At 44.7% G+C, this 461,373-nt stretch carries 491 protein-coding genes, 9 pseudogenes, 2 riboswitches and 2 other annotated features (2 of these 504 running past the window's edge); of the genes and pseudogenes, 85 read left to right on the top strand and 415 right to left on the bottom strand.

Going from position 1 to position 461,373, the window contains the following annotated elements:
* The 6 genes and pseudogenes from PPM_RS13595 to PPM_RS13620 all read right to left on the bottom strand — a co-directional run.
* Positions 1-460, bottom strand: the 5' portion of a protein-coding gene (locus PPM_RS13595) for a hypothetical protein (protein ID WP_013371471.1). Its footprint begins 95 nt before the window's first position; the window shows 460 of its 555 coding nt (coding positions 1-460); its start codon is at positions 458-460; its stop codon lies beyond the left edge, outside the window.
* Position 461: 1 nt separating this feature from the next.
* Positions 462-857 (bottom strand): hypothetical protein, encoded by a 396-nt coding sequence (locus PPM_RS13600; protein WP_013371472.1) that lies wholly within the window; start codon positions 855-857, stop codon positions 462-464.
* Positions 858-897: 40 nt separating this feature from the next.
* Entirely contained in the window at positions 898-1,377 is a 480-nt protein-coding gene (locus PPM_RS13605; RefSeq protein ID WP_013371473.1) for a hypothetical protein, read from the bottom strand.
* A gap of 49 nt (positions 1,378-1,426) precedes the next feature.
* Positions 1,427-3,511, bottom strand: a complete 2,085-nt coding sequence (locus tag PPM_RS13610; protein ID WP_013371474.1) for a hypothetical protein — start codon at positions 3,509-3,511, stop codon at positions 1,427-1,429.
* Positions 3,501-4,694 (bottom strand): annotated as a pseudogene (locus PPM_RS13615) (ATPase, T2SS/T4P/T4SS family); the annotation flags it as partial. The gene PPM_RS13610 and the pseudogene PPM_RS13615, both read right to left, overlap by 11 nt.
* A 463-nt stretch (positions 4,695-5,157) precedes the next feature.
* Positions 5,158-7,155 carry an RNA-directed DNA polymerase gene (locus PPM_RS13620; protein WP_014599816.1) on the bottom strand — a complete coding sequence of 666 codons (1,998 nt, stop codon included), beginning with the start codon at positions 7,153-7,155 and terminating at the stop codon, positions 5,158-5,160.
* A gap of 642 nt (positions 7,156-7,797) precedes the next feature.
* Here PPM_RS13620 and PPM_RS28190 point away from each other — a divergent pair.
* Positions 7,798-9,135, top strand: coding sequence for an IS3 family transposase (locus tag PPM_RS28190; RefSeq protein WP_014599601.1), 1,338 nt, complete (start codon positions 7,798-7,800; stop codon positions 9,133-9,135).
* Between the two features lie 74 nt (positions 9,136-9,209).
* On the opposite strand, the pseudogene PPM_RS13630 reads toward PPM_RS28190, so the two are convergent.
* A pseudogene (locus tag PPM_RS13630) lies at positions 9,210-9,549 on the bottom strand (sporulation protein).
* Positions 9,550-9,862: 313 nt separating this feature from the next.
* On the opposite strand from PPM_RS13630, the gene PPM_RS13635 reads away from it, so the two are divergent.
* Complete coding sequence (locus PPM_RS13635) at positions 9,863-10,762, top strand: ran-binding protein 10 (RefSeq protein WP_014599818.1); 900 nt, start codon at positions 9,863-9,865, stop codon at positions 10,760-10,762.
* Between the two features lie 22 nt (positions 10,763-10,784).
* On the opposite strand, the gene PPM_RS13640 is transcribed toward PPM_RS13635, so the two are convergent.
* From PPM_RS13640 to PPM_RS13780, 29 genes are all read right to left on the bottom strand, one after another.
* The gene (locus PPM_RS13640) at positions 10,785-11,018 is read right to left on the bottom strand and encodes a hypothetical protein (protein ID WP_043921405.1); all 234 of its coding nucleotides are present in this window, start codon (positions 11,016-11,018) and stop codon (positions 10,785-10,787) included.
* 340 nt (positions 11,019-11,358) lie between these two features.
* The gene (locus PPM_RS13645; RefSeq protein ID WP_014599820.1) at positions 11,359-12,768 is read right to left on the bottom strand and encodes a helix-turn-helix transcriptional regulator; all 1,410 of its coding nucleotides are present in this window, start codon (positions 12,766-12,768) and stop codon (positions 11,359-11,361) included.
* A 198-nt stretch (positions 12,769-12,966) separates the two neighbouring features.
* Positions 12,967-13,476, bottom strand: coding sequence for a phage holin, LLH family (locus PPM_RS13650; RefSeq protein WP_014599821.1), 510 nt, complete (start codon positions 13,474-13,476; stop codon positions 12,967-12,969).
* Positions 13,477-13,481: 5 nt separating this feature from the next.
* A complete protein-coding gene (locus PPM_RS13655) occupies positions 13,482-14,351 on the bottom strand; it encodes a glycoside hydrolase family 25 protein (RefSeq protein WP_014599822.1) in 870 nt (289 codons plus the stop codon).
* Positions 14,335-14,805: a phage holin family protein gene (locus PPM_RS13660; RefSeq protein ID WP_052309226.1), complete on the bottom strand. Its 471-nt coding sequence runs from the start codon at positions 14,803-14,805 to the stop codon at positions 14,335-14,337. Before PPM_RS13660 ends, PPM_RS13655 begins: the two co-directional genes overlap by 17 nt.
* Before the next feature lie 78 nt (positions 14,806-14,883).
* Entirely contained in the window at positions 14,884-15,075 is a 192-nt protein-coding gene (locus PPM_RS13665; RefSeq protein WP_043921406.1) for a CD1375 family protein, read from the bottom strand.
* A 61-nt stretch (positions 15,076-15,136) separates the two neighbouring features.
* Positions 15,137-15,490: a hypothetical protein gene (locus PPM_RS13670; RefSeq protein WP_014599825.1), complete on the bottom strand. Its 354-nt coding sequence runs from the start codon at positions 15,488-15,490 to the stop codon at positions 15,137-15,139.
* Entirely contained in the window at positions 15,487-16,590 is a 1,104-nt protein-coding gene (locus PPM_RS13675) for a hypothetical protein (RefSeq protein WP_014599826.1), read from the bottom strand. Before PPM_RS13675 ends, PPM_RS13670 begins: the two co-directional genes overlap by 4 nt.
* Before the next feature lie 14 nt (positions 16,591-16,604).
* A complete protein-coding gene (locus PPM_RS13680) occupies positions 16,605-16,994 on the bottom strand; it encodes a phage tail protein (RefSeq protein WP_014599827.1) in 390 nt (129 codons plus the stop codon).
* A 9-nt stretch (positions 16,995-17,003) separates the two neighbouring features.
* Positions 17,004-17,756: a putative phage tail protein gene (locus tag PPM_RS13685; protein WP_014599828.1), complete on the bottom strand. Its 753-nt coding sequence runs from the start codon at positions 17,754-17,756 to the stop codon at positions 17,004-17,006.
* Positions 17,753-18,577 carry a baseplate J/gp47 family protein gene (locus tag PPM_RS13690; protein WP_014599829.1) on the bottom strand — a complete coding sequence of 275 codons (825 nt, stop codon included), beginning with the start codon at positions 18,575-18,577 and terminating at the stop codon, positions 17,753-17,755. Before PPM_RS13690 ends, PPM_RS13685 begins: the two co-directional genes overlap by 4 nt.
* On the bottom strand, positions 18,574-19,017 hold the full coding sequence (locus PPM_RS13695; protein ID WP_014599830.1) for a DUF2634 domain-containing protein: 444 nt from the start codon (positions 19,015-19,017) through the stop codon (positions 18,574-18,576). The genes PPM_RS13690 and PPM_RS13695 overlap by 4 nt, the downstream gene beginning before the upstream one ends.
* Positions 19,010-19,435 (bottom strand): hypothetical protein, encoded by a 426-nt coding sequence (locus tag PPM_RS13700; protein ID WP_014599831.1) that lies wholly within the window; start codon positions 19,433-19,435, stop codon positions 19,010-19,012. Before PPM_RS13700 ends, PPM_RS13695 begins: the two co-directional genes overlap by 8 nt.
* Positions 19,436-19,437: 2 nt before the next feature.
* Complete coding sequence (locus PPM_RS13705; protein WP_014599832.1) at positions 19,438-20,415, bottom strand: hypothetical protein; 978 nt, start codon at positions 20,413-20,415, stop codon at positions 19,438-19,440.
* Between the two features lie 6 nt (positions 20,416-20,421).
* Positions 20,422-21,069: a hypothetical protein gene (locus PPM_RS13710; RefSeq protein ID WP_014599833.1), complete on the bottom strand. Its 648-nt coding sequence runs from the start codon at positions 21,067-21,069 to the stop codon at positions 20,422-20,424.
* A 3-nt stretch (positions 21,070-21,072) separates the two neighbouring features.
* Complete coding sequence (locus tag PPM_RS13715; protein ID WP_231860472.1) at positions 21,073-24,609, bottom strand: tail tape measure protein; 3,537 nt, start codon at positions 24,607-24,609, stop codon at positions 21,073-21,075.
* A gap of 158 nt (positions 24,610-24,767) precedes the next feature.
* A complete protein-coding gene (locus tag PPM_RS13720) occupies positions 24,768-25,178 on the bottom strand; it encodes a hypothetical protein (protein WP_014599835.1) in 411 nt (136 codons plus the stop codon).
* A gap of 129 nt (positions 25,179-25,307) precedes the next feature.
* A complete protein-coding gene (locus PPM_RS13725; protein WP_043921407.1) occupies positions 25,308-25,652 on the bottom strand; it encodes a hypothetical protein in 345 nt (114 codons plus the stop codon).
* A 217-nt stretch (positions 25,653-25,869) separates the two neighbouring features.
* Entirely contained in the window at positions 25,870-26,313 is a 444-nt protein-coding gene (locus PPM_RS13730) for a phage tail tube protein (RefSeq protein ID WP_014599836.1), read from the bottom strand.
* A gap of 3 nt (positions 26,314-26,316) precedes the next feature.
* Entirely contained in the window at positions 26,317-27,669 is a 1,353-nt protein-coding gene (locus PPM_RS13735; RefSeq protein ID WP_014599837.1) for a phage tail sheath subtilisin-like domain-containing protein, read from the bottom strand.
* Positions 27,650-27,937: a hypothetical protein gene (locus tag PPM_RS13740; RefSeq protein ID WP_043921408.1), complete on the bottom strand. Its 288-nt coding sequence runs from the start codon at positions 27,935-27,937 to the stop codon at positions 27,650-27,652. The genes PPM_RS13735 and PPM_RS13740 overlap by 20 nt, the downstream gene beginning before the upstream one ends.
* 72 nt (positions 27,938-28,009) lie before the next feature.
* Positions 28,010-28,243: a hypothetical protein gene (locus PPM_RS13745; protein ID WP_014599839.1), complete on the bottom strand. Its 234-nt coding sequence runs from the start codon at positions 28,241-28,243 to the stop codon at positions 28,010-28,012.
* 170 nt (positions 28,244-28,413) lie between these two features.
* Positions 28,414-28,875 carry a hypothetical protein gene (locus PPM_RS13750; protein ID WP_014599840.1) on the bottom strand — a complete coding sequence of 154 codons (462 nt, stop codon included), beginning with the start codon at positions 28,873-28,875 and terminating at the stop codon, positions 28,414-28,416.
* Positions 28,875-29,369: an HK97 gp10 family phage protein gene (locus PPM_RS13755; protein ID WP_014599841.1), complete on the bottom strand. Its 495-nt coding sequence runs from the start codon at positions 29,367-29,369 to the stop codon at positions 28,875-28,877. The genes PPM_RS13750 and PPM_RS13755 overlap by 1 nt, the downstream gene beginning before the upstream one ends.
* The gene (locus PPM_RS13760) at positions 29,356-29,682 is read right to left on the bottom strand and encodes a hypothetical protein (protein ID WP_014599842.1); all 327 of its coding nucleotides are present in this window, start codon (positions 29,680-29,682) and stop codon (positions 29,356-29,358) included. Before PPM_RS13760 ends, PPM_RS13755 begins: the two co-directional genes overlap by 14 nt.
* Positions 29,679-30,062 carry a hypothetical protein gene (locus PPM_RS13765; RefSeq protein WP_043921409.1) on the bottom strand — a complete coding sequence of 128 codons (384 nt, stop codon included), beginning with the start codon at positions 30,060-30,062 and terminating at the stop codon, positions 29,679-29,681. Before PPM_RS13765 ends, PPM_RS13760 begins: the two co-directional genes overlap by 4 nt.
* Positions 30,031-30,393: a Rho termination factor N-terminal domain-containing protein gene (locus PPM_RS13770; protein WP_043921410.1), complete on the bottom strand. Its 363-nt coding sequence runs from the start codon at positions 30,391-30,393 to the stop codon at positions 30,031-30,033. Before PPM_RS13770 ends, PPM_RS13765 begins: the two co-directional genes overlap by 32 nt.
* Positions 30,393-31,325 carry a P2 family phage major capsid protein gene (locus PPM_RS13775; RefSeq protein ID WP_014599844.1) on the bottom strand — a complete coding sequence of 311 codons (933 nt, stop codon included), beginning with the start codon at positions 31,323-31,325 and terminating at the stop codon, positions 30,393-30,395. The genes PPM_RS13770 and PPM_RS13775 overlap by 1 nt, the downstream gene beginning before the upstream one ends.
* A 24-nt stretch (positions 31,326-31,349) precedes the next feature.
* The gene (locus tag PPM_RS13780; RefSeq protein WP_014599845.1) at positions 31,350-32,588 is read right to left on the bottom strand and encodes an XkdF-like putative serine protease domain-containing protein; all 1,239 of its coding nucleotides are present in this window, start codon (positions 32,586-32,588) and stop codon (positions 31,350-31,352) included.
* Positions 32,589-32,726: 138 nt separating this feature from the next.
* Here PPM_RS13780 and PPM_RS13785 point away from each other — a divergent pair, with 138 nt between their 5' ends.
* Complete coding sequence (locus PPM_RS13785; protein ID WP_043921411.1) at positions 32,727-32,957, top strand: hypothetical protein; 231 nt, start codon at positions 32,727-32,729, stop codon at positions 32,955-32,957.
* Here PPM_RS13785 and PPM_RS13790 read toward each other — a convergent pair.
* The 31 genes from PPM_RS13790 to PPM_RS13925 all read right to left on the bottom strand — a co-directional run bounded on the left by PPM_RS13790 (position 32,954) and on the right by PPM_RS13925 (position 54,105).
* Positions 32,954-33,784, bottom strand: a complete 831-nt coding sequence (locus PPM_RS13790) for a phage minor head protein (protein WP_014599846.1) — start codon at positions 33,782-33,784, stop codon at positions 32,954-32,956. The genes PPM_RS13785 and PPM_RS13790 overlap by 4 nt on opposite strands.
* Positions 33,777-35,273, bottom strand: a complete 1,497-nt coding sequence (locus tag PPM_RS13795) for a phage portal protein (protein WP_014599847.1) — start codon at positions 35,271-35,273, stop codon at positions 33,777-33,779. The genes PPM_RS13790 and PPM_RS13795 overlap by 8 nt, the downstream gene beginning before the upstream one ends.
* 3 nt (positions 35,274-35,276) lie before the next feature.
* Positions 35,277-36,962 carry a DNA packaging protein Gp17 gene (locus tag PPM_RS13800; RefSeq protein ID WP_014599848.1) on the bottom strand — a complete coding sequence of 562 codons (1,686 nt, stop codon included), beginning with the start codon at positions 36,960-36,962 and terminating at the stop codon, positions 35,277-35,279.
* Complete coding sequence (locus PPM_RS13805; protein ID WP_014599849.1) at positions 36,956-37,840, bottom strand: phage terminase small subunit-related protein; 885 nt, start codon at positions 37,838-37,840, stop codon at positions 36,956-36,958. The genes PPM_RS13800 and PPM_RS13805 overlap by 7 nt, the downstream gene beginning before the upstream one ends.
* A 66-nt stretch (positions 37,841-37,906) precedes the next feature.
* The gene (locus tag PPM_RS13810) at positions 37,907-38,407 is read right to left on the bottom strand and encodes a hypothetical protein (RefSeq protein WP_014599850.1); all 501 of its coding nucleotides are present in this window, start codon (positions 38,405-38,407) and stop codon (positions 37,907-37,909) included.
* A 145-nt stretch (positions 38,408-38,552) separates the two neighbouring features.
* The gene (locus tag PPM_RS13815; protein WP_014599851.1) at positions 38,553-38,771 is read right to left on the bottom strand and encodes a hypothetical protein; all 219 of its coding nucleotides are present in this window, start codon (positions 38,769-38,771) and stop codon (positions 38,553-38,555) included.
* 106 nt (positions 38,772-38,877) lie between these two features.
* Positions 38,878-39,513, bottom strand: coding sequence for a hypothetical protein (locus PPM_RS13820; protein WP_014599852.1), 636 nt, complete (start codon positions 39,511-39,513; stop codon positions 38,878-38,880).
* Complete coding sequence (locus PPM_RS13825) at positions 39,506-40,021, bottom strand: ParB N-terminal domain-containing protein (protein WP_014599853.1); 516 nt, start codon at positions 40,019-40,021, stop codon at positions 39,506-39,508. Before PPM_RS13825 ends, PPM_RS13820 begins: the two co-directional genes overlap by 8 nt.
* 2 nt (positions 40,022-40,023) lie before the next feature.
* Positions 40,024-40,158 carry a hypothetical protein gene (locus PPM_RS30410; protein ID WP_269451077.1) on the bottom strand — a complete coding sequence of 45 codons (135 nt, stop codon included), beginning with the start codon at positions 40,156-40,158 and terminating at the stop codon, positions 40,024-40,026.
* A gap of 176 nt (positions 40,159-40,334) precedes the next feature.
* The gene (locus PPM_RS13830) at positions 40,335-40,598 is read right to left on the bottom strand and encodes a hypothetical protein (RefSeq protein WP_014599854.1); all 264 of its coding nucleotides are present in this window, start codon (positions 40,596-40,598) and stop codon (positions 40,335-40,337) included.
* A 250-nt stretch (positions 40,599-40,848) separates the two neighbouring features.
* Positions 40,849-41,040 (bottom strand): hypothetical protein, encoded by a 192-nt coding sequence (locus PPM_RS13835; protein WP_043921412.1) that lies wholly within the window; start codon positions 41,038-41,040, stop codon positions 40,849-40,851.
* Positions 41,041-42,077: 1,037 nt separating this feature from the next.
* Complete coding sequence (locus PPM_RS13840) at positions 42,078-42,335, bottom strand: hypothetical protein (protein ID WP_043921413.1); 258 nt, start codon at positions 42,333-42,335, stop codon at positions 42,078-42,080.
* A gap of 172 nt (positions 42,336-42,507) precedes the next feature.
* The gene (locus PPM_RS13845; RefSeq protein WP_014599856.1) at positions 42,508-42,999 is read right to left on the bottom strand and encodes a hypothetical protein; all 492 of its coding nucleotides are present in this window, start codon (positions 42,997-42,999) and stop codon (positions 42,508-42,510) included.
* Positions 43,000-43,100: 101 nt separating this feature from the next.
* Positions 43,101-43,226: a hypothetical protein gene (locus PPM_RS30415; RefSeq protein WP_269451078.1), complete on the bottom strand. Its 126-nt coding sequence runs from the start codon at positions 43,224-43,226 to the stop codon at positions 43,101-43,103.
* A gap of 880 nt (positions 43,227-44,106) precedes the next feature.
* Complete coding sequence (locus PPM_RS13850) at positions 44,107-45,120, bottom strand: sigma factor (protein ID WP_014599857.1); 1,014 nt, start codon at positions 45,118-45,120, stop codon at positions 44,107-44,109.
* A 30-nt stretch (positions 45,121-45,150) separates the two neighbouring features.
* A complete protein-coding gene (locus PPM_RS13855; RefSeq protein WP_014599858.1) occupies positions 45,151-46,128 on the bottom strand; it encodes a hypothetical protein in 978 nt (325 codons plus the stop codon).
* 2 nt (positions 46,129-46,130) lie between these two features.
* Positions 46,131-46,655: a crossover junction endodeoxyribonuclease RuvC gene (locus PPM_RS13860; protein ID WP_231860496.1), complete on the bottom strand. Its 525-nt coding sequence runs from the start codon at positions 46,653-46,655 to the stop codon at positions 46,131-46,133.
* 148 nt (positions 46,656-46,803) lie between these two features.
* Entirely contained in the window at positions 46,804-47,013 is a 210-nt protein-coding gene (locus PPM_RS13865) for a hypothetical protein (protein WP_014599860.1), read from the bottom strand.
* Positions 47,013-47,207, bottom strand: coding sequence for a DUF6906 family protein (locus PPM_RS13870; RefSeq protein ID WP_043921414.1), 195 nt, complete (start codon positions 47,205-47,207; stop codon positions 47,013-47,015). Before PPM_RS13870 ends, PPM_RS13865 begins: the two co-directional genes overlap by 1 nt.
* A gap of 13 nt (positions 47,208-47,220) precedes the next feature.
* Complete coding sequence (locus PPM_RS13875; protein WP_014599861.1) at positions 47,221-48,507, bottom strand: replicative DNA helicase; 1,287 nt, start codon at positions 48,505-48,507, stop codon at positions 47,221-47,223.
* Positions 48,473-49,486, bottom strand: coding sequence for a replication protein (locus PPM_RS13880; protein WP_014599862.1), 1,014 nt, complete (start codon positions 49,484-49,486; stop codon positions 48,473-48,475). The genes PPM_RS13875 and PPM_RS13880 overlap by 35 nt, the downstream gene beginning before the upstream one ends.
* Before the next feature lie 52 nt (positions 49,487-49,538).
* Complete coding sequence (locus PPM_RS29645; protein ID WP_173364587.1) at positions 49,539-49,688, bottom strand: hypothetical protein; 150 nt, start codon at positions 49,686-49,688, stop codon at positions 49,539-49,541.
* Positions 49,685-50,581, bottom strand: a complete 897-nt coding sequence (gene recT / locus PPM_RS13885; RefSeq protein WP_014599863.1) for a recombination protein RecT — start codon at positions 50,579-50,581, stop codon at positions 49,685-49,687. The genes PPM_RS29645 and recT overlap by 4 nt, the downstream gene beginning before the upstream one ends.
* 10 nt (positions 50,582-50,591) lie before the next feature.
* A complete protein-coding gene (locus PPM_RS13890; RefSeq protein WP_043921449.1) occupies positions 50,592-51,539 on the bottom strand; it encodes a YqaJ viral recombinase family protein in 948 nt (315 codons plus the stop codon).
* A gap of 101 nt (positions 51,540-51,640) precedes the next feature.
* Positions 51,641-51,886 (bottom strand): hypothetical protein, encoded by a 246-nt coding sequence (locus tag PPM_RS13895; protein ID WP_014599865.1) that lies wholly within the window; start codon positions 51,884-51,886, stop codon positions 51,641-51,643.
* The gene (locus PPM_RS13900) at positions 51,883-52,134 is read right to left on the bottom strand and encodes a hypothetical protein (protein ID WP_014599866.1); all 252 of its coding nucleotides are present in this window, start codon (positions 52,132-52,134) and stop codon (positions 51,883-51,885) included. Before PPM_RS13900 ends, PPM_RS13895 begins: the two co-directional genes overlap by 4 nt.
* Positions 52,135-52,365: 231 nt before the next feature.
* Positions 52,366-52,614 carry a hypothetical protein gene (locus tag PPM_RS13905; protein WP_014599867.1) on the bottom strand — a complete coding sequence of 83 codons (249 nt, stop codon included), beginning with the start codon at positions 52,612-52,614 and terminating at the stop codon, positions 52,366-52,368.
* Positions 52,611-52,847, bottom strand: coding sequence for a hypothetical protein (locus PPM_RS13910; RefSeq protein WP_014599868.1), 237 nt, complete (start codon positions 52,845-52,847; stop codon positions 52,611-52,613). The genes PPM_RS13905 and PPM_RS13910 overlap by 4 nt, the downstream gene beginning before the upstream one ends.
* A gap of 9 nt (positions 52,848-52,856) precedes the next feature.
* Positions 52,857-53,372 carry a helix-turn-helix domain-containing protein gene (locus tag PPM_RS13915; RefSeq protein ID WP_014599869.1) on the bottom strand — a complete coding sequence of 172 codons (516 nt, stop codon included), beginning with the start codon at positions 53,370-53,372 and terminating at the stop codon, positions 52,857-52,859.
* 137 nt (positions 53,373-53,509) lie between these two features.
* Positions 53,510-53,818 (bottom strand): DNA-binding protein, encoded by a 309-nt coding sequence (locus PPM_RS13920; RefSeq protein ID WP_014599870.1) that lies wholly within the window; start codon positions 53,816-53,818, stop codon positions 53,510-53,512.
* Positions 53,818-54,105, bottom strand: coding sequence for a hypothetical protein (locus tag PPM_RS13925; RefSeq protein WP_052309227.1), 288 nt, complete (start codon positions 54,103-54,105; stop codon positions 53,818-53,820). Before PPM_RS13925 ends, PPM_RS13920 begins: the two co-directional genes overlap by 1 nt.
* 178 nt (positions 54,106-54,283) lie before the next feature.
* Between PPM_RS13925 and PPM_RS28010 the strand changes: the two genes are divergently transcribed.
* Both PPM_RS28010 and PPM_RS13935 read left to right on the top strand, forming a co-directional pair.
* On the top strand, positions 54,284-55,069 hold the full coding sequence (locus PPM_RS28010; protein WP_052309228.1) for a helix-turn-helix domain-containing protein: 786 nt from the start codon (positions 54,284-54,286) through the stop codon (positions 55,067-55,069).
* Between the two features lie 177 nt (positions 55,070-55,246).
* Complete coding sequence (locus PPM_RS13935) at positions 55,247-55,471, top strand: helix-turn-helix transcriptional regulator (RefSeq protein ID WP_043921415.1); 225 nt, start codon at positions 55,247-55,249, stop codon at positions 55,469-55,471.
* Positions 55,472-55,698: 227 nt separating this feature from the next.
* On the opposite strand, the gene PPM_RS13940 is transcribed toward PPM_RS13935, so the two are convergent.
* The gene (locus PPM_RS13940) at positions 55,699-56,028 is read right to left on the bottom strand and encodes a LytTR family transcriptional regulator DNA-binding domain-containing protein (protein WP_043921416.1); all 330 of its coding nucleotides are present in this window, start codon (positions 56,026-56,028) and stop codon (positions 55,699-55,701) included.
* 155 nt (positions 56,029-56,183) lie between these two features.
* Here PPM_RS13940 and PPM_RS13945 point away from each other — a divergent pair, with 155 nt between their 5' ends.
* Both PPM_RS13945 and PPM_RS13950 read left to right on the top strand, forming a co-directional pair.
* A complete protein-coding gene (locus PPM_RS13945; protein WP_014599873.1) occupies positions 56,184-56,891 on the top strand; it encodes a hypothetical protein in 708 nt (235 codons plus the stop codon).
* A gap of 355 nt (positions 56,892-57,246) precedes the next feature.
* The gene (locus PPM_RS13950; RefSeq protein ID WP_419775818.1) at positions 57,247-58,461 is read left to right on the top strand and encodes a tyrosine-type recombinase/integrase; all 1,215 of its coding nucleotides are present in this window, start codon (positions 57,247-57,249) and stop codon (positions 58,459-58,461) included.
* A 14-nt stretch (positions 58,462-58,475) separates the two neighbouring features.
* Here PPM_RS13950 and PPM_RS13955 read toward each other — a convergent pair whose 3' ends face one another.
* From PPM_RS13955 to metH, 14 genes are all read right to left on the bottom strand, one after another.
* The gene (locus tag PPM_RS13955) at positions 58,476-59,189 is read right to left on the bottom strand and encodes a hypothetical protein (protein WP_014599875.1); all 714 of its coding nucleotides are present in this window, start codon (positions 59,187-59,189) and stop codon (positions 58,476-58,478) included.
* Positions 59,189-60,046 carry a hypothetical protein gene (locus tag PPM_RS13960; protein WP_013371476.1) on the bottom strand — a complete coding sequence of 286 codons (858 nt, stop codon included), beginning with the start codon at positions 60,044-60,046 and terminating at the stop codon, positions 59,189-59,191. Before PPM_RS13960 ends, PPM_RS13955 begins: the two co-directional genes overlap by 1 nt.
* A complete protein-coding gene (locus PPM_RS13965) occupies positions 60,043-60,756 on the bottom strand; it encodes a hypothetical protein (RefSeq protein WP_013371477.1) in 714 nt (237 codons plus the stop codon). Before PPM_RS13965 ends, PPM_RS13960 begins: the two co-directional genes overlap by 4 nt.
* A 22-nt stretch (positions 60,757-60,778) precedes the next feature.
* Positions 60,779-61,756, bottom strand: a complete 978-nt coding sequence (locus PPM_RS13970) for an SAF domain-containing protein (RefSeq protein WP_013371478.1) — start codon at positions 61,754-61,756, stop codon at positions 60,779-60,781.
* A 45-nt stretch (positions 61,757-61,801) separates the two neighbouring features.
* Positions 61,802-63,295: a serine/threonine protein kinase gene (locus tag PPM_RS13975; RefSeq protein WP_013371479.1), complete on the bottom strand. Its 1,494-nt coding sequence runs from the start codon at positions 63,293-63,295 to the stop codon at positions 61,802-61,804.
* A gap of 180 nt (positions 63,296-63,475) precedes the next feature.
* The gene (locus PPM_RS13980) at positions 63,476-64,534 is read right to left on the bottom strand and encodes an SAM-dependent methyltransferase (RefSeq protein WP_040103876.1); all 1,059 of its coding nucleotides are present in this window, start codon (positions 64,532-64,534) and stop codon (positions 63,476-63,478) included.
* A 22-nt stretch (positions 64,535-64,556) separates the two neighbouring features.
* On the bottom strand, positions 64,557-65,330 hold the full coding sequence (locus tag PPM_RS13985; RefSeq protein WP_013371481.1) for an ABC transporter ATP-binding protein: 774 nt from the start codon (positions 65,328-65,330) through the stop codon (positions 64,557-64,559).
* Positions 65,327-65,641, bottom strand: coding sequence for a thioredoxin family protein (locus PPM_RS13990; RefSeq protein ID WP_013371482.1), 315 nt, complete (start codon positions 65,639-65,641; stop codon positions 65,327-65,329). Before PPM_RS13990 ends, PPM_RS13985 begins: the two co-directional genes overlap by 4 nt.
* Entirely contained in the window at positions 65,638-65,976 is a 339-nt protein-coding gene (locus tag PPM_RS13995) for a cyclic-phosphate processing receiver domain-containing protein (RefSeq protein WP_013371483.1), read from the bottom strand. Before PPM_RS13995 ends, PPM_RS13990 begins: the two co-directional genes overlap by 4 nt.
* Before the next feature lie 74 nt (positions 65,977-66,050).
* A complete protein-coding gene (locus PPM_RS14000) occupies positions 66,051-66,899 on the bottom strand; it encodes a deoxyribonuclease IV (protein ID WP_014599877.1) in 849 nt (282 codons plus the stop codon).
* Positions 66,889-67,707, bottom strand: a complete 819-nt coding sequence (locus PPM_RS14005) for an Fpg/Nei family DNA glycosylase (protein WP_013371485.1) — start codon at positions 67,705-67,707, stop codon at positions 66,889-66,891. Before PPM_RS14005 ends, PPM_RS14000 begins: the two co-directional genes overlap by 11 nt.
* Positions 67,708-67,774: 67 nt before the next feature.
* Positions 67,775-68,602: a TIGR01457 family HAD-type hydrolase gene (locus tag PPM_RS14010; RefSeq protein WP_013371486.1), complete on the bottom strand. Its 828-nt coding sequence runs from the start codon at positions 68,600-68,602 to the stop codon at positions 67,775-67,777.
* Positions 68,603-69,087: 485 nt separating this feature from the next.
* Positions 69,088-70,020 (bottom strand): ribonuclease Z, encoded by a 933-nt coding sequence (rnz, locus tag PPM_RS14015; RefSeq protein ID WP_014599878.1) that lies wholly within the window; start codon positions 70,018-70,020, stop codon positions 69,088-69,090.
* 79 nt (positions 70,021-70,099) lie between these two features.
* Positions 70,100-73,540: a methionine synthase gene (gene metH / locus PPM_RS14020; protein WP_043885986.1), complete on the bottom strand. Its 3,441-nt coding sequence runs from the start codon at positions 73,538-73,540 to the stop codon at positions 70,100-70,102.
* 281 nt (positions 73,541-73,821) lie between these two features.
* On the opposite strand from metH, the gene PPM_RS14025 reads away from it, so the two are divergent.
* Positions 73,822-74,364 (top strand): 1,2-dihydroxy-3-keto-5-methylthiopentene dioxygenase, encoded by a 543-nt coding sequence (locus tag PPM_RS14025; protein WP_013371490.1) that lies wholly within the window; start codon positions 73,822-73,824, stop codon positions 74,362-74,364.
* A 98-nt stretch (positions 74,365-74,462) separates the two neighbouring features.
* Here the strand turns inward: PPM_RS14025 and PPM_RS14030 are convergent, their stop codons facing one another.
* The 4 genes from PPM_RS14030 to PPM_RS14045 form a co-directional block, all read right to left on the bottom strand.
* Complete coding sequence (locus PPM_RS14030) at positions 74,463-75,257, bottom strand: HAD family hydrolase (RefSeq protein ID WP_173364600.1); 795 nt, start codon at positions 75,255-75,257, stop codon at positions 74,463-74,465.
* A gap of 157 nt (positions 75,258-75,414) precedes the next feature.
* Complete coding sequence (locus PPM_RS14035; protein WP_013371492.1) at positions 75,415-75,924, bottom strand: hypothetical protein; 510 nt, start codon at positions 75,922-75,924, stop codon at positions 75,415-75,417.
* Between the two features lie 114 nt (positions 75,925-76,038).
* Complete coding sequence (locus PPM_RS14040; protein WP_013371493.1) at positions 76,039-76,245, bottom strand: DUF896 domain-containing protein; 207 nt, start codon at positions 76,243-76,245, stop codon at positions 76,039-76,041.
* Between the two features lie 108 nt (positions 76,246-76,353).
* The gene (locus PPM_RS14045; RefSeq protein ID WP_013371494.1) at positions 76,354-76,722 is read right to left on the bottom strand and encodes a LysM peptidoglycan-binding domain-containing protein; all 369 of its coding nucleotides are present in this window, start codon (positions 76,720-76,722) and stop codon (positions 76,354-76,356) included.
* A gap of 189 nt (positions 76,723-76,911) precedes the next feature.
* Here PPM_RS14045 and lexA point away from each other — a divergent pair, with 189 nt between their 5' ends.
* The 3 genes from lexA to PPM_RS29655 all read left to right on the top strand — a co-directional run bounded on the left by lexA (position 76,912) and on the right by PPM_RS29655 (position 78,303).
* Entirely contained in the window at positions 76,912-77,538 is a 627-nt protein-coding gene (lexA, locus tag PPM_RS14050; RefSeq protein ID WP_013310545.1) for a transcriptional repressor LexA, read from the top strand.
* 418 nt (positions 77,539-77,956) lie between these two features.
* The gene (locus PPM_RS29650) at positions 77,957-78,121 is read left to right on the top strand and encodes a hypothetical protein (RefSeq protein WP_013371495.1); all 165 of its coding nucleotides are present in this window, start codon (positions 77,957-77,959) and stop codon (positions 78,119-78,121) included.
* A 41-nt stretch (positions 78,122-78,162) separates the two neighbouring features.
* Positions 78,163-78,303 carry a hypothetical protein gene (locus tag PPM_RS29655; RefSeq protein WP_013371496.1) on the top strand — a complete coding sequence of 47 codons (141 nt, stop codon included), beginning with the start codon at positions 78,163-78,165 and terminating at the stop codon, positions 78,301-78,303.
* A gap of 312 nt (positions 78,304-78,615) precedes the next feature.
* Here the strand turns inward: PPM_RS29655 and PPM_RS30645 are convergent.
* The 4 genes and pseudogenes from PPM_RS30645 to PPM_RS14070 all read right to left on the bottom strand — a co-directional run.
* A pseudogene (locus PPM_RS30645) lies at positions 78,616-78,992 on the bottom strand (hypothetical protein); the annotation flags it as partial.
* Positions 78,993-79,284: 292 nt separating this feature from the next.
* Positions 79,285-80,703 carry a helix-turn-helix transcriptional regulator gene (locus PPM_RS14065; RefSeq protein ID WP_013371498.1) on the bottom strand — a complete coding sequence of 473 codons (1,419 nt, stop codon included), beginning with the start codon at positions 80,701-80,703 and terminating at the stop codon, positions 79,285-79,287.
* Positions 80,704-81,054: 351 nt separating this feature from the next.
* The gene (locus tag PPM_RS30120; protein WP_080567897.1) at positions 81,055-81,129 is read right to left on the bottom strand and encodes a sporulation protein YjcZ; all 75 of its coding nucleotides are present in this window, start codon (positions 81,127-81,129) and stop codon (positions 81,055-81,057) included.
* Between the two features lie 219 nt (positions 81,130-81,348).
* Complete coding sequence (locus PPM_RS14070; RefSeq protein ID WP_013371499.1) at positions 81,349-82,230, bottom strand: glycosyltransferase family 2 protein; 882 nt, start codon at positions 82,228-82,230, stop codon at positions 81,349-81,351.
* 604 nt (positions 82,231-82,834) lie between these two features.
* Here PPM_RS14070 and PPM_RS14075 point away from each other — a divergent pair.
* Positions 82,835-84,304 (top strand): FAD-binding protein, encoded by a 1,470-nt coding sequence (locus PPM_RS14075; RefSeq protein ID WP_013371501.1) that lies wholly within the window; start codon positions 82,835-82,837, stop codon positions 84,302-84,304.
* Positions 84,305-84,500: 196 nt separating this feature from the next.
* On the opposite strand, the gene PPM_RS28600 is transcribed toward PPM_RS14075, so the two are convergent.
* Together PPM_RS28600 and PPM_RS30125 are read right to left on the bottom strand one after the other, a co-directional pair.
* Entirely contained in the window at positions 84,501-84,608 is a 108-nt protein-coding gene (locus tag PPM_RS28600) for a hypothetical protein (protein WP_016821960.1), read from the bottom strand.
* Between the two features lie 385 nt (positions 84,609-84,993).
* A complete protein-coding gene (locus tag PPM_RS30125) occupies positions 84,994-85,086 on the bottom strand; it encodes a YjcZ family sporulation protein (protein ID WP_225683653.1) in 93 nt (30 codons plus the stop codon).
* Positions 85,087-85,309: 223 nt separating this feature from the next.
* Positions 85,310-85,410: riboswitch (guanidine-I (ykkC/yxkD leader) on the top strand.
* Positions 85,411-85,495: 85 nt separating this feature from the next.
* On the opposite strand from PPM_RS30125, the gene PPM_RS14080 reads away from it, so the two are divergent.
* The 3 genes and pseudogenes from PPM_RS14080 to PPM_RS29280 all read left to right on the top strand — a co-directional run bounded on the left by PPM_RS14080 (position 85,496) and on the right by PPM_RS29280 (position 86,955).
* The gene (locus tag PPM_RS14080) at positions 85,496-85,834 is read left to right on the top strand and encodes a DMT family transporter (protein WP_013371503.1); all 339 of its coding nucleotides are present in this window, start codon (positions 85,496-85,498) and stop codon (positions 85,832-85,834) included.
* Positions 85,831-86,178, top strand: a complete 348-nt coding sequence (locus PPM_RS14085; RefSeq protein WP_014599882.1) for a DMT family transporter — start codon at positions 85,831-85,833, stop codon at positions 86,176-86,178. The genes PPM_RS14080 and PPM_RS14085 overlap by 4 nt, the downstream gene beginning before the upstream one ends.
* Before the next feature lie 13 nt (positions 86,179-86,191).
* A pseudogene (locus tag PPM_RS29280) lies at positions 86,192-86,955 on the top strand (IS5 family transposase).
* A gap of 369 nt (positions 86,956-87,324) precedes the next feature.
* Here PPM_RS29280 and PPM_RS30130 read toward each other — a convergent pair.
* The 3 genes and pseudogenes from PPM_RS30130 to PPM_RS30515 all read right to left on the bottom strand — a co-directional run bounded on the left by PPM_RS30130 (position 87,325) and on the right by PPM_RS30515 (position 89,269).
* The gene (locus PPM_RS30130) at positions 87,325-87,711 is read right to left on the bottom strand and encodes a hypothetical protein (RefSeq protein ID WP_025677581.1); all 387 of its coding nucleotides are present in this window, start codon (positions 87,709-87,711) and stop codon (positions 87,325-87,327) included.
* 14 nt (positions 87,712-87,725) lie between these two features.
* The gene (locus PPM_RS14105) at positions 87,726-88,871 is read right to left on the bottom strand and encodes a hypothetical protein (RefSeq protein WP_013371507.1); all 1,146 of its coding nucleotides are present in this window, start codon (positions 88,869-88,871) and stop codon (positions 87,726-87,728) included.
* A 142-nt stretch (positions 88,872-89,013) separates the two neighbouring features.
* Positions 89,014-89,269 (bottom strand): annotated as a pseudogene (locus PPM_RS30515) (YolD-like family protein).
* A gap of 778 nt (positions 89,270-90,047) precedes the next feature.
* Between PPM_RS30515 and PPM_RS14110 the strand changes: the two are divergent.
* Positions 90,048-90,368 carry a hypothetical protein gene (locus PPM_RS14110; RefSeq protein WP_013371509.1) on the top strand — a complete coding sequence of 107 codons (321 nt, stop codon included), beginning with the start codon at positions 90,048-90,050 and terminating at the stop codon, positions 90,366-90,368.
* A 57-nt stretch (positions 90,369-90,425) separates the two neighbouring features.
* On the opposite strand, the gene PPM_RS14115 is transcribed toward PPM_RS14110, so the two are convergent.
* Positions 90,426-91,310, bottom strand: coding sequence for a fibronectin type III domain-containing protein (locus PPM_RS14115; RefSeq protein ID WP_013371510.1), 885 nt, complete (start codon positions 91,308-91,310; stop codon positions 90,426-90,428).
* A 553-nt stretch (positions 91,311-91,863) separates the two neighbouring features.
* Between PPM_RS14115 and PPM_RS14120 the strand changes: the two genes are divergently transcribed.
* The 5 genes from PPM_RS14120 to PPM_RS30150 all read left to right on the top strand — a co-directional run bounded on the left by PPM_RS14120 (position 91,864) and on the right by PPM_RS30150 (position 93,842).
* Positions 91,864-92,322: a hypothetical protein gene (locus tag PPM_RS14120; RefSeq protein ID WP_013371511.1), complete on the top strand. Its 459-nt coding sequence runs from the start codon at positions 91,864-91,866 to the stop codon at positions 92,320-92,322.
* A gap of 177 nt (positions 92,323-92,499) precedes the next feature.
* Entirely contained in the window at positions 92,500-92,844 is a 345-nt protein-coding gene (locus tag PPM_RS30135; RefSeq protein WP_014599886.1) for a helix-turn-helix domain-containing protein, read from the top strand.
* Between the two features lie 93 nt (positions 92,845-92,937).
* Positions 92,938-93,213 (top strand): hypothetical protein, encoded by a 276-nt coding sequence (locus PPM_RS30140; protein WP_014599887.1) that lies wholly within the window; start codon positions 92,938-92,940, stop codon positions 93,211-93,213.
* A 15-nt stretch (positions 93,214-93,228) separates the two neighbouring features.
* On the top strand, positions 93,229-93,795 hold the full coding sequence (locus tag PPM_RS30145) for an IS3 family transposase (protein ID WP_014599888.1): 567 nt from the start codon (positions 93,229-93,231) through the stop codon (positions 93,793-93,795).
* Entirely contained in the window at positions 93,756-93,842 is an 87-nt protein-coding gene (locus PPM_RS30150) for an IS3 family transposase (RefSeq protein WP_231860497.1), read from the top strand. Before PPM_RS30145 ends, PPM_RS30150 begins: the two co-directional genes overlap by 40 nt.
* A gap of 196 nt (positions 93,843-94,038) precedes the next feature.
* Here PPM_RS30150 and PPM_RS14135 read toward each other — a convergent pair whose 3' ends face one another.
* Positions 94,039-94,461, bottom strand: coding sequence for a hypothetical protein (locus PPM_RS14135; RefSeq protein WP_043885989.1), 423 nt, complete (start codon positions 94,459-94,461; stop codon positions 94,039-94,041).
* Between the two features lie 455 nt (positions 94,462-94,916).
* A pseudogene (locus PPM_RS29285) lies at positions 94,917-95,321 on the bottom strand (transcriptional regulator); the annotation flags it as partial.
* 79 nt (positions 95,322-95,400) lie between these two features.
* Between PPM_RS29285 and PPM_RS14150 the strand changes: the two are divergent.
* Positions 95,401-96,563, top strand: a protein-coding gene (locus tag PPM_RS14150) for an IS3 family transposase (RefSeq protein WP_414056382.1) whose coding sequence is annotated in 2 segments (ribosomal slippage) — positions 95,401-95,665 and positions 95,665-96,563 — 1,164 coding nt in all. Because the reading frame shifts where the segments join, the coding sequence is not laid out codon by codon here.
* 37 nt (positions 96,564-96,600) lie between these two features.
* On the opposite strand, the pseudogene PPM_RS14155 reads toward PPM_RS14150, so the two are convergent.
* Positions 96,601-97,596: pseudogene (locus tag PPM_RS14155) on the bottom strand (helix-turn-helix domain-containing protein); the annotation flags it as partial.
* A gap of 111 nt (positions 97,597-97,707) precedes the next feature.
* Here PPM_RS14155 and PPM_RS14160 point away from each other — a divergent pair.
* Positions 97,708-98,160 carry a hypothetical protein gene (locus PPM_RS14160; protein WP_013371518.1) on the top strand — a complete coding sequence of 151 codons (453 nt, stop codon included), beginning with the start codon at positions 97,708-97,710 and terminating at the stop codon, positions 98,158-98,160.
* A 255-nt stretch (positions 98,161-98,415) separates the two neighbouring features.
* Here PPM_RS14160 and PPM_RS29050 read toward each other — a convergent pair whose 3' ends face one another.
* Positions 98,416-98,532 carry a sporulation protein YjcZ gene (locus PPM_RS29050; RefSeq protein ID WP_085978638.1) on the bottom strand — a complete coding sequence of 39 codons (117 nt, stop codon included), beginning with the start codon at positions 98,530-98,532 and terminating at the stop codon, positions 98,416-98,418.
* A gap of 515 nt (positions 98,533-99,047) precedes the next feature.
* Here PPM_RS29050 and PPM_RS14165 point away from each other — a divergent pair.
* Positions 99,048-99,644 carry a DUF4231 domain-containing protein gene (locus PPM_RS14165; protein ID WP_013371520.1) on the top strand — a complete coding sequence of 199 codons (597 nt, stop codon included), beginning with the start codon at positions 99,048-99,050 and terminating at the stop codon, positions 99,642-99,644.
* A 207-nt stretch (positions 99,645-99,851) separates the two neighbouring features.
* On the opposite strand, the gene PPM_RS14170 is transcribed toward PPM_RS14165, so the two are convergent.
* From PPM_RS14170 to PPM_RS14175, 3 genes and pseudogenes are all read right to left on the bottom strand, one after another.
* Positions 99,852-101,060 carry an MFS transporter gene (locus PPM_RS14170; protein ID WP_013371521.1) on the bottom strand — a complete coding sequence of 403 codons (1,209 nt, stop codon included), beginning with the start codon at positions 101,058-101,060 and terminating at the stop codon, positions 99,852-99,854.
* Between the two features lie 312 nt (positions 101,061-101,372).
* Positions 101,373-101,531, bottom strand: a pseudogene (locus PPM_RS30160) (DUF6262 family protein); the annotation flags it as partial.
* A 23-nt stretch (positions 101,532-101,554) separates the two neighbouring features.
* Positions 101,555-102,853, bottom strand: a pseudogene (locus PPM_RS14175) (tyrosine-type recombinase/integrase); the annotation flags it as partial.
* Positions 102,854-102,923: 70 nt separating this feature from the next.
* Between PPM_RS14175 and PPM_RS30650 the strand changes: the two are divergent.
* On the top strand, positions 102,924-103,181 hold the full coding sequence (locus tag PPM_RS30650) for a TIR domain-containing protein (RefSeq protein ID WP_048481108.1): 258 nt from the start codon (positions 102,924-102,926) through the stop codon (positions 103,179-103,181).
* Here the strand turns inward: PPM_RS30650 and PPM_RS14180 are convergent.
* Genes PPM_RS14180 through PPM_RS14190 form a run of 4 tightly spaced genes read right to left on the bottom strand, consistent with a single transcriptional unit; the run spans position 103,110 to position 104,196 of the window.
* Positions 103,110-103,337, bottom strand: coding sequence for a hypothetical protein (locus PPM_RS14180; RefSeq protein ID WP_320582510.1), 228 nt, complete (start codon positions 103,335-103,337; stop codon positions 103,110-103,112). The two genes, PPM_RS30650 and PPM_RS14180, sit on opposite strands and share 72 nt — an antisense overlap.
* The gene (locus PPM_RS30655) at positions 103,334-103,486 is read right to left on the bottom strand and encodes a GH25 family lysozyme (protein WP_367949303.1); all 153 of its coding nucleotides are present in this window, start codon (positions 103,484-103,486) and stop codon (positions 103,334-103,336) included. Before PPM_RS30655 ends, PPM_RS14180 begins: the two co-directional genes overlap by 4 nt.
* Positions 103,487-103,496: 10 nt before the next feature.
* Positions 103,497-104,000: a phage holin family protein gene (locus tag PPM_RS14185; protein WP_013371525.1), complete on the bottom strand. Its 504-nt coding sequence runs from the start codon at positions 103,998-104,000 to the stop codon at positions 103,497-103,499.
* Entirely contained in the window at positions 103,975-104,196 is a 222-nt protein-coding gene (locus PPM_RS14190; protein WP_013371526.1) for a hypothetical protein, read from the bottom strand. Before PPM_RS14190 ends, PPM_RS14185 begins: the two co-directional genes overlap by 26 nt.
* 451 nt (positions 104,197-104,647) lie before the next feature.
* Between PPM_RS14190 and PPM_RS14195 the strand changes: the two genes are divergently transcribed.
* Positions 104,648-105,286, top strand: a complete 639-nt coding sequence (locus tag PPM_RS14195; protein WP_013371527.1) for a hypothetical protein — start codon at positions 104,648-104,650, stop codon at positions 105,284-105,286.
* 187 nt (positions 105,287-105,473) lie between these two features.
* A complete protein-coding gene (locus PPM_RS28635; protein ID WP_013371528.1) occupies positions 105,474-105,929 on the top strand; it encodes an AraC family transcriptional regulator in 456 nt (151 codons plus the stop codon).
* On the opposite strand, the gene PPM_RS29290 is transcribed toward PPM_RS28635, so the two are convergent.
* Entirely contained in the window at positions 105,843-106,397 is a 555-nt protein-coding gene (locus PPM_RS29290) for a stalk domain-containing protein (protein ID WP_014599891.1), read from the bottom strand. The genes PPM_RS28635 and PPM_RS29290 overlap by 87 nt on opposite strands.
* Positions 106,398-107,251: 854 nt before the next feature.
* Here PPM_RS29290 and abc-f point away from each other — a divergent pair.
* Positions 107,252-108,739: a ribosomal protection-like ABC-F family protein gene (gene abc-f / locus PPM_RS14210; protein WP_013371530.1), complete on the top strand. Its 1,488-nt coding sequence runs from the start codon at positions 107,252-107,254 to the stop codon at positions 108,737-108,739.
* Between the two features lie 146 nt (positions 108,740-108,885).
* Positions 108,886-109,374, top strand: coding sequence for a hypothetical protein (locus PPM_RS14215; protein ID WP_228392860.1), 489 nt, complete (start codon positions 108,886-108,888; stop codon positions 109,372-109,374).
* Between the two features lie 549 nt (positions 109,375-109,923).
* Here PPM_RS14215 and PPM_RS14220 read toward each other — a convergent pair.
* The 3 genes from PPM_RS14220 to PPM_RS14230 all read right to left on the bottom strand — a co-directional run bounded on the left by PPM_RS14220 (position 109,924) and on the right by PPM_RS14230 (position 112,466).
* Entirely contained in the window at positions 109,924-110,742 is an 819-nt protein-coding gene (locus PPM_RS14220; RefSeq protein WP_013371532.1) for an alpha/beta fold hydrolase, read from the bottom strand.
* A gap of 269 nt (positions 110,743-111,011) precedes the next feature.
* Positions 111,012-111,275 (bottom strand): hypothetical protein, encoded by a 264-nt coding sequence (locus PPM_RS14225; protein WP_013371533.1) that lies wholly within the window; start codon positions 111,273-111,275, stop codon positions 111,012-111,014.
* A 273-nt stretch (positions 111,276-111,548) separates the two neighbouring features.
* On the bottom strand, positions 111,549-112,466 hold the full coding sequence (locus tag PPM_RS14230; protein WP_013371534.1) for a hypothetical protein: 918 nt from the start codon (positions 112,464-112,466) through the stop codon (positions 111,549-111,551).
* Between the two features lie 1,244 nt (positions 112,467-113,710).
* Between PPM_RS14230 and PPM_RS30165 the strand changes: the two genes are divergently transcribed.
* The 3 genes from PPM_RS30165 to PPM_RS14245 all read left to right on the top strand — a co-directional run bounded on the left by PPM_RS30165 (position 113,711) and on the right by PPM_RS14245 (position 115,476).
* Entirely contained in the window at positions 113,711-113,902 is a 192-nt protein-coding gene (locus tag PPM_RS30165; protein WP_228392861.1) for a hypothetical protein, read from the top strand.
* Positions 113,903-114,137: 235 nt separating this feature from the next.
* Positions 114,138-114,359, top strand: coding sequence for a DUF6199 family natural product biosynthesis protein (locus tag PPM_RS14235; RefSeq protein WP_014599895.1), 222 nt, complete (start codon positions 114,138-114,140; stop codon positions 114,357-114,359).
* Positions 114,360-115,263: 904 nt separating this feature from the next.
* Positions 115,264-115,476: a helix-turn-helix domain-containing protein gene (locus PPM_RS14245; protein WP_043921417.1), complete on the top strand. Its 213-nt coding sequence runs from the start codon at positions 115,264-115,266 to the stop codon at positions 115,474-115,476.
* Positions 115,477-115,703: 227 nt separating this feature from the next.
* On the opposite strand, the gene PPM_RS14250 is transcribed toward PPM_RS14245, so the two are convergent.
* From PPM_RS14250 to PPM_RS28195, 8 genes are all read right to left on the bottom strand, one after another.
* A complete protein-coding gene (locus PPM_RS14250; RefSeq protein ID WP_014599896.1) occupies positions 115,704-116,099 on the bottom strand; it encodes a LytTR family transcriptional regulator DNA-binding domain-containing protein in 396 nt (131 codons plus the stop codon).
* A gap of 14 nt (positions 116,100-116,113) precedes the next feature.
* Positions 116,114-116,260, bottom strand: a complete 147-nt coding sequence (locus PPM_RS28650; RefSeq protein WP_080567867.1) for a cyclic lactone autoinducer peptide — start codon at positions 116,258-116,260, stop codon at positions 116,114-116,116.
* Positions 116,238-116,792, bottom strand: a complete 555-nt coding sequence (locus PPM_RS14255) for an accessory gene regulator ArgB-like protein (RefSeq protein ID WP_043921418.1) — start codon at positions 116,790-116,792, stop codon at positions 116,238-116,240. The genes PPM_RS28650 and PPM_RS14255 overlap by 23 nt, the downstream gene beginning before the upstream one ends.
* Entirely contained in the window at positions 116,770-117,402 is a 633-nt protein-coding gene (locus PPM_RS14260) for a hypothetical protein (protein WP_014599897.1), read from the bottom strand. The genes PPM_RS14255 and PPM_RS14260 overlap by 23 nt, the downstream gene beginning before the upstream one ends.
* Before the next feature lie 124 nt (positions 117,403-117,526).
* A complete protein-coding gene (locus PPM_RS14265; RefSeq protein ID WP_014599898.1) occupies positions 117,527-117,859 on the bottom strand; it encodes a YolD-like family protein in 333 nt (110 codons plus the stop codon).
* Positions 117,860-117,981: 122 nt separating this feature from the next.
* Entirely contained in the window at positions 117,982-118,254 is a 273-nt protein-coding gene (locus tag PPM_RS14270) for a hypothetical protein (protein ID WP_043921419.1), read from the bottom strand.
* Positions 118,255-118,503: 249 nt separating this feature from the next.
* Complete coding sequence (locus PPM_RS14275) at positions 118,504-118,920, bottom strand: type II toxin-antitoxin system HicB family antitoxin (protein WP_014599899.1); 417 nt, start codon at positions 118,918-118,920, stop codon at positions 118,504-118,506.
* Positions 118,921-118,946: 26 nt separating this feature from the next.
* Positions 118,947-119,114 (bottom strand): type II toxin-antitoxin system HicA family toxin, encoded by a 168-nt coding sequence (locus tag PPM_RS28195; RefSeq protein WP_065762441.1) that lies wholly within the window; start codon positions 119,112-119,114, stop codon positions 118,947-118,949.
* A 218-nt stretch (positions 119,115-119,332) separates the two neighbouring features.
* On the opposite strand from PPM_RS28195, the gene PPM_RS14280 reads away from it, so the two are divergent.
* Positions 119,333-120,193 (top strand): ATP-dependent DNA ligase, encoded by an 861-nt coding sequence (locus PPM_RS14280; RefSeq protein ID WP_014599900.1) that lies wholly within the window; start codon positions 119,333-119,335, stop codon positions 120,191-120,193.
* A 30-nt stretch (positions 120,194-120,223) separates the two neighbouring features.
* Here PPM_RS14280 and PPM_RS14285 read toward each other — a convergent pair whose 3' ends face one another.
* The 4 genes from PPM_RS14285 to PPM_RS14300 all read right to left on the bottom strand — a co-directional run bounded on the left by PPM_RS14285 (position 120,224) and on the right by PPM_RS14300 (position 122,618).
* Complete coding sequence (locus PPM_RS14285; RefSeq protein ID WP_043921420.1) at positions 120,224-120,445, bottom strand: hypothetical protein; 222 nt, start codon at positions 120,443-120,445, stop codon at positions 120,224-120,226.
* A 260-nt stretch (positions 120,446-120,705) separates the two neighbouring features.
* Entirely contained in the window at positions 120,706-121,164 is a 459-nt protein-coding gene (locus tag PPM_RS14290) for a hypothetical protein (RefSeq protein ID WP_014599902.1), read from the bottom strand.
* A gap of 122 nt (positions 121,165-121,286) precedes the next feature.
* Positions 121,287-121,997, bottom strand: a complete 711-nt coding sequence (locus PPM_RS14295) for a C39 family peptidase (protein ID WP_014599903.1) — start codon at positions 121,995-121,997, stop codon at positions 121,287-121,289.
* 174 nt (positions 121,998-122,171) lie between these two features.
* Positions 122,172-122,618 (bottom strand): NucA/NucB deoxyribonuclease domain-containing protein, encoded by a 447-nt coding sequence (locus tag PPM_RS14300; RefSeq protein WP_014599904.1) that lies wholly within the window; start codon positions 122,616-122,618, stop codon positions 122,172-122,174.
* Between the two features lie 612 nt (positions 122,619-123,230).
* Here PPM_RS14300 and PPM_RS14305 point away from each other — a divergent pair.
* A complete protein-coding gene (locus PPM_RS14305) occupies positions 123,231-123,737 on the top strand; it encodes a hypothetical protein (RefSeq protein ID WP_019687471.1) in 507 nt (168 codons plus the stop codon).
* 30 nt (positions 123,738-123,767) lie between these two features.
* Positions 123,768-124,025 carry a hypothetical protein gene (locus PPM_RS14310; protein WP_014599905.1) on the top strand — a complete coding sequence of 86 codons (258 nt, stop codon included), beginning with the start codon at positions 123,768-123,770 and terminating at the stop codon, positions 124,023-124,025.
* 204 nt (positions 124,026-124,229) lie between these two features.
* Here PPM_RS14310 and PPM_RS14315 read toward each other — a convergent pair whose 3' ends face one another.
* Entirely contained in the window at positions 124,230-124,574 is a 345-nt protein-coding gene (locus PPM_RS14315; protein ID WP_019687473.1) for a hypothetical protein, read from the bottom strand.
* A gap of 308 nt (positions 124,575-124,882) precedes the next feature.
* Here PPM_RS14315 and PPM_RS14320 point away from each other — a divergent pair, with 308 nt between their 5' ends.
* The gene (locus PPM_RS14320) at positions 124,883-125,308 is read left to right on the top strand and encodes a hypothetical protein (protein WP_019687474.1); all 426 of its coding nucleotides are present in this window, start codon (positions 124,883-124,885) and stop codon (positions 125,306-125,308) included.
* A 44-nt stretch (positions 125,309-125,352) separates the two neighbouring features.
* Here the strand turns inward: PPM_RS14320 and PPM_RS14325 are convergent, their stop codons facing one another.
* The 25 genes from PPM_RS14325 to PPM_RS14440 form a co-directional block, all read right to left on the bottom strand.
* Positions 125,353-125,913, bottom strand: coding sequence for a phage holin, LLH family (locus PPM_RS14325; RefSeq protein ID WP_014599907.1), 561 nt, complete (start codon positions 125,911-125,913; stop codon positions 125,353-125,355).
* A gap of 2 nt (positions 125,914-125,915) precedes the next feature.
* Positions 125,916-126,689, bottom strand: a complete 774-nt coding sequence (locus PPM_RS14330; RefSeq protein WP_014599908.1) for a M15 family metallopeptidase — start codon at positions 126,687-126,689, stop codon at positions 125,916-125,918.
* Positions 126,658-127,155 (bottom strand): phage holin family protein, encoded by a 498-nt coding sequence (locus PPM_RS14335; RefSeq protein WP_014599909.1) that lies wholly within the window; start codon positions 127,153-127,155, stop codon positions 126,658-126,660. Before PPM_RS14335 ends, PPM_RS14330 begins: the two co-directional genes overlap by 32 nt.
* Entirely contained in the window at positions 127,130-127,351 is a 222-nt protein-coding gene (locus PPM_RS14340) for a hypothetical protein (protein WP_014599910.1), read from the bottom strand. The genes PPM_RS14335 and PPM_RS14340 overlap by 26 nt, the downstream gene beginning before the upstream one ends.
* Before the next feature lie 320 nt (positions 127,352-127,671).
* On the bottom strand, positions 127,672-128,289 hold the full coding sequence (locus tag PPM_RS14345; RefSeq protein ID WP_043921421.1) for a 2',3'-cyclic-nucleotide 2'-phosphodiesterase: 618 nt from the start codon (positions 128,287-128,289) through the stop codon (positions 127,672-127,674).
* Between the two features lie 64 nt (positions 128,290-128,353).
* Positions 128,354-130,504, bottom strand: coding sequence for a phage tail protein (locus PPM_RS14350; protein WP_014599912.1), 2,151 nt, complete (start codon positions 130,502-130,504; stop codon positions 128,354-128,356).
* A gap of 12 nt (positions 130,505-130,516) precedes the next feature.
* Positions 130,517-131,146 carry a phage distal tail protein gene (locus PPM_RS14355; protein WP_014599913.1) on the bottom strand — a complete coding sequence of 210 codons (630 nt, stop codon included), beginning with the start codon at positions 131,144-131,146 and terminating at the stop codon, positions 130,517-130,519.
* 32 nt (positions 131,147-131,178) lie between these two features.
* Positions 131,179-131,319 carry an XkdX family protein gene (locus PPM_RS14360; RefSeq protein WP_043921422.1) on the bottom strand — a complete coding sequence of 47 codons (141 nt, stop codon included), beginning with the start codon at positions 131,317-131,319 and terminating at the stop codon, positions 131,179-131,181.
* A complete protein-coding gene (locus tag PPM_RS14365) occupies positions 131,316-131,696 on the bottom strand; it encodes an XkdW family protein (RefSeq protein WP_014599914.1) in 381 nt (126 codons plus the stop codon). Before PPM_RS14365 ends, PPM_RS14360 begins: the two co-directional genes overlap by 4 nt.
* Positions 131,693-132,793, bottom strand: coding sequence for a pyocin knob domain-containing protein (locus tag PPM_RS14370; RefSeq protein ID WP_014599915.1), 1,101 nt, complete (start codon positions 132,791-132,793; stop codon positions 131,693-131,695). The genes PPM_RS14365 and PPM_RS14370 overlap by 4 nt, the downstream gene beginning before the upstream one ends.
* A gap of 18 nt (positions 132,794-132,811) precedes the next feature.
* Positions 132,812-133,222: a phage tail fiber protein gene (locus tag PPM_RS14375; RefSeq protein ID WP_014599916.1), complete on the bottom strand. Its 411-nt coding sequence runs from the start codon at positions 133,220-133,222 to the stop codon at positions 132,812-132,814.
* Between the two features lie 12 nt (positions 133,223-133,234).
* Positions 133,235-133,789: a phage tail domain-containing protein gene (locus PPM_RS14380; protein WP_014599917.1), complete on the bottom strand. Its 555-nt coding sequence runs from the start codon at positions 133,787-133,789 to the stop codon at positions 133,235-133,237.
* Positions 133,789-139,194 carry an SPBc2 prophage-derived transglycosylase gene (locus PPM_RS14385; protein ID WP_014599918.1) on the bottom strand — a complete coding sequence of 1,802 codons (5,406 nt, stop codon included), beginning with the start codon at positions 139,192-139,194 and terminating at the stop codon, positions 133,789-133,791. Before PPM_RS14385 ends, PPM_RS14380 begins: the two co-directional genes overlap by 1 nt.
* 89 nt (positions 139,195-139,283) lie before the next feature.
* Complete coding sequence (locus PPM_RS29660; protein WP_167518779.1) at positions 139,284-139,427, bottom strand: hypothetical protein; 144 nt, start codon at positions 139,425-139,427, stop codon at positions 139,284-139,286.
* A gap of 142 nt (positions 139,428-139,569) precedes the next feature.
* On the bottom strand, positions 139,570-139,911 hold the full coding sequence (locus tag PPM_RS14390; protein ID WP_014599920.1) for a hypothetical protein: 342 nt from the start codon (positions 139,909-139,911) through the stop codon (positions 139,570-139,572).
* A gap of 64 nt (positions 139,912-139,975) precedes the next feature.
* On the bottom strand, positions 139,976-140,764 hold the full coding sequence (locus tag PPM_RS14395) for a hypothetical protein (protein WP_014599921.1): 789 nt from the start codon (positions 140,762-140,764) through the stop codon (positions 139,976-139,978).
* A gap of 45 nt (positions 140,765-140,809) precedes the next feature.
* Positions 140,810-141,256, bottom strand: coding sequence for a hypothetical protein (locus PPM_RS14400; RefSeq protein ID WP_014599922.1), 447 nt, complete (start codon positions 141,254-141,256; stop codon positions 140,810-140,812).
* Positions 141,257-141,266: 10 nt separating this feature from the next.
* Positions 141,267-141,701, bottom strand: coding sequence for a hypothetical protein (locus PPM_RS14405; RefSeq protein ID WP_014599923.1), 435 nt, complete (start codon positions 141,699-141,701; stop codon positions 141,267-141,269).
* Positions 141,698-142,276, bottom strand: a complete 579-nt coding sequence (locus tag PPM_RS14410; protein ID WP_014599924.1) for a hypothetical protein — start codon at positions 142,274-142,276, stop codon at positions 141,698-141,700. Before PPM_RS14410 ends, PPM_RS14405 begins: the two co-directional genes overlap by 4 nt.
* A complete protein-coding gene (locus PPM_RS14415) occupies positions 142,273-142,848 on the bottom strand; it encodes a hypothetical protein (protein WP_014599925.1) in 576 nt (191 codons plus the stop codon). Before PPM_RS14415 ends, PPM_RS14410 begins: the two co-directional genes overlap by 4 nt.
* 10 nt (positions 142,849-142,858) lie before the next feature.
* Complete coding sequence (locus tag PPM_RS14420) at positions 142,859-143,425, bottom strand: hypothetical protein (protein WP_014599926.1); 567 nt, start codon at positions 143,423-143,425, stop codon at positions 142,859-142,861.
* Positions 143,422-143,820 (bottom strand): hypothetical protein, encoded by a 399-nt coding sequence (locus PPM_RS14425; RefSeq protein ID WP_014599927.1) that lies wholly within the window; start codon positions 143,818-143,820, stop codon positions 143,422-143,424. Before PPM_RS14425 ends, PPM_RS14420 begins: the two co-directional genes overlap by 4 nt.
* Positions 143,821-143,887: 67 nt before the next feature.
* Positions 143,888-144,889, bottom strand: a complete 1,002-nt coding sequence (locus PPM_RS14430; protein ID WP_014599928.1) for a hypothetical protein — start codon at positions 144,887-144,889, stop codon at positions 143,888-143,890.
* Between the two features lie 3 nt (positions 144,890-144,892).
* Entirely contained in the window at positions 144,893-145,948 is a 1,056-nt protein-coding gene (locus tag PPM_RS14435) for a hypothetical protein (RefSeq protein WP_014599929.1), read from the bottom strand.
* 153 nt (positions 145,949-146,101) lie between these two features.
* A complete protein-coding gene (locus PPM_RS14440; RefSeq protein ID WP_014599930.1) occupies positions 146,102-147,457 on the bottom strand; it encodes a phage portal protein in 1,356 nt (451 codons plus the stop codon).
* A gap of 178 nt (positions 147,458-147,635) precedes the next feature.
* Here PPM_RS14440 and PPM_RS28015 point away from each other — a divergent pair, with 178 nt between their 5' ends.
* Positions 147,636-148,445, top strand: a complete 810-nt coding sequence (locus tag PPM_RS28015) for a hypothetical protein (RefSeq protein ID WP_014599931.1) — start codon at positions 147,636-147,638, stop codon at positions 148,443-148,445.
* 15 nt (positions 148,446-148,460) lie between these two features.
* Here PPM_RS28015 and PPM_RS14450 read toward each other — a convergent pair whose 3' ends face one another.
* Positions 148,461-149,885 carry a DEAD/DEAH box helicase family protein gene (locus PPM_RS14450; RefSeq protein ID WP_014599932.1) on the bottom strand — a complete coding sequence of 475 codons (1,425 nt, stop codon included), beginning with the start codon at positions 149,883-149,885 and terminating at the stop codon, positions 148,461-148,463.
* Complete coding sequence (locus PPM_RS14455) at positions 149,821-151,104, bottom strand: terminase small subunit (protein WP_014599933.1); 1,284 nt, start codon at positions 151,102-151,104, stop codon at positions 149,821-149,823. The genes PPM_RS14450 and PPM_RS14455 overlap by 65 nt, the downstream gene beginning before the upstream one ends.
* 255 nt (positions 151,105-151,359) lie before the next feature.
* On the opposite strand from PPM_RS14455, the gene PPM_RS14460 reads away from it, so the two are divergent.
* Positions 151,360-151,863, top strand: coding sequence for a hypothetical protein (locus PPM_RS14460; RefSeq protein ID WP_014599934.1), 504 nt, complete (start codon positions 151,360-151,362; stop codon positions 151,861-151,863).
* Between the two features lie 56 nt (positions 151,864-151,919).
* Here PPM_RS14460 and PPM_RS14465 read toward each other — a convergent pair whose 3' ends face one another.
* From PPM_RS14465 to PPM_RS14485, 4 genes are all read right to left on the bottom strand, one after another.
* Positions 151,920-152,372 carry an HTH domain-containing protein gene (locus PPM_RS14465; RefSeq protein WP_014599935.1) on the bottom strand — a complete coding sequence of 151 codons (453 nt, stop codon included), beginning with the start codon at positions 152,370-152,372 and terminating at the stop codon, positions 151,920-151,922.
* Between the two features lie 447 nt (positions 152,373-152,819).
* Positions 152,820-153,074, bottom strand: coding sequence for a hypothetical protein (locus PPM_RS14475; RefSeq protein ID WP_014599937.1), 255 nt, complete (start codon positions 153,072-153,074; stop codon positions 152,820-152,822).
* Between the two features lie 207 nt (positions 153,075-153,281).
* The gene (locus tag PPM_RS14480; protein WP_014599938.1) at positions 153,282-153,746 is read right to left on the bottom strand and encodes an NUDIX hydrolase; all 465 of its coding nucleotides are present in this window, start codon (positions 153,744-153,746) and stop codon (positions 153,282-153,284) included.
* A gap of 201 nt (positions 153,747-153,947) precedes the next feature.
* Positions 153,948-154,580: a hypothetical protein gene (locus PPM_RS14485; protein WP_014599939.1), complete on the bottom strand. Its 633-nt coding sequence runs from the start codon at positions 154,578-154,580 to the stop codon at positions 153,948-153,950.
* A gap of 115 nt (positions 154,581-154,695) precedes the next feature.
* Here PPM_RS14485 and PPM_RS14490 point away from each other — a divergent pair, with 115 nt between their 5' ends.
* Positions 154,696-155,373 carry a hypothetical protein gene (locus PPM_RS14490; protein WP_014599940.1) on the top strand — a complete coding sequence of 226 codons (678 nt, stop codon included), beginning with the start codon at positions 154,696-154,698 and terminating at the stop codon, positions 155,371-155,373.
* A gap of 326 nt (positions 155,374-155,699) precedes the next feature.
* Complete coding sequence (locus PPM_RS14495) at positions 155,700-155,900, top strand: hypothetical protein (protein WP_043921423.1); 201 nt, start codon at positions 155,700-155,702, stop codon at positions 155,898-155,900.
* Positions 155,901-155,965: 65 nt separating this feature from the next.
* Here PPM_RS14495 and PPM_RS14500 read toward each other — a convergent pair whose 3' ends face one another.
* The 7 genes from PPM_RS14500 to PPM_RS28655 all read right to left on the bottom strand — a co-directional run bounded on the left by PPM_RS14500 (position 155,966) and on the right by PPM_RS28655 (position 158,278).
* Positions 155,966-156,166, bottom strand: coding sequence for a hypothetical protein (locus PPM_RS14500; protein ID WP_014599941.1), 201 nt, complete (start codon positions 156,164-156,166; stop codon positions 155,966-155,968).
* A complete protein-coding gene (locus tag PPM_RS28020; RefSeq protein ID WP_014599942.1) occupies positions 156,159-156,599 on the bottom strand; it encodes a YopX family protein in 441 nt (146 codons plus the stop codon). Before PPM_RS28020 ends, PPM_RS14500 begins: the two co-directional genes overlap by 8 nt.
* Positions 156,600-156,666: 67 nt before the next feature.
* Entirely contained in the window at positions 156,667-156,789 is a 123-nt protein-coding gene (locus PPM_RS30420) for a hypothetical protein (RefSeq protein ID WP_269451080.1), read from the bottom strand.
* Between the two features lie 48 nt (positions 156,790-156,837).
* Positions 156,838-157,161, bottom strand: coding sequence for a hypothetical protein (locus PPM_RS14515; RefSeq protein ID WP_014599943.1), 324 nt, complete (start codon positions 157,159-157,161; stop codon positions 156,838-156,840).
* 33 nt (positions 157,162-157,194) lie between these two features.
* Positions 157,195-157,392, bottom strand: a complete 198-nt coding sequence (locus PPM_RS14520) for a DNA translocase FtsK (RefSeq protein ID WP_014599944.1) — start codon at positions 157,390-157,392, stop codon at positions 157,195-157,197.
* Between the two features lie 42 nt (positions 157,393-157,434).
* Positions 157,435-158,082: a hypothetical protein gene (locus PPM_RS14525; RefSeq protein WP_014599945.1), complete on the bottom strand. Its 648-nt coding sequence runs from the start codon at positions 158,080-158,082 to the stop codon at positions 157,435-157,437.
* Positions 157,964-158,278: a zinc-finger domain-containing protein gene (locus PPM_RS28655; protein ID WP_148266404.1), complete on the bottom strand. Its 315-nt coding sequence runs from the start codon at positions 158,276-158,278 to the stop codon at positions 157,964-157,966. The genes PPM_RS14525 and PPM_RS28655 overlap by 119 nt, the downstream gene beginning before the upstream one ends.
* 125 nt (positions 158,279-158,403) lie before the next feature.
* Here PPM_RS28655 and PPM_RS30520 point away from each other — a divergent pair, with 125 nt between their 5' ends.
* Positions 158,404-158,628, top strand: a complete 225-nt coding sequence (locus PPM_RS30520; protein WP_017427631.1) for a DUF6199 family natural product biosynthesis protein — start codon at positions 158,404-158,406, stop codon at positions 158,626-158,628.
* A gap of 16 nt (positions 158,629-158,644) precedes the next feature.
* On the opposite strand, the gene PPM_RS14535 is transcribed toward PPM_RS30520, so the two are convergent.
* From PPM_RS14535 to PPM_RS14545, 3 genes are all read right to left on the bottom strand, one after another.
* Complete coding sequence (locus PPM_RS14535; RefSeq protein ID WP_014599946.1) at positions 158,645-159,313, bottom strand: HNH endonuclease; 669 nt, start codon at positions 159,311-159,313, stop codon at positions 158,645-158,647.
* Positions 159,314-159,385: 72 nt separating this feature from the next.
* Positions 159,386-159,568 (bottom strand): hypothetical protein, encoded by a 183-nt coding sequence (locus PPM_RS14540; protein WP_014599947.1) that lies wholly within the window; start codon positions 159,566-159,568, stop codon positions 159,386-159,388.
* Positions 159,565-159,753 carry a hypothetical protein gene (locus PPM_RS14545; RefSeq protein ID WP_043921424.1) on the bottom strand — a complete coding sequence of 63 codons (189 nt, stop codon included), beginning with the start codon at positions 159,751-159,753 and terminating at the stop codon, positions 159,565-159,567. Before PPM_RS14545 ends, PPM_RS14540 begins: the two co-directional genes overlap by 4 nt.
* Positions 159,754-160,183: 430 nt before the next feature.
* Between PPM_RS14545 and PPM_RS14550 the strand changes: the two genes are divergently transcribed.
* Positions 160,184-160,402, top strand: coding sequence for a helix-turn-helix domain-containing protein (locus PPM_RS14550; protein WP_014599948.1), 219 nt, complete (start codon positions 160,184-160,186; stop codon positions 160,400-160,402).
* A gap of 24 nt (positions 160,403-160,426) precedes the next feature.
* Here PPM_RS14550 and PPM_RS14555 read toward each other — a convergent pair whose 3' ends face one another.
* From PPM_RS14555 to PPM_RS14620, 14 genes are all read right to left on the bottom strand, one after another.
* Positions 160,427-160,654: a hypothetical protein gene (locus PPM_RS14555; protein WP_014599949.1), complete on the bottom strand. Its 228-nt coding sequence runs from the start codon at positions 160,652-160,654 to the stop codon at positions 160,427-160,429.
* Positions 160,651-160,965 (bottom strand): hypothetical protein, encoded by a 315-nt coding sequence (locus PPM_RS14560; protein ID WP_014599950.1) that lies wholly within the window; start codon positions 160,963-160,965, stop codon positions 160,651-160,653. Before PPM_RS14560 ends, PPM_RS14555 begins: the two co-directional genes overlap by 4 nt.
* The gene (locus PPM_RS14565; protein ID WP_014599951.1) at positions 160,916-161,434 is read right to left on the bottom strand and encodes a DUF1064 domain-containing protein; all 519 of its coding nucleotides are present in this window, start codon (positions 161,432-161,434) and stop codon (positions 160,916-160,918) included. Before PPM_RS14565 ends, PPM_RS14560 begins: the two co-directional genes overlap by 50 nt.
* Positions 161,435-162,553 (bottom strand): DNA polymerase III subunit beta, encoded by a 1,119-nt coding sequence (gene dnaN, locus PPM_RS14570; RefSeq protein ID WP_014599952.1) that lies wholly within the window; start codon positions 162,551-162,553, stop codon positions 161,435-161,437.
* A gap of 128 nt (positions 162,554-162,681) precedes the next feature.
* Positions 162,682-163,638: a primosomal protein DnaI gene (gene dnaI, locus PPM_RS14575; protein WP_014599953.1), complete on the bottom strand. Its 957-nt coding sequence runs from the start codon at positions 163,636-163,638 to the stop codon at positions 162,682-162,684.
* A 6-nt stretch (positions 163,639-163,644) separates the two neighbouring features.
* Positions 163,645-164,655: a phage replisome organizer N-terminal domain-containing protein gene (locus tag PPM_RS14580; protein ID WP_014599954.1), complete on the bottom strand. Its 1,011-nt coding sequence runs from the start codon at positions 164,653-164,655 to the stop codon at positions 163,645-163,647.
* A gap of 34 nt (positions 164,656-164,689) precedes the next feature.
* The gene (locus tag PPM_RS14585; protein ID WP_231860473.1) at positions 164,690-165,097 is read right to left on the bottom strand and encodes a hypothetical protein; all 408 of its coding nucleotides are present in this window, start codon (positions 165,095-165,097) and stop codon (positions 164,690-164,692) included.
* Positions 165,098-165,105: 8 nt separating this feature from the next.
* The gene (locus PPM_RS14590) at positions 165,106-166,266 is read right to left on the bottom strand and encodes a hypothetical protein (RefSeq protein ID WP_014599956.1); all 1,161 of its coding nucleotides are present in this window, start codon (positions 166,264-166,266) and stop codon (positions 165,106-165,108) included.
* 60 nt (positions 166,267-166,326) lie between these two features.
* Entirely contained in the window at positions 166,327-166,710 is a 384-nt protein-coding gene (locus PPM_RS14595; RefSeq protein ID WP_231860474.1) for a hypothetical protein, read from the bottom strand.
* A gap of 5 nt (positions 166,711-166,715) precedes the next feature.
* Entirely contained in the window at positions 166,716-167,084 is a 369-nt protein-coding gene (locus tag PPM_RS14600) for a hypothetical protein (protein ID WP_014599958.1), read from the bottom strand.
* A gap of 105 nt (positions 167,085-167,189) precedes the next feature.
* Positions 167,190-167,621: an ORF6C domain-containing protein gene (locus PPM_RS14605; RefSeq protein ID WP_014599959.1), complete on the bottom strand. Its 432-nt coding sequence runs from the start codon at positions 167,619-167,621 to the stop codon at positions 167,190-167,192.
* Positions 167,618-168,739 (bottom strand): ParB N-terminal domain-containing protein, encoded by a 1,122-nt coding sequence (locus PPM_RS14610; RefSeq protein WP_014599960.1) that lies wholly within the window; start codon positions 168,737-168,739, stop codon positions 167,618-167,620. Before PPM_RS14610 ends, PPM_RS14605 begins: the two co-directional genes overlap by 4 nt.
* 207 nt (positions 168,740-168,946) lie before the next feature.
* On the bottom strand, positions 168,947-169,213 hold the full coding sequence (locus PPM_RS14615) for a hypothetical protein (RefSeq protein WP_014599961.1): 267 nt from the start codon (positions 169,211-169,213) through the stop codon (positions 168,947-168,949).
* A gap of 12 nt (positions 169,214-169,225) precedes the next feature.
* Positions 169,226-169,438 carry a helix-turn-helix domain-containing protein gene (locus PPM_RS14620; RefSeq protein WP_017427617.1) on the bottom strand — a complete coding sequence of 71 codons (213 nt, stop codon included), beginning with the start codon at positions 169,436-169,438 and terminating at the stop codon, positions 169,226-169,228.
* Between the two features lie 230 nt (positions 169,439-169,668).
* Between PPM_RS14620 and PPM_RS14625 the strand changes: the two genes are divergently transcribed.
* On the top strand, positions 169,669-170,058 hold the full coding sequence (locus tag PPM_RS14625) for a helix-turn-helix domain-containing protein (protein ID WP_014599962.1): 390 nt from the start codon (positions 169,669-169,671) through the stop codon (positions 170,056-170,058).
* Positions 170,059-170,167: 109 nt separating this feature from the next.
* Positions 170,168-171,355 carry a site-specific integrase gene (locus tag PPM_RS14630; RefSeq protein ID WP_014599963.1) on the top strand — a complete coding sequence of 396 codons (1,188 nt, stop codon included), beginning with the start codon at positions 170,168-170,170 and terminating at the stop codon, positions 171,353-171,355.
* Positions 171,356-171,422: 67 nt separating this feature from the next.
* Here the strand turns inward: PPM_RS14630 and glnA are convergent, their stop codons facing one another.
* The 16 genes from glnA to PPM_RS14710 all read right to left on the bottom strand — a co-directional run bounded on the left by glnA (position 171,423) and on the right by PPM_RS14710 (position 191,621).
* Positions 171,423-172,751 (bottom strand): type I glutamate--ammonia ligase, encoded by a 1,329-nt coding sequence (gene glnA, locus PPM_RS14635; RefSeq protein ID WP_013371539.1) that lies wholly within the window; start codon positions 172,749-172,751, stop codon positions 171,423-171,425.
* Positions 172,752-172,866: 115 nt separating this feature from the next.
* Positions 172,867-173,280: a MerR family transcriptional regulator gene (locus tag PPM_RS14640; RefSeq protein WP_007430683.1), complete on the bottom strand. Its 414-nt coding sequence runs from the start codon at positions 173,278-173,280 to the stop codon at positions 172,867-172,869.
* 83 nt (positions 173,281-173,363) lie between these two features.
* The gene (locus PPM_RS14645; RefSeq protein ID WP_013371540.1) at positions 173,364-174,617 is read right to left on the bottom strand and encodes an aminotransferase class I/II-fold pyridoxal phosphate-dependent enzyme; all 1,254 of its coding nucleotides are present in this window, start codon (positions 174,615-174,617) and stop codon (positions 173,364-173,366) included.
* 112 nt (positions 174,618-174,729) lie between these two features.
* Positions 174,730-176,016: a GTPase HflX gene (hflX, locus tag PPM_RS14650; RefSeq protein ID WP_013371541.1), complete on the bottom strand. Its 1,287-nt coding sequence runs from the start codon at positions 176,014-176,016 to the stop codon at positions 174,730-174,732.
* Between the two features lie 112 nt (positions 176,017-176,128).
* Positions 176,129-177,112 carry an AAA family ATPase gene (locus PPM_RS14655; protein WP_013371542.1) on the bottom strand — a complete coding sequence of 328 codons (984 nt, stop codon included), beginning with the start codon at positions 177,110-177,112 and terminating at the stop codon, positions 176,129-176,131.
* Between the two features lie 114 nt (positions 177,113-177,226).
* Positions 177,227-177,922 (bottom strand): YdcF family protein, encoded by a 696-nt coding sequence (locus PPM_RS14660; protein WP_013371543.1) that lies wholly within the window; start codon positions 177,920-177,922, stop codon positions 177,227-177,229.
* Positions 177,919-178,476, bottom strand: coding sequence for a DUF402 domain-containing protein (locus PPM_RS14665; protein WP_013371544.1), 558 nt, complete (start codon positions 178,474-178,476; stop codon positions 177,919-177,921). Before PPM_RS14665 ends, PPM_RS14660 begins: the two co-directional genes overlap by 4 nt.
* 165 nt (positions 178,477-178,641) lie before the next feature.
* Complete coding sequence (locus tag PPM_RS14670) at positions 178,642-181,302, bottom strand: PBP1A family penicillin-binding protein (RefSeq protein ID WP_013371545.1); 2,661 nt, start codon at positions 181,300-181,302, stop codon at positions 178,642-178,644.
* Positions 181,303-181,492: 190 nt separating this feature from the next.
* Positions 181,493-181,735 carry an RNA chaperone Hfq gene (gene hfq, locus PPM_RS14675; RefSeq protein ID WP_013371546.1) on the bottom strand — a complete coding sequence of 81 codons (243 nt, stop codon included), beginning with the start codon at positions 181,733-181,735 and terminating at the stop codon, positions 181,493-181,495.
* 20 nt (positions 181,736-181,755) lie between these two features.
* Positions 181,756-182,736, bottom strand: a complete 981-nt coding sequence (gene miaA / locus PPM_RS14680; protein ID WP_013371547.1) for a tRNA (adenosine(37)-N6)-dimethylallyltransferase MiaA — start codon at positions 182,734-182,736, stop codon at positions 181,756-181,758.
* A complete protein-coding gene (locus PPM_RS14685) occupies positions 182,720-183,571 on the bottom strand; it encodes a class I SAM-dependent methyltransferase (RefSeq protein WP_013371548.1) in 852 nt (283 codons plus the stop codon). Before PPM_RS14685 ends, miaA begins: the two co-directional genes overlap by 17 nt.
* A gap of 12 nt (positions 183,572-183,583) precedes the next feature.
* Entirely contained in the window at positions 183,584-185,680 is a 2,097-nt protein-coding gene (gene mutL, locus PPM_RS14690) for a DNA mismatch repair endonuclease MutL (protein WP_013371549.1), read from the bottom strand.
* Positions 185,681-185,749: 69 nt separating this feature from the next.
* The gene (gene mutS / locus PPM_RS14695; RefSeq protein ID WP_043886123.1) at positions 185,750-188,569 is read right to left on the bottom strand and encodes a DNA mismatch repair protein MutS; all 2,820 of its coding nucleotides are present in this window, start codon (positions 188,567-188,569) and stop codon (positions 185,750-185,752) included.
* Positions 188,570-188,679: 110 nt separating this feature from the next.
* Positions 188,680-189,915, bottom strand: coding sequence for a putative amidoligase domain-containing protein (locus PPM_RS14700; protein ID WP_013371551.1), 1,236 nt, complete (start codon positions 189,913-189,915; stop codon positions 188,680-188,682).
* 125 nt (positions 189,916-190,040) lie between these two features.
* Entirely contained in the window at positions 190,041-190,598 is a 558-nt protein-coding gene (locus PPM_RS14705) for an outer spore coat protein CotE (RefSeq protein WP_013371552.1), read from the bottom strand.
* A 126-nt stretch (positions 190,599-190,724) separates the two neighbouring features.
* Positions 190,725-191,621, bottom strand: a complete 897-nt coding sequence (locus PPM_RS14710) for a LysR family transcriptional regulator (RefSeq protein WP_013371553.1) — start codon at positions 191,619-191,621, stop codon at positions 190,725-190,727.
* Between the two features lie 115 nt (positions 191,622-191,736).
* Between PPM_RS14710 and PPM_RS14715 the strand changes: the two genes are divergently transcribed.
* Positions 191,737-193,053, top strand: a complete 1,317-nt coding sequence (locus tag PPM_RS14715; RefSeq protein WP_013371554.1) for an amino acid permease — start codon at positions 191,737-191,739, stop codon at positions 193,051-193,053.
* A 21-nt stretch (positions 193,054-193,074) separates the two neighbouring features.
* On the opposite strand, the gene PPM_RS14720 is transcribed toward PPM_RS14715, so the two are convergent.
* The 5 genes from PPM_RS14720 to PPM_RS14740 all read right to left on the bottom strand — a co-directional run bounded on the left by PPM_RS14720 (position 193,075) and on the right by PPM_RS14740 (position 198,546).
* A complete protein-coding gene (locus tag PPM_RS14720; RefSeq protein ID WP_013371555.1) occupies positions 193,075-194,031 on the bottom strand; it encodes an aromatic acid exporter family protein in 957 nt (318 codons plus the stop codon).
* Between the two features lie 117 nt (positions 194,032-194,148).
* Positions 194,149-194,982: an ABC transporter permease gene (locus PPM_RS14725; RefSeq protein ID WP_013371556.1), complete on the bottom strand. Its 834-nt coding sequence runs from the start codon at positions 194,980-194,982 to the stop codon at positions 194,149-194,151.
* Between the two features lie 8 nt (positions 194,983-194,990).
* Positions 194,991-195,803, bottom strand: coding sequence for an ABC transporter ATP-binding protein (locus PPM_RS14730; RefSeq protein WP_013371557.1), 813 nt, complete (start codon positions 195,801-195,803; stop codon positions 194,991-194,993).
* Entirely contained in the window at positions 195,800-196,888 is a 1,089-nt protein-coding gene (locus PPM_RS14735) for an ABC transporter substrate-binding protein (protein ID WP_013371558.1), read from the bottom strand. The genes PPM_RS14730 and PPM_RS14735 overlap by 4 nt, the downstream gene beginning before the upstream one ends.
* A 140-nt stretch (positions 196,889-197,028) precedes the next feature.
* Positions 197,029-198,546, bottom strand: coding sequence for a carboxypeptidase M32 (locus tag PPM_RS14740; RefSeq protein WP_013371559.1), 1,518 nt, complete (start codon positions 198,544-198,546; stop codon positions 197,029-197,031).
* Between the two features lie 173 nt (positions 198,547-198,719).
* Here PPM_RS14740 and PPM_RS14745 point away from each other — a divergent pair, with 173 nt between their 5' ends.
* The 4 genes from PPM_RS14745 to PPM_RS14760 all read left to right on the top strand — a co-directional run bounded on the left by PPM_RS14745 (position 198,720) and on the right by PPM_RS14760 (position 200,998).
* The gene (locus PPM_RS14745) at positions 198,720-199,283 is read left to right on the top strand and encodes a beta-class carbonic anhydrase (protein ID WP_013371560.1); all 564 of its coding nucleotides are present in this window, start codon (positions 198,720-198,722) and stop codon (positions 199,281-199,283) included.
* 251 nt (positions 199,284-199,534) lie between these two features.
* The gene (locus tag PPM_RS14750; protein WP_013371561.1) at positions 199,535-200,101 is read left to right on the top strand and encodes a PadR family transcriptional regulator; all 567 of its coding nucleotides are present in this window, start codon (positions 199,535-199,537) and stop codon (positions 200,099-200,101) included.
* Between the two features lie 159 nt (positions 200,102-200,260).
* Positions 200,261-200,716, top strand: coding sequence for a hypothetical protein (locus tag PPM_RS14755; protein WP_013371562.1), 456 nt, complete (start codon positions 200,261-200,263; stop codon positions 200,714-200,716).
* A gap of 3 nt (positions 200,717-200,719) precedes the next feature.
* Positions 200,720-200,998, top strand: coding sequence for a YxcD family protein (locus tag PPM_RS14760; RefSeq protein WP_013371563.1), 279 nt, complete (start codon positions 200,720-200,722; stop codon positions 200,996-200,998).
* A 95-nt stretch (positions 200,999-201,093) separates the two neighbouring features.
* On the opposite strand, the gene PPM_RS14765 is transcribed toward PPM_RS14760, so the two are convergent.
* The 10 genes from PPM_RS14765 to PPM_RS14810 form a co-directional block, all read right to left on the bottom strand.
* On the bottom strand, positions 201,094-201,963 hold the full coding sequence (locus PPM_RS14765; RefSeq protein ID WP_014599966.1) for an STM4011 family radical SAM protein: 870 nt from the start codon (positions 201,961-201,963) through the stop codon (positions 201,094-201,096).
* Positions 201,960-203,387, bottom strand: coding sequence for an STM4012 family radical SAM protein (locus PPM_RS14770; RefSeq protein WP_013371565.1), 1,428 nt, complete (start codon positions 203,385-203,387; stop codon positions 201,960-201,962). The genes PPM_RS14765 and PPM_RS14770 overlap by 4 nt, the downstream gene beginning before the upstream one ends.
* Positions 203,388-203,456: 69 nt before the next feature.
* Positions 203,457-204,239: an STM4013/SEN3800 family hydrolase gene (locus PPM_RS14775; protein ID WP_013371566.1), complete on the bottom strand. Its 783-nt coding sequence runs from the start codon at positions 204,237-204,239 to the stop codon at positions 203,457-203,459.
* Positions 204,239-205,573: an STM4014 family protein gene (locus PPM_RS14780; protein ID WP_013371567.1), complete on the bottom strand. Its 1,335-nt coding sequence runs from the start codon at positions 205,571-205,573 to the stop codon at positions 204,239-204,241. Before PPM_RS14780 ends, PPM_RS14775 begins: the two co-directional genes overlap by 1 nt.
* Positions 205,574-205,640: 67 nt before the next feature.
* Positions 205,641-206,483, bottom strand: coding sequence for an STM4015 family protein (locus PPM_RS14785; protein ID WP_013371568.1), 843 nt, complete (start codon positions 206,481-206,483; stop codon positions 205,641-205,643).
* A 223-nt stretch (positions 206,484-206,706) separates the two neighbouring features.
* A complete protein-coding gene (locus PPM_RS14790; RefSeq protein ID WP_013371569.1) occupies positions 206,707-208,173 on the bottom strand; it encodes an efflux RND transporter periplasmic adaptor subunit in 1,467 nt (488 codons plus the stop codon).
* A 71-nt stretch (positions 208,174-208,244) separates the two neighbouring features.
* Positions 208,245-209,762, bottom strand: a complete 1,518-nt coding sequence (locus tag PPM_RS14795; protein WP_013371570.1) for a DHA2 family efflux MFS transporter permease subunit — start codon at positions 209,760-209,762, stop codon at positions 208,245-208,247.
* A 15-nt stretch (positions 209,763-209,777) separates the two neighbouring features.
* Complete coding sequence (locus PPM_RS14800; protein WP_013371571.1) at positions 209,778-210,431, bottom strand: HlyD family secretion protein; 654 nt, start codon at positions 210,429-210,431, stop codon at positions 209,778-209,780.
* A 358-nt stretch (positions 210,432-210,789) separates the two neighbouring features.
* The gene (locus PPM_RS14805) at positions 210,790-211,602 is read right to left on the bottom strand and encodes a hypothetical protein (protein ID WP_013371572.1); all 813 of its coding nucleotides are present in this window, start codon (positions 211,600-211,602) and stop codon (positions 210,790-210,792) included.
* Between the two features lie 20 nt (positions 211,603-211,622).
* Entirely contained in the window at positions 211,623-212,081 is a 459-nt protein-coding gene (locus PPM_RS14810) for a flavodoxin (RefSeq protein ID WP_013371573.1), read from the bottom strand.
* Positions 212,082-212,530: 449 nt separating this feature from the next.
* Between PPM_RS14810 and PPM_RS14815 the strand changes: the two genes are divergently transcribed.
* Positions 212,531-213,394, top strand: a complete 864-nt coding sequence (locus PPM_RS14815) for a class I SAM-dependent methyltransferase (RefSeq protein ID WP_013371574.1) — start codon at positions 212,531-212,533, stop codon at positions 213,392-213,394.
* Positions 213,395-213,402: 8 nt separating this feature from the next.
* Positions 213,403-214,149, top strand: coding sequence for an RluA family pseudouridine synthase (locus tag PPM_RS14820; RefSeq protein WP_013371575.1), 747 nt, complete (start codon positions 213,403-213,405; stop codon positions 214,147-214,149).
* A 93-nt stretch (positions 214,150-214,242) separates the two neighbouring features.
* Here the strand turns inward: PPM_RS14820 and PPM_RS14825 are convergent, their stop codons facing one another.
* From PPM_RS14825 to PPM_RS14940, 24 genes are all read right to left on the bottom strand, one after another.
* Positions 214,243-215,745: a DHA2 family efflux MFS transporter permease subunit gene (locus tag PPM_RS14825; RefSeq protein ID WP_013371576.1), complete on the bottom strand. Its 1,503-nt coding sequence runs from the start codon at positions 215,743-215,745 to the stop codon at positions 214,243-214,245.
* Positions 215,729-216,214, bottom strand: coding sequence for a MarR family winged helix-turn-helix transcriptional regulator (locus PPM_RS14830; protein ID WP_013371577.1), 486 nt, complete (start codon positions 216,212-216,214; stop codon positions 215,729-215,731). The genes PPM_RS14825 and PPM_RS14830 overlap by 17 nt, the downstream gene beginning before the upstream one ends.
* A gap of 217 nt (positions 216,215-216,431) precedes the next feature.
* Positions 216,432-216,902 carry a MarR family winged helix-turn-helix transcriptional regulator gene (locus PPM_RS14835; protein WP_013371578.1) on the bottom strand — a complete coding sequence of 157 codons (471 nt, stop codon included), beginning with the start codon at positions 216,900-216,902 and terminating at the stop codon, positions 216,432-216,434.
* Positions 216,903-217,177: 275 nt separating this feature from the next.
* A complete protein-coding gene (gene gyrA, locus PPM_RS14840; protein ID WP_013371579.1) occupies positions 217,178-219,640 on the bottom strand; it encodes a DNA gyrase subunit A in 2,463 nt (820 codons plus the stop codon).
* A gap of 22 nt (positions 219,641-219,662) precedes the next feature.
* Positions 219,663-221,642: a DNA topoisomerase IV subunit B gene (parE, locus tag PPM_RS14845; RefSeq protein WP_013371580.1), complete on the bottom strand. Its 1,980-nt coding sequence runs from the start codon at positions 221,640-221,642 to the stop codon at positions 219,663-219,665.
* A 98-nt stretch (positions 221,643-221,740) separates the two neighbouring features.
* Complete coding sequence (locus PPM_RS14850; protein ID WP_013371581.1) at positions 221,741-222,730, bottom strand: ABC transporter permease; 990 nt, start codon at positions 222,728-222,730, stop codon at positions 221,741-221,743.
* The gene (locus tag PPM_RS14855; RefSeq protein WP_013371582.1) at positions 222,723-223,799 is read right to left on the bottom strand and encodes an ABC transporter ATP-binding protein; all 1,077 of its coding nucleotides are present in this window, start codon (positions 223,797-223,799) and stop codon (positions 222,723-222,725) included. Before PPM_RS14855 ends, PPM_RS14850 begins: the two co-directional genes overlap by 8 nt.
* Entirely contained in the window at positions 223,799-224,746 is a 948-nt protein-coding gene (locus PPM_RS14860) for a GDSL-type esterase/lipase family protein (RefSeq protein WP_013371583.1), read from the bottom strand. The genes PPM_RS14855 and PPM_RS14860 overlap by 1 nt, the downstream gene beginning before the upstream one ends.
* Positions 224,747-224,922: 176 nt before the next feature.
* On the bottom strand, positions 224,923-225,603 hold the full coding sequence (locus PPM_RS14865; protein WP_013371584.1) for a TIGR00266 family protein: 681 nt from the start codon (positions 225,601-225,603) through the stop codon (positions 224,923-224,925).
* 227 nt (positions 225,604-225,830) lie between these two features.
* Positions 225,831-226,568, bottom strand: coding sequence for a CAP domain-containing protein (locus PPM_RS14870; RefSeq protein ID WP_013371585.1), 738 nt, complete (start codon positions 226,566-226,568; stop codon positions 225,831-225,833).
* A gap of 204 nt (positions 226,569-226,772) precedes the next feature.
* Positions 226,773-227,234, bottom strand: a complete 462-nt coding sequence (locus PPM_RS14875; RefSeq protein ID WP_013371586.1) for a GNAT family N-acetyltransferase — start codon at positions 227,232-227,234, stop codon at positions 226,773-226,775.
* Positions 227,227-228,411 (bottom strand): formate-dependent phosphoribosylglycinamide formyltransferase, encoded by a 1,185-nt coding sequence (gene purT, locus PPM_RS14880; protein WP_013371587.1) that lies wholly within the window; start codon positions 228,409-228,411, stop codon positions 227,227-227,229. The genes PPM_RS14875 and purT overlap by 8 nt, the downstream gene beginning before the upstream one ends.
* A gap of 129 nt (positions 228,412-228,540) precedes the next feature.
* Complete coding sequence (locus PPM_RS14885) at positions 228,541-230,379, bottom strand: ABC transporter ATP-binding protein (RefSeq protein WP_013371588.1); 1,839 nt, start codon at positions 230,377-230,379, stop codon at positions 228,541-228,543.
* Positions 230,376-232,151, bottom strand: a complete 1,776-nt coding sequence (locus PPM_RS14890; protein ID WP_013371589.1) for an ABC transporter ATP-binding protein — start codon at positions 232,149-232,151, stop codon at positions 230,376-230,378. The genes PPM_RS14885 and PPM_RS14890 overlap by 4 nt, the downstream gene beginning before the upstream one ends.
* 256 nt (positions 232,152-232,407) lie before the next feature.
* A complete protein-coding gene (locus PPM_RS14895) occupies positions 232,408-236,076 on the bottom strand; it encodes a dynamin family protein (RefSeq protein ID WP_013371591.1) in 3,669 nt (1,222 codons plus the stop codon).
* Between the two features lie 187 nt (positions 236,077-236,263).
* Positions 236,264-236,809, bottom strand: a complete 546-nt coding sequence (locus PPM_RS14900; RefSeq protein ID WP_013371592.1) for a glutathione peroxidase — start codon at positions 236,807-236,809, stop codon at positions 236,264-236,266.
* Positions 236,810-236,986: 177 nt separating this feature from the next.
* The gene (locus tag PPM_RS14905; RefSeq protein ID WP_013310628.1) at positions 236,987-237,259 is read right to left on the bottom strand and encodes a hypothetical protein; all 273 of its coding nucleotides are present in this window, start codon (positions 237,257-237,259) and stop codon (positions 236,987-236,989) included.
* Positions 237,260-237,326: 67 nt separating this feature from the next.
* A complete protein-coding gene (nth, locus tag PPM_RS14910) occupies positions 237,327-238,001 on the bottom strand; it encodes an endonuclease III (protein WP_013371593.1) in 675 nt (224 codons plus the stop codon).
* A 213-nt stretch (positions 238,002-238,214) separates the two neighbouring features.
* Positions 238,215-238,865: a GerMN domain-containing protein gene (locus PPM_RS14915; RefSeq protein ID WP_013371594.1), complete on the bottom strand. Its 651-nt coding sequence runs from the start codon at positions 238,863-238,865 to the stop codon at positions 238,215-238,217.
* 49 nt (positions 238,866-238,914) lie between these two features.
* On the bottom strand, positions 238,915-240,414 hold the full coding sequence (locus PPM_RS14920; protein WP_013371595.1) for an N-acetylmuramoyl-L-alanine amidase family protein: 1,500 nt from the start codon (positions 240,412-240,414) through the stop codon (positions 238,915-238,917).
* A gap of 294 nt (positions 240,415-240,708) precedes the next feature.
* Positions 240,709-242,283, bottom strand: a complete 1,575-nt coding sequence (locus PPM_RS14925) for an N-acetylmuramoyl-L-alanine amidase (RefSeq protein WP_013371597.1) — start codon at positions 242,281-242,283, stop codon at positions 240,709-240,711.
* Positions 242,284-242,514: 231 nt separating this feature from the next.
* On the bottom strand, positions 242,515-243,117 hold the full coding sequence (gene leuD, locus PPM_RS14930) for a 3-isopropylmalate dehydratase small subunit (protein WP_013371598.1): 603 nt from the start codon (positions 243,115-243,117) through the stop codon (positions 242,515-242,517).
* A 21-nt stretch (positions 243,118-243,138) separates the two neighbouring features.
* Positions 243,139-244,563, bottom strand: a complete 1,425-nt coding sequence (gene leuC / locus PPM_RS14935) for a 3-isopropylmalate dehydratase large subunit (RefSeq protein ID WP_013371599.1) — start codon at positions 244,561-244,563, stop codon at positions 243,139-243,141.
* A 302-nt stretch (positions 244,564-244,865) separates the two neighbouring features.
* On the bottom strand, positions 244,866-247,724 hold the full coding sequence (locus PPM_RS14940) for an alpha-amylase family glycosyl hydrolase (RefSeq protein ID WP_013371600.1): 2,859 nt from the start codon (positions 247,722-247,724) through the stop codon (positions 244,866-244,868).
* A gap of 561 nt (positions 247,725-248,285) precedes the next feature.
* Between PPM_RS14940 and PPM_RS14945 the strand changes: the two genes are divergently transcribed.
* The 7 genes from PPM_RS14945 (at position 248,286) to hydF (ending at position 256,454) form a co-directional block, all read left to right on the top strand.
* Complete coding sequence (locus PPM_RS14945; RefSeq protein ID WP_013371601.1) at positions 248,286-248,651, top strand: hypothetical protein; 366 nt, start codon at positions 248,286-248,288, stop codon at positions 248,649-248,651.
* A 128-nt stretch (positions 248,652-248,779) separates the two neighbouring features.
* Positions 248,780-250,942 (top strand): formate dehydrogenase subunit alpha, encoded by a 2,163-nt coding sequence (gene fdhF / locus PPM_RS14950; RefSeq protein WP_014599971.1) that lies wholly within the window; start codon positions 248,780-248,782, stop codon positions 250,940-250,942.
* Positions 250,939-251,568 carry a 4Fe-4S dicluster domain-containing protein gene (locus PPM_RS14955; RefSeq protein WP_013371603.1) on the top strand — a complete coding sequence of 210 codons (630 nt, stop codon included), beginning with the start codon at positions 250,939-250,941 and terminating at the stop codon, positions 251,566-251,568. Before fdhF ends, PPM_RS14955 begins: the two co-directional genes overlap by 4 nt.
* 32 nt (positions 251,569-251,600) lie before the next feature.
* Positions 251,601-253,103, top strand: a complete 1,503-nt coding sequence (locus tag PPM_RS14960; RefSeq protein ID WP_014599972.1) for a [FeFe] hydrogenase, group A — start codon at positions 251,601-251,603, stop codon at positions 253,101-253,103.
* A 70-nt stretch (positions 253,104-253,173) separates the two neighbouring features.
* Positions 253,174-253,764 (top strand): 4Fe-4S dicluster domain-containing protein, encoded by a 591-nt coding sequence (locus tag PPM_RS14965; protein ID WP_013371605.1) that lies wholly within the window; start codon positions 253,174-253,176, stop codon positions 253,762-253,764.
* A 1-nt stretch (position 253,765) separates the two neighbouring features.
* Positions 253,766-255,214, top strand: coding sequence for an aspartate ammonia-lyase (locus PPM_RS14970; protein ID WP_014599973.1), 1,449 nt, complete (start codon positions 253,766-253,768; stop codon positions 255,212-255,214).
* Complete coding sequence (gene hydF, locus PPM_RS14975) at positions 255,201-256,454, top strand: [FeFe] hydrogenase H-cluster maturation GTPase HydF (RefSeq protein ID WP_013371607.1); 1,254 nt, start codon at positions 255,201-255,203, stop codon at positions 256,452-256,454. Before PPM_RS14970 ends, hydF begins: the two co-directional genes overlap by 14 nt.
* A 150-nt stretch (positions 256,455-256,604) precedes the next feature.
* Here the strand turns inward: hydF and hydG are convergent, their stop codons facing one another.
* The 3 genes from hydG to PPM_RS14990 all read right to left on the bottom strand — a co-directional run bounded on the left by hydG (position 256,605) and on the right by PPM_RS14990 (position 260,990).
* Positions 256,605-258,017, bottom strand: coding sequence for a [FeFe] hydrogenase H-cluster radical SAM maturase HydG (gene hydG, locus PPM_RS14980; protein ID WP_013371608.1), 1,413 nt, complete (start codon positions 258,015-258,017; stop codon positions 256,605-256,607).
* 49 nt (positions 258,018-258,066) lie between these two features.
* Entirely contained in the window at positions 258,067-259,119 is a 1,053-nt protein-coding gene (gene hydE / locus PPM_RS14985) for a [FeFe] hydrogenase H-cluster radical SAM maturase HydE (RefSeq protein ID WP_267127973.1), read from the bottom strand.
* 254 nt (positions 259,120-259,373) lie between these two features.
* On the bottom strand, positions 259,374-260,990 hold the full coding sequence (locus tag PPM_RS14990) for an alkaline phosphatase (protein ID WP_013371610.1): 1,617 nt from the start codon (positions 260,988-260,990) through the stop codon (positions 259,374-259,376).
* A 237-nt stretch (positions 260,991-261,227) separates the two neighbouring features.
* Here PPM_RS14990 and PPM_RS14995 point away from each other — a divergent pair, with 237 nt between their 5' ends.
* On the top strand, positions 261,228-262,145 hold the full coding sequence (locus PPM_RS14995; protein ID WP_013371611.1) for a LysR family transcriptional regulator: 918 nt from the start codon (positions 261,228-261,230) through the stop codon (positions 262,143-262,145).
* 338 nt (positions 262,146-262,483) lie between these two features.
* Here the strand turns inward: PPM_RS14995 and PPM_RS29665 are convergent, their stop codons facing one another.
* From PPM_RS29665 to PPM_RS15015, 5 genes are all read right to left on the bottom strand, one after another.
* Positions 262,484-262,624, bottom strand: a complete 141-nt coding sequence (locus PPM_RS29665; RefSeq protein WP_165082404.1) for a hypothetical protein — start codon at positions 262,622-262,624, stop codon at positions 262,484-262,486.
* Positions 262,625-262,701: 77 nt separating this feature from the next.
* Positions 262,702-263,502: a DUF3592 domain-containing protein gene (locus tag PPM_RS15000; RefSeq protein ID WP_013371612.1), complete on the bottom strand. Its 801-nt coding sequence runs from the start codon at positions 263,500-263,502 to the stop codon at positions 262,702-262,704.
* A gap of 71 nt (positions 263,503-263,573) precedes the next feature.
* Positions 263,574-263,993, bottom strand: coding sequence for a hypothetical protein (locus PPM_RS15005; RefSeq protein WP_013371613.1), 420 nt, complete (start codon positions 263,991-263,993; stop codon positions 263,574-263,576).
* A gap of 237 nt (positions 263,994-264,230) precedes the next feature.
* Positions 264,231-265,511, bottom strand: a complete 1,281-nt coding sequence (locus PPM_RS15010) for a helix-turn-helix domain-containing protein (protein WP_013371614.1) — start codon at positions 265,509-265,511, stop codon at positions 264,231-264,233.
* 21 nt (positions 265,512-265,532) lie between these two features.
* Positions 265,533-266,351 (bottom strand): carbon-nitrogen family hydrolase, encoded by an 819-nt coding sequence (locus PPM_RS15015; RefSeq protein WP_013371615.1) that lies wholly within the window; start codon positions 266,349-266,351, stop codon positions 265,533-265,535.
* 176 nt (positions 266,352-266,527) lie between these two features.
* On the opposite strand from PPM_RS15015, the gene PPM_RS15020 reads away from it, so the two are divergent.
* From PPM_RS15020 to PPM_RS15050, 7 genes are all read left to right on the top strand, one after another.
* Positions 266,528-267,709 (top strand): pyridoxal phosphate-dependent aminotransferase, encoded by a 1,182-nt coding sequence (locus PPM_RS15020; RefSeq protein ID WP_013371616.1) that lies wholly within the window; start codon positions 266,528-266,530, stop codon positions 267,707-267,709.
* Between the two features lie 241 nt (positions 267,710-267,950).
* Positions 267,951-269,156 carry a glutamate 5-kinase gene (gene proB, locus PPM_RS15025; protein ID WP_014599974.1) on the top strand — a complete coding sequence of 402 codons (1,206 nt, stop codon included), beginning with the start codon at positions 267,951-267,953 and terminating at the stop codon, positions 269,154-269,156.
* A gap of 12 nt (positions 269,157-269,168) precedes the next feature.
* On the top strand, positions 269,169-270,461 hold the full coding sequence (locus PPM_RS15030) for a glutamate-5-semialdehyde dehydrogenase (RefSeq protein WP_013371618.1): 1,293 nt from the start codon (positions 269,169-269,171) through the stop codon (positions 270,459-270,461).
* A gap of 38 nt (positions 270,462-270,499) precedes the next feature.
* Complete coding sequence (proC, locus tag PPM_RS15035) at positions 270,500-271,366, top strand: pyrroline-5-carboxylate reductase (RefSeq protein ID WP_013371619.1); 867 nt, start codon at positions 270,500-270,502, stop codon at positions 271,364-271,366.
* Positions 271,363-272,574 (top strand): 2,3-diketo-5-methylthiopentyl-1-phosphate enolase, encoded by a 1,212-nt coding sequence (locus PPM_RS15040; RefSeq protein WP_014599975.1) that lies wholly within the window; start codon positions 271,363-271,365, stop codon positions 272,572-272,574. The genes proC and PPM_RS15040 overlap by 4 nt, the downstream gene beginning before the upstream one ends.
* Positions 272,571-273,248: a 2-hydroxy-3-keto-5-methylthiopentenyl-1-phosphate phosphatase gene (locus PPM_RS15045; RefSeq protein WP_013371621.1), complete on the top strand. Its 678-nt coding sequence runs from the start codon at positions 272,571-272,573 to the stop codon at positions 273,246-273,248. The genes PPM_RS15040 and PPM_RS15045 overlap by 4 nt, the downstream gene beginning before the upstream one ends.
* Positions 273,248-273,904: a methylthioribulose 1-phosphate dehydratase gene (locus PPM_RS15050; RefSeq protein ID WP_013371622.1), complete on the top strand. Its 657-nt coding sequence runs from the start codon at positions 273,248-273,250 to the stop codon at positions 273,902-273,904. The genes PPM_RS15045 and PPM_RS15050 overlap by 1 nt, the downstream gene beginning before the upstream one ends.
* Before the next feature lie 511 nt (positions 273,905-274,415).
* Here PPM_RS15050 and PPM_RS15055 read toward each other — a convergent pair.
* From PPM_RS15055 to PPM_RS15105, 11 genes are all read right to left on the bottom strand, one after another.
* On the bottom strand, positions 274,416-275,027 hold the full coding sequence (locus PPM_RS15055) for a flavin reductase family protein (protein ID WP_013371623.1): 612 nt from the start codon (positions 275,025-275,027) through the stop codon (positions 274,416-274,418).
* A gap of 114 nt (positions 275,028-275,141) precedes the next feature.
* Positions 275,142-275,924, bottom strand: a complete 783-nt coding sequence (locus PPM_RS15060) for a hypothetical protein (RefSeq protein WP_014599976.1) — start codon at positions 275,922-275,924, stop codon at positions 275,142-275,144.
* Position 275,925: 1 nt separating this feature from the next.
* Positions 275,926-277,191: a hypothetical protein gene (locus tag PPM_RS15065; RefSeq protein WP_013371625.1), complete on the bottom strand. Its 1,266-nt coding sequence runs from the start codon at positions 277,189-277,191 to the stop codon at positions 275,926-275,928.
* A 90-nt stretch (positions 277,192-277,281) separates the two neighbouring features.
* Positions 277,282-277,752, bottom strand: a complete 471-nt coding sequence (locus PPM_RS15070; RefSeq protein WP_013371626.1) for a hypothetical protein — start codon at positions 277,750-277,752, stop codon at positions 277,282-277,284.
* Positions 277,749-278,381 (bottom strand): RNA polymerase sigma factor, encoded by a 633-nt coding sequence (locus PPM_RS15075; protein WP_013371627.1) that lies wholly within the window; start codon positions 278,379-278,381, stop codon positions 277,749-277,751. The genes PPM_RS15070 and PPM_RS15075 overlap by 4 nt, the downstream gene beginning before the upstream one ends.
* A 169-nt stretch (positions 278,382-278,550) precedes the next feature.
* Positions 278,551-279,279 carry a DnaD domain-containing protein gene (locus PPM_RS15080; RefSeq protein WP_013371628.1) on the bottom strand — a complete coding sequence of 243 codons (729 nt, stop codon included), beginning with the start codon at positions 279,277-279,279 and terminating at the stop codon, positions 278,551-278,553.
* Positions 279,280-279,282: 3 nt separating this feature from the next.
* Positions 279,283-280,578, bottom strand: coding sequence for an asparagine--tRNA ligase (asnS, locus tag PPM_RS15085; RefSeq protein ID WP_013371629.1), 1,296 nt, complete (start codon positions 280,576-280,578; stop codon positions 279,283-279,285).
* 132 nt (positions 280,579-280,710) lie between these two features.
* Positions 280,711-281,907 carry an acetate/propionate family kinase gene (locus tag PPM_RS15090; RefSeq protein WP_013371630.1) on the bottom strand — a complete coding sequence of 399 codons (1,197 nt, stop codon included), beginning with the start codon at positions 281,905-281,907 and terminating at the stop codon, positions 280,711-280,713.
* Positions 281,904-282,776, bottom strand: a complete 873-nt coding sequence (locus PPM_RS15095) for a 3-hydroxyacyl-CoA dehydrogenase family protein (RefSeq protein WP_013371631.1) — start codon at positions 282,774-282,776, stop codon at positions 281,904-281,906. The genes PPM_RS15090 and PPM_RS15095 overlap by 4 nt, the downstream gene beginning before the upstream one ends.
* 136 nt (positions 282,777-282,912) lie before the next feature.
* Positions 282,913-284,415, bottom strand: coding sequence for an AAA family ATPase (locus tag PPM_RS15100; RefSeq protein WP_013371632.1), 1,503 nt, complete (start codon positions 284,413-284,415; stop codon positions 282,913-282,915).
* On the bottom strand, positions 284,408-284,941 hold the full coding sequence (locus PPM_RS15105) for a hypothetical protein (protein ID WP_013371633.1): 534 nt from the start codon (positions 284,939-284,941) through the stop codon (positions 284,408-284,410). The genes PPM_RS15100 and PPM_RS15105 overlap by 8 nt, the downstream gene beginning before the upstream one ends.
* An 836-nt stretch (positions 284,942-285,777) precedes the next feature.
* Between PPM_RS15105 and PPM_RS15110 the strand changes: the two genes are divergently transcribed.
* Together PPM_RS15110 and PPM_RS15115 are read left to right on the top strand one after the other, a co-directional pair.
* On the top strand, positions 285,778-286,581 hold the full coding sequence (locus PPM_RS15110) for a HipA family kinase (RefSeq protein WP_013371634.1): 804 nt from the start codon (positions 285,778-285,780) through the stop codon (positions 286,579-286,581).
* The gene (locus PPM_RS15115) at positions 286,578-287,171 is read left to right on the top strand and encodes an AarF/UbiB family protein (protein WP_025678551.1); all 594 of its coding nucleotides are present in this window, start codon (positions 286,578-286,580) and stop codon (positions 287,169-287,171) included. The genes PPM_RS15110 and PPM_RS15115 overlap by 4 nt, the downstream gene beginning before the upstream one ends.
* Positions 287,172-287,468: 297 nt before the next feature.
* Here the strand turns inward: PPM_RS15115 and PPM_RS15120 are convergent, their stop codons facing one another.
* The 16 genes from PPM_RS15120 to PPM_RS15195 form a co-directional block, all read right to left on the bottom strand.
* On the bottom strand, positions 287,469-287,993 hold the full coding sequence (locus tag PPM_RS15120) for a DUF5590 domain-containing protein (RefSeq protein ID WP_013371636.1): 525 nt from the start codon (positions 287,991-287,993) through the stop codon (positions 287,469-287,471).
* 37 nt (positions 287,994-288,030) lie between these two features.
* Positions 288,031-289,332 (bottom strand): amidohydrolase, encoded by a 1,302-nt coding sequence (locus PPM_RS15125; protein ID WP_013371637.1) that lies wholly within the window; start codon positions 289,330-289,332, stop codon positions 288,031-288,033.
* Positions 289,319-289,972, bottom strand: a complete 654-nt coding sequence (locus PPM_RS15130; RefSeq protein WP_013371638.1) for a redox-sensing transcriptional repressor Rex — start codon at positions 289,970-289,972, stop codon at positions 289,319-289,321. The genes PPM_RS15125 and PPM_RS15130 overlap by 14 nt, the downstream gene beginning before the upstream one ends.
* Positions 289,973-289,999: 27 nt before the next feature.
* A complete protein-coding gene (gene dinG, locus PPM_RS15135) occupies positions 290,000-292,882 on the bottom strand; it encodes an ATP-dependent DNA helicase DinG (protein ID WP_013371639.1) in 2,883 nt (960 codons plus the stop codon).
* A gap of 157 nt (positions 292,883-293,039) precedes the next feature.
* Positions 293,040-293,672 (bottom strand): tetratricopeptide repeat protein, encoded by a 633-nt coding sequence (locus tag PPM_RS15140; protein WP_013371640.1) that lies wholly within the window; start codon positions 293,670-293,672, stop codon positions 293,040-293,042.
* An 82-nt stretch (positions 293,673-293,754) separates the two neighbouring features.
* The gene (gene panD, locus PPM_RS15145) at positions 293,755-294,138 is read right to left on the bottom strand and encodes an aspartate 1-decarboxylase (RefSeq protein WP_013371641.1); all 384 of its coding nucleotides are present in this window, start codon (positions 294,136-294,138) and stop codon (positions 293,755-293,757) included.
* Positions 294,131-295,069 carry a pantoate--beta-alanine ligase gene (gene panC / locus PPM_RS15150; protein WP_013371642.1) on the bottom strand — a complete coding sequence of 313 codons (939 nt, stop codon included), beginning with the start codon at positions 295,067-295,069 and terminating at the stop codon, positions 294,131-294,133. The genes panD and panC overlap by 8 nt, the downstream gene beginning before the upstream one ends.
* Positions 295,066-295,974 (bottom strand): 3-methyl-2-oxobutanoate hydroxymethyltransferase, encoded by a 909-nt coding sequence (gene panB, locus PPM_RS15155; RefSeq protein WP_013371643.1) that lies wholly within the window; start codon positions 295,972-295,974, stop codon positions 295,066-295,068. The genes panC and panB overlap by 4 nt, the downstream gene beginning before the upstream one ends.
* A gap of 346 nt (positions 295,975-296,320) precedes the next feature.
* Positions 296,321-297,295, bottom strand: a complete 975-nt coding sequence (locus PPM_RS15160) for a biotin--[acetyl-CoA-carboxylase] ligase (protein ID WP_013371644.1) — start codon at positions 297,293-297,295, stop codon at positions 296,321-296,323.
* Positions 297,288-298,610 carry a CCA tRNA nucleotidyltransferase gene (locus tag PPM_RS15165; RefSeq protein WP_013371645.1) on the bottom strand — a complete coding sequence of 441 codons (1,323 nt, stop codon included), beginning with the start codon at positions 298,608-298,610 and terminating at the stop codon, positions 297,288-297,290. Before PPM_RS15165 ends, PPM_RS15160 begins: the two co-directional genes overlap by 8 nt.
* Positions 298,611-298,664: 54 nt before the next feature.
* On the bottom strand, positions 298,665-299,828 hold the full coding sequence (bshA, locus tag PPM_RS15170; RefSeq protein ID WP_013371646.1) for an N-acetyl-alpha-D-glucosaminyl L-malate synthase BshA: 1,164 nt from the start codon (positions 299,826-299,828) through the stop codon (positions 298,665-298,667).
* Positions 299,829-299,913: 85 nt separating this feature from the next.
* Positions 299,914-300,606 (bottom strand): bacillithiol biosynthesis deacetylase BshB1, encoded by a 693-nt coding sequence (bshB1, locus tag PPM_RS15175; RefSeq protein ID WP_013371647.1) that lies wholly within the window; start codon positions 300,604-300,606, stop codon positions 299,914-299,916.
* Complete coding sequence (gene mgsA, locus PPM_RS15180; protein WP_013371648.1) at positions 300,603-301,040, bottom strand: methylglyoxal synthase; 438 nt, start codon at positions 301,038-301,040, stop codon at positions 300,603-300,605. Before mgsA ends, bshB1 begins: the two co-directional genes overlap by 4 nt.
* 56 nt (positions 301,041-301,096) lie before the next feature.
* Positions 301,097-301,900 carry a 4-hydroxy-tetrahydrodipicolinate reductase gene (dapB, locus tag PPM_RS15185; RefSeq protein ID WP_013371649.1) on the bottom strand — a complete coding sequence of 268 codons (804 nt, stop codon included), beginning with the start codon at positions 301,898-301,900 and terminating at the stop codon, positions 301,097-301,099.
* 31 nt (positions 301,901-301,931) lie between these two features.
* The gene (locus PPM_RS15190) at positions 301,932-302,450 is read right to left on the bottom strand and encodes a tetratricopeptide repeat protein (protein WP_013371650.1); all 519 of its coding nucleotides are present in this window, start codon (positions 302,448-302,450) and stop codon (positions 301,932-301,934) included.
* 50 nt (positions 302,451-302,500) lie between these two features.
* Positions 302,501-302,830 carry a nucleotide pyrophosphohydrolase gene (locus PPM_RS15195; RefSeq protein WP_007430805.1) on the bottom strand — a complete coding sequence of 110 codons (330 nt, stop codon included), beginning with the start codon at positions 302,828-302,830 and terminating at the stop codon, positions 302,501-302,503.
* Positions 302,831-303,045: 215 nt separating this feature from the next.
* Between PPM_RS15195 and PPM_RS15200 the strand changes: the two genes are divergently transcribed.
* Positions 303,046-303,915, top strand: coding sequence for a YitT family protein (locus PPM_RS15200; RefSeq protein WP_013371651.1), 870 nt, complete (start codon positions 303,046-303,048; stop codon positions 303,913-303,915).
* A gap of 76 nt (positions 303,916-303,991) precedes the next feature.
* Here the strand turns inward: PPM_RS15200 and PPM_RS15205 are convergent, their stop codons facing one another.
* The 9 genes from PPM_RS15205 to PPM_RS15245 form a co-directional block, all read right to left on the bottom strand.
* Positions 303,992-304,837 (bottom strand): sporulation protein YpjB, encoded by an 846-nt coding sequence (locus PPM_RS15205; protein ID WP_013371652.1) that lies wholly within the window; start codon positions 304,835-304,837, stop codon positions 303,992-303,994.
* Positions 304,838-304,915: 78 nt separating this feature from the next.
* Complete coding sequence (locus tag PPM_RS15210; RefSeq protein WP_014599980.1) at positions 304,916-305,806, bottom strand: GNAT family N-acetyltransferase; 891 nt, start codon at positions 305,804-305,806, stop codon at positions 304,916-304,918.
* Positions 305,807-305,829: 23 nt separating this feature from the next.
* Positions 305,830-306,480 (bottom strand): DUF1405 domain-containing protein, encoded by a 651-nt coding sequence (locus PPM_RS15215; protein WP_013371654.1) that lies wholly within the window; start codon positions 306,478-306,480, stop codon positions 305,830-305,832.
* A gap of 175 nt (positions 306,481-306,655) precedes the next feature.
* Positions 306,656-306,835: an IDEAL domain-containing protein gene (locus tag PPM_RS15220; RefSeq protein ID WP_013371655.1), complete on the bottom strand. Its 180-nt coding sequence runs from the start codon at positions 306,833-306,835 to the stop codon at positions 306,656-306,658.
* Positions 306,836-306,857: 22 nt separating this feature from the next.
* Positions 306,858-307,364: a gamma carbonic anhydrase family protein gene (locus PPM_RS15225; protein ID WP_013371656.1), complete on the bottom strand. Its 507-nt coding sequence runs from the start codon at positions 307,362-307,364 to the stop codon at positions 306,858-306,860.
* A gap of 54 nt (positions 307,365-307,418) precedes the next feature.
* Complete coding sequence (locus tag PPM_RS15230; RefSeq protein ID WP_013371657.1) at positions 307,419-308,528, bottom strand: hypothetical protein; 1,110 nt, start codon at positions 308,526-308,528, stop codon at positions 307,419-307,421.
* Between the two features lie 183 nt (positions 308,529-308,711).
* A complete protein-coding gene (locus tag PPM_RS15235; protein ID WP_013371658.1) occupies positions 308,712-309,296 on the bottom strand; it encodes a histidine phosphatase family protein in 585 nt (194 codons plus the stop codon).
* A 68-nt stretch (positions 309,297-309,364) separates the two neighbouring features.
* Entirely contained in the window at positions 309,365-309,991 is a 627-nt protein-coding gene (locus PPM_RS15240; protein WP_013371659.1) for a hypothetical protein, read from the bottom strand.
* Positions 309,988-310,584 (bottom strand): RNA polymerase sigma factor, encoded by a 597-nt coding sequence (locus tag PPM_RS15245; RefSeq protein WP_013310707.1) that lies wholly within the window; start codon positions 310,582-310,584, stop codon positions 309,988-309,990. Before PPM_RS15245 ends, PPM_RS15240 begins: the two co-directional genes overlap by 4 nt.
* Positions 310,585-311,263: 679 nt before the next feature.
* Here PPM_RS15245 and PPM_RS15250 point away from each other — a divergent pair.
* Positions 311,264-311,878, top strand: a complete 615-nt coding sequence (locus tag PPM_RS15250) for a class I SAM-dependent methyltransferase (protein WP_013371661.1) — start codon at positions 311,264-311,266, stop codon at positions 311,876-311,878.
* Between the two features lie 283 nt (positions 311,879-312,161).
* Here PPM_RS15250 and PPM_RS15255 read toward each other — a convergent pair whose 3' ends face one another.
* From PPM_RS15255 to mtrB, 21 genes are all read right to left on the bottom strand, one after another.
* Positions 312,162-313,250, bottom strand: a complete 1,089-nt coding sequence (locus PPM_RS15255; protein ID WP_013371662.1) for a prephenate dehydrogenase — start codon at positions 313,248-313,250, stop codon at positions 312,162-312,164.
* A gap of 26 nt (positions 313,251-313,276) precedes the next feature.
* Positions 313,277-314,380 carry a histidinol-phosphate transaminase gene (gene hisC, locus PPM_RS15260; protein ID WP_013371663.1) on the bottom strand — a complete coding sequence of 368 codons (1,104 nt, stop codon included), beginning with the start codon at positions 314,378-314,380 and terminating at the stop codon, positions 313,277-313,279.
* Between the two features lie 56 nt (positions 314,381-314,436).
* Positions 314,437-315,243 (bottom strand): tryptophan synthase subunit alpha, encoded by an 807-nt coding sequence (gene trpA, locus PPM_RS15265; RefSeq protein ID WP_013371664.1) that lies wholly within the window; start codon positions 315,241-315,243, stop codon positions 314,437-314,439.
* On the bottom strand, positions 315,240-316,436 hold the full coding sequence (gene trpB, locus PPM_RS15270; RefSeq protein WP_013371665.1) for a tryptophan synthase subunit beta: 1,197 nt from the start codon (positions 316,434-316,436) through the stop codon (positions 315,240-315,242). The genes trpA and trpB overlap by 4 nt, the downstream gene beginning before the upstream one ends.
* On the bottom strand, positions 316,433-317,119 hold the full coding sequence (locus tag PPM_RS15275; protein ID WP_013371666.1) for a phosphoribosylanthranilate isomerase: 687 nt from the start codon (positions 317,117-317,119) through the stop codon (positions 316,433-316,435). Before PPM_RS15275 ends, trpB begins: the two co-directional genes overlap by 4 nt.
* Positions 317,116-317,910 carry an indole-3-glycerol phosphate synthase TrpC gene (trpC, locus tag PPM_RS15280; RefSeq protein ID WP_013371667.1) on the bottom strand — a complete coding sequence of 265 codons (795 nt, stop codon included), beginning with the start codon at positions 317,908-317,910 and terminating at the stop codon, positions 317,116-317,118. Before trpC ends, PPM_RS15275 begins: the two co-directional genes overlap by 4 nt.
* Positions 317,900-318,946 carry an anthranilate phosphoribosyltransferase gene (trpD, locus tag PPM_RS15285; protein WP_013371668.1) on the bottom strand — a complete coding sequence of 349 codons (1,047 nt, stop codon included), beginning with the start codon at positions 318,944-318,946 and terminating at the stop codon, positions 317,900-317,902. Before trpD ends, trpC begins: the two co-directional genes overlap by 11 nt.
* Before the next feature lie 34 nt (positions 318,947-318,980).
* Positions 318,981-320,531 carry an anthranilate synthase component I gene (gene trpE / locus PPM_RS15290; protein WP_013371669.1) on the bottom strand — a complete coding sequence of 517 codons (1,551 nt, stop codon included), beginning with the start codon at positions 320,529-320,531 and terminating at the stop codon, positions 318,981-318,983.
* 385 nt (positions 320,532-320,916) lie between these two features.
* Complete coding sequence (aroH, locus tag PPM_RS15295) at positions 320,917-321,291, bottom strand: chorismate mutase (RefSeq protein WP_013371670.1); 375 nt, start codon at positions 321,289-321,291, stop codon at positions 320,917-320,919.
* A gap of 2 nt (positions 321,292-321,293) precedes the next feature.
* On the bottom strand, positions 321,294-322,388 hold the full coding sequence (gene aroB, locus PPM_RS15300) for a 3-dehydroquinate synthase (RefSeq protein WP_013371671.1): 1,095 nt from the start codon (positions 322,386-322,388) through the stop codon (positions 321,294-321,296).
* A 1-nt stretch (position 322,389) separates the two neighbouring features.
* Positions 322,390-323,559, bottom strand: a complete 1,170-nt coding sequence (gene aroC, locus PPM_RS15305; RefSeq protein WP_013371672.1) for a chorismate synthase — start codon at positions 323,557-323,559, stop codon at positions 322,390-322,392.
* 232 nt (positions 323,560-323,791) lie between these two features.
* Positions 323,792-324,592 (bottom strand): CheR family methyltransferase, encoded by an 801-nt coding sequence (locus tag PPM_RS15310; RefSeq protein WP_013371673.1) that lies wholly within the window; start codon positions 324,590-324,592, stop codon positions 323,792-323,794.
* Between the two features lie 30 nt (positions 324,593-324,622).
* Entirely contained in the window at positions 324,623-325,066 is a 444-nt protein-coding gene (gene ndk / locus PPM_RS15315) for a nucleoside-diphosphate kinase (RefSeq protein ID WP_013371674.1), read from the bottom strand.
* 110 nt (positions 325,067-325,176) lie between these two features.
* The gene (locus tag PPM_RS15320; RefSeq protein WP_013371675.1) at positions 325,177-326,151 is read right to left on the bottom strand and encodes a polyprenyl synthetase family protein; all 975 of its coding nucleotides are present in this window, start codon (positions 326,149-326,151) and stop codon (positions 325,177-325,179) included.
* Positions 326,148-327,014, bottom strand: a complete 867-nt coding sequence (locus PPM_RS15325) for a menaquinone biosynthetic enzyme MqnA/MqnD family protein (protein WP_013371676.1) — start codon at positions 327,012-327,014, stop codon at positions 326,148-326,150. The genes PPM_RS15320 and PPM_RS15325 overlap by 4 nt, the downstream gene beginning before the upstream one ends.
* On the bottom strand, positions 326,971-327,630 hold the full coding sequence (locus PPM_RS15330) for a UbiX family flavin prenyltransferase (RefSeq protein ID WP_013371677.1): 660 nt from the start codon (positions 327,628-327,630) through the stop codon (positions 326,971-326,973). Before PPM_RS15330 ends, PPM_RS15325 begins: the two co-directional genes overlap by 44 nt.
* The gene (locus tag PPM_RS15335; protein WP_013371678.1) at positions 327,630-328,502 is read right to left on the bottom strand and encodes a UbiA-like polyprenyltransferase; all 873 of its coding nucleotides are present in this window, start codon (positions 328,500-328,502) and stop codon (positions 327,630-327,632) included. Before PPM_RS15335 ends, PPM_RS15330 begins: the two co-directional genes overlap by 1 nt.
* Positions 328,495-329,223, bottom strand: coding sequence for a demethylmenaquinone methyltransferase (locus PPM_RS15340; protein ID WP_013371679.1), 729 nt, complete (start codon positions 329,221-329,223; stop codon positions 328,495-328,497). Before PPM_RS15340 ends, PPM_RS15335 begins: the two co-directional genes overlap by 8 nt.
* Positions 329,224-329,232: 9 nt before the next feature.
* Positions 329,233-330,102 carry a heptaprenyl diphosphate synthase component 1 gene (locus PPM_RS15345; RefSeq protein ID WP_013371680.1) on the bottom strand — a complete coding sequence of 290 codons (870 nt, stop codon included), beginning with the start codon at positions 330,100-330,102 and terminating at the stop codon, positions 329,233-329,235.
* Positions 330,103-330,219: 117 nt separating this feature from the next.
* Positions 330,220-330,771, bottom strand: a complete 552-nt coding sequence (locus PPM_RS15350; RefSeq protein WP_013371681.1) for a hypothetical protein — start codon at positions 330,769-330,771, stop codon at positions 330,220-330,222.
* 98 nt (positions 330,772-330,869) lie between these two features.
* The gene (mtrB, locus tag PPM_RS15355) at positions 330,870-331,100 is read right to left on the bottom strand and encodes a trp RNA-binding attenuation protein MtrB (protein WP_013371682.1); all 231 of its coding nucleotides are present in this window, start codon (positions 331,098-331,100) and stop codon (positions 330,870-330,872) included.
* A gap of 69 nt (positions 331,101-331,169) precedes the next feature.
* Here mtrB and PPM_RS15360 point away from each other — a divergent pair, with 69 nt between their 5' ends.
* The gene (locus tag PPM_RS15360) at positions 331,170-331,430 is read left to right on the top strand and encodes a hypothetical protein (protein WP_040103479.1); all 261 of its coding nucleotides are present in this window, start codon (positions 331,170-331,172) and stop codon (positions 331,428-331,430) included.
* Positions 331,431-331,501: 71 nt separating this feature from the next.
* Here the strand turns inward: PPM_RS15360 and PPM_RS15365 are convergent, their stop codons facing one another.
* From PPM_RS15365 to PPM_RS15465, 20 genes are all read right to left on the bottom strand, one after another.
* A complete protein-coding gene (locus PPM_RS15365) occupies positions 331,502-331,774 on the bottom strand; it encodes an HU family DNA-binding protein (protein ID WP_014599981.1) in 273 nt (90 codons plus the stop codon).
* 248 nt (positions 331,775-332,022) lie between these two features.
* Complete coding sequence (locus PPM_RS15370) at positions 332,023-333,009, bottom strand: ABC transporter permease (RefSeq protein WP_013371686.1); 987 nt, start codon at positions 333,007-333,009, stop codon at positions 332,023-332,025.
* Entirely contained in the window at positions 333,006-334,523 is a 1,518-nt protein-coding gene (locus tag PPM_RS15375) for a sugar ABC transporter ATP-binding protein (protein WP_013371687.1), read from the bottom strand. Before PPM_RS15375 ends, PPM_RS15370 begins: the two co-directional genes overlap by 4 nt.
* A 71-nt stretch (positions 334,524-334,594) precedes the next feature.
* On the bottom strand, positions 334,595-335,710 hold the full coding sequence (locus PPM_RS15380; RefSeq protein ID WP_014599982.1) for a sugar ABC transporter substrate-binding protein: 1,116 nt from the start codon (positions 335,708-335,710) through the stop codon (positions 334,595-334,597).
* 212 nt (positions 335,711-335,922) lie between these two features.
* Positions 335,923-337,401, bottom strand: coding sequence for a stage IV sporulation protein A (spoIVA, locus tag PPM_RS15385; protein ID WP_013371689.1), 1,479 nt, complete (start codon positions 337,399-337,401; stop codon positions 335,923-335,925).
* Positions 337,402-337,825: 424 nt separating this feature from the next.
* Positions 337,826-338,176: a 2Fe-2S iron-sulfur cluster-binding protein gene (locus PPM_RS15390; RefSeq protein ID WP_013371691.1), complete on the bottom strand. Its 351-nt coding sequence runs from the start codon at positions 338,174-338,176 to the stop codon at positions 337,826-337,828.
* Positions 338,177-338,218: 42 nt separating this feature from the next.
* Positions 338,219-338,869 carry a hypothetical protein gene (locus tag PPM_RS15395; RefSeq protein WP_013371692.1) on the bottom strand — a complete coding sequence of 217 codons (651 nt, stop codon included), beginning with the start codon at positions 338,867-338,869 and terminating at the stop codon, positions 338,219-338,221.
* A gap of 173 nt (positions 338,870-339,042) precedes the next feature.
* Positions 339,043-340,205 (bottom strand): IS3 family transposase gene (locus PPM_RS15400; RefSeq protein WP_414056383.1). Its coding sequence is split into 2 segments (ribosomal slippage): positions 339,043-339,941 and positions 339,941-340,205, totalling 1,164 coding nucleotides; the frame shifts between segments, so codons are not numbered across the junction.
* A 132-nt stretch (positions 340,206-340,337) separates the two neighbouring features.
* The gene (locus tag PPM_RS15410; protein ID WP_013371695.1) at positions 340,338-340,613 is read right to left on the bottom strand and encodes a stage VI sporulation protein F; all 276 of its coding nucleotides are present in this window, start codon (positions 340,611-340,613) and stop codon (positions 340,338-340,340) included.
* 166 nt (positions 340,614-340,779) lie between these two features.
* Positions 340,780-341,820 (bottom strand): NAD(P)H-dependent glycerol-3-phosphate dehydrogenase, encoded by a 1,041-nt coding sequence (locus PPM_RS15415; RefSeq protein WP_013371696.1) that lies wholly within the window; start codon positions 341,818-341,820, stop codon positions 340,780-340,782.
* A complete protein-coding gene (gene plsY, locus PPM_RS15420) occupies positions 341,813-342,421 on the bottom strand; it encodes a glycerol-3-phosphate 1-O-acyltransferase PlsY (protein WP_013371697.1) in 609 nt (202 codons plus the stop codon). The genes PPM_RS15415 and plsY overlap by 8 nt, the downstream gene beginning before the upstream one ends.
* A gap of 11 nt (positions 342,422-342,432) precedes the next feature.
* Complete coding sequence (gene der, locus PPM_RS15425; protein WP_013371698.1) at positions 342,433-343,755, bottom strand: ribosome biogenesis GTPase Der; 1,323 nt, start codon at positions 343,753-343,755, stop codon at positions 342,433-342,435.
* 147 nt (positions 343,756-343,902) lie between these two features.
* Positions 343,903-345,129, bottom strand: coding sequence for a 30S ribosomal protein S1 (gene rpsA / locus PPM_RS15430; protein ID WP_013371699.1), 1,227 nt, complete (start codon positions 345,127-345,129; stop codon positions 343,903-343,905).
* 118 nt (positions 345,130-345,247) lie between these two features.
* Positions 345,248-345,841, bottom strand: a complete 594-nt coding sequence (locus PPM_RS15435) for a lysophospholipid acyltransferase family protein (protein WP_013371700.1) — start codon at positions 345,839-345,841, stop codon at positions 345,248-345,250.
* Positions 345,838-346,545 carry a (d)CMP kinase gene (gene cmk, locus PPM_RS15440; RefSeq protein ID WP_013371701.1) on the bottom strand — a complete coding sequence of 236 codons (708 nt, stop codon included), beginning with the start codon at positions 346,543-346,545 and terminating at the stop codon, positions 345,838-345,840. The genes PPM_RS15435 and cmk overlap by 4 nt, the downstream gene beginning before the upstream one ends.
* A 129-nt stretch (positions 346,546-346,674) precedes the next feature.
* Positions 346,675-347,334: a flagellar brake protein gene (locus PPM_RS15445; RefSeq protein ID WP_013371702.1), complete on the bottom strand. Its 660-nt coding sequence runs from the start codon at positions 347,332-347,334 to the stop codon at positions 346,675-346,677.
* Between the two features lie 165 nt (positions 347,335-347,499).
* Positions 347,500-348,885 carry a germination protein YpeB gene (gene ypeB, locus PPM_RS15450; RefSeq protein ID WP_013371703.1) on the bottom strand — a complete coding sequence of 462 codons (1,386 nt, stop codon included), beginning with the start codon at positions 348,883-348,885 and terminating at the stop codon, positions 347,500-347,502.
* A 263-nt stretch (positions 348,886-349,148) separates the two neighbouring features.
* Positions 349,149-349,844, bottom strand: coding sequence for a glutamic-type intramembrane protease PrsW (prsW, locus tag PPM_RS15455; RefSeq protein WP_013371705.1), 696 nt, complete (start codon positions 349,842-349,844; stop codon positions 349,149-349,151).
* A gap of 82 nt (positions 349,845-349,926) precedes the next feature.
* Complete coding sequence (locus PPM_RS15460) at positions 349,927-350,541, bottom strand: genetic competence negative regulator (protein WP_013371706.1); 615 nt, start codon at positions 350,539-350,541, stop codon at positions 349,927-349,929.
* A gap of 196 nt (positions 350,542-350,737) precedes the next feature.
* Positions 350,738-351,115, bottom strand: coding sequence for a hypothetical protein (locus PPM_RS15465; protein ID WP_013371707.1), 378 nt, complete (start codon positions 351,113-351,115; stop codon positions 350,738-350,740).
* Positions 351,116-351,208: 93 nt separating this feature from the next.
* On the opposite strand from PPM_RS15465, the gene PPM_RS15470 reads away from it, so the two are divergent.
* Positions 351,209-352,135, top strand: coding sequence for a polysaccharide deacetylase family protein (locus PPM_RS15470; RefSeq protein ID WP_013371708.1), 927 nt, complete (start codon positions 351,209-351,211; stop codon positions 352,133-352,135).
* A 159-nt stretch (positions 352,136-352,294) separates the two neighbouring features.
* Here the strand turns inward: PPM_RS15470 and PPM_RS15475 are convergent, their stop codons facing one another.
* Positions 352,295-352,636, bottom strand: coding sequence for a hypothetical protein (locus tag PPM_RS15475; protein ID WP_013371709.1), 342 nt, complete (start codon positions 352,634-352,636; stop codon positions 352,295-352,297).
* On the bottom strand, positions 352,633-353,220 hold the full coding sequence (locus PPM_RS15480; RefSeq protein WP_013371710.1) for a type II CAAX endopeptidase family protein: 588 nt from the start codon (positions 353,218-353,220) through the stop codon (positions 352,633-352,635). Before PPM_RS15480 ends, PPM_RS15475 begins: the two co-directional genes overlap by 4 nt.
* Positions 353,221-353,406: 186 nt before the next feature.
* Positions 353,407-353,652 (top strand) — a binding site (T-box leader).
* 261 nt (positions 353,653-353,913) lie between these two features.
* Here PPM_RS15480 and serA point away from each other — a divergent pair.
* On the top strand, positions 353,914-355,506 hold the full coding sequence (gene serA, locus PPM_RS15485) for a phosphoglycerate dehydrogenase (RefSeq protein ID WP_013371711.1): 1,593 nt from the start codon (positions 353,914-353,916) through the stop codon (positions 355,504-355,506).
* Between the two features lie 204 nt (positions 355,507-355,710).
* Here the strand turns inward: serA and PPM_RS15490 are convergent, their stop codons facing one another.
* The 6 genes from PPM_RS15490 to PPM_RS15515 all read right to left on the bottom strand — a co-directional run bounded on the left by PPM_RS15490 (position 355,711) and on the right by PPM_RS15515 (position 361,437).
* A complete protein-coding gene (locus PPM_RS15490) occupies positions 355,711-357,165 on the bottom strand; it encodes a sensor histidine kinase (RefSeq protein WP_013371712.1) in 1,455 nt (484 codons plus the stop codon).
* 1 nt (position 357,166) lies between these two features.
* Positions 357,167-357,883, bottom strand: coding sequence for a response regulator transcription factor (locus PPM_RS15495; protein WP_013371713.1), 717 nt, complete (start codon positions 357,881-357,883; stop codon positions 357,167-357,169).
* Between the two features lie 109 nt (positions 357,884-357,992).
* The gene (locus PPM_RS15500; protein WP_013371714.1) at positions 357,993-358,751 is read right to left on the bottom strand and encodes a pseudouridine synthase; all 759 of its coding nucleotides are present in this window, start codon (positions 358,749-358,751) and stop codon (positions 357,993-357,995) included.
* A gap of 78 nt (positions 358,752-358,829) precedes the next feature.
* Positions 358,830-359,360 carry a spore maturation protein gene (locus PPM_RS15505; RefSeq protein WP_014599983.1) on the bottom strand — a complete coding sequence of 177 codons (531 nt, stop codon included), beginning with the start codon at positions 359,358-359,360 and terminating at the stop codon, positions 358,830-358,832.
* Between the two features lie 7 nt (positions 359,361-359,367).
* Entirely contained in the window at positions 359,368-360,111 is a 744-nt protein-coding gene (locus PPM_RS15510) for a nucleoside recognition domain-containing protein (RefSeq protein ID WP_013371716.1), read from the bottom strand.
* Positions 360,112-360,174: 63 nt separating this feature from the next.
* Positions 360,175-361,437: a D-alanyl-D-alanine carboxypeptidase family protein gene (locus tag PPM_RS15515; protein ID WP_013371717.1), complete on the bottom strand. Its 1,263-nt coding sequence runs from the start codon at positions 361,435-361,437 to the stop codon at positions 360,175-360,177.
* Positions 361,438-361,647: 210 nt separating this feature from the next.
* Between PPM_RS15515 and PPM_RS15520 the strand changes: the two genes are divergently transcribed.
* On the top strand, positions 361,648-362,370 hold the full coding sequence (locus PPM_RS15520; RefSeq protein WP_013371719.1) for a hypothetical protein: 723 nt from the start codon (positions 361,648-361,650) through the stop codon (positions 362,368-362,370).
* A 90-nt stretch (positions 362,371-362,460) separates the two neighbouring features.
* Here the strand turns inward: PPM_RS15520 and ytfJ are convergent, their stop codons facing one another.
* The 20 genes from ytfJ to PPM_RS15620 form a co-directional block, all read right to left on the bottom strand.
* Positions 362,461-362,952 carry a GerW family sporulation protein gene (gene ytfJ / locus PPM_RS15525; RefSeq protein WP_013371720.1) on the bottom strand — a complete coding sequence of 164 codons (492 nt, stop codon included), beginning with the start codon at positions 362,950-362,952 and terminating at the stop codon, positions 362,461-362,463.
* A 99-nt stretch (positions 362,953-363,051) separates the two neighbouring features.
* Positions 363,052-363,765 carry a DUF2953 domain-containing protein gene (locus PPM_RS15530; RefSeq protein ID WP_013371721.1) on the bottom strand — a complete coding sequence of 238 codons (714 nt, stop codon included), beginning with the start codon at positions 363,763-363,765 and terminating at the stop codon, positions 363,052-363,054.
* 142 nt (positions 363,766-363,907) lie between these two features.
* Positions 363,908-364,516: an SMC-Scp complex subunit ScpB gene (gene scpB, locus PPM_RS15535; protein ID WP_013371722.1), complete on the bottom strand. Its 609-nt coding sequence runs from the start codon at positions 364,514-364,516 to the stop codon at positions 363,908-363,910.
* Positions 364,485-365,279: a segregation and condensation protein A gene (locus tag PPM_RS15540; RefSeq protein ID WP_040103467.1), complete on the bottom strand. Its 795-nt coding sequence runs from the start codon at positions 365,277-365,279 to the stop codon at positions 364,485-364,487. The genes scpB and PPM_RS15540 overlap by 32 nt, the downstream gene beginning before the upstream one ends.
* 173 nt (positions 365,280-365,452) lie before the next feature.
* Positions 365,453-365,917 carry a 6,7-dimethyl-8-ribityllumazine synthase gene (gene ribE, locus PPM_RS15545; protein ID WP_013371724.1) on the bottom strand — a complete coding sequence of 155 codons (465 nt, stop codon included), beginning with the start codon at positions 365,915-365,917 and terminating at the stop codon, positions 365,453-365,455.
* Positions 365,918-365,946: 29 nt separating this feature from the next.
* On the bottom strand, positions 365,947-366,630 hold the full coding sequence (gene ribB / locus PPM_RS15550) for a 3,4-dihydroxy-2-butanone-4-phosphate synthase (protein ID WP_013371725.1): 684 nt from the start codon (positions 366,628-366,630) through the stop codon (positions 365,947-365,949).
* Between the two features lie 64 nt (positions 366,631-366,694).
* On the bottom strand, positions 366,695-367,360 hold the full coding sequence (gene ribE / locus PPM_RS15555) for a riboflavin synthase (protein ID WP_013371726.1): 666 nt from the start codon (positions 367,358-367,360) through the stop codon (positions 366,695-366,697).
* Between the two features lie 329 nt (positions 367,361-367,689).
* Positions 367,690-367,862, bottom strand: a riboswitch (FMN riboswitch).
* Between the two features lie 68 nt (positions 367,863-367,930).
* A complete protein-coding gene (locus PPM_RS15560) occupies positions 367,931-368,398 on the bottom strand; it encodes an IDEAL domain-containing protein (protein WP_013371727.1) in 468 nt (155 codons plus the stop codon).
* Positions 368,399-368,617: 219 nt separating this feature from the next.
* Positions 368,618-370,906 carry a thiamine pyrophosphate-dependent enzyme gene (locus PPM_RS15565; RefSeq protein ID WP_013371728.1) on the bottom strand — a complete coding sequence of 763 codons (2,289 nt, stop codon included), beginning with the start codon at positions 370,904-370,906 and terminating at the stop codon, positions 368,618-368,620.
* Positions 370,906-371,919 carry a 2-oxoacid:acceptor oxidoreductase family protein gene (locus tag PPM_RS15570; RefSeq protein ID WP_013371729.1) on the bottom strand — a complete coding sequence of 338 codons (1,014 nt, stop codon included), beginning with the start codon at positions 371,917-371,919 and terminating at the stop codon, positions 370,906-370,908. The genes PPM_RS15565 and PPM_RS15570 overlap by 1 nt, the downstream gene beginning before the upstream one ends.
* 255 nt (positions 371,920-372,174) lie before the next feature.
* Positions 372,175-372,609 carry a peptidylprolyl isomerase gene (locus PPM_RS15575; RefSeq protein ID WP_013310775.1) on the bottom strand — a complete coding sequence of 145 codons (435 nt, stop codon included), beginning with the start codon at positions 372,607-372,609 and terminating at the stop codon, positions 372,175-372,177.
* 163 nt (positions 372,610-372,772) lie between these two features.
* Positions 372,773-374,140: a diaminopimelate decarboxylase gene (gene lysA / locus PPM_RS15580; protein WP_013371730.1), complete on the bottom strand. Its 1,368-nt coding sequence runs from the start codon at positions 374,138-374,140 to the stop codon at positions 372,773-372,775.
* Between the two features lie 110 nt (positions 374,141-374,250).
* Entirely contained in the window at positions 374,251-375,945 is a 1,695-nt protein-coding gene (locus tag PPM_RS15585) for a spore germination protein (RefSeq protein WP_013371731.1), read from the bottom strand.
* A gap of 26 nt (positions 375,946-375,971) precedes the next feature.
* Positions 375,972-376,394 carry a stage V sporulation protein AB gene (locus tag PPM_RS15590; protein WP_013371732.1) on the bottom strand — a complete coding sequence of 141 codons (423 nt, stop codon included), beginning with the start codon at positions 376,392-376,394 and terminating at the stop codon, positions 375,972-375,974.
* Positions 376,391-377,032, bottom strand: coding sequence for a stage V sporulation protein AA (locus tag PPM_RS15595; RefSeq protein ID WP_013371733.1), 642 nt, complete (start codon positions 377,030-377,032; stop codon positions 376,391-376,393). Before PPM_RS15595 ends, PPM_RS15590 begins: the two co-directional genes overlap by 4 nt.
* A gap of 174 nt (positions 377,033-377,206) precedes the next feature.
* Positions 377,207-377,962: an RNA polymerase sporulation sigma factor SigF gene (gene sigF, locus PPM_RS15600; RefSeq protein ID WP_013371734.1), complete on the bottom strand. Its 756-nt coding sequence runs from the start codon at positions 377,960-377,962 to the stop codon at positions 377,207-377,209.
* Positions 377,963-377,973: 11 nt separating this feature from the next.
* Positions 377,974-378,429 (bottom strand): anti-sigma F factor, encoded by a 456-nt coding sequence (gene spoIIAB / locus PPM_RS15605; protein WP_013310781.1) that lies wholly within the window; start codon positions 378,427-378,429, stop codon positions 377,974-377,976.
* Entirely contained in the window at positions 378,426-378,779 is a 354-nt protein-coding gene (gene spoIIAA / locus PPM_RS15610; protein WP_013310782.1) for an anti-sigma F factor antagonist, read from the bottom strand. The genes spoIIAB and spoIIAA overlap by 4 nt, the downstream gene beginning before the upstream one ends.
* Positions 378,780-378,875: 96 nt before the next feature.
* On the bottom strand, positions 378,876-380,069 hold the full coding sequence (locus tag PPM_RS15615; RefSeq protein ID WP_013371735.1) for a D-alanyl-D-alanine carboxypeptidase family protein: 1,194 nt from the start codon (positions 380,067-380,069) through the stop codon (positions 378,876-378,878).
* 221 nt (positions 380,070-380,290) lie between these two features.
* Positions 380,291-381,931, bottom strand: a complete 1,641-nt coding sequence (locus PPM_RS15620; protein WP_013371737.1) for a glycosyl hydrolase family 28-related protein — start codon at positions 381,929-381,931, stop codon at positions 380,291-380,293.
* Between the two features lie 201 nt (positions 381,932-382,132).
* Here PPM_RS15620 and PPM_RS15625 point away from each other — a divergent pair, with 201 nt between their 5' ends.
* A complete protein-coding gene (locus tag PPM_RS15625) occupies positions 382,133-383,344 on the top strand; it encodes an O-antigen ligase family protein (RefSeq protein ID WP_013371738.1) in 1,212 nt (403 codons plus the stop codon).
* Between the two features lie 122 nt (positions 383,345-383,466).
* Here the strand turns inward: PPM_RS15625 and PPM_RS15630 are convergent, their stop codons facing one another.
* From PPM_RS15630 to PPM_RS15660, 7 genes are all read right to left on the bottom strand, one after another.
* A complete protein-coding gene (locus PPM_RS15630) occupies positions 383,467-384,291 on the bottom strand; it encodes a purine-nucleoside phosphorylase (RefSeq protein WP_013371739.1) in 825 nt (274 codons plus the stop codon).
* A 72-nt stretch (positions 384,292-384,363) separates the two neighbouring features.
* A complete protein-coding gene (xerD, locus tag PPM_RS15635; protein WP_013371740.1) occupies positions 384,364-385,308 on the bottom strand; it encodes a site-specific tyrosine recombinase XerD in 945 nt (314 codons plus the stop codon).
* A gap of 105 nt (positions 385,309-385,413) precedes the next feature.
* Positions 385,414-385,656, bottom strand: a complete 243-nt coding sequence (locus PPM_RS15640) for a YqzK family protein (RefSeq protein WP_013371741.1) — start codon at positions 385,654-385,656, stop codon at positions 385,414-385,416.
* A gap of 164 nt (positions 385,657-385,820) precedes the next feature.
* On the bottom strand, positions 385,821-386,318 hold the full coding sequence (locus tag PPM_RS15645; RefSeq protein ID WP_013371742.1) for a Fur family transcriptional regulator: 498 nt from the start codon (positions 386,316-386,318) through the stop codon (positions 385,821-385,823).
* Between the two features lie 101 nt (positions 386,319-386,419).
* Positions 386,420-387,073 (bottom strand): stage II sporulation protein M, encoded by a 654-nt coding sequence (gene spoIIM / locus PPM_RS15650; protein WP_013371743.1) that lies wholly within the window; start codon positions 387,071-387,073, stop codon positions 386,420-386,422.
* 202 nt (positions 387,074-387,275) lie between these two features.
* Positions 387,276-388,472, bottom strand: a complete 1,197-nt coding sequence (locus PPM_RS15655; protein ID WP_013371744.1) for an endonuclease Q family protein — start codon at positions 388,470-388,472, stop codon at positions 387,276-387,278.
* A gap of 4 nt (positions 388,473-388,476) precedes the next feature.
* Positions 388,477-389,088, bottom strand: coding sequence for an NUDIX domain-containing protein (locus PPM_RS15660; protein WP_013371745.1), 612 nt, complete (start codon positions 389,086-389,088; stop codon positions 388,477-388,479).
* A gap of 133 nt (positions 389,089-389,221) precedes the next feature.
* Between PPM_RS15660 and mciZ the strand changes: the two genes are divergently transcribed.
* Positions 389,222-389,365 carry a Z-ring formation inhibitor MciZ gene (gene mciZ / locus PPM_RS28670; protein WP_013371746.1) on the top strand — a complete coding sequence of 48 codons (144 nt, stop codon included), beginning with the start codon at positions 389,222-389,224 and terminating at the stop codon, positions 389,363-389,365.
* Positions 389,366-389,435: 70 nt separating this feature from the next.
* On the opposite strand, the gene PPM_RS15665 is transcribed toward mciZ, so the two are convergent.
* Complete coding sequence (locus PPM_RS15665) at positions 389,436-390,569, bottom strand: tripeptidase T (protein WP_013371747.1); 1,134 nt, start codon at positions 390,567-390,569, stop codon at positions 389,436-389,438.
* 85 nt (positions 390,570-390,654) lie between these two features.
* Between PPM_RS15665 and prli42 the strand changes: the two genes are divergently transcribed.
* Positions 390,655-390,759, top strand: a complete 105-nt coding sequence (gene prli42, locus PPM_RS29055; RefSeq protein WP_016822268.1) for a stressosome-associated protein Prli42 — start codon at positions 390,655-390,657, stop codon at positions 390,757-390,759.
* 118 nt (positions 390,760-390,877) lie between these two features.
* On the opposite strand, the gene lipB is transcribed toward prli42, so the two are convergent.
* The 6 genes from lipB to PPM_RS15695 all read right to left on the bottom strand — a co-directional run bounded on the left by lipB (position 390,878) and on the right by PPM_RS15695 (position 397,040).
* Positions 390,878-391,576 carry a lipoyl(octanoyl) transferase LipB gene (lipB, locus tag PPM_RS15670; RefSeq protein ID WP_013371748.1) on the bottom strand — a complete coding sequence of 233 codons (699 nt, stop codon included), beginning with the start codon at positions 391,574-391,576 and terminating at the stop codon, positions 390,878-390,880.
* A 45-nt stretch (positions 391,577-391,621) separates the two neighbouring features.
* Positions 391,622-393,013 carry a dihydrolipoamide acetyltransferase family protein gene (locus PPM_RS15675; RefSeq protein WP_013371749.1) on the bottom strand — a complete coding sequence of 464 codons (1,392 nt, stop codon included), beginning with the start codon at positions 393,011-393,013 and terminating at the stop codon, positions 391,622-391,624.
* 89 nt (positions 393,014-393,102) lie between these two features.
* Positions 393,103-394,089: an alpha-ketoacid dehydrogenase subunit beta gene (locus PPM_RS15680; RefSeq protein WP_013371750.1), complete on the bottom strand. Its 987-nt coding sequence runs from the start codon at positions 394,087-394,089 to the stop codon at positions 393,103-393,105.
* 2 nt (positions 394,090-394,091) lie between these two features.
* Positions 394,092-395,120, bottom strand: a complete 1,029-nt coding sequence (locus PPM_RS15685) for a thiamine pyrophosphate-dependent dehydrogenase E1 component subunit alpha (protein ID WP_013371751.1) — start codon at positions 395,118-395,120, stop codon at positions 394,092-394,094.
* Between the two features lie 140 nt (positions 395,121-395,260).
* Positions 395,261-396,682 carry a dihydrolipoyl dehydrogenase gene (gene lpdA, locus PPM_RS15690; protein ID WP_013371752.1) on the bottom strand — a complete coding sequence of 474 codons (1,422 nt, stop codon included), beginning with the start codon at positions 396,680-396,682 and terminating at the stop codon, positions 395,261-395,263.
* A 124-nt stretch (positions 396,683-396,806) separates the two neighbouring features.
* A complete protein-coding gene (locus tag PPM_RS15695; RefSeq protein WP_014599988.1) occupies positions 396,807-397,040 on the bottom strand; it encodes a hypothetical protein in 234 nt (77 codons plus the stop codon).
* Positions 397,041-397,247: 207 nt separating this feature from the next.
* On the opposite strand from PPM_RS15695, the gene PPM_RS15700 reads away from it, so the two are divergent.
* Positions 397,248-397,844 (top strand): thymidine kinase, encoded by a 597-nt coding sequence (locus tag PPM_RS15700; RefSeq protein WP_170973174.1) that lies wholly within the window; start codon positions 397,248-397,250, stop codon positions 397,842-397,844.
* Between the two features lie 165 nt (positions 397,845-398,009).
* Positions 398,010-398,786 (top strand): sporulation protein, encoded by a 777-nt coding sequence (locus PPM_RS15705; RefSeq protein WP_017427508.1) that lies wholly within the window; start codon positions 398,010-398,012, stop codon positions 398,784-398,786.
* 113 nt (positions 398,787-398,899) lie between these two features.
* Here PPM_RS15705 and PPM_RS15710 read toward each other — a convergent pair whose 3' ends face one another.
* The 35 genes from PPM_RS15710 to PPM_RS15885 form a co-directional block, all read right to left on the bottom strand.
* The gene (locus PPM_RS15710; RefSeq protein WP_013371756.1) at positions 398,900-399,307 is read right to left on the bottom strand and encodes a hypothetical protein; all 408 of its coding nucleotides are present in this window, start codon (positions 399,305-399,307) and stop codon (positions 398,900-398,902) included.
* 359 nt (positions 399,308-399,666) lie between these two features.
* Positions 399,667-400,170, bottom strand: a complete 504-nt coding sequence (locus PPM_RS15715) for a hypothetical protein (RefSeq protein ID WP_013371757.1) — start codon at positions 400,168-400,170, stop codon at positions 399,667-399,669.
* 171 nt (positions 400,171-400,341) lie between these two features.
* Positions 400,342-401,504, bottom strand: a protein-coding gene (locus tag PPM_RS15720) for an IS3 family transposase (protein WP_414056384.1) whose coding sequence is annotated in 2 segments (ribosomal slippage) — positions 400,342-401,240 and positions 401,240-401,504 — 1,164 coding nt in all. Because the reading frame shifts where the segments join, the coding sequence is not laid out codon by codon here.
* A gap of 128 nt (positions 401,505-401,632) precedes the next feature.
* Positions 401,633-403,333, bottom strand: a complete 1,701-nt coding sequence (locus PPM_RS15730) for a methyl-accepting chemotaxis protein (RefSeq protein ID WP_014599991.1) — start codon at positions 403,331-403,333, stop codon at positions 401,633-401,635.
* Positions 403,334-403,580: 247 nt separating this feature from the next.
* Positions 403,581-404,330 carry a class I SAM-dependent methyltransferase gene (locus tag PPM_RS15735; RefSeq protein ID WP_013371761.1) on the bottom strand — a complete coding sequence of 250 codons (750 nt, stop codon included), beginning with the start codon at positions 404,328-404,330 and terminating at the stop codon, positions 403,581-403,583.
* 301 nt (positions 404,331-404,631) lie between these two features.
* On the bottom strand, positions 404,632-405,711 hold the full coding sequence (locus tag PPM_RS15740; RefSeq protein WP_013371762.1) for a hypothetical protein: 1,080 nt from the start codon (positions 405,709-405,711) through the stop codon (positions 404,632-404,634).
* Positions 405,712-406,320: 609 nt separating this feature from the next.
* Positions 406,321-407,124, bottom strand: a complete 804-nt coding sequence (gene spo0A / locus PPM_RS15745) for a sporulation transcription factor Spo0A (RefSeq protein ID WP_013371763.1) — start codon at positions 407,122-407,124, stop codon at positions 406,321-406,323.
* A 216-nt stretch (positions 407,125-407,340) separates the two neighbouring features.
* Complete coding sequence (gene spoIVB / locus PPM_RS15750) at positions 407,341-408,501, bottom strand: SpoIVB peptidase (protein ID WP_014599992.1); 1,161 nt, start codon at positions 408,499-408,501, stop codon at positions 407,341-407,343.
* 123 nt (positions 408,502-408,624) lie between these two features.
* On the bottom strand, positions 408,625-410,343 hold the full coding sequence (gene recN / locus PPM_RS15755; RefSeq protein ID WP_013371767.1) for a DNA repair protein RecN: 1,719 nt from the start codon (positions 410,341-410,343) through the stop codon (positions 408,625-408,627).
* A gap of 56 nt (positions 410,344-410,399) precedes the next feature.
* Positions 410,400-410,849, bottom strand: a complete 450-nt coding sequence (gene ahrC, locus PPM_RS15760; protein ID WP_013371768.1) for a transcriptional regulator AhrC/ArgR — start codon at positions 410,847-410,849, stop codon at positions 410,400-410,402.
* Between the two features lie 16 nt (positions 410,850-410,865).
* Positions 410,866-411,342, bottom strand: coding sequence for a hypothetical protein (locus tag PPM_RS15765; RefSeq protein WP_013371769.1), 477 nt, complete (start codon positions 411,340-411,342; stop codon positions 410,866-410,868).
* A gap of 234 nt (positions 411,343-411,576) precedes the next feature.
* The gene (locus PPM_RS15770; RefSeq protein ID WP_013371770.1) at positions 411,577-412,428 is read right to left on the bottom strand and encodes a TlyA family RNA methyltransferase; all 852 of its coding nucleotides are present in this window, start codon (positions 412,426-412,428) and stop codon (positions 411,577-411,579) included.
* 75 nt (positions 412,429-412,503) lie between these two features.
* A complete protein-coding gene (gene dxs, locus PPM_RS15775; protein WP_013371771.1) occupies positions 412,504-414,402 on the bottom strand; it encodes a 1-deoxy-D-xylulose-5-phosphate synthase in 1,899 nt (632 codons plus the stop codon).
* A 107-nt stretch (positions 414,403-414,509) separates the two neighbouring features.
* Positions 414,510-415,433 carry a polyprenyl synthetase family protein gene (locus PPM_RS15780; RefSeq protein ID WP_014599993.1) on the bottom strand — a complete coding sequence of 308 codons (924 nt, stop codon included), beginning with the start codon at positions 415,431-415,433 and terminating at the stop codon, positions 414,510-414,512.
* Complete coding sequence (xseB, locus tag PPM_RS15785) at positions 415,405-415,665, bottom strand: exodeoxyribonuclease VII small subunit (protein ID WP_013371773.1); 261 nt, start codon at positions 415,663-415,665, stop codon at positions 415,405-415,407. The genes PPM_RS15780 and xseB overlap by 29 nt, the downstream gene beginning before the upstream one ends.
* Positions 415,655-416,968, bottom strand: a complete 1,314-nt coding sequence (gene xseA, locus PPM_RS15790) for an exodeoxyribonuclease VII large subunit (protein WP_043886124.1) — start codon at positions 416,966-416,968, stop codon at positions 415,655-415,657. The genes xseB and xseA overlap by 11 nt, the downstream gene beginning before the upstream one ends.
* A 66-nt stretch (positions 416,969-417,034) precedes the next feature.
* The gene (folD, locus tag PPM_RS15795) at positions 417,035-417,892 is read right to left on the bottom strand and encodes a bifunctional methylenetetrahydrofolate dehydrogenase/methenyltetrahydrofolate cyclohydrolase FolD (RefSeq protein ID WP_013371775.1); all 858 of its coding nucleotides are present in this window, start codon (positions 417,890-417,892) and stop codon (positions 417,035-417,037) included.
* Positions 417,893-417,929: 37 nt separating this feature from the next.
* Complete coding sequence (gene nusB, locus PPM_RS15800) at positions 417,930-418,379, bottom strand: transcription antitermination factor NusB (RefSeq protein ID WP_014599994.1); 450 nt, start codon at positions 418,377-418,379, stop codon at positions 417,930-417,932.
* A 136-nt stretch (positions 418,380-418,515) separates the two neighbouring features.
* On the bottom strand, positions 418,516-418,749 hold the full coding sequence (locus PPM_RS15805; RefSeq protein WP_013371777.1) for a DUF2273 domain-containing protein: 234 nt from the start codon (positions 418,747-418,749) through the stop codon (positions 418,516-418,518).
* A gap of 15 nt (positions 418,750-418,764) precedes the next feature.
* Positions 418,765-419,304 carry an alkaline shock response membrane anchor protein AmaP gene (gene amaP / locus PPM_RS15810; protein ID WP_013371778.1) on the bottom strand — a complete coding sequence of 180 codons (540 nt, stop codon included), beginning with the start codon at positions 419,302-419,304 and terminating at the stop codon, positions 418,765-418,767.
* A gap of 73 nt (positions 419,305-419,377) precedes the next feature.
* Positions 419,378-419,791 (bottom strand): Asp23/Gls24 family envelope stress response protein, encoded by a 414-nt coding sequence (locus PPM_RS15815; RefSeq protein ID WP_013310820.1) that lies wholly within the window; start codon positions 419,789-419,791, stop codon positions 419,378-419,380.
* Between the two features lie 125 nt (positions 419,792-419,916).
* Positions 419,917-421,260, bottom strand: coding sequence for an acetyl-CoA carboxylase biotin carboxylase subunit (gene accC, locus PPM_RS15820; RefSeq protein ID WP_013371779.1), 1,344 nt, complete (start codon positions 421,258-421,260; stop codon positions 419,917-419,919).
* A 61-nt stretch (positions 421,261-421,321) separates the two neighbouring features.
* Positions 421,322-421,813, bottom strand: a complete 492-nt coding sequence (gene accB / locus PPM_RS15825) for an acetyl-CoA carboxylase biotin carboxyl carrier protein (protein WP_013371780.1) — start codon at positions 421,811-421,813, stop codon at positions 421,322-421,324.
* A gap of 138 nt (positions 421,814-421,951) precedes the next feature.
* The gene (locus PPM_RS15830; RefSeq protein WP_013371781.1) at positions 421,952-422,773 is read right to left on the bottom strand and encodes a SpoIIIAH-like family protein; all 822 of its coding nucleotides are present in this window, start codon (positions 422,771-422,773) and stop codon (positions 421,952-421,954) included.
* 62 nt (positions 422,774-422,835) lie between these two features.
* Complete coding sequence (gene spoIIIAG, locus PPM_RS15835; protein WP_013371782.1) at positions 422,836-423,477, bottom strand: stage III sporulation protein AG; 642 nt, start codon at positions 423,475-423,477, stop codon at positions 422,836-422,838.
* Between the two features lie 16 nt (positions 423,478-423,493).
* Positions 423,494-424,261, bottom strand: a complete 768-nt coding sequence (locus PPM_RS15840; protein ID WP_013371783.1) for a stage III sporulation protein AF — start codon at positions 424,259-424,261, stop codon at positions 423,494-423,496.
* Positions 424,262-424,299: 38 nt separating this feature from the next.
* Positions 424,300-425,490 (bottom strand): stage III sporulation protein AE, encoded by a 1,191-nt coding sequence (gene spoIIIAE, locus PPM_RS15845; protein ID WP_013371784.1) that lies wholly within the window; start codon positions 425,488-425,490, stop codon positions 424,300-424,302.
* Between the two features lie 12 nt (positions 425,491-425,502).
* A complete protein-coding gene (gene spoIIIAD / locus PPM_RS15850; protein ID WP_013371785.1) occupies positions 425,503-425,892 on the bottom strand; it encodes a stage III sporulation protein AD in 390 nt (129 codons plus the stop codon).
* Between the two features lie 8 nt (positions 425,893-425,900).
* Positions 425,901-426,104, bottom strand: coding sequence for a stage III sporulation protein AC (gene spoIIIAC, locus PPM_RS15855; protein ID WP_010345636.1), 204 nt, complete (start codon positions 426,102-426,104; stop codon positions 425,901-425,903).
* Positions 426,105-426,116: 12 nt separating this feature from the next.
* Positions 426,117-426,635 carry a stage III sporulation protein SpoIIIAB gene (gene spoIIIAB, locus PPM_RS15860; protein WP_013371786.1) on the bottom strand — a complete coding sequence of 173 codons (519 nt, stop codon included), beginning with the start codon at positions 426,633-426,635 and terminating at the stop codon, positions 426,117-426,119.
* Complete coding sequence (gene spoIIIAA, locus PPM_RS15865; protein WP_013371787.1) at positions 426,628-427,623, bottom strand: stage III sporulation protein AA; 996 nt, start codon at positions 427,621-427,623, stop codon at positions 426,628-426,630. The genes spoIIIAB and spoIIIAA overlap by 8 nt, the downstream gene beginning before the upstream one ends.
* 384 nt (positions 427,624-428,007) lie before the next feature.
* Entirely contained in the window at positions 428,008-429,261 is a 1,254-nt protein-coding gene (locus PPM_RS15870) for an aspartate kinase (protein ID WP_013371788.1), read from the bottom strand.
* A gap of 195 nt (positions 429,262-429,456) precedes the next feature.
* The gene (efp, locus tag PPM_RS15875; RefSeq protein WP_013371789.1) at positions 429,457-430,014 is read right to left on the bottom strand and encodes an elongation factor P; all 558 of its coding nucleotides are present in this window, start codon (positions 430,012-430,014) and stop codon (positions 429,457-429,459) included.
* 33 nt (positions 430,015-430,047) lie between these two features.
* Positions 430,048-431,121 (bottom strand): M24 family metallopeptidase, encoded by a 1,074-nt coding sequence (locus PPM_RS15880; RefSeq protein WP_040103444.1) that lies wholly within the window; start codon positions 431,119-431,121, stop codon positions 430,048-430,050.
* A 74-nt stretch (positions 431,122-431,195) separates the two neighbouring features.
* Entirely contained in the window at positions 431,196-431,786 is a 591-nt protein-coding gene (locus tag PPM_RS15885) for a YqhR family membrane protein (RefSeq protein WP_013371791.1), read from the bottom strand.
* 262 nt (positions 431,787-432,048) lie between these two features.
* Between PPM_RS15885 and PPM_RS15890 the strand changes: the two genes are divergently transcribed.
* The 3 genes from PPM_RS15890 (at position 432,049) to PPM_RS15900 (ending at position 434,642) form a co-directional block, all read left to right on the top strand.
* Complete coding sequence (locus tag PPM_RS15890; RefSeq protein WP_013371792.1) at positions 432,049-433,050, top strand: ABC transporter substrate-binding protein; 1,002 nt, start codon at positions 432,049-432,051, stop codon at positions 433,048-433,050.
* 271 nt (positions 433,051-433,321) lie between these two features.
* Positions 433,322-434,314, top strand: a complete 993-nt coding sequence (locus PPM_RS15895; RefSeq protein WP_013371793.1) for a DUF1385 domain-containing protein — start codon at positions 433,322-433,324, stop codon at positions 434,312-434,314.
* Between the two features lie 7 nt (positions 434,315-434,321).
* Positions 434,322-434,642, top strand: a complete 321-nt coding sequence (locus tag PPM_RS15900; RefSeq protein WP_173364601.1) for a hypothetical protein — start codon at positions 434,322-434,324, stop codon at positions 434,640-434,642.
* A gap of 118 nt (positions 434,643-434,760) precedes the next feature.
* Here PPM_RS15900 and PPM_RS15905 read toward each other — a convergent pair whose 3' ends face one another.
* The 3 genes from PPM_RS15905 to mntR all read right to left on the bottom strand — a co-directional run bounded on the left by PPM_RS15905 (position 434,761) and on the right by mntR (position 438,154).
* Positions 434,761-435,750 (bottom strand): patatin-like phospholipase family protein, encoded by a 990-nt coding sequence (locus tag PPM_RS15905; RefSeq protein WP_013371795.1) that lies wholly within the window; start codon positions 435,748-435,750, stop codon positions 434,761-434,763.
* 95 nt (positions 435,751-435,845) lie between these two features.
* On the bottom strand, positions 435,846-437,591 hold the full coding sequence (locus PPM_RS15910) for a family 10 glycosylhydrolase (RefSeq protein WP_013371796.1): 1,746 nt from the start codon (positions 437,589-437,591) through the stop codon (positions 435,846-435,848).
* 137 nt (positions 437,592-437,728) lie between these two features.
* The gene (mntR, locus tag PPM_RS15915; protein WP_007430946.1) at positions 437,729-438,154 is read right to left on the bottom strand and encodes a transcriptional regulator MntR; all 426 of its coding nucleotides are present in this window, start codon (positions 438,152-438,154) and stop codon (positions 437,729-437,731) included.
* A gap of 252 nt (positions 438,155-438,406) precedes the next feature.
* Between mntR and splB the strand changes: the two genes are divergently transcribed.
* Positions 438,407-439,471 (top strand): spore photoproduct lyase, encoded by a 1,065-nt coding sequence (gene splB / locus PPM_RS15920; protein ID WP_013371797.1) that lies wholly within the window; start codon positions 438,407-438,409, stop codon positions 439,469-439,471.
* On the opposite strand, the gene PPM_RS15925 is transcribed toward splB, so the two are convergent.
* The 8 genes from PPM_RS15925 to adhE all read right to left on the bottom strand — a co-directional run bounded on the left by PPM_RS15925 (position 439,464) and on the right by adhE (position 452,284).
* A complete protein-coding gene (locus tag PPM_RS15925; protein WP_040103438.1) occupies positions 439,464-440,180 on the bottom strand; it encodes a cytochrome c biogenesis CcdA family protein in 717 nt (238 codons plus the stop codon). The two genes, splB and PPM_RS15925, sit on opposite strands and share 8 nt — an antisense overlap.
* Before the next feature lie 169 nt (positions 440,181-440,349).
* A complete protein-coding gene (gene metG / locus PPM_RS15930) occupies positions 440,350-442,368 on the bottom strand; it encodes a methionine--tRNA ligase (RefSeq protein ID WP_013371799.1) in 2,019 nt (672 codons plus the stop codon).
* Positions 442,369-442,472: 104 nt separating this feature from the next.
* Positions 442,473-442,742, bottom strand: a binding site (T-box leader).
* 37 nt (positions 442,743-442,779) lie between these two features.
* A complete protein-coding gene (gene yidD, locus PPM_RS15935; RefSeq protein WP_013371800.1) occupies positions 442,780-443,070 on the bottom strand; it encodes a membrane protein insertion efficiency factor YidD in 291 nt (96 codons plus the stop codon).
* Position 443,071: 1 nt separating this feature from the next.
* The gene (locus PPM_RS15940) at positions 443,072-443,563 is read right to left on the bottom strand and encodes a Fur family transcriptional regulator (RefSeq protein WP_013371801.1); all 492 of its coding nucleotides are present in this window, start codon (positions 443,561-443,563) and stop codon (positions 443,072-443,074) included.
* Between the two features lie 255 nt (positions 443,564-443,818).
* On the bottom strand, positions 443,819-446,041 hold the full coding sequence (locus tag PPM_RS15945; RefSeq protein WP_013371802.1) for a copper amine oxidase N-terminal domain-containing protein: 2,223 nt from the start codon (positions 446,039-446,041) through the stop codon (positions 443,819-443,821).
* 217 nt (positions 446,042-446,258) lie between these two features.
* A complete protein-coding gene (gene pflA, locus PPM_RS15950; protein WP_013371803.1) occupies positions 446,259-447,017 on the bottom strand; it encodes a pyruvate formate-lyase-activating protein in 759 nt (252 codons plus the stop codon).
* Between the two features lie 65 nt (positions 447,018-447,082).
* Positions 447,083-449,344 carry a formate C-acetyltransferase gene (pflB, locus tag PPM_RS15955; RefSeq protein WP_013371804.1) on the bottom strand — a complete coding sequence of 754 codons (2,262 nt, stop codon included), beginning with the start codon at positions 449,342-449,344 and terminating at the stop codon, positions 447,083-447,085.
* Between the two features lie 327 nt (positions 449,345-449,671).
* Complete coding sequence (adhE, locus tag PPM_RS15960) at positions 449,672-452,284, bottom strand: bifunctional acetaldehyde-CoA/alcohol dehydrogenase (protein ID WP_013371805.1); 2,613 nt, start codon at positions 452,282-452,284, stop codon at positions 449,672-449,674.
* Positions 452,285-452,542: 258 nt separating this feature from the next.
* On the opposite strand from adhE, the gene PPM_RS15965 reads away from it, so the two are divergent.
* Positions 452,543-453,259 carry a Crp/Fnr family transcriptional regulator gene (locus PPM_RS15965; RefSeq protein WP_014599995.1) on the top strand — a complete coding sequence of 239 codons (717 nt, stop codon included), beginning with the start codon at positions 452,543-452,545 and terminating at the stop codon, positions 453,257-453,259.
* Between the two features lie 145 nt (positions 453,260-453,404).
* On the opposite strand, the gene PPM_RS15970 is transcribed toward PPM_RS15965, so the two are convergent.
* The 7 genes from PPM_RS15970 to PPM_RS30170 all read right to left on the bottom strand — a co-directional run bounded on the left by PPM_RS15970 (position 453,405) and on the right by PPM_RS30170 (position 459,285).
* Complete coding sequence (locus PPM_RS15970; RefSeq protein WP_013371808.1) at positions 453,405-454,172, bottom strand: DODA-type extradiol aromatic ring-opening family dioxygenase; 768 nt, start codon at positions 454,170-454,172, stop codon at positions 453,405-453,407.
* Positions 454,173-454,877: 705 nt separating this feature from the next.
* On the bottom strand, positions 454,878-455,222 hold the full coding sequence (locus PPM_RS15975) for a winged helix-turn-helix transcriptional regulator (protein WP_013371810.1): 345 nt from the start codon (positions 455,220-455,222) through the stop codon (positions 454,878-454,880).
* A gap of 242 nt (positions 455,223-455,464) precedes the next feature.
* Positions 455,465-456,196 (bottom strand): ThuA domain-containing protein, encoded by a 732-nt coding sequence (locus PPM_RS15980; protein ID WP_013371811.1) that lies wholly within the window; start codon positions 456,194-456,196, stop codon positions 455,465-455,467.
* Between the two features lie 19 nt (positions 456,197-456,215).
* Positions 456,216-457,184, bottom strand: coding sequence for a sugar phosphate isomerase/epimerase family protein (locus tag PPM_RS15985; RefSeq protein ID WP_013371812.1), 969 nt, complete (start codon positions 457,182-457,184; stop codon positions 456,216-456,218).
* Positions 457,185-457,262: 78 nt separating this feature from the next.
* Positions 457,263-458,345, bottom strand: a complete 1,083-nt coding sequence (locus tag PPM_RS15990; protein WP_013371813.1) for a Gfo/Idh/MocA family protein — start codon at positions 458,343-458,345, stop codon at positions 457,263-457,265.
* The gene (locus PPM_RS15995; protein WP_013371814.1) at positions 458,338-459,105 is read right to left on the bottom strand and encodes a sugar phosphate isomerase/epimerase family protein; all 768 of its coding nucleotides are present in this window, start codon (positions 459,103-459,105) and stop codon (positions 458,338-458,340) included. Before PPM_RS15995 ends, PPM_RS15990 begins: the two co-directional genes overlap by 8 nt.
* A 33-nt stretch (positions 459,106-459,138) precedes the next feature.
* A complete protein-coding gene (locus PPM_RS30170; protein ID WP_228392863.1) occupies positions 459,139-459,285 on the bottom strand; it encodes a hypothetical protein in 147 nt (48 codons plus the stop codon).
* Between the two features lie 307 nt (positions 459,286-459,592).
* Here PPM_RS30170 and PPM_RS16000 point away from each other — a divergent pair, with 307 nt between their 5' ends.
* Positions 459,593-460,411, top strand: coding sequence for an AraC family transcriptional regulator (locus PPM_RS16000; RefSeq protein WP_013371816.1), 819 nt, complete (start codon positions 459,593-459,595; stop codon positions 460,409-460,411).
* An 85-nt stretch (positions 460,412-460,496) separates the two neighbouring features.
* Here PPM_RS16000 and PPM_RS16005 read toward each other — a convergent pair whose 3' ends face one another.
* Positions 460,497-461,373, bottom strand: partial view of an alpha-N-arabinofuranosidase gene (locus PPM_RS16005; RefSeq protein WP_014599997.1) — the 3' portion only. The gene runs 608 nt beyond the window's last position; only the last 877 of its 1,485 coding nucleotides appear in the window; the start codon falls outside the window, past its right edge; it ends in the stop codon at positions 460,497-460,499.

Below are 461,373 nucleotides of genomic sequence, written 5' to 3' on the forward strand. Positions count from 1 at the left end.
CCGCAGGAGTTCGATTCGTATTATGTAATCGTACTGTAAAATAATCTCCGGCCATCAAGGTATACCGACGTGTCTGTTCCGACTTGGGCTGCGAATTATCAGGAAACAGTACAGGTAAGATTTGCGGGTTATAGTAGCCATCGTATACAGCTTCATAATTACCCAGAAAACTGTCTGGCTTTGCCGCATCTGCATAGTTCGGTACATATTTTTTGTGCATATGCTCCAAATCAACTTCGTACGTATTGCCTGTCAGCTCCAGATCACGCATAAAATCGTTATACATCGTCGGTGTAATGTAACCTTTGGTTCTTACCATATCAACAAAATGTACAGTCGAATGATATGTATTTAACCCGGATATATCATCCTGCCGTTCAGCAGCTTGAGCTGCGGGTACGATGTACAAAAGCAATACAGCGAGCAACGCCCCCAACAGCTTGGATATTGTTTGAACCACTTCAGTCCTCCCCCAATTTCTCAAAACGTACAGATGTTATGTCTCCGTTCCCATTACGCTGTGGGTATATGGCATATATAGAGGAAGCATCCAAGGTAGATACATCAGGCTCAAACGGTTCAGAGTATACATCGTACTCTAAACCGTCAACTTGAACCGAAATCCCCTCCTGCAAGTTCATCCGAATGGTCTGGATAACTTGAGTCCCCTTAATCCGTTGTGGCGTCTCCACCTCTATAGTTCTGGATATCCGCCCCTCTGATTGCTCCTCCCGCTGCGACCTTAATTCCAGTGCACTACCCAATTGACTGGACAAGTTTGCTGCTGCTGCACATGCGGTTATAAATAGAATAACTGACACACCAAGCCACAGCATACTTGAAGCGTGATCAGACATGCTCACATCTCCCTTATGACTATCATCTTTGCTGTACTTCTTAAGACTGGGTAAACAACAACCCACGTACCACGTTTGATTTGTCTTTAACGATTTCAGCCTTGAATTTACCACTTGGATTTACGTATTCATTCTCCTTTTCATTAAGTGTATTCGCAATTTTCCCCGTCTTATCACTGCCGCCATTCACAGCACCATACTGCTCGCTGTCTGGACTAATGTTCAGAGCATTTCCATACCACTGTCCTACCGTATTTTTGCCGGTTTTAATCTGAATACCAAACTGGTCCTTTCCCTGAAACTTCCGCAGCGCGTTGGTTACCTGGGAGCCGCTAATTGTTGTGCCGTCGTATACTGTAAAGGAGGCTTGAGACAATTCGGTCTGGATATCGGCGAAATTGTTTTGTGCTGTTTTAGTAGCTTCCTGAGCTGAGATAAACAGTATGACTACAATTGTAATTAGTGCGATGGTCAAAAATATCCCAGCAGCTACCTTTAATGCTGTTGATGCATTGTTCATTTCTTTCTCTCCTCAACTTGTAATATTGGTTAATCATCATTGAATTTACTTACTGAATTTTTTGTATTTGCTCATAATAGCTATCCATTTGAACAAAGCTCATACCGATCAGCGGAATCACCAAATATAAAAAGATAAGACCATACATCGGGGCAAAACCAATCATCCTCCCCCAGATTGCCTTGCTGTCTATTATTTTTTCATACTCCTGTTTTCTTTGTTCAAAATAGTAGGTCATCTGGGATTCCAAATCATCAAACGCCTCTCTAATGGTAATTTTCCCCAAAGATAAATAAAGCTTGTCCACCAGACGTTGAAATTCCGGCAAAGGTGCTTCTTCTTTCAACAAATCGAGAGCTGCCTCTGGTCCATGTTCATAATGAAGCAGACATTTTTGCAGAGGTCTTTTGAAGATAACTGAAAATCTGTTCAGCCACTCCAATATTTCCTCGACAGACATTCGTTCCATAACCCGTAAAATGGAAATAACCGTTTGAAACTGATACACCTCATGCTTCATGTCCAAATAACGCATTTTCCGTTGCAAATATAATAAAAGCATGGGCATTTGGTAGGCTACATACCCAGCAACTATACTAATCAGTACTTCCCACCATTTGATATATTCTTCATTCCAATCTTTCAGCTTTTGGAGAATTCGTTGAGTATTTCTGGATAGCTGCTCTGGAGTAGCTGTGCCATTAGCATAGTGTTCTAAAGCAGCGTACGCTCGCTCGTATGTGCTATCCGCTTTCATGTTCAACGTTTGTATGATTTTGCGGTCAATCTCACTCTGCTTCAAAGCTTCCTTTTCCTCTATCGGACTTAAACGTCCAAACATTTGACCCGATTGTACTGGTGCGTGAAGGATATGCGTTTTTTCAGCTTCATGTAAAATAAATATGGTGCTGATACTAAGCACTAATCCTAAGATAAAAAGAGCAATTCTACGTATGTAGAGCCACTCAAGCTTTACCTCCGCACCACTTTCCTTTAATAGTCGGGTTATCTGGGAATAAGATGTCATATGCTGCCGGGGAATTAAAGAATCCACCATATTACGAATGATGGGCAGACGATATAACTTCTGCTCCCACACCCTCCGCCCTTTACCCGCACGATATCCTGTCTCGTCCGACTGTTGCAGTTTCTGTAACAGAAAGTAGGATAGGATGATAACAATGTAAACGGTCAATTTTGTGATATAACCCAATTTCCCCTGATAAAACTCATCCATGGATGGAAAGCTGGATCTCGCCCATCTCTCGATTGGGGTAGTAAAGAAAACGGGAGCCAGTGCGATCACGTTTAAACTTTTTAGTAGGTAGTCCAGTTTATTTCTCCGCAGTAACTCCAACTGGATTTCGCGTGCAAGACTGCTTAGCCCCTTTAAATAAATGGAACCACCATCCTCAACCCGATCACCAAACTCCATTACCATATACGAAATACCAGCAAAGGCTTTTAAAAACCGATTTGGAGCTGATTCATAATATCTTTCGAGTGCCTCGTGCGGATCAGCATCTGTCAGCGCCTCATGGATGAGCCGTGCATGTCTTCCAGCCTCTGCTCCTGCTAAATCGGCCGCTTCAGATATGGATTCTTCTACCATACCGTGCTGATGATAGTGATGACGTACATTGGCGAACAATTCGATCATTTGAGAAAGTAGCCTTTTTTCCATTTGGCTAGTGGCCACATCTATAACAAGACTGTTGATTACCACTCCACATAAAACGGCCAATATAGCAAACTCTATTCCTGGTTTCATCATCAACAGCACAACGCCGCTGCAAACAAAAATACCCCAGATGAACAGTATCATCTTCATGGTCTGCAGACGAAGCTTATACTCATCGTATGCATGCTGACCAGCTAGTCGCTTACGTACACTTGTGATGTATCCAGATGTGATAGGGACCCTCATACACAGCGTATACAATTTATGCATTAAAGTTTGAAGTTCCCGTTGAAGTACCGCTTTTCCCTTTCGTGCTTCCTGTACAGAATGAATTCTACCTCTGCGAACTGCATAGCTCTTATGCTTATGCAACCCATACAAAACTGTATATAGAACTGCAAATCCCCCACCTGATATAAGCAAAACCCACAATAAAATTTCTTTAAGACTCATAGTCTTCCTCCCAATAACGGGTCAAAAAACTGCGGAAATCTGTGGCATCCTTAGCATTCATTTGCTCACACATTTCTTCTACGCTTTTAGCTGTTAAGGGCTTCATTGGTATATAACTTTCATTTCGATATTCCATAACATGGCGATAGCTATAGCTCGATGAAGCATTGGGACCTACATCCGTATGCTCTGGATTACGCGGTACACATTCTGTGATCCGTTCGATATAACGCCGCCCTTGCGCATCACGCTTGAGATGCACATCGAAATTAATGACATGCACTACCTGTTCTTCAGCAATGCCTTCATGCTGAAATACTCCAGTTTTGAGCAGTGAATTACGAAGCGAAAATACAAGATCACGAAATGTTTTAGCATGGTGAGTAAAAATAGTGAACAGACTAGCAACCTGCGACATTTGAATCATCCAAGCAGCTACTTCATCACTCGCTACTTCGCCTAGAATATTGACGGTTCCATCTGTTTTTTTCTGCAAGTCAAGACCTTGTTGTCCTGAAATATGATCTGTTTCTCGAAAGGTAAGAATATTACGGCGACTGTAAATGTTGCGTAGATGCAGCTCAAAGGCCATTTCCTGAACGCGAAGCGTATACGAAGCGTAAATATGCTTGACCATCGCCATTAACAATGTTGTTTTTCCTGAACCCTGCGCACCTGTAATTGCAGTAATCCGACTGCCTTTCATTAGATAAGATAATAGCTGGATTGGAAAATCAGCGTTTTGTCCCCTAATTAACTGTTCCAGCGAAGCGCTTTGAATATCAAACTTACGAACAAAGAAAGCCCATGATTCAGAGAAAGGCGGGCGCACTACTACTACCCGTGATCCATCCTTCATTTCGTTGACCTTATAACCATTCGCTTCAGAAAGCTGTCCTGGATAATTGTATTTGTAAATATTTTGACATACCCTTTTAAGTTCACGTTCCGATTCGAAGGAAAGGAATGAAAGGTGGATAGTTTTACCTTTATAGAAAATCCACACACTCTCATATCCATTTGTAGTAGGCGCAGAGGTTTGTTCAAATACAAATCTATCTGAAGACCAATGTGGTGATGAAGGAATCCCACCTTCCGGCACACCACTGACACCTCCGCTTACACCATCGATCTTCTGGTCACGAATATCATCAATGACAGAAAAGCCTTTATAATTTTGATATTTCTTTAGCAAGCAAGAGGTTTCATACAACATCAAAATCACTAACCTACCACGCTTTGAGTAACATTTTAATTCGCACAAATTCATTCTCTTTCATAAAAAGCGTGATTTTTTTGTGATTTTTTATGTACAGTAAATGCCTGAATATCCGCATCTAAATGCGTGTGTTTGTTATGTAGTTAACAACAACAAATAGCTCCATCAGCAAACGCCAATGGAGCACTTTTTTAGTATTCAATTATCATGAAGTCCACAGATATCCACAACCAAAAAACTTGATTCTTTGACCTAAGACAACTATCGGCATAGGCTCCTCAGACATCTAGCTTGGATGATGTAAAAAAGTTTATTGAAGAAATCTTTACATACAAAATTGCTTAACTAATGCTACATTCTTTTGTGTATAAAAAATTGAAATTCAGATACCATTTCATAAGACAAAATACTTTTTATAGAATTAGAATTACTCCCTATTCTTCATAATTTTCAATACAATCGGAAGAATGGTGTGATGGTAATTTGTAAGAATTTTACCGGAAATTTTTATCGAAGGTGTTCCCTTCTGGCTTGGGTGTGAAATAGAGTTGAAATTCCTATAGTTATAGAATTTTCTAATAGTCATTAATTCATTCAGTTCTAAAAGATGAGAAGTTTTGTTAATCACTGAGTTTAAATTATCAGTATCTTTTAGTTCGTATTGAACTTTACAAAACTCATGGAAAAAATTATTCAAATAATTAAAAGCCAAATCCCATTTTTGATTCAGTATGCTATTGGCATAATAAATGAGTTGCTGTATTATCGCCTCTTCATCCTTAAATGGACTTCTGATCAATTCATTAATTAAGTTATTATAATGATTTTCTATGTCATAGAAAAACTTATTGTTATTAATCTTTCTTACAATGTACTCCTCAGTTATCCTTTCGTAGACAGTTTGACCCAAAAGATTTGGTTCTCTCTTAGCTTTTTTTCTGATTTTAAAAAAAGAAAGTAAATATTTACCATAATTATTACTTCGTAAAATTTCACTATCAGCTTTAATTTTTTTTCTTATTACCACCTCTTCTGTTTTGTCAATGTTTTGAGCTAACGCAGTAAACAAAATATGAATATGTCTTCTATCACTTAAGTTTAAATCTTTCTTGATAAATTTAATCAAATGTGTCGTAAATTTATTCCCACCCTTTTTTTTCCTTCTAATGAAAAAAAGAGCTATAAGTATGTTAATATAGTCAGCTGTCAAATCAAATGTAATTTCATTTAATATCAGCTTTGTTCTATCAACATTTTCTTTTTGAAACAGATAGTTTTGAAACTTTGGATCGAAAATAACTTTTAAATTTTCTCTATCTTCTCCAGTTAAAAGAAATGAAAAAGCTTCCTTTATTTTGAATTTTCTTAACGAATTCTGAAAGTAGATCAATTGATAATTAAGTTTGTTTTTTGAAATAGGTGATGAAACTGTCTTCCGAGTAAATCTTAAAAACCCTCTTCTTTCTTCACTGGTTTTTATGATTTTTCTATCTGTTTTTGCTGCATTGGTAGTCAATTGTAATTCATCAAATAACCAGCTATTTATACGTTGTTCAATTGATAGTAATTCTTTAAAAACTTCCTTATTCTTTATCGTTTCCTCAGTTTTATTAAAGATGATAAAGATATCATCAACATATCTAACCATGCTCTTAAACTTCATAATATTACTTTTGACAAGTTCTTTTACTTTAACATCAAATGGTACCAAATAAAGATATCCCAAATAGTCTGATACAAAGTTCTTCCTGCCTTGAGGTATAGATTGAGTCTTATTCATTAAAGAATCGAAATAGAAATCCAAACCAGTTATAGTGTTATTTTCACCATTTAGATTATATTTAGTTAATAATGATGGCGATGCATAATCCTGCATGATCTTGATTAAAATTTTGTGCTGCATTTCTTCAAAATATTTACTAATATCTATTCTAAGTACAATATCTCCTACTACTAATTGTTGATTTAGAGTAGATAAAAAGTCTGAATAACCTTCTTTATAATCACTACTTGCCTTCCAATTGTCCTTATCTTTATGAAATTTTGTAGGATAAAATGGGTAAATATATTTCTGATTAAAGTTCAAGTCTCTTAGATTAGTATCCGTACATTCTACAAATAATAAACCTATTGAGTTATATAAGACCATAGAATACATTGAAAAAAAACGATATTCTCTTACTCCTGTCATACCCTTAGGTATTGAAACAATATCAGTAGAAAACATCTCAGGAACCGCAAGAATTATATCTGTAGAAATAAAATCATCATAGAACTGACTCATTTTTTCTCTACTCGTCTCTAACAAAACATCCTTTAGCAATCGAAAATTAATATCCAGTATAAAGTCTTCTTTTGCATATTCTTTACATATCTCAAATGCATTAAGAAAAACATCTTTAGTTAGAATGTTACTGATTTTCATGTTGGGTCCCCTTCAATAAGTAATACTTCTAATTGTTTTAATTTCCCAATATTATCTCAGAAGATTACTAAATAGTAAATAAGTATTATAAACCTTAGTTTTATAGGCTTATCAACAAATATGAATCAAGAGTCCATAGACTCTGTTATGAAGGGACATTGTTTCGAATGTGGTGATTTTAGGAAATCCATGTAACTAATTGAATAAACCATATATAACTAAAAGTGCCCCAGTCACTAAAGACCAGGGCACTTTTAGTTATATACTTGCAGAAATAATCTTTTCTAATTTAATGAAGCTGTAGTCTTCTTCACCTCTGACAAGCTTAATACGCCTGCTTGGCTTGTCGATCGATGCTACGATTCCCCACAATACCTCGTCATCAAAAGGGCTTAACACTGTCGGTGTGATAGTGGGGCTTTCCTGAATACTAAGGTAATCTCGAAGCATGTCTAAACATAAACTTGCTGATTTATAAATATAATCTAAATATTTTCATATTTATTTTTTATTGGGTATTAAAAAAGGACTCATACCAGCTTCTGAACTGTGACCCGTAAGATGGACACTTTGAAAAAAGTGCCCTCTTACGGGTCTTTTGTGTTTTAATCAGATTATAAAAGTTTGTGGGGATGAAGAATTATGAGAAAAATCAGACGAGTTTTTACGGAGCAAGAGATCAAGGCGCTGGAGTCAAATCCATCCGTTCTTCGCGTATCAGAGAAGAATATCACGTATTCTCCTGCCTTTAAGATTGCAGCCGTACAGGCCAATCAAGCAGGGCATACACCCACGGAAATCTTCGTACAGGCAGGATTTAACGTCGAACTCATTGGACAGGAGACGCCAAAAAGATGTCTGGATCGTTGGCGAAAAACATATGCTTCTTCAGGTGATGCGGGGCTGCTGGAAGAGCGTAGGGGGAAGGGAAGCTCAGGAAGACCGGCTAGTCGTGAGCCATCGGCTGAGGAAAAACTCCGTCTTGCTGAGGCACGTATCAAGCTTTTGGAAGCCGAGAATGAACTCTTAAAAAAGCTAGAAGCGCTCGAAAGGCACAAAGACAACAATGAATTACTAGCGTCTTCCGAGCGCTTTCAGCTCATCAATCAAGTTGTTCGTAAACATGGATTGAGACGTGTGATTCGCTATCTTTGTAAGCTTGCTGAGGTAAGTACGAGCGGGTACTATCGCTGGTGTGCGGCAGAAGAACATCGCCAGCTTCGAGAAGCTGCCGATGAACGAGACTTTTTACTGCTGAAGGCGCACTTTGATGCACTTCGAGGGAAGGCTGGCGCGCTGGTCATCAAGATGAGGTTAGAACGTCTTCATGGAATCGTTATGAATCACAAGAAAATTCGCCGTTTGATGCGGAAATTCAAACTCGTTGCTGTGATTCGTCAAGCGAATCCCTATCGTAAAATGGCTAAAGCCACACAAGAGCACCGCACCTGCCCGAACCTCCTGAAGCGTCGGTTTGACCATGGAGAGCCTGAAAGGGTATTGCTAACCGACATTACTTATATGCATTATGGAAATGGCCAGCGGGCTTATTTGTCCTGTGTAAAGGATGGTGCAACAAAAGAAATCTTAGCTCACTATCTGTCCTCTTCTTTGAAATTGTCTCTTGTCCAACAAACACTGAAGCGACTGCTTAACCGTTTAGGCGGGGAAGTCCATCCGGAGGCTATCTTTCACTCTGATCAGGGATTCCATTACACACATCCTGAGGTTCGTTCCATGATCGCTAAAGCTGGCTTTAACCAATCGATGTCACGCAAAGGAAACTGTTGGGATAATGCTTCTATGGAGACGTTCTTCGGGCATATGAAGGATGAATTAGAGTTCAAGGATTGCTCATGCCTACAAGAGTTGCGAGTTCGTGTCAACGAATACATCACTTATTACAATACCGAACGGTTCCAATGGACATTAAAAAAGATGACTCCTGATGAATACAGAAGTCATCTCATTGCTGCTTGATGAATAGGGACCCTTTTTCAAAAGGACCCACAAATGGGGTCACAGTTCATTCTATACTGGTTGAGTCCTTATCTTTATTTCACTATAAATCTTACCATTGTTCCATCAGCATACTTATCTAACTGATGACTTACCCATGATTCTGCTCCCCTGTTATCACTAGGGGTTATGTATCTGATATCAGCTCCTACTCCGCCTTCAGCGCACATTTGCCATTGGCCATTCGTCACGGTCATATCCTTTTTTGGTTGGATAGCCCTTGAGTGACTCCTTCCTGTTTTCCTCGGCTCCATCCCGATCAATTGTACATACAGCAGAATGTCCGGCTGCTATTGCGTCTCTAATATGCGCCCCAGTTTCAGGGTAACGTGAACTTGGGAACTCCAACGTATACCCAGCTGCCTGTTGACTGATTGCTGTTGGTTCAGCATAGACGCCTTGTACCGAGAAAATAGCAGCTAGTAAAAATACAATTAATTCCTCTTACAAATCCTTTTATCATATGACACCTCCATAGTATTTAAATCTTCTCAATACTATATTGGGAGACATGTTGAAGTATCGCATATGTTGTCACAAAACAAAAAAAGACCAGTTATAGTGAACTAGAGAAAAAATTAAAATCCACCATTAAACTTTATTTTGAATATATAGGCATAAATGTTTATACATTCCTATTTCTTTTTTGTATGCTTACTTAGCAAATAAAACAAAAAGGGGAATATTCATGAAAAAACTATTACCTATTCTACTTTCTCTATTCTTACTTCCTTGGTTCTCCCAAATAACACATGCAGCTACTCCCGAATCCATCAGTTTAATACCTGTTATGAAAAATGATACTACCCCTTCAGGTAAAATCAGTTATAGTGCCGCACGCAGTGGCCTCGAAGGATATAGAGCATTTGATGGAAAACCGAACTATAGCACAGATGGAACCTATAGTGCTTGGGGTACAGCGCCTCAAAGTGGATGGCTTGCTTATGAGTTTCCAACTCCGAAAATTGTTACTAAATATGTTCTTTATTACGGAGGCTACTCTACTAACAGACCACCAGATGCTGGTAAGGATATGCCTAATACTTGGACTTTCGAGGGGTCGAATGACGGAAAAAATTGGACCGTTCTTGATAATAAAGCCGAATATATTTTCACTGAAGGAGCTAATGAATTTTCACTTAAAAACAAAGATCAATTTAAAACCTACAGAATAAATATTACTAAAAATAATGGAGCTACTGGCAAGGATGTCAATCTGGCCATTCATGAAATGGAAATGTGGGGTTACGACCCTGCAACTCAAACTCCTGATCCTGTAGATCCAACACCGAGCCCTAATCCTGATCCGTCTAATCCTACAGATCCAACCGAACCAACACAACCAACTGGTGACCGTGCAATTCTGACTATAACAATGGATACTGGTCTGGAGAAGGAATTCGATCTGAGCATGAAAGAAATAAACTCTTTCATTTCTTGGTATGAAGCAAAACAAGCAGGTTCAGGTACAGCATCTTATGCCATTGATAAGCACAATAACAACAAAGGTCCATTCAGTAACCGTAAAGACTATGTAATTTTCAATAAAATACTCACATTTGAAGTAAGTGAGTATTCAACTAAATAAACAACAACGGACTCCATGCTGGTTACATACCAGCGGAGTCCTTTTTCACATCTACTCTAAATTCAAACTGGTTCCGTATGTAATACGCTCCTGCAATTTTTACCGAATCAGGCGAAAACTTTTCTATAGTGCCACCATAGTCTACAACCGACACCATATCCTCTCTCAACGACTGAACAACGTACACTCTTGCTTGACTTAATGCAGCTGCAAATAGTTCGATATCCGACTTTAACACTTTATATGTATGGTTCATGCTGATCACCTCAAGTAGGTATTCGGTGAATGGTATGTTGATTCCTTCAACGACAAAAAAGGCTCGTACTGAATTACTTTTTAACTACACATTAATTCTTCAGTTTTGGGAATCATAAATAAAGAAGGAGAGGTTTTGAAAGGGGTCCTGTTCAATACACTGTCCTTAGATTCGTTAAACACACTGTTTCCTCAGATCGTTCAACAAAAATCCCGCCAACCAATTAAGGTTAGCGGGGATTTGCTTTACTGACGTTTAAGCACCGCCAACTTGATCAAACAATTGTACGAATTGGTTATGGTTATTCGACTGAACAGATATAGTACCAATAAACAAAAAGCTAGCCACAATGATTAGCAGTACCATTTTCTTTAACATTATCTAACCACACCTTTTCAATGAATTTTGAGAGTTTTTGCATTGTTTCAGGAACCGCATGAGTACGGAAATGCTCAAACAGCCCTATACAGTTTATATAATAACTCTCATTATTTAGTGTATGATAACTTACCATTGAATACATCAAGTATTTGAAGCCATCGTCGTATGTACCTCGATGTAAATGATAATACGCTAACTCATAACTCAAACGTGCATACTGTTCTGGTATAACTTGTTTCGTATACATATCAGATGATGACTGCTGCACAAAAGAATCAATAATCATTTCAAACCGTTTAAGTATATCATTCACGTCTAAATGGTACCGATTAGCAGCAAGTATTAAGTTCAACAGTTTAGTAACCATTTCATTATCGACCTTTGAGGCAGCAATGTATTCTACATAATCCGAAAGTACACTTATATCCCCAGACAGGAGTGTATTAACATAAATATTGCATTCTGCCCAGTTTTGGAACAAGCCAATCCAGTGTTGGGTGGTCTCGTCCGTCTCTTCGACCCAACCTAAATCAGTGTAGGCATATGTATATTGTAGAGCTTGTTGATAATCGCCTTGGGCTTCACATACACTTGCACACAACAAGTCAGCATAGGAAATATATACAAACAACGGGCGACTTAGCTTATTGACAGACTCATCCCGCTCTCGACTCCGTTGTTCATGTTTCATTGAATATTGGATTTCTGCCTTGGCTCTAATTTTCCTCGCCATTTCGTCAACCTTGTCCCATTTACGCAAAGACCTGTACACGTTAGCCAAATCCTTAAATGCATCAAGTTGATCTATTTCGTCCAGACGTTCGACAAAAACCTCAAATACCGTTGCCGCTCTAAGATTTTGTCTTTGATCGTCTCCAACTTGAATCGTGAATATACGATATTGACAAACTGCCAAACGCTCAGAATGTTGATATTTCTCCGCTTCAGCTACCCCCTCATAGAGCAGCAATGCAGCCGCATGTCTTCCCTGCTCCAGCAATCCTTCTGCAATTTCGAATAGCTTGGGTGAATACAGTAGATTGTCCATGATGGCTCCCACCACTCGACGGATTGCATCCAACTTGTCCAACTCCGCACAGCGAAATATAAATGGCTCGATTCGCCTCATATTTGGAGGATGGTCGATGATGTAGTTTTCTACGAACAAGTCGTAAAAATGGCCTTCTGGCAAACCCATAGCCTCAGTAATTCGATCCAGTTGTTTAATAGACAAAGGCTTATTTCCTGTCACGATAGCACTTACTGCTCCCCTATTCATATCCGCAATATGACCAAATTGTGAAAAGCTCAACCCCTCTTGTTGTAGGAATCTGTCTAATTCTGCTCGAATCGTAGGTGTATGTTCCATGCCATAGCCACCCCTCGCATAAAAATTCCAGTATTTTATAACCTTTTACTATTTTTGCCCAGCAATTAACCAATTGTCAATATCTTTTTGCGAATCGTGTGGAAAGGCTACGTTTGTCATAAGGGTACTCCTGTAAACAAAAAAACACCCCACCGGCGTTAAGCCAGCAGGGTGCTTCGTATTTCCAAACGTTTGTGATTATTCGGCAGCAATAGGTGGTTGGGTAGCGGGAAAAGCAGTTTGCTCCTTCGTAGAAGCTGTAGGTACTTTATTATCTCCCACAGCTTGGTTTACCAATTCGCTAACTTTAGCTGCAAAAGCCGAAACAGCCGCTTTAGCCACATCTTCAGGTGGCTGTAATTCAGAATCAACGCGCTTGGTTTTACCAGGGTTAAAACGTTCCCAAGCCAATTGCACAGCCGATTCAATTTCATCCGAACCCACCTTTATTCCTAGCGCTCCCAACTTATCTGCAAGGTATTTAGTTGCCCCATGGAATTTAGCAGCTCCTTGGCCTGCAAATTTGGTTTCGGCATAAGCATAGGCATCATGTGCCAGTTGCTCAATTCGCTTGCGCTGCTCTGCTGTAAAACGAGCCTCATAGAGTGGCTTTAGCTTTCTGTATAGCGCCGTGCCAAGGGTCAGGGCTCCGATTGTAACCAAGCCGATAGCAGACAGTGCAATGGTTGTAATGTATTGTTCTATCATAATAATTACTTATCCCCCTTGAGAATGTTTTTACGTAGACGATTAAGAGCAACAGCAACTTCTTCCCGAGTAATTGGCGCACCTGGACGGGTTCCATCAAAATACCCGTTTTGGGTCATTTCCTTCCACGCATCGGCTGCCCATGGGCTAACTTTGTTAATGTCTCTTTGTTGTTTTGACACTGTTTTTTCCTCCTTTTTTATTCCCTTGATCCAATTACGTAACTCATCCACTGTTCCGTTGTACTCGTTAAGGTCCACTGGTCCGCCAATGCCATTGACCCGCATTCTCCCGTTCGGCAGCGTTCCGCCTGCGGAACCATCGGAATACTGCCAAAAGTCCCAACGTGTCCAACCGGACGCATCTGGTGGTACTTGTGTAGCGCTGTACCTTGCAATCCATAATGGATAACTGGACAGCCCCGAAAAATTGCCTATGAATGACGGATACGTATAAACAATCGGACGCACTCCAGTAAGCCGCTCAACCTCCTGTAAAAACGCCTTGGCTACAGCTGTAATCGCCGTTTTGCTAAGGTTGGACTTATTGGACTCGTAGTCCATCACGGGCGGCAGGTCAAACGTGGACGCGCCTCCAGCGTCCTTTATTGCCTTTGCAAAGTTTTCCGCCTCTCGTCGGGCCAGCTCTGGCGTAGTGGCAGAGTCGTCAATGTAGTGATAAGCCCCGATAAGCAGGCCAGCCGCCTTCGCATCTTTTACAAACTGCAAAAATGTTTTTGAACGGAACGAGCGTCCCTGTGTAGCTTTAATGAAAACAAAACTGATCCCGTCTGCAGCAACCTTTTTAAAATCAATGCTGCCCTGATGATGAGATACGTCAATCCCTTGTGCATTACGTCTATTTCGTTGTTGCATCTGTTTCATCTCCCTTGTCTTTCAACTGCCGCAAGAAACTTTTAAGCTTGAACGGCAATGGGATTCCCAATGCCCCAAGATTCTCGGCCAGTGACAGCCCTTCACGACCGGCGTAAAAATAAATCGCTGCGATCCTAAAAATAGGCGCATCTGGTTGTAACCAATCATCAATTTGTGCAGATAAACCCACCACCATTAAAACAGTAGCCTTACGGATTCCTCCCCAAAACATCACATTACTGTCCGCTTTCTTATTTTTAAAAGCTGCGATAACTCCGAAAATATAATCTGCCACCATCATATAAAACAGCACCTTCAGCGGCTTGTCCCACCCACCCAAAAATGTAACAATCAGACCAGTCAGCGCCGTAACTCCCCCTGCCGCCGCCTCCTTCTCCGATGCCCCAACCATTGCGGTCCATACGGTGCTGCCAAACATTTTTATTTGGCTCACTACCTTTTCCCCCTTAAAAAATAAAGCCCCCGACCACTCCGAGGGCATAATAATAGCGCATCCGATTGGATACGCCGCTTACGCTTCTTGTTCTGTTGGTTGTTCTACCGCCCGCGTAGTTGCCGGAGTTGCCTGTGAAGGCTCAGTAATGCCCAAGTCAGCTTTAACCAAGTCTCGCAAAGCTACTGGCACGTCCTCAATTTCACGACGGCCAGCAAGGATAAGATGTACAAGTGTAGTTGCAAAAGCTTTTTTAATCTGTTCATTCATGATTTTTTCACCTCCCCTCATGAGCTGTATGAGAATAAAAAATAGAATCCGCTCCCGGATTCTATTTAGCATCGGTCTGTGACATAACGAGTTGGATAAGACCGGCTATGGATTCTTTGTTGTCCAGATCTGCCTGTTTCAATGCAGCGTTCTCGACTTCAGCCTTCTCTAACCGGGCTTTAAGTTTGTCCAATTCGCTTGGCGTATCAACTTCTTGAGATACGGGCACGTCTTCAAGGACAAACAACTTCTTATCGTCAGTATAGCGGACTCGTTTGCCCGCTGGAGTATTCCACACAACCTCAGGCAGCTCGTCTACCTGTACGTACTTATACGGAATATCGTCAACAGATTCAATATACTCATTCCAGCCCCATACAACACCGTTGTCATGAAAAAATACGACTTTAATCATGGTGTCACCTCGTCGTAGCATACCTGAATATTACGAATGCTTCCCTTAATTGTATATGCGCCTGCGCCTCCTGAACCATAATTAGCTGCATAAATATAGAAGGCGATATATACTGGACCAAGAGATGTTACACGCATAACACCTTCACTACCAAACCAAGAATTTAGTCCAGGCTTCAATGCCGAAGAGATTGTGTTACCAGGCGAATTAGATCCATGACTATCTCTGGTGGTACCTAGCCCATCTCTATAATTAAAAAGAGTTTTCTGAACCGCATACTCTACCCATTCACTATCATCGCCAGCACTCCATGTATTGGACCCATGAGCAGACGCTGAGATACCCCAGTTACTGTTAGCATCAGTAGGTGCAGTACCAGAAACTAATTCTACAAGGCCTTCCCAATAAATGCGAAGCTCACCCAGCGCCTTAGGTATAAATTTAAATACCAACATAGTAGGCGACAGATTAGAAGAACCACCACCAGATGCAACCTGCTGCGCATATGTCGTGGCCTGAGAAAGTCTTACATTATTACTTGCTACTAAAACCATATTGCCACCTCCGTTTGTTCTCCAGTCTGTCCACGTTCCGGCTGCTGTTCTAATGCGATTAAAAATACCGCCTGTTTCATCAACATACCTTTGTACAAAAACCGAATCTTGTCCTACTATAACTGAAGAAACAAAAAGCACACCCTTAGTATTTGCTCCCGGTGGACTGTGATCCGAGACAGGGTTTAAAGTAGCAACATCAATCCTGTGTGCTCCCGGCAGAACTATAAAGTTCCAGTCGACTGAAAAGGGTTTACCCCGATCGACAAATGATAAGCCGTAAAGGTCGGAAAGAGCTTTACTGTTTGGCACCGTAACTGGTGATGTTGACTTGTAATCCGCGCTCATTCGTACGATACCTTTTTGGGTTGTGCTTGCATCCGGCACTTTGGCCTCTTTGATCGCCCCATCAACGTACGTTTTTACATCAGCAATCTGCGCGGACAACTCTTGGTCATTCTCATAAAGCGTATCAATTGGTTTATTTAAAACATCTGCGTGACCCTGATCGGTTGTAACAAAGCGGCGTGGTTGCTGTATAGCCATAAGATTCGTCCTCCTTAATAAATGTCGTCAATCTCGAAAACGAACTCTATGTCTCCGTCTTTGATTTTGTTCGTCATGGTGCGAACCGCTGTGAATTTCCCAACCGAATCTACCAAAGCAAGTTCATTGATCGTTTTCCCGGCAAGCTCTGTTTCTGCAAGAGAACAGACATAACGGATCGTTGCTGGGGCGATAAATTCGTGGCCCGAGATATTCTTTTGAATCAGTTCCGCTTTTAATACTTGCTCTGTGCCATCCAAAGGCAAAGGCTTGCCCTCTGCATCAACCCCACCGCTGCCAAATGCCATTTTGACCACTTTAGTCAATGTGCCGCCTTCGGCCCGCGCTTGGGCCATCTGTTCTCTCGCATAGACCGTTGTCACCGTTAATACTTGTTCTGCCATAATGTCCTCCTATACATGTAAAATTGTCTCTGTTGAGCTCAGTGAGTGGCTACCATCAAACAAGTTCTGACCGTCAAGCAGCCAATAATTTTTGCGGACTTTTAAAATTCCCTCTTGTCGGTTCGTAATCGGATTGCTGACCCTCAGCTCCAATCGGTTTCGTTTGCGCTGCCGTTCGCCAGTCCAACCGGAAAGCGAAGCGGACCCATCCAGTAATTTTGTTCCATCTAGATACCACGGCTTGCCACCGAAAAAACCTACGCGGGAATGGAACCTAATACGTGTTTTAATTCCGAATTTGTGGTGAACGTCAATACGAAAAGTAGGCTGCGCTTTGTTAATATGAACAGGCCGAATGTACTCAAAGTCTTCCATCAGGCCTTTAACGTTTAACTGTGTGTCGATACCATACACAAACAAGATCGTCTTCTTTAGATAATCCTCTTGTATGTCCAACAGATTACCGTACTTCCCACCAATCAGTCGCAGTACCGGCAGTGTAAAAGGTCGCTTGGCCCAACGCTTACGACGTATCGCGTCACGGCGCTGTTCTAAGTTCCCAATCTGCTCCTGGTGGAAATATATCCACTCCCAAATAGGCAATGCCCAAGTAGCAGTCTTTAAAACGAACTGATTTCCCAGATCGTCAATCGACTTTTCCCGATCGTTTATTTCCAACTCCATAACGTCAAAATGCCGCTCGGCCATGTCGATCTCATACATGTGTGGCGGCAGCATTTCCCGGTATCGCAGAGGTATCATGTCAGGGTCACCTCAATATTCAAAACAGACGTGGCCGGAACCTCAATGTCTTCGATGGCTCCATTAAGCGTAAGGCTTTCGTAATCCTCCACTCCCTTGACCAGCAAAGCAGCACCAACGTAATTAAATACCAGCTTTGTTCTACCAATGGCGTAGTCGGCTATTCGCTTCCTAATGGGCTCTACCAGTTCCGAAAGTGGAAGAACTGTATTTAGTTTCGCAGCTACTTGCAACGTGAATACTGGGGCAGGATGTACAGCCAGATCATGCCCGGCAATCCGCTTGTTTTCCCACATATCCGCCTTAACTTTAGCGGCAAACTCTACCGTGATCGGCTGTCCTTGAAGGTCAGTGAGATACAAATCGATGCTGTTATCGTGCCGCTCCTTTTCAATGGCAACAGCACCGCCAACGCCTTCCAGCTCCTTTGCCCATGTCTCATAGTCCTTTCGACGCCCGCTGCCTTCCTCAGCAAACGCACGCTCAAGCATTCGCAATCGGTACGTGTCGTCGTCCTCCCCCACCTTCCGAGGCATACCATCCGACCATCCGTGACCATCTAAATACTCACTGTCTGCCCAAATGGGGAAGGCTTGGAGAAAGGCATATATTAACAACTCCTGCTGTTCAGCGTATTCCATAGCGATGGGATACCACAGATCATAAAATAACTCTCCCGGATCCGTCGGGGGTGGAGGTAGACCGCGTTCTTGTGCCAATGTAATCGCCCGGTTGACCCATCGGCGGTAAACTTCCTCTGGGGTTTCCTCCAAAATTGCCATCGGTGGCAGTGCAGGAAGGTCTGTTAATTTCACATTCACAATTCAATCGCCTCCTCCAATTCTACTTCTCCGGCCAGCCCGGTTAATTTAATTCGCAAATACATGTTCTGGCCGTTCCGCTCCATCGACAATACCTCAGCTTGAGAGATTTCCGTATGAGCTGCCAAAGCTTCCTCAATGTCGCGTTTTATTTCAACGTCCTCCCAATTGGCCCATTCAGATCGTTCGACACCGATATCAGCGTCATACACCACATATTGAAATCGCTCGGTGTTCAGGATTTTTAGCGCCGTCTGCACAAGGTATTCACCATACGTAGCCGTTTTTTTGGGACGCCCGTCGTCGGTGGTGACCATCTGCCGCGTGCGATAGTCGATCACATATGTCCATTTGGTTTCAGACGCTACCGTCTCTGTCAACTCCACCTCGTCAAGTGTGGAAAGATCAAGATCGGGGAATAACGTTTCATCATCAGCCACCAGCCCTTACATCCTTTCCATGAACATAGTACCGCTGTCCGCTCAGTCTGGAGACAATCAGCCGGTCACCAACCTGCAAAGGGCTTGGAATAACCAGCTTGCCACGTAACGAGCTGCGTGGGGTCTGCTTGTATGGCTCCCCTGTTTCGTAAACCACACCGTTAGCCAGTACGCCTGTAACGCTGCCTTTGGCTTCATCGCCCTCCAGATATTCAGCAGCTATGAAATCCGCTTTAACTTCCCGATCCAACAAATACTCAGCAAACACCAGTTTATCCGTTGGATAGGGAGTAAGGTCACCATCCACCTCTATTGACGGACTACTTGGCCAACTTAGAAGCGTAGCCCTTTCGGTGTCCCGTGAGTCGATACTGTCTTTGGTTTGATCTTTTAGAAGCTTGAGCGCTTCATTCAGCACGGCTATTCCCTCCTTTCCAATTCCAACGTTACGGTATATGTTCCATTCTTGTAGCTGCTATCAGCCGTGACGACAATCCACTTTGAGGTATGATCTGTTTTAGTTAACACCAGCCAGCCAGAACGCAAACCAGACAACGTATGGTCTTCATGTCGGACAGTGATCTTCTTAATCTGTTTGGCAGCGGACAAAACTTTGAGCCGCTGTGTAGCAATCGTCTCCGGCTTTTCATCCTCACCAACCTCGATGATCTCTTCCATTCGGCCCATTGCCTTCACTGCACCCGCTGCCGTTTTAGTAACAGCAGAAGCGATCTTATCATCCTTCCATTTTTGCGCGGTTACGACTGTATAGGTTTCCTCGATGCTGTATCCTGCCGTGCTGGAGGTCATCTGTTCGGGTACAAAAATAGGGACCTTGGTATTGGTCCCTTCGCGCATCACTTGCAGATAAAAGCTCTTTTCTGTCCTAACAAGGTCTATATAATAACGGTAGCCGCTACGCTCATATGCCTTTTGCAATACGTCGAGGATGATTTCCGAATGGGCCATAGTCCCATAACGCTCGTCCAAGCTGAAGCCCAAAGCTGGGCAGCGAAAGTCAATGCCCGTACTCTTGATGTATCGTTGCAGCTCCGCTCCGGCCTCGCCCTTTAAGTACGGCCGAGTCCCTTTGTTTTTGGACAAGTACCATCCAATTTCCCTCGCCTCAATTTCCCAAGCGTTTATAAATTCGTCCTGCTCGTATTTGATAATAGGTCCGTGAAAAAATTGGTTTTTGTGATGATAAAGAGCACCACCGACCTTTTGCGAAAAGCACATCAGCATACCAGCTACCTTTATATTGCTCGCATTGCGAAGTCGTACCGTAGCGCTGCGGGCAATCTCATCGCGACCAGAGGACCAGGACACTTCTTCGATGCCATCCGTCAGCATCTGCCGGGCGTTCTCCTTGCCATATACAACCGCAAAGCCGTCCATAATACATCACTTCCCTTTCGCTTTGGAAACCTTGTCCGATATTCGCTTTTTGGAACCTGTATAGTCAAAAGCACCCCTAGCGTTTGGGTCCTCCTTAGCCTTCTTACTTTTATCCTTTGCCTTCTTTTTTTTATCATCTTTTTTCTTATCGTTCTTTTTGTCCTTTTTGCCGGTAGTATTAGGGCGGCTTTTGGACGGTTTAGTGATCACGGTTCCAGGCTTGAGAACCTGTTTAGAGTTAGAATAAGAGACGATTTTAACAGGCTTATACTCCACAAATGAATAGTTACCATGAAGATTCCCCTGTCCATCCTTGTACGTCTGATCCATCCCCTCCAGGAGCATCGTTTGACTAAATAGGTTCTCAAAGTTAAGTACAACAGGCTTACCTTTCCATTGCTCCAGCAGTTTCCACGTTACTTCTGGTGTTTTATAGGTGACCGTCTGTTTGCTATCCGTCTCCCAAATCTCTTCCCAATAGCGTGGAAGGATAGCAGAAAAAGAAACCCGTTTCGCTTTCGATACGGGTTTCCCTGTGCGTTCCTGACCAGTTATGACAGTGAAGGTTTCAACTTCATTGCCTCCAGTTATTTGAATCTCTGCCGGGGTGATCGGAAAGGTAAGACGGATCTTTCCTTGCGATAGTGCCAGCATCGTTTATCCTCCATTCTCTAATGCTTTCAATACCTCTTCGCCAACCACCTTGCGGATCAGAGCTCGACCTTGCGGACTACTAAGCATTTTTGCAAACTCTACAAAGTTGGTGATTCCTTTCGCGAGTTCACCAAAATCAATATTAATATTCTCGATGCTGACTGACTTCGGGGCAGTCGAAGCTGATGGATTAAACATCTGCGCCATCGGCATCAAACTGGATGCACCTATCAGGTTTGGTCGTCCGACTTGGCCGCCGTTTGCATATGGGCGTACACCCATAATAATCCCGGCCCGCTCCCACAGCTCCCGACCACGATTGCGTCGGCTGGCCGACAACGGAATAATCATTTCCGGACCAGCTTCCCCAACCAAACCAACATGTGGACGATTGATATATCCACCTTGAGCATATGGTTTTGGCTTAGGTTTCGGTGTAATTCCACCGCCGCCAGAATTAGCATCTTTTGCTTCCTTCATCTTTTTAAGGACTACTGCAACGGAACTGACGACGGAAGACAACGTGGGGAACTGGCCGCGCATACCAGCAATAAAATGGGACATAAGATCACTTCCCCAGCTATTGCCCTGGCTCGATACGTTTTTAAGAGACAGTAGATATTGTGTGGTCTTATCCACAGCCGTTTTCGCAGCAGCGCTGATATTATTAAAACTCTGTTTATTTTTTGCTGCCCCTTTGGCCACCTCATCAGCGCTGCTCTTTGTAGCGGTTCCTACAGCCTTGACATCTTTCTGAGCCTTACTACTATCGCCCATCTTCCACACAACGCCCCATGCATTTTTAAGTGCATTAAGGCGTTGCTTGACTTCTGGCTGTTCAGCAACAGTTTTCAGTCCCTCTTTAAGACCCTTATCGACTATACTTTTGCGCACCTCGTCTCCAATTTGCTTGAGATGCTGCTGCTTTTGCACAGTGAGTCCGTTAATTGTAATCTTGGCTTCCGGCGGTGGACCAGGCTTCTCTTCCTTCTTGTCCCCCGTGAACCAGTTTTTCACGCCAGTCCAGGTATCCTTAGCAGAATTAAAGATTCCAACCGCACCATCCACGACTTTCCGTGTCAATCCACTTTCATCGGCAAATTTCCCGATCTTTTCACCGACGATGTTTCCGATGTATGCACCGGCCATTGTACCGAGTGGTCCAAGGGCAGACCCTAGAGCCCCGCCAATAGCACCACCAGCTACACCACCTACCATAGCACCGCCCTGAGTAGATACGGCCTCACGCAATCCCTTATCCTTGGATGCTTGGTAGAGGTCATATGCACCGGCTGCTACGCTTGCAACCGTACCAACGATACCGCCAACTTTAGCCGCTTTGCCTGCTCCTTTCAGGAAACCTCGCAGACGGCCACCGCCAGATGGCGGACTCGGTGGTGGCGGTGGATTTGGTGGAGCTGGACGACGAATACGATAAGGATTGTCACGCGATCCCCTTGGGCTTGGGTTCGGGTTAGGTGGATTTGGTGGAGTGGGACGGGGACCATTAATACGTATACGTCGTCTACCGCCACCGCCTCCCGCTCCCCTACGCCCTCCACGACGGTTTCGTCTACGGCGGCGATCTCTGTCTTGGTCGCCCCCATCGCCACCACCATCACCTGCCCCGCCGTCTCCGCCACTAGACACAGAGCCATTTATATAGACTTTCGTAGCGTTAACAGTCATGGAAGCGATAGAGCGTAAACCGCCAATACGATCATCGACAGGGTTACGGTTTCCACTCAATTGGCGTCTAATACCGCGTCCGCCCATCCGCTCCCGTATTCGGGCAGCTCGTTGGGCTGGGGTTTCTTCAGGTGGTGGAGCTGGAGGTTCAGGAGGTTTCCGTCGAATCCAATTCCAACCGGCTTTGACTCCTCTGCCTGTGGCATTTGCCCCCGCTTTTCCCTTCTCTCCTACCCATTTAGCGGCAGTTGAAAGATCATCGTTGAACTTCTTTACTCCTTGTGCAAAGGCCCATAATTTTTTAGCTACCAGTACAGCAGCCAACCCGATTAAGGCAGTATTTATGGCTTTAAAATGATCTTTATAGAAGCTAGTCGCTCCGGTTATCGCACTGGTTATTCCAGTACCGAGCGCTTGAATGTTGTCCTTATTCTGCACTAGCAAGGCGTTAAACTCCTTAAAAGCTGGAAGGGCTGCCTGAGCAATGTTGGTTCCAATCTCTTGCATTTGCAAGCTCATTTCAGCGCGAGTTTGCTTCATTTCAGTCATTGGGTCAGCAGCTTGCTGCTTACGAAGCAAATTATCAGTAGTGCCCTTCATGTTTGGTGCTTTTTGAAACGCTGTTCCGAACGTCTTCAGGATGGAATCAGCGTTGTCTTCACCAGCGCCAGAACCCAAAGTTACAAGGGATTGTTTTAGTTGGCTCCGCGTTTGACTAGCCAAATCACCAACCAATGCGGCTATGGCTCCTTGCGCACGCTGTTTGTCACCTGAATTGATATCGTCTGTGAAAGCCGTCGCCTGACGTTGGGCCTCATCCTTCCCTGCCCCACGACTTGTAAAGTAATTTGCCATATCCCCTGTATTCAGAGCTTTGACACCAAACGTCTCCTTGAAAAAGTCGGCAGGCTTGTCGAAATTAAAGGCCCCACCCTTCACCGTCTGTGTTAGAAAATTACTCATTTGCTCTGAGTCGGTGCCGCTGCTGGAGAAATATGGGCTGTATTCCCAAAACGTATCGAACAGGTCCTGTTGTTTGTCACCTACTTCCTTATAGGCATACATCATTGAATCTGCCACTTGACTGTAGGATTCTTTAAAACTGTTCGACGCTTGAGACAACGCCCGCTGTACTTCCTCAGCTCCGGCATCCGGGCGAATGTATTGGATTTTAGCAGACGCACTTACGAAGTCACTCATCTTGGATTTGTCCTGTACTAGAGGAGCTGCATCGGCAAGTTGCCGGGTTCCTTCTATACGATCTGGAATAATGGCCTTTTTAACCAAGTCATCCACCGTATTAAGACTCTGTTGACGAATGTTCTCGGGCATGTAAGCTGCACTTCGCGCCGCCTCACGGCTGTAATCGGACACGCCTCCAAACATAGAATCACTCACACCGCTACCGAGCATAATCCCGCCCGCCAAAGCTGCCAAGGCTGAAATCTTGTCAGATACCTGGTCAACGACTGGACTTATAGAATCCTCAGCACGTAATTTCACATTAGCATCACGAATGCTGCGGATATCCGCGTCTGCACGATCAGCAGAACGCCTAAGATCATCAGCTCCAGCACGCGCCCGCCGAAAGATATCATCAAGCTGGATTTGATTCATACGCCGTACTTCATCGGACGCGCCATTGATCCGTCTGCCTAGATCGTCCGCAGATTCCCTCGCCCGGCGGCTACCGGATACAAAATCATCAAACATGTTGCCCGAAGCCCGGCGAAAATTCATCAGATCATCGTGAGCGCCCTGAAGCATACGACGCATATTTCGGACAGCGCCGGTTATCATATCCCGTGCCTCAAATGGCACCGTAACTGACGTAGTTGCTATTGTTCCCACCCCCTTCCTGTTTCGACATGGTTATTTCCTATTTAGACGGGCCATTTCTTCCTCAGCGATCATCGAAGCAGCCAGGCAAAAATAATACTGGCGCTGTTTGTCTACTTCATATGGCAAGACCTCAGAAGGCAGCTTTTTCTGGTTCACCCAAAAGTGAGCTATCCAGCTTGCTTCTCCGTCTCGCTTAATGAGTTTTTTGCTTCTTTTAGCAATTCTTCCTTAGTTTCTTGGAAGTTACGTACCGCCTTGCTGAGGATTGCATAATGGTCTGGGTTGCTGAACATTCGTGGCGGTAACTCATTCTTGTTTATGCAACTATAAACTTTTAGAAGCTCTATGTTGTTCCAGTCGAAGTCATGCTCCGTCGCCCGCACAATCATAGCGTCGATCTCGTTGAATGTTTCCTTTGGTGAACCATCATCATTGAATGCCACATCATAGCAACGGCGGATGTCCATTGTGGTCAAACGACGTACAGACCATTTCTCGCCGTCCACCTCTACCTCAAGTTGTTCCGGCTTTGCCGCCGCTGCGCCAGTCGCAAGATATTTTTGTAATTTGTCACTCATTGTGATTCCTCCAATTTATTAGTCTTCTTTCATCAAAACACAGGTATTTTGAATAATCACTGCATGTAAAAAGCCTGCAAACTACTCCTATTGGAGTCAGTCTACAGGCTTAAATGATCTAGGAATATATTATTTTACAGTAATGTAATACTCAATTTGCCCCGATCCATCTGGTAGATCAGCCACAACCAAAGCGCTTCCAGGCTTCAGACCAACTACTAGACCATCAACATTGAGATAGATTGGGTTATTGTCCCCCTGATCCCCACTAATCCAAAAACTTGAACCAGTCAGATACCTCGATTCGCCTACTTTAAGAGTTAATCGACTGATAACTGCGTTCGTAGTAACCCCTTGCGTAATTGCGGCTTGAGAATCTGGAGCGGCGGCGGCAGCCGGAGAAGCAAATGATGTCGATCCTAAAGAGAAGCATGCTGCAACAGTTAAAAGTCCAATCAATAGTTTCTTTTTCACCTTACATCATCCTTTCATATTTGGAATACACACCTATTATATAGAATATATATCCAAATATAAATAGCTTTTGGTAAAATTATCGCTAAATTTTCGAATGTTTTATGGGCTACTTCATGGATGAAATAACTTGTAAAACTAATATGAATATTCATATTTTTTTAGACCATCTTTGCTAGAGCCTATCAACATTGCGGAAAAGAACCCTTTGTTCCACTTAAGCCATGTAATCCGGAAACTTGTCAACGAAATCGAAATCCGTTGCTGTACCCGACAAGGTAATGTCTATACCATTGTTATCATCAATTTTCGCGACAAGAATATCTATTTCCTCATGAATGTGAATCCCTGTGATAAGGACACGTTCCGTGTTGCCCGTGATACGGTCGTCCAAGGAACCTGTAATACGAGGAAGAAACATTGTACGACCTGCTTTAAAGTCGTCCAGCAGTCGGTACCGCAATCGCGATTCAAGTTTTGACATGACAATTTTAACTGAAATTTCGTATCCTGTGAGTTGCTTCGTTTTAGCCATGCGCCGTGCTCGAACAATATCCAAGTTTTCAGGTTTCAGCAGCACTTCCACTTCCTTGACTGTCTGGACATCCTCACCATTATCGTCTTGTAAGGACAAATTACGTCCAATAAGTTCGCGTTCCATCTATTATTCCACCTCCCAGTCAGTATAGAAAATTTCGATAGCATCCAATGGCTTGGCGCCAAGCTTGAAATATGCATAATCATTTTCACTTGTCTTATCAGGGTTTTCTGCAAAACTGAATTTGTCTGCAATGGCCTTCTGCTGAGCACGGATTTTGAGATATTCCAACACAGCAGCAATAAACATGCCGCGGCCTTCTTTGTCGTTATCCAGCTTGGCCTTCCAACGCTTGCCCGCTTCGTAGATATCGTTCATTACTTGGTCAATCGTAGCGGATACGCGAATCTTCCCAAAGTCCTCACGCTCATTTGGTCCGATCGTGGTCAGAGTGTTGATGGCCTGCTCGATAACGTAGTCGTAGCCGTCACGCGTAGCCATCAGCGTACCTTCTGCAAGTCCTTTCAGCACTTCACTATGACTCCAGTCCACTTTTGCCTGCGTCATCGGAACTTTGATACCTGTAAATGACTTATTAGCAGGTGTACCCGCAACCAGCCCAGCCACCCATGCAGCCCATTCGACGGATGTGTAGGTCTTACCGTTGGTGTGATCGCCAGCAAGAGAGCAGTTAATTACATAACGGGCATTCATGGCGCGACTACGTGCGGTGTGCGCCTCAATGTCGCCGTCCGTAGCTGCCGGGCCAGCGACAACCACCGTCGCCAGCTTATGACCCTTATCGCGACGATCTAGCAGCCATTGTTTGGCGGCAGCTTGTACAGCCGGATCAGTTGCAGACAAATAGATGGTATCGAACGTCAAGCCGTACACGCGGTTAAAGATGCGATTCCAGTCGGTAGCCGCCAATGTGGCCGTGCCTGTTGTACCGCCATCCAGTTTGGTATAAGCCGTATCCGCAAGAGCAGTCGCGCCAGTATCTTTAAAACGGATCATAGCGGACTTTTTAAGAGCTTCCACAGCAGCGGCCTTGTCAGCCACTAGATACGTTTCCGTTTCATATACGCCCTTGGTGTCGCGGACTACGATCTCCTTCTTGGTGTCATCGATAAGAGCCGGACGCACCATGTATTCGAAGTCATTGCCTCGTGTCCCTGGATAACGTGCCTCAATAGTGTAGCTGTCAGCGACAGCGACAGATGCAGCCTTTTCTTCCCCGTTTGTAACCCGATAGCCGATAACAGTCGCCCCGCTTTCGGCAGCAAGCTCCAATACATCAACAAGCTTGCCGGACTCCTTTAGGCGCTCCGAATCATTAGCCATATCTACGGCTTGGTTCGGTGCGCCCCATTCGGCCTGATAGGGAATGAGTACGCGGCCAGTTGTTGGAACAACCCGAGACCGTGCCTTTACTAGCAATTCAATGTACGCGCTGGACCTAACCCGCTGAATTGTCATTTGGCGTTTCCTCCTTTGGTTTTTTCACTTGTGGTACTTCTGGTTTAACAGACACAGAAGCAGGGGCTTCCTTGACCGGATGCAAATACGCAACCAGTCTTTGCTCCACTTCTGCCCGCGAAAGTAAAACGTCAGCTGCGCAATCAAAAAGAGCGCCCGCAATCTCGTAAGGCTCTGCCTTCAAAACTGCTGCGCTCTCAATCCATTCTTGTTTGGTCCGCTTCTGTAGATTATCTTTGTCGGAATAAACTTGTTTTTCTGTGGTCATCAATGTGACTCCTCTCTTACAAAATAAAAAAACACTGCTAGAGAATACGCAGCATTTCTTATACGACTCAAACTATTTTGTATATTTCTCGATGTCATCTTCAACGTAGGATTGTCTCTTATAGTGATCCTCGTATTGGTTAACGTCATTTTTCAGTTTGACAACAGCACCCCAACCAGAAAAGAAAGCTAGGAGTAAACCGATCAGTGCATAGGCGACTGAGAAAAAATTCAAATAAAAGTTTAAAACAATACCACCAAATATTAAACCTAAAAGCCACAACACCCATTTTGTGCTCTTTTTCATACAGTATCCTCCTCACAAAAAAATCCTGAATTACCCATATATGTACCACAATACATACGATTCACATATTAAAGGGTTTCAAGATATTAGAGGAATAAAATGCTGGGCTCATTGCTGTCACCTTAATTTGTTTAGTGATTTGTTTCGGTTGGGTAAGACTAGCACTCTGATCAAGTTGTTGAAGTCTCTATATAAAAATCATTGATCTTTTCTACTGGCTGTTTCTCTACCCTGAGTAGGTAAGAGTACCGGAAGGTGATTTCGATCCGATCCTTTTCCGAACGGGTGCGTGGCGGCTCGATAACCAGCACAATCCCAAAACGCTTGGAAGCAACGTTGAACCGCTGCTGCCGTAAGTAGAGGAAAAACGTGTCAAGATCAAGCGGTATAGGTTCCCCCTCGTCCTGTTCGTCCGCTCGTTCCTTGTCATAGTGGAATACCAGCCCCACATCTTCAATGATCCGATCAGCTCGCGGCGTATGAACCTTGTCCGATACAAGATCCGTCTCGATAAACACGGCAGGCAGTTTAAAATCACCAGCCAACCATTTAGACCGATCTCGCAAGATAGAGAGCTCAGGATACACTCGTCGCACAATTTCGGCCCAGGCTTTTAAACCAACATCCATCATCACCGCAACATCCTTTCAAGCTCAACCTCTAACCGCCGCATGATGAGTTGGTTCATCCCTCCCTCAAGGTGCTCCACAGCAATATCAAAATAATGCCTGCCGATGAAGCTGCGCGGCTTTGCCATAAACCCAGTCTTGGCAGACGGATCATAGACAAATGAGCCGCCACCATTCCAGTAACCCGGCACAAAATGTTTCTTCTCAATGGTGTAACCATCATTGACCAATTGTGCATAAGGCAGGTTGGAACCAAGCTCCAGCGTGATCGCGTTACGGTCTACATCCCATTCCCATACGTTGTTATCATCACCACGGGAAAAGGACTGCCACATGGCCCCGGTGTCGATCAGATCCTGTCGGTCGATTTCATCAATGATCAGGTTGAGCAACGTTTCCCCGGCTGCCTCCGCGATGTTACGTAAAATACGTTCCATCCCTTCATCAGCTATCCTACGGAATCGCCGGGCCAGTCCATCAAAATCATGCACGGTCATTTCCCTTCACCTCACATGTTACAAGCAGCTCACGCCAGTAACGACGCGGAATGGAGTCAATCACGAGGTATCGACGGCCTAGCAATACCACTTCGTCACTCAGCTTAATGTCGGCTGCCAGCGGCACTCCTACCGTCTTTTTGACGATATATATTACTGGCTTAGCATCCGCTTTGGCTTCCGTCGTAGTTGTCACGACAAAGCATTTTACGTCAGTTATCTTACCGGATTTCCGATCGTCGAACAGGTCGTCATCATCTCGTTTTTGACCAACACGATACACGGCCAATGGTGTTTTAAAACGGTGGTTCATAGCACGTATGCGGTGATGTTACCATCATCCGGTCCAGTCTGTTTTTTCACCCAAAGAAACAGGATAGCGTCCACATCAGCATTACCAGTTGTTTTGCCCTCCACGGCCTGCCGAGTGTACGTCCAAGCACCATCGCTCTCGGATGCATAATTACGCGCCACGGATGCAAGATATTCCTCGCTGTCCTGTAGTGCCAACCCCTCAGCCAGCTTGGTCCAAGCTAGCATAATCTGCTTATCAGGTTCGGTCGGGAAGGGAATTGGCAGATACAGTTCAATACGTACTTGCGCGTCATCAATGTATTGCTGTAGCAGCTCAGCCGGTGCCTCTTGGATCGGGGTTACCCGGCTACGCTGTTGGAGGATTGTTGGCGTCAGCACTTTTACCGTCAGCCCCTTCCGTTTTCGACGGATCACCCGCAGGTGGCGTATCATCGGAAGGCTTACCACCACCACGCAAAACGGTGATCAGATCCTGTGTATTCATGTTGCTAAATCCCTTAATCCCGGCAGCCTTAGCCTTATCTTTTAGCTGGACGAGGGTCAGGTCTTCCAGCGGAATAACCTTTTCTTCCTTGATATCAAAATCCGAGCGTTCACGAAAATTTTTAACCACAGATTCACTATCAACCAGCACCGGGACCTTGGCCGGGAAGCGGATGCCGTAAAGCATCAAAGAGGTGTTTTCTCCTCGATATGTGATATAGGCCATTAAAATTCCACCCCTTCGACGTATGCCACCGCTCCCGGCTCTTCGAAGATAGAGTCGTAATCGGAATGGATAGCGTAGAAACGCTTGTCTGCATAGATGGCCTCTCTGCCCTCGGTAGTTTTACGTATCTGCATATCGTACGTATTAACCAAGACAAAGTTCTGTTGATACGTAAAGATGATAGCTCCCTCTGGCATATGAGCTACTTCCTCAACCTCATAGCTGTTTACTTTCTTCACTCCGCCCATGATTTGCAATTGAATGGATGCACTGGTGTCCTTCTCAGCCAAAGCCTGAAGTCGCTTAGAAAAGGTATTCGGGTGCATAAAATACTTGAATACACCACCAGTACGCAGACGGGTTGGAATCGCACGTTCCAGTTCAAACAATACACCCTTTTTCTGAGGGTCTTTCAACGTCGTCCAGTCAATGTAATTGCCTTTGGTCTTCGCATGTTTCAACCAACCGTTATTCATACTTAGGAAAGCATAATCCGGGTCAGTATTCGGCGTAGCAGTATCTCCGTTAAACCCAATATCCTGCATATTTTCACCATAGTTTTTGGTCATGGCTGCCATAATAATATCCTCACCGTTCTGACCACGCACACGAGCGGTTTGACGGATAAATTCCTCGGTGATTTCGAATGGCAAAACAACTGGCTCTACAGCATACGGAACTTGCGGTAATGTTGGGGTAGGCGTATTGTCAGCCATAATATTTTCTTTTTTGCTGCGCAGGTTACGGCCAGTCACACCGATTTTGTCAATTGTACCTTTAGAGCTGAGCTTATTAATCGTACGAATCCCCTTTAGAAACTCCGTAGACTCATAAGCCATTTCAGTAAACTTGTCCACCTGTTGGTAACTCAGAGCGGTTTGATCCAACGTGCTCGTTATGGTGGATTTGATGATTTGTCCGTTTGTTCTCATATTTGCTTGTCTCCCTTCTTGGTATTAAAGCAGGCCGCCGAAGCTTACGTCGCCAGTAGATTTTTGAATTTCGTCTACGGTACCACCTTGAGCGGAACCACCACGGCTGTTCTTTACAACTTGTACGTCAGTAGCCAACGCTTGAACTTGCTCAGTCAGCGGTGCCAACGCCTTAGTAATCGCATCAGTCAGCGCGTTTGCTTGCGGTTCAGCAGGTGGTTCTGTTCCCGCTGGCTGCTCAGGTTCTGCCCCTTCTTGTTTCTTTAATTCAGTAACTTGCGTCGACAGGGCTTCTACCTGCTTGGCGATTGGAGCCACGGCAGCCTGTACAGCCTTTGCAATATCTTCAGCGTTCAAATCGTCTTCCTCCTTGGGCTCCGCTTCTTCAGCAGGAGCAGTTTTTGTTTTTAATTCGGTCAATGCAGCAATGGCATCATCAATGTGCTTCAGGTTGCCGGCAGAAATCTTTTTCCCTGCTTTAGCAATCTGTTCAGGTGGGCTTCCGATTGCCTTTACAATATCCTCTTGAACGAGCACTTCCTGAGCGATGTCCACAAAGTCCTGAAGGGCTTCACGGATTAATTCAGGGTCGCTCTCCATGCCGCTCTCCCAACTATCCCAACGAAAAAGAACCGCATTCAAGGCATCCTGAGCAGCCCAAAATTCGCGGTTCTTACGGTTCTTATTGTATTTGTCAGCGACTGCGCCTTTCTCAATCAATCCCATTGCGCCGAGCGCTTTAACGATTTTACTCAAGAGCCCCTTGGATACCTCCCCGTCTTCCTTGATCTCTTCCCGTTTACCAACACCCCACATAGAGAAGCCAGTAATCTCGCCTTTCTGAATATCGTCCCAAGTGTCGTCATCCGTTACCTTTACCCCGGCCACCCAGGAGCCTTTAATAATAGTTTGTTCACCGATCTCCATGTCACAAGGAGCAATATAGGATTCGACTACATAGCCTTTGTCCGTATCCAGGTCATGCTGCTTGTCGATGTTGTAGGTATGCTGTTTTTCCATGAAGAGATGAGCGGCCTTCTCAATTTCTTCCGCATCCATCTGATCCCCATGAGCGTCAGCCACGTCCGGCTGATATACCACACCGATTACAACCTTCTTGGCATCGTCAAACTTCGCAATCTGTACTTGCTTCTGGATGGCATTTTTCCCGGCAGCTTTGATGATTGCAAAGGGAACACCGTTGGCTCCTTTATCAACCAGCGAAATATGTGTAATCTTTGCATCTTTCAATTTAAAGGTCATATTCTCTTTCACCTCCCCTCATATGTAATCGGTCATAAGCATCCGTAGTTAGTGATCATCTATAACTATTAAATTCTCATGAATGATTACATTTTTTTCTGATATGATGGGACAAAACTACAAAGGAGTTGCTTTATCATGGCAAGAATAAGAAACCTAAAAGCAGTTAGCAAGCATATCAACAGACACGATCCAGTAGATGCTGAATACACCATACAAACTGTTAAAGGTGAAAATCTGATCAACCTAATCACATATGGTTCTGACAAATGTAAAACCAATGGTACAAAACAAACACTACTTTTTGATGAAAATATTGCATACCAGCTATATAAAATTTTTCAATCAGTGTACGGGTTTAAGGACTAATCTAACACTAACTGCATAGTGCAGCGGCAGTTTACAATTTCCTTCGCTTCACCAGACGGATCACCGGGATACATCAGTTTGCTGTCCCCCACTTTAAATGGCTCATCGAGCGGGACCACCTGACCATTGGCCTTGCGATGGCTCTTACGGGTACGTGTACCGCCAGCAGCGCGCCATTTCTTCCCCTTAGCAATTTTGGATTTCTTCCAGCCTTCCAGCTTGCCGCCATTGGCCGCTGCGGTGCTCATGGTACGTGATACCCGCTGCGCACGCTGCATACTAAATGGACCATCTTCCCCGCTGGCAGCCTGTGCGCTGACCTCTTGCACCAACAAAGCTCGTTCCGAAGGTGTAGCCCCTTCCTCAATGGCTTTGCCGAAGCTGCGCAGCAACACATCCGTAGATGCTTTGTTCATGTCGGGAACCAGCTTCTTGAGCTTCTTCGCGAAACGGCCAGCAGCCTTGTTGCTGGTGCTCCAGACCTTTTCTTTGTCCAGTGCCACCAGTTCCGTTTCACCGGCCAAGTGAAATAATGGCTCGAAGGCTTCCTGCACAGCCTGCTCAAACAGCTCCGCGAATACATCCGTGGTATGCAAGGCAATAAGCACCTTACCCAGCTCCCCGATATCACCCAAGGCATCCTCGCTTAGTTCCGAAATGGCATCATGAAGGGCTTGCCCCTGTAACTCCAAAATCTCAATGATCTTGTCCTCACCCTGCTTGTACAATTCCTCAAGTACCTTACGCTCAACATAGCTCAGCTCAAGACTATCAAGAAATTCGTCATCGTCAGCTTTGGCAATCAGCGCCCAACAGGACTCACACATGCAAAGCGGCCTCCTTGTCAGCCTGTTTTAACAAGCGTTTGGCAATCGTAGCGATACGATTCTGCATGTCGTCTGTGTCTGTGTCAGGCTCTGGCTCAAGCAGTGCTGGCTGACTGGCTGCGAGTTGGGCAATAGGTGTATCAAGGTATTCCTCGCTGAACTTGGTTTCGTCGATAGTCGTACCAAGGACGTCTTCAGCAATCGGAATCAGATCCCGAACCAACATAATCCCACGGTCTGCGATAAAGTCCAGCATAGCCTTGCGATCCGCAGGGTCTATAATCTTCGGCCCTCTCAACACGGCACGCACTCGGAAAATGTCCATAGCCGGGAACAGGCGTTTATTAAATATCTCTGCCATAATCCACTTGCGGTATGGCTCAAAAACCTGTTCCTCTGCAAACCGTAACGCAGCGTCGGCGGTCGCCCTATTGTAATCCGAGCTTTGACCAACCAAGATCGGCGGCAACCGGAAGGCAGACAAGATATCAGTCTTCTTTTCCTTGCCATACTCCAGAAAGAGCGCGTCTTGTTGTAACAGGTCATTGAGCTTGTCCAACTTGATCTGCACTTTTTCAACCTTTTCGTCCATCGGGCCGCCGGTCTCTTCCCCTTTTGCCTCCAGATAGAGAATACCGCCTTGAGAATCGGAACCTTTCACCTTTTTAAGCAGCTCCATTGATTGCTTTGTCAGGCGGCCATTCGTAACGGTTAGGAGCATAGACAACATACGTCCGTTGCTGAAGTAATTCACATTCAATTCCTCAGCTTCCCGGCTGCCGACTACACCAGGCGCATTGCCAAACCAGCGCGGCTCCCCGTAGGGACCGTCATGGCCGATGCGAAGCGGGATGATCTGATTTTCCTCTTTACCTTCATCTGCCTCCGTCCCAAACAGTCGGAACCACACGACAGATGTATTTCGCTTCATAGCATAGCGTCGTGCGTAAATCTCCTGTGAAAATTCCTCTACTTTTTTTGTAGAGCTGATTCGCCGCTTGCGTTTGATAGTCGCCTTGTTGCTTTCCTTCGTACAGCGGACATATTTCGGGTTCATTCGGAAAATGGTCGGAAACTCAGAACCTACAGGCCAAGCTACCTCGACATGAGCCATCCCCGTACTTTCCAAATCGTCAATCAACTGGCTTATGATTTCGTCCGGGGTATCCTCCAGATTACAGGTCTCAAGGAACTTCTCTGCCTTATCCCACTCGGCCTTGGCTGTTTGATCACTCTCGCCCGGCAAATACTCTAGGGCAATGCCATAACCGGCTATATTACGCTTGTACGCCTCAATGCACTGAGGTATGATATTTGAGTTTTTGACCAACAGCTTGCAGGAAGCAGGGTCATTGCCGAGTGCGAAGGATAATAGACCATGAAGATCGTACAGATCGTCAAACAAATCCGGCAATTGAGCGCTGGAAGGTATATGCCGTTCGTCGTCCGCCTTGCTGATCTGAAACCACTGTGCATTTCCCTCACTCATTGTTTAGATCCACCCCACTCCCTCGTTATAATCATCACGGGACTCAGCCCGTTTTTGCTGTTTCTTATTGAACCATTCAAACCATTTATCAGCTACTTGTCGCACCTGCAAGGCAATGGAGTACGCAAGAATTCTATCGTCATGGCACCCACTGTCTGCCTCAGCTCTGCCATTCTTGTCTATTAACGTCATGCACTCGCTGTACAGTTCGGGGCAGTAGATATCATAGAGCTGGTCCCGAATCGCTTCCTTGAAGTCGCTAATCATGACTGGTCGGGTCGCCTGGTTGGTATTCCAGCCTAAACTCTTCTTGTGCATGAACAACAGCGGATAGTGGCAAGTATTAAAGAGTGTATTCAGCACCGATTCACCAGTATTGTTATTCTCTACGGCCAGCAGGGCGGTATTGTAATACAGTCCCAGCGTGTTCAGCTTCTTGCCATACAAGTCGGTGTCCCATTTGCCATGCAGAGCTGCGCACATTTCCCCTGTGCGCTCCTCAATGACGTAAGCAGCATCATAGTCACCGTCTTCCTTACCCTTGGCTGTATCGGCAGCCAACACGTACCGTTTACCTTGTTCTGGCTGTCGATACATAACCAGCTCGCCAGAAGGCGCCGGGATGATCTTGTTTTTAACAAAATCAATTTCGTGTCGGCTACCAATAGCACTGATTCCATCCCGCAATTGTTTGATAAATTTGTTATCAAAGATGCCTTCACCAGATAACAGAAAGGCATCGTCGGGCTCAGAAGGATACTCCTGGTCAAACTGCCGCGGATCGCCGCCGCAGTCGTTCCGAATGGTATACCGCCGCCACTGCAATTGTTCATCGTCCAGACCATATTTTGCTTGCAGCTCCCTTTCTTCTTCGGTTAACTCAAAGCCTGGCGGAACTGGCTTGCGATAGTCAGGCATTTCGAACCACGCAAAAAAGAGCGGAGTAAAATCACTCTCGCCCTTAACGGCTGCATCCCACATTTTTTTGAACTCTTCCATGCCATTGGCGGTAGATTCGATCACACCCAAACTGCCCGGCTCTTTGGACAGAGCTGCCAGCAGGGACAATAGATGCTTCTTTTTCTTCTTGGCTGGCCAGAACGCCACCTCTGAAGCATGCAGGTAATGGATCGTGTCCGAACGGGCAAGCACCCGACTTTCCGCAGTCTGTACAGTGATCTTCGATTTCAAGCCAGGATTCTTCCGGCGGTCCGCTGTCCGAATCGTTGGATTTTCAAAGGTGAGTTTCTTAGCATTGTTCTTTCGGCTCATTGGCTTGATGATTGCCGGCACCTTTTCATAATAGAACTGGAACATATCATAAAGGTTGCTAGAAGCATCAGAAGACTGCGCGACGATAAAGGCATTCTTGGCCTCTTGCAAGGACGTGAAATAATAGATAAGTGCTTCCGTGACAGTGGAAAAACCCATCTGCCGGGCTTTAAGGATGATAATCCGGACAGGCTTGCCAGCTTCGATCTGCCTAAATACTTCACGGACAAATGTCCGTTGAGCATCATTGAGCGTCAGCGGCATAATGCGGCCGCTCTTCGTCTTGATCTTCAAAAAGCGCCAACAAAATCGCTCGAAGTCGGATAAAATCTCTTTCAGTTCATCCAGTTTTTCAGGCCGATCCCTTAGCCGCCGCTTAGCTCTTTTTCGATGCTCCTTAGCAAGAGTAATTACCATTCGTCGTCATCTTCCTCATCGTCTTCGTCGTCTTCATCCCCTTCCGCGCCGCCATAGCCTAACAACTTACGTTTCTCCAGCTCCAGCCGTTCGCGAGCAATCTCCAGCTTTTCTTCCTCCTGCTGCAAGCTGGCAATAAGGTTAATAACCCGAAGCTTTTTATCACGGGTTTTGACCAATGCTTCTTCCTGTTTCAAAATCTTATCCAGCTTGGAAGTAGTGACGGTCGTAATTTCCGTGACCTTCATACCTTCGGTTTCAACAGACAGATTGATCTGCTTCCCTGTCTTCGGGCTAGTGTAAGGAACCTTGTCCTTGCGCTGGTGCAGCTCCTGTTTGATCTTCTTTTCCTCGTCGGTCAGGCCAGCTTCAAGCTGCTTGACTCGGCGCATGTGCCGTCGCTCTTGGATAGACAGCATAATAAGCTGTTCGTTGAGCTGTGCCAAAGGAGAAGTATCAATCTGATCAAACAGCTCTTGCTCGTCTTCCTCCAAGGCATCCAGAAAGATAGTTTCATACATCCCTGTCTTGAGGGCCTTCTTGTTGCGATAGGGACCGCCCGGCCCACCACTATTCCCCTTGGCGTTTTGGTTACCTGGGGGAGCACCGCCGCGATTGCCAACAGCATTTTTGTTCCCCTTTGGCGCTCCCCTTGGATTAGGAGTGTTCCCTTTCGTTCCATTTGGAACGTTCCCATTGGACGAATCAAAAACGTTCCCTTTCAATTGATCCTGCCAGCGGTCCATAGACTTCCATTTGCGTACCCTTCCCTCAGGAATAGAAAGAGCGGCGGCGATGTCTTTTAGCTTCATCGCTCCGCCGCTCTCCAGCCACATCTGTTTTGCTTTGTCCCGTTCAGGGCTCCGTTCTCTCGCCATGTTACACAATCACCACCCCCAACAAAAAAAGCGAGCCTGATTGGCTCGCTTCCCCAGCAATTATATTTAAAAATTCGTATTAGTACTAGTCCGAACTCCGAGCTTTCCAGACATGGAGCCAGAACCACTACTTAAACTAACATAAAATTTCCCTGCGGACCACGCCTTGCTTGAATTTAATATTTCATCGAATGTTTTACCCGGTTTTACTGTTCCACTGTACTTTTCCGCACCAGATACACTTCCCTGATTTACGGTAAAAGAGATAGTAGTGTTTCCTGTATTTCTCAAGTACAGTCTTACATATCCATATCCTCCTTTAATGTCAAAATCAGCAGAATCATTAAATCCAGCTACTGGACGATCGACAATTTGTCCATCAGTAGCTTGTGGAGTAATGACATGGTCACCTGTGGGTGTAGTAGCTGGAGCTTGAGTCTCCGTAGTGGATGTATTTGCGGAAGTACTTACAGCATCCGAATCCGCAAAGATCGCACTGGGTACAGCAATAGCTCCCCCTATTAGACCTAGTGCCAAAGCTGGTGCAATAAAATGTTTTTTCTTCAAAGCTTATTCCTCCTATATTTGTATATTAAACTACCACCTCAGTCTACTAAAAGATTCCATGTTTTTAATTTTCCTTACAATATAATCATAATGTTGTTTAATAAATCCATATTTATGAATCAACTAGCAAGATTATTATGTGCTTCTACAACTCATCCTTTTGAAGCTTTATATCCAACTCAATCAGACGATCCAAGTCCTGGACCGTTTGCATTTTTATATTTCCAGCCTGCAGGTCTTTGACCCACTGTGCGATTCCTGCTTTGACAATCTTCCGGTACTGCGCCTTGGATTCGAGGATTCCCTCGACGATCTCTATCTCACGTTGTAATAGTGCATCTTGGTGTTCGTTGTCTGTTCCCATTGTCGTATCCCTCGGCTTTCCTATATACTGGAATGCGAGATAGCGGATGTCTGCAAAATGCCACGCGTGGCGGGCCGCTATCTCAGCCGGGGGATACCCTGGATGATCAGGAGGACGTTACAGCGTCCTCCTTTTTATTTGGATACGGTTTGTGAAGTTTTTGAATCTTACGTCGCATCTTTTTGTTAAGTGGCATCAGATACTTATGCTTCCCAGCCGTGTAATACAACTCAGCATTAGCATCAAGGTTGTTCCTGATCCATTCAATACGTTGGCTACCAGTACCGTATTTGGAATGTATCGATTTGGGATGAGTCTTCTTCCCTTTGATGATGAAATAATGTTCACCATCAGTCTTTCCCTCGTAAATCCAATTGGTAGCCTGATAGATCCCACCATGATGATTTTGTTCAACGTCGGCATAACTCACAATCAATTCAACGTTGGGAGACTGCTCCTTCAGGAATCTGAGGGCTTTGGCAAGAATCTCCGATACAAACGATTGATGCTTGGTCAAAGCAACCCGCGTCAGTTCGCAGCATTCGCGTTGCGTCAAGCCATACGGGGAACCAATATTCTGCGTAGCACCTCGACTGAAAATGACTACCCCAATAAATTGCCCATCTTCCCAAGCGCCGACCTTTACCGACTTTCCTGCTGGCAAGCTGCGACTGTAGTGGAAGTTCTCACAGGCAAACTTTGCAGCTGCATGTGTTGCCCAATCAATTTTTAAATCAATCATGTTCAAACTCCATGCCGCAGTGCGGACACGTCACCAGTCGTGAGCTTAGCACGCCAAGATCACCTTGGTCTTCTGCTGTCCCTGCCTCGAAGTTCGGTATCTCGATTTCTCCAAGCATTTGTTTGAGGTCCACTTCATCGAAACCCGACAAGGAAATGTCTTCCCCTGCCTCCTGCAATTCAACAAGTAATTGCGTCAGTGCTTCATCATCCCAACGGCCCGACACTTTGTTGAGGGCAATGTTAAGCAGTCGTTCCTGTTGATCGTCCAAATTGACGACGGAAACGGCCAGCTCGGCATGACCCAGCTCATTGACCATGATCTTATAGCGTTGATGGCCGCCCACCATGTTCCCGGTGCGTTCGTTCCAGACAATGGGCTCTACATAACCAAAGGATTCGATGCTGGCTTTCAGCTTTTCATATTCAACATCGCCCGGTTGCAGATCGATGCGAGGGTTATATGCTGCTGCGTTGATTTGTTCGATTGGTAGGACTCTGAATTCCATTACTAATCAACCACCTGACAACTAAAGTAAGCAACCTCCAACGGCCTGCGGATTGTCACTTCACCTACGAACAAAATTTCATTTCCATCAGCATCGGTGACGCGTATATCCTTTTGGTCTTTCGGTTCAAGAATCATATCAAATGACCTCCTATTTGAGTTGAGTTGGTTTTTACTATTCGGGTAGCAGGATAATAGGCTGTCAGACTGTGTGTATGCCCTCTCTCTGCTCTCTTCTGTACTTTTGCCCATGTAAGCCAAAACAGCTTGTTTATTGTCATATCAAGGCAAAAGAAAAAGCACCCCGAAGGATGCTAAATTCTCCGCATATATTCTGTTCTGAGTTCGCTGAGCTTCTTTTTTGCTATGCCAACAAGCTCAGTAGCTAGAGGCTCCCACTCTTTTTCAAATTCTTTAATGTCCGACTCAACTTGCTTAACACAATTCTTAAGGTGTGATTCTTCCAACTGCCAAAGTTGTTTTTTTTCGCCATCCTTCTGTATCCACGTTCCTTGGGATGCCCTTAAATAAGGATTCCTGTTAAAAACGAACTCCCTATGATTAGTTTCATCATTCATTCAAACCCCTCCTTGTCGGTACATAATTCGACATTCAGGAAAGTTTATCCTTTTTAACACAAGGACGCAAACAAAACTGTTTAACGCCATCCCAGTTTCCCCATACACAACCTTTGCATTTTTTCGGCTGCTTGGGTTGAGAACGTAGCGACAGGAGCTTATTACGTTTTCGGGCCATTACGACGTTCACTCCTATTTCTTGGTGCTTCTGTTCGGCTATGTGTGACTTTAATCAGCCAACTAATGATTTTCACCATGGATATAAACACCCCTGTACTAATCCACGTTCTGAATCTGGATTCTCGTTGGCAACAGCTTCAGCAGTTGATTCGCAATACGGACACTTCAGATCCTTGCCTTGAGATTTTTTAATGTTCACAAGGAATGATTGGCTACACTCTTTACTGATGCATTCGTATTTCTCCAACAATGGTTGTTCCATGTCACAGCTCCTTTGAATGCCAAAAAAAGCCGATCCAGTGAAGGAACGACTTTGGCTGATATATGTACGATTTTGGCTATTTAAATTACGTTTCCACAAAAAAATACCGCTATCTTCTGCTGCTACTACGTTTTATAAAGAATGGCGTCCGTACCGTCCGCAGTAAAAACGCTGCGCTCTTTACTAAAGGCATTGTACTTAGTAACTAGAGAGGAAGAACAAGACCATTTTACAAATCGCTAAAAACGGCCGTCAACCCCCCCAAATAACAAAGAATCCAAAAAACAAGGGGAAACAATGCTATTTGTCCTGCAAGCTCTTTATTTCGACATAAGGGATGATTTGATCTGATCCACAACTTGGGCATCTGGCCTCAAAGCCAGAAACCAAGCGTCGAGGGTCACGCCTGCCTGAGAAACATACCTGATCGTAAACGGGTTTCATACAAGCTGTTCTAAACTTGTGGTTACATTCCATACACTTATTCATCCCAAACGATCCTCTCACCCAATTTATCCTCATCACCGGACTTCATGGTTTCCCAGCATGTATCACAAAAAGATGCGCCCATTGCTGTATTCTCTGGGTTCGGTTTAGGGTCATTGAAAACATACATTTTCCTGCTTTCGGGCTCTTTTCACAAGTACCGCTCCCATCAATATTAATAAAAGACACGCTGCGGAATTGAACCGCGCAAGGGTTCTGACCAGGCTGTTTCATGTTTCCGCTGGTTAACTGGTGCCTTGCCGCCTGCACGTGTCATGAATAATGTGGGCGGGGGCCATTCTCCCCCGCATGAAATGACTTACCGTTTACCGCAACCAGCATACCGCTACCGATCTACCGCTGTGCGTTACAGGTGCCCCTAAGGGATGCAAGGATTTATCCTTGTTCGCGGCCACATATTGGGCTTTCCCTTGCGCGCACTGAGCAGTATGTCCCTCTATCCCCTTGCAGGATCATCGAGGCTATCAGCCTTTAGTATACAGGCGTCATCCTACGTTGTAGCGTCTCTCTTCCGCCACCACATTCAAAAACTACAGGAGCTCTGCTGCGAGTTGCTTGAGTACCAACGGTGTTGGAATAAGCTGACCATCTTTCTTGTTGCCTTTGACGTAAGCCTTGTCCTCAAAGGCATAGTACACAACGCCCTGACCCTCAACGACTGGGTAGCCACTCTCGTCGTCAGTCAGGCTTGTTTGTACGTGTTTGCCGTGTTGCGAAGCGTGCTCCTCATCGTGTAAGCGTAGGATTCCGTCCTCACTCAAAAATGCGAAACGTGGTTTTGTAGACATGATTAATTCCTCCGAATATGGGTTATTAGAAAAATGGGCAACAAAAAAGGACCGGCGCATTCGCCAGCCCTTTGTCTGTTCCCTTCATTTCCACGCTATCAATATACCACGGTAAAATCATCATGTGGTCTTCAAAACATCCCGAAATGCCCCGAAAAACACCAATTTGTCATCAAAATTCTCTACGAATCTCTTCAAAGAATCCCATGACCTTTAGCGTGTTTGCAATGGACTCAATTCCGTCATCGATCCGACGATCTACTGTACTATGAGCAACCCCACGACGCATAAACAAAATGGTTTCCTTACGGCTATACCCTTGAAGAAAGCGAATGTCGATGGCTTCCTTCGCTTCTGGATCAATAATTTGACTGTGTGCCCGTCTAATCATAAATGTGAATTTGCAATATTGGTTATAAACCCATTTCTGTTTTTCATTAAGAATGGTCGCGTTCGCCGTTTTATCGGCGTGCAGGTCAGTCTGATCTATCCGGCGTGCAGCTTCACCATCTATAGCTACCTGAGCCATTTCACGTTCATAATTCTCATAGTCAAACATAAACAACGTCATCATTTTATATTTACCGAGGTAGAACTCGGTTTGTTTGATTTCTTCCTTCGATGCTTTAGCGAAAAGTTCCCCTTGTTCCCATACCATCGCCATTCCCCTCATTCCCCTTTGTCATATGATATAATGCCAAGAGGAAATGATTTGTTGTTATCGACCCCCGCGAGCCCGGCCAAGGAATGCGGGGGTTGTTTGTATTACTCCGGGATGATGTCCGAACAGAATTCTTGCCATTCTGCCTCGCAATCCTCCAAGCTCCAGCCTGCCACAAGATCAGCAGGGTAGCCGTAATCTTTTAATAATTGACGATAATCCTTACTCATAGGGTGCTGCTCCTTTCGTAGCTCTTTGGTGCATACTTGCTGGATAGGTTGACCTTTACGTCCAACCTCATCAGCTCATGAACCACCCGCGTTTTTGGAACACTCGTTTCTCGGCACAAATCTCCAATTCACCGCTATACTTTGTAGTCTGGCCTCTTGTTTCAAATTGTTTCTCACCAATAGCGGTCAGCGTCAGCCTAGAGCTGTAAAATCGTAATGGCCTTCATTCTTCACCATATCCCATTAAATAATTGTGCTCAGATAACAAATAACTCACTTTCATTTTCCTGTTACGCTTTGGACAATCTCCAACTGAAGCAGATACTATTTATGCTATTTAAAGAACCAAAATGGCCATAGGCGAATATACATATTTTGTAGTGTAATTCAATGAAATGGGGAATGAAAAATGTATAATTTCTATCAACAACATGGTCGACAAATTCCAAATCAGGTTGGACCGTCGTATGCGCTGCCACCATCTGTTTTCACTCCAGCAAATAGCACTATAGGTCACTACTTTCGAACCATGATAGGTAACACAGGAACCTGGTCTGTTGTTTTATTTGTTGGCTACAACCCAGCCACAAATATGGTGACATTGGTCGAACTTACATTGCACGGACTTCAGTTAGTAGTAATAAGTGCCAGTGACTTGAGTGGCTGGTCTCCAATTGGTCCTATTTTGACACTTAACAGTTCAGATGCACTGTGTACCATGTATCCTTGGGCTTCTGGGTGTTAAGTAAATTTATTAAAGGGGACTCCTAAGGGGTTCCTTTTTTAGCATTCCTTCCTTAGCTTATTTAGATTTATTGCGTCCATTTGTGCTCCTTCTGAAACTCTCGGAAAGCGCGGAACTCTTCTCCCATATCGCCCATTAAACCGTCTCCCTGTACAAATTGACCATTTCCCAGAGCAACTTGTTTTCTGCCTCCAGCTTGGATATGCGGCCATTTAGGAAATGGATCTGATCGTCTTTATTAGAATCATCCTCTTGAACAATGGTGTCTGGGTTAGATATACTGTTAGGGCTTGAAGTTTTTCCGGGCCTGCTCTCAACCAGGCCCCATCTTGCTTTTCGTCTGTACAACGCAGTGTGACCCATGCCAAGCCTTTCGGCAATAATGGCATCCGAAAATCCTTTACTTCTCAGGTTCATGTATTGCTGTTTAGTCACGTTGAATTTGTCCTTTTGCACCGCTACCCCACCTCCAAAATACCTCCTTGCTTTGTCTTGCAATATATCAATCTTTTCACGAAGCTTCTCCTGCAGAATCGATAAACGTCTGGATATCTCGTATATCTTGAATCCACCAATCAACAGTTCGACGATCCTTTTCTCTGTGGAATCTAAACGGGATAGAAAATGTTCCACGGGAATAACAGTGTCATCGTCATTAGACGGTATAAAATCAATGAGTTGAGTGTCTTCCTCTACCCCTACAGGCTGGCTTAATGAATGAACTCGGCTGAACTTCGAATACTGTAAAATGTTATGTGCCTTTGGCTCGCTAATATGAAGTGCTTCGGCAACTGCAGCTGAATCCGCGTTTTCTAAGCCCTTATCGAAAAGCTGGTAAACTAATCGCCCTGGCTCATAAGGAAACCGGATTATGCCTGACTTCTGTACGAATTGAAGCATATGACCTTTTATATACGGGGAGGCGTAGGCTTCGAATTTGACCTCCCTATCACCCGGATCGAATCTATCAAAAGCCAGCATTAAGCCAATAGTCCCTTCACTTATGAGGTCGTCCAGATCGATTCCCTTAGCAACACAGAGTGGCTTGTATCTTTGTGCGATCTTCTTAACCTGACGCAAGCCAGTTCGTATAAAGTCTTCCTTTGTGCCAAGATAGGGGTTAACGTCACGAATTTGCAAAGCTTTCATAGGCGATCACTTTCGTGGAGAAAGAGCGGCTTACGCCGCTCCCCCGTTTTTCATTTGCTTGGCAACCATCTTCTTGTAAGCCGTCCATTTAGAAGTGATCTGGCCACTGGTTAAGCCGATGCTTTTAGCAATCTGCATCCACGTCTTGCCTTCTATACGACGTTGTTTAAGCAAAGTAGGGAAATCAACAGGAATATCATCAAAGGTAGGACGGAATTTCAGAATGTATTCTTCCAGTTCCTCCTTATCGACTGTTGTCTCGGAATCTGTGTCAGTATCAGAATTTGATTCTTCCTCCGACTTGTTGTTGTCCTCAGATTCATTTTCTTCAGTCTGCTCGGACGAATCAGTATTAGCACCTTCTTGTTCTTCCGGCTGATCGTCATTTTGTTGTTCTTCTTGCTGGTTGTTTACTGGCTCCCCATCTTCCGGCGGTACCGTATTGACTTGGCCTTTGCGCCATTCATCCCACTTGGCAGCCATTGGCGCGACCCGCTTCCGGTATTCGTCCACCATAATCACGAACACGCCTACACCCATACCGATGTCAGCAGCTATTTTCAGATAGGTGTCCCCACCGGCCAAGCGCTCTGTAATTTCCAAAAAGTCATACTGCATGTCGTCAAAGCGCGGCGCCAGCCCGCTAAGTATAAAGTCCTGAATAACTTCGAGATCAATTTGCTCTGGATCAGCTTTAACCTCCACTTTCTCAGGAGGAAGCCCAAGATCCATGGAGAGCTGCTCCCCTTCCGGCTTCGCTACAGATACCACACCACCATCATCCACGGTGTATTTCGTGATTGGCTTGCCCGTTCTGGCATTCTTCAAAACTTTGTACGTGACAATCTGTGAATCCAAACCTCCGATAACTTTAAGCTCCAGCATGCTTTGAAGCGTATTGTATTGGCCGTCCAGCTCAGAAGCTGGGATACTGATTGTAATTTCCGTTTCTTCCGATGACTTGAGATTGATCTTTTTAACCGTACCTTTGAAATTTATATAGCTCATCTTTAAGCCACTCCCTTAATGAAATTTTGATGATAGGCCCAGCAAAGTGCGATAGCGTCTGAAGGATCAAAAAGACGTTCCCTTATGTCCCCGATTTTGTACTTGCCCCGTGGATCGTTTTTCTTGTACAGGACAGGAATGGCGATCTCGTCATAGTCGAGGTCGAACAACATCTGCATTTCCATGGCGACTGTCTCTTTATCCGCATTCCCTTTACCTGTCTGAATTTTGAGCTCCGAAGGACGGATGCCCACAATCGGCTTGTCCAAATGCAGGGCAGCCAAGGAAACAGAAGTATATGCCCCTACAAGTGCTAGTACACTGTTGGCATTTTTAAAGTGAACTGGACGCTCCAGTACAATCAATTCCGGTTCTTCCTGCTCGATCAGTCGGAATGTGTCCTGGTAGATGGCGTCCAAAACACCAGGCATTGTAATGGACGAATAATCCCTTAATCCAAAATCTATCGGCTTACCATTTCGCATTGTGGCCCAACCAGCAAAATTTGTGCCGTGGTCAATCCCCATAATCTTCAAAGTTGCTTCCCCCTCTTTTTACGCTTACGTGACTGCTTGACCAGCAACATACTGTGTTCAAGGACAAATACTTCACCTATCACCCTGCCGCCTCGGTCTCGTACAGTTTGCTTTAACTGAGTTTGATATATCGGGTCCTTTATCTGGCGCTGCATGACCTGTCACCTCCAGCGATGGGCCAGTCACCAAGAATCAGGCGAAATTCTTCCATCCCCTCAGACAGCTCGCTCCGGTCGATGTTGGGCAGCTCCGCAAGCAGCTCAGCTTCATCAGGAACTCGTCCAGTACGGACAAAACGGTGCTTCATGTACTCATAGACGCTCCAGCGCGTCCAGCATGACGGCTGCATTAGGCCCGTACCTTGTAAGGCTGCAATGCTCCATAGTGCTTATTTAGGAGCCACCGCTTCCCTGAGAATTTGTTTAGCAACACGACCCCATCTGCTGTTTCCCGTTCAGAGAGCCAGTTGTCCAGTGTCACACCTGGTCTGGCCTTTAACAATCCAATCTTTTGCTTTTTGGTAAGTCGTTTCCCCTGTTTCATGTCCGTTACTCCCCTACGCGATTTGTTGTGTGTCTTTCTCAAATTTGAGTTTCACCACTCCAGTAGGACCATTACGTTGTTTTGCGAGGTTGATTTCCAAGATACCTGGGTCTGGTGTGTCAGGGTTGTAGTATTCGTCCCTGTACAGCAGAAGGATATCGTCAGCAACTGCGCTGATTGCCGCACTGCCTGATAAGTCTGAAACGAACGGCCTTTTATTCTGCCGGCTCTCCACATCCTGCTTGACCTGTGATAAACCGATCAACGCGCAATCACAGTCTTTTGCCGCCTTCCGTAGCTTCTGACAAACCCTGTGCAACCCAGAACCGCTGTTGTCGTTTCGTTCAGCAGGCTCGACCACTTCTTGCAAGTAATCTACAATGACCAAATCAAGTCCTTCTTGCCGCTTCAATCGGCGCATTTCGGAACAAATGTACTCCGCAGTCACACCACGGCTATCGTCGATATGAATTTTCCGCAGAAACTCCATCTGCATAGAAATACGCTCGATCTGTTCCGGCTTCAGATGCCCTGAACGTATAGCTTGCAAAGGAATGCTGCACAGATTAGCGATCATCCGGTTATAAATCTGCGCCTTGGACATTTCCAGGCTAAAGTCCGCAACCTTATGTCCCCGCTGGGTGGCCCGCATCTTAATTTCATTGGCGACGGCTGACTTACCCATGCTAGTTCTGGCTCCGATGACGACCAGGTTAGTACGCTGGAACCCTAGCATCAGTCGGTCCAATGCTGACCAGCCCGTCATAATGCCAAGCGCTCGGGAAGGATCTTGCGTTTTAAGTACCAAGTCCTCATACCACTGGATGATGTCATCAACCGCCGTATCCTTTAGCAAAGCTTTTGGCCGAATATCCAGTGAGCGCTGTTCAAATTCATCCAGTAACTCCTCAAACCCACCTGATGACAAATCCAAAAATTTTTCGCGGTATTCGCCGACCAATTCCAGCGCTTTACGACGAGCATCTGTTTCAATGAGCTTCCTGATATTCTGCTCCAGCATCGAAACTGCAACGGCAGAGCTGGCCAGTTTAGACAGGTAAGAAACTCCACCGACCTTTTCAAGATGCTTTTCGAATACCGTCACCAACATAGTCATGGATAGTTCCTGTTCAGTCCGATGTAGTTCTAGTATCATTTTCAGCAGATTGCGATGCCAAGGTTGTGTAAATAAGCTTGGCTCTAGTGTTACAGCGACTTCACTCACAAGGGAAGGATCTCGAAAAAAGGAACCTAATATTTCAGCCTCAAGTAACTCCGTATTCAGCAAGTCGTTGCTCATCTGCCTTTCTCATCAAGATCGTAATGGGGTCGTCTTCTCGAATTTCTGCTTCCGCCGGTGAAGCCCGATCCATTCGGCGTTCCGTTTCCGGTCCACCACGTTTACGATATCCCTCCAGCGTGCCACGTACATAAGCCAAGCTCTTTTTCTTCTGTCGAACGGCTTCCCTCATGGCTTTCAGAAGCCATTCTCCACCGTAATCGTCGAAAAGGGCTCCCAAGTCTTCGGTTTCAAACGGAGTGACCTTCCCTGAATCTGCAAAATTGTTTTCGTAAGCACGGTAGATATAACCAAAGGAATGATCCGAAGGAAGCCCTCCTCCTCCACCTCTTTGCTCTGTATCTAATTCCTGTACAGTATCTAAAGATGTAGTAGTGTTTTTTTTAATAATTGCTTTAAAGATTGTTTTAGAGAGCCGAAATCCCTTGGTATGACAGGAAAAATCACGCTTCACAGTTACCTTTTTAGTAACTGGCGAGTTACCTTTTTGGTAACTGAACAGTTGCCTTTTGTGTAACTGAGTTACCTTTTTAGTAACTCGGATCGGTTGCTTTTTTGGTAACTCAGTTACTTTTTTAGTAACTGATTTACCGAGATTTGGGGTATGGGTTTCAATGTTAATTTTGATTAAATCGTTCATCATTTTGGGGTCATATCGCTCCACCACATCTACAGCCCACATATCATAATGTTTGTTGATCTGAAACACATTCATATGCTCGTCCCAAAACAGCACATGATTTTCAACCAGCTTTTTTAGTTCCTTTTTGATATGTTCCTTACGAACACCACATAACTCAAAATGTTTTAGCATAGGGATTTTAGCCGATGGCTTCCCGCATCCCCAGCTCAGCGTGAGGACAAAATCAATAATATCCCGCTGCCGCTGAGTAAACTTCCGCCGGATCAGCTCTCGATGTATTTCATGTGATATGCGTATATGTGCGTCCGTAGGCTGAGGATTTACGTTGGAGTCCACCGGCTTCACCACCTAATCTCTTGCGATTTTTATATAAATACCATTCGCTTCTTCACACCGTCCAGCCTGGATAGCCCCGCACGAAGTATTCTCGCACCTCGCGCTTAAAGGCTACAGGATCGGACTCTTTAATTCGCCAAATCTGTTCACCGACCATGCTGCGTAATAGCAGCTTGCCAGTAATCTCATCTATAGAACTCATTCAAATTCCAGCTCGTCTTGACCCGATCCATCGGCAGGCTGCTTTGGATCAGCGTTATTCGGCTGAGTTGCATCACCCGTCTGAGGTGTTTCATCGTCTTTAGGTTCAGTTGGCATATCAAAAACAAAAGGTTCATCGTTTGGAGTGATATCTTTACGCACCGTTTCATCCTGAGTAACCGCAGAAGCAATCTCCACGCTGATGGGTAGCCACTTCCACCCGGAACGTACAACTGTCTTCTTGCACATTTCGGTATAGTCAGTCACCCAAGGCCCTTTACTGGATGCCTTGGAACGCTTCTTATGTTCCTCAATCTCGCTGATCGGCATGTAATGGATAAAATGACCGCCGTCATTAAACTTGGCAACCATATAAGCCCCAATGATCTTCCCTGACTCGGCAGGTTGAGCGTCCTTACGCAAAAACCAAGGAACGTGCTGCAATTTTTCCTCCAGCCCATATGTCAGCTCAATGAAATCATTTTCATAGACTTCGTGGGCGGCAATAGACTTGATGTTTCCAGACCGTCGTGCTAGATCAATCATTCCCTTGTAGCCGATGATGAATGTGGCTTCTGTACCGTATGGGATGATGTAGCAATGACCGATCAGGCCTGGTTCCAGACCAAGCTGTGCCGCTTGCATGACCGCCCCCATGAGAGACGGCATAGAGCATTCCAGTAGCTTCGGATTCGTGCGGATCGTCGTCAGGGCAATACGGCTGAGCCGATCAATGCTCATATGCTTTGGCATAGCCTCCGCAATCTGATACTTCATTTTGTCCATATAAGCGGCAATGGTCTGAGAAGGTGTAGGCGCATCGTTTTTTGCTCCAGCCGCCTTATTTTGAAGCTTTTTCTCAAGGGTTGATCCGCTACTGCGTTGTCCTGCCATAATAGCCTCCTTACTTCACCAAAAAACGTCTTGAGGACGTGGTGTTTGCGTATTTTTCAAAGATGTGCGGCTGCTCCTGCTTCAAGCGCTTAGTGTCCAGGCGCGTTGTTTGACTGGACTTCCAAGTTACCAATGGTTCCCCGTTATACGTGGCAACCTCATTTTCACCGATAGCTGCCTTCAGCTCATTTTCCAATCGTTTGACCTGTTCTTCAGCCACCTTCGCGTCTTCTTTGGCAGCAATGAGCTTGTCCACCAGCAATGCCTGGTCTTTCTCCAGCGTAATTTCTGTCGCTGGCCGAGAAGAAGGATACAAGCGATTCAGTAGCTCAGTCGAAGCAGCGCTACCGTCTACCATTGGTGGAACCCGTGGAATTACATGCTTGTTCCAAAACTCTTCCTCGATCTGTATGAGAGAATCAATAATGCCCTCGCTTCGTTCGACCAGCTTGTATTGGAATTTCTGTCCACCAATTAAAACAGCGAAGTAACCATAATCCACACCAAGCACAGCCATGTAATGTTGGAGCTGAATTGCGTACTCATCAGGAACCTGATTGTCAGCCCATTCGCTCAGCTTATAAGCGCTGGCCGTTTTACATTCCAGGATGCCAAGTCCTCGACCACCCTTGTCTAAGATCAGGCGGTCCACGTTACCCAACATAAATTTATGTGTAGGATGCTGATACATCTTATTGCTGCGTTGCACACGTAATCCGGTTTGGTTCATAAACTCACGAGCGACTAAATCCTCTAACTGGTTGCCCCAGTAAGCTGCTTCGCCTGGTTCGTCTGGTACAATCTGATCCGTTTTTTCTAAAAAGACACCAACGGGTGACTTGTATCGGTTCAGCCCTGCGACAGCAGAAGCATCAGAACCACCAATGCCGAGTTTACGCAATTTCAACCATTCATTACGCTCAATGCCTTTTGTAATAGCAGCTACATTCATAGCCATATACATATCGCTCCCTCTTGTTAGGAACGGTCACCCATGATAAGATGACCGTATTCACATATTTAGTTTTCAAAAGATCAGTGATAGCCCGTTGCCGCGGGCTATTTTTTTATAATGAAAAAGCTAACTCGTTTCGGTACAACTTCGCTATTCGCTATCTTGAGGCCAGTATCAATGATGCTTTTGAACTGCTCTGTGACTTCTCGTTGTCCCACTGTCTTGATTTTCAGCGCAGTATAAAGCCCCACATTTAACGTGATAGCTTCTAAAAACTCAGTAGCATCCACAGATTCGTCGGTGCTAATTTTTGCAAAAAACTCCACCACTTTTTTATGAGTTGCGTTCATGCCGATTCTCCTTCCATGATTTCATCATGTTCTACAATCTGCTGATACTCGACGATCACTGGTGCATTCTCGATGCTGACAATGAGCTCATCATTTTCATCTAAAACATGGAATTCAGAATGGACATTATTTTCATATTCCGTACCGACTTGCTTAATCTCAATGACTTCGCTGCCATTTAGCTCCGTTCCAATTTCAAAAATCCTTGTTGGATTAGAGACAACGGTCAAACGTTGAATAACTTGCACAAAGTTTCCTCCTTCCGTATGTAATTTCAAGCAGACTGGATTCGAACCAGCAGTCAGGCGCGCTCCGTCGTTTTCCGCCTGATATTCTCACCATCGCGTGTACACGTACCATCGTGTCGCTGCTTTGTGTGATGCGTCAGCCGCATCTTCCGACGCCGAACGGGAGTAGGTTATGTTACCGTCCGACGCCGGAAGACAAGGCCGACATGGCCTGTCCGTTGCCAGCTTGTCCTATATCACTGGCGACATATTTCCGAAAAACTCCAACCGTTCTTCTGCTGGCAGAAGATTTAGGCTCAGCAAGGCGTTATTCCATTGAAAGTAGGCTTCGTCCCGCTCCTGTAGTAGCTCCTGAAATTCAGATGAAAAAGCTGAACCGCCCGCATGTAGAAAAGCTTCTATTGCATCCGTGTTGGCCTGCGTTCTTGCCTTTTTATCAAGAAAGTTTTGAATGAGACGTTCCTTTAACTGCTGCGTCACGCACCCTCACCCTTGCTTTCTCTCGCAGAAGGAGATAAAATAAGCAACACAAGAGACTTTAATCGAGTTCTCAAACCAAGCGTTCGGCCCGCCAGCCGAGCGTTTTTCTTTTGTTCCAGCTCTATAATCTCCTTGTTCAAAAACCAATCCCATTTCCCATCCTCAATTTGTGTCTCTGATAAACGTTGGCGCATGGAAACTAACTCATCTATGCGTTGTTGTACTATGCTCATAGCTAAACCTCATTTCATGTATTTTTTTGCCTTCAGGTCAGCTCGGTGTTCTTTCCAAGCACCCAACCAGGAAAACGAATACTCTTTACATAACACTGCCGTGAAATGCGTAAGAGCAGTAATAGCTTCAACCGACTCCATCAGTAGACGTTTCATGTTCTGGCGCTCAGAATCAGTAAGTTGGTCAGCCGTTTTGCTAATTGGAACCTCAGCAGATAGAACAAGAACTTCCCTCATTTCTTCAACCGTCTTGAACAGTACACTTGCCCTATGTAGGTCTACATTATCCAGCCAGGGTGCAAAGGCACCGCCTGTTACTTCCCCGGCTGCTGCAATGTAAAGCTGGCCATCATCATAATGCTCCGCCGCTTGTTGCATAAGCTCTTTCGATGGTTTGCGGGAGCCTTTGATGATTTTTCCAATTAATGAAGCATCCACATGGGTAACTTGTCCGGCTGCGTTACGCGTTTCCCCCCGTCGTTTCAAAACCTCTTGAAGATTGGGACCAAACTGTCCAATTGACATGCTAATTTCCTCTCCTTTGTCCGATTGACACGTTTATTACGGACAGAGGGCTGATGTAGTATTAGGTTGTAAGTTCTTTCCCCCATATCCCCTCAACCCGCTGGAGCCGGTACAGCCCAACGGGTTTCTTCATTTGTTTAAGCAACACTTCCTGTACGCTCCCAATAATCTTTGGCGTTATCCCGAATCCATTCAGTATGTTCGTTAATCCAAACCATCAGTGCATGAAGCGGAACTCTTGGGTGACCAAACTCTCTAATGACCGGAAAGTCTTCTCTATTAAGAAGTTCACTCGCCTTCGTACTACCAATTCCGAGAAATTCCATCAACTGCTTCTTAGTCATCATCGGCGGTAACTGATTTGGTGTATACTGCTTCATTGCCTTTGAAACAGCAGCGTCGATAATTGATTTAAGCTGGTCAGTGTCAAACTCCACTTTTAGCATCAGATGACCTCCTTCTTATCAGGTCTGTTCAAGCGCTTCAGCACCTCAGGTGGAATTTTTTCAAGATAAGCTGCTGCCTTTAATTCGATAGGATCAATATTTAGAACGTTAGCTAGTGCATCATTAAGCTTGTCTGAAGCAGGTGAAGTTTTTCCATTTTGCAGCTTGCTTAGGTAATGCTTCGTGAGTTCGTTGCCAGTGATATCTCCAATGAGAGTGCATATTTTATCCAACTTTAAGCCACTACTTTTAATAGAATTTGCCAACAAATCAGAATATTTCTTCACTTCTATCCCCCCTTGATAATTTGTGATTTTATAAATCAATAATATGTGATTTATGTTATCACATTGATTATAAATGTCAACAACAAATGATATAAAATTATCAATGATGTATGTGTTGATAATTTTTTGTCAACTATGAGATAATCGAAATGAAACACAAAGGAGTTGTTAAGAAAAAATGAAGTATTCTGATCTGTTGAAGGGGTATATTAAAAATTCGAGGCTTACTCTCGAAGAAATATGCAAGCAATTAGAACAAGAAGGGCTTTCGATGAGTCGAGAACACCTCAGCCGGTTGCAAAATGGAAAAACCCCCCCTACTTCAGATGAACTCAATAGAGCACTTGCGAAGATAACGGGAGGGAATGCTGAAGAACTAATTATGGCCTCTTTTATTGAAAAGGCTCCTCCTGAAGTAAAAAAACTACTTGAAGAAGGAAGTAAACAGCGAGAAGCGTCTCAATTAATAAGAAAACTAAATGACTATATAGACTATTACCTTAATTTCGGTACGATCAGTGATGATATCTTAGGTTCTATCCATGAAATTGTAGGCGATATGAAAGAATTTGATATTGACTTCTATATGTTAAAGAAAGACCCTGTCAGCTCATATAAGTCCATTATTGTTAAACTAACAATTTATTTGTTAACACAAGATCAGCAGCCAGAAAAAAACAATAAAGACCCTAAAACCATGGATGAAGTAATGAAGAGTTTCATGGATGATATATACGAAAGGTCGGAGATTTATAGAGCGGCTCACAATGGTATGCTGCTACTGTCTCAAAATGAAACTGATGGAACTATAAAATCTATAGGCAATGATATAGATAAACAGATAAAAGACAAATTGTCTTTCTTTACCGAATTAGAGTCAGACCTCGGACTTGATTTGACTGATCCTAATGTTCAAAAAAAGCTCAAGAGAGCGGCTAAAATCATCTTCTCCGACGAAGATTGATTCTATTTTTGGCAACAGAACAGCCAATTCTTCTTCTTTAAAATTTAGTTTTTTCTTCAATTTCATTAGTTTGATTTCGTTCATAGATGCCACTTCCGTATCTAATTTTTTTGTCCTCTAATTAACTAATCGATTAGATAATGACAACCCTATAAAATAACTCTGCGAGGCATGATCATGTCCATAAAACCTGGTCGTTGCCTGCTGAAACAAAGGTTGCGCGAAATACGAAAAGATCAGCAATGGTTGAGTGACACTACAGGGATTACCAAGTCTCAGATCTCCGAATACGCCAACAATAGGCGGCTGATGTCCCTGATAACTGCCATGAATATTGCTGCAGCAATCGGCTGTCACATTGATGATCTTTATGAGCGAATCGAACTCAGCAGCACTGAGTGACACTATGTCACTCCGACCGGGTAAAAGTTCGCTGTTTAGCGAACTCCCTTGCCGTTCTTCCCCTCAGGTTCATTTAAAACCACTGGTTGTCGAATATTAGGACATTATGTTGTACAAACGTTTGTAGAAATAACTTTAACATGCTGGATGGTCGGAGTCTGTCGAAATGTAGTACCGATAAGGCTGATTTAAGAGGGGTTAAACCATGTTTAAAGGGATTGACAAGCCTATAGTTTTGTTCTTATTCGTACAAAACTCCCATCATCAAAGAATACTTTACTGCCACGATCGTCCGTTTCAGTTCGTTTAATCATATTTTCATTCACAACCGTTGAACGATCATATTGCTTGAAGTCATACTTAGCATATGCTTTCGAAATATCCTTTAACGTTCTCAAACCTATGTATGAGCCCGTTGAGGTATGGTAGGCAGGACAGGACTCCTTGCTCCTAGTTGGCTGCCACAAGTCAATGTAATTTACATCGTACAGGGAAATTTCGACAAAATCCGATTCACTCCCGTCACGATCATGAATTTTTACGCACGTTACTATCACGCTGAATACTCCTGTTGTTTTTTTACTTTATGATAGAACAGCACGTAACAACCTACAAAGTATTACATATTCATTGTCAGTTTTCGATAATAAGATTAACAAGATAAAATGAGCAATTTCCCAGCCGATGGGGTCATAGAAGGATGTAAAGAAAAATGTTTTATACGCTTTTAATTGTAATCAGTTCCGCTTGCTTTGTGCTTTTTCTCTTTTGGGGAATAATATCTTCATTTAGGCGCACTAAAAAGGCTAGATGGAGTTTTCTAATCTCACTTTTGAGTCTATTAATACTTTGTATAGTTGCACCTAGCGACGAGTCTAAACCTGTATCTAAGGGGGACTCAGCTCAAGAACAAGCCGATGTATCTCCTAATGTAAGTGAAGAAGATGTTGAGAGCACACCTTTATTTAGTGATGCCGATAGGAAAAAGGCCCTTCAAGTCGAAAGTGTCCTTTATAAGTATCAAAGTGAAATGGCTCCCTATGAGCAGAATGGCGCTGGGGTGCTTGATAAGAGCAAAAAAATCGATGATGCTGCCCTTTGTAAGGAACTTCAACAAGTCAATGAGAAATATAAAGAGACAATAAAAAAAATTAATTCTATAACAATTCCTGACGAGTTACATAGTGACTTGAAGGATAACTTGGAAAACGTATTAAGAAGTGCAAAAGGATACTATACTTCTCGCTCCTTAGCATATGAATCTTTCTTAAAGTATATTAAAGAGCCGAACGAAACACACATTGATACAATGCGCCAGCAATTGATGGATGCCAGAGATTTTTCTAGAGAGTACAAAATGTATGTGACTATGCTATTTGGAAAAACAGGGATGCCTAATGACATGAAAGACAAAAAATAAAAAAATTTTCAAACGCTAAGATCTTCTGTACAATAACATTAATTAAACATTTCATAAATTAAGCCCTTCCGGGCTTTTCTTTTCACCATTAAAGCGAACATTTGTACCTATATAAGGAGACAGAATGTATGGCATCTTTCACTAAAATTAAAACCAACAACAAACAAAAATAATGAGCAAATTTATTAAGTACTCAGAAAAGAATACCCTAATTCAGTGAAGGTTTATATACAACTAGGTCAACTTTAAAAATTTCTACTTCTCTGTATCAACCCAAATCAATACAGTCAACATTTGAAACAGAACGATTACCACTACAGCTACGAATTCAAGGTAATCAAGACAATTGCAAGAGGTGATTTCATTGGCATATTTCTACAAAGTTGCATCTAACAATAAACAAGGCTATAAATGGGTCTGTGTGGGTGATGCCCCTCCTGATCCTTCCACGGGGAAAAGAAAACAAATTTCCCGACGAGCGGATACAAAAAAGGAAGCAAAAAAGCGTGTTAACAAGGTTATTTTTGATATTACATCCTATGGAGTTGATGTACAGAAAAATAAAAAGCTTACTTTTGCAATGGTAGCAACTGAATGGCTATCTGTTTATTCAAAAAAGAAAGTAAAGCAACGTACAATTGATCAAAGAGTAACTACTATTAATTCAATCTGTAAGTACCTTGGACAGGTAAGGATAGATAAAGTTACACATCAACAGTATCAAAACATGCTTATCGATTACGACAATAAAGGATATTCAATAAGTGCAATTATTACTATGAACAGTGTAGGAAATATGGTTTTTAAGTACGCAATAAAAAATAAATACAGACTTGATAACCCTTGCTTCGGAGTAGTAATCCCTAAAAAAGTTAGAACTGTTGAAGAGATAGAGAACGATGTTATTGCAGAGAAATACTTCGAAAAGAATGAATTGATTGAATTTTTAGAATCAACCAAAAAATATGGACAGTATCAAGATATTGAAATGTTCTATTTGTTGACTTTTTCAGGAATAAGACCTGGAGAACTTTGTGCCCTGAAGTGGACAGACGTTGATTTTGCAACAAATGAAATTCGGATTACAAAAACCATCTATAGTAGGAATGACAATCGGGGGACGTATATTTTAACCCCACCAAAAACAGTGGGTTCCATAAGAACTATTGACATTGATATTAACATCATGAAATTATTAGAGGAACATAGAGAATTTCAAAAAAAGACAGCAAGGACAACAAATTACCAAGATCAGAACTTTGTTTTTTGTAGGGTCGATGGCTCTCCTTTTTTCCCAAAAATCTTACTTGGCCGTATGAAAAAAATTCTTGTAAACACATCTATATCGAAACCTGCTACTCCACATATTTTTCGCCATACTCACATTAGTATGCTAGCAGAAGCGGGTGCTGATCTTAAATCAACAATGGGTAGAGTCGGACATACAAATGCAAAAACAACTCTACAGGTATATACTCACGTTACAAATAAAATGAAAAGAGATACATCAAGTAAAATTAAAATACATTATGCAGACATACTAGGTTCAACAGAATTGCAAGAAAAGTGATTTTTTTTGTGATTTCAATAAATTTCATCCCTTATACCCCTTACGGTATAAGGGATTTTCAATGTATAACCTTTATAATTTTGATAAATCCGCTGCACAATAATATCCACTTTCTCCATAAAGGAAAGGGGACGGTATTCACAGTCATAGATATAGCGGATATCCTCTGTCGTTACGAAATAGCTTCCATCCTCTTCACCTTGCTGTGAATACCTCATTTCGGCTAAGTCATAAGTATCCAGTAAACGTGATAGTGCATCCGCGCCAAACTTCTGCTGATATTGGTAAAAAATAATTTCGAATTGATCCTGTGTGTCAAACAACTCAGGTCTGGAGAATGGCATAACAGTATCGGCGATTTTCTCGTTCAAACCGTAACCGTTTATCAGAAGCTCACTCATCAGATTTTTAACAAAACGTTTATCTCCACTGCTGCCATTGGCACAGTCCTTTAACGCCCTTCGTAGTTCCGCCCTTTGATGGATACGCCGCCTATATTCCTCTTCATGTAATCCGGCATCTGCCATCTGGCTGTGACTTAGTTCATGAAGCGCATTTTTGATATATTCTATCAATGTTTCGAATGTGGCATCTTCGTTCTTTGGTTCTACCCGAAGAGCTGAATGTTGCGAGTAAAGATTCCCTCGATATTTAACAATAATCAGTACGATGCACAACAACACAATGCAGGTAACAATTAACCCGTTGATCATATGAGCGGACAGCATTAAGCGCCCCTCTCCAAAGCCTTGAGCCGAAGATCGGACTCTACCGCCTCCAGAATAGCTTTGCTAATCTGCCGTACGCTCTGCGCCCATCCTACAGACATAAAAAGCTTGCGTTGCTGATCTTTTCCACTTCGCACCTCGCGCTGCACATGGCCAATCACATCCCTGCGGTTCCATGCGTCCATAAATTCGGTGCTATAAGGAACTGTATACAAAGTACCCTTGTAGCCATATCTCCTGCGTATATTCGCTTCATTCGCTTGTGAATGCACATCATATTTTCCAAGGACAATTAATAAGGGTAATGACGAATATGTGGATAACGGAGACACAGATTCAAAATAAGCGTCCAACTCACGCATATTCTGAGTGAGCGAAAGAACAGCCAGTTTGGCTCGTGCACATGCTTCATGCTGTACAGCCCCCCAGCCTCCCCCACTCCCTGCATCAATCAGCGTTAAATCATAATATTGATTCGCTGTATCAATTACCACCCTTACAAGATCAGGGGAAAGTAGCGGCGGTGCAGCTCCAAAGCCGGAGGTTCCCTCAAGTACATCCAGAGTGTGTTCTAACACAGGTATTGTATAGTTACGAATATTTTCTCTAGACAGCGTCCCTCTCAGAACTAAACGTGAAACAGCCTCCCAGCCCCCTTCCTGAATCTGTAGACTCGGATCGTCCATGGCGTACTCCTGTATAGGAAATCCTGATTCAATACCGGTATGCCTACGGCCTAAATGAGTCAATAATAGTCTTCCTCTATATAAATTACCTATGGTAATTGCTATTGCTGCCGCTAAAGAGCTACTCCCACTCGCTCCCTTAATTGGACTCCAAAATAAAATGGTGCTCATGCTCTCCTCCTTTCCGCACGCTTTAGCGCACGATGACTCTCTTTTATCTCCCAACTCATCCATTCCCCAATGCAACGGCACAATTCTCTCTTATATATTCTGGATAGAGGTTTTAGCAGAAGCTGTTTTTTATGCTCATTTTCCAGCTTTAGAGCAAGCTGCCCCTCATCCCATGGCAGTACATACGGCTCTTGCTGCCATAACGCAGGGAAGCGGTTCATGTATTCCCACAAATACGCTTCCTCCACACCACAATCCACTGCTTGTATAAATAGCTTGTGAAATACAAGATTTTTGGGGAAACCAGGTTGGTCAAACAAATGCTCAAGCCAATTCTGTCCGTTGTGCATTAACATGTGGCTATAATCACTGACCCAAACTCGCAGTTCTGCCGTTTTCCAAACCGAAATTGGACAAAAATCAGGCAGCTCTACATCCAAAATAACAATGTCATAAGTCTGTTCTTCATTTTGATCAGCCAGCATATCGATATGCAGATCTTCCCATGCTGTAAATCCAATTGCCACATCGAATCCACAAAACTGCGTAATGGGTAGTGGTTTATCAAGCATTCCTATGCTATACCGATACCGTCCCCGCAGTGTAGCATCCACAAGCAGTACCTGTTGACCGGAAGCTGCCAATACGCTGCTGATGTATAATAAGGTATCGCTTTTGTCACAAAGACCGGCAAATATCCATGTTTTCATACTTCCGTTCCTTTTCTCTCATTTATTTGGCATACGGATCAGAGCTGCCGCCCTGCGTTAGAATCTTCGTTTGTTCTTTGTGATCCTGTTCCTCACTCCCTGTATCATCAATTCCGCTTGCTGCATCTTCAATAGCTGTGCCCGCATGCTGAGCTGCAACCTCCTCACTTAGGACTCTTTCCGCAGGTGTTGAAATCACATTGTTTGATGAACCAATCGCATTTTCTAGAGAATCTCGTAGCTGCTTGGACAGTTTTTGTTCAGCAACACGGACTAAATTCGGATCACTATTCATTAACGCTAACACCTGCGCATTAGGCGGATAGGTCGGGATTGCCTTGGGCTGAAATTGGGGATCTACATATGTCAGAGCATAGATGGATGCTTTATGCAGATAGGCATCTACAATAGCACTCGAAAGCGATAGTATTTCCTGCTCATTCATAGTAACCCATACGATTGGGCCCTCCAGCCGGGAAATCTTCTTTTTGGATAATAGAATGTAATCCTGACCTGTTGGAAATTGAATGCGGATATCTACTTCGTCCCCTGACTTCAGGCTGCTGGGCAGTACCACTACTTTTAACTCACGGTTGCGTAGATCCTTAGGTGTCGGTTCATTAGCAGTAATCATAGCCGATGTAAGCACAGATCCTTTTTTTAGTTCTATCTTGGCTGTGGTGCCGGAAACTTCATTTTTATTTGCCAATAAATTAGACGGGGCTTGAGAACCAGGAACCTTAATTCCCTTCAAATCATTAGATGTAATCTGCTCGCCTGGTGAAATGTCACGAACAACCGCCCAGCCTGTTTTCGCGGTCCGTTGCTCTTGTTCATACAGTTTCCATTTCTGCTCTGCCTCCACCTCTGCCTGTTTCCTGATCTCACTCATTTGATGGGTATTCAGTATAAGGTAGCTCACAAAGATCATGCCTACAATTCCCGCGCCAATACAACCTGCGGATAGTTTTTGTTTGCTGCTTTTTCTTAGCTTGGACACACAGCTTCTCCCCTACCTCTTTTTGATATATACATGTCTATTTATTTAGTGCTGCCGTTTAAGGAATCCGAAACGTTTTTTCCGGGTGTCTGTAATGACTCCACGAAAAAGCTCATCCAATACCTGATCCATTTCATCATCCTGTTCGAAGGGGTCTGAGTGGAGCGGCAGCGCAAATACTTTATCGTGTTCTAGCTCCTTTCGTAACCTGCGGACAGCCTCCGAGGAGGCCAATGGCAAGCAGTAATTCCATTTGTGTTGCGGATGACGCTGAAGAGATCGGGCTAGGCCCGTTATATCCTGAACTCTCCATTCGGCCCCTGAGCCAACAACTAGCGGGTAATCGGCTCTCAAAAATTCTTCCAGTCGTTCATTGTCCTGTCCATTCCCCAAGTCCAGTACGATAAATCTGTAGGAGCCGCCCAGCAAAGAAATGACATCCGCACGAGATGTTTGCCGCCAATAATGGACTCCATCGACTTCAAAACGCCGACTTGAACTCGCTTGTCCAACAGGTATGCCTTCCACGACTTCTTGCAGCCGGGCAAATGCCTTAGCTGTACTATGTAGCTCAACCAAGGCTACAGAGTGGGTCCTTCGAGCCAAGTAGTGGCTCACCGCAATTGCTGTGTGCGTAGCACCGGAGCCGGAAGACACGCCCAGCACAGCCACTACCCTTGTTCCAGCATAATCCATTGAAGCATTACTCATAGATTTTCCTGGTTGAGCAGACTGAAAATCAGCACTGCGCCTCAGTTCTTCAATGACCTCCTCAGCAGACTGAAATCGTTCCTCAGGATGATGCCGCAGCAGCTTTCGAATTATCGGAATCAAATGTCGAGGCAATTCCCCACGAATATACCCTTCAACTCCTGCTGTCCACTCGCTATATTTACCACCTGTACATAGATACAATAGTAACGCCCCCAGACTGTACAGGTCCGAGCGAGCATCCGTCTGTCCTGTTCCATATTGCTCTGGGGCAGCGAAGCCTACTGTGCCCAGCTTTATCGTATCCTGATCCAGCTCGGACTTATAACTCCTCGCTATCCCAAAATCGATCAGCTTAAATTCCATTTCCGGTGTCAGCATAATATTCGCCGGCTTGAGGTCCCGATAAATGACTGGTAATTGACGGGTATGCAAATAATCAAGTACATCCAGTACCTGAAGAGCGAGTGGAATGATTTGCTCCTGTGGTATATAGCCTTGGTATCCCCTCATGTATGCTTCCAGCGTAATTCCTTCGATGTAGTCCATAACCAGATATACTGCACCAGATGGAGGATACTCAAAAAAATCAACAATTCTCGGTAAACGTGGATGGCTTAGCGAAATCAACATTTCGGCTTCCGTCCGTACAATCTTCATTATTTTTGGATCGGCAATCGACTCCTTCACTGCCCAATGCTTGCCCGGCAGCTTTAAATCTTCGGCCATGAACACGCGGCTCATGCCTCCCGAACCTAACGTGCGAATTATTCGGTAACGCTCACCGACAATTGACCCGAACTCTAATTGTGACGGTTGATTCATCATTCTCTTACCTCCCTTCTAAAAGCAGACAACGCAAAAAAGGGAAAGCCACCGCAAAATGAAGTCTTCATGCTGACATGAAAACAATTTTCGCGGGATGCTTTCCCTTGATTTAACACAATTATTTTGTTAAAGGAACAATTTGGATTTATTATATAGCACACCTGCATCTATTGTAAAGAATTATTTTCCATACTTGATCATATACAGGGTAATCTCATCTCGGTTATGGAAAAGCTGCTTAGCTCGCTGAATCTGCATGCCGGACTCCTCAAATGAAGCAATCACATCATGAATGAGCGCCAAGGGCTTTTTATGCATTAGCTTGACTGTTACGATAGCCGTACCACCACTCCGCAAACTATATAGTAAATCAGTAACGAGCCTTGCCATCTGTTTTGGACTCCAGCTCATATCACAAACCAGCAGATCGAACGAATTCTCTTTAAATTTGACTTCACTTGCATTTTTACGCAAAAACGTCAGGTTGGCGTACTTCATCAGTGATGGCTCCATCTTGGCCGGATCAACCGCTGTAACTTTCAGTCCACGCTCCAGCAAAAAGGAAGTCCATCCACCCGGTGCTGCCCCAATATCTAGTCCCTGATGGAAAGCGCTAAAATCAATACCGAACGTAGCTTCTGCTTCCAGTAGCTTGAATTTGGCACGAGAGATCTGTCCGTCTTCCTTCTGAAAACGAACTGCACCTCCACTCCAATCCGATAGGTTGTCCTGAGGATGTGATACGCCTGCGTACCACGTATCCGTATCTGCAAAAACGGACACAATAACATCGGCGCCTTGTACCACCAACTCCATAGGTAGATCACTTAATTGTTCACTCAAAGCCAGCCTGAGTGCACCTGCGCTTTCAGTCCAACTGCTATTAGTTCCTTTGCGTACTTGCAAAGAAACACGTTGATCTATCAGTTCCCTGCGGTTACGGATAAATGCAACCAGACGCTCTTGCACTTGAACCAGATCCGTTCCTTCCTCCTGAAAATGAACAGGAAACAAGTGGCGAAGAAACATTGGTGGCTGGCCTGTAATCGTCCTCACTGTTTCAATTTCTCCCGCGGGTAGTGTTGCTAAAAAAATTTCACCAGGTAGAAGCATTGTACTTTTTACAGACCCAAATAATCTTCTAAGCTCCTCTTGAGCATAGGGTGCAAAACCATGGTTGGCCGTACAAACAAATCTTGATGATGACAAAGCGCATTCACTCTGTTCATCTGTATTCATGTATAGTTCTTCCAAAATAACGTTACCCTCCAGTGCACACCCGAATCCAGGGACGTTCACCATCCCATTCCAGCTCAACTGGAACTTCATAAGTGTGCATAATCAATTCTTTCGTTAAAACTTCTTTTTTCGATCCAGCAGCTGCGACTTTGCCATCCCGAATCAACGCAACATGCGTAAAAAGAGGGACAATCTCCTCAATGTGATGAGTTACATAGACCACTGATAAGTCTCGCTTGCGAAGCCGATCAATCTCGACCAACATCTTTTCCCGTTCAAATAAGTCCAATCCGGCACAAGGCTCATCCATAATCAGCAGACGAGGTTCAGCCATCAGCGAGCGGGCCAGCATTACCTTTTTACGTTCTCCTTGCGATAATGTGCCCAACGGGTGATGAATCAGATCGCCTAAATTCATACCCTCCAGAAGAGATACGGCTTTTTCTTTTGCCTCCGTCGGAATCTCCTGATAAAAACGCAAAAAAGCATACGCACCTGTAGCCACCACTTCCCAAACGGGATCTTTTAGCGCCAGCTTTTCCAGTAATGTCTGGCTAATGTATCCGATCTGCTTGCGAACTTCTCGCACATCACATTGACCATACGTTTGCCCAAGCACTTCAACCGTACCACGACTTGGAAACATATACCCTGTCATCATTTCCAACAATGTTGTTTTGCCGGAACCATTGCGACCCAGAATAGCCCAGTGTTCACCTTCTCGTATTTCTAGGCTTACATCGTCCAGGATACGTTTTTCTTCCCGCTGTAATGTAATGTTCTTTATGGATATCATTCCATCACGCTCCTTATCCTGCTCAGCAAGTGTCCTACAGATTCCATTTTGTAGATGATTTCAGGATTTTTGTTTTCACCATTATATATAAGAAGCGCGGGGACGCTGGAAATCCGACACTCCTGAACCAGTTCAGGAATATAGTTAATGTTGCTCTGCACCACTGCTCCTTCGGGGAGCAAATGCTCTGCTACCTCTAACATTCTACGGGCAGCCGCGCATGTTCCGCACATGGGAGTGTATACAAACAAAGCCAGCTTACATCCTTCCCATATGGCACGGCGCGCCTCTTTTTGTCCGATCTCTTTCATCGCTTAGACTCGTTTAGGATCTCTTGCATACGCACCTCAGGAATTGGCCCGTTATGCACAGTGACTCCCTCCGGCTTACTCGCATAAAGCAGATCATACATGGCTCGCCGCCCCTGCGGACTGGAGGAATGCAAGTAAATTTCACGCGGATATAACTGTTTACTTGCAATAGCAGCAGCTACATCCTTTCCCGTCGGTTGCCCTGGACCCAAATCATAATCTAACGATAGTATCGAAATAGGGTATTCATGAAGTAGAAGCAGACACTCATCCGCATCCCTTGCCAGCTTAAAACCTGGAGGACAAGGTCGATAATCGTCCATAAACAAATACACCAACTTCTCCTCCTTCTTCCCAAAAAAGTAAGCTTACACCATCTCTAAGATCACTATTATCTATTTAAAATAATTCACTCCCAGCTTTGAATCATTTGAATGTCCTCCTGATGTGTCCCATCAGGTCCCGCCTCACTCTCCAATACGACGGGAATACCTCTTACAGCTTCTTGTTCTGTTATCCAGCGCATGCCCTCAGTACCAATGTAACCTTGCCCCACGCGCGCATGTCTGTCTTTTTTAGAGCCGTACGGGTATTTGGAATCATTCAAATGAACTCCGCACAGTGCTGGCCAATAGCCGAGACGGTCCCCTTTTTCAAGCAAAGCCTCGTCCATTCCACCGTTCCACAATCCTGCTGCATACGCATGACAAGTATCCAGGCAAAATCCGATGCTGCCAGGATCTCGACACAACTGGCGAATTTGAACCATTTCCTCCAGCGTGGTTCCCATGGGACCGTGATCCCCAGCCTGATTCTCAATTAATATTTTAGCATTTCCCTGCCAGCCTTCCAGCACATCATTCAGACAGTTAATAATATTACGATAGCCCTCCAGCGGGTCAGACGAATGCATATGCCCAAAATGGACAACTATCCCCTTCGATCCACAGGCTTCAGCAATATCCAGATCATTGCGTAATGAAGCAACCATCAGTTCATAAAGTTCCTGACCGCGTTCGCGACCATGAGCTGGATTCACGGGATATGGCGAATGAGCAATAGATTGAAGTTGGTGCTCTGAGCAGTAGGTTTTACAAGCAGCAGCATCTATGGAACTCCATTCCTTCAGCTTGAGACTACGAGGATTTTTCGGAAAATATTGAAATGAACGTCCTCCCTGCTCTCGTGCACGTATAGCAGCTTTGGAAAAGCCACCACGCGTACTCACGTGAGAGCCGATAAGCAATTTAGGCATCATGCTGCTGCACCGGGCAATAAAATGCTTTTTTTCCCGCCAGCTCGACTCTTACAATTTTCCCACCGCTTGGAGATTCTTCTCCTTCACGGTCATATACTCGACACTGATGATCAAAGCCACCTGTTAGCGTGTCTCCCTCCATTAGAGGCATTTCCATATAACCGCCCTCCGCAGTAGCTTCACGAAGTACGGATTGAGTAGCATGATATAGCTTTTCCACTTTTTCTGGAGACTGTACAATATTTTGTACCTTGGAACCCGGTGTAAATCCGGCGATATAAGCAATTTCGTCCGAATAGCAGTTTCCAATCCCCGAAAAAACCTGCTGATTTACCAGTGTTGTTTTCAAAATTCCCCGTCGTCCTTTTAGACGTGCTGTAAAATTCTCCAACGTCATACGACGGTCTAACGGATCTGGTCCCAGGTCTGACAAAGCTTCATCTGTTTCTTTAGCCGTCAGCAAGTGCAGATAACCTAAGCGCAGTCCGATAAAATAAAGCTTCACTCCGCTAAAATCCAATTCGATCTGAATCGTACGGTCTGGACGTTGCTCCTCCGTTCCCAGATACAACAGTCCTCCCAACATTAGATGAAGCACAAGTCGTTTACCCGTGTTTAAATGAAAAATCAAATGCTTACCCCGACGCTCTAAATATACAACGGTTGCACCCAGCAATTGCTTTTTAAAGGTTTCCACTTCAGTATTAATGGACTTTTCGCGGCTAACCGTCACTCCAGTAATCGGAATGTCCAAAATTTGTTTTGACAATAAGATTCTGTAGTTTTCCATTTCAGGAAGTTCCGGCATATCAACATCTTTCCTTTCGTAGCTACATAGCTTTTAATTCTCGCAAATTTCTAAAACATATATTTTTTTATGACTTCAGCTCTTCTTTCATCCATTCCTGCAGTTCGTCCAAATTTTCAAACATCAGGTCAGGTTTCACTCCAACGGCACGAATATGTTCATCCATATTAGCGCGAGTCGTCACGCCTGACAGAATCAAAGCTGTCTTACAACCTGCTGCTGCACCTGCCGCAATATCTGTAAGCATATTATCGCCCACAACCAGAGCTTCATCCGCTCTAATGTTCAAGCGATTCAGTGCATAATTCATTAGCACGCTTGAAGGCTTGCCGATGACGATCGGTTTGACCTGTGAAGCAGCTTCAATGGCAGCTCCAATTGTACCTGCACCTGGTGTAAGTCCGTCATGCGAAGGCAATTGTAGATCCGGATTTGTCAAAATAAATGTGGCTCCCTCACGAATCCAACGCATGGCAGCTGCCAGCGTTTCATATGTAAATTGACGATCTATCCCCTGTACCACATAATCAGGATGGTTCTGAACAAGCTGCAAGCCAGCCCCCGTGAGTGCCTCGCGTAATCCCGTTTCACCAATACAATATACAAGAGCTCCAGGGCTTTGCTGTGCAACATATTGTGCAGCTGCTAACGCTGAAGTATATACTTCATGACTAGCTGCTTCAATTCCCATACCAATCAAATGCTCAGCCACCGATTCGGGTGTGCGTGAAGCATTGTTTGTGACATATGCATAAGGTATCTGCTCTGAGCGTAATCGGGAAATGAACAGATCCGCACCCTTAATCATTCGATTTCCATGATAAAGTGTTCCATCCAGATCAATTAGTAACGATTTTATCGCAATCCCCTCCCCCACTTCAATTTCATACATCATAACATTGAAAATAATACTTCACCCCGTGAATGGTGTTCTCCTTTTTATTTAACCACCTGAATGACTCAGGTCATTAAATAATCGGTCATTTCCACTCATCTCATCTATCTTAAGTCAAAAATGCTTATGAAGTCCATGAATTGCTGGTAAACCATCCAAAATAGCGTCAACCCTCGCTAAAAGCCGTCGCTTCCCCATAGCATAAGATCATTTCTTCGTCGAATTCCATCGAAGATGCTACGTCTTCAAAGAAAATTTCCTGTATTTCCTGAGCATACTCAAGCAACTAAATCCTTTAAATTCGATATATAGAAACTCAAATATGACATGCCTCCATATGTGGTAGAACAATTTCATTCATCCTCATACTGATACGTCTCACCTCTTGTCGCATCCTGCGCTTTCCCGGAAAATAATTTCTAGTGAAAAAGAAAAGCACCGGAGCAAGCCCCGGCACCTAAGCACATACCTTTCTCTCCAATCGTTTATTGACCGATATCAGGTACCGGTAACAACACATGCTGCTCCGCAAGCAATGAATTGGGGAATAGGCTTCGCGCTTCCTCCAGCAAAGGCTGAAGCTGCTCTTGATCTTTATACCTAGAACTAAAGTGAGTCATAATTAACTGCCCCGCGCCTGCGGCTTTGGCAGCTTCCGCTGCCTGAAGCGCCGTACTATGATGATACTCGTACGCCGTATCCGCCAGATCATGCAGAAATGTGGCTTCATGAACGACGACAGTTGCATCTCGTGCCAGCACTACTGTATTCGGACAGGGTCTCGTGTCACCTAAAATAGTGACGATCCGCCCTTTTTTAGGTGAACCCAATACATCCTGAGGATGCAGAATAACTCCACCCTCTACTTCCACACTTTCTCCACGCTTTAATTTACCGTACACTGGGCCAGGCTTGATCCCGTATCGCTCCAACAGTTCTTGGTTAAGCTTACCAGGCTTATCCATCTCTACAATTCGGTAGCCATAACTGTCGATCCGATGATCCAGCAAAGCGGATTCCACCCGAAATTGACCGTCATCGAACAGAACCCCGCCCGTATGCTCCACAATATGTAGTTGGTAATTGATACGAGATTGGCTGATCCCTAAAGATAGCTCAATATATTGCTGAAGCCCAGGCGGTCCATATACCGTCAGAGGTGCCGTACCTCCCTGATATGCCCTACTCGACAAAAGGCCTGGCAGACCAAAAAGATGATCCCCATGCAAATGAGTGATAAATATTTTTTCAAGTCTGCTCAGCTTGAGCGGCGAACGCAATACTTCCTGTTGAGTGCCTTCACCGCAGTCAAACAACCACATGCTTCTTCGTTCCTCCAGTAAACGAAGAGCAATGGATGTTACATTTCGCTGAATTGTAGGTACCCCTGCATTTGTACCGAGAAAATATAATTCCATGACATTTACCTTCTTCCTGCTGACCAGCAAAAAACCTCCGAAGCTCGGAGGGTATTTGCTATCCCATCTGATAAAGGTGTTAAACCTTTTCGACGTTAAAATACTGCGCCTGAGGGTGGCTGAACACCATGGCTGATACTGAAGCCTCCGGTTCCATCATAAACCCTTCTGTTAGCTCAACGCCAATGTCCTCAGGTTTTAACAATTGGAACAACGGTCCCTGATCCTCCAGATCCGGACATGCCGGATAACCAAAGGATACCCGTATACCTTGATATCTAGCGCCGTGCCGCTGTTTCATCGTCATATCGGCTGGGTCCGGGAAGCCCCAGCTATCCCTGATAATATGGTGAAGCCGTTCTGCTAGCCCTTCTGCCACTTCGAGCGCTACCGCTTGAAGTGCGTGTGAGCGCAGATAATCTCCGTTGTCTTTCCACTGGGTAGATAGCTTCTGAATGCCATGACCAGCGGTAACAACCATAAAACCTACATAGTCCATAACCCCTGATTCCACTGATTTCAAAAAATCAGCCAGACATAGATAAGGCTCTACCTGCTGACGTGGAAACGTAAATGTGTGCAGTACCTTGCTTACATCCGATGGATCATAGATTAGAATTTGGTTTCCTTGGGACTGAGCCGGGAAGAACCGATACATAGCACTCGCCTGAATAATTCCGTCTGTAACAGCTTCAAACATGATGCTGTCCACGGTTTCCTTCAACTGAATCGCTTTCGGGTCCCCCGAAGCTAGCAGTTGCTCTACATTCCCTTTTAAGCCAAGATGATGTCCCATCAGCATCTGCATATTCACATAAGGCAGAATATAGTTCAGTGGGTAGTTACGCAGTACATGGCGATCCGTATCCGGTGGGATATAGACGGGCAAATCCTGAGCAATGTTAGAGCGTACAGCCCGAGTTAGCTTAGGGAGCGGCTTGGCCTCCACGACCGTTGCCGCTTCTGCCTCCTGCTCAGCCTTCATGTCCTCGGCCATTTTTTTACGGGACTCAGGGTCCATAAGCTTATTGGCAATATCCAGGCCATCCATAGCATCTTTCGCGTAGGCTACCAGTCCATCATACTCAGGACGAATACGATTTTTAGTAAACTTACGCGTTAAGGCAGCTCCACCAACCATTATTGGAATATCAATGTTCGCATTTTTCAAATCCTGCGCGGTTAGCACCATTTGTTGTGCCGATTTAACAAGCAGACCGGACAGGCCGATCATGTCAGCCTTTTCTTCACGATAAGCCTCAATAATGCGTTCTGGTGGTACTTTTATACCCAGATTTACAATATGGTAACCATTGTTGGATAGAATAATCTCCACCAGATTTTTACCTATATCATGCACATCACCTTTGACCGTAGCCAACAAAATCTTACCTTTTACCGAGGATTCATTCTTCTCCATGAACGGCTCTAAATAAGCCACGGATGCTTTCATTACTTCAGCGCTTTGCAGAACCTCCGCAACAATCAGCTCGTTGTTGTTAAACAGACGTCCTACTTCTTCCATCCCTTTCATTAGCGGTCCGTTAATAATCTCCAGAGAAGAATATTTGGCGAGAGCTTGCTCCAGATCCGGGATCAGTCCCTCCTTACTTCCCTCCACTACATAGGAAGCCAGCCGTTCTTCGAGCGAAAGGTTTGATATCTTCTCTTTTTTCTCCACTTTCTTGTTACGAAAAGCTGCTACAAATGCAGATAAAGTATCGTCATTTGTATTATAGATCAGATCTTCCGCCAATTTCCGTTCATGCTCAGGGATAGATGCATAGCGTTCAAGCTTCTCTGTATTTACAATTGCATAATCCAGTCCCGCTTTGGTGCATTCATACAAATAGACAGAATTGAGCACTTCACGACCCGCTTCCGGTAAACCAAAGGATACGTTACTGATGCCCAATATGGTATGAACCCCAGGAAGGGCTTCTTTAATGATACGTATGCCCTCAATCGTTTCCTTAGCCGAACCGATATATTGTTCATCCCCTGTTCCTACTGGGAATACGAGCGTATCAAAAATGATATCCTCCGCTGCCAGACCGTAACGGTTCACCAACAGATCATAAGAACGTTTAGCTACCTCAAGCTTATCCTCACGCGCAATTGCCTGTCCACGTTCATCAATCGTTCCGACAACAACAGCAGCGCCGTATTTATGAATAATAGGAGCCATTTTCTCAAATTTTTCTTCACCATCCTCCAAATTAATGGAGTTAATAATTGCCTTACCTTGCGAATATTGAAGTGCTTTATCGATAACTTTAATATCCGTGGTATCAATCACCAATGGTACTTTCACCTTGTTTACAACCAGTTTCAAGAACGCTTCCATATCAATCATTTCATCCCGGTCCGGATCTTGCACACAAATATCAATGACATGTGCTCCGCTTTTTACCTGAGCGCGGGCAATTTCAGACGCCTCTTCATATTTGCCTTCTACGATCAAACGCTTGAATTTCCGGGAACCCAGAACATTTGTTCGTTCACCAACCATATACGGACGATTATCCTGTTCAATATATACTGGTTCAATGCCTGATACGGCAGGAGGATGATGACCTACGAGCTGGCGAGGCTCAAACTGCGCCATACTTTCACTCATTACTCTTATATGCTCTGGTGTAGTACCGCAACAGCCTCCTGCAATATTCAACCAGCCTTTTTCAGCGAAAGCAGCCATTTTACGAGCTAATGAATCCGGCGATTCATGGTATTGACCATTTTCATCGGGCAAGCCCGCATTTGGATAACAACTAATAGCTGCAGAGGACATTTCAGACAAAGAACGAATATGATCACGCATAAACTCTGGACCTGTAGCACAATTCAGTCCAATCGAGATTGGGTTTAAATGTTCGAGTGATATGCAGAAGGATTCGATATTTTGTCCGGCCAACGTTGTTCCCATCGGTTCAATCGTGCCAGAAATCATTAACGGAAGCTCAATCCCTGTCTGCTCAAAAGCCTGACGAATTCCAATGCTGCCTGCCTTAACGTTAAGCGTATCCTGTGAGGTCTCCAACAGAAGAACATCCACCCCGCCTTCAATAAGCGCCAAAGCCTGCTCCTGATAGCTTTCAATCAGCTCTACAAATGTAACACCGCCTGTGACAGACAAGGTTTTCGTGGTTGGACCCATAGCTCCTACAACAAAACGAGGCTTGTCCGCAGTGCTGTATTTATCCACCGCGTTACGTGCCAGTTTGGCCGCCACCAGATTAATTTCACGGGCACGTTCTGGTATATCGTAATCCGCCAAAACGACGGATGTTGCTCCAAATGTATTCGTTTCAATCAGGTCTGCCCCGGCCTCCAAGTATGCTTCATGAATCCCTTGAATGACATCCGGTCTCGTTAAGACCAACATCTCGTTGCAGCCTTCCAACTCTTCTCCACCAAAATCAGCGGGAGAAAGGTCTTCCTGCTGAATCATAGTACCCATAGCCCCATCAAGAAGGAGTATTCTTCGTTGTAACGCATCCTGCAAGCTAACTTTATCCAAAATTTCTTCACCCCCGCAAAACGTTAAATCCTAGTTTAGCAGAAACCGTATCATTTAGATAGATTGAAGTAAAAACATACGTTTTATGCAGGCTATTCTTCTTCATAAACGACTTAGCTGATCTATTTTTGTAGTATGCATCGTTATAGACGAACGTCTTTAAACTGTATCGTTTAGCTATAGTCGTTCCCATATAAATGTTTCAGCCTGTATTGTGCAACTGGATAAGACATGGTATTCTTTATACAACATTAATCCAAGTGGAAAAGAGGGATTTGTATATGGCAGAAATTTTTATACGCAATACGAATGAGCGAATTAGTGGTGAAGAACAAGTACGTGAATTTTTGGAGAGCCACCAAGTATTGTATGAACACTGGGATGCTTCCAAGCTGCCAAGGGAGCTGCAAGAAAACTTTACTCTGACAGATGATCAAAAAGCCGCTGTTCTTAAAACATTTGAACCTGAAATCAAGGATTTAGCCGCACGTCGCGGATATAAAATATGGGACGTTATCACCTTATCTGAAGCAACGCCGAAACTGGACGAGCTGCTGGCCAAGTTCGAGCAAATTCACACCCATACCGAGGATGAGATCCGTGCCATTGTTGCTGGTAAAGGCATTTTCATCATTAAAGGCTCTGAAGAGATCGGCTATTTTAATGTAGAGCTTTCACCAGGTGACGTTATTTCCGTACCTGAAAATACACCGCACTTCTTCACTTTAATGGAAAATCAAAAGATCGTCGCAGTCCGCTTGTTCATCGAAGAAAATGGCTGGATTGCCGAACCGTTCGAAGATCCAACATTCACTACAGCATAATTAAGATCTATGGTGTCAATAAGAAAACTCCCTCCGCTCTGTAGCATATCGAGCGAAGGGAGTTTTCTTGATACTTGTTTTAGAAAACTGTAGATTTCTCACTTTAAAGATTGAATAATTCCATGCAACTCAGACAAATGCTTGATTTGGAACTTCGGCTTGATTTCTGTAGTATTGGTTTTAGCGTTCCGATTCACCCACACCGAATGGACACCAGCTGCCAAAGCCCCTTGAATATCAGTCGTCAGCTTATCTCCTACCATTAAAGCTTGTCCAGGTTCAATTCCTAGAAGTCCCAAAGCATGCTGAAATATAGAAGGGTCAGGCTTGCCCCGACCAAAAGAACCTGAAATGACAACATGATCAAAAAAAGGAGCCAATTGAGGAACTCCATCCAGCTTCTCCTGTTGTAGATCAGGGGAACCATTTGTCAGCAATAACAGCTTGTATTGCCCCTTCAATTGTTCCAGAATCTCAAACGTTTCTTCATATACATGTGGACGTGCACGTCTTTCCGAAGCAAATTGGGCAGCTAGCTTCTCCGCCAACTCCTCATTATCTATCCCCAGTTGCTGAAGCCCTCTGCGCCATGATTCCTTACGATAAGCAGGAGCCAACTGTTCCAATTGGCGGAATTCAGGTTGCTCACCTGCTGTAAAATTCGCCCACAGTCCTTCAAACGGATTAATGCCAATCATTTGAGTAAAACTAAAGGTTTCATAGGACTCATACAAAGCGCGCGCTTCCTTGCGTACGGCTTCTTCCAGCGTTTTCGGATCAGCCCCTGTTTCTCGGGAGCCTGTTTGACACGCTGCATCAAATGCCTCTTCTACACTACGTTCATCCCACAGAAGGGTATCATCAAGATCAAACATTATCGCCTGAATCGTCATATGAATTATCCACTCTCTTTCCACTGTATATGTAAGATTGTCTGTTTGGTCACGAATCAGATCGTTATGTGTGCCCATATTAAGCAAGTGGCCGCACCATGTTATATGAAAAAATAACATCATACGGCCTTACTTACAGAGCTACAGGCTAAATCGGTTATTTCTTATCTACCTGTATCTGATTGGATAGTGCAAACTTTTCAAGCCGCTCTGCGATGGCATCCGTATCGTAGCGTCCCAGTGATTTTGTAAAAATAAAATTACCGCCCTTCCCTTTTCTTTCAACGGTAACGTAACCCTTTTCAATTTTGATGGCTTTCATGTCCCCTGCCGTCATCGGACGTTCTCTTCCACCTTTTAACATATAGAGGGTATCTTTTCCCACTTTTAAATAAGGACGGCGAATGAAGAAGATAACAGCCAGCATCAAGTACAAGCCAAATACCAGCCAGTCCATTCCCCGCATGCCGGTCTTAGTCAAAAAGTAACTCATAAGCATGTACAATACAGCAAGACCAGCCAGCATGATTGGCACAGTAATATTACGGCCACGGAAAATGTCCATTGCTGAACCTGCGCCGTTAATGGTTTGAATGCCTTGTTTCTTGCGCGTTTTATTTAAATGCGCTGTGTTTTTACGTACTTTTCTTTCAAATGATCGGGCCATCTCTCAATTCCCTTCCCAATAAATATTACATTAAAACAACTGCCTTAAAGCTGATCTATATAGATACCAGGAAAGATACCTAAAACAAGGCAAATGATGCAGGCTTTAGCGACATTAATGCTTCAGCCCGTCATTTCCCTTCGACGTATCATCGTCCACAAATTCAATGGTTTCAAGCTGCTGCCGAAAATTACGGCGAATGTTGCCTAAATAAATTTCCCGAAGGTTGGCGCGCTCTGTGGTTTCCTCTTCTGTCAATCCTTCGGCTTTTGCTTTGCGCGCTAATTCATTAATGCGCTGTACCAAGCTGTCTATATCCAAATTGTGTCCCCTCCATAAAAGCAAAGATATAATACACTTTGACATGTAGAAAAGAGCTTGTCAAGGCTCCCGCATTGCGCTCCTTGACAAGCTCTATAGTCTTATAGATCAGAAGTGTGGAAGCTTAAGCACCTGACCTGCCTGCACTCCCCGATCCTCCAAAGCGTTAATACGCATAATCCCTTCAATATATACCCGTGTATCCATTCGTTCCGGTTTATGATTCACGGCAATCTTCCATAACGTATCTCCAGGTTGTACGGTCAGCTTAATCACCTCTTTATTAGAAACTGAAGGTGCTGCGAAAACCGTAAGTACACCTGCCCCTGCAACCCAAACGATAATTACTAGAATAAGAAGCTTGAGTAAAAGAGTATTGGTAATAACCTGTAACAAACGCACCTTACCCTCTTTTCGGGTCTCCTGTAAATTCTCTAAGTTCATCGGGAAAATACTTTGATAAGTGCTATATTTCATAATTGGCCGCGTCCTCCAAACGTTTGTTCTTATGTTTTTCACAATATAACACGAACATTTGTTTTGTTCAATAGAAAAGAGAACAAAAGTTCGTAAATATTTTTAGGGATTATTTAGAACTTATGTTTGTACGAACGGAGGTTCTATGCTATAATTTTCCCAAACGTTACTAAATGGGGTTGATACGGTATGTCTAAGATTTCGAGCCGCCAGCAGGCCATTCTTGAATTTATCCGCAATGAAGTGCGTCTAAAGGGATACCCCCCTTCTGTGCGCGAAATAGGCGAGGCAGTCGGATTGGCCTCCAGTTCTACGGTTCACGGTCATTTGGATCGTTTGGAGAAAAAAGGACTCATTCGCCGCGATCCTACGAAACCACGGGCTATTGAATTACTTGGTCAAGACGAATCGGATAACAGCAACTTGATTAATTACTCCATTAGTCGTGTTCCCGTCGTCGGCAAAGTAACCGCTGGTCTTCCTATTACGGCGACAGAAAATATTGAAGATTACTTTCCTCTTCCCCAACACTTTGTTGGTGAGGATAAAATATTCATGTTATCTGTTGTAGGCGAAAGCATGATTGAAGCTGGTATTGCTAACGGAGACTATGTAATCGTACGTCAGCAGCAGACGGCTGATAACGGAGACATTGTAGTAGCTATGACAGATGAAGACGAGGCAACAGTTAAAACCTTTTACAAAGAAAAAGATCATATCCGGCTTCAACCTGAAAATCCAGCCTTTGAACCGCTTCGCCTGACACACGTCAGCATATTGGGCAAGGTTGTTGGACTCTTCCGGGACTTCCACTGATTTATCGTGCTTTCTTCCCCGTTATACTACCACGAATATAAAACCGGCCGCCTAGGCGAGCCGGTTTTATATTGTTATTATGTTTACTATGTGTGTCTCACAACTATTCTTTCCTTTTCAGCAACCTATATTGTCTCTACTATTATATCCCCCCCATTATCCGAAATAGTCCCGTCTGATCTTGAACTGTTTACTTTTATTAGCTAAACAAATGGAAATTTGACTCATGTGAACCTACTGTAGCCTTCCCCTATAACGTAAAGTTGGGAAGGCGAACGCAGGCTAGCATGAGTTTTTTTTAAAAACATTTAGGAACATAGGTACTAGCTTCTTTTTGTCTTTAGTAGATTTATGCTGATACATTACTAGCACAATTGACATATGTATATAGCAGACCTAAAGTAAAGGAGTTATGCAGATGATCAGAAATAGAGTTAAAACGTATAAGCATCGCATCGGGAAAAACAGATATCTGGTCGTTAAAGTCTTTCAAGCCGCAGCTGCTAAAACAGGAAGCGGAAATGCACTCGCAACTAACGCATTAAATATCAAAATTACCAAGCGTAAGCATAAACATCATTAAGATTTAACCGTACCTTCATTTCTTTGAAGGGAGGTGATATTATGAGCAGAAGACACAGCAACCGTGAATTGAGAAGAAGAAGATTAAACATCCGTTCCAACCAAAGAGCCACTGCGCGTGCAAGAGGTAACGCACTGGCTGTCAATCTGTTTAGCGTGAATGATGGACAACGCAGACGTTAATATTTATTTACAAGCAAAAAGCAGGAAGAATTCTTCCTGCTTTTTTTGTGTTAAATGATCCCCAAACTACCAATCCCGCCAGTTATAGCTTCTTCAAACTTGTATCAGCTTTGGTCCTGCTTGCCCGCATTTCTTTATAAATTTTATAAACAAGGCTCGAACAGCTGGACCCATAACCAATAATTGTAATGGATAGGCCACAACAAAGTTCTTTATAAAAATTTCTAAATATGCTTCAAATAATGAATGATCGCTAATAGCATGGCTAAGAATTGAAGTTAATAAACCGTAGAAAGACATAGAACAGGCCATTCCGAACTTCCGAACACCATTATACCATTTCCGAAGTTGATTTATATTTGCTTGGTGATACCGGCTATGATCAGATATGTGCCAGATTCCAATAAATTAATCACAAAGTTATAATCCGCTAAGAGATCCTTAAGTGAATATCCCTACTTTGCGGAATATTATTATGTTTATCAACCATAGGACCATAGTTTACTCAAGATATTCAGGAATATCTTCTCTCCTTTAATTCTGTAAACCCATTTCAAGTCTACATATGACAAATGCCTAATCAACTGGGAAGTGCTGTTATACTTATGATCTGGCCCTTTATAATCTAACTCGCTTTGCTTCATATCTTGAACGATGGATTTTAATCGGTTGTAATTCCCCTCCACCATTTAATAAAAGATGCCCACCTGCGGTGTCATAGATTCAGACCCTCTTAGATCAAAAATCATTAAAAAACCTCATTTCATGGGAAGATATAATTTGTCATAACTTTGTGCCATCAAAATATTTATATGTATGCTTTAAAACTGAACACTCAGTGACTCATTCGGGGCATGTGTAACAATTCCTTTAACTAAAAAGCTCTACCAACCATAAGGTTAGTAGAGCTTTTGCATTTAAGAACCTCCAACCTGTACAAGGATCTGAATATGTTGCGTCAGGACGGGAAAAAACAAAAAGCTACTTGCAACGATTAACAGTGTCATTTTTTTCAACATTGTCTAACCACACCTTTTCTGATAGTTTAAAATACTCTTCTCTGGCCTCTGGAGACGCGTATGCTTGGAAATGTGCAAAGAGACCCGTACAGTTTATAAAGTATGTTTCATTGTTTAGTATATGTGCTTTTACCATAGCACATAATAATTGTTTAAAACCATCATTGTACTTCCCCCTGTTTAAATAATAGTAGGCCACTTCGTAACAAAACCATGCAATATAGTCAGGTACCACTTGTTGGGTGTACATATCAGTAGATAGCGGAAGTTGGGTAAAGGCATCAATGTCTATCTTAAATCGTGATAGTACATCATCTACATTCAAATTATATCGGTTAGCCGCTATCATAACGTTCAACAACTTTGAGAGTTTTTCATCCTCCACAGTATGTGCTGTTTCAGCTATGTATTCAACATAATCTGCAAGCACACTTGTATCTCCAGATAGGAGTTTATTAACGTAAATATTACATCGTGCCCAGTCTTGATACATTTCTACCCAATATAGGGTATCATCATCAGTCTCTCTAACCCACTCCAAGTCTGCATAGGCATATGTATATTGTAGAGCTTGTTGATAATCGCCTTGGGCATCACAGACACTTGCACACAACAGGTCAGCATAGGTAATATATACAAACATGGGGCGACTTAAACTATTTTTAGACTCATCATCCTTTAGTTTCTTCTGTTGATGTTTCAAAGTGTATTGGATTTCCGCTTTTGCTCTCAATTTTCTCGCTATTTCATCAACCTTATCCCATTTACGCAAAGATCTGTACACATTAGCTAAGTCCTTCAATGCATCAAGTTGTTCTATTTCATCTAGGCGCTCGACATAAGGCTCGAAAAGTATGGCTGCCCTAAGATTGCGGCTTTGATCGTCATCAATCTGAATCGTGAAAATACGATATTGACAGATGGCCAAGCGTTCAGAATGTTGATATTTTTCCACTTCTGCTACACTTTCATAGAGCAATAGTGCAGCATCATATCGTCCCTGCGCTAACAATTCTTCTGCAATGTCAAATAGCTTGGGTGAGTAGAGTAGATTGTCCATGATAGCTCCCACCACTCGACGGATCGCATCCAACTTGTCCAACTCTGCACAGCGATACAAAAATGGCTCGATTCGCCTCATATTAGGGGGAATGTCGATAATATAGTTTTCTACATATAAGTCGTAAAAATAGCCTTCTGGTAAACCCATAGCCTCAGTGATTCTATCAATTTGGTTAACAGACATAGAACTATTTCCTGTTACAATGCCACTTACTATCCCCCTATTAATGCCTGCGATATGCCCGAATTGCGTTAGGTTCAGACCCTCTTGTTTTAGGTATCTATCTAATTCCGCCCGAATCGTAGGTGTATGCTTCATGTCATATCCACCCTTCACATAAAAATTCCAAAATTTTTATATTATTGTTATCTATTTTTCTCTAAAATTGACCATATGTCAATATATTATGCGAATAATGTGAGATTTCATTTTTAACATAAAATGAAATAAAAAAACTTCGGTAAGCATGGTTTATGCTGATCACTGACAGTAGAACCCAATAAGCGCAACAACCTATTATGGCAGGGTTTCCTAAATAGGCTGTAAAAACTTAGTTAACCAAAAGGAAGAGAATACTATGGTTACTGCCAAATAACCTATGCGCCATTGGGTTCAACTTTTACCATCTTAAAAAAAGTGAAGTGTGTTACATTATAATTTTTCACAAAATTAAATCCAAAATGCTTTAGTAATTATAACCAAGAGGATAAAAAGCACCAAAATTGCCTCTGTAGAAGTCCACACACCGTAGCCACTTCACATGCACCCATGGTTTTAACATCCTTTAATTGTTGTACTTCTAATATATGTATAGATACGTTTTGTGACAGGGCATACAGATTAAACAAAACAAAGACTCAACCAGCTAAACCGGCAGAGCCTAATCACCTTTTTGTAAAAACATTACAAGCTTGTGCCATTAGAGTATCATCGGTCCAACAGGATCACTTGCTTATCTCTCTGTCAATAAGGAATATGGGATATACACCTTGAAAACGCTATATTTAACATTTCCTGGTTATAAACTAAATACTTACTGTTTTGGTCTAGCACCCAGTTGGCAAAACCTAAAGCTCTGGTGTAGCTACCATAATCGTAGGGATTAATTTTAAACTCAAGAATATCCAGCATAATCTGGTTCTCTTCATCTGATAATTCCAAGCCCAACTTACTAAACTGTCTTTGACGAATTCTCCGAGCAGTAGCATCTTGTATAGCTTTGTGCTGATTGGACACTTGTCCATTATGTTGACGATAATACAATACGTTTATGGGGAGGTTTGCCATTTGTACCTGGAAAGCTAGTCGGTTCCACAGCTCGTAGTCTTCGGCATGGGGATAATTACTATCATATTGAATGCCAAGCCGACGGATCATGCTATTGCGCATGATTACAGCCGGATGGCAGATACAACAGTGAAATAGCAACCATGTTTTAATTTCGTCATGACTGGCCGGATTTACCTTTATTGATCCTCCACTAGATGAAGTAAAAGCAGCACCGCATACATCAACCAATGGATTTTGATCCATAAATGCGATTTGTACAGCTAGTCGATCTGGTGTAGAAATATCATCGCTATCCATACGAACGATATATTCACCATTGGCCTTTTTTAATCCTTCGTTTAAAGAAGCGATTAACCCTCGATTGGTACTATGGAAGATTTTTATCACTCTAGGGTCTGATATTTGTGAAATAAGAAAGGTAGATCCATCTGTCGAACCATCATCAATAACAATTAATTCAAAATCTGAATAAGTTTGAGTTAAAATACTGTGTATTGCTTCCAAGACAAAAGCCGCATTATTGTAAACTGGCAGTATGACCGAAGCTCGTGGCACAATATTCCCTCCATTTCATATTTTAAAAATAGAATCAGTAATAAAATCACAAAGCAGCTCCCCTATTTTTGATAGCTGTTCCTTCTATATTCTTATGTTCTAAGATATGTTCTGAAATATATTTTGAAGCGGCTTCTCGGTAATATAATATGCCCTTTTGAAAATTTAGAAGCTTTCCACTCCTAGAAAGCCAATCCTCTTATCAAAAGACACCTCCTTATAATTAATTAACAGAAAAAGATTCGCTAGTGCCATCAAAGATTGATTGGTTTGAATATTCATGCTTCAAAGTCGAGTTATTTACTTCTTAGATGATATTGACAAAATAAGTAATAAATTTGTACAATTAGGAAAAATATATTACTTAGATCCCATTCTTCATCGGTAATAAACCTATTATAATATCAGTAATATTTTCTTAAAGATGGGTATAACAACTCTCTTTTGCCTCTCCTTTTTGCAAATGTGCCTGTATTTAATTTAACTTAACCAATATTTGTCAGATATCACAGCTGCATATACTACTGTATATTTATATCTAAATGGAAAACGGACTGTGAGATTCAGCCGAAGATCATATCTGCATCTTAAAAAGGGGGATTGAATGATGGAACGAAATATAACATCCGTAGAACACTACACTCCAATTTTGATTGTCGGTACGGGTATCTCGGGGCTTGCTGTCGCTTATTATTTATCGAAAAACAATATCAAGTATACCATTACAACAAAAAAGAATGCGCCCAAACAAAGCAACTCCTTTCTTGCAGCCGCAAATACACGTGTTCCATCGGAGAATGATATTAACAATATTATTAATCTTACGATTAATAAATGTGGAGCAGATCGATCGGTTATTGAAACGCTATATAGAAACTCCAACATAGTTATAAGTTTTTTCGAGGAATTAGGAATCTCTTATGAGAAAACATCCTTTGGTATCATGCCTGAATGTTTGATTAAATCACAGGGAGGAAAAAAATTAGTTAATTGTCTGTTACAACATATTGAACAACCGCTGTGTAATAAAATTTTGATTGATTTGGAAAAGTCTGATGATGGAATTATCGCATTATTTTATGACATTCAATTAGATCAATTTATCAGGATATATACTAATTATTTGGTATTAGCTACAGGAGGATATGCGGGACAATTTAATTACAATGATAATTCACCGGGTTCGACTGGAGAAACGCTTATCCTAGCTAAAAAAATAGGCGCAAGATTAAAGGGAATGTCTACTGTAATGTCTCATCCTTGGTCAATATACAATGGAAGACAAATTTTATTGGGCGGAGTTGTATCTTTAAGCCAAGGGAAAATAGTAGATGAGAAAGGAATTCAACTATTAAAAGATGAGTATATTAGTGATGCTATTGCTCGAGATGATTACCACGAAATGATTGACGAGATTTTACATTTTGAACTAGATTGCATCAAGCAAAAAAAGGATATGTACTTGGATATGAGCCATGCTGATGAAACTATATTGAATGAAAGATTTAAAAAATATGGGTTTAGCACTAAGGTGGTTAAAAATAAAAGAATCAAAATCACACCAACAATGCACTATTCTTCAGGAGGAATCGAAATCAATGCTAATGCTGAAGTTATAAACTTGAATCGTGTTTTTGCTTCTGGAGAAGCTCAATTTAATGGTGATCTAGGTATGGGAAGAATCCCTGGACAAGCATTTGCAGCGGGTATCGTTTTCGGTAAATTAATTGCTGACAAAATAGCTAATGAAGGTGTCTTCAATACTCAATACCCGATTACATTTAAAGATCCACTTGAACCTATGCAACTGTACTCAAAAGAAAATAATGACTTTCCAATTGAAGAGTTTCAGAAAAAGTTGTCAACTCTAATGGTGGATCTGATCGCTCCTGATTCATCTGTGGTTTCTCTATCACTCCATAAAAGAGAAATACAAGAAAGTCAAAACATAATATTGAGTAGCGCAAGAGGATCAGGAAAACGATATGAGGATATTTTAACATTATTTTTTGGATATTTTGTTGCGTTAGAAATTATAGAAGATCTTGAAAAAAAAGCATTCGGTATAGGCTAATAAACCCTTCAATGAGAACGTTCCCCTTTCCGACGAAACCCAATAAGCGCAAAACTATTATGGCAGAAATTCAGCAAGCACCCACCAAAAGAACAGCGAATGCTGTGACTATTGCCAAATAGCTTATGCGCTTACTGGAATCAACCTTTTACAATCCATGAATGAAGTGATATTATCCAACAGTTCTTTTCACAAATTAAACCCAAAGTGATTTAGTGATGATAACTAAGAGAATAAAGAGCACTAAAATCGCCGCTGTAGAAGTCCATACACCGCCGCCACCATTACCTTCATATGCACCCATGCCTTTTAACCTCCTTTATCTGTCGTCACTTTAATATATGTAAGAATACATTCTTTGATAGGGCATGCTGGTAATTAAAAAACACCACAGAAACATTTTCCCCTTTATTTTGAATATATCCACTCTTATTCCCGTTTTCATTAACATTGGATACCACCTTTCCGTTAGAGCAGGCACCATTGATCAAAATACCATTGACGCATGAAAGTGGATCATAGCGCTTCTGAGTTATTAAAGCTAATCAAGAAAATGCTCAAATAAAACAAGCTCTACTAACCTTAATCGGTCGGCAGAGCTTGTTATCTAATCTGATTTCGGGCAGATTACCAAAGAAATAAGGGTATTGAACTTGTTGATGGGGCACTATACAATTTTCTTCACAAAATTAAACCCAACACGATTTAAGGATGATAACCAAAAGGATATAAAGCACCAAAATTGCCGCTGTAGAAGTCCACACACCTGCACATCCACTCATAGCTTTAGCCCTCCTTTAATTGTTTTCACCATAATATATGTATAACTACGACTCCGTGACCGGGCATTCAGTTAAATGGAAAATACACCCAACCAGGCGAATCCAGTGAAAATGCAGTTGTAGACTAAGCATCGGCGTTAAAGTAACTGGCAGGTTAGTGGTGGAGTTGTAAATTGACTCACGTTACATCGCGTGTAAGTATGATTTTAGCCAATAACTGAATAAAAACGTTTTCTAGGGTTCCGCAATCGCAAGATTGGTCTGGTCCAAGAGAAAACGCACAGCCAAGTGGCTGTGACACGGAGGGATAAAAGCCTGGGAGATAACCGCATTGTGCGGTTTATTTCCGGGCTTTTATCTTTTTCTTTTTTGCCCAATTTTTAATAAGAAGTTTAAGGAGGAGCGTGTTATGAACAAAACGTGGTTTTCAGTCATTGTGGCGGCTATATTCGAGGTTGCTTGGGTCAGTGGGTTAAAGCATGCGGATAGTTTTTTGGAATGGAGTGGTACAGTAATCGCAATGTACATCAGCTTTTATTTGATGATCAAGGCGTCTCGTTCATTAGCGGTTGGAACTGTATACGCTGTATTTGTCGGGCTAGGGACAGCTGGAACTGTAGTAGTTGAAATTCTATTGTTTGGCGCAGACATAAGTGTTTCGAAAGTAGCTTTAATCAGGCTGCTACTTATTGGAGTGATTGGACTAAAAATACTTAGTAAGAAGAAAGAGGAGGTAAGTGGACTATGAATTGGGTGTATTTGATCTCAGCGGGCATTTTTGAAATAATCGGGGTTCTGCTTATAAACAGGTTCAATCAAACCCGCAGTTGGAAATCGCTGACTCTTTTGATTACTGGTTTTGGCCTAAGTTTTATATTTTTATCGTTGGCAATGCAAACACTCCCGATGGGAACAGCTTACGCTGTATGGACTGGAATTGGCGCTTCTGGAGGCGCTATCCTCGGCATGATCTTTTATAGTGAGCCCCGCGGTTTAATGCGCATTTTGTGTATAGGGTTGGTCCTTAGCTCTGCTGTGGGGCTGAAACTAGCTAGGGCCTGTACGCAAACTGTACAACTCGTAGAAATCTAGTAAAATAAGGCACATGAGACGAAGATACGAGTTAACGGATGAAGAATGGAATATAGTTGACCCCCTGTTGCCCCCAGCCCGAAAAAAACAGGGAGGACGTCCGCCCAAGGATCGGCGCCAGATGCTCAATGCCGTGCTTTGGGTTGCTCGAACGGGCGCGCCATGGCGGGATTTACCGAGTTACTATGGCCCTTGGTCTTCAGCCTACAGCTTTTTCTGGCGGCTACAAAAAGCGAATATTTGGGGTGAAATACTGAAGCATGTCGCCATCGAGCCGGATTGGGAGCAGGTCATGGTCGATGCCACCATCGTCCGCGTCCATCAACATGGAGCGGGCGCAAAAGGGGGCAGGACCGGCAAGCAATCGGACGTTCGCGCGGAGGATTAACTACCAAAATTCATGCGATGGTGGATGCGCTCGGCTATCCGCTGCGTTTCGAATTGACGCCAGGACAAGACCACGATTCTGTCACCGGCTATCGCCTTCTTCATGAACTGGACTTCTGCCCGGGCGAAGTGTTGGCTGATCGCGCCTACGATACCAATGCCATTCTGGAGCTTTTGCAAAGCCGAGCGATCACTCCGGTTATCCCAAGCAAACGCAATCGGCGGGTAAAGCGCCCGTTAGATTCTGAAACGTATAAAGAGCGACACTTAATTGAATGCTTTTTCAACAAAGTAAAAAACTATCGACGCTTGGCCACTCGCTATGAAAAAACAGCGAACATGTTCATGGCTTTTTTGACGCTGCTTTCAATTCGTTTATGGCTCAAATAGGTTTGCGTACAGGCCCTAGTTAAAAATATATTAGTCCAGCCCTAAAGTTCGTTTCCTGAGCAAGCTAACGATGAATGTTGATTTTAATAAAGCTACGGCAGTCTAGGATTATATTTCCTCTTCCAAGGCTGCCGTTGAAATAAAATTCTACGAGAGTTTAGAACTGAAATTGCAGAAACCAACCTCAGTGTCATCTTCAAAACGCAATTGATCAAAATTATGAAGTCGACAAAATATATTAGGTAAATCTCTAATATTAAGAGTCAACATTTTGGCTTGTATAACTTTTGATAAAGTTCTTCTTGTGTGCATATAGGACTTGTGAACAAGCTAGAACCCCCTTGCTACCATATTTGCTTATGGTATCCTCTACTTTTCCATTAATTTATTGAATATCTCTCTATCTTTGGAAGTAAAGTCGGAAATCCGTTTCTTTTGCTCGTACGTGTTGGTACTTGAATCCAATTTAATGAAGCCATTTTCACCAACCACGTATACGATATTTTCTTCTATTTTATATGACAGAACGTTATCAATCACTGTATTTGGGGCTTCAATTTGATGAGTGTATAGTATTGGAGGCTCACCCGCTCCTCCCCCCCTGTAAATCTGAAAAGTCCCATCTCCAAAAAACTCTAGCGTATCTTTTCCATAAGGGTACTTCCTCATCGTGTTGTCTCCAGGATTTGCCAAAAAAATTATAATAGTAGTTATAACTAGTAGAGAGATCAAGATGTAGATGTGTCTGCGTTTCATCTGCACTTCACACCTCACTTCCAAGCTTTTTTTGTATCAGTTACTGTAACATAAGATGTATACTCATTGAGTGTTCCCCATGATTCCATTAAATTTGTTAGATTGGCCGCAGCCCAACCGAGTTTGTTGTCCCCAGTAAACATTTGTTTAAAATTATATTCAAAATTATATTTATCATAATATATTGTAGTAATTTCCCATTGTCCTTTTACATATGTTCCATCTATTTTGTATTTCATTTTGTGAAAAGCGTTATATAAATCTTTGTCACTTTCAATTGCAATAGACCCATAACTTGAAAAAATTTTAACTTTTTTGTCGTTTGCTTTTTGTACTTCTTTTTCAATTACATACATATTATGTTCTTTAGATTTTTTAATTTGTTGCGCCTCATATGACCACTCGTTAAAGTGTAAATTCCCTGGTTTGTAATCAAGGGAATGTTGAAGTAAATTGGCTGTGATGTCCCCGTACTTCTTTCGAGCTATAGGAACAGCTACTAATGCAAATGCTTTACGATCAGGATAATGTATTACAGTATCTGTTGAATTCTTTACCTTCTCTACGCCTCGCACCCAAGTCTTTTCTAGTTCTACCATCGGATTTTCAAACGGAAAAGTATTATTTCCTGCATACACTAACATATTCTTACTGTATGCACCTTCCAATACTTTTTTCGAGGCATCACGCTCATCCTGTTCTCTTGTTTCCTTAGGTTCTACCTGAGGACTGTACTGAATTTTTCCCAATTGATCTTCTTTTTGTTTTAAAACAAGTTCAAACTCAAGGATCTCTTTGCTAGTATCAATCTGTTCTTGATACTTATCTACATAAGCGTGTGTAAACGTAATATCTCGGATTGTATTTTCATTTCTAACGATTTGGATATTACATTTGCGATAGTAATCCTTAGTATCAGGTTTATATTCTGTGGTTGCCCATGTATACAGCATGTTGGAATTATCCGCATTGTCTATAACTGAAGGAAGCGAATGAAGCGGAATTTTGCTTTGAATATGTAGCGAATGAGCCAAGTTCGGAGACTTAGCTGAAAGTTTTATGGAACTATTATTATTATAAGTAAAGCCAATGATCTCACCTTTTACAAACTCGATTGGTTCACCACCGGATTTGCGTTCTATTCTTAATGAAATGCTCATTGAAATAATCTCCTCTGTTAATTCAATCTAGTTTTATAGGAAAAAATTGCGAAAAAGATAATTTCCAAATATTAATATATACAAAAAATATTAAATAGTAAACATATTTTCAACGTGCTAAAGGACGTAAAAAAAGCCCCGGTTACCTATGGCCTTTTATGTACTGCAGAATAATATCCTCCAACTTAACCCAGCTAAAATCATCTTCACCGTGTGGCAGCCGTACGTGAATTGTAGGAATTTATTAGCGCTTGCTTGATTAGCTGCACTTTCTGATCATCCAATTCTGGCTTGCCGCGCCGTTAACTGTAGTTCATGAGTTTTAGATACGCTTCCTTATGTTCCGGTATGATGCGGCTGCTTTCCCCTAATCCATTACCTTCGAGTCTTATTGACATGACATGTATGCAGCCTCCTGATGTGTTATGGACAAATTATATTCTGAGTACAGAAAAATAAACTTCAGATCATTGGAGGTTTAATACCGTATAATGGCTATTTCCAAACGAGAAATGTAATGATCTTTTGGCACCATCCCAGCCCTCTATGATTACAATATAGAGCGTATCCGTCTTCGCTCAGCAGAATAATGTAGAGTATTGGTGGTAGCGTTCGATATCAGGTAACAAAGCATTCAACTTCTTTGTTACCCGGCGTTTCTGTATACTGTACAGATCAAAACAATGAACGACGAAAGCGGACACAACTATTATGCAACAATTACGGAATAGACGTTGCCAAAGTTACACTAAACTTTTGCAGAAGTTTACGATGGCGCACGTGAAGCCATGGAAAGATTATGGGGGCGATATTCCTGAGCCAGTAGGATAAATCAAGAACAGCAGTAATTTTAACGTGTGTATTCCTAAAAGCCTACGTCGTCCATTGCCAAAAGGGGCTACCGAAAATTCTCTCTTGAACTAGCATTGCCTTTACAAATTGAGCAAATGAGGGATTTACAATAAAGTTCGTCCCCCCTATTACCCCAGTCTAAACAGACGCATCGCAGTTCGTGCCAACCTCAAACGGCAAGTCATTCACCGCATTGGTGCCAAGATGCCAAAGGCTAAGAATAGCTGCCAGTTCCCAAAAAACAGTTATCAATAAAGCGTACAATCACAGCACGTTGATACATTTAAACTAATCAGGAAATTATCCAAGTAGGAGGAAATAACCATGGCATTTGAAGGTTATGGAGAAGACAAGCGAGAACATTGGTTTGACTGGCCCTTCCCCTTGTCGGTATCAATACTGTATGTGGATGCGGATGTGGATGAAGCAGAAACGAAATGGTATCTCATTGACGAACAAGAAAAATACTTGATCCGAATTAGGGATGAAAAGCAAATTGAACTGCTTCATCACTGCATGTATGGAGTCTTGTTAAATGACGAGAAGATCAACTGGATTATTGATAAAAATGGCGGTAGATTTACCTATCACGATAGTGTGCAAGATTTTATCAATTTCCAGAAAGAATACCTTGATACACTATAAGAGGCGTGAACAGTTAAAAGCTCTACCGACCAATTAAGGTTAGCAGAGCTTTTAAATTTATTTAGAATATTCACTTACTTCAAATGTTAGGATACGATCATACAGCATGTAGTCCTTACGGCTACTGAACGGGCCTTTATTGTTATCGTGCTTATTAATGGCATATGAAGCCGATCCAGAACCAGCCTGCTTACCTTCATACCAAGCGATAAAGTCATTTACCTCTTTCATGCTCAGATCGAATTCTTTCTCTAGACCAGTTGTCATGGTGACTACCAGAATTGCGCGGTTTCCTGTTGGTTGCTCAGGATCAGTTTGACCGCCTCCACCTTGGGGAGCTGCTGAAGCTTCATTGGAGTATTCTGAATCCACACTATTTACTTTAGCACTCACAACAAAGTAGTATTTTGTTCCGTTGGTCAGATCTGGAATGATGAAGTTTCCATAGGCATCTTTTGTTGCTGTTGCGGTTTCAGTATATTTGCCGGATTCTGTTCCGTATTTTACTGTATAGCTTTCTGCATTCTCGATTTGATCCCATTTTAAAGTAACTTTACTGTCGCCTGCAGAAGCATCTAAATTGAATGGAGCATTGATAGGTAATAATTCTCCGTCTTCTGCTATATCTATAGCATCAACTTCAAATTCCTTACCTGCTTGATTATTCGTCAATTTAACAATATGCTTACCTTTGTCTAAATTTAGTTTTTCAAACAAAATAACTCGATGTTTTACTGGTGAGCCATACGCTGAATAATTCATTATTTTCACACCGTCAATGTTCACTTCAATGTTATTAGATTGTAAAGTCCAGACTGGAGCTAGAACTCTAAGCTTTTCGCCAGTGAAAGCAAATGAAATTGTCGCGCCTTTGTCTTTACTATAATAATATCCCCCTTTATATGCTTGGTCTGGCTCATCGGATGGTACGAAAGCAAACACTCCATTTTCTCTCAAGATTGTCTTATAAGTATCATCAAATCTCTTCCAACCTACTTCTGGTTCTGTAAGCCTGTCCCCAACAGACGCAGCATAAATATTTGAATTTAATAGACTGACCGTTACAAGTAAAAAAGCCCCGAATAATACTCCTATTTTTTGATAAATCGTATTTTCACTATTATTTCCCCCTAGTAATTTAATGAACAGATACTAAGGTAATATATTCCTCAAAACATGTCTAAACATAAACTTGCTGATTTATAAATATAATCTAAATATTTGCATATTTATTTTTTATTGGGTATGAAACAGGTCTTACACCAGTTCCCCAGCTGAATCCTTTACCTCTACTCTAAATTCAAATTAGTCAAAAAAAAAAGCGCTGCCGACCAATTAAGGTTAGCAGAGCTTTCTATTATATATCGCAAATAAGACTGCCATTTATCAATTCTCATAACAACTAAATTTTATGGTACTTAGTAACTATGTACACAGATATACAGATTATATATAATTATTTTTGTAGTTAAATTATAGAAAGAAGGGATTTAATTTGAAAAGATTAATGAGTTTTGGTATCGCCGCATCATTGCTTCTGTCACTAAGCCCTGCTGCTTTTGCGCAGGATTCAATTTCAGCAAATCAAACTGATAATAGTTTCATTAAAGTGGTTGAAAATACTGAGAATCAGGACGGGCATGTTATTACTCCTTTTGATGTTCAATTGATTAATCCGATACATCACACTGGAAAAGGAGCATTTGAGAAAACCTTCACCATGATCCCTGAGAATGGGGAAGACGCCAATGTGTTCGTTAAAAATAATGGAAGTTCAACAGTTTATGTAGAGATTAAGAAATTAGGTTCTAGCACCTCTATAGACACTTCAGTTTCACCTGGTAGTCAAAAGACCTTGCAAATTTATTCTCAAAGTAAAAATTCATATAGTGTATACATTTACACCCAGGACGGTTCCCAAATGGACCTCAATATAAGCGCAAGACAATTCTAATTAATGTACAGAAATTACTAAGTGGCTTCATATACATCCGACTCACATAAAAAAGAAAAGGACTCTATCGGCTAAATTGAACTGTGACCCGTAAGATGGACACTTTGAAAAAAGTGACCCACTTACGGGTCATTTGTGTTTTAATCAAACAATAAAGAGGATTGTGAGGTAAGATTCATGAGCAATAAGAGAGGTGCTTTCAAAATCTTCAGCAAACAAGAGATTAAACAGCTCGAGGACAATCCAAATGTGCAAAAAGTGACGGACAAAACCATCACTTACACCCCAGAGTTTAAGGTGGAAGCGGTAAAAGCTTATGAAGCTGGACAGACGCCGATGGATATTTTTCTTAGGGCGGGTTTTGACATCGACATCATTGGACACGAAAAGCCAAAGAAAAGCTTATATCGTTGGCGAAATATCTATGCTGCCCATGGAGAGGCCTCTCTTTTAGAGGAGCAACGAGGGAAAGGAAGTGTGGGCAGACCGCAGACAAACAACTTGTCCACAGAAAAAAACTGAAGCGTGCCGATGCGCGCATCAAGTTGCTTGAAGCGGAGAATGACTTCCTAAAAAGCTCGAAGCGCTCGAAAAGCAGAAGATGCAGAGGAAACGTTGACACCCTCCGAGCGCTATCAGATAATCAACCTTACGATCCGACAATATAGCCTAAAGCGCATGACACGCTACCTGTGCAAACTGTCTCACATCAGTGCAAGCGGCTATTATCGCTGGCTTCATGCCAAGGAAAGACGCCAGTTGCAAGCTCGCGCAGATGAACATGACTTAGCGCTCATCAAGATGCATTTTGATGCCCTACATGGCAAAGCAGGAGCATTGGTAATTAAAATGAGGCTTGAACGGGAAAATGGTGTTATTATGAACCACTAAAAGATCCGACGGATCATGCGAACGTACAAACTTGTCGCCACGATTCGGCAAGCTAATCCATACCGTAAAATGGCCAAGGCGACTCAGGAACACCAGACATGCCCCAACCTGCTAAAACGTCAGTTTGACCAAGGGGAACCAGAAAAAGTATTGCTCACAGATATCACCTATTTGCACTATGGTCACGGGCAGTGTGCCTACTTGTCTTGTGTGAAGGATGGGGCAACCAAGCAGATACTTGCTCACTATCTGTCATCTTCTCTGGAGCTCGTCTTGGTGAAGCGGACGCTGCAGTTGTTAATTGAACGGTTCGATGGGAATGTTCGTCCTGAGGCCATCTTGCACTCTGACCAAGGCATGCACTATACCCACCCCAAAATTCGCCTTCTGGTCCGTAAAGCAGGCTTCAGGCAGTCTATGTATCGGAAGGGAAATTGTTGGGACAATGCCTCTATGGAAACATTCTTCGGTCATATGAAGGTTATCTGGAATACAAATCGTGCGCAACCATTCAAGAATTACGGGCATGCATCGATAACTACATTGCTTACTACAACTCAGGCCGCTACCAATGGGCGTTAAAAAAGATGACTCCTGACGAATTCAGAAGCCATCTATTGGCTGCCTAAGCGGGCTTTATTCAAAGTGTCCTCAATTGGGGTCACAGTGGTTACATACCAGCAGAGTCCTTTTTCACATCTACTCTAAATTCAAATTGATCAACGAAAAAAGCTCTCCCACCAATTAAGGGGATTAATTCACTTACTTGAACAGTTAACCTTTCTCATCAAATGGCCAGAAGGACAAGTTGTGTTCCTAGGGAATTTAGAGGTTTCCAGGCTGTGAATCAGCCACTCCCCATGTTTCTCCGTCAACTTTATAATCGCTGCCTCTCCACTGAAGTATGTAGTCTCCAGAACGCAAACCGTCGCTAAAACCTTGGTCAGTAGATTTCCAAGTCACTGTATCATGAGGAGCGATTACTAATGCTTCAATATATAGTTTGTTCGAACCGCTGTGAGTTAAACTTACTCTTACTGGATGATCAGAGTGATTCTTCATACAAAGTTTAACATGACCCCATCCTTTAGGAACACTAAAGGCTTCTTTTACAGTTGCGCTTCCGCCCGATCTTTGAGAAATTATGTTGTTTCCACTAGTTTTACTGGGTGAAGCTGAAGCTGCACCTATCGTAGTTGCTATAGATAAAGATAAAATCAAGAACAGAAATATTCTTTTCTTCATCATTTTCCCCTCCTATTTTTTGATATAGTCTACCTTTAAGGGACACCGTCTACAATCTGGTAGGTTCTTTCACTTCTACTCTAAATTTAAACTACTTACGAGAGAAGTAAGATCCGTTAATCTTGATCCCTCTGGTGTAATCTTCTCCATTACGCCACCGTAATCCACAATATCTATCAAATCCCCACTCAACGGCTGTACTACATATACTCTTACTGTCTTAATGCAGCTTGTAAATAGTTCTATATCCGACTTTAACATTTTATATGTATGGTTCATGCTGATCACCTCAGATAGTTATTCTGCCGTATGTGTGGTAATTCCTGCACTAAAGAAAGCCCTACCAACCATAAGGTTGGCAGAGCTTTAACTTTTAAAATCCTCCAATGGTAACGTTAGGCTGAATACTATGGTGGTGGTTAAAGGCTTGATCCGGCAGAGTAACAATCAACAAAAAGCTAGCCGCAATGATTAGAAGCACCATTTTTTTGAACATTGTTTTCCCACACCCTTTCAATAAGATTGAAATACTCAGCTTTAGTTTCAGGAACCGCATGGGCTTGAAAACGAACAAATAACCCCATACAGTTTATAAAGTAAGTTTCATTATTTATTATATGTGACTTTACCATTGCATTCATCAAATATTTAAAGCCATCAATGTACTTCCCTCGATGTAAATAATAAAAACCTAACTCGTAACCAAACCACGCGATATAATCCGGTATCACTTGTCGGGTATACATATCATCTGATGATGGTTGTTGCGAAAAAGTCCCAATAAGAGTTTCAAATCGTTTAAGTATATCGTCTACATCTATGCTATATTGGTTTGCGGCAATTAAAACATTAAGCAGTTTGGTATTATCCCCTTCTAGTAGACAAGAGAGAAAAGACATCTGTTAAGATGGACTTAATCTTGTTGAACGGAGGGGATTTTTCATGGCTAAAAAGGGACAATCATTCCGGCAATACTCCTTAGATGTAAAGATGGAGGCAATCCGGTTGGTGAACGAAGAACATATGAGTATTCGTGAAGTGACGAAACACTTAGACATTCGTAATAAATCCCAAGTACAAAGCTGGGTGACGAAATATCGAGCGGGGGAGAACCTCCAGCCAACGACCACAAGACAGGGACGACCCAAAACGAAATTTTCCAGTATGGAAGAAGAGATGGCGTATCTACGGGCGGAGATTGAATATTTAAAAAAGCAGTATCCAAATCTACACAAGGAGTGACGAGGAAAGAAGCGAGGTTTGAAATTATTGAGGGAATGCGAACACGATATTCGTTGAAATGGTTACTTGAATTAGCCCATGTTTCTCGGGCAGGATATTATAAATGGAGAAAGACTCAGCAAACAACCCAGCAGCGTAAGCAAGAAGAAGAGCTTCTGGAATCGCATATGTTGTCGATCCACCGGATCCATCCCTATTTTGGTTATCTGCGGATGACCGTTGCTTTACGTAGAGAAGGTATCTTGGTCAATCACAAAAAGGTGTACCGCCTAATGAAGAAATTAGGGATCCGTTCCGTCATTCGAAAGAAGCGGCGCTTTTTTGGCAAACAGGCATCTGTGGTAAATGCCAACCGATTAGATCGACAATTTCAGGCAGATTCTCCTTTATCCAAGCTGGTTACCGATATTACATACATACGAGCTGGAGAGCGGTTTGTATATCTCTCTGTCATTCAAGATCTGTTTAACAATGAAATCGTGGCTTGGCGTCTTTCGGAACGAAATGACCTTGCTCTAATTAGCGAGACGCTAGACGTTCTAAGTAAGAACGTGAACATGGAGGGTGTCATTCTCCATTCAGACCAGGGTTTTCAGTATACCTCCAAGCCGTTTAACCGCAAGCTTAAGCGGCTTGGCATGCTTGGGAGCCATTCAAGGCGTGGAAATTGCCTAGACAATGCCTGTATAGAATCCTTCTTCTCCCATCTTAAAACAGAGAAGATTTATTTAACGAAACCCGGAACCCTAGCGGAGGTAGAACAACACGTACGGGAGTACATTTCTTTTTATAATGAAAATAGATTTCAGAAAAAATTAAACAACCGTTCCCCGATTGAATACCGAGAAACGGTTGCTGCTTAAAGATGTCTTTTTAGTTCTGTCTACTTGACAGGGGTATGACCAGTTTTGATATCTTTTCATTTTCGTTAGTGTCTGATGTCGCTACAATATATTCAACATAATCATGCAGCACATTTATATCTCCAGATAAAAGCTTATATACGTAAGTATTACCTTCTGCCCACTGACTGAACAAGTTCATCCAGTACTTTGTATCCTCGTCGTCCTCTTTAACCCAGTCTAAAACCGCATAGGTGTATGTATATTGTAAAACTTGCTGATAATCGCCCCGGGCTTCACAAACACTGGCACACAACAGGTCAGCATAAGCAATGTATCCAAATAACGGTCCTCTTGTTTTCTTTTCTGGCGTTCCAACTTTGTGTTTCTCGTTATGGACAAACGAATATTGGATTTCAGCTTTAGCTCTCATTTGCCTTGCCATTTCGTCTACCTTGTCCCATTTACGCAAAGACCTGTGCACGTTAGCTAAATCCTTCAATGCATCAAGCTGATCTATTTCATCTAGGCGTTCGACAAAAGCCTCAAAAACGGCTGCTACCCTAACATTTCGGCTTTGATCGTCTCCGATTTGAATGGTGAATATACGGTATTGGCAGACTGCCAAACGTTCAGAATGTTGATATCTCTCCGCTTCAGCCACACCTGCATAGAGCAGCAGTGCAGCCTCATGTCGTCCCTGCGCCAACAATCTTTCTGCAATTTCAAATAGCTTGGGTGAATACAGCAGATTATCCATGATGGCTCCCACCACTCGACGGATTGCATCCAACTTGTCCAACTCCGCACAGCGAAACAAAAACGGCTCGATTCGTCTTATATTGGGAGGATGGTCGATGATGAAGTTTTCTATAAACAGATCGTAAAACTCTCCCTCTGGCAAACACATAGCCTCAGTGATTCGGTCAAGCTGGTTAACAGACATTGACTTATTTCCTGTCACAATAGCACTTATTATTCCCCTATTCATGCCTGCAAGTTGTCCGAATTGCGCTAAGCTCAAACCCTTTTGTTCTAGATATGAAATATGCATTTTCGAATATTAAATTTTTCCATTTTGTTAATATAAAAGTACATTTTATTCCTTTTTATTCGCTATGATTGGTAATCAGTACAAATTATACCATTCGGGAGGACGGTTTTGATGAAGTTTAAAAACACGGCAATCATTCTTACAGGTCTATTGGCTCTTACGGCAGTAGCTACACTGGCTGCTTCCGCCACACCATTTATGGGGGTTGAATTACCAAAGGGGCATGGAGGTATAGTTATCCAGTCAACTGGTCAAGAAGTACATGAGGTTCTTGGCGGGACAAGTCCGACGATGGAGTTTACTGTCAAAAAAGGTTATGGACATGTAAAGATTAAAGTGAAGAATACAGGAAGCAACACAATTTCGTGGAGCTTGCAGGGTAACGGGAGAGAATACCTTAATAAAACTGTTGGCAAAGGTGATGCATTAACGTGGACTAGTCTTAATTCATACCCTAACGGGATGCCATCAGGGGAATACGTAATTCAATTCCGAGCTGGCGGTAACAAAGTTGAAGGCGAAGCTTGGGGTACTACTGGCCAGTACCCATCATACATTAACTAACCAACCTCAAGCAGGGGAGTATCTTGGAGTTATATCCGAGACACTTTATGAATACAATGTTGCCATACTTAGTGTCTAGCAAAAGCCCAGCTACACGATTATCCTTTGGACTTAATTTCCCTCAACTGAATGCCTCCCTCTAATACAAAAAAATACCCCACCAGCACAGCTAGCAGGGTCAGTGCACGTTTTTTGGAGTTGTACTGAGTGAAGTGAAAAAAGTGTGTGTGGTCCAACAGCCTTTTCTTCACAAAATTAAATCCAAAGTGATTTAGTGATGATAACCAACAAGATAAAGAGCACTAATATTGCTCCTATAGAAGTCCACATACCACCAACTGGAGCTGGAGTTGTGTTGTCACATCCACTCATAGCTTTAACCTCCTTTACTTGTTGTACACCTTAATATATGTGTCAATTCGTATAGTGACAGGGTATGCAGGTAAACAAAACAAAGGCTCACACCAGATAAACCGGCAGAGCCTAAAAACTTTTATAAAAGGGTTAATGTTAAGATAACTACCAACAAAATAAAAAGTGCCAGGATAACAGTTATCGACATCCAAACTGTCCTGTCAGTATTCCCGCCACCTCTTTCAGCTCCACTCACACATAACGCCTCCCTTGTTTACTCCACAGGTTATGTGAGACATTGTTTAGGGAATGGACTTCTAGGTAAACAAAAAAAACCCACCAGCGTATGCCAGCAGGGTATCACCGATGCTTTCGGATTGCACAACGGTGCTTTTGTATGTGCTGTTACGATTATAGTACGGTTGGACTATTTTGTAATTAATTATTCCAACTATCTCCCAAAAGGTCGAATGATGTAGAATTATCAAGTGCGAATTACCTATGACATTTCTACTATGTGGAGGAGATGATCAATGGATATATCTGAAAGAGAATATCTTGCCGAGAGACTTGATGATCAGATTAATTGGTATGATAAAAAGAGTATAGAGTGTCAAAAATACTACAAACGGTGGAAAAGAGCGGAGATAGTTGCCGCTGCTCTGATTCCTGTTTTAACAAGCTTTTCCTCCGGATTAAGATGGATCGCCATTGTTATCGGCGCTCTAGGAGCATGTATAGCATTATTCGAAAGCATACTTAGTCTACACAAATACCATGAAAATTGGATTGAATACAGGGGAATTTGCGAAACTCTGAGGCAAGAAAAGTATATGTATCTTACGAGAACAGGAATTTACAAGATCGCAGACGGGGCATTTAATTTGCTAGTAGAGCGTGTGGAAAGTGTTATTTCAAAAGAAAATGTCAATTGGGCTAATTTGCATGCAAATGAACAAAAAAAAGAGAGCCATCAGCAGCAAGCGCCTGCTCTGAATTTATTCATACAATCTCACCTCTGCATTATATTATCATATGGAAAAGGAGCTTCATTTATATGGCATTATACAATATTTTCATCAGCCACGCTTGGAAATATACTGAACATTATGAGGATTATCAAGACCTAATTTTAAAAAAGATAGTAAACTTAAAGGGTTCTACATATTAGATATGACTAATATGTAGAACCCTTTCTTCTTTTACTAAAGCACCCGTTAGTACAATAAGTTCAATAAAAAAGACCATCAAAAATGATGGCCCTACTTCACAAACTATTACACAGTCATTAAAAAAATAAAGGACATTAAAGCTAATAAAATCCTTCAACTTTAATTTTATTGTTCCATAACATTTCTAACAAACAATTGCTTGTTTTTATGAGCAATTGTACTTACTATCGCAAGTAATAGCCCCGAAATAACGAATACAATTCTAATTCCTAACAAATCTGCTAATACTCCCATAACAAGAGAGCCAACGCCAAAAATCCCAGTTCCGATAGCACCTAACGAGGTATAAACAGTTGATAACTGTTCTTTTGACACACTAGTTTGTATAACCGTTTGTTGAGGAATTTTTTTAATTTGTCCAAAAAGCCCTACACAGAGCGATAAAAGTAAGGAAATCATTGGAATGCTGTTTATGCTAAATAATATTGTGAATAAGAAACTTGCAAATGAACCGACAAAAATAAAGGTTCCTATTTTCTTTTCAACAAAAGAAGAAAATTTAATACAATAAGCACTTCCTAAAATCAGACCTAAAAAGTTAGCTCCATTGATAAATCCCCACCATTTTTCATCAACGTTCAAAGCCTCGTTGACAAACACATATAAAATAGCAGCTATCCAAACCGTTGCAGCAATTGTTTCCAAAAATTCTATCCAAGCAATCCTTCTTAATACTGGAGTGTTAGATAAAGTTTTCCAACCTTCTTTAATTTTTTCTAGTTTCCCTTTTTGCTCGGTTGTTTTATGGTTTACACTTTCTAAAAGGCAAAGTAATATGCTTGCAATTACAAATAAACATCCAACTAACCAAATAAGTTGTTGAGAACTCATAATAATTAGCAATGAACTTCCTACGAACCACATACCTGCTTGTATGGTCTGCGTAATTGTTTCTGCAATTCCATTAGCTTGAATTAGACATTCAGGTTTAACATAGTATGGAGTTAATGTCTGTCTTATTGGATTTGCACATCCGTCAAAAAAAGCAATCAATCCTATTATTAAAAAGATAAAATAATAATTAGCTGCTGTTAAACCAATTAACATAAACCCTAGAATAAAGAGTAAAATCGTCTTTACAATTTGTGACCCAGCAAGTAACCATTTAAGATTTAATTTCTCAACCAAAAGAGGAGTCAGCAGACTGGATATAAACATAGAAGAAGCAATCGTAAATGGAACAAACGATGCTGCAATTGCAGAACCTGTTAATACAAAAATTGTACTTATAACACCGACTATATATAATACATCGCCTATATTAGCGAGTGATTGACCCAAAAGTAATAAAGAAAAATTTTTATTCAATTTCATTATATATCCCCTATTATTTCATTCGAATTTGGCTTAATAGGGGTATATTAGATTGGACTATTCATTAAAATTTGACTCCTATCATATATGGGACAAATCTGGGGATATAGATTTATCACAAATTTTGTATCATCGATTAATATTTAAATGAATTATAGCATATTTTTTCACTCCCATAGTAATTATATTCATACACCATTTTTTCCTTACGATTCTTTTATTTATATTCAGTAAATTCTCCATAAAATATAAAAATCCTACTTCCGCTAAACTGCCCCGTTAGTTGAATAAGAAGTTATGAGGGAGAATAAAACGGAAGTCCTTATTGTTATATAAGGTTGCTTTTGAAACATCAGCTTCACTTGCTACACTGTTAAAGTTTATTTTCTCATTGGCTCTTATGAGCCTTTTAATGGCTTCATCTACCTTTTGAGAAGTAGTAGCCTTGCGATTAGTATGAATGGCTTTCAAGTGGGCAGAACGGTTATATTCAGCATTGCCTTCGTGGTTGTTTTAATATGAAGCTCATATTTTTGCTTATCTAACTCCGAAAAACCAACAGCTAAGTCTTACATGGGGTTTGATTGTCACCACAAGTGAGGCACGGGGGAGCTTCCATATGGGGGCAATTACCGTTCAAACGAGTGTGGCACCTTCCATAGGGGTTATCCATCGCATTTAGTTTATGGTCTTGCCATAAAGCATCCAAAATATCTGTTGGTATATCTTCTCCTTCCTTAATTTCTTGAATTTCACCATTTAAATCGAAACTGAATACTCCTTACTTCACAGCGGATTCAAAGGCTTCTCTTTTGGTTTCATCTAATAGTTTAGCGTATCGCATTGTCATTTCTGGAGAAGCATGAGCTAAAAGCTCTTGAACAGTTAGAATATCTGCACCACTATTTATCATTTTCACTCCATAAGTATGTCGAAACTGATGCATCGCGAAATGAAAAAGATTGCCGTTTTCGTCAGTGATATTCACTTTTTTTGCTAATATATTTAATGCGCTATTAACCCAATTTTGCCCATATGGTTGTCCTTTTCGTTTTCCACGATATCGCACAAAAATATAATCCTTTGGATTATTATCTTGATTACTATATTTTTTTGATTTATCGATTAGAACGGCAAGGATTCCTGCTAACTCTTCATCAATTGGAATACGATGTTCTTTCACATAGGTTTTTCTTATATCTGTTACTATAGAGTATTGCCCGTTTAGTTGAACTAAGCAGTCAAAGGTTAGTTCTAATGCATCGGATATTCTAAGCCCTGTTTTAAATGCCGCCCAAACTATCGGAACAATATCTTTATGTAATTCATCTAGGTGAGAAAAAAGCTGCTCTAAGACAAAATCCGGAATGTAATAGATTTGGTCAACGGATTTCTCTCTCGGTTTAGGCTTATCTTCAGGAAAAATCAACAATCTTACATGTTTTTCAGAAGCTATTTCATACTCATATCGTTGAATATCTTCAAGAAATTTTTGTATAGTGCCTAATGCTATTGATATATATGCTTCAGGATGTGCATTCTTTTGTTTCAGTTGAATTTGAATATTCATGTAGAAATTCGATGTATTTTTCTATGTGCTTTCGCTTTAAAGCTTTTAAATCTTTCCATTTTGGTTCTAGTGTAAATACAAATGTAAAAAAAGATGGTAAAAACGTTATATAATTTAATGCCGTACCCCATGCGAATTTATTTTTACTAAGTAATCGTTGCTTAAAATACTTTTTGACTTGCTCACGAATGGTAGTAGGTATCTTTGAGAAATCAATATAATATTGGCATTAGTTTAGTCTATTTAATAATAAAGTAGTTCAGTGGATCAACGAGGCCCAAGCTGATGGGCAATTGACTTGGAAAAACTATTCTGTTCTCGAACATGACCCAGCAATCGACCCTAATACTACAGTCGGGAAGAAAAAACTTCAAGAAATATTAGACAATCAGATTAAACCAGCATCAAAGATCATCATCCTTGCTGGTATGTACGCCGCCCATAGTGACTGGATTATTCACGAAACTAACACCTCTGTTTTACAAAAAAAGTACATCGTTGGCGTGAAACCTAAATGTCCTAGCTACGGCTGTAAGCTCCGCTTTGCTTAATCCGGACTTGTTGGACTCATAATCCATAACCGGCGGCAGATCGAAAGCCGCGATGCCTCCGACTGAATTAATGGCGCTCACAAAGTTTGCAGCTTCCTTTCGGGCATCCTCTGGCGTTTTCGCAGAATCGTCTAAACAGTGATAGGCCCCGATCAGGACTCCGACAGCTCGTGCAGCCTGTGATTACCGATGAATGTTTTGTCGCGGTATGACTTACCCTGACTGGCCTTAAGAAAGGCAAAGGAAATGCCGCTTGCCTTGACCGCCTTCCAAACAATCTTTCCTTGATAACGGGATACGTCTATTCCTTAGGCATTACCTTTTTTCCTTGCTTGCATCTTCCCTGTCCCCTTCCTGACTTCCGCTTTTACTTTTTAGAACCTCAACCGCTTGTCGGATCACTGGTGGTATTGGCGCTCCAAGCCTGCCCCCGTTTTCCAGAATCGAAAGCAGCTCATTTGCCATATAAAAATAGGCGACCACATCCCGGAATAGGTGCGAATCGCCTAAGACTCCATCAATCAGATGGGATACTGATACCATTGCAAAAATAAATACCTTTCGAGCGATACCGATAAGACCAATCTTGCTTTTTAAACCGGGCCCGGTTCCCTTCTTACCTTCTACGCCAGCGGTAAATAATCCAGTCACATAATCAATAATGACCAGAGCAAGTAACACCCCCAATACTCCCGACCACCCACCGTAAAAATACGTCACAGCGCTGCTTCCTAAAGCAGTACTGAACTTAAAAACCTCCCACTTATCCACCTTGCTTCCCCCGTCTCTCCGTTCAGGAAACTTTTCCTGAGCTATCATCGTCTACTTTCTGTTCCTTTTCTTCCTGGGCCTGTATCTCTGCTAATGCATTTCCTACTGCTATATCCAACCCCTCAAGTATTTCTTTACGTTTATGTGGCTGTGAAGCAATTACAGCAGAAATGATCTCAGTTAAATCCTCAACAGGTCTGGTTAGATCCAGTTGTATGTCCAATGTGGATTTTATCTTTGCCATGGGTTTCGTCACCCCCTCAAGACGCAAAATAAGCCCCTGATTTATCAGAGGCTTTCATACCTATATCTTAAATTGGTTTTATTACTATAACGGTGCGGATTTTAAACAGAAATATTGCTCAGCAAAAATAAGGTTGTAGAGTGACTATACATCTTTAAGCTAACAGGAAGTAAAGTTCCAATTATGGTAATATGGAGGATGACCAAATCTTCTGTTTGAGTTAGGAGCGAGTTACCTATGGATCTACTCATAATTATTTTAGTGATCGGTTTTATAACCATAGTAAGTTATCTCAGGGCAATTCATATTTCTCTTCAACGAATTATAGAATATAAAGGTAAAGAAAATGACTAGCTATTTTCAAATATACCCAGTTTCAATATTTTGTAATATATTGGCGTATAGCTACATTATAACTATTCGACTGTCTTAACTTAGGAGGTTCTAAAGAATGCCTTATCCAATGGTCCATTTTGCTATAGCTTTAGAACTTTGCTCGCGTACTCCATCTTCTAGTTTCTTAATTGGGAGTATTGCTCCAGATGCTGTCCATGTAAGGGGAGATGTGACAAGAAGCGAAAAGGGTATTACACATTTTGTTTGTGAAGATAGATTCCCTAGTAGTGAGGTACTTAAGGAAAGATGCCAGTATTATTTAAACCTTAATGTTGAGACTAACTGGACAGATTACATACTAGGGTATTTTGCCCATATCTATGCGGACATAAGATGGACGGAAACAGTCTATTCGAATTTTGAACGTGAGTATCAAGGAGAAAAAGATGAAATAAGAAAAATCTATAATATGGAAGCAAACCAAGTAGAATTTAATTTAATCAAAAGAGAAGAATGGGCAGAAGATGTTCTCAACAAGCTCTATGTAGGAAATGCCTATAGTATTGAACCATTGTTAACACAAATTGAAGTAAATCAGTACCGAGATATAAAACTACAATGGCTACGTAATAAGAACAATGAACCCCAGATAACCCCAATTTATTTAAAGGTAGATGTGGTTAAGAGTTTTGTTACAAAGACATCGCATGAACTTAACGACTTATATAAAGAATGGGGAATCGAGTCTCTATAAGTAAGACTTGTTTAAGCTATCGTGACACAGCAGTTTAATATCACACATCGTTGAGCAGGCACATAAGTCTGCTCTTTGGGTATTAGACACTAATTTGATTATTTTTAAAATGGAGTTGTTTATCATTTTAAAGCATTATAAGATGGTTTCAGACATCGATGTACTTTAAAAAGAAAGAGAAGAAAATATGAAGGCTGAAATTGAAAAAATACCGTCTTGTAGAATTGCATACATGAGACAGATTGGTCCGTATGGAATTGCAAATTCACAACTAATGGAGAAATTTAAATACTGGGTTGAATCGAATAAATTATTTAATAATAAGTCTATTATCCTCGGCATTGTCCAAGATAATCCTGCATTTGTGAAGCCGGAAAATTGTCGCTACGATGCATGTTTGGTTATTCCTGATGGTTACTGTGTTAATACTGATGAAGTAAGTCTAAGCAATATTAGTGGAGGAAGATACGCTGTTTTTAAGATAAATCATACAGCAGAAGCTGTTCAAAAGGCTTGGGGCGAAATATTTCTAGAGTTGAAAAACCAAAAGTTCAGATTAGATGAAACCAAACCTATCTTGGAGCGCTATACAATTGAACTTATTAATAATCATCGTTGCGAAATTTGCGTTCCGATTCAATAAACGTGTTAAGATACCTATTATTAAAGGTAGTCTAATACTAATCCCTCTCATAAAAGTAAAAGCCCTCTGTTTAAGAGGGCTTTTTGTCACGGTGACGGTTTTTTCAATGCGCTCAATAAGTTTTTGATCGTCGCCTGCCGCACCTATTCTTCTATCGATGTCAGTCAATGACTTTTCAGATTTTGTAATATCATTATTAAGTATTTCGATCAATTCCTCCACAGTCCCAGAGTGCTTTACAATTAGTTCCTTGGACCAATTGGTATGTGGGTTATTCTTCAAAGCCATTGCTTGTGACTGCTCTTCAACAACCACATATGAAGAAGGGGTTCCTGTTGTAATTTCAATAGTTTTCCCCTTCACCGCTAGGTTCGTCCCCAAAGATTCTGAAATCGGGCGCAAAGGTACATACGCTGTACCATCGACGGCAATAGCGTTTTCAAACAATGTTGTTCCATTTACGCTCACATTTTATTCCCCTAAAACCATCTTTCCAACTAGTGGAAATTTCTTGGTGATGGATCAAATGTAGCGTTCACAATTACATCATCGTACATATCACCTCTTAGTGAAGCAACATCGTTTCTCAACTCTCTGATTGTTTCCCCGAGATTTTCAATAAAATCTTCAACTCCGAGCTTAAGCCCACTTACAGTAGCTTTAGTAAAATTAACCTCATTTTGAAAATAAACCATATTATCCGTAGATTTTAATATATCCCCCACCCATATTATCTACATGAAATGAATTCAAGTCCCCAAAAATACGCCTACCCTCTTTTGCTGTACAGAATAAGGCACCTGTAATAATACCGCCCTCTATCTCATTACCAATTAACTTACTGGCTCTAATAATCATCTTGGGCCCGTATCGCTGCTAATGCATTTCCTATCCTATATCCAAACCTTAAGTATTTCTTTCCGGCGTGCTGGTTGCGAAGCAATGATAGCAGAAGATAGTTGAAAAACAGTAATCAATCTAAGGAGCATGTCGACCTACGCGAGGCTTCATCCTAAATGAAACTAACGCAGGTTGTAGTTAAATTACTATTGTGATAAACTGGATGTAATTTGATGATGGGAGTTGAACGGATACATGTAGAACTTTCTTGCTTCGAGATCACGAAAAGAACGGACTCAGCGATTGGCTAGGGTCGTTTTATTTCGTCTCTGCAAGAAAGGTCTGCGTTTCGTTTGCGCTCCCTCTCCGGACAGTCATATGGCCCCCTTGTAATGGGGTCTTATTTCCTCGTATGGATTAGAGCCGCAAGAAAGCACCTTTCTTGCGGCTCTTTTTTATTTCCAAACGAAAGGATGATTGCCATGCCCGCCATTCAGGTAACCAATCTTACTTTTGCCTATCCAGGCAGCTATGACCCTATATTCGAAAATGTTCATTTTCAAATTGATACAGACTGGAAGTTGGGCTTTACAGGACGAAACGGTCGGGGTAAAACGACGTTCTTAAACCTGCTGCAGGGGAAGTACGAATACAGCGGTACGATCTCCACACCAGTCGCCTTTGATTATTTTCCGTTTCCCGTCGAACATCCGGAGTATTTGACTTTAGATGTCGTCGAAGAGATCGTGCCAAGCTATGAGAACTGGAAGCTGATGCGTGAACTGAACCTGCTTAAGGTTTCAGAAGACGTGTTGTACCGACCATTCGAATCGCTGTCCCAAGGAGAACAGACGAAGGTATTGCTGGCTGTGCTATTCATCCAAGACAATCGATTTCTGCTCATCGACGAGCCGACCAATCATCTCGATTTGCACGCACGCAAGCTTGTCGCCGATTATCTGAATACGAAGCGTGGTTTTATTCTTGTTTCACACGACCGTGCTTTTCTCGACCGCTGCGTGGATCATATTCTGTCGATCAACAAAACGAATATTGAAATCCAAAAAGGCAACTTCTCCAGCTGGTGGACGAACAAAACTCGCCAGGATACATTCGAAATGGCACAAAACGAAAAGCTGTACAAAGACATACAGCGTTTATCAGCTTCCGCTAAACGTACTAGTAGCTGGTCTTTCGAGACCGAAAAATCGAAAAACGGCACACGAAATTCCGGTTCCAAACTTGACAAGGGGTACGTCGGACATAAGGCAGCCAAAATGATGAAACGCTCAAAATCCATCGAACAGCGGCAACACACTGCTTTAGAGGAAAAATCGAAACTGCTCCGAAATATCGAACAGTCAGAAAGCCTTGCGATCTCTCAGCTCGTGTATCCCAAATCGGAATTGGCGATACTGGATCATGTTACGATTTACTACGGGGAAAGAGCAGTATGCAAGAACGTTAGTCTGATGATTGAACCAGGAGATCGGATTGCAATTTCAGGTCCAAATGGTTCAGGTAAGTCTAGCTTGCTTCACCTGCTCAACGCTGAGGAGCTATACTATACAGGTACGTTTCAACGGGATCCGCAGCTTCGCGTTTCCTATGTATCCCAGAATACTTCTGATTTGCGAGGTACGCTTTCCGATTATGCAGCAGAGCACAGAATTGACGAAAGCTTATTTAAAGCCGTGTTGCGTAAGCTAGATTTCGCCCGCATCCAGTTTGAGAAGGATATATCGGCGTTTAGCGGCGGGCAGAAGAAGAAAGTTCTGATCGCGAGAAGCCTATGTGAGGAGGCTCATCTGCATATTTGGGACGAACCGCTCAACTTTGTTGACGTGATTTCCCGGATGCAAATTGAGGAGCTGCTGCTTGAATACACGCCCACCATTGTATTCGTAGAGCATGATCGGGAATTTCATGACCGGGTCGCCACGAAAACGATTGAACTCGGTGGGGATTAGAATTTTACAAATTGAATTGGATTAAGACATGATTTCAACGATAGAAAGCTTTGTTCAACAACTTTTATGAAAAGGAAAAAGATTGAACTAAAGGCACACGATAGTTCAATCGAACATCGGCAGTCTAGGATTTTATTTTTTCGTCCATGGCTGCCGATGGTTTTATTGAAGACAGTTTAATAGTTATCTCACTAAGACTAAGAAGCTTATATTATTTTACAGTGGGTTTTGCTTCTTCTACTCTACTCTCACTGTCCATTATGGGAAATTCCGCTTCAAATGCTATTGCAAAACGGACAACAGGATCAATAAAATTTGATCAAGGAAGTATAAGCCAACTTGTTTTAGCTGTTTGTGACTTTTACCAGCAACCAAGATTACAATGTCGCCAAAGTAATATAAGTTTGGTAATCCCCCAATTGAAAGAAAAAATATTGAGTGAGTTGAATTTGTATTTGCTTAAGAGTGTAGAAAACTTATATACAGATATGGAGAAAGATTTATTCGTATCTATTTATGCGAACGTAATCTATGAGGCTGGTTATTTATGGGCTTCCGGAAAAGTAAAATTAAACAAAGAAGAAATAGCTAAGAAAATTTCGTTATTCGTATTAGGTGGGCAGAACTCTCTTTAATGCTGCTTTTGCTCACTTTCTTAATATTGCTCATCCTCCTCCCAACAGATAAGAAACAATAAAAAAACACAAGCAATTACGCTTGTGTTTTGATGCAGCCTATATCAGATCACTCTCAAAGAGACAAGACCCTGAAACTGTACCACGTAAGGCTTCAAGCTCATCCAGAGCTTTCTTTAAATCACCGTCCATCGCTCATATCCTATTTTCATTAAGCACATTCCCCTCTGTACAATTCATGATTACTTTAGAATAATCCGCAAAAACGTTGCGCTTGCCATGCAGGTCCAGTCGCGAAACAGCCCCGGCAATTTCCGTAACTCACCGTGTGGAAAACGACACCCCCATTGAAAAGGATGCCTCAACACTATGAATAAAGTAACAAATTTCAGGATAAAAAATCATAGTTCCTAATGTCAGAAGAAGCCAAAGTATTAGACTGACCTTAGAAATTGAAACAGCGACAACTAAGACGAGGAAATAGGGTCCTTGATTGTCGCTATTGCATTGAACTAACGTATCCCGTTAGTTCAATGGATTAATATACAACTAAAATCCAAACTCTGTTACTCTTTCAAGCCACTCACGCATAAGTGACTCAAATAATAGAGTCTGTTCAATCTGAAGATTATGGCCTGCTCGATCTAGAACGGCAAAGGTTGCTCTAGGATAATTGTCTAAAATTCTAAAAGCATCTATGTAACCAACAACTGCATCTTGTCGCCCAAGAGTAAATACTGTTGGTTTATCGAAAACTAATTCATCTATATTGGTGGAAAATCCATAGTTTCTTTGAATCTTGCTAAGAAAATCGTAGTCAGCGATCTTACAACCTGCCATGATCTCTTCTGAATACCTTTTCCAATTATATTCATTGAGAACGACTTGATTTGCGCTAAAATCACTTACTTGCTCTTCACTTAAGGTGTCCATAAACTCGCGATCACTATGAACAACAAAATGCTCGGGAAGTATTCTTCTTTTGTGTTCAGGAATAATTAATGGGCAAATCAGTGCAGCCCCACCAATACGATCTTTATGTCTATTAATTATTCCTCTTGTAATATATCCACCGTATGATTCACCTGCTATGAGATAATCTTGGTTTGGGACAAGAGTTTCAATAAAATTTATAACTGCTTCTAGCATATCATCTGAATTACATATTTGATCGTAATCCTTTGTTTGTCCCATTCCAGGCAGGTCAAGATAGATACGACGCCAATTGGAATTATCTTCAAATATCGGTTCCATACACCCACTCATTAACCGATGGTCTGGTGTAAAACCATGGATCATTATAATTGGTTTGCCTTTACCAATTTCCTCGTAATATATATTGGCATTCTTGACTTTACAATATGGCATACAGACTCCTCCAAAATTGAGTTATTATTATAATATTCTTACACTAAAGAAGAATCTACATGTTTTATCAAGCAAACCAGATCTCCTTTCCGTTTCGTTTTGATTATATACGCATATATAATATATGTAAAGAACACTTGTTCCCTATTCTTGTTTTCGGAGTTAAACTAACCTGCCCGTTACTTCAATGAAAAAAAGCAGCCCCTCATGAACTGCCCTACTGCTAGTCACTTCAACAATAGGATGAGTTCATACAAGGGCTACCCCATTTACCAAGTAATCCAACCGCTCGTTCGTTTGTAACTGTGCAGGATCTCGTATTCCTCACTACGCATCAGTCGTTTCATTTTTGTTCTATACAGCCGATAATCATCTTTTCTTGCTACTTTACATTCTTTGTTGTAATGAACACTCTTGATTCCTTTACGGAAATCCTTAAGCTTCTCTTTTCTTGGATCTTTGGGCTTATTATTGATCTCCAGACTACGCTGTTTCTCATCTTCCCAGGATTGAATCTCTTCCCGTGTAAACATCTTCATCCCCGTTGTGCCGGGTTAGATTTTGGCATTTGAAGCCATGACCTTAGACACAACTAATAGAAGAAGATCTTCGGATTGAACATTAAATCACCTCTGAATTTATTCGCCCTTATTTTAACATATTTATAACTATTCTTCCCGTTTTACGCCTTCAATCAGTGTTTAGACAATCATTTTACATATTTGAAATTTGCAACTTTCCCCTCTAAACCTTCCTCATCCTGGTCCGTTCCTGTTTCACCATGAGCTCCCTTCTAAAGGGAGTCTTTATGCATAGGTATACTCCGGTCCCAATCGTTCGATAATTCGATCCAACTGTCTGGTTAGATAAGGCGAAACGTCACCAATGCCAGACACTGCTTCTAACAAGGGAAAGGATTGCCCACCCCACGGGCCTTGTGGATCAAAGACTTGTCTACCGATTCGCAAGCCTTCTGTTTCCCTGAAGATGTTCAATCGTTCCAATCCTTCAATAAGCAGCCCGACCGGCAGCGTTTTGTTCCTACGTCGGGACCATTCTGCCAAGAAGGACATGCCACGTAATATATCATATTCAAAAAACCTCGGAAAACAAGGCTTCAGCCATTCCATATCGATGACACTTCTATTTTGTTTAGAACATACAAGACGATGCTCAATTAAATAACGTGCGCCTTCATCTAAGAAAACGACTTCCTGTTCAGTAAATTCACGGTCTGTATGCCATAAGATAGCTTCAAGCGGAGGAAGTGTCGAAACAATAGAGCTCTTTTTAGAATGAATATAAGCTTCAGGATCGCAGTTCAGTCCGCCATCAGGTAACTGATGCTTTAAGAGCCATTCGCGAATCCAAGGCAGTTCCTTGTCCAAATCACAGCCATACGCCATTAGAATCATATAGTATACGGCAAGTTCACAATGGCAGCAATCCATCTTCATCTTATCACTTTCACTTGTTGGATGGTCATCGGGGAATATGATGAAGGTGGGCCAAACCTGAGTTTCGAGTAAATATTTTGCTCCAGTAATAGCAGACTCGGGAATTAGTTTCACCTCACCCATTTCATAAAGAGCAGCCATATGCCACCAAGCTCCATCCCATTTTCGACGGCTGCACTCGCCGTGAGTCATCCCCAAATGCGGAGTAGATTCAAGGAACTGTATAGATTCTTCGATTGCTAAACGAATATTTTGATTTGCTTCCATCTGGGTATCTCCTTTTTGATTACCTCTACTTCACACTTCAGTTAAGCAACGCCTCACCTCGTATACCCTTCCACTCTTAAAAAATTCGATATGTTATTAAACTATCCTGCCCGTTAGCTTAATGAGGCATCGTCAGAATATTACTTTATTTTTCAGTTTAGAACTTTATTTTCTTCTGACACCTATAATAAAGACCGCAAAGGCTTAAGCCCTTTGCTTCTGGCATTCTAAGTCCAATTTCTCCTTCTTGGTTTCGCCCCCGACCATAGTCGATCATCACAAAATCCAATGTTCGGTTGACAGACTTTTTGCTAAATTTTCTTTGACCTTGCGTCTTTTGTCAGCGAATGTTGTGGCTGATATACCATGAATACCTTTTTTATACTCTGCTCATATACTGTTGAGCTTTTAGATACAAAAGCTTTGCAGCAAGCCTTTCATGCACATCTCTAATGTTAGAGATTGCAAAACGGATATTGTTTGTAATGAGGAAATAGAACTTGTAATGAGCTGTTACTCTTTAGAGCTATCCACATCCAGAATGCCACCCAAGGGTGAGCCATCATCCAATCAGCTTATGGTCATGAGCGGCCACGCTCCACGGAATCGCTTATACTCTTCTGTTCTTTTAGGCTGTAATAGCTGAGCTCATGTTCAGGTTGCACACACTTTGACCTTTTATTGTCGTGGTAACCGTAGACCTTCAACAGACTTCTTGAGCCTGGCTATCTCGTTATCCTTTTGTTGCATAAGGGTTTCAACGGCGATTAAATCATCGTTCTAGCCCTTAGCCACCTGTTGAAATCTCTATACCCCCTTTCTATATCTAGCTGCTGTGGTGGGTCTGGATCAATCCTTCCACTATTGAATGGTTGTTGCTCCACATCTCATTTATATGTTTTTCCACACTCATCCGCCGTCTCGGCTCCATCCACTCTTTGCAGCATCAAATGGCATTTTACAGTCATATACAATTAAAAATCCCTTTCCGCATTACTGTAAGTACACTGTCCGAATGCGTACATGCCTCTTCTTTCATCCGTAGGAGTATTTTTAAAATCGAAATCAACATTTTCAGTGAGGAAGAAACCTCTACATCTGGCATCATTACAACGATGCTTCGACAGACATTGTATAAGGCTGTTTTCTCTTTCTTTACTCCCTATGAGCTAAAATATGATATATCCTTACTGCCCTCAACAATGAATATGTTCTGCATAAACTATCAAAAAGGAGATGAGAACATGACTAGATTGTTAGATGCTCGAACATCTCAAAACGCAAGTTACGGTAATACGATCTCAATTCCCTTGCCAGCCAATACTGCTGGTGCCATCGCGGAGCTTGGTTTAGATGTAACGGAATGCCCTTTACTCTGTGAGTGTCTCCGAAACAAACCCAAACGCTGTACAAGTCGTCACCATCAATGCTTCTGATTACAATATCCCTCTACCACCATCAAATGAATTGGTATATACCTTATATATATTTTGCACAGCAGATGCTACCCGAATAGGAATAGAAAGTTTTAATGCTGTTGCCTACTCGGATTAAAATTCACCGTAACACGGAGAACAAAGCCCTCTTATTTTTGTTTCATCTGCTCTTGGAGACAATAATTTCTATCTGTCGTTCATTTTTTGGTATAATTTACTTAAAGGGGGTGATCAAATGGGAATTATGCTTATTCTTATTGCTATTGTTTTTTTCGCGCTTGGTATTTTAAGTAAACGGAAACCCACTTGGGGATGGCGTGCAAACGAAGCCTGGAAAATCAAAGGTGACTCAGAACCAAGCGACGCTTACATTGATGACATGAAATTTAGGGGCTCTGTATCTATTCTCTTTGGGTTCTTCTTCTTAGCATGTGGACTTTTGGTTATCTTCCTGTAAGCGCACTTCCTTAAACTTCAAAGCTCGACCAGCGAATGTAGTAGTAGTTCCATAACTAGCTTTATAGATTTCATACTTTTCTTTTTTTGTTTCTAAACACTTCTTCGCGCCCTGCTGGCGTTTGTATTCTTTCCAGTCTACTTCATGAAACCAAAAGTATTTTCCGTAGCTATCCCTATAGGTCTCTATACAGAATTGAAGAAGTTCCTTCATTGATTTGTATGTATCTGCTCATGGCATGGATCGAACATGCCAAGGCATTTATCTTTACACCGTGTCCGCTTCTAACTATTTAAAACCTAATTCAATAATTTTTTGTGGGGAAATTGTGGGGAGTACTGCGTAGTCCAAGAAAATGAAGCATTATCCTCAAACAAAAAAATCCCTCAACGCTTAGAGCGCCAAGGGATTCCACATTTTAGTAAAGCGTCAGATATTGATCACGTTCCCATTGATGTACTTGGGTTCTGTTTATGTACGAATTTATCACTTCATCTTTTCCTTTATTAGGATAGCGATTTATAGAACATTTCATCAGAAACGTTGTTCACAATCTATCATAACTTTTCATGAATTGGGGGACGTTTGGGGGACACTTAGGGGGACGATTTTAAGACCAATGTAGGGCAGATGGGAATGAACCATTCTACCCCGTTTTACATACTACTTTACGAAAGTGAATTCATGAATCCATGAAGGAGCTTCTACTATTACAACGACCGGCAGAGTAGTCCCAAATACCTGAAGCATAGATAAGGTATAAATTTCAGCATTCTCTTTTTTAATGTCCCATTTAATCTTTAATCTGTGTATTTGCATTGATGCACGTCCTTTGTCGTATTTACTGGAGTGCCTCTCAGTGATATAATTTGCAACGAATAGATGTCTACTGGAGGATCTCTGATTGAAAATCTCCCGTGGGAGATGCCGACTTAAGGAGCTACTCGAAGAACGTCGTATAAAACAAATCGATCTTGCTAGACGCACCGGCTACAGCAGACATTTGATTTCTAATTGGGCCAACAATCAGGATAAAATGTCTGCTGATGTTATGATTAACATAGCTTATGCCCTCGATTGTAAAATGGAAGACTTATACGAACTGATCTTTGAGTGAGCCTGTTGGCTCTCCCTCGGATAAAAGTATGGTTGAACCATACTTTTTACAGACAACTGTACTCCCCTCCCTTTTTTATTTTCCAAGTCAATTATGTCTATAATCGAACATATCAATTTTTGACATAACTATACTACTATTAAATCCCATTATTAGGGGCTTGGCAACAAAAATTCGGGCGCTGAATGTCTCTTAATATTCGACATTATAAGACAAAAAAAGAGTCGCTATTTTGTAGCAACTCCAGTGAAGATTATTTTCGAATTAATAAAACCCATTTCTTCAACAACCTCATCAAATCGATGGTAAGCAATTGGACACCTTTTCGATGTTTTTGTTACTTCATCTTCAAAGTAAGCATCTTTAAAGATACCATTAACAATCTTTACTTTTTCTACATTAAGAGTGTTGCTTCTATCCACATTTAAAAAACGATATCCGTTACTATTCAAAAAATTCTCCCAATGTCTCAAGGTTCCTACCATATAGTATGTTTTATCAAATGTATGAACCAGTATCTGGTCTCGCTTTCTCCCCTTAGAGATGAAAAGGACTTTGTCTACTAAAACATTTTCTCCTCTTTCTATACCTCCAGGATCTGCCGATACGGTTAAACTTAGCATTTAACATTCCCCGCTTACTTTAACAATTCTTTCGGTGGTTCGGGACTGTGAATCCATGACAGACTTGCCGTGCTCACTGATGCAACTGCAAGTATTGTCAACATTGCAGCAATATTGTAATACATACTAGCCTTCACTTTACTCGGTTTGGTTTTCTTCATTTTTCACACCTCCTTCTATTAGTGTTAAACTCTGAACAAAAAAACTGGCAGCTACCACTGGAAAAGCCAACCACAGATTTAGAGCAACAATTGCAACTCCCATAAACTTTAGCAACGGATAGTGCTTCTTTGATATACGCGTCTTCCCCTCCACCCTCGATGGCGCGTAAATCAAGATAAGCACAATACTTATTATCGACGTAATAACGATCCAATTGTAATTAAAACTTGCGAAAGATAAAGCAGTAAGTAGAACTGTAGATACAACAATACACACTATATTGCTCTTTAAATGTATTCCTCCTACAATTTGGCGCAACATTGAAAAAGATATCATAGCTAGCAAAGCTTCCTGCATTCTGTCCGTAAAAAATGAGATACCTATAGTCAGTAAAATAATTGAGACTGTATTGATCGCAACGGATATCCCGTGTTTTAGAACATCTATAGATGAAGGATGATCAGGGACAACTGTTTTGATGTGAGTCGCAATATTAAGAGCGATGGTGTCAAGGCTTTTTATAGTAATCACGCTCCGTTTTTAATGCATAATATAAAAACATGGCAGATGCTAAGGCAATAAATAGAATACTCAAGAAGAAATTATTGACGTAAAACATAAATGCACAAGCTGCCAATACTCCTATTATTAAGATAATAACGAGTACATACTCCCACTTAAAACGTAGATTTTCATAATCTGCCGTAAAGCCTATTTTAAATTTATACAGGAACCACGAAATAGCTAACACCCATGCACTAGTTACCGCTTGCGCTAACGATCCTTCTGCTGAGGTCTGCATTTCTGTTGTCAAGGTACCAAAAAGCATTAATATAACCGCCGCTTGGAATAATGTGTACAAAAAAGTGCCTGTAATGGATATGATGGCTGCCCAAATAATCGGCATCCTAACAACAGTGGTTATTAATAACGTGAACAATATAATGTTTATGGTTGGAGCAAAGAAAGATAAAGATGTCTCTTCTCTCAAGATAAAGCTCTGCAAATTCATTATCAATCCAATAAACAATGCAGGCCATATATAGTCTAAGGCTCTAACTCTAAAAATAGTTAACATTAAAACAAACGCCGCAAATGTTTCTACAGTCGAGAAAAGCAAGAACCGTACAGGCTCCCACATAACACATAACCCCTTCTCATAATTGGTAACAAATATGCTTTAATTCTATATTTGTTACTTGTTAGAGGCAATCCAATTACCATGTTAAATGGAAGTATTTATGTATTATGTGAGGTAATTATTTTCAGCCTGCCGATATAATATCCTCAAGCCTAATCCAACTAAAGTCATCTTCCCCACGAAACAGTTTTACTTCGCGTCTAGCGGTGTTAATTGACGTTACTACACCAGTCATGTCCGTATCGTCAAACGGGCTAAATACGGTCACGCTGACAGGCTGGCGTGAGTTGTAAGAGTCTATTAAAGCCTGCTCAATCAATTGTACTTCCTGGTCATCCAATTCTGGTTTACCGCGCCGTTGACGGTCTTTCATAAGTTTTAAGTATCCTTCTTTATGTTCGGGCAAAATGATGCGTGAACTCTCCCATAAACCATTACCCTCAAGTCTCTTTCCCATTTATGTAGCCTCCTGTTGTGTTCTCCTGATGTGTTATGTAGAAATTATATTCCGAACACTTGTTCCTTACAAGGGATATCATTTCCAGTACGCAAAAAAATAAACCTCAGATTATCCGAGGTTTAATATTCCGTAAAATATCTATTCGCATCACCCGGCGACATCGGTCTACTTCGTCCGCGCTCCCAGCCCTCTATAATAACGATATGCCGCGTATCTGACTGGTCTTCCCATGTAATATAATTGTCACTCTCCAAGGACAACAGACCCGACTTTATGTCCTCTACACTCCTACCTGTCTTAATCTCCAATTCCTGCATTGTAGGCATACGCCGCTGTTGTGCAAAAAAATTATAAAGTATCCTTAATAACTTACGTTCGATGTCTGATAACATGTATGATCACTCCTCTGCAATTATTATATGCAAACAAGCGTTCGTTATTCAACATAAAAAAATGCTCCGCTGGCAGCCTAATTGCCAGCGGAGCTAGTACTTTCTTTGGCACTTACGGGCTTAAAATAAACACGCCTACAGAGTGCCATTACATCTTAATCAGCATTTACAATGCGGAAATCAAGTTCAATTCAAACACTCACATAGAGTGCAGCTTTACGGTTAGGTTACTAAATAATTTGAGTTTACTTACTTTGCAGTAGGGTAATCTTTAACACCTAGTCTTTCCTTAAGCGCGTGCTGTAACACCTGTGAAAAGTTAATTTTCTCACGAGTAGCTTCCCGCTCAAGCCAGCGTGGAAGTGTGACATTTTTGGTCACTGCTTTGTTCATCATTTCGTCCCTGATCGTCCCCATCCTTATCTCGATCAAAGTGATGAAAGAATCGGGTGGCAATTGAATGCTCGCTGGATCAGAAGCTGGCGGAATCACTTCGTTGTCCTCTTCAAGGCCAAACAATTGCAGCTCTAAGCACTCCTTCGCCATTCGCAAAGCCTCAGACATATCATCGCCTTCTGTTATCGCTCCAGGAAGATCCGGAAAAGTGACTGTGTAACCTTTCACTTCACCCTTTTCAAATATTGCAGGGTAAATGTATTTATCCATATATATGAACCTCCTTTTGAGGGGGGCTATTTAAGCCCCGCCTGTTTGAGTATTGTGTCTGCTGTTTTGGGGTCAAGGTCTTTTCTTGGATGCGGTACTGTGACGAGACCCGACTTAGTAGGATGTTTGAATTGATGATGACTCCCTCTAACCCTAGCTAAGTACCACCCATCTGCTTCGATTATCTTTATCATGCTACGTGATGAGTAGTTCAAATCATATCCTCCTCTCTATATTTATTATAACACGCATAAAATATGCACGTCAATAAAATACATGCATATTTTATGCGCATGGCTTTAATAACAAATGATCCTTCTTAATAATTAAGGTTAGCAGGCCTTTTCCTCTCCAATACTTACCGCCTCACTACTTCATAAATGAGCGTTATAATTAATCTGAGGTGGTCTATTTGTTTATTTCTCCAATGTTACTTGAAACAGCGGCTGCCCCCTTTTCGGATTCGCGCTATATCTTCGAACCGAAAATAGACGGCCACCGCTTAATATATTCGCAACAGAACGGCATTGTACGCTTATTCACGCGCCATAACAATGACTGCACACGCCAATACCCGGAGATAGCTAGCGTTACATTCCCGCATGACATTGTGTTGGACGGTGAGATTGCGTGCGTTGATCCGACAACGGGTGTATCGGATTTTGAATCCGTTATGTCCCGCTTCCAGGCGAGGAAAACGGACAAGATTACTAAGCTCGTAGCTGAATTACCGGCTACTTTCGTTGTCTTCGATGTCTTGAGCTTTAAAGGCGAGGACTTGCGGAGCCTTCCGCTTATGGAACGCAAGTCCATACTCGCTAGTCTAACGCTTCCTAGCCCTAGTTTCGGGGTTGTTCCGTATATTGAAGGCGCCGGGGAGGCGTTGTTCGAGCAGATAGAAGCGCGCGGCATGGAAGGCCTGGTCGCCAAGCGTAAGGATAGTATGTATATCAGCCGCCGATCAGCGTCCTGGCAGAAGGTCATTAACTGGTCCTATGCCGATGTGTACATTACGGGTTATCGTAAAGAGGAATTCGGATGGCTTGTATCAGTGCCTAATGAGCGCGGTAACCTTCGTCCCGCCGGCATTATTGAGCACGGAGCTAGCCCAATGCACAAGAAGGCGTTCTATGGCGTCGTGGCACCGTTAAAGACCGATGAGGATCGCGAATTTGTTTACGTGGAGCCGCGCATAAGAGCCCGTGTTAAAATGCGAAACTGGACTAAGGCGGGTAACTTGCGGATACCAGTATTTACGGAATTTATAGTTTAAACAAAAGAAATTCCCGCCGACCAATTAAGGTTAGCGGGGATTTTTGTCTACTCTAAATTCAAATTGGTTCCGTATGTAATAAGCTCCAGCAATCTTAACCGAATCAGGCGAAAACTTTTCTATAGTGCCACCATAGTCTACAACCGATATAAAATCCTCGCCTAACGACTGAACAACGTACACCTTTACCTGGCTTAATGCAGCTGCAAATAGTTCTATATCTGACTTTAACACTTTATATGTATGGTTCATGTTGATCACCTCAGAATAGGTTTTATGAGATATTCTTCGTTGTAGGTAATCTGTAACGGCTTTTCCATATTACCGAACATTTTTCTTAACAGCCTCAGAATGTGTACTCAATAGTAATTCCTGCTGGCAATTCTGGCCGGTGGTCATCCCATCTTTTCGTAGATCATAACATGGGTATGTTTAATTAATGATTTTACTAGGCTATATAATGAGCAGAAGAAAAGCACCTATATAGGTGCTTTTCAAACAGAAAGCAATTCTCAACGATCAAAATCCCTCTTAATATTCAAGCTATAACCAAGTCCTTTACCGTTACCACCCCAAGCCCCATCATGACCTATGACTTTAAAATAGATCACATCCCCAGGGAGCAGGCCACTAGTGCCACAGACATCATTCTTCCCTTGTCCATTGTCTTGAGCTTCAAGCACCTCTTCTTCACCTTTATCAGGATAGTAAGCAACTATATCATAATTGATATATTGTTGACTTTTTAAAGTGGCAATTGCCGTCATTTCTTTGCTTCTCGAAGTATTTACTACTTTAAACCAATCTACATCATTTTTGTCCAGATATGATCCAAAATTAAAGTTACTACTTTGTACATTTAAGGCTGTTTCTCTAGTGTCATTCTGACCAGATATTGCGAAAGCACTTTGCGACAATGTCAATGTCAATGTCGCAGCAAAAAGGACTGATAATACCTTTCTTATTTTCATGTTTATTCCACCTTTCGTCATTATAAAGAATCAGCCGATTCGATTCTATTTTATTACATATCATATTAAGATTTGAGACGCGCTTGATTTACAATTATTGATATTTTGTAGATTATTTATTATTATTTGCTTCCCATTTTTAGTCTATAAACTGCATCAAAATCTGACGGTCTCCATTCATAATTAACATTCCCTTCTTTCCAGGTTGTATGAAGTATGAGTTTTCTTTCCTGGCCAGAGGCATTTTGCTTATAACCAACAATAACTAGAGCATGTCCGCCTTCTATTGATCTTCTATCATCTTGGTATCTTTTCATTGTTAGCCAAAGAGGTCTACCTGCATTAATTTCCTCTGTTATCAGATTCCAAGCTTTTTCTTGTGCAGAGTTTGTGGCAAAACCATAGCCCCCAAATGAATATATGTACCCTACATCATCTAAATATCTAGCAAAGGCATTTACTGCTCGTACGAAGGGCACGCCGCCATCTTTGTCAGGATGGAAATATTTATCTGCCAAAATATCTTGTAGTTCATCATCTGATACGCCACGGTCAATTAATAATGGATATCCATGACTCTCCCAATACTTGATAATCATAGCTGCCGATGATATGGTACATCCTCTTCCCCAATCGAAGTCGGGCACGTCTGAAATTCTTTTCAGTCCAATAATACTTGGGGTAATAACTTGAGTAATATCTGGAGTAGTAGATTGAGTGGAATAAGTAGAGTCCGTAACAGTGGTTACCTGATCAGCAAAGGCAGCGTTTTCAGGAAGTAAACCTACAACAACAGAACCAAGCAAAGCGGGAATCATAATTTTTTTAAGCATTTTGATCCTCCATTTTTTTGGTATTATATTCAATACATTTCCATAATATAGAACATTTCGCGATTCAACTGTGATTGATTTCACACAACACTATAATCTATTTACATCTAACCTAAATTCAAACTGATCAATGAAAAAAGCTCTGCCAACCAATCAAGGTTAGCTGAGCTTTTGCTATTTAACGAAAAATTCAACTTTCGTTCCATCTTTATATTCATCCAATTTGTGACCTACCCACGATCCAGCTCCACGATTATCCTTTGGACTTATGTACTTAATGTCTGCACCCTTTCCACCTTCGGAACACATTGCCATAGGCCATCCATCTCGATCCTTACCCTTCTTGGTGGGTACACCCTTTAGGGACAGCTCGCGATTATGGTCGGCTCCTTCACGGTCAATTGTGCATACTGGTGATTTTCCCGCCTGAATGGCTTCCTTGATGTGCTGGGCCGTTTCTGGGTACTTGGCTGACGGAAACTCCAGCTTGACCGTATCGGCAGATACCTGCGTTACCGGAACGGATACAGGGTCGCTCTTAGTGGTCTTTACAACGTCTTGTTGTAGGCTGCAGCCAGCTAATAGGATTGTAATTAGTACGGTAAATATCCACCTAAACATATGTAAACCTCCCTAAACGTAAAACACCCCACCGGCTTGAGCCAGCAGAGTGCTACCGATGCTTTCGGATTATAAGATAAGTATAATTGTTTTGGGTGATTTTGTAAATGCAATATGTATGGTTCATACTGAAAGCCTCTGCAAATATTATATGTAAACAAGTGTTCGTTGTCCAAGGCAAAAAAAGAGCAGTTAGAGTTCTATTCCTCCTGCCCTTTTCTGTTTTCGATCTGGTGCATTTCAATTACTCTTGATCCTTTGGATACTTTATTAGGGTGGCTATAGCCACCTTCAAGGCTCAAGCTCCAATTGAATTGAGCTATTTAGCACGGGGCTGAATGAATGCTGCTAAAAATGTGGATGCGACTCCAAGCTGAAGCCCAAGCATCCGGAACGCGGCAGCTCTCTCCGATTCGAACGAGATCCACGCAGCGCTATAGCGCCCACTGGCGTCACATAGGCGTTGTTGACAAAAATCTACAACTCTATTTAATAGAAAGATGAGGTTACAATGATATGGAAAATATAACCTATATGTTCCATCAATAGTTTACTTCATCCTTATATTTAAGGATTTAGTATAAAAATAATTTGGAAGAGGTGCGTATTAAAATGAGTAAAAAACTGTCGTCTCTATTTTTATCCTTTCTAATTTCAGTGATATTAGTTGTCCCGGTATCTGCCCAAAGCGTCACCCCTACTCAAGATCAGTCCTCATCAGTCGAAAATTCTATTCAAGCTCAGCCCTTATCAGTCGAACCATCTTCTTCACAATTAGCTCCTGATTCCTCAAATTCCAATGAAAGTATCCAATCAATAATAGCGCCTGTGTGGGTAACCAAATCGTTTAATGTAACTAAGAATGGAAGAACAGTAACGGTGGAGTGGGGTATTGCAACGGACTCAATTATAAGAGAAGTCAATGCTTCTTTTAAAACGGGAGCCGGTTGGACGGAAGCTACCAGTTTTAAAGGGCCGAATACTGGGGGAGTAACTCTCAGTCAAACATGGGAATACAGTCAACCAGGGACTTACACAGTCGGCGGAGTTGCTCAACTTTATACAGATAAAGGACCTGCATCTTGCTTTTCGCCTCCAAGAGTAGTAGTTATTAATTAAAGAGTATTTCTACACTTGAGAGGTGAGGAATTGAAAGTTATCGAATTAGCAATTGTATTAAATGATAAAGAGGGCTACTACGCTGAAAATTTCGACCTGGTTGCCCTGCCTTTTGTCCCAAGAAAAGGAGAAATGATTTTATGGAATAATAAACTTTATCGTGTGCTAGATGTTATGTATAGTTTTGATACAAACCCGTACGACTATAATTTTGATGCTAGCCCAAGCACTCAAAGCTCGGTAGCTCATGATATAACCTATAAAGTTTTTTTGAAACCTGAAGATTAAACAGACATTAAATAAAGTATTTTCTTAGCCTAAGCACTAAGAAAATACTTTATTTGTTTTTAGCAATAGCACCCCCTATAAAACAGAAAAACACCCCACCAGCGTATGCCAGCAGGGTATCACCGATGCTTTCGGATTGAAGAGCGTTGTTTTCTTACGTGTGAAATTGTTTATAAACGAAAATAAGAGTTATTAGATACAATATTAGTATTTAATTCTAATCGTTACTGTTTCCACTTCACCACCAAATCTATCAACAGTCGATATCTCACCAGCATATGCTCCATCTCCAACAGAAATATTTTCTGGGTCTGGATATATTTTAATAAGCCCTCTTGGGGATACTGTAAAATCATTTGATTTTCCACTCCCCATGTAGTACCAATAACCTGGACCATATCCTAATTGATAAGTCTCATTCGGATGAAGAGTAACTGTATACCTAAGCGGTTTTGCATCAGCAACTGATGTAAAAGAAGAGAAGCTTGATACAGATAAACCAGTTGTTATAAGCACTCCTAAAAATAATGAAATAAACATTTTCTTCATAATAAGTCCCCTTTTCTCAGATATAGGCTTACTATAATTTACCACAGATGAATTTGTCAAGAATTTTCTGGAAAATAAATTTAAGGCTTCATAAATAAAAGACACCCCACCAACTTGAGTCAGTAAAGTGCCCCTATGGGTTTAAATTGCACAATGGTGCTTCCTTATGTGTTGTTATCAGTATAATTCGTATGGTCTATATTGTGAATATATATAGAAAAAATTTCCTAGGCCTGATAGACTATATCAAAAACATTGTAATCTATGGATATTAAAAAGGTTGATTATTTGAGAAAGGAACTGCAAATATGAACGGTTTATCACTTACTACAATAGTTGGAATTTTTGGTGCTGTTGTTGGAGGAGCTTTAGGTATTTATTTCAGTTCGTATACTGATGTAGTATGGCTAAGTTACATTATAAGATTGTCACTCGCTGCCCTGTTCGGCTCTCTTTTTTCTTTTCTTGGTTGGTACCTAAACAAAGAGGGTCTTTTAGTTAACATATTTCAACTTATAAATTTATTAGTAGGACTATTATTATTCTATTTATTATTTTGTGTAGTTTCTTTTATTGTGTTGTCTTTTACACCTTTCTCTAAAGAACTTATAAATATTTATGGAACCTATATTCCAATTCCCTTGTCCTTTTTAGCAATAATAATATATATAAAAAAGAAAAAAATTAGCTTCAAAAAATCGTATGATACAACAGAAGACGATATATATTATTAAAAAAGCTACCCTACCAGCAAAAGCGGTAGGGTATTTGCTTTACCTTACTCCGTAGTTACAGGCATTTGAACAGCTTCTAACGGCGCTGAAATAGGTCCAGGTTCAGATTGCACCTGAGCAGGAACAGTATTGGCTACCTCTGCTGTAGCTTGAGCCAAAAAATCATTAAGCTTTGCAGCCAGACCAGATACAGCTTCCTTAGCTGCGGCCTGTGCTGCCTTCTCGTTCGGCTGTGCTTCAGTAGCCAGTATCGCTTTTGTTCTGGCCTTATACTCCAGATATGCTTTCTCAATCGCTGCTTGAAGCTCCGTAGGCGATACCACAATGCCCTGTTCTGTAAGTCTCAAGGATGCATATTGCAAAGCCTCTTGCATCTTGCGAATCCCGCCAGCATCTTTAAACGTAGTCTGAGCAAGTGCAAAAGCCTCCCCTGCTACTTTATGGATTACCTCTCGCTGTGCCGCTGTTGTACGTGCGTCTAACCACACGTTAACCTTAGTCTTGAGTTTGTTCAGACCTCCTAAAACAAACGCTGTAAGCACACCCGCAGTGGCTGTGACAATGGTATTTACGTAAGGTTGTACAGTTTCGATAATTGTTTGCATGATTATTTATCCCCTTTCGTTTCAAAAATCCCTGCTCGATCAAGCATCGTGACCATGCGGTAAAAGTCATAAGATCCATCATTAGCTGTATCTAGAACACCTACGGCCTTGGCGTTGATGCAGGCTTGTTCAGCCCACGTGGGTACTTTGGGCTGTTTGGCCGCTGTCTCCAGTGTCTTGATGCGGTCAGCCTGCGCCTGCACTGTTTTTTGTAGTTCCTTCAACGTTGCTTTTTCTTCTAGTGTCATGGGTTCATCATCTCCTGTTTTGTTAATCCTGGATAAAACTGAATCAATCTGTGCCTTCGTAGGCCGCTTACCTGCTCGATACTGTGCTGTGCTCAGGCCAAATACTATTTGTAGATGCGGCAAGTCGGTGAACGTTTTCCAATCGCCTCCCCACTCAAAGCCCAGCTCCTTAGCAATAGCCACAACCTGCATCCAGTCCGCTTTATGGTCTGCATTACCATCTCTTTGAGTATCCCAGCTTACAGACCGTCCGTCAGGCAGCAGTAAGGAAAAATCAATAGCCACACCAAAATTGTGATAGCTGGTCCCGCCTTTGGCGTTTGTTACTTTTGGTCCCGGCTTGGTCCGTCCCTGTGCGTAAAGCTCATTTTGCTCCGCTATGGTCCGTAGCCCCTGTGTGATTACGATAGGTATACCTAAAGCAAAGGAACGCTCTATAAGGCACTCCGCGGCTGTGCGGACGACAGGTAAAAGTCCCTGTAAACGCGTTGCAGATTTACTCTTTACCAACTCCAGTGTTATTGTCACTACCGTTTCCCCCTTTTCCTTTCAATACCTCAACCGCTTGTCGGATCACTGGTGGAATTGGCGCTCCAAGCCTGCCCCCGTTTTCCAGAATCGAAAGCAGCTCATTTGCCATATAAAAATAGGCGACCGCATCCCGGAATAGGTGCGAATCGCCTAAAACTCCATCAATCAGATGGGATACTGCTACCATTGCAAAAATAAATACCTTTCGAGCGATACCGATAAGACCAATCTTACTTTTCAAACCGGGTCCGGTTCCCTTCTTACCTTCAGCACCAGCAGCAAATAATCCGGTCACATAATCAATAATGACCAGAGCAAGTAACACCCCCAATACTCCCGACCACCCACCGTAAAAATACGTCACAGCGCTACTTCCTAAAGCAGTGCTGAACTTAAAAACCTCCCACTTATCCACCTTGCTTCCCCCGTCTCTCCGTTCAGGAAACTTTTCCTGAGCTATCATCGTCTACTTTCTGTTCCTTTTCTTCCTGGGCCTGTATCTCTGCTAATGCATTTCCTACTGCCATATCCAAACCTTTAAGTATTTCCTTCCGGCGCGCTGGTTGCGAAGCAATAACAGCAGAAATGACCTCGGTCAATTCTTCAATCGGCCTCGTTAAATCCAATTGTATATCCAATGCGGATTTTATCTTTGCCATGGTTTCGTCCCCCCCTCAAGACGCAAAATAAGCCCCTGATTTATCAGAGGCTTTCATACTTATATCTTAAATTGCTTCTATTGCTGTAGTGCTACGGATTTATCCGCAAGCATACTGTCAATTTCATTAATGTATTCTGTTTGCATTAAGGTGCAATTGGTGGTAGCCTTCTTTCGCTTTGTCTAATATAAGCAAGGCTGTACCGACCGTGCAGCTTTGCTCACCCAAATAGCTGAGTATATGTTTACACAATCTGCCTTTATAAAGAGTAAAAGCCTATCCCAAAATTAGGACAGGCTTTTCTATATCTCTATTTTATTTTACGTATAGTACTGTGACACTACGGATTTTAATTTCAGTGAAGCTATAGCTTTATTTATTTCTTCTAGTTCAGTCTTATATTTAGCTATATTAGTTTCAGCTTCTTGTAATACTTCTTCCGTACCTTTTGTCTCGGAATCCAGATTGTCCAACATCTTCTTATTCCCTGAGTATTCTTCTCTAAGTTTGTTGTATTTTTCAAGAGATTTTTGTAGGTTCTCTTTATCTTTTTCAGTATCACTTACAAATTTTTCGAGTTCTGATTTTCTCTCTTCCAATTTGGAAACAGGCCATCCCTGGTATTTACCTGAATAAGTTTTCACTTCAGTATTTGTTTGTTTTGAAGAAGAATTATCCGACGATTCAATTTGAATTGTTTTACCATCCACTTTTAAACTCGCCCCTAAAGAGTCGGTGACAGCGCGAAGCGGAACATGTGCTTTTCCATCAACGACTATCGCGTTTTCAGACAGGGAATTACCATTAACCTTTACACTATACTCTCCTGCCACTGTCTGCCCAACCATAGATTTAATTTGATCCGCAAATGCGTTTCCAGTCGTAGCAAAAACCACACCGATCAACAGACCAATGAGCAAATATGACCATTTTTTCATCATTAGAACCTCCTATGTAGTATATATGTCCTAATATTACCATCGGTAGGAGGTGCAGTAAACATTATGTTGACGAGCTACTTGAACTTCCACCAGCGGGAATGTTAACTGTAGCCACAGTTTTTCCTCGGCTGAACAATTTTAGATTCCTGGAACCGGGGTCGAATGTTGCATTAACGATTAAACCATTAAACAAATCACCACGTATTTCAGCAATATCATTACGGAAATCTCTGAGAGTGTTATCAAGACCTTTAATGCTCTCTACTCCTAAAGCCAGTCCACTTATTGTAGCTTCTGAAAAATCTACAGGACCTTTTAAATAAGTGGCATCATCTATAGATCGGATAATAATAGGTCCCATGTTGCCTAAATGAAACCCTTCTCTATCTCCGTAGACGCTTCCTCTTGGCGAACCATCATCCATAAACAATAAGCCGCCACCATCATTATACTGACCTAATGAGACAGCTTCTCCGCCACGAGAATTATAAGCAGTAAGACCATTAGAATTTATTTCTATGCGCCTACCCTCTTTGGCTGTACGGAATAAGGCCCCTGTAATAATACCGCCTTCTATTTCATTGCCGATCAGTTTACTGCCACGTATTGTACTTGCATTAACTGTACTTGCCCTAATATCTGAAGCATTCATTTCTGAGTTATCAATTTGGCCCGTAAGCTTGATTGACCTGGCAACAACATTCCCCTGCATGTCTACCCGGAATGGCGCAATGGTATAGTCGTCATTCCCTGCACTGATTCCGTTCGTATTAATTTTGGTTACGTTATTGCCACTACCAATAACCAAGGATACAAAGTTTCCGAGCTGTCCGACAATCTGTTCAGCAACAACGCCACGTGCTGTAATTGCTGTTCTTGCTGTTTTACCTCCGTCCGTTGTTAAAACAACCCCGTTTGAAGTCATAATAACTTGGTTCTGAGCATTGGTCTTGTCCTGTAGGATTATGCCACGTTGATCGTACTTGATTTCCGTTTTGGAATTATCAATGTCGATCACGGCTTGCTTGGCAAAGGACTCAAATACTTCCGTTCGGATCTTCCCGTTACTGAACAGATTATTGATAATATTCTTGTTCCGCTCCAGGTCAGAAATGATATCTGCATAGTCCCGTAAATTGACATTTGATATGGTAGGCTCACTGTGTTTGTCTCGGCTATACGGATACTCTGTAAGCTCTGTGATTCGGGCTTTAAGTTTGTTCATGTCCATAGCCGGGTCAATGCACATTACATTGTCGCCCAAAGCTGGTTTAGGTTCAGTATTGTCTATTTTGAACAGGTCCGCCGTCGATACGGTTACCTCCAGCGTCACGTTTTCCTGTTCAGCAAGCCCCTTACGTGTGGCCTTTAGCAAGTCCTCCGGTTCCTCTATGTCCTGTTCAATGATTTCCCCATCGTAAAAAGGAACCGACTCGCTGGCCCAATACTGAGCATAAGGTGAAATCAAGTAGTTCACCGCCAGCTTTCCATGCACAATCGTTCCTGGTATGCCTGACAGCAAACTCCGCTCCTCTTCGGTCAGTTTGGACGCATCCATTCCGATAAAGGTACGTCCATCCTTCATCTGAGCGAACATGCGTGTGACCAAAGATTCACCCTTATCTTTAAAGCTGCTGGATACGATATTCTTTTTAAGTCGGTACTGTAATCCGCTGTCGGTTCCAATCTTCTTCCTCAGGTTAATAGTGAAGTTGTCCGGTTCAACCTCACACTCATACATTTGGATGATCTTGTTGAGAGCTTCCAAGCACGTCCCACGCCCGAAGTCTTTGACATCATGCAAATCGAATGTGTCGTGGATAACGAATTTGAATCTCCCGCCTGTAGCAGCTGTAATCAGATCCGTGAGTTGATTGAGATGAATTCCATATGCTTCTGCAATGTATGAAGCATATGGAAACTTGTAATCGTTAAGCTTGAACATGATGTGATTGCAATAGATATTTGCAGTCAGCTTTTTTCCCTCTCGTGATCGGCTACGAGACTGAATAACATAAAATTGGCCACGCTCATCCTGAACGTGGCCCTTGATTGCTATCTTTTCCCTATAGTCTTCGCTGGTCATCGGGACCATGAAGGTTAATTCATAGTCACTGTTAATCCTGCGCCGCCGCTGAATGTCATAAGAGTCTACTAGCGTTCCAACACGCCGCATATTCTTATCAAACACTTGCATAGTTGGAGTAGGCATAGTCCACCTCACTTAATATAAGAATTTATCTCGGTGTGTAATACGGAACAAAACTGTCCGGCCTGTCTCTGGATCTGTCCAGGTAAGATTGTTATTGCCGAGATTTAAGTCAAAGAAATCACCATTATACAAGTGAGAAACGTTCTGCCCATTGCGAGTGATCTTGAACTTACCTGAGTCAATCACAATAACTTCTCCCGGTCGGAACACATCTGTAAACTCAATGTAGTCGGTATGGAATTTTGACAGTTCCGCCGATATCCTTCCTTCCCCAGACATGGGTACTGCTTGCATCAGAATTTCTCGAACGTATTCTGCGTTAGTTATGCGTCCCTCGCCAGACATAGGAACGGCTTCCAAGGCATATTCACGGACAAAATCAGCCTGCGCCTGACCTTCCCCGGACAACTCCGCAGCGGCAGTCATATCCAAAACAAATTCCAAAATGTATTCCGTTACGGTATCAGGTTCGTCAACATTAAACGACATGAGATTAAACGCATTATCGTTTTCTGCTCCAGCTGTCTCCACCTTCCGTGAGTACATTTGCCCGGAACCAGAAAGAGATGCAGAAAGGTCAATAATGTTCCCTTCTACATCTCCTGTATTAAAACCAAGGCTATTAAATCCACCATTAAACATAGCGTCCTCCTATCAGGCAAGGAAAATTTTCCTTACTGGAAGTCCACGCCTGTAATGGTCTTGTATTCTTCCGGTGTGATTTCACCAAACCGATTGGTTTCCGTCTTCACAGCACCTTTGAGTTGTTCCGCAGTCACCCAACGTTGATTAAATGCAAGCGTCCAAAATCTCATGATCCACTCTCTCCCTTCAATGAAATAATTTCTAACCGCGCCGCTGCCAACTCCGCGCCCATATTGCTGAGTAATTCCTGCTGCTGCATCGACTGGAGTTTAATTTGTGCAAGCTCTTGCCCAAGAAGTTCATCACTGGTCGGTTGTGCAGAACCCTTTACAATCAGACCGCCATCTGGTGCAACTTCAATTTCCCGTTCTTCGATAGTTGCCCCTTCAGGTAAAGGATTCATGGTCTGTTCTTCGTACACAGCTTCTTTCGTGGTCTTTCCCTCGTCGTTATATTCCGCTGGTGACACCAAGACTTGCTGGAGCTTATAATCCCAAGGCCCGATGTTGATTACCTCGTCATTTAGCACTATACATTCTTTTATCATTTAACAGCCCTCCATCCCGTGTTTCCTGTTCCAGATTCTTTGATATACAGAGTCTCCCCTGCATATCCATCCAGCCTTCGATATAGCGATCCTACTGGAGCAGACACGGCTCCTTCAGGACTTCCGTTCCCACTGAAAAGATTTGCAGAGGAAGCTTTTAAACTGTTCAGGTCCCCGCCTTGCCAGCCTATATTACCCTCTTCTATCCATAACCCATTACCAAAATTCCAGTCAGTACCATCTATCGTGTTAGATGGAGATATATATACTCGGCCATTATCCGATTTGTGTAATGCCCATGATTTATACCCTGGACGATAGATGGCTAACGGAATGGCGTTCTTGCTATCTATCGTTCCCCACACAGAACCGCCGCGAGTCATGAAAATTTCCGTCCACTCTCTCCAGTCAGCACCAGCAAAAGCAATTCGTGTATAGACACGACCTGGATTATCATGTGAAAAGTACATTTGAACAATAGCACCGCTGTCGTAATTCACCACAAGTTTGCCATAGGTATAGGCTCCGGGTGGATAGTTCGAAAAACCTGTCCATGCGGAAAGAGCCACATTGTAGCTACCCGATAGGGTGGCATCATTACAGTTTGCTGGTGCATTGCCTCGATTGCGATATGCGTTATTTGCTAGGCCATACGCAGAACTTACTGCACTCTCTGTAGCCGCTATATCATCCCGTGTACCGTTAACGGCCTTAGAGAGTTGGGTAACGCCCTTTTTAGTTAAAGATGCATTCTGAGTCTTCTCGGCTACCGTAGCGGACAAGTCTGTTACCTTTTCATCAATCTCAGTAACATTTCCCTGTACTGCCCGGAAGTCCGCTGCCGTGAAATTGCGTGCAATCCGTGTACTGACAGGCCAAGCACGGGCAACACCCTCATAGCCACGTACACAGCCTTTCAGAATGTTTTCCTCTACGCTTGTATACGTAATGGTTTCTGCTACATCCCCATTGCCTAAAACAGCAATACCCTCGCCCTGTAAAAGCACAGCGGCGTTGGCGACTGTAATTTCGGTTTGACTGTCTGTGATCAGTTCTGCAAGCTCAGTTTTAGGAGAGTTCACCACTGGTGGATACATTTTTTCCACGTTTCACACCTACCCTTCGTCTACTTTTATTTGCCCGGCCAGAAACCGAAGTGTGTCATTCGTCTGGACCGTGCGTGGTGTTTTGACTGCACCGTGATAGACAAGATTGCCCCCGGTTGCTGCTGTCCGAATGCCTATGTGTGTTATCAATCCCCAATCTGCTCCAGCGATAGGAAAAGAGACATCCCCCACGCTGGAAGTAACAGCTCTACGATCTGCTATAACTGGTTCTGAGAACGCCACAGCACGGCGCGTATAGCCTCCACCGCTTACTTCCTGCCCTGTATCCGCATCTGTTGGATTACTGGTGTATAGGGCAATGTAAAGCGTTTGAGGAGAAGCAAAGTTAACTCCACGCAAAGCCGCATTAATACAGGCTGTTTTCCACCAGTTCGACTTACTTAGTAATATGTCTGCCAATATAAAGACCTCCTATTCTACTTGATACTCATTTGCGATACGGAAATTCCGTATGTCGTTATTACCGATGTTAGTCAGGACGATAATAGGACTGGCTCTTTCATCTCCTGTAGAAATGACCGACACTGTTTGTGGCGATTGAGTAATGATAACTTCTTTGATATTCTCATCGCTTTCTGGAAACGGATGCTCACCCATCTTAATCGGGATAGTCAGTTCTCCATCCCAAAGTATTTTTTCGATATCTAATGTTCCAGCATAGCGCCCGATATATCGCCTTCCTGGTAAGTCTGAAAACGTAAATACAATATCCCCTTTTTTGGCATTAAAAAGAGCCGCCACTTGGGCGACTCTCCTATGGTAATCAAGGGTAGTATCATCAGCCATTAGGACGCATTCGAGATTGATTAACCGCGCTCCATACGTGCTGCCAAAATCCAACTCTCCATCCCTCTCAGCTATCTCAAGGCTATGGTCTTTTGTTGGTGGTAACACAGGTATATTGTGAGTTTTAAGCCCTAATCCAATGGATTTAAAGGATTTCCCATCCACCGTAGCGTCTATCACTAAGACTTGCCTCCCCTCGTTTGCAACCTCCGTACAAAGTTGTCCCTTTCGCTCCAAAACACCTTTGCTGCGGATTCGTCTTCAATATAAGTATCACCTGATTTTATTACGAACTGGTTGCTGATTTGCTGCGGATTTGAACTGCCCGAAGCCATTGGCATTGAAAAATCAGGCATAGAGAAATTAAGTTTCGGCATCTTAAAATTGATAATTTTCCACAAGTTGCTCTGTTGTTGACCATTCAAATACATTTCCCCTTCACGGGCAATGACGGGTACCTCTGCTCCCTTCTGGCCTTGAACGATCCCGCCAGAATGGAATTTTTGAAGTTTCCCTGTATCCTTCTTAATGCCATACTTATTCCGCAGAGCGGCATTTTCCTCGTGCAGTTTGGTCTTCTCAGCAGCACCTGCTGAATACCATTTATCAATATTGGAATTATATCGTGCCAGGTCACTGTCTTTTTCAGAGATTGAGGAACCTGTATCAAAGGATGCAGACAATGAGGTGGCATTGATTTCAGCCATTTTAGCCTGATAGTCAGCAATAAACTGATCCAACTGACGCAAAATTTCCGCGTTCTTCTCGGTTTCTTTTGAGATTTGAGTATTTTTCAAATCTTCAGCTTTAGATTCAACGCCGTCTGAATATTCATCGTACTTCTCAGCAAGCCGATCATAATGCTGCTTGGCAGCTTCAATCTGGTCATTGTAATCCTTTTCTCGCTCAGTCTTCTCATCTTGAAGCTTTTTCTTTTGATCCTCCAAGCCGCGCTTCGCCAGCGTCCGGTTATGTTCCCGTTGCATATCCTCAATGTCTTTTTCAGTCTGCTTACGTTCGGCAATACCTTCAGGACCGACAGCAGATTGTAACAGGGAAAGACGCACTTGCTTCTCCGCCATAGCACGATCATAGTCCTCGTCTTCATTAGCTGTCTGCATCTTGGCTAACAAGTCGTCTATGGCCTTAATTTTAGCGTCCTGAGCCTCAATAAAAGCATCACGTTCCGCCTCAATACGCTTTACTTCCTCATCCCGAGTCTTTTCGAGTGCTTCCTTTTCCTTCTTAGCAGCTTCGGCAGTAACCTTCTTCTGATCTTCGAGGAGCTGCTTTTTAAGGTCATGGACCTGTACATCAATCTCCATTCGCTGTTCTGTTCCTTCTTTATAAAGAGCCTGCATTTTTGTCCATAAATTGAGCTGATCGGAAACAGATACGGCTTCCATACTCTTTTGGTAATTGATTCGTTTTTGGAAGTCGGACAGGAACTCATCTTCCAGAGCTTTACGTTTCTCATAAATCTTCTGCTGCAACTCAAAACTTTGTTCAGCAGTACGATCCTTTGCCTTACTCATACGCATATAAGCGTCATATTCCATTTTGAGGATAGCAATTTGGGTTTGCCCCGCCATTTCCATTTTGGAAGTTTCTTTATCAATCCATTTTTCCGAGTTTTGGTATCGAAGCTCGTTATACTTCACGGACAGATCATAAATTTGCTTTTGGATTTCACGCCTATTTGCTGGTAGCAAGTAAGATTTAGATTGTTCCTTCTTGTAAAAATCCAAGCTGGTTTTTACCATCTCAATTTCTTGTTTGTTGGCCTGCCGCATACGCTCGGTTCTTCGCTCAAGATTCTCCACGTCTTCCTGAAATCTTGAATCATTCAGTTTCTGAACATCGCGGCTCCATTGCTTCATTGCATCCTTATCTTCCAAAAGGTACTGCTTATGTCGTTGAGCCAGTCGTTTGTACCCAGCTATTTGCTGGTCTATAGACCATTCATTACGTTCTGCGATGTATTTGAAGTTGTCCATATCATCGCTGTAGGAATCCTTACGAGCATCCGCAGCTTCTTTAGCAGCTTTTTTAGCCGATTTTTCTGCATCACTTTTTCCTTTTCTTCCTTTTTTCTCTTTGCTTGATGAACCGCTAACTCCAAATTTAGGGTCTTTGTATAGCTTCGATAAAGCGTTAATCCGAGTATCAAAGGATTTTGCTTGATTTTCATATTCAGTGTATATTTCATCAAGCTTTTTTTTGTTATCCAGTTTTTTCTTATCAACATCAAGTTGATTCTTAAAAGGAGCGTTTAAAACTGATCTAATGCCAGTCATGCTATTAAGTTCAGTTTGTCTTTTCGCAACCTCCAAGGAACTCTGAGCCATTACACCATTGAGAGCAGCTTTTAATTGAGCTAAATTTCTAATAGCTTCTGCTTCAATGCTATAAGCTTTTAAACGTTCATCAGTAGACACTTTTGTGTTGAATGCTGAAGCTTTCTCGGATTTCAAATCGTCGATTGCTTTCTGAATTTTTGCTTTTCGGAGAACTTCCACAGCGTCTTTTTCAAATTTCCATCCATCACTTGTCTTATATATTTCTGCTGCCAGTTGAGGATATTTTAGTATTAGGTCCGTGGCAGCAGCGGCGTTGAGAGACTGTCCTTTTGAAAGGTCGCTCAAGAGATTATTCATCTCAGATACAGCAGTGCCATTTCCTTGAATTTGCTCCCTTAAATCTGCTAATGCTTCCGCTTGAGCTTTGGCACTTTCAGCTGCTGTACCCGACTTACCTGCGAATTGATCAACCGCATCAACTGCAACTTGGCCAAGCTGCACTGCGACTTCAGCGGCAGAGGCGGAAAGTTTATGGTTCTCCTTCTCTAAGCCATTTACTTCGTCTTGGAGAAGCTGAACGGAGTTAGAAGCTTCGTCCAAACTCTTTCCGGTAAAAACGTTTTTAAAGAACTCTCCCATTTGTGAAGCTAAGCTGTCTTTAACTTTAAGGAGTTTCTCTTTTGTTTGCTCTAGCTCTTCGGTATTCTTTTTCAGCTGATTGTTAATCTCGCTTTGTTGATCAGTAAGCATATTCTTTCGTGCTTCATTTTGCTTTGCTATCAGTGTGTTCAAAGCATCAACCTGTATTCGTACAGCCTTTTCACTAAAGTTGGCGGATTCAAGCTGTTTAGCCCCATCCTTACCTACTGTTATAATTAATGCTTTTGTGACCTCTTCCAGTTGTTTCTTTATTTGAGTTTGTCTTTCAATAGAGGTACCGCTAATTTTAAGTGAATCAGAAAGCGATTTATGAGCATTAACGAGTTTGGGAAGTAAGTCGATTTGTCGTTGATACTGACTTATCATTTGTTGAGCAGCCGAATCAGCATCTTTCAAGTTTTGTGCTCTTTCACGCGCTGCTTTTTCTTCTTTTCCACTTTCCCAAATGACAAGAGCAATTGCCCCAGCCAGCAAAGTCAAACCTGCTGTAGCAGCAGCCATCGTTACAGTGGATAACGCTTGCGCCCTAGTCATAGCTGTAGTTGCAATTGTTGCCTCTGCTGTTGCAGCAGTAGATGCCTGAGTTGCTGCGCTACGTTGGATGGTAGACAATGTTGCTCCTTGAGAAGAAACAATATTCACTTCATTGGCTGTAGTGTTTGCAGCAACAGCCACCGTTTCTGCAACCTTAGCTGTTGTAAGTACTTTCACAGCAGCTACTACATTCATAATTGGCCCGCTGAGGGCTTTATAAGCTAGAAGTAAACCCCCAATAGCTGCTGTACCCTCAAACACACCAGATGGTACTTTGGTAAGGCCAATAAGCAGTTGGTCAATCGCGTCCAAGACGTTCTTGATCATTCTTCTTAGCCCGTCGTCGCCCGCATTGTTAAATATCTCAAGCAAAGATGCCTTGGTTTGTGCTGCTTTACGCTGAATAGTATCCATTTGAACTTTCAGGTATTCCATTGTCGATCCGGTTGAGCCTATAGAGGCTGCTGTACCAAGTAAAATATCCCCGGCATTAAGGGAAGCTGCCAATTTTGCATACTGATACACGCCCCGAGAGATATCTGCATATGACTTTGTAAGGTCATAGTTTTTGTCGATTACTTTAGTAGAAAGATCCAACAAGATATCTTCTGCTTTTCTCCATTGCTCTGATCCATTAACAACTTCCTTGGTTGCAACGCCCAAGCGTTCAATTTCTCCCACAGCTTTGTCGGTACGAATTGTACCCAATACTGTTTTCCACATGTTACCGAGATTTTCACCAGAGAGCGCTGTGTTACGTACACCGGCTGAAATAAGACCGTTCATGAAGTCGAAACTTACGCCTGTTTCAGCAGCAATCTTACCTGTACGCTCGAAGGCTGCTCCCAAGTCTTTAGCTGGTGCCATCGTATCATGGGCAACCTTGGACCAAGAATCCAGAACGCGCCCACCCAGCACCATAGCGTCATTACTGTTCTTGATTTGCACGCCATACTGAGCAAATGTAGACTCCATTGATTTTGTCGCATCTTCCAAGGATACAAGGTCAACGGTACTGAGCATCGTTGACTTACGTACCATCTCCTGAACAACACCTGCATCCTTATACATCCGTCCCCATAAACGAGCAGACTCGGTGACGTCCATAATCTCACTTCCCAGGTCATGGGCCGTGCGAATGAATTTGGTCGTCTGGTCATGTAACTTTTCAGTGTTCATGACCATTTCTTTCGTGCCTTCGTTATACTCTAAAAAGTAATGCTCGTTTGTTTGGATATACCCTGCCATATTGGATTCAATATCGACTAATCCCTCTTTAAGGACTTCCTGTGTTTTATGCAGAGCTGCATATGCTGTATTAAATACAAGGGCATGGGTAGCCATATCACCTACTCGGCTAATCCAGTTAGGAGTTGTATTAAAAGTCTGCTTCATTTGCGCTTCGGTTTGGCTTAAAGAGCGCCGGATCTTCTGTTCTTCCTGAAGTACTTTCTCACGGACTTGTGCCTCTTTTTGCTCCCTGGCACGTAATGCATTCACCCAAAACTTTTCGTAGTCTTGTGCGTTCTTACGTGCCTGCTGTGCTTCTTTCTCTGCCAGTTGAGATATCTTCATCCGTATGGACTGTTCTTCCATTAAGACACGTTCACGTGTCCTGTCGTCAGTCCCAGCCCCTGAGACCTTTGCCGATCTCTGACCCGTCAATGAAGCTTTATTCTGCAAAGCCTCCATACGCTTCAGGTGTTCACGTTCCTGCTGTTCAATTGCATCCTCACGCTTTTTTACAATGGCCTGTTGTGCCCTTAGCTTCTCATCTGTAATTTTGTTAGCTTGGTCTAGTTGGTTCTTTCGTGCAGCATTTAATTCTGCCTGTGCAGTGCGTTGCTTAACAAGAGCTTCGGATTCAGCAAGGATCTTCTTCCGTCTGTCATCTGCTGAAAGAGCAAACTTGTCTGCGCTACTGGCAAGAGATTTGAAATTCTTCTCACTTAGTCCGAGTTCCGAATTTAAAACCTTAAAAGATTCAGCATTCGCCCTTGCTCCGTTGTCGATCACCTTGAAAGCGGGTAGTATCTTGGTTGTATCCAAGTTTATCCGCGCACCTACTACATCTTTACTTAAGTCCGCCAATTCGCTCACCTCTCATAGGGTTCAGGAAACTTTTCCTGCCCTGAATACAGAAAAAGAGGCATCCTGCATGATTGCGGATGCCTCTTAATTTACTTGGCGAAGAAACCAAGATCAGATAATGTCTTAACCTTCTTTGGCTTTTTGTTTTCAACATTGCCACCGTGAAGAATGATTTCAAATTCCCGGTTTCTGTTCTTAGCCTTCATGAGCGCTCTAATTTTTGGAATAGTCATATTAGGCCACTCCGAATCAGAAATACCATTGCTCACACATAAAGCCCAAAGTTCTAACCAGTCCGTTTCATGCTCATCCTCGACAGGGTTAGACTCCTCCTGTTCATCTTCCTCATCTGACTCTTCATCTGGAGGAAACGACTCAGAATAGAAATCGGTCTAACAAATCATCCAGTACTGCAATACCGTCCTGGTCAATCAGTTCGTACTCTTTTTCCGTTATTTCCTCAACCAGCACGAGATTAAACACCTTTTTGTACATTTCCTCCACTTTAGGCCAGTCAACTGCTTCCCGGTCTTCGGTAGCCTCCCATTTTTTCCGGCCTATCGAAAAGGAAAACTTGTGTACTACACCATCCATTTCTTCACGAACCTGACGGATCAATGCAATAGTCCCGATCTTCACATGCTTTTTGATGCCCTCTGCCAACCGAATTTCTGAACCTATATTAAGAGTTTTATCCAACTGTTTGTCTGTACTCATTAAATTTCCTCCTCAATGTATGTAACCCCCTATCGCTCTGGTAGGGGGTTGGGTTAGTGATTAATTAGATACCGAAAATGATTTCCACTGCATATCCGTTAGGGTTTTCCGGCGTGATATCCGGTTCCATAATCTCCAGCGCCAATGTATTAGTGGTTGGCTTTTTTCGTTCTTGGGACACGTCCAATGTCCCACCCCCGAGAGCCTTCCAAATAGTGAGCTGGCAGGGGACTTCTTTACCGTTCCGATCATCGGTTAATGAAAAACGATGCACCAGTTTAAATGGTTTCGGACGGCGTTTACCACTTAAACTGCTTCTTGTGGCATTCTCTTTTGACCATTTGAACGTAACAGTGATTAACTTCCCTTCGTTTGCAACATCAGATGTAATTTTCCCATCAGCTGTAATTACGTACTGTTCTGCTGTTGGAGTAGACGCAACACGAGTCAGTTCAGTAAGTTCTCCTGTGTCAGTGTCTTTTAAGTAAACACGGTCACTCTTATCTACAAAGGTTCCGTTAAACTTCGTTGGAGCCTTTAATTTATAGCCATCAGTAGCGGTCAAAAATCCTTGCTCTACCTCATCAAATTGAACTGTGCCTTTTTCTGATTCAGCCCCTTGAGACAACTCAGCCAAAATATCAGAGTAACGAGGAACTTCCATCGAGGCCTTATCCCCTAAATCCTTAGCAGTATAGTGGAATGCATATCCACTATCGCCGCCCATTACTTTGTCCCAATCAAACTGCAATTGCAAAGTTACTTTTGTGATTTTATCATCAAGAAACTTTAGCCTTCCGCCTTCTTCATAAACCTGCGCTGACCCCACACCATCAAATACTAAAGGTTGCATATAGTTTCATCCTCCTTATATGTGAACATAAAAAAACTGGTCATCTTATTTGACCAGTTCCCATAGACGCTTATCAATTTCTGCAATGCGACTGTACTCTTTGGTTAGCTTGTAACCCTGTTTTGGATTCCAGATTCCCATGATACCCAATCCTTTAGCAAGCGCGATTTTTTCAGCAATCAGCGTTTCCCACTCGGTAGGTTCTGGTTTAGGAGGATTAGGTTGAGTCCAATTCAATTCGGCTTCATAAGTTGTACCAGCAAGAGTAACAACATTAAATTTGTACTTCTTGGTTGCATTTGCTTCACTAAACCATAGAGTTTCCTGATCATCCGGTTCAATTTTAACTCCATCTTTTTCAATACTGGATACGCTGGTTTTAGCCAAAGAAACTCGCTTTTGTGCTGAATCCAGCAGCTCATATTCAACGTGGTTAACACCATTGTGATCACCGGATCTCCCGGTTGATTTCCATACAGCTGCTTCTGCCATTCTGCCCACCTCAATTCATTCTCAAGTAATCAACATCGAAAATTGCTTTATACCCCTTAACCCCTTGGATGCCAGTAGCAAAATCTGAGTCATAGGACAGTACACAAAGATAGGACATAAATCCCTGTGCAAACAACCTTTTTTCGTGCAAGGTTTTGAATGCTCTTTCAAATAGAAGCTTTGCTTCATATGCTGTCTTACCGTAAAAGTCGATACAGAACTTGCCTTCGAACACCAGTGGATTAGTGGCATATCGTCCCGGCATGACATATTGGCAGATATGTGGAACTGTATCCTTAGAAACCGTTATCTCAGGCTCCATGCCTTTCGTAAATCGCTTTACGACATCAGCAGAGGATGATGAAGGAGTAAGCTTCAGCATGCTCATAAATTCCGAATCTTCTTTCAAAGCATTTTGAACAGCATCAATAAGTTGTAGGCTCACTCCCGTACCTCCTTGAAGTATCTGTGATACGGAAACTCAGTTATTACACGGCTAATGCCATCCAAAATACGTTTCCGGTTAGACTGAATTGCAATACGCAGGAAGTAAGTTGGTGGTGTGGCCTTAAATGAAGGATCAATATCACCGCGCTCCGCAAGCTCCTCCAAATCTACTCCAGCATATCCTCCACCTGATTCCTTCATGGTACCATCAATCGCTCGGTACTTTCCGCGGGAACGACCTACAATGATACGATCACCTTTGGACCTCAGTCGGTTCCATGCTTCACTATTCATGTAGGTTATTAAACCGGGATTTTGGCTGCTGTCTGCCATCTTAGAACCTTTACCGAATTGTTCAAGCCACGCCTGCCAGTAATCCGCTGTAATGTCGCCTGAAATCATTTGATTAGCAAGCACGAACATGTGCATCTCCAAATGGTCCCGAACTGCTGGGTAGTACCGTATGCCGCTTTTGGCTGTCAGCATGACCAGTTTCGTTAACCCAGTAATTTCAACAGCGAGCTTATTCTCCAGATCCTTCGCCGCTTTCACTGAATCATACCCTGTAATCATCGGCGGTCCTCTGAAAGCTGGACATGCAGTAGATTAGGATACTTCATCCTATCAACTTCATCTACCTGGTATGTCTTCCCGCCCATAACGATTCGGTCAGGAATAGCAGTAGTTGTCTCCTCTGGTTTCTTTACATCAACAGTCGTTTGCATCTGCAAAACAAATACGGTACTCGATAGTAATCCCGGTTCCTGCTGCCGAAGTTGCGCTGTAACATACTGTGCAAAGCAAACAACATCAGCAGCGACCGATGTAAATTCAGCATCGCCCACCGGATTATCGTTTACGTCATAAGCTTGCTGGTATCTTTGCACCTCTACCACAGCATTTGTTTTAACAAATGAACAGTAGTTGTCCTGATCTACTGTTTTTCTTAAGGTAAGAACCAAGAATGTGTCCTCAGTCTGCACCAAAGAACCACGATTAATGAGTGATTCGGGCGAGAATACACCGTTATAGACGTATTCTTTGCCCATTACAGTCGTCGCTTTGGTTTCCCTTGATAGAATCACTACATCTTCGTTTCCATCCACCACACACGGCGTATGGCGGTGTGAGAACTCATAGAACAACTTGCATCACCTACCTAAATGACCTATGTTCAAACTCAGACAGAAGATCGGCTATCTCTGGAGTAATCATGCTGTTTCCAAAGTATTCAATGCTATAATCGAAATCCTTTTTGGATTTCACATTTGAATTTGGATTAGCAGCAAGTTGTCCGATGATTAGTCCACATGCCACCTTGACCTTATCAGGTGTCGTTTCCCAGCCGCTGGTATACGTCACTTCCAATTCTGAGTAAGCTGAACCAAAAGGAGAGAAGCCACACCAGACTGTGCCAATATCCTTGTCGATATCAATGGTGCTGGTGTCAGTGATTGTTTCGAATCCCGGCGGACCAAAGAAATTACCCATCAATCCCTGCTTCGGCCTGCCCTTTACCTCCTTCACCTCTACAACTGGGTAATAAGACAAATGCCCTCTCTGCTGATCGGTAAGCGGTATACGCTCGGTATACGTTGTAACTCCGATCTCACGTTTGCACCGTCCATCAATTACGGCTGATGCTCTGAGAATAAGTGGAGTAGTTAATTTTATCCCTACCGGAACGAAGTCAGAGTCCGTTAACTCAAGATACTGACTCATTCTACATATCCAGCATCGGCAAGCTCGTCTGCCAGTTCATCCGGTAACTGTGCTTCGCCATCCACGAAGTTAACGACCCCATTTTTTAAATGAATCGTGTGAGGACCCTTGCGCTGGCTTGGTGTACCGCGAAGCGTAACTTTTCGGACTGCTGGAATCCTAGCAGCCAGAAAAGAACTGCGCGCATCATTCAACACCGTTGTTTGAGCATCGAACTGGCTTGGTTCTGCTCCTTCAGCGCCAACCAATGTCTCTGCCGCTGTAACGGCCTCCTTGAATGCATCTGCCGATTGTTGAGGATATTGCCCTCCATTTTCACCAATCTCAGCCTGCGCTAACAATGCTGCGCTTTCAGCAATCGCATCTTTCAGCTTATCCAGATTCGATTTTGCCAACTGAATCATCTCCTCTCAACATTAAGAGAGACGGTCACATTAACCGCCCCCTTAGTCTTAAAATTTATTAGCCTACCGCCGTAATCGTTGGACGCTCAATTGTCCCGTAAGCATGAGCGTAACTTGGTCCTTTAGCTACTGGAGCACCGTATTTAATGCCCACATACTGTTCTTGCAGGCTTGATGTTGTACCCAATTGGAACAAGTAGATCCCCTTTTCTCCAACGTAGTGATATTCAATCATCGGTTCGGTTATAATCGCAATACCATAGTCAGTATTCGATGCTGTCGTCGCATTTACAGACGATGTAATAAACGGTTCTGGAATAATCGGCAAGAGTCCAGCAGCAGTCATAATAGCCAGTACTTCCAAACCTGCGACAGTTGTCTTCTTGATGTTGCTGACTTGCGTTTGATTGTTGGCTGCGGTTCTCTCTTCTTCTTCTAAGTAGTGATGCGCAATAGGATGAATATAGATAGCGGTTGGCATAAGCTCGTACAACTCACTTGCTACCATTGCAGCAACTTTCGCCCGAATACCCGATACAATAGATGCAGTTGGTCCAACAGTGAAAGTGTTTGTGATTTGATTGGCAAGGCCCACATATTGAAGAGTTGTAGGGACTGTCAATCCTGTGTCTGTACCTCTCCAAAGAGCTTTACCGTGGGCAAGACCAATGCCATTAAGCATATCATTCAAATCCTTCGCCTTAAGCTCAGGAAAGTTGTTTTGTTGTTGTCCTAAAGTGATATCGTAATGTCCAAAATTAACTTGGTTGGTCAGGGCCTTAATCTTCACCCCATGAGGTGTGCGCTGATTGCTAGTGGAAGCAGCCGATGGATTACGTGGATCGACGAATTCACCGCCTTTAACAGTGTTTTGTTCATAGTAAGTTGAAATATCTCCTGTAGCAGGTACGTAATTTAGTCGTCCATCCAATATAGATGTTCGGCGCAATACATCTGTAATTTCTTTTTGGAAATCGTCTGTAATGATTGCCCCCGGTCCTTGAAATTGCGTTGCTGCTGCCATTGTGACGAATTCAGCTGTTCCTACACGGTTATTCATATATTACACACTCTCCTTGTCAGCAAATTGTGCTTTTGCCTGCATTTTAAGTTTGAAAGATTCGGAAGTTGGAAGATTAAGAGCATCGACGGAAGCACAGAAGGTTTTGTAATCATTCACTTCCGCTCCAGCTGCAAGATTGGCATTACTGCCATACTTGGACAATAGAGCGGATGCGCTGAATGTTTTGCGTTCCGGCTCTGCTGGAGGCGCACCCGCTGCTTTTAACTCTTTCAATTCTTTTTCTAAAGCATCCGCTTTATCTTGAGCTGCCTTTAGAAAAGCAGCAGCTTGTTCTTCAGCAGTTTTATGTTCGGCTTCTTCACTTGCAGCTTTCATAGTGGTGATATCTGTTTTAATTGCTCCCATCTCTGTGACCACGCTTTGTACACTCGCAGTGATAGCGGACATACCATCTTGCAGCGCCTTCATGGAGTCTTCCATCGCTTTGATTTGTTCCGGTGTCATATTGACATCCTCCTTGTTATGTTTCGTATTACGAGCAGCAAAACTCGTTGTTTTATAGGCAGCGGCATCAGCGAACAGAATAGCTGCTCCTGTACCACAAAACTCAATCACGTCTAATACATTTTCTAAATCCGTTGCATCCTGTACAGAAGCTTCCATTTCGAGTGATGCACCAAACTGATACTCGCTCCAGTTATACTCAGCCGCTAAACCGTTGTAGTAACGAATAGTCGCAACCACATCAGGAAAATCTTTTGCGTAAATGTATCCGTCAATCCATGCATACCCATCAAGTGAACGGTAAGCCTTATCAATTACAGCGACTTTAAAGCGCGGGTCATGGTCCGCCATACCGTTGGCATAGTCAATATTCAAGGCCATACCCACGAAGGTTTGAAGATATTGGTCGCAAACATTTGATGAAATACGAATACGTTTCCCGCCAGCACCATGAGGTGAGCCATCACTTGGTTGATCAACTGCGAAAAGAGCACATTTGAAAGGAACCTTGTTTGGATGTCCTCCTTCTTCGGATAACTTGAAGTCCTGAACGCGCATCCGCTGGTTGCTCATTTTCAACGTTTTAAGCATTTAGATTCTCACCTCCCTCCGTGATATTTCTGTTGTCTGCGCTCTGCTCGGTTTCTCGGTGTTGGCAATGACCTGGGATATGTCAGTCTCACAACACTGCAAACAAACCTTGTAAACACGTCCTCACCGCCTCTCAGGGCAAAATAAAAACACCTACTCTTCAGCGGTGTCAGATTCATCCTTTTCTGTTTTGTCCTTATCATTCAGCGGATCATCTTCAGGAAGATTGCTTAACAGTTTGTCTTTCTCTCCTTGTAATTCTTCCTGAGTTTTATTTAAATCGATAGCTGCGGTATTACCTGGTTGTAATAATACTTCGCCATGTTTATTAGGCAATGCTTTACGCGCCAGACCATCACGTACTTCATCTGGTGTTACAGTTCTTCTGTCAAGGTAAATTGCATCAATATCGGCTTTTAATTTCTGGTCCTTCAACGAAGTAGCATAGTGGAACTTAAACTCAATTACCCCACCCATCTTGAAGATCCCGTCAATAATGTGATTGTTGATATGCTCCACAATGTTTTCAGCAATAGACTGGATAGATTCATTCGTGTCATCGTCTTCACTGTCTGCGGTGCTTCGGTTCACATCTTTCGTTTGGCCCAGCTTTTTTGGTGAGATATCAAAAGCGATAGCCACGATCTCGATCAAGAACCGTTGCCAATCAAGAAACAGCGCCTTATCGTCCGTAGCTCCCAAATCAAGCACACTTGGGTTCTCTCCTCCGATAATTGGGTTCATTCCCCGTCCCAACACTTCGTTCTCCCAATACGCTCGAAAAGCAGCCACCGCCTTGCTATCAGCACTCTTACCAAGATTAATCAGCTTCCTAATCACAGTATTTGAAGCCTGTTTCCCAGCAGATCGATGCGCTGATATAAAGCTTTCAACTGATTCCCAAACCGTTTCTAGCGGTGAAAGTCCGAATGGTGTGTTAGTTCTCGGATTCATTCGTATATACATTAGGTCAGAAGACTTTAAATGAACATATTGCCCGTGAACTCGTTGTGCATAGCGATAAGAATTCTCTTTTCCATCCCAATCGGGATACAAGTCAACAGAGAAAGAATCTACAGGGTACATCCTAAATGGCCTGAGAGGGTCACCAGCTTTTAATACTTCCGATGAACCCGCGCTACATACAAGCATATCTTCAACAATTTGCTCAATCCATGAACGGAACGAGTCACCAGGATTCGGCTTCAGTAATGATCGTTCGATAATCTTACATATTTCCCGGTACTTCTCAGTATCATTTTCGTCAATAGCAGATACGGACCAGTTCAGTTTTGTGATTCCGTTCTTGATGACGTTAATTGCTCTACGCGGAATCGGGGATTCTGATAACGTTCGTAAGTTTGTCGGCGTTCGCTTTGGAGCTGGCTGGTTACTTCCCTTACTCATCATGATACCAAACGGGAATGGGTAACTTTCCGTCTGTCGTTCAGGTTCATTCTTCGGCCTTCCCGCCGCTAGCCAGTTAATTATCCACTGTCGTACACCCAAATCTGTACCTCCCTTCTGACGCAACAAAAAAGGAGGTCAGGAAATTTTTCCTGCCTCCGTATTCGTTCATATTTCTATGTCTAAATAATATCATTGAGTTGATTCGTTATCACTACGGATTTCAATCAAAATAATATATAATATAAAGTACTGAAAATATATACATGAGGTGATGATAATGCAAAATAAAAACATAAAAAGACTTACTCCAACGCCCGAAACAATTAGGAAGTTGTATCTTCTATCTGGTAATGAGTGCGCTTTTCCAAAGTGTAATGCGAGAATGATTGATGGTAATGGAAATTTCATTGGTCAAGTATGTCACATTGAAGCTGCTATGCCTGGAGGAGAAAGATTTAATCCAAAGCAAACAAATGAAGATAGAAGAGAGTTTAGCAATCTTATGTTAATGTGCTACGAACATCACATAGTCACGAATGATGTTTCTAACTATACTGTGAAAAAATTAAAAAATATTAAAAAGAATCATGAGGAAAAGTACTTGTCTGCTGTTAATAATATATTAAATTCAGTTACTGACAAGACCAAATCAAACAAATTTACATACGCTAATTCTTGCACAAAGCTAGTAAATGCTTGGGGCTGGAACCTCAGTGTTGAAGAACAAAAAGCACTTGTAGATGATTTGAACGAAACCTTGAATAATAGTCTTAATAAATTACCCCAAGAAACAAGGGAATTGCTGGTGGTAATGATAGAGCGATGCAGAGAACAAAAGGTTTATTTACACGAAATATCCAAGGTTACTGGTATAAGCCTCAGCAAGATGAAAGAAGATATCGATTTACTTATTAGATATAAGATTATTGACGAACCAGAAAGTGACGAATACAGCAATTATTACATTACATTCAAACTCATCAAAAAGGAATGGGAATTTTGGGATGATTTAAATGATACATGTAATAATTGCAATATTTCTTTGGAAGAATTGATTATTGGGCTTGATTTTAGTTTACTTGATTAGCCTTTCTTACGCTTGTCAACCAAATGAAAATACATTTTTGAATTTAATATTTGCAAAAGATAATACAAATGCGTCGGCCCTATCCGGTGAGGGTAGGCCGCGCTTTTTCATATCCTCTTTTCGTTCTAAAAATATCTTTCCGTTGCTACCCATCCGCCATTTTCGGGAAGTGAGCTGCGTTATAAGTTTCTCGTCATCTGGCAATTGCAGTTCACCCGGCTTGCCAAGCACATAGTTGCTCATATTAGCCTCAAGCATTTCTTTGACATGTCCCCACTGTTCAGCCCCTAGATTCCCATAATGACCGTCTTCCGCTGCTGATCCATTGTTAACTGGAATGATGGTGTAGCCTAGACTTTTCTCCTCATTAATCTCATTCAATCTATCTGTTACAGCTCCACCTATTCCACTATCATCAATTCTTATTTCTACTTCGTCCATTTCTGTACGCTCTGCCTTTACATCATCAACCAGGCGTAATACCCAGCCTGTGGTTGTCATAGTGTCCTGCTTGTGGTGGAAATGAGTCTTTACCACCTTGCCTCCCATACGTGCGTACATGGTTGTCTCATCGTCTCCAAAACGTGCAACGTCAACACCTACAAATAGCTTTGTTCCAGAAGGTTCAATTTTAACTTCATCTTTGGCAAATTCCGCAGCTTCCAGAGAGATGAATGTATCAGATTCACCACGGGGAAACTCGCCTTCTACACGAACGCGCCATACATCGCTTCCCTCTCCATATTTCCGTTTAAGCATAGCGATGTTTTCTTTACTCGTTCTCGGACTGTCCAAACAGGATACCTTACGTGTTTTATAATCAGATCTATCCTTATTGTGCGAATCATAAAAAACACCCGACGTTTTTGTCGGGTTTCCACACATCAGTATTTTATTGAACTCACCCGACAACGTACCTAAAATGGCTTCCATGATTGGATCAGCAACACCCGATGCCTCATCCACAACAAATAGCATGTAGTCCTCATGAAAGCCTTGCATATTTTCAGGCTTGGTTGCTGTCCGAGCTGTAGCGAACCATCGTTCCTCATAATTTTTCATGTATATTTTGGTCTTAGTCCACTTAAGGATTCGTTTCAGCACCGGACTTTTAGATTGCCATTTATTTATCTCAGCCCATAACACGTCATGTAGTTGCTGCCTTGTAGGAGCTGTACAAATTACCTTTGGATATGGGAAACACGACAAGAACCATAGAGCTGTTGCCGCTTCTAATCCTGTTTTTCCTACGCCTTGACCTGAACGTACTGAAACACGAGGATTATTAGCTAAATCCATTAGAGTGCTTGCCTGCCAATCATCAGGATAGAACTTAAGCATCTCTTGACAGAACAATGTGGGATTCTTGCGATACTCAGGAATCCTTTTCTTGAATGCTTGAAGTCTCCGTTTCGTCTCCGGTGAGTCCTTCGTCTTCATCGCCAACCACCGCCTCTACCCAATCGTCAATTAAATCGTCTTCTGAATTTCCTTCTCCAGTGACCTTTGCCCTTTCAAGCTCAAGTTTCTCACGTTGCATCTTAAGTTTCTCGTCTTCAACCATCCGTTTATGTTTGTCTGGAAGCAGATCCATGTATTTAGTTAGCACGTCCAATGCCTTGGTTTTGTCGTGTAGCTTTACGCTCACTCCATCCTTACCCTGCTTGACTTCTGAAACCAGAGTTCCATCAATTTCATCGCTGTTTTTAAAAGAGACATAATTGTATCTGTACTTCTTCGTTTCTCCAGTGTCAGGATCAAACACAGGATCTCCTTCTAAGCCAAGAACATCTTCTTCCTTTTGACCGAATTCTACGTAATCCGTAATGTCTGCGAAAGCAATCTTCATGTACTCCATTAGAACTCGCTGAGCATTTAAACCCACCTCGTCGATCATTGTTTCCTTGTGCTGCCGAATAATGTTTTGGATTTCAACTTTCTTCAACAGAGCGAAACCAATCTGATAGGCAGTTTTCTTACTGTATCCCGCCGCAATCGCTGACCTGGTAGCGTTGAAGTCTCGAAGGTATTCATAAGTGAATATCCTTTGCTTAGGCGTTAATCCATCCTCATCGGGAATTTCCGGTTCAGGTTCTTCAACAACCGTTGGAGCACTCTGTACTTTTTTGGAACGTTCCATATTACCGGAGCGTTCCGGTACTTTTTTCGGAGCGCTCCGTATTTTTGGAGTTTCCCCCAGCTCTTTTGATAGTGCATCAACAGTAAGCAGAGTAGCATATACTTCCCTCGGCTTATCACCTTGATATGTACCAATGAATTTGCGCCGCTCCATTTCATCAATCAGTCGGGCCGCTCTGCTATAACCTATCCTCATTCTTCTCTGTAATAAAGAAACCGAGGCTTGTTTGGCCTCGGCTACAATTTGGACAGCTTTTAGAAAAAGATCGTCTGGATATGATGTTGTATCTTCATCTTTCTTTGCAGGTTCATTTTTTTTATCAGTTTCATCTTCATCGGAACGTTCCGTATGTTTCGCTTCTCCAATCAAACTCTCCCACTTATCTTTAGCCTTCCATCCTCTTACCGTACCTTCAGATACACTAAGCTGAGATGCTATATCTGTGAGACGTATGTTGCCGGAACTGGCTTTGTATAAATCAAATGCTTCGTCCCGTTTAGGATCTCTCTTTCGTCCCATATCTTATTATTCACCCCTTTTGATAATGTATCTGAAGCTAAGGAAAAGTTTCCTGAACAAATAAAAAAGCACCTATTAAGGTGCTAGGTGCTAAATCTAGCTTTATCGCATCATTGAAATCACGTAAAAATAATTTTTTATATCGACATTTCTTTACATATTTCCCGAGTTTTTTAATTTTGATAGTTGTATAATCCTCTTAATGGTAGCTGGAAACTATCCGGCTATCAAAAAAGTGAGAGGAGATTTTTAAGAATGAAAAAGTTGGTTTCTATTTTGCTCACATTTGCCCTTTTGTTATCCGTGTCCGTAACAGCATTTGCAGAAGAAGCAACACCTACTAACCAGCAAGATGCAAAATACTCCATCAGTGTTGGTGATTCCGACATCGAATTGGCTAAAGGAGAAACTGTTGAAATACCTCTTACATTAATCCCTAAAGAAGGAACGGTTCATCCCAATGTTGATTTCCCTGGCACTGGGGGAATCCTTTCCTTAACTGCTGGGGCCAATTATGTCTTTTACAGAATAACTCCGTCGGTTCCAATAGATAATTTCACTGGAATAATGAGTATCACAGATTTGACTTCTGGATTAAGTAATGGGAATGCAATTGTATCTGGATTAGCAGGTCAAGTTGCTTATTCTGGTTATAGGAATCATACGTACCGCGCTTCTTTGGACGGTACAGGCACTTTACTTGGAATCCCTTATATTAATACTAACCCAAATGGGATTACTTGGACACATAATTGGTAATATTAGTTGAATTATATAAAGAAGCTTACAGTCATTGACTATAAGCTTCTTTTCTATTATAGAGTTGGTTTAAACAAATAGTGTAAGAAAAGACTTGTAACAGTTAAACTATATTTTTTGTCTATTGAGATCGACTTTGGGTCTTTCATAAATTGCTGTACATCATTCGTGTCTAACTTGGCATACAGTGCTATGGTTTCATATGAAATACCCCAATGCTGATTCAAAATATCAATAACGCCCTTTACTCGCTCACTTTCGTCTATCATTTGGATTCCATTAGCGAGCATAAAAAGCAAACTATCGAAATTCAGTTTAGAATGCGAATTACCTAATTCAGAAAAATCATTCTTGCCATTTAAATATCCCAAAATTACGTCTTCTTCAATTCCAGAAATTTTACTTAGGGTATCTGTAGTTATCTTGTAGACTTCCAAAACTCGTTTTAACAGCGCTCTAGGCCCATCTTCACCTTCGGACCCGTTGCTTGTGTCCCCATATAATTTCATTAAAGAAAACCCCTTTCATATAAATTCTTCTCCGACACGATGTACGCTAACTGATATATCATCCTTTTATTCCAGTTCCATACCTCCACTTCCAAATGAATAATTATATATATCATTATAACCAAAAGATGGGGATTTTTGTTGCATTGATTCATTTCATCTAATCATACAAATTTAGAAAATTGTCCTGATTTAACTTAGCAAAAAGAAGGAAATAGATTCCCATCTGCCTCGTTATTATAGATTGATGAGGTTGAGGAAAAGCTTCCCGAACAAATAAAAGAGCAACGATTTCACGCTGCTCTACTGTAGTGATCAGTAATTTATAAAATGCGGTTACCGCTAATCCGCCATGCCTGGAATAGGCCTTCAATGGACATCCTTCTTGCTCCGGGTTTATATTACCCTCTGAGTCCTGTCTCCGATTTAGTTTTAGTTTTGGAAAAATTACAGAAGTTGATCAGCTAGCGCTTTAAGGCCACTTGGTACAGCAATTTGTTTGCCGTCATGTTCATTGCCGTTTACATAAGCTGTGTCTTTGTCTGCATAGTAAACTACACCTTTACCGCCGATAATCGGGAAGACGCTTTCGTCGTAATCCAGATTTGTACCCACATACTTGCCATGCTTAGCTGCTTCACTTTCCGATGGATGGAGATGAAGAATTTTTGTGTTGTCCAAGTAAGCGTAACTATGTGCCATGTTTATTGCCTCCTAAAATAGTTTTAATTTGTTCCTGAATAAAGTGTAAATCCTTTCTACTCCGTACCTACTACGGATTTGCTAGTTCCTACTATCAGCAGAAAATAAAGTGGTAGACTGAGCCTAGAAATTGAAAACAGCGACAACCAAGGACGAAAAAAAGTCCTAGACTGTCGCTGTTCCATTGAACTAACGTTCCCCGTTAGCTTAAACCATATTCTCCAGATACTTGTTGAATAAGGCTAATGAGTATTGCTTTTGAGAGATCAAATTTTCTGTAATCTGTTTAATTACTTCTTTATCGCGTAGCTCAAGTGAATCTGGAATCAACAGATCCGTAGGTGCTATCCATTTCGAATCAATGATCTCCGTTGTATCTAACTGAAGAGAACCACCGATGATTTCACCAATAAAATGAAATAAAATAACCTGGTGATTTGTACTACTAATGAAGTTATAAATACCTGTAGTGGCTGTAAGTTTAACGTCGTAGCCGGTTTCTTCTTTTGCTTCTCTACGTGCCGCCTCTAGAATATCTTCATCATATTCGATTCTCCCTGACGGGAAGTTCCATGTATTCTTAACAGATGCTTTGTTTTCTTTGATCATAAGCAGCTTATCTTCATGTATTATCGAAACACTCACAACCAATACAATCCCGTTTTGAGTCACGCTAAAAAACCTCCATAGTTAGAAAATTAACGTCACTATTATTAGAACATATGTTCCGATTTTTGTAAATGACTGGATCACCGCTCATTATACTAACCTGCCCGTTAGCTTTATGAAGCATCGTCAAGACTATTACTTTATTTTCAGTCTAGAACTTTAGACACCTAAAATTAAGACCGCAAAGGCTTAAGCCCTTACGGTCTAATTTACTTCTGGCATCCTCAGTCCAATTTCACCTTCCTTGTTTCGTCCCCGACCATAGTCGATGGTGACAAAATCCAATGTACGGTTTGTCTTTAGGCTGTTTGCTATATTAACAATAACCCTACGTCGTTTATCTGCAAATGTAGTCGCTGAGATAGGAGGAATGTCCTTGCGATAACCTTTTTCCAAATATTGTTGAGCTTTGAGATATTTCATACCATCCATAAATAACAGCTTTGCTATCAATCCCTCGTGCTTATCACGCATATTGTTTATTGCAAACTTAATGTTATTCGTAAGAAATTGATAGAATTTGTAATTCACATGGCGCTGGTCTTTGAGCAGAACGGCGTTAGCTGTCACATCTGCTGTCAGTTCTTGTCCAGAAACTCGCTTGGCAACCGAGCCTTCCGCAGAAAGTAGATCATATGCAGCCATTCCGTTTTCAATCTGCTGAAGAGCAAACTCATAGTTCTTGATCACGTCTACCATATCGGTATACTTACCAAGTAGCCATTTTGTTTTACGGATATCTTCTTGTTCTAACTCATCAAAAAAGTTAATTTGAATAATTTTTATATTATCTTCCGTTTCTTCTTTTAACAACAATATAGAGTTGGTTGAAGTCATAAATACACCCCTTATTAATATTAATTGTTAATATATGTCGGAAAATTAGACATCATTTAAACTGTGTAATATTGTAGGGAGGAATAAAAAAATATAAACACAGGGAGCGATCAGTTTGTCTTCAAATCCAGCTATTGAATTTATTAAAAACGCACACGTATTAGAACACTATTTCAAGAAAAATCTATCGATCTCAAGGGTAATGATCAGAACTGAATCTCTCATTTTTCTTTTAGCATCAGTAATCTCAGTTCTGGTAACAGCAATATGTTCCTATTTTACAGACAGCAAAATTTCATTCATGTTTGTTTTATTATTTGGTGGTTTAACTATTTTCCTTGTAAATCGATCAGTTCGAAGCTCTCATAAATTTGTCTTTGAAAAATATCCCCGTTTTAGAGCAATTATTAATAATCGAATATTTGTTTTCAACTATGACACAAATTTTTTGTTTGCCTTTAGATGTGACAAAATAAAAAGAAAAGTTCGCAATTTAGGATTTCAATCTGCTCAGATTGACCTACTGATCGAATATTACACAAGTAAAAGCGCAGCTATTAAAATTAATCGTTGGTGGCCAATACCTCTTATTGGTCTGATACTTTTCCCTTTATGGAGTGAGTATGTTGGAAATGGAATTAGCTCGACTCCTTTCTCGGTTTTGCTTATTCTAGCAATAATTTTGATATTTTTAACTTTATATATTAACTTTACATTAAAGACTTTCTTACTTTTGAAAGCCAACAGGTACGATGAACTTGTAAATATATTAAAAACTATAAAAACACTGTAGTCATTAGACTATTTTTACTCTTTACTCCCTTTTCGGAGCTTGGATTGTCGCATTAGTTAAACCTATTACTCATGCAAAACTATACTTCATCATTAATTTCATAATGCGCCGTTTCTGGCGGCAGGTCTGTCTTGCAGTTGTAGCAAACTCTTGCCTTAACGTTGCTATCGACAATATGGGGGGCCACTATCTGCCCCTGAATTGGTTTAATCATCACAAGTGTCGATTTAAAACTTCGTCTCTCATATTGTCTACAACTTCATTTAACATATTGTTAACCTCTATTAGATCTGATAAAATTAAATTCAAAAAATTAGGAGAACAACATGGACTTTTTAACAGTACTTCTCATGTGTATTCCGCTTTATGCTGCATTCAGAGCTTTTATAATCACTCGTGATCCAGAAGCAAAAAAAAGAATCCCAAAAACGACACTAAAAGCTCTAACTTTTTTTGCTTACTTTATATTTATCGTTTTGGGATTTTTTATAATTACAGAAGCTATAGAATACCTCTCTCAGTTATAATTGAATTGGTAGTTGCAAGTAGTTTTATAAATCTGAAGGGATTTAGAGTACGGGGGTAAAGGCTGCTATGCCTCAACCCTCCTCAAATATTTCGTAGCAAATCCTCCGATGTACCCTTCAAGCCGCACAACCTCCGAACCGCACAAGTCCCAAGGCTCTGATTTTACTGTCCATACCTTATCCTTGTACTTCTCCTTACGGGCCTCATAGCAACCGTGCATTACAACCTGATCGCCTTTTTGTAGCTTATATGTCCGTTCATTCACCTTTACCGCCTCCTTGGGGCTGTAGCAGCTCCGGGTTATCGTGTATGTTGCCTATTACCTCAGACTCCCTCTCCAGATACTCCCAATCGTCGTAAGCAATATCTCCGCCTATCAGAAAGCTTCCATTCTCGTAACTGACTTGAGCAAAATTATATGTTGGTTCCGTATTTTCAGGTGTTTCGTAAAAATTAGGGATTTTCAGAACATCACCATCGTAGATTTCCTCCCCATTCTTATCCGCCGAACCCGTGAACCTTAACCAGACTACATCCATTTCCCAATCCCAACCGTCTTCGTCTTGACGAGAAGTGTCTGTCAAGAATAATGCTCCTTTTGAAGCGATTTCTATTTCAAAGTTGTCATCCAACTCAGGACCGAGCATCACTTTATCTTCTTTATCCCACCATTTGAACTTAATTTTTGTATCACTCATTTATCCATTCACTCTCCTTGAAGGTGGTATATAGGGGTATAGGGTAAGAGGCCAGAAGGCCCCCTGTTTAAGCGTTGTATGGCAACTCCGTAACCTCTGCTTCACAATCTTCATCTGTCATGGTAGCAAGCAGGCTTTCTTCGTATCCGATCTCACGCAGCAGTTTACGGTCATTGGTTTCAGTGTTCATTTTCATTCGCTCCTTTGATATTTATATTGGGTATAGGGTAAGAGGCTGTTATGCCTCCATAATTGCAATTTCTCTTTCATAGCGTTCCCAGTCATCTTCATCGAAACAATTCTTGTAATCCGACAATTCATTGCCGAAATACCCTATAACATCGTTAATTTCAATGCAGACGGAAGTCGGGCAAATCTTTGCATCATAGCCGCCTTCACATAAAAAATCATATCCCATCAAGTCTACAAAACCAGCAACGTCACTGTAGTCTAAATGAACATATGCGAATACTGTTTGGTTTTTTTCAAAGTTTTGCGTGTACAGTCCAGTTTCACGCTCTCTCAAAAGATCATATAAATCCGGGTTCACTTGTCTGGACATGTATATCTCTCCTTTATAGGTAGTAGGGGGAAACTATTTAATGTGAATTTCGCGCGGCTTATCCCCTCGGTACGGCCCGATTAGGTCCTCTTGTTCCATCCGGTCGATGATTTTAGCAGCCCATACATATCCAATACGCATTTTCCGCTGGAGGAACGTAACCGATGCTTTACGGTTGGCCTTCACTACCTCCAATGCTTCCTCGTAACGTTCCAGCTTTTCTATGTTCATTTTTTATATCTCTCCTTTGGTGTAGTAGGGGGTGTATCCCCCTTAAAATAGGGTTAGTTGCACCGAACGCCTTGGCTCGGCTGGCATCCATTGCTTGCCGTATTCCTGCATCCACTCCGCTACAGTCTTGCGCCGATTCCATTCGCTCCGGGGAATCCAGCTTGTATTGTCTCCCTGTACAGCAGCGTTGTACGGGGCAAACCATTTAGGTAGCATCATTCCTAACAGATGCACGCGAGCTCTGACAGGGCCACACAGCAAGCCATCAAGGTAACGAATTCGTTCTTCCTCAGACATTCGCACGGTCCCACCGATAAATACCAGTTGTTCCGTTTGCAGTAACCTCGTATCTCCCCCAGGTTGCAAAATGGGAACCGGATTGTATCCGCGCCGCCTCATATCCTGCAAATACCATGCTGTAGCTTCTGGGTTGCCAATCTCGTCATACTGCATGTACTGGTGACGGGATTTAACATTACGGTCAATATAGGCCCGATAGCCTTGATAAGATATGCAATCCTCAGTAAACGTCCCAGGGTCCCATATCACCGCCCGATTCCGCATGTATGGCTCAAGCCAACTGGGGTACTTTCGCAGCAGGGTCGCACTCAGGAGCCAGTACGGTACGCTGCTGGCCTGCTCTGCCAGGTGCTTCCGGTTTACCCCGGCGACGTAGATAATCCGTTCCATGTTCATCGCCCTTTCTGCCGAGCTGCTTTCCATAGTCTTGTAATTGGCGACCTACAGGGCAATTCATTTTGCAGTGCTTATCCAACTTGGATGTAACACTGCCGTACTTACGATTAAATTCGTCCCGCGTTGGGCAACCGGAACATTTTTGCTCTAGTAGATCACCAATCGCTATAACTGCATCTATCCGGTTCATGCTTGAACCCCCCTTATGGAGGGCTGTTCCCTCCTTCTTATCCACTGGGCCTATCCTCTCTACCCTTGGGGGCTATACTTTTCATCGTTATTTTTTGGTATAATTTAATTAAAGGAGTTGATAAAATGCTTGGTTTCGTACTTATACTTTTTGCAATTATTTTTTTCGCGCTTGGTATTTTAAGTAAACGAAATCCCACTTGGGGATGGCGTGCAAACGAAGCCTGGAAGATCAAAGGTGACTCAGAACCAAGTGATGCATACATTAATGACATGAAATTTAGAGGATCTGTATCTATACTCTTTGGGTCCTTCTTTTTAGTATGTGGACTTTTAGTTATATTCCTGTAAGTTCCACTTCCTATTCTCAATCATCAAAATACCCATATCCAAAAGGCACTTGCTGTTTAGCTGAAGCTCCTAAAATATCGTTTAGCATGTTTTCAAAAACACAAATCTGTTTTTCATCCATAGCTTCCAGCAAGCGCACTTCCTTAACCTTCAAAGATCGGCCTGCCGCTGTAGTAAGCAGTTCCATCACTGGCTTAATAGATTCTAGACGTTCCTTTTTCTCGTCTTCTACGCGCTTCCTTGCCGCCTGTTTACGGTTGTACTCTTCCCAATCTTGTTCATCAAACCAAAAATGATCGCCATATTTATCGCGAAATGCAGATATCCAGAATTGTAGCAACTCCTCATTTGTTTGTATCCGATCATGGCAAGGCCAGCAGAGCCGCAGGCCGTTTGTCTTGACTCCTCGTCCTTTTCTCCCGCGCGGATAAACGTGATGAGTAGTCGTGGCTTCGGCGGCTTTGCAACATTCACAGATTCCGTTTGAATCAGCAATCAGTTCCGCAATTACATCCTTCGGGAATTCTCCACGCTCCTTGGTATTAGGCCGTGACTGGTGGTGAGAGAGAATATCTTTTTTCCATTCAGGAACAGGTTTTTTATCCTTTTTCCGTTGTTCAAGTCTGCTGTAAGCCTTCTTTTGCTTTGGCTTTTTCTCCGGCTTCCAAAATGTTTGATGGGACATTCCCCTCGCCACCTTTCCGACAATTTAAATTCGTTTTTCCTTTGCTTATGCTTATATTTTGAGCCTAAACCACTACGGCTCCACTACGGATTTTAGAGGTTCAAGCAAGCCAGCTTCCTCTAAAATGGAATAATAATTATATCTTTCTTCCGTTGTTACACGCACTTTATTTATCGTATGGGATGCGTAGAAGGCCACGGCCTGCTGTACTTCAATAGGTTCTTCATCAAGCTTGTTCAAGTCGAGCTTTTTCACGAACTACTCTCCCTTACAAGGTGATCGTATTTTTCTTCAAACACACTCTTTAAATTTGATGGTAAGGTTTCAATAACTTCTTCCCACAAACTCAGCAATTCATTGTTATGAGAGTTATATTTCTGAATCTGAGCGTATCGTTCCGACAAAGCTGTGGTAAATTCGTCAGCCTCTTGTTTCGTCATATCCGCCCTCCTATATGTTTTCGGTTCCTATACAAGGTTGCTCGTTCGGATACAGTGTTGCGTAATCGAATCATTCAGCGTAGGAAAAGTTTCCTTAACTGATCTTGGCTTGTGCCAACCTCACCGCATGATCCCGGTGAACGCTCTGAGCTTAATGACCTGTTTATACTCGCTCAGACGAGTTTTTAATTCTTTGATCCAAATTGTAAGTAGGATGAAGTTCCACTCGAATTCCCAAAACCCGTCTTGCAGAATACCCATTGCTTGTATGTTTTTCTCATAATCAGCGCCTCCATTTTATATGCAATATACAATATGCAAACTCGTATATTTGTTTGTAAACCAATAATATACGAGTTTGCATATTCAGTCAATAGATATTGATAAAAAATATACAACATCGTATAATGCATTGTATTGAGGTGATATCATGGCTAAGGTTGTTAGGGTGCGTCCCAATTTGACAAACATTTTGAAAGAAAGGGATATGACCCAAAATCAACTATCTGAACTTAGTGGAGTTCCGCAAGCTTCTATCAGTCGATTCGACAAAAACGAGCGTCACGAAGCAAATATTTTATTCTCGATCTCAAAAGCACTTAATATTTCCATTGAAGATTTATTTGTTGAGGAGCAAGAGGAAGTATGACCTCTGTGCTCCTTTTATTTATCCTCAGATTGGGGTAAGCAGCCTTTCGAGTCGCATGATTTCTTTCTGCTGGTACTGAATAAGATCAATTGCCTCCTCCAGCGCCATAAGCTTCCAGTCATAGGCCATATCTGATACCTGGTCTATAGTTGTTCCGTATTTCTTAAGACCTTTCTCATTTTGCTTGTCCAGCAATTCTATGATCCGCTGTGTTACTTCCGGACGTTTAATTTCATTTTGAGAGCGCTTCATTTAATTTCCTCCTCCGTTCTCGGTAGAATAAGCGTACCACCGTAATACTCCATCTCTGCCTGATTAGGATCACTCACCGGACCCCAATGGTTATTGGTTTGCATGATACGAACAATATCAGTGGCATATGGTTCGTCTGTGTTAACTACCAGATACGTATTAAGTGGAGGCTTTCCATCCAGAAGCCGCAGCTCCTGAACCTTCCACAAAATCCGAGATAGATCACTTTTCTCACGTTCATCAAGGTATTTATTGATATCCTCATTTTTTAATACGGTGAATTTTACTTGCATTCCGGCTAGTCCTGACATTTTTCCTCTCTCCTTCTGCTTGTTTTAAAAGTTTATTGATAGCTCGTTTCCGATCCGCTTTTTCTTTCTTGAACTGCTTGATCGGAATGAATTCTCCTCGTTTTTTAGTGAGTATATCTATAGGTAAAGTCGGATATTTTGCTTGGAATAATTTCAATTTGACACGGAATGTCGATGTCTCTACACCCTTGATATCTATTACTCGCTGAGTATCGTCCAGATTAGTGACCAGAAAATCAGCAATGTAGGTCACTTTAGGTTTCTCCTGTAGTATAAATACAGGGTGGCACTTGAAGTCTTTGATTTCTCCATACTTGCGCTGACGAAGGAGTTCTTGGCAATACTCTCCCTCTGCTTTGCTATCAAAGAGTGTGCCTATCACATCTAATTCGTACCTTTTTACAATCCATTCCTCGAATAGTGTTCCATCGGCTGTAACAATCACTTTTTTGGCATTGTATTTACTCATCTATCCAGCCACCCTATAAGGGAGAACAATGTAGAAACTGGACTCGTCACTCCGAAGAGTGAGAGGCTTTAAAGAACCAGTGTACCCGAGTGTAATTACATCGTTTTCTAAGACCTTCAATGCATCCAACACATATTTTGCATTCAACGTCAGGTTGAAATTTTCTCCATTGAAACTAATTGGTGTTATACTTTCTGTTGCCTTGCCCGTTTCCTTCCCCTTACCTCGAATGTTAATTTCTTTTTCTGAAACAGAGAATGTGACAGCGTTATTTTTTTCTTCTTTCGCCAATGTAAAAATAAGCTCTAATGATTCGATCAGTTCTTTCCGGTTCACGGTTATTTCGGTAACTGCTTTAATAGCCATAGCATGGGTTGTATCAGGATAAATTCCTTCTAAAACACGGGAATAAAATATAAATCTTTCTGTTCGTGCGAACGCATTTATTACATCTCCGCCAGAAGACTTGGAAAAACCGAATTCTACTTCATCGTTGTCATTAACGATCTTCTGTAACTCAATTATTCCTCTGGCTTCAATAACAGCCGTGCCGATATTTCCAATATCAAATTCTCTTTCAGCATGGGCCAATCGGTGTCGGTTCGTTGCCACCATTTGAATTTTCCCGGTCTGAAGAATAACGTTTACCCCTGTAATGATAGGCAATGATTTTCCGTCTATATCTGCCGCGAAAACTGTCTTTTTGATCAGATTTTTTAAGTCTTTTCCCTTAATCTCAACAAACTCATTTTCATGTATCTCTGGAGGAGCAGGATATTCTTCTGGAGGCATTCCAGTTATCTCAATCTCCTTATTCCGTGACTTTATGGTGACTTGATTCCCATTTTTAACTTGCAGTTCTATTTTCCCATTGATCTTTTGAAGAATATCCAATAGAACTTTAGGCAGTGCCGCCGAACCAGTCTCTTTGATGTCTATGTTTTCCTCGACAAATGATTGGATAGTTGCTCGGTCATCGGTACCAGTAACGGTTACCCTGTCCTCCGTTGCTTCGATCAAAAAGCAACTCAATATGGGGATTATTACTTTTGTTGAAATTGCCTTGCTGGCATCTTCTAAAGCCTCAGCTAATAGAGCGCTGTCCACTACTATATTCATATGGTCCGTCCTCCTTTACCGTGTCCTTCTTGGCATTTGGGTTACATTCTGGGCATGGACCTAGTATCATCATGGAGCCAATGAAACTGTATGCAACCTTTGTGTCTTCGCATGCTCTACACATACCGTTAATCCCTCCGTCTATTTCTACCACCCACCGGCAGTATCTTTACAAATGGTTCTATTCGCTCAAAGATCCGGGCCGCTTTTTTGTCATTCTGTTTCTGTTCGCTCGGCTTGCTGTCTTTCACATTCACCAAATGCTGTTTCAGCTCACTCATGGTTAAATTCGATGTGTAGATCGTCGTTAGGCGTTCCATCCGCCGCTGAAGTATTGGTCCCAGGACTTCATCCCTTGTCCAAGTCGTTAATGACTCGGCCCCGATATCGTCCAATATCAACACAGGAACAGTTCTCAAAGCATCAAGTTTGCTTTCAACAGTCTCTGTCTTTGAGCCAATTGCATCCTTGACCTCCAGTAGAAAATCAGGGACATAGACCATCAGTACGCTTACGTCACGCTTAGCCAACTCTTGGGCAATGGCTCCAACAATACGACTTTTGCCTACACCCATTTGACCGTAAAAGTACAAACCTTTTGTTGTTTCACCTGGTACAAATTCATCACAAAAGTTTATTGCCGCCGCAATTGCAGATATTCGCTGCGGGTCAGGTTCAATGTCCTCAAAAGTTGCATTTAGGATGTGATCCGGGATGTAATGACTCTTTATCCTCTGACCTATTCCTTGTTCTCTTTCGTGAGCGACCAGCAATGGGCATTTTTGAAGTCGGAAGACTAGTTCATCACCTTTAGTCGGACTAGGTTCCGCAACGCTTGTATGCCCCTTCTGTTCGTTCTGGCAAGCCAGTAACCCCGGACACTCGCTGCATTTATCGCAATAGGATATATGCTGTGATAGATCTCTATATCGTTTGGGTTCTGTCAAATCGTCCGTTCTGTCTGGAAACTCAGCTTTCAGCCGATGAACCTCAGGATGGTTTGCTAGACGTTCCAGCACCGCAGCCTGTCTCTTGGCAAAACCAGCGGGTATTAATGCCTTTAGTTCTTTTCCGAAGCTCTCCATGTGGCATCAACCTCCCTGTTTAGCCCTCAATTTTACAAGCATGTTCTGAATGTCCACTTGGGTATATTCGCTTGTTGGGACTTCTATTTCCGGTTCCACCTCATCCAGTGGCGTTTCATCCTCTTTGCTCTTGCTATCAACTTCTCGCAATGCATGCAAGGAGAAAATAATTGTCGCACAATAACTCAGACTCCGTATCCCATCGCGCTTATGCTTAGGTTTAAATTTGTCAAAGGATTGATCAATTCCGTCCAAGGCGGTTTGAAGCGGTACACTAGCAGCTAGCAATTCATCAATGCTCGTTTCGTCGGCTGCTGTAATGTGTAGTCCTTTTCCCCTGCGCTGCAAGTACTTGTTGGCAATGGCGTTGCGATAGTCAATATCCGAAGATGATATTTCATCCTGTCCAGAGTCGGCATCTGTTTCAGGAGTGACAGGAACGGCATCCTGTCGGGTGAACGGTATCCCCTCATCTTCGGATTTGATTTCAGTCTCGGGCGTCAAACACCAACAACTATCTTTTTCTAGTTCTAAATCTAATTCTTTATCTGTTTCGTTACCGATCGTTACTGTAACGTTACTAGTAGCGTTTCCTGTAACAGGAGAATTTGCTTCACCTGAACCAAGCTGCTTCTGCTTATCCCGATATTTTTGAACTCTCTTTTTAGTTTGTTCTCTGACCTTCTCCATACCGTCTACATTCTGATGCTTCTCCCAGTTAGGCAGAAAGAAAGCTCCTTGCTCAGATACTTCCAGCATCCCAAATCTTTCAAAGATGGATAGAGCCATTTTTATAACTGGCAGCGGCCTCTTGATCACTGAAATCAACATGTCCTCTGTATATGGAATAGTTTCGGTCAGCATGATGTAACCGCCCATATTTGATCTTCCTGTCATAGTCATTAGCTTAAGCCATATAACAATGATCGTGTCAGCTTCGGGCATATCTTCGATGATTTTAATTTTTTCGTCGTCAAACATGCCAGTACTGAGCTTGATCCATTTAATTTCTGCCATGTTTCAACCTCTTCTCAGCTTTTGAATCATAAATCTACCTGTTTGCGCTGGCGTTGTTACCAAACTCCGCTAGCAGAACCTTGAGGCTGTATTTTAAAGAGTTTATTACCTGATCATTACTTTCTACAGCATTGCTCCAGCGGACCTTATCGGCTTCCGCATCTGCTTCTTGGGTGCGAAGATCAATGACCGCCAATTCCGCTCGCTGCTCCCTAAGATTCTCTGCCGCTATATATGCTTCAGCATAAACACGCTTTCTCTCAGCATATTTCTTCTTATAATCCCTTACGGCCTCAGCTGCCTTGCGCCCCAGGAGAATCTGGACTTCGGTCAACAATTCAATCTTACGTGCCAGTGTAGCAGGGTAATCATGGCTGCATTGATCCGCAAGACTATAAAGCTCTCCGAGCGTATATTGTTTTTGTAGAGACAATGCAGCCACTCCTTTTTTTATACATGTGCTCCTATATGGAGCAGTCGTTCCCTAACTTCAGGCCAAAGGTATGCCTGCCTGCCTTCTCCGTTTCCATCCCGGCAGAACCATTTTGAGATAGTTGGCTTACCACCTGTAACATAATCCCTTAAGCCTTTAACCCAGGACGATTCTGTACCAGACATAGCCAATGAACGAGTGTAGAGAGACATAATTCGAGGCGGATCATACTTTTTCTCACCCAGTCTGTGGCCCAAGAAATATGGGTTCCCTTCGGTTTCCATCAGACCAAGTCGGCCATTATCTTTTTTAAAGAACTGGAATTTACGAGAGGTCCAGTTGATTTCATATAAGTAATCCAGCACACTATTTGCTAGCTTAATCCTTCCGTCTTTTCCGGCTTTTTTAGCCGCTGTACTCCACTCCTTTAAATTAGCCTCACTAGGAATGAATCTGGATTTTGGGTTGTGATGACCTGATCTCTTCGTCAGTTTTCTAAGTCTGTTTTCGGGTTTTATAGCAAGGTCAAACAATTCGAAACTTGCCAAGTTGGTATAGTAATCTTTATTAACTATGACCCACCACATATTATTGATATTGTGGTAGACGGTCCCGCGCATCAACGTTCCCTTTCTACCTCTGAAATATTTCACTTCGCCGTTATTTATCCGTATCCCATCTTTATCGAGAGCGTTATAATCAGGAAGATTTTCTGAACTCCAGTGTCTGCTTGGCGAATTAAGCTTATTAAATACCTTATCGTATGACGTTTTTAGTACTGGTTCAGAGTCACAAGTAAATCCTTCCTTCAGTAAAAATTGTTCCATATACCTGACTTCAACTAGAAACCGCTTTTGGAGTAGATAAGGCATCTTTTCAAATTTGTTAAAGTCATATCTACCGCCGTTTGGGTTCTCTACATTAATTTCTTGATAGAATTCAAGTTTTGCACCACAATTATATTTTTCACCAACAAACAGAAGCTCTCCCTTGTTGCCAGCAAAACGGTCCTTCGAAAGGATAGGATAGTCACGGTCTATTCGTGGATCAGATCCAATGACAAAACCTCTATTCCTCATCATGTCTAACATCCGTAAAAAGGTAGGATGGGATATTTCTTTATCGCCTCTTACAGCTATGCTTGTATTCCAAATGCTAAAATCCTTGTCTCCTCTCACAAGACAGGCCTCCTGTTTTCATTTTCAAAATCTTGTGTTATACTTCCGTTGAATTGTTTCTTAAATGATCGTGTTGGTAGCACGATTGTTTTTCTGGACTTTTCTGTCTTTTCTTTTGCGGTATAACTTACGGCAATAGTAATTACAGAAAAGTCCTTCTTCTTTTGGATTGGGAATTTTTTGTCCTTCAAAGACTTCTTTTTCACAATGCTTGCAGCATCCTATTTTTTTACCAGATATCTTGTATCCTGATGACTTAGGAGCCTCTAGCCCTTCATATTCTTCATTTTTAAATTCCTCAAGTTCACTTAATTCAGCAGTAAGCAAATCTATTTGAGCATGAATTTCGTCAGTCGGTAATCCGAATTTGACAGCGTCAATGCTGTCCTCATATAATTCACGTAATTGCGCTCTAAGCACCCTAGATCGTTTATGATCGTCCAACTCTCTCAGCTCCATATCTCCGCCTCAAGTTCGGATATTTTAGCCTTCAATTGCCTTTCTTGTTCCTTCAAAGGTTTCATCTTCTGAATACAAACGTGATTAGGCCATGGACTATCTGTAATAGCATATTGAGTTTTATAAATGGCCTGAAGCTTTTGTTCAGTAAGTTCTTTTTCCTTTTGAAGAGAAAGCTTTTTCTTATCCTGCTCTGTCAGCTCTAGCAGCTCAATATCTACTGAATGTTGACAATTCAACCAGCGACGCATGAGTAATACAGCGGCTATAAGTGAGTCTGCTGGTTGATCTAATGTAAATTTGAATCCTTCATCATCCACAATAGGAATAGAGTAAATAGTTTGCATTTTGCTATTCATTTTGCCTTGTCCTTACGCCGGATATTACGAACGATAATGGCATGCTGTAATTCGTTTTCGAACCAGATACGAGCCAATTCCGGTAGAGTCATAATCATTCACCCCTTAGATATAGTCTTCTGGACGAAAGTCTTTAACGAAGTAAATGGAATCATCAAAATCAATGCGCCGGATGTGACTGTACTTCGCGACTGAGAACAAAACTTTCAACTTACTCCAAATCATGCGGCGATATTTTCCGACCGTTTCGTTAAATTTTCCATCTGTCTCCTTGTAACGATCTTTTGTGAGAGTAATGGACCTAATTCTTACTGCATCCTGTAACTGATAGCATTCAGCATCCGTCAGCGTTACACTGTCCCGAACCTCTTGAACCATCATCTGAACTTCTTCCACTTTTTCAGTTACATCCAAATGCATTTGCTTAATACCGTCTACGAGGCCTCTAATTGCCATGCCTTGGGCTTCTGTCAGTTGCATTTGCTTTTCAACTACAGACAAAAAATCTGGCTGCTGATTAGGATTAATTAGTGTCATTTTTCTACCACCTTTCTACCGTTAACGGCTGGACGAAGTTGTTCAATGAAGGCTTCCAACATATCCAAACTTTCAGACAACCGTTTCTTTTCAGAGCTACTTGCACTGCCTATTGCCCCCAACATGAACGAAGTAATTCCAACCTTTTGCAGAAACTGTTTCACATGGATACTCACTTGGATCGTGTTGCTGTCCGCTTCAAAGCGAAGCCTCTTCATTTGAGCAGCGGCCTCCTGTTCGTTGAAGTCGTCTGGCTTCTGGAGTTTGATACTCTCAAGTTCTTCTTTAGCTCTTTGGTAGCCACTCTTCAATTGTTCAACTTTTAAACGTTCTTTTTCCAAATCATCATTGAGTTTGTTTTTCCAATATTCATCGCGTTGCTTGAGCTGTGCTTCTGCCTCTTTTTCCTTTTGACGAATGAAAATGCCCGTTTCTTCCTCATGACGCTCAACAGCCGCAGATATGGCATCCTCAAGTTGATCCGCAGGAATGGCATCTTTGTACTGTCTTTGTAACTCAATCTTGTCCCGCTCTGCCAGCTCTGCTCTTTCCTCTGCCTCACGCACAGCAGCTTCGAGCCGAGCTTTGGTTTCTACAAATGCCTTGTGAGTGCTGATCAAACCTTCATCAAGCTGTTGAATGATTTCAGGAGTAGCATTTTCCGCAATAAACTTCGCTTTGTCATACTGCCTACCGGAACCAAAGCCTGCTTGATCCGCTACAATGTCCCGTACTTGTCCGGTTGGTTGGTCAGGTAAATTTTCCTTGCCGCCAACCATCCGTTCTCTGGCCTTTAGACGTTCAACCTCCTCCAATCTCCGCGCCCACTCGACTCGCTCGCTAAACGTGAATTCCTTGCGATGTTCGTTTTCGCTGATCTCAAGCTGTAGTTGATGTTCAAAATCCTTTATTTCCATAACTCTTACCGTCACTTCTGAGCGTCCAAGGAACTGGTGCGCTCTCAACCGCCGTTCTCCAGCAATCAACTGATAATCCGGTGTTACTACAATAGGATTAATAAGTCCGTTTTGTTCTATATCCTGGGCCAATTCTTCTATTCCCCCAAAGTCCTTGCGGATACGATCACTGACTTTGATTTTGCTGATACCAATTTGCAAGTTGATTCTCCTTTCTTTACATCCCCTCTGTGATAAAATGTAAGTTGTTGTAGCTTTATCAATTCATTAAAGAAAAGAGATGCTATCTTGTAAAGATACTCTCGCTATTTTTTTAATAGAGTAGAATGCTTACATTCTTTAAATCATGCAGTCAGTTATCCAGTTGTTCTATATTGGGTGTAGTCATTTAGTTTTGTTCTCCTTTCTTTAATAAGATTGTTCCAATAACCAATTTTCCAAGAACTCACGCGTTTCTCTCGCAGGAAAATACCATTTGCTCCCTACTTTCCGTTTCGGAAATCCTGGATGATAGAAAAATTGTTCTTGTATAAAGTTCCAACTCATACATGTACGACGCTTTAATTCAGCCGCATCCCAAAATACGTACTCCACATCAGCTTCTTTTAAAACCTCCGCTATCTTCGATTTGACCAGTTGAAAGGCTTCTTTTTCGTCAACGCTGACTGACAACATGTTTATCCCTCCTTAATTGTTGTTTTCTTTTAATTTCTTAGGAACCAGCTTGATCTCTAATCCCAAAGCATCGCAGGCTTTTCTAAGCGTGGTTTCGTTCCACCGACGACTTCCATTTAGCAAATTGTGCATGTACTGCGGGGAACACCCAACTAAATGAGCTAAATCAGAAGGATTTAATCCTTTTTCATTTATAAGTGGCCTCATTTGTTCAGAAACCTTCATTTCATCACCTCCGTTGAAATAATATTAATCCATTTGATTAATTAAATCAAACGTAAAATTAATCAAATAGATTCAAATAGAAGCATTTTAGATTATTATCCATATAGTTTAATATATATGCTCAATTTTTCGCCTATTTGCTTCTTTTTAATCTATTTGCTGTTTGTATTTTAATCTATTTGTTGATATCATTAATTCATCAATTAGTTTAAAAGGAGCGGTCACAGGACATGTCTAGTTATCCTAACCGGATAAGAGAGATTAGAAAATCACAAAAGAAATCAGGAGTACAAGTAGCTGAATTTTTAGGAATTACCCCTCAATTTCTATACAATATCGAAAAAGGAAGCCGAACTTTAAATACTGAGGTAGCTTCAAAATTAGCCGAGTATTTTGATGTAACCGTAGATTACCTTCTTGGCCGTACAGAAGCCGAAAAAGATGATCGCCAATATCCAGAGTGGGCCACGTCAAAGGACATTCGGGATTTTAAAACAATACTTGAAGAAGATGCGCCGGTAATGTTCGATGGCGTACCAATCTCAGAAGACGACAAAGAAAAAATTAAACGGGTCATGGAAGCTATGTTCTGGGATGCTAAAAAGAACAAAAAAGATTAATTGTTTTGAATGAAATAGCTTTCCTAAATATTCACTTTGCGCTTTCACCGCTGCGAGGCGGTTTCACATACACAAAAAACGGAACATTTGTTCTATTGGAGGAATAATCATGGCAAACTTTAAAAGATTAAAGAGTGGTTGGCGGTATCGGTTAAAGTACACCGATCCGTTTACACAGCAACAAAAGGAGAAGTCAGAACGGGGATTCCGTACAAAACCGGAAGCAGAGTTAGCTGCAGCAGAATTTTTAAAGAGAATAAAACAAGGTTACGAACAGATTGACATGCCTCTCGTCGATTATATAGAAAGTTGGATCATCAACTATAAAAAAGGAGATGTTAGAAAAAACACACTTAAACAACATATGAACAATCTAAAAACACACATTAAGCCTTATTTTAAACAATTAATGATAAAAGATTTAAAACCAGATATGTACCAAAAATTTTTAGATGCTTGTTTAGAAAAAGGCTTAAGCCGAAGAACAGTCGAAATAATTAACTCAACAGTTTACAGTGCTTTAGAACTCGCAGTAATTCAAGGAAAGTTAGAACGTAATCCTTGCATAGGATCAATTATTAAGGGAGAGAGGAAACAAAAAACTATTGATTTCATTGATTCTGAGGATATTCCTCGTTTTCTTTATACAGCAAGAGGATATGGTTATATATACTGGATATTTTTCAAAGTGCTGTTGGAGACTGGCATGCGTAAAGGTGAAGCCGCTGCTTTAAAGTGGTCTGATATTAATTTTAAGGAGAAAAAAATTCACATTAATGAAACTTTGGATTTCCAACCTGATAACGAGGACGAGCTATTCGGGGAAACAAAAACATTCAAATCAAAACGAACAATCAGTGTAAGTACATCTCTAATCAACGATCTAAAGTATCATGCTAGTTGGCAGAACCAGAATAAAATTAATCTCGGAGAAACAATGTACCGACATGATTTAAATCTCGTTCTATGTAGAAATGACGGACGTCCTATGCCGAAGTCAACACTATTTAACGCATTTAAGCGTATCTTGAAGCGCGCTAGTCTCGATGGAGTTTTACGTATCCATTCTCTTCGTCACACTTACGCAGTGCTCATGCTTGAAGCTGGAGCCGATATAAAGTTTGTCCAGGAGCAGCTTGGTCATGGTAGTGTGCAGATTACATCTGATGTATACGCACACATTTCTAAAAAGTTAGAGAAACGTAACATAGACAGATATGAGGAATACACAAGCAAAATTCTCGACTCAAACAATTTTAAGTCGGGGGACATTTGGGGGACACCCCAGAAGAATTAATAAACTCCTCTGAAACGTCCCCCATTACAACTCCCAAAAAAACCGCATACTCACAGGTTTTTATCTATTAATAAAGCGTCAGATATTGATCACGTTCCCACTGGTGAACCTGTGTTCTGTACATATCCCATTCAATTTCCTTAAGCTCATAGAAGTAAGCCAGAGCATGATCACCCAGTGCGTCAGAGATCACCTCGCTCCGAATAAGCTCAGACAGAGCTTCTTTCAGGTCTGCAGGCAGACTAGGAATGCCTTCTTCAATTCGCTCTTCCTCGGACATCACGTAGATGTTGCGATCGATTGGGGCTGGCAAAGCCATCTGACGTTTGATACCATCCAAACCTGCTCTCAGCATTACAGCCAAGGCTAGATAAGGATTCGCTGCCGGGTCAGGGTTCCGAACTTCGACGCGAGTGCTCAGGCCACGAGATGCGGGGATCCGAATCATCGGACTCCGATTGCTTGCAGACCAAGCAACATAACAAGGCGCTTCATAACCTGGTACGAGACGTTTGTAGGAATTTACTGTTGGATTCGTGATCGCTGCCATTGCACGTGCATGTTTAAGAATACCTGCCATATAGTGGCGAGCTGTCTGGCTTAATCCGAGTTCATCCGTCTCATCATAAAATACGTTTTCATTGTCCTTAAACAACGATTGGTTGCAGTGCATACCGGAACCATTCACGCCGAACAAAGGTTTTGGCATAAAGGTTGCATGCAAACCATGCTGACGAGCAATGGTCTTAACAACGAGCTTGAACGTTTGAATCTGATCGGCAGCTTTAACTGCATCTGCATATTTAAAGTCAATCTCATGCTGACCAGGTGCGACCTCATGGTGGGATGCTTCAATTTCGAAGCCCATCTCTTCAAGCTTAAGAACAATTTCACGACGGCAGTTCTCACCCAGATCCATTGGAGCCAGGTCAAAATATCCGCCTTGGTCATTCAGTTCTGTGGTTGGATCGCCTTTTTCATCGGTTTTGAACAAGAAGAATTCAGGTTCTGGTCCGACATTCATCGAAGTGTATCCCATTTCTTCAGCTTCCTTAAGTACACGTTTCAAGATCCCCCGCGGGTCACCTGCAAATGGAGAGCCGTCTGGCTTGTAAATATCGCAGATCAAACGAGCTACACGATCTGAGGTTACCCATGGGAATACAACCCAAGTGTCCAAATCTGGATATAAGTACATGTCAGATTCTTCGATACGTACATAGCCTTCTATGGAAGAACCGTCAAACATCATTTTGTTATCCAAAGCTTTTTCCAGCTGGCTAACAGGAATTTCAACGTTCTTAATGGTGCCCAGCAAATCTGTAAACTGCAAACGAATAAAACGAACATTTTCTTCTTTCGCAATCCTAATGATATCTTCTCTGGTATAACTCACACTAACCTCTCCCTTTCTGTAACGACTATATGCAAATCGGCTGTATCATAAATGACTTAAATGATGAGACCGTTTTTAAGTAGAATAAACTTATGCCAAAAGGTAAGCCACAGCATTATCTTTTGTTGAAAAACCGTGATAATTCGCCTTGGATCAAAGATACCTGTCCTGGTCTTTTGCCTGCAACAAGTTGTTGCTTCAACAAACGATGAAGCTGAGTGTCGGACATTTCACGGCGTTTGACTTCCGTATCTGCAGTAATAACTGTAGCTTCCTCCGATTCCTTGGTAACCGGATTCATGACTTGTTTAATTCCTGCAATGTTTACACCCTTCTCGATCAACGCCTTAATTTCGAGCAGACGCTCTACATCATTAAATGAAAAAAGTCGTTGGTTACCTGATGTACGGGCAGGAACTATCAAATTATGCTGCTCATAATAACGAATCTGACGTGCTGACAAGTCCGTTAGCTTCATGACAATACCTATTGGAAACAAGGCCATATTTCTGCGAATTTCGTCGCCCATTTGTCATCAACCTTCCAGTGATCTATTATTCACCTTATTGTACATTTAGCTGATGCAAAGTGTCAATGATATGTTAGAAAAACTCACAATAATTTACGTTCTTTCATCGTTTGCAGAGCCATAAGTACTCCATATTTGACATGAGAGTAGGTTAAGCCCCCTTGCATGTAACCAATATAAGGCTCTCGAATCGGAGCATCTGCGGATAATTCCAAACTTCCACCTTGTATGAATGTACCTGCTGCCATAATAACCGGATGCTCATAACCCGGCATATCCCACGGCTCTGGCACCACATGGCTATCCACGGCGGCTGCGCGCTGAATGCCCTGTACAAAAGCAATTAGATGTTCTGCTCCGCTAAAAGAAATGGCCTGAATCAAATCCGTACGCTCTTCATGCCAGGCCGGTTTGGTCTCAAAACCCATTTCCTCAAAGACTGCAGCTGCGAATATACTTCCTTTAACCGCTTGCCCCACCAATGTAGGAGCAAGGAATAGTCCCTGGTATATGCCTCGTGTAGTACCTAGCATCGCTCCTACTTCTCCCCCGATACCGGGTGCTGTTAATCGGTAGGATGCCAGCTCTACATATTGATGTTTGCCGCAGATATATCCACCCGTTTCTGCAATGCCACCACCGGGATTTTTAATCAACGAACCTGCCATCAAATCAACACCGACCTGAGTAGGTTCCAGCTTCTCAGTAAATTCCCCGTAGCAATTGTCTACAAAGACAATTACGTCAGGCTTTATCTTTTTCACTCGTGCCGTCATTTCTTCAATATCTGCCACACTAAAGGAAGCTCTCCAATCATAGCCGCGTGAGCGCTGGATACCAATCACTTTGGTATTGTCATGGATTGCGGACTCCACCGCTTTCCAGTCCACTTTACCTTCTGCTGTCAGCGCTGTCTCTCCATAAGTAACACCAAAGTCCTGCAATGATCCTGTTCCGTCGCCGGGCTTACCAATCACTTTGTGTAAGGTATCATATGGTCGCCCTGTAATGTATAACAACTCATCCCCTGGTCGCAGCACACCAAATAAAGCCGTGGCGATGGTATGCGTTCCCGAGGCAAAATGCGGACGCACCAACGCTGCCTCCGCACCGAACACATCTGCATAGACTTCTTCCAGCACTTCACGCCCCCGGTCATTGTAAGCATATCCCGTTGAACCTGCAAAATGAAAATCGCTCACTTGCTTGCGCTGGAAGGCCTGAATGACCTTCCACTGATTTGCATCTACAATATGATCTATGTGCTGTATACGTTCTTGTATTTTATGTTCTACCGTTTCCTGAATTTGCTGAATTTCCGGACTAAAAACTACCATTTACCTTCTTGACCCTCTCTCTTCCGCAGCCTTAGGCTAATCATGTTATATTGTTGTTCCATTTGGAACGATAAGCATTATGATCTTATTGACCCAAAAACGTCATTAGATGTTAACTTTCTGTGAACTCACTGAGAGCATGACCATACTTTTCGTATTCGCCTCTTTGAATTTCTACCTCATAAATGACATCATTGCCATCATACTCTGTCAGCAGTACATCTCCAATTCGATAAAGCACAGATGTTAAATCCCCACGTTCCGCAGGAATACGGAATCTCAGTGTGTCACCGCTCAGATGCTCCTGAACCAGTTCGCGAATGCGTAGCAAATCCGCTTCATCAAATGCACTGATTTTCAAATAGCCTTCCCCGGAAGGAAGCATTTCCAATTGTTCAGGGGTGCAAGCATCTTTTTTGTTAAACAATACAATCTGAGGCTTGTCCGCAGCCCCAAGCTGTTGCAGAATTGACTCTACAACTTTCATTTGTTCGTCACGCATGTCTGAAGAGGCGTCCACGACATGTAAAATGAGATGGGCCTCATTGGCCTCTTCCAAAGTGGCCCGGAAAGAGGCTACCAAATCATGAGGCAGATTTTGAATAAATCCTACTGTATCTGTGAGAATAACTTCTTTGCCACTCGGCAATTCCATTGTTCTGGAGGTAGGGTCGAGCGTTGCAAACAGTTGGTTCTCAATATATACATCGGCAGCTGTCAGTTGCTTCAACAGTGTTGATTTCCCGGCATTCGTATAGCCAACAAGTGCCACCTGAACGATGCCAGCCTTTTGTCTGCGCTCCCTGTGTAAATACCGATGACGCGTCACTTCCTCAAGTTGGCGTTTCAGATCACTAATTCGGTCACGAATGTGACGACGGTCCGTCTCGAGCTTGCTTTCACCAGGACCACGTGTTCCGATTCCGCCACCGAGCCGTGAAAGGTTTTTACCGTGTCCAGACAGTCGAGGGAGTAAGTATGACAACTGCGCCAGTTCAACCTGGATAATACCTTCCCGTGTTTTTGCACGCTGAGCAAATATGTCCAGAATTAACTGTGTTCGGTCAATTATTTTGAGATCCAGGCTCTCTTCCAGATTTCGTACTTGAGCTCCCGAGAGCTCCTGATCAAAAATAGCTGTATTCGCTCCCAATTCTTCAGCAACTGCACGCAATTCATCTACTTTTCCTTTGCCAATAAACCATTTTGAGTCTTTGGATTCCCTATTTTGTGTGAGGACGCTTAGGACTTCAACTCCCGCTGTTTCAGCCAGCTTCACCAGTTCTTCCAACGAATATTCTGTATTGATGCCAGATCGTTTGACTTCATCCGTAATTAGACTGACCAGTACCGCCTTATCCTGCATTTCGGTTTGTGTATCATGAGTGGAGTTCGCCATATTGTTTGCTCCTTTATTTTCATGTCAACTCTCGAACAGAAACCGACCTGATGTCAGGCCGGCCCTCGTTCGATGTCATACAATTCGATATGATTCAGATTCCTATTATCGCCTATCTTTTGTCCATTTTCAAATCCTCTGGTCGCAACGTCATCAACTCCTGCTTACCGGGTTGCCCGCTCCTGTACTGATTAAGCAGCCTGACAGCTTGGTGTCGAATCGCTTTTTCAATCACATTACGAACATAACGTGCATTACTAAATGCATGGAGACTGTCATTTCGCTCATTTAGCAAATGCTCCTTCATTTTGAGTATAGACTGAGGCATGAGAATATAATCCCTTTCCTTAGCCATCAATTCCGAAATTTGAATGAGCTGATCCACAGTGTAGTCAGGAAAATCCAACTGGATTGGAAAACGAGAAGGAAGACCAGGATTTGTCCGTAAAAAAAAGTCCATTTCTCCCGAATACCCTGCGAGGATCAAAATAAATTGATTTTTTTGGTCTTCCATGGCCTTTACCAGGGTATCAATCGCTTCTTTTCCAAAATCCTTTTCCCCTCCGCGTGCTAAACTGTAAGCCTCATCAATGAACAGCACGCCGCCAAGAGATTTCTTTACCAGGTCCCGCGTTTTTTGTGCAGTGTGGCCGATATACTCACCTACCAAATCAGCCCTCTCCACCTCAATCAGATGGCCCTTACTCAGCACCCCCATTTTTTGCAGCATTTTAGCGATAATGCGGGCTACTGTCGTTTTCCCCGTACCTGGATTTCCTTTGAAAATCATGTGATATACGTGTGCGTTGCTCAACAGACCTGCATCAGTGCGCATGTGGGCGATTTGTAAAAAGGCATATACCTCAAATACCAGCTCTTTGATGTTATCCAAGCCGACGAGATGATCGAGTTCTTTCTGAATTTCCTGATAAAGACTGAGATACTGTGGTAGCGCCTGCGACTTGGTCGAAGCCACTGCTTCCGTCTCGTCCACAGTCACCGAAGCGATCGGCTCCGGGCTACGCAGGACGACATTGATTTGTCTGGAAGGTCTCTCCTCCGACCGCTTGCCCGCGGCGATTCCCCGTCCGTTCATGCATCCATCACCTCAACATTTCTTCAGGCACAGCTTACCCTATTAATGTATTCGGTCCAGCATGTCCTTATTAGCATAAAAGCAACGAGAACGTGCACTAAGCCTTCCCTCAATTCAGGCAATCCAAGTTTGAGCACTGATCCACCACCGTTGCAGCGTCCATTTAGCGTAAGCCAACACTTCTCTTGATTGATGGATTGGCATATTCAGCACTTTGGATTCGGTCAGAGCCATCTGAGGATGATCAAAATTCAAAAATTGAGCAATCTCCATCGCCCGAGGTCCATGATAGCTATGTGTGATGATTACGGTGGAGTTCCAGTCATATTCCTTCATGATACGCTGGCTGTAGAGCAGATTTTCGTAAGTACTGGTCGCCTGGTTTTCTAATAGAATATGCTGTACAGGAACTCCTCTATCTACCAAGTAGCGTTGCATCCCCTCGGCCTCCGTGTACGGAAAATCAGGTTGATCCAGTCCTCCACTTACAATTAGTCGCTGCACCGTCCCGTTGCGATATAACCACAAGGCTTCTTCTAATCTTTCTTTTAAACCAGGACTGGGTTCAGCTCCCCACATAGAGGCACCTAGTACGATACCAATTTGTGCATGCTGGAGTGGATTGGTAGAGGCAGCTGTATTCATATTCCATACTCGGATACCTGCCCATACGAATCCGACCAAAATGAAAATCATCAAACCAAGTATGAAACGCTTCGATACCATAAATATTTTCCCATTGCGACTTTGCCTGCTTTTTGGCTCATGAAGTTGGGGCCCAGTGCTTTTAATCCACTGCAAAAATTTCACCGTTCTCTCTTGAAATCACCGTTGTGAAACCATTCAGCCCGGTGTTTCAGCGACATTTTAAAATAGGGGAACATATGAGCATCGATCTGATGTAACAAGTCAGCCGCCGTTCGGTTAGCCAATTCTGCTTCTTGCGTAGAAATATGCCCTCGTTGTAGCGCCTCCTCCAGTTCATCCTCATCCACCAGAAAGATTTCACCGTTTTTAAGCACGACCACATCCAAATACAAATCATCAAACCAAGGAACTCCTTGATCGGTTACTCCTTGATTTCGGCAGGTGTCAATGTACCATTCAACGATTTGCTCTCGATTGTCAAACATAGCAGTCACCACATAATGCTTACCTTTGGGATAATATTGTAACCAGGAATAACCTTTATCGGCTATGCAAAACGTATGACCACCATAACTTTTCCATAATGGCTCCTTGAGACTCAAAATAGTATACAGGGTCACATATCCTGTAAACGCATCACTTTCTACATACCGGCAAGCAAACTTGCGATTGGTGATTCTGCGCCAGTTGGCCCGGTCTCCGAATTTGCGCTTCATAAATGATGTTCCTCTCCAACATTGGTAAAACCAGCTTACCATATTTAAACTGTACACTCAAAAATAACCCCTGTATTACAGCAAAAAAGGTATTTTCAGACTGTCAAAACAGTCCGAAAATACCTTTGATTTGAAGCCACTATCATCTTACATAAAACATATTTGCTAATCCCGGTTGTGACGTCCACGATTGGAGTTTGAATGACCGTTGGATGTGCCTTCCTGACTTCCATCCATAATAGCACCTGTGGTAGATGCATCTGTATTTTCTGGATTGGTCATAGTATTTTCATCAGTTATACCTGAATCCGGTGTAGTCGTCTGACCATTCCCCGTATTTGTATCGTTTCCGTTCCCAAAATTGTCGTTACTGTTGCCTGTGCCTCCAGTACCATTTCCATTGTTACCTCCAGGAGACGTTGGAACTTGGTCAGTACCAGTACCGTTATCAGTACCTCCAGGAATCGTATTCCCCTGGTCTGTGCCGTTCTGACCGTCTATATTCTCGCCATTATCCGGTACGGTTTCATCCTGATTAGGATCGTTTCCTGGCTGCGGATCTATCGGAGTAGTCTCTGCCGGAATTTCTACACTAATCGTATTGGAAGCTGCGGATTCTTTACCATCCGCTCCATAAGCTACGACATAGTATTGATACGTTTTTCCAGCTACAGGAGACGTATCTTCACCACTCGTGCCTCTCATCGCCTCCATAATCGTCCGGAAGCTTCCTTCGGAAGACTCTTTACGATAAACACGGTATTGTACATTGTCTCCCTCTGCCGCATTCCAAGACAACGATACAATTTGGGTATCCTGACTATAAGACCCGCTCAGTCCGCTAGGAGCGGTGGCCTGAACCGGCTCTTCTGGCTTCTCTTCAACCGGTGGTTCATATCCCTTCGGCTCGCTAAATTGCGTTACCGGATGCCCCTTGAGAGCTTCACCCATGACCCTTCCGAAGAAGGCTGCCGACTGTCCACTGTAGTTTCTCAACATATGCTTACTGTCCGGCTTGTCATACCCCATCCATACCGCTCCGGTATATTCCGGCGTATAACCGACAAACCAAATGTCCCGGTTACCACTGTTGCCGCTGATTCCACTTTGGGTCGTACCCGTTTTACCAGCTACAGGCCAGTCAATACGTGCTTTGCGACCTGTACCGCTATTGACCACATTTTGCATCATTTTTGTCATTTCATAAGCCGTTTTCTCACTCATAACAGATTTGGATTCCTCATTATGAGTATAAACCACTTGATCATCACTATTGTTAATTTGCTTAATGGAGTAAGCCTTTTGGAATTGTCCCTTATTGGCAAAAGCGCTATAGGCCTGCGCCATTTCGAGGGTATTTGTTCCTTTGCTTAACCCCCCCAATGCGATAGCAAGCGAGTGATCATTTTTGTCCATCGGTATGCCTACGCTCTCGGCGAATTGAACCCCTTTTTCCACACCGATTTGGTTCAACAACCATACAGGTGGTATATTTTCAGACTTCGTAATGGCATCGATCATGCTGATGGTCGAAGAGTAACCATGCAAGTTTTTCGGACTGTATCCGTTAAAGCTCTGCCGTTCGTTACTCAAAGGAGTATCTATCGTAAATTTACCGGATTCAAGAGCTGGCGCATAGGCTACAAGCGGCTTAAAGGCCGATCCTGGCTGTCTGCGGCTCTGTGTCGCACGATTGAAGGTTCCCTTTTTGTAATCCCGTCCGGGTGCCATCGCGGCAATACCACCTGTTTGGTTGTTAATAATAACCATAGAGGCTTGAACAGGCTGATCGTCTGGACTCTTTTCGAACATATCATCATCTGCCATCGCTTGGTCCAGCGCATTTTGAGCCTGAGCATCCATTGTCGTATGAATTTTATAACCACCAATAATCAGATCATTGCCGCTGACTCCTGGCAAGGCATCCTCTGCCTCATCCATGACATATTCCATAAAATTTTGATACTTTTGCACTTTTTCCGGTTGTTTGTAATCGTAATTTATAGCCTTGGCTTCTTCCATTTCCTGCTTGCCAATCATTCCCTGCTCAAACATCAGCTGGAGAACCACTGCACGCCGGGCCTTTGAGTTTTCCGGGTTACTGATCGGATTATACTTGGATGGCCCTTTCGGAATTGCTGCTAGTGTAGCGACTTGCCACAACTTTAATTCGTTTAAGTCTGACACACCAAAATAGCCTTCCGACGCTGCCTTAATTCCAGAATATGAGCGTCCAAACCAAATCCGATTCAGATATAACGTAATAATTTCATCTTTAGTCAAATTCCGCTCCAGCGCCATTGCGATGGATACCTCTGTCGCTTTACGGAAAAAGGTTTTGTCACGTGTCAAAAACAAGTTTTTGGCCAACTGCTGAGTCAGCGTACTGCCGCCCTCCACCGCAGAACGAGCAACGATATCCTTCACTGCCGCCCGACCGATAGACCAAATATCAACTCCTTGATGCTCCATAAAACGCTTATCCTCAGTTGCGATAAAAGCTTTTTTGAGCAACGGTGGAATTTCTTCACTTTTCACTGGGTCACTTTTTTGCACAGACAGCTCACCCATGAGCACACCGTTGCGGTCATACACCTTTGATGTCTCGTTCACTGTAATTTTGTCCTTGTTGGCTTTGTAGATTTTTTCGCCATTAACCATGACAAATAAATAACCACCAAGTGCGCAAAATATGGCTAATGCTGCTGTAATAAACAGCGTCCACCCAACTCGCTTACCTGTTATTTTCTTTTTCTTGCCCTTCGGCTTCTCTTTAGATGTGTTTCTATTGCGATTGCCGGATCTGGACAATGAATCGTTTGGCATTCCCCTGACTCCCTTTCGCGAATAATCATTATGTCACCGAGCCTAAGCTTAGAGCTAGCTGTCGGCAGCATGAAAGTAAACGGAATGAAAAGAACAACCCTGATCAGGTTGCTCCCGGTCACATTCCTATACAGTTAGACGAGACGGACGCCTGAAAAGTTTCATTACCCGGGCGGCCGTCCAGCCGTAATCAGTTATCGCTAGCGTTATCTTGTTGTACAAGCGATACGTTGCGTTGCGGTGTAAAGGTGGAGATGGCATGCTTGTAGATCAGCTGTTGCTTTCCATCCGAATCGATAACAATTGTAAAATTGTCAAATGCTTTAATCGTTCCTCGCACCTGGAATCCATTGATGAGGTATACCGTTACAGGTATAGAATCCTTGCGCAATTGGTTCAGAAACGTATCTTGGATATTAATAGACTTGTTCATTTTAGCCGTACCCCCAATAATCATTTGGATTGTTTTGATGTATATTCAAGGTCTGTCCGGAACTTTCCTGCTATAATTTCGTGTATTCGGGCTACATGAGCAGAAAAATTTTCGAAATCAGTGACATCTACCCACTGGATATCCTTCATATGGCGAAACCACGAGAGCTGTCGCTTCGCAAAATGGCGCGTATCCCGTTTTAGCCAAGTCACCGCCTCCTCCAAAGACACCTCTCCCCGCAGGTAGGAGGATATCTCTTTATAGCCTAGACCTTGCATGGAGATGGCATCGCTTCGCACTCCCCGTTCCATTAAGGAGGTTACCTCAGCAACAAGCCCTTGATCGAGCATCCCGTCAATTCGGTCTTCAATACGTTTATATAGCATTTGCCTATCCATTGTCAAACCTACGATGCAGAGTTGGTAGGGAGATTCCTTTTTTTGACTGGCAAGTTGAGAGCTAAGTGTTGTTCCGCTAACATGGTAAATTTCCAGCGCTCTCACGACTCGACGACGATCATTAGGATGCAGACGAAGTGCACTTTCGGGATCAACTGCCTTTAGTCGCGCATGAAGCGCTTCGGCCCCAAACTGATCGGCATAGTCAAGCTGTTCCTGGCGAAAAGCTTCATCAGCCCCTACCTCAGAAAACTGGTATTCATAGCAAACCGATTCTACATACAAACCCGTTCCGCCTACGATGAAAGGTAGCTTTCCCCTAGATTGAATATCAGGTATGAGACGACGACAGTCTTCCTGAAATTGGGCTACTGAATATGGGTATTCAGGCTCATGAATATCGATTAAATGGTGCTTGATTCCTTTCATTTCCTGTTCGGAAATTTTGGCAGTTCCAATGTCCATATGACGGTATACCTGCATGGAATCCCCGGAAATAATTTCCGCGTCAAATTGTCGAGCCATTTCGATGCTTAGTTTCGTCTTGCCAACCGCAGTCGGGCCAACAAGAACAAGTAGTTTAGGCTTAGATGCCACTGTCAATATCAATCACTCCGTACACTGTTTTCGTTGTGCCCCGTTGCTCCACACGGAAGCCGAGGCGGGCAAACTCTCCGCTACCCCTTTTTTCTTTCAATACAATTGTTTTTCGTGCAACCCTTTTCGCATGAGCAATACTTTCTTCATTCAACGCATCTGGATTAGCCAATCCTCTCAATGGACCGATTGCACTGGAATCAAGCAACGGATCACGGAACATCGGGTCAAAATAAATAATATCTACACTTCGATTCGGCAAGCTACGCAAATAGTCCAGATGATGACCATAACGAACGTCAATGTCTGAAAAGGCTTTATCCACTACAGCGTTACCGGAACGGTAATGCCTCATCCCATCCTTGATTAATGCATAGACAGGGAAGGAACTCTCCACAGCTGTAACTTGTCCAGAGCTTCCCGTTCCAATCGAGAATAGAAGAGAATCCGTACCGAGCCCTGCCGTGCAATCGAGCACGGTATCACCCGGGGCAAGTCGGGCAGCCGTCAACATCGGATCAGCCTCGCCCTTTAATACCCTTTTAGCTCGAATGAATCCCATGCTTGGATGAAAAATCATCGGTGATTGTTCCGGGCCAATCAGCCTCACCCCGCCCTGCACCAGCACCAGAGCCTGACGGACTCTGTGAGCAGCGATTAGCTTAGCTACTGATATGCCGCGACGTGGAGCGTACAGCACCCCAAGCTCGGCTGCAAGCAACTTTGCGCGCTCCACAACCTCGTCCGAGGGAGAATCTCCTGTCGTGACCAGTAATTCAGCTTGCTTCTCACGAAGCATCATCTGCTTTTCTTCTTCACGGTTTTCCCAATCCTGCAACATATTTATACTCCCTTACATTACTCTTTTAAACAGCTTCTCCAGATCATATGTGGAAAAGGAAACAACGATGGGGCGCCCATGGGGGCAGGTATAGGGTTGTTTGCAGGCTGCCAAACGCTCTAGCAGCACGGAAGCCTGTCGGTCAGTCAGCTTCTGATTTGCCTTAATCGAAGCCCGGCAGGAGCACATGATTGAGGCTGCTTCCCGCAGTTTAGCAAGATCAATGGCTTTTTCCTCCAGTACCCATCCGGCCATTTCCTCAATGACATCCGCTTCTTCTCCTTTGGGGAGCCAGTACGGATATGAGCTGACACGGAAGGTTTGCCCGCCAAAATGCTCCAAATACACCCCCGCCTGTTCAAACCAGTGCAACCTCGTTTTCAATTTTTCCGTCTCGGAAGGCGTAAATTCCAATGTAATTGGCAGTAACAACTCCTGTGATACTGATTCAGGATTGCCAAATTTTTCGTAATAAAATTCGTAATTGACCCGCTCATGGGCGGCATGCTGATCAATTAAATACAAGCCCTGGTCATTCTGCGCAATCAGATAGGTCCCATGGTGCTGACCGATTAAATTCAGCTCAGGAAAAGTAGGCACCTCAGGGGCTGCCCCCGACAACGCTGTCAATTGCTCTGTATTTAGATGCTCCTGGCGCGGCTTCTGATCCGTGAATTTAGTAGTGTTGTCTGCAATTGGTGAAACAGCAGGACGGTAAGTAGCAGAAGCAGCCGTTTCCTGTATCCCTTCGCTGTACGAGGAAGAGACATCTGTTTCGGCATGATCTCCTGTGGATATCCGAGTAGTCGTCCCATCAGGAAGCGACACGCCTCCTCTAACATCACCCTCGTTGTTTTCTTCCACAAAATCTGCATCCAGCTCATCATCACTGATACTTTGACGAGCGAGAGTGTTGGCCTGTCCAATGACGGAATGGCTCCCCCTATTCGGAAGTTGCTCATGTTCATAGCTAAACTTCTTACTCTCTTCATTACTGCTTATATTATCTGTAGAAGTATCTACTTTTGCACTATTTCCTTTCGAGAAATGAAACTGCTCCTGCACAAATGAGCCGCTATCCTTGCCGCCAATTTCGCGTTTGACTGCCTTTGGAATCAGCACTTGCTGCCCTAAAACAGCTTTTACCGAATCTTCAACCAGCTGAAACAGTTCAGCTTCTTTACTGAACCTCACCTCCAGCTTGGCTGGATGGACATTAACATCCACCAAAGAAGGATGCATGTCCAGTTGGATCACAGCCAGCGGATAACGATTAATCGGCAACAAAGTATGATACGCCTTGAGCAGTGCCTGATTGAGCCCATAGCTCCGCACAAATCGTCCATTCACTACTGTCGAGATTGCATTTCGATTCGATCTGGTCCACTCTGGGCGACTGACATAGCCGCTAATTCGGTAATCAAGGCTCTCTCCTTCCACCATCAACATTGATTTCGCCGCAGAAGTTCCGTAAATAGCAGCAATCACTTGGAGCAAATCACCATTGCCCAGCGTTTGCAACAATGTATTACCATTATGCCGCAATGTAAAGGCCACTTCTGGGTGCGAAAGCGCCATTCGATACAATACATCCGAAATGTGTCCCAATTCCGTCTGGATCGTTTTCATATATTTTAGCCGTGCAGGTGTATTATAAAACAGATCGCGTACGGTAAAATCCGTCCCCTGCCTTCCAGCAGCATTCTCGTGAAGCATCAGTTTACCGCCCTCAATCACCAATTTACGGGCACGGCCGTCATCTCCTGCTGCTGTGAGTAGCTCTACTTTTGAGACAGCCGCTATACTTGGCAATGCCTCTCCCCGGAAGCCGAGACTTGTGATCTGGAACAAGTCTCGGCCATGTCCGATTTTGCTTGTCGCATGTCGATAAAATGCCGTTTCCACGTCCTCAGGCTCTATCCCACTGCCATTATCCGTCACCCGAATACTTTGCAGGCCGCCCTCTTCTACCCATACGTCCACTCGTGTACCGCCCGCATCAATCGCATTTTCCACCAGCTCCTTCACGACGGAGGCTGGACGTTCCACGACCTCACCGGCAGCAATCTGATTCGCAATATGCTCATCTAGCACTCGAATTTTAGACATCCTTTTAACCTCCTCCTGACTTCAAAGTGTGATGAAAAATAAGCAAAAAAATAATTTAGTATATTTTAATTACAGACCATTGGCCTTATTCTTTAATTCATTTAACAGTTGCATCGCCTGTAAGGGTGTCATATTCATGACATCAGCATTTTTCACCTTCCGCAAAATTTGGCGCACGATCGGATTAGCTTCTACCGTCTCTGAGTGTGGCTTGGAGGGAGCAAGGTCCTGCTCTCCGAAAATGGACAGCTGTACCACGTCAGAAGCTGCATGCTCCAACTCACCTGAATCTTCCACAATCTGTAGAGTATCTTCTTTTACCAGGGTAGCTTGCTGTGATCCAGACTGGACTGGTGGTGCAGTTTCTCCGTTTGCTCGCAATGTCTGGTCCGCATATTTTGCGGACATTGGAGAAATCTCTTCTGTCCCTGGCACTGTACGAAGATCAGTCCCTTCCTTCGCTCCTCTTGCTGTCTCGGTGCCTGCCGTTACTTGAGCTGCCGCCTGTTCAAAACCATACAGCAGACCATTTGCTCGCTCAATAATGTTATTAGGCAAACCTGCAAGTCGGGCACAATAAATACCATAGCTACTACTAGCCGCACCCGGTATGAGCTTGCGTAGGAAATTCACCTTATCGCCGCTTTCCTGCACGGCCATGGAATAATTTCGCAGCGAAGTCAGACCTTGCTCCAAATGGGCCAGCTCATGGAAGTGCGTAGATACCAGCGCCTTACAGCCAATCGTATCATGCACAAATTCGATGACCGCTTGTGCAATTGCCATCCCTTCGCTGGTGGACGTTCCTCGTCCCAGTTCATCAATTATAATCAGACTTCGTGGAGTTGCCTTGTCCGTCATGACTTGAATATCTGCCATTTCGACCATAAACGTACTCTGTCCGCCAATGAGATCATCCGCTGCGCCGATCCGTGTGAAAATGCGATCCAGCATCGGCACTTTAGCACGTGCAGCCGGGACAAAGCAGCCAATTTGAGCCATAATCGCAATGAGTGCAACCTGACGCATATACGTACTTTTCCCAGCCATATTCGGACCGGTGATGAGTAGAATATGCGCATCGGCTTCTTCCAACACTGTGTTGTTGGCGATAAAGCCGCCATCTTTCATGACGGCTTCCACAACGGGGTGCCGTCCCTGTTCCACTACAAAATCATATCCTGTTGTCAGCTCAGGCTTTACAAACCCTCGTTCCGCGCTAACCGTCGCCAGCGACTGATACACGTCAATTTCAGCAACTTGCTCTGCCAGCTTTTGCAGGCGAGGAATTTCAGCGTTCAGTTTACTGCGAAGCTCAGAGAAAAGCGTGTACTCCAGATCCACCATCTTATCCTCAGCTTCCAGAATTAGCGATTCCTTTTCCTTCAATTCTGGTGTGATATACCGCTCAGCATTCGCCAACGTCTGTTTGCGTTCATATCGACCTTCCGGTAATGAAGCCAAATTGGATTTGGTCACCTCAATGTAGTAACCAAATACTTTGTTGTATCCGATTTTGAGTGACCGAATGCCGGTTGCTACTCGTTCTTTGGCCTCCAGCTCAGCAATCCAACGCTTACCGTTCACACTCGCCTCACGCAGTTCGTCTAGACGCTGATGGTAGCCTTCCTTTATAAGCCCTCCATCTCTTACGGAAATTGGGGGTTCATCAGCCACTGCTTCCTCAATCAGCGTACACAGGTCTGCACAGCTGTCCAATGTTTGTGCAATTCGTCTCAGCGTATTCGACGGAGATTCAGCGCACAGCTCGCGTAAAGACGGAATTTGGGCCAGAGACAGCTTGAGGGCGATCAAATCTCGTGCATTAGCACTACCAAAAGCGATCCGTCCTACCAAACGCTCTAGGTCGTAAATCTCTTTAAGCTGAGCACGTACATCCTCGCGGAAAATAAACTGGTGGTATAGCTTGTCTACCGCTTCTAACCGTTCCTCAATTAAATTGCTACTCAACAGCGGCTTGTCGATCCAACGACGCAACAAACGTGCGCCCATGGATGTCTCTGTGCGATCCAGCAACCACAGCAACGAGCCTTTCTTGGAGCGTTCACGCACCGTCTCCACCAGTTCCAGATTCCGGCGGGTAAATGGATCCAGAATCATAAAATGATTAGGCTCATAGACCGAGATTTGGGTCAGTTGACCTAACGATCTTTTTTGCGTTTCATTTAAATAGGAAATCAGGCGCGATACGCACCGTCTGCGTTCCTCCGTAAGCCTTGCCCACGTGGCTTCACCAAATTGATCCCGTACCAGATCATCTTTGGATTTGTCCCACGCCGTATACACAACCCGCCTTCCAACAGGGGACATACGAGAGGTCACGAAATCGAGCAAATGACCATCTCCCAACATTTCGGACGGCTCATAAATGTTAATTTCATCTAATAGCCATTCTTTCGAATCAGGTACGGAAGTCACATAGAGTTCACCTGTCGACAAGTCGCATGCCGCCAGCGCCAGCATCCCGTCCGTCTCTGTGACACATACCATGTAGTTGTTGGATTTATCACCCAGCACCTTGCCTTCCATGACCGTACCCGGGGTCACAACACGGACAATATCCCGCCGTACCATTCCCTTGGTAGCTGAGGCTTCCTCCATTTGTTCACAGATGGCCACCTTATAACCCTTCTCAATGAGGCGTTGTATGTAATTTTCTGCTGAATGATAAGGCACGCCGCACATCGGAATTTTCTCCGCGGCGCCACCCTCACGACCAGTCAGTGTAATTTCCAGCTCCTTGGATGCAAGAATCGCATCATCAAAAAACATCTCGTAAAAATCGCCCAGGCGGAAAAACAAAAATGCGTCTTTAGCCTGCTCTTTTATAGATAAATATTGCTCGATCATCGGTGTATATTTAGACATACCGTTACCTAACCCCCACACTTCATTCCGTTTAAACTCATAATTATCTTTCATTATATCAAAAATGACAGTCGATAACATGAAACCCTCTCGGGTGTTGACACTTGATTTTACGAAAGCTTCCAGTACGGGCGCAAATCCCGTGTTTCATCCCATTGTTTTCCCTTGCGAAGGCTATCCAGCAGTGGCGCTATATAAGCTTCATATTGAGAAAAGATCTCTAATGAAATCATATCTAAAATAAGTGGCTCCATATACTCTCTAAGTACAACCTGATTCCCTTCATAAAAAGCTCTGTGAGCCTCTTCTTCTCCCAGCGGCCTACGCTGCAAACGTGAGTATTGGGAAGCAATCAGAAACGCCATCCCAATCACACCTTTCGCCAGCTGTGGCGAGATTAGAAAACTGGGCAGTGTTCGATATTCAAAGCCTCCATAAGACTGACGGCGAAAATCGCCCAAATTGCCATAATGCGGTCTGCGCCGAGCCGAGCGCTTGTCTTCCAGCAGCGCCAGAGGCAACGCCAAATAGTTATCTAGTGCCCTGAGCAGGGCACCATTTAGCGGAACCCCGCTGAAATGCAGATGTCCGCCCAAGGGAAAACCCGGTTGCGGCATTCCGCCCGCCTGCCAGATGAGCGTATGGTCATCTATCTGCCGAGCTGCTATCGCAAAAGCTTGGCGCAGGTGCCTCAGCAGACGGGCCGGATCTTCACTTGGTGCAGGACGAAGCTCAGCGACTGGGTATAGCGTTCGTCCTCGGCGGGTAACGGCATCGCAGCCGGCTACGCCTAATCGGCCCAAATATCGAGAGGCCGGAACAACCCTCTCCTCTGGCATACGAACCAGCACAAATTCGGGATCCATTCCGATTAATAGTCGCGCTCTGCCCCGTTCCGCTGAAAGTTCCTCTCCCGGAGCATCCTCTTCACGAGCAGCAGCTTCATATAGCGTGGCCAAACGTCTATCGTTCAGCCATGGCTGTGCCAAGACATGGCGAACCTGACAATTACGTTCTCCCAGCGGCGTTAGCACTACCTCACCACTGTCCAAACCGAGAGTATACAACGCACGTACAGCCAGCCGCTCCATCCGGACATAGAGCGGTGATTGATAATCTAGTTCAGACCGATCATATGTACTAACCTTAGTAGAACCTTCGAGGGCACGTCTACGGATTTCCAGCACCCGTAGTTGATGGATTTGCACCGCGTAGCCGATCGCAAAATCTGCTGTACTCTCATCCAGCCAACGAACCGAAATACCTGAGCGCTCCAATCTGCGCATTTTTTCATCGTCCGTCATCTGTCTGAAACGTCTGAGCGCCTGTCCCGGTTGCCGCATCATAACTCCCCCTTACCGATCTACGTACGGACTTAAACAATCCAAACGACAAAAAAGGAGGGCCTTTGCCCCCTGCGCAATATCAGCCGGCGCAAAGAGTAAAGTGGCCCTCTTTTTGGTCACTCCTGTCAGAGCTCGTCGTCAATGAGGTCGGGGTCGAGCTCCTCATAGTCCCCCTCTTCCGCTCCAAAATCAAAGTCCTTGTCAAAATCGTCACTGCTGCCATACGGGAATACTTCTACAACAATCTTCGTTTCCGCCACCAGCTCCACCGCAAATTCCCGCTCGACCCGGATCATTACGCTGCCACCTCCAGAAGACACACTGGCCTCGACGCAACTTGGCTCCTGTGTAGCTTCGGCGGATACTTCCACTGTAGACGCCCGGTGCTTCGGATCAAGATACGAGAGCGGCACATTTTCTACGTACGACACCGTTTCCTTAGCCACATCGGTCTGCGAGTTTTTATCGTATGAGTACCAAATATTGATATCATACGTCCCGATGACCTCAATGCCGTCTCCAGCCGCCACAGCTTCATACTGGTGGTTAATAATCCATGCCCCCAAAATACTGGTCGGATTATTCGGCGGAGTTACGGTATGGGTTACGGTAGAGAATCTGCGACCTTTACCACAGATCGCTTTGGTAATAATCTCTCTACGATTTTTATGACTTAATGCCATTCTTGAACCTCCTCCATACAATCAATCATTCCATACATATGTATGCAGGTTGTGGGCGAATGTTGAGTGAATAGGCGAAAAGGAAAAAATATTATTTGTATAAGCATATGCCGCCATGGCTTGAACTCATGCACGCCAATGTGTTACATACTGCTCAACGATCTGTAAAAATTCGCTAAGAGCTGGCGATTTCCACTTTTTCGTGTGATAAGCGACCTGAGTAGCCACCTGCTGTTCACTGTCATCCCAGGCTAGACGTGCCATTTTCCCTTCTCGCAGCTCATTTTGTACCGTAACCAGCGGAAGCAGCGCGATACCCAGTCCAGCCATGACGCATTGCTTGATGGCTTCTATGCTCCAAAATTCCAGACTAGGGTCTGCAAAAATACCGTGTTTGTTCAAATACTGCTCAAAAAGGATTCGGTACGTACATCCAGCCTCCGTATGCAAAATGGTTTCGTCCTTCAAGTCGGCAGGCTCTACCTGTGTATAGGCAACCAGCGAATGCTTCAGTGGCGCCACCAGCGCCATCGGCTCATGAATAAGCGTGGTGATATTCAGTTCCCTATCCTCCGTCTCAGGTTGAAGCAAAAAAGCCAAATCCAATTCACCGGAACGGATCAAATCACGTAATTCCCAGCATTCGCCGGGTTTAAGTACAATTTTAACCTTTGGGTACCGCTCCCTGTACTCACGGATCAGACTCGGCAAACGAAAAGCAGCCAGAGACTCTGGTGCTCCTATTTTTAGCGTTCCTGCTAATTCTGTTTCTGAACGAAGCGCATCCTTGGCCATAGCATGCATCTTGGAAATTTCCTGCGCATAGGGCAGCAGGCGTCGTCCGGCATCGGTCAGCATAATTTTCTTGCCAATGCGATCAAACAGCGGCGTACCCAATTCCGTCTCCAGTGTTTGAATTTGAGCAGTAATACTTGACTGTGCATAATCCAGTATACGCGCTGCTCGCGTAAAACTGCCTGCCTCCACCACATTTATAAAGGTAAACAAATGCCGCGATTCCATAATCCGCTCCTTCAATCGATTTTTCCGATGCAAGCAATCGTAATATTCCGTTTTTCCGATAGATTGATTATCTGATAAGCTGGAGAAAATAACAAGAGAAAGAAGGCTTTTCTGCATGACGAATGAAAATAAGCTTCAATCCACTATTGGTCTTCCACAGGCCATTGCGCTCTATATCGGAGCTGTATTGGGTTCGGGGGTATTGATTGTGCCTGGTCTTGCCGCCCAAATGGCGGGTCCAGCATCGTTGCTGGCATGGGGATTCATGACCCTGCTCATTCTGCCAATGGCGCTTTCCATGGGACTTCTATCCGCGAAATTCCCAAATGCGGGAGGGGTATCGCATTTTGTGACGTTGGCCTTTTCCCCACGTGCTGGTGCTTATATCGGGTGGTTTTTTCTCATGTCGGTTCCAATTGGGGCCCCTGTTGCCGCACTTACCGGAGCCGGCTATATGACCGCAGCTATGGGCTGGGGAGAGGAAAGCCGCATAATGTTGGCCGCTGCCATGCTGGCGGTGGGCCTGGTTATCAACTGGATTGGTATGAAGGTTGCCGGACGTATTCAGATTGCCGTCGTTATAGCCATCGTTGCCGTCCTGATATTCGCTATCGCCGCAGCACTCCCTCAGATGAAAACTGTTCACTTCACGCCGTTTGTTCCACATGGCTGGCTTTCTGTCGGCCAAGCAGCTGCGATTCTGTTCTGGTGCTTTATCGGCTGGGAGGCTGTGTCCCATATGTCAGAGGAATTTACCAATCCCGAGCGGTCTGCCGTTAGAGGTGTGACCATTGCAGCCGTCATTGTGGGTTTGCTTTATTTCCTTACTGCGCTTGCTACGGTAGGCACACAAAGTTACCTTGCAGGGGGTTCGGATGCTTCGCTCATATGGGTGATTAGTCGGGCTATCGGGCCATGGGGTGCGATCATTGCGGGCTTGACGGGGATCTTTATTTGCACCGCTACTATTATTGCTTACGTGGGTGCCGCTTCACGAGTCGCTTATGCTTTATCTCGACAAGGACAGGCCTTTCGCTGGATGGGCGTGTTATCCCAACGCTTCCATACCCCCATCGGGGGCATTGCTTTTCTTAGCGTCTGCTTCGTGATCATTATGGTGTTGTACAGTAGCGGTGCTGTTTCACTCACCAACCTGATCCAATTGCCGAACGCTACCTTCATTCTGACCTATCTAGGGGGTTGTGCAGCAGGAATCAAGCTCCTACGTGGGAGTCGTTGGGGAGTTTCCATTAGTTGGATTTCCTTCATTTCCACGGCAGTTGTTTTCCCCTTTGTCGGGTGGGCCATGCTTTACCCTTGCCTGATCACCGTTGTCTTGTGGATCACAGATCGAATTCGGCATAAACGGACTTTCACTCATCCGAATTCTGCCGTTACTGAACAAGAAAAGGCTACTGTCCGTCATGGATAGTAGCCGCTCAAGGTCCTTACTCTAATTTTTCACCGGAGTAGGGGCCTTGTCCTTTTTAGCGATTTTCAAATACTGGTGAAGCTCATGTGTAAGCTGCAATAATGCTGAACGAATCTCAAATTCCTCCCGAGTTGCGGGAAGCTCCATGGCTTTAAATTCTTCACGAACCTGCTCCAACAGCTTCTCGGTCTGTCCTGTATAATGTCCAGCCAAAACGTCGTTGCTAAGCTGGTCGAACAGCTCGGCTAGAAGCTTGGCCTGCGGCATGTGCTGATACATTTGTGCGATCAACTGCATCATGTTTTGAATCGAATCCAGCTGTTCTTTGCGCATATAAAAATACACATTCCAGCCTTCTTGGGGACGAAGCATTTGATTTTCCAATGAACGACCCGCCTCAGTGACCCCTTTGGTGATCACGCTGTCCGCTTCAATAACTTCCTTGCCATCCCATATGTATGCCGGACTACGCAGCGTGTTGGCCATATTTCTGAATATAACAGAAAATGTCCGATCCACCTCCTGCCGGATTTGTTGCATTGTATTATCAGAACGCGGCATATAAGCTAGATTGACAACCATCGCAGAACCCAGCCCAATCACCAGCAGAGCCAGCTGGGTCAGCAGTACCTCCATATCAATCACACCGCCGCTGAATACTCGGAAAACCACGACCGAACCCGTGACAATGCCTTCCTTAAAGCCCACCCGTACAATGACCGGAAACGCCGTTAAAATATATAATGCAAGCACCCAATCATGGAATCCGAATACCACAAACAAAACACAAGCAAAAAGAAGTCCCACGACGGATGCAAAAAATCTCGCCGAAATGGTGCGGAGACTTCTCTTGCGTGTGACATCCACCCCCAAAATTGCTAAAAGCCCTGCCGAGGTGGCTCCGTGAATGCCTACTCCCTCCGCAATAAGTACGGCCATTAATGCGGCAATAGCCGTTTTAATCGTACGAAAGCCCATGAAAAAATTCTGTCCCCTCTAGATGAAATCTGTTTTCTCATTTTCATAAATATTAAGTATTTCATTTTCATGGTACTTTATTTTCACGTTTTGCACAAATATTCAGAAATTTAATAATTACCGATGAGGGCGACCTGAAAGCAAGCGGTGCTCCACATACACAACTGCCTGGTACATCAATGTAGCTACGACAGCAATGATCAACAGACTGGACATGACCAGTGTGAAATTGAACACCTGAAAACCATAAATGATCAAATAACCTAAGCCATTTTTAGCAACCAAAAATTCACCAACAATCACGCCAACCCATGCCATGCCGACATTCACTTTCAGCGTAGAGACAATTGCGGGAAAGGAGGCAGGCAAAATCACCTTTTGAAACGTATCCCGGCGTGTTCCTCCAAACGTGCGAACCACTTTGACCAAATTGGGATCGACTTCCTGAAAACTGTTGTATACCACAAGGGTCGTAATGATAACCGTAATGGAGAGGGTTGTCATCAGAATCGCGGTAAAACCCGCCCCAAACATGACGATAAATATTGGCCCTAGCGCTACCTTGGGCATACTGTTAAACACAACCATATATGGATCAAGTACCCTTGATAAAAACGGCGACCACCAAATAAGTACCGCGAGCAATGTGCCGAGCAGAGTACCGAGCAAAAAACCTGCCATCGTTTCTCCAACAGTGACACCTACATGTCCCCATAATTCCCCGCTGACCGCATCCTTGCCAATCTGAGTGAAAATTTTGCTAGGATAGCTAAACAACAATACATCAATCCACTTCAAACGACCTGCAATTTCCCACAATACAAATAAAAGCAGCAAAATAGCTATCTGCACACCTGTTACTAACCACTGTTGCATACGCCTGTTACGCAAATACGTCTGATGCAGTCCTTGAATCCAACGTTGCTCAGGCTGATCAGCTTCGTTCTTCATACGTTAACTCACTCCTTTGCTCCCGAAGCCTCCAGTTCCCGCCATATTTCATGAAATAGCTCATTAAAGCCCGGCTGTTCGCGCGCATAAAAAGGCTGCGCTTCCCGAATGGAATCCGGAATCTCGAAAGTACGCCGGATATGACCAGGATTTCGCCCCATCACTATAACCCGATCACTGACTGCAATGGCCTCGGCCAAATCGTGCGTGACTAAAATCGCCGTTTTCTTTCGTTCGCGCAAGGTTTGCACAACGAGGTCCTCCAGCTGCAGCTTAGTTTGATAATCCAGCGCGGAGAACGGCTCATCCAGCAGCAGCAATCCCGGATTCGTCGCCAGCGTCCGTACCAGCGCCACACGCTGGCGCATTCCTCCAGACAACTGGGATGGATGCAAATGCTCCTTTCCTCCCAAACCCATACCTTCCAGCAATAATCGCGTCCGCTCACGCGCAGCTTCATCTACTCTGTTGCTTAGTTCCAGACCTAACAATGCGTTATCCATGATCGTCCGCCACGGGAAAAGATAATCCTGCTGCAACATGTAACCGACCTCAGGACTCGGGCCACTTACCGGCTGACCTTGCAACATAACTTGACCTGCCGCTGGACGCAGCAGCCCGGCGATCATAGACAGGATCGTCGTTTTGCCGCAGCCGCTTGGACCGACTAAACTGACAAATTCCCCTGTATTTACGGAAAAATCGATATTCTCAACCGCCAATGAAGCTTCCCGATCTGTTACGTATACATGGGTCACTTGCTCCATTCTCACCATCGGGATCGTCACATCCGCAGTGAGACCACTCTGTTCCTCCGTCATGGTGAACCTCCTGCATCCACAGCTGTATCCGTAGCTTCGGTTGTGCTCTTTTTCACATCTGTTTCAGTATTCCCGATAGAGTTAGAGGAGATCGCCTGTTTTGCAAAACTTGGGTTTACCAGCTTATCTAGTGCAACCGGGCTTTTCAGCTCACCTGCCGAAGCCATGACATCCTGTAAATTATTCCATTCATTTTCCTCAATCATCGGGTTCATTGCATAGGTACCCTGTTCCTTATAGCGCTTGATACTACTCGTCAAAACAGCTAATTCTGTATCCTTAAAATAAGGTGTAATAGCTTCGGCGATCTGTTCAGGTGAATGCGCAGCAATCCACTGCTGTGCCCGATATATGGCATTTGTAAATTTCTGAGCGGCTTCGCTATTGGTGTTTAGATAGCTTTGCTTCGCCATATATACCGTATACGGCAACTCGCCACTCTCTACGCCGATAGAGGCAACTACCCGACCTCGACCTTCCTTTTCAAAAATAGACGCCTGTGGCTCAAACAGCTGCACATAATCCCCTGTACCCGAACCAAAAGCAGAGGCGACATTGGCAAAATCAATATTTTGAATCAGCTTCAGATCCTTATGAGGATCAATGCCGTGTTTGCGAAGCGTAAATTCAAGTGACATTTGTGGCATTCCGCCCTTGCGTTGTCCCAAAAAACTTTGTTGTTTCAGCTTTTCCCAGTCAAAGCTATCCTTTGTTTGCCGAGCAAACAAAAAGGTTCCGTCCTTCTGTGTCAGCTGAGCAAAATTAATGATAGGGTCCTCTGATCCTTGCTGATACACATAAATAGATGTTTCCGCGCCGATCAGTGCGATATCTGCCTGATTGGACAACAACGCCGTCATCGCCTTGTCTCCGCCAGGGATCGTAGCCAGTTGGACATCCAGTCCCTCCTGAGCAAACATCCCCTGGCTCAAGGCTACATACTGCGGCGCATAAAAGACCGTACGGGCTACCTCGCCAAGTCTGATCTCAATCGTCTGCCCCCCCTTGGGGGCACACCCACTGAGCAACAGTAATCCGAGTAGTGCCGCAGCCACCACTGCTTTGCAACGAGCGCCGTATTTCATCCTTGTTCCCTCCCCACCTTTACATCGTTGACTTCATATATTGTTATGCGGCTGACATTATAATGGTTAACTGTATACAAAAACCCCGCATTTGCCTATGAATGCGAGGTTTTTGTGTGCGATTGTATAAGAACTCTAAATCAGAGCTTGTATATGGATGTATATTTATCTTCCAGATAGTCGGCGAGATAATCAGGATTCAGATCCTCACCCGTAATGGCTACAATCAACTCAGACGGCGTCCGGCTCTTGCCGTAACGGTAAATCCGTTCAGTCAGCCATTGCTTGATCGGCTCCAGCTCACCAGCAGCAATCAGCTCATCCAGGTTCGGCAGCTCCTTACGCAGAGTCGCCAAAATTTGGGCTGCATACATATTGCCAAGTGAGTAAGAAGCAAAATAGCCAAAATCACCACCGGACCAGTGAACGTCTTGAAGTACGCCCAGCCCGTCGTTCGGGGGTAGAAGCCCCAGGTATTCTTTATATTTTGCATTCCACACTTCGGGGAGACGCTTTACATCCAGCTTTTCATTAAACAGCATTTTCTCAATTTCATAGCGGACAATGATATGTAAATTATATGTCAGCTCATCCGCTTCAATACGAATCAATGAATTTTCCACGCGATTGACTGCCCGGTAAAATTGCTCTGCCGTGACCTTCGCCAAACGATCAGGAAAATGCTTTTGCAGATCATCGTAATACCGATCCCAGAAAGCACGACTGCGTCCGATTTTATTTTCCCACAAGCGGGACTGGGATTCATGAATCCCCATAGAGGTTCCTCCGGACAGTAGTGATCCTGCCAGCTCAGGAGCAATGTTTTGTTCGTACAGTGCATGGCCTCCTTCATGCAGTGAGCTGAAAATAGCACTGGTTACATCATCTTGCAAATAGTGTGTTGTTATACGCACATCACCTGGATTTAATCCTGTCGCAAAAGGATGCACACTCTCATCCAAACGACCTGCATCAAAGTCATAACCCATCTGCCCTAAAATGAACAGACTGAACTTTTCCTGCTGCTTCACATCAAATACACCGTCTAAAAAGCTCTTATCCGGCTGGTTGGGTGAAGTCTGAATTTTAGACAGAAGGGGTACAAGGCGCTTTTTGAGTCGATCAAAGACAGCATCCAGCTTTTCAACCGTCATCCCTGGCTCATATTGATCCAAAAGTGTGTCGTACTCTGTATCCTTAACACCCCAGTAGCCGATAAACTCACGCTTCATGTCTACGATTTTAGACAAGTACGGTTCGAATCCGGCAAAGTCGCTATGTTCCTTTGCTTCCTCCCACTTGCTTTCTGCCTGAGCCGCTAAAATGCTATACTCCCGGTAGCGGTCTGTTGGGACTGAACGATTCAAGTCATAATTTTTGCGACATTCCTCTACCAATCTGCGATCATTGTCCTCCAGTTGCTCCAGCTTGTCTTTTGCGGCAAAAAATTGCAGCAACTGCCCCATTTCATCTGAGATCATCAGCTTGAACATTTCCGTGGACAGCATCCCCAACGTCTCGGACCGAATGTCAACTCCCTTGCGTGGAGCTCCTGTCCGTAAATCCCAGTGCAGCAAGCCGACTGCTTCGCCATAACCGCTGATTTTGTGTGAGATTTCCTTTAAAGCCGTCCATTGATCCAACGTCTGTTGCTCCATAATTAGGGTCACCTCTTTAACTTAAAATGGTTAAAACTTTACAACTACCTATACTTGATGATACTTATATTAAAAAGTATAATCAACACACAACATGTACGACCAACTCCTAATATCTGGATCAACGTTGGGCAGTACATATTGCACTTTATTAGAATCTGGAGGGAACTATCGTGGATCACATCCAAGAAATTTTAGAGTACAATCGTGTTTTCGTAGAAAACAAAGAATACGAGGCCTATAGAACGGGCAAGTTCCCTAACAAAAAAATGGTCATCATAACCTGTATGGATACGCGGCTAACGGAATTGCTCCCCAAAGCCATGAACCTGCGTAACGGGGATGTCAAAATTATTAAAAATGCGGGTGCCATTATTTCACAGCCTTTTGGAAGTGTAATGCGCAGTGTGCTAGTCGCTCTATATGAGCTGGGAGCAGACGAAGTACTCGTTGTAGGTCATTATGAATGCGGTATGGCTGCATTGAATGCTGATCATATGGTTAATGAGATGCTGGAACGTGGAATTTCGCAGGAAGTGCTAAGTACATTAGAAAATTCAGGTATTAAGTTAAATAAATGGTTGAAGGGTTTTGACAACATTGAAGAAGGGGTACAGACTACAGTGAAGCTTATTAAAAACCACCCCCTTCTCCCTCCCAATACGCCCGTTCATGGTATGGTAATACATCCGGATACAGGCGCGTTAACCCTTGTTGTTGACGGGAATAACCAATAAACAGAATCCTTATCCTCAAAAGTTATCAGGGTAGTTCAGGCGCGTATATACGTGCTTAAACTACCCTGTTTCTATGAAAAAAAGCACATATACATACCGAATGACCCCAGCCAATTTTGGCTAACCTGTGAACGACTGGTGTGAAAGTTGTCAAACCATACAGTTTCAGTGTACACTTTTTATGGAGCCGCAGATTACCTGCCGCAGAGCTGTTACAACCGTTACTTTGATGGATGAAGGAGATAAGATATATGAATTTACTATCGTATGGTCTGTTGGGACTTCTCGCCAGAGAGGAATCCTCCGGCTATGATCTGATGCTGCGTATTCAGCCTTTTTGGCAGGCCAAGCACAGCCAGATCTATCCGCTACTGGCCCGTATGGAGAGCAAGGAACTGCTAGCCTCCCGATGGATTCAGCAGTCCGACAAGCCTGATAAAAAGATGTATACCATTACGGACAAGGGAATCCATATGCTTCAGCAATGGTCTCAGGAAACGTTAGCTGCTCCGGTTACACGGGATGAATTAAGCCTTCGACTATTCTGTCTCTGGTTGACGGACAAAACTAGCGCCAATCGTATGCTAGAGGAACGCAAACGTTATTTTATTCAGAAAATCCGTCATCTAGAGGATATACTGAACGACATTCCCGCAGAAAATTTACACTTTGGCAGTAAGAATTTCGGTGACTATATTCTAGTACAAAAAGGGCTTATGAATGCCAAAGCAGGCCTGGAATGGTGCCAAATGGTGCTGCGCATGCTGCTTGCCGGTGATGTCAGAGCGGACACTAATCCGTTTTTACTTAAACCCTAAAGCAAAATGCTTTTATCAATCCATGCATGGGATTTATGTACGTTATCGTTTAATTTTTTAAAATTTAAAATTCTTTGAAACCCTTTTCCATACTATATCGTATTACGGGTAAGCGGTTGTTTGACCTATAACACAAATTACTAGGGGGATTATATTTACATGAAAAAGACATTCACTTTGAAAAATATGATGATGCTGATGATGGCTTTCACCCTACTCATTGCTATGATCGCACCATCTACAGCTGATGCAAGGCGTGGTGGCGGATTTAAATCCGGACCAAAATCATACCAATCTACACCAAGCAAGGCGAATGACAGCAGCGGCATCAATAAGTCTGATAGCGGAACTAAATCTAGTGCGGCTACGGGCAACACAAGCAGAACCGGTGGGTTCCTCGGTGGCGGTGGCGGGTTCCTCAAAGGTATGATGCTGGGCGGCTTGGCAGGTATGCTTTTCGGCGGATTGTTCGGCAACATGGGTGCATTGGGCAGCTTACTTGGCCTGGCCGTTAACGTTCTAGCTATTTATGTCCTGATTATGGTTGGTGTAGGGATCTACCGAGCTATCAAAAATCGCCGTAGACCCGATGATTCTCGTGGAGGACGTTACTAAGTTATGATTTTAAGCATGGATGAGATTGTCAATGCCATTTGCCTGCATATGGCTGAACGCAAGGGCGTACGACCGACCGATGTGGTTGTGGAGCTAAGCTGGGAAGAGGATACAGGCTATACAGCCGAAGTTCATGTCCAGGGACGCAGTCAATATCTGGTGGAAGCCAATATGATTGAAGCCATTCTGAGATACCTTCATTCCGAATACAATATTCGTGCCTATCGCGAGCAGGTCAGATTGGATCTGGATGAAGAAATTACCGCTATTGTCCAAACTTAATTAATTGCATAGGACCGTCGTACAAACTTGTTTCAAAATAAAAGAACCGCTCTTTGCCTGGTGGCAAGGGCGGTTCTTTTTCTGCTCTTTTCTCTCTAATAGATCGTCATGGTTGTACGCGGCACCCTTTCAAGCAAACCACTACCATACATTTCCCGAAATGGCTGCTCTTCCATATGGATATAACCGATATAACAGCCACATTCTTTCATCCGGCACGGACGCTGAGCACTCAGCCCCTCCAGACCGTCTCTGTACAGGTGCCCAATCACACGTCGATCCTGATAGCAGTGTTTTACTCGCCCGTCACCTTGGACGTAGAATACATCTTCTCCCGCGCGACATGCTCGTCCCTGGCTGCTATAATCCTTTAAATTCCATTGAAAATAGGGATCTATCTCAGTTAATTCGGCAACCTCGGCATCCGTATAATAATGTGGTTGGTCCTTGTAGGCGTTGATCCACATATAAACTTCTTTTGGAAGTTGCGCCCGCAAGGAACGAATAGCCGGGAACGCCTGTCTCAATCCAACTGTACCGACACTATAGGAAATGCCAAGTTCATATAGCTTCATCGCCTGCGATATAAAAGCTTGCTCTTTGGTTTCTCCAGGATGATAAGTAGCCCACAGCGCAGCCGTATCTGGATTTAGTTCGTTTGTCCAATCCAGCTTAGCCGATAGATTCGTCTGTACCGCCACTTTTTCCACATGCGCCATATGGGAGAACTCAATCATAGCCTTACGATACCAGGAATGAATCAAGGCTTCTCCGTACGGATTAAAAAAAATGGAGAGCTGGTGCCCCAAAGCACCCTGCTCCCGTACCCAATCAGCAAAACGCTCCAACTGCGCCCGATCCTTGTTTAACGTTTCCCGACTATCGACGTTTTTACTGAATGGGCAGTAAGGGCAAGCATAGTTGCACGAGGTCAACGAACCACGATAATATAAGGTCGATCTCATGCGCCTACATATCCTTCCATACGCTCGCGTACTGATGTGGAGATCATCCAGTCTCCAATCGCATCGGAATAGGCCATTCCTTCCTCCGTAAGTCGAAGCGTGCCCTCCTCGACCACAGCCATACCCGATTCCAGCAGCAGCGACATTCCTGTAAAATCGTCTTCCAGGCATACACCAAAGCGCTCTGCATAGGCACATAGCTCCAAACCTTCCCGATGAAGAAGCGCCTTCAGGATAAAACGTCGCTTACGCTCATCCGCATTTAAAATAAAGCCGTAGTCAGCCAGATCATGACGCTCCGCCGCCACATAATCCGCGATAATACTACGTGTAGCTGCTGTACTGACACCATACCGGCTGGCATAGTGTACATCGCGTGTATAAGAGCGTGCACCACACCCCAGTCCAGCCATGCCCTCCTCCTGGCAACTGTAGGGTAAAAGCTCTTTGCTAGATGTACCCTCATTTTTAGCAAAACGGCGCATGGAATATTGTACATATCCTGCCTGTTTGAGTCGTTCGCGCGCTACTTCATACAAGCTGAGGCGAATATCATGATCCAGCCCAGTATAGCCAGGCTTTAAAATCGTATTTTCACGAATGTATAACGGGTAAAGAAAAATCTCTCCTGGCGAATAGGACAGGGCTTCCTCGAGAGAATACAGCCAGGTTTCCACCGTTTGACCAGGCAGACCATAGATCAGATCCACGTTGAGCAAAGGAAAATTGTATTCTACCAGCCGCTCAAGTGCTTCTCTAACAAGCTTGGGCTTCTGAGGTCGGTATATGGCGGCACTTTCTGATTCCACAAAGCTCTGGATTCCCATGCTAACACGATCTGTACCGCGGCGCTTGAGCACCTCCAGCCTATCCTCAGTTACAGTATCGGGAGAGGTTTCGACTGAAATAGAAGCTCGCTTGGGGTCCAATCCCATAATATTTTCCGCAATGTCAAATAAACGCTCCACCAAAGGAGCCTCCAATAAGGTCGGCGTACCACCGCCAATCGCAAAACGTGAAAAAGGCCGACCGCCCATAATTGGGGCCCATTGCCGAGCTTGTCTTTCTAGCGCATCCACATACTCCTTGTGCACATCCTGACGCTTATCCGGTAAAGTGAACAGGTTACAAAATCCACAGCGAGCTGCGCAAAACGGTATATGCATATACAAAAAATAGCTTTCCAACTCTTCTTTCTCCCACAATTCCTGCAATGAGAGCGGTGTATCGAACGAACGATAGGCCGTTTTATGCGGATAAGAGTACAGATAGGAGCGATAGGGAGCTTCTCGGATCGTACGTGCCCATTCTACAGGAGTATCCGGCCACTGAAATCTAGTCGTTACTAATTTTGTGTCCATTCCCGGAGAAGTTTGGGTTGCTGCGCCCATCGGATGTAGGTGATTCAGATTCATGGCTTTCATTTCTGCTCCTTCCTCGCGCTGGATTGGATTCTTGATCATTTATCAGTGCAAACTACTTTTCTTTTTGTCCTACAGTATAAAATCGCGGTAAGGCACATTCCACACTACCTCATGCGCCAGACGATGCCCTTCGTAGCCGTCTTCGCCATAAGCTGTACCATGATCGGAAAAAGCCATGCAAAACGTCTTGCCACGCTTACGCAAAGCATCAAACAAGCGTCCAAGTTCACCATCCACATACCGCAAAGCTGCTCGTTGAGACTCTACTGAATCTTTTGAAGAGCCCTTTACAAAATAATGATTAGGCCCATGGATTGCTGATACATTCAGAAACAAAAACAAGCGCTGTGCAGGGTCTGCCTTTTCCAACAGCTTCAAGGCATGATTCACCTGATGCTCTGTTGAACGAGGGTTGGTAACGCCAAAGTTCATGCGCCAGTAGCTCTCTTGAAAATATCCGGGCAGCACCTTGGCCAGCTTGTTCTTCTTCGTGAAAAAAATAACGCCACCGATACAGATCGTCCGATAGCCCTCGTTCTCCAGCCCGGACACAATGTCCGGAGCATCGAACAGCCAGGTATGTGGATGCGTTCGCAATCCCGTATCCTTTGTGTGAAACAGCCTGATATGTGAAGCCTTATCTGTATTGGCCGGAGTCGGTAAAAATCCGCCAAAAAAAGCATGGTGTGCAGCATATGTAAAGCTCCCTGGTGTATGGCGCTTTTCCCACGACCCGGAGCCGCATAAATTCGAGCAGTTTTCTTCCTCCAGCTTGGCTACGTCATAACGCAGGGTATCCAGTGTAATCATGACAATATCATGAGAGCCGACAATTTGATTCATATCAGTCATTATCTGTCTTTCCTTTCCAAAACTACGCTCCTATTAGCAAGGTGCAGCATTTCCCATTCATATGGATTCCAACCCTGATACTCAACCCGATACAGTAAATCACCGAACGGATTAACATCCAATACATAGGGACGACCACCGTGAGCCGGAACGAGCACATCCAGTCCAGCAACCATAGATGACGGAAAAACCCTCATGGCGGCTATTGCAGTATGCTGGACCGATTCTACCGTATTCTGTGGTAGTCCGGCTTCCTCCAGCAAGAGTCGCTCATTACGCAAATGTAGATTTGTAATGGGGCTGTGACTCAAACGTAAAACCGCATGACAAGCTTCTGATTCACACACGAGTTGACGCACATCATAAACACGTCCGTTCAGGGTCGCTTTGGGAATCCAGCGTTCCACATGTACCCCTTCCAAACATAGCCAGTTAAGGATGGCATGAATGTCCTGCTTGTCTGTATAACGACGCAATCGTCCGGCATTATAATACACACGCTGTCCGTGTATGATCTCTGTTCCAATCGTAGTTACCGCCAGCTCTGCATGTGTCTGGGGATGTACCTGATATGCCATAACACCAGAAGCACCTGACCCGCAAAATATTTTCACAAATACGCGGTGAAACCCACTCTCTTTCATAGCTGTATGCAGATCGACAGCATCACGAAATGCACCGCCTGAAGCTGTAAGCACAGGCGGGACCCTGATGTCTGCCTGGTCTAATACGGCGCTACAACGCCGTTTGTCAAACATGACGGCTACTTCCGCAGGATCGTTCATCCAGCGCGACGAAGGCCAGAGCCGATCTACTTCATGCCGCAGCCAAGCCAGCAGACGGCAATAGCCCCGGAACCATTGTGCCGGGTGCCAAATGCGACCATGCTGCTCCTGCAAACGGCGCGCTTCTGCCGCCAGTATACCTGTGTCATGTGCCCATTCCGGCCATGGCAACAAAGAATCGTCTCCCTCGGCATCCGGGGCGCCCAGAGCAATCAATTCCCGCTCTACCTCAAAGTTTTCGCCCGGTGCATCCAGACGTAGCAATGGACCTCTGTCCACCCGCCCTGCCAGTAATTGATCAATGCTCTCTCGCACATGGACACTGCCATTCACGCTATCTTGCGCAGCTTGTGCAGCTATCCTGACCATCAGTTCGCTCAGACTGTGCTTCTCTCGAATGGCCCCCAACACATCTGTATAGGAAACCTCCAGAGCTGGCGGAAGCATTAATCTGCTTCGTGCTTTCTGCAGCCCCGTAGTTCGACGATTCCCCGAATTACCGAACAAGATAAACGGCTCGTTGACATTACTATCCCACATCTTCATCATAGAGCCGCCTCACTTTTATTCTTTTTAATTTTAAATTCAATCCGTTTTAGAAATCCATTGGAGCAAATTACTCTGTCAGTGATGGATAGCGCCAATCATCTTCTTCATCTGCTTCTTGTTGATCTTCTACGTTCACAGATAAACCTGAGTTTTTCCAGCGTTCCATCATTTCACTAGACATATAATGATAGCTCAAATCCAGATGTTTTAGCCCTTTTATACTTTCACTAGCCAGCAGCGCTTCTGCACCTTGATCAGACAATGTACCTTGTGAGAGATCTAGCACTTCCAGTTGTCCAATCACAGGGGCATTAGCAGCAGCAATGGCAATTTCATCCTGTATCTCACTGTCTTTGAGTCCCAAGTATGTAAGTTTGGGAAAAGGATTGCTGTCTAAAAACGGTAAAATATCTTCCAGTTTACCGTCAAAACCATAATCCTCGACACCCAAATACAGCTCCAGCTTGCGCAGTTCAGGCAGTTCGGCATTACGGATTTGCTGAAGGACGCTCACAGGCAGACCACCACAAATAATAACCAATTCTTGAAGATGATTATGGCGAAGTGGTTCCAAGCTCAGGTCTTGGCTTCCTTTAATATGTAAGGATTCAAGCTTTGGAAACGCTTCTAACAGCGGCGACAGATTCGTTTGGTTAATCCATGATACCTCACACTCATCATATTCCATATCACCAATAAACAGCTTGCGTACCTTAGGAAATTGATCTTTAAGCTTCACTAACACCGGTATAAAATCATCTGGTGAGTTTTCATAGGCGCCTCCCCAATCTCCAATGATCAGATCCGTAACTTGGGCACTCTCCGGCTTGGCTGCCAGTTCCTCAATAGATTTAGCCATCGTTTGGCCATTCTCATAAGCTTCATAATCTACAACCAATTTCACTTCCATCTCACAATTCCTCCGATCGCTTGTCTGAGATCTCGTAAACTATCTATTTCCAATTTAGTCTATCCTATTCTACCAATGTTCGTCAAAAAAAGTCCCAAATCGACATTAATTCTATGTAAAATGTGCAAATGAAATAAAAACAAGACAGCCCACTTGCGGGCTGCCTTGGAATGTATCCATAATAAATTTCTACTATTATAAAGAACGCAAGTTTAGAACCAAGTTATTGGGTAATTGTAATCGGTGAGTTATCGGTCAGCAATGCCAGATTATTTACGATCACATTCTCTTCCTTGCTCAAGCCACTGGTAATGAGTGTTTGTGAACCTGTCGTTTGAACAGTCTTCACTTCCTTGCGTTTCGCATGGTCGCCGTTTACTACATATACATATTCTTTACCTTGATCCTGTTGCACTGCCGCAGTAGGAATAACAATACCTTCTTGCGCATTGGCAGCGACAAAGCTGATATCAGCCAACATGCCGGATTTCAGTTTCATATCTGGATTGGCTACTGAGATTTTTACAGGATAGCCTTTTCCGCTTGCATCCAACGGGCTTACATTTTTGACTGTACCTGTTGTTACAATGTTAGAAGCTGCAACACGAACCTGTACCTTGTCACCTGCTTTTACATTGTTGATCTGTTCCGCAGGGACATAGATCAATGTATTGACCGTACTCAAGTTAGCAATGACTAGCGCAGGAGACTGAGCGGATACCATTTCGCCCACTTCTGCATTTTTCGTACCCACAATACCGTTGATCGGTGATGTAACAACGGTGTCATCCAATGCATCCTGAGCAATGTTTACATTCAGTTGTGCCTGCTTAAGAGATTGTTGGCTAGACTCAATGCCAGCCGTATTTTGAGATACTTTAAGTTGATTTTGTGCATTGCTGTAGCCGCTGTTGGCATTACTGTAGCTATTTTTTGCTGACTCATAGCTGTTGCGGGCTGTAGTTAGGGCCTTTTGAGCTGCTATCAATTGATCTTTTGCATTAGCCTGCGCATTTTGTGCATTATTATAAGCCGCTTCTGCATTCACAACTGCGGTTTTTGCTTGTTCTAATTGTGCTTGGGTGCTTGCACCAGCATCAAACAGACTTTGTGTACGTGTTACATTCTTTTGTGCATCTGCCAAAGCTTGCTGTGTTTGTTTCACCGTATTGGCTGCCGAGGAGACACTATGTGTCGCTTGTTCTACGGCTGTAGTTGCTTGATTAATAGCCCCCTGAGCCTGATTGATTGCGCTTTGGGATTGAATCACACCGCTTTTGGACTGCACTAAGCCCGAAGTTGCTTGAACCATCGTTGATTCATGGGATGCTTGAGCGGTGCTTACGCCTGCTGCTGCGGCGGCGGCGGCGGCACGGGCTTTTGCAACATTGTTACGCATATCCTTATCGTCAAGTTTGAATAGTACTTGGCCCTTTTTAACCTCAGAACCAATATCCACAGGCAGCTCAACCACTTTACCGCCTACTTTAGGCACAATATTGACTGTTTCCGAAGGTGTTACCGTACCTGTATAAATATTTCCCTGTCCGATAACCCCCTGCTGTGCTTGACTAATTTTAACCGGTACGACCATGTCCTGAGCCGCTCCGCTATTACTGGAGCAGCCTGCCAGCACTGCGCCGCCGAGGACTAAAGCCGCTAATGTACTTTCTACTCTCAATATTTTCATGATAATTCCCTTTCTTTCTGTCCGTGGAAATAATGTAAGCCATCCAGTCGATATTTTTGTATTTCTCTTTATTAAGCTTCCGGCTGTGTCTTTGCTTTCTTCCTCTGAATAAACAAAAAGATGAGTGGAATCGTGCAAAACAGCGGTATAGATGAAATGAGGAACGTATCCCCAATTCCTCTCGATGTAGCATCCAGTGTGATTAAACTACTTATGGATGACATCCATGAGCTACCCAATGTCGCTTGTAGCGTATGAGCCGAGTCTTGTGTAATGGACTCCGAAATTTGCTGGGCATGGGCAGCTGAACGGCTTTGCATAATGGCGGTCAGTACCGCAATCGCCATAGATGCAGCCACCGTACGTACCAGATTGGACGCTGTAGACGCATTGGCTACCTTGCTCGGATGAACAGCATTCATGCCGACCGTGGACAATGGCATCATGCAAATACCAATTCCCAGACCCCGTAATGCCATTACGGTTTCCAACCAGGCATGCGAAGTATCTGGCGTAAGCTGATGAAGATGATAGGTCATAAAGCTGGTTAACGTCAGGCCCACAAGTCCCAAAGGCACAATGCCGAACTTATCGAACAGCTTCCCTGCAATAGGCATCATCGCCGCCATGGCAATGGCCTGTGGAATGAGGATAATACCAGTATCAATCGGTGACACGCGCTGAATATTTTGCAAAAACAACGGTGTTAGGAACGTTCCACCGTACATCCCCATCATGACCAGACTGGAGGCGATAACACTAATCGTATATTTTGAATTCTTGAATAATGAAATTTCAATTACAGCATTATCTTTGCCGCTTTCTACATAGATGAGAAAGACAAGTGCCCAGAAAGAAATAAACAGCAGAGATACAATCCCAAAAGAAGTCCAGCCATCACGCTGGCCGTTTGTCAGTGCGTACAAGAGTGTTCCTGCACAGGTTGCCGCCAGTAAAAATCCTGGCAGATCAAACGGTTTCGGCGTAACCTTAGGCGGCTCCTTGATGAGAAGGATGACCATTAAAATGGCAAATAAAGCAACCGGCAGACTGACAATAAACAAGAAACGCCAGTTAAACCATTCAATTAAGTAGCCACTCAGCGTAGGCCCTATAGCTGGTGCGGCCATTGCAGCGATCCCCCATATACCAAGGGACATCCCGATTTGTTCACGCGGCATAATTTTGTAAATAATCGTCATACTCAGCGGCATAATGACACCGCCGCCCAGACCAGCCAATACACGCGCTGCAATCAGGGAAGAATCACTCCATGCAAAAATACATATTCCTGTCCCCAGCGAGAACACGCTGAGCGCAAGAATCAAAAACTTTTTGTATCCGATACGCTGCTCCATATATCCGGTAATCGGGACGATTACGCCGGATGCAAGCGTGTAACCTGTAATAACCCACTGAATACGTGTCGTCGTTGACCCTAAATCCGTCGTCAATCGTGGAATGGCGACATTGATCAGACTGTTGTTCAGAATGGCGACAAAGGCGCCTAAAACGATAGCAAAAAAGGCAAGCCAGCGTTCTTTGGAAGAATCTGTCGAAGGAGCAGCAGCAGTTTCATTGGCAGCCACATGGACCCCTCCTTTTTAAGATGTATGAATTTTTACTTCCACGTTCGTTCCAGGGATAAGCTTCATGTCCTTCGGCTTGTTCACAGCAATTTCTACAGGTACACGTTGAGTCACCTTATTAAAGTTACCACTTGTGTTCACAGCAGGAACGAGCGAAAACACTGCATTGGAAGCTTCGCCCACTTTACGAACCTTACCCTGAATGACCTGATCGCCTGCAGCATCAAGCGTAATGTCAACAAGCTGTCCTGGTTTAATACGGTTTATATCGGTTTCTTCAATATTCGTGGATACATACAGGTTGTTCATATCAACCATAGTCGCTACAGCACTACCCGGTGTTCCAATTTCATGTTCTTTCGAATAAATCTTAATAACAGTTCCGTTAATCGGCGCACGCAGCACAGACTTGCTAATCATGCTTGCATCCAGTCCTGATACATCCTGTTCGGCAATCGGTTCATTGCGTTGCAGCACATCGCCTTCTTCAACATCAATGTGGCTAATCTCACCGGAAATTTGCGGCATCACCTTATACTGATCGGCTTGAATGCGCGCATCGTCACTTTTAACAAAGTGTGTTGCCTGATACCAATAATAGTAGCCAATAGCTCCACCACTCAGAATGAGCAGCACGATGAGAATCGGCAATACAGTTTTCTTACTCACTTGTTCCACCCCTGTTGTCCAAAAAATTTTTATTATTCAACGCTAATATTTTAAAATTGAAATATTAGGGCATTAAACCAAATCTAGAGCATAAATAAACACATGGCAGCAAGCCATGCACAAGACAGGACTTATTTATGTACGTAGGACAAGCTGATCCATGGTCCACAAACCGTCTTTATTATATTTAAATATTTTCATATAACTATTGTACATTGAAATATTATAGATATATTTATCTATTCAGGCAATATAAATTTTCAGTTTTTTCAGAATTTTTTTTCACAAAAAAGAACCTTGTTTCCAAGGCTCTTTCATGAAAAGGGATAGTTTACATTTAAAGGTTCACACAATAAACCTAAGAGAAAGGCGTAGGTCCAAATGACCGATCCCTACAGTTTTTCGCCTCCCGCTCTTCCTTTTTGTCCTTATTCGCTCTGTTCTGCTGAGAACCTTGCTGCCCCATACATCCCCTACAACGACAGCGTTCTGCGATCCCATGCATATCCTCTCTGGAGTCTTTTAATAGTCGTACGTAATCCAAAGATTGCTGTAAAGAAGCCGAACCAGGAAGAAAACGAACCTTCTTGCCTTCTAGCAGACAGTATACTTCGATAAGCTGAGGGAGAGCTCCAAATGCATAATAACAAAATACATTTGTTAAATGTTGAAAAGTACTAATAACGTTAGGGTTGTAGTCCACCATATACTTTTGAATCAGTAATGAATCCGCTTGTTCTGATTGTTGCCAGGCTGCCTGAATAATCAGCGAAATATCGACCTCCAACTCAGGCACCGCTGTACAAAATTGTTCATACAACATCACAGGCACCAATAAGTCATTATTTAAGGCACATATTTTTGACAACTCGCCTGACACTTTATTTTTGACATCCCAGTAATGGAACAAGGATTCAAAACTGTTCGACTGTTTAGGCCACCACTTCTCCAGCACATACTGGACAGGGACTTCTCGCCGTACCTCTACTTCCATTCCAAAGTATTCGTTCAGCGCATGCCCTATCGCATACTGAACCCGTTGCCGCCAATTCCAACCCTCACGCCCTCGTTTTCTCTGTGATTGACGGATTGGCTGCGGAGTTCTCCACATCTCCTCAAGCTGATAGTCGTGCAGAAGAGGAAAGCCGCTTAAGCTATCGCTATTGCGCATACCTATCCCTCACTCTCTTCTCAGGACACTCCAATACCAGCCTGCGCAAATTGTCTTCCGTAAGCCCGGCAATTCTCCTTCTCATCATCGAGTGGATTGAATTCAATCTTCAGACTCTCCTGAACGACCGATGCGCCGCGTTCTTTGACTTTTTCCTCTACTAAGTCCACTGCGCCACAGAATTGTGTATAAGATGTATCTCCACTGCCAAATACAGCAGTCTTTTTACCAGACAGATCAAGCTCGTCTAGTTCCTCGTAAAAATCTAAAAATTCATCAGGAAGCTCACCATCTCCCCATGTATATACACCCAACAGGAATCCGTCATATGCAAGCAATTCTTGCGCGCTGCAATCATACGAAGCCTTCAACTCCGCCTCATGCCCTGCCTGACGAACACCCTCGGCGATCAATTCCGCGATTTCCTCTGTATTACCGGTCATGCTAGCATAAGCAATCATGATTTTACCCAAGTTCATCCCTCACCTTTATTTGAAATATGGGATGCTTTCATTCCCTATTACTCAAATAATATTTGATAATGATTCTCATTGTCAAATACTAATTTCAATCATCAACTGTATTTTGGTAAACATATACGCAAAAAAGTCGCATTATATGCGACTGTTCACAATTAAAATCTATAGATAGATGCGAAAATATTATGTACGTACAACATAATCCATCTTTCATAAATAGAATGAAAATCGGATAGTTGTACGTACAAGTGGGATTGATTTCATTTTAATATGGAAGCGCTCTAATTACAAGTACATCCGAAAAAAATATTTTTGCTCTGTCTAACTACTTACTTATTCATGGAATCATTCGATTGTTGCTAAGGTTTGTTGTACAATAGACTCCATATGGGGATTTTACGCAGCTTACTGCCTAAATCCTGAATTGACTGCTGAAGGATGGATTGTACATGTATGTAGCACAAGAGTGGAAAGACTATGAAGTAATGGATACAGGCGGTGGTGAAAAGCTGGAACGTTGGGGCAATATTGTCCTGCGTCGTCCCGATCCGCAAATCATATGGCCTTTGACCCAGGAAACAGCGGAATGGCGGAATGTTCATGGGCATTATCACCGCAGCTCTTCCGGGGGAGGCCAATGGGATATGAAAAAGCCTATCCCCGAGCGCTGGACGATTAGCTATGGACCGCTTAAATTCCACATTAAACCGACCAGCTTCAAGCATACTGGCCTTTTCCCAGAGCAAGCAGCCAACTGGAGCTGGATGATGGATAAAATTAAAGGCGCGGGCAGACCTATTTCCGTACTGAACCTGTTTGCATACACAGGAGGGGCCACGACTGCCGCAGCGTATGCCGGAGCCAGTGTAGTTCACGTGGATGCCGCCAAAGGTATGGTGCAGTGGGCAAAGGAAAACGTTCAATTGTCCGGTCTGGCTGACCGTCCGGTGCGCTTCATTACAGACGACGTGTTCAAGTTCGTGCAACGGGAACAACGTCGAGGCAACCGTTATGATGCCATTATTATGGACCCTCCTTCTTACGGACGTGGACCTAATGGAGAAACCTGGAAGCTTGAAGAAAGCTTATATCCGTTCCTTGAATCCTGCATGAGCATCATTTCAGATCAACCCTTGTTTATGCTGATCAACTCCTACACGACGGGAATTTCACCTACTGTATTGCGTAACATGCTGAGCATGACGATGCAACAAAAGTATGGGGGCCAAATTAGCGCTGGTGAAATCGGATTGCCGATCACACGCTCAGGATTGAATTTGCCTTGTGGTATTCTCGGACGCTGGGAGGCTTAATTCCTCTTATGAATCAAGATGAACTTACTCGGCAAGAGCATGCACAGCCGAATATTCCCGTACTATATGAGGACAACCATGTCCTGGCGGTTGTAAAGCCTGTCAATGTTCCGACACAGGAGGATGCCAGCGGTGATCCCGATCTGCTGTCTTTACTCAAGGAAGATTTGAAAATCAGACACAATAAGCCTGGTAACGTCTTTTTAGGTTTAGTTCACAGGCTAGATCGGCCTGTAGGCGGAGCCATGATTTTTGCCAAGACGTCCAAAGCTGCTTCTCGCCTGTCAGAGTCGGTTCGAAGTCGTCATTTTCACAAGCTGTACACAGCTGTTCTGAATGGCGTTCCTGCGGCTCTTCAAGGCCGGCTAACCCATTACCTGCTAAAGGACAGCCGTACCAACACGGTCAAAACGGTTCGACCCGGCACGGCCGGTGCCAAGGAAGCCATTTTGGAATACCGCGTTATCGGACAGGCTGCTGGACTCAGTCTTGTGGAAATTAAGCTACACACCGGACGCTCGCACCAAATTCGCGTACAGATGCAGGCAATCGGCTGTCCCCTCTATGGGGACCAAAAATATGGCGGTAATCTGAGCCGTCCTGGTCAACAGCTGGCCCTCTGGTCCTTGCTCGCTGGAGCACCGCATCCGGTCAGCAAGGAAGCGATGAGCTTCCACTCACTGCCTCCCGTCCAATTTCCTTGGAGTGAGTGGCCCTTGTCGCTTTATGAGAAGATGATTACGTCGGAGAATTGAGCAGACTTACTACAAAGAACCCGCACTGCATGTAAACAAACATGCAATGCGGGTTCTCTTTTTTCACAAAAGCAAATTAAAATGTATCCATGCTTATGATGAGGAAGCCACGGTATTCCCCTTCTCGCTGTTGACCAGCTGTTGACGGGAACGTGCGTTTTGTGCATTCGTATTTTTGATGAAAAACGCTAAAACCAAAGCCGTCACGCTCAATAGTGTAGCAATGATAAAAGCCGAGTTAATACCGTAAATCGTAGCTTGATTGCCAGCAGCCAGCATTCCCGCTTTGTCCGTAACGTTCAGTCCTTCAGATGCAATCATCGTGGTCAAACGATTGCTGGTTTGAGTAGACATTACCGTCACTAGAATTGCTGTCCCAATCGAGCCCGAAATCATACGCAGCGTATTGCCCATCGCTGTACCATGGGCATTCAATCGTTGTGGAAGCTGATTCAGTCCGGCTGTTTGGATCGGCATCATCAGCAACGACATCCCGAACATCCGTACCGTATAGTTGATTAAGAGTGTCAAATAGGTGGTTGATTCGGTTAAACGTGTGAATTCCCAAGTCGTTATAGTCATGATCAACAACCCAATTACAGACAGCCAGCGCGCTCCAATTCGGTCAAAAATAGCCCCCGTCACAGGAGACATGATCCCCATCAGAATCGCTCCTGGCAGCATTAGCATACCAGACTGGAGCGGTGTAAATCCGCGAATATTTTGCAAATAAATCGGAAGCAATATCATACCAGCGTACAGAGCCATCGTCACAATAACATTAATGATTGTCGTCAAGCTGTACACATCGTATTTAAAGATACGGAACTCCAGCATAGGCTCATCTACCTTCAGTTGTCGGACAATAAATAAAATAAGCGCAATCGTCCCGACGATGAGTGTAGACAGGACTGGAATACTTCCCCAACCTGATGTTCCAGCATCACTAAAGCCGTATAACAGCCCGCCGAAACCGAGTGTAGACAAAATAACACTGAGAATGTCCAGCTTAGGCTTGGATTGCTCGGTTACATTTTTCAGAAAAATAAATCCGATCACAATCGAAATCACGGAAATCGGCAGGATAATCCAGAACAATACTCGCCAGTCATAATGCTGCACTATATAACCAGATAAGGTTGGTCCAATGGCTGGAGCAAACCCCATCGCAAGCCCCAGCGTTCCCATTGCACGGCCACGACGCTCTATTGGGTAAATGTTCAAGATAACGACCATCATTAATGGCATCATAATCCCTGCACCCGCAGCCTGAATAAGCCGACCGATTAGCAAGATACTAAAACTCGGCGCTATTGCACATAACAGCGTGCCGATTGAAAAAATAGTCATCGCACTAATAAACAATTTACGAGTAGAGAAACGGGCAATCAGGAATGCGGTCACCGGGATTAATACCCCGTTTACGAGCATAAAGCCTGTGCTAAGCCACTGAGCTATATTGGCATCTACATTCAGATCACTCATCATTTTCGGTAAAGCCACACTTATCAACGTCTGGTTTAAAATCGCAACAATTGCGCCAATCAACAGAGCGGCCACAATGGGTGCTCTGCGGACATTACCTGGTAGTGTCATTTGAGGACTGCTCAAGTTGATTCATTCCCTTCGGTGTTAATTTCATGATCATTTGTTTATGAACATCCAAGAGCAACTCTAGCTGCTCCTTCGGGATGTCCAGAATTGGCAAGACGCGCTCCATCCACATGGCGTCTACCTTTTGCATGATATCTTTTCCTTCTGGCGTAAGCGTCAGTACTAAAGATCTGCGATCATGCTCATGCCGTCCACGAGCGATATATCCCGCCTTGGTCAAGCGGTCAACCACCCCGCTCATAGAGCTGCTTCCCACATGAGCTATCTCTGCCAGCTCGGATAACCCAATATTGGGACGTTTATTTAGAATGGCCAAAGCCATGTGCTGCATCGCCGTCAGATCCAAATGCTGCTCCTCATTCCAGAAAGCATAAAATATTGTCTTGTTAACCTCCCTTACCGATTGAATAATCCGGTACACCTCAAGTCTGTCTTCCTCTCTGTCACTCACTAGAACCATCCTTCTTCCCAATACATATTCTTTACCCATATACACAAACTAGTAACTATTCGTATACGAAATGTTATTTATTTATAACTATTATTTTATCATCTCTTATGTAAATGTCAACATTCCCCCAAATACTACCTATGCTTGAACACAAAAAAGCGCGGAAATGAATACCACGATCGGCATTTACCCGCGCATTTCTATTCGCCTCAGAAAGCTATTCTGCTCGCTCTATTTGTTCCTTTATTCCCTCGTTTTCACTGGCTGATACAGCAGTTTTCGACTTCGTTGTAATTTTCCCCAACAAATAAACTAGCAAATTCTGATTGTGCTGAGATATTCGGTTTAGCGCAGAACCCAGAAAATCGTCCCTGATTTGCAATCCACGCTCCACTTCTTCTCTACCTTGATCTGAAATAACAATCCATACAATTCTACGGTCCTTTACGTCTCTGAACCGGGTGACCAGTCGATTCCGCTCCATCCGATCCAATAGCATCGTAACTGCCGCAGGTGTGGTGGCGAGATATGGGATAAGTTGAGACGGCTTCATGCGGCCGTATTCGTTCAGAACCTCCAGCACCGTGAGTTGAGCCTCAGTTAGTGATGGAGCTAGTTGCTGCTCCATATGAACCTTGTAGTCCTTAGCCATTCTGGACCAGATTTTTGCAAATTCGGTCGTTTGCATTTTGCCTCACTCCTTTGAATAACAGGGTCAGTAAAAGCATCAATGTTACCGTATGGGCCACCGTCCGGATTGTATTTCATCACATTAAATTTTCGCCATTTCCCTTCAGTTTCCTGCCGTTTTTGGAGCATCAAATGAAAAGGGGAAGGAAGTCTCACTTCGGATTTGGAGGCAGGTCAAGGTTCGACAGCATGACGGCAAAAAGGTCCTCATTCGTGCCGGAATGGCACGTGAGGACCTCTCTTTTTCGAGCTAAAAAACGCTTGACTTTACAATTATTCTACTGTCTGCGAACTCTGAGGTTCACTACGCGGCAGCACATTTACAATTTCGTCCTTCTTCTCCACAGGAGCCAGCAGCTTGCCTGTATCCTTGCGGTCGGTTAAAGGAGCTTTTTCCGAAAGGAAGGACATCGTCTGCCCTTCTGATGTGATGACAAATAATTGAACAGCTTCACGACAATAGAAGGCAGCCACAATTCGAGTTCCGTTCGAACGCACCCGCTTGCCTTCCTTGAATTCGAAGGTGCTGATTCCTTTACCGCCTCTTCCCTGAGAAGGATAATCCAGCAGTAGCGTACGCTTACCGTAACCGGATTCGGTCAGTACCAGCACCTCTCCTTCATCCTCTTCTACCCATAGTGCTGCGACAATTTCATCGCCTTCCGCCAGTTGTATACCTTTGACTCCCGCTGAAACGCGGCCCATGGCATTAACCTCTTGCTCCTTGAAACGTATGCTCATCCCCGCACGGGTAATCAACATTATATCCTTGCTATTGTCGCTTAACGTTACTGATAGTATCTCATCGTCGCCAGCCACCTTGCAGGCTGCTACAGCACTGGAGCGTTTTGTAGCATATTCTGTAAGTTCTGTTCGTTTGACTTGCCCTTTCTTCGTTACAAACACCAGGCTTTTGCCGATTTCCTCCATGTTTTTGATCGGAATAACGCTTACGATCCGATCTTCCTTCGCTAGCGAAATGACATTGACAATTGGAGTGCCCGGCTCTTTCCACTTATACTCTGGTACCTGGTGCACAGGCAGCAAAAAGTATTGTCCACGCTGGGTGAAGACGAGCAGCACATCGAGTGTATTCACGTCAAGGAACTGGGTAATGTAGTCCCCTTCTTTAACACCTGAGTTTGAACGTTCCCCGCCAGAACGAGTGAACGACAGCATACTCGTACGTTTCACATATCCATCTTTCGAGAGGGTCAGCAACACATCCTCTGCCGCAACCATGACCTCCAGGTTTACCTTAATCTCTTCTACCTCACCCTGTATCTCCGAGCGGCGGTCAATACCGTACTTTTCACGAATTTCCAGCAGTTCCTTGCGGATCAGACTGATCAGCTTGCGGTCGCTATCCAGAATAGAACGATATTGAGTAATTTTCTTCTGAATGTCAGCAAGTTCTTTTTCGAGAGTTGTAATTTCAAGATTCGTAAGACGGTACAATTGCAGAGTCAAAATGGAATCCGCTTGTCGTTCACTAAAGCCAAACATCCATTGCAAATTATTTTGTGCATCCTGACGATTTTTAGAAGCTTTAATAGCCGCGATGACCTCATCCAGAATGTTCAGCGCCTTGACTAAACCTTCCAGTACATGTGCGCGATCCTCCGCCTTTTCCAGTTCAAACTTGATACGGTTTGTGACAACCTCGCGCTGGTGAGCTATATACGCTTCCAAAATGGACTTTAATCCAAGCTGGTGTGGTGCTTTGTTTACGATGGCTACCATATTGAAGTTATAAGCCACCTGTAGATCGGTTTTTTTCAGCAGGTATGCCAAAATACCTTCTGCATCCGCTTCCTTCTTCAGCTCGACAACAATACGCAGGCCATTTCGCCCGCTCTCGTCACGAACCTCGGCAATCCCTTCTACCTTTTTCTCCAAACGGATGTTTTCCATAGCGGTTACGAGCCTGGATTTAACAACCTGGTATGGAATCTCTGTAATAACCAGTTGCTGCTTGCCTCCACGCAAAGACTGAATTTCCGTTTTGGAACGGATATAAATACGTCCTTTGCCTGTTCTGTAAGCATCCTTGATGCCTTCGCCACCCATAATGAGTCCGCCAGTCGGGAAATCCGGACCTTTAATAAAGGTCATAATCTCTTCTAGCTCGATCTGCGGCTTTTCCATCACTGCGATGGTGGCGTCAATCACCTCACGCAAGCTATGAGTTGGAATTTCCGTTGCAAATCCCGCTGAAATCCCGCTGGATCCGTTTACCAACAAATTAGGATAACGGGATGGCAGCACAACAGGTTCCTTTGCCGAGTTATCAAAGTTATCCTTGAACAAAACCGTACGTTTTTCGATATCACGCAGCATTTCCATTGCGATCGGAGATAATCGTGCCTCCGTGTAACGCATAGCTGCCGCAGGATCGTCGTCCTGAGAGCCCCAGTTGCCGTGGCCATCCACCAGTACGTGGCTCATTTTCCAAGGTTGCGCCATCCGTACCATCCCATCGTAAATAGATGAATCACCATGAGGATGGTAATTACCCATAACGTCCCCAACGGTTTTGGCGGATTTGCGATACGCTTTTTCCGGGGTATTACCCGAATCGTACATCGCGTACAGTATTCGGCGTTGCACAGGCTTTAATCCATCCCGTACATCAGGTATCGCCCGATCCTGAATTATATATTTGGAATATCGGCCAAAGCGGTCACCGACCATTTCCTCCAGATAAGCTGGCAAAAATTGCTCCGATAAGCTCATGTCTACACCTCATTTAATAGCACTACTCTACGTATTCCGTGAAATCCACGTTTTCCACGATCCAGCGCTTACGTGGATCCACCTTATCACCCATCAATGTGGACACACGGCGTTCAGCTTTGGCAGCATCCTCAATCTGAACGCGCAACAGGGTGCGTGACTCGGGATTCATTGTCGTTTCCCATAACTGATCAGGGTTCATCTCCCCGAGTCCTTTATAACGTTGAAGCTCAAAATTCCGTCCAAATTCTTTTAAGTAATTATCAAGCTGCTCGTCAGTCCAGGCATAACGAACCGTTTCGAGCTTACCCGACTTGCGGGTTATTTTATACAATGGCGGCTGAGCAATAAATATGCGTCCTGCATCAATGAGTTCTTTCATGTACCGATAAAAGAACGTCAACAACAGTACTTGAATGTGCGCGCCATCTGTATCTGCATCGGTCATAATGATGATTTTGGAATAATTGCTGTCTTCCAGCGTGAACTCAGTTCCTACCCCCGCGCCAATCGCTGCCGTAATCGCACGATACTCATCATTTTTCATAATATCCGCCAACTTTGATTTTTCCGGATTCATCGGCTTGCCCTTTAACGGCAAAATTGCCTGGATTTTGGAATCCCGTCCTTGTTTGGCCGATCCTCCAGCCGAATCGCCTTCCACGATAAATAACTCATTACGTGTAAAATCCTTAGACTGCGCAGGCGACAGTTTGCCATTCAAATTAGAACTTTCACTGCGTTTCTTGCCAGAACGCATTTCGTCCCGAGCCTTACGTGCAGCTTCACGCGCTTTGGATGCTTGAACTGCCTTTCTGATCAAGGTTTGCGCTATCTGTGGATTTTCCTCCAAAAAGCGCTGCATTTGTTCAGATACGATGGCATCCACTGTACTCCGCGCCGAAGCACTACCCAGCTGATCTTTTGTCTGACCGACAAATTCAACCTCGGCCATCTTGACACTGATTACAGCCATCATACCCTCACGCAGATCGTTACCTTCCAGGTTTTTATCCTTTTCCTTCAACATCGCTGTTTTGCGTGCATAGTCGTTCATGATACGAGTGTAAGCGGTTTTGAAGCCTGTTTCATGCGTACCCCCGCCACGTGTCGGAATGGAGTTAACGAACGAAGCAATCGTCTCTGTGTAGCCGGCATTGTATTGGATGGCAATCTCCACTTCAATGTCTTCTTTCTCGGCATTAAAGTGAATAACATCATGCAGTACATCCTTACCCTCATTCAAAAAAGAAACAAACTGACTTGCTCCACCCTCATAAAAATATTCATCTGACTTTCCGCTGCGCTCGTCTTTAAGCTGAATACGAAGGCCGGAATTCAGAAAAGCAATTTCCTGAAGGCGTTCAGCCAGCGTATCGTAGTTAAAATGAATTCCTGACTGAAAAACGCGAATATCCGGTTTAAATGTAATTTTCGAGCCCGTCTTGTTAGTATTGCCCAGCACTTCAAGGCCTGTGGTCGGTTCACCGACATGCTCCACGCCCTTCTTGTCCTGCCAATATTCAAACCGCTGACGGTGAATCTTGCCGTCTCGGTAGATTTCCACTTCAAGCCATTCCGAAAGAGCGTTCGTTACAGACGCACCTACCCCATGCAGACCCCCGGACTTTTTATATCCCGAACCGCCAAACTTACCTCCGGCGTGCAAAATGGTGAATACAACTTGAGGCGTAGGAATTCCCATTTTGTGCATTCCCGTAGGAATACCGCGCCCGTTGTCTGATACTGTAACAGAACCGTCCTTATGCATTGTGATATCAATGCGAGAGCAAAACTTGGCGAGATGTTCATCCACCGCGTTGTCTACAATTTCCCATACCAAATGATGCAGTCCCGAAGAACTGGTGCTCCCGATGTACATGCCCGGCCGTTTGCGAACTGCCACAAGCCCTTCGAGCACTTGAATGTCGTCCGCGCCATATTCTGAAGCTCCGTTCTGTGTACCGGAAGCTCCCGCAGACAAGTCGATTTTGTCGACCATTCATGCTCCCCCTTTGTCTAATCGTAACCGTGTTTTGCCTTATTCTTGATGGTTTTCACCAAAAATGCAAACAGATGTTTTCTTTTACCTTGTCCATTTTAATTCAATATATCCCGTTTCGTAAAGACGGCGAATGAAACAATCAACGCCGCAGCCCCCCAAATGCCCAGTACAGCTAAAGAAAACGGCAGGGTCATTCCCTCAATCGGGGCAGGGCTTCCAGATAAATAATCGGTTAATCCGAGGTTAACCATAAATAAATATTTGGCGCTCTGCCAAGATGAAGCCATGTTGGTCAGTATAGTGCCCGAAATGAGCGCGGCCATCATGACCACGATACTTGCAGCTGTACTACGTACCAGAACAGATACCATAAAGGCTAACGAAGCAACCACCAGACTGACAAACCAGATCAATCCGGCTTGCAGCATCAGGTAATGCCATTGTGGAATGGCATGTACAGCAGACAAATCCACCGTCGATCCAACAATTTGAAAGCCGGTAAATACCGGAACATTAAAACCACGAAAACCAAAAAACAAGCCTGATATGAGATAACTAATGACAAATACGGCCAAAATGATGAGCGAAACGAACATATACAGTGTCAGCAGCTTGCTCAGCAGTATTTTCCACCGCCTGACCGGCCGAGTCAGCAACATTTTTATCGTGCCTGTCGTCCGTTCTCCTGAAACCAAGTCCGAAGCAATGGCCATGATCAACAACGGAACGAACAGATTTATGGAGTTATCCATAAACTCTCTGGTAAAAGTGACGCCACTCGGCTCATTAGGATTCACATCATTCTCCAGATAATATTGCATCTGCTGCACAAAGACCCGACGATAGGTCTTCCATTCCTCAGGAACCCTATCGCTGCCCAGCGAGTTTTGGTTATCGGTAATGGCTTGACGCAGTTCCAGCCGCCAATCATTGCCGAATTTCTTGCGATTGTTTTCTGCCACTTTCATCTGAGCGTACGTAAAAATCGGCACAAGCACAAGCAAAACAAGTAAAATGACATAAAATCGTTTCTTCTTGATAATTTTAAGGGTTTCATTTTGTACGAGCGGTAAAATATTATTCAAGTATCTCACCTTCCGTCATTTTCAGGAATAGTTGCTCCAGTGTAGGATTAATTTTGGTTACACCTTTAACGGAAATACCGGAAGCTGTCATGTGTGCGACCAGCTTCGCAATATGCTCTTCATCCATTTCTGTAAAAATAGCATCGACTCCGCTGCCTGCAACAATGCTGTCATCAATTAATTCATCGACGTTCGTAATTATGTGCACATACGGAGAATTTTGCAATAGGGCAAGGCCTTGATCGCGAGGCTCCAGCTGCCATACAGCCATATGTGAGTGTGTCTCAACCAGTTCCTGTACCCCACCAACAGCCAGCACCTTTCCCCGACTAATAATTGCCACACGATCACATAGCAACTGGATCTCGCTGAGCAAATGACTGGAAACAAATACAGCCATGCCTTCTGCCGCTAACAAACGGATAAAAGCTCTCATCTCTTTGATTCCCTTGGGGTCTAGCCCGTTCGTCGGCTCATCCAAAATGAGTAGCTTAGGTCTGCCAAGCAAGGCTTGAGCTATACCAAGACGTTGGCGCATCCCCAGTGAATATGTACTTACCTTATCATGGATGCGACGATCGAGCCGAACCAACTCAACCACCTCGCGGATGCGCTGTTCATCTACGCCAGGCTGCATGCGGGCAAAATGTTCTAAATTCTCCCATCCTGTCAGGTAGCTGTACACCTCTGGATTTTCCACAATAGAACCAATATGCCGTAAAGCCTGCTCAGGGTCACGATTTACATTATGACCGCATACGGTAATCGTCCCTTCCGTAGGCTTAATTAAATCGACCAGCATACGAATAGTCGTCGTTTTTCCTGCTCCATTGGGGCCGAGAAATCCGAAAATTTCACCTGCGCGAACGTCGAACGTTACATCATGAATGATCATTTTGCGTTTAATGCGTTTTTTAACATGCTGAACAGAGAGCACGATTTCATTATTGCTGCTGTCTCTGTCTGCGCTACCAACCTGATTGGAGGAATGAAGACTGGACACTGCATTCGTGGATGTCGAATCTTGGGTCACGCCAGCCTCGGTCTTGTCAGCAGATTGGATGCTCATTACTTGTTCCCTCCCTTTTTCGCTTCTGCAGGTTGGCTACTTGTAGACTGTTGATTAGGATTTACATGATCGGTACCCTTCGTTGCGGTAACAGCAAATCCTTGTGCGATACGTTCAGCGATTGCCTGATAGCCTTGTCCGTTGGGATGAAAATGATCGGATGATAAATAGACCGGCAAATTTTGCTCGAATAAATCGAAAGTTGGAACCAGCGTCATGTTACTGTTTTGGTTGGTAATTGCCATGGCAGCCATATTCCATTCAGTTACCACAAGATTACCGGGAATTTTCATTTCCCGCAGATCACTGAATGGATTATACAATCCTACATAGACAATTTTAGCATTCGGATTGATTTTCCCTACCTTTGTTAGCACCTTTTGCAGACGTTTGGCTGCATCAGGCAGAGCTTTGCGCAAACCGCTGAGTGTAGGTGGCTCTTTGCCGGTTTGGGCCGCCTGTGCGCCCTGAAATAAATCATTTCCGCCAATCGAAACTATAATCACATTAGCCTTCTTCAGTACATAAGACACACCAGGCTCATCCAGCTTGGTTAATAGTCCTTGAGTCGTCAGTCCATTAATCCCTAGATTATTTATGAGCCGAGCTTTATGTCCTTCCTGATCATTTAACAAAGTCACCGACCGACGCACAAAACCACTTCCGGAGTCATCCCCTGTTCCTTTGGCTAACGAATCGCCAATGGCAGCTACACGCAACTCTTCCGTCTGAGCAGTAGCCGATGGTGCAGTTTGTGTCTGCGATGAACCGGATTGTACAGGTTGAGTACTTACCAATGGCTCTGGAGCCGTAATACTTCGTACTGCTGCAATAAATCCGTACAATAATAGCAGTGTGGCGGCAATGGAAACGGAACCGACAGACCGCCAAATCCATTTTGATGAATTCACTCGTGTTCCCTCCTGATAGCTTGGTGAAATAAACATAAAGCTTCTCCTGTCATTTTGCAAATAAACCGTTCTGGTTCAAGCGAAAATCAATGATTACAATCCCATATAATTTTCCATGAACATACTAAAAAAGGATGGCAAATTCCCATCCTTTTATTATACTTTTTGTGCGAATAGCCCTTCCTCTCATCAGCGGGATTAGACGGAAGGAACTATTTGCTATCAGGGATGAAACTTCTAATCCATTGTCCAAAACTACCCGGATTTCGGCTTTGAATCAGTACTGTGCCTTCACCGCGAAAACGGCATACAAGGGCTTCCCCACTCGTTACGCTGGACAACCAGCCTTTAGATGCTTTTTCAATTCTATAATCCATATAATCCGGCCACGCCACTAGATGAGCATTATCAATAATACGCTCCTCTCCTGGCGCAATATAAATAGGGTGAATGGCTCCATAAGAGGATAGGAATACTGTGCCTCGGCCACTGATTTCTACAATAAAAAAACCTTCACCGGAGAATAAACCTTTCATCAGGTTTTGCATTTTGGTACTAACCTCAATACCTTCTGTACAGGCCAAAAAACCGTCCTTTTGGACCAACAGCCTATACGTGCCATCCAGTTCCACTGCTTGTACATCACCTATGCTTGCGGGGGCTAGCAGTACTTCAGCGGGTCCCCGGGCTGCCCTCAGCTCTTGAAAAAAGAATTTTTCTCCGCTCAGCATTCTGCCTAAACCACGTAACAGTCCACCGTCTACCGTCCCCTTTATATCTACACTGGAAGACATGGAAACCATCGCTCCCATTTCCGCTTTAATGGTTTCTCCGGGGCTCAACTGTACCTTGAGCATAGCAAAGGCACCTTCATGCACGATTTCGTAGCTCATTTGTTCACCTAGCTTTCCAAAAGTAGTCTGTTATCCATTCAGCTTACTGTCATCATACTATAAGCGCGTCCCATATGTCTTTTCTGGGATAGAGAAATGGTTTATGCTTGAAGAATCATGGGCGACATAAAAAGACCCGCTGAACGTTGTCAGCGGGTCTCTAAATTACGTTTCGTCACTATCTTTTTATAAACAGAAATCACGTTTGAAACGTTTTTTCTATCAACTTAGTTACGTGTGAACTCTTGTACCCAATATCCATTGTAGTAAGCCACACCGATTTGTGTATATTCTGCCTTCAAAATATTTTCACGATGTCCCTGACTATTCATCCAGGCCTTCATTACTTCTTGTGGTGTTTTTTGTCCCATTGCAATATTCTCACCCGCATACGTATAAGTTACACCGAATTTTTTCATCATATCAAATGGTGAACCGTAAGTCGGAGATGTATGGGAAAAGTAATTGTTCGTGCTCATGTCCTTCGCCTTCGCTAAGGCTACTTCTGTAAGCTTCGCATTAGAGGTGAGGGGCTTCAGACCTTTTTGGCTGCGCTCGTTGTTTACAAGCTTTACCACCTCGGCTGCAAATTGAGACTTGCTCAGTTGTGCATTAGAATCTGTAGACTGACCTGCACCTGAGTTGGCGTTTTGTGTTTGGGTCTGTTGCTTGGTAACAGTCTTTGAAGCCTTTTGGCTAGCCTGATTCGTCGTTTGCTTGCCAGAAGAAGGATTTGCTGTATTTGTTTTAGCCTTGTCCTTTTCAGAATAATCCTTAATGACAGTCTTCGTTATTGTTGTCGTCCCGTTGGACATATTGACTGTGTATCCGTTATTTTGAAACCATTGTTGTAATTGGGCAGACAAATCGTCAGCTGGTGAAGCTGATGCCGGAACGATGAATCCTGCGGATAAAACGGCGCTTAAGCTTCCCATCACCAGTGTTTTTTTCAACATATTCTTCATTTCGTCATCTCCTTGTTGTATAAGTGCCTTGGTGTGAACGTCTCAGGTTACAACTTTGTAATCTTTACTCTAGCAGTATATCATGTTTTATAGCATCATCAATGGTATAAAAGTTGGAAAAAAAATAGCCTGCTCGGCAATGGCGAACAGGACTAAGTTAAAAATATTGAGGCTTTAAGTATTAGATTGTTTGTTGCAAGCTGATTATCTAAGCTTTTTGCTGAAACGGTAGCCTTGCTTCTCAAAGCCGATTCGGTTGTAGAAAGCACGGGCCTCTACTTGTTTGATGCGGTTATTCGCTCCAGTAATGAATAAATGATAGCAGCCTTGCGCACGCCCCCACTCCTCACCACAAGCAACCAATCGTTTGCCAATGCCTTCGCCGCGATACTCCCCGCTCACGACCAGCATGGTGATTTGTACAGCAGGATCAGGATAGGCCAGGCTTTGAGCCGTATGCATGCCGATTACTCCGACAACACAACCATCCATTTCTGCAACCATCATATTCGCTTGACTGTCCTCCTGCGCTGTTCCCATAACTTCTTTCATAACGCCACAAGTCATCGGGTATCCGACTTCTCTAAGTAGTCCAGTTACGGCTTCACAATCGCCAAGCTCTACGGAACGAATTGTCAGTACTGGAATCATCACACTGTTAGACATGATTTACCTCCACTTTCAGCATATTGGCAGCTTCTTTGGCTGTCTTCCGTGCTGTCTCCACATCTTCTGCAGCGCTAAGCGCTACAGCCATCCGGCGTCCCGGCTTGGTTTCAGGCTTCCCGAACACTCGCACCTGTGTCCGGGGTAGCAATAGTGCATCATGCAGACCGCTTATTGCGAAATCGCGCGTTGCCACTTCTGCCTTCAAGGTAGCTGAAGCTCCTGGTGTAAGCAGCGTGACCGAAGGCACCGGGAATCCGAGAATCGCCCGTACATGAAGCGCAAATTCAGACAAATCCTGCGTGATCATGGTTACCATACCTGTATCATGCGGACGCGGGGATACTTCACTAAATATGACGCTATCAGCCGTTAAAAACAGCTCTACGCCAAACAATCCGTAACCCCCCAGTTCATCCGTAATCGTACGGGCAATGTCTTGCGCCTCCGAAAGCTGCTTGTCCGTCATGCCATGAGGCTGCCAAGATTCGACATAATCCCCATCTTTTTGAATGTGGCCAATCGGTGGGCAAAAAGTCGTGCCTGATTCCGATCTGACGGTCAATAAGGTAATTTCGCTCTCAAACGGGACAAAAGCTTCAACAATGACACGTGTCGTTTTGGCACGCGCGCCTTCCAGCGCCGTATTCCAGCAGGATTCTGCGTCTTCGAGTGCCCGACATACAGACTGCCCTTTACCTGACGAACTCATTAAGGGTTTGACCACACATGGCGTGCCCAGCTCTTGAACCGCCGACCGTAACTGCTCAAAATGATCTGCAAAACGGTAGGCGGCAGTCGGAAGCTGTAATTTCTCGGCAGCCAACCTGCGGATACCCTCCCGGTCCATCGTAAGACGGGCGGCCCGGGCCGTTGGTACTACGTGAAATCCCTCTTGCTCTAATTCTTCCAAAGCACCCGTAGCAATAGCTTCGATTTCAGGTACAATTATGTCGGGCTGTTCCTTGCGAATTAATGCCTTCAACGCCTCAGCATCCTGCATATCCAGACAGTGAGAGCGATGAGCCACCTGCATTGCTGGAGCCAGCTCATAGCGATCTACAGCAATACATTCCACGCCAAGCCGCTGAGCTTCAATAATGACTTCTTTTCCCAATTCGCCGCTACCCAGCAGTAGCATCTTCTTAGCCTTGGCAGAAAAAGGAGCACCCCACATCTTGAACTCTTCCCCCTCTGACGATATTGCTCTGATCTCTTTTCATCTTTATTTTCAGGGTTTAGCTCCAAGAATGCAATAGTGCTCGGCATTTTAATTTACAAAAAACGCGATTTTTTGATCTTTTTTTTACAAAAATCTGAACTGTGCTTCCACCAGCCCCCGATATATTCCATGTTTTTTCATCAATTGTTCATGATTACCACTTTCCTGGATTTCCCCATGGTCCAGTACAACGATATGATCAGCATTCCGAATAGTGGACAAACGGTGAGCAACCATAAAAGAAGTTCTGCCTTCCAATAGAACCTGAAGAGCCTCCTGAATTTTCAGCTCCGTTTCCGTATCAATGCTAGCTGTGGCCTCATCCAGAATAAGAATTCGCGGATTAGCCAGTAAGGCACGAGCAAAGGATAAGAGCTGGCGCTGGCCCATGGACAGCATCCCTCCACGCTCCTCTACCTCTGTTTCATAGCCATCTGGTAAGTGAACAATGAATTCATGAGCATTGACCGCCTTCGCAGCCGCTTCAATTTCCTCATCCGTTGCATCCAAACGGCCAAATCGGATATTATCGCGTATCGTCCCCGAAAAAATAAATGTATCCTGAAGCACGATGCTAATCTGGCTGCGCAAGCTCTCCACCGTGACATCTCGCACATCATAACCATCAATGGTAAGTCGCCCTGACGTAATGTCATAAAAACGACTGAGCAAATTAATAATTGTACTTTTACCTGATCCGGTATGACCTACAAGCGCTATAGATTGACCCGCCTCGACAGAAAGATTAATACCTTTAAGCGCCTGACGTCCCTTTTCATATTCAAAAATGACTTTTTCAAATTGAATTTCACCCCGGATAGGCGGTAAGGCTTTTGCTCCCGGTTTGTTTGCAATATTCGGCTGTTCATCCATGAATTCAAAAATTCTTTCTGAAGAAGCCATCGCAACCAGTAGCTGATTGTACATTTGACCCAGCCGATTGATTGGCTCCCAAAAGTTCCCTACATAGTTGGCGAATGCAACCAGCAGCCCCACCGTAAGCTGATCTGTCTGAATTAAATGCGCTCCAAACCAGAACAGCACAAGCGTACCTAATCCTCCGGTAATATCAATAAGTGGGCCAAAGACCTGATTCATAGCAGAAGCCTTATCCCACGATTTTTTACTGGAGCTGTTCATATCGTCGAAATAAGCCATGTTTTCCTGCTCCTGCGTATACGCTTGTGTCACACGAATTCCCTGAATAGATTCATTCAAATGAGAATTGATACGCGAGTTCTTCATGCGTACTTCTTGCCAGGCGCGACGGATGCGTACTCGCAGCTTGGTCGAGATCAAAAACATGATCGGAACGGTCACAATCACTGCCAAACCGAGCTTCCAGTTAATAAGCAGCAAAATAACGATAATTCCGAAAAGCTGTACGCAGTCAATCAGGACATTCACTGCACCATTCGTAAATAAATCCTGTAGCGAGTTAATGTCATTCGTCACACGTACTAATACAGAACCCGCCGGTCTTTTATCAAAAAAGTTAAAGGAAAGCTTCTGAATATGCTTGAACAAATCTTCACGCAAATCGTAAATAACCCGCTGACCAATAATATTGGTGAATTTAATGCGGTACGTACTGGCTGCCCATTGAATTAAATATAACAAGAGCACGGCACCCGTAATGAGCAACAATAACTTTACGCTCGGCAGTGCAGGCCATGCGGGAGCAATGGCCTTGTCAATGGCCAGACTGATCAAATATGGAACCGTCAGCTTAGTAATCGTGCCGAGAATCATCATGACCAGAAGAATCGGCAGAATCTGACGGGCATAAGGTTTCATGTATGCTAGCAAACGTTTGAATTCCTCCCAGTTAAACGGTTTATCAATGACCTCATCATCTTGATAGACAAAGCGCTCATTGGTCGGCTTCTTTAACGGTTTGGCTTTTTCTACTGGAATATTCATGGTCTCACCTGCCCTTCGGATACACCGTCTGGAGCCTCCGCTATGTAATCGGCGTATTGAATATGATACACATCTTGATATGGACCTGGAGTAGCAATGAGCTGTTCATGTGTTCCACGTTGGACGATTCGTCCTTCCTCAAGCACTACAATTTCATTGGCATGACGAAGCGAAGAGATTCGATGAGCTATAATAAACGTTGTGCGTCCACGCATAACCTCTTGAAAACCGGACTGAATTTCATGCTCCGTCTCCATGTCGACCGCACTGGTAGCATCATCCAGCACGAGAATTTTCGGATTTTTGAGTAGTGCGCGCGCGATGGCGATCCGTTGTTTCTGCCCTCCAGACAGTCCCAATCCACGTTCACCAACAACAGTGTCGTAGCCCAGCGGTAATTCAGTTATGAATTCATGCGCCTGAGCCAGCTTGGAAACACGTATGATGTCATCCATACTGACATGACTTAACCCATATGCAATATTGTTGCGTATAGAGGACGAGAACAGAAACGTCTCCTGAAACACAGAAGAAATTTGAGCACGTAAATCGCGAATTTTCAAATGACGTATATCCGTCCCATCCAGCTTGATGCTTCCTGCATTCACATTGTAGGCTCGCATGAGTAGTTGAATAATGGTCGACTTCCCGGAACCTGTTCCTCCTAAAATCCCAATAACCGATCCCGGTGGCGCATCCAGATTGATGTCAACAACAGCAGGTAGCTTATTTCCGTAAGCAAAGGTAACATGATCAAACGTCACATGTCCCTTCACCTGATCGGCGTTGAGTGTAAGTGCATCAGCTTCATCGGTTACATCTACAGACTGATTCAGCAACTCCAAAACCCTTTCACCGGAAGCTTTGGACTGCGTATAGTTATTGATATGAAAGCCAATGCTCCAGATGGGACCGATAATATACCAAATTAAGCTAAAGAAAGCGACGAGTTCCCCCAAGGTCATTGACTTCTGGATAACTAGATATCCACCCATGCCCAAGAGAAGAACCACACTGACCGAGGCAATCAGTTCCATCGCAGGAAAAAATCGACTCCATAAGGAAGCAGCCTGAATTTGGTTACTTTTGTACTGCTCATTACGTACGGAGAATTTTTCCACTTCATAGGATTCGCGAGCAAAAGATTTAACGGTTCGCACACCTGTAATATTTTCTTGTACCGCTGTCGTCAGGGCGCTGAGAGCAATTCGCATTTCCTGAAAGGTGGGATGAATCCGAGATTCAAATTTGAATGTGACGAAGAGTAGCAATGGCATGCTGATCATCGTAAAGAGGGTGAGCTGCCAATTAATATACAGCATCATGATAGAGCCGAATACGACCATCAGTAGCACATTGAGGAGTTGCGCAAAACCAAACCCGATAAAGTTGCGAATCGCCTCCAAATCACCAGTCAGACGGGACATAAGATCCCCCGTTTTGGCGGTGTCATAATATCTGAAGGACAGAAATTGCAGCTTTTCGTAACAGGCATTGCGAAGTCGATACGCCAGATAGTTACCCAGCCGTCCACCAAAAAAACCATGTAAAAATTGCATAAACCCTTTGATGATCACGACTCCCAGTACAGTCAGAGCCAGAACCGGAACTTTCTCGAAGTCACCGGGAATGATAGCGTTATCAATGAGCCGTTGGAGCAGGTTCGGATACACCAGTCCCAAGGCCGTCGCTATCGCAAGGCATAGAATGGAAAGAAATAGATAATGTCTCCTCTCACGAAAAAAAACTTGCAGTTGCCTGAGCACTTCCATGTCAAGTCCCTCCATTAGTTGCACGACGTTGTTATATGGCTTAGTGAAGTTTACCATCCGTGTTCCAAGGCGGCAAAGAGGATAACGGGCCGTTTTCAGGCAGGTTCGCAATTGGTAGGTGATTAGACAAATTAAATCGCTTTCTTATCATTGAATATGGCTATTTCCTCAGTTTTCCTTTCTTTTTGAAGTATGCTTAAAACACCGGATTGTCCCACAACCCGGTGTCTTGATCTTAATGCAATCATGAACATATTTATATTGACTCTAAATTCGCGAGCTGATCAGCAAGCTCTTCCCAAACTTGTGGCTCCTCACCGCCCTTAAGTGCATGTTCCATACCACGAATCGTCTCCAGCATTTGCTCTCGTAGCTGTGCTTTCTGCCATGTTTGTTCCTCTTGCATCATAGCAATGTAAAAAGAAGACATTCGTTCTCGCTGCTGATCCACAGCTTCTCCGATTAACTGGCGTAATATGGGCTCCAGTCTAGTTTGTAAATTCGCCCGACCCATCCCTTCAAAAAATAGCTTTGGATTTTTAAAGCTATTCCAATAATCCTTCCACTGAATGGACTCCTGTAAGGAAATATCGCTCAGTTCGGGGACAACCCATTCTCTAAATCCAGGAACTGTGCAATCTAGCCCATTCAACTGAAGGTTCATGTGATCTACGCACTGTTGGATAGCTTTACGCACCAAGGCTTGTCCCATTTTTTCTAGTCTGAGGGTGGTTGCCAGCAATTCCTGAGACAACTCCAGTTCGATCAATCGCATCAGCTCACGACCACAAGATGCAAAGGCCAAACGAAGATCACCTACTCCTTCACGCAAAACAGATGGATGGAACGCTTCTGCCATAAATTCACCCGTCCGGTAGGCTAGCCTTTGGCGTACATGATACAGCAGTTCATCGGTTTCGTCCGACAGCACAGATCCACCATTGTTGTCAGTCGAACCAAGGAGCACATTCTCTAGTTCCCCACGAATTCGAGTTAATTGCTCTAATCGGAGCTCACGCTCTTCAGCGCTATACCGGGCATCAGCAGCATGTTGTTCTATTCGGCTCCGCAGACGTCCCAGCTCCTGCATAGCAGATGCAATAGACAAACCTGCCAGCTCTTCGGCTGCAAATGCCGAAAAATCATTTTCAAACACATCAAACCGTGAAGCTGCACGTAGCGAAGCCTCTCCCTGCTCGGCTGCTTCCAACGCCAGCATGCTGGAAAGCGAATAAATACGCGGCTTGCGGATTCCGTTCGCCTGAAGTTGTTCCTGCACATGCTGAGTCACAGAATATAGTTCATCTTCAGAAGACGCCAGATCGGATGCGTTGACGATAAAAAACGTCTGATTCAGCGCCAATGTCTCTTTGACTCGGCCCAATTGATTCAAGAACTGCCGGTCTCCTTGCGTAAACGCATGGTTATAATATGTCACAAATACAAGAGCGTCTGCATGCTTCATATAATTGAAGGTCACACCTGTGTGCCGTGCATTCACAGAATCGGCACCTGGCGTATCCACCAGCACGATGCCCTGACGAGTCAAAGTGCAATCATAATAAAGGTCGATATGCTCCACGAAGCATGATTTGCGCTCGGATGCGACAAAATCTCGATATTGCTCTAGATTCACCTGAAGCTGTTGTCCTAGCAAGCTTTCAGCTTCTTCCCATCCAGCTGCAGCAGCCTTCAAAAAGCTGTAATGAGGCCTTCCCGCAGGATGAATACCTTCTGGTGATAACGCATTTACGGCTTCTTGCCAGCCCACGGACGCTGGCTCTCCCAATCCTAATAACCGAAAAGAGTATTTAAGATCTTCCCGTAATGCGTCCACTGATTTCATGTAGACGTCAGCCGTGGCATGGCGCTCATGACTTGTAGGCGCCATAATGCGGTTAATCGCCGCTGTCGTCGGATGGGGCGATACGGGCAACACCGCTTCGCCCAACAAAGCGTTGGCAAAGCTGGACTTCCCGGCGCTGAACGCTCCGAATAGCGCCAATGTAAAGCGCCCGCCCTCCAGTGCAGCGGCACGCGCATGTAAATCCCGAACAGCCGCTTGCATGGCAGGGTACGGGCTTATTAATGCAGCGGCGGCCTTCAATCGTGTCGCTGCTGCATCCAGCCGCGTACGGCGGCCCCCGGCGGCAGACCGCGCTGTCGTCGTGCTTGCTTGTGACTGCACCGATCCGTTGCGCGAGCCAGCAATGTCTGGACGCACGGCACCAGTTGATGCCGTATCTGTCGGGGCAGCAGCGGCAGTATCGGCCGCAGGAGCAGGCGTGCCCACACGGGGCAACCCGCCAGGCGCGGAAGCCTGCGGCAGCATGCTACGCAGCAGGTCGGCGTGCGAAGCCAAGGCTTGCAAGCGAGTGCTGTAACGGCTCGCAGCTTCCGCCTGCGCCAGCAACGCAGTGCGCGCATCCGCGAGAGCCTCGCGGCTGGCTTCGGCCCGTACCGCAAGCTGGGCCAGCAGGCGGTCTACCAGCGCCAACGCCTTGCGGCGGCAATCAGCGGTCACAGCAGCGCGCAGGTCCTTGCAATAGTTCAACGTATACTCCGGAGACAAAGCATTTTCCTTTACTGTCTGCTCTACCAGTTGCCGATCCATTGCAGGGCGGATGTCATCCAGCTCCTGTTCCATCGCAGCGGTCCACAAACCTTGACCTTCTCCCCATGACCTCAGTAACTCACGCACATGAGGCAACAGTTGTCCCTCCACCTGATCACTCAGCATCCCTGCCAGCCGGTCCAAACGGCGCTCCTTTTCTCGCTCCGTCTTTCCTCCGGCAAACCATAACCCTGTTTTAAAGCCCGGCTTGCGGCTTTCTAAATATTCGCCAGCCGCTTCACGTAGCTCCGCAGGCGTGAGATGAGCATGTTCCAGTAGATGATCCAGTTCTTGACGAAGCCGTTTATGCTCCTGCTCTGGAAGCATCCTCCAGTGTTCATCCTCTTGCTGTAAGGCCTTCTGCTCTATGTCCAGGCGCAAAATGGCCTCTTCTCCACCTGCTTCTTTGAGCAGTGCGTTCAGTTCCTCTTCTTCAGCGGCCTGCACCGTCTCCACATGCTGCTCTACCAAATGGTGCATAGAAGACACTAAACTATAAGCCAAAAGCTCTGCTTTGCGCTCCAGCAAATTCGGAATCAAGTACGTCAACTGCTCCCACTGATTCCAGGGGTGATTCTGTTCCTTCAAGGAAGTAAACAGAATGTCCGTGTAATGTACCTGCCAGGCATGAAAGCTGCTTTCCACCTCATTACGATAACGTGTAAAGGATAGCTCCCGCTCTCGGTGCTTATCGATTTGATTGATTATCAAATATAGTGGCTTGCCCCAATCCGACAAACTTTTGGCAAAAGACAAATTATTCTCAGATTGGACATGATTGTAGTCCATCACATAAAAAACAATATCAGCCCAATGTAAAGCTGAATGTGTCGCCATCGCGTGTCCGTGGTCTGTGGAATCTACGCCGGGTGTATCCAGCAGCACTCCTCTGCCAGATAATATCGGTATATCCTCCCATACTTCAACTGATTCATAGGCTCCACCATTTTTACAATACTCAGCAAGCTCGGACAGGGAAGCTTCCACGATTTCCGGCTCCGGGTTTTCTACCGATCGGGCTGGATGAATAAGCACTCTCGAACGTCCATGACGGATGGACACTACATTAGCGCTTGTAGGCACCGGTCCAGATGGCAGCACGGTTTTACCGCACAGGCTGTTAATCAAGCTCGATTTACCTGCTGAAAAATGTCCACAAAAGGCAATGGTCAACTCTTGCGCATGCGCTTTTTCCATCAAATCCCCTAGCGCCCTCGCTCCCGCTTCATCCCCTGCTTTACGCAAGTTATCCTGTATCTGTTCTATCGTATTCAACCACTTGTCCGCATCTCCTGTAATCGTTTGCATCATAAGCTACGGTTTCACTCCTTGTTTCTTATCTGCACCAAATAGCTATATTGTAGCATTCCTAAGCCACTGTGAGAATCATCACATTAAAAAAACTAAAAAAGCGCTCCCTGCCTGTACCTGGCTTTCGGGAACGCGTTCTTGTAAATGGCAAACCATAAGTTTATTTTATAATGTCCAAAACAGATCATCACAGTAATGCTTCAATATATTCTTCCATATCCAGAGGGTCTGTCGTTGCTTCAAATCGTTTGATCACTTTCCCGTTCCGATCAATCAGGAATTTCGTGAAATTCCATTTGATCGAATCTCCTGGTAAGTACTCAGGATGACGCTCATGAATTAAAGGAATAAGTATTTTGGCAACCGAATGTGTTTCATCAAAGCCCTCAAAGGGCAACGACGAAGCAAGATATGTAAACAACGGGTGAGCCTGCTCATCACGTACATTCACCTTTTGGAACATGGGGAATGCGACCCCATAATTCAGAGTACAAAATGTTTGCACACTTTCATTGGAATCCGGCTCTTGATCGGCAAATTGATTGCATGGGAACCCGAGAATCACCAAGCCTCTATCCTTATATTGATCATATAGACGCTGCAAATCCTGATATTGAAATGTAAAACCGCACTGGCTGGCCGTATTTACAATCAACACTACTTTATCTTTATAATCACTAAGGGTGATCTCCTTGCCGTTCATCGCAATGGCTGAATAATCATAAATGCTCATTTAAGAAACTCCTCTGAAAATGTAATTGAAGATTTCATATTTAAATATGTGAAATCATCCATATCCAGCGTTTTATGACGGTCTTCAAGGTTCGTGTAAATATGCGTCTGCGGGCTGGTTAGACCAGCCGAGCCGCCTATACCGGAACATGCAACGCATGTCGTCCGCTAATTACACTTAATTAGCTGCAGTCTCAAGTACTGGCAGCAAAATTTCAAATACTTGACCATGCTGTAAGATCGTAATTCCACGGGATTTATCCTTCATTACGACCACTTCTGGTTTTTGTGACATACGCTCCAGGTAATGCTCAGGGACATCACCAGAATGACTAACTGTGATTCCCTCTAGCTCGCGCTCTTCGTTTTCAGCAAACTCTGTTGTTACAATTTGCTCAAAAATATCGGAGAACGCCTCAAAATTATCTGTATATACCGAAATGCACTTCATTACTCTTCATCCTTTTCTACACATAAATGGTTAAACCCTCTATTACCTTTATAGGTCTTTCGGGTCTTTAAGCTCTACGTTTCTTATCTTTTCTGATAAGAGACGTTTTCATACGTTTCTTGCCTTCCCTGCACACATCCAGCAATGGACACACCTGACATTGAGGGTTTTGAGCTTTGCAATGGTAGCGTCCGAAAAAAATGAGCCGGTGATGGGTCACAGACCATTCATCCCTAGGTACCCTTTTCATCAGCTTTTTTTCCACCTCAAGCACTGAATCATCCCACCCTGCAAAGCCGAGCCGTTTGGAAACGCGCTCTACATGCGTATCTACCGCAATAGCTGGTACATCAAAGGCAGTAGATACTACGACATTAGCCGTCTTGCGGCCAACACCGGGTAGCTTGACCAGTTGATCATGCTCCGAAGGTATCTCTCCCCCGTACTGGTCTATTAAAATCCGGCAGAGGTTATGAATATGCTTGGCCTTGTTTCGGTACAAGCCGATTCTACGAATATCCTGCTCCAGTTCCTCAAGAGGAACAGCCAAATAATCCTCAGGTGACTTGTATTTTTGAAACAGGTCTGCCGTTACTTTATTGACCATCTGATCGGAGCATTGAGCAGACAATAACACGGCAATCGTTAATTCAAAAGCATTGTCATGGTTCAGCTCACAATGGGCATCCGGAAACATCGTACCGATGATGTCCAATATATGACGTGCGGTTGCTGCATTCACGGAAATCCTACCTCCTAGCAAAAAAAACGTCTTGATACGGGATAGCCCGCATCAAGACGGTCACTCTAAATAATCATCCGGAAAGAAACGAATACTATTTGTGCATGACTGCCTGCATAGGCGAGAAATACACTCCTATATTATCATTATCTGTCACAGATTGCACGTGAAAAGTGTGTAAATTCTCAAGAAATTTTCATACAGTCTGATCGATTAGCGGCTCATTGGGTGCTCCAAATCTACATGTCCCATTAAGGACTCCAGAGATTGACCATCTACGAGCAAATCCAGCGTTTTGACTTCCTTGAATTGGAACATCGTTTGCTTCAAAGCATCGATAGCCAATTCCTCGCCGCCAGCTCCCAATCGAGCCTCATCCGGCAGGGAAATATCAAAGGTCAATGCACCGTTATCCAATTTGATCTTATGCACGGTAATTTTCTCGGACCACAACGGAATCAGAGCAGAATCACCGCTCTTTTGTAGAGCTTCAAACGCTTTTTGGAATTTTTCCAGCTCGCTCGGATAGGTAATTTCCTTTTTCTGTTCTTTCAAACCGTTCTCTTGTGTATCCGTATAGTACACTGTGATCTGTTGTGTTTGACGATCTCCTGACTTTTCCGTGTCCGTCTTGGTCTTTGTAGGCTCCGTCGACGGAGTTGCAGGTGTTTGACTCGCTCCATTATTTTCAGCAGACTGAGCTGATGGATCAGGGGTCGTCTGTTCGGGTGTACTATTTTGTGCAGCTGAAGTTTGTGTTTCCTGAGATGGAGTCGCAGGAGCCGATGTTTGCTTAGAGGCACACCCTGCACCTGCAATGGCAAACAGTGCCAGCAGACCTGCAATTACGATTTTCTTGTTCATATGTCTGTCCCCCTCCTTACTTGACGTTGGCAAGCGATTTGTTGAAGATTTATTTTACGTCGAGATACTCTGTGATTCCATCTGCAATCCCTTGAGCTACCCGGTTTTGAAAATCTTCATCAAACAGTGTTGCTTCCTCTTTTGCATTACTCAGATATCCTACTTCAAGCAAAACAGCTGGCATAGTCGTTTCCCGAATTACATGGAAATTTCCATAACGAATGCCGCGGTCTGTCAGACCCGTCGCAGGAGCAAAGTACTTATGCATAACGTTGGCGAACGCTTTGCTTGCACTACGCTGGTAATACGTCTCTGTGCCGTTGGAAGCTGAGCTACCGCTGCTGTTAGCATGAATGGACACAAACACGTTGGCTTTAAGATTTTCAGCCACTTTTACGCGCTGTTTAAGCTCCAAAAATGTATCATTGCTACGTGTTAACACAACCTCAAGCTTGGGGTTTTGTTTTAATATGCTTTCTACTTTCAGAGCCATCGCCAGGTTGAAGGTCTTTTCATAATTTTTTCTTGAAATACCAACTGCCCCGGAATCTTTTGCTCCATGTCCAGCATCAATAACAACGACCTTTTTACCATTGCTATTAACTGGAGATGTCTGCGTATCGTCCGGCTCTGACCCATCCGGTAACGTTGCGTCTGGCGTTGTATTCACTGAATCCTTGGAAGCCAGATCGACGATAACACGATTCGATCCATCATTATATGCGGTATAATTCATGGCATGTTTCAAATCAATAACAACTCTCACCGTTGATGGTTCCTTTTGGAATAAAGCATATCGGATACCGGACACATCCGCTTCATTCTCAATGTCCAGCGAACCATTTAAGTTGCTATCCAGCTTCTGCTGGTCTCCAAAATTGTCCGCAAATGCAGTCGCTGGCAAATCCACCACTACCCGATCAGGGCCTGTCATCGTAAACGCTTTCGGCTTGACAGCACCCGCTGTTGTGATGGTTAAGCGGTTTTGGCTGAAACTGACTCCCTGCACCTGCGTCACACCTGAACTCGCATTATTGGTTGGCGCAGTTACACTTCCTGTACCTGTACTGTTATTTCCGGACTTAGGAGGTGTAAATTCCCCGTTTCCAGACCCACTATTGCGGGTATATAATTTTACGGACTTGGAGCTGCTGTCCCATTTTACGTCCAGTCCCATTTGCTCGCCGATAAAACGAAGCGGTACAAGGGCATAATTGGAACGCAGCAGAGGCGAAGCATCCAGACTAATGTCGCTTCCATTGACAGTCGCCGTCTTACTTCCGATTATCATTCGGATCAAGGTACTGTCCTTCTCAATCGTGATGGTTCGCGCCTGCTGCTTCCATGTCACGTCATATCCCAAATTTTCAGAAATTACGCGCAGCGGAACCATCGTACTTCCGCCAATTACTTGTGCCTTAGCACCACTAGGGACACTTAACTGTTGATCGTCGAGATAGATTTGTGTTCCACTCGAAGCCGCATGTCCATAACCCGGAACCGCCCACATGAAGACAAATAATAACAACAAAAAACCAAATTTCTTCATTCGTCACCCTTCCATTCATAATTTTTTTGCCACATGCTCCGGTGCGGCGACCTGATATACGCGCTTATGTAATATCAGACAACCTTATAGACGTTATCTCACACCAAAAGTTGCGAATATATTCCATCATAACAGAAATATACGTGCCAAAGAACTATTTTTGTCGAATTTTGACTAAAAATATGGACCATTTGCTTCCCGTCAAAAGTCGCAGCAAAAAAATAAAAAAAGCTACTTTTCACCCTCATGAATTTTCATTAAAAGGTGAGAAAGCAGCTTTTATTGCAAACTTTCTTAGTTGAGTGATTCAGTTACTCCTGTGCCTGTTCCAAGGTACTCTTTCAGGCCATCGACAATACCTTCGGCAATCTTCTGCTGTGTTTCTTCTGTGAACATGGCCGCTTCATTTGACAGATTACTAAGGTAGCCACATTCCAGTAATACAGCGGGCATTTGTGATTTTCTCGTCACCACATGGTTTGCCACCTTAATACCGTTATCCTTAAACTCGGTTGCTGCTACAAGATGTTTGTGCATGATCGTGGCCAGGCTCAAACTTTCCTGACGTGCATAATAGGTTTCAGACCCATTAGCTTTTCCGTTATTAGAAGTTGGCATACTGTTACCATGAATGGAAACAAACACGCTAGCCTGCTGATTATTAGCGAGCTGTGGCCGTTCATCCAGTGTGGGATACGTATCTCCATTGCGAGTCAATACAATTTGAATATCAGGATCATTTTGGGCAAGCTGCTGGACTTTTAACGCTACCGCCAACGTAAATTCCTTCTCATGTCGTCCAGTCACACTGCCTGCTCCAGGGTCCTTACCACCATGTCCTGGATCAATTACGACGATTCGCCGTCCTTCGACATTCGTTGGAGCTACTATCTCCGGGTTCACACTACGTTCACGCAACTGAAGGGTGATATCACCTATGCCATTTGTTGAAAGATCGTAATCACGTGCCTTATTCAAAGCAATGACGATACGTGCGCCCCCTTTTGTTCCATCCGCAGGAGCAAATCTGATTTCCTGTACATCCTCACTGTAACTATTCACCAACGCCCGCGTGCCATCCTTACGAACCGGGAACGACTGGAGAAGATCTGTCGACAGTGAAGTCTCCGGTAAATCTACAACTATACGGTCAGGTCCTGTCATTTTGGATACTTTAGGAGTTAGGTCTTTGTTCAGAGAAATCTTTAACGTTTCATTCTCAAAAGAAATGTTTTGTACAAGCACCGCATTTGTAGTAGTCTGTTCTACATTCTGCTCCTTGGCAGTTGAAGGTACGGCTTCCGTATGCTTGTCTGCTTCAACCGGAGTTATTGTTGTCGCTGTTGCTGTAGACGTTTTATTTGTGCTTTTTGTACTCTGTGTTGACGTTTGCGACGGTTGTTGGGATTGAGACTGTTTATCCGCTGGTTGAGTTGCAATCTTCTGACTGAGATTTACGGATTTATTTTGATTATTCCAATCCACTTTTAACCCCATTTGCTCCCCGACAAAACGCAATGGAACCATGGTCGAGCTGCCCCGCAGCACAGGTGGTGCATCCAAACTAACTGTTTTTCCATTCACATCAGCCGATGTACGGCCTACATACATAGACATATCGGTACTGTTTTTTTGTATTGAAATTTTATAGGCTTGTGGCTCCCACTTAAACTGATATCCAAGCTGCTCCCCAACCACCCTGAGCGGTACCATGATTTTACCATTGACCATTTCAGGCTTTGCACCTGCGGGCGCTTCCACCCTTTTGCCATCCAAAAATAATTCTGCTCCAGCCGCATTCACATGAGGGGAGGACGGCCATAACCAAATCAAGATAGCCGCTAGTATCACCCAACCATATTTCTTCATCCTCATTCCCCTAACTTATATATGTATTTTTTGTGCTACTTACAGACATAATCCTTCAGCCATTTTACATTTACAATACCATGATGAGTCGAACCGTCAACCCCTTATTTACCAATTTATTTTCTAAACATGATAAAAGCCCGTAGGCAAAAGAGTTGCCAGTACGGGCTGTCTGTCTATCAAATAAATTAACTATATTTCTTCATATTGAAATTGGACCGGAAATGAACATTATGCGCCTTGTTTCGCAGCACGCTTTTGCTCATAAGCCAGAATTTCAGACTCATGCTGGAGGGTCAAGCCAATATCATCCAAGCCTTGCAGCAGGAATTGACGGCGATGTTCATCCAGATCGAATTCAATACGCAGACCGTAATCGTCAGTGACCGTTTTTTCATTCAGGTCTACGTTTAATTGGTAATTATCATGCTTTGCCGTGCGCTGGAACAATTCCTCTACTTGCTCTTCAGACAGTTTGATCGGCAAAATACCGTTTTTAAAACAGTTATTATAGAAGATATCCGCAAAAGACGGTGCGATTACACAACGAAACCCATAGTCCAAGATTGCCCACGGTGCATGCTCACGGGAGGAGCCGCAACCAAAGTTGGCGCGAGAAATCAGTACAGATGCCCCTGCATAACGAGACTTGTTCGGTTCAAATTCAGGATTAATATTGCCCGCCTCATCAAACCGCCACTCATAGAACAAAAACTGCCCAAAGCCTGTGCGCTCGATGCGTTTCAAAAATTGCTTAGGAATAATAGCATCCGTATCCACGTTCACCCGATCCACAGGCGCTACAATTCCTTTTAAAGTTGTGAAAGCTTCCATCGTTAATTCCTCCTCCGTATCCTAGCGGACAACTTCTTCTTGCTTGAATTTCCAATCTCGTACATCGACAAAATGTCCATGAATCGCCGCAGCGGCTGCCATTGCTGGAGATACAAGGTGAGTACGTCCTCCGCGTCCCTGACGACCTTCAAAGTTGCGATTAGAAGTTGAAGCACAACGTTGCCCCGGTTGAAGTACATCTGGATTCATCGCAAGACACATGCTGCAACCCGCTTCGCGCCACTCAAATCCTGCTTCTTGAAAAATGACGTCCAGTCCTTCTTCTTCAGCCTGAATTTTCACACGACCCGAACCTGGTACCACGATTGCCGTGACTTTGTCAGAAACCTTGTAGCCTTTGGCTACTTCGGCTGCAGCGCGCAAATCTTCAATCCGACCGTTGGTGCAGGAGCCGATAAACACATAATCAATTGCAATATCCGTGATCGGTGTGCCTGGCTTCAAATCCATATATTCAAGCGCTTTTTCAGCTGCTTTACGTTCGTTTTCTGTCGGCAATTCTGCCGGAATGGGTACGGTTGAGGAAATATCTGTGCCCATACCGGGACTGGTGCCCCACGTTACTTGTGGAATTAAGGAATCCACGTCAAACTCCAGCACGACATCAAACTCGGCGCCTTCATCGGTGACAAGCTCTTTCCACTCAGCAACCGCCTGCTCAAATGCGTCACCTTGGGCTACATGTTGACGTCCACGCAAGTAGTTGAAGGTCGTTTCGTCCGGCGCAATCATACCTGCTCTGGCTCCGCCTTCAATAGACATGTTACACACTGTCATGCGCTCTTCCATGCTCAACTCGCGGATGGATTCACCCGTGTACTCAATAACATAGCCTGTAGCGAAATCTGTACCGTATTTGGCGATGACACCCAAAATCATGTCCTTTGCCGTCACACCAGGTTTGCGACGCCCTACAAAACGAACTTCCATCGTTTTTGCTTTTGCTTGCTGGAGACATTGCGTTGCCAATACGTGCTCTACCTCACTGGTTCCGATACCAAAAGCGAGCGCTCCGAACGCCCCGTGTGTGGAGGTATGGCTATCACCACAAACAATCGTTTTTCCCGGATGAGTCAGCCCCAGTTCAGGCCCCATAACGTGAACGACACCCTGATCCACCGTATCCAGATCATATAGTGTGACACCGAAATCGCGGCAATTTTGAGTTAATGTATCAATCTGCTGCTTGGAAATCGGGTCCGTAATGTTGTAACGATCTTTTGTCGGTACGTTATGATCCATTGTGGCAAACGTCAGCTCTGGACGACGCACCTTGCGACCGCTAAGACGTAGTCCCTCAAACGCCTGCGGCGAAGTTACCTCATGTACGAGGTGAAGATCAATGTACAAAATACTCGGCTTGCCCGCTTCCTGATAGATGACATGGTTATCCCAAATTTTCTCGAACATGGTCTTTTTACTCATCAATATTCACCCCTGTGTTTTTCGAACCTAGTGGAGAGAAGCTGTACGGCTCTCTCTTGGATGTCAACAATATACCACGACGTGTCTGATTGGTCTAAGATATGATATCTATAGAAGTGATAGTCTTGACCTATAAGCGCGCTTAAGAAAATATTGAGGCAAGACTAAAACACCAAAGGCCGAAGGTTATTTTTCCTTTTGACCTTTGGTATGACTCTATTTTTATATCATTATCGTTTTGCGCTAAAACATTGAGATTGAGTGCATCACCATACCGTACACCGTCAATCTCCGATGACTGCTTACTTCAAATAGGTTCCCGTTTCTCCAATTCCACCACTGCCATTCAAAACATATACCCTTGCATTTCCTTTACCGGAGCAAGTCAAGGTAATTTTGCCATCCGTAACTTTTTTGGAATCACCGGTCACTGCATCCACATAGGTTCCGTTCGGAATTCCGGAAAACGTTGCGTTTCCCGAAATCGTGACCAACGCAAAGCTGTCAATGCCTTTGGCGCTGTCGGTATATCTTCTCTTAAACGCAAGATTACCCGTTACATTTTCTGTAGAATACTGGCCTTTTTGCAAGGCAGGAACAGCTCTTCTAATTAAATTTAGCTGTCTGATATGTTTCGCCAGAGGATGGTTGAGTGATTCCGCAAGCGTGCCAGTAGCATTTGTGTATTTGCCATAATCTTGTACCATAACACTGCCTTCTATGTGATCGCCGTAGTAAGCCCGTCCCGTTTTGCTTAGCGGTGCATTTGGACCCGGATCAATGACTGCCCCCTTTTGAAATTCGATTTCGGAGCCATAGAAGATGGCGGGTATTCCGCGGAAGGTGAACATCAGATCGAGATTCTCGGCCCAAGTATCTTGTGTGCCCGCAAATCTTTGATTTTCCGGAGCCTGGTCGGGCGCATAGTCATGGGAGTCGACATAGGTTACATTCCAGGTGGCATCATTGTAGTATTGATCTCCACTTCTCATATTGAAGGCTTCATGCGCGGTCTTGAATGCCCAATGCATAGGAAAATCTATCACATCCATACCCGATTTCATCGAATAGTCAGGCGTATGATAGGTATTGCCGATTAAGAAAGCATTGTTCGAGGTTGGCTGTCCTGCTGTAGTAGAGTTATCCGTCCACTCTTGTTCAACCGACATTTTATTAGAGGCATAGTCATTTTTCCCATCGCCCGGATATGATTTTGAAGCCTTCCAAGTATAGAATGGCGTTGAAATCGCTGGAATCCCGCTGTTCCAAACATCTCTGTACCGGGTGGCTACTTCTCCAAAAACATAGAAATCCGAGCCGCCTCTTGTCTTCCAGGCAGGAATATAGTACTTGTTGAAAATATATCGGCTCACATGCTTCACTGTATCGACACGGAAAGCGTCAACGCCCATGTCTATATAGTGATTGTAGGTATCAATTAAATATTTGTTAACTGCAGGGTTTTCCGTGTTCAAATCCACGCAATCTCCCGCTATCTGACCAGTCTGAACAGTATAGGACTCCCAGGAAAGACTTTTCTCTGTATGGTAAATATTATTATTCGTTTCGGCGGTCTTCATTAAAGCGAGCCTTGCCTGATACTGCTGATCGGGTGTCATGGAATCATAGTTTGACGGCAGCTTATCCGTAGTTTTCACCAAGTTGTTACCGGTATCCGGTTTAGCCGGATCTTTCTTAAACATGGGGTACAGATTCTCTTCACCAAAATTACCGGTATGATTGACGACGATGTCCTGAATAACCTTCAGCCCTTTGGCATGGGCCGCATTGATCAAATCCTGATAAGAAGCTCCCGCCGATTCATACCTTGGATCTACTTTGGCAAAGTTTATAGCATGGTAACCATGATAATCATAACCGCTGGCATTCTGCACAACAGGTGTAATCCAGATGGCACTAAATCCGAGGGCTTTGATATAATCGAGCTTTTGAATCAGTCCCTTAAAATCTCCTCTCCAAGCCGGGTCCGAATCCGGATTACGCGCCTTGGTATCATCCCATGCATGCACATTGTTGCTTGGATCACCATCATAAAACCGGGAAGTAATCACGAAGTAAATAGTGTCTTCCCGAAAATCACCCTTATCTCCAATATTATAAACAAAGCTCTGTTTGGTTTGATTCCCAGCACCGTCTATAACAAGAAATTTTAATGTCGTGGTCTTGGAAATAAGGATGGACGGTCCGGTCAATCCGTCCAGTGCGTTACCGTGGATGTAGACTTTTGAGCTTGTGGTAGGTTCCGTACCATCCTCCGTGTAGTATGCCTTGGTCGTTGCCGCCTTGTTATCTTTCAGGTTGAAGGATACCGTCACAGAGGAACCGGAATGCCCGGCAGGCAAATTCGCCGTGATTGTTGGAGCTTGCAGATCAGCATTCAGGTCAATTACATAATCGAAAGAGGATACATCTCCAGTTTGACCGATTGAATTGACAGCGATGGCTTTGATAGTCAAAGAGGAAGCAACCTTGATTGGAGTGGTATACAAGGTCGAGGAGGTCGTAGGTGTCGAACCGTCTATCGTATAATAAATCTTATCGCCACTGTTGGTGCTGGACAGCGTTACCATTTGGGCGGAATCGTATGTTTTCGGCTCGGGAGAGATGGAAACCACCGGAACTTTTGGAGTTTCCGGGTTGGCATCATACCATACGTTATCCGTGTAATACCAGCCCTCTTTCACACTGCGGGACAAGTCGGCCGTCTGTTTGCCACTACTATCATTAAAGATGAGACTTGAGCCTGTCGCCTCGGCAATGGTATAGCTATACCAGTCGTTTCCGTCCGACTTCATCAGAATTCCGGGCCACGCCCCACTAATCGGAACGGTTGCCGGATTCAAATTCCAGTAATGGATTCGAATTGCTGAATTCCAGCTTGCAGGCTTTTTAAAGTGAACCGTTAATCCGTTTTGAGTTGATGTAGGTAATGTAGGTGATGCTGTAGGTGCATACGTCGCAGTAACGGTAGAAGTGGCCGATGCGGTTGGCAGTGGAAGAGCATTCACTGTGGAATGCGTATAGGCGGCTGTATAATCGGTGTTACTGGCCGAAGCACCGCCAGGTAAACCGAAAAAGTTCAAGCAAAGCGACAATATAATCAACCAAGAAATAAAACTCCCTGTTTTTTTTCTTAGCAAGTTAACACCCTCCTGATAAAATTTAGTAGCTAGATCGTGCAACCGGTTGCATAAAAAATAAAAAAAAAGAAAGACACTTATTTTGGATAAAATGAATCCATTGATCGCCTCCCCCGTGTTATGTAAGGAAAACCATTGTACGCGCTTACAAAATAAACTCTTAAAAAAGCCCGTTTAAATACGGATCTAAAATAATCAATGATTTTTCCTTTTTTGATTATATCATCCATACTTTTCCTTGGTCAATGTATTTGCTAGTGTGTAGATTTCCTCCGACCATAATCACTCTTTATGAAAAACCAATGGCTACTTTTCCAGAACTCTCTCGCTCGCTAAATTCCCAGTATACCTACCTCCAATCTAAACTATGTAAAATTTTGGTTGGGTGTAATGAATTTCACATCTTTCCGGGTCAACCTGTTCTACCATAGAAGAGTGATACGCCGTGCTGGGCAGACCATTTTGGTCGGGACGTTTACTTCCTGTTCTAAATTAGCTACAGAGGCTGTCTAGCATGCGCGGCAAGTACGCCTTTATTTTGATTCGAAGCGGAGTGTCCAGATGTTGAATACCGAATTGGAATACCGTGAGCGCATCAGGAAGCTGGCCGTATGTATTGTCAAGCATTACCGAGGAAAAGGACCGGACAACGTTAAGGTTTCTTTGAACTCACCACTCCGAGTTACAGTAGAGATCCAAGGTACTTTGTCTAATCTGTCCGAAATTCTCGTTCATGAAGGCGCTGTGGAAAAGGTCAGTGATTACTGGAATGTCCTTCGTCCTTATCTGGAAAAGGAGTTTATGAGGGAAGCCGAAAAAACACTTGGCAGTCCCTTCACTTACACTTGGGAGGTCTGCCCCTCCGTCCATGGAGACGGACATATTATCATTACTCTTGAACTACAACACATACCCCGGTTGGATTAGCGGGAAGGAGATTATCTCCTCGCTCGCGGATAAGCCAGTACAGAATGCAGCGTAAAGCGGCATTTTTGTATTGGCTTTTTTTATGTTACGAGTTTCATCTATTTCATATAAAAAGAGGTGCTGCACACATGGCAGACAAGGTATTAACAGTATGTCCTTACTGCGGAAGCGGTTGTCAGCTTCATTTGCTAGTGGACAAAGGACAGGTAATTGGCGCGGAGCCAGCTAATGGCCGTACAAATGAAGGAACATTGTGTCTGAAGGGACATTATGGGTGGGATTTTCTGAATGATCCACAGATTCTGACTGCACGCTTGCGCAAGCCCATGATTCGCAAAAATGGAGTCATGGAGGAAGTGGAATGGAATGAAGCCATTCAGTATACTGCCGAACGGCTGTCAGCAATTAAGGAAAAGTATGGACCTGACTCTATCATGGGGACGGGTTCCGCACGCGGTCCGGGGAATGAAGCCAATTATGTCATGCAAAAGTTCATGCGGGCAGTCATTGGCACCAATAATATTGATCACTGTGCCCGTGTTTGCCACGGTCCTTCCGTAGCAGGCTTAACCTACTCGCTTGGGGATGGGGCTATGTCCAACTCTATTCCTGAAATTGAACATTCTGATCTCCTTTTCGTATTTGGATACAATGCGCCAGAAACGCATCCAATCGTCGCAAGACGTATTGTAGCTGCCAAGCAAAGAGGTGCCAAAATTATTGTATGTGATCCTCGTATGACTGAAACAGGGCGCATCGCGGATATGTGGCTACCTCTTAAAGGCGGCTCGAACATGGCTTTGGTGAACGCCTTTGGTCATGTGCTAGTACATGAAGGGCTGTACGACAAAAGATATGTCGAAGCAAACACAGAAGGCTTTGCCGAATATGTAGAAAACATTAAAAAATATACACCTGAATATGCGGAAGGTATTACGGGTGTCAAGGCTGCTGACATTCGGGCGGCTATGAGGGAATATGCCAAGGCTCCTACCGCTACAATTCTATACGGAATGGGCGTATGTCAATTTTCACAGGCCGTTGATGTGGTAAAAGGTCTCGCTTCCCTTGCCCTGCTTACTGGTAATCTGGGCAAGCCAAATGTAGGTATTGGACCTGTACGTGGACAAAACAATGTCCAGGGCTCCTGCGACATGGGTGCATTACCCAATGTGTATCCTGGTTACCAGGATGTCATCGACACTGCAGTTCGCAAAAAGTTTGAAAAAGCATGGGGTGTTGAGCTACCGCGTAAAAAAGGTTATTCACTTACAGAAGTACCGCATCTCATCCTGAAAGAGAACAAGCTGAAGGCTTATTATATTTTCGGCGAAGACCCTGTACAAAGTGATCCGAACGCTGCCGAGCTGCGTGAAGCGCTAGAACAATTGGAATTTGTCGTAGTACAGGATATTTTCATGAACAAAACGGCGCTACACGCGGACGTCATCCTCCCTTCTACCGCTTGGGGCGAGCATGACGGGGTGTATTCTTCGGCAGATCGGGGCTTTCAGCGTATCCGTAAGGCCGTCGAGCCGCAAGGTGATGTAAAGCCTGACTGGGCCATTATTAGTGAGGTTGCTACCGCCATGGGCTACCCTATGTCCTATGCGAACACAGAGGAAATCTGGGATGAAATGCGAAGCCTCAGTCCTTTATTCGCTGGTGCCAGCTACCAGAAAATGGAGGAACAAGGCGGCGTACAATGGCCATGCCCTACAGAGGATCATCCAGGTACACCGTATTTGTACAAAGGCAATCAATTTTCCACACCTAGTGGTAAAGGTCGATTATTCGCCTGCGAATGGCGCCCGCCGCAAGAACAGCCGGATGCGCAATTCCCGCTTGTTTTATCTACAGTCCGTGAGGTAGGTCATTACTCCGTGCGTACTATGACTGGCAACTGCCGTGCATTGCGCCAGTTGTCTGATGAGCCTGGATTTATTCAGATTAGCCCTGAAGACGGAGCAGATCTGAACATTCTAGATGGCGAAATTGTGGCTATCTCCTCGCGTCGGGGACGCATTATGGCGCGGGCACAAATCAGTGACCGTGTGCAGAAAGGTGCGACCTACATGACCTATCACTGGTGGGTTGGAGCATGTAACGAGTTGACCGCCGATTTTCTCGACCCAGTATCCAAAACCCCGGAATTAAAATACTGTGCCATCCGGTTGGAGCGGATTGCCGACCAAGCGCAGGCTGAACGTGATGTACATGAATCATACCAACAGATTCGTAAACAAATGAACGTTCAGGAAGCCGTTTTAGCTGACAAGGTGACGAGATGAGCGGCGCGCGCAACACGCTGAGCCGTCCGACAAACAGAATGGGGTCAGCCGATAGAACAAGTGCTATTGCTTCCTCATTCGTCGTTGCAGACGGCGGGCAATGTATTGGCTGCAAAGCCTGTGAACTGGCGTGTTTTGCCGTTCATGGGCAGGCGGGCGGCATAGGCGCTTCGGTCGGAACCGTCAGTGTGCCTGTGGTTCCCAAGGTATATGTAGTGCGCGCCGGAGATACGTACGTGCCAGTGCAATGCCGGCATTGTGAAAATGCCCCCTGTGCACATGCCTGCCCGGTGCAGGCCATTCGCCAGGAGGATGGCGTAGTCATGATTGATGAGGACCGATGCATCGGCTGCACCTCCTGTGTCTTGGCCTGCCCCTTCGGAGCAATCGAGGTGTCTCCAGTCTATCGAGCCGGACACGTTATCACGCAGTCCGGTCTGACTCACCGTGCGAATCGAACCGCGCTTCCCCGCACTGCGGCAAGCAAATGCGATCTGTGCGCGGAAACAGAGAACGGACAGCCTGCTTGTGTAGAGGCCTGTCCAAATCATGTGCTACGGCTGGCCAATGGTATATCCGACTCGCCTCCAGAGCCTCGGCGGGAAGTCTTTTTCCCACGCCTGTAAGGTCAAAATCAGCCGCAGAAAGGTAGAAAAACATGTCAACAACAGACAAGATCTCTTCGCCTCCATGTATGAGGACGTCTGATTCTACAGACCCCGTCATTCATATTGACCCAACGCTCTGTACTGGATGCAGACGCTGTGCGGGTGTTTGTCCGGTAGATGCCATAGAGGGACTGCCTGGAGAACCTCAAACCGTGAACGCAGACCGCTGTGTTATTTGCGGTCAATGTGTGCAAATCTGCAGCGTATACGCCACAGATTGGGCAGATTCATCTCCGCAGGCAGCCGCCATCAAACGTCAGGAACGTATACGTGAACGCGATATGCCTGCCGACACCGGCGAACCGCTCTTTGCTGCCTATTATAGCTACAGCCTGAATAAGGTAGCTGACATGATGAAGAAGCCAGGACAGCTTCGAATCGTGCAGTGCGCCCCAGCCATTCGTGTGTCACTCGCGGAGGAATTTGGTATGCCGTTTGGTACCCTAACACCCGGAAAAATGGCCGCTGCCCTTCGTCGCCTCGGCTTTGATCGAGTATATGATACGAATTTCGGAGCTGACGTAACCATCATGGAAGAAGGCACTGAGTTGATTCGCCGCGTAACCGAGGGTGGACCGTTACCGATGTTCACATCCTGCTGTCCAGCTTGGGTCCGTTTTGCCGAGATTGAATACCCCGATCTGCTAGACCATCTATCCAGTTGCAAATCGCCAATGCAAATGGTGGGAGCGCTGGTCAAGACCTATGGTGCACAGCTGGATGAGGTGGAGCCTGCGAATATTTACAGCGTCGCGATCATGCCATGTACCTGTAAACAATTTGAATGCGATCGTCCCGAAATGGAATCCGACGGTTATCGTGATGTGGATGAGGTATTGACCACGCGTGAGCTTGCATACTGGATCAAGCAACAAGGCATTGATTTTATGAACCTGCCTGATGAGGAATTTGATGCACCGCTAGGGCAATATTCAGGCGCAGGTACTATTTTTGGTGTAACTGGAGGAGTTATGGAAGCTGCCATCCGCACAGGTTATGAACTGCTGACGAATGAGAAGCTGCCAAAGCTCCAGCTGGATTTTGTCCGTGGCGAGGAAGGCATTCGAGTAGCGGAGGTACAGGTGGGCGAATTGCAGCTCAAGGTAGCGGTCGTCGCTGGACTCCAGCATGCCTATCAGCTCCTGGATCGTGTGCAGGCAGGCGAATGTGATTATCATTTTATTGAGGTGATGGGCTGTCCAGCTGGGTGTATCAGCGGAGGAGGGCAACCCAAGCTCATGTTAGAAAAACAAAAAATCGAGGCTTATCGTGCGCGTAAATCGTCCATCTATGGACATGATGCTGCATCTCAGGTGCGCAAATCGCATGAGAATCCTTTTATCATCAAGCTGTACGATGAATTTCTAGGTGAGCCGCTAGGTCATGTATCACACCATCTGCTGCACACGACCTTTCAAAAGCGTGGACCCGGCAGGCAGAGCCGCAGCAGTGATATGTCCGTCAAAGGACATATCGATTATCCCATTCATTAGTACGTTCAACACATAGATATAATCATTAGAAATTATAATTTGCCGTTAGTTAGAGAGGAGTCGAGTTAGTATGAATCGTTTTGTTTTAGCTGATCCCGATCAGTGTATCGGCTGTCGTACCTGTGAAATCGCATGTGTTATCGCACATTCATCGGAGAACCCTTTTATCTCGCCAGATGACGAGTTTCATTTTCACCCTCGCTTAAAGGTGATCAAATCCTTTGGAGTCACCGCACCTGTCCAGTGTCGTCACTGTGAGGATGCTCCATGTGCTAATGCTTGCCCGAACGGCTCCATTACGAACGCAGACGGCTGCATTCTTATTAACAGTGAAAGTTGCATTGGCTGTAAAACCTGCATGATCGCCTGCCCTTACGGCGCGATTACCATGGTGCCTCAATACAGAGACGGACAGCCGGTCGTGCAAGACGGACTGTACACTAATGTGTCGGGTCGTTTGCAACCCAAAGAACGCATGATTGCCAGCAAATGTGATTTGTGCGAAGGTGTGGATGGCGGACCGGCCTGTATTGGAAAATGTCCAACGCAAGCCCTCAAGCTGGTCGAGCCAGATCTGGTTCATGCACGGGTTGAGGAAAAACGAGCTGCAAGTGCACGTCAGCTGCTGCATATGACACGTATTCCGGCGACGGGTCTATAACATGACTCCGTCTTCTCCTCTGGTCAAAGTTATGCGGACCGAACGGGATGCACTAGGAGACATGGAAATTCCTGCGGAGGCCTTGTACGGTATTCACACCGCACGTGCGATGAACAATTTTGCAGTCAGCGGCAGGCCCGTGAACAGAAACCTGATTCAGGCTCTTGTATTGGTGAAAAAAACGGCTGCTCAAGTCAATGGTGAGCAGAAACGGCTACCTACTCACCGGGTATCTGCCATTGTAAATGCCTGCGATGAATTACTCGCTGGACGGCATCAAGATATGTTTACCGTAGATGCCATGCAAGGCGGCGCAGGCACCAGTACCCATATGAATGTAAATGAGGTCATTGCTAATTTGGCCATCGTACAGCTAGGGGGGCAGCCAGGGCAATATGAGCTTGTACATCCGCTGGATGATGTGAACTGCTGCCAATCTACGAATGATGTCTATCCTACGGCGCTACGAATTGCTGCGATACGCCTGCTGCGCCCTTTATGTGACACGCTGTCTTCGTTACAAAATACTTTACAGCAAAAAGAAATAGAATATGCCGACCTGCTCAAGCTAGGCCGCACACAGCTAATGGATGCCCTGCCTATGATGGCCGGGCAAGGCTTTGGTGCCTACGCAAAAGCTATAGCGCGTGACCGTTGGCGCCTCTATAAAGCCGAAGAACGGCTGCGAGAAATCCCAATTGGAGGCACGGCGATTGGCACAGGTATGAATGCGCCTCGGGCTTACAGCTACCGGATGGTCGAAAAGCTGGCGGACGAGACTGGATTAGGACTATGTCGTAGCGACCACCCCATGGACCCGATTCAAAATATGGATGTCTTCGTTGAGGTATCGGGTCTACTTAAATCCGCTGCCGTAAATCTGCTCAAAATATCTGGCGATTTTCGTCTGCTGGCCTCTGGTCCTTTCGGTGGTATCGGTGAATACATGCTGCCTCCGGTCCAAGCTGGCTCCTCTATTATGCCAGGCAAGGTCAATCCGGTGATGGCAGAAATGGCCGGATTGACAGCGATGCGCGTGATGGCCAATGATGCGGCTATCACGATGGCTGCTGCCTCTGGACAGCTGGAGCTGAACGCGTTCCTACCGTTGATTGCCGAGTCGCTGCTGGAATCTCTGCACATTCTCAGCAATGCCGTTCAACTGTTCGAGGAACGGTGTGTGCGCGGTCTGATCGTACATGAGGAACGCTGCTCTGCTAATCTGCACAGCTCAGCTGTGATGGCTTCTGCGCTAGTCGCGGAACTTGGCTATGATGAAGCTGCTTCCATTGCATCAGCAGCCATTGCACAGGGGCGCTCACCAGAGGATATTGCAGAGGATCGCGGTCAACTGACCCGTGCGCGGATTGACCAATTGTGCCATCCCTATACCGTTACCAAGCCCGGAATTCCGGGGCAGGAAGAAGGAACTCACCATGGGAATGAATGATACCCCGAGAAGCAACCGACCACATATCGTTCTGCTTGGTCGCCGAAATGCAGGCAAATCCAGCATTCTGAACACCTTGACCGGCCAGCCCGCCGCTGTGGTATCACCTATAGGAGGAACGACTACGGACCCCGTTTTCAAGCCGATGGAGCTACTTCCTGCGGGTCCCATTGTTCTGGTGGATACCGCCGGACTGGACGATGAGGGTGAGATCGGGGAGCTGCGCCGCAACAAAACGCTAGAAATTCTTAATAGTACAGACTTGGCTCTGCTGGTCATCGACGCCACTGTTGGCGTCGGACCATTCGAGCATGAGCTGCTTGAAAAGCTACGCACTAAAAAGATTCCTGTCATTGGGGTACTTAATAAAATAGATACCCTTGCTGAATCAGATCCGATGGCTGCAACGCTGGGGAACGAATTGAATCTCACACTGATTCCTTTCAGTGCCGCTATGCTTCGGGGGGACACTGAACTGAAAAAGGCCATCACGAATACACTCCCCCAAAACGAAGATCGCTTCCGCATCGTAGGTGACTTGTTATCACCTGGCGATCTGGTCGTGCTGGTGGTTCCTATCGATAAAGCTGCGCCAAAGGGTCGATTGATTCTGCCGCAGCAGCAAACGATCCGTGATACGCTAGAGAGCGATGCCATCGCTGTAGTGACCAAAGAGCATGAACTACGTTTGACGCTGGAGCGACTGGGGCGCAAGCCCCGCCTGGTCATTACCGATTCACAGGTCTTTATGAAAGTCGCAGCCGACACACCCAAGGATGTACCTCTTACCTCTTTCTCTATTCTGTTTGCCCGTCATAAAGGCGATCTGGACGAACTGGTGCGAGGGGCAAGAGCCATTGATCGCCTCAAGGATGGAGACCGTGTACTCATTGCCGAAGCCTGCACTCACCAATGCCAATCTGACGATATTGGTCGAGTGAAGATCCCTCGTTGGCTCCGCCAAACGATAGGCAAACGTCTCATTATCGAGCATGCATCCGGCTCCAGTTTCCCTGACGATTTGAGTGAATATGCGTTGGTTATTCATTGCGGTGCCTGCATGCTCAATCGGCGTACAATGCTTCACCGAATGTCTGAAACGAAAGCGGCCGGCGTGCCGATTGTGAACTATGGTGTTTTTATCGCTTATGTCCAGGGGGTCTTCCCCCGTGCTATTGAATGCTTCCCATCTGCTATGCTGGCCTGGGAGCAAGCGGCTGAAGCCGGAAGTTATTCTTAAAATCTCATCATTAATATTTTTTCTCTAGACATACAAAAGCAGCCGCGTTGGAATCAGCGCGGCTGTTTTTGTATGTTCAAATGCTATTATTATTAATAATAAGAATTTTCATAGCGTGACGTGAAAGGATACTGCCAATAATATATAATGCTAAAAATACAAATCGCGCTCGCCTGCTTCTAATCGTTCAAGTCTGTCGAGCGTCAAACGGCGCGTCGATTCACGTGGGATACGCTCCAGATTCTCTCGCAACGCGGCAGCTCCCAGTTCACGTGCCTCCTCATCCCCATAATCCAGTAGATATTCTTGGAAGGTCAGCAGCGAATTCGGCTGGCACACATTATGAATTTGTCCGGATTTGGCAAGCTCCATGAAGCGATCTCCGGTTCGTCCCTCACGGTAGCAAGCTGTACAGTAGCTTGGCATATATCCGCCACGGCACAGACTTTTAATAATTTCCGATGGTGAGCGATGGTCTCCCACCTCAAATTGAGGCTTATCCTCCGTGTCCTGTTTGGCATAGGCCCCTACGCCCGTAGCTGATCCAGCACTAATCTGTGACACGCCTAAACCAATGACACGGTCTCTATATTCCGGCTCCTCGCGTGTAGACAGGATCATACCAGCATAAGGGACAGCCAGTCGAAGGACGGATACAATTTTCATAAAATCATCATCGTTGACCAAGTACGGATATCGCTCCAGGTCTACATTTTCAGCCGGACGCAAGCGTGGAACCGAGACCGTGTGAGGCCCACAGCCAAAGACTTCTTCCAAGTGCTCGGCGTGTTTCAGCATGGCTACAGTTTCATAGCGGAAATCATACAAACCGTACAACACACCGATCCCCACATCATCTATACCTGCACGCATAGCCCGGTCCATTGCGGTGGTGTGCCAATCAAAGTCCCGTTTTGGTCCTTGTAAGTGAAATTTGCGATAGCTTTCTCGGTGATACGTTTCCTGAAATAGAATATACGTTCCAATACCCACCTCTGCCAACTTCCGATAATCCTCTTCGGTAGTGGATGCAATATTCACATTGATCCGCCGAATGCTGCCGTTATCTACTTTGACCTCATAGATCTGGCGCAGACAATCAACGATATAGTCAATGGGACAATGGACTGGGTCTTCGCCCGCTTCCAGTACGAGTCGCTTGTGTCCCAGTTCTTGAAGTACTCTGACCTCTTCCACCAATTCCTCCGGGGTCAAGCGGCTACGCGTAAAGCTATCATTGGTATGTTTATAACCACAATATTCGCAGTTATTAACGCAATGATTGCTTACATATAAAGGAGCGAACAGCACAATCCGATTGCCATAAATCTGCTCTTTGACTGCCCTCGAAGATTTGAACATCTCTTCCAATAATTCAGGATCATCCACATGCAAAAGAGCCGCCGCTTCACTTGCATTCAGTCCGCGGCAGGCTCTACCCTTTTCTAAAATTTCCAAAATGCGTTGTCGATTGGTTGCCTCTTGTTTCCCCTGCTCCACTGCAGCCATAATCTCTGCTTCATTAATAAAATCCGCCGACACTTTCTCCCGTACTCCACTCACGTATACCCATCTCCTTATTTATGGTTACTGCAATGTTTCCGTCACGTTCTCACACTGTCCCCTGTCTCATAAGCTGTCGTTGCACTCTCAAACTATCGCCGCGCCCCATATCAACTTCAAATCCAGCTCCACGGATCCGCAGCTCCAAGCAATGTCTACATTGGGCAGACTCATCACCCAAACATATTTTATTCTCATAAATCGCATACTTAGGCCTCACCGCCAGTGGCGACAAATTAGGCATCACCACATTCGCTCCCGCCTGAAGCGCCTTCTCCCTTCCTTGGGGATGAATCGTCCCCATGGCCGTGGATGCCGGAATAAGCGCATCTGGAACGACCAATCGGGATAATGAGATGATATCAAGTGCCTTTTCCATGCTCCCCTGGCTGGCCTCACGAAGCGGCGTGTTGCTATGTGGTAAAAAGGGGCCAATCCCGATCATATCTGGGGACAGACTATGCAAATAGACCAAATCGTCTGCTAATTCACTGTTCGTTTGTCCTGGCAATCCCACCATACATCCAGCCCCGATCTGAAAGCCGATACGTTGCAAAGCCAGCAGACGGCTACGCCTGCTTTCGATCGTCATCGTCGGATGCAGCTTGGCGTACAAACTGGGTGAAGCTGTCTCATGCCGGAGCAAAAAACGGTCCGCACCCGCCTCGTATAATCGCTCATAAGTTTCGTCATCCCGTTCACCGATGGACAATGTAACCGCCACATCTGCAAAACGGCTTTTAATTTCCCGAATTAGTTTCGTCAGCCGAGCAGCCGTAAACCAGTAATCTTCCCCACTTTGCAAAACAAAGGTCCGATAACCCAGTTCATACCCCTCCGCACAGCAGGCCAGAATTTCTTCCGGCTGCAAACGGTAACGGTCTGCCTGTTTATTCGAAGCACGCAGCCCACAATACATGCAATCCTGACGACATATACTTGAGAATTCAATTAATCCTCGTAAAAAAACACCTTTGCCATAACGCTCCAATTTGGTGCGAGCTGCCAGTTGACGCAGTTGAGCTCGTAGCGCCGGCTCACTATCCAGACGTGTTAGCAGTTCCGTCATTTCTGTATGCGTCCATTCCTTGCCATCAGCCAGACGCAGTAATAATTCGTCCGTGACTCATCCCTTCTTCCCTCGTCCATCCGGACTTTACATCATCAGCGACTTATATCGTACATGTATTATTCTAGCAACATTAGAGAGAATATAACGTGACTAGTTTCACAAAAAATCCCATTTTCTGAAAACCAATTTCATTCTCAACTTAAAAACTACATATTCATCTCTACACAAAAAAAAGCTGCCTCCTCCCTTATGGAAGAAACAGCTTCTGTCGATGGTTCTGTTTATCACTGAATCAAATCAATCGCTTGCTGGGGTACAAAATAATCAACGCCGTTAAATACGACTACACCGTTGAGCGTAGAATTTTTACCATTGAGTGTAGCAATATTTTTGTATACTGGAAGCTCCAGCTTGTTACTGCCTTTGGTCACTGTAATGACTTTTGTGTCTGCAGTAAACTTGGCTCCTTTAGCTTCAAAAGCGGCTTTTGCAGGAACAAACAGTTGCTTGCTGACTGTATCCAAATCCAGTCCAAGTACACGTGTCATATACTTATTTACATCCGTATTGTCGATTACACCGGATGGACGGTCTCCGTTCGGCGCGTACGTGTACAACACAACATCGCCTCCTGTATGTCCACCCGTAGTCCAGCCAATATTGGCACGTTTGCTAATCATCGGTCCGACGGCATAATTCATGCTACCTTCTTTAGCATTTTTAATTGTCTTTACTTCTTCGTCTGTCAAATCGGTGATGCCAAAATACGTGGAAAGCACCTCTTTAATATTGCTGCGATCTGCATTCAGCTTGGCTTCCAAGCCTTCCCCCGTTAGCTTCGCTTTTTTCAGCGGGTCTATAAAAGAAGCCAAAGGCGTTTTGTCATAATTGCTAGTTGTATCACTGCTACCAATCGTCAATCCACCGTTTCCGTGGTCTGTCACTGCTACGACGACAGTATTTTGATTTTGCTTGGCGTAATCCAGAGCCACTTTCACGGCATCGTCAAATGAAAGCACGTCACTAATAATTCCCGTTGGATCATTAGCATGTGCAGCCCAATCCACTTTACTGCCTTCTACCATTAAGAAAAAGCCTTTATCATTTTTGGATAACACATCAATGGCTTTCGTTGTCATTTCTGCCAAACTAGGTTCCTTGGATGCATCGCGATCCAAGTTATACGCGAGGGCTTCGGGAGAAAAGCTGCCCCAGAGCTTGTTGGAGGTCGAATTTTTCAACCCTTCAGGTGTTGTGACAAAATCATAGCCCTGGTCTTTAATTTGAGCAATTATATCTTGGCCGTCCTTACGCCCTGCTGGCTCCAAAAACTTGCCTCCTCCACCTAACACAACGTCAACTCCGTTGTAGGCTTGTTGCATGCTGAGTGCATCATAATTTTTACGGTCAGGATAATGTGCGGTAAAATCAGCTGGTGTCGCATGCATAATCTCCGAAGTAGCAATAATTCCGGTCGATTTCCCTGCTAGCTTGGAAGCCTCCAGAATGGAAGCTACAGGTTTTTTGGCATCACCTGCTGCGATCGGTTGTTGTCCAGGCATCGTCGCTTCATCCGGAAGAACACCTACATAGCCAGTATGTGATTTATGTCCTGTGGCAAAAGCTGTACCCGCTGGAGCAGAATCGGCAATCGGTGCATCCGCGGAATGCGTGCGCACCATGCCGCTTGCCATGCTGTCTAACGTTAAAGATGATCCTTTGTACCATCTAGCCAGTGCAGTAGCGTCATTAGCCATACCGTCTGGAATCAGAATAATTACATTTTTAATTGATGTATCCTTCTCGACTGCCATCGCTGTCCCGCCGCTTACGGTTAGCATCATTGTCGCTACGAGTGCAGCCACCGATTTTTTCGTATGTATCCCCCAACATTTTAGCATTCATTTTCCTCCCAGACCTTTTTTGTACAACCAGAACTAAGATTAATTAGGTTTTATCAGGAGAATGTTAAGGGAATTCATTATCTGTATTAAAAGGCGCTATTTGTGAAAAAACACTTCATCTATATAAAACTTGTGACACATAAGATTCGTTAGGATTGGGCATTTAATTTTATTATTGTATAATCAGTCTATAATGTAATAGGAAAAGCTTATAAGATAGGAGCATGAAATTCGATGGAGTTCAGACAGCTTCAGTACACCCTGCAAATTGCAGCGGAAAAAAACTTCTCACGTGCCGCAGAAAAACTGCATATTGCCCAGCCTTCTTTGAGCCAGCAATTGTCCAAACTGGAAAAAGAGCTTGGGGTGCTGTTGTTTCAACGCAACACCAGCACGGTGGAATTAACACATGCCGGAGCAAGCTTTGTGGAAAAGGCAAAAAAAATAGTCGACGCGGTGGAGCAACTCCGACAGGAAATGGACGATATCTCTCAACTGAGAAAAGGGAAGGTCGTCGTTGGCAGCATGCCTATCACGGGCTCCCATTTGCTGCCGCATGTGCTGCCTGTATTCAAGAGGGCTCATCCAGACATTGAAATCGTGTTAGTCGAAGATTCCTCCATGAATCTGGAGAAAAAAACGGCAAGTGGCGATACCGATCTCAGCCTGCTCTCTCTTCCCTTAGTAGAACCTACACTTTCTTATGTGCCCATCGGTGAAGAATGGATTGATCTCGCCGTTCCTCCGGGTCATCCCCTAGCCGTGCGTAAAATCGGTGACCAGCCGCAGCCCGTGCATATGGAAGAACTTAAAGACGAGCCTTTTGTCGTCCTGAAAAAAGGGCAAGGCTTTCGCAAGCTGACGATGGATCTGTGTCATCAAGCAGGCTTTGAACCCAATGTGGTGTTTGAAAGCACTAATATGGAGACACTCCAATCGCTCGTTGCGACAGGTATGGGCGTGACACTCGTCCCCCGTTTTATCGCACGGGCCGCCAGTAGCGAGTTTGTTCCAGCATTGCTGCCACTAGCCGAACCTACCCCCAGCCGCACCCTAGCGATTGCTTACCGGAACGGACGTTATTTGTCTAAAGCTGCCGAAGCTTTTATTGATACCTTCCGAGAAACGGTCAAGCAACTTTCTCAAAAGTAGCCTCGAACGTGAAAATGACCGTCTTCCTCCCCAGCCCAAGCCAGAGAGGAAGACGGCCCTGGGGCTTCGCCCCTATACTTTCAATACTGCAATTAGATCACGGGTTCGATTACACTGTTGCGATGTTGCTTCCATCTGTCTTCAACGAACCACATTTCATGTTCATTTGAAATTCATGTCAGCCTCGCCTGATTACTCTACGCTTGCTCGGAAACTCCACTTTATCCATCCCGCATCACTTCTTTCCTTAAGGTCTCTAGTCTTGGTATCCAAGAATGTCCTACCTCAGTTCCAATGTGCTGTGTGATCCCAAAGTGTCTGTCCTCGCCTTGTTGTGATCAGGGTCTCCCTAGATGTGGTGGACTTTTGTCCTGATCATAGCCCATTTCATAGTTGTTTCCGACAACCTGTCTATTTAAGCCTCTCGGCCGCGACAGGCCATCCCTATTCGCCAGTTCGGATCTACTTTGGTTATCCATCGTTATCAACCTCCTGGTGTCGGGATACTATTATAATACACCTATAGGCTGTATCTGAAACAGGCGGGACAATTTTTTTATCGGGAAGAACCAAATGCTTGCTGCACGTCGGCTTCACTTACTTGTGTCTTAATAACCAGTTTCGAAGGATCTTGAGGCGAATATATAACCTCTATTATGCTTCCCTGCTGCAGTTTGGATAGTTGGGAAGAGAAAACATCCTTTTGCGTGGTTACATTAAATGTTTCGCCACTGCTTTTCGTCACTGTCAGCGTAAATTGAAGCTTGATTTTATTGGGCCCCGCTTCCCCCATGGGTGTGACATCCAGTATCTTCGCATAGGCTTGCTCACCGGTTTTGGCAATTTCCATCAGCTCAGGCGATACGCCCTGCTTGACCATCTGCTCATTCATTAACGCTTGCAAATCCATTTGCGACACCTGACCTTTCAGGTCAAGACCTACCTTCATTTTGTCTTTCTCAGATACGATCAACGGAACGATCGAGCCCGGCTGAAATTGAGCCATGGAGGTCAAAGGAATAATTGTCGTCAAAGCAGTATCATATTTGTCTTCTCCCTGTTTGGTTACGGTCAACCCGAGCTTTACCTGCGGCTGATTATTTACATAAGTCCCTGTTTGTTGAACACTTGTAATGATTCCCACTCCAGGAACACCCTTCTTGACTTTACCGCCTCCAAAAAATAGACCTAAAATACCCGGTAGAAATATAAGCGCAAATCCTGTATAAATTAACGGCCGATACCACGGAGCATCCATAATCAAAAATGGATCATCCCATAAATATTCAGCCAGAAAAGGCGAAAACCCTACGCCAAACACCAGAAGTACCCCAATCAGACTCAAAAATCCTTTCATCCTCCAAAACCCCTTTTTCAATCATCTATTTTAAAAATATGCCCGCAAGAATGGTGAAACGCTCCAATCATTTATGCTGTCACCAGCCCCATATAAATCAGCTCTGATGGATTTACCGGATTGCTACCCAGCCCCACTGTATCTCCGGGCCGCGGAATTTGCAGCTTGGAAACGAGTGTTTCCAGTGTTTTTTGGTATCGATTGCCGTTAACTTCCGTCACATCTAGTACAAGCACCACAATCGGATCAAAATTTACGAGCTTCCCGGTATCTGTTACCGAAATGACAACCGCAGTCGCTGCCATCGCCAATCCACCGTTAGCCGCTGCTTGAGCTTGTCTTGCCGAGTTTAAGCTCTGGTTGATCTGTTCCCGATGCTCTTTGGGGACCAGACCTTTCATAAGTAATCCGGATAAGCCCTTATTCATCAGTTGATCTGCATGTTCTATCGCATCCTGCTGTTTTTTCTTCTTGCCGAAAAAGTTCATCATGTGGCTGCACCTCATATTTTGTATTGTTGTTGTGCCTTATGAATTCAGTATAGAAGACGGTATCCGGCATCACAATATGTTTTGGCACATACAAAAAAACCGAAAAAACAGCAGCTTTAAACTGTATTTTGTCGGTTTAGTTTTGAACTTTGGGGCAGTTTGCACAAAATTTTGCGCACTTCGGAGCATTCTTTTACACGATCATCTGATCGTTTTGTGAAAAACGAATGCATCAGACTATTTTTTACGCAAAAGATAGACCAGTTTACGATAATAGGCTGATGATTCTTTATAACGACGACTGTCCTCGGACACTACAGCCAGCGTTTCATATAGTTGCTCAAGCCGCGCAGGATGCTGGAGGGCTTCAAAATAAGGCAAGCATTGCTGAGCATGCTTCCAAAAAGCATCCTGTTTTCCCTGGGCAAGCGCAAGCTGGCTTTCATAAAAATCAAGCCCCATTTGCTGATCCGTTGTCAGATTAGTTTTACGCAGCTGATCCAGATGCTGTGAGAGCAGCCCCCAGTTTTTCCGGGCAAACGCAATCTCGCAGCGATATATCAGCGTAACGGGCAGCATCATTTGTTGCATTTCCTCTCGCTCCCGACTCACCAGTGCTTCAAAACGCACCACTTCCTCCAAGGCCTTATCCAGCTCGCCAATCGACGTCAGCATAATAATCCGATTGTTCAGGATCGTCGTGAGCATATCTGCTGCATTTTCCAAATAGACCAAATTGGCCTCCGCCATAGACAACGTTAACAGTGCTTCCTGTACAGAACCCATAGCAAAACAATATCCGCTGTAAGCCACATACAGACCCGTCAAACGGTGAAAAAGCCGATCATCATATACTCTGCGCATCGTCTGCTCAAATACCTGCTTTGCCTGATCAAATTGCTTGACCTGAATGCAGGCCTCCATCATAATGTTTTGCGCATTGAGCCAGTTTTCCGTCCCTTCTTCCACCAGACGGATTAGCTGCGTAACATTATTTAGTACATCATAATAATGATTTTTAGAGCGGAAATACTGAATTTTATAAAATAAAATTGCTTTTTTTAGCGGTACAGGCAGCTCCACCTCATCCGAGCGACCAAACTTCTCCAAGTAAAAATTCAAATAGGTTTGATGCAAATAATCATAGGCCGTTGGGTCATTTAACTGTTGAAAATAAACAGCCTTCATTAAATAAGTCGTCAATTCCACCACGAGCGAATCGTTGCGATCCTCCAACTGATCCACATAGCTTTCCGTAGCGGGATTAGCCAGTTTGGACAGCTCTGTGAAAATCTTATCCGCTGTAGCCAGCGTCTCCTCATCTTCTGCTGATGCGCGCAATAGGTAGGAAGGTTGTACACCTAGCCGTTCAGCAATTTGCTCAGCCAGATCCTCGGCCAGCGGGTAACGATCAGCCAGTATATTCGCAAAATGTGCAGGTGTAACCAATCCGTCTACCAACTCTTTACGGGATAGGTTTTTCTTTTTACACAAAAATTCAATACGTTCCTTAAGCATGGATTATCCTTTCTACACTGACTATCGGTCATACAGCAGGGGACGCCGATCTTCAAACACCGGAATACGCCCACGCACGTCCTGAACCAAGGCTGATTCAATTGATCCTGTGAGAATCTGCTCTTGCTCTCCGCCCTCGGCAATCATTTCTCCCCATGGATCTATGATGAGCGAATGCCCGAAGAAATCGGTATCTCCGCTACGACCTACCCGGTTACAAGCGATGACATACATCTGATTTTCAATAGCCCGTGCGGTCAGCAGGGTACGCCAGTGATGAAGCCGGGGATGAGGCCATTCTGCGGGTACGATTAGCAAATTTGCGCCGGACAGAGCCAGACTGCGGGCCAGTTCAGGAAAACGGATATCGTAGCAGATTGACGCCCCAGCCTGAATCCCGCCATCCAGTGCGAATACAACCTTTTCCTCGCCAGGCTGTAAATATTTCTCTTCATCCATAAGTCGGAACAGATGAATTTTGGAGTACGAAGCTATCTCTTTGCCTGTACGGTCAAAAACGAGCATCGTATTATACACATGACCGTCGCTTTTTTTCTCTGCGATTGACCCTGCTACTACATTCACTTGATGGGTGGCGGCAAATGCTGCTATCCATGCCCGAGTCTCCGTCCCTTCTTCGTCCGCCAGCTCATGAATGCGATCCAAGGCATAACCCGTATTCCACATTTCCGGTAGAACAATCAGATCTGGCTTTTGTTCGGCCTTCACCGCTTGTTCCATTAAAGATCGGATATGACTGTGGTTTTCGGGGGGATTTCCTATCTCTATATGAGCTTGTATAAGTGCCACACCGAATGGCTGAGCTTCCTGATACGTCAAAGTCCTTCATCCTCTCTGTGAGCCGGAACTTCCCGTGTCCTGTCGTCCGGTATTTTCTCCCATCATAGCCCGATTAATCTGGATTACGCAACCATGAAAGCTCAATTCCCCCTATACAACTCGGTAAAATCGTGATAGATTGTTTCTTAAACTATTCCAAAAGGTCGTGTACATTGATGACTCATTTTTCTATTCCCTCTGCTGACGTCATGAAACAGTTACCCACTCAATTTTTTGCCACACTTGTACAAAATGTAAATCGTGAAATTGCAGCAGGGCATGATGTCATTAATCTCGGTCAGGGAAACCCAGACACTCCTACTCCACCCCATGTTGTAAAAGCTTTACAGGAATCAGCAGATAACCCGCTGTACCATAAATATTCACCTTTTCGCGGCTACAGCTTTCTCAAAGAAGCCGTTGTCCAGCGCTATCAGGAGGATTACGGTGTAACGCTTGACCCGGAAAGCGAGGTCGCCATCCTGTTTGGCGGGAAAACAGGCTTGGTTCAGCTACCGCAAGTTTTACTCAATCCGGGCGATCTGTGTCTCGTCCCTGATCCCGGATACCCGGATTACTGGTCTGGCGTAGCCTTGGCTAAAGCGGAAATGTCATTTCTCCCCTTAAAGGAAGAGAACCGTTTTCTGCCCGATTATGAGGCCATTGCCGAAGAAGATCGCCGCCGCGCCAAATTAATGTTTCTTAATTATCCGAACAATCCCACTGCGGCAACTGCCCCACTCTCCTTCTACGAGGATACGGTTGAATTTGCGTTACGTAACGGTATTGTGGTTGCCAGTGATTTTGCCTATGGCGCTATTGGATTCGATGGCGAACGGCCAGTGAGCTTCCTTCAGGCTGAGGGGGCTAAGGACGTGGGAATTGAGTTCTATACCTTGTCCAAAACATACAACATGGCCGGCTGGCGTGTTGGTTTCGCGCTCGGTAATGCCAAAATTATTTCACTGATTAATCTGCTGCAGGACCATATTTATGTAAGCCTGTTTGGCGGCATCCAGGCTGCAGCGGCGACAGCTCTGACGTCTTCGCAGGAGTGCGTAAGCCAGCTGGTGGCCCGCTATGAATCACGCCGTAACGCTTTTTATGATGCACTTGGGCATATAGGTTGGAAGGCGCCACGCCCAAGCGGCTCCTTCTTCAGTTGGTTACCTGTGCCGCAGGGCTATAGCTCGGCTTCTTTTGCCGATCTGCTACTGCGTGAAGCCAAGGTGGCTGTCGCTCCAGGGATCGGCTTTGGTAGCGGCGGCGAAGGGTATGTGCGGGCAGGGCTTCTGAGCTCAGAAGCCCGACTGACCGAGGCAGCTGATCGAATTGGCAAGCTAAACCTGTTTGGTTAAGCCGTATTTTCCAGCTACAACTTCTTTGCCAAACCTGGTCTTTTCGTGGTATTCTGTATCCAATATCATTTAGCGCGTTGAAGGGACTATTAAGAGAGACCCGGTCCTGTTCAGAGAGTAAATTCCGATAGGCTGCAAGAATTTACCTGGACTCTCTCCCAACTCCTATCCCCGAGCGCCCTGCGCAATCAGGCGGTCCCTGCCGTTAACAGGTTTTAAGTGGGATGATCATGAATCATCAATGAAGGTGGTACCGCGGAAGCACAAACTTTCGTCCTTTGCATACAAAGGATGGAAGTTTTTTTGCATTAAAAAGAGTAAAATTAAGGAAGTGGACGTCTTGTCAACACGTATCGTCATTAAAATCGGTAGCAGCTCACTGACTGGAGTGGAAGGTGGCCTGAATCGGGAAGCCATCGCTTATTTTGCTAGGGAAATCAGCTTGCTTCGTGCAAAAGGCCATGAAGTGCTGCTGGTTACATCAGGCGCTGTAGCCGCCGGATTCCGAGAGATTGGGTATCCCTTTCGGCCCAAACTGCTGCATGAGAAGCAAGCGGCAGCTGCCGTCGGCCAAGCTCTTCTCATGCAAGCCTATGAGCAGGCTTTTAAAAATTTTGACCTCGTGATCGCGCAGGTTCTGCTCACCCGTAGTGACTTTTTAAGCCGCAAACGGATGAACAACGCCGGAATGACTGTAGAAGAATTGCTGCGCCAGCAGGTTATCCCGATTTTTAATGAAAATGACACCGTATCGATTGACGAATTAAAATTCGGCGATAACGATATGCTGTCTGCACTAGTTGCCAATCTGGTCAAAGCCCAGCATTTGATTATCATCACGGATACCGATGGTGTATATACGGCTGACCCGCGCAAGCATCCAAACGCCGTACGTTTTGAACGTATCGAGGAAATTACTGAAGAGATTTATGCATTAGCCGGAGGTTCTGGATCAGCAGTAGGGACTGGCGGCATGCGCTCCAAAATCGAGGCTGCCAAAGTTGCTACACGCGGCGGTGTGCCTGTATATGTCGGCCGAGTAAGCGCAAATGGTGATCTGAACGCAGCTGTCGAAGGACACGGACCGGGCACTTATTTTGATACCCACCTCTCTTCACTGCCGATGAAAAAACAATGGCTTGGATTTATGTCCACCCCTCTGGGCTCGGTGCATGTAGACCAAGGGGCCGAAGAAGCGTTGGTACACGGAGGACATAGTCTGCTTCCGGTTGGCGTACGGCGTGTCGAGGGCAGCTTTCATGCCGGAGATGTCGTTGAGGTACTGGGACCGGAAAACAAGGTGTTAGGACGAGGCATCGTCAATTATGATGATGAACAGCTTAGAATGGTACAAGGTTTACCTAGCGGCGAGGTTGTGGGCAAAATTGGTCCCATCCATCGGCTTGAGGTGATCCACAGGGATGAATGGATTACATTATGTATGTAGGGAGGCCATAATATGAGTGATTTAACAACAAACACAGCAACAACAGCGGATAACCATTTCAGCGAAGTACGCACCAAAGCAAGTCTTGCGAAAAAAAGTGCCGGGGTTATGAACCGACTGACTACAGCACAAAAAAACGAGGCATTGCTTGCTATGGCAGAAGCTCTAGTGAACCATGCAGAAGAGCTGATTGCAGCAAACCATAATGACCTGAAACGTGGACGGGAACTGGGAACATCCGAATCACTGCTCGACCGCCTCAAGCTGACCGAGGAGCGAATCGGGGCTATTGCCGAAGGATTACGCCAGATTGCGGCGCTACCTGATCCAGTCGGCGACACGCTTGAGCAAATTGAACGTCCCAATGGTCTACGAATTGAAAAAATACGTGTACCGCTGGGTGTCATCGGTATCATATATGAAGCGCGTCCAAATGTAACCGTGGATGCAGCGGGCCTGTGCTTGAAAACAGGCAATCCGGTTGTACTGCGCGGTGGTTCGGCTGCTCTCTCCTCCAACCGCAAGATCATTGAAGTGCTTCAGCAGGCGCTAGACGCAACAGCCGTGCCACGCGAGGCGCTTCAACTCATTGAAGATTCAGATCGTGCCTCCGTCAATGAAATGCTCACCTTGAACGGCTTGCTGGATGTGATTATTCCACGCGGCGGGCGTTCACTCATTCAAAATGTTGTTCAGAATGCTACCGTGCCTGTCATCGAAACCGGGGCTGGCGTATGCCATACATTCTTGGACGCTACAGCAAATACAGAAATGGCCGAAGCGATTACACTCAATGCGAAGGTACAAAGACCGTCCGTGTGCAACTCGATGGAAACACTACTCGTACACTCGGATTATGCACAAGCACATTTAACAGGATTAGCTGAACGTTTTCGTGATGCCGGGGTTGAGCTGCGCGGCTGTGTAAGGACACGAGAACTGGCTCCTTGGGCTGTTCCTGCCACGGAAGAGGATTATGGTACCGAGTACAATGATTACATCTTAAACGTTAAAGTCGTACACAATTTGGACGAAGTACTGGAGCATATTGCCCGTTATGGTACGATGCATTCAGAGTGTATTGTCACTGAGAATAAAGCTCATGCCGATCGTTTTCTGCAAGAAGTGGACGCGGCAGCCGTGTACCACAATGCATCCACCCGCTTCACGGATGGCTTCGAGTTTGGATTTGGGGCGGAGATCGGAATCAGCACACAAAAATTACATGCCCGCGGCCCCATGGGATTGCCTGCCTTGACTTCAACCAAATACCGCGTGTACGGTACTGGACAAATCAGGGAATAATATCATAAATCAATCCGTATCTTTGGAGGTATGAATCCATGTGTGAATCACAAACAAAAGTTTTAATTAACGAGCAAATTACGTTTTTCGGGGCAGGTTCAATGGCTGAGGCTATTATTCGTGGGATGACGAATCGTTCTGTCGTCAAACGTGGCGGTATTACCGTCATCAACCGCAGTAATCAGGCTCGTCTTGAAGAACTTCAACAGCAATACGGAGTATTGTTCCAAACTGAAGATGCCGCCAAAACAGAACTGCTGCGTCATTCTCCAGTGATCGTGCTTGCCATGAAGCCTAAAGATGCTGCCGGAGCACTTGAACAGCTTGGTCCCCTCCTGTCAGATGAACAGCTGATCATTTCAGTCATCGCCGGATTGTCTATTCGTACCATGCAAACGTTGCTTGGTCGTAAGCAGCCAATCGCGCGGACGATGCCCAATACATCCAGCTCAATTGGACTGGGAGCCACAGGCATCAGCTTTTCCAAGGAGATCAGCGAAAGTCAACGTAAAAACGTGCTTACAATGTTCGAATCTGTAGGTACAGTCACGGTTATAGAAGAAGAGAAAATGGATGTATTGACCGGCATTTCCGGAAGCGGCCCTGCGTATGTCTACTACTTAATGGAAGCCATGATTGCTGGGGGAATCCGCGGTGGCTTGACTCCTGAACAAGCGCACGAACTAACAGTGCAAACTGCGCTTGGTGCAGCACGCATGGTGCAGCAAACCGGAGAGGAGCCTTCTGCCCTTCGTCACAAAATTATGTCTCCTAATGGTTCCACGGTAGCTGCATTGGAGACACTGGACAAAGGTGACTTCTACGAAACAGTGATTGCGGCGGTGCAGCGCTGCGCTGAACGATCCCGCGAGATGGGAGCTGTACTTAAGGAGGGAATTGAGTGAGCTATTGCCTGGCGACCTACCGAATATACGATGACAAAGCTGATTTTAACCAAAAGGCCCAATCTATTGCCATCGGCATGACGGTGGGCAGCTGGACTGAGCTCCCGCAGGCCAAGCGGGATGCGATGCAAAAACATCTCGGCTCTGTTCAATCTGTAGATATTCACGATGGAGGCCCCGGTGAGCGATACGCCGACTTGACGATTGCTTACCCGGATGTCAATTTCAGCCGAGACATTCCCGCATTGCTAGTTACAGTCTTCGGCAAAATTTCGATGGACGGCCGAATTAAGCTGATGAAGCTGGGGTTCTCGGAAGCATTCCTCTCTGCTTTTTCAGGACCGAAATTCGGTATCAGCGGCTTGCGCGAGCAGCTTGGCGTGTATGACCGGCCTCTGCTCATGAGCATTTTTAAATCCGTGATTGGGCTCAATTTGGAAGAACTGCGTGAACAGTTTACCCGTCAGGCTCTCGGCGGCGTCGATCTGATCAAGGACGACGAGATCTTATTTGAAAATGCGCTGACGCCGATTGAAAAACGTGTCGAAGCCTGTATCCGAGCTGCCGAAGAGGCTGAGCGTGAAACTGGTAAAAAGCTGCTGTATGCCGCTAATTTAACCGGTCCAACCTCGCAGCTCAGGGCGCAAGCCCTCAAAGCTATCGACGCAGGCGCGAACGCGTTACTGTTTAACGTACTGGCCTACGGTTATGATGTGCTGCATGAACTTAGCAGCGATCCTGCCGTTTCAGTACCGATTGCAGCCCATCCTTCATTAGCAGGTGCTGCTTACCCCTCGCCTCATTATGGTATTTCGGCGTCCGTCCTGCTTGGTCAGCTTATGCGGCTGGCTGGCGCTGATCTCGTCCTCTTCCCTTCTCCTTACGGTTCAGTGACGATGCCACGTGAGGAAAACATGGCGATCCGCGATGAGCTGATCACCCCTGATTCACCGCTGAAGGCCTGCATGCCTGTCCCTTCCGCAGGGATACACCCCGGCCTAGTGCCGCTCATTGTCCGCGATTTTGGTACCGATGTGGTGGTTAACGCTGGAGGCGGTATTCACGGACATCCGCTGGGTACGGAAGCTGGCGGACGCGCCTTTGTGCAAGCGATTGAAGCGGTCCAGCAAAATGTCCCGCTGGTACAATACGCCCGCACTCATCCCGAGCTGCAATCTGCGCTCGACACGTGGGGAGGCGAACGATGAGCACTGCCAAGAAGCCTGTCATTTTTTGCGATTTTGACGGGACCATTACAAACAGCGATAATATTGTCGCTATTATGAAGCATTTTAAGCCTGCGGGCTATGAGCCCATCATGCATCAAATCGTGAGCGGACATATGTCCATTCGTGAAGGCGTAGATGCGATGTTCGCCCTGATGTCTTCAGAGCTTAAAGAAGACATTATCTCATATGTACTTGGACAAGCGGGTATACGTGAGGGCTTTGCACGCTTTTTGGACTTTGTACGAGAGCAGCAGATTGAATTTTTTGTTACTAGCGGGGGCATTGATTTTTTTATTGATCCATTGCTAGAACCGTTCGACATCCCGCAGGATCACATCTTTTGCAACGGAGCGGACTTTTCCGGGGCTCACATCCAGATCACGTGGCCGCATCCATGTAATGAGCCGTGTAAGAATGACTGCGGCATGTGCAAAACGACCGTCATTCGTCAATACCCTCCCGAGCAATACGAACGGATTTTGATTGGCGACAGTCTGACCGATTTTGAAGGTGCCAAAATTGCCGATCTTGTGTACTCCCGCTCGCATCTGACATTAAAGTGTCAAGAGCTTGGCGTACCGCATGTACCCTTTGAGACATTTGATGATATTATCGAGGATTTAAAGCAAAAACAGGAGCAGGGGGTACTGTAATGAGTTTTAACTTGGCAGACATTTCATTCGAGGAAAAACGCCGTTCGTTGGAAGAACTCGCTGATGTCAAGGAGCTATTCGCCTCTCGTAACTGGTTCCCAGGCACAAGCGGCAATTTATCGATCCGAATCGGTGATTTTCATCCTGAACAATTTTATTTTGCAGTCACCGCTAGCGGCAAGGATAAGACCAAACGCACTCCTGAGGATTTTCTATTCGTAGACCAATACGGAAAAGCGGCAGAAGCCACAAACCTCAAGCCAAGTGCTGAAACGCTCATCCATTGCGAAATTTACCGCCTGACAGGCTGTGGAGCAGTTTTTCATGTGCATACCGTGTTTAACAACCTGATTTCCGAATATTACGGCGAGCAGGGCTTTGTACCTGTGCAAGGCATCGAGCTCATTAAGGCTTTTAACATTTGGGAGGAAAATGCCGCCATCCAGATTCCCGTGCTGCCAAATTTTGCTGATATCGCCTCGATTGCCAAGCTGGTACCAGGCGTGTTGAATGATCAAGTTCCAGGAATTTTATTGCGTAATCATGGCATTTATGCATGGGGTCGTGATGTGTTTGAAGCTAAAAAGCATTTAGAGGCGTTTGAATTTCTGTTTGAAACGACCTATCGCTCCCTACTACTAAAAACTTCGAAATGAATAAATCCTAAATATTAAAGATGCATATCATTGAATTGTAAAAGTGGTCAGTGAATATCGAGAACGGAACCTAGCGAAAGCACGGAACGTTCTTTTTTTTATTAAAAAAGCAACCTGTCCTACTAGCGACATAAAATCTAATCTTTTTTTCTCAAATTGAGCTTTTAAATCCGATGAAGATATCACTGAAAATTGAAAGGCAACTGGGGTGATAAGGTGAGTTGAGAATTAGAGGATACCATTTGTGATTACTGACTTTAACATAAAGGTGTTATCTTCAGATTTTGTACATGCAACATACTGTACTGAGTCGATTGATACCGGAAATAAGTCATTAAGAAGTTCCATTTGGAAATTAAATGAAGGGCAATGGCAAATGATTTTTCATCAGGGAACCCCAACCCAGTAGGAGCCCATTCTAAACCCTCGATCTCCTAAATCCTACAAACATCTTAGAATATTTTCATTGCCTGGCAAATTCCTTTTACTTGATGTTGTAAAAAAACGTCCCCTATTGGGGACGTTCCAGCGTGAATTGCTCTCCTAGCTTCGCATAGTTGTTTCCAGCCAACCGACTCACCGGACGCAACTCCTTGGCAATCACATATGTATTTTGGTACGCTTCCTCCGACAAATGATACTGCACTACACGCCCAATTAATAGATCACAGGCAGGTGTGTCCTCCTTGCCTCCCAGCGGTATCACTTTCTCCAAAATACATTCCAACCGTATTTTCGCTTCAGTCACACCAGGAACGGCGATTTTTGTACTCTTAATCGGGGTAAGACCTGCCAGTGCAACCTCACTCTCCTCCGGCGCCAGACGGGAAGCCGTCACATTCACCGCCCCCACATTGTCTTCGTCTGTAATATGTACGACAAAAGCATTATGCTCCATCGCATTACGTGCTGTATCTTTGGAAACTCCATCGACACGCTGTACGGATACAGACAGCAGTGGCGGCTCGGCGGCAACGATGGAAAAATAACTGAACGGAGCACCATTCAGCACGCCTTCGCTGCTCAAAGTCGTTACAAACGCTACCGGCCTTGGGATAATACTTCCGGTCAACAGCTTATAATTTTCACGCTCTGTAAGTGTGTCAGGATTCAATGAAATCATTTTTTCCCTCTTTTCCGGTTACATTCGCTCTTCGAATGCATATCATCAAGTTACGCTCCCTTACAAGTATCGCGCGTATAATACAAAATGTAAAGCTGAAGCTGGAAACACTCTCTATTTTTCAATCACATTTCCCTGACTGTCACGCACAGTAACCGCTATTCCCTCAGGTACCGCAATGGTAACGTCCAGCTGATGATGTGTTTGCATAAAACGTGTGGGAACCTGGCTGAGAAGTACATATAGTGTATCTCCAATATGCTTGGTCTGATACAGCTCGGTTCCTTTGAAATCATCCTCATTGCCTGTATATACATAACTCCCGAACACATGCACCTCCGGTGAGGTGGTTGCGTCAATTTTGACCGCATAAGGATCTTCACCCTGCACAATCACCTTAGTTACTCCGGCAGGCAGTTTTTCATGCCAGTCTGGAAGAATCCTTGTTTCCTGAACCGAACTCATTATTTCTCTAACTTGCGGAGTGATCCCCAGTGAACTGACCAATGCAAATCCGATACAACAAAAAACCAATACCGCCGTAATAAACATACTGAACAGGTCATAGCGAATGCGCTCACGTGTCCCTTTCCAAGCAGTATACATTAAAATTTCCAGTCCCAGCAAAACAAATACGACAGGCCACCAGGTTAGCGCCTGATCCAGTATGCCTGCTCCCCAAAACCTGGAAGCAAACGTTACACCGCCCAGCAGCACCAAGAACAGCCCCATGGATAGCCTTCCGACTTTCCACACCCCTGTTGGCGCGTTGGAGTTCTTAGAGGGACCATTCTTATGGGATGAAGTGCCCAATAAGCCTATCGCCCCATTCACATCGTTCTGAGAGTGATGGGCTCCCTTGAAGGAAGCCTCACTCTTTGAAAATTCAGTATCCATTTTATCGTTTCTCCTTTGCTCGCTTAGATTTGGAATTACCGATCATCATCCAAACACCGCCGCCAATTAATAGGAAGGAGACAATAATGGTTCGTAAATACATGTCAACTATATTGTAAATTTGTCCATCCGGGAACAGACGGTCCAGTGTGGGAACAAGTACGTTAATCAGGATGTAGTATGCACCTAGCAGAAGCAGTCCCAAGCCTACCCAACGGTGATATTGAGCAAACATACCGATCACAGGCTTGTCGATCAGCTGCTCCTGTCCATAACGGCTTACCTGCTGCAATGCATCAAAAAAGCTGTAAAACCACACCACCGGGATTAGGAACAAAAAGAGTGAAAGATGCAGCACATCCAGTATATAGATAAATCCTAAAAACAGTAGCATGAGCTGGAGTCCACGTTTTTGCAAACCAATATACATATGCCCAGCACCGGGAAATACCGATAAAATGGTAGCCAACATTTTACTACGACGTCCCTCAACTCTTCCATACTCCAGTTCCTCAAACAAAGTCCGGTCCTGAAGAATGTCCCCGGCTTGTTTACGATGTACATGCTGCACCGCATCAAACATGCAATACAACCAAATAATCGGCAACACGCCCGCAAACGCCAAAAATCCGGATTCGTTCGTTATGCTCGTAATAAAGACGAGGATCGCGCCAAAGCCAAAGAAGGATAGCAGAAAAGACAAGCCACGCTGCATCAGCCCCAAATGAAGGTGTCCCAATCCAGGAATAAATGACAGCAAAATCGTAAAAAATCGTTCATTGTCCGATCCTTTTTGAAAAGCAGGTGATCCTGCCATACCATAATGTCCTTGTTGATAATGGTTATACCCCGGCGCATATCCCATACCTGCCCCCGGGGCATTCGTGCCTGTGTCTGTTGCCCCCTCTGGTACCTCTCCTGTTAAATCCGCCTGTCCATAAGGTCCACTTTGCGAGTAAAAGCCATATGGATTGGGTCCTGCATGAGGGGGATAAGGAGCAGCGACTGCGCGAGGATCGTAACGTAATAAGCTAATCACGATATGCAGCATGCTGAGTCCCCATAAAAGAGCAGCAATAAAAATACTCACCAAAAAAGGCGTTCCGTCACTTGCTACCACTGAAAAAAATATTCCCCCTGCCAGACATCCGAAAAACAAAATGGTATATACAAACGCATTGGCTTTTCTGGTCCAGTAATAGTGTCCTACACCCGGAATAATGTTCAATAGAAATGCCAAGAGCTTGCTTCGTTCCGTATAAGCCATTGCTACACTTCCTTTCTATTTACGGGATCTTGATACAAATTCCCAACAGATGGTTGACTTTAAACTTGTTCATCTTACCCTTAACTTAATTTAGGGCTTTAATTTATCGAGCCAGGTTGTCGTAGCTTGCATGACTTCTTCACTGTAAGAGACGCGTTCTTTTGGAGGAATCGGCTTATCGCCTGTTTGCGGCATCATTTTGTCAAAGGCTCCACTGGAAAGCAAGATCAACGTCAGACTTGCGGCAACAACATAGTGAAACACAGGTTTTTCAAACCAGCGGCGTTTTTTGAATAAAACTTGATTTGGTTCCATTTCTATCTCGGGAAGAACCGCCATTACCTGATCTGTGAAGCGCTCCGTGTCCATCCAGGCAGAGTAATCTTTCAAGGTTGGCTCTAATTGCTCCAGTGCGACAAGATATAGCATAAGCGCCTGTTCATCTTCCAATAAGAGCTTTTCCAGTCGGGTAGATTCCTCTATCGAACAAGCTCCTGAAATGTATGCATGCCAGTCATTCGTTTGCCCTTCCATCCACGGTCTATCCTGTTGGTCAGTCATTGCCATTCCTCCTCCTTCCAGTGATTTCGAATCCATAGTCGTGCCCGGTAGAGTCTGGACTCTACCGTTTTTAAAGCTACCTGCGTCTCTTCTGCAATTTGGTCGTAGGTTTTACCCTGCATATAGTAAGCTTGAATAATATCCCGATGCTGCTGGGGTAACTGGGCGATTTTTTGTGATAGTTCTACCGTTTGCTCTTCGCGAATGAGACGGGCCAGTACATCCTCATCCGGGGAAGGGAGCTGCACAAGGGATTGCGCCACGTCTATAAGCTCTGCGGGCCGCCTATCTTGTTTACGTTTGATATCCAACGCTTTATGAAGCGCAATTCGGCTCAGCCACGTTTTAAACCCTTCGTTCCGGTACTGGGGGAGAGACTTGTACACCTGAACGAACGCCTCCTGCGCGGCATCCTCCGCTTCCTTGCTGTCATGCAGTACCGAATAAGCCACATGAAATACATGCTTGCTGTACAGCTCTACGATCTCACGGAACGCCTGCCGATCACCAGACCGGATTCGTTCAATGATTCTCTCTATATCAATGACGCTCTCCCCCTTCCCAATACTATAGACGCCAGGAATTTTTCTCCCCCTGCATATTTCGAAAAAAAAATTTAAAAAGGACACACCCTCCAAATCGGAAAGGTGTGTCCTCTATCATTAAAGTCTACTTAATCACTTTAATTTTCTGCCCTTCATCTGCACAGGCGAAACTCCCCGGTTGTCCATGTATCGCCCTTTCAATGTGAAAGCCATAGTGCATCAATTTACTACCTAAAAGGCTCAGTCTGCTACTTTAATTGCGACCGCCACCACGGAATCGCTGGGCATATTCTTTCGCATCCTGTGCATTACGGACCCGGTTTCGGCTCCATTCTAGCAAAATACGATCTATATACCGGAAATGTACCTTCCCAGCAAACACCGCTTCCTTCAAAGCCAGTAAAATCAGTTCCTCCGGATACCGATCCTGATCCACCCAACTGCTGATCGTCTCGTACTCCATCGGTGATAATGGTCGTCCGAATTCTTTCTCAAAAATCGTAAATAAATTTCGTTCTTCTGTAATTGGGGATTCTGATAATCCATTCAGTAAATCGGGCTTCCCGGCAAACAAAATGTCATCTTCATCGCGCTGCTCCGAACGCTCGGCGATCATACATTCAGCCAGCTTGCGATACAGACCCGCCAAGTTATAACGTTCAAATTGGACGGATGAGCTGCGGTCTTCCACGGAATCTATTCGCAAAAACCCTTCTTTCATGAGCTTACTGAAATAAAGCGCGATTTCGTTTGCAGTGCATCCGATACGAGCCTGCAATTGCTCCCATGTCGGAAATTCATTACGTTCCGCTTGTTTAAATGCAAGTAACTGCATCAGTAGCAGCATTTCACCATCCGTCAGCCGAAGCGTCCGATAATGCTTGAGCAGAGCGTAGGGAATTTGAACCATTCCGGTTTCCATAGCATAGGCTACTCCCTCCGCCCATTCTGCCGCTGATGTCTTGTCGAATGATCCTGTCATTGATTATGGATACAAACGATACAGCATGCGTGGGAACGGAATCGTTTCACGTACATGATCGAGTCCACAAATCCATGCTACTGTACGCTCCAGTCCCAATCCAAAGCCAGAATGCGGAACGGAACCATATGTGCGAAGATCCATATACCATTGATAGGCTTCACGTGCCAGGTTATGCTCGTTAAAACGTTCTTCCATCAATGCTGGATCATCAATCCGTTGGGAACCCCCGATAATTTCGCCATAACCTTCAGGAGCGATCATATCAGCACACAGAACAACCTCTGGGCGGGCTGGGTCAGGTTTCATATAGAATGCTTTAATGTGAGTCGGCCAATGCGTAATGAACACAGGCTTGTTATATCTTTCGGCAATAGCTGTTTCATGAGGAGCACCAAAGTCTTCCCCCCACGGGATATCGAATCCTTCACCTTGAAGGAAGGCAATCGCCTCATCGTACGTAATCCGTGGGAACTCGCCTTGAATTTGCTCCAGCTTCGAAACATCGCGTCCGATGGCTTCAAGCTCCTTCGCACAATTTTTCAGAACTGACTGCACGATATGGCTTACAAACTGCTCCTGAACGCGCAAGGATTCTTCATGATCCACAAAAGCCATCTCAGGCTCGATCATCCAGAACTCAATCAGGTGACGACGTGTTTTGGACTTTTCCGCACGGAAGGTTGGACCAAAGGAATATACTTTACCCAGCGCCATTGCCGCAGCTTCCATGTACAACTGTCCGCTTTGTGTCAAATAGGCATCTTCGTCAAAATATTTGATATGGAACAACTCTGTTGTGCCTTCTGCAGAAGAAGGAGTCAAAATAGGCGGGTCTACCTTCGTAAAACCGTTGCCGTTGAAAAATTCCTGTATAGCACGGATAATTTCCGCCCGTATGATCAGGACTGCACGTTGCTTGGCGGAACGCAGCCACAAATGGCGATGATCCATCAGGAAATCTACACCGTGCTCTTTAGGGGTAATCGGGTAGTTTTCGGTCAAATGAATTATTTCTATACCTGTAACCGTTAATTCATAGCCCGATTGACTGCGCGGCTCCTCACGCACGATTCCAGTTACATATAGGGAGCTTTCTTGAGTCAAGGATTTGGCATCATTCCAAATATCCTCAGACACTTCGCTTTTTACGATAACCCCTTGAATATACCCGCTACCATCACGTAGTTGCAGGAACTGAATTTTACCGCTAGATCGCTTATTGTTTACCCAAGCGCCGATTGTAACCGTTTCCCCTACATGGCGGCCCACTTGGGCAATCGTACTTTTATTTGTCATGACCGTCTCTCTCCTTGAACCGAAAATCAAACAGCCCTTCCCCTTGGGTCAGGCTGTTTGCTCTCGCTGTTTGGTGCATGTGGTACTTAAACCATAGTTCCACATGTATAAAGTTTAAACTTAGGGACCGAACTACTGAACCAGACGGAACGTGTCACGGGCAATTACCAGTTCTTCGTTTGTTGGAATGATCAGTACTTCTACCTTTGAATTTGCAGTTGTAATCCGACGAATCTCGCCAGAACGAATAGCATTCAATGATTCATCCAGCTCGATACCGAGGAATGTCAGTTGTTCCAACACTCTCTTACGCAGAACGATGGAGTTCTCGCCTACGCCTGCCGTAAATACAATTACGTCTACCCCGTTCATTGCGGCAGCATACGAACCAATATACTTGCGCAGACGGTATTCATACATTTCAAATGCCAATGTAGAATTAGCTTCGCCTTTTTCCATACCTTCAGTGATTTCACGCATATCACTGCTGATACCAGAAATAGCTAGAAGTCCACTATGCTTGTTCAGCATCGAATTGACCTCATTGACAGTCAATTCTTCTTTGTTCATGACATAAGGTACGATTGCTGGATCCAAATCACCACTACGAGTACCCATCATCAGTCCTTCCAGTGGAGTCATACCCATGGAAGTATCTACAGACAAACCGCCTTGAACTGCTGTTACACTACCACCATTACCGATATGGCAAGTGATAATCTTCAGGTCTTCCAAAGGACGGCCGACAAATTTGGCAGCTTCCTTACTTACAAAGTCATGGGAAGTGCCGTGTGCACCGTAACGACGTACCTTGTACTTATTGTACAACACTCTTGGTATGGCGTACATATAAGCTTTTTCTGGCATGGTTTGATGGAACGAAGTATCAAACACCACAACTTGTGGTACTTCTGGCATATTCAATTCAGCCGCTTTAATCCCCATCATGGATGCGGGATTATGCAGTGGAGCCAGGTCGAACAAGCGACGGATTTCACTCTTCGCTTCAGGAGTTACGAGCGCTGACTGTTTGAAGATTTCGCCTCCATGAACCACACGATGGCCCACAGCCTGAATTTCGCTAATACTGGAGATAACACCATGCTCTGCATCTGTGAGTGCATTCAGCACTTTACGGATGGCAGTAGTATGCTCCAAAATTTCGCTAACTTCAGTGTATTCTTCCTTATTGGTTGGTTTATGCGTCAGAATTGAGGAGTCCATACCGATACGCTCTACCAATCCTTTTGCCAAAACGGACTCGTCCGTCATATCATACAATTGGTATTTCAGGGAAGAACTCCCTGCGTTGATTACGAGAATTTTCATATCCGGTCACCATCCTTGTCATACTTAAAGAAGCCTTCGCCCGATTTCACGCCCAGATTACCTGCACGCACCATTTTCTTCAGGACGATGGACGGACGGTATTTCAGTTCGCCAAATTCACGGAACATCCGCTCCAAAGCAGCCAAAACGGAATCCAGACCAAAGCGGTCAGCCATTTCCAAAGGACCGTTTTGGAAGTTGTAGCCGATGCGCATAGCATCGTCAATGTCTTCCGCGGAAGCTACGCCCTCTTGAAGTACATGAGCTGCTTCGTTAATTAGCAGACAGATAATCCGGCTAGTTACAAAGCCAGGAGATTCATAAATCATGACTCCTTTTTTCTCCACGATTTCTTCCACGAACATTTTCGTGTTTTCAAAGGTATCGTCTGAAGTTTTCAAACCACGAATAATTTCTACAAGATCAATACGGGATACTGGATAAATAAAGTGCATACCAATAACACGCTCTGGATACTTGGTCGAGCTGGCAAGCTCGGTCAGGCTCAGCGTGGATGTATTACTTGCAAGAATAATGTTGCTTGGACACACATGATCCAGCTCTTGGAAAACAACTTTCTTCTCGTCCAGATTCTCTGTAATGGTTTCAATGACCATATCACAGCTAGCGAGCTCCGCCAGATGGGATACTTTTTCAATGCGAGATAAAATCAGTTTTTTCTCTGCTTGGGTGATTGCCCACTTTTCCAGTTGCTTGTCTAGACTTGTTTCAATCATATTATAAGCGTAGTCTAGTTTCTCTGGTGTCTGCTCTACTAACAGCACATCGATTCCTTTGGACGCGAGCATTTCAGAAATACCTTGTCCCATGGTGCCGCCGCCAATGACGCCGATTTTTTTAAATTGCATGGTTCTTAACTCCACCCTTTCCTGGTCACTCTCATATATTGTATCCTTCTTTGTCGAAAAATACATGTTTATGTCCCAATAGATAATAATATCTTAGCACGGACTAAAAGTAAAAAAAAATAACCAGCATAAAAAATTATGCTGGTAATAAAGCATTTTCACTAAATTGACATCTAAATTGATCCCCAGACAGAGTTTCTTCCTTCATCAGAATGTCAAGAGAATTGTCGAACACAGGACGATGCTTTTCCAGCAACTCCAAAGTCCGATTATGCAAGTCATTCATAATTTCGCCATTTTCCCGCATAAGTTCCTCTTTTGTAACCATTTCCATGTTAATAATCCCAAGAGAAGTCAAACCGGAAGTCATCATCGTATGAACAATGTTCAGCGCCTGCTCAAAATCATTACTTGAGCCCGTACTTCGACCGCCATAGTACATTTCTTCCGCAGTAGCCCCTGCGAGCGAGATCATAATCTGCTCCTCCAGGTACTGCTTGGTATATAAATAATGTTCTTGCTGTGGATTGTGACGCACGTAACCGAGCGCTTTCCCACGCGGGCTGAGCGCTACTTGACTTACGCTACCGGGACGGACGATTTCAGCCATAATAGCATGTCCCAGCTCGTGAATCGCTACACGTTTTTTCTCTTCCAATGTTGATTCTCGGTCTGTTTTTTCACCCATCATCACCTTGTCAATCGCCATGGATAGATGACTCTGTGCAATCATTTGACGATCCTGTCTCATTGCATAGATGGCCGCTTCATTCATGACGCTCTCCAACTGTGCACCGGAAAAACCGTAAGACTCCTCAGCGATTTTGTCCAAATTAGCATCTTCCTGAATCGGTTTGTTTTTGGCATGAATTTTAAGGATATGAAGACGGCCCTTCTTATCAGGCAAGTCTACTTGAATATGGCGGTCAAAGCGTCCTGGACGCGTTAAGGCGCTGTCCAGCATTTCTTTACGGTTTGTTGCCGCAATAAGTAATATCCGCGGTGTATCTGCCGAATAAATGCCATCCATTTCTGTCAGCAGCTGATTCAAAGTCTGATCATATTCTCGTTGCTGTCCACCCTCACGCTTACCACCAATAACATCAATCTCGTCAATAAAAATAATTGCATTTTCTTTCTTTTCCTTGGCTGCACGAGTGCGAGCCTCCCGAAACAACTCACGGACACGACCTGCACCGACACCCACGTACATTTCAACAAATTCACTGCCTGAAGCTGCAACAAACACAGAATTGGTGTAGTGTGCAGCTGCTTTCGCCATCAGCGTTTTTCCTGTTCCCGGAGGGCCTGTAAGCAAAACGCCTTTCAATGGACGAATACCAAATTTGGAAATTTCATCATGACGATTCAAAAAATCCAAGGCTTCACGCAATTCCTGTTTAGCGCTTTCTTGTCCACCAATTTCCTCAAAAGTCAGCTTGTCCGGACCATTTTTTTTACGTTTGCGCTCTTGCCCAGCACCTACGGCCAAGCCGCCACGAGCATGCATGAGCATTAACAAGCCGCTGAGCATCACGCCCGCAACCAAAAGAGGGATAATATTCACCCCAATAAAAACGAGAAATATAATGGTCACCGGCACAATACCGATTAATATTTCCTTGATCCATCTAGGCATTAGGCCATACCCCCATTTGCTGAGATTGACGTGGCAAAACGATAAACTTAGTCGCATTGCCTTCGCTGAGTCGGATATAGACATTGTTTGAATCCATATCGGTATCAGCCTTGATACCTGCTTTTTTCTTTTTCATCTGCTCAACTGTAGATGAAATTTGAGTATACTTTTTATTTTCCATCGCTTCGGCTACAGGAAACATAGCCTCAGACCACCATTGATTCAGTGCTGAATTGGAACGATCTGCGATATCCAGCTTAATGGTACGGCTGCCAATGATGGATTGCCCTTTTTGCTTAACCACATCAACCAATCCGGCCACATCCGCCTGCGGTTTGAGATCTAGTTTCAATACGACCTGATCCTGTTTAATATCTATTTGAGCGCTTGTCACGCCTGGATATTGAGATACCAGTTTTTCCAGAGGACTTTGCATTGTAACCTGACGGTAAATGAACCATCCCCCAAACATCAACAAGGCTGCCAAAACAGCCGCCACAACAATAGGAACTGCACGCAATTTCAAACAACATCCTCCTCTCAAAATGTAAAACCCAGAAGAAACGGGACGAATGTCAACAAACAACCAAATTGCATGATCTTATAGAGATCAGCAACTCATTTTTCTATCATTTTTGTCTATCACTTATAAAATATAGTATATCATAACGTGAATCTAATATCGAAGGCAATGTGTGGAGGAGTTGGAGTTGGAGTTGGAGTTGGGGTTGGGCAAAATCATTGGTTATCGGTGAGGAGGGGGAGACACTGCGTGTAGGATTTAATCTTATGATCGCTGTTGCCATGGGATTCTCTTGATAGTATAAAACATTTAAGGATTAGAATCCCATGGCAAAGGCGAACGCTCCGCTTCTTAAGATTCTAATCCTCCACTTCGCTACTGCCTGCTATAAAGATGAATTTGCTTAAAGAGAGTAGTTAGTTTTTTCGGTAAATAAGTATGAGACTGAAATATGCAAAGCTGTTTTTTTAAGAAACTTCATACATAACCACAAGAAATACAGACCTAAAAAACAACCATTGAAGACCTACCTCAGAACCATTGCCCTGAATAATACACGCTTTCAATCAATTGGGTAGCATCCGCTTGTGCCCAGTCCGATATACTTGCTCTCTCGTAATTTGCTGATTCGTTGATTCAATGATCACAACCGAAACAATACAACCTTGTCAAGGCGATATCTACGATAATTTAACTACCGAATTGTTTCGTAAATACAAGGATAGAATTGGGTTGAAGCAGCTCTTCTTCTTCAATAGGATCATATCTATACCAACTCTCTCTGAGGGACATACACTAGAACTAGAATCAAATAGACCCACTTTGGAGGAGGAGGGATCATGATTCAGGCCGTCAACTATATTAGACCACTTATTGGATGGAGTTTACCTCACTTGATGGAATGCAGCGATGGTAATTTATATGTAGTCAAACTGTCAAGCAATCCTCAGGGAGTTCGGGCTCTCGCGAATGAGATGATATCCTGCTGGATAGCAAAGCGATTAAATCTCCCTGTTCCCGATAGTCAAGTTATCTACATTCACGACACTTTAAGGATTCAATACTTAAACCTAGGGTACAATCTAGGACATGGTCCTCATTTTGGTAGCCGATATGTTCCTGATTGTACGCACCAACCTACAGATGTAGAACTTGCCGGTTGTATTAACATTACTCAGGCCGCTGATATGATTGCATTTGACCACTGGTTGGATAATAATGACCGCTATTTGTGGCAAGAATCTGGTCAAAATATCTTGGTATCTAGGGGGGAGTTTCCAAAACTGTGGATGATTGATAATGCCAATATATTCAGTGGACCAAACTGGACGGTGCAGTCGATGTTAAGTTCAGTTTCTATGCATCGCACGTTTTGGGGTCCTTTGTATGCTAAATTTGTTCCCTTTTTGGATGGTCCTGATCCATTTGGCAAAGCAATAGCTAACATCAAAGCGCTGCCTATAGGCGATCTGCTTGAAGTTATGGCTGTAATGCCAATTGAATGGGGGGTTACTCATGAGGAAATCACAGCAGTCTCGTATGCATTAAATAGCCGAAATAAGAATCTTCCCTATTGGCTGAGTCTCCTGCAAGCTAATTTTCCAGTGTGGAAAGGTCATTCGGAGGGGTGTGATAAAGTATGACAGTCTTCAATATCCAGGTATACCCTGGCGTTCATCGGCCTGGTTCTCCCTATGAGGTACAGTGGTGCAATCCGGCTGGCTTACCCTTTCTTGGGGCAGGCGCACAAGGTGCAGTTTTTCAACTATCGACAACTACTTGTGTCAAGGTCTATGCTAATGAATTCGATACTCAGCAGGAGGCTGACTCCCTCCTTAGGGCTTCCTCCGCATCGTTTGTTCCCCAAGTTTACGAAGTCGGTCAAAACTATATCATAATGGAATTTATTCAGGGACAAGGCATTAAAGCATTTCTTTCTGTCCAGCAATCATTTCCTTCTTTTCTTGCTAAAGGATTGTTAACGATACTTTATGAAATGAAACGAGTTGGATTTACTAGGATTGATACTGCATTGCGCCATGTATACGTTACGCCCGAGGAACAGATCAAGGTGATTGACCATGTGAATTCGTATAGGACAGTTCAACCATATCCGGCAAGAATGCTAAGTAGTCTTGCAAATATAGGTTATTTAGCCCCTTTTATTCACTATGTCAAGAGGGAAGACCCAGCGATATACACTGAATGGAATCAAGCATCTATTATTCCTTAGGATCAAATTGAAAATTTAGGATTCTATTTTCAGTCTAAGCCTTTATTTTCACATAAGAGTTAGTTAAGTAGGCAAGTAAAGGCGCTTCGCTGGCTTACAGCCAAGCTTGCGGGGTAGTAGTTAAAAAGACGGAAATACGAATTTTATCGTATTCACGTCTTTTTTACCCTTGAAATATTTAATATAATAACGAATCCCTTAGCAACAGCGATCATAAGATCAAATGGACTACGCAGCGCTCCTAACGATTCTAACTCTCCAAACCCTGCTAATCACCATAGCCACACCCACATCACTCTAATTATTGGGCAAAGTATACTTTATCCCCGTCGATGCTCCATCTGAGAAACGGTAAAAGGTATAGTTATGATGGCTTTCATCATCGTAAAACAGTTGCCATACATATTCGCCATTGAACACACTCGGTTGGAGCCTTACAATTTTTGCATTTGGAAGTTGCTGCTGAATTATCGCTGTCATTTTTTGCTCGTCGACTCCGTTTTTCATCAGCTCGGTATGAACACCGCTTGGATCTGCGACAGGTATGTTAGGTTGTCCTTCCATTTTTTGAAAAGGAACCCACACCATTATATTTTCATTCTGTGCGTTTTTTCCTTGAACCACCCAATATATCTGATCCCACACAGACTTCCATGTCTGAGTCGTGCTAACCAGACCACCTGATTGCTTGGCCTTAATGATAGCGGCATTTTTCTCAGCCACCTGGTCTTGAGTAACATAGGAATAATACCAGAAAATGCTGACCAGGATCAGTATTACGGCCAAAATGGCGACCGCTATCCATTTCTTCTTATTTTTCAAACCTGTGCTTCCTCTCTAAGGGGATGTGACACCTGAATTAGCGCGACAGCAGCCCTTCAAAGGCGGCTTGTGCCTCATGTTTGATACGTTCCTCGTCCATCGTCAGGCATTCGCCGTTTTTCACAACCTGACGACCGTCTACCCACACATGGGCCACGTCTTTGGCACTTGCAGAGTATACGGCATGGGAAATAAGATCTGTACGCGGCAAGAAATGGGCCTGATTCAGATCTAGCGCGATAAAGTCAGCCTTGTTGCCTGCTGCCAGCGCTCCTACTTCTTTTAAACCAATCGACTTTGCACCATACTCTGTTGCCAGACGCAGTGCTTCATTTGCAGGAACTGCTGTTGGGTCGCCAGATACTCCCTTGTGAATGAGTGCCGCCAGACGCATTTCCTCGAACATATCCAGGTTATTATTGCTGGCAGGACCGTCTGTTCCAAGAGAAACAGTAACTCCTGCACGCAGCAATTCAGGCACTCTAGCTACACCACTTGCCAGCTTCAAGTTGCTGCCTGGATTATGTGAAACCGCCACACCTCGTTCCGCTAATAAAGCTATCTCTTCGTCGTTCAAGTGTACGCCGTGGGCAACAAGTGAAGGGCGGGAGAAAAAGCCAAGCTTATCTAAGTGTGCAACTGGACGCAAACCGTAGTCGCGTACGTTTTGCTCAACTTCGGCGATGGTCTCGGACATGTGCGTATGCAATGGTAAATCGAGATCATGTGCTGCTTGAACAAATTTCTCAATAAACGCTGGCGGGCATGTGTATGGGGCATGCGGAGACATCATCGTTGTGATACGTCCGTCTGCTTTTCCATGCCAGTTACGGGCAAAAGTCACGGCCTCAGCCAGCTTGATCCGCTGTTCTTCTTCTGAACAGAGTCCAATGGCTCCACGCATCAAACTTGCACGGATGCCCGACTCTTCAGCTACACGTGCCACCTCATCCATATGATCGTACATATCCAAGAAAGTTGTGGTTCCACCTTTCAGCATTTCCAGCACTGACAAGGATGTTCCCCAGTACACATCCGTAGATGTAAACTTGGCTTCCATAGGCCACATTTTTTCCTGAAGCCACACTTGAAGTGCCAAGTCATCTCCATACCCTCGCAGCAGAGACATCGCCGCATGACCATGAGTATTAATCAGACCAGGCAAAAACAATAACCCGTTACCGTCGATTGCTTCCGTCTCTTCCTCACCCGCAGGCAGAGTCTCGCCAATGTAAGTAATACGGCTATCCTCCACAATCATAAAACCATGGATTACCCCAGCTTCAGGTCCATTCACGGCAAAAGAACCGTTTTTAATCATCCATTTATTCACTGTCATATTGTGCTTCTTCCTTTCCGTCCTCCAGGTAATAAGCGAGGCTAAGCAAATCAGTTGTAAAGTCTGTGGCATGTATCCGAATGTTAGCCGGTGCCTTGAGAATGATAGGTGCAAAGTTTAAAATCGCTCCAATTCCACTCTCAATGAGCCTATCAGCTACGTGTTGTGCCTCAAAATCAGGTACAGTAATAATCCCGATTCGAATATTTTTTTCTTTTACAGTCGTTTCCAATTCATCCATCGGCTGAACGACTAAGGTATTGATTCTGGTCCCAACCTTATCCGGGAACGCATCAAATACCGCCACAATCTTCATATTGTCTTTTAAATAAGCGTTATAGTTTGATAGGGCTTGACCCAGATTACCCGCTCCGACCAATACTACATTAATTTGCTGGTCGATTTTCAGAATATGGCGTATTTTCTCAATTAGATAAGAAACATCGTAACCGATACCCTTCCGACCAAAATCGCCAAAATAGGCAAGATCTTTACGAATTTGGGCCGGATTCAAATCTAACCTCTGTCCCAGCTCTTGAGAAGAGACCGTAGCCACCTCCCGTTTGTGCAGTGCATTCAGATAACGTAAATATACGGGTAATCTCCGTACGACAGCCTCTGAAATTTTATCTGATTTCATACTTGCTCCCCCTAATTGTAACGGACTTTAGGTGTCCGTCCGTTGTGCCTCTGTCTCCGGGGCGGATTGGAGCCATTCGGCGATGCGGGGCACCATTTGCTCCGACGGCATATGCTCCATTTTTGGTCCCGGTAACGAGTACAAAAAGTGCTTTCCATAATAGGATTCGATCACACGCGTATCGTAAACGATAACGACTCCGTGGTCGCTCGCTGTACGTACCAATCGTCCAAATCCCTGTTTGAAGCGAATAACTGCTTGTGGTACAGACAGCTTCATAAATGGGTTCTTCTTCTGCTGCTGGAGCAGCTCGCTTTTTGCCTCCAGTAACGGGTGATTGGGCGGTTGAAACGGCAAGCGAACGATGGCCAGACAAGTCAAAGCCTTCCCTGGAATATCGACGCCTTCCCAGAAGCTGCTGGTTCCCAGCAATACAGAAGCCTTGGCTTCCTGAAAACGACGGGTTAGCTTGCTGCGGCTCCCACTGTCCACACCTTGTCCTAACACGGTAATATCACTGGATGCCAACGCCTCTTTGAGCGGCTCATACACTTGCCGGAGCATCCGATAGGAAGTAAACAGAACGAGCATTCTCCCCCGCGTCGCCTGAGCAGTCGCTCCTAGAGAGCTAACGAGCATTTCTACAAAGTGTGCATCCCCTACACTGCCCTTCACACTCGGAAAATCCCGCGGAATGACCAGCAACACCTGATCCCTGTAATTAAAAGGTGATGGGAGCTGTGACGTCATTAATCGTCCTTGATCCGCGGCCTCCTGCAAGCCGAGTTGATCGGTCATGTACTGAAACGACTTATCTACCGATAAAGTAGCAGATGTCAGAATAATACTTCTTTTTTTGTCAAAAAACATTTCTTTCAGCTGGCGGCTCACATCGACGGGCACCGCATAAAATTGCAATGATTTACTACGGAATTGCCCACTCGCTTCGAGCCAATATACAGTTGTTTCATCATCGAGTCGTATAAAGAAGCGCAAATTTTCCCTAATCCCCGCCAAATCCTTAAGCAGACCCGTGATATCTGTAATGAGACTATCCGCCGCATAATCGTCGTGTTCTTCCTTGACATCCAGCATCAGCTTGTCGCCCTTGCGCAAAATTTCACTCAACGTTACATAAAGCTGATTTTCCAACGCCGCCGCTTGATCCCACTTTGCAGGCTTGGCCGACGGTTTGAGACGCGAAGAAAATTGTCCCGTTTCACCCGGTGTGGCATCAGAGCGCTCTGGCAACATACCAAACAGCTTATCGCTTAGCAGGTCCCAAGTTTCCTTAACCTCTAACACGAGTGGGTACAGCTGATCAATGGTCGAGGCCCATTCCGTCGACTTCTCATGCCCCGACTTTGCCAACTGCTGACGTAACGAAGGCAATTGTCCGTTCTTACTGTCCTTGAACAATCGAGTCAGCGTATGCACGAGTGTGAAATATTTCATATGCATGCCTAAGTGCTTACCGGCTACTTCCTCTAAATGATGGGCTTCATCAATTACAAGATGTTCATAGCTAGGCAATAGCTGGTGACTTGCTTTGACGTCAGTGAACAGCTTGGAGTGATTCGTAATAACCACATCCGCTGTTCCTGCTTCATGACGTGCACGATGATAGTAGCACTTGCGGAACCATGGGCAAGAACGGCCGAGACAGGACTCGGAATCACTAGCTACTGTTTCCCAAAAATCCCCTCCACGGTTGCTCAGGTTCAGTTCCTCATCATCACCAGTTTCTGTCAGAGTCAGCCAGACAATCATTTGAGCCGCTGTAATCAAGTCTTCCTTTGGTGTCGCGAAGTCTCTTCTGTTTATTTTATGTTCAAACTTACGCAGACACAAATAATGCCCCCGACCCTTAAAAATGGCAGCCCGGAACGGGAACGGAATCACTTTTGTCAGCATCGGAATATCACGCTCTCGCAATTGCTCCTGCAGATTAATGGTATGCGTGCTTACTGTGACCCTCTGCCCATATTTTACACTGTGATATAGTGACGGAAGCAAATAGCCTAGGGACTTCCCTGTTCCTGTACCCGCCTCGATCAACAAATGCTTATCTTGACTCAGGGCTTGATTTACACCCTCAATCATTTGTGTTTGCGCCTCGCGCTCCTCATATTGGCTCAAGGATGAACGCAAATTGTCCCGCACATCATCCATATACTCCTCAAAGGAAACGCCTGAGAGTGGATTCGGATCATCTTCTCTACGTGGAGTAGCCAATTCGGTCCAATCTTCCACTTTAAGCGCAAGCTGACGAAAAAACTGATGTTTCTCCAAATCCTGAATAGGGTCTAGCTCTTTCTCTTCTCGTATGCCGTCAAGAAACCAACCCAGGTCACTGTCTTCCTCTGCGAACAAATCGCTGAGCCGCTGTATCGTTATCAGAGGTAATGCCTGAAGCTCACCCAGACACTTTAAAAACACCTCAGCCGTAGCCAACGCGTCGCTGTCTGCTTGATGAGGGCGGTCATGCGCCAGCCCAAACTCTGAGGAAACAAAACCCAACTGATAAGAAGATAACGATGGAAACATAATTTTCAGAAAATCCATCGTATCCAAAATTCTACCGCTAAAGGGTAAATATCCACACCGGTCCAAAGCGCTTTGCAAAAAATTGAAATCAAACGCCACGTTATGACCGACAAGCACGACATCGTCCAGCATAGGCACGAGCTCCATCATCATTTCTTCGAGTGCAGGTGCATCCTTGACGTCATCATCTGTAATTCCGGTCAATCCGGTGATAAAAGGTGGAATAGATCTGCCAGGGTTTACATAAGAGCCGTAAACACGGGAAATGCTGTTATCATGATCTATAATTGCAAGTCCGACTTGAATGATGTCATCCGCGGACTGGGTGCCTGTCGTTTCAAAATCCAATACCGCAAATTTCATTCGAGCTTAATCCTTTCTTATGACACATACAAAAATAATAACTCTGTATAATAGCATAGCAGAAGATTGTCTGTTTGGAAATTAAGACAGCCAAAAAAGACGATGCACACACCGCCTAAGGAGGTGAGCATGCATCGTCTTACTCGGTGTCTGACAACTACATCCAAGTCAACAAGGAACTGTCGTATCGAAGCTTTTCGGCACCGGACAAACAGGCTTGCATATTGTGCAGTGGCTCGGGCAGCGTTGGATCGAACTGATGCGCGAGAGCAAAATATTTTTGCGCCTCTTTTACGTCTGCCTGCTTTGCCATCAAACAGCCTAGCGCATTATAGATGACCGCTTTTAGCCCTGACTGTTCAGTCAGGTGTAGCACCTTTTGAAACTGGCTTATAGCCTCTGCTGGATCATCCAGTTGAAAATGCGCCATTCCCATATAGATACGACTCTGCCAGCTGTCCGGAAAATGCTCCAGCACCTGCTCAAATTGCTGGATTGCCTCCGGGTACATAAGTAATCGATAATACCCCTGTCCCCGGTTAAATGCCGGTAGCTCCTTTTCAGGCAGCTCAGCGTCAGACATGTCGGCCTCTGCGGAAAAGCCGGCTGCACGCAGGCAAACCATTTTTTCCTCAAAGGCCAGCCACTCATCCATAATTCCGTCACTCATTCTCCGCAGCAGACTCCAGTGCTGTAGCAGCTCCTGTCTGCGGGGGCCCTGGGCTGATGGGTAATGCTTCACGATATCATCTAACATGCTGTTCATTTCTGCGAATACATGCTGGAACATGTGCATCCCGCCCTTACGAAAGATGGATTAATACACTCACATTTTTCGCTTAAAAGACGGGTTTCATCCGCATTCCCATTCATTACATGATCGTTGCGTGTACTTCCTTGTTCATCGTTTGGGCTGGTTTATTATGTTCATCCACAAATACCACAGTTGGTTTGTATGTTTTGGCCTCTTCATTTGACATGGAAGCATAGGAAATAATAATGACTGTATCACCAGGCTGGACCAGACGGGCTGCCGCACCGTTGAGACAAATCACGCCGCTCCCACGTGGTCCGGGGATCACATAGGTTTCCAGTCGAGCTCCATTGTTATTGTTTACAATTTGAACCTTTTCATTCTCCAGCAGATCTGATGTCTCCATTAAATCTTCATCTATGGTAATACTGCCCACATAGTTCAGGTTGGCTTCAGTAACCGTCGCGCGGTGAATTTTAGATTTCATCATGGTTCTAAACATGGGAAAGTACCTCCACTTTCTGTATTCTTATATTATCAATCAGTCGGGTATTCCCAAATTTTACGGCTAGCGCAACAATGACATCTTCTTGCACATCACATAGGCGCTGCTCAGGGCGAAGAGGCTCCAGGCCAGGAAATGTTAATATTTCAATGTAGTCAATATCTGCCAAAGGAGATGAGGCGATGGTCGACTCCACCATTTGATGTAACTGCTCAATCGTAATGGTGTTCTGTACAATATCTTCGCTCACTTCTTGCACCTTGCGCAGTGACTGGGACAGCACCAACGCCTGCTCACGCTGTTCCGCACTCAAATATACATTGCGGGAGCTAAGAGCCAAACCATCGGCCTCTCTGACAATAGGACAAGGTATGAGGGTCACATTCATATTGAGATCAGCCACCATTTGTTGAAGCACAGCAACCTGCTGCGCATCCTTCATTCCAAAGAAAGCCAAATCAGGACCTACCATGTTAAACAGCTTAGCTACCACTGTAGTTACACCATCAAAATGGCCAGGACGGGAAGCGCCGCACAAACGGTCTGTAAGAGCGGATACGTGAATTTTAGTTTGAGTTGGCTGCGGATACATTTCTGCTACAGTCGGCATAAATACAATATCCACGCCTTCACGTCGCGCTACTTCCAGATCACGAGCTTCATCGCGAGGATAGCTGTCCAGATCTTCGGTAGGTCCAAATTGAATCGGATTTACGAAAATGCTAAGCACCACCGTATCTGCCATTTCACGCGCCTTTTGCATCAAGCTTGCGTGCCCTTCGTGCAGGTATCCCATGGTTGGTACAAAGCCGACTTTATGTTGCAGTAAAGAGGCAGAATCGTGTAAAGTTTTTGCTCCATTGGCTCCAAGTTGGCGACGTTCGGCAATAACCTTGCGTAGTTGAGCCACTTCTCTTACGATGATCATGACTGAGATTCCACCTTTTCCTTAGCTTGTTCCTGCGCTTGTCCTTTTGCCTGTCCGTACAAGGACTCCAGGGACTCCACAACACGGTCATCCGCGCTGAACACATGCTCTGCGGCCGGGAATGCCCGTCCTTTTACATCGCTCACATACTGCTCAATGCTGCTGCGGATCATGCCGCCTACATCTGCATAAGTTTTAACAAAACGTTTGCTGAAATATGGCGATGCATATTGAATCAGATCGTGGTAAACGAGTACTTGACCGTCACAGCCACGTCCTGCACCGATTCCAATGGTTGGAATGGAAAGTTCTTTAGAGATCGCCGTTGCCACTTCCTCAGTCACCAATTCCAAGACAATACCAAAGGCACCCGCCTGCTCTAATGCCTTGGCATCTGCCATCAACCGGCGTGCGTCTGCTTCGTCCTTACCTTGAATGCGATAGCCGCCAATTTGATTAACCGATTGCGGAGTAAGCCCGATATGGCCCAGTACAGGCACACCTGCCTGAACAGTCGCTTTTACGACATCGGCAATCTCAGCTCCGCCCTCCAATTTAACAGCATGCGCATGTCCTTCCTGCATCAGACGGCGGATGCCTTGAAGACTTTCGGATATGCTGCTGTGATATGTCATAAACGGCATGTCCGCTACGATAAATGTATGCTCAGCGCCTCTTGCGACTGTCCGGGAATGGTACACCATATCATCCAAGGTCACAGGGATGGTTGAATCGTAACCAAGAACTACGTTACCCAGCGAGTCACCCACGAGAATGATATCAATTCCCGCCTCCTCGGCTATTTTAGCCGATGGATAATCATAGGCGGTCAGCATACTGAGCGGAATGCCCTCTTGCTTCATTTTTCTCATTTTTACAATATTCAGTGCTTGTTTTCCTGCCATTGCGAATGGCTCCCTTCCATCTTTTTTTGGCACAAAAAATAACCTTTTATGAACGCCTGTACATCTGCGTCATCAAAAGGTCCGAACAGCCAAAAAAGACACTCATTTTGAGATCGTCCCTTCTGTCTCGGTCCTGTTCGGCTCAGAGCAGAATCCAACGTAACCTTCAAATGAAGTTATGATGGTCTTACAAACTTGCTAAAGTAGAGCAATGTGCCCTTGGAGTGCAGCTCGGACCGTCCGATGCCGCCTCCTGCACAGTATAACAAAAAACACCAGCTTTTTCACGTGAAGTTTTACACAGGAAACAGAAAGATTGTGGTCGTATACTCGGCTAGGGTCGCTTCTACAATTGTATATCCCCTGAAATAACCTGAATCCGCTCACCCTGATTCGTTTCTATTACAAGCGCTCCTGAAGGGTCCAAGCCAACCGCTGTACCTTCTACCGCTATCCCTTGTCCTGTATGTGCCCGTACGCTGCGGTTCATCGTCACAGATAATGCCTCCCACAGCATGGCTATTGGCTGGAACCCCTGCTCGGCATATAGCTTGCTTAGCAGCTCCATTTCTTCCAAAACAGCAGCAATCAGCGCAGTACGGTCAACTTCAAGCCCTGCCTCTATTTTCAAAGATGTCCCTACATGGGATAACTCTTCCGGATAATCTTCTACATTCAAATTAACGTCGATGCCAATGCCTGCAATGCAATAGCGAACCCTTTGATCCTCTGTTGCAGATTCCAACAGAATACCGGATACTTTGCGACCATGAATCAGCAGATCGTTTGGCCATTTAATGCCTGCCTCCACACCCGTCAGTCGGCGAATAGCCCTACACACCGCCACGCCTGTTAACAGGGTTAGCTGTGGGGTAAAGGCCAAGGGCTGGGTGGGGCGCAATACAATGCTCATCCAGATACCTTTGCCGCGAGGGGAATACCATTTCCGCCCCAGACGTCCCCGACCTGCCGTTTGTTCCTCCGCAAGCACTAACGTTCCCTCCGGCGCACCTTCTTCTGCCAAACGCATAGCATCCTGCTGGGTAGATACCGTTGAATCCAGAACGACGATACGCTGGCCAAACGATTGAGTATTCAACATATCTGCCAGTTTGGAGGCTTCCAGCCGATCTGGCTGAGAAATCAGCCGATACCCCCGACGTGAGGAGGCATCGATATTATAACCCAGTTCACGCAGTTTGTTGATCTGCTTCCATACCGCTGTACGACTAACCAACAGTCGTCGGCTAATTTCCTCCCCGGATACGTAATCGGATGAACCTTCCTCCAGTATGCCTAACAATCTTTCATGATTATTCACTACTCATCACCCGTTTCACTTCCTGAAGCAATGTTTCTGTTTCATTCGGGATATCTCCGCAAGCGACCGCTTGTAAAAGCCGTTCCATCATCTGGCCCAGCCAAGGTCCACCTGGTCGATTCATTGCCTGAACCAGTTCATTTCCAGTAATATTTAAATCTTTGATACGAACGACGACAGCCTGCTGTGTCCACGAGTTAGCCAGTTCGGCAATTTTCTTTACATGCTTTTCTACCCATGGCGGTAATCCACGGAATGAAGAAGGCAGTGTCTTGTGAAGCTCCAACCAGTCTGAAGCTGTATCCTTTCCCAGCTTAATTAACAAGCGAATCCAGTTACGACGCAGCACCTCGTCGTTGATAGGGTCAGAATCTCTCGAAATAGAGTTGTCAGCTATGGCAACAGCATGGCTGATGAGTTCGGTCTCCCATTCCAATAAATGAACCAAACGCAAACGTACGGCGTTGGAGAAGGTCCAAGCTCTTAAAAGCTCGTCCGCTGCCTCGGAGCTAAGTCTACAAGACATAAGGAGCAAACCCCACCGCAGCTCTGCTGGCAGCTGCAGAATCTCCTTGAGCGCCTGTGCGTCACATTGTTCCCAGGGAACCGGAACTTTTGTACAGCCGAGCAATCCGCTACGACCCAGCATCTCTAACCCACGTAATGGGTCAGGCCCCGCTAGCATCTTTTCTAACTCGACTCGTACCCGTTCCATGGCTATGTGTCGAAGTCCCTCTCTGCGACGGATCATACCTTTCCAGGTATTGTAGGCCACTCGGAACCGAAATACAGAGGCAAAACGGATGCAACGCAGCATTCGTAGCCCGTCCTCCTCAAAGCGTTCCTCGGCTCGTCCCACACAACGAACGAGAGCGGCTCGCAAATCAGCTTCCCCACCAAACGGGTCCACTCGCTCCCCATGTTCAGCCATCGCTATCGCGTTCATCGTGAAGTCCCGCCGCATCAGATCCTCACGGATGTCCTTCACAAAGGATACTTCCGTTGGACGGCGGTGATCGGTATAACCGCTTTCCGTACGAAAAGTGGTCACCTCGAATGCATGACCATCCTGCATGACCGTTACCGTCCCATGCTGGATTCCTGTCGGAATCACATGAGGGAACAGCGCTAAGACCTCTTCAGGCTCAGCCGAAGTGGTCAGATCCATATCATGAATAGCTCGTCCTAATAGCTCATCCCGCACACAGCCACCAACCCAATAAGCTTCGTGGCCAGCTGTGGTTAGTGTATGTATGACATCTCTACCGCGAAGAGCCATTTCTGGATCAGCATGTTGCCAAGTATTTGTATTCACAGGGTTTCCCCCTTTTCAAGTATTCAATAAAAAAACGGACGCGAGTCCGCCTCCTTAAACGCTGATCGGTTTAAGATCCGGCACCTCGCGTCCCAACACACGGTAATAGATTTCTTCATATTGACGGGTAATCAGCTCATCGCAGAATACGGTACGTGCGCGTGTCAGGCACGCTTCACGGAAACGTTCCGCCATCGCTTCATCGGACAGCAGTTCTACTGCATAATCCGCCATCGCCTCGGTATTCCCGATTTCAGCAAGATACCCCGTACTTCCATGCACGACAAGTTCAGGTACTCCTCCTGCCTGAGAACCAATTGTTGGTACTCCACAGGCCATGGCTTCCAGTGCAACTAGACCAAAACTTTCTTTCTCCGAGGGAAGCAGCAGCACATCCGCCATGGAAATCACTTCTGCGATTTGATCCTGCTTACCCAAAAAGAAGACTTTGTCCTGCAAGCCTAAACTTTCGATTTTACAACGAATCTTTGGAAGATCCGGTCCTTCTCCTACCAACAGCAGCTTCGCAGGTATCTTTTGTTGCACTCTGTCGAATATATCCAGCACATCCCCCACCCTTTTGACAGGACGGAAATTGGAAATATGCATCATAATTTTTTCGTGCGGTTGGGCAAAATCTCTCCTAAGCGCAGCAGCATCTCGTGGATAATATACTCGTTTATCTACAAAGTTGTAAGTCAAATCAATAGGTCGTGTGATTTCCAACGCATCAATCGTCTCACGAATCAAATCCTTGGAGACCGCTGTCACAGCATCACTTTTGTTAATAGCCAGTCGAATCAGATCCTTTAATGATTCATCCTGTGCCAACACTGTAATGTCTGTACCGTGCAGGGTGGTCACCACTTTCAAATGATCGCCCACCATTTCCTTCGCCAAATAAGCGCATACTGCATGCGGGACAGCATAATGGACATGGAGTACATCCAAATTCTTCATTTGTGCCACCTGGGCCATTTTTGTCGCTAGCGACAAATCATATGGCGGATATCTAAACACATAATAATCGTTAACCTCAACTTCATGATAAAAAATATTCTTCTGGAACGCCCCGCCTAATCTGAACGGAATGCTATTGGCAATAAAATGGACCTCATGCCCTTTTTCTGCCAGCAACTTACCCAACTCAGTAGCCACAACGCCAGAGCCACCCAGCGACGGATAACAGGTAATCCCAATTTTCAGTTTGTCATTCAAGCTAAGCTGCCTCCTTCCGTCCATCCGTAATCACTCATATGCCCATGTATTTCAGCATTCTACAACATGCGTAAGTATAAAATCCTTATGTGAATAGCTTAACCAGATGTGGCGTTTTGGACGCAAATCCTTCTGCATATGAAATCAGCTTACGTTGACCCAACAACGAGTCCCGAGCTTTTACACGTTCCACGTACCCCTGATTCAGTGGTGTGGATACCATATCCTTCCCAGGCGCTGCCTGAAATTGCGAAGCATAACTCAACAACGACTGCTCCTTGGCTTCATAATGCTCGGTAATGTCCACGATCAAGTCCGTTCTGCCGATGTCATTAATAAAATAAAAATATAATTGCTCTACCTGTACCGCAGGACTTTCTGGCATTAAACGTCTCAACTTGGCGTTAAACACAGCTTCCTCTACTAACTTGCTGCACATGACATGATCGGGATGCCGATCCTCCCAATAAGGGGCAAATACAACTTTTGGTGCATGGCGCCTGATTTCTGCTGTAACTGCAGCTACATGTTCAGGAGTTACATATAACCCACGATCAGGCAGACCCAAATTCGTCCGCACAGCAAGCCCGAGCACTTTCGAAGCGTGTTCAGCTTCTGCCATGCGAGTATCTACATCACCATTAGATGACATTTCAGCCCGTGTCAAATCGCACACCCCCACCTTTAACCCAGCGGCAGTATGCTTGGCAATCGTGCCTCCCATTCCTATTTCTGCATCGTCGGCATGGGCTCCGAAAATCAGGATGTCCAGCGTCATTTTACATCACCCTGCTGGTCAATGCCCGGTTTATATTTATGTACCAGCTCACGCCATGCAAAATCGCCACGATCCAGCGCTTTAACCAGTATTTCAGCAGTTGCAACGTTGGTTGCCAAAGGAATCCCCTGTACATCACACAGACGTAATAATGCGCTAATGTCCGGCTCATGCGGCTGTGCCATGAGTGGATCACGCAAAAATATAATCAAGTCCATATCATTTTGCGCAACCATAGCCCCGATTTGCTGATCTCCACCAAGCGGCCCAGACATGAAGCGGTGAATTTGAAGCTTGGTTTGCTCCATAATGCGCTGACCTGTTGTACCTGTTGAATATAATTGGTGATCTGTAAAAACATGCTCATATGCCGTTATAAAATTAACCATTTCATCCTTTTTGCGATCATGCGCTATAAATGCAATCTTTAACATTCCAAACTCCTCCTGCCTCATTCTATAATTCCATTCATCAATTCATTCGTATATTCTTAATCGATGTAATGCTCAAAACCATATACAAGCCCCGGGTGCTCCATTACCTTCTGGATACCGATTTTAACACCAGGCATATAACCAGCTCGTTCATAGGAGTCCTGACGAATTTTCAGAGATTGTCCAAATCCTCCAAATACGACTTCTTGCTGTGCGAACACACCGGGAAGACGAACACTGTGAATGCGGAAGCCTTGATAGTAACCGCCACGCGATCCTTCTAGCGTTTCTTCCTCTTCCGGGTTGCCTTGTCGTAGCTCCTCACGCTGCTCAGCGATCAGTTCTGCAGTCTTAATGGCTGTGCCTGATGGCGCGTCCAATTTTTGGTCACCATGATATTCGATGATTTCCAGATGCGGGAAATATTTCGCAGCCTGAGCCGCAAACCGCATCATCAAAATGACTCCGATCGAAAAGTTAGGCGCAATCAGACCCCCAATTTGTTGCTCACGACACTGCTTGTCCAGTTCATCAATTTGTTCAGGAGTAAACCCTGTCGTACCGATAACCGGACGAACTCCATGCTTAATAGCAAGCGCTGTATGTGCGTACGCGAAGCGCGGCCCCGTAAAGTCGACCATGACATCGGCTCGGCTCTCCAGTAAAGCCTGCTCTACATCCTCCATAATAGCGATACCAGCTTCCGGTAGTCCGACGAGAAGGCCGGCATCACTGCCGGCGTGTGTTCTGTTCACTGCGGCTACAAGCTGTAGTTCCTCATCCTGAAGAACCAATTTGACCACCTCACGGCCCATACGCCCTGCTGCTCCAACGACAGCCACTTTTATTGGTTCTGACATATCCCTACAACTCCTTATGCATCCATTTGTGCTAGATTTGTTCATTCATCTGCTGGCATAATTTCTTCATGAGGTTGGCAAGCTGCACATTGTGAGGAAACAGCGCTGCCGCCTCACGAGCAGCCTGCACAGCCAGCTTATATTCATTCAATTCGTCATAAATCAATGCGAGCAGCAAAAATGCGTCACCACATAGCGGATCAAGAGAAATTGCCCGTTCGAGCAGCAAAATCGCATCCTGGTGCATCTGTGGCGTAGCTCTGTCGACCTCCAGCATTTTTCTGGCCTTTTCTGTATACTGCCTGGCTTCCTGCGCATGCAGATGGAGAACATATTCATCCTGATGTGGCGCGAGACGAACCGCATGCTCTGCATATGCGAGGGCCTGCTCCAAGCGTCCACTGCGAGCGTAGGTAACCGAGCAACGGAAATAATGCTCCGCATGATCAGGCTGGGCTGAAATCGCTTTTTCAAACCACTCCACCGCCTGCTCAAAATCGTTCTGCAAAATGCACTGATAAGCTTTCTGAACGTATTCCTCCGCCTTCATGACACTGCACCTCCGGGTAACCGGTTTGGTACAGCATATGTACAAAATGCCTAATCGGTGTCCTTTTTGGTCCAGCGATTCGCATCACGCGTGTTAAATTTATGCATAACCTTATCATGTGCCTCGGTCAAATTGATACCTAGTGAGTTCGCAAAGCAAACTGTGATGAACAAGATGTCCCCCAGCTCCAGCTCAATGGAATTGTCCGCCTCATCCGTTTTTTTCGGCTTCTCACCAAAGGAGTGATTAACCTCCCTTGCCAGTTCACCGACTTCCTCGGACATCCGGGCCAACATGGCCAGAGGGCTGAAATACCCTTCTTTAAATTGAGAGATATACTGGTCTACCTCACGTTGAATTTCATCTAACGATTTTTCCATGAAACACGCAATCCCCCCATGTGCAGGTTTATTCATATGTTATCGTAAAGCACATTTTAAAACAAATTTTTTTTAATTGTGAACTTACGATGCCAACTTACAGTCATCTGTCTTTTAAAGCTGCCGCAAAAAGGTATACTAAACATAAGGGCCTGCGATTTAGCAAAAATTTGCATTCAGTCGCTCATCCTTAAACTGCTACTGTGAGGGATCTTATGAAAATATCCAAGTCCATGGAACAGCTTAAATTGATCTTGCCCATCGTATTCGGCACCGCCATCTATGCATTCGGTCTGCTTTATTTTATTATACCCAGTAAACTGATGGAAGGCGGTATTACAGGGATCACCCTGCTGTTAAATTATGCTTTTTCGATTTCACCTTCTCTCTCCACTTTGTTTCTGAACATTCCATTATTTTTAATTGGATGGAAAATGCTTGGGGGCAAGCAGATTATATATACGGGGGTCGGTATTGGGTCGCTCACATTCTTTCTGTGGTTGTTTGAAAAAATGATTCATTTCGGATGGATGGGGACGTTTCAGACTGAACACGATTTTATACTTTCTTCATTATATGCGGGGGTTACGCTGGGGGCCGGGTTAGGTATTGTGTTCCGCTTTGGCGGCACTACTGGCGGCTCGGATATTATCGCTCGTATTTTAAACCGGAAGTTTGGCTGGAGTATGGGAAGGATTATGCTGGTCATTGATATTGTCATCATCGGCGCTTCACTACTTTACATACCCAAAGAAAAAATTCTATATACATTAGTGGCTGTGTTCATTGCGTCCAAGATTATTGATTTTATACAAGAAGGGGCCTACTCTGCCAGAGCCTTTATGATTATTAGCGACCACACGATGGACATTGCAGATATTATTACCAGGGACATGGATCGTGGAGTTACGATTATTCCGGCTGTAGGTGCATTTTCCAAACAGGCCAAGCATGTTGCCTATTGTGTCGTGTCCCGTCAGGAAATACGGCGACTGCATCAAATTGTTAAATCAGTTGATCCACGGGCGTTTATTATCATTCAGGATGTGCATGATGTGCATGGCGAAGGGTTCAAAGAGGAATAGCCCGGTAATCCGGGCAATGGGCTGACATATATGGATGGATCCACAGCCAACGATGCGAATGTTCAAACTTTCATCGTTACCCAATGAAACCAGCCCGATATTTACGATAACCTGCGTAAGCCAGCGCCAGCAGGACAATCATGCCGATGGCCCATTCAGCCCGGCGCTCACTCTCACGCGGGATAAATGGCGCCAGTGCGGTAGCGTCTTTCTCACGTCCAAACAAGGCATTAAACGTCGGGTTGCCTTGGTCCAATGCTCCTCTAATCGCTGAGGCATCTGCATTTTGCTGATCTCCCAATCCTTTGACGTAGGAAATCCAGGAATCAGTCCGCACGACCTCGGTTGTTCTGCCATGGATCAATGCTGCTGTACGAATCGTTTCATAGTGGTCTTCCAGCACTTCGGTACCAGCTTTGAATCCCTTCATGTTCCCTTTAGCAAACTGGTTATTCAAGCCGCTAACATCTTCTCTTAAAATCTTATAATACTGCTGCCATAAGGGCTGGCGCGGGTGCGCAAGCGCATCTGTCGCAAGCCGTAAATTCGCAGCTGCCTTCACCCATTCATCCGGTGATGCTTGAACCGACTGTGTAGCTTGCTGCACCTCCAGAATGCTGCCGGATAGAGCATGAATGGCCTCTACAGATAGCGCTGCCTGCACCTGTCCAGTGCTGAACCATCTGCTCACCTCGGCTACATCCGCGCGTGCTTTTTCAATATTTCCGTCCATTACGTCACGGTACAGTGTCGCAGCTGCATGATCCAGTTCTTCAATTTCCTTGGTATTACCTTCGGGTTTTGACTGATCGCGCGCTTCTGCCATACCTGGAGGGACGTAGACGGACAGCAGCAGGACCATGGATAACACAATACTCAAAACCACACGTAACGTAATACGAACCCCCCGACCCCTAATCATGGGACATCCCTCCTCACCTTACTGTATGGCAAGGTTAACGGGACTAGAACTGGCTTTAGGTGAAACGTTAGAAACCGGCTATGCTCTGGACAAAATAGGATTAAATGGATTTTCATTACATCTGTTGGGATGCTTAGTCATATAAAACAGCGTAGTATCTTCCTGCTTCAGCACAGACATTTCGCAGCCGTCCTGTTCTTTTGGTGTAAAGCCAAAAACAACCTTTTTTGTATCTTTTTTCATGACTGCCCCTAGAATTTCATCTAAAGAAATGTCACCCGCTACAAAAATATCGTAACAATTCATAGTATCCCCTTCGAAATCTGCAACAACAATCGTATCGTATTGAGGTATGTGCCAGAACTTGTCTTTAAAAAATAAGGTACTATAAAATAAAACCAACCACTCATTGTTTTCCGCAGAAAAAAGTGAATACGGATTGAAGTCAGCACTCTTCATCTTCAACAACTGCAAATCCGACATTTCTTCTGTATTCAATTTCTCGATCCTTATGTCCAAGCTGTTAGGTGCCTTCCGGCTATATTGATACTCGGGTGCCGAAGCGAAGCCGAATTTAGGATAAAAATCCCTCACACTATCATTTCCAAACAGATAGATACCATCACAATTGCCATGCCAATCTTTCAGCGCTTGCTCTACTAAAAACCGACTCAAACCTTGATTCCTGTAGTTTGCATCCGTCATTACAGTCCCGATCTGAATATATTTTTTCTTCTCGCCTGATACATCAAAATCCATTAGACTTATAGATACATTGGCCACAACACAATCCTCATCCAAAAGGACATAAGGAATATATCTATCCTCCCAATCCCCCAATTGAAACCAGGCTTCAAAATCAAAGCCAAAACTCTGTTTTGCTAATTCATTAAAACTTGTTTTTATTTTGTGATCATCACGGATGCCCTTTTGGAATGCATATTCCTTTTGATTTATAACTATATGCATCTCTATTTCTCCATTCAAAAGACTCAAGCTATATCACGATGAGACGCTACCTTTCGATTACGCGCCAGCATGGCAAGCCATGCCACTACAATACTAACAAGGGTCAGCATGTAGGTAAAAGTACGCACTTGCGTTACATCATCCGTTAGCGTCCTGGGAAGATAAGGGTATATGCCAAAGGTATAATCCATCGTATCATTTAACAAGGTCCAAAGTGCGGCTAAGCATAAAGCAATCCATTTGCAGGTAAAAAAACGTACAAACAGTAAGGCTTCGACCGCCATTGCCGTGTGAGATGCTATCAGCATCCAATCCTGCCATACCATAGTTCCCCCCTGCGCAACTCCCCACAAAATAATAGCCGAAGCCCAAATGCCGTACTTTACACTCGTGACGACAGCCAACGCTTCCATAATCTGGCGAATAACCTTCAAGCTTTTGAGATGCGGAGGATAGAGCAAAAATGCTATGGAAATTGTAAAAAATAGGCTGGCTGTCGGACTATCAGGCACAAATACAATCTGCCACATCGGGTGATAATTCAGTGTATATTCCAGCTGTCCTCCATACCATATGTACCCATACACCGTTCCAACTAAATTACACCAGAACAGCAGCCACAAAAAGGGCCGGCTCGTCAAGAACGACCGGCTCCACAAATAAGATAACGACACGCCCTTCATCCTCCGTTCATACGACAGATACCTTGCACAGGCACTATCTTACAAAGACTATATCATATCCAAGCGTATCAAAAAAACCTGACCGCCGTTACGGGTCAGGTTTGATGATATAATCTCAAACTGGCGCTTGGCCATTTATGACCAACTTAAGCTTACCAAAAGCGTTCTAACTCATTGCTTTCAGCTCATCCGTAAGATGACGAAAAGCTACTTCATCTCCGGAGGCTAACGCCTCATCAATATCCTTGTAAAGTTTTTCACTCCGGTGTTTACGTAATGCCTCGTCCAAAACCATTTCAGCAGACAGGCCCAACATTACCTCATAAGTAACCTTCATTTTATCCATAGGATGCACCTCCAACATGAGTTTAAGAGATCCTATATTCTTTTCCTTTCGCCACATAGCTGAGTGTCGTTCGTGACATCCGCTGCAAATCTGCATCTGTCAATTCGCGCACCACTTTGGCAGGTGTACCGATAGAAAGAGTATAGGGTGGTATTTTGGTATTTTCCGTAACGACCGACCCTGCTCCTATTAAAGCATATTCACCAAGCTCCGCTCCGTTGAGTACAATGGCCCCCATACCAATTAAAGTGCCTTTGCCTATCGTACAACCGTGGATAATGGCAGCATGTCCTACCGAAACATCATTCGCCAGCAGCAGGGGCTGATCCGTGTTCACATGTCCCACGACGCCGTCCTGAATATTGCAGCGTTCACCGATGATGATAGGCGCCATATCCCCGCGCAGTACGGCATTAAACCATACGGAGGACTCTTGGCCGATCGTTACTTTTCCGACAACTTTTGCTCCTTCTGCCACATAGACAGATGAATGGAGCTGTGGCATGTTTCCGTTGTAGCGAATGAGCATCAACTTCACCCTCTCATATTTTGGGTGAAATTCTATCAACATGTGTACTGCTTGTCAATGGAGCCGTATACCCGAGTCGTTTCGCCCAAGGCGGCACTCTCCCGCCAACTTCTGCCCCCAGGCCGTCATTTGTACAGAAGGTCCTGTTGAATGCTCACCTTGTCGAAGCATACCCAAGTGAAGCATCATTCGTATAATCCTCTGATCAAAGACCGAACGGGGGGTATCATAGTAAAACGGTCGGATCAGTGGACCAATATGCACAAAAAGCGACTCCGAGGATGTCCATGGCCTGGCACATTCTCCAATCCAATAGACTAGTGAAAGCAGATTGGGTACGGCTCCTTTATACAATCTTAACCAAAACCTGAATAGCTGTATCATTTCATCCTCAATTGCAAGTTCCTGTTGTGCCTCCCCTTTTGCGGTCAGCTCAACCCGGTCTCCCTTCTCCTCAATATACTTGGAGTGACGGGCGTAATCGTACAGTAATGCCATTCGATCCGGATAAAATTTAAAAGAGGAACCATAGCCAAAACGCCATCCTCCTTTACCCAACAACGGCTCCGCAATGTGCAAATGCTCCATTAGCTGCTGCTGATTGCGACGGTACCAAGCTCCCTCAGGATTAAGCAGAACCTCATGTTGTTTCATATATTGAAGGAAAAGCCGTAAATCCTCCGCCAGTAGATGACCTTCATCCCGGTACGACGACGGTTCGCTTACCCTAGTCATCCCGTTTTGAAAGTCATATACCATAACACGCCGGAAGCGCTCTTTCATATCCGACGGAATTTGGTACAAATACCTCGTATTGTGCGTCGAACCGTTGAACAACCAGCCGCTAGAACGCAGACGGGTCACAATATCTCGTGGTCGCTCACCAGCATCTCCGTCATTCTCAACCGACTGTTTGGCAATCGCAATCAATTCCTCCATACTGAAATAAGGTCGGTCATCGAACAATAGCGCGTTCAAAAACCTTACCTCTGACAACCTCAGCTCCTTGACCTGCGTCTCAAAGAAACTACTACTACCGAGCTTTGTCAAAATCCCTTGGATCAACTCATGCTTGGAATTAGGTTTGCAGTCACAATCGTAATACACTGCGATTCTGTTCAAATGCACAATATCCGCAAATGTCAGCATATCCGCCAGATTCATTGTTCCATCGCCTCGTCACTGGACTGTCATCCGGAAATGATTCTTACCTGTTGTACCCACAGCTTTGACGGAATCTTCAGACTCTAAACCTCTTTTTTGGCAAAGGTATAATTAAAAAACAAAAAGACCACGACTCTATGATGAATAGAAGCCGTGGTCTTTCACAAATTATTTAAGTTGCAGTTACTTTTTCTCTTGCAAATGCTTTGTACAATTATACAAAAGCGGTTCCCAGTCCGCATCCTCACGCTGGAGTACACTTAGTGACAAATTGCCAATACGTTCCGTGAATTTTTCCTGATACAGAGCCTTATACAAATTAGCCAAAAAACCGCCGTGGGAAACGACCAGCAGATTCTTGTCCCGATTTTCCGTCCAAAGAGCCTCCATAAAAGCTAGCGCGCGAAGCTGAAGATCTGCATCGCTCTCCTGCCCCAAATCCAGCAGATGCCAGTCAACTCCCCACTTTTCTTCGCGTTCGGCCTGCGTCATCCCCTCGACCTGACCATAAGCACGCTCTCTTAGTCGATCATCAGGTTCCAGCAACGGCAAATGCAGAGCAGAGGCAATAATATCCCCCGTTTCTTTCGCTCTGGAGAGGCTACTTGTAATAAGCCCGTCCCAATGATAAGGCTCTTCCTTCAATCGTTCTGCCAGCAAGCGTGCCTGCCGACGCCCTTCCTCATTCAACGGAATATCACTGTGGCCCTGGATTTTACCTACCGCATTCCAATCCGTCAATCCATGTCTGATCAAGCCAATAAGCATTGTGTTAGTCCCCCGCTGTTGTGTTATTCAGGCATTATAATGAATTTTATATGGAGCCCATCTGCCAACTAATTTCTAACTCTTCTCGTCCGATGGATCCAGCCCAGAGAAAATAAAGCAAGCGCAAGTGCCAATACAGACAGCAACATCCAGTATTGCGGGTAAGTAGGAACAATGCTTGCAACCAGCGGATCCATAATGCCACTGTTCACATCTTTAATGTGGTATTGATACTGTGGAGATGTACTTGTAGTTTCCAGCAGGCCTGTCGGTAAAATACCCGTGTCCATGACAGGAGCCGCTTGGGGGGGATTTTCCTGAGAGGAGCTTCCATTCCAGTTCAAAAATAAAAAGCTGCACAAAAATACGGCCAAGAAGCCGGCGATCCATACAGACATATACTTACGGGCTGCTGGGTTCACTCGCGCACGTCGATGCTCGCCCGGAACAAGCCACGGTGATTCTTCATAAATTCGATCCATGACTCTACGATTCATTGCCTCTAGCTTATCATCTGTTATTTCAAAGGAAATATCACGAATAGCTGATCGACTTTCTTTTGACAAATTCCAATCATTCTCTTCCGAACCATGCTCCCACCCGGCAGACGAGCTTTTGGCCCGTCTGCGCTCCGAGTCTTGTTTCGATACATTTTTGCCTGTAGCGAACAAATCCTCAGCGTCCCTGGATTTCATTGGCTGCTCATCCCTTCGTTTTCCTCATAGAGAGGCTCAAAAAAATAAGGCTCCAACTGCGTCTTCACACTGGTTCTTGCCCGGAAAAGCAATGACTTCACCGCACTGACCGTCTGTCCTAAAATAGTCGCAATCTCCTGATAATCCAATTGCTCATATTCACGCAAAATCAGCGCAGATCGCTGCTTCTCAGGCAATCTGTTGATTGCTTCACGAACCATCTCTACCTTCTCACCGCGAAGAACAGCCTGCTCCGGAATCACATCCGATGGAGCTACCGGTACATAACCGCTCTCTTCCAATGGAACCTGACCACTACGGTGCTTGCGAAGCTCGCTTAGCACCGTATTGCGTGCAATTGTATATAGCCAAGTGGAGAACGATGCATCTACCTCGCGAAAAGAATGCAGGCTCCGATACGCTTTATAAAACGTCTCCGAGCATAAGTCTTCAGCAATCATTTCCAGGTTCGAACTTTTCAGCATATGATAAACAAAAGCTAAAATTTTACGTTGGTGTCGCCTCATTAATTCTGAATAAACCTCGACATTACCTTGTTTGATTTCCTGAATCATCTGGGAATCTGTCATCATCCGAGTGAGACCCTCCTCGCCCATACATGTGCTGTTTTCCCGTTCGATTCTGTCTATATATACCGAACAGGTCAAAAAAAGTTGCGCCCTCTGCGCAAATGGATGAAACAGCATCATGGAACATTTGTTATTTTCTTACCCTATGTAGTGCCAACATTAACGGTGCTATCCCCAACAATATTCAATATCCAAAATGGACTTACCCATTGTACCACAAAATGGCCGCCAGTAAAAAAGTCCAAAATCCCCACGATTTCCATCAAAGGCTCCCTAACGCTGGCAGCTAATTCATTTAAACAGCTTTTCAGTGGATTTTTAGTTTTTTCAAGATAAATGACAAACCCAATGAAAGTGTTCCATATAAAGCACCAGTAAGGATAATTACACAAAAAAAGAAAACGCTTTAAAAAAATATTGACAAAATGAAAACGTATACATATAATAAAAGTACAGTATGGTTTCTCTCCACTCCTATCCTACTCAGCTACTTTACTGAAAGTAGCTACCACCCGGGGCTTTACCAGGGTGGTCTTTTTTTGTTTTCCAATACTCCTCTTTACCTTACTCACCTACCCATATGTGGGTTGATAAAATACATCAATAATTTACCAATTATTTGATTATCCTATTGAAACACATTATTATATAATAAATTTTTTCAATAGGTAGGGGGCAGGTAATGAATAATAAGTGGAACAAGGCTGTATATAAGATTTGGTCTCCAATTTATGATAAGTTTTTCAATTCAGGCAGCTTCCTCAATTCTAGAAAGATCATATTTCAAGAAAAGTCATTTAATAGCGAGCAAAAAATACTTTTTGTAGGTGTAGGAACTGGAGCAGATTTAGAATTAATAAATCACTACGGGCTGGATATTACTGCCATAGATTATTCACCTGAAATGCTTAACAAAGCAAAAGAGAAATTTATTAACACCTCCATAAAATTCTTAGAAATGGATGCTCAACAAATGAATTTTATGGATGAGCAATTTGATATAGTAGTAGGAAGTTTAATTCTCTCAGTAGTACCTAACGCAAATAAATGCTTCGATGAGATGGTGCGGATATTGAAAAAAGACGGGGAAATTATTATTTTCGATAAGTTTTCTCCTAAAGGAAAAAAGCCCTCATTATTCAAAAAAACGATAAGACCCGTTATTAAGGTGTTAGGAACCGATATAGGGTTGAATTTTGAAGAACTGTTTGAAACCCAAAAAACAAAACTGCGTATCAAAGAGGATGCACCTATAATGTTTAACGGTATGTATAGAAAGATAGTAATTACAAAATAAGGCGTAGCTTCACCCCCTCTTCAAGTAACAAATAAGCGAGCGAAGAGAAACTTCGCCCGCTTTAGATCTTTTCTTACTACTCACTCCCAGAAAGTGTGGTCCTTTTATGGCGGCTGTAGCGTAGAGGTTCATTTGAATCTGGAGAAGCGTAGCGTTCGCCTTTGCCTACGGATTTTCACCTTTGAACATATAATCAGAAAATCCGCAGGCAACAGCGATCGTAAGATCAAATGAATCGCGGAGCGGAGTACCTCTTTGACGAATACTCATTCCACTTTACTCTTCACACCACCACTTTATAGCCCATCGAATCCAGCAAGGTTTTGGCACGTTCCCAATCCTGCTCTTGACGAAAGGAAAGCCGCATGATGCCAGGAACATCCTCCCGGCTTTCAATGATTCGCATATTGCTCAGATTAATGCTGTGATTTCCCAGTTCCATTGCAATTCTTCCGATAATCCCTGGGGTATCCGGTACATCAATATACAGATCAAACGTAGAGACAATAACTCCTTTACGACGCTCTGGCAGTTCACTACGGAAATGCCCAGCTGTCAAAAATTCGTCAGCAATTCCCTCTCCGTCTTGTGTTCTCAGCAAGTGAGTAAAACGCTCAATCTGCCCATTCCACTCTTCCAACAGACCCAGTAAAACATCACGATTACTCAGCAAAATGTCCCGCCACACAACCGGATCACTAGAGGCTATCCGTGTAATATCACGAAATCCACCAGCAGCCAATGTACGGTACAACGGATTTTCATCATTGTGCTTTCGCACCTGATTCACCAGCGCTGCTGCAATAATATGCGGAAGATGACTAATCGCACCGACAATATCATCATGCATATCAGGTTGGACACGCACAACATGAGCACCTGTATATTTCAACAAATGCTCCAGCGAGCTGTATGCTTCCTCAGGCACACCCTCTGCAGGGGAAAGTACATAATATGCGTTTTCAAACAACAACGCAGAAGCGGCCTTGACACCGGAACGCTCCGATCCGGCCATCGGATGCCCCCCGATAAAATAAGCGTTGCGCAAAGAAATTTCTGATGCTTTTTTGGCAATCGCCGATTTCGTGCTGCCTACGTCGGTAATAATACAACCCGCTTTAAGCGGTAGCTGACTTAACAACTCGAGATAATGCTCCAGTAAACCAACCGGGACACATAAAAAAATAAAATCGGCATCCTTTGCCGCCTCTTCAACCGAAAGAGTCGCAGTGTCTACGACACCACGGCTTAACATCGGTTCCATCAGTTCAGGGAGATGAGCGTGGCCGACTACCGTAATATCCGGTTTCCCTTTAAAACAAAGTGCGAGGGACCCGCCAATCAGTCCCACGCCGAAAATAGCAATCTTCATCTAATATCAAATCCCATCTGCGGAAATTATAGGCGTACTTTCGCCGCTTCCGCCCCTAGGACCTGTTCCAGCGCGCGAATAAACAACTCATTTTGCGGCTGTGATCCAACCGACACCCTAATATAAGTCGGATATTTGTGATGACCTGCGCGAATGATCACACCTTTACGAAGCAACTCCTGAAATACCTCACCGGATGGACGACGTACATCCAGCATAATAAAATTACCATGTGCCGGGAAAGACTCCAGCCCCAGACGTTTCAACTCATTTTGCAAATAAGCTCTACCCTCTGCATTACGATCTCGGCATTCCTGAACAAATTCCTGATCTTCCAAGGCAGCAATGGCCGCAGCCTGCGCTACCCGTGAGGTATTAAATGGCTCCCGAACCTGATTGATCAAGCGAATGGTTGACTCGGCCCCCATACCATATCCGATACGTAGCGAAGCCAGACCATAGATTTTGGAGAAGGTACGTAGTACAACCAAATTTTCATAAGCTGACAACAAGCGAATGCCGTCTGGATACGAACGATCTATCACAAACTCAGCGTAGGCTTCATCCAGCACCACCATGATATGCTTGGGTACTAGGTTTAGAAACGCTATCAACTCGGCTTCGGGTACAATCGTTCCTGTTGGGTTATTTGGATTACAGATCCAAATAATTTTTGTACGGTCATTGATATGAGATAGCATGGCATCCAAATCATGTACACCGTCACGCAAAGGCACCTCAACTGCAACTGCTCCCTCAATTTCCACGTTACTTTTATATACGGAAAATGTCTGATCAGCCATGATGCTTTCTTCCCCTGGAAGGAGAAATGCACGCGTAATCAACGCAATAATTTCGTCAGAGCCACAGCCATAGATAAACTGTTCTTCTTTTAAACCCGTCCGTTTAGCTAGTGCTTGTGTCAGAGCAACTGCACTTCCGTCAGGATACACACTGATGTTAGCAAACTCCTGCTGAATGGCCTGCAACACTTTAGGAGAACTGCCATACGGATTCTCGTTTGAGGCGAGCTTGATTACTTCATCGAGTCCCAGCTCACGTTTCACATCCTCAATCGGTTTACCGGGCTGATATACTGGCAAATGTACAATATGCGGTTTAGGTTGCATGCCCCTACCTCCTCTATCCAATCAGAACTATATTTAAAATTTCTATTTTGACCCTATTACTGCTTTAATTGTGCCACAAAATCACGAATTTGCAAAAGCCCTTCTTCTCTGCGTGCAGAATCCTCCAGCAATGGAATGGCTTCCTCCACCTGGCGCACAATGGCACTGCCAACCACAACTCCATCGCAAATGTCTGAAAACCGGACAATCTGCTTACGATTTGAAATACCAAAGCCTATCGCCACCGGAACACTGGTATGCCGTTTGACCTGCGCGATAAAGCCCTCTATACCTTCAAAAAAAGAAGCTCTTTCTCCGGTTACACCCAGCGAAGATACACAGTATACAAATCCACGGGCCTGACGGGCAATTCGTTCGATACGCTGTTCAGACGTTGGGGCTACCAGCGGGATCAGATGCACACCCACCTCTGCTGCACGTCCTCCCAACTCTTCTGCTTCTTCAAGTGGAAGATCCGGAATAATAAGACCACTGATACCGTGCTCCTGCAAGCCAGCAAAGAAAGCATCCATTCCCATCTGCAATACAGGATTATAATATGTGAACAGAATAAAAGGCAGGTTTGAACCTGCCGCTCTAGCCAGAGACGCGGTCTCCATACAGGTGCGGATCGAAATTTGCCGTTTCAATGCACGTTCAGACGCACGCTGAATCACAGGACCGTCAGCCAACGGATCCGAATAAGGTACGCCTAGTTCCAATATATCGGCTCCGGCCGACTCTAACTGCCGAATGATCTCTATCGTAGTATCTACGTCCGGGTCGCCTACCGTCAGAAAAGGAATTAATGCCGTTTTGCCTTCATTTTTAAGGCGTTCAAACGCCTGATCAATTAAATTCATGACGGATTTCCCCCTAAATACTTGATGATGGAGTCCACATCTTTATCCCCGCGCCCAGACAAACAAATAACGATAATATCATCTGCGGTCAATGTAGGTGCCAGCTTGGCGACCTGTGCAACGGCATGCGCCGACTCTAATGCAGGAAGTATTCCTTCGGTACGGCAAAGGAGCTGAAGTGCATCTAGTGCTTCCTGATCGGTAATCGGAACATATTGGGCCCGCTCAATATCTTTTAGGTATGAATGCTCCGGTCCAACACCTGGATAATCCAGTCCAGCCGAGATGGAATGCGCAGGCTGCACTTGTCCGTACTCATCCTGAAGCAGATAACTCATAGAGCCTTGGAAGACCCCTTGTGTTCCCTTGCTCATGGTAGCTGCATGGAATTCCGTCTCGACGCCTTTTCCAGCAGCCTCCACGCCAATCAAAGCGACACCCTGATCCTCTATAAAAGGATAAAACATGCCGATAGCATTGCTTCCACCACCGATCGCTGCCACGACTACATCCGGAAGTCTACCTTCCTTCTCCAAGATCTGACGGCGTGTTTCATCGCCTATCACACGTTGGAAGTCCCGCACCATCATCGGATACGGATGTGGGCCGACAGCCGAACCCAAAATATAGAACGTATCATGGACGTGGCTCACCCAATAACGCAAAGCTTCATTCCCGGCATCCTTCAGTGTACGCGTACCGGATGTCACCGGAATCACTTCTGCACCCAAAAGCTGCATCCGAAATACATTCAACTGCTGGCGAACTGTATCCTCTTCCCCCATAAACACCTTGCATTCCAATCCGAGCAATGCAGCCACAGTAGCCGTCGCAACACCATGCTGTCCAGCACCTGTTTCGGCAATAACCTTCTGCTTACCCATACGCTTCGCCAGCAATCCCTGGGCCAATGCATTATTAATTTTATGGGCGCCAGTATGGTTTAAATCTTCGCGCTTCAAGTAAATTTTAGCCCCGCCCAGATGTTGACTCAGTCGCTCCGCATGATAAAGCGGCGTTTCCCGACCCGAATAGTCTTTTAGAAGTCCATTCAACTCTGCTTTAAATTCAGGATCATCCGCATACTTTCGGTAGGATTCCTCCAATTCAATCAGTGCGTTCATCAACGTTTCCGGTACATAACGTCCGCCAAAAGTTCCAAAACGTCCGTTGTTATCAGGTAATTGTGTCATGCCTGCTTCACCCTTTCTACGAATGCTGTGATTTTTGCAATGTCCTTGACTCCGTTCGTCTCTACACCGCTGGACACATCCAGCCCTTCGGGATGATACTCGTTAATCAGCTTTTCTGCGTTATCGGCAGTCAGTCCCCCGGCTACAAACAAAGGAATTCCATGTTGATGAGTCCAAGCCTGATAGGCAGGAATCCGATCCCACGCAAACGTTTTTCCAGAACCGCCACCATACAGGGGATCGTATGTATCCAGCAGTAAAGCATCGATCGTTCCGACATAAGCCTCCAATTCGTCCGCTCGGTGTTCGATCTTCCCCTTCACGGTCTGCCCTTGGCTATCCACAGACCAGGCCTTGAATACTTGTATGCCAAAACGTTCCTTAAGCTCCCGACAACGCTGCGGACTCTCCTGTCCATGCAGCTGGATGACATCCAATGGTGCTTTCTCCATCACATCGTTTAACAGTGCGTCACTAGGGTTCACAAATACGCCCACGCTGCGAGGTCTGCTGCCTGGAGTCCATTCATCCAATACGCGAAGCAACTCTCCAGCATGTGCGCCGTCAATCCGGCGCTTGCTGTCAGCAAACACAAAACCTATATAATCGACCGGTAAGTTTACCATAGATTTTAGCACTTCAACGCTTTGAAGTCCACAAATTTTTACGCCCGTTTTGTTCATGCTCTAACCCCGTCCATCAATTCGGCTACAGCCTGTCCTACATCTTCCTTACGCATCAAATGCTCCCCTACCAGAATGCCGTGCGCACCTACCGAATGCAGATACTTCACATCTTCCGGTCCTGCAATGCCGCTTTCGCTGATGAATGTAACCCCTTTTGGGATCAGTGAGATCAGCTCCTCTGTCGTCTGGAGACGGGTCTCAAATGTCCGAAGATTACGATTGTTCACACCAATTAAGGTTGCTGTCCCCAGGTCCAGCACTGTTTTAAGTTCCTCACTGTCATGCACCTCTACCAATGCATCCAGACCAAGATCCTTGGCGATTTGTAAGAATGACCCTAATACATGGGGTTCCAAGATAGCCGCAATCAACAGTACCGCATCTGCTCCTAACAGACGAGCTTCATATATTTGCCGTTCATCAATGATAAAATCTTTTCGCAGCAGCGGAATTTTCACCTGATCGCGAATTTGCTGTAAATATTCAGGACTTCCCTGAAAATACGTCACATCTGTCAGTACAGAAATGCAATCGGCTCCTGCCCCCTCATATGCACGTGCGATATCCACCGGATAAAAATCAGGTCGAATCAACCCTTTTGACGGGGAAGCTTTCTTCACTTCAGCAATCAGCCCGAGCGGACGGTTGCGTCCGCTGGCGAGCGCATTTTCGAATCCTCTCGTCACAGGTAAATCCGCAATTAAGCGTTCGGCTTTATTAATTTGAAAATGCTGCTTCAGCTGCTCCACTTCTTGTCGCTTCGTCACCACGATTTTATCAAGATACATATTGATATTCCCCCGTTGCCTGTATTAATTGATCCAGCTTGGAAAGTGCCAGTCCGGAGTCAATGGCTTCTGCTGCTCGCGCTACTCCGTCTGTCAAGGTAGCTGTTGCGCCTGAGACATAAATACATGCTCCTGCGTTCGCTAGCACAACATCACGATAGGCTCCATGCTCTCCGTTCAAAATTCGTCGTATGATATCTGCGTTAACCTGTGCATCGCCGCCTAACACCTGATCTAGAGAATGTGTCTGCAAGCCCAGATCGGACGGATGAAGCTCGAACGTGTGAACCTTGCCGTCCTTGAGCTCGGATACTCGCGTCGCAGCCGAGATACTAATTTCATCTAGTCCATCCAAACTGCTGACAACCATGGCTCGTTTGGAGCCGAGCTTGTTCAATACCTCGGCAATCACTTCCGTTTTGCTGGCATCATAAATGCCCAACAGCTGTCGATCCGCACCAGCCGGATTCGTCAATGGACCGAGCATATTGAATACTGTCCGCACACCTAGCTCGCGACGCGGCGCTGCGGCATGCTTCATAGACGGATGATACAGCTGTGCGAATAAAAAGCAAATGCCAATGCGGTCCAGACACGCTCGCGCCTGATCACTTGTCAAATGAATGTTGACTCCGAGTGCCTCCAGGACATCAGCGCTTCCGGCACGGCCACTTGCAGAACGGTTGCCATGCTTTGCTACCCGCACGGAAACCGAAGCCGCGATAATAGCAGATATCGTGGAAATATTAAACTTGTGAATACCCGAACCCCCGGTGCCGCATGTATCCAGTAGACGACTGTTCCCTTCTCCAGCTTGCACTGGACTAGCGTAATTGCGCATTGCTTCGGCAAAACCGGTGATTTCATCTACCGTCTCTCCCTTGAGGCGAAGAGCCGTCAGGAGCCCGCCGATTTGCGCCTGTGTAGCACTCCCACTCATAATCTGTTCCATCACGCTACGGGCCTCCGTACGTGAAAGATGCTGTCCCTCAATGATCCGGCTTAACCCTACTTGCATCATGTCATGTCGTTCCATTGTCGTCTCCTCCTCAGAATCAGATTTTTGTGTGTTACGGAGTGTACAAATAATCTTGGTTGATGACGCTGTTGTAAGGCTGTGTCGTTGCTGGGAACATCGCTTCCGCCGTGCGGATTGCTTTCAGCAGTGCCTTTGCTTTGTTCACTGTCTCCTGATACTCGCTTTCCGGTACCGAGTCCCACACAATCCCAGCCCCTGCCTGGACATAGGCCCGGTTCTTTTTAAACACAATTGTGCGAATCGTAATGCAAGCATCCATATTGCCTGAGAAGCCCAAATATCCAATTGCTCCTGCATAGGTTCCGCGTGCTTCCCGTTCCAGCTCGGCAATAATCTCCATGGCCCGTAGCTTTGGAGCTCCTGATACGGTGCCGGCAGGCAGGCAAGACAGGAAAGCATCGAAGAAATCTTTGTCCTCACGCAGCTCACCCGACACATTCGATACAATGTGCATCACGTGGGAATAGCGTTCAATCTCCATGAACGTATCACATTTTACGGTGCCAAACTGGGATACACGGCCCAGATCATTTCTTCCCAAATCGACCAGCATCAGATGCTCTGCACGTTCTTTTTCATCCTTCAACAATTCTTCAGCAAGTGCCGCATCTTCTGTTTCCGTTACACCACGCGGTCTCGTTCCTGCAATCGGCCGGGTCTCTACGCGGCCGTTTTCCACCTTGACGAGTGCCTCCGGCGAAGTGCCTACGATGATCTCGTCATCCATTTTCAAATAATACATATATGGCGACGGGTTCATCGTGCGCAGCACGCGGTATACCTGTAGTGGAGAGGCCTCTGTATCAATGTGAAAACGCTGGGACAGTACAACCTGAAAAATATCACCTGAGCGGATATACTCCTTTGCCTGCTCCACGTTTGATATAAACTGTTCCTTCGTCACATTGGATTGAATCTCACCCAGTTCCACATCATCAGGAATGGAAGCTGATCCTAATCGCTCCGGTGGGGACTGCTTGCGCAGATACTGCGCCGTGTTCTCCAACTTGCGTTCCACATCTGCATAAGCAGCACGTATGTCCTCCTCGCGGAACCCTTCACCTATATGAACATTGCCAACCAGCAAAATTTGCTGTTTCACATGATCAAAGACAATGACTTGATCACAGAACATAAAACGAATATCATCCATATTCAAATCATCTACCGAATGCTCCGGCAGCTTTTCGTAATATTGAAGAAGGTCATATCCAAAAAATCCGATAGCCCCGCCTGTAAACGGAGGCATTTCTTTCAGTTTCGGACTACGGTATTTACGAAGCAATGCTTTGAGCGCTTCAATCGGCTTGTCGCTTAATATTTGCCGTTTACCGTGCTGTTCCAGAATCAATCGACCTTTTTTACCTGAGACCATTAGAAACGGGTCTGTTCCGATGAAGGAATGTCGCGCCCACTGCTCGCCTCCCTCTACACTCTCCAGCAGAAAGGCACGGTCCCGCTCAGCATACCGACGGAATATCCGAATCGGCGTCTCCATATCAGCCAGCACTTTTTTGTACACAGGAATCAGGTTAAATTCATTCGCCATCGCTATCACTTGCTCCACATGCGGCGTTAACATGAGATCACTTCCTTTCCAAATTGGCGCAGAACCCAATGGAGAGAATAAAAAAGCCTCTACCCGTAAGGTAGAGGCTGTCAGTTATTGAAATTATAAGAATGCTCCATATGTAAAATGATTACAGCAAATAGACAAAAGCATATACTCATCCCTTTGCATAACCACGCAGGTTACCTCAAATAAGCTTCTCTTTAGAAGAAGGTCTCTTCATGGACAAAAGCTTACCCGCTACCGCCGGTCTCTGTAATCTCATATGGAATTGGCTAAGGCTACACTCTTCTCATCTCAACTCTGCTCTGGCTAACTCTACTCTACTCAACTCTGCTACACACACTATATCTCATAAAATGTTACTTTGGCAACCATCAACTTTAAAAACGGGCGCTTATTTCCCTTGGGAAGCCAGATCCGGTCTTAACATCTGTGCTCCGTTCAAATATACATGTTTCATTTCACGCTGAGATTTATCAGTATTCACCTGTACCATCAAACGGATGCACTTGGGCAAGCTGCCAGCCACAGGAATTTCTAATGCACACATGAGTGGAACCATATCCCAGCCGTCAAGCTGACGGATGGCCATGGCTGGAAAGGCAGCATCCAGGTCATGGGTCACCGTTATCCATACATTACTAATATCGTCTGGCTGAATTTCATTGTAGGATACAATTTCCTCCAGCAGTTGGCTTGTTGCTTCCAAAATTTCGTTTGCTTCATTATTCGCCACGGTCGTCGCGCCACGAATACCACGATTGTACATCGTTACGCCTCCTCTTTTAACTGTTCAATGACTTCCCGGATGTAAGAGACGGAAATATCCTTCACAACCTCCACACGCCCAATACTGCGTGGGACAACGAAAGTAATGCTGCCTTCCTTGAACTTTTTGTCATGCATCATCGCTTCAAGCAGTCGATCTGTATCGAGATGTGATGGAAGAGAAGTCGGTAAGCGCAGCGAAGACAGCATCTCCTTCGTTTCGTTTACCAAAGAAGGATCTGCCCCCAGCTTCACACCCAGAAGTGCGGAGCCGACCATACCAATAGAAATGGCTTCCCCGTGTAAAAACTCACCATATCCCGCAATCGCTTCAATCGCATGACCAATCGTATGACCTAAGTTTAGAATAGCGCGCAAATCGTTTTCTCGTTCATCGCGCGATACGACTTCAGCTTTAATGGAACATCCCTTTTCCAGTCCATACTCCAGTGTCGCCGCATCCAGTGCGAGCAAATCCGTCGCATGCTCACGGCACCACTGAGCGAAATCGGCATCCCAGATCAAGCCATGCTTGATCATTTCAGCTAGTCCCGCAGATACCTCGCGAGGAGGTAATGTTGACAACGTATCTACGTCATACAGTACGAGTTCCGGTTGGTGGAAGGCTCCTATCATATTTTTTGCCAAAGGATGATTGATGCCGACCTTACCGCCCACGCTGCTGTCATGAGCAAGGATTGTAGTTGGAACCTGTACGAACTTGATGCCTCTCATAAAAGATGCCGCCACAAATCCAGCCAAATCACCCACCACACCACCACCAAGAGCGATAACGGCTGAATTCCGATCCAGGCCGCCCTCAATGGCTGCTGTTATAACCTGCTCAAATACAGCAAGCGACTTGGATGTTTCACCTGGTTTAACGACAAATGATACCGTTTTGTATCCCGACTCCTGAAGATTGCTCTCCAATGCTGCCAGGTAAAATCCCGCTACATTTTCGTCTGAAACAATCAATAATGGGCTTTTTTGTGCAATTCCTCGTTCCTTCAACGACTCTCCGGCCTGATGCAACAATCCACGTCCGATATGAATAGGATAAGAACGTTCGCCAAGCTGTACCGTCAGCGTACTCATCTTAGTACTGCTCCAATTGTTGTTCATAGGATGCAATATTCGCGCGGATTTCTTCGATCGAATCCCCGCCGAATTTCTCTAGTAAAGCTTTGGCTATCTCCCAAGCTACTACATGCTCCATGACTACGCTTGCCGCTGGTACCGCACATGCATCCGAACGCTCAACCTGTGCAGTGAATGCTTCCTTCGTATCAATGTCGACGCTTTGCAGCGGCTTATAGAGTGTAGGGATTGGCTTCATTACGCCACGAACCACCACGGGCATTCCGTTGGTCATGCCACCCTCAAAACCACCCAAACGATTCGTACGACGATGATACCCACGTTCCTCATCATACAGAATCTCATCATGCACCTGTGAACCGCGTAATTCTCCTGCTTCAAACCCGATGCCGATTTCCACACCTTTAAATGCATTGATCGACATGACTCCTTGTGCGATACGCGCATCCAGCTTCCGATCATACTGTACATGACTGCCTAGACCAATCGGAACACCTTCCACGATACATTCCACTACCCCACCGACGGAGTCACCTTCTTGCTTGATCAGGTCAATATATGCTTCCATTTTCTTCTCCGTTTCCGGATCGGTTACTCTCACCGAAGAAGCTTCTGTTACAGCAATCAGTTCATCAATCGGCAAATCGTGATAAGGAGCTTCGATTTCACCAATACGGATGACCTGACCTGCCACCTTGATTCCGAACTCAGCCAACAATTGACGAGCCAAACCGCCACATGCCACACGAATTGCTGTTTCACGTGCACTGGAGCGTTCCAACACGTTACGAAGATCCTTCAGGTTGTATTTCATTCCGCCATTCAAATCCGCATGGCCCGGACGTGGCCGATGAACCCGACGCTTCTCTTCATCACTGCCTTCAATAGGCTCAATATTCATAATATTCTGCCAGTGCTTCCAATCGTTATTTTCCACAACTAGCGCAATTGGTGCACCTGTGGTATATCCGTGACGTACGCCACCGGCAATCTTCGCCGTATCTTTTTCAATCTGCATACGCCGCCCCCGTCCATATCCTTTCTGACGACGGTGCAACTGAAAATTCAATTCCTCAAAATCCAATTTTAAATTACTCGGCATACCCTCTACAATGGCAGTTAGCTGGGGACCATGCGTTTCCCCCGCGGTTAAATAACGTAAACTCATGACGCGTTCCCCCTTTAAACTGTTAAACTGTGCATCGCTAAAATCTTTAACTGTGCTTCATTATAGTATACGCACCTTTCTTTGACAAGAAAAGCCACGTGTGAGGCAGATAAACAAAAAAACACGTCCCTCAGCTAGAAGAGCTAAAGGACGTGCGCTGTTGATAAGCCAGCCATCCATTACTTAAGGATACAAATAAGTTCCTACGAAACGATGGATGATATGTACAGACTTATGCTTTTTTGCGATAAAAAAAGGTTTCAGTCGATTCCAGCCCGTATTGGTTAGGAGAAAAGATTTGCTCGGTACTGCCGACAAATAGAACACCGCCGGGACGAAGGCTGGCAGCAAACTTTTGATATAACGCATGTTTGGCCTCTTCTGTAAAATAAATCATAACATTTCGACAGATAATGAGATCATACCCATCCTCAAATCGATCCAGCAGCAAGTTTTGCTTTTGAAATTTCACAGCCTGTTTTAAACGGTCATCAATCCGATACATGGCACCATCTGGTTTAAAATATTTGCTAGCTACCTGCTCAGGCACATCCTTGAGCGAACGCTCCAAATATTTACCTTCCTTGGCTTTAGCCAATGCGCCATCATCAATATCGGAAGCTGTAATGGAGCAATTCCCCAAAATTCCTTTACCGTCGAGAACCATAGCTAGGCTATAGGGCTCTTCACCAGTCGAGCAGGCCGCACTCCACAGCTTAAGCTTCTGCTTTCCCACAAGCAACTGTGGCAAAATGATGTCCCGTAGCACTTCCCAACGATTGGGATTTCGCCAAAACTCGGAAACATTGATCGTCATACGATCCAGAAATTCATAGAATAGAGGTTTTTCCTTCATCATGGCATCATAAAAAGAAACAAAACTGGGAAACCCGTTTTTGTTGCGAAGCGTCGTTAACCGCCTTTTCATCTGTGCTTCTTTGTATTGTGCAAGATCAATACCTGTGCTGTCCTTGATTTTGCGGATAAACGCTGTGTAATCGGGGTCCGTCTGACCCAGTTCCAGATCTGTCATGCTACCATCCTTCTTCATACGTAATTAAACTTACACCCAGGTCGCTACCGTTTTTTCATACCGAACTAATTCTTCCGGTGTGAAAAAATTTGCAATCTCGCGCTCTGCGCTCTCCGGTGAATCTGATCCATGAATGAGGTTAAACGGTGTATGTGCAGCAAAGTCTCCACGAATGGTGCCCGGAAGAGCTTCGGTTACTTGTGTTTTACCAATCAGCAAGCGGGAAAGCGTAACAATGTTATCCCCTTCCCAAACCATGGCAAATACAGGACCTGATGTGATAAAGCCTACAAGCTCTTCAAAAAAAGGCTTGCCCACATGCTCCGCATAATGCCGTTCTGCTTGTTCTCTAGATACCTGCACAAGCTTGCCAGCCGCCATTTTGAAGCCCTTGTCTTCCAAACGACTGACAATACGTCCAATCAGTCCGCGTTGTACACCATCCGGTTTAACCATCAAAAACGTACGATCCATCGGCTCACTCCCAATCCTATCTAATGTATTTATACAGTACTAATCTGTATTGTAACAGAAAGATTGGAAACGGTTAAAGTATTTTGTCACAGCAAACCTAAAATACAACTTTAGTAGGAGCGTCGTGTTACAAAATGAGCAATATCGCGCAGCGTCTTTTTTGTTTTGACATCTGGTAGTAAGTCCAGCGCGTTCAGCGCTTTATTAATATATCGGTCGGCGAGAATTTCAGCTTTAGTGATTCCTTCACTTTTTTTGATCATATCCACCGCTTTACGGGTGTCTCCTTGCCCGTCCCCATCCTGAATCCGCCAGATTTCAGCCAGCAGATCATCCCGCAGTTCGGGTTGTTCAAGCGCATAAATGACCGGAAGCGTAATATTGCCCTGTCTCATATCGCTGCCTGGCGGCTTGCCGATCTTTTTTTCTGTCCCACACAGATCAAGCAAATCATCCTGAATTTGAAAAGCCATACCTACGTTATAGCCATAGGTGTACAACAGAGAGTTGACTCTTTCCCGTGCTCCTGCAGCCATAGCTCCCAATTGGCAACTAACTGCAATCAACAATGCCGTTTTGCGCCGTATGCGCAACAAATAATTGCGCACACTCTGATCCACATTAAAAAAATCACGTATTTGTTCCATTTCACCAATTGACATCTGTACCAACGCCTTAGACAGCACCCGGTGAATATCGGGATTCGGCAGTCCAGCAGCAATAGATAGTGCGCGTGCATATATGTAGTCTCCGGTGTACATAGCCACCCGATTGTCCCATTTGGACTTCACGGTGGGTTGGCCGCGTCTCATTTCCGCATCATCAATCACGTCATCGTGAACGAGAGAGGCAGAATGAATCAGTTCCAGAGGTACCGCTATGCGCTTGAGCTTGTCAAGATCATATTCTCCAAACTTGCCTCCCAGCAATACAAACACGGGACGCAATCGCTTGCCCCCTGCTTTAAGCAGATGAAGCGACGTATCATTAATCAACGGCTCCCTACTGTCAATGCTGCGGTACAGCTCTTCTTCTATGAAGTTCATATCCTTTTTTAATAAACCGAACAAATCCAATCGTTTCATTCTTTCACCCGTGTCAGCGTATTGTCACTCCAGAGAAGCGGCTTCACTCGTCGGTCAAGCAGCCCCAGTTCATATGCATACTGAAAATAAAGCTCTAAACCTTGTTGTTGCTTCTCCCCAAAATCATAACACAGATTCGTAAAGTAGCGCTCCCAATAATCTTCCGAACCTCCAATTTCCTTGCAAGCCTCAGAAATAACAGGTGCCAGATCAGACAGACTACGCTGCTTGCTTACGCGGAACGCACTCGCAATTTCAGCCACCACAGCGGGATTCTGAGCAGCAACAGCACGTCGAACTGCCCATACAGCAAATGTCATGCTGTAGCCCGTCCAGCGTTTCCACTCTTCCCCGAGGTCGGTTACATACAGGCCTTCACTTCGCCAGGACGCCTTGATCGCGTGATCTCCAATCAGCAGCCCAGCATCTGCCTGTTCCAGCATCAAATCAAGATCTGGTTCACAGTCAAAGTAAGTAGGCTGGCCTTCCCATGCCTTTTGCATCAAAATTTTCAACAAGTTTACCGATGTAGCTGAAGTATTCGTCAGTGCAATGGTGCCATTAATGATTTCATTTAGCGGCTTGCGTGAAAATAGTAAAATGGATTGGACTGGACCGTCTGCACTGACGGATAAATCCGGCAACAACAGCATTTCCTCAGCACCTGATGCATACGCAAAGGAGGACATCGCACTCATATCCAAACTCCCATTTAGCATGCCTCGATTCAATTCAGCCGGAACTTTGGAAACCATCTCCGCCGAATGGAGAAGCTCCGAAGGATTAAAGTAATGAAAAATAGGCCAAGCGTTTGTATATTTAATTTTTCCGATTGTGATTGTCTTGGTGTCCGGTATCGGCATCGGAATCCCCCCATCTCGTAAACAGTTGATGTTCTATACGCAAGCTGTCTAATACTTTGCCTACGAGGAACAGTACAATATCATCCAGCGTCTTTGGATGAAAATAAAAAGCTGGCATGGCCGGAATCATTTTGACGCCGAGTCTCGCAAGCTTAAGCATATTTTCCAGATGAATAGCATGCAATGGTGTCTCACGAGGCACAAGGATCAGCGGACGACCCTCCTTCATCATCACATCTGCTGCACGTGCCATGAGATTATCAGACGAACCGTGCGCTACCGCTGACAACGTCCCCATCGAGCATGGCATGATAATCATGGCATCGACCAAATAAGAGCCGCTTGCAATAGAAGCTCCAATATCTGTAAAGGGATGGTATACAAGAGAACCGGGACGGTCTCCGAATTGTTCATTCAAAGCTCCTTCCCGGTCAGTCACATTCCAGCCCAGCTCCTCTTTCAATACCCGCCAGCCAGCATTAGAAACAATCAGGTGAACTGTATACTGCAAGTCCAGCAGTGTCTCTACCAGTCGTACACCATAAATGCTTCCGCTCGCACCTGTAATGCCAATAACGATTCGTTTGCCTTGATGGTTGCTCACCTGATTATTCATTAGTATTGACGCACCACCAAATCAATCAGTGTAAAAGCAAATACGACAATGCTAAGTACACCGTTCATCGTAAAGAATGCCGTCTGCAAGCGACTTAGATCTTTTGGAGAAACGATATAGTGCTCATAAAATAAAATAATGTATGAAATAATCATGCCCGCCAGATACCACCAGCTCAAATCTGCAATAAAGAACAGCACAATAAATCCGATCGCCGTAATGACATGGAACACCCGGGCGATGTTCAGAGCACCTGCTACACCAAAACGGGCAGGAATAGAATAAACCCCTTCACTCTGGTCAAAATCAATATCTTGACAAGCATAAATAACATCAAATCCAGCGGTCCAAAATGCAATCGTGAGATAAAGTACGATAGCTGTCAAATCCATTTGTCCCGTTACTGCAACCCATGCGCCTAGTGGTGCCAAACCAATGGTCAAACCGAGTACAATATGGCACAGCCAAGTAAAACGCTTGGTGTAAGAGTAAAAAACAAGCATAAAAAAGGCCAGCGGGAACAGCTTGAACGCCAGCGGACTTAACTTGAATGAGGCCCAGAATAACAACAACAAGCTAACGATGATGAAAATTACCACTTCGCTCGATTTGAGCAGCCCTGCCGGGATGGCGCGTCCTGCTGTACGCGGATTTTTCCCGTCAATTACACGGTCAATCATACGATTGAAGCCGAAGGCTGCGCTACGAGCGCCAACCATAGCCAACAAAATCCAACCAATCTGCGGCCATGAGGGAAGGTTGTCCGTCACGACAACTGACCCCAATACAGCCCCCATAAATGCAAATGGGAGCGCAAATAAGGTATGTTCAATTTTAATCATTTCCAAAAAAATAGCAATTTTCTTAAACATGCAGACTCTCCTTGATTCCAATATGCAATGCCGCAATGCCTCCGGTGAGAGAATGAGCCTGAACATCCTTTAATCCGACTTCACGAAAGATGTCAGCCAGTTCATCCCTTCCTGGAAAAAGCGCCAACGAATCAGGGAGCCATTTGTACTGCTCATAACGTTTGGCGAACAATTTGCCGAGCATGGGCAAGATGTGTTGAAAATATGCGTAGTAAATTCCCTTGAACGGCTGCCAAGTAGGTTTGGACAACTCCAGACATACGACCTGCCCACCAGGCTTAACGACTCGTTGCATTTCCTGCAACACGCGGCGCAGATCAGGCACGTTGCGAAGACCGAAACCAATCGTCGCATAATCAAATGAATTGTCTTCAAAAGGTAGATCCATCGCGTTGCCTTGAACAAGCTTGATTTGCTTTTCGCGGGATTCTGATGTAATCTTTCGCTCGCCAACATTTAGCATGTTCTGGCTAAAATCCAGTCCTACGATGTGACCACTTTCACTTGCACGCGCCATCGCAAGCGTCCAGTCACATGTCCCACAACAAAGGTCGATTGCCGTATCGCCGCGATGCATGTCCATCTTTTTCATTGTAAATTTCCGCCAAGCCTTATGTCTGCGAAAGCTCAGTATATCGTTCATCAAATCGTATTTACCGGCTATACTTTCAAACACGCCATGAACGAATTGCTCTTTCGGCTTGGTGTCGCTTGATCCCATGACGTTCACCTAACCTTCCCTCACAACCGGGTGCGAACTATGTAGCAGCTTTAGGAAAGGCTCAAGCATGCATTCAAATTCCTCAATCCCCGTGTTTTGTTCATCTGACAGGGTCTGCCGGATGTGTGTAACAGCCGTGCGAAGCTTGTCCAGTATCGCATCCTCGGCTTTGTATTTCAGCACAAGCTTACGCCAAACTTCTGTTTCAGTACCCCCCTCTGAAAGCAGCGCCTGCTCATGCTGGTCTCCGTTACCGTAAATATGCCAGAACATATATCCGAAACGGGACTTGTCTGGTTCTGCCCGCTTCTCCCATTCCTCCACCAGCGTATCACAGAGAGCGAATTCGTTAAGAAGCTGCTTCCAGACTTCCTGATCCTGTTCTGCAATAAGTGAAGTCAATGATAAAAAAAGCTCCTGTTTGAAGCAAACCATCTGAGATAAATACTGAGCAGCATCCAAACGAAAATGCTTCATCTCCCAGTACAAACTCATTTTCCCTGCGTTCACTTCACATACAGCATCACTCAGCTTCGAAATGGCCTCGATTCGGCCTGCCAGTGCAAGTAGCTGATAAAAGCGGCTGCTGAAGTAGTCACCGGCTAACACTTTCAGCTGTCTGGAACGCATCTCTTCCGGGCTTCGTATACCGGATAAAGTATCAATCATATCATGCGTATCCAGTCCCATCTGCACAAGTGATGTAACCAAAGCGTACAGTTCATCCTCACTGGCATGCAGCCCTTGCGCATTCCGGTTCAAAAACTCAAACAGCAAACGGGTACGGCTGTCAGGAAAAGCCGGCATTTCCGTATGTTGTTGAATCATGTCGTATTCCACATATTTCCTTGCTAATTGAGGTACGCGATACGGTTTCATCCTAAGCCTCCGAGCCATGACTTTCTGGTATACTCAAATAATTGCAATGCCTTATATTATATCACAATTTAAAATGATTCGCGACTAAAGTACTGTAGGTCCAGCGGTAGAAAACATCTAGTTTGTATATACACCGCTAAACCTGTTTTGCCACATAGGCGTTACTGTAATGCGGAAACGAGATTTCAAATCTTCTGGCAGTTCAGCGCCTTCGCGATTTCTAAGTTGTTCCAGTGCCTCGTTCGTCCACTCGTTCCGGCGTATATCGGATGCTAGCAGCAAATGGCGTTCTCCTGACCATTCGTCCTCTGTCACCACCCGCAACAGCAATTGCCGTACATTCGTCGTTCCGTAGAAGCTAAAGGCTGCAAGCTCCGCCATGTTTTGATAAATCTCCAGTGGCGTAGTTTCTTCCTTGGACAGCTTAACATCCAGGGTCAGGACTGAATGTTCCCAGCTTACACTTGCAATCGGTGTGGTTAATGGAAGCTCATTCAGTGTATCTACCAGATTGTCATCCGTCAGCAGTACTCGTTGCTGGGGCGAAATTGTCGCCTGTGTTTCACGAACTGCTGCGGTACCCGAGTCCAGCATCTGTAAGGACGGCAGCAATATTGCTGCTGCGGTGGTTATGAGAATGGAACCACCGAGTACAGTCCAAGGTTTCATCAGAGCCTCCCCTGACCCCTACCCCATAATGTGGGTTTGCTACGGTAAAGGTCCTCACTCTCATTGTACAACAAAAAAAAGCAGGCTATGCCTGCATTTTACTCCTCCGTATCTACAACCCCGTGCTTGGTCATCACAACGGCCTTGCCGCGGATTTTGATGGCAGAAGTATGATCCGTAAATTGGACGATCATTACCTCACCCTTGTCCAATTTTTCTGAATGATGCAGGCGTGTATCCTGACCTCTGGTCAGACCAAAAACCTGACATCCGTTGCTTTTTGCTTTAATTACGACGTACTCACTGCTGCCCGTCACGTTATCTTCCATGTTCTTTTCCTCCCTGAGAGCCGAAACTATATTTTTATGATGGAGATTTAAGATTGTTTTGTCAACTACATGCTTTCCACGCTGCCTGCAACAAATAGTGCTTCCTGTGCCATACTATCTGTGCAATCCCATCTATTAACGAAAGGAACGGATCTGATGGAAAACTATCGTCCCGCCAATCTCAGTCCTGCACAGATTGAGCAGCTTCAACGGATGGAACATGAATTTGCCGAGCTGACAGGTGAACCCCTGGTGCTGATCGCTTATGCCTCCCGAAACGGCAGGACAACTTCCTCTTCTTCAGTCCATGGCACCACTACCACAAAGTAAATAGGACAAAAAGAAAGGGCCGTGAATCAAATTCACGGTCCTTTCAGCGCATTGGGAATATGTAAGAAATCTTATTTAATTCCGTCTTTGAGCGCTTTACCCGGTTTGAATGCCGGAATTTTGCTCGCAGGGATTTCGATTTCTTCTCCTGTTTGCGGGTTACGTCCTTTACGTGCGGAACGTTCACGAACCTCAAAGTTCCCGAAACCTACCAGTTGTACCTTGTCTCCGTTTTGCAGTGCACCAGCGATCGCCTCAAATACTGCATCGATTGCTTTGGTTACGTCCTTTTTGGACAATTCAGTGCTCTCAGAAACCTGATTGATCAAATCCGTTTTATTCAACATATTCACCTCCCAATTCAAGTGTAGTCCAGCATTAAGGTTATCGGTGTTCTCCACCGATAATGAAGTCGCCTGTATAAAATAACCCGGGCGGCATACTGCCTTCCATAATGTTATCATCTGTTTCCGTTTCGTCGTTAAATATACATATAATATACCTAACCACCGCCATATAGGCCGAAACTGGCGTTTTATGGCACCCTTCTTGCGTGGAACAAGGTTTATAGTAATACAGTCGACAGACAATTTCAAGTACGACGACGGTTCAGCACGTAAAAAGTAACAGCCAGCGCAAGCACCAGTACTACTCCTTTGACAATGTCATGGGCAAAATATTGCACATTCATCATGGTCAGTCCATTAACCAATACGCCGATCAACACCGCACCAATAAATGTACCAATAACATTGGGTTTACCCGCACCAAACACTGAAAAGCCGACGAATACTGCAGCTACCGCCTCCATGAGCAAGGGAGAGCCAGCGTCAATTTGACCCGAGCCTACACGCGAAGCATACAAAATACCAGCAATTGCTGCAAATACGCCTGAAGCAATATAGGCCAGTGTACGGACTTTTTTTACCCGTATACCCGACAGACGAGCAGCCTCCTCATTCCCGCCAGTTACATACATTTGACGCCCGTGCTTCGTATAGATCAAGAAAACATGCACCGCTGCCACAGCTAGCAACAGTAAAATAACCGAAATCGGGATACCCAACCATTTACCTTGACCTAGTAAAAGAAATGCTGGAGATATCTCGCCTGGGGCCTTGCTGCCATCAGGAAACTGCATATGATTGTAGATGGTATAGCCCTGCGCGTACGTTTGATGAACCCCGCTTACAATATACATAATGGCTAGAGTTGCGAGCAAATCGGGGATACGCAGTTTAATAATCAAAAGTGAATTTAATAGTCCAACCAAAGCTCCAACAACCAGAGCCACAATAATGACCACTGCAACAGGCTGTTCATACCAGACCATCAACGAAGCTGAGACGACTGTCGTCAAAGATACCGTTGCACCAACCGACAGGTCAAAACCGTCCACGATAAGTGACAATGTCACACCAATGGCTACAAAAGTTACAATCGCAATTGAGCCAAGAATATCCATTAAATTATCATACGTCCAAAAATAAGGTAAGGTGGCTGAGAAAAACGCCAACACACCTATAATGACCACTACAGCACCGTAACGAAACGAGACATTTAACCATTTTTCCTTCATGAATGCACCTCTTCACCACCGCTGGCGTACAACAGAAGCTGTTCCTGTTCGACTTCGCCTCGCGCAAATTCCCTTATTATTTTCCCGTCATACATGACTGCTATCCGATCACCAATGCCAATACCTTCTGCAAATTCACAGGTTAGATAAATGATTGCTTTTCCTTGTGCTGCCAATTCTCCAATGATACGGAAAATATCGCTTTTTGCCCCTATATCTACACCCTTGGTTGGTTCGTCAAAAACAAAGACATCCGCTCCAGAATGAAGCCATTTTCCTATCGCAACCTTTTGTTGATTCCCACCGCTCAAATACTTAACATGCTGGCGCAGTGAAGGCGTCTTAATACCAAGAGAGGCGGCAACCTCATTACCGTTATTACGTTCTTTATGCCGACTAATGAAACCAAGAACACTCAGCTTGCCCAAGAGCGGAAGGCTAAGGTTTCGTTCCACGCTTTCCTCAATCAAGACCCCCTGCTTACGCCGCTCCTCGGGTATGGACACAATTCCTTGAGCTACCGCGTCCGCTGGCTCACGCAAACGAATGCAGCGACCCTTGAAGGTCAGTTCTCCCACATCTGGCTTGTCTGCCCCTGTAAGAAGTCGTGACAGCTCCGTCTTGCCCGCACCGACCAAACCCACAATAGACAGAATTTCGCCGCGTCTGACCTGCAAATCAACACCGTGAACCCGCAATCCCTTTCGGAGCTCTCTTGCTTCCAATACCGTTTCACCAATAGGCACCTCTGTTTTCGGAAATTCCTCATCAAATGTTTTCCCAAGCATATACGTGACAATGTCGCCTACATTTAAATCAGAAGCAGGTCCCGAGAACACGCGCTCACCATCACGCATTACCGTAACACGGTCACTGTGCTCGATGACCTCCGGCAATCGGTGGGTGATAAGAATACATGCTACTCCCTCATCCTTGAGGGTATGAATCGTGCGGAACAAACGTCGCGTTTCTTCCTCGCTCAGCGGTGCCGTTGGCTCATCAAAAATGATAGTACTCGCTTGCTGTGTCAAAATCCGTGCGATAAGTACAAGCTGCTTTTCTGCCAGCGTCAATTCAGACACGTATCGTCGTACATCTATATCAACCTCCAGACGCGCTAATGCCTCACGTGCTCGTCTGCGCATGGACGCTGGTGCAACCCACCACCGACCATCAAGTGCAGGCAAATCGTCCATTACAATGTTTTCAGCGACGGTTAACTGAGGCACAAGTGCTGAATCGACTTCTTGATACACACAGTGAATTCCGGCTCTTTTGGCTTCCCACGGTGAACTAATAATCAGTTCCTTGCCATCCACAACGATCGCTCCCTGATCGTAACGATACGCACCGGACAAGATTTTCATTAATGTGCTTTTCCCTGCCCCGTTGGCACCGAGCAGAGCGTGAATTTCGCCACCCTGAACCGTAAAATCCACAGCTCGCAGCGCATCTACACCAGCAAACCGTTTGCTGATGTTCTTCATCTCCAATGTATATACTGGTGAACTCATGGTGCCCCCTCACTCCCGCTTATGATAAAAGCGCGCCGAAGCGCGCCATTGCATTTGCGTTATGAATCAATTTATTTGGACGTTTCATACTCCTTCATCCAATCCTTGTAACCCTGCTCACTCTTGCCCCATCCTTTCACATATTGAGACAACTCGGATGTGGAAATTTGCTTATCTGGCAAGTCTTCGCGCTGCACATATACTGCCTTCAGTACAACTTTCTCCTCAGGGTTATCCCCATGCAACTTTTGGTATGCATAACGCACTTGTACGCGTCCAATAGCTGTTGGATCGACGGCTGCTGAAGCCACCCACGGGTTTTTCGGGTCCTGAATCATTTGCAAATCTTCATCACTCATATCAATCCCGTAAACTTTAATTTCCGTCCGCCCAGCTTGTTGTATCGCCCGAGCTGCACCTTTGGCAAATTCATCCCAAGCCGCCCAAACTGCCGTAATTTCGCCCTTAGGATATTGCTTTAGCACAGCTTCCATTTTGGCTTGCGTATCCAAAGCAGGATTCTGAGCCGAACCAAAAGTTGCAATCTCTTTAATATCTGGATTGGATTTCAAAAATGCATCATAAGCAACCTGACGGCGCTCCATTGGCGCAAACCCTGCAACCCATACCTTCACAATATTTCCTTTGCCACCGATGTCCTTTTTCATTTGCTCCAACGTCAGTTCCGCCATGCTTTGATCATCCTGTGAAAGCACTACCGCGCCCGGAACATTGACCGCAGCATCGAACACGATAACCGGAATATTGCGGGAAATTGCTTTTTTAAGTCCTGGCTCCAGTAATGCGTCACCGTGATCAGTCAAAATAACATCAAACTGCTGGTTAATTGCACTATCTAGCAAAGAAGCCATTTTAGCCTTATCGTTATTTGCAACAAACTTGGTCAGCGTACCGCCAAATTTCTTAACCTCATCTTCCACACCTTGAACATACTGCTGCGAAAACGTACCTGTGTTAAACTCCATGATCAAAGCAACCCGTTTACCCTTTAGATTCGAACTATCTGTTTTTCCGTCCCCTGTATTCGTTCCTGCAGTGCTTGTCCCTTGAGCGCCGCTCTCTGTTTTCGGCGCGCCACATGCTGTGACCAGCAGAATCAGCACCAGTAGCATGATGGCTCCGAGCCCTAGCTTCTTGTTTTTTTGGAGCCCTTTTTGGATATACATGATTTGTTTCCCCCTCGTTCCATCCACTAATATGTTTCAAATTTGATACTTAATATATCGCGTTAAACCAAGTATGTAAATAGGTTTTATTAAATATAGAAAAACTCGCGATCTCTCATGGCAAAAAACTACAAATCCCATAAAAAAATACCGCAAAGAGCAGTCAGCCCTCTACGGTATTTCCCTTACACATTTTTGGTAATGGATTAGCCTTAAAGAATTATAGCAATAAGACCACCAGAACCTTCATTGATAATGCGACCCAGCGTTTCCTGCAGCTTATAGCGTGCATTGTCCGGCATCATGGCAATCTTGCCTTGAATACCTTCACGCACAATAGAATGCAGCGAACGTCCGAAAATGTCAGATTCCCAAATTTTGATTGGATCATTCTCAAAATCCTGCATCAGGTAACGTACGAGTTCCTCACTCTGCTTCTCTGTTCCGATAATCGGAGCAAATTCCGATTCCACATCGACACGGATCATGTGAATGGAAGGGGCTGTCGCTTTAAGCCTCACTCCAAATCTTGTACCCTGTCGAATCAACTGCGGTTCGTCCAGTGCCATCTCAGCCAGTGACGGAGCAGCAATACCATATCCTGTTGTCTTGACCATTTCCAGAGCCTCGGCAAAACGGTCATATTCCCGTTTAGCGTGGGCAAAATCCTGCATCATCTGCAGCAAATGATCCTTGCCGCGAATCTCTACCCCGACGACTTCAACCAAAATCTGGTCATACAGTTCATCAGGCGCATACAAATCAATTTCCGCGACGCCCTGCCCCATATTCATTCCGCTTAATCCGGCCCTGTCGATGAACTCATACTCCATAAACTGGCCGACGACTCGATCTACATCACGCAGGCGCCGAATATCTTTAACCGTATCACGAACGGAATTTTCATAGTTGCTACGCAGCCAGTGATTTTCGTTCAATACCATAACCCAGCTCGGCAGGTTCACATTCACCTCATGCACCGGGAATTCATACAATACTTCACGAAGTACACCCGTAACATCATCTTCCGTCATGGTTGCCGCGCTGAGTGTCATGACTGGAATATCGTACTTGGCAGCCAGTTCACTGCGGAGTTGAAGTGTTTCATCACTGCGTGGATGCGTGGAGTTGATAACCAGAACAAATGGCTTGCCAACTTCCTTCAACTCTTCAATGACGCGTTCCTCCGACTCTACATAAGAGCTACGCGGGATTTCAGCAATGGTGCCGTCTGTAGTGACGACCACACCGAGTGTCGAATGTTCTTGAATAACCTTACGTGTACCAATTTCTGCCGCTTCCTGAAAAGGAATGGGTTCTTCAAACCATGGTGTAGAGATCATTCTTGGACCATTTTCATCCTCGTAGCCTTTTGCACCTTCTACTGCGTATCCTACACAGTCAACCAGACGTACATTCACGTCCAGTCCTTCCGTTACTTTGATCTGGACGGCATTATTCGGTACAAATTTAGGTTCCGTCGTCATGATCGTCTTCCCTGCCGCACTTTGCGGCAACTCGTCTACGGCGCGGGCACGGTCCGCCTCACTCGTAATGTTGGGCAGTACAATCGTTTCCATAAACCGCTTGATAAACGTTGATTTTCCTGTTCGGACTGCGCCGACGACCCCAAGATAGATGTCTCCTCCGGTGCGTTCGGCAATGTCTTTAAAAATGTCCACTTTCTCCAATGAAATCCCCTCCTCAAAAGTCTCCGAAGGAAAAATGCTTAAAGAGCATCCGCTTCGTGTTCAACCAACTGCTTGATCCCAGATGCGGCAGAACAGCCTTTAAAATGCCCGGAAGTCGTCCGCCGCCGAGATTCAGGAGACTGATGGAATCGGCGAAACGGCGTAAACTCGTACATGCATTTGGACTGATACCATCATATGTATCCCCTCCGTAAAATATGTTTAGTTTTTTTAAAAATAGATTACGTTACAGTGATCAATGCAGAAAGATATTTTACGTTTGGGTCCACTCACTTAATATATGCACAGCAAGATTTCCCCATGACTTTGTTGCTAGACTTAAATAAAAAAAGGATATTTCTCAGACCGTTTCTAACCGTCGAGAAATATCCTTTGTTTTTTTGTTCTACTGATATAACCGATATTACCACAGTTCGTCATCCAGCCCCTGACGCTCCAGTTGCCGTCTAATAGCTGCCTTGAGCCTATCTTCCGGTATGGTTACCTCCATATCACCCTGAGCACGGGCCTGACAGGATAAACGTATTCCTTCATTCAGTAAAGGCCCCAGCTTACGCTGCTCTGCATCATTAGGGCGACCTGCAAGCTCAGCCCGTTCCGGTGCTATCTCTACCTTACACATCAGACAGGCTGCTTTTCCATCACAACGTGTGGGAATATACACACCTGCTTTACGGGCAGCCTGGAGCAATGACGTACCCCGACTGACCTGTACGCACCTGCCTGACGGCTTGAACGTAATCTGCACATTCATGAACGGTCCTCCATTCACCTTTCCTCTTAATACGCACGCAACTTATATTTCATTACTCATTCGGATGAAGGAGTGAAGTTCTGGCCAAGGGAGAAGCTCTCCAAGCTTGCCCAACTGCTCCTTATTCCAAATGTTACTGACCAATAGCTGTTTTAGTATCCCTATGTGTCGTTGCGGGTCTCGCTTCATGACATTTGCAATCGCTTGATAGCGGTCGGGGCGATTTCGCAACAGATTGAATAGCAACTCGTGACTGAGAGGCATCAAACGCAATGAGGTATTTTCCAGATCAAGCTGTATCCCAGCCGACCAGAGTAGGCGCTCGACCTCTAAGCGGTATAAAGCTCCATCACATAAAACCTCAAATCCTCCCACCAATTCGACTGGAAATCCCTCCAGTTCATAGTGGCTTAACAATGAAACGTAAGATCCGCTACGATCAACCTGCTGTTGGTCTATACTCACGCCCGGCGAGTGCGCGTGTAACAGCTTTGCTGCATGAATATCCGCATAAATATCAATGTCCCGAGGCAGACGATCCAATTCAACTTCTTGCACAAGTAGTGCACAGCTCCCCCCCAGCATCCATGGAACCGACACCGCTGACCAGCTCTCAGTCAAGCTACCCAGCGCAACTGCCAGATCATGAGGAAGCCTGTCCACTAACACTGATGATATTGCCTCCTTCAACATCGTTTCCTCCTTTGCTGTCTTTCCTCCCGTTTCCTAATGGGCATCATTATAACATGTTCGACATGGCAGTTCGACATTTTGTGTACTGGAATAGTACTTTCCTGCCTCAAAAAATAAAAAAACCGCGAACCTGGTCATACCCCTGTCAAGTAGACAGAACTAAAAAGACATCTTTAAGCAGCAACCGTTTCTCGGTATTCAATCGGGGAACGGTTGTTTAATTTTTTCTGAAATCTATTTTCATTATAAAAAGAAATGTACTCCCGTACGTGTTGTTCTACCTCCGCTAGGGTTCCGGGTTTCGTTAAATAAATCTTCTCTGTTTTAAGATGGGAGAAGAAGGATTCTATACAGGCATTGTCTAGGCAATTTCCACGCCTTGAATGGCTCCCAAGCATGCCAAGCCGCTTAAGCTTGCGGTTAAACGGCTTGGAGGTATACTGAAAACCCTGGTCTGAATGGAGAATGACACCCTCCATGTTCACGTTCTTACTTAGAACGTCTAGCGTCTCGCTAACTAGAGCAAGGTCATTTCGTTCCGAAAGACGCCAAGCCACGATTTCATTGTTAAACAGATCTTGAATGACAGAGAGATATACAAACCGCTCTCCAGCTCGTATGTATGTAATATCGGTAACCAGCTTGGATAAAGGAGAATCTGCCTGAAATTGTCGATCTAATCGGTTGGCATTTACCACAGATGCCTGTTTGCCAAAAAAACGCCGCTTCTTTCGAATGACGGAACGGATCCCTAATTTCTTCATTAGGCGGTACACCTTTTTGTGATTGACCAAGATACCTTCTCTACGTAAAGCAACGGTCATCCGCAGATAACCAAAATAGGGATGGATCCGGTGGATCGACAACATATGCGATTCCAGAAGCTCTTCTTCTTGCTTACGCTGCTGGGTTGTTTGCTGAGTCTTTCTCCATTTATAATATCCTGCCCGAGAAACATGGGCTAATTCAAGTAACCATTTCAACGAATATCGTGTTCGCATTCCCTCAATAATTTCAAACCTCGCTTCTTTCCTCGTCACTCCTTGTGTAGATTTGGATACTGCTTTTTTAAATATTCAATCTCCGCCCGTAGATACGCCATCTCTTCTTCCATACTGGAAAATTTCGTTTTGGGTCGTCCCTGTCTTGTGGTCGTTGGCTGGAGGTTCTCCCCCGCTCGATATTTCGTCACCCAGCTTTGTACTTGGGATTTATTACGAATGTCTAAGTGTTTCGTCACTTCACGAATACTCATATGTTCTTCGTTCACCAACCGGATTGCCTCCATCTTTACATCTAAGGAGTATTGCCGGAATGATTGTCCCTTTTTAGCCATGAAAAATCCCCTCCGTTCAACAAGATTAAGTCCATCTTAACAGATGTCTTTTCTCTCTTGTCTACTAGAAGGGGATAATACCAACCTTCCCAGTTCACGGTAAAAAAAACGAACCATCGTGCGGCCAGCGTTTTATTTTTTCATCATCATTTTCATTAACGCTTCCATATTGGAAGGATTCATTCCACTCTTTTTGACGGCTCCGACAATATCCCTGACTGTATCTTCCGATACCGGAATGTTAGCCATCGCAGACACCTGTTTTATAAGCTGACGCAACTGTGTTTCACTTTGAAGCGTGTCCGGCTTTACCGTGCCTGCCAGCTTTTTCACTGCATTTTCGGATATGTTTTTGCCGCCTTTTTTGTTAATGGCCTTCAATGCATCTTTCGGAAAGTTTTTACTCACAATCTCCCCTCCTCCGCCATTGCTCAACTCAGTCTATGAGTGACGGAGACAAAAGGTGATTAAGCATACAAAAGACATGCCAAACGCCTAACTAAAAAAGGCTATCTCATCGTAGAAAAATCTACTCATGAGACAACCTGTATACTTTAGAAGCTCCTCTGTACTCTTATGAATGCCATTGCTCCCAAGTTTGAAGCGGCATGACTTCCATCTCGGTTTTCGGATCCCGACCCATTAATGCCTCAACAGCTTTGCGGACGTCACGTCCTTCAAACAACACTCCATACAGCACCTCTGTAATAGGCATTTGAACGCCTAATTTTTGTGAGATAGCGTATGCTGCTTTTGTCGTACGAATTCCCTCTACGACCATACCCATAGATTCCAGTACGGCATCAAGCTGTTGGCCCTGTCCCAATAATGACCCTGCACGCCAGTTGCGGCTGTGACGACTCGTTGCCGTCACAACTAAATCACCTATACCCGCAAGTCCGGCAAAGGTTAATGGATTAGCCCCCATCTCAACTCCGGCACGGGTAATCTCAGCCAATCCACGGGTCAACAAAGCCGCTTTAGCATTATCACCGAAGCCAAGTCCATCCGACATTCCCGCACCCAGTGCGATAATGTTTTTTAAAGCACCGGACAGTTCGACACCGAGCAAATCCCGGTTTGTATAGACGCGGAAATAGGAGTTCATGAACAGCCCCTGAGCAGCCTGTGCTGCCTTCTCATTGGAAGAAGCTACAACAACCGTTGTAGGACATTTCTTCACCACTTCCTCCGCATGACTCGGGCCTGATAGCACGGCAATATCGTCCTCCGCGATTTCCAGCTCTTCCGAGATCACCGTGGACATACGCTTGAGTGTCTCTGTTTCAAAGCCCTTAATGGCATGTACTACCAGCATATCCTTGGTGAAATGAGCCTTCAAACTACGTGCAACCTGCCGAGCGGCAGACGAAGGAGATACGATGATCACCGCTTTTGCTCCAGATACCGCAGTCTGCATATCCGTTGTAGCTGAAATGCGATCAGACAAAATAGAGCCTGGTAAATAATGCTCGTTCGTATGCTTCTCATTGATCTCAGCAGCTTGCTGTTCGCTTCTCGTCCAGACAGAGACATCGTTGTTATTGGTCGCAAGTACGGAAGCTAGGGCTGTTCCCCAACTACCTGCTACCAGCACAGCTATTTTCTCAGACAAGACGATCTCCTCCTTTGGAGCCAAGCTTATTCTCATTTCCCCGTGCCAACTTGACTATATTAGTACGGTGTCTCCACACAGCGAACAGGCAAATGATTAGAGCTGTCCAAAATAACGGCCAAGCATAACCAAGTACGAGTAATATCCAAGGGGTCAAAATAACAAAAATTAGCGATCCCAGGGATACATAACGCGTTATTACGATGGCAAGTATCGCAATGATTCCGGCATATAATGCCGGCAGCAAGGCAAGCGATGCCAATACACCAATGGCAGTCGCAATCCCTTTGCCTCCGCGAAAGTGAAAATATACCGGCCAGTTATGGCCCGCAATCGCCGCAATGCCACACAAACCCGGTAACCAGGATGATTCACCACCCAACCAGTGCCCTATCAGCACCGCAATAACCCCTTTAAGTACGTCCAGCAGCAGTACCAGAATAGCTGGGCCTTTTCCAAGCACGCGCAGCGTATTCGTCGCACCGGCATTGCCGCTTCCATGCTGGCGAATGTCGATTCCTTTTAATTTTCCATACAGCAAACTAAAGCTGACAGAGCCAAGCAAGTAACTGAGTACGATGGCAACGATCTGTAAAATCAACCTATTCGCTCCTAACTTTCGTCAGACTTGCGCCGGGTAAATATACGAATTGGAGTTCCTTCAAAATTAAAGGCGGCGCGAATTTTGTTCTCCAGATAACGCTCGTAAGAGAAGTGCATTATCTCTGGATCATTTACGAATACAACCATCGTAGGCGGTTTAACAGCAACCTGAGTCACATAGTTAATACGCAGACGACGGCCCTTATCTGTTGGTGGTGGATTGATGGCAACCGCGTCGGAAATGACATCATTCAGCAGATGTGTCTGAATACGCATGACATGCTGCTGTGCCACATGCTGCACAACTGGAAGCAACTTTTGCAGACGTTGCTTTGTCTTTGCAGATAAGAACACAATCGGAGCATAGGTCATGAACAGAAAGTGGTCACGGATTTTCGTCTCAAACTGGTGCATCGTTTTATCGTCTTTATCTACGACATCCCATTTATTAACGACAAACAACGAGGCTTTACCCGCTTCATAAGCATAGCCAGCAATGTGTTTATCCTGCTCAATGATGCCTTCCTCGCCGTTAATAACGACCAGTACAACATCTGCACGCTCAATGGCACGCATCGCACGCATTACACTATATTTTTCTGTCGTTTCGTATACTTTACCACGTTTGCGCATACCTGCCGTATCAATCAGTACATACTTTTGTCCGTCTTTTTCAAAAGGCGTGTCAATTGCATCACGTGTTGTACCTGCAATGTCACTGACAATAACCCGTTCTTCTCCTAAAATGGCATTAACGAGTGAAGATTTACCTACATTCGGACGTCCGATCAAAGCCACACGTATAACGTCTTCGTCATAATGATCTTCTTCTAGCTCAGGTAAATTGGACGTAATTGCATCCAACAAATCACCGATCCCTGTGCCATGACTACCAGAAACAGCAATTGGATCACCAAATCCATAAGAATAAAACTCATAGATCAGATCGGCGCGACTGAGGTTGTCCACCTTGTTTACTGCTACGATGATCGGTTTACCCGAACGATATAGCATTTGAGCTACCTCTTCATCCGCTTGCGTTATTCCTGCTTTTGCATCGCTCATGAACACAATAACATCTGCTTCTTCTATTGCAAGTTCGGCCTGCATACGGATGGACTTCAAGATAACATCCTCACCATCAATCTCAATGCCGCCGGTGTCAATAATACTGAAGGATTTACCATTCCACTCCGATATACCGTAAATACGGTCACGAGTGATTCCCGGTTTATCTTCCACGATGGACAAACGATCCCCGATAATCCGATTAAAAATCGTGGACTTACCCACATTCGGACGACCAACGATAGCCACAACGGGTCTTGCCATAAATTCACTCCTCCTGTCAATTTTTCCGCTATCATCATAGCAAAAAACATACCTATTGGCGATATAGTGACGTAACAACAATCGGCGAACCCTCTGGGTCCGCCGATGGTGTACGTTATGCTTATAATAAAATGTATTGATTTAAACTCATTTAAATTTGTTCAGCTTATCGCCAAAACGCTCGCCAAGCGTAATGCTCAGTCCGGAATTGTTGAGGGAAACGTTAGGATTATTCAGTTCCTCACGAGGCGCGCGAGATGCACGTGGTGCTCTTTCTGCTTTTGGAGCGGCTTCAGGAGCTTCCTCAGTTTCTTTAATGCTCAGGCTAACACGTTTTTCAGAAGGATTCATTTCAAGAATTTTAACTTTAACTTCTTGTCCTTCTTCCAGAACTTCTTGTGGAGTTCCAATGTGTTTGTGGGAAATTTGAGAAATATGAACCAAACCTTCCACACCAGGAGCAATCTCAACGAATGCACCGAAGTTAACCAAACGTTTAACAACACCAGTTACGATGTCATTGTTATTGAATTGTCCAGCAGCCGATTCCCAAGGACCAGGCTGTGCAGCTTTCATGCTCAGGCTGATTTTTCCTTTTTCAGGATCTACTTTCAAGACTTTCACTTTCACTTGATCTCCTTCGGAAACAGCGTCAGAAGGCTTATCAACATGAGTCCAAGCAATTTCAGATACGTGAACCAGACCGTCCACTCCGCCAACATCTACGAAAGCACCAAACTGAGTAAGACGTTGAACCGTACCAACAATTTCTTGTCCTTCTTTCAGCTCAGCCATTACTTTAAGCTTGTTAGCTTCGAATTCTGCTTCCAGAACGTCTTTTTGGGAAAGGATCACTTTGTTGTTTTCACGATCCAGTTCTTTTACAACAACACGCAATGTGCGGCCTTTGTAATCACTGAAATCTTCAACAAAATGGCGTTCTACCATGGATGCAGGGATGAATCCGCGCAGACCCACGTCTACTACGATGCCGCCTTTAACAACATCATTCACAACAACTTCAAATACTTCTTTGCTTTCGAACAGTTGCTCCAACTTTTCCCAAGCATTTTCACTGTCGATTGCACGTTTGGACAGAACAAGTTTTTCCTTGCCGTCGTCGATGCTGATAATTCTAGCTTCAACCTCTTGGCCTACTTGTACTGCTTCTTCTGCATTATCCAGACCAGAAGACAATTCGCGAATTGGAATAACTCCATCGTATTTATATCCAATGCTTACTACCGCTTGGTTATCTTCCAATTTCACAATTGTACCCTTAACGGTGTCACCTTTTTTCAGGGAAACGATTTGATCGAGCTCGTCTTGATTTGCCGCTTCAGCAGCTTCTTGATTTTTAATTTCTTCCGACATGTCAATACCCTCCTCAATTCAAAAAAACCATTTATTTAAACCTGCGCATAGCAGAGTTCAAAACAAAATACATTTTTGCTCTAGTTTTCCAAGCTTAGACACAATTCATGCAAGCCTTTCAATCATTCGTAGGCTCACCAGTTTCCTTCATTGTGCGAATACGTGACATAATTGCTTCTGTTGCCAGTTCAAGAGGATCTCCTTCGACATCGGCACCCTTTTGGTAAGCGTCCAAATTAACAGGTTTACCGTATATCACTTTCGTTTTACGGAAAAGCTTGTAATCACCAATAATGGCGACTGGAACGGCAGCCGCTCCACTACGCAGTGCAAAACTGGCAGCACCCTTTTTACCAATTCCCCCAGCTCCTCTGGAGCCTTCAGGAAAAATCCCCATAACCTTACCGTCACGCAAAATGTTCAATGCCAGCTTAATGGATTCCTTACTCACACCACCACGTTTGACTGGAAAAGCTCCCAGTTTGTCGATCAGTGGTCCCAGCACAGGAACATTAAACAGCTCTGCTTTAGCCATAAAGTGAACCTTTCGCTTCAGCAAAATGCCAACTGTAGGAGGGTCAAGATTACTAATATGATTAGAACACAACAGCACTCCACCCTCAGCAGGAACATTTTCCCTGCCTACCGCCTCAAGCCTAAACAGAAAGCGGTAAATGAGACGCAAAATACTGGCGCATACAGTATATATCATTGGCTGATCTCTCCATCCTTCTCCGTTAAGCAATAAGATACGATCGTATCAACGACATCCTGAATGCCCATATGGGTCGTATCAAGCACGATGGCGTCCTCACTGCAACGAAGCGGGGATACCTCCCTCTCCTCATCAAACTTATCACGTGCCGCAATGTCACGTTCAAGCTGTTCCAGAGTGATATCATCAGTTTCGCTCAGTTCTTTAAAACGACGTGAGGCACGTTCCTGAACACTTGCGGTCATGAATACTTTGACTTCCGCATCGGGAAGCACAGTTGTTCCAATATCGCGTCCGTCCATAACGACACCCTTACGCGCAGCCATTTCACGCTGGTTTTCGGTCAAGCGTGTACGTAAACCAGCAATACTTGAATACTGTGACACATTGCTAGTCACTTCCATCGAACGAATCACAGTGGTTACATCTTCCCCGTTACAATAAACCTTTTGGCCTGTGGGGTCCGGTACTAATTCAATCACCAGCTCAGGTACATGTTGAAGCACTTTTTGTACATTTTCTGCAGAAATTTCTTTGCACATCATGTACCACGTTGCTGCTCGATACATGGCTCCGGTATCTACATATACATAGGAAAGTGCTTTCGCCACCAGGCGGGCCACTGTACTTTTCCCTGCGCCAGCAGGTCCATCAATGGCTACATTTATTTTGTTAATTGAAGATGCATGTTGCCTTGCCAACAGGGAATTCCTCCTAACCTAACCTCAAGAAAAAAGCAGGCATTGCCTGCGACGTGAAAATTATACCACACATTTATAGGCGATGCAAAATAAGCGACAGGTTTACTAAAAAAGAAAAGCTTCGCATGATTACGATTTCCCCCGGAACTCTAACTGTCTTTCAAAACAATATTTAATCAGTTTTTGGCGCTCCTGATCAGCGATTTTCTCATATTTCAACATAATGAGTTTGCGGTCATTTTCCATCTGCTGAATGCGTACAATTTCAGATTGGAACGGAACATGCTCTTGAGTGCCGTTTTTATATGGAACCAAAACCCAGCAAGACAATGATTCTCCTTCTTCAAGATGATGTGAGCCCTGAGTTTGAAAAGATACGCCTCCACCTCCCACATCATGCGTCTCTGCTACAAATCTAGATTCGTTTGCACCATGCTTAACCGCAATTTCCAAGTTGGCCTTTACCCTAAGAAAGTTTCGACGCTGAATTTTGCTGATGCTGTCCGGAGCAGGCTTGTGAATGCGAACCATCCGGAGGACGTCATCTTTAAAGCCCGTAACGTGGGTATTAAAATAGTTTTTAATTCCACCCTCACTCATAAAAAATATAGACAGTTCTTCCCCAAGAAACAGCTTTTTCAAGTGTCCGCTTGTTTGTGACATGGGAATTTCAATTAGAAAGTTCTGTGAGTCCTCTTCCGCAATACGCGACTTATATTCAAAAGATTCCTCCTTCTGATCGGTACCGGCAACTTGTATGTATAACACATCATTAATTTTTGGAAACAAACGATTCACCATCCTTGTCCATTCAAAACTATAATTAAGGTATATAATACCACGACTTTGTGCCTATATTAAGCATTATATTTGCTAGAACTATGACTAAAGCACAAAAAACCTCCTTAATAAAGGAGGCTTAGAGTGACTATAGATTCATTTCAGTGTAATCAACTAGGCATTACTTGCCGTAACTTGTGCTTCATCTGAATCTTTTACTTGTTCAATCGTTTCTTCCATTCCCGTGTTCGCGTTAATGTAAATTCGATAAATGGAACCGTTAATTTTACCGCCAAATTCATAGCACAGAACTTCATTCGACAGTTCATTTTCAATTAGTGCTTTGCGGTGGTAAGTTTCGCGAAACTCAGGATTCAACTTCGCTCGCGCTTCATTTAAATTCAGTTTTGCCTGAGGAATACGACGGAGGTGACTGTGCTCATATACATAATCGCTGCATTGAAAACCAATCACTTGTCCGTTATCTAAGCCTGATCTGACTGTGATTTTTTCTGGATAGATAATCACATCCCCTTGTTGGCTCGCAAATGTAATGTTAGCTAAATTCCCGCTTTCATCATATGCTACGGGCTTCATTCCTTTGTAGCCCTTTTGTTCAAGATACTCACTTGCATAGCGAACCGCTTCATTACGAGTTGCTTTTTTAGGACCTACTGATCTCATATCATGATAAGAAATGAGCTTGCCACCCTTTTTCGTAAAATCCATTGTGGCCACAGGCTGCTGCTTATTTAGCAACGTAGCCGTAAAAGACGCCCACTCTGTTCCTTTACCATTTTCGTTCACACGAATCTGACTTTCTGGTTTTCCTGTAAAGTCAGCGGCATTCCGCTTAATTTGTCCAGCATCCACCGCCGGGAGACTCAACTTTTTCACTGAGCGCTTATCATAGATGCTCGCAACAGACGGTCCCCAATCCAGTTCTTTGTAGTTCTCTACTTTTTTGTCCACGGTTTTGAAGCCATCAATAATGGTGTTGTCTTTCGGTCCAGTTTGAGAACCTGCCGCCATATCCACATCCATCCAACGCAAGTTTTTGCTAATGACCTTTTGCTGCACCTCATGCATGTTTTTCGAAATTTCCTTGGAATTGTTATACAACGTTTTCAGATTCGAAATTTCTTTCTCGTTTAAAGGCTCGTGATCCAGATCACGAACAGCGGTCTGATACGAAAATGCAGATAGATGGGACAGCAAATCTTTAGCATGATTAAAAGGCATTACATTGAGAGGCAACTGATTAACCTCATTTTGGGCTTCACTTGCAATTCTCCACACGTTCATCAAGCATTTGCGGTGCATCGCGTGTGAAGTAGTATGGACAGCAACCGCGTTACCGAGTTGGGAATGCAGCTGATCCATATGAAACGACAGATCGTGAAATGCACGCTGGTATTGATTTTCCGCTTTAATCGACATTCTATTTGCCTGAGAAGACACCTCTCTTCTCATCTGGCTTTGCTGATAACCCCACACAAATGCTCCTATCATAATCAGGGTAACCACCGGGAACAATACGGCACTAAGTCGCTTATACATATTGGGAGTCTCCTTTCTTCAAATACACTACCGATAGTGTGACAAGAAGAAAGCTCTCTTATGCATGGTTTTCCATGACTTCAACAATAAACTCACAGTTATCGCAAATACAGCGTTTAAAGCCGGTCTGAATCTGCCCTTGCTCCATTCGCCCTCTCAGCACAAAGCGTTCTCCGCATCTTTTACAATGAATTCTTACTTTTATACGCAAAAAAGACACCTCTTCCTCTAACAGGTTTGTCAGATCAGTGTGTCCCATTTCGTTACATATTAACCTTTTCTTCCCGTTTTAACATTCGAAAAGGAGAACGATTATTCGCTCGACTGATTTTTGCCATCCCTCCATACCATAGAAATGCCATCAGTGGAATGATAAACCAGATCCAGTCGTGTGAAAATTTCGTTAAAATTAAATCATATACTCCGTGCCAAAACCATGGAAGCACTAATGACAGAAGCAGCATATATTTACTCTTCAGGTCTACCGAAAACTTGGCTTTCCCCATATAGTAGCCCATCATAACCCCAAACATCGCATGACCGGATACCGGTAGCAAGGATCTCATTAACATCATGCTGATCGAAGCATGCCCCGCCCAGGCATATAACAGATTTTCAACCGTCGCAAACCCGAGTGAGACTGCAGCTGCATACAATATCCCATCATAAGGCTCGTCGAACTCCGTATGGTTATAGATGATGTGATACAGCAGGAACCATTTAAAAAACTCTTCCACTCCAGCGGAAATACCGAACACCTGAATTAAAGTGTCATCTCCTAGCCAAATCAGCAGCCCACGTTGAAAAATCATGACCGGAAGCACCACTAAAAAACCGAGCAAAAATACTTTAATAACCATGTGCAGGGGCTCCGAATCATAGCGATCCTTTAAGTAAAAGTACATCAATAAGGCGAGACCCGGCGCTGTAGCTGCCGCTAAAACAGAAAACAGAAGCACCGATCATCCCTCCATAAAAATGAGTCGGCCCTGCTTTCAGCGCAGAGCCGACAAATTAACTTCTTTATCACTTTCTAAAAAATCAAGAACGGCTGTCAAAATGGGTGCAGATGACAGCAACTGCCTGTTCAGGAATGACCAGCTTTCCATACTCTTCCAGCATAGCTGGTGTTACGGATGAACCTTCTCCAAATTCTGCCAGAATCGCGATTAAGGCTGCTAGCTTGGACTCTTCTACTTCTTCTGGCTCCAAATGCAAAATCCATTTTCCTCTATAATGATACAGCTTACCTGCTTCCGTAGTGTTGCTGCGGAGCATATGAGCCGCTTCTATGAGTACTTCGAAATCGCTAAACGCGTAAACGATGGAATCACTGTGCTCCATTGTGACTTCCATTTCGTAGACTTCCTCTGGAAGCTCCTCATCGGGACCCGAACCGTACTGCTGGTGATCGTATTTTCCCCGAGTGACGATAACAACCATTCCCTGAGCAGGAAGCGCAAAGACTTCAACAGCTAACGGTCCCGTGGCATCGAAGCCCAGTTCGCTGTATGCCTGATCCATCATTTCAGTAAACAGCTCATGAACTCTAGGAATTTCTTGCCACATATCATCTTTTTGGATACCCCGTTCGCTCAAATCGTCAAAGGTAAGGAAAATCCGTATCTTGTCCTGACTTAATCTTTCTATTTTCATACTGGACCCTCCTCCTGGCAGCCGAGTGTTATTAGCAGATTATGATTCAAATATGATGCCTGTGATGAAAATGGTTCTATGTAATCATGTTATCATTTTATAATCGTAAATGCACGAATAAAAATGATAAAAAAAAGAATCATTTGAACGGCTTTAACAAAAAAGCCGCAAAATGATTCGGAATAGAGGTTTCGGGTTACAATCCCGGTACGGCTGTATGAGTTTCTTTCAGTATTTGCTCGACCTCACGTTTAACATCGGGACTTGTGCTAATAAACTCTTTAATCAACTTCATATTCTCTTCCTTGCTCTTGGCAGTTTGGGCGTTATGCACGGTTTTATCTGCTTGTGAACGATGATCATGATCCTTGTGGGTGTCTTGTGTATTCAGCGCAATATCACCCATGCCTGGAAAAGCGGCGTCCATCATTTTTGTACGAGCTTTCTGCACCAAATTTCCGCCTTTTTTTCCGCCCATGTCCATGGATAAGCCCAACGCATTGCGGTTACGAGAGATCAGAGAGCTTGCAACAGCCCCCAAGACGATGCCCAGGAAAAATGAAGATGTTTTCACAATTAGAACCTCCCTTTGTGGTAGAATCAAGCATAGTGTTCGTCAGCAGAGACAAACTCATACGGTATAAATACAGGAAGGTGAGATGAATTAATGGGTACAAAAACAGCAGCCATTTTGCTAACAGCATGTCTGCTGCTTAGTGCTTGCACTGCGACGAAGCCCGAATCTGCGGATTCCAGTAACCATCAGGATTCAGTAACTTCTAATTCAAGTAACAGTGCCAAAGGTCAAAGCAGTATATCTTCCCCAAAAGGAAGCAGTAAGCAAGCAGACAGTGATGAGCAAAAATCAGTGAGTACAACAAATACACAAAATGACAAAACCGCCGTTGAGAGCAACGGAACTACAGTTTCGACAACTGCGGTTACCACTAACAAAATGTATCACTTGGACAAAGCTTATAATGTAATTCCTAACCAACAAGGTGCCGAAAAAAGAGTGGTGTTGCTGACTTTTGATGATGGTCCGAAGGAAGCGGTCATGATTAACAAAATCATAGATATTTTGGATAAGCACAAGGCAAAAGCGATTTTCTTCGTAAACGGTTATCGTGTAAAAGAACATCCTGAGTTGCTTAAGCTTATCCATGATCGTGGACAGCCCATTGGCAACCATAGCTGGGACCACATCGTTCTCAAGAACAAGTCTGAGGCTGAGGTCAAAAAACAGATTGAAACGGTACAAAAAATCGTTAAAGATACTACAGGCCAAGCACCCGTATTCTTTCGTCCGCCTCATGGTGCTGGTGGAGACGTAGGTCGCAAGGTGGCGAAGGAAAATGGGCTCTTGTATATGACATGGTCCGTTGGTTCTCTGGACTGGACGATGAAAAAAAATCAACCTCATAAAACGGAGACACTTCTCAAAAACGTAACAGAACAACTTCATCCAGGCAGCAATATTTTGATGCATGAACTGCCATGGACAGTGGAGGCACTGGACAGTCTATTGACGCGCCTTGAGCAGAAGGGTTATCAATTTGTCGATCCACAAAGCATTGAGATTCCTGCCATTTAATAGTCACTTGTGCATATGCTCAAATGGTCAAATGTAGATAATGTAAAAATAAATAATGTAAAAAGGCCTCCATCTCCACATAACTTGTGGGAGATGGAGGCCTTTTTAGCGTAACGTTGCACGCACGTACTAGACGCACGCTGTCACAATGCCTTTATATCACCACAGCATTTCACTAATGGGTGGTGCACCCTTAATTCCCCACCATAGTAACGCTGCTGTAATAAGCACAAAAAGAGTGCTTAAAAAATTCAAAAACCACTTACTCACCCGAATACGACGGGACGGAAACATCTCTGTCCGTGTTCGGTACTCACTGGCAGGAGTGTCCTCCTCCATTGTCACAGCAACTTCTGGTGCAGCGGCAACATCTACCAACTCTGGCATGGGCCGTGAAGCACGGGAGCGAACCGGTTTTGGCTTTGGCCTGTCCTCCTCCTTGCCTTTGCGGCCATTTCGGCGGCTACCATAGGTCTGCACTCTGCTAAGTTCCTGATTCATTCTTCATACCTCCGAAAACGTAACGCTAAGCCAGATATAAGGTCAATCACAAAATGACAAATGATCGGTGCCCACAGGCTGCCTGTCTGCACGTATATATATCCCAATCCATAACTGCTAAGGAAAACCCAACCCGTGGGAATCCAGTGCCGTAAATATCGGATATGAATAACCGCAAACAAAATGCTTGTCCAATAAGGACCAAAGCTGTACTGAATCGCACCTCTAAACAAAAGTTCCTCACAGATGGAAACGATAGCAGCTATACAAATAATATGCCAAACCGGTCGATTTTGAAACAGCATTTGGTTAATACCACCGTCATCCATGGCATCCTCAGGCATGATCCGAGACAGCAGCAAATCTACTAATAGCATAGCGGCCGCCAGTCCCAATCCCCACCATAAGACGTGTACAGTGTTGGGCAATGCAAACAGTTCAAACACATTTCTTTTCTGAAATATAATCCAGATTGCGCCAATCAGCAGGGTCAGACCCTGAGTTAGATACAAATTGTAAAGCAGCAAGCGGTCGTTCAATTGATGAATTTGCGCTCTTTTCCATTTCACTTTAAGCTTTTTCATAGTTAGTTAGTCCTCTGCTTAGTCTTCTTTAGCATCATAGCCAAAAAGTCGGGCGGATTCAAGAAGACTTAAATCTTAATTTTTCCGCATTCTGTAGCTATGTATCTAGTCGTCTATCCACACATGTCGCATGTCCTATTGACATGCCCATGTAAGCCATGATACATTATGAAAAAATTATTAGCGACAACAACAATGATGGAGAAAAGGTATTGATTTCGTCCTCAGAGAACCGGTGCTTGGGTGGAAGCCGGTGGCGAAGTAACTACTTTCAGCGCTCCTGAGTTATTGCATCGAGGTCTAGGATTTTCCGACATTAGATGCAATCGGCAGAAAACCGTTATCCTTTCGGTCATTATATGACCGCTGAAGGCAGTCCATTGCGAAATGGCTGCGAATTAGGGTGGTACCACGATAACTCTCGTCCCTTACTATGGAGATAGTATGTGATTCGGGAGTTTTTTTGATGCCCGAAAACCATAAAGCGACTCCGCATAAGGCCTTTGGTTGTCAGTTTGGTGCAAAATACTATTTTATTCCTTTTCTGCGTCAATGCGTTATCACACTAGTGTTTCGACCGCTCTCCTGTACTTTTTAGAAGCATTTCAAGTTTTTTCATGTTCTTTATGGAATGTATTTCAGTTTGAAGTACATCCTGTCCATAAAAGAAGTTAACTTTGAGGAGGAAACCAAATGTTTAAAGTGTTAGTATCCGATCCAATCAGTGACCTGGGCATTCAGCAGCTGATGGATGCAGACGATGTCACGGTGGACAAGAACACAGGTCTCAGCGAGGATGAATTGGTTCAAATTATTGGTGACTATGACGCATTACTCGTCCGAAGCCAAACCCGGGTAACCGAACGCATCATGGCGGCAGGTAAAAACCTCAAGGTTGTCGGACGTGCCGGGGTCGGAGTGGACAACATCGACCTTGAAGCAGCAACACAACGCGGGATTATCGTTATTAATGCTCCTGACGGCAATACCATTACGACATGTGAGCACACTTTTGCCATGATGATGGCACTGGCTCGCCATATTCCACAGGCTTACGCTAAAACCATCGGTGGTACATGGGATCGTAAAACATTCCTCGGTGTCGAACTGCGTAACAAAACACTTGGAGTCCTCGGCATGGGACGTATCGGCAGTGAGGTAGCTAAACGCGCCAAAGCATTTGGCATGAGCATCCTCGGTTATGATCCGTTTCTGACTGAAGAACGCGCTGAGAAGCTGGGCATCAAGCTGGCCAGCGTGGACGAAATTATCCGCAACGCAGATTTCATGACCGTACACACGCCATTAACACCAGAAACCAAGCATATGATCGCACGTCCGCAGTTTGAAGTGATGAAAAAAGGAATGCGCATCATCAACTGTGCCCGAGGCGGAGTTATCGATGAAATGGCACTTGTTGAAGCTATTGATGAAGGTATCGTTGCCGGTGCAGCCTTTGACGTATTCGAGTCGGAACCACCAGCACAGGATCATCCGTTCCTGAGCCATCCAAAAATTATCGTTACACCACATCTGGGTGCATCGACTGTCGAAGCTCAGGAGAACGTGGCGATCGACGTGTCTGAGCAGGTGCTGCATATTTTACGGGATGAGCCGTTTAAAAATGCGGTCAACATGCCTCCAGTACCATCCAATGTCATGACGCAATTGCAGCCATATTTCTCACTCGGAGAGAAGCTGGGCAGCTTTGCCGCTCAGATCACCAACCAGGCTGTACGTGAAATCCAGGTGGATTACGCTGGCGATTTGTCTTCTGTGGATACACAGCCGCTCACACGTTATATTTTGAAAGGCGTGCTTAGCCGTCATCTGGGCAGCGATGTGAACATCGTAAACTCTGTGCATCTTGCCAAAACACGTGACGTTCATCTCATCGTCTCTCAGGCGCCTGCCACCAAGGGCTTTACCAATCTGATCACCGTTACGCTCAAAACGCAAAGCGGCGAAGAACAACGTGTTTCCGGCACCCTGCTCGCAGGCTATGGTGAACGTATTGTTCGATTGAACCAGTTCCCGGTAGATGTGGCACCGGAGGCTCATTTCCTGCTCATCTCACACAATGATAAACCCGGCATTATCGGCCGTGTCGGCACCTTGCTTGGGGAGAACAGCGTCAACATCGCTTCTATGCAAGTAGGTCGTAAAATTGTTGGCGGTGAAGCTATCATGATCCTGACCGTTGACAAAGCTGTGCCTAAAGACGTGCTGATTCAACTCGTAGGCTTGCCAGAACTGAATACTGCCCAAGAAGTAGTGCTGGATTAGTTCCAGTCAGTGTGAAAACTTCCTTGGTTTTATTTATAAAGAGAGGCGCCCGGCTACCGAGGCGCCTTTTCTTATACCCTTATCTAACATAGAAGCATCCATCTTGAAACTGAATGTTCCACGTTGAACAAGATAAATGTTGATTTTTCAACAAAAAGCACCCTCTTCCGAGGATGCCTGCAAACTGGGACATATGAGCCGTCGTTATAAGCTTGTTACAGAGCCCTGTCTTGTTTTATTGGAGATTGGCAGCAAAATAGTAAATTCCGTCCCTTCTCCCAGCACGCTAGCAGCTGAGACAGAGCCTCCGTGAGCCTCTACGATGTTTCTAACAATGGCAAGCCCCAGCCCAGTCCCTTTGTCCTCACCACGTACTCTAGCCTTGTCTGCCTTGTAGAAGCGGTCAAAAATATAAGGTAGGTCCTCACTGGCAATGCCCACACCTTCATCTTTAATACGAATGCGGATTAACTCATTCCGTTCTCCCCGAATTTGATCCGCCGCAATGGTAACTTTTTTCCCAGAGGGTGTATGTCTGAACGCATTATCCAGCAAATTGGTCAACACCTGCTCCAGTCGGTCTTCATCTGCCTCAGGCAACAGCAAGTGTTGATCTGGCTCATAATAATCGAGTATCAGTCCCCGTTCCTTGGAACGAACCGTAAATTTCCGGTGAACACGCTCGATCAGTTCATTTACGTCCACTTCCTGACGGTACATGTCTGTATGACCTGCCTCCATTCGGGCCAGATCCAGCAGATCCTTGACTAATCTTCCCATACGCAATGATTCATCATGGATAACCTGTACTAGCTCCTCAGACTCTTCCGGTGAACCCGCCATGCCGTCCAGCAAAGCCTCACTGTATCCCTGCATCATAGATAAGGGTGTACGGATTTCATGGGATACGTTGGCTACAAAATCGCTACGCATCTTCTCAAGTTTTACTTCTTCCGTAATATCTCTAAGTACAGCTACTGCACCACGAATAGCGTTATCTGTATACAGCGGCGCCATTTGCACTGACCACGAGCCTTTCTTGACATGGATGTAGTCTCCGACATCCTCGCCTCTGTCCATAACCGTATGGAACAAAGGCAGCAAAGGCTCAGGCACAGAAGCTCCGAATTCCTCCAGATCACGCCCCTGCCACTCCAGCTTTTTCCAAATATCCAGCAAACTTTGTGCAGGCGGATTCGTCAAGATGATTTGTCCACTTCTGTCGAAGGTAAATACGGCATCAGACATACTTCGCAGCACACTGGATAAGTGGTTTTTCTCCTCATTCAGACTGCGGATCGTCGCTTCCAGTTCCGTAGACATATGGTTAAAAGTTTTCGCCAGCTCTCCAATTTCATCGCTGGTCACCAGCGAAAGCCGAGTATCATACCTTCCCTCACGGATGGCATTCGCCGCCTGAATCAACAGCTGCATAGGCTGTGTGATTTTAGTAAAAAGAAATAGAGCAAAAAAGGTCGTCAATAAAAATCCGACAATACATGTATAGGTGAATAAATGCTTGATCTCCGTCGATTCATGTGCTGCAAAATTTCTGTTGATGTACGGCAATAAAAAAAGCCCCAGAAAAATAAGCACAGAACCTACAAGACAAATGATGGTGATCCACAGCTTGCCTACCAGCGATCTCCAGAAGTTCACGTTATTTTGGAACCTCCAGCTTATAACCTACGCCCCATACGGTCGTAATCATAGCCGCTGCCTCTGGCGATACCTTATTCAGCTTTTCACGAAGCCGTTTCACATGCGTGTCCACGGTGCGTAGATCACCAAAAAATTCGTAATTCCAAACATCTTTCAGCAGTTCTTCGCGTGAGAAGACTTTATCTGGCGACACCGCCAAATAATGCAACAGCTCGTACTCTTTAGGCGTTAGACTGATTTCAATTCCGCCTGCAGTTACCCGGTGTGCATCATGCTCAATAATAAGATTTGGAAAAACAATACTATTGCTTGGCACAGCCTCTTTCGTTAAAAAAGCAGTCTCCGACGACCGTCGTAAAATTGCCTTTACCCGATAAATGACCTCTCGCGGGCTGAAGGGCTTGACCACGTAATCATCAGCTCCGACTTCGAAGCCTTGCACGCGGTTCACTTCCTCGCCTTTGGCTGTCAGCATAATCACAGGTGTAGATTTGGTTTGGCGCAGCCGTGTACACACTTCAATCCCGTCCATACCCGGAAGCATCACATCGAGCAAAATAATACTGTAATCGCTTGCAGTCGCTTTTTGGAGAGCAATCTCGCCATCCTCAGCTTCTTCAATCTCGTATCCTTCTTTTTCCAGATACATCCGCAGAAGGCGGCGAATGCGTTCTTCATCATCTACAATTAATATGCGGTTGCTTTGTTCTGACATATTCCCAGCCCCTTCGCTAAAAAAAGCATTCTCTCTATTTTACTATTTTCCCGTGCTTGGTCAAACTTTACTCTCATCCAATAGTCTCTTTACGCCAAAAAGGCCGGGGTTATGACCCCCGTCCTGTCCGTTTCTTTTTCGTGTTGTCTGATTTGGCAAGTTGAATGAGACGGTTGATTTCGTCCTTGGTTAGGGGTCTGGTGAGACCACGCTTCAAGTTTTGAAGCAATAGATCCCCAAAAGCAATCCGCTTGAGTCGGATGACTGGGTGCGAAATGGCCTCAAACATCCGTCTTACCTGGCGATTTCTGCCTTCATAAATGGTAATCTGGATCACAGATTCCTTACCGTCCGGATCTACATCCTTATATTCTACCTCGGCCGGTGCAGTAATGCCATCCTCCAGCACGATTCCTTTTTTCAGCTTGTCCAGCTCAGTACCGTGCGGAACGCCTTTGACTGTAGCCACATACGTCTTCGGCACATGATGCTTGGGATGGGTGAGCAGATTGGCGAACTCTCCGTCATTGGTAAGCAACAGCAGCCCTTCGGTGTCGTAATCAAGACGTCCGACCGGATATACGCGTTCCTTGACGCCTTTTAGATAGTCAGACACAATTTTGCGACCTTCCGGATCGGAAGCGCTTGTAATGACCCCTTTGGGTTTGTTCATCATCAAATAGATTTTTTTCTCAGTTTTGATCGGGCGTCCCTTTACTGTAATCATATCTTGATCAGGGTCTGCTTTCGTTCCCAGCTCAGTTACGGTAACCCCGTTTACTTCCACACTGCCCGCCTGAATAAGCTCCTCACATTTACGTCTGGAAGCTACACCGGCTTGGGCCAATATTTTCTGCAATCTTTCCATGTTCGCTAATTCACCTCATGCTAATGATACCCATCCATGAGCAAAATCACAACCCCCGTTCAAAAAACGATGCAAAATTCAAAATACAAGCAAACAAATGGCAATAGCCGCCACAAAACCAACCACATCTGAAAATAGTCCCACCTTCAAGGCATATCGTCCATTGCGGATACCTACCGCACCAAAATATACAGTTAATACATACAGCGTCGTATCTGTGCTGCCCTGAATCGTTGAAGCAATCCGACCGATCATGGAATCGGGACCATAAGTGCGAATTAGATCCGTCGTGAACGCAAGTGAACCAGTGCCCGTCAATGGACGGAGCAAGCCTAAAGGCAGCACCTCGCCAGGTACGCCCCAGTTTTTAATCCACGGGGTTACCCAGGATATTACATAGTCCAAAGCGCCGGATGCTCGAAAAATGCTAATCGCCACCATCATGCCTACAAGATGAGGAATAATGCTGATGGCGGTAGAAAAGCCGTCTTTGGCTCCATCTACAAAAGAATCGTAGACAGGGACCTTTTTGGCATATGCATATAAAGGAATAAAAGCAAGAATAACCGGGATGGCCCAAGTCGATACGAGGTTAATAAAATTCAGCATGCCTCCCTCATCCTTTCCAAGTGGTGTCCCTGCCCTTGGTAGCTGTGATTCCCGTTCGCGGCACGGCAGGTGAAGATATGGGCGGTACATGTGAAGAAGCCACAGATGTTGGTGCTTGCGAGGTACGTGGCGCCAAGGAGGTCTGGGATGGCGGATTCGCTGGAGGACGGCGGCGCAATTCTCGACTACGATACCAACGATCCGCCGCAATGGCAGCAAAGGTGGCTATTGCGGTCGCCACCAGTGTCGTTCCGACGATTTCAGCCGGGTGGGCGGAATGAAAATTTAGCCGAATGGCGATCAACGTTGTAGGAATAAGCGTAATGCTGGCTGTATTCAGCGCGAGCAGCGTACACATGGCAGGTGTAGCGGTTTGCTTATCAGGATTGAGCGTTTGTAACTCTTGCATCGCCTTGATCCCCATGGGCGTTGCTGCATTCCCCAATCCGAGCAGATTGGCGCTCATATTGGACAAAATGTAGCCCATAGCGGGATGATTACGCGGAACATCAGGAAAGAGAAAGGCGACCAAAGGAGAAAGCAGCTTAGATATTTTCTGCAAGAGCCCACCGTCTTCAGCCAGCCTCATCATGCCCATCCAGAATACCAGCACACTTATCAGTCCAAAGCATACTGTAACACCCGTAGTTGCCCCGTCAAAAGCCGCCTTCGTCACCACCTCTATATTTCCCTGTGCGGCTGCAAATACAAATCCTATACAAATCAAAGCCACCCATATGAGATGAATCATGACTGATTCCCCCTTTTCCCAATGATGTGACACCGCAGCTTTATAGCATCAAGCCTACTTGCCTTATGATCTGAACAGATTTTTAAGAATTTCATTCCATTTGCTCGTCCAACCTCGTGGCTGAGTATGGTTTGCAGGAACTTGTGCAGTCGGAGCCTCCTGCTGTGGCTGTACAATAGTTTGAGTAGGCAGCTTACTACCTTTTTCATATACAGGAACAGAACCGATCAATTTACCTTCCAGTAAAAATTCGACCCGTCCTCGTAAACCAAAAGACACGTCAGCTCTATCCGCCGAAGCGGAATTTTTAAACAACACCAGTCTTTTGTGCAATTGAGTCTTCTCACCATCATGTAGAGGATAAGAGAAACTCGCCCCTGTCAAGAGGGGGTAACCATCAATAGGCTGCTGCTTGTCCGTAATCGGAATGAGAGGATAATATCGAAAGCCGTAATCAAGCATACGGGCATGGTCATTCCAATCGTCCCCGTCATTCAAGGTAACAGCAGCGAGCTGGCGCCCCTCACGTGTGGCCGAGCTGACCAGGCAACGAAACGCTTTTTTAGTGAAGCCTGTTTTTACACCGTCAGCTCCCTCATACAGCCGCAGCATTTTGTTTTTATTATGCCATGAATAGTCCCAGGAATCGTTGGGGTTCGGTGCTTTCTTCAGTTCTGTTTTTACGATACGGGCAAAAGTTGGGTTATGCAGCGCATAAGCAGTGAGCCGGGCCATATCGTTGGCTGAGGAATAATGTCCATCGGCATCCAGCCCATGAGGATTAGCAAAATGCGTATGGTTTAGCCCAAGCTGAACCGCCTTGTCATTCATTAAATGGACAAATCCCTCCTCTGTCCCCCCAACATGCTCGGCAATGGCAGAAGCTGCATCATTACCCGAACGGAGCATTAAGCCGTATAGCATATTTTCCAGCGTCATTTGTTCACCCATTTGCAGAAAAAGCGAGGAGCCTTCTTTGGCATACGCCGTTGAACTCACTTTTACTCGGTCCTGCAAGCGTCCATGTTCAATGGCTACAATCGCAGTCATAATTTTGGTTAGGCTAGCTATTCGGAGCTCCCGGTCACCTTCGGCTGAATATATGATCCGTCCTGATGTGACATCAATTAAAGAAGCAGCCTGTGCATGAGTTCCTAACGCGGGCGGTGTTGCTTCTGTTGTCACCGCTCCCAGAACAGGCTGTGGACTCAGCAATGTAAGCGGCAATGACAAAACAAACATAAGCGCTAGCGGTAAAACAAATGCGCGTGCCTTATTCTTAAAATGGCTGTGGTCCGCATGGATATGTTGTTTTTTTTTAAACATTTGGATTCCTCCGGTTTTGAGCAAGTCTTGTACCATTCTATGTCCAAGCTGTTCAAAGTATGTCCACCTTTATAACAGAAAATTCCTTGTACAGGATAGTCATTAGCCGCTCCTCTTTTGCTTTCTTTCTATGTTAACCAAGCAACTTGCACTCCTGAACACATATAATATTAGTTACTAAACGTTAAATATGAATCGGGGGGTTACAACATGCAGCGATTACAGTTTGAAATGATTTTAAGATCGCGGATTGTAGAATCCGCACAAGCATTGCATCAAAGTGGTGTATCCTTCGCCACTTTTGCTACCGCGCGTTGCAACCCACAATTTTGGGAGTTAACGGAAAAAGGCGGTTTTCGGATCAAAGCAGGTGTCACTCCGGCGCAAGGAATCAAAGATATCTTTATAAACGGTCAACAATACGCTTTTGAATGTGCAACAGCAATGGTTATTGTGTTGTACAAAGGAGTACTGGATTCCATTCTAGAAAGTGAGTTTAATCAGATTTTTGCAGATATGCTGTTGTATGATTGGCACTATGACAGTGATCTCAGGCTTATACAACAGCAAGGCAGCCATAAAGCGGTTCCTGGGGACATTCTGTATTTTAACAATCCAGATGTGTCGTCCGATGCATTGGAATGGAAGGGAGAAAATGTCATCAAACTGAAGGAAGATTCTTTCTATGGCCATGGGATTGGCATCTTGCCGGCTCAAGGTATTATTGATTCTCTTAATCGACATCGTCGCCCGGATGCCACGGTATCTGCTTATATGACGAATGAAGTGATCTACCCTGACTTCGTTTACCTATCCCAGTTCGCACCCGAAGAAAACCGAAAAAATGAACTATCAGTGAATACATTTTATTACCAAGAATTCAGTCACTGTATACATGCTGTCATTGGTGGAAGGCAGTATATTCAGGAATAGAGGCGAGTTGATACTAAAAAGAAGGTATTCCTAGGCCACGCTCGGCTTGGGGATACCTTCTTGAGAGCACACTTTTAATTTCAATAACTTTTACAAGTAAGCCGGTCCAGATTGACTTTGGTCAGTATTAGCATTTGCAGGTACCTGTGGAGGTGGAGTCTGCATGTTGCTGCCTGAATTCTGGAAGATAGACTGAACCTTATCGATCAGGTATGGTGTGGAGTCGATGATTTTCTCAAACAGATGCGTTTGATTGTCCAGCGGAACGATTTGTGCTCCCTGTTTGCCGACAACTAGAAAGGCAATGGGATGAATAGATACACCACCACCGCTACCGCCACCAAAAGGATGTACTTCCTTCCCACTATGATTACCGGATGCTGAGGAAGTATGGAGCGCCTCTTCATCTACGTTAAAATCACTTCCCCCGGCTGCGAACCCAAATCCTACCTTACTGATTGGCAAAATAACGGAACCATCGGGTGTTTCCACCGCGTCTCCCACAATCGTATTCACGTCCACCATGGCCTTGATGTTCTCCATCGCGGTTTGCATGAGCCCTTGAATCGGATGATCTGACATGTTTTATTCCTCCTCTGCTTATCTCAAGCGTAGACTGCTTTTCTTTCGCTATTGTGCGCAAAGGTTCAGGGAAATATGTATGTCAATCCTCTACACTGTTTATTCCTCACTGCTGGCTTGTTGATTCTCAGGATTTTTGGAAATAACCCGCTTCCATGCCTCTGGTCCTCCCGGAACACGCCATATGCGGAAAGCTAATCTGAGCATGGAAAAGATTAAATAACCGAGCGATATTTTTGCTTCACAGTTCAAGATGGTAGTAAAACGTAGTCGGTCCACCCAATAAGGCACAACAAACACCTTTGGGGTACAGTCCATGCGCACAATGCTGGAAGCAAAACCGATCAAGGTCGTTTTTAGCCCCCATAACATACCAGTTGAGGTCGCTGTATAAGCTGCGTCAGCCAGACTAATATTGGTAGACCACTCCATTTTGGACACTGTTACATGGGCCAATGTATGTCGCAGCCATCGCTGTAAAGATTGTGTTCCTTTGAGCAAAACCCGTATATCATGTATAAATTGCTTGATTTTTTCGATATCAATATTTCCGCTATCCACAGAAGCATCCGTTTTATGTATGTTTTTATTGCGGTCAAGCCGATAGAGAAGCCCTTTTTTCAAACCTGTTATGAGAATGGCTGGAATATCGTAATCCATTTTGACCAACCCGTACAGAATTCTGATCTCTAGATGCGCCCGATCATCATTGTCATGCTTGGCAATTTCCAGCTTCAATCGAATACGAGAGAGCAGAATAGCCAGTACGATGAATATAACGATGATGGTGGCGATACTGATCCATTTCCACACTGGCGAGTCCTCCCTACCCTTTTGCTATAGAATATCATGGCAAAAATAGTATGACCCTTCGGCGGAAAATCATGCATCTTAAAATGCCAAACAGCCAGCCCTCAACAACGTAAGGACTGGCTGTCTTTTAAATTTTATGAACTTAGGATTCCAGATCCGAATCGTTCTCTGCAGGCTGGCTGCTCTCCAGACGCTCGAACAATAGCTGTGTCTCTTCTTCCAAATTGTCTGAATCCTCGAACTGCTCCGGTTGCGGCAGATCTTCGAGAGAGCCTAGACCGAAATAATCCAAGAATGATTTCGTCGTTCCATACAATATTGGTCGTCCGATGGCCTCAGCTCGACCTTTCTCTTCAATGAGCTCCTTGTTGACCAGTGTATGTATGGCCCGCTCGGATTTGACACCCCGAATTTCTTCGATTTCAACTCTTGTAATGGGCTGGCGATAGGCCACAATAGCCAGTGTCTCCAAAGCAGCTTGAGACAGTGAGGCACGTGCCGGAGAGTAGGCGAGCTTTTCAAAATAGGGTGCATGTTCGGATAAGGTTGCAAGCTGATAATGGCCAGCAATACGGACAAGCTGCAGGCCTCTTCCTCCCTGCTCCATGTCCTGTTTCATATCCTCCAGACACTTTTCAACCAGCTCTTGCTGCTGCTCTACAATGTCGGCGATCTGCTTGGTGGACAACCCTTCCTCTCCCGCAAGAAACAGCAGCCCCTCAATAATTGATTTCAGCTTCAGATAATCCATTAACCCGTAAATCCCCTCTCCACTCCATTACAATATCATCGAAAAGCTTCTCCTGATAACAGAAGATTTGCTTCATTTTCATCAATTCAAGGATAGCCAAAAAGGTTACAACCACCTCATGCCGATACATGTCCTCATGCATCAGCTTGGAGAACAGCAACCGTCCTCCAGTCCCCACCATCTCTAACGCCCCGATAACTTGCCGGATACGGTCCTTGACTGAAATTTCGTCCCGATGAACACGGGTTACCGTCGTACGTCGTTCAGCTTTGCGCAATGCACGCTGAAAGGCCGCGACCAAATCACTTGCATGCAGCCCATGCACCGGATTCGCGGGTTCGGTTGGCAAGAATGCGCTCAAATCTTCCGGCTCCTTGCCATAAATCAGACTCCGTTCCCACTCACGTTCACTCAGGTGGCGAGCAATCCCTTTGTATTTGCGATACTCCACCAGCTTGCGAACCAGTTCCTCGCGTGGATCATAGTCCTCTTCTTCATAATAATCCAAATCGTCATATTCCATCACAGGTGGCTTGGGAAGCAACAATTTACTCTTAATGGATAAGAGCGTCGCCGCCATCACTAGAAACTCGCTTGTAATGTCCAGCTCCAGCTCCTGCATACTGTGCAAAAAAGCCATGTACTGATCAGTAATATCGCTAATCGGGATATCCTGAATGTCAATCTCGGCTTTATCAATCAGATGCAACAGTAGATCCAGCGGACCCTCGAATGTTTCCAGCTTGTAATTTACGACTGTCAATGTGCTTCCCCCTGCCTTACTCCAATCATCATTCAACAATACCTTTCCCCATTAGCACTTATGCTCTACGTTATCAATCCCTCTTTCTGTAGTATATACGTCATCGCCTTGCTTAACAATCCAATCCCTTTTCCACTTTGCAGTTTATGCCGTTCTTTCAGCCATTTATATCATTAGAACTGCTTACCGAGATTGGCCATTTCAATCGCAGCCAGCGCAGAATCCCAACCTTTATTACCAGCCTTCGTACCTGCTCGTTCAATAGCCTGCTCAATATTTTCCGTAGTCACTACACCAAAAATAATGGGGACACCCGTTTTCAGACTGCTTGCCGCCACACCCTTGGCCACTTCATTGCAGACGATATCATAGTGTGAAGTAGAGCCACGGATAACCGTGCCAAGCGTAATGACGGCATCATATTTTCCGCTTGCAGCCATTTTTTGTGCAATAAGTGAGATTTCAAATGCACCCGGCACCCATGCTACATCAATTTCATCTTCCTGTGCACCATGTCGTTGAAGTGCGTCAAGCGCACCACTTAACAGTTTGCTTGTAATAAACTCATTAAATCTGCCCACCACAATACCATACTTTAAACCACTTGATACAAGATTACCTTCCAGAAAACGTGCCATGCTTATCAACCTCTCTTTTTTTGAATTATTTACAATGACAAACGACGACGGTATTCAATTAAATGTTGAATGCTAATCAGCTTCAATTGATGTCGCTTGGCGATCACGGCCAAATCAGGCAAGCGGGCCATTGAGCCATCTTCCTTTATAATTTCGCAAATGACCCCGGCGGGCTTGAAGCCGCTGAGTCGGGCCAGATCGACAGCCGCTTCAGTATGACCAGCGCGTTGCAAGACCCCACCATCGCGAGCAATTAGCGGGAACATGTGACCAGGTTTGCGGAAATCGCTGCCCGTGATTGCTTCGTCGGCTAAGGCGCGAACAGTCAAAGAGCGCTCGGCCGCTGAAATCCCCGTTGTTGTCTTCATATGATCTACCGATACCGTAAAGGCGGTACCGTGAAAATCTGTGTTTTGCTCTACCATAGGATGCAATTCCAATGCCTCGGCTCTGTGCTGTGTGATCGGCACGCAGACCAACCCGCGACCTTCTGTAATCATGAAGTTGATGACCTCAGGCGATGCTTTTTCAGCCAAAGCGATAAAGTCGCCTTCATTTTCCCGCTGTTCATCATCCACTACAATAACGACTTTGCCGTTCTTTAAATCCTCCAATGCTTCTTCGATGGAATCCAATCGAATCTCTTCGTCATGGTGCAACTCGCCCTGCTCCATGATGTTTGTCGTCGCACTTGTTTGGATGCCTCTATCCATAACCCTCTCCTCCTTATGTCTTAAGTCACGAATGCTCCTGAACCAAATTTTCTATCATTCTGTATCAAGCAAAGCCGTGTTTCGCCAAATAGTCCAAACTAAGAGGAGCTTGATCTGCTCTCTCCATCGGTACTGAACCTCTGTAATGTAAAAGCTGCTCCACATATTTGCCCAATATGTCGCATTCAATATTCACAGTGTCTCCCTCACGTTTGGCTTGTAAGGCCGTTTCGGCTAAGGTGTGGGGGATGATGGATACGGCAAAGCTATCTCTCGTACGCTGCGCGACTGTGAGGCTGATACCATCAATTGTAATTGACCCTTTGAGGAGAACATATTTGAATAATGCTTGATCAGAAGGCTCAACTTCGAACACAACCGCATTCTGGTCTGATGTCACTCCGCGAATCGTACCCGTTCCGTCTACATGTCCCTGTACGATATGTCCTCCGAACCTTCCATTCGCCGCCATCGCCCGCTCCAGGTTGACTCGGCTGCCGGATCTGAGTTCCCTTAGATTACTGCTGCGAAAAGTCTCTGGCATCACATCAACCTTAAAATCTTTAGTACCAATCTGTATTGCCGTCAGGCAAACCCCATTTACCGAGACACTATCGCCGATTTTCAAATCGCCCAATACCACAGAACCCGAAATCCCCAGCACCATCGCTTCACCGCTCTTAGAAATACTTTGAATGCGACCCACTTCCTCGACCAATCCGGTAAACATGCTTTCACTCCTTTCCACTACATTTCAGTTTATCCCTAATTCATCTGCTGTAAGCGCAAATAACCCCCAGTCAGGATTCAATCCGTCATGGGGGTGATGAGAGTCACGTATGTAGTATACAAGCGCAGTTCATGTATGTCTTAAAATGACATGAAATCATAGGTTTGCCAAAAGAAAGCATGATCGAAGATACAGCAATTACGCTCAGAACGTTATCAAAAAGAAAGCTAAAAAAAGCTATCGTCTGATGCTGTCCTACAACGAAATAAGCCGTACGTACTTTTAAGTATGCTAAAAATTGGCACATGCCACGTCATGCACATGCGCTTCGTATCCTTCTCCCATCCAGACTATACTGTCGGTCCCGGAATTACACCAGGTCCACCTTCTGCTGATTGTTCAGCATCCGGGTCACGGACTAAGCCATGCTGTGTTCACAGAAGCGATTCACAAACATGTCATCACCGCCGGTGGGGAGTTTCGCCCCGCCCCGAAGGATCTTGCTCTTATTTAATTGAATTAACATTAAACTTGTTACGTATATTAGCACCGACTTCAAAAAAAAGCAAGTTATCTAATAGAAGCTCCTGCTTTGGTTTTGACATATTGGCTGGAGAGTTCTTCAAACCAGGATTTATCATTCATATGAAGTGCCAGATCAATCAGATCGGCCAGTTCGTCGACTCCAAGCTGTGTATCATGGTCAAAGGTAATAACGGCCGAAGCGACAGGTCCTCGCTCTCCCTCAGAACATGCTTCATAATCCAGTCGTACATCCACATGTCCATCAATAAACTCGCATTTTAGAAAATAAATAATTTCACACATTAAAATAGGGCGCACTTGTGTTTCTAACACGCAATCCATCACCTTGGCAGAATAATGCTGGTTCGTCAGCGTGAATTTGTGTTCAGTTGCCGCCAGCGATGCCCGTCCAAAATCATCCGTAAACTTGAGTTCCACTGGCGTGATGTTCATAACCTTGGGGATTTGCTTCTTTATAATTTCAATTATTTCAACTGTATTCAGCTTAATCATTACCTGCACCTCATTGCATCTTAAAATTCAGAAGAAAACTTTATAACATGCCTTCTATAGGCCTCCACTCCTATATCGGAAATCATTACCTGTTTTTTTATGCCTCAATCCATAAACGCAAAAAAAGATTCCTTGCGCAGCAAGCGCAAGGAATCTCAATCGAACTGGTGCCGAAACAGCGGCTAACAATGTTACACGATTATTATGCAAAAAACAGAATTATAACTCCGAAATTTCATGTTTCTTTTTCAGGATAGTCCAGCGACGCTCAATCTCCTGCTCAAAGGTAGCCAGCGTTGCTTCCTCTTTGAGAAGATGCTTCGTTTTACCCATTAATTTCAGCCATTCTGCGGCTGGAATCCGTTTTCCCTTGTCTTCCGGATTGTACGTAATCGTCGTGCTTCCCTGTTCGATTTCGTACAAAGGAAAGAAGCAAGACTCAACTGCGGCGCCTACGATGCTAGTACCCAGTCTGTCTTCGGATTTCCAGTTGAGCGGGCAGGCACACAGAATTTTACCATATGCCGTACCCACGTTGTTGGCATACCATTGAGCCTTGGCCGCTTTGCGCAGCATATCCTGCGGATGGCTTTCGGCTGCGGTAAAAGCATACGGGATGTTACAGGCGGCCATGATTTGTACGGTATCCTTATGATGCCCTTGCTTCCCTTTTTGCATTTTCCCTACACCCGATGTACTGGTCATATGCCCCATTGGAGTGGAGTACGATTGCTGCGAACCTGTATTCATGTACCCCTCGTTGTCATATTCCAGCATAATCAGTTTATGGTTACGCAGAGCCGCACCAATTGCAGAACCCATACCGATATCCATCCCGCCGTCACCACTGATCATGATAAAGGTTGGATCATCGGATATCTCAATTTCATTACGTCGCTTCATCTCCATGTAAGCTTCCAGCGCACCTGAAAGGGTAGCGGCCCCGTTTTGAAAAAGATTGTGGATCATCGGTTGCTTGTGTGATGTATATGGATACCCTGTCGTCACCACATAAACGCAGCCAGTCTGGAATAGTACGACAATATCGCCTTCAATTCCTTTAAAAAATAGCTCAAGCGCAGACAAGGCTCCACAACCAGGACAAGCCCCATGCCCTGGTGTAAGACGGCGTGGTTTGGTTGTCAACGAACGCAGAGGTGGTACCTTGACTTTGAGCTTCCCAGTCGCCTCGTCCGGCGTAACCTGAATCAGCCCCGTACGGTATGCATTGCCACGTGGTGGCTGCATGACTTGCGGCATCACCTTGTCTGGAGAGCCTGGATTAACCCCGTAATAATCAAAAGGCTTCTCCGCGCGTCCAGCCTCTGCCGCCTGAATCGCAAGCTGGAAGAAGGCCTCTGCATCTTCCGCATAAAAGTCCTTACCACCCAAGCCAAAGATACGGCTTAACACGATGGTTTGGTTCAACGGGTCCTCTTGCAACGCCGCCTTGATTTCATGCGTCAAATTACCACCATCTGACCCGTACGAATCTGCACGTTCACCCACCAACAGCGCCTTGACATGGCGCAATGCCTCCCGCAGTTGTGCAGCTGGGAATGGCCGGATGATATTCGGACGAATCACACCGGCTTTAATGCCGCGCGTGCGGAGTTGATCTGCCACATCCTTGGCCGATTCAGCCGCCGAATTCAGCAAAAATACCGCAACCTCAGCATCCTCCATATGATACAGATCCAAAATCGGATATTCCCGACCGGATAAAGCGGCATATTCTGCTGCTACCTGCTCATATACTCCTTCTGAAAGCTTCAACGCTTCGGACAGTTGAACGTGATTATTCGTCAGATCATCGCCGTTCATATGCGCACCCACAGTGACAGGATGATCAAAATCCGTAATATTCGGATAATTTAGGTTCGGGTTGGGGCCTACAAAATCGCGCACGGTCTCTGCATCGGCAAAATATTGCACTTTACGTTTTTGATGGGACGTATAAAAACCGTCGTATGCGACCATTACAGGCAATCGTACATCGCTATGCTCTGCAATTTTCAGGGCCATAATGTTCATATCATACACAGCCTGTGGCGTACTTGCCGTCAAAATGACCCAGCCTGTATTCAAACCATAATACAGGTCCGAATGATCCCCCCGAATATCCAAGGGACCACTGACAGCTCTTGTCACCAGATTCATAACCATAGGAAAACGGGTACCCGACTGAACAGGCAACTGCTCCAGCATGTATAGGAAACCTTGCGAACTGGTAGCGTTCACAACCCGCGCTCCTGCTGCCGCAGCTCCATAACAAATCCCTGCCGATCCGTGTTCTCCATCTGCTGCAACCAGTTTAATATTATGCTGACCACGCGTTTTCATTTGATCCAGATACTGTGCTACCTCAGTCGACGGCGTAATCGGGAAATATCCCATCATATGATAATTGATCTGCGCAGCCGCCGTAGCTGCCATTTCATTACCGGATTCGAATGTTGTCACTTGTGCGGCGCCCGTCTGTTTGAGTTCTTCCTCCAGCTTTGCCATTACGCACGCCCTCCTTCATATACTGGAAATTGGTGGGCAACGCGATTCTGCTCCGCCCAGCCCCATTGTTCGCGACGCGAGCTTAATGCCCCTGACGGGCAAATATCTACACACTTCAGACACCCTTTGCAATACTGGTAATCAATCCCTTGCAAAAACGGCATCATTCTTCCGCGTTTGTCTGCTTGCTCTTCCCATACAAAGCAGTAATCCGGGCAAATCGAATCACACTTGGCACAATGAGTACATTTATCAGCTTCATACTCAGGTACATAACCCTGACGTGAACCACTAACATCTTTCGTCATGCTGTTGCCCTGAGTTGCAATAACGCCCCCCAGCAATTGAGTTTCGTACCCTAGCAAAGGCTGCGGACGTTCAAAAACCCGATCCTGCGCATCAGCAGTAACCGGATATACATGTAGTTGCATTTCTTCAAAACCACGATTAAACGTACGCAGATTAGGTTCCACTAATTGTGGATTTTTCTTTTCAAAAGTACTGCGAATAACCGATCTCATTGCTTCCGGGTCCAGGAAATCACAGACACGGAACAAGGCACCTAGCATGGACGTATTTAGTTTGGTCCGCTCTTCCAGTGCGATGCCCATCGCATCCACCACTGCTAATGTACCGGATACCAGTCCCAAATCAGCCCGTATTTCTTCTGCCGGACGTGTGGAATTGACCACTACAATCCCATCTGCTGGCAGGCCGCTGATTACATTTACCGTTTTGTATAACGTTTCATGGAAAATGCCTACCACATGCGGTTGCTCGATCGGACTGTGATCGCGAATATCCACCTCCGGCTCACAGAAGCGAACAAAGCTTTTAACTGGAGATCCCTTCTTTTCCGAACCGTAGGATGAGAAATTTGAAGCATTCAGTCCCAGACCAAGTACCCCGGTTTCGGCCAACATTTTGCCAGCCAGATTTGCGCCGAGTCCACCAATGGATTCCAGCCGGATTTCAAAAAATCCGAGTCGATTTGTGCGCGTTAAAATAGACAATGTGATAAGCCCCCTTCTTTTCCAACTCTTACTGAGCTTGAATACTCATATAAAATAAATGGAAAATGCATTCTTATGAAAAGGCTATCACAACACTTACTTTTCGAATGTGATCTTACGCACTGTAATACCTACGTGATTGTAAAAATCAGCAAACCGTCAAACAAAAGACAACAAAAGCCGCCCTGTCCAAAGACAGAACGGCTTAGGTGCAACGCTATTTAAAGGAATTCAAATCATGCATGTAATGGTAAATTACACGTCAAATACTTTAACCTCTTTCATTTTGTCGCCTTGTTTTACAGCATCAATGAATTCCATACCTTTGGTTACTTTACCAAATACAGTATGTACTCCATCTAAATGCGGCTGTGGAGCGTAGCAAATAAAGAATTGGCTGCCACCTGTGTTGCGACCTGCATGAGCCATGGACAGAACGCCTTTGGCATGCTTTGTTGTATTCGTAGCTGTTTCACAGTCAATGGTGTAGCCAGGACCGCCAGTACCATTACCGATCGGACAACCCCCTTGAGCAACAAAGCCCGGGATGACACGGTGGAAGCTCAAACCATTGTAGTAACCGCTGTTTGCCAGCTTTTCAAAGTTAGCAACGGTGTTTGGAGCTTCTTCTGGGAAAAAGTCAATTTCGACGATACCGCCGTTTTCAAGATCTATTCTACCTTTTTTCATTGTTTGTATCTCCTTTTCAACCTGTTTTGAGAACTAAATAACATCAAGTTCCAGTTTACTATGAATTGGCGCGCTTAGCAAAGCCTTGTCCAAAAAAAAGGGGCCATTGTCCCCGGTCTATTATTACCGACGCAATGGCCTGCTTGAATTTTAAATTCCACAATCAGGACGAAACCGTAATCTTGGCATTGGGCTGAACCACTGAACTGGCTTGATCACGAACCAAGCGCTGTGGCAAAACATCATTGCGAACGATATCCTCGTAGGTTTCCCGACGCACTACCAGCTCGGCCTCACCGTTGTTGACAAATACAACTGCTGGTCGGCGTATCCGGTTATAATTGCTCGCCATGGAGTAATTATAAGCTCCGGTTGAGGCAACAGCGAGCAAGTCTCCGCTATTCGGGCGAGGCAGTTCTACATCCCAAATAAGCATATCGCCGCTTTCACAGCATTTGCCTGCAATGGACACTGTCTCTTCGTTCGCATCTTGCGCTCGATTAGCCAGCATTGCTTCATACTTGGCCTGATACAGTGCAGGACGTGGATTATCTGTCATTCCGCCGTCTACAGAAACGTATTTACGAACCTGCGGAATATCCTTGATGCTTCCTACCGTATACAAGGTTGTACCTGAATCACCTACAATACTGCGTCCCGGCTCAATCCAAATTTCTGGAAGTTCATCGTAAAGCCCTGAAAAATGAGTTTTCACCGCTTCGCCGATAGCCTGTACATAGGTGGATAGTTTCAGCGGTGTGTCCTCCTCTGTGTAACGGATACCAAATCCCCCACCGAGATTAATCACCTTGAAGGAATACTGAAGCTGTTCCTTAATCTCCCTGCAAAAAACTGCGACCCGCTCGGCAGCCATTTGGAAGCCATTGACTTCGAAGATTTGCGAGCCGATATGAGAATGTACTCCCAGCAGATTAAGGTGATCCAGCTTGATAGCCTGTTCCACCGCTTGACGGGCTGTGCCATTCGCAATGTCAAAACCAAATTTTGAATCTTCTTGACCTGTGGCCATATATTCATGCGTATGCGCCTCAACCCCCGGCGTAACCCGCAGTAAAATATTGACCTGTTGTCCTTTTTCAGAGGCGAGAGCCTGTAACAAATGCAATTCCATCTTGCTATCAACGACAAAGCAGCCAATTTGCGCCTCTAACGCCATTTCAATTTCTTCCGGCGTCTTGTTATTGCCATGAAAATGGATTCGTTCTGCCGGGAACCCTGCTTGCAGCGCTGTGAACAGCTCTCCGCTGGAAACAACGTCGAGCGACATCCCTTCTTCAGCAGCTAAAGCGCACATTGCCATAACACAAAATGCTTTGCTTGCATAAGCCACTTGAAACTTTAAACCGGTCTCACGGAATGCTTCTATAAATTCCCGGCAGCGCCGGCGGACTAACTGTTCGTCTACAATATATAGCGGCGTGCCAAAACGCTCTTTCAAAAGCGTGGTATCACATCCGCCAATCTCCAAATGTCCATTGCTGTTAATTTTACTGCTTCCATGCAAATACATGTTCTGGCGCCTCTCTTTCTGGAACAAGCTAGTCATATTCCATCGAATGTTTACACCAGTATAGCAAAAAAAACATCAAGAACAATGGATTTTTATGCAGATCATTTACATTAATGCTCCTGTCCATTGCCTGAGTTCGAATCGGTGTTGGCATCCGTATGGGGCATACGCGTATTGTCCCTCGTTTTATTAAATGACGGGCGGTTAGGCGCATCAAGTACAGGCATACGGAACAAAATGGAAGCTAACGCTTTGGCATTAAAAGGAATAAACGGCCACAAATACGAAGAATTATATGACCGATGCAGCGTCAGCATCAAAATGATCAGTGTCGTGCCCACGACAAAGCCTGGTACGTGAAAAATAGCAACAGCAATCAGCAGGAATAGTCGAATCAGTCTATTCGCGAGTCCCAGCTCATAGCTTGGTGTTGCGAACATTCCTATGGCAGCAACAGCCATGTACAATACGACTTCATTTACGAACAGTCCCGTCTTAACCGCTATATCACCAACCAGAATGGCTGCAATCAACCCCATGGCGGAAGCCAATGGTGTCGGAGTATGCACAGCTGCCATTCGCATAAGATCGACCCCTAGTTCCACAATGATAAACTGGGCAATCAGCGGAAAATGCGCTTCCTTTTGAGGGCCGATAAAATCGAGAAACGCCGGTTTTAATTCGGGATTGATAACCATTAGCAGCCACATCGGAAGCAGAAACATCGAGGCGAATATGCCTATAAAACGTACCCAGCGTAAATAGCTACCCATAAAAGCGGTTTGCCGATTCTCTTCTGCATGCTGGCACAGGTCAAAAAAAGTGGTAGGCAAAATCATTACGCTGGGTGAGGTATCAACGAAAATTACGAGCCTTCCTTCCATAATATGCGAAGCCACAACATCTGGTCGCTCTGAATATCGTACTAATGGATATGGATTCCAACCTTTATTGATAATCGTCTCCTCTAATTGCTTATCAGCCAGTGGAATACCATCCAGATTAACATTTTTAATTTTGTCTCGTACCGTATCCACCATGACCTTATCCACAATATCATCAATGTAGCCCAAGCATACATCTGTTCGAGTTCGGCGTCCGACCTGCATGGCCTCGAATTTAAGTCCGGGGTCTCGCAAACGCCGACGCACTAAACCTACATTTGTAAGCATCGTTTCAGTAAAACCATCACGTGCACCGCGCACAACTCTCTCCAAGGAAGGTTCTTCTGGGCTCCGTACAGGGTAATTACGAGTATCCAGAATAACAGCAAAACGCTCGCCTTCCATGAAGAGAGCACTCATTCCCGTCAGTACCTTGTTTATGACAACGGACATCTTATCCGTCTTCTCCACCTGTATATGTGGAATAAAATTTTCGAAATACGCTTGAAGTCCAGCTGAAGTCATGTCATCCGGCGTCAGATAGGTGAGCCGCTTTAGCACCTCAAGCATGATCTGATCCTTGGCAAAGGTATTCAAGAACAAATACCCGATATGGCGGCCACCTGTTGTCATTTCTCTAAATACAACATCAAAGGTTTCTCCCAAACCCAATACCATCTTAAGGGTTTCACGATTTTCCTTCATCTTTGGCGAAATATCATCCTCAATCTGCCAATAACGAATGGATTCCTCTACATTATCAGAACGCTCGCTTTCTTTTTTGTGCTTAAGACGGGCGGCTTCCTGCTCCTGCTTTTGCTTCCAGGAGCCCAAACTTTCCCCGTCAGTATGATTTTCCCTTCCAATTGCTCCGTCTCCATGATAATGCTCCTGCTGATCCTGATCCGTTCTGTGATCCATACTTCTTGCCCCCTTCTCTTTCACTATTAACGGTTGTATACAAACCAATCAAATAAGGAACCCGTTACCTTGCCAAGCACCATTGCCATTAACAGACCAAACATGTATACAGTCATATGGAGTCGCTTGGCCAGTATGGGCAGGAGATTCAGCACCTCTGTTAGAGCCGCGGCGAGCAAGCCAATAAACACTCCGCAAAACAAACCAGGTATCCATGTAAATATGCCCGGTAATGGCAAGCAGATGTTCCAAAAATCGGCCACGGTTCCCACCACTGAACCTAAAATCATCGCCTTTTCGTATGCACGTGATTTTTTATACGTCCGGGTGAGTTGTGCTAATCGCGGCATAATATCCAGCACAATAAAAAAAGCAATCACACCGCTACCTACCGCCAGCCCCCCAGCGATACCCAAAATAATCTGAAGTGCAGCCTGTACAAATATCATGGTTTCTTATCCTTTGGCTGCAAACGAGCCATCTTTTCATACTCCTCTGCCACAACATACTGATCCACATTTTCCTGATACAGATACATTTCCACCTCCAGTGGCGTCGGCTCCTCATTCCATTTTTTCTTGAACAAGTGATTAAAAAATACGATCATACCAAAGCCGATGCCGATCGAGTAAGCAATTTGGAACAAGTACGGGTGCTCATCCTTTTGTCCCGTAATCATTTCTACAATCCGAACCTGCACCTCCATCATGCTAACGTCAGCATGAAAGTTCATAATCGTCAGCGCAGAGCCAAAAAACAGGAGCAACCATACCAACACGAACAGTATTTTGGATGGCTTACGGGGTCTCTCCACGAGTTCCACAAGTACATGTGGTTTCCCGAGAGATTCAACTACAACTCCCGGAATATGATCTCTAATTTTTGATATGATCTGTAGCATGTCCACCAGTATCAGGTTACCGTCCTGCTTCTGCGGCCGCTTGAGAACAAGTTCAAGCAGATCCTTTTCCCATTCGGGCTCCGTCAGCAGATGGGCTACATCGCCCAAATGTAAATCCTGCCCTTGGATCATACGCACACGGCTGCGGAGCCGCAAGTAGACAATAGGAGCCGGACTATGATTCATCCGATTCCCTCCTTATCCTCGTAATTACCGATTAGTATGGAGTGAAGCAAGCAAACCTATTCTGTGTATTGTCTTTTGTTGCACGCAAAAAAGAGTACTCCTGGCCATTAAAATGGCTTTGGAATACCCTTTAAAATGCGTAAGCATAAAGTTTTACTAAAATCCTGCCCTTTATTATTGGGCAATCTGATCGCGGATTAGTTGTAAAATCTTTTTTTCCAATCGTGATACCTGCACCTGAGAAATACCAAGACGACTTGCAACCTCTGATTGAGTCTGATCCCGATAATAACGCAAGTACACAATCAATCGCTCCCGCTCAGATAATCCGTCAATGGCCTCATTCAGCGCCAGCTTGTCGAACCATCTTTCCTGTGATTCGTCGGCAATCTGATCCATAAGTGTAATCGGGTCCCCATCATTTTCAAACACCGTTTCGTGAATCGAGGTAGGAGGCTTATTCGCCTCCTGCGCAAAAACAACATCCTCCGGTGTCACTCCCAGCTCATCAGCAACCTCCTTGACTGTAGGCAGACGATTGAGCCGTTTGGATAGCTCGTCCTTCATTTTGCGAACCTTATTGGCTGTTTCCTTCAAGGAACGGCTAACCTTGAGTGTACCGTCATCTCGAAGGAACCGTTGAATCTCACCGATAATCATCGGCACCGCATATGTTGAAAATTTGACTTCGTAGCTGAGATCGAATTTATCCACCGATTTTAACAATCCGATGCAACCAATTTGAAAAAGATCGTCAGGTTCATACCCCCGGTTCATAAAGCGCTGCACGACAGACCAGACGAGCCGGATATTACTATTGACCAGTGTCTCACGAGCATCATTATCACCAGATTGGCTCAGTGCAATAAGCCGCTTGACCTCTGTATCCTCCAAATAGCTGTGCGAAGTTTTTTTTCCTCCTGCTTCCATAGGATCAACTCCTAATTATATAAAGCTTTCTTGGATTCAATCCTTTTCTTCATCCGGACCGACGTGCCTCCGCCCGGCTCACTGACTGCTTCGAACTCATCCATGAAATTTTCCATAATCGTAAAGCCCATCCCAGAGCGTTCCAATTCAGGCTTGGACGTATAGAGAGGCTGCTTGGCCAGCTCCAGATCCTCAATTCCCCGTCCTGCATCCTCAACGACTAACGTGATCACGTCCGCTTCAATCCCAACTTTAATCGTTACAACACCTGACGGATCGCTGTCATAGCCATGAATAATACTGTTTGTCACCGCTTCAGACACGACGGTCTTCAAATCGCTAAGCTCATCCATCGTGGGATCAAGCCTGGAAATAAAGGCTGCCACAGCCACACGGGCAAATGCTTCATTTTCCGATTTGGCGGCAAACTGCAAGCTCATGAAATTGTTCCCCGTGCCTTCTCTCATGACACAACCTCCAATTCCGTGAGCGCATTTCCCTCGTTGTCATAGATGGGCATGATTTTAAATAAGCCTGACATATCCAGCAATCGATGTACCGGCGGATTGACATCACAGACTGCCATTTTCCCACCCTTTTGCTTGATCAGTTTGTATCGTCCCAAGATAACGCCAAGGCCGGAACTATCCATAAACTGAAGATTCTTCAGGCTGAGCACGATATGTTCGCATTGCCGGCGTTGAATCGCCTCATCCATTTGCATACGGACCATATCCGACGTATGGTGATCAAGTTCACCAGACAGCCTTACAATAAGTACTCCCCGGTGATGCTCCATTTCAATTTGCAGGTTCATGCTTGCTCACTCTCCTCCCGGTCTTGGACAAGGATTTCTACGTAGTCGCAGACGATTCCTGCCCTCCGACAAAACTAGAAGAAAACCCCGTAAAATCTACAAAGAAAATAGGTTTGACATGGTACGTTTAAACAATTTCCACCAGCCGGCCTTCTCGATCGCCACAGGAGAAGTGATATTAAACTCCTTAAGGCGTTGTCCATCCTGATAGACGACCAGCTTACCAACGGGGTCACCCACCCGGACAGGAGCTTTAAGGCTTGGAGTCAGTTGCAGCTCGTGACGCAGTGTTTGTTTGTTGCCGCCTTTTTTCACCAGCACACTGTAAGAACGGTCCGCCTGAATTTCCAGCTCTGGTAATACACCTTTTTCAACTTTTACACTGCCCAGCTTTTCACCTGGTTTATATATGGATTTCATTGTATATTGAGAAAATGCGTAGTCGAACATGGAAGAAACCTCATTGTTGCGTATCTTCGTGTTCGGCTCACCGAGTACGACAGCTACGACACGTAAGCCATCACGCTTCGCCGTAGCGGAAAGGCAGAACTTTGCTTCTGACGTATAGCCCGTTTTCAGACCGTCTGCTCCGGTATAGAAGCGAACAAGCTTATTCGTATTCACCAGCCAAAAGGGCTTGACCGAGGATTTGCGCAAATAGTCCTGATACGCTCCCGTATATTTCGTAATTTGTGGATATTTCAACAGTTCCCGGCTCATAACCGCAATATCATGCGCAGAGGAATAGTGATTTTCTACGGGTAAACCGTTGCAATTGGCAAAATGCGTATCTTTGAGTCCGAGCTGCTGCACCTTGGCATTCATCATCTCGACAAAAGCCTGTTCAGACCCCGCAATTTTCTCCGCCATCGCTACAGAGGCGTCGTTGCCCGAAGCCATCGCAATTCCCTTCAGCATCTCATCGACCGTCATTTCTTCTCCCGGCTCCAAGAAAATTTGTGAGCCTCCCATTGAAGACGCATACTCACTGGCCCGTACTTTATCGGTCAGCTTGAGCTTGCCATCATGAATGGCCTCCATTGTTAGCAGCATCGTCATGATCTTAGTGATGCTTGCTGGAGGAAGCTTTTCACGACTGTTTTTTTCATAGATGACTGTGCCTGTATCTGCATCCATCAAGATCGCCGAAAGAGCCTCGGGAGCCAGCTCAGCTGCTGATCCTACTTTGGTTTTGCTTTCAGGTCTGCTTTCTTCGGCCCAACCGCCGACAGGGACGGCAGTCAAGGCTACCAGACAAGCCAGGATGAACGCCACCACTTTTTTCTTCACAATCGGTCCCCTCCTCAACATATTGGCGTAAAGCATCGGAGCCCATTTACTGATCTCCCCGATCTATTCGCGTGCTGCTAACCATTGTCGTCAGATTGAAAGAAAAATATTCCATATGAATAAAAACATCAAATAGCACCAAGCTGAGCCAGCATGGTGCTATTTTCCAATCTATAAATGACACAACATGTATCGTCTGTAACAGGATCTATAAAAATCGTTCAAATCCGGCTAACGGTGAGGTATGTAATACCTCCACCCGGTAAAATATCCACTGCATTTTGACTAAACACCCGTATATCAATAAAAGAATTCGCTTCAAGTCTAAGTTCCATTGCTCCACTCAATGCACCATAGTTCAGCCCGCCAATCACCCTGTCATCGAGATATGCATAAGCAGAACTTCCGGCAAGCTGCTCATCATTCAGGTGAAGTGCCAGCCGTGTCCGGTTACCATCTACTTGGGGATCGGTCGAAACGTAGACTTGTATTCTGTATTTCCCAGCTCGCTTGGCTCGCCACCGACTATTCGAACCATCGAATTCGGTCAACTCATCATGATTGATTTGATTGAACCTTACTTTCTGCCAGCTACCCGCAGGGATATTTTGCCTTGAACCAAGGTAGGCTTTGACAAAGGTTTCATTCAAATGTTCAATACCATTATTCGAATATTTCTCTACGAGTAACAACGCTTGCCCTGTCCCATTATTCTCGTCATAACGATGATTGCTATAACTAAAATCCAAATGTGAGCGAAGTGTCACCTGCTGTGTGGAGGAGCTACCAGAGAAACAAATAAGCTGTTTTAGATTACGGGGATATCCGCCCACCTCGTCCACCAAAACTTTTTTGCCAATGACCACATCCACAAAATAATTGCACACTGATTGGGTGTCATCGTATTTGTCTGCTATCGCCAAAATAGAGTCGCGCAAGGCAACATTTTTGGTTTCTTTCGTAGCACCAATTTGAATAAAAGAAGGTACTGTCACCTTGTGTTCTCTGCTTAGTCCTTCAAACCAGCAGCCTATAAATTCTGCATTCATAAAATCATTTATTAGAATGGGAATATCACTGGAGCTCCCATCCTTAATGTGCTGGCTAGCCATAAATCTCGCCCCGTTAGAACTATTCAAGTCCAGCGCCGTATCGTTTCCGAGCGTAAAAAGCGCAATGCTTGTAAACTGTGAACTTCTGTTCTGCAAGTGAATCCCTATTTTATTGTAATTTATCTCCGTGCATTTAAATAAGTTCACATCACTTTCATAGCCCCAAAAAGCCGTTTCAAAATGCTCAATCAACACGTTATCCAGGACAACGCCGCCGCCCCTCCAATCCCGAATGCCCAAAGTACCTTTGCCATAATACCCGCGCTTCACTGACTGCGAAAACGGATTATTTAAGGTAGCTCTGTCGATCCCTTCGTACCGGATCGATAAGTCATGGAACTGCACATTTTGAAAGCCACTAAACGATGGCAGACTTTCGTCTCCAATTTGGAAACAAGGACCCGTACCATAATATTCAATCGACGTAACTCCCTTACCCTGTCGGTATCTGCCCTTATGAATCCCAAAAATGCGCATACCCTGCTTCCGAATCTGAAGGGTAGATGTTATTTTGTATCGGCCGCTGGGGATGTGAAGAATGGAGTAATCGGGGGTCTTGTTAATCAATTCTTGCAAAGCTGCCGTGTCGTCCTGAATACCATCACCAGCAGCTCCAAACCAGCTTACGTTTACACTGCGTTCCATGAATTCTTTTTCAATGGCTTTAAAATTGTCATTTAACTGCTGAGGCGTTAACTCTTTGCCCGTACCACTCAAATTCAACTTCAATCGGTCTGTAAAATCTGCCATCCAAACACCCCCATTGTTAAAAACGTGAAAATACTTTCAGACTATGCCGAAGAATTCTTCATTTTCTTAGCATGGACTGAGTATATGCACAATAAGGCTTGCTCTAGGATCGTGAAAAATGAAAATAAATATTTTATATGATTGTACAAGGAGATACATTTTGTATATTATAGATACATAACGTATCTAGGCGGTGAAACCGTGAAACACATACTCACAGTAGCCGGTTTACTGGCTTTCTCGATCCCCTTTGCCTGTCAGGGTTTGTCTCCCAGAGTGATCACGATTTCCCTGCTTATCTTGTTGTTTAGCTACACCATGCTTCTGCCTTCACTCAAGTCATTAATCGCAACCCTAGCTGATAATCCGTTGCTGACTTTACTCATGATGTACATCGCCGCCTCCTGTATATGGGCTGAACAAGAGCAGACTTCTTCCGTGCTCATGGTTCTCAAATTTATTGCCTTCTCTACCTTTGGACTTTATCTGGTCACCCATTATACAACACAGGGCTGCATACGCCTCTTAGTCGTTACATTAAGTATCCTGAGCGTACTCAATCTACTCGCCGTTGTACTCGTTCCTTCCTTTGCCATTCATGGCGGTGTAGAACATACTGGACTGTGGAAGGGAATCTCCGGCCATAAAAATACACTTGGAACCCTCTCTCTGTTAAGTTTTGTTTCACATGTCATTTATTTTTTCAGGGGCACACGCAAAGCTTTACATATTGGCTTCATCTTACTCAATGCCTTATTACTCATCGAATGCCAATCTACCACCTCATTGGTGCTGACATCTTCACTGTTCGTATTTATTTTGTTTATATTGCTATTCAAAAGAATTCGAAGCATCGCGTTGCGGGGGTTCTTTGTTAGCTGTTCCTGCCTACTTGTTCTTTTGGGTTTGGCACTTACCTTTACTTATGGAGATGCCATTGCCTCGGAATTCGGAAAAACAACAACCTTAACCGGAAGAACGGAAATCTGGCTGGGAATTGATGGTGCTATTCAGAGCCACTACTGGTTCGGCCATGGTTATGGCTCCTTCTGGGCAGCCCGGCCCAGCATTTATGCGAACGGCATCCGCTTTGATCTGACCAGCAGCCATAGCGGCTTTCGAGATCTGTGGATCGATGTGGGTCTCATAGGACTACTGGCAACGGTTATACTCGTCGTAACTACCTTATTTAAATTCAGAATTGGCAAAACAGATATGTATACTTGGCTGACGGCAGCCGTCTTTTTCCTGTTCATCGTGTTAAACAATATAACGGATAGCCGTTTTCTGAACTCATTATCCATCTACTGGATTATATTCATGGTCATTGTGATCAAGGTGCAAGAGCGACATAGACTAACTGTAGCAGAAAAAGCGAATACAGCTGTATGGAGCACACGCCCTCTTCACTAGGCAATCTTACTCAGCTCAACCGCGGTATGTAAAAGAACCCCGTATCCCACGCCATCAAAAGGCGCTCGGATATGGGGTTCTTTGAATATAACCACCGTTTCGAATGGAAAATTATACTTAATCTACATTTGTGGAATAATCGCCAGTACCAATTTCAGAAATTGTTCACGTACCTTCTCTGCCGTCTCCATCACTTCACCATGAGACAAAGGCTGGTCCAGAATGCCTGCAGCCATATTGGTAATACAGGAGAAGCCCAAAACCTCAATCCCCGCATGACGAGCTACGATAACCTCAGACACGGTCGACATCCCTACTGCATCTGCCCCCAGTGTACGCAGCATAACGATTTCAGCAGGTGTCTCATAGTTGGGTCCCAGCAATCCGGCATATATACCTTCCTGCAGGCTGAAGCCTTGTTGGGTAGCTGTTTGTTTGGCAATTTCACGCAAGCGGCGGCTGTATGCCTCTGACATGTCTGGGAAGCGAACACCCAGAGCAGCATCGTTCGGTCCAATCAGCGGATTTTGTCCGGTCAGATTCAGATGATCCGAGATGACCATCAGATCGCCCGCTTTGTAGGAAGTGTTTACACCACCTGCCGCATTTGTCACGAGTAGGCTTTGAATCCCGAGCTGCTTCATTACCCGAACAGGAAAAGCCGTCAGTTGCGGGCCATAGCCCTCATACATATGAAAGCGCCCCTTCATCATGACGACAGCGCGACCTTCAATAGTGCCTAACAGTAACTCCCCCTCGTGGCCTTCTACCGTTGATACGGGAAAATGGGGAATATCCTGATAGGGAATACTAACTCCATCTTGAATCAAATCTGCCAAAATACCGAGGCCCGATCCCAGAATAAGACCAATCTCTGGAGTTATTCCGCTCTTGGCACGGATATAGTCTGCTGCTTCCTGAATTGTAGCTTGGTTGGCTGTTGACATAAATATCTCTCCTGACTTGTACAATCGTAAAGTTATAGTCATTATCACATTTTCTATAATAGCAAAGCGACGTTACGTTTGATCCTTGCTATCATGAGAAGTGCGGTTACCGCCGTGCGGGTGATGCATTTCATATACTTCCTTCATGTTCCGTCTAGCGGTCTGTGCATATACCTGCGTCGTTGCTAGATCAGCATGACCCAGCATTTCCTGTACAGAGCGTAAGTCCGCTCCGCCCTCCAGCATATGTACCGCAAAGGAGTGCCGCAGCGTATGGGGCGTGATATCCTTGCTTATGCCTGCTTCCTGAGCGTACTTCTTAATTATTTTCCAGAAGCCCTGTCTACTGAGCCGCTGACCCGATACATTCAAGAACAAGGCTTCCTGCTTTGTCTGAGCCTCTTCACCCTGCCCGGGTCGCAGCAACGCTGGACGCTGCTCGTCCAAGTAGGCTTGTGCCCACTGTGATGCCTCACGACTGATCGGTACAACACGCTCCTTGCCCGCCTCACCGCCACAGTGTACAAAGCGCAAATCTATGCGCACATCACACACGTTCAGGGCAATCAGCTCTGATACGCGGATGCCCGTCGCATACAACAACTCTAGCATGGCCTTATCTCGTCCCCCCTGCGGGGCACTCACATCCGGCGCTGCCAGTAAACGCTCTATTTCATCCTGCGTCAACACCGAGGGCTTCTTTTTAGTGGCTTTGGGCAGTTCCACCAGAACGGACGGGTCATGGATTGCGATTCCCTCCCGAATGAGAAAATGAAAAAAGGAGCGTATCGAGGCGACGCTACGTGAAATTGTCGCCGCGGCTTTTCCCTGTTCCTTCAGATGCCCCAAATACAGCACCAGATGTGACCGCTGTACATTGTCCGGCTGCTCAAGGCCACAGCTTTCTGCGAATTCGGCAAACTGCTGTACGTCCCGCTGATACGCTTCCAATGTGCTGCGCGACAAACCTTTTTCCTCTTCCATATATTGAACGAAAGGTTGAATATACATTTTCATGAGTTCCAAAAGTCTCCTTGTCCTGCATACAGCGATTCAAGTTGTTGCGCCTGCTTCTTCGTGTGCGGCCTTCATATCATCATCTCATCGTGAAGATTACATAGACTACTCACCATACCAATAAAAGAAACGTAAACGTTCCAACACTCCGATTCGTTGCTCGGACCCTTCATTCACTGTTTGTCCGCCAAATACCTTAACTGCATGTCCTTCCGGTATTCGGTAATGATCTACAGGTGTTATCCAATCTGTAAACAGCCTGAGGCTATAAAAGAACATACATGCCAACACCCCGAACAATATCAGCAAGCGCAGCCATTGTAGTCCTCTCCGTAATGATAGTACCATGTGGATCAGCCGCCTTCCCAAAATATAGTCCCTATGTAGGGCTCTCTATGGAAGGGTATGACAAGCTATTCTGTTTTATACCACTTGGTCCTACACAGTAAATTCCGAACCAAAAAAGCTCCCCCGAACGCGTCTTCGTCGGTGAGAGCTTGGGTGTCAGCTTATTAATCCTGGGATTTGTTTTTCTTGGTTTTGCCCGAGGATTTCTGGGCAGTTGTATCGTTCTTCGCCTTACAACGATAACAAATACCGTGGAAGTCCAAACGATGATCCACTACAGTAAAATTATATTCCCGTTCCAAACGCTCCTCTAACGGTCCAAGCCAATCTTCCAGTATTTCATCTACACTGCCGCACTGCACACATATCAAATGGTGGTGGTGATGTTTGGCTGTATCGCCGCGTAAGTCATAACGCGCAACGCCATCGCCAAAATTAATTTTCTCCACGACATGCAGTTCACTTAGCAGTTCTAGGGTACGGTATACGGTTGCCAGACCGATTTCGGGAGCTTTTTCTTTGACGAGCATAAATACATCTTCCGCACTCAGATGATCATCTTCGTTCTCAAGTAAAACTCTGACGGTGGCTTCCCGCTGAGGCGTTAGTTTGTAGCCCTGGGATTGCAGCTGCTGCTTAATTTTTTCGATCCGTGCTTCCATGTGTCTCCCTCCCCCTGCAAAGCTACTGCCTACTGCACTTTTTTTCACTCCTATTATTATAGGGGGTCTATACAAATAAAGTCAAACATTTTGAAATGAGATCAAGATGTCACGGAAGCCGTCAGCATAGGAGTGACCCATTGCATCATAACCGGGGTGACCCAGGTTTCAAAGGATGCGCTGCCGATAAGCAGCACCATCATCACAGCAGTCAATCCTGCGTAAGAAAGCAACGGACGCAACATCCCGTCTGATGGCCGAGTAGCAAGTATTTTAGTTTTGATCATATGAATGGAAAAAGTCATCGCAGCCACACTACAGACGAGCAGTACCGGAATCACGAGCAGGTTATGTGGAGCAACGGAAACCAATGAAAATAATAGTCCTTTCCACGAATATTGCCCTACCATATAACCTACAGAAAATCCGATCAGCACACCCTTGAGAAAATTCAATACAAGAATACCTGGGAGTCCGATGACCGAAAGCCCGCATACCCAGATGAGGCCCACCCATTTAAGATGTAGTGATACGCTGTCCCAAAAGGTCGAGGCCGCCTGCGAATCAGCAAAGCCCTGCTTGTTTTGATTGACCGTCACAAAAAAATCCTTCAGGTAACGGGACAAATCCTGTAACTGTTCCAGGGAGAGTGCATTTACCATGAGTGCGCCAAAAACAACTCCCACTAGAAACAGTACAGCCAAGAAAACATAATACGGCGTCTGATCCTTTAACGTATGACGAAACCATTGCATCGGGTCCTGCCCCTTTCATCTGCTTGTTTGTCCAAAAAACAACCGTAATCCGACGGCTGATGGCTAGAAATGGGGCAGCTTTCGCTGCAAATCTAACATCACGAATGATGCGCCAAGCCAACGGCAGAGATATTTTATGGTTATGAACAAGCAGACGCTGATATGCCTTTTTAGGGAGACAAGACTTGACTAGGACACTTTACTAGGACTTCGCTATTTTTCCGTATGTTCCACCACCACCGGATACCAGCGCCAGGCGTCCTTCGCGTGAAAGCACAATCTGCTCTGCCAACACTTTACCGACGACCTCTGACAGTTCCTCTTGCGTAACCTCATGTAAAATATTCATTTCTGTTCCGAAGGCTGCTAACAGCTGGTTCAGCTTGGCTTTACCCAAGCCTGGAATAAATTCCAGCGGAATCTGGTAAATGTAAGGAGGACGATGGGAGGGAATTACAGGCTGTTCACGATCGGCAATGCTCCAGATTCGATCGAGCACACCCCGCACCAGCTTGGTATGCCCACAGTTAGGGCAACGTTCGTCCGCCATCTGCTGCTCATCAATAATCGTACCGCAGCTTTGACAGTAAGAGCGATGGTATTTTCCAAGTTTGGGATTCAAACCGTAGTTGGCACACACTCGTCGTCCTTCACGCCGCTCCAAAGCCATCCTGAATTCATCAAAACTCGGCTTCGCCAATGATAATTTGTTGTACTCTCGTCCAATTTTCCCGAGTGAGTGGGCATCTGAATTCGTGAGAAAGCTGAAACGATCCAGCTCAGAAATCAAACCAGCCATAGATGAATCTGCGCTCAGCCCCAGTTCCACCCCGCTAATGAGCTCCATATCCAGCAGTTCCTCCATACGAGCTGCAGAACTGCCGTAAATGCCCTTATGCGGAGTGAACACATGCGCAGGCACCATAATGCCTCCACGACCGTAAATTTGCTGCTGCAACTCACGTGGCGGTGCGTAGATCCGTTGTGAGCTGAGATTGACATTTTTCATATGCTTACTCAGCCATTGGGTAAAATCCTCCATCGCCGCCAGATCAGGAAAATAAGCCAGTACGTGTGCTTCGGGATGACCTTCAGCCCGTATTTCCAGCTCCGTGCCAAGTAGAATCACTGTATCCCTGTATGCGATGCCACCACCGCTGATTTCTTCCATTTCACCTGTATGCAAATAGCTACGAATATCTTCCTGTACATTAGGCGCATGGCAGTCAATAATCCCGATGAGCCCAATCCCTTTGCGACCGGAGGCTTCCTTGGCTATATTGGCAAACGTTAGATCACGGCTACCACTAATTTTGACTGGAGCTCCTTTCTCCGTTCTGCCAATATGAATATGCAGGTCTGCAAAGTAGTTGTTAAGTTCTATTATATTTGTATCCATCCGCTTAGAAGCTCCCTGTTTGTTGGCGAAGTTGCCATGCATAGACGGCCAGAATCGTTTTGGCATCACTAATGCGTCCTTCACGAATAAGCGTGTGCGCTTCTTCCAGGGCCACTTCAAATAGCTCCAGAAATTCATCCTCATCCGGTTCCATCTCACCTCGCTCCAGGTCTTCGGCCACATACAGATGTATGATTTCATCCGCAAAGCCAGGAGATGTATAAAAAGAGTGCAGCAGCTTCAGCGATTTGGCTGTATAGCCTGTTTCTTCTCTCAATTCACGTCCCGCTGCTTCCAGCGGGTCTTCACCTCGCTCCAGCTTGCCTGCGGGGATTTCAACCTCACATCGCCCCATAGCTTGTCTGTACTGGTCCACGACCAGCATTTTCCCCTCATGCAGAGCTAAAACTGCCACCGCACCTGGATGCTTTACGATTTCACGCTTTCCAGTGGAACCGTCGGGAAGCTCTACCGTGTCTACCTGTACCGTAATGACCTTTCCTTCAAAAATAGGCTGTGTGGACACGGTCTTTTCCTCCAGCGCAGGATTGGAATAAGGCTTGCGAAGTGTATTGTTTGTTGGATTGTTCACTTGTTCGTTCGTTTGGTCGTTCATCAGACATGTTGCCTCCTTCGTCTTCTATCTTTCTTTCATTATTAATTATCTCCAACATTAGTCTAACTTGTCCACTTGGGACATATGCTGGGGGTAGTATATCAAAACTTCTGCTATAAGGAGATTTCAGAACATGAAAAGCTACCGAACTGAAACCACCCTCCATATCGTCGGCAAAGCCTGGCAGATACAAGCCCTCCTGCGTCAATGGCAAAAGGAATACGGACCTACAGCCACTATTGCTTCGCTAACTGTTCCAAAAAAGGTTCAGATCTAAAGGAGGAACAACGTTCCTGTCTTTAGCCTGAACCCTTTTTTCGGTATATTGTAAATATAAGAAGTAAGTCTTACTTTGTAGTTTCTTGGATCAGAGCTACGACTACTTCAGCAACCTTCACTAGATCATCGGCCTTGATCTTTTCCTCTGTGGTGTGGATGTTCTGGTAGCCTACCGCCAAATTCACCGTTGGAATACCAAGCCCGTTGAATACATTGGCATCTGAGCCGCCACCGGAATGGAAGGTTGATGTTGCCATTCCCAGTCCTTGAATGGCACGCTGTGCAACCTGTACAACTTCATCATGCTCCGTAAAGCTGAATGCTGGATAGATGACTTCACTGCGGAACTCTCCCTGAGCACCAAATTCACGCGTAGTGGTTTCGAGCGCTTCACGCATATGCTGAATTTGATGATTAACCTTTTCCTGTACAATACTGCGAGCCTCCGCACGGATCAATACAAAATCGCAGACCACATTCGTCGCGCCGCCGCCCTCGAAACTGCCGATGTTAGCAGTCGTCTCCTTATCAATGCGTCCCAATTTCATTTTAGAAATTGCTTTAGAAGCGACTTGAATGGCACTAATGCCATCTTCAGGATTGACCCCCGCATGAGCGGACTTTCCAGTAATTCTCATTTCAATACGTGCCTGTGTGGGAGCAGCTATACAAATAGAACCGACTTCACCGTTCGAATCCAAAGCGTATCCGAAGTCAGAATCCAGGACTTCCGACTTCATCGCCCGTGCACCCATTAAACCAGATTCCTCGCCAGCCGTAATCACGAACTGAATTTGACCATGGGGTATGTTCTGCTCGCGCACGACACGAATCGCCTCGAACAAAGCAGCAATCCCAGCCTTGTCGTCCGCACCCAGAATTGTTGAACCATCACTGCGAATCCAGCCATCCTCACCCAACTGCGGTTTGATTCCTTTGCCTGGAGTCACGGTATCCATGTGACAGGTGAAAAATATTTTGGGTGCTTGCTCCACACCTTCCGCTTTCCAGGTAACAATCAAATTGCCCGAACCATGTCCCGTTCTTTCGCGAGAATCGTCTTCTACGACATCCAGTCCAAGTGCATTAAACTTTTCTTTCAGAACACGTGATATTTCCTGTTCATGCTTCGTTTCACTATCCACCTGTACGAGTTCCATAAATTCCTGTACGATTCGGTCTTTTACTATCTCTACTGTCATTAAACTTTCCTCTCTTTCCCGATTACGTTACAATACGGATAGATGTTCTTATCTATGACTTAAACCTATCCTAAAGGAGTTACACATGTCTAACAAAAAATGGGTTCGTTTTTTCGTCTACGTTATGCTCGCAGCTATGATTGGTTCTACACTGTTCATGGTGATTGAGCCGTTTATTATGCCACTATAATAGCTATATCGCTCAAGGTTGAACTACTTCAAGATCCGTTGAAGCTATGTGTAGACGAGCTGCTGCACAAGCAAAGAGGCGGGCTCCCGTGTTAATTACACAATTGCCCGCCTGACCTTTATTGGAAGGAATGCGTTTGCCATTGCGCAGCAAATGAAAATTGCTGTTCAAAGTACGGTACAATTTCCTTCGCAATCTGTTCCACCGAAAAAGACTGCTGTGTACAGTCCTCTAATGATGTCACACCGTATTCCTGAATTCCGCACGGAACAATGCCTTCAAAGCCCTCATGCTGTATTCCTGACTTGATGTTAAAGGCAAAGCCATGGCTGGTTACGAAGCCTCGACGGTGCTTACATTTGTTAAATTTGACACCAATGGCCGCAATTTTAAGATTCCCGATCCATACCCCCGTATATTCAGGCTTACGGCTCCCTTCAATCCCATAAGATGCCAGCAACTGAATGATCACTTCTTCCAGACTTCGAAGGTATCCGTGCAGATTTAACGCCTCTCGGTTGCCAAGCACAAGTAGGGGATATCCGACAAGTTGCCCTGGTCCATGATATGTAATATCTCCCCCACGATCAATCTGAAAGACGCTGATTCCCTTCTCTTTCAGCTGCTCTGGTGTAAGGAGCAAATGCTCAGGATGCCTCTGGGAACCAATGGTGTAGGTTGGTGGATGCTGGAGAAGCATAAGCGTTTCTCTCGCCTCCCCCGCATCCAGCTTTCCCACAATCTCCTTCTGGACATCCCAAGCATGGGCATATTCCATCCTATTCGTATAGGTTACATCAAGCGGTCGTCTATTCACGGCCTGTCACTTCCTCTCCGTCCATTTACCTAACTGTTCGGATGATTAGTACAGCTTCGTATCCAAGGTGTAGCCTTCTAGATTTTCTTTAACCCGTTGCAGGAATCGTCCGCAAATCACTCCATCTAAAATACGATGATCCAGCGACAGACACAGATTAGCCATTGAGCGCACCGCAATCATATCATCAATAACCACTGGTCTTTTGACAATGGATTCAAAGGTAAGAATTGCAGCCTGCGGATAGTTAATCACCGGATAAGATAAAATTGAACCAAAGGAACCTGTGTTGTTGACGGTGAACGTTCCACCCTGCATGTCGTCCAGTTTGAGTGTACCTTCGCGAGTTTTACGTGCCAAATCGTCAATTTCACGAGCTAAGCCAGCAATATTTTTCTGATCGGCCTTTTTAATAACAGGAGTAAGAACGGAGTCCTCTGTACCTACGGCCAACGAAATATTGATGTCTCTTTTGATGATAATTTTATCCACTGCCCATACCGAATTCATGATCGGATATTCCTTGATTGCATTCACGACTGCTTTCATGAGAAAAGCAAGATACGTAATATTGATGCCTTCTTTTTGTTTGAACTCGTTTTTGATCTTGTTGCGGAGCATCACCAGATTGGTCACATCCACTTCAATCGTCGTCCAGGCATGAGGAATTTCCGAAACACTTTGCCGCATATTGCGGGCAATTGCACTACGAATGGGTGTAACATCAATAAAATACTCGGATCTGTTATTGTTGCCACCCTCAACTTCGATCATAGGAACTTTTGGAGCTTCCGTTAAATGAATGCCGCTGTTGCGCACCGGAATCGCAGGGTCCATATTTTGAACTGGTGCACTATGCTGAACGGCAGACTGCTGGAGTCCTGTAAAAGGAGATCCTTGTCCTTGCGTGGTTCCACTCGTCTGACCAGTCACTCCAGTTGGAGCAGAGCCGCCCTGCTGCACAAAATTCAACACGTCTTTGCGGGTAATTCTTCCCCCCATGCCTGTGCCTGGCACTCTGCTTAGGTCTACATTGTGCTCAGCAGCCAGTGTTTGGACCGCTGGAGAAAAACGTCCGCGCATGGACTGATCCGATCCAACACTCTGCTGGGATTGTGCTTGCACGTTGCTTTGAGATGCTGGTGCCGCAGGTGTCCCTCCTGTTGATGCTGTAGGTGCAGCCGACTTCGTCTGGATACGGCAAATCAACTCGCCTACCGCTACCGTCTGACCTTCCTCTGCCAACAGGTCACCCATAATCCCATCCAATGTGGAGGGAATTTCTGCGTTCACTTTATCTGTAATGACCTCGCAAATTGGCTCGAATTGCTCTACTGGATCACCAGGTTGTTTCAGCCATTTGGCGATTGTCGCTGATACGAGCGATTCAGCCAATTGCGGCATGGTCACGTCGTTCCATTGTGTTTGGTCTGACATTTTTTTCAACTCCTTAACATCATAGAAGGGCGCGTTTTATCGCTGCCCCACTACACTTTTGGAATGCTTTCGCCCGAATCTGCTCTATATTAATACATTGCGAGACGACGCATGGCTTCCTTTACTTTATCCTTGTTTAACATATAAAACTTCTCCATCGGTGGACTGATCGGCATGGCTGGCACATCAGGAGCGCACAGACGCTCAATCGGTGCATCCAGTTCGAACAGACACTCTTCATTAATAATAGCCGATACTTCGGCACCGATACCGCCCGTTTTGTTGTCCTCATGAACGATTAAAACCTTACCTGTATGTCGTGCAGCCTCAATAATGGCTTCGCGATCCAAAGGCTGGAGTGTGCGCAAATCCACAACATGTGCGGTAATGCCCTCTTCCTTCTCCAATTCCTCAGCTGCCTGCATAACAAAATGCAACGGCTGGCTATATCCGATGACCGTAATATCGTCACCCTCACGTAGCAGATTAGCCTTGCCAATTGGAACGATATAATCATCCTCAGGCACTTCACCCTTAATCAGCTTGTAGGATTTTTTATTTTCAAAAAACAGCACTGGATCAGGGTCACGAATGGCTGCTTTCAACAATCCTTTGGCATCATAAGGTGTAAATGGAGCAACAATTTTTAAACCCGGTGTACCAAAAAAGATAGATTCCGGACACTGAGAATGATATAAACCACCAAAAATACCGCCACCGATGGGGGCGCGGATCACCACAGGGCAATTCCAATCGTTGTTAGAGCGGTAGCGGATTTTAGCCGCTTCACTAATAATCTGATTCGTCGCTGGCAGCATGAAGTCCGAATATTGCATTTCGGCAATCGGCTTCATTCCGTACATCGCCGCACCAATAGCAACGCCTGCAATCGCCGACTCTGCCAATGGCGTATCCATGACACGTTGCTCACCGAATTGGTCCATGAGCCCCTTAGTCGTTGTAAAAACACCGCCTTTTACGCCGACGTCCTCACCTAATACAAAAACCGTTTCATCCTGCTCCATTTCTTCTCTCATAGCAAGACGTATCGCATCAATATATTCCATAATCGCCATCGTTACCGACCCTCCCCATCGCTATCAGCATACACATGCAGCAGCGTATCTTCAGGCTTTGGAAAAGGCGCATTGTCTGCATATTCAATGGCTTCCTTGACTTCGAGCAGCAGCTCGGCCGACAGATCTGCATCTTTGGCCTCGTCCCAAATGCCGCATTCAATCAAGTAACTCTTCATGCGGGCTACGCCGTCCTTGGCCCAGTTTTCATCCACTTCCTCCTTGGTCCGGTAAGCCAGATCATTATCCGAGGTGGAGTGAGGGGACAGACGGTACATCATCGCTTCGATTAGCGTAGGACCTTCACCGCGGACAGCACGTTCACGTGCTTCCTTCACCGCGGCATATACGGCTAGCGCATCATTACCGTCGACACGAATACCAGGGAATCCGTAACCCAATGCCCGGTCGCTTACCTTGCCTGCCAACTGCTTATGAATCGGAACCGATATTGCATATTGATTGTTCTCACACATAATGATGACTGGCAGCTTCTGTACACCTGCAAAGTTACAGCCTTCGTGAAAATCCCCCTGATTACTGGAGCCTTCCCCAAACGTAACAAACGACACAAAATCCTTTTTCTGCATCTTGGCGGCCAACGCAACACCCACTGCATGTGGAACCTGTGTCGTCACTGGGCTGGAGCCTGTCACGATACGCAGCCGTTTACTACCAAAATGCCCTGGCATCTGGCGCCCTCCACTATTAGGGTCATCTGCCTTGGCAAATGCCGACAGCATCAATTCCCGCGGCGTCATGCCGACTGCAAGCACAAATCCGTAATCCCGGTAATAGGGAAGGAAATAGTCCTTTTCCCGGTCCAGAGCGAAAGCTGCACCTACTTGTGCCGCTTCCTGTCCAATGCCGGAAACGTGGAAATTAATTTTCCCTGCCCGTTGCAGGAGCATGTTGCGCTCGTCAAATCTTCTTGCGAGCAACATATATCTGTACATATCAATTACTTGTCCGTGAGTAAGTCCCAGCTGCTCATGTCTGAAGCCAGCGTCTACAGCGCCTTTAGAACTCATTGAGGCACCTCCTTAAATGTCAAACATCCTACTTTCAGCACCTAGTACCATCTTGTCTTAAAACCTGGTACTAAACTCTGACTAACCCCATTATAATCCTTTTCGCCCCAAAAAGAAAAGTACCGATTTATTTGAAACGTTTATATGCCTATCGCTTGTCCATCAACTGCCAGCATCGCTTCTCCCAAAATCTCCGACAACGTTGGATGCGGATGAATAAGCTGTCCGACTTCCCACGGCGTAGCATCCAGCAATTGCGCAAGAGCGGCCTCGCTGATCAGATCCGTTACATGCGTACCGATCATATGTACACCAAGAATATCATTGGTTTGCTGGTCCGCCACCACTTTCACGAAGCCGTCTCGACTACCGTATACTAGCGATTTTCCGATAGCTTGGAAAGGGAACTTCCCTGTTTTCACCTGGTGTCCACGTTCACGGGCTTCCTGCTCCGTCAAGCCGACGCTTGCGGCTTCAGGACGTGTGTAAATACACCGCGGAATCATATAGTTGGGTACGCTGTGAAACTCTTCGCCCGCCAAATGATGAACTGCCTGCAAGCCTTCATGACTCGCGGCATGGGCCAGTTGTAAGCCGCCGATGCAATCCCCGATGGCGTAGATATGTGGCTCATTTGTCTGCAAATGCTCATTAACCGAGATAAAGCCACGCTCCACGCGGATATCCGTATTTTCCAGCCCGATATTTTCCACATTCGCCTGACGACCTACAGAAATGAGCAGTTTGGAAACACTGAGGGTTTCGGTTTCTTCACCTTTTTGCACGTCAATCTGTACGCCTTCCTCATCCTTGCCGTAGGTTTCAGCCAACACTTGTGCCCCCGTCAGCACCTTGACACCACGCTTGGTTAACAAGCGCTGCATTTCACGCGAAACGTCCTCGTCCTCCGTAGGAATAAGTCGATTCGCGGCCTCAACCACCGTAACCTCCACGCCAAAATCATTTAGCATGGAAGCCCATTCCACGCCAATGACCCCACCACCCACGATAATCAGGGATGCTGGCAGGTTCTCCATAGTCAATGCTTCGTCACTGCTCAGAATAAATTCGCCATCTGGCTCCAGTCCAGGCAGCACACGCGGACGTGATCCTGTTGCAATAATGAGGTGTGCCGGAACAATCGTCTCCATCTCACCATCTTCTAGTTCCACAGCCACTGCACCGCTTTTAGGAGAAAATATAGACGGTCCAATCACGCGTCCCTTACCGCTCAGCACCGTAATTTTATTTTTCCGCATCAAAAATTGAACGCCCTGGTGTAGCTGCTCCACAACGGCTTCCTTACGTTCCTGAACCTTGGGAAATACAAGCTGTGCTCCCGATGTCTCAATACCATATTGCGCACTTTCTTTAATCGTTGCATATACTTCCGCACTGCGCAGCAAAGCCTTGCTCGGAATACAACCACGGTGCAGACAGGTTCCGCCGAGCTTGTCCTTTTCGATGATCACCACTTCCTTGCCGAGTTGGGCTGCGCGAATTGCTGCTACATACCCTCCGGTTCCTCCACCCAAAATAGCGACATCACAATGTATAGTCATGTTTCTCCTCCATTAACATTGATTATATATAGCTTATTGTACTCTCTTTATTTCACTGTACAAAATTTAGCGTTTAGGCATAGGCTGCAAATCATCATCTACCTAATCTAGATATCTCTCCATATCATTCATACAGTGCATCTCGTAATTTGGTAGCCATTCTTGGACTTTGTGCTGATTTGGCTCGCAACGCCTTGCGAAACGATTCATTTTGCTTGCTCAGAAAATCAAGCTCTGTCTCCAACTCAATGATTAGCTCCAGAGCTTGCCGGCTAATCAGTCCTTGTTCCAGTAATACTCTTTTTTTGGCACTATAATCCGTGTTTTTTTCGTCCATGCCTTCCACTCTTCCCTTCATTCCACTACGCTTCACCATATCATGCCCGCGGCGGCAGAGCAATGACGACCACATTTACGATTTAGGAATAGACATACAAAAACATGTCGAAAAACAATATATTTTCTCTAGTCTGTATGTGGCTCGTTATGGTAATCTATAATGGCGTTTTCTTTCGGAGATGAAGATTTACAGCGTTATGTACATGTTAAGAGAGGGGAATTCGCTTTGCCTACAGGACGAATTACGATTATAACAGGCCCCATGTTCAGCGAAAAATCCGGCGAATTGATTCGCCGTTGTCAGAAACTAATCCAATACGGGCATCGCAAGGTGGTCGCTTACAAACCAGCTGAAGACAACCGTTATGCGGAGGATGAAATTGTAAGCCGAATCGGATATCGGCTGCCCGCTATCTCTATTCCAAGAAAACTCACGGATGAGCTCGTTCAGCGTATTTTGCAAGAAACGAAAGATGCCGATGTGGTTGCCTTTGACGAAGTCCAGTTTTTCAGTCGGCATATTATGTCGCTCATACAAGAGTTAGCTTATTGCGGAAAGCATGTCATTGCCGATGGGCTAAATCTGGATTACCGAGGCAAGGAGTTCGGCTATGTCGGTGGTCTGCTCGCTATGGCAGATGACATCGAGAAACTGACTTCCTTCTGCGCTGTATGCGGCAGCTCGGAAGCAGTATTTACGCAGCGTATGGTCAATGGAAAACCTTCCACTGTAGGACCTATCGTGATGATCGGTGACTCTGAGGCTTATGAGCCTCGTTGTCGTAATTGCTTTATACCTCCTCATAAAGTGAACTGCGAATAGTAAGCTACATGGGGCGGCAAACTCCATACGCCCACTTGTTTTCCATTACTTTTTTCTTGCATTTTTTTGGAACGGTTCAAGCTATTTCCCCGTATATCCGTTAAGCTGTACAAGTTTTTATTTTTTTGTGCATAATAACCATAAGATTATCGGGGGGACGGAATGATGAGTTTCTTTAACAAGATCTTAGCAAGTGCAGGAATCGGTTCAGCCAAAGTCGATACGTTGGTGGATCAGACTGTATATGTGCCTGGAGAAGAACTTAGTGGCATCATACGTATCAAAGGCGGTAAAATTGATCAGGAAATCGGCAAAATTGACATTGAACTCAAGACTGAATATATCGTAGAGCACGATGATAAAAAAACCGTCACCACCTGCTGCATTGCGCGGATCAAGGTATCTGATGGCTTTCATCTAAAGCAAGGACAGGAGCTTGAAACTCCTTTTTCCTTTAGGTTGCCTTTGGAAACTCCTGTTACTCATGCCAAACAGCCTGTCTGGCTGGAAACAGCATTGGACATTGGCATGGCTTTGGACCCGACCGATCGTGATTCACTCAAAATCGAGCCACATCCTTATATGAGTACGGTGTTTGAGGCGGTTCACCTGTTAGGCTTCCGATTCCGTTCCTCCACCTGTGAACGTCACCCCAAGCTTGGACGCGGTGTTCCATTCGTGCAGGAGTTTGAGTTTACGCCTGGCTCGGAGTATGCACGGGATATCGAGGAGCTAGAGCTGATTATGCAGTTGGAACCCGAGGGTGTCCATGTGCTTGTAGAAGTAGATCGTAGAGGCAGAGGCTTGTCCGGTTGGCTGGAAAATGCCTTTGATATGGATGAGCGTCATGCCTGGTTGAGCTTAAGCCGGGAAGAACTATCCTATGGACCAGATCATATAGCTGATGCGCTAGAGGAATTGATTGACAGGCAAATTCGCTAACAATGTAGTAAAACACTAACAAAAAAACTCCTAACCAATTTACTTACATACGGTTGGGAGTTTTTATTAATTATAAGAATTATTTGATGATGGTTCTCCATAGTCTGTATAGACTAAAGTGGCAGCATATCCTGTCTTTCCGCCTTATGCTTACACTCTTTACATACCCCATACAGCGAACCATTATCATCGGCATAAAAGGTTAATTTTTCTTCTTTTTTACAAAAGGAGCATTTTTGTTTACTCGTGCTCTGAATGGAGTCAGACAGTCCAAATCCAGCTTGGGCCTGAATATCTGCCGCTTTTGTATTCGCGCGTGTACCCGAAGACACTTTAGACTTCATTTCATTGCCAGTGCGGGATTGTCGGGCGGGCTTACGAGGGCGAAATTCAACAACATTACTGCCCCGATGTTCATCCGATTGTTGTTGATTGCCGCTACGTCCACGCCATGCCATAACAATCCAACCCAACGCCACCAACAACACGCCGACGATCACCCAAGTCAGACTATTCCACATGCTCTCATCCCCTCTTTGCTTTAAAATCTTTTACATCCATACCACTAGCCCGTTCAATGCGATGACTTTTGCCTATAACATATGATTGTATATATCCGTGTATACAGCCTCTGTGTTGTTCATTTGATTGCTACCCATGTAAAAATCTACCCTCCAGGGCAACATCCGACTCGCCTCTTAACGAGACATTGATCACGTTCGGTAAATCTTGTTATGCCGAGGAGTATATTGACCCTTTTTACAAATTGTACATGATTCTTTTGAAAAACGGTAATATCCACTCCATGGACACCGTTCTCCTTATCATAATGCTTATCTACTTTCCAAAGCTGAGGACAAAAATGTCCCAGATGGCTACATTACTCCCCTTGATAATAAAAATCAATGAATCTTTTCGTCAACGGATTAAATTTATCAAAACGTTTGCGATGCGGTAAAAAGCCTGACTTATGTACTTGTTCTGCTAATGTTTCTACTTGTTCAAATCGCTTGAAAAAGGGCAACGCGAAAATGTAGATATCTGCCATAATCTCTTGGATCACTCGTTCTCTTTCTGCTTCTGTGGACACAAGGTAATCCCTGTTGCCCATATATTTCTTGGTTAGAGCGATCAACTCACTGTGAAAACAAGCCCCTGTACTATACTTCTTTTTTATACTTTTGGATTCCACGGTAATGTAAACTTTTAATGCACTATATTTGGTCGCGCCGAAACAAATTTCAAATATAAATTCCTTGTTTTCTTTTTTCAAAACTTTTCTGCTTTTCAGATATTTAAAATCATTCAAAAATGGTGTAGCTATGATTTTGTCTATCGCTAACTGACGCAGGTCGCTTGCTTTAAGTTCAGTTTTATTGTCCATGATATCACTCCAACCCAAAAGAATTTCCCACCATTATATCATATCTTTCCAATTACAGGCTCCGCATATCTCCACCTTTTAATCGCAAATATATTTATTAAAAAATGAATAGAAAAAGCCGCTCACAATTGGTCATACCCCTGTCAAGTAGACAGAACTAAAAAGACATCTTTAAGCAGCAACCGTTTCTCGGTATTCAATCGGGGAACGGTTGTTTAATTTTTTCTGAAATCTATTTTCATTATAAAAAGAAATGTACTCCCGTACGTGTTGTTCTACCTCCGCTAGGGTTCCGGGTTTCGTTAAATAAATCTTCTCTGTTTTAAGATGGGAGAAGAAGGATTCTATACAGGCATTGTCTAGGCAATTTCCACGCCTTGAATGGCTCCCAAGCATTCCAAGCCGCTTAAGTTTGCGGTTAAACGGCTTGGAGGTATACTGAAAACCCTGGTCTGAATGGAGAATGACACCCTCCATGTTCACATTCTCACTTAGAACGTCTAGCGTCTCGCTAACTAGAGCAAGGTCATTTCGTTCCGAAAGACGCCAAGCCACGATTTCATTGTTAAACAGATCTTGAATGACAGAGAGATATACAAACCGCTCTCCAGCTCGTATGTATGTAATATCGGTAACCAGCTTGGATAAAGGAGAATCTGCCTGAAATTGTCGATCTAATCGGTTGGCATTTACCACAGATGCCTGTTTGCCAAAAAAACGCCGCTTCTTTCGAATGACGGAACGGATCCCTAATTTCTTCATTAGGCGGTACACCTTTTTGTGATTGACCAAGATACCTTCTCTACGTAAAGCAACGGTCATCCGCAGATAACCAAAATAGGGATGGATCCGGTGGATCGACAACATATGCGATTCCAGAAGCTCTTCTTCTTGCTTACGCTGCTGGGTTGTTTGCTGAGTCTTTCTCCATTTATAATATCCTGCCCGAGAAACATGGGCTAATTCAAGTAACCATTTCAACGAATATCGTGTTCGCATTCCCTCAATAATTTCAAACCTCGCTTCTTTCCTCGTCACTCCTTGTGTAGATTTGGATACTGCTTTTTTAAATATTCAATCTCCGCCCGTAGATACGCCATCTCTTCTTCCATACTGGAAAATTTCGTTTTGGGTCGTCCCTGCCTTGTGGTCGTTGGCTGGAGGTTCTCCCCCGCTCGATATTTCGTCACCCAGCTTTGTACTTGGGATTTATTACGAATGTCCAATTGTTTCGTCACTTCACGAATACTCATATGTTCTTCGTTCACCAACCGGACTGCCTCCATCTTTACATCTAAGGAGTATTGCCGGAATGATTGTCCCTTTTTAGCCACGAAAAATCCCCTCCGTTCAACAAGATTAAGTCCATCTTAACAGATGTCTTTTCTTTCTTGTCTACTAGAAGGGGATAATACCACAATAGAGCGGCTTTTTCCCCTGAAATATAAACCCGGTATACGATTTATACTTTAAATTTACCAATTTGTCCTTGTAGGTCTTCTGCCATTTTGGACAGGTTTCTTGCAGAGGAAGCAATTTCCTCCATCGATGCCAGTTGTTCTTGAGTCGCAGCAGATACGTGTTGCGTCCCAGCTGCAGCCTCTTCAGCAATCGCTGAAATTTGTCTAACAAAGCCAACAATCTCATCGGTACTTGCAGACATTTGCTCCGATCCAGCAGAGACCTCTTCAATTTCACTGGCCACTTTATTAACGGTTTCCTGAATAAGCTCAAAGGATGCCCCCGCATTTTGCACGACTTCCCGACCTGTCATGACATCTCGCCCATTGGACGCTACCGCCTCAATAGCATGCGAGGTATCCTTTTGTATCAATCCCACCAGCTCCGTAATTTGTTGAGCAGAATGAGCCGATTGTTCAGCCAACTTACGCACTTCACCTGCAACTACAGCAAATCCGCTACCGTGATCTCCTGCGCGGGCTGCTTCAATGGCCGCGTTCAGGGCAAGAAGATTGGTCTGACTTGAAATATTGGTGATGACATCAATAATCTTCCCGATTTCATCTGAACGCTCTCCCAATCCAGCCATAAGATCAGCCAAGCTATTCATAGAGTCATTCACACTATTCATTTGGACAACAGCCTGCTGGATCATCTGATTACCTTCAGCTGATTTGTGAGCCGCATCCTGAGCTGATGCAAAAACATTTTGCGCACGGATTGCAATTTGTTCTACACCGATGGACATTTCCTCAATAGCCTGGGACGATTTGGTCACCATATCCACCTGGTCACCTGTCCCTGTAGCAACTTCTTGCACTGTTTCGGTGATTTGCGCAGTTGCTTGGCTATTTTGCTCTGCGCTGGCCGTCAATTCCTCCGAGGAAGTGGTTACCAGCTCGGTCGTACTACTTACAGACTGAATCAGTTGACGAAGATTTGCAACCATCGTATTAAAAGAATGGGCCAAAATACTAATCTCATCCTTGCCTTTCACGACAATGGCTTCCCCAGTAAGGTCACCGGACGCAATGCTTTCAGCAGCACGACTGATGCGCAAAATGGGCTTAGAAATAATTTGGGCTATAATGATCGCCATGATCAATGCTAGTATAACGGCTGCAATACTCAAAACGATAACTAATTGTCTGCCTGAAATAAAGTTGTCAACAGCTTCTTTCGTAATCAGTTTTGATCCATCTGCATTCAACTTAATGAGCTGACTGATCATATCGTTTGAACTATACCATAACTTATAGGATTCTTGGTGAAGGATGCTTGATTGAGTGTAATCATTAGCTCTCCCTGCTGCAATCATTTCTGGTAACTTAGTCAAATACTCCGTATAAGTTTTGGAGAATTGTTCATACATTTCACGTTCCTTAGGAGTAGCAATTAATTTTTCGTATGTTTTTCGGTCTTCTTCAACTTTCTTTAAAACCTTATCATATTCGGCCTGAACCTTCTCCATTTCCTCCGGGTCACGTTCTACAATAATGTTTAATGAGAGCCGCTCTACATCAGATATATCACCATTTAGTGTTCCGAGGATGGTCACACTTGGCATCCAATGGCTATCAATTTCCATTGAAGTATCGCCTAACTTTTTCATTCTCGAGATCGATACTGTACTAATCACAACCAACAGGATTATTACCGCAAGGAAACCCAATAACAATTTTGTTCGAATGTTAAATTTCATATATTCGCTCCTCAGTTCTCTTTATAATAGATATTATATCGACAAGAATCGACACATTGTTTATATCAAAATTAAAGAGAATTTCAGAACTGTTTACAAAAGGAAAATTTCTCTTCGTGATCGTTATATAATGATTGACGCTTATTTTATAAACCGCGTGAGAGTATTATTTTTCGTCCATCCAATTCATCCGTTAAAGCATTGCAAGCAAAAAAGAGATACCCCAAAGCGGGTATCTCTTTATGTTTTACTTCCTAGCTATAATCATAAATCGTTCTGCATTTGTCCTAATTCCTTTTGGAGTTTGGTTGTCCAGAATGAATTGTTGGAGTATTTCAAAATCCATTTGTTTTTGTCCAAAGTCAGGAATAATGGGAGTGTGTTTCAAAAGAAAAACTAAGTCTGCAGGAGTCTGATAGTATTCGGTTGCATTAAATTCAAATGACTGAATATCGTTAAAGCCCGCTTCATTGAGATCTGTAATACATTGAGTTTTCAACGAGTCTTTCTTAGTACCCAATGCCTGCCCTCTTCCAAACGCTTCTTTAATGTTTAATTTGTCATTTTCGCTCACTTGCTGTGTTAAAAATATACCACCCTTAACTAACACCTTAGCTATTTCTTTTGCAGAGAAACACGAATGTCGAGAAGAGATTACATTAAAGAATTCCTTGGGAAAATTCAGATTTTCAGCATCCATCTGTAGAAAACGAACATTCGCTATGTCTGCTTCAGTAGAATTTTTTCTTGCCGTATCAATCATTCCAGCAGATTGGTCAATTCCGACTAAAAGTAATGCAGAAGCCGTTATTGACAAAATTGCTTCCCCGCCACCCGTGCCGATATCAAGCAATATGTCCGACTTCTTACACGTCTTCGACACTTCATTATAGAAGTCCCATTTTACTCCTTCAGAAATACATTTCACATTGCTAAAATCCCATCCGTTGATTTTTCCAACCTTATCATAAAACTCTTTATATTCAATTGAATTCATTTTTATCCACCTTCAAATAAGATAATAAACTACAGAATAGCAGACCGAGATCATTCGAAATTTTAGTTTTGTAGTCAATGAGGCAGACTCCCCCCTTGACAGCTGGTACGCGTTTTTTCCAGCCCGGAAACTAAATACTTCGAACAATACGGAAAGACATCCATTCACCTCATTTGAAAGTTTGCTTTAATTATATTTCTAATCAGACATACCACAGTAACCTATATAGAGACAAGTTTAACATAAAATTATAAAAATTTATTAAAAAAGTCTATAGCAACCTGCGTAGAAAACTCATGTGTTACACCTCAACGTAATGTGAATACAAAATGTCCTCAAAACCCGCAGATGCGACAGAATTGCCTACAATAGTCGCTGACCGCATCTTACCTGTGATAGTATTGCCAGCTATTGAGATATTTTCTAGCCTATTGGCTGTATTGGCCACTAAATTAACCCCTACACTATTTGCATTATTGAGTTTTATTTGATTGTCTTTAATGTTTGCAGTCAATATTGATGTATCTTCGTCCTTACCGATTGCTATTTGTGCTCTAGCCTTATTCAAGCAATTAATTGCATTTTTTACTACACGTATATCTCCTGCAATAGATTGATCATGCCCAAGTTGTAACACCAGTTCGGACATTGAGTTGATTTTGTTATTCTCTATAGTTACATTTTTTGGATTAGTTCCGTCCAGTAGCAACCCCCATATCCCTAGGTTTTTAGCTCGATCAACTTGGATTGTGGCCGTCCCATAGGTGTCTTGAAGATTATTACTGATAGAATCTCTCACGGTTATATTTCTCGAACCGCAAATGTCTACGAAATGTTGATCATGATTTAACGATTGGACACGCTCAATAAGTACATTATTCGCATGTCCCAACGCAATCAAGTCCCCGTAAGTCCTCGGCTTGGAGGTAACATCACCGTCTGTAATCGTGAAATTTCGTAACACGATATTGCCAGCTGCTTTATATCCCCCCTTTGTGTCGTAGCCTTTATTAACGAGCAATACGCCGTTTTGCTTCCGTTCACTACTAATCCGTTTGATGATGGTGACACCCATACCAGAGCCTTCTATAATCACTCCGGCGGGTATGACAATACATGCCTTACTGTGAATACTCTTAGCGATACTTAGGAGATACGTACCTTTGCCAAGGATAAGCTTACCGCCTCCCACTCTCTCGAGGTAGTCAAGTGCAGACTGGATAGCTTTTGTCTGATCAGTCCCGTCTCCACTGGCACCAAACATATTAGATGTAACCGTGTTTTTTATTCCTCTATCCAGTTTAGCTTGTAGATCAGAAATGCCGGTAGTGAAAAACCAAACAATCACTAACAAAATTATTGAAATTTTCACCCGCATCATCTAACAACCTTCCCTAGTAATAGTGTATGTTAATACCTTACATTTTAATGGGAAGTAAAGTCAATAATATAATAACATTGGCAGATTTACACTCTGATGCGCATAAGGAGATAGACCGATGAACGTATATCGACAGCATGATTCGTAGAGTCCATTGCAATTGCAAGATTACATCTGTTCGATCTTGTAATGATATTCCTACTATAAAATAAACTCTCCGCAATTACCTCGCTCGTAGTCTCTCCATAACCTTATTCATTAAATGCTTGGTATAATTCAACCTTGCATCTCTTAATTGCTCTTTGAACGTTCATACGATGAATCCAAGTATAGGGGCCCTCTATCGGAGAGTTACCCTAATTTGATGGATTTGCAAATTTGCGACATCTTGCAAAAAAATAACGCCCACCTCCGAAGAGATAAGCGTTATTCAAATAATTTTTACTTTTTTAGTATTAGTTTCAGCAAAAATACCTATTGATATGTGTGTAAAGCGTAAAATTCAACTCAATTGCGAAGAGCTTCATCGGAATCTCCGGCGCAACGATCGATAAATTATTGAGAATTTGCGTTCTACTCATGTTCATTTTTTCGCGTCTCATCAGACTTTCAGGACACCTTATTCTCAATCCGCAGCTTGTCTGCGACCATCGCTATAAATTCTGAGTTGGTTGGTTTGGACTTGCTGATATTGATAGTGTAACCGAACAGGTGGGAGATGCTGTCGATATTTCCACGGGTCCATGCTACCTCGATGGCATGGCGAATGGCGCGTTCTACGCGAGATGCCGTCGTTTTGAACTTTTCGGCAATTGCGGGATATAGGGTTTTGGTGATGGCTCCCAATATTTCGATATTATTGTACACCATCGTAATGGCTTCGCGTAGATATTGATAGCCCTTGATGTGAGCTGGTACGCCAATCTCATGGATGATAGCCGTGATGCTGGCATCCAGGTTTTTCGTCTTACCCATAGGCACAACGTTGGACCGCATGGATGAAACGGTTACCGGGCTATTGCTGACTAATTGCGGTCCTACCAATTGGCGTATACGGTTAGCAAGCACTTCCATGTCAAACGGCTTCAAAATATAATAAGATGCCCCGAGTTGAACGGCCCTCTGTGTAATATTTTCTTGACCGAATGCAGTCAGCATAATGATTTTCGGTTGTGGAGTCAGGTTCATTTCTCTTAAACGCTCCAATACACCGAGACCATCCAGATGAGGCATAATAATATCTAAAATAAGTACATCAGGTATGTTGCGGGATTCTGCGATGCGTTGGAGTACTTCTTCACCGTTGAAGGCGATTCCTGTAACTTCCATATCCTCCTGATCGGAAATATATTCAGCAAGCAAATTCGTAAATTCCCGGTTGTCATCAGCCAACAATACCTCAATTTTTTGCAATGTACTTCCTCCTTATTGAGTGTTATTCCATTGGGACATCTGTTTGCATTAAATAAATATTTCTTGTCGGAGTATATGATTTCGACATCGAATTATGAATTCCTTCTGTCGAAAATTATTTTTATTTATTTTTTTTATTAATTCAATTATAATTGAATTTTTATCTTGCAATTCTGAGTTATTCCCCTGCTTTTCGACAAAAAAATCTTAAGGCCACTAGCTCGCCTTAAGATTAGAGGATGACTTCAAGCTCAATTTATTATGCATGATTCCTGCATCACGCAACATCCATTCGATAAAACATCCGTAACCTGATTTAGGATCATTAACGAATACATGTGTTACAGCTCCGATCAGCTTACCGTTTTGGATAATCGGACTCCCACTCATTCCTTGCACGATTCCGCCGGTCTTATCTAATAGCTTAGGATCTACAACCCGAATCACAAGCCCTTTGGTTGCCGGTTTATCCTGCTGAGAAATGTGTACAATTTCTGCCTGAAAACGCTGAATTTGTTGACCTTCCAATACAGTCAATATTTCTGCTGGTCCTTCTTTTACTTCATTCGCAAGTCCCACCGGAATGGGCGCCGAATACAATCCATTCTGCGGCTCATCTGACATTTTCCCAAATATTCCGAAGCTCGTATTTCGTTCAATATTTCCTAAGATCCGATGATCTTTGAGAAAATGAGCACGTTTTTCTCCGGGTTCCCCACTCTGGCTCTTCGCAATTGACGTCACATTGGATTGCACAATCTCTCCACTACCCACAACAATGGGAGTTTGAGTATTCATATCGGTAATTACATGACCCAAGGCCCCGTAAACCCCCTGGTCCGGTGCATAAAACGTTAATGTACCTACGCCTGCAGCCGAGTCTCTAATATACAACCCAAGCCGCCACGCTTTATCATCTTGATCATATGCTGGGGTTAACTTGGTGGAAATCGTCTGCTCACCTCGACAAAGCGTGATGTCCAGCGGCTTTTTGTTTTTACCTGCCTCGTCCACGGCTTCCGCTACCCTGGCGAGACTATTGAGGGGTTTGCCGTTCATGTGTGTAATCCGGTCCCCTAGGCGAATACCAGCTGTCTCACCAGGTGACACCTTACGATCATTGCTTTCCTGAATGATATGGTGACCTACGACAAGCACTCCTGAAGATTTTACTTTGACCCCGATCGTCTGCCCCCCTGGGTATACTTTCAAATCGGGGACCACGCTTTCTTGGGTTGTTTGCATGCTTTTAGTGCCGAACAAATCCAAAGAAGCTTGTAGAGGCAGCGCTGCTTGCACATGATGAGCGTTACCGAGAGAACACATAAGAAAAACAAGCAAAAGACCGAGCAATTTGATCCTGGAGTAAAAATTCAATGGCTGTCACGCTCCCTTTGCTTCTTTCGCTTGACGAGTAAAGGTGGTCGCCAATTGCGTACCTATAAGGTAACCTTGCCCCCAGGCTTTTATAACTGTTAATCATTACGCCAGCCGCTCTTTTCAGGCTTTCTTTCCTTCCGCCAAATTCAGCATTTCCTGTGCGTGATGCAATGTTTTTTCGGTAATTTCTACCCCGCCCAGCATCCGCGCCAATTCCTTAACACGACCTTCCTCCGTTAGTCCCTCAATTTGAGTCATGGTCCGTCCGTCATGAATATTTTTCTCAATCAGGTACTGATGATCTGCCATACACGCCACCTGCGGCAAATGAGTAATGGAAAACACCTGACAAACGGAAGACAAACGATAAAGCTTCTCGGCTATGGACTGAGCTGCACGACCACTTACCCCGGTATCCACCTCGTCAAAAATGAGCACCGGAATTTGATCATGACGCGCAAAAATACTTTTCATTGCCAACATGATACGTGATAACTCACCACCAGAAGCAATTTTACCGAGTGGGCGAAGTGGCTCACCTGGATTGGGCGAAATCAGAAATTCCGCATTATCTATCCCTTGCTTGGTAGGTCGTACCTTTAGACCTTTATATTCATATCCACGTGGATCCTCAATTGGATCAATACGCACCTTGAGTGACGTTCTTTCCATTTGAAGATCTTTTAATTCCTGTTCTACTTGCTCTGCAAGCTCTTCAGCACAAATTTCACGTGCTTCTGTAAGCTCTTCAGCAATCTCCAGCAAATCCGAAAGCAACTCATCCCGCTTTGCAATGAGTTGCTCCAGCCGCTCATCTTTATTTTCCAACAGATCGGTTTCCTGCTCAATACGGCTATAGTATTCCAAAATCTGCTCTATACTATCACCATATTTTCGCTGTAACCCGGTAATTTGATTCAAACGTTGCTCCACCTCATGCAGCTTGCCCGGATTAAATTCAATATCCTCACGATAAGAGCGTAATTGAAACGCTGCATCCTCCAACTGATAGAAAGCAGATTGAATCTGCTCCGCAATGGGCTGAAGGCTTTTACTGTCGTAGCTCTGAACATCATTTAATCTGGACAACACGTTATTGACCGTATCCAGACCACCTCTGCCACTTAACAGCTCGTATGCTCCTGATACTCCATCCATCATTTTCTCACTATGGGATAGCTTGACCCGTTCCTCTGCCAATAATTCATCTTCACCCAATTTTAACTCCGCCGCAGCGATCTCTTCCAATTGGAAGCGATACATGTCCAATAGCTGATAAGCCTTTTGACTGGAGCTTTGCAATTCTCTTACTTCTTTTTCCGCTTTGACAAAAGCATTGTAGCGCTCCCGGTAAAGCGCTTTGACTGGACCAATGACCGAGTCACCGAACGTATCCAGCAGCGCAAGATGGCGATCCGCACGCAGCAAGCTTTGATGCTCATGCTGCCCGTGGATATTAACGAGTTGCTCACCTACCTCACGCAGCATCGTTAAATTAACCATCTGACCGTTAATTCGAGATGAGCTTTTCCCCTGAACTGTAAGTTCTCGACGAATCAGCAAATGCTCTTCTGGATTAGCCTTAATCCCTTGTTCCTCCAACGTATTCCAAACGGGATGTTTGACCGGCAATTCAAACAAGGCTTCCATTTCGGCTTTATCACATCCGTAACGCACTAGATCAGCAGATCCCCTGCCGCCCGCAATCAGCCCAAGTGCGTCGATAATAATGGATTTACCAGCACCAGTTTCTCCGCTCAATACATGAAATCCTTTATAAAAATGAACATCGACAGCTTCTACGACTGCCAAATTCCGTATAGACAAAGTGACCAGCATCGTTCTTTCACCTCTATGATGTACAAATTAAAACGCCTAATATGCGTACTTTATAATTAGGAAATGTAGCCCATAAGACGATTCACGATAGTTTCGCTATTTTCTTCCGATCGGCAGATAATCAAAATGGTGTCATCCCCGCTGATCGTACCCATGACCTCAGACCATTCAATATTATCTAATAAAGCAGCAATCGAGTTAGCTGTTCCTGGCAGGCACTTCATCACAATCAGATTGGTTGTGTAGTCAATATGCAAAAAGTTGTCAACCAATGTACGTTTCAGTTTCTGCGTCGGATTGTAGCGCTGGTCTGAAGGCATCGAATATTTATATCTGCCGTCGTCCATTGGAACCTTTATGAGCAGCAGTTCTTTGATATCCCGGGATACAGTTGCCTGCGTGACCTGGAAACCAGCCTCACGCAATGCTTCAACTAAATCATCCTGCGTTTCAATCTCATGTTGTGAAATAATTTCCCTGATTTTAATATGTCGTTGACCCTTCATATAATCCTCCTATGGATTAACCTTCATATTCCTCTTCTTCGAGGTCTTCCACTAATGTAATAAGGCGAATACTTTTCTCGTCCGTATCAACGTACAATACCCCCGCACAGCCCGGATAGAGCAGCAAATAAGGCATAAGCCTGTCCCGTAAATCAGGACCGTTCCACTCCATCGGTTTCTTGCGGCGTGACGTTTTGACCATATATGTCGAACCGTTACGTACAGCTACGTAATCAATAAACAAACGGCTATACACGGTATGTCCATTCACTTTAAAAGCAAGCGGTATTTTCATTTTCCCGCCCACCACTTCATATCCTGCTTCTTCAAGTTGGTCCACAGCAGGTCCTTCGTTCAAATCCTCGTTAATTGGTATCGTTTTTAGCACAAACGGTCCCGGCTCCTTTAACCAGGCACGCAGGCTATATAAAACCCATATCCCTAATATCACCCCGATCACAGTGATGATAACCGTATCGTATCGCGTGTCCATGAACCGATCACCTCATGGACATATTCTAGGACAAGATATAAAATCCCTTTTCCTCATACAGGTACGCTGTACCTGCGACCGGATATTCAATTGAGTTCATCACATCTGTGTGAATGAAAATACATATCTGCAATTATACATCTCATTATAGGCGAACGTGAGTTCTACAATCAATCCCTCACACCAAAAAGAGGTTCTCTTAAGTTCACAGAACTCATGGAGAACCCCTGAATGTCACTTACGCGATGGGCCATTATTAAAAGTCTGACCTGCTTCCTGAACAGTTTGTTCAATCAGTGGACTGAAATCCATTTTCTCCAGCTGCGATTCTGCCGCCGGAAGCCCATTCAAACGCCAATGCGCTAAAAATTCAATATTTCCTTCGCCACCTGTTATGGGGGAATAGGCCAAGCCTTGCAATGAAAGTCCAAGCTCATGTGCAAACATCAAGATGGTCTGCAGCACTTCTTTATGCGTAGCAGGATCTCGAACCACGCCAGATTTCCCAACCTTTTCGCGTCCAGCTTCGAATTGAGGCTTAATTAGAGCTACAATATCAGCAGGTTGATGCAGCAGTGCAAGCAACGGTGGCAAAATAATTCGTAACGAAATAAAAGAAACATCAATACTTGCGAAATTAGGCACAGGACCGCCCAAATCTGCAGGTGTCATATATCTGAAATTTGTTTTCTCCATAACGCATACACGTTCATCATTACGAAGTGACCAATCCAGCTGATTATACCCCACATCAATGGCATACACGTACTGAGCTCCATGCTGAAGCGCACAATCCGTAAAGCCTCCGGTTGATGAACCGATATCCAGCATCGTCCTGCCCTTCATGTCCAGCTCGAATTGACGGATGGCCTTTTCCAGCTTCAACCCTCCACGGCTTACATACGGATGCACCGACCCTTTAACTTTAAGCTCGCTGGAACGTGGTACCTTCATTCCCGCTTTCTCGATCCGTTCGCTGTCCGCCAACACTAGACCTGCCATGATTGCGGCTTTAGCTTTTTCACGGCTTTCAAAAAAACCTTGTTCTACAAGCAATACATCAATGCGTTCCTTCGGAACAGACATGTTAATCTCCCTTTAGGCAGCCAGGCTGCTCTTGTCATACTTTTTATAATATCATGTTGTTTACTTTAAGTTACCCTATACAGATTGCCCCATGCCATATGCTGGCTCAGCAGACCACTTACGCAGCTTTAAGCACACAGCTTCAACGGTAAGTCCCACTTCAGCGCGCTGCTCTTTGATGGAGCCGTGCTCCACAAACAGATCGGGAATCCCCATTAAGCGCACCTGTGCATCTTGTATTTCTTCTTTAGCGTAAAATTCCAGTACAGCGCTACCCAAACTTCCCGCTTCAGAAGCTTCTTCCAATACGATCAGCTTCGTATGCTGGCGGGCCAGTTCACGCAACATCTCCTCATCCAAAGGCTTGAGGAAGCGTGCATTCACAACGCCCACTTGCATACCCTCACGTTTCATCGCCTCCGCAGCCTCTGTCGCCACTTGGAGCATTGGTCCTGAAGCGATTACAGCGAAGCCCTCACCTTTACGCAGAAACTCCCAACTGCCGATGGGAATAGCCCGCAATTCATTATCCAATGGCACACCAACCACGTTAACACGTGGGTAACGATAAGCAATTGGACCGTCTTCGTAGTCAAGTGCTGTTTTCATCATATGGCGCAGCTCATTTTCATCCTTTGGCATCATAAGCACCAGATTCGGGATATGACGCAGGAATGCTACATCAAACACGCCATGGTGAGTTTCACCATCAGCACCAACAAAACCAGCACGATCAATCGCGAACATCACGTTGGCATTATGACGACAAATATCGTGCACAATTTGGTCATATGCACGCTGCATAAAAGTGGAATACACCGCAAATACCGGCTTCATCCCTTCCATTGCTAACGCTGCACACATGGTTGCAGCATGCTGCTCAGCGATACCGACGTCAATCATACGTGTAGGAAACTCTTTACTAAACGGTACTAGCCCTGATCCACCAGGCATTGCAGGGGTGACCGCAATGATCCGCTCATCCTGTTCAGCCAGCTCAATCAGCGTTCTACCGAAAATTTCTGTATACATCGGATTGCCCACGGCTTTGAGTACCTGACCTGATTCAATTTTGTATGGACTGATGCCGTGCCACTTGTGCGAATCGGCCTCCGCAGGTTTATAGCCTTTACCCTTGGTGGTTACGACATGCACTAATACGGGGCCAGTAACGTTATCAGCCTGCTGAAAAGTCTCAATTAGCTTGGACAAATCATGTCCATCGACCGGACCAAGATACGTAAATCCCAGCTCCTCAAACAGCACACCTGGCACCATCATATATTTAAGACTGTCCTTGACACGGCCAGCCGATTTGGCAAGTTTACCGCCTATAGCGGGTATTTTTTTCAGCAAAACTTCCAGCTCATCCTTTGCCCGCAAATAGTGACGGTCCGAGCGAATTTTGCTCAAATAATTATGCATGGCCCCTACATTCGGGGCGATGGACATTTCATTATCATTCAGAATGACCATTAAATTTTTACGTTCATGACCAATATGGTTTAATGCTTCGAAGGCCATGCCCCCAGTCAATGCTCCGTCCCCGATCATTGCAATAACTTTATTGTCCTCGCCCTTTAAATCTCGTGCCAAGGCCATCCCCATTGCAGCCGAAAGGGAAGTGCTGCTGTGTCCAGCTTCCCAAACATCATGCTCGCTCTCGCTTCTTTTTACAAAACCACAAAGTCCATCACGCTGACGAAGTGTATCAAAACGATCCATTCGCCCTGTCAATATTTTGTGCACGTAGGCTTGGTGCCCAACGTCATAAATCATCTTGTCCTTTGGACTGTTATAGCAATAATGCAGGGCGATCGTGAGCTCAACCACTCCCAGATTCGATGCCAGATGCCCCCCAGTCACGGACAGCTTCTCAATCAAAAAGCTCCTGATTTCCTCGGCTAGAGAAGCCAACTCCTCAACCGACAGTGATTTCAGATCGCCTGGTTGCTTTATGTGTGGAAGCAGCACGCATATCTCCCCGCTTTCCTTCAAGTTTGTGTGTAAAGTTAACAAGTATTATATCACACTTTTGGACTGTGCTTAAACGCAGACAAGTCAAACCAGTTCTAATGCTACTAATGATCACGCTTCATCAGGTAATCCGCTATCTCCAGCAAACGCGAAGAATCGGGAATGCCACCTTCTGCAATCACTTTTTTGGCAGACACTGTGAGTTCCTCCACTTGTCGCAGAGATGCGTCCACACCGATGAAATACGGATAGGTAACCTTCTCTTGTTCAACATCACTCTGCGTTTTTTTTCCCATTTTGCTTTCATCGCCTACGAGATCCAATATATCGTCCTGAATTTGAAAGGCCAGGCCCAGATCTCGTCCAAAACAGCGAAGCGCCTCTAGTTGACTCTTGTCTGCCCCAGCAATCCGTCCACCTGCCAAGAGTGAGAAAATGATCAAATCAGCCGTTTTATGAAGGTGGATATATTCCAGTTCCTTGATCCCCGTCATTCCCTGCTCGCCTGACATATCTGCGACCTGTCCACCTACCATACCTCTGGCGCCGCTCATTTCGGATAAATCCTCAACTATGGACAATAGCGCATCGGAAGAAACACCGTGAAGACGACCTGCCTGCACGATGCAATAAAACGCATGGGTCAGCAAAGCATCGCCCGCAAGAACAGCAACCGCCTCGCCGTATACCTTATGATTCGTCAGCTTTCCTCGCCGATAATCATCATCATCCATCGCCGGCAAATCGTCGTGAATGAGGGAATACGTATGTACCATTTCTACCGCACATGCTACTGGCAACGCCGCTTCCCTGCTTCCACCAAATGCTTCCGCAGCGGCGATCACAAGCAGAGGCCGCAGCCGTTTTCCGCCTGCGGTCAGTGAATAGTTCATAGATTCTCGAAGGACATCTGGAATGTCCCAATGCGCCGGAAACTGCTCGGTCAATGCAGACGAAACTGCATCTGCCGTCACAGCCAAATATTCCTTGAACGACAGTCTATTCAAGCCCTTCACCGCCGTTTTCATCCAATCCGCCACCGAAAGGCTTCTTGCGCAAATCTCCATCCTCTTCCACAATCATTTCAATTTTACGTTCGACCTGTTCCAGCTTCTGGCTGCAAAGCTGAGACAGCTTCATCCCCCGCTGGAACAAATCAATGGCTTGCTCCAGAGGAACGTCCCCATGCTCCAGTTGTCCGACAATTTCTTCTAGAGCGGCCATGGCCGCTTCAAAATTCAATTCCGCTTCATTCGCCACCGTGCTTCGCGTCCTCCTTCATTCCCCATACTTGACAGTCTAACTGCCCGTCACTCACTTTTATCTTGATGGAATCTCCCGGTTGTACATCTTTGAGCGACTTGATCAGCCGTTTCTCCTGCTCATCGTATACCAAGCTGTAGCCTCGGGCCATGACTTTGAGCGGACTCAGCGCATCCAGCTGACGAATTCCGGTATGCAGCTGCTGCCGTCCCGTTTTTGTGATCGCACGCATCGCAGACTCCAGCTGACGTTGTGCCATATCCGTCTGCTTGCGCGCCGAACGAATTTGTTCGCGCGGATTAAACCGCTCTAGTACCTGACGCATACGAGCATTTTTCTCTGCGTTTAAGCGTGAACGGTTAGCTGCTGCGCGGATCAGACGCTGATGCAGCATATCCATCCGCTCTGCATGCTGGAGCATGTAGCGGCGTGGATGCAGCAGCACTGGCGAACGCCGAAGCCTCAGCAAGCGTTCACGACTGGCTTCCAGCCGCTGCCTAAGGGCGTTGCGCAACCGTTGCTCCCGCTGGAGCAGCTGATCCCGAAGCTCTCCCTGGTGAGGCACAGCCAGCTCAGCTGCTGCGGTCGGCGTCGCTGCGCGTAAGTCAGCCACAAAATCGGCAATGGTAAAATCCGTTTCGTGTCCAACAGCCGAAATGACAGGAATGACCGATGCGTAAATGGCACGCGCAACCGCTTCCTCATTAAATGCCCACAGTTCTTCTAAGGAGCCACCGCCCCGTCCGACGATCATCACCTGAACCTCCTGCATACGATTCATGGCTTCAATTGCCTTAACGATCGAGGGGGCAGCACCCTTTCCTTGCACAAGAACAGGATACAACACGATTCCAGCCTGCGGGTATCGGCGTTGAAGTGTGGTGATAATATCACGCACAGCCGCTCCGGTCGGTGACGTAATTACACCGATGGTTGCCGGGTGAGCGGGCAGATTCCGTTTGCGAGCGGTATCAAACAGCCCTTCTGCATCAAGCTTTTGTTTGAGTTGTTCATAAGCCAAATAAAGGCTGCCTATACCGTCAGGCTGCATTTGCGTCGCATAAAATTGATATTGTCCATCCCGTTCATACACGGATACGTTTCCCCGGGCGATAACACGCGTACCTTCTTTGGGTACGAAAGGGAGCCGTCTATTATGGGTCGCAAACATAATCGAACGTATCCGGCTCCCCTCATCCTTGAGCGTAAAGTACATGTGACCACTCGAATGATGCGTAAAGTTAGAAATCTCCCCGCGTATCCATACATCAGACAGCACCTGATCGGATTCCAGTTTCATCCGGATATAACGATTCAGGTCCTTTATAGAATAAATACGTTGTTGTTCAGCCACAGGTAGCTGCCTTTATGCCAAACCGTACGACCGCTTGGCCGCTACGAGCGTATTTTGCATCAGCATTGTAATCGTCATTGGGCCTACTCCGCCGGGAACAGGCGTAATCGGACCGGACACTTGCTTTACGCTCTCAAAATCAACGTCACCCGCCAGCTTTCCGTTCTCCAGACGATTCATTCCCACATCGATAACTACTGCACCTGGTTTTACGAACGAAGCATCAATAAAATTGGCTTTACCGATGGCAACGACCAAAATATCCGCTTGTCTGCTGAGCTCGGCCATATTCGCTGTACGAGAGTGACACATCGTAACCGTAGCATTTTCACGCTGCAGCAATAAAGAGACTGGCTTGCCCACGATATTACTGCGACCAATAACAACTGCATGTTTACCAGCTATCTCTACTCCAGCACGCTTGATTAACTCAATGACTCCAGCGGGAGTACAAGGCAGTAGGCTATCATCGCCGATGACCAGGTTTCCTACGTTTACCGGATGAAATCCGTCAACATCTTTCTCCACTGCAATCGCGTCAATGACAGCTTTTTCCTGAATATGCTTTGGCAATGGCAGTTGCACCAATATCCCATGGATATTACTTTGATGATTCAGCTTATCCACCAGTTTCAGTAATGCTTCTTGCGAAGTATCTGCCGCCAGTCGATGAACCTCAGAGTAATAGCCGAGATCATGACACGCCTTTTCCTTATTTTTAACATACACCTGAGAAGCAGGATCTTCGCCTACCAGTACAACAGCCAGTCCGGGTTGAAAGCTGTGTTCTTTCAAACGAATGACCTCTTGCTGAATGCTTGCCCGGATATCCTGAGAGATTTGTTTACCATCAATGATCGGTGCTGACATGTTTAACCACTCCCCAACCTGATTCAGTAGTCTCTAATTAAAAACGTGCTTTCAATTGCTCCAGCTCTTGTATAACTCGTCCCAGCACACCATTAACAAATTTACCCGATTCCTCGGTACCAAAGTGCTTCGACAATTCAATGGCTTCATTGACTGCGACCTTGGCTGGAACATCCTCGCGGAAAATCATTTCATATACCGCAAGCCTCAAAATTTGACGATCCACACGTGAAAGTCGGCTGATCTGCCAGCCTTTCAGGTAATCCGCCAACAGCCCGTCAATAGCTTCCTTGTGCTCCCATGTGCCACGCACATGCTCCAAAACATATGCTCTTAACATTTCCGCGTTTTTAATCACAACTTCGGCTTCGTTTTCCTCAGCCGCTTCCTGAAGCAGCATGTCTACAGCTGCCGCCGCATCCACTTCATTCATTTCCATATGGTACATACTCTGTACCGCTAATTCCCTCGCCAGACGTCTTTTCATGCCCTGCCTCCTACGCTTGCCTATATCTATTTTTCATTCTAACCAATTTCCACAAAAAAACCTGTGAACGCATCCTCCAAAACCGTTGGGCGCAAATAAGCTACAGCTGTATTTTGGAGAACACGTATCACAGGGTTCATTTAAAAGGACGCCAACGTTGCGACAACCATTCGCTCCATTCTTTCCAAGGGAGGAATGAACCAAGCGCTGAATCGCTACGTCTTCCTAGCGTATATCCGATGAACACCATCAATGCAAAGAACAACATATTCCAAAAGCCTGCCCACAAATAAATAAAACCGAAAAAAATACCGGCCGTGATCCCCATGATCCGGCCCTTGTAACTTCCCCATATTTCTTTCCAGGGCATCAGGGAAAATCACCTCTATTCCACACGACTCTTAAAGCTTGGTGACTGAGAAACATTAGCGATGTACACCGACACATTGGATACTGGAATTCCTGTAATTTCTTCCACATGGTCGTGTACCCCCTTTTGTACCTCGGAGGTTAACACCGGAATGGAGCTTTCCCCGTCAACAATCGCCCGAATCGTAATATCAAGTCCCGATTCCAACACACGAACGCGTGCTTTCAGATCCTGCATCCCGCGAAATCGGGAAGCCGCTTTGAGGCACAGGTTTTCGATGGTATCCACCGAAATCTGAATGTCACCATATTCGGTTCGCTGATCAATAGAATGCTGTACGGTTTGGTTCCGTCGAATAGAGATATAAAAAACCCGAAGACTCAATAACAACAGAACTCCTGCAATAATCAAGCTGGTAAACCACACCACTCGCTCATCCTCAATGCTTAAAACATACGGAATGGCCCCGCTCAGGAGGAGGATGGCGAGAATGGAAATAATTCCGATACTTAAGCTGTACAAAAACAGCAGAAGTCTGTCCATAACTTTAGCCACGAAACGCACAGCCTCCTTAAATTAGAGTAAACCCTCGACCCATAAGGGTCGGGGGTTTGTACAAAGTATCGCTCTATTTAACCCGTCCGGCGCCCAGCACTTCCGGCTCTTCTACTTTTTCAGCATTTTTGAATTGAACATCATGAATTTGCACGTTCACTTCTACCACGTTAAGACCTGTCATGTTTTCAATGGAACGCTTAACATTATGCTGAATAGCAGCAGCCACCTCAGGCAGACGGTTACCATACTCAATAATGACGGAGACGTCTACAGCAGCTTCACGCTGTCCGACTTCCACTTTTACACCTTTAGATAAATTTTTGCGGCCTAGCAGTTCGGCAAATCCGCCAGCAAATCCGCCACTCATTCCCGCTACACCTGGTACTTCAACGGTAGCCAGTCCGGCAATGACTTCAATAACTTCCGGGGCAATTTGAATTTCCCCAATTTCTGTACGTTCGAATTCGGTTGGCACTGTGCTCATACCTTCAACACCTTTCGGTCAAAATAAGTTTCATTCCAGCTTTGGATATCAAAGCAGACATGCTCACTTATTATCCATACTATATCATTTGGCGTTCATTATGACAAACTGAGGAAATATACCGATTAAACTTCGTTTTCCTCCAAAAATTTAATATCAAAATCGCCTTCAATAAAGGTCGGATGCTCTAGCAAGCGCTGGTGAAAAGAAATCGTTGTGGGTATGCCCTCAATAGCAAACTCAGCTAAAGCCCGCTTCATTTTGGCAATCGCCTCCTGCCGTGTAGGCGCCCATACAATCAGCTTGGCAATCATAGAGTCATAATAAGGAGGAATGCTATAACCTGGATAAGCAGCGCTGTCTACCCGTACTCCAGGACCGCCTGGAGGCAGATAAAATCCGATTTTACCCGGTGCAGGCATAAAATTACGATCCGGGTCCTCAGCATTAATGCGGCATTCTATTGCCCAGCCATTAATCGTGACTTCTTCCTGAGTAAAGGAAAGCGGATGCCCTTCAGCGACCGAAATCATTTCTTTAATCAGGTCTACACCGGTAATCATTTCTGTTACTGGATGTTCTACCTGAATACGAGTGTTCATTTCCATGAAATAGAATTTATTGTCCGGGCCAAGCAAAAATTCAAGCGTACCTGCACCAGAGTATTGAACGGCCAAAGCTGCACGAACAGCTGCCTGTCCCATTTCTTCACGCACGTCCTGCGAAAGTACTGGACATGGTGCTTCCTCCAACAACTTCTGACGACGACGCTGTACAGAGCAGTCCCGTTCGCCCAAATAGGCAACATTACCATGCTTGTCCGCTATGATCTGTATTTCCACGTGTTTCATACCGGTCAAATATTTTTCCAGATACACACCCGCATTGCCAAAGGCCTTTTGCGCTTCCTGCTGAGCAGTAGTGATTTGTTGAATAAGGTTATCCTCATCTTCGGCGATACGAATACCTTTACCACCACCACCTGCTGTGGCCTTGATAATGACCGGATATCCGATATCACGTGCGATGCTGATTGCATCCTGCACATCCTCAACCAGTCCGTCTGAACCTGGAATAACCGGAACCCCGGCATCCTTCATGGTCTGCTTGGCTACAGCCTTGTCTCCCATTTTGTTAATTGCTTCAGGAGAAGGTCCGATAAACGTAATATTGCACGATTCGCAAATTTCAGCGAAGTCTGCATTTTCCGCCAAAAACCCGTAACCTGGATGAATGGCATCACATTCAGTTAATGTAGCAACACTCATCAGGTTCGTAAAATTAAGGTAGCTGTCCTTAGACAACGTCGGTCCGATACAGTAAGCCTCATCTGCGAGACGCACATGTAACGAATCCTTGTCAGCTTCCGAATAAACGGCAACTGTCGAAATATTCATTTCGCGGCAAGCGCGAATGATACGAACTGCAATTTCTCCACGGTTCGCGATTAATACTTTTTGAAATGTCATGACTTTATCCTCCCTGGGAGCAGTCTTGCCGAACCCTCAAAAAAGGGGACAAACAAGCTTCTTACTCCGGTTTCACAAGGAACAATGGCTGGCCATACTCAACCAACTGTCCGTTTTCGGCCAAAATTTCAACAATTTCGCCCTTCACTTCAGCTTCCAACTCGTTCATCAACTTCATCGCTTCAATAATACATACCGTTGTTTTATCGCCTACTTTACTGCCGATACTCACATACGGTGCCGTATCCGGGGATGAAGAACTATAGAAAGTGCCCACCATCGGAGATACGATTTTATGTAGATTGCTTGCATATTCCTTCGGTTCCCCAGCAGTTGCATGTCCAACATCGGACTGTGCTTGTGGATTCGGAATTGCAGCTTGTGGCGCCACTGTATAAGCAGGTGCTGTTACAGGAGCCTGTACCGTAACGATCTCGCTTTTGCCCGGTTTACGGATCATGAGGCGAGTTCCTTCATTTTCAATTTCAAGCTCATGCACAGACGTTTCATCCACCAGCTTGATCAATTCCTTAATCTCGCTTAATTTAAACATCTCTATTAATCACTCCTTCAGCATTTTGCCGGTTGCTGATAACATTTTTGAAACAGCTTTATGTATTATATCACAATCATTAAAAATAGAAAGAGCCCGGGATTGTGCAGAAATCCGGGCTTTTTCGCGTTTTTTGTCTTATTGTGTAACATACTGGACACTGATCTTGTCCTGCGTAACGTTTAATTCCTTCATGACTTTATCGACAATCGTTACCGCTTGCTTAGCATCCAATTTTTCACTCAGAACCACTACTTTGTATTTATCAGCATCTTCCTCGCGGACGACTGCATTGGCGAATTGCTGCTGTAGCTCTTCTTCGATACCGGTAATTTTGGCCTGTTTATCTTCAAGTACATGTAATTCCTTTTGCGCCTCTGCAGCTTTCTGAGGTGTACTATCATTCATTGCCGTAGTCAGCTCGTCATTTTTCTTTTGATTTTCCACATCCCGCTCCAGCAAATAGTTGTCAATCACAGCTGCCGCTGTTGGTTGGGCTGCTTGTTCGTTTGCTACTTGATCAAGTACCTGCTTGTCGGTTTTGGCGCTAGAAGCTGCTTTGTCATCACTTTTAGCTGTCGTGTCTGTCTTAGCTGTAGTTGTGTTTTGATCGGATGCAGTCGATTCAGTAGCAGGGGCCGCGGCTGTGTCTTTATCACCTTTTGATGGTTCTGTTGCTGGATCAGTTGTAGAAGCTGTGTCCTTTGTGGAAGTCTCTGCCGTTCCGTTAGTTACTTCTCCATTGGTTACCACTTCATTTACTTTCAGCTCGTTCATTTGTTCTTCTGCCTTTGTCGTTGCTTCCTGTGCAGCATCCTGTTTAACCTTGCTCACCTGCTCGCTGTCCGCTACTGGCGGATTCGCCGGACTTGAGTCCTCCGTAAACAAATAATATGCAGACAGTACCACCATTAAACTCAGCATGGACACCAGCCAAACGGTTTGTCTTTTATTATTCATGTTCTGTCCTCCATATTCATAAGTGGTTTGCAATATTAACTTCTTTGTTCTTCAATTCCATATTATCCCTGCTTACGCGGAACGACTGATATTTTGTATGAAGGTACGTTCAGTCCCTTCTGCACAGCATCTACAATGAGTTGCTTCACGGTAGGGTTTTCTGCCCCCATAGCCACCACAAGCACTCCCCTTACCTGTGGTTTTACTTTTTTGGTAACAATCGGAGTGTGCTGACCGCCCGATGATTCATAGGTGACAATCTCACCATCGCGTGTATATTGAGTAGTATGCCTTTGTCCACCATTGGCGTCCGTCTCGTTATTTTCTTCCTGCATGTCCTTCACATTCCGTTGAACGATCACTTCTTCGGTAGAGTCTACCGTAACCATGACATCGACGGTTCCTACGCCAACAATCTGCTCCAGCATCTGTTTCATATTGTCCTCAAAAGCCTTCTCGATTCCTGCAAAGGAACTGTCCTCACCTACCGTTGTTTCTAACGCAGGCTCATTTTTCATTACGCCAGGCGGTTCTCTCCCTACGTTTTCCGGGTCGACTTTTTTCACATTAACGAATGAATTAAAGAGCATGATCGCTACACCGATAAGGCCAAGAATAAGTAGCCAACGAAATGAATTGAACTTTTTCGCTCCGTCTCCCCCTCCACCCATCCATTGCTCCAGCTTTTTCCTCCATTTACCCATTTCGGTTCACCTCCTGTTACCATTCATGTGTTCCATCCTGCGAATTAATCACCTGAACATGTGTGCTGTCGATCCCCCATTTTTCACGTAGAATGCCTGTGATTAAGCCAAAAGCTTTCTGATCCGCAGGTTTGCCATCCTCTGTGGTTTCGTCAGGACTACGATCATCTTCTCGCGTTCCTTCATTATGATTAGAGGTTTTTGACTGTGTCGGCTCTACACGAATATTCACTGTCTTTTCAGCTACAGGCTCCACGATAACCGGCTTGATATCTGTATCCGGCGGGACGTTTGTGTTTTTTTCTTTTTCTGCCTTCTGCTCCGCCAATTTGACCACTACTGACTGAACACCCGTTCCTGCCTCTAGCCCCGATTCTTTCTGCTGAATCTGCGCAAGGGTCACCTGGACCGACTGAATTGCTAACCCAGTGTACTGCTCCAATTGCCCTTTCATTTCCTTAGCTACCTCTTTGCCTGCCCATTGCATGGAGCTTTGTTCCTGCTGTTGCTTTAGCTTGTTGCCTTTGGCTAAGATCTCCTCCAATGTCGGTTCCCTGTTACCTGTCTCTGCCTGGCGTTGCAGATCCAATGCTCGCCCCAGAACCTCTGAGGGACTGCTGCTCAGCAAGCGCACAATCGGAGACAGCAATGTCAGCAAAACAAGCAGGCTGAGTACGAGTTTGACATACCTTTCCATAGATCGGCTCGGTAAGATCATATCGACAAAAGAAGCCAGCAGCACGATTAGCACTAGTTCCTTGAGCCAGCCTCCCAGCCAGGTCACGTCACTCGCCTCCCTCTCGTTGGATTATGTGCATGTATTCACCTCATCATGACCGTCATATTGCCTGCTGCGAGCATGACGGTAATCGCAAGGAAGGACATTAATCCCACTGCCGCCAGTGCCGCAAAAACATAAATCATACTCTTGCCGATGGCATCCAAACATTCCACAATAGGCGTATCTCCCAAAGGCTGCATGATTGCTGCGGTCACTTTATAAATGAGAGCTAGTGTCAGAATCTTGAGAGCAGGAAAAGCGCATAGGAACAAAATAATGATGACTCCCACAAGACCGATGGCATTTTTAACGAGCAGTGATGCCGAAATGACCGTATCAGTTGCATCTGCCAGCGCCTTGCCTACCACTGGAACAAAGCTACCTGTAATATATTTAGCTGTACGGATTGTTAATCCGTCAGTAACCGAAGAGGTTAATCCCTGTACCGAAATGACTCCTAGAAAAATAGTCAGAAGCACTCCCAGCACGGCAACACCAGCGTTCCGCAGTAGGTCAGCTAACTGGGTCAGCTTGTATTTGCCCGTGAGCGAGTTGACCAAGTACAGCACAGCCGAGAAGAAAAGCAGCGGGAAAACAAGCGTATGAATGACTGTTCCGACCGTGTTGATCATAAATACAATCAGCGGGTGGGTCACCGAAACTGTGACAACGTTACCCATCGAGGCCAACATGGTAAACAGCAAGGGCAACATCGCCATCATGAAATGAATCATGCTGTCAATTGCTTCTTTGGCATAACCAATCGCTACACTAAAGCTATTAATCGCCAAAATGATAATGACCATGTACACGATAGCGTAGGCAACTTTGCTGACCTGCTTGCTTTCAAAAGCGCTTTGCAGCGTTTCCAGCACCATACTCATAATGCTGAGCATGACGATGGTGACGAGCAGCTTGGCATTCACCCGGATTTCATGGATGAAAAAATCAGCTATAGCCATCAACACACCTTTTATGGTGAATCCTTCACCACCCGGAAGCAGCATGTCCATGAAAGAAGGCGTTTTCTGGTCAGGGAAAAATCCGCCGTATTGCTTCATGAGTCCGTCCCAATAATGTTCAACATCATCTTTGGGCATTTGCTCCGCCTGTTGTCTGATCCATTCGTTTGTAGGTGTATCTGCGAAGAGGACCGCAGCCGAGGCGCACCAGAGACATAGCAGCAAAATCACAATAACTTTGAGATTCGGCATGCCCCCCAGCCTTTTCATGGCATCACCCCCTCAGGCGGGCATCAGCTTCAGAATGGTATCAATAATAATGCTGATAATCGGGATTGCGAGTACCATGATGAGTACCTTTCCAGTAAGCTCTATCTTGGAAGCAATACCGTCTTGTCCCGCATCCCGTACGATCTGTGCTCCAAATTCAGCAATATAAGCGATACCGATTATTTTTAATACGGTTTTAAAATAAATCATGTCCATGCCTGAAGACCTGGCCAGTCGCTCCAGCACGGCAACCACAGATCCGATCTTGCCAATCAGCAGCAAAAAAATGACGATTCCCGCAGCTGTTGCAATCAAAAAGGCAAACATCGGCTTCTGTTCCTTGATAACTAAGATGAGGACTGTGGCAACGAGGGCGAAGCCCACCACTTGAATAATTTCCATGTGTTCACCTACTGAAAAAGAAAAATAGATTTGATCTCTTGCAGAAGGTTATCCAGCATTCGCACCACCATGAACAGCACTACAACGAAACCGATGACCGTCACCCAATGGGCCATGTCTTCCTTGCCCATTTGCTTTAGTACGGTATGAATCATAGCGATAATAATGCCAATTCCGGCAATCTGGAAAATTGCGTTCACTTCTAAATTCATTCGAGCACCCCGCTAATAGATCAAAATGACGATCAATGCTCCGATCAGCAGTCCCAGGCTTCTGCTCATACGCTCGTATCTCACCTGATCTGCCTGCGCCTGCGCTTCTTCATGGGATAACTGCTGGATGGTCAGCGCAATGTGCTTGATCTGGTCCTCACGGTCGCTGGTTCCAAGGCTGTAAGCAAGCTGACGCATCGCTTCCTTCTCGGCCTGCTTCATAGAGGAACGGCTCCACGAGACTTCAATCGCTTTATGCAAGCTTTCTCTGGCGGTCAGGCCAAACGAGGGGTGCATCCAGCGTGAGGCTTGCTGAAACAGAGAGCGCAGCGGCTCTCGCAAGGGCTCTCCTGTCTTGGCGAAAGCATCTGGTAACGGAGACACCCCGTAAGAAACCTCGGTGGTCAGTCTTTGCAGTGCGAGAATTAACTCTCTGATTTGCCGCGGCCTCATGGCAAATTGCCTTGCCCGCTGCCAGCCTGCCAGTGTGGTGGCTAGTATAACCAAGACAGCTCCCAGCAACTTAAGCATAGGAGATGCCCCCGTTCTGCCCTTCCCCAGGCAGTGTCAGCCTGCGCTGCTTGGCATCTGCCAGGCGAAAAGAGACACCCCGGCTCGTCCGCTCCAGCATGACGTAGAGCTGGAACAGCTCCTGTCCTGTAGCTAATCCAGCAAAGGCAGATCGGCTCGCCATTTCAGCCACATCGCGACCATGTGCGGAAGCAATGACTGCGATGCCTGCGTGAAGTGCTTCACGCACCGCCTCTGCATCTTCTGGCCGCCCGATTTCATCAACAATCAGGACATCCGGTGACATCGAGCGAATCATCATCATCATGCCCTCTGCTTTCGGGCATCCGTCCAATATATCGGTGCGAGGTCCGACATCAAAACCGGGGATGCCCTTGTGACTGCCAGCAATCTCAGAGCGTTCATCTATAATGCCCACCTTAAGTCCATTTCGTCGCCCTCCGTTGCTTTTCATCCCTCCGTAACTCAGTTGCCGAGCCAAGTCCCTAAGCAACGTCGTCTTGCCATGCTGAGGCGGTGACAAGATGAGCGTATGCCGTATCATTCCAGATTTTCGATCCGCTACATAAGGCAATATCCGATCAGCTATGCCAGGAATGGCCCGAGCAATTCGTACATTAAAGCTGCTTATATCTCGCAAATGCTCTACTCGCCCTCGGTTGAGCACGGTTCTCCCTGCCAAGCCAATACGATGACCGCCAGGGATCGTAATAAACCCTTTGCGAAGCTCCTCTTCCATGGTGTACAGGGAATGATTACTGATAAAATCCAGTAATCGGTGGGCATCCTCGCGGTTAGGCTTATAGGCTTCAACAGGATTCAAAGTCAGCCGACCAGCAGTCGTTACAAAATGATGATCACCATTCGCATTAACTTCCAGCGGCCTTCCTTCCCGGATCCGGATTTCTTCCAGTTGCTTAAATACGGTTTCTGGAAGCCTTCCGAGTATACCGTGCAACGGTTCCGGAAATAACTCCAGCCATTCCATACCAGTGCCGCCCCCTCACAGTTGTCCTTTTTCTTTAAGACAAGTCTATGGCTGACTCTCGCTTTTTATGCCGAAAATATATTGAAAATTCAGTCGAACATTTGCTCACTCCTATCCACGCTCAGCGGACCTTTCCCCCGCTCATTCAAGCCCCTTTCCCTGCTTTATATAATAAAAAAAGGCTCCCTCTAAGCCTTGGCGGCTAAGGGATACCCTTAAATAAAAACGCTAGATTTAGAGCAAAAAGAGGCTGCTCCACAGTCTGACTCTCACTGATGGAACAACCTCTTAACCTACTGCTGTATTCTATGATTTATCCATCTATAACTAGGGAGCGTATAATATATTCCCCGTTATAGCGTTTCTCTAAATCATTTGATGTTATTAACGACGGTCTTTAGGTCCGCCCACAAACGCTTGCTCCTCGGTATCCAGATTATAAGCTGTATGCAACGCTTGAATAACCTCATGAAGCTTTCCAGCTTCAATTACACACGATACCTTGATTTCGGATGTGCTTACCATTTTAATGCTAACGCCTTGCTCGGCCAGCACGGCAAACATTTGCGCTGCAACACCCGGGTGGCTAACCATTCCCGCACCTACAATGGATACCTTCACCAGATTTTCCTCAGACGTTACTTCACGGTATGGAAGCTCTCCGCGAATACCTTCCAGTGTCTTAAGTGCAGCTTCACGATCCGTCAGAGCTACTGTAAAGGAGAAATCTGCTTTTCCAGCTTCAACCCCGCTCTGCACAATAATGTCTACATCAATTTTGGCTGCTGCCAGTGTTCCGAAAACTTTTGCCAGTACACCAGGGATATCTGCAACGCCCAAAATACTGATTCTTGCTACATTTTTATCATATGCAATTCCACTGACTACAACGCCTTGCTCCATTACTGCATCCTCCTTTACGACTGTTCCTTCATTATGGTTAAAACTGGACCGCACAATCAACGGTACCCGGTTATGTTTGGCATACTCTACCGCACGGGGATGTAAAACAGCCGCACCTAAATTGGCTAATTCCAGCATCTCATCATAAGAAATTTCTTTTAGCTTACGTGCCACCTTCACAATTCGTGGATCTGTTGAATATATGCCGTCCACATCCGTGTAAATTTCACAGGCATCCGCTTGAATCGCCGCCGCCAGCGCAACGGCCGTCGTATCAGAACCACCACGTCCCAGCGTAGTAATATCTCCATCTGCAGACATCCCCTGGAAACCAGCTACAACAACAATCTTGTTGCTGCTCAGTGCATCCAGCACACGCTGAGGTTGAATATCCGTAATCCGTGCCCGACCAAAGTCAGATTCAGTACGGAAGCCAGCCTGCCATCCTGTAAACGATACCGCTTCATGACCCAGCTGCTGAATAGCCATCGACAACAATGCGATTGAAATTTGCTCGCCTGTCGTCATCAACATATCCAGCTCACGCGCAGGCAACTGCTCATTTAATAATTTAGCCTGGTCAATCAATTCGTCTGTCGTGTCTCCCATTGCGGAAACGACCACTACACATTGATGCCCTTCACTCTGTTTCTCAACGACGCGTTTTGCCACGCGTTTCATGCGCTCCGTGTCACCGACGGAACTGCCTCCGAATTTCATGACATACAAAGACAACGATATTCACTCCCTCAGACTCACAGTATGTAACCTTGAGATGGCACCAAACGATTTGAACGTGACATCCTGCGGCATAACTTTAGTACAGTATAATACGAAAGTGCTGTGTGGAGCCAATGTTTTTTAATATTCCTATATATAAAAATATCCCCCGCCCTTAACAAGGACAGAGGATACCAGAAACTGTAAATTCTATGCGCGAGACATGTATTTGCCGTCACGAGTATCAATTAACAATACGTCATCTTGGTTAATAAACAGAGGAACTTGAACATTCAAGCCTGTTTCCAGTTTGGCATTTTTGGTTGCACCTGTAGCTGTATTCCCTTTAATACCTGGTTCTGTTTCAATTACTTTGAGCTCCACGCTGGTAGGCAGGTTGATACCCAGGATTTCTCCGTTGTAGCTTATGATGTTTACATTCATGTTTTCTTTCAGGAAGTTAAGCTCCCATTTCAGTTGATCGCTGGACAATGTAAATTGATCATATGTTTCGTTGTCCATGAATGTGTGATCGTCTGCACTAGCATACAGATAAGATACACCACGATTTTCGATTTGCGCCCGGCCAATTGTTTCACCCGCACGGAATGTACGTTCAACCGTATTACCGTTACGCAGGTTTTTCAACTTGGAGCGTACGAATGCTGCGCCTTTACCTGGTTTTACGTGTTGAAAATCCAGAACTGTAAAAATATCTCCGTCTACCTCAACGGTCAAACCTGTTTTAAAATCATTAACGTTAATCACTAAAATACCCCTCCTACAGGACTGTTATCGTTATTAAACGACTGTAAATTCTTTGCTCGAATGCGTTAATACTTTGATGCCGCTATCTGTAATAACGATATCATCCTCGATCCGTACACCGCCCAATCCAGGCACATAGATACCTGGTTCGACCGTTACAACCATGCCCGGCTCCAGAATATCATCACTTGCCTTCGACAGACGTGTAGATTCATGCACTTCAAGACCCAGACCATGACCTGTACTGTGTCCGAAATTGTCTCCATAGCCATGGCTCGCAATAATATCCCGGGTCAACGCATCCGCTTCACGGCCTGTCATGCCCGGCTTAATATGTTCGAGTGCATGAAGCTGCGCCTTAAGTACAATATCATAGATCTCGCGCAACTGAGGCGCCAAATCCCCTTGTGTAGCCACTGTACGGGTCAAATCGGAGCAATAGCCATCCAGCAACGCACCAAAATCAAACGTAATCAGCTCACCTGCTTGTACTAACTTTGCACTGGCTACTCCATGAGGCAATGCCGAACGAACTCCGGATGCCACAATCGTGTCAAATGAAGAAGAAGTAGCTCCCTGCTTGCGCATGAAGAATTCCATTTCCAGATCCAGCTCACGCTCGCTGACTCCTGGTTTGATGTAAGGTAAAATGTGTGCAAATGTAGCATCTGCCAAATCCGCTGCCCGTTGCATCACTTCCAGCTCTTCCGCATCCTTGTACACCCGCAGCTTTTCCACAATGCCCGATACCGGAACCAGCTTAATAGGTGACAAATCTTCGCTGTAAGCTTTATGTGTCGCAACAGTTACATCATCCTGCTCAAAGCCTGTTTCGCTAATCTGATGGGAGGACAGCAATTCTTTTACTGTTTCCATGACCTGCGCAGCGTGCTGCACTACCGTAAAGCCTTGGGCTTGTTCGGTCGCTTGTGTCATATAACGAAAGTCAGTCAGCAAATAGCTATGGGATTCTGTAATCAGCACATAACCCGCTGAACCTGTGAAGCCTGTCAAATATCGACGATTGACAGGGCTAGTAATCAGCATAGCCCGCAGATTATGCTCGCCCAGCGCCTGCCGCAACTTTAGCACCCGGTCATTCTTCATCTTCATTCCGCTCCCCTCTGTCAAATAACCAAATGCTATTTTAACACAGGGGATAGGCGCTTGAGAAGTTTTTGTTACGTTCTGCCCCCGGCCTTCTCAGGCTCGCGCATTCTTTCATCCGTATACTCGACAGCAACGGTATATCCGATAAATAGTCCCCACAGTAGAAATACACAAACTTCCGTATATATGGAATTCCATGTTAACCGATAAGGAGGGTTCATCATCCCTAACTTAGGACCTGTTAACACAAATAAAACAACCCACCAGATCAGACCGTATATAATGCCGGGTATAGGGCCATTAAACCTGCGCAAAATCAGAGTGTACACCAAGGACGCTACAACGGACAATGCAATAAAAAACAGCAGCCCTACCAAATGCCCTGCCATGGTGTTCATGAACGAATGCTTAAAAAACGGCTCTGCCAGAAAGCCAGGCGCCACTACTGTAAAGTGCAGCGTATAAAATAGCCAGCGCAGCAATCCCCAGAGCAAACCCGCAAAAAAACCCAGCTCAAGTGCAAAGGGAATGAGCGGTGTATGTACTTTGCCTGACTGTTGTCTGCCTCTGCTACTGTTGTCATTATGATTACGTTGATCTTGAGATTCGCGAGACTGTTCCTGGTCATGACCTATTTTCGGTATAGAGTAAGTTTCACTCATGTGGTTGGATCTCCTTTCAAAATGCATAAATTTTCTCATGGTAAAGACTCATTGTTATAAGGAAAAGCATGTGTACTTTCACCAGATTCGTGCCTATCCATTTTGAGAGGTAGTATGCTCCAGTGGTGGGTATTTTAACAATGAAATTGAATGGATTTTGTATTCTTTTCATTGACAAAAATTCAATCCTGTTTCATAATATAATGATGAAAATGATAATCATTATCATTTTATAATACGTTTATATAGGAGAACGCAATCTATGAAAAAGGGATTTATCGGATTCTTATTGTTACTGACTTTTATGCTCACACTGGCAGGTTGTGGAGCAACTGACAATGCAGCGAATAAAGGCCAGACAGCTACGTCGGGTAGCAAACCTACTGAAGCAGCGACCGGTCCTGTGACAGTAAAGCATAACCGTGGTGAGCTCACGCTTGACAAGCCCGCTCAGCGTGTCGTAGTACTGGAATGGACATTCACGGAGGATTTGATTGCATTGGGCGTGCAGCCGGTTGGTAATGCGGACAATGCCAACTATAAGGTGTATGTGACTCCAGAGGCAGCTCTGGACAGTAACGTGGTCGATGTCGGTACACGCAACGAGCCTAATTTGGAGGCGATTGCTGCATTAAAGCCGGATCTCATCATCTCCAACTTTGATGGGAATGAAGCAATCTATGAGCAACTCAAGGCTATCGCACCGACGATTGAATATAATCTGAACGATGGTAACGGCTACGACTATGATAAGATGGTAGAGATTTTTAATAGTATCGCAGTCGCTCTTGGAAAAGAGGATAAAGCTAAGCAGGTGCTTGCCGATCTGGATCAGCATTATGCCGAAGCCAAACAAAAGCTCGCCGCTGCAGACAAGTCGGATTTTCATTTTATACTGACACAGGCTTTCACTTCCCAAAATGCAGCCAGCCTGCGTATGTTTTCAGATAATTCAGTCGTCGTGGGAACATTGGCGAAGATCGGTTTGGTCAACGATTGGAAACCGAGCAAGGTTGAATCATATGGCTTTTCAACTGTAGGCATTGAAGCTCTGTCAGCTGTTCAGGACAGTAACTTTATCTATATTGTGCAGCCGGACGATAATGTTTTCGGCTCATCTATGAAAAATAATTCTGTTTGGAACGGTTTGAAATTCGTCAAAGAAAAACGTACTTATCCGTTGGCCAGTACAACATGGACGTTTGGCGGCCCGGTCTCGTCAAAGGGACTGGTTGATGGAGTTGTAGGGGCAATCACGCAATAAATTTCATGTTGACGATTCCGTCTGGATTTATAACTGACGATAATAAGCATTTATGGGGGCAGTTTGACCGCTCTCATAAATGCTTTTTTAAACCTATGGTATGAGTCTCCCCCACACACTACAAGGATTTCCATCTTCTCCGTTATGACTAATTAGCCTTTTCAAATGATAAAATTAGCAGGGCACCACATCCCATTTTCGTCTAACTAGATATTCCCTTCCAAATTCGATACAATATACAAAAAAGCATGTATTAAGAGAGGTGAGACGGTTGTCACAAGCATCCAAGCCTGTGAGCTACGGCGGTCAGGCAGTCATTGAAGGTGTCATGTTCGGCGGCAAGCGTGTCAATGTCACGGCAGTTCGCCGCAAATCTGGCGAAATCACATATTTGGAAGTACCACGTAAGGAGCAATCCTGGGTGTCCAAATTCCGCAGAATTCCGTTATTGCGGGGGATTGTCAGCATCATCGACTCCAGTGCCAAGGGCACCAAGCATTTGAACTATTCAGCCGATGCGTATGCTGATGATGAAGTAGATCCGGAAGAACGCGCTGAACAAAAGAAAAAAGAGGAATCCCGTTGGAGCCTGAGCATGATGATCGGCGTGGCTGCGGTCGGTATATTGTCCTTCCTCTTTGGCAAAATTGTATTAACCCTCGTTCCAGTTGTTGTGGAGAGTTTCCTGTTTGACGGTTTGTTTCACAACCAGATTTTGCATAATCTCGCTGAAGGAGCTATTAAGCTGATTTTGCTGCTGGCTTATTTATGGGGTATTTCCCAGACTCCGTTAATCAAGCGACTGTTTCAATATCACGGCGCGGAGCATAAAGTGATTACTGCATTTGAAGCAGGGGAAGAACTAACTCCAGCCAACGTACAAAAATATAGTCGACTGCATTACCGCTGCGGCAGCAGCTTTATTATGCTCACCGTGATTATCGGGGTACTTGTCTATTCCCTGTTTACCTACGATAATCTGTGGGAGCGCATGGGGCAACGTCTTTTACTGCTTCCGATCGTATTGGGTCTTTCTTTTGAATTCCTCAAGCTGACCAATGCACTTCGGGAAATTCCAGTGCTTCGTTATCTAGGTTACCCCGGCCTATGGCTGCAGTTGCTTACCACCAAAGAACCGACCGATGATCAAGTCGAGGTATCGATTGCCTCATTTAAGCGTATGCTTGAATTGGATGCTGAGTTGGAAAATGTACCTGTAAAGGAGACCCTCAACAGTCCGGTCCTTGATCCTGTGAAAGGATGAGTGAATGATGTACAGACATGCCGTTATTTTCTGGCTTACCCTTGCTTTGGGCGCATATGGAATTATAGATATGCTATGGAAAGGTAGCTGGGGCTTTCTCATTAGTTTACTAATCCCTGTTTTTATTTTTGCAGTTATATTTCTGCTGTACAAATACCAGCCTGGACAACGCAAGCGAACTCCCAAAATTAAGCCCTCTGTGCGCACCATGGCCAAAACAGCCAACACACGTAAGCAGCAAACTACAAGCAAACGCAAAACTTATCCTTTTCATGTTATTGAGGGTTCCAAGGGTAAAAATGAAGAGGAACAACCCAAATATCATTAATAATCATCAACCTTTAAAATGTAGCACAAAGGAGCCATTACCCGTGTTTTGAAATATGACCGGGAAGAGGCTCCTTTTTTACTTTCATTAAATTACTTCACCTGCCAGTAAGTGGTGCTTATTTCATGGCGTACATGGTATCTTTCATCAATTGATACTTACTATACTGCTGCTGGTAAGAAGTGATACTCCATTTGTGGAAAAAAGCTTCTCCTGCCTGCACACCGGAAGCATATAACAAATCACTTTGCTCTAGTGAAATGCTGAATTGTGCTGTGCGGATACCTAAAGTTGGAATTTTAATGGTCCGATACCGATTCTCCTGCTCAATATACCGTTCATCATGTGCCGATAGCATTGTATCAAAAATAGCCTGCAGCATGGTCAATGGGCCTCGTATATAAGAAACTTTGGTCTCCGTCCCTGTTTTGCCCACCATTTGAAACCCTACCGTTGGAATCGTTTTGGCCTCACGTTCATTTACAGGCTCATCAAAAAGCCACAAAGGCAAATTACTGAGCAAGGCCCCGTCAACTACAAATACAAATTGCTGGGAAAAGGTTTTTCCCTTGGCAAGTGCAGAATCAAGTCTTAACATAACAGGATCAAAAAAATAAGGGATACTGGTGCTCATCCGAATGGCCTTGGCTACCTCCAGCGAAGAGGGGTTTATACCAAAACGTTTGATGTCCTCAGGAAGCACCAAAATGCGTCCATTCGTAATGTCTGATGCAATAATGCGCAGCTTGCCAGGAGGTAGATCCGCGAACGTACGCACTCCTTTAGCTCGTAACAGCTCGCGTACCCAATGCTCCAGTGCCTCCCCTGAGTAGAGCCCTTTTTTAAGAAAGATACGTGCTGCTGGCCCAACCCACTTAATGTTGAATACTGGAGAACGTCGTAGCAACTTGACCAAGGGGGTTTTCTCAATTACGGCTTTCATTTCATCCGCCGTATATCCCGCAGCCAATAAAGCAGCTACAATAGCACCTGATGATGTACCTGCCAAACGATTGAATACAATATCATGATCCTCGGCAGCCTTAACTGCACCCGCCAGCGATATTCCCTTAACCCCTCCACCCTGGAACACAGCATTGATCAGCATAGATCAAAAAACCTCCGTTCTCTTGGGAGTAAGCAGTTCTACTGCTTATCTATGAGAACGGAGGTCCATATAGAACCTAAATGATCCAATTTATATCATAATTTATAATAATTTTGAAGAAGTTGAATGAGTCCGTATGGATTTTTGCGCAAATGCTGTGCACTAAAATAAATATCCCCTTTAACCTGTTTATAATTCTCGTTCAGTTCAAGCTGCTTAATTAACTCTTGAGCTGATTGCCACCCTTTTTCAGGGGTGCCGATTTTATAAGGTGAATGACCGATATACAGCTTAACATCTGAATTTTTGACCTCATTGGACCACCATGCGACAAGCTTGTCATATCCAGCCGCTGGGAAACCGATACTCCAGTAAATTTGTGGAGCTACATAATCAATCCATTCTTTGTTAATCCAGGTTCTTACATCCGCAAATGTCGTGTCATATGCAGTAACGCCTGCCTTGGTGTCTGAACCCGTTATATCCTGAGACTTGTTGCGCCACACCCCAAAAGGACTAATCCCGAATTGAACTTTCGACTTGCTGGCATGAATGCTTTTGCCCAAATCGCGAACAAAACTATTCACATTATCTCTCCGCCAGTCACCTTTGTTAGAGATTTTGTTGGCGTTATATGCTTTGAAGGTCGCATCATCATCAAAAGTCCCGCTGTAAGGATAAAAATAATCGTCCAAATGGACACCGTCAATATCGTATCCGTTTACGACTTCCATAATCGCAGCAATGACATGCTGACGTGCAGCAGGAATTCCAGGATTGATGTACAACTGGCTACCATTCTTAACAATCCAATCCGGGTGCTGATTAGCTACATGGTTTGCTGCCAAACCGCTAGTTGTTCCTGTAGAATTCGCACGGAACGGATTAAACCAGGCATGAAATTCCATCCCCCGCTTGTGTGATTCGCTAATCATAAATTTCAACGGATCATAGCCTGGATTTTTACCCTGGGTATTTGTTAAATACTTGCTCCATGGCACAAGATCAGACCGATAGAGCGCATCACCGCTGGCACGAACCTGAACGAATACTGCATTAATTCCCATGCCCTGCAGATCATCGAGCATTTTTGTAAACTCTTGCTTTTGCTTCTCGGAGCTGCTTCGGGCAGCCGAAGAAGGCCAATCTCCATTAATGGTGGAAATCCATGCTCCTCGCATAGAGGTTGTAGCCTTTACCTGAGCCACATTTCCCTGGGAGGAACCTGAGCTGTCCTCATTAGTAGATGTGGAAGATGAGTTGGCTACGTCCTGTCCATCATCTTTAACTCCCTGATCCGTGCTTACACTTTCCTGATTGCCAGATGCTGATGTATCTGATGATGAGCTACTGCTTCCCACAGCAGAAGTGTTCCCACTAGTAGAGGCACCTTCTTTACCACTGCTTAACGTAATGACCCGTTCTGAGGCTTGCCAGTCTACCTTTAAGCCCAACTCTTCCCCAACAAAACGCAACGGTACCATGACTCTCCCACTTGACATACGCGCAGATGCGTCCAAGCGAACCGACTTACCATTCACAGTAGCGCTTTGTGCACCATTATCCATAGATATATTTTTGTTCTGTGCTGTAATCGTTACCGTACCAGACGATGCCGACCAGTTAACCTGAGCGCCTAATCCCTCACTAATCACTCGCAAAGGAACCATCGTGACATTCGCTCCCTGTACAATGTACGGTGATGCATCACTTTGCAGGGACTGTCCGTCCAATATAATCTCAATCTCACCAGTTGGTGCCGCTTGAACTCCAGGCACGATGGCAGTCTGTACTGCTAAGAGTAGACCCGAAACCATGAGCCCTATTTTCTTCCGATTCATATCTTTATAATCCTCCGCTACCCCTGTTAATTTTAACCCCTATGTTGTCCTGCTATATAATGGATAGACGCTATTAACCGGATATTTGTTGCGGTCAGGACAAATAAAAAAAGCATCGTCCGTAAGGACAGATGCTTTTAGGAATCTCCACTTAATTCCTTGTGTATGTCATGAAGCTGGCGCAAGCGATCTTCATCCCGGCGGAAATATTCAACCAATGTCTCGATACGGGTGATGGAATCCCAGCTCAAATGGTGTTCAATACCTTCCACATCTTTATATATCAGGTCCTTGTCAACCCCAATCATATCCAGAAATTGCTCTAGTAGCTGGTGGCGGTCAACCAACCGTTTGCCAACCTTTTTCCCTTTTGGTGTCAAAATCAGTCCCCGATACTTCTCATATACAAGATAATCGTCCTTATCCAACTTCTGAATCATCTTGGTGACGGACGAAGGATGCACTTCCAAACCTTCTGCGATATCCGAGACACGAGCATATCCCTTCTCATCGATCAGTTGGTAAATGCGCTCCAAATAATCTTCCATGCTTGGCGTTGGCACTTGTTTCCCTCTTTTCTGTTATTGAACGGGCGCTTACCGCCTTCATTTCCTGCATTAAACCTACTATGTAATGATACATGTTATCATCGCTCATTGGCAAGTCTCGTCCCTCCACTCACATCTATTGCCACGATTTGTTCAATTTAAGCAGGGTACACTAATGTTGTCGCCCCTGTCTCGTTGCTTTCTGCGGATATACTTTAGAGTTGGACACCAGAGCACAGAGGATTTATTTCGAAAGGAGCGTTAGCCATGTCTACGCTTGAGCGTACTCCTGTCCAAACCAGAGGAACCAAGCCATTCATGCCTGATCTGGTGTTTTTTGAGCCAGACGCACTAAATTATCCCAAAGGCCAGCGTATTATGGATTGGGTCAAAGCTAAGGATATTCCGTATCGTATGACGACCTCTCACAACCGAATTACCAATTTACCAGGTGAAACTGAAGTTGAAAAGTACCGAATGGCAAAAAAGACACTGGTTGTCGGAATCCGTAAAACATTAACTTTTGACCAATCCAAACCCTCTGCCGAATATGCCATCCCTATTTCGACCGGCTGCATGGGGCACTGTCACTACTGTTATTTACAAACAACCTTGGGAGCGAAACCTTATATTCGCATCTATGTCAACACTGACGATATCATATCAGCAGCTAAAGGCTATATCGAGGAGCGAGTGCCTGAAATTACTCGTTTTGAAGCAGCTTGTACCTCTGATCCGGTTGGTTTGGAGCATATCACCGAATCGCTTGGAGACTTGATTCGTTTCATGGCAGATGAGGAATTTGGCCGACTTCGTTTTGTTACTAAATATCATCATGTGGATCCATTGCTGGATATTAAACATAATGGTCATACTCGCATCCGCTTTAGCATTAATTCCGATTATGTTATTAAACAGTTTGAACCTGCAACTTCGCGCTTCGAGGAACGTATTGAAGCAGCGGGCAAAATCGCACGGGCCGGTTATCCGCTGGGATTCATCATTGCACCCATCATTTGGTATGACGGCTGGGAAGCAGGTTACGGAGAGCTGCTGCGTAGATTGGGAGAAACCTTGCCCCAGCATGCTACAAAGGATCTGACATTCGAACTAATTCAGCATCGCTTTACCAAAACATCCAAAGCGGTTATCGAGAAGCGTTACCCGAAAACCAAACTGGAAATGGACATAGAGAAACGTAAGAAAAAATGGGGCCGCTGGGGACAGAATAAATATGTTTATCCTGATGAACAGCAAAATGCACTGCGGGAATTTATTACTGAACGCATTTTTGAACATTTTCCTTTAAGTCGTATTGAATATTTCACATAACTAGCATCCAATCCGGGGTAATCCGTTGTAAAAAAAGCGTTACATCTGTCATATGATCCGTTACCAACAAAACGCCGGTGATCACAAGTAACATGCCACCTATTTGGAGAAGTATGGAAGTATAACGGGACGATAACTTAACAGAGCCTGCCAGCAAAGCCAATATAAAAAACGGAATCGCAAAACCAAGCGCGTAGCCAGTAATCAACTTGAACCACATGTGATGCTCTACCGCTGCCAAAGCGATAATAGCTGTTAGCATAGGACCGATACAGGGGGACCAGCCTGCCGCGAACCCAATTCCGATTACAAAGGAACCGGCGTATCCGGCAGGCTTCCATGTCCAGCGCAGCTTATGCTCTCTCATTAGAAACAATGGACGGACGAAACCAAGAGATACCAGACCCATGAGTATAATAAGCAGCCCTGCTACGATTCTTAGCGTATCCCCATAATTGGCAAACCATTCTCCAAGTAACCCGACACTTGCCCCCAGTGAATAGAAAACAACCGAAAAGCCTAATACAAAAGCAAGTGTGTGCCCCATGGTACGATAGCGAATTTCTGCCTTGTGCCGTCCTTCAGCCAGTTCACGTGCCGACATTCCTGTTATATACGATAAATATGATGGATATAGTGGCAAGCAGCACGGTGAAAAAAAAGAAACCAGTCCGGCAACGATGGCCAACCCGGCGTTGACATCTGACATCATTATTTCCTCCCACCTGTCTTAGTGAACACGCAGAGCAGATACAAGCCCTGCCTACTAAAACATACGTATAGACAGAGAAAAATATGATGCAAGCCAAAAAGCGTATGCCTGGGGAGAATAACACCCAAGCATACGCTTTTTACGTTCTTTTATTTTACATAGCCTCTTATTTTACAATTGCACCATTCGGCATACCTTCCGGTACAGTGGCCAATGTAAGCTGATCCCCATGTGATGCTGCCAAAATCATACCCTGCGACAGCTCACCCCGAAGTTTTACTGGCTTAAGATTTGTGACACAGATCACCTTGCGTCCAATCATATCTTCAGGTGTATAAAATTTCGCAATTCCCGATACCACCTGCCGCTGCTCATAGCCAAGATCGAGCTGTAGCTTTAACAGTTTATCAGCCTTCTTCACAGGCTCACAGGCGACAACCTGAGCAACGCGCAGCTCTACCTTGGCAAAATCCTCAATGCCAATCTCTTCTTTCGCCTCTGGTGCTTCCTGGCTCGCCTTAGATGCATTCAGCGGTTGAGCTTGTGTCGCAGCTTCCTCCGGTTTCTTACCTCCAGTCATTGCTTCTACAATAAAAGCAACCTCTTGCTCAGAGTCCAGACGAGGGAAGATCGGATTCCCTTTAACCAACTGCGTTCCTTCTGGAATACGCCCAAATTGCTTACCGCTATCCCATGTAGTCAGCTCTCCTTGACGAATACCGAGTTGTTCCCAAATTTGGTGAGGCGCACGTGTCAAGAAAGGCTGAAGTAAAATGGAAGCAATACGCAAGCTTTCTACCAAATGCACCATAACAGATGCCAATTCGCTACGTTTTTCCTCATCCTTAGCCAGATTCCACGGTTGAGTCTCGTCAATATACTTGTTGCTGCGGCTAATAAATTGGCTAATCGCCGTTAAAGCCACGGAAAATTCCATATTTTCCATAGCTTCTTCAACTTTACTATAAGTCGATGTCGCCATATCTACCAAAGCTGCGTCGAATGAGGTAACATTGGCTTCATAAGCGGGAACTTTACCGTCAAAATATTTGTCTACCATCGCTACAGTACGATTCAACAAGTTGCCCAGATCATTGGCCAAATCTGAATTTACACGATCTACAAAACTTTCAGGTGTGAATGTTCCATCCGCTCCAAATGGCACCTCGCGCAGCAAGTAGTACCGAAGTTGATCCAGACCATAACGGTCAATCAACGTTACCGGGTCTACCACATTGCCTTTAGATTTCGACATTTTACCATCTTTCATGAGTAACCAACCATGTGCAAATACTTTTTTAGGCAACGGAAGATCCAGTGCCATCAGCATGATTGGCCAATATATCGTGTGGAACCGTACAATCTCTTTACCTACGATATGCACATTTGCTGGCCAAAATTTATCGTACAGCTCAGTATTAGAAGAGCCATACCCCAAGGCTGTGATGTAGTTGGAAAGTGCGTCAATCCACACGTATACGACATGCTTCGGGTCCCCCTTAACCTTAACTCCCCAATCAAACGTTGTACGGGAAACAGCCAGATCCTCTAGCCCCGGCTTGATGAAGTTGTTAATCATTTCTTTTTTCCGGGATTCCGGTTGGATAAACTGCGGGTTCTCTTCATAAAATTGCAGCAACCGATCAGCATACTTGCTCATGCGGAAAAAGTAGCTCTCTTCCTTGACTAGTTCTACAGGGTGTCCACTATCTGGGCTCTTACCTCCAGTGACATTGCCTTCAGCGTCCTTCACTACGTCAACGAGTTGAGTTTCTGTGTAGTAAGTCTCGTCAGGAATGCTGTACCAACCTTCATATTCTCCCTTGTAAATATCGCCTTGTTTTAATAAACGATCAAAGATTTCCTGTACGACAGCCTTATGACGTTCCTCCGTAGTACGGATAAAATCGTCATTGGAAATGTCAAGCTTCCGCCACAGGTCTTGGATACCTGCCACAATGTCATCTACGAAACGTTGCGGCGTTTTCCCAGCTGCACTTGCCTTTTGCTCAATCTTCTGACCATGCTCATCCGTTCCTGTCAAATAACGAACCTCATAGCCCCGTAGCCTCTTATAGCGAGCCATCGCATCACCCGCTACCGTCGTGTAGGCATGACCTATATGTAGCTTGTCACTGGGATAATAGATCGGTGTTGTAATGTAAAATGTGTTCTCACTAGACATGTATGTTCCTCCTGTTTTGTTCACGGCTGCAAAAGATTTGCTACCATGATAGGTACTCCAATTCATGAATTAGACACAAATTGGCACAAAAAAGACCCCCGTCCCTATGGGACGAGAGTCACCTCACGCGTTACCACCCAAATTCCCTGTACCTTCGCAGAATACAGGCTTCACCGGTCACATCTGACCGCCCATTAACGCTGGATCACGCCTCCTCCTTACGATTGCCTCTTGAACACAGCTTCACTATGGCAAATACGCTCGAAAAAGGTTCCTCCAGGACCATATTCAGGCTTCACTCCAGACCGGTTTTCAGCTAACTCCGGCTCTCTGTACTGGACGACTTACCTTACTCATCCCTTCACAGGAAAACAATATTAACCAAAATATAACCAAATCGGCACGGCGCTGTCAAGTCAGACCCTTCTCGGTATGGGTAGCCAAACGATCTTTGTCAGACTTATCTACCCCCTTTTTTGCAGGAGGGACCAAATCTACGCCGCCGGGATGAAATGGATGGCATTTAGCTATACGCTTTGCAGCCAGCCATGAGCCTTTGAGTGCACCATGCACTTCTACCGCCTCCAGCGCGTACGCCGAACACGTCGGATAGAACCTGCAGGTAGCAGGTTTTAATGGTGAAATGTAAGCACGATAAAACTGAATCGGAGCCTGTACCACTCTACGTGTGGTGATTTTCATTTCAGTAGCCTCCGTGGCTGTGAGTGTGACTGCTCGTCTGTCTGAAACCCCCATCCGAATTACTTTCAGTATGCCCATTCTTCTGCTGGCAGTCTTTGCAATAACCAAAAATTTCAAACTTATGCTCGACGATTTGGAATTGATCTGTCGGATCTGTCATTTGCATTGGACAAAAAGAAATCGGCAATGTTTTCTGACAACTCAAGCAAATCATATGGTGGTGGTGGTGATGTTCATTACAGCTCACCTTGAACTTCATTCCATCCTCAAAAGATACCTGCTCCAGTACACCCAATTCCTGCATTACACGCAGATTGCGATAAACTGTATCAAAGCTAAGTCCGCTGTACTTCTTACCCATATATTCATAAACGTCTTTGGGGGACAGATACCCTTCATTCTCGGAAAATAACGTGGCCAACGTCTTGCGCTGATCTGTAATACGCAGCCCTTGAGCGGACATCGTTGCGATAATCTCATCCTTTGTCAGCATGCGTTTCACCCTCCCCTGTCTATAGTTTCAGGTTTTCTGATGCAGGCTTAGGCTTGCATCTATTCATTATACCACGATTAAAGTCAATATTATAAGAGATATTCGTGCTACTCATAAGAAAAAGACGTTCTCCAGTGCTGCAACCAAGTTCGCAACGGGAGAACGCCTATATTCTGCAAGTGACGTCGACTTTTAAAACGGTGAATGATGAGACTCAAGTGGTCTAAGCCGGTAAACAGCACCGGTTATTTCAAATTAATTTTTAATAGCTGGTAAAGGCATAACTACTACGGAAACTGGAAGATTACTACCAGCAGCTGCAGTGAAATACATCTCTACACTTTCCTCAATATGACCTGTACGATACAGTACACTCATTTCATTCGGAGCCCATACAGAACCATTTGTCGGTATACCCACAACCTGATTGTTAACCATCGCATAGCCGGAATATTCGCCTCCCCGCGGGTTAAACGTAATCAGTGAATATGGCGCTACATGGTCCAACTTAACCTTATATACAACACCAAAGTTACCGGCATTGGAAGCAGAAGAACCGTCCAGACCGTCGGTACCAATCAGGTTCGGGTCTACCTTATTATCACCAAGAACGATACGTTGAGCTGTTTTACCAACCTCTTCGGTATAATTGAGTGAAATATCCGAATTTGCGTACGTTCCACGGTTATGAATACCGTCCTTAGGCAGTTTTGCCAGAGTAGGCAACGCAGTCAACGGATCTACATTAGCATCTAGCACAACTACCGTGTATTGAATAGGTTGATCCGTGTACAGATCGGATAACAAAGAAATAACTTGTTTTTGCTTGATTTTTTGCGCGTTCAAATCTTGTAAAATAACACGGCTCTCACCCGGATTTAGAACTGTGCTGGAATGCTTGCTTCCATCCAACATAGATTGAAAGTACCTTTGAATCGAAACTTTACCCGCAGCTGTGGCAAACTCAGATGGTCCAGCAAAACCGGAATTTTCGACATTTATATTGGTAGGCGTGATATTGTTGTTGGTCGCAATCACGTACATCTTTACATCTCGACCCGTTTCATTGACATGATGGACAAGAATACGCGTACTGCCTGATCCTGTTTCCTGATACACGATACCATCCTGGAACACACGCTCTGGGCTGTTAGCACGGATCAATAGACGTGGGGAAGAAGTACTTGTCACTGGAATAGTAGCCATAGCAGGCACCTGACTGCCATCTACACTGTATTTATCACCATATGGCGTGAAAATTTTATTGAAATCATCTTCGTTGTACAGCAGTTCATTCGTAATTTTAATTGTTTCACTTTTGGTACCTGTTGCGCCATGCTTATCAGTCACGGTCAGTGTAATGGTTACATCACCTGGCTGGAAGAAGGCAAGTTTCTTGTTCTCCCAATCACGCTTAGTGATAGCATTCTCGTCGTCAGTACTCAGGTCGGTAATGGTGATTTTTTCACCCATCTTGTACTCTTTTTTATCTGTTGTAAACAGAGCCACTGGCGGCTGGTTTGGCGGTCTTACTGTAATTGTTACTGAGTAAGGATCACTCCAGTTCCCAGCAGAGTCAAGAACGGAATAGGTAACTACATATGTACCCGGCTCCTGAAATACGTCCTGCTTACCTTCCCAACGTTGGTTCACAATCGGAAGACCTGTAGGAGAAGATTCCTTAGTCAAATACGTAACTTGAGTTTCGCCCGCATAGATATCTTTTTGCTGAACCGTAAAAGAAGCTTTTGGTTTTTGATTCAAATCCATGATAACTTGTTTAGTTGTATTATTCACAGTATAAGGAATATTTAAGGCCTGTGTAATCGAGGTCAACGGTACCATAAATACGTTCTTTTGTTGGAAAGCCGGTCCCTTCATTTGTCTAGCTTCACCGTTAACCGTATAAACCTTGCTGTCTGTTTTGAAACGCAGGACATTTGTTCCTTGGGTGATTACGGTTTCTTTAGTGGCAGTGTCATAGCTAAACTGCAATCCGACACGACTGACAAGAGAACGGATAGCTACATAGGAAACTCCGTCTTTGACTGTCATCGGCTGAGTTGCTGTATATACCTGTCCGTTTTGTTCCATTTTAGCACTGTTCAAATACAAAATCAGTTGATTCGCATTCATGGATGTTGGAGCTCCACCAGGATTGGTAATCGTTCCGTCTCCACCGTATACATCATTGGTTACGTTCGATCCGTTAATAGTATCTGTAGGCAGACCAGTCAATGGATCATTGGATACACCTGTGTTATTAGGTGTTACCGTATTATTTTGTGTGCTTGTTCCATCTTGATCTCCGATACTATTCTGAACGCCGGAATCAGCAACATTGGTCTGAGCCTGCTGTGCGCTAACCGAATCGGTGGATTGAACAGTTGTTGATGCTGCTTCTGCTCCTACAGGGGCTACTGCAGCCACCTGAGCTACCGCCAGGACGGTGAGCATGGTCCATTTCTTGAAATTCATTGTCTGTCTCCTTCTATCCCCAAATTATTATCATTCCCGTGAAAAGTCATACTATTAGACGCGACAGTTGTCAAAAAGTTTCTGGAAATTTTGACGATCATGAAAAAAAGGGAACATTCTCCTGTGATTGCAAAAATTCAACAACAAAAAGCCGCCGTCCATCTGATCTGATGTGGCGGCGGCTTCATAACCTGAAAGTAGTTCTGATCCATTTACATTATGATGGACGACAGGCAGTATTCGTTCCTGCAGTCTCCAGACGACCCTCTTCAATGAGTCGATAAGCGCGTTGAACTTCTTCATCTGTAGGGGACGGAACTCCCTCCAGCGGATACGCCTTACCGAGCATTTCCCATTTGTAAACACCCATTTGATGGTAAGGTAAAATTTCGAATTTTTCGACTCCGTTCAACGTTCCAATGAACCGTCCCAAATTTAGTAGATCTTGCTCGTCATCATGAATACCCGGTACAAATACATGTCTAATCCACATCTTGCGCCCTTGCTCAGACAACCATCGGGCCGTACTTAACATACGGTCGTTGGACTTGCCTGTAAGCTTAATATGCTTGTCGTTATCGATGTGCTTAATATCTAGTAGTACCAAATCCGTTACGTCCAGCAGATCATGGATACGACCTGCATCATTAAAGCCGTTACTGTCCAATGTCGTGTGCAAATTCCAGCGACGTTTCACTTCTTTGAACAGCTCCGCTACAAAATGAGCTTGCAATGTCGGTTCTCCACCGGATACGGTTAATCCGCCTCCCGAAGAACGGTAATAGGCTAAATATGGCTCAATCTCAGCCAATACTTCTTCTAACGTCATCGGGTTACCTTCATTCAAGGCCCAAGTGTCCGGATTATGGCAATATTGACATTTTAACAAGCATCCTTGCATAAAGAGCACGAAGCGGATGCCAGGACCATCGACGGTCCCGAAGGTTTCCAATGAGTGTATGTGACCTTTCAACATGTTGCATCATCCTTCCCGCATCCGCTATGCGTGCGTCAGTGTATTATTTGATACGTAAAACCTACTTACATTGTACCGTGGAATGTACGGTTAATAACATCCAATTGTTGCTCACGAGTCAGCTTGATAAAGTTAACGGCATATCCGGAAACACGAATCGTAAGTTGTGGATAGTTTTCTGGGTGTTCCATTGCATCCAATAGTTGTTCACGAGCAAACACATTGACATTCAGATGATGTGCGTGGCTTCCAAAGTAGCCATCCATCATCGAAACAAGGTTTGTTTTGCGTGTTTCTTCTTCTTTACCCAGTGCTTTAGGCACGATAGAGAAGGTATTCGAAATACCATCTAAGCTGTGTTCATATGGCAATTTGGCTACGGAACTCAGAGATGCCAGAGCACCTTTTTTATCACGACCATGCATCGGGTTTGCACCTGGTGCGAACGGTTCGCCTGCTTTACGTCCATCAGGTGTTGTACCTGTTTTCTTACCATATACCACGTTGGAAGTAATAGTCAGTACTGATTGAGTAGGAACCGCATTACGATAAGCTTTATGTTTGCGGATCATGCTCATGAAGCTTTCTACCAGTTCTACAGCGATAGTATCTACGCGGTCATCGTTGTTACCGTAGCAAGGGTATTCGCCTTCGATTTCAAAGTCAACAGCAATTCCTTTTTCGTTACGAATTGGTTTAACTTTTGCATATTTAATGGCGCTCAAGGAGTCGGTAGCAACTGACAGACCCGCAATACCACAAGCCATGGTACGCAGAATATCACGGTCATGCAACGCCATTTCAATGCGTTCGTAGCTATATTTATCATGCATATAGTGAATAACATTCAAAGTGTTCATGTACAGTTTTGCCAGCCATTCCATCATAGGTTTGAAACGGCTCAACACTTCTTCGTAATCCAGCACTTCGCTTGTAATGGCTGGGAACTCAGGTCCTACTTGAACGCCGGATTTTTCATCCTTACCGCCGTTAATGGCATACAGCAGAGCTTTTGCCAAGTTGGCACGAGCACCAAAGAATTGCATTTGTTTACCGATTCTCATGGCGGATACACAACAAGCAATACCATAATCATCGCCGTAGATTGGACGCATCAAATCGTCATTTTCATATTGAATGGAGCTAGTTTCAATAGAAACTTTTGCACAATATTTTTTAAAGCCCTCAGGCAGTTTTTCTGACCACAGTACAGTCAAGTTAGGCTCTGGAGCAGGTCCTAAGTTGTACAGTGTGTGCAAGAAGCGGAAGCTGTTTTTGGTAACACGAGTTTCTCCAGTGACAGACATACCACCAATGGATTCTGTTACCCAAGTTGGGTCACCACTGAACAGTTCGTTGTAGTCAGGTGTACGCAGGAACTTAACAATACGCAGTTTCATAACAAAATGATCGACCAGTTCCTGAGCTTGTTCTTCGTTCATCGTACCTTCCTCAAGATCACGTTGAGTATAGATATCAAGGAATGAAGATACACGTCCCAAGGACATTGCTGCACCATTTTGTTCTTTAATCGCTGCGAGATATCCAAAATATACCCATTGGAAAGCTTCTTTTGCATTGTTAGCTGGTTTAGAAATATCAAAACCGTGCTCAGCAGCCATTTGTTTCAATTCATTCAAAGCACGAATTTGTTCAGAAATTTCTTCACGTAGACGGATTACGTCTTCTTCCATGGAATCAACTTCAAGGCTTTTCAATTGAAGTTTTTTATCTTGGATCAAGAAGTCTGCACCATACAGAGCTACGCGACGATAGTCACCGATTATACGACCACGACCGTATGCATCTGGCAAACCAGTAATGATACCAGCTTTACGAGCTGCTCTCATTTCATCTGTATAAGCGTCAAATACACCTTGGTTGTGTGTTTTACGAATATGAGTGAAAATGTCAACAATGCTTTGTGGCACTTCAAAACCATAGGCTTTGCAAGCGTCGATCATCATCCGAATTCCACCAAACGGCTGCAAAGAACGTTTGAATGGAGCATCTGTTTGTACACCGACAATTTGTTCTTTGTCCCGGTCCAAATAGCCCGGTTTATGTGAAATAATGGTGGATGGCGTATTTACGTCTACATCAAGCACGCCGCCGTTTGCCAACTCTTTTTTAGTAAGATCAGATACAATTTCCCACAATGCAGTTGTATTGGCGGTAGGACCAACCAAAAATTCTTCATTGCCAACATAAGGTGAGATATTGGTTTCAATAAAATCGTTGACGTTAACTTCTCTAGTCCATTTTCCTTTTTTAAAACCTCTCCAGCCAGATTGTTGCTCTTGTAATTCTCTCTCAATCACCGACATGTAAATCCCTCCAAATTGTTTGGTCTTCCGGACTTGTGATTTTTTTCACGTTTAAACTATTTCTTGAGCCCGGCCTTTTCACCGATGCCTTACGCTCAGTGTCGGGACCTTTCTTACACTCTTATTGTAGAATAATGATAGAGTGTAGTATGTGACATAAATCACAATATGAGTGATTTTTATCACTTTATTTTCCCTAGCTTCACGCCTATACCTTCAGCCTCGCCGCTCACCTCCCTTCCCAAACCAAGAGGCCCTCTATATAGAGAGCCTGCATTGGTATTGTATAGGAAAATGCTTTGTTACAAGCCTCTTCATACTATTATATTATTGATCAAAGCGTCCGTAGAAGGCATTGCGGTATACATCAGCCAATTCAGTAACCAGCGGCAGCTTTGGATTTGCAGTTGTACATTGATCCTCAAAAGCGCGGTCAGCCAGATAATCTACACGTGATTCAAAGTCTTTTGGATCGAATCCGAGTTGTTGGAACGATTCCTCGATACCGAGTGTTTTGTTCAACTTACGGATCGCGTCAATTAAGCTGTTAACCCCTTCTTCAGTGGTACGTGCAGGCAGTCCCAGTATGCGTGCAATTTCTGCATAGCGCTCATCTGCAACAAAGTGCGAATATTTAGGGAACGAAGCAAATTTTGTCGGTTTTTTCGCATTGTAGCGAATAACGTGCGGCAGCAAGATAGCATTCGTGCGGCCATGCGCCGTATGGTATTGTCCGCCCCATTTATGTGCAAGACTGTGGTTAATACCCAAGAATGCATTAGCAAACGCCATACCTGCAAGTGTAGAAGCATTATGCATTTTTTCGCGAGCCAACTTGTCGCCGATCAGAGCCGATTGCTCCAGGTATTGGAATACCAGTTGAATGGCTTTAATTGCCAGACCATCTGTGTAATCATTGGCCATTACAGACACGTAAGCCTCGATAGCATGTGTCAGAACGTCCATACCTGTATCGGCTACAGCTGTTTTAGGCAGCGAATATACAAACACAGGGTCAATAATTGCCACATCAGGAGTCAACTCATAGTCAGCCAGCGGATACTTCGTGTTGCCCAGGTTTTTGTCTGTAATTACTGCAAACGATGTGACTTCCGAACCTGTACCCGAGGTTGTAGGGATAGCTACAAATTGTGCTTTTTGACCCAGACGTGGGTACTTGTAAATCCGTTTACGAATATCCATGAATTTTTGCTTCAAGTTATTGAAATCAGTATCCGGATATTCATAGAACATCCACATGCCTTTAGCAGCATCCATTGGCGAACCGCCGCCGAGTGCGATGATGCAATCCGGTTGGAAACGTCTCATCATTTCAGTACCACGCTCTACCGTAACTGTCGATGGATCTGGCTCAACTTCAGAGAACACTTCAATCGCAACTGGTGTTTGGCGCTGGTGCAAATAATGAATGACGCGGTCCACATATCCGAGTTTCACCATCATAGGGTCAGTGATAATGGCTACACGTGTGATATCAGGCATTTTAGCAAGATACTGTGTCGAATTTTTCTCAAAATAAATTTTGGAAGGTACTTTGAACCATTGCATATTCACCGTCCGTTTCGCCACCCTTTTCACATTAATCAAGTTAACTGCAGATACGTTCGACGAAGTCGAGTTACGACCGTACGAACCGCAACCAAGTGTCAACGAAGGAAGGTTGGTGTTGTAAATATCACCGATTGCACCATGTGTGGAAGGTGCATTTACAATGATACGACCTGTTTGCAAACGGTTTGCAAAGCGAGCGATAACGTCCTCATCTTGCGAATGGATAGCTGACGAGTGACCCATACCGCCGAACTCTACAACTTCAGCAGCACGTTGGATACCTTGCTCTGCATTTTTCACTTTGTAGCAAGCCAATACCGGACTCAATTTTTCCGCAGATAATGGGAATTTGGTTCCTACTCCTTCAATTTCAGCGACCAAAATTTTTGTTCCTGCCGGTACTGTAATGCCGCTCATTTCAGCTATTTTTACAGCAGACTGTCCGACGATGGCCGGGTTCACTGCACATTTTTCTACATTCATAGCCCCTTGAGTGAGCTTAGCTGCTTCTTCTTTATTTACAAAGTAGCAACCATTAGCAATCATCAATTTCTTCACTTGCTCGAAGATAGGCTCTTCGATAATTACGGCTTGTTCCGAAGCACAAATCATACCGTTATCAAAAGATTTAGAAAGGATAAGGTCGTTCACGGCCTGTTTGATATCGGCTGTTTTTTCAATAAAGCAAGGTACGTTACCAGGACCTACGCCAAGTGCAGGTTTACCACAGCTATAAGCTGCCTTAACCATGCCTGATCCGCCAGTTGCCAAAATCAATGCCACATCAGGGTGGTTCATCAGTACATTTGTTTTATCCATCGAAGGTGCTTCAATCCATTGGATGCAATCCGCTGGAGCACCATGTTTAACAGCTGCTTCAAGCAAGACGCGGGCTGCTTCCGCACTACACGATTGAGCAGATGGATGGAAGCCGAAAATGATTGGGTTACGTGTTTTAATGGCAATTAACGCTTTGAACATCGTAGTCGAAGTCGGGTTTGTTACTGGAGTAATCCCCATGATGATACCGACTGGCTCTGCAATCTTTTGGAAGCTATCGAAATCATTATCTTCAATGACACCAACGGTCTTCTCATTTTTGATGCTGTGATAGATATATTCTGTTGCAAACATGTTTTTGGTGATTTTGTCCTCGTACACACCGCGTCCTGTTTCTTCAACAGCCAACTTCGCTAGGTGCATGTGCTTATCCATCCCTGCGAGTGCCATAGCTTGTACGATTCCGTCAATCTGCTCCTGATTCATACTCATGAAAGCTTGCTGTGCCCGGTTCGCCCGGTCAATCAGCGTTTGAATATACTGCTCTGCGCTTTGCTCTTTTTGGATAACCTCGTTTTTAACAGCCATTTCCCTCATCCTCCTGTTATCTCGTGTACTATCTCTTGTTCACGCACTGATCGTAACACAGCTTTTCAAGATATTTTGTGATTTTTTTCACAATCTATTTAAAATTTTATTTTATGAAGTGAATTAAATCACAAAGTTTGGAATTCTGCCACTTTTACCCCCTCTTCTTGCCCCAAAAACTCATTGCACAGGTATATAATGAATTTGAATTGATCAAGTTGCAGATAAAAAACATAGGATACAAAGGGGAAATGGACGATGAGAAACCCTACAAATGTAATGGAAGCCCGCGGCAACACCTGTTGCTTCTCGGAGGCCAGCTTCAACCGGTTGCAAGTGATGATGAAAGATCGAGTTATGCCAGAAAGCTCGCATTTGTTCTGGGAAGGAGATACAGCGGATAAGCTGTTTTATATTAAGCGCGGACGCGTAAAGGTAACCAAAACAACGGATGAGGGTAAGGAACTTATTCTATATATGTATCAAAGCGGCGATCTTGTTGGTCAAGCTGATCCTTTCTTCGGCACCAAGCATTCCTTTTCTGCTGAGGTTCTGGAGGACAGTGATATTGGCGTAATCGATCATACAGATTTGGAGCTGCTTATTTGCCAGCATTGTGATTTTGCGATTGACTTTATGAAATGGATGGGATCGCATCATCGCATTACTCAGACCAAGTTCCGCGATTTGATGATGTACGGCAAGCCTGGCGCTCTATGTTCCACACTCATCCGACTATGCAACACCTATGGTGAGCCTCACGGCGACTATATCCTGATTCATAAAAAGATTACTCATACTGACTTATCAAACATGATCGGTGCTACCCGGGAAAGCGTAAATCGGATGCTCAGTGATCTGCGTAAGAAAAATGCAGTAGAATACGATAATGGTATGATTGTTGTCAAGGATTTGGAAATGCTGCAAGGTGTATGTCATTGTGAATTGTGCCCACGTGAGATTTGCCGGATATAATAAATTGTTTTTTAATGTAAAAGGGAGTGCTGTAAGCCATTATTAGCTTATAACACTCCCTAATTTTATTCCACTCCCCATTTTTTAGAGAACGGACGGGACAGTAACAAAGCACATAACTCGACCTTCTTCTGCCCTACACGCTTTAAAACTGAAAGCATAGATAACTTAAATTTCCCATCTCATAGCTTCTATGGATGACCTTAGCTTTGTTTGCAGGATTGCCACTACCCATTGCAATAAACAACGGTACAAAGTGTTCTGCTCTAGGTACGGCCTGACGAGCATATGGCGCTTCGCTTTCATAGTGATCCAAAGCTTCTATATCTCCGCTTTGCACTTTTTCGATAATCCAGTCATCAAAATCAATTGCCCAAGGCTCCGTTTTCGTTTCTCCCCATTTGACAATACGCAGATTATGGACAGTCACGCCACTGCCAATGACCAGAATATCTTGTTCTCCCAACTCACGCAACACGTCACCAATGGCAAATTGTGCTTTGGGCGAGAGGTACGGATTTACGGAAATCTGAACTACCGGAATGTCTGCCTCAGGATACATACGATGCAACAATGTCCAGGAACCATGATCCAGTCCCCTCACCCGATCAGTTTGTACATCGATGCCCTTTTGTTCATATAACTTTTTCAACTTATTAGCTAGTTCAATAGAACCATGTGCTGGATACTTCACTTCGTACAGTTCGGGTGGGAAGCCTCCAAAATCATAAAGTGTATCGTATATGTCATCCATTGAACTAATCGTTAACACTTGCGTCTCCCAGTGAGCTGTAAAGATAACAATCGCCTTAGGGTGAACGCTTTTCCCCAACTGCTCTAGAAATGCAGTGTAGTCCGTCTGTTCAATAGCAAGCATAGGTGATCCGTGGGCTAAAAATAAAGATGGTACCATTAAAAAATCCCCTTATCGCAAACAATTTATTTTATTCACTTAGTAACTTTATGTAAGCAATAATACATAAGTAATATAGTAATGTCAATATAGATGCCAGCATATACTTAAAGATCAACAATTCTTTAAATAAAGATTGATATAGGTATAAAGTCATAGTAATATGTAACTAATAAATTTAAAAATATTATTATATCCCGATACAAAGGACTGGTTTCTATGGAGATACATACTTCGAATTGCCCAAAATGCGGTTCCGTTTTCCGTCAAAATCTTAGAAACCTGTGTAATACTTGTATTCAAGAAGAAAATATATTCTTTGACCGCTGTTCTAACTATCTATGGAAGCATCCTTCTACTCATACTCGCCAACTCAGTGATGTGACTGGCACACCTATGGATTTGCTCACGGATTGGGTAAGAGCAGGCAAATTTCCCTCCACATACAGTCAGCTTGATTATCCTTGCGAGTCCTGCCGTTCTCCCATTTATGCAGGAAGGCTTTGCCACTCGTGTTTAGGCACATTTCGTTCAGCCGCACTGGATATTCAATCCCGCATCCCTCGCCGTACAACAGCTGGAGTATTCTCAGTAGCAGGGCGCGCTAAAAGCTATTAAGCCGTACTGCCTACCTCAAAATAAAAAAACAGCCTTTTCCTAGGAAGAGGCTGTTTTGCTATGAGAAATACTTAATGAGTTTGGTGATCATCTAATCCATTCCTCAGCCCAAAATTGAATCTGCTCCATAACCGGCTGAAGTGCACGACCTTTGGTGGTTAGCTCATATTCAATGCGGACAGGAGTTTCCGGATATACATGGCGTGTAAGAATCCCTTCATTTTCCAGATCCTTCATCCGCTCTGATAACATTTTGTCACTCATTGTGGGAATCAGATTGGAAATATCCTTAAACCGCTTGGGACCGCTCATCATGGATTGAATAATCAATCCATTCCAGCGCTTACCCAGACATGAAAAGGCGGTTTCAAAACGCGGACACATTTTTGTAAATTGCGGTTGACTCTCCAAATTTTTCACCTTCTTTTGCATTTCGGTTTGATAAAGCTTTCCTTTTGTTAGTATATATCATTTTAGCATACTTTATCCCGAAAGAAAACACTTTCTTAAATTTAATACCTGTGCTGATAAAGTTGCCATGACCAAAACTGATTATACAACAAACCAATGGGCAGGTATATGTCTAATTCGTTAAATACAAAAAGGCGGAATCCCCAGAGGTTCCGCCTTTAAACCTGTTATTTATATAATTCATCAATATGTGATAATTGTAACTATACCAACACTCCACCAAGCGGCCTTACCGGTTCACTTCTACCATATACTGGTTTTTTATTACTTGTCGGTGAAGCCCAACGGATGCTGTTAGCAATGACCTTCAAAATATCAGGCTGGTAATACGTCGGATAGGTCTCATGCCCTGGTCGGAAATAAAATATTTTACCACTGCCTCGATGGAAGGTGCATCCAGTCCTAAATACTTCGCCGCCTTCAAAGTTACTGATAAAGACTAGTTCATCCGGCGCAGGAATATCAAAGAACTCGCCATACATCTCTTCCTGCTCTAAGAGAATTTTGCCGTCTATTCCTTCCGCAATAGGATGTGACGGATTTACTGACCAAATAATCTCCTGCTCGCCTGCAACTCTCCATTTTAAATCACAACTAGTGCCCATCAGAGCTTTAAATGGCTTGGCGAAATGGCCTGAGTGCAATACGATGAGGCCCATTCCTTCCTGCACACGCTTGACGACACGCGCTGTAACTTCATCGCTCACCTGATCGTGGGCTTTATGTCCCCACCACAGCAGCACATCTGTGGAATTGAGGATTTCTTCTTCCAAACCATGTTCGGCATTCTCACGCAAAGTAGCTGTTCGAATGGCAAAACCTTCATCTGCCAAGCCGTCAGCCAATGCTTGGTGTATGCCGTTAGGATAAATCCGTTTGGCTTCTTCATTTAACTTTTCGTTCAAAAATTCATTCCAAATGGTGACGTTAATCATCACAGTTCCCCCTATTAGGTTAGACCCACCACATCTCGCTCAGCGGTTCTTCAATCAGGACCTGGCGAAGATTATGGACAGCTTTAGTAAAGCCTTCTTCCACGGACATCAGACCGTCTTCATGCTCAATACTTACTACATAATCGTATCCCACCAGACGCAGAGCACTGATAATATCTGCCCAGGTTTTTACATCATGACCATAGCCCACAGTACGGAACTGCCATGCTCGATCTAACATATTCGTATACTCCTGCATATCGGTAAGTCCGTATTTATTAACATTGATCGGATCAATCGTCGTATCCTTGGCATGGAAATGGTGAATGGCTCCCTCTCGGCCTAAAATTTGAACCGCCTGTACGGGATCAATTCCCTGCCACCACATATGGCTCGGATCCAGATTAGCACCAATGACCTCTCCTGCCGCTTCACGCAAACGAAGCAAAGTTGCTGGTGTATGAACGGAGAAGCCCCCATGTAACTCCAGCCCTATTTTAACATGGTGATCTGCTGCAAATTTACCCGTTTCAGTCCAGTAAGGAATAATTTTATTCTCCCATTGCCACTTCAGCACTTCCTGGAAATCATTAGGCCACGGAGCCACAGGCCAGTTTGGATACTTCGCATCCTCGTGATCACCTGGACAGCCTGAGAAAGTGTTCACAACAGGAACTTCCAGCTTTTCTGCCAATCGGACGGTTTTAAGAAATGTGTCATGATCTGCCTGTGCCAAATGCTTTTGTGGATGAAGCGGATTACCATGACAGCTAAGCGCGCTAATCGTTAATCCCCGGGATTCTACTGCCTTTTTAAAATTTTTGAGCGCCGTATCGTTCTCTAGCAACTCATCAGGCTTGCAATGCTTATCTCCCGGGTTGCCACCTGTTCCGATTTCTACAGCATCCAGTCCCTGAGAAGCCACATAATCCAGCGCCTCCTCCAATGAACGTCCACCGAACAACACCATAAATACTCCAAGTTTCAAAAGAAATCCCTCCCTGTATCATATGTGAAAAAAGCTGCTTTCATTATAGTGATTGTCTATTCGGGATCATTACAAGGCTTAGTCAAAATAAACTGCTTTTCCTGTACGGGCCGATTCATAGATGGCTTCCAAAATTTCAGTAACCACCAGTGCCTGCTCCGGCTTCACAAGGAGTTCTTTGTCGTCCAGAATAGATTCAATCCACAGACGGGCTTCACGGTCTGCCTCATTTTCCGTTTCACCGGAGTAAAAGGCCACTCCTCCTGCATCTAGATCTATTTTCGTGTCAAACAAGCGGCTGTTCTTTTCTCCGTTAATACGCAACCCATCCTGCATATCTGCTCCACCCTCGGTACCGCATAACAACGTCTTGGCTTCACCAAACTCTACAACATTTAATGCCCAGCTGGATTCCAATACAATTGTGGCTCCATTTTGCATGGTGATGAATCCAAAAGCTGAGTCCTCTACTTTAAATTCATCAGGATTCCACGGTCCAAAAGCATTGGCTGCATTTTTTCGATCTCCCAGCTTATGGAAGGTTGAACCTAGTACACTTTTAGGCTTGTAATTATCCATCAGCCAGAGTGTCAAATCAAGTGCATGTGTGCCGATATCAATCAGCGGGCCACCACCCTGTTTCTCTTCATCCAAGAACACTCCCCAGGTGGGAACCGCACGGCGGCGTAGAGCAATGGCTTTACCAAGATAAATCTCACCAAGCTCTCCTTGCTCGACCAATTGCTTCAGATACAGACTGTCATCACGATAACGATTTTGATAGGCAATGGATAGCTTTTTGCCTGTACGGTTGGCCGCATCAAGCATTTCCCGTGCCTGCTCAGCAGTTTTAGCCATTGGCTTTTCACATAATACATGCTTACCTGCCTCAAGTGCCGCTACCGTAATTTCTGAGTGCGAGTCGTTAGGGGTACATACATGCACAACTTCAATGTCTTTATTTTCTAGCAGCTGACGGTAGTCGCTATAAACTTGCGATCCTTCAGCACCATACTTTTCAGCAGCCTCTTCAGCACGTTCCTGTATAATGTCACAGAAAGCAATGATTTCTGCTCTCTTTTGCTTGGCAAGACTCGGCAAGTGTTTACCGTTAGCAATGCCCCCACAACCGATAATCCCGATCTTGAGTGTTTTAGACATGAATATTTCCTCCCTGAGCTGCGTATTGTTGGAGCCACTTCATACTGGTTTCAATGCTTTCGATTGAAGGATTTGAGCTGAAATCTTGTTCCACAACAACCCAATCCACACCTGCTTCAATAGCGGCATCTGTAATGGTCTGAAGCTGCACTTCTCCTTGGCCTAACTCTACAGTAACTGCTTTTTGCTGCTCGTCGCGTGCCATATCCTTTAAGTGAATGATAGGCAGGCGTCCACGATATCGTCCAATGTATTCCACTGGATCATAGCCCCCATAGTATACCCAACAAGTATCCATTTCGACCTGTAACAAATCATCGGGAACCGCATCATATAAAGCATCGAATACCGGGCGATCATTGATTTTCTCTGTTAGTTCAAAATCATGATTATGATAAGCCAGTATCAACCCATGCTCCTTTACTTTTTCACCAATACGATTCAGATTAACAAAAAGGTCATCCCACTCCCGCTCTTCTTCGGTTAAATAAGGAACAATGAGGTACTTGTTGCCCAATTCTATGTGATATGCAATTTCCTCATCCAAATGATGCAGCAAGCGGCTGTATTGTATATGAGTTCCGACAACTTCCAGATTTAGTTCATCCAAAAGCGCCCTGACATCCTTGGCACTACGCCCAAAGAAGCTATGAAACTCAACCCCTTTATAGCCCAGCTCAGCTACCTTGCGCAATGTGCCTTCAAAATCCTGTTCAAGCTCTTCCCTAACTGTGTATAATTGTAATCCTACTTTAGTCAATCCCCTTCACCTCTTCGTTAGGATGAATTTTCATTATATCTGTTCCATTACACCTGCTTGCCCGCCTCTGGTATCGCACATCTGCAGTGCCTGGCAGCCAGGTACCGGCAGATAAAATGCAAACTCCATCTCAGGCCGAAGCATCGATCTATCCACTTTGTATACGTTTACAGCACTCAATTTATCGACCCTCTCCTTGGCCCTTCCATTCAATAGATCACCAAAGGTCACTACTTCAAAGGGCGGGTTGGTTTGGAGAATTTTAAGATATACCGAGCTAGTGTTACCACAGCTGATAATCCCGGCCTTATTCGTTTTACGTCTTCACACTCCTTGGCCTCTAACATGTACTTTCTCATCTAACATGTAAGCTTTACAGTTCACATGGTATTCTATTTTGCTTTCGTTTAAAATGAATAATATGATTAAAACATGAACAATCTGGTCAATATTTGAAACAGCCATATGCCCAAAAGGAGTCATCATCATGTCTATCATTGAGCCTTGCCAGGTTCTTACCGCAGGCTATTCCTTCCACCGTAAGCCCTTTTATTCGAACCAGCCTGATGGAATCAAAAATTATTTATTCCGTCTGCAAACAGATGGACGCTGTCAAGCACGCATTGACGGGAAAATGACACGGATTGAGGCAGGTGATCTGCTGCTGTTCAATCCGACCGAGCCTTATGAACTGGATATTCACAGTGAGTTGAACCCCATGGGAGAGCAGGTTGTAGAAAGTGGGGATTATCACATTTTTTTCGGTGGCCCCTGGGTAGATGAGTGGTGGAATCATCACAAACGTCCCAACCGAATTAAGGTTCAGCTCACAGAAGCCCTGCTTGGCCTATTTCGTCAGCTAGTGCTGGAGCAGCGGCGTATTTCTAATCCTTACCCGGAAATATCCAGCTATTACATACGCATTTTATGTTTGGAGTTTGACCGTATACTATCCGAGCAGCCCATTGCTACTCATCACAATTATCTTGCTTATCAGATAAAAAATTATATTGAAGAAAATGCATCATCTAATTTTAAGCTGGATGACGTGTCTTCACACGTCGGAATCAGCGTATCCCGAGCAGTACACCTGTTTAAGGAAACGTTCGATACGAGCATTATGCAGTACACACTGGACATCAGGCTCAACATGGCAAGGGAGCGTATCATTTTCAGTCCCATGTCACTGGAACAAGCCGCAGAATCGTCAGGATTTGCAAACTACACATACTTTCACCGTGTGTTTCGTTCCCGCTTCGGTATGTCGCCTAAGGAATTCAGACTGATTCACCGCGAGCAATTGTAGAAAAAAAGAGAGCGTTCAGGGGAACGCTCTCTTTTTTCTAACAAATCATTTAACGGGTGCTGCCTACATACCACAATCTAATTTTTTAAGGAGCGATTGTCAGCATCACAACCGACATCGGTGGCAGTGTAACATCCAAATGCTGACCTTGCAGCTGATAAGATGTAAAAGTTTCCTTTTTCACACGCTCTGGCTGATCAAATGTATTATGTGCCTGCATATCGTTACTGGCTAAGACAACACCATTAATCTTCTTAACCTCTTCGAGCCCTCTTAGCTCAAGGCTCAAATTTGCCGATTCGCCCGGATGGACATTGCATAAGCTTATATGAATAAAGCCATCTTGAGCCTTAGAGGCGGACACACTTACTTGTGGGATGGAGTCTCCATCATACTTATAATTGCCTACCTTCGCATGAATAGCCAGTGCTTGTGCATCCTGATGCACTTTGAACATTTCAAATACATGGTATGTCGGGGTCAACAGCATAGCAGGGCCTTCAGTTAGAACCATCGCTTGCAAAACGTTGACCATTTGAGCAATATTCGTCATCTGCACACGATCATGATGATTATGGAATATGTGCAGGTGTAGTCCGGCTACCAGCGCATCCCGCATCGTATTTTGCTGATACAGGAAGCCAGGATTGGTACCTGGTTCGGTCAGGAACCAAGTTCCCCATTCATCGACGATCAGCCCAACCCGTTTGTCAGGATCATATTGGTCCATAATGGCAGAGTGGCGAGTAATCAATTCATCCATGTGCAATGATTTTTTCATCGTCTCAAACCATTCTGCTTCATCAAAACCGACTGCGTGTCGTTTCCCTTCCCAACTCCCCGGTATTGTGTAGTGGTGTAGACTCAAACCGTCCATAAGGTGCCCGGCTTCGCGCATCAGTACTTCGGTCCAACGATAATCATCCACATTCGCCCCACCAGCTATTCGATAAATGCGATTC

The sequence above is a fragment of the Paenibacillus polymyxa M1 genome (assembly GCF_000237325.1).
Lineage (GTDB): Bacteria > Bacillota > Bacilli > Paenibacillales > Paenibacillaceae > Paenibacillus > Paenibacillus polymyxa_C.

Coding starts and splice junctions, on each gene's coding strand:
- PPM_RS13750 (WP_014599840.1), bottom strand. CDS start 28,875: ATGATGGATGTTGGTTTAAAAGCCTGGGCCGAAATTGTGCGACGAGTG.
- PPM_RS15130 (WP_013371638.1), bottom strand. CDS start 289,972: ATGAAATCAGATAAAATTTCAGAGGCTGTCGTACGGAGATTACCCGTA.
- PPM_RS13710 (WP_014599833.1), bottom strand. CDS start 21,069: ATGCTGGCACTATCGCAAGGAAAGATCCGTCTTACCTTTCCGATCACC.
- PPM_RS14160 (WP_013371518.1), top strand. CDS start 97,708: ATGAAGTTTAAAAACACGGCAATCATTCTTACAGGTCTATTGGCTCTT.
- PPM_RS14525 (WP_014599945.1), bottom strand. CDS start 158,082: ATGGAACGGATTATCTACGTCGCCGGGGTAAACCGGAAGCACCTGGCA.
- PPM_RS13825 (WP_014599853.1), bottom strand. CDS start 40,021: ATGGAATTCAGAGTCCTACCAATCGAACAAATCAACGCAGCAGCATAT.
- PPM_RS15340 (WP_013371679.1), bottom strand. CDS start 329,223: ATGGGATCAAGCGACACCAAGCCGAAAGAGCAATTCGTTCATGGCGTG.
- PPM_RS15220 (WP_013371655.1), bottom strand. CDS start 306,835: ATGGATAAAATGAAGGTTACTTATGAGGTAATGTTGGGCCTGTCTGCT.
- PPM_RS14765 (WP_014599966.1), bottom strand. CDS start 201,963: ATGAGATCGACCTTATATTATCGTGGTTCGTTGACCTCGTGCAACTAT.
- PPM_RS15645 (WP_013371742.1), bottom strand. CDS start 386,318: ATGGAAGCACGGATCGAAAAAATTAAGCAGCAGCTGCAATCCCAGGGC.
- scpB (WP_013371722.1), bottom strand. CDS start 364,516: ATGGATTATCTGAAGCTGAAATCAATTATTGAGGGGCTGCTGTTTCTT.
- PPM_RS15470 (WP_013371708.1), top strand. CDS start 351,209: ATGGGTACAAAAACAGCAGCCATTTTGCTAACAGCATGTCTGCTGCTT.
- aroC (WP_013371672.1), bottom strand. CDS start 323,559: ATGAGTTTACGTTATTTAACCGCGGGGGAAACGCATGGTCCCCAGCTA.
- PPM_RS13915 (WP_014599869.1), bottom strand. CDS start 53,372: ATGTCAATTGGACAGTTTGGTCCCAATCTTCAAGAGGTTTTGAAACGA.
- PPM_RS14390 (WP_014599920.1), bottom strand. CDS start 139,911: ATGAGTACAGACAAACAGTTGGATAAAACTCTTAATATAGGTTCAGAA.
- PPM_RS14325 (WP_014599907.1), bottom strand. CDS start 125,913: ATGCAAACAATTATCGAAACTGTACAACCTTACGTAAATACCATTGTC.
- PPM_RS14835 (WP_013371578.1), bottom strand. CDS start 216,902: ATGCAAACGACCGAATTTGCAAAAATCTGGTCCAGAATGGCTAAGGAC.
- PPM_RS13675 (WP_014599826.1), bottom strand. CDS start 16,590: ATGGCTATACAGCAACCACGCCGCTTTGTTACAACCGATCAGGGTCAC.
- PPM_RS14740 (WP_013371559.1), bottom strand. CDS start 198,546: ATGGAGCAACAGACGTTGGATCAATGGACGGCTTTAAAGGAAATCTCA.
- spoIIIAC (WP_010345636.1), bottom strand. CDS start 426,104: ATGAATTTAGAAGTGAACGCAATTTTCCAGATTGCCGGAATTGGCATT.
- PPM_RS14495 (WP_043921423.1), top strand. CDS start 155,700: ATGGACTTTTTAACAGTACTTCTCATGTGTATTCCGCTTTATGCTGCA.
- PPM_RS13840 (WP_043921413.1), bottom strand. CDS start 42,335: ATGTCTACAAAACCACGTTTCGCATTTTTGAGTGAGGACGGAATCCTA.
- PPM_RS15910 (WP_013371796.1), bottom strand. CDS start 437,591: ATGAATCGGAAGAAAATAGGGCTCATGGTTTCGGGTCTACTCTTAGCA.
- ribB (WP_013371725.1), bottom strand. CDS start 366,630: ATGGATAGAGGCATCCAAACAAGTGCGACGACAAACATCATGGAGCAG.
- PPM_RS14420 (WP_014599926.1), bottom strand. CDS start 143,425: ATGAGTCAGTATCTTGAGTTAACGGACTCTGACTTCGTTCCGGTAGGG.
- PPM_RS15970 (WP_013371808.1), bottom strand. CDS start 454,172: ATGGTACCATCTTTATTTTTAGCCCACGGATCACCTATGCTTGCTATT.
- PPM_RS15705 (WP_017427508.1), top strand. CDS start 398,010: ATGAGTTTCTTTAACAAGATCTTAGCAAGTGCAGGAATCGGTTCAGCC.
- PPM_RS14645 (WP_013371540.1), bottom strand. CDS start 174,617: ATGGTAGTTTTTAGTCCGGAAATTCAGCAAATTCAGGAAACGGTAGAA.
- PPM_RS15460 (WP_013371706.1), bottom strand. CDS start 350,541: ATGAAAATAGAAAGATTAAGTCAGGACAAGATACGGATTTTCCTTACC.
- PPM_RS14625 (WP_014599962.1), top strand. CDS start 169,669: ATGTCTAGTTATCCTAACCGGATAAGAGAGATTAGAAAATCACAAAAG.
- recT (WP_014599863.1), bottom strand. CDS start 50,581: ATGGCAGGACAACGCAGTAGCGGATCAACCCTTGAGAAAAAGCTTCAA.
- PPM_RS14315 (WP_019687473.1), bottom strand. CDS start 124,574: ATGAAGAAAATGTTTATTTCATTATTTTTAGGAGTGCTTATAACAACT.
- PPM_RS14250 (WP_014599896.1), bottom strand. CDS start 116,099: ATGCTAAGTTTAACCGTATCGGCAGATCCTGGAGGTATAGAAAGAGGA.
- PPM_RS14215 (WP_228392860.1), top strand. CDS start 108,886: ATGGCTGCCGATGGTTTTATTGAAGACAGTTTAATAGTTATCTCACTA.
- PPM_RS29050 (WP_085978638.1), bottom strand. CDS start 98,532: ATGAGTGGATGTGACAACACAACTCCAGCTCCAGTTGGTGGTATGTGG.
- PPM_RS13980 (WP_040103876.1), bottom strand. CDS start 64,534: ATGAATACAGATGAACAGAGTGAATGCGCTTTGTCATCATCAAGATTT.
- PPM_RS28015 (WP_014599931.1), top strand. CDS start 147,636: ATGCAAAATAAAAACATAAAAAGACTTACTCCAACGCCCGAAACAATT.
- PPM_RS15345 (WP_013371680.1), bottom strand. CDS start 330,102: ATGAAACCGTATCGCGTACCTCAATTAGCAAGGAAATATGTGGAATAC.
- PPM_RS15330 (WP_013371677.1), bottom strand. CDS start 327,630: ATGAATAATCAGGTGAGCAACCATCAAGGCAAACGAATCGTTATTGGC.
- PPM_RS14720 (WP_013371555.1), bottom strand. CDS start 194,031: ATGGGCTTTCGTACGATTAAAACGGCTATTGCCGCATTAATGGCCGTA.
- PPM_RS14780 (WP_013371567.1), bottom strand. CDS start 205,573: ATGATGAAGATGTGGGATAGTAATGTCAACGAGCCGTTTATCTTGTTC.
- PPM_RS15815 (WP_013310820.1), bottom strand. CDS start 419,791: ATGAGCACAGTGCCAACCGAATTCGAACGTACAGAAATTGGGGAAATT.
- PPM_RS13895 (WP_014599865.1), bottom strand. CDS start 51,886: ATGAACGCAACTCATAAAAAAGTGGTGGAGTTTTTTGCAAAAATTAGC.
- hfq (WP_013371546.1), bottom strand. CDS start 181,735: ATGAACAAGTCTATTAATATCCAAGATACGTTTCTGAACCAATTGCGC.
- PPM_RS15925 (WP_040103438.1), bottom strand. CDS start 440,180: ATGTCAGATGTCAACGCCGGGTTGGCCATCGTTGCCGGACTGGTTTCT.
- PPM_RS14025 (WP_013371490.1), top strand. CDS start 73,822: ATGGCAGAAATTTTTATACGCAATACGAATGAGCGAATTAGTGGTGAA.
- PPM_RS13605 (WP_013371473.1), bottom strand. CDS start 1,377: ATGAACAATGCATCAACAGCATTAAAGGTAGCTGCTGGGATATTTTTG.
- PPM_RS15830 (WP_013371781.1), bottom strand. CDS start 422,773: ATGAATAATAAAAGACAAACCGTTTGGCTGGTGTCCATGCTGAGTTTA.
- mtrB (WP_013371682.1), bottom strand. CDS start 331,100: ATGGAAGATAACGTGACGGGCAGCAGTGAGTACGTCGTAATTAAAGCA.
- PPM_RS13805 (WP_014599849.1), bottom strand. CDS start 37,840: ATGGCGAGAGAACGGAGCCCTGAACGGGACAAAGCAAAACAGATGTGG.
- PPM_RS29650 (WP_013371495.1), top strand. CDS start 77,957: ATGATCAGAAATAGAGTTAAAACGTATAAGCATCGCATCGGGAAAAAC.
- serA (WP_013371711.1), top strand. CDS start 353,914: ATGTTTAAAGTGTTAGTATCCGATCCAATCAGTGACCTGGGCATTCAG.
- PPM_RS14475 (WP_014599937.1), bottom strand. CDS start 153,074: ATGGCACATAGTTACGCTTACTTGGACAACACAAAAATTCTTCATCTC.
- PPM_RS15965 (WP_014599995.1), top strand. CDS start 452,543: ATGAGAAACCCTACAAATGTAATGGAAGCCCGCGGCAACACCTGTTGC.
- PPM_RS14605 (WP_014599959.1), bottom strand. CDS start 167,621: ATGACACTAATTAATCCTAATCAGCAGCCAGATTTTTTGTCTGTAGTT.
- xerD (WP_013371740.1), bottom strand. CDS start 385,308: ATGAAAATGTATATTCAACCTTTCGTTCAATATATGGAAGAGGAAAAA.
- PPM_RS14550 (WP_014599948.1), top strand. CDS start 160,184: ATGGCTAAGGTTGTTAGGGTGCGTCCCAATTTGACAAACATTTTGAAA.
- PPM_RS14110 (WP_013371509.1), top strand. CDS start 90,048: ATGGCATTTGAAGGTTATGGAGAAGACAAGCGAGAACATTGGTTTGAC.
- PPM_RS14005 (WP_013371485.1), bottom strand. CDS start 67,707: ATGCCGGAACTTCCTGAAATGGAAAACTACAGAATCTTATTGTCAAAA.
- PPM_RS14730 (WP_013371557.1), bottom strand. CDS start 195,803: ATGACGGAGGAACAGAGTGGTCTCACTGCGGATGTGACGATCCCGATG.
- PPM_RS13685 (WP_014599828.1), bottom strand. CDS start 17,756: ATGATACCTCTGCGATACCGGGAAATGCTGCCGCCACACATGTATGAG.
- xseA (WP_043886124.1), bottom strand. CDS start 416,968: ATGAAACTGGAATCCGATCAGGTGCTGTCTGATGTATGGATACGCGGG.
- PPM_RS14560 (WP_014599950.1), bottom strand. CDS start 160,965: ATGTCAGGACTAGCCGGAATGCAAGTAAAATTCACCGTATTAAAAAAT.
- PPM_RS14700 (WP_013371551.1), bottom strand. CDS start 189,915: ATGATGCGGCAACCGGGACAGGCGCTCAGACGTTTCAGACAGATGACG.
- PPM_RS14270 (WP_043921419.1), bottom strand. CDS start 118,254: ATGTTATCAGACATCGAACGTAAGTTATTAAGGATACTTTATAATTTT.
- ytfJ (WP_013371720.1), bottom strand. CDS start 362,952: ATGTCAGATCATCCGATTCAAGGGCTCATGCAAACCGCGATGGAGAAC.
- PPM_RS14340 (WP_014599910.1), bottom strand. CDS start 127,351: ATGGCAAAGATAAAATCCGCATTGGATATACAATTGGATTTAACGAGG.
- PPM_RS15560 (WP_013371727.1), bottom strand. CDS start 368,398: ATGATTAAGCTGAATACAGTTGAAATAATTGAAATTATAAAGAAGCAA.
- pflA (WP_013371803.1), bottom strand. CDS start 447,017: ATGTTGAAAGGTCACATACACTCATTGGAAACCTTCGGGACCGTCGAT.
- PPM_RS13650 (WP_014599821.1), bottom strand. CDS start 13,476: ATGATAGAACAATACATTACAACCATTGCACTGTCTGCTATCGGCTTG.
- PPM_RS14000 (WP_014599877.1), bottom strand. CDS start 66,899: ATGATGCCTAAATTGCTTATCGGCTCTCACGTGAGTACGCGTGGTGGC.
- PPM_RS14230 (WP_013371534.1), bottom strand. CDS start 112,466: ATGGAAGCAAATCAAAATATTCGTTTAGCAATCGAAGAATCTATACAG.
- PPM_RS15940 (WP_013371801.1), bottom strand. CDS start 443,563: ATGCTGACAAAGGATGAGATTATCGCAACGATGTCCGCTCAAGGGCTG.
- PPM_RS28020 (WP_014599942.1), bottom strand. CDS start 156,599: ATGAGTGATACAAAAATTAAGTTCAAATGGTGGGATAAAGAAGATAAA.
- PPM_RS14520 (WP_014599944.1), bottom strand. CDS start 157,392: ATGAACATAGAAAAGCTGGAACGTTACGAGGAAGCATTGGAGGTAGTG.
- PPM_RS14305 (WP_019687471.1), top strand. CDS start 123,231: ATGAGTAAAAAACTGTCGTCTCTATTTTTATCCTTTCTAATTTCAGTG.
- PPM_RS15320 (WP_013371675.1), bottom strand. CDS start 326,151: ATGAAACGATTGGATTTGTTCGGTTTATTAAAAAAGGATATGAACTTC.
- PPM_RS14915 (WP_013371594.1), bottom strand. CDS start 238,865: ATGAACAAGAAAATCGTAATTGCAGGTCTGCTGGCACTGTTTGCCATT.
- PPM_RS14485 (WP_014599939.1), bottom strand. CDS start 154,580: ATGACTTCAACCAACTCTATATTGTTGTTAAAAGAAGAAACGGAAGAT.
- PPM_RS15225 (WP_013371656.1), bottom strand. CDS start 307,364: ATGCTCATTCGCTACAACGGAAACATGCCACAGCTCCATTCATCTGTC.
- PPM_RS13955 (WP_014599875.1), bottom strand. CDS start 59,189: ATGCTGTCCGCTCATATGATCAACGGGTTAATTGTTACCTGCATTGTG.
- spoIIIAG (WP_013371782.1), bottom strand. CDS start 423,477: ATGGGTAAATGGAGGAAAAAGCTGGAGCAATGGATGGGTGGAGGGGGA.
- PPM_RS14165 (WP_013371520.1), top strand. CDS start 99,048: ATGGATATATCTGAAAGAGAATATCTTGCCGAGAGACTTGATGATCAG.
- PPM_RS14285 (WP_043921420.1), bottom strand. CDS start 120,445: ATGAACCATACATATAAAGTGTTAAAGTCAGATATAGAACTATTTGCA.
- PPM_RS13745 (WP_014599839.1), bottom strand. CDS start 28,243: ATGAAAAAGAGCACAAAATGGGTGTTGTGGCTTTTAGGTTTAATATTT.
- PPM_RS15945 (WP_013371802.1), bottom strand. CDS start 446,041: ATGAATTTCAAGAAATGGACCATGCTCACCGTCCTGGCGGTAGCTCAG.
- hflX (WP_013371541.1), bottom strand. CDS start 176,016: ATGGCGAACTCCACTCATGATACACAAACCGAAATGCAGGATAAGGCG.
- panB (WP_013371643.1), bottom strand. CDS start 295,974: ATGGCAGGAAAACAAGCACTGAATATTGTAAAAATGAGAAAAATGAAG.
- PPM_RS15880 (WP_040103444.1), bottom strand. CDS start 431,121: ATGAAGAATGACCGGGTGCTAAAGTTGCGGCAGGCGCTGGGCGAGCAT.
- PPM_RS15590 (WP_013371732.1), bottom strand. CDS start 376,394: ATGATATTTGTACAGGCTGCACTTCAGATTATTTTGGGTATCGCTGGG.
- PPM_RS14920 (WP_013371595.1), bottom strand. CDS start 240,414: ATGAAGAAATTTGGTTTTTTGTTGTTATTATTTGTCTTCATGTGGGCG.
- proB (WP_014599974.1), top strand. CDS start 267,951: ATGAAGGTGGTACCGCGGAAGCACAAACTTTCGTCCTTTGCATACAAA.
- spoIIAB (WP_013310781.1), bottom strand. CDS start 378,429: ATGAGAGAAGGCACGGGGAACAATTTCATGAGCTTGCAGTTTGCCGCC.
- PPM_RS14030 (WP_173364600.1), bottom strand. CDS start 75,257: ATGACGATTCAGGCGATAATGTTTGATCTTGATGATACCCTTCTGTGG.
- nusB (WP_014599994.1), bottom strand. CDS start 418,379: ATGAAAAGACGTCTGGCGAGGGAATTAGCGGTACAGAGTATGTACCAT.
- PPM_RS14705 (WP_013371552.1), bottom strand. CDS start 190,598: ATGGCATTAAGTCATAAAAATCGTAGAGAGATTATTACCAAAGCGATC.
- PPM_RS15515 (WP_013371717.1), bottom strand. CDS start 361,437: ATGTTTAAAAAAAAACAACATATCCATGCGGACCACAGCCATTTTAAG.
- PPM_RS15665 (WP_013371747.1), bottom strand. CDS start 390,569: ATGACAGTAGAGATAGTAAAAGACCGAATCGTACAGGAATTTATGGAA.
- PPM_RS15110 (WP_013371634.1), top strand. CDS start 285,778: ATGATTCAGGCCGTCAACTATATTAGACCACTTATTGGATGGAGTTTA.
- PPM_RS13755 (WP_014599841.1), bottom strand. CDS start 29,369: ATGACCGTGCATGATTTTGATGGACTGGCCCGGCGATTCCGTAGGATA.
- PPM_RS15975 (WP_013371810.1), bottom strand. CDS start 455,222: ATGCAAAAGAAGGTGAAAAATTTGGAGAGTCAACCGCAATTTACAAAA.
- PPM_RS13735 (WP_014599837.1), bottom strand. CDS start 27,669: ATGACAATTCAGCGGGTTAGGTCCAGCGCGTACATTGAATTGCTAGTA.
- PPM_RS14580 (WP_014599954.1), bottom strand. CDS start 164,655: ATGGCAGAAATTAAATGGATCAAGCTCAGTACTGGCATGTTTGACGAC.
- PPM_RS14265 (WP_014599898.1), bottom strand. CDS start 117,859: ATGGGAAAGAGACTTGAGGGTAATGGTTTATGGGAGAGTTCACGCATC.
- PPM_RS14455 (WP_014599933.1), bottom strand. CDS start 151,104: ATGGGACGAAAGAGAGATCCTAAACGGGACGAAGCATTTGATTTATAC.
- PPM_RS14085 (WP_014599882.1), top strand. CDS start 85,831: ATGAATTGGGTGTATTTGATCTCAGCGGGCATTTTTGAAATAATCGGG.
- PPM_RS15565 (WP_013371728.1), bottom strand. CDS start 370,906: ATGGCAAAGCTGGAGGAAGAACTCAAACAGACGGGCGCCGCACAAGTG.
- PPM_RS14755 (WP_013371562.1), top strand. CDS start 200,261: ATGAAAAAGACATTCACTTTGAAAAATATGATGATGCTGATGATGGCT.
- PPM_RS15255 (WP_013371662.1), bottom strand. CDS start 313,250: ATGAAGATTGCTATTTTCGGCGTGGGACTGATTGGCGGGTCCCTCGCA.
- PPM_RS14190 (WP_013371526.1), bottom strand. CDS start 104,196: ATGGCAAAGATAAAATCCACATTGGACATACAACTGGATCTAACCAGA.
- PPM_RS14565 (WP_014599951.1), bottom strand. CDS start 161,434: ATGAGTAAATACAATGCCAAAAAAGTGATTGTTACAGCCGATGGAACA.
- PPM_RS13965 (WP_013371477.1), bottom strand. CDS start 60,756: ATGAAAACATGGATATTTGCCGGTCTTTGTGACAAAAGCGATACCTTA.
- PPM_RS14640 (WP_007430683.1), bottom strand. CDS start 173,280: ATGGGCGACGAAATTCGCAGAAATATGGCCTTGTTTCCAATAGGTATT.
- PPM_RS14785 (WP_013371568.1), bottom strand. CDS start 206,483: ATGGAAGTGAAATTGGTTGTAGATTATGAAGCTTATGAGAATGGCCAA.
- PPM_RS13775 (WP_014599844.1), bottom strand. CDS start 31,325: ATGAGAACAAACGGACAAATCATCAAATCCACCATAACGAGCACGTTG.
- panD (WP_013371641.1), bottom strand. CDS start 294,138: ATGTTTAGAACCATGATGAAATCTAAAATTCACCGCGCGACGGTTACT.
- PPM_RS15055 (WP_013371623.1), bottom strand. CDS start 275,027: ATGATTTCATTGAATCCTGACACACTTACAGAGCGTGAAAATTATAAG.
- PPM_RS13990 (WP_013371482.1), bottom strand. CDS start 65,641: ATGAAAGAGATCGGACAAAAAGAGGCGCGCCGTGCCATATGGGAAGGA.
- PPM_RS15195 (WP_007430805.1), bottom strand. CDS start 302,830: ATGGAAAAATCGTTAGATGAAATTCAACGTGAGGTAGACCAGTATATC.
- PPM_RS15905 (WP_013371795.1), bottom strand. CDS start 435,750: ATGCTGATCAATGCTGTGTTCCAGGGTGGAGGGGTTAAGGGAATATCG.
- dapB (WP_013371649.1), bottom strand. CDS start 301,900: ATGTCAGAACCAATAAAAGTGGCTGTCGTTGGAGCAGCAGGGCGTATG.
- PPM_RS30130 (WP_025677581.1), bottom strand. CDS start 87,711: ATGAAACGCAGACACATCTACATCTTGATCTCTCTACTAGTTATAACT.
- PPM_RS14960 (WP_014599972.1), top strand. CDS start 251,601: ATGTCAACAACAGACAAGATCTCTTCGCCTCCATGTATGAGGACGTCT.
- PPM_RS14865 (WP_013371584.1), bottom strand. CDS start 225,603: ATGAGCTACGAAATCGTGCATGAAGGTGCCTTTGCTATGCTCAAGGTA.
- PPM_RS15000 (WP_013371612.1), bottom strand. CDS start 263,502: ATGAAAGGATTTTTGAGTCTGATTGGGGTACTTCTGGTGTTTGGCGTA.
- PPM_RS13645 (WP_014599820.1), bottom strand. CDS start 12,768: ATGGAACATACACCTACGATTCGAGCAGAATTAGACAGATTCCTACAA.
- PPM_RS14535 (WP_014599946.1), bottom strand. CDS start 159,313: ATGTCCCATCAAACATTTTGGAAGCCGGAGAAAAAGCCAAAGCAAAAG.
- PPM_RS15395 (WP_013371692.1), bottom strand. CDS start 338,869: ATGTTGAAGGAGGCAATATCATCAGTGTTAGTGGACAGGCTTCCTCAT.
- PPM_RS15140 (WP_013371640.1), bottom strand. CDS start 293,672: ATGTTCCAGCATGTATTCGCAGAAATGAACAGCATGTTAGATGATATC.
- PPM_RS15235 (WP_013371658.1), bottom strand. CDS start 309,296: ATGCTTATTGGCTTGATCAGACATGGATTGACGGATTGGAATGCGGTA.
- PPM_RS15520 (WP_013371719.1), top strand. CDS start 361,648: ATGCAGCGATTACAGTTTGAAATGATTTTAAGATCGCGGATTGTAGAA.
- hydF (WP_013371607.1), top strand. CDS start 255,201: ATGGGAATGAATGATACCCCGAGAAGCAACCGACCACATATCGTTCTG.
- der (WP_013371698.1), bottom strand. CDS start 343,755: ATGGCAAGACCCGTTGTGGCTATCGTTGGTCGTCCGAATGTGGGTAAG.
- PPM_RS29645 (WP_173364587.1), bottom strand. CDS start 49,688: ATGAGTTCTATAGATGAGATTACTGGCAAGCTGCTATTACGCAGCATG.
- PPM_RS13935 (WP_043921415.1), top strand. CDS start 55,247: ATGTCCATAAAACCTGGTCGTTGCCTGCTGAAACAAAGGTTGCGCGAA.
- PPM_RS13665 (WP_043921406.1), bottom strand. CDS start 15,075: ATGAATGAACAGATTAAAAAAGCTTTTGCAACTACACTTGTACATCTT.
- asnS (WP_013371629.1), bottom strand. CDS start 280,578: ATGACAAATAAAAGTACGATTGCCCAAGTGGGCCGCCATGTAGGGGAA.
- PPM_RS15715 (WP_013371757.1), bottom strand. CDS start 400,170: ATGGACAATAAAACTGAACTTAAAGCAAGCGACCTGCGTCAGTTAGCG.
- PPM_RS14300 (WP_014599904.1), bottom strand. CDS start 122,618: ATGTTTAGGTGGATATTTACCGTACTAATTACAATCCTATTAGCTGGC.
- ribE (WP_013371724.1), bottom strand. CDS start 365,917: ATGGCACGTTTTCTGGAAGGTAATCTTGTATCAAGTGGTTTAAAGTAT.
- PPM_RS14870 (WP_013371585.1), bottom strand. CDS start 226,568: ATGAAGAATATGTTGAAAAAAACACTGGTGATGGGAAGCTTAAGCGCC.
- PPM_RS29665 (WP_165082404.1), bottom strand. CDS start 262,624: ATGGATAACCAAAGTAGATCCGAACTGGCGAATAGGGATGGCCTGTCG.
- PPM_RS14855 (WP_013371582.1), bottom strand. CDS start 223,799: ATGAGCATCCAATCTGCTGACAAGACCGAGGCTGGCGTGACCCAAGAT.
- trpD (WP_013371668.1), bottom strand. CDS start 318,946: ATGGAACGACATGACATGATGCAAGTAGGGTTAAGCCGGATCATTGAG.
- PPM_RS15500 (WP_013371714.1), bottom strand. CDS start 358,751: ATGGAAAGATTGCAGAAAATATTGGCCCAAGCCGGTGTAGCTTCCAGA.
- PPM_RS15370 (WP_013371686.1), bottom strand. CDS start 333,009: ATGAAGGAAAAATGGTTAAATGTCTCGTTTCGTTACGGTGCTGTAGTG.
- PPM_RS15655 (WP_013371744.1), bottom strand. CDS start 388,472: ATGGATACAAATATAATAGAACTTAACAACTACTTTGCAGACCTGCAT.
- spoIIIAD (WP_013371785.1), bottom strand. CDS start 425,892: ATGGAAATTATTCAAGTGGTGGGCTTCGCCCTCGTTGCCACAGTCCTC.
- PPM_RS15730 (WP_014599991.1), bottom strand. CDS start 403,333: ATGAAATTTAACATTCGAACAAAATTGTTATTGGGTTTCCTTGCGGTA.
- PPM_RS15245 (WP_013310707.1), bottom strand. CDS start 310,584: ATGATGACAGATTCCCAGATGATTCAGGAAATCAAACAAGGTAATGTC.
- PPM_RS14890 (WP_013371589.1), bottom strand. CDS start 232,151: ATGGAAGTGCTCAGGCAACTGCAAGTTTTTTTTCGTGAGAGGAGACAT.
- PPM_RS13850 (WP_014599857.1), bottom strand. CDS start 45,120: ATGAAAGCTTTGCAAATTCGTGACGTTAACCCCTATCTTGGCACAAAG.
- PPM_RS14775 (WP_013371566.1), bottom strand. CDS start 204,239: ATGACTGATATGAATCAAATTGTCGGCTCTCATGATATTGTCATGATT.
- PPM_RS14965 (WP_013371605.1), top strand. CDS start 253,174: ATGAATCGTTTTGTTTTAGCTGATCCCGATCAGTGTATCGGCTGTCGT.
- PPM_RS13770 (WP_043921410.1), bottom strand. CDS start 30,393: ATGGCCTATATCACATATCGAGGAGAAAACACCTCTTTGATGCTTTAC.
- sigF (WP_013371734.1), bottom strand. CDS start 377,962: ATGGAAGCAGGAGGAAAAAAAACTTCGCACAGCTATTTGGAGGATACA.
- PPM_RS13890 (WP_043921449.1), bottom strand. CDS start 51,539: ATGGCTATGAATGTAGCTGCTATTACAAAAGGCATTGAGCGTAATGAA.
- PPM_RS14320 (WP_019687474.1), top strand. CDS start 124,883: ATGAACGGTTTATCACTTACTACAATAGTTGGAATTTTTGGTGCTGTT.
- spoIIIAB (WP_013371786.1), bottom strand. CDS start 426,635: ATGCTTAAGTTGCTGGGAGCTGTCTTGGTTATACTAGCCACCACACTG.
- PPM_RS13705 (WP_014599832.1), bottom strand. CDS start 20,415: ATGGACGGCTTTGCGGTTGTATATGGCAAGGAGAACGCCCGGCAGATG.
- PPM_RS13720 (WP_014599835.1), bottom strand. CDS start 25,178: ATGAGTGACAAATTACAAAAATATCTTGCGACTGGCGCAGCGGCGGCA.
- PPM_RS13670 (WP_014599825.1), bottom strand. CDS start 15,490: ATGATTAAAGTCGTATTTTTTCATGACAACGGTGTTGTATGGGGCTGG.
- proC (WP_013371619.1), top strand. CDS start 270,500: ATGTGTGAATCACAAACAAAAGTTTTAATTAACGAGCAAATTACGTTT.
- lexA (WP_013310545.1), top strand. CDS start 76,912: ATGTCTAAGATTTCGAGCCGCCAGCAGGCCATTCTTGAATTTATCCGC.
- PPM_RS14555 (WP_014599949.1), bottom strand. CDS start 160,654: ATGAAGCGCTCTCAAAATGAAATTAAACGTCCGGAAGTAACACAGCGG.
- trpA (WP_013371664.1), bottom strand. CDS start 315,243: ATGAATTTAATTGATCAGGCGTTTGAACGCCTTAAAAATGAAGGCAAA.
- PPM_RS15020 (WP_013371616.1), top strand. CDS start 266,528: ATGACTCATTTTTCTATTCCCTCTGCTGACGTCATGAAACAGTTACCC.
- PPM_RS15595 (WP_013371733.1), bottom strand. CDS start 377,032: ATGAATCATAGTCCGGCTCCTATTGTCTACTTGCGGCTCCGCAGCCGT.
- PPM_RS13870 (WP_043921414.1), bottom strand. CDS start 47,207: ATGAAACAGGGGAAACGACTTACCAAAAAGCAAAAGATTGGATTGTTA.
- PPM_RS15805 (WP_013371777.1), bottom strand. CDS start 418,749: ATGCCCTGGAAAGAAATATGGGGAAGTTACAAGGGCCGGATCATGGGG.
- rpsA (WP_013371699.1), bottom strand. CDS start 345,129: ATGTCGGAAGAAATTAAAAATCAAGAAGCTGCTGAAGCGGCAAATCAA.
- PPM_RS13740 (WP_043921408.1), bottom strand. CDS start 27,937: ATGACCACAGAAAAACAAGTTTATTCCGACAAAGATAATCTACAGAAG.
- PPM_RS15250 (WP_013371661.1), top strand. CDS start 311,264: ATGAATAATAAGTGGAACAAGGCTGTATATAAGATTTGGTCTCCAATT.
- PPM_RS13960 (WP_013371476.1), bottom strand. CDS start 60,046: ATGAGCACCATTTTATTTTGGAGTCCAATTAAGGGAGCGAGTGGGAGT.
- PPM_RS14925 (WP_013371597.1), bottom strand. CDS start 242,283: ATGAAGAAATATGGTTGGGTGATACTAGCGGCTATCTTGATTTGGTTA.
- PPM_RS14815 (WP_013371574.1), top strand. CDS start 212,531: ATGTATGTAGCACAAGAGTGGAAAGACTATGAAGTAATGGATACAGGC.
- PPM_RS15435 (WP_013371700.1), bottom strand. CDS start 345,841: ATGATATATACTGTATGCGCCAGTATTTTGCGTCTCATTTACCGCTTT.
- PPM_RS14825 (WP_013371576.1), bottom strand. CDS start 215,745: ATGACACTACCAGGTAATGTCCGCAGAGCACCCATTGTGGCCGCTCTG.
- PPM_RS30135 (WP_014599886.1), top strand. CDS start 92,500: ATGAGCAATAAGAGAGGTGCTTTCAAAATCTTCAGCAAACAAGAGATT.
- PPM_RS15770 (WP_013371770.1), bottom strand. CDS start 412,428: ATGTCTGTTCCGAAGGAACGCATTGATGTATTGCTTGTAGAACAAGGT.
- PPM_RS15890 (WP_013371792.1), top strand. CDS start 432,049: ATGAAAAAGGGATTTATCGGATTCTTATTGTTACTGACTTTTATGCTC.
- lysA (WP_013371730.1), bottom strand. CDS start 374,140: ATGTATTTGCATGGAAGCAGTAAAATTAACAGCAATGGACATTTGGAG.
- PPM_RS28635 (WP_013371528.1), top strand. CDS start 105,474: ATGAAGGCTGAAATTGAAAAAATACCGTCTTGTAGAATTGCATACATG.
- PPM_RS15350 (WP_013371681.1), bottom strand. CDS start 330,771: ATGAAACCTTGGACTGTACTCGGTGGTTCCATTCTCATAACCACCGCA.
- PPM_RS13835 (WP_043921412.1), bottom strand. CDS start 41,040: ATGGAACAACCATTGTTGGAGAAATACGAATGCATCAGTAAAGAGTGT.
- PPM_RS15095 (WP_013371631.1), bottom strand. CDS start 282,776: ATGCAATTTAAAAAAATCGGCGTCATTGGCGGCGGCACCATGGGACAA.
- PPM_RS13975 (WP_013371479.1), bottom strand. CDS start 63,295: ATGATGAATCAACCGTCACAATTAGAGTTCGGGTCAATTGTCGGTGAG.
- PPM_RS28195 (WP_065762441.1), bottom strand. CDS start 119,114: ATGATAAAGATAATCGAAGCAGATGGGTGGTACTTAGCTAGGGTTAGA.
- PPM_RS14335 (WP_014599909.1), bottom strand. CDS start 127,155: ATGATAGCTCAGGAAAAGTTTCCTGAACGGAGAGACGGGGGAAGCAAG.
- PPM_RS15710 (WP_013371756.1), bottom strand. CDS start 399,307: ATGTGGAATAGTCTGACTTGGGTGATCGTCGGCGTGTTGTTGGTGGCG.
- PPM_RS14185 (WP_013371525.1), bottom strand. CDS start 104,000: ATGATAGCTCAGGAAAAGTTTCCTGAACGGAGAGACGGGGGAAGCAAG.
- PPM_RS14295 (WP_014599903.1), bottom strand. CDS start 121,997: ATGCTTAAAAAAATTATGATTCCCGCTTTGCTTGGTTCTGTTGTTGTA.
- PPM_RS15375 (WP_013371687.1), bottom strand. CDS start 334,523: ATGAGTTCACCAGTATATACATTGGAGATGAAGAACATCAGCAAACGG.
- PPM_RS15060 (WP_014599976.1), bottom strand. CDS start 275,924: ATGGATACTGAATTTTCAAAGAGTGAGGCTTCCTTCAAGGGAGCCCAT.
- dnaN (WP_014599952.1), bottom strand. CDS start 162,553: ATGAATATAGTAGTGGACAGCGCTCTATTAGCTGAGGCTTTAGAAGAT.
- spoIIAA (WP_013310782.1), bottom strand. CDS start 378,779: ATGAACCTGCAAATTGAAATGGAGCATCACCGGGGAGTACTTATTGTA.
- PPM_RS13815 (WP_014599851.1), bottom strand. CDS start 38,771: ATGGGAACAGACAACGAACACCAAGATGCACTATTACAACGTGAGATA.
- PPM_RS15090 (WP_013371630.1), bottom strand. CDS start 281,907: ATGAAAATTCTCGTAATCAACGCAGGGAGTTCTTCCCTGAAATACCAA.
- PPM_RS15505 (WP_014599983.1), bottom strand. CDS start 359,360: ATGCTGAATTTTATTAACCTCGTATCGACTTGGGCCATCCCGGTTATT.
- PPM_RS15480 (WP_013371710.1), bottom strand. CDS start 353,220: ATGAAAAAGCTTAAAGTGAAATGGAAAAGAGCGCAAATTCATCAATTG.
- PPM_RS15620 (WP_013371737.1), bottom strand. CDS start 381,931: ATGGCAGATTTTACAGACCGATTGAAGTTGAATTTGAGTGGTACGGGC.
- recN (WP_013371767.1), bottom strand. CDS start 410,343: ATGCTGGTCACTTTGTCTATACGGAATTTGGCAGTCGTAGAAGCTGTC.
- hisC (WP_013371663.1), bottom strand. CDS start 314,380: ATGCAACCTAAACCGCATATTGTACATTTGCCAGTATATCAGCCCGGT.
- PPM_RS15115 (WP_025678551.1), top strand. CDS start 286,578: ATGACAGTCTTCAATATCCAGGTATACCCTGGCGTTCATCGGCCTGGT.
- dnaI (WP_014599953.1), bottom strand. CDS start 163,638: ATGGAGAGCTTCGGAAAAGAACTAAAGGCATTAATACCCGCTGGTTTT.
- PPM_RS15695 (WP_014599988.1), bottom strand. CDS start 397,040: ATGAAGGGAAGAGTGGAAGGCATGGACGAAAAAAACACGGATTATAGT.
- PPM_RS14875 (WP_013371586.1), bottom strand. CDS start 227,234: ATGTCTAACAGTGTGATGATTCCAGTACTGACAATTCGTTCCGTAGAG.
- PPM_RS15100 (WP_013371632.1), bottom strand. CDS start 284,415: ATGCCTAGATGGATCAAGGAAATATTAATCGGTATTGTGCCGGTGACC.
- PPM_RS15980 (WP_013371811.1), bottom strand. CDS start 456,196: ATGATTAACGTCACCATTTGGAATGAATTTTTGAACGAAAAGTTAAAT.
- PPM_RS15475 (WP_013371709.1), bottom strand. CDS start 352,636: ATGAATCAGGAACTTAGCAGAGTGCAGACCTATGGTAGCCGCCGAAAT.
- PPM_RS15990 (WP_013371813.1), bottom strand. CDS start 458,345: ATGTCTAAAACACTCAAGATCGGGATTATCGGTTGTGGGGGCATTGCT.
- PPM_RS14220 (WP_013371532.1), bottom strand. CDS start 110,742: ATGCCATATTGTAAAGTCAAGAATGCCAATATATATTACGAGGAAATT.
- parE (WP_013371580.1), bottom strand. CDS start 221,642: ATGGTCGACAAAATCGACTTGTCTGCGGGAGCTTCCGGTACACAGAAC.
- lpdA (WP_013371752.1), bottom strand. CDS start 396,682: ATGACTATACATTGTGATGTCGCTATTTTGGGTGGAGGAACCGGAGGG.
- PPM_RS14715 (WP_013371554.1), top strand. CDS start 191,737: ATGACGAATGAAAATAAGCTTCAATCCACTATTGGTCTTCCACAGGCC.
- PPM_RS15360 (WP_040103479.1), top strand. CDS start 331,170: ATGCTTTCCACGCTGCCTGCAACAAATAGTGCTTCCTGTGCCATACTA.
- PPM_RS15740 (WP_013371762.1), bottom strand. CDS start 405,711: ATGATGCGGGTGAAAATTTCAATAATTTTGTTAGTGATTGTTTGGTTT.
- PPM_RS14620 (WP_017427617.1), bottom strand. CDS start 169,438: ATGAAGGTTTCTGAACAAATGAGGCCACTTATAAATGAAAAAGGATTA.
- PPM_RS13790 (WP_014599846.1), bottom strand. CDS start 33,784: ATGTGTGAGTCCTGTTGGGCGCTGATTGCCAAAGCTGACGATGACGAA.
- PPM_RS15070 (WP_013371626.1), bottom strand. CDS start 277,752: ATGACTGACCAACAGGATAGACCGTGGATGGAAGGGCAAACGAATGAC.
- PPM_RS14170 (WP_013371521.1), bottom strand. CDS start 101,060: ATGAAATTGAATAAAAATTTTTCTTTATTACTTTTGGGTCAATCACTC.
- PPM_RS15575 (WP_013310775.1), bottom strand. CDS start 372,609: ATGAAAAAAGGTAGAATAGATCTTGAAAACGGCGGTATCGTCGAAATT.
- PPM_RS30410 (WP_269451077.1), bottom strand. CDS start 40,158: ATGATTCTTGAACCGAAAGACCAAAAGGATATACGCGTCACCGATGCT.
- metG (WP_013371799.1), bottom strand. CDS start 442,368: ATGTCTAGTGAGAACACATTTTACATTACAACACCGATCTATTATCCC.
- PPM_RS14790 (WP_013371569.1), bottom strand. CDS start 208,173: ATGAAAATATTGAGAGTAGAAAGTACATTAGCGGCTTTAGTCCTCGGC.
- PPM_RS14290 (WP_014599902.1), bottom strand. CDS start 121,164: ATGAAAATAAGAAAGGTATTATCAGTCCTTTTTGCTGCGACATTGACA.
- PPM_RS13610 (WP_013371474.1), bottom strand. CDS start 3,511: ATGAGTCTTAAAGAAATTTTATTGTGGGTTTTGCTTATATCAGGTGGG.
- PPM_RS13820 (WP_014599852.1), bottom strand. CDS start 39,513: ATGATTGATTTAAAAATTGATTGGGCAACACATGCAGCTGCAAAGTTT.
- PPM_RS15680 (WP_013371750.1), bottom strand. CDS start 394,089: ATGGCGATTATGGAATATATTGATGCGATACGTCTTGCTATGAGAGAA.
- PPM_RS15200 (WP_013371651.1), top strand. CDS start 303,046: ATGAAAATATCCAAGTCCATGGAACAGCTTAAATTGATCTTGCCCATC.
- PPM_RS13635 (WP_014599818.1), top strand. CDS start 9,863: ATGAAAAAACTATTACCTATTCTACTTTCTCTATTCTTACTTCCTTGG.
- spoIIIAA (WP_013371787.1), bottom strand. CDS start 427,623: ATGGAATGGCTGGAGTTATTTCCGGAACCGTTGCACGGTATACTCGGA.
- PPM_RS13860 (WP_231860496.1), bottom strand. CDS start 46,655: ATGGGGATTGACCACGGCACAAATTTTGCTGGTTGGGCCACAATGCGA.
- PPM_RS14460 (WP_014599934.1), top strand. CDS start 151,360: ATGAAAAAGTTGGTTTCTATTTTGCTCACATTTGCCCTTTTGTTATCC.
- PPM_RS13855 (WP_014599858.1), bottom strand. CDS start 46,128: ATGAGCTATATAAATTTCAAAGGTACGGTTAAAAAGATCAATCTCAAG.
- PPM_RS13780 (WP_014599845.1), bottom strand. CDS start 32,588: ATGACCTTTAAATTGAAAGATGCAAAGATTACACATATTTCGCTGGTT.
- PPM_RS13830 (WP_014599854.1), bottom strand. CDS start 40,598: ATGAATGATGAAACTAATCATAGGGAGTTCGTTTTTAACAGGAATCCT.
- PPM_RS14395 (WP_014599921.1), bottom strand. CDS start 140,764: ATGCAACCTTTAGTATTTGATGGTGTGGGGTCAGCGCAGGTTTATGAA.
- PPM_RS28650 (WP_080567867.1), bottom strand. CDS start 116,260: ATGAAGAAAACCAAACCGAGTAAAGTGAAGGCTAGTATGTATTACAAT.
- prli42 (WP_016822268.1), top strand. CDS start 390,655: ATGTCTAACAAAAAATGGGTTCGTTTTTTCGTCTACGTTATGCTCGCA.
- PPM_RS14885 (WP_013371588.1), bottom strand. CDS start 230,379: ATGAATATTCCAGTAGAAAAAGCCAAACCGTTAAAGAAGCCGACCAAT.
- PPM_RS14430 (WP_014599928.1), bottom strand. CDS start 144,889: ATGAATAACCGTGTAGGAACAGCTGAATTCGTCACAATGGCAGCAGCA.
- PPM_RS29655 (WP_013371496.1), top strand. CDS start 78,163: ATGAGCAGAAGACACAGCAACCGTGAATTGAGAAGAAGAAGATTAAAC.
- PPM_RS14515 (WP_014599943.1), bottom strand. CDS start 157,161: ATGTCCAGACAAGTGAACCCGGATTTATATGATCTTTTGAGAGAGCGT.
- spoIIM (WP_013371743.1), bottom strand. CDS start 387,073: ATGCAATGGTTTCGTCATACGTTAAAGGATCAGACGCCGTATTATGTT.
- PPM_RS14735 (WP_013371558.1), bottom strand. CDS start 196,888: ATGAAATACGGCGCTCGTTGCAAAGCAGTGGTGGCTGCGGCACTACTC.
- PPM_RS13620 (WP_014599816.1), bottom strand. CDS start 7,155: ATGAAAATCAGTAACATTCTAACTAAAGATGTTTTTCTTAATGCATTT.
- PPM_RS13945 (WP_014599873.1), top strand. CDS start 56,184: ATGTTTTATACGCTTTTAATTGTAATCAGTTCCGCTTGCTTTGTGCTT.
- PPM_RS13680 (WP_014599827.1), bottom strand. CDS start 16,994: ATGGCAGAACAAGTATTAACGGTGACAACGGTCTATGCGAGAGAACAG.
- PPM_RS14615 (WP_014599961.1), bottom strand. CDS start 169,213: ATGTTGTCAGTCAGCGTTGACGAAAAAGAAGCCTTTCAACTGGTCAAA.
- PPM_RS15390 (WP_013371691.1), bottom strand. CDS start 338,176: ATGAATGTGCAGATTACGTTCAAGCCGTCAGGCAGGTGCGTACAGGTC.
- PPM_RS14895 (WP_013371591.1), bottom strand. CDS start 236,076: ATGATGCAAACGATTACAGGAGATGCGGACAAGTGGTTGAATACGATA.
- PPM_RS14990 (WP_013371610.1), bottom strand. CDS start 260,990: ATGCTAAAATGTTGGGGGATACATACGAAAAAATCGGTGGCTGCACTC.
- PPM_RS13730 (WP_014599836.1), bottom strand. CDS start 26,313: ATGGAACGCGAACTTATTGGACGTAATTTGTCCTTACAAGACGATAAT.
- PPM_RS14275 (WP_014599899.1), bottom strand. CDS start 118,920: ATGGATAAATACATTTACCCTGCAATATTTGAAAAGGGTGAAGTGAAA.
- PPM_RS14655 (WP_013371542.1), bottom strand. CDS start 177,112: ATGAACGGACGGGGAATCGCCGCGGGCAAGCGGTCGGAGGAGAGACCT.
- PPM_RS15275 (WP_013371666.1), bottom strand. CDS start 317,119: ATGAACAAAACGGGCGTAAAAATTTGTGGACTTCAAAGCGTTGAAGTG.
- PPM_RS14900 (WP_013371592.1), bottom strand. CDS start 236,809: ATGAGCATTTATGATTATTCAGCCATTGCGATGAACGGCAAGGAGATC.
- PPM_RS14355 (WP_014599913.1), bottom strand. CDS start 131,146: ATGTTTAATGGTGGATTTAATAGCCTTGGTTTTAATACAGGAGATGTA.
- PPM_RS15240 (WP_013371659.1), bottom strand. CDS start 309,991: ATGAAATCCAGGGACGCTGAGGATTTGTTCGCTACAGGCAAAAATGTA.
- PPM_RS14075 (WP_013371501.1), top strand. CDS start 82,835: ATGATGGAACGAAATATAACATCCGTAGAACACTACACTCCAATTTTG.
- PPM_RS14045 (WP_013371494.1), bottom strand. CDS start 76,722: ATGAAATATAGCACTTATCAAAGTATTTTCCCGATGAACTTAGAGAAT.
- adhE (WP_013371805.1), bottom strand. CDS start 452,284: ATGGCTGTTAAAAACGAGGTTATCCAAAAAGAGCAAAGCGCAGAGCAG.
- PPM_RS14545 (WP_043921424.1), bottom strand. CDS start 159,753: ATGACGAAACAAGAGGCTGACGAATTTACCACAGCTTTGTCGGAACGA.
- PPM_RS30420 (WP_269451080.1), bottom strand. CDS start 156,789: ATGAACACTGAAACCAATGACCGTAAACTGCTGCGTGAGATCGGATAC.
- PPM_RS15900 (WP_173364601.1), top strand. CDS start 434,322: ATGTACAGACATGCCGTTATTTTCTGGCTTACCCTTGCTTTGGGCGCA.
- leuD (WP_013371598.1), bottom strand. CDS start 243,117: ATGGAAGCTTTCACAACTTTAAAAGGAATTGTAGCGCCTGTGGATCGG.
- mciZ (WP_013371746.1), top strand. CDS start 389,222: ATGAAAAGCTACCGAACTGAAACCACCCTCCATATCGTCGGCAAAGCC.
- PPM_RS16000 (WP_013371816.1), top strand. CDS start 459,593: ATGTCTATCATTGAGCCTTGCCAGGTTCTTACCGCAGGCTATTCCTTC.
- mutS (WP_043886123.1), bottom strand. CDS start 188,569: ATGTCTAAATATACACCGATGATCGAGCAATATTTATCTATAAAAGAG.
- PPM_RS14860 (WP_013371583.1), bottom strand. CDS start 224,746: ATGTTTATTTCACCAAGCTATCAGGAGGGAACACGAGTGAATTCATCA.
- yidD (WP_013371800.1), bottom strand. CDS start 443,070: ATGAAAATCACCACACGTAGAGTGGTACAGGCTCCGATTCAGTTTTAT.
- ribE (WP_013371726.1), bottom strand. CDS start 367,360: ATGTTTACCGGATTGGTCGAGGAAGTGGGTCGCATTCAAAGTATTTCT.
- PPM_RS14465 (WP_014599935.1), bottom strand. CDS start 152,372: ATGAAATTATATGGGGACACAAGCAACGGGTCCGAAGGTGAAGATGGG.
- PPM_RS14995 (WP_013371611.1), top strand. CDS start 261,228: ATGGAGTTCAGACAGCTTCAGTACACCCTGCAAATTGCAGCGGAAAAA.
- PPM_RS14345 (WP_043921421.1), bottom strand. CDS start 128,289: ATGAAAAAATGGTCATATTTGCTCATTGGTCTGTTGATCGGTGTGGTT.
- PPM_RS13985 (WP_013371481.1), bottom strand. CDS start 65,330: ATGATATCCATAAAGAACATTACATTACAGCGGGAAGAAAAACGTATC.
- PPM_RS15005 (WP_013371613.1), bottom strand. CDS start 263,993: ATGATGAACTTTTTCGGCAAGAAGAAAAAACAGCAGGATGCGATAGAA.
- PPM_RS15640 (WP_013371741.1), bottom strand. CDS start 385,656: ATGGTACTATCATTACGGAGAGGACTACAATGGCTGCGCTTGCTGATA.
- abc-f (WP_013371530.1), top strand. CDS start 107,252: ATGCCCGCCATTCAGGTAACCAATCTTACTTTTGCCTATCCAGGCAGC.
- PPM_RS15765 (WP_013371769.1), bottom strand. CDS start 411,342: ATGGACACGCGATACGATACGGTTATCATCACTGTGATCGGGGTGATA.
- PPM_RS15030 (WP_013371618.1), top strand. CDS start 269,169: ATGAGTGATTTAACAACAAACACAGCAACAACAGCGGATAACCATTTC.
- PPM_RS14685 (WP_013371548.1), bottom strand. CDS start 183,571: ATGTTGCAGGATTGGGAAAACCGTGAAGAAGAAAAGCAGATGATGCTT.
- accC (WP_013371779.1), bottom strand. CDS start 421,260: ATGACATTTCAAAAAGTATTAATCGCGAACCGTGGAGAAATTGCAGTT.
- PPM_RS14370 (WP_014599915.1), bottom strand. CDS start 132,793: ATGTATCCACCAGTGGTGAACTCTCCTAAAACTGAGCTTGCAGAACTG.
- PPM_RS13640 (WP_043921405.1), bottom strand. CDS start 11,018: ATGAACCATACATATAAAGTGTTAAAGTCGGATATCGAACTATTTGCA.
- PPM_RS14600 (WP_014599958.1), bottom strand. CDS start 167,084: ATGAATAGCAAAATGCAAACTATTTACTCTATTCCTATTGTGGATGAT.
- PPM_RS14035 (WP_013371492.1), bottom strand. CDS start 75,924: ATGGCCCGATCATTTGAAAGAAAAGTACGTAAAAACACAGCGCATTTA.
- purT (WP_013371587.1), bottom strand. CDS start 228,411: ATGTGGGGTGCTCCTTTTTCTGCCAAGGCTAAGAAGATGCTACTGCTG.
- ndk (WP_013371674.1), bottom strand. CDS start 325,066: ATGGATCGTACGTTTTTGATGGTTAAACCGGATGGTGTACAACGCGGA.
- PPM_RS13910 (WP_014599868.1), bottom strand. CDS start 52,847: ATGAGCATAGTACAACAACGCATAGATGAGTTAGTTTCCATGCGCCAA.
- rnz (WP_014599878.1), bottom strand. CDS start 70,020: ATGGAATTATATTTTCTCGGTACAAATGCAGGGGTACCTACAATTCAG.
- PPM_RS15510 (WP_013371716.1), bottom strand. CDS start 360,111: ATGATTCATCTCATATGGGTGGCTTTGATTTGTATAGGATTTGTATTT.
- PPM_RS15495 (WP_013371713.1), bottom strand. CDS start 357,883: ATGTCAGAACAAAGCAACCGCATATTAATTGTAGATGATGAAGAACGC.
- PPM_RS28655 (WP_148266404.1), bottom strand. CDS start 158,278: ATGAACCGGATAGATGCAGTTATAGCGATTGGTGATCTACTAGAGCAA.
- PPM_RS13920 (WP_014599870.1), bottom strand. CDS start 53,818: ATGCTAAAAGTGGAGTTTGACACTGACCAGCTTAAATCAATTATCGAC.
- bshB1 (WP_013371647.1), bottom strand. CDS start 300,606: ATGACGCTGGACATCCTGATTTTCGGAGCCCATGCCGACGATGCAGAA.
- PPM_RS30165 (WP_228392861.1), top strand. CDS start 113,711: ATGACTAGATTGTTAGATGCTCGAACATCTCAAAACGCAAGTTACGGT.
- PPM_RS14970 (WP_014599973.1), top strand. CDS start 253,766: ATGACTCCGTCTTCTCCTCTGGTCAAAGTTATGCGGACCGAACGGGAT.
- PPM_RS15585 (WP_013371731.1), bottom strand. CDS start 375,945: ATGGATCACAGAACGGATCAGGATCAGCAGGAGCATTATCATGGAGAC.
- PPM_RS14820 (WP_013371575.1), top strand. CDS start 213,403: ATGAATCAAGATGAACTTACTCGGCAAGAGCATGCACAGCCGAATATT.
- PPM_RS15780 (WP_014599993.1), bottom strand. CDS start 415,433: ATGAAAACGGCGGTGAAGGGCTTGAATAGACTGTCGTTCAAGGAATAT.
- trpC (WP_013371667.1), bottom strand. CDS start 317,910: ATGTATCTTGATAAAATCGTGGTGACGAAGCGACAAGAAGTGGAGCAG.
- PPM_RS15045 (WP_013371621.1), top strand. CDS start 272,571: ATGAGCACTGCCAAGAAGCCTGTCATTTTTTGCGATTTTGACGGGACC.
- PPM_RS13795 (WP_014599847.1), bottom strand. CDS start 35,273: ATGAGTGAGGGAAATGCACAGTGGTTTCAGATCAGCAAGGCGGACGAC.
- PPM_RS14760 (WP_013371563.1), top strand. CDS start 200,720: ATGATTTTAAGCATGGATGAGATTGTCAATGCCATTTGCCTGCATATG.
- PPM_RS15660 (WP_013371745.1), bottom strand. CDS start 389,088: ATGAACGACCAAACGAACGAACAAGTGAACAATCCAACAAACAATACA.
- PPM_RS14260 (WP_014599897.1), bottom strand. CDS start 117,402: ATGTGGGAGCCTGTACGGTTCTTGCTTTTCTCGACTGTAGAAACATTT.
- folD (WP_013371775.1), bottom strand. CDS start 417,892: ATGTCAGCACCGATCATTGATGGTAAACAAATCTCTCAGGATATCCGG.
- PPM_RS14750 (WP_013371561.1), top strand. CDS start 199,535: ATGAATTTACTATCGTATGGTCTGTTGGGACTTCTCGCCAGAGAGGAA.
- PPM_RS15685 (WP_013371751.1), bottom strand. CDS start 395,120: ATGAGTTCTAAAGGCGCTGTAGACGCTGGCTTCAGACATGAGCAGCTG.
- PPM_RS14945 (WP_013371601.1), top strand. CDS start 248,286: ATGTTGAATACCGAATTGGAATACCGTGAGCGCATCAGGAAGCTGGCC.
- PPM_RS14195 (WP_013371527.1), top strand. CDS start 104,648: ATGCCTTATCCAATGGTCCATTTTGCTATAGCTTTAGAACTTTGCTCG.
- PPM_RS30125 (WP_225683653.1), bottom strand. CDS start 85,086: ATGAGTGGATGTGCAGGTGTGTGGACTTCTACAGCGGCAATTTTGGTG.
- PPM_RS14225 (WP_013371533.1), bottom strand. CDS start 111,275: ATGTTTACACGGGAAGAGATTCAATCCTGGGAAGATGAGAAACAGCGT.
- PPM_RS15230 (WP_013371657.1), bottom strand. CDS start 308,528: ATGAATCTGGCGGATATGCTGACATTTGCGGATATTGTGCATTTGAAC.
- PPM_RS15080 (WP_013371628.1), bottom strand. CDS start 279,279: ATGACAGGATCATTCGACAAGACATCAGCGGCAGAATGGGCGGAGGGA.
- mgsA (WP_013371648.1), bottom strand. CDS start 301,040: ATGTTAAAGATTGCATTTATAGCGCATGATCGCAAAAAGGATGAAATG.
- PPM_RS14135 (WP_043885989.1), bottom strand. CDS start 94,461: ATGATGAAGAAAAGAATATTTCTGTTCTTGATTTTATCTTTATCTATA.
- PPM_RS13865 (WP_014599860.1), bottom strand. CDS start 47,013: ATGCAGCCGTCATGCTGGACGCGCTGGAGCGTCTATGAGTACATGAAG.
- PPM_RS14805 (WP_013371572.1), bottom strand. CDS start 211,602: ATGCGCAATAGCGATAGCTTAAGCGGCTTTCCTCTTCTGCACGACTAT.
- splB (WP_013371797.1), top strand. CDS start 438,407: ATGTCTACGCTTGAGCGTACTCCTGTCCAAACCAGAGGAACCAAGCCA.
- PPM_RS14235 (WP_014599895.1), top strand. CDS start 114,138: ATGGGAATTATGCTTATTCTTATTGCTATTGTTTTTTTCGCGCTTGGT.
- PPM_RS14905 (WP_013310628.1), bottom strand. CDS start 237,259: ATGAAGTGCATTTCGGTATATACAGATAATTTTGAGGCGTTCTCCGAT.
- mutL (WP_013371549.1), bottom strand. CDS start 185,680: ATGTCTAAAATTCGAGTGCTAGATGAGCATATTGCGAATCAGATTGCT.
- PPM_RS28190 (WP_014599601.1), top strand. CDS start 7,798: ATGAGAAAAATCAGACGAGTTTTTACGGAGCAAGAGATCAAGGCGCTG.
- PPM_RS15735 (WP_013371761.1), bottom strand. CDS start 404,330: ATGAATTCAATTGAATATAAAGAGTTTTATGATAAGGTTGGAAAAATC.
- PPM_RS14105 (WP_013371507.1), bottom strand. CDS start 88,871: ATGAGCATTTCATTAAGAATAGAACGCAAATCCGGTGGTGAACCAATC.
- pflB (WP_013371804.1), bottom strand. CDS start 449,344: ATGTCGGTGATTGAGAGAGAATTACAAGAGCAACAATCTGGCTGGAGA.
- PPM_RS15125 (WP_013371637.1), bottom strand. CDS start 289,332: ATGACAGTGAATAAATGGATGATTAAAAACGGTTCTTTTGCCGTGAAT.
- trpE (WP_013371669.1), bottom strand. CDS start 320,531: ATGTTAACGCCGCATGTGGAGCAAGTGATAGCGATGGCGAATGAATTT.
- PPM_RS14065 (WP_013371498.1), bottom strand. CDS start 80,703: ATGAAGCATACACCTACGATTCGGGCGGAATTAGATAGATACCTAAAA.
- accB (WP_013371780.1), bottom strand. CDS start 421,813: ATGTTTAAATTAAGCGAGATTAAGGAATTGATCAAGCTGGTGGATGAA.
- PPM_RS14770 (WP_013371565.1), bottom strand. CDS start 203,387: ATGAAAGCCATGAATCTGAATCACCTACATCCGATGGGCGCAGCAACC.
- spoIIIAE (WP_013371784.1), bottom strand. CDS start 425,490: ATGAAAAGGCTGGGGGGCATGCCGAATCTCAAAGTTATTGTGATTTTG.
- PPM_RS14435 (WP_014599929.1), bottom strand. CDS start 145,948: ATGCTTAAAACGTTGAAAATGAGCAACCAGCGGATGCGCGTTCAGGAC.
- PPM_RS13845 (WP_014599856.1), bottom strand. CDS start 42,999: ATGGCGATGGTATGGGAACAAGGGGAACTTTTCGCTAAAGCATCGAAG.
- PPM_RS14360 (WP_043921422.1), bottom strand. CDS start 131,319: ATGAGATTTTGGACGCTTGCATTTAATCAACGTTGGGTGACTGCGGAA.
- PPM_RS13760 (WP_014599842.1), bottom strand. CDS start 29,682: ATGAACCACCGTTTTAAAACACCATTGGCCGTGTATCGTGTTGGTCAA.
- PPM_RS15205 (WP_013371652.1), bottom strand. CDS start 304,837: ATGATTAGGGGTCGGGGGGTTCGTATTACGTTACGTGTGGTTTTGAGT.
- dinG (WP_013371639.1), bottom strand. CDS start 292,882: ATGAAATTTGCGGTATTGGATTTTGAAACGACAGGCACCCAGTCCGCG.
- panC (WP_013371642.1), bottom strand. CDS start 295,069: ATGATCATCGTAAGAGAAGTGGCTCAACTACGCAAGGTTATTGCCGAA.
- PPM_RS30415 (WP_269451078.1), bottom strand. CDS start 43,226: ATGAGTAAGGATTATCGTCAATTATTAAAAGATTACGGCTACCCTGCT.
- PPM_RS14665 (WP_013371544.1), bottom strand. CDS start 178,476: ATGAAGCGCAAATTCGGAGACCGGGCCAACTGGCGCAGAATCACCAAT.
- PPM_RS15010 (WP_013371614.1), bottom strand. CDS start 265,511: ATGCTTAAGGAACGTATTGAATTTTTGTGTAAAAAGAAAAACCTATCC.
- leuC (WP_013371599.1), bottom strand. CDS start 244,563: ATGAGTAAAAAGACCATGTTCGAGAAAATTTGGGATAACCATGTCATC.
- PPM_RS15190 (WP_013371650.1), bottom strand. CDS start 302,450: ATGAAGGCGGAGGAATACGTTCAGAAAGCTTATCAGTGCATTTTGCAG.
- PPM_RS15310 (WP_013371673.1), bottom strand. CDS start 324,592: ATGACAGATCTGGAACTGGGTCAGACGGACCCCGATTACACAGCGTTT.
- PPM_RS13785 (WP_043921411.1), top strand. CDS start 32,727: ATGGCAAGAATAAGAAACCTAAAAGCAGTTAGCAAGCATATCAACAGA.
- PPM_RS13600 (WP_013371472.1), bottom strand. CDS start 857: ATGTCTGATCACGCTTCAAGTATGCTGTGGCTTGGTGTGTCAGTTATT.
- PPM_RS15325 (WP_013371676.1), bottom strand. CDS start 327,014: ATGCCGATACCGGACACCAAGACAATCACAATCGGAAAAATTAAATAT.
- PPM_RS13800 (WP_014599848.1), bottom strand. CDS start 36,962: ATGGTAATTACTCTTGCTAAGGAGCATCGAAAAAGAGCTAAGCGGCGG.
- PPM_RS13655 (WP_014599822.1), bottom strand. CDS start 14,351: ATGCAACAACGAAATAGACGTAATGCACAAGGGATTGACGTATCTCAT.
- PPM_RS15630 (WP_013371739.1), bottom strand. CDS start 384,291: ATGTCAACAGCCAACCAAGCTACAATTCAGGAAGCAGCAGACTATATC.
- PPM_RS14450 (WP_014599932.1), bottom strand. CDS start 149,885: ATGAAGACGAAGGACTCACCGGAGACGAAACGGAGACTTCAAGCATTC.
- PPM_RS14080 (WP_013371503.1), top strand. CDS start 85,496: ATGAACAAAACGTGGTTTTCAGTCATTGTGGCGGCTATATTCGAGGTT.
- PPM_RS14365 (WP_014599914.1), bottom strand. CDS start 131,696: ATGATAAAAGAATGTATAGTGCTAAATGACGAGGTAATCAACATCGGG.
- PPM_RS14955 (WP_013371603.1), top strand. CDS start 250,939: ATGAGCGGCGCGCGCAACACGCTGAGCCGTCCGACAAACAGAATGGGG.
- PPM_RS15675 (WP_013371749.1), bottom strand. CDS start 393,013: ATGTCAGACCAAACACAATGGAACGACGTGACCATGCCGCAATTGGCT.
- PPM_RS15380 (WP_014599982.1), bottom strand. CDS start 335,710: ATGTATATCCAAAAAGGGCTCCAAAAAAACAAGAAGCTAGGGCTCGGA.
- PPM_RS14670 (WP_013371545.1), bottom strand. CDS start 181,302: ATGCCAAACGATTCATTGTCCAGATCCGGCAATCGCAATAGAAACACA.
- ypeB (WP_013371703.1), bottom strand. CDS start 348,885: ATGTATAAGCGACTTAGTGCCGTATTGTTCCCGGTGGTTACCCTGATT.
- PPM_RS15210 (WP_014599980.1), bottom strand. CDS start 305,806: ATGCATATAGTTATAAATCAAAAGGAATATGCATTCCAAAAGGGCATC.
- aroH (WP_013371670.1), bottom strand. CDS start 321,291: ATGTACAATCGTGGTATTCGTGGCGCGACGACCGTGGCGAATAATGAA.
- fdhF (WP_014599971.1), top strand. CDS start 248,780: ATGGCAGACAAGGTATTAACAGTATGTCCTTACTGCGGAAGCGGTTGT.
- ahrC (WP_013371768.1), bottom strand. CDS start 410,849: ATGAAGGGTCAACGACATATTAAAATCAGGGAAATTATTTCACAACAT.
- PPM_RS30520 (WP_017427631.1), top strand. CDS start 158,404: ATGCTTGGTTTCGTACTTATACTTTTTGCAATTATTTTTTTCGCGCTT.
- PPM_RS14810 (WP_013371573.1), bottom strand. CDS start 212,081: ATGAACTTGGGTAAAATCATGATTGCTTATGCTAGCATGACCGGTAAT.
- PPM_RS28010 (WP_052309228.1), top strand. CDS start 54,284: ATGAAGTATTCTGATCTGTTGAAGGGGTATATTAAAAATTCGAGGCTT.
- PPM_RS14710 (WP_013371553.1), bottom strand. CDS start 191,621: ATGGAATCGCGGCATTTGTTTACCTTTATAAATGTGGTGGAGGCAGGC.
- PPM_RS14410 (WP_014599924.1), bottom strand. CDS start 142,276: ATGATTACAGGGTATGATTCAGTGAAAGCGGCGAAGGATCTGGAGAAT.
- PPM_RS28600 (WP_016821960.1), bottom strand. CDS start 84,608: ATGGGTGCATATGAAGGTAATGGTGGCGGCGGTGTATGGACTTCTACA.
- PPM_RS14400 (WP_014599922.1), bottom strand. CDS start 141,256: ATGGCAGAAGCAGCTGTATGGAAATCAACCGGGAGATCCGGTGATCAC.
- PPM_RS14350 (WP_014599912.1), bottom strand. CDS start 130,504: ATGCCTACTCCAACTATGCAAGTGTTTGATAAGAATATGCGGCGTGTT.
- PPM_RS30145 (WP_014599888.1), top strand. CDS start 93,229: ATGCGAACGTACAAACTTGTCGCCACGATTCGGCAAGCTAATCCATAC.
- PPM_RS14010 (WP_013371486.1), bottom strand. CDS start 68,602: ATGATGTATGAAATTGAAGTGGGGGAGGGGATTGCGATAAAATCGTTA.
- PPM_RS15065 (WP_013371625.1), bottom strand. CDS start 277,191: ATGGCTTATACGGAACGAAGCAAGCTCTTGGCATTTCTATTGAACATT.
- PPM_RS14725 (WP_013371556.1), bottom strand. CDS start 194,982: ATGAAGAACGAAGCTGATCAGCCTGAGCAACGTTGGATTCAAGGACTG.
- trpB (WP_013371665.1), bottom strand. CDS start 316,436: ATGACACAATTACCTGATAACAACGGACGTTTTGGAACTTTTGGCGGA.
- gyrA (WP_013371579.1), bottom strand. CDS start 219,640: ATGAGCTTATCGGAGCAATTTTTGCCAGCTTATCTGGAGGAAATGGTC.
- PPM_RS15335 (WP_013371678.1), bottom strand. CDS start 328,502: ATGTTTAAGAAAATTGCTATTTTTTTGGAAATGATTAAAATTGAACAT.
- PPM_RS15885 (WP_013371791.1), bottom strand. CDS start 431,786: ATGAGTGAAACTTACTCTATACCGAAAATAGGTCATGACCAGGAACAG.
- PPM_RS15050 (WP_013371622.1), top strand. CDS start 273,248: ATGAGTTTTAACTTGGCAGACATTTCATTCGAGGAAAAACGCCGTTCG.
- PPM_RS13875 (WP_014599861.1), bottom strand. CDS start 48,507: ATGAGCAACGACTTGCTGAATACGGAGTTACTTGAGGCTGAAATATTA.
- PPM_RS14630 (WP_014599963.1), top strand. CDS start 170,168: ATGGCAAACTTTAAAAGATTAAAGAGTGGTTGGCGGTATCGGTTAAAG.
- aroB (WP_013371671.1), bottom strand. CDS start 322,388: ATGAGTACGCTGACGGTACAGCTTGGCGAACGTTCTTATCCTATTCAT.
- PPM_RS29660 (WP_167518779.1), bottom strand. CDS start 139,427: ATGACTATTCCAAAAATTAGAGCGCTCATGAAGGCTAAGAACAGAAAC.